Genomic DNA, 457,203 nt, shown 5'->3' with positions numbered 1-457,203 from the left:
GCGTACGGCTGCCACCCCTATTCGTGTGCAAGCGAACGGTGTCGGCTCCTATTCTTAGCTAGGAGTTTGACCATGAAAAAGATCGTTCCCGATCCACCGACTTCCTATCGCGATCCCCAGCTCAAGGCCGCTAATGCTTCGTTGCGTGAAGCGCTGCCCCGGCATCCGTTGGACCCTGCGATGTTCCAGTTCAAGACCACGGCCCAGGCCGTTGCTCCCGACTCGCTGTTCAGCGTGCGCCCGGGGGTGGGCGTCGAGGAGGCGCTGGTGCATGTGGCGTTGCTGCTTAAATGCGCGGAGGAGGTCAGTGATGAAATCACCCGGCAGGGTAGTGGCCTGGAGACCGGGTTGATCTGGTCCATGGTGCATTCGGTGGAGATGGCGCGGGCAGTGGTGGAGGCGTTGCTCGATGGCGCTCCGAAAGACGCTGTTGGCCTGGGTTCTCCGGCGTTGTTGGAGTAGGCGGAGGTTGTTGATGGGCGGCTAGCTCGGCATCCATGCCGAGCTGCCCCCTGCGCAATGCCTGCACTCGGCCTCCTGAAGGGGCAGGAAGATCAAAAGCCACAGTCACAGTCACAGCCGCAAGCCGCAAGCCGCAAGCTTGGAGCTTGGAGCTTGGAGCTTGCTAGAGCTTGAGCACTCTGCCGCTGGCGGCCACCGCTAGCAGCAGGACCGCGATCAGGCCGAAGGCCGCGCTCAGGCTGCTGCCATGGGCGATGAAGCCGATCACCGCCGGGCCGGCCAGGATGCCGGCATAACCCAGGGTGGTGATGGCTGGCACGGCGATGCTTTCGGGCATGACCTTCTGCTTGCCCACGGCGGTGTAGAGCACCGGCACGATGTTCGAGCAACCCGCGCCCACCAGGGCATAGCCCAGCAGCGCTGCTTCCCAGGCCGGGGCCAGGGTCGCCAGCAGCAGGCCGGCGGCCGCGGTACTGCCGCCGATGATGATCACCCGCCGGGCGCCCAGGCGATGGACGATGGCATCCCCGGTCAGCCGGCCCAGGGTCATGGTCAGGGCGAAGGCGGCGTAACCGAGGCCGGCGTAGGCCGCATCCAGGTTGCGCTCGGCGCTGAGAAACACTGCGCTCCAGTCCAGCACCGCGCCTTCGGCGAGGAACACCACAAAGCACAGGCAGCCAATGAACAGCACCACACCGTGGGGCACGGCAAAGGCCGGGCCCGAACTCTGGCTGCCGTAGGGCAGCATGTGCGGCGCGGCCTTGAGCAGGGCCACCAGCATCAGGGCAATCACCACCAGGGTTGCCCCCAGAGGCGACAGGCCCAGGCCCAGCAGGGCGCTGACGCCGGCGGCGCCGACAATCCCGCCGAGGCTGAACAGCCCGTGGAAGCCCGACATCATGGTCTTGCCGCTGGCGCGCTCGACGATCACCGCTTGCAGGTTGACCGTGGAATCCACACCACCCAGGCCGGCACCGAACAGGAACAGCGCGGCCATCAACAGCGGAATCGAGGTGAGGGTCGCCAGCAGCGGCAAGGCTAGGCAGATCAGCAGGGTGCCGCCGGCCATGACACGGCGACAGCCAAAGCGCCCGGCCAGGGCCCCGGCGATCGGCATCGCCAGGATCGAACCCACGCCCAGGCACAACAGCAGCAGGCCCAGGGTGCCTTCGTCGAGCCCGGCCCGGGCCTTGGCGTAGGGCACCAGCGGGGCCCAGGCGGCGATGCCGAAACCGGCGATGAAAAAGGCGATGCGCGTGGACATCTGTTCGAGGCGGCCGGGGGTGGCCTGCAGGTGAGTGTTGCTGGCAGTCATAAAAATCCTTGGCGGTCAGGTGCCAGCGAGGGGGGCAACGCTGGCTGACCGGTTGTGCTGTCGCACCGATCCCTTGTTCGTGCAGCCTGGTATCGGTGGCGCCTTCAGAAGGCTTCGAGGGTGGCCGGGGGGATTGTGACAAAACTATCGGTTGAAGGTTGCAGAAAAACCCATCCGGGCCCATGAACGGAACATTCGTCGCCGCCTCGGCAATGCTTGAGGCATTCCACGGGCGCTGCTGTTGGCGGAAATATTAGTGCGCAGGGGGCGCATCTATTGCGCATAATCGGCGGCTTTTGCACAAAAACATTCCACTGTGCGCCGTTGTTTTCCGGAGTTGCGCCGTTCATGAACACCAGTCTCGATGCCTATGACCTGAAGCTGCTCGCCGAGCTGCAACGCGATGCCAGTACCGCACAGAGCGAACTGGGCCTGCGGGTCAACCTGTCCACGGCGGCGGTCAATCGGCGGCTCAAGCGCCTGATGGACGAGGGTGTGATCGAGCGCTACACCGCGCAAGTCGCCCCGGATGCCCTCGGCCATGAGCTGAGCATCATCGTCGAGGTGGAAGTGGAAAGTGAGCGCATCGACCAGATCGATGCGCTCAAGCGCAGCTTCCAGGCCTGCCCCCAGGTCCAGCAGTGCTACTACGTGGCCGGTGAATGCGATTTCGTGCTGATTTTCTGCGTGCGCAACATGGCCCAGTACACCCAGCTGACCCGTGAGCTGTTCTTTGGCAATGACAACGTCAAGCGCTTCAAGACCCTGGTGGCGATGAACCGGGTCAAGGTCGGGCTTCAGGTGCCCACCGACGGTTGAGGCTCAAGGGGTCTGCAGCGCCTCCACCAGAAAATCGATGAACACCCGGACTTTCTGTGACAGGTGGCGCTGGCTGGGATACAGCGCGTAGATCTGGCGGCTGGGCAGGCGTTGTTCCGGTAACACGCGCAGCAGTTGGCCGCTGTCCAGGAGCGGTTGGGCGACAAAGCCGGGCAGGGCGCCGATGCCCAGGCCGGCCACCAGCATGTCGCCGAGCAGCAGGCTGTTGTCCACGGCAAAGTGCACCGGCAGCTCCAGTCGGGTCTGGCCTTCCGGGCCCTCCAGTTGCCAGCGCCCGGGATGCTCCGCCAGCCGGTAGGCCAGGCAGCGGTGTTGATGCAGGTCGGCAATGGCGCTGGGCGTGCCCTGGGCCTGGAGATAGGCCGGCGCGGCGCAGATCACCTGCTCAACCTGACCCAGGTGACGCGCGATCAAGGTCGAATCCTCCAGTTGTCGGCGAATCCGCAGGGACACGTCGAAGCCTTCGCCCACCACATCCAGCACCTGATCGTTGAGGGTCAGGTCCACCTGCAATTGCGGGTAGCGCTGCATGAAGGCCACCAGGATCGGCGACAGCACCTTGAGCCCGAAGGACAGCGGCGCATTGATCCGCAGGCGGCCACCGGGTTCGTGGCTGCCGGCCTGGGTGGCGCGCTCCAGAGCGTCCAGCTCATCCAGCAGATGACAGCATTCATTGAAGTAACTCTGCCCGGCTTCCGAGAGGCTCATGCGTCGGGTGGTGCGCAGGATCAGCAGGCTGCCCAGGCGCTCTTCCAGTTGCCGCACCTGCTTGCTGACGGCGGCGGTGGATTGCCCGAGGTCACCGGCGGCCTGGCTGAAGCTGGCCCGTTCCACCACCCGGCGAAAGGTGCGCATGGCCATCAGTACGTCCATATTGTTTCCCCTGGGTTGAATATCTATCCACGAATCGGCTGATTATCTCTGATTGATCCCTCAATACCATGGGCACTTCATTTCACAGGAGTGTTGTCATGGCTCATCACGCAATGTCGAAGATCCTTCCCGGGGTGCTCGCCCTGGCCCTTTTCAGCGGTGGTTGCAGTGCCGCCACTGTGGCCCGTGCCGAGGTGGGGATCAGCCCTTGGGGGCCCAAGGATGAGATCGGTCGCTTGAACCTGATCACCCCCGAGTCCCGGGCGGCGATCATGGCCCGGGTCAGCGGCGAGCAGGCCTACGACCTGGCCGTGGATTATTTTGTCGGCATGCCCAGCTGGCAGGCCGCTGGAGATCCGCCCTATCAGATGTGGATGACCCACACGCCCCACGGCAATGTGGTCGCCGATCCGATGCAGGTCGGCGAGCCGATGAACCAGCACGTCAGCTACAGCGGTTCGGCGGTGTCGATGTACGCCCATATGGGCACCCATATCGACGCCCTCAACCACTTTGGCCTCAACGGCAAGATCTGGAACGGCTACCGCGCCGATCAGCATCTGGGGGATCGGGGCTGGAACGTCACCGGGGCGGAAAAACTGCCGCCGATCATTGCCCGCGGAGTGCTGATCGATGTGGCTGCGGCCAAGGGGCTGGAACAGCTGGCGGACAGCTACCGGGTGACCCGCGCCGACCTGCAACAGGCCCTGGCCAAACAGAAGGTGGCGCTGGAGAAGGGCGACGTGGTGCTGATCCGCACCGGGCGCATGCGTGACTACGACAATGCCCAGCGCTATATGGCCAACCCGCCGGGGCTGAGCCTGGATGCGGCGAAGTTCCTGGTGGAAGAGGGCGGTGCCATGGTGGTGGGGGCGGACAACCTCAGCTTCGAAACCTTCCCTTCCGAGGTCGAGGGCAATTACCTGCCGTTGCACACTTACCTGCTGGCGATGCAGGGCGCGCCGATCCTGGAGCTGGTGAACCTGGAAGGCTTGTCCCGGGACAAGGTCTATCAGTTCGCCTTTATCGGTGCCTCACTCAAACTGCGGGGTGCCGACGCGGCGCCGATCCGGCCCATGGCCTTGCCCATTCGCTAGCCTGGCGGATGGTTGTTCTTCAGCTGCGCGCGATGTCCACCCAGGTTGCTTAGTCCCCTCTGGTCGAGCCGCTGGATTGCCCGTAATGTCAGCGGCTCGGTTTTTTTCTGGAGGCGGTGTGATGGCGGCGTTCTACGATGCCCGGGGCAATATCTATGGCGTGGTGTCGCCCGAGGCGCTGCGCAGCCTGGGCATTGCCTTGCCCGATACGGCGGCGCAGGCGGCCCTGGACCGGCGACGGTGGGCTGTGCAGGCCATCGCCGCGCTGTGTGACTGGGCGCCGGGAGCTCGGCCGCAAGGGGCCAAGGCTCATCGCTGTGACGGCTTGTTGGTGGGGCCGTTCCAGGCCGGTGCGCCTTTCGATCTGCTGATCGTCAATACCGACGGCACCCTGGCCGAGCGCAGCGGCAATGGCCTGACGATTTTTTCCCAAGCCCTCACCGAACAAGGGCTGATGGCGGTCGAAGGCGAGACGCTATTGCGGGTGCATCATGACCAGCCCGGTGGCGACTCGCCGGTGATCACGGCGGTGGAGCCGGCGCGGGTGGCGGGGGTGCCGGGGTTCTGGCTGGACCTCGGGCAGCCGAGCTTCGGACCTGAGGCGGTGGCAGCTGATGGGGTGCAAAGCCTGACCTTCAATGGCTGCCAACTGAGCCGGGTCGCGCCCTTGCAAGCGTTGAATGCTCAGTGGCAGCACAGCCAGTTCGTGCGCATCGGCAATCCCCATTGCGTGACCCTGGTGGAGGCGGCCGATGCGTTGCCGAGCAACCCGCAGATGTTCGAACCACCGCTGTTCGAGGGCCTGACCCGTATCGCGTTCGCCCGGCCCATCGGCAACGGCGAGCCCTGCCCGGCCGGGGTCAACTTGCAATGGGCCATGCGCGCAGGTGAAGGGCGCATCGCGGCCCGGGTTTTCGAGCGTGGCGAAGGTCCCACCGCGTCGTCCGGCACCAGCGCCAGCGCTGTGGCTTGTGCGGCCTGGCGGGTGGGCTGGGTCCAGGCCGGACGGGTCGAAGTGCTGATGCCGGGCGGCACCGCGCCGTTGCTGTTGCAAGAGACCGATGGGGTGTTAACCCGGGTGAGCCTGTTTGGCACGGCGCGGGCCCTGGCTGACTGAGCAGGGCGCCGTCGTGGCGCTGGCCGGGTGCAAAACGGCTGGGGTTTATGTAGCGTGACGGCAGTCGTGGCCTATCTCCCGATACCGCCCGCATTCATGGAAGGGATTCGACATGCAAAAAGGAATGCCCCGCCGCGCCTTGCTCAAAGGCTCGGTTATGGCACTGGGGGCTTTAGTCGCTGGCAGCCTTGGCGGTTGCCTGACCAGCCAGCTGTACGAAAGCCGCGCCAGCAATGAGGTCTATACGGAAACCGTCAGCCAGTTCTACATCACGGCGGACGCGCAGAGCTTTGTCATCCTGGGCAAGAAGTACCACTACTTCGTGATAGTCGATCCTGAGTTGCTCAAGGCCATCAAGTCGGACCTGCACGGAAAAATGCAGGCCGAGTTTTCGCAGATCCTCGTCAATGCGGGGCAGAACCTGGACGGTAAACTGCTCCTGAGAATTCCCGGGTTGGACCAGCTCGACGCCCAGCAGATCGAGGCAGCCAAGGCCTTGGGTTTCGTGGTGGCGAGGTCGCAGAACGCCCTGTTGCACCGCTATGCCATTCGCGGCAGCCGCTTTAAGTCCAAGCGGGATATCAGCGCCTATCAAGCTAACCCGTTGAACAGCACCTACACCTTGCAGTTCTCGGCGTACCGGGAGAAGAGCAAGGTCGGCCAGGTGCTGCTGACGCCGGTGACCCTCACCGCAGACGGGGTGTTGACGATCCTCGCCCTGCCGCTGTTGCCGGTGGCGTTCATGGCGGCCCAGCCGTTTCGGGTCAAGTAAGCATCGCCACGGGTCAGTCGTCGGCCAGGTGCACCTGGGCCATCTGCCGTTGCATCAGCACCTTGCCGTGGCGGATCGAGTACAGCGGCAAGCCCTGGCTGCGGAGCATTTCGTAGTCGCTGTCGGCAGACAGGATCAGCAAGTTCGCCGGGCGACCTTCTTCAAGGCCGTAACCCTCGCCCAGGGCCAGGGCCTTGGCGCTGTTGTCGGTGACCAGGTCCAGGGCGCTTTGCAGGTTGCTGTAGCCGAGCATGTGGCAGATGTGCAGGCCGGCTTCCAACACCCGCAGGATGTTGCCGTTACCCAGGGGGTACCAGGGGTCGACGATCGAGTCCTGGCCGAAGCAGACGTTCATCCCGGCATCCAGCAGCTCCTTGACTCGGGTCACGCCGCGGCGTTTCGGGAAGCTGTCGAAGCGCCCCTGCAGGTGAATGCTCTCGGTGGGGCAGGAGACAAAGCTGATGCCGGAATGCCCCAGCAGGCGGAACAGCTTGGCGCAGTAGGCGTTGTCGTAGGAGCCCATGGCGGTGGTGTGGCTGGCGCTGACCCGCGAGCCCATGCCGCGGCTGCGGGCTTCTTCGGCCAGCACTTCGAGAAAGCGCGAGTGCGGGTCGTCGGTTTCGTCGCAGTGCACGTCCACCAGGCAACCGGTGCGTTCGGCCAGGTCCATGAGGAACTTCACCGAGCTCACGCCCTGATCCCGGGTGTATTCGAAATGCGGAATGCCGCCCACCACATCGGCGCCCAGGCGGATGGCTTCTTCCATCAGCTCGCGACCGTTGCGGAACGATTCGATGCCCTCCTGGGGGAAGGCGACGATCTGCAGGTCGATCAGGTGCGCGCTTTGCTCGCGCACTTCCAGCATGGCCTTGAGGGCAGTGAGGTCCGGGTCGGTAACGTCGACGTGGGTGCGCACGTGCTGGATGCCGTGGGCCGCCAGGGCGCGGATGGTCTTGTGGGCGCGGGTGCGGGTGTCTTCGGCGGTGATGCTGGCCTTGCGTTCGCCCCAACACTCGATGCCTTCGAACAGGGTGCCGCTCATGTTCCAGCGCGGCTCGCCGGCGGTGAGGGTGGCGTCCAGGTGAATGTGTGGTTCGACGAAGGGCGGCACCACCAGGTTGCCGCCGGCATCCAGGTGTTCGGGGCCGAAGGCCGGGACGGCGCCGGAGGTGTCGGCGCCTTGCAGGACAATGCGGGCGATGCGGCCGTTTTCCAGGTGCAGTTGGTACAGACCTTCACGGTGGCGCAGGCGGGCGTTGGTGATCAGCATCGGAGCAGTTCCTCGGGTCGGGCAATCAGTGGTTCAGCCGTCGGATCAGGGCAGGTCCTTGTCCCACGGTCGTTGGACGGCCCCCGGTCAGGCGTTAATGCGCGGTGCGGCAGGGGGCAGGGTGTTGCGTGACCGGGCCATGATAGACCCGGAAGGTGCCAGGTGAGCAAATCAGGCCTGGATGTCGGCGGCCTGGGGCGCGCGCGCGCCCAGCATCGCGCTCAACAGGATGTAGCTCAGGCCGGCAGCCGCGATGCCCACCAGGGGCGCGACCCAGGGCGAGCAGAAAGCCGCCAGGGTGCCCAGGCCATAGGCGCACAGCCCTGGCCAGTTCCAGGCCGGCAACTGGCTGTCGGCCAGGCGCGGGTAGCGGCCGCGCCAGCGATAGAAAAAGTCGGCCATGATCACCCCGCCAATCGGCGGAATCACCGTGCCCAGCAGCACCAGGTAGGGCACCAGCAAGTCGTACATGCCGAGCATCGCCAGCAAGGTGCCGATCAGTGCGCCCACCAGGGTCACGGTCTTGCGCCGCTGGGTGCGCAGCAGGTTGCAGCCGGCCACGGCGAAGTTGTAGATGGTGTTGTCCTGGGTGCTCCAGATGTTCAACAGCAGCATGGCCATGGCCGCCATGGCGAAGCCTTGCAGCAGCAAGACTTCCACCACGTCCGGCTGCTGGTAGACGATGGCGCCGTAGGCACCGATCAGCACCATCAGGCCGTTGCCGATGAAGAAACCGATCAGGCTGGCGCTCACCGCCACCCGCGCCGAGCGGGAGAAACGGGTCCAGTTGGTGGCCTGGGTCGCACCGCTGACAAAGGTGCCGAACACCAGGGTCAGGGCGGTGGACAGGTCCATGGTGGCGCTGGGGCTGAGGGCCAGCAGGCCGTCGAGACCGCCGACCTGAATGCTTGCCACCCCCATCGACAGCACCAGCAACAGGCCCATGGCCGGCACCGCGATCCACGACAGGATCTCCAGGCCGCGATAACCGACGTAGGCCGTGGCGCAAAAGGCCATGCCGAACAGCAGCATCAGCCCCAGCACCGCGCCTTGATCCAGCTGGAAATACTTGCCCAGCACCACCGCCGCGGTGGCGGTGCCCCAGGCGTACCAGCCCACCTGGGTCAGGCCGAGGATCAGGTCGCTGAGCTTGCTGCCCCGTTCACCAAAGCAGAAGCGCCCCATCAGCACCGTATTCAGCCCGCTCTTGAAGGCGATGTAGCCCAGGCTCGCGGCATAGACCCCGAGCAACAGGTTACCCAGGACGATGACCGCCAGCAGGGTCGGGAAGTCGAACGCCACCCCCAGCTTGCCGCCGGCGAACATGGTGGCGGTGAAGAAGGTGAAGCCCAGCAGCACCATGGCCATGGAGGCCAGGCCCTTGCGGGCGTGCGCTGGAACTTCGCTCAAGGGGTAGTCGTTGCCGGGTTCGTGCTGGGTCATGGGCCTGTCCCTGGTCGGAGTGATAGCCGGTTGTTGCAGCCAACGTGCCAAGCGGCCTGACAACCGGGGGCTGCCCGGCAGGTATAGACGATGACAGGTATTCAGCCACAGGTAAGCGCCGGCACCGGCACGAAAGCGGTGCAGACGGCGTCATCTTGAGTCATGCCACGCGGGGTGCGGATCAGTCGAACATGACCTGGGTGGTCCGGCCCTGATGAAAGTCGAAGGCTTCGCGGATATCCCGTTCCACGGTGCGGCCCTGGGACAGGGGCGGCAACTGGTCGAGGGCGAAGAAGCCGGCCTCGGTGGCTTCACTGCCGGCCAAAGGGGCCTGGGTTCCCTGGCGTTCACAGATAAAGTACAGCTTGTAGAAGTCGCGGTGATCAGCCTTGTAGGGGCCCTTGGCCTTGTGCCGGACGCCGTACAAGGCGCGTACCGATACCTCAAGCCCGGCTTCTTCGTGGATTTCCTTGATCACGTTTTCGCTGGCCGACAGGCCGACATCGGCATAGCCACCGGGCATGGCCCAGAGGCCGTCGTGCTGTTCGCGCACTAGCAGAATCTTGCCGTCCTCGATCAGCGCGCCGCGCACTTCCACCATCGGCGTCGAATAGCGCTGGGCAAAGTCCGAGACCAGATCGGTGATGCGCTCCAGAGGCACGTTGCCCAGCTGCGCCAGCATGCCGTGGGCGATGTCGGCGATTTCCTGGTAGCGCTCGCGGTCGTGCACGTCCTTACAGAAGTGCAGGCCGGTGGAGGCGATGGCTTGCAAGCGTTTGGCGTGGGTCAGCCAATGGCTTTCCATGGGTGGGGTTCCTGCAACGTCAGAGAGAAGGCGCTTGTTTTAAGCCCTTGGCGAGCAGGGAGCAAGCACCACGCCGCGGCCGGCGGCGTGGTGCGCTTGGATTACCCAGTGAGGTGTTGCAGATGGCAACGCACTTGCTGCGTCGCATCGCCCAGCAGCTGTTGCGGCTGTTCGCAGCCCGGGCCGCGCCGGCTGCAGCGGTCGAAGAAGAAGCAGCCGGCGGGCAGCTTGCGGTTGCCCGGCAGTTCGGTGGGGGCCGAGACCTGGCTGTCCGCCAGGGGCGCACCCAGGCGTGGCACCGCATCCAGCAGCAGTTGGGTGTAGGGATGGCGCGGTCGCTCCAGCACTTGCTCGGCGCTGCCCAGTTCGACGATCTGCCCCAGGTACATCACCGCCACCCGGTCGGCCATGTGTCGCACCACCGAAACGTTGTGGGAGATCAGCACAAAGGTCAGGCCGCGGCTGCGTTGCAGGTCTGCCAGCAGGTTGAGGATCTGCGCCTGCACCGAGATGTCCAGGGCCGAGGTCGGTTCGTCGAGGACGATGATGTCCGGGTTCGACGCCAGGGCCCGGGCAATGGCGATGCGCTGGCGCTGGCCACCGGAAAACTGGTGCGGGTAGCGCTCCAGGTATTCGCCGCGAATGCCCACCTGCTGCGCCACCTTGGCGGCGATCTCGCGCATCTGTGCGGCCGGGGTGGTGCCCAGGGCGAACAGCGGCTCGGTGATGATCTTCCAGATCGGCAGGCGCGGGTCGAGGGACGATTGCGGGTCCTGGAACACGATCTGCACGTGGCTGTGGCGCTCGCGGTCGCTGGCGTAGGCCCAGCGCAGATCGCCGCTGCTGGGTTGGACCAGGCCCATGAGCAGTTGCGCCAGGGTGCTCTTGCCGCAGCCGGACTCGCCGACGATGCCCAGGGTTTCCCCGGGGCGCAGTTCCAGGTCGATGCCGTTCAGCGCGTGGGCGAAGGCCCGGGGCCGGCCCAGCCAGTCATTGCTCAGGGGGAAACGCACTTGCACGTCGTTGAGCCGCAGCAGCGGCGCGTTACCGGTTTGGGAGTGGGTGGCGGTCATTGGGCGGACTCCGGGGCGGCCAGCCAGCAGGCGCTCTTGCGCTGCTCGCCGGCGTTGATCGAATGCAGCGGTGGCCGTTGGGCACACACCGCCATGGCCTGCGGGCAGCGTTCGCGAAAGGTGCAGCCAGCGGGCAGGTGGGCGAGGTTCGGCACCTGCCCGGGAATGGTCAGCAGTGGCGCGCCGGGGGGCACCTGTTCCGGCAGGCCGCTGAGCAGGCCGCGGGTGTAGGGATGCTGCGGGTCGAGCATGACCTGGGCGGTGCTGCCTTGCTCCACCACGGCGCCGGTGTACATCACATAGACCCTGTCGCAGAACTGCGAGACCACCGCCATGTCGTGGGTGATCAAGAGGATCGCGGTGCCCCGTTGCCGGGCCTTCTCGCGCAGCAACAGCAGCACCTGGCGCTGCACCGTGACGTCCAGGGCGGTGGTCGGCTCGTCGGCAATCAGCAGTTGCGGATCGCAGGAAAATGCCAGGGCGATCATCACCCGCTGGCGCATGCCGCCGGACAGCTCGAAGGGGTAGGCCTGGAGCACCTGCTCGGGGTCGGCGATGTGCATGTCCCGCAGCAGGGCAATGGCCTTGGCCCGGGCCTCGTCCTGGCTCAGGCGCTGGTGATGGATGATCACGTCGAGCATCTGCCGGCCGATGCGCCGGGTCGGGTTGAGGGCGGTCATCGGCTCCTGGAAGATCATCGCCGCGTCGCGGCCACGGATCTGCAGCAGCTGCTTTTCCGGGGTGGTGAGCATGTCCCGGCCCAGTAGCGACAGGCTGCCGGAGGTGATGCGGTAGCTGCGCTCGGGCAGCAGGCGCAGGCTGAGCATGGCGGTCACCGACTTGCCCGAACCGGACTCGCCGACCACGCCGACGATTTCCCCCGGGTTGACGTGCAGCGACACGCCGTTGAGGGCCTGCACGTTGCTGCGGTAGGCGGGGAATTCCAGGCTCAGGTTGTCGATGTTGAGAACGGCGGATGAGCTCATGGTCATTTCCCCTGTTGCCGTGGGTCGAGCAGGTCACGGATGCCGTCACCCAGCAGGTTGAAACCGGTGGCGGTGAACAGGATCGCCAGCCCGGGAAAGGTCGAGTACCACCAGTTGTCGAGGATGAAGTTGCGTCCGGTGGCCACCATCGCCCCCCATTCGGCGGTGGGCTGTTGCGCCCCCAGGCCGATGAAGCCCAGGGCCGAGGCCATGAGGATGGCGCTGCCGATGTCCAGGCTCAGTTGCACCAGCAACGGCGGCATGGCGTTGCGCCCCACGTGCCAGCTGACGATGTGCCAGCGCCCGGCGCCGTAGGTCTGGGCCGCCTTGACGTAGCCCATCTGGCGGATGCTCAGGGCCTGGCCCCGGGCCAGGCGCACGTAGAACGGAATGCGCACCAGGGTGATCGCCAGCATGGCGTTGAACAGGCTCGGGCCCAGGGCGGCGGCCAGGGCCATGATCAGCACCAGGGACGGCACCGAGAGCATGATGTCCATCAGGCGCATGATCAGGCTGTCGAAGCGCCCGCCGATGATCCCCGACAGGCAGCCCAGCAGGCCCCCGGCCAGGCACGAAGCGAAGGCCACAAACAGGCCCACGCCCACCGACTGGCGGCTGCCGTGGAGCACCCGGCTGAACAGGTCGCGGCCGACTTCGTCGGTGCCGAACCAATGGGCGGCGCTGGGGGCGGCCAGGCGTTGGGCCAGGTTCAGGGCATTGGGATCATGGCTCGACAGCCAGGGGGCGAAGGCCATGCACAGCAGCACCAGCAGGGTCATGCACAGCCCGGCGATGGTCAGCGGGCTCTGCCGCACGCGGTAGCCCAGGTAGGCCAGGCGCGCGCGCCAGCCGCTGGCTTGGGCCGCCGGGACTGGCAGGGGAACGATCAAGGGAGCGGACATCTCAATTTACCTCGCCAATGCGCGGGTCGATTACCCGGTACAACAGGTCGATCGCCATGTTCAGCAGTACATAAATGAACGACACCAGGATGGCGAAGCCCATCACCGCCGGGAAATCCAGGGCCTGGATCGACTTCACCACGTAGGCGCCCATGCCCGGCCAGGCGAACACCGTTTCGGTCAGCACCGCGCCGTACAGCAGATCGCCCAGGGTCAGGCCGAGCACCGTCACCGAGGGGATCAGCGCGTTGGGCAGGGCGTGGCGCAGGATCACCGCCCAGCGCGACAGGCCGTAGGCCCGGGCGGTGCGGATGTAGTCCTCGCCGAGCTGGTCGAGCATCGCCGAGCGGATCTGCCGTGCCACCACCCCGAGGTTGACGAAGCCCAGGGTCACCGCCGGCAGGATCAGGTGCTGCAGGGCATTGAGGAACAGCGGAATATCCCCGGCCAGCAGCGAGTCGATCAGGTAGAAGCCGCTGATGGTTGGCGGCGGCTCCAGGCCTTCGTCCAGGCGCCCGCTGCCGGGCAGCCAGCCCAGGTTGCCGTAGAACAGCAGGATCAGCCCCAAGCCCAGCCAGAACGCCGGGGTGGATATCCCGGTGACCGCCAGGGTGCGGGCGATCTGGTCGATAAATCGGTTGTGATAGACCGCCGACAACACTCCCAGCGGCACGCCCACCAGCACCGACAGCAGCAGCGCCGCCAGGGCCAGTTCCAGGGTGGCCGGGAAGAAGGTCTGCAGGTCCTCCAGCACCGGGCGGCTGGTGCGGATCGAAGTGCCCAGGTCGCCGTGCAGCAGGTCGAGCATGTAGCGCCCATATTGCTGGTACAGCGGCAGGTCCAGGCCCAGTTGGTGGCGGATGTTCTGCACGATGGCATCGCTGGCCCGGTCGCCGGCGATCAGCCGCGCCGGGTCACCGGGAATCAGGTGCGAGATGGTGAAGGTAATCAGCGAAACCCCGATCACGACCAGCAACAGGCCGAGCAGGCGTTTGCGCAACATATTCAGGAAGGCCATGAGGCAACCTCGTTAACGCTTGACGAACGGCAGGGGCAATAACGGCCCCGCAGCGGGGACACGGCAACCCGGCGCCGGCCCGGTTCAGGGGCTGGCGACGGGGATCGCAGGGCCGGTCCTACTTGCTGATTTCGGCGATGTTGAACACCTGTTCCAGCATCGGATGGAACACGTAGCCCTTCACCGAATCGCGCATCGGCAGGCTGTAGTTCTTCTGGTACAGGTAGGCGTAGACGTTGTCCTTGAGGACGATTTTCTGCGCCTTCTGGTACAGCTCGATGCGCTGGGCGGTGTCGTTGGTGGCCGCCGCTTCACGGATCAGGCTGTCCACTTCCGGGTTGCTGTAGAACGAGCGGTTGCCCGGCAGGCCCTGCAGGCTGGAGTCGAACCAGAAGTTCATGAACATGTAGGGGTCGGCGAAGTCCGGGCTCCAGGAGCCGATGGCCACGTCGTAGTCACCCTTGCCGACCCGTTCACGCATGGTGGCGTTGGCCAGTTTTTCCATCTTCAGGTTGATGCCCAGCGGCGCCAGGCCCGCTTGCAGGGTCAGGCCGATGGACTCCCAGTTGGCGTCCTTGTCCGAGTACAGGTAGGTCAGGTTGCTGATCTTCTGCGGCACCTTGGCCAGGCTGGCCTTGGCGCCGTCCAGGTTCTGCTGCATCAGCGGCAGGCTCGGGTCGTGGGCCCACATGCCGTCGGGGATCGGCCCGTTCATCAGCTTGGCCTGGCCCTTGAGGATGCCGTCGACGATGCCTTTGTAGTCGATGGCCTGGACCAGTGCCTGGCGCGCTTCGACGTTGTCCAGGGGCGCACGCTGGTTGTTCAGGTAGAGGTAGTTGACCCGCAGCGAGGGGAAGGTCTGGATCACCACCCCGGACTTGCCGGCCAGGGTGCCGAGCTGGTCTTCGGGCATGTCCTCGATGATGTCCAGGTCGCCGCGCTCCAGTTGCAGGCGGCGCACCGAGGCTTCGCTGATGATCTTGATCACCACCTTGTTCAGGCTTGGCTTGGGGCCGGCGTAGTAGCTGTTGGGCTCCAGCGTCAGCGACTGGCCCTTCTGCCAGTTGCTCAGGCGGAAGGCCCCGGAGCCGGCGGTGTGGGTCGAGAGGTAGGCGTTGACGTCCTCGCCCTTGTTGGCCACGTCCGGGTTGATGATGCCGCCGCCGTTGTGGGCCAGGGTGTAGAGGAAGGGCGCGTAGGGCTTCTTCAGGGTGAAGCGCACGGTCAGCGGGTCGACCACGGCCACGCTCATGTCATCCGGGAAGGCTCCGGACGGGCCCTGCTTGAGCTGCATCAGCCGGTCAAAGGAGAACTTCACTGCCGCAGCGTCAACCGGCTTGCCGTCATCGAACTTGTTGCCGGGCTTGAGCTTGAAGTCCCAGGTCAGGTTGTCGGCGGAGGTGCTCCAGCTCTCGGCCAGGTCGCCCTGGACTTCGGTGCTGCCCTTGCCGTTCTCGACCTTGTAGGTCACCAGCTTCTGGTAGGCCGGGTAGGTCACGGCCCAGTCGTTATTGTCGATGGTCACGGCCGGGTCGAGGGTCTGCGGGTCGGCGGCCTTGCCGATCATCAGGGTGTCCTTGGGCGCGGCGGCGCTGGCCGCCTGCCAGGTGCCCAGGCTCAGGGCGGCGCACAGCAGCGACAGGGCGACACGGGTGGACAGACGCACATCAGGGTTATTGCGCAGATTGGGGGTCATGCCGGTTTCCTTGATCATTCGATGTTGGGAAGTTCGTCAGGTTTTTTATAAAAGCTATAACCGGGCAGTTGGAGCTGAAGCGGTGTTGCAGTACGACCGGCTTGGGGCAGTGAGCTGCCTGTTGTTGTGGCCGGCTGGGGAACGGGAGATCAATGTTCGAAGGGCTGGTCGTGCTCCTGGATCAGGGGGAAGTCTTCGGCGTTGGGCAACTCGTAGTGCCACCACTCGGTGGGGATCGCCTCGAAGCCGGCGCTGAGCATGATCCCCAGCAGCATCAGGCGATTGCGCTGCACCTGGGGCGGCAGGTCGCTGTAGAACTGGTGCGACTTGGGCTCCATGGCATCGAAGGCGGTGCCCATGTCCAGCGGTTGGCCGCTTTCATCCACCAGGGTCAGGTCCACGGCCACGCCGCGGGTGTGGTGCGAGCCCAGGCGCGGGTCGCGCACGTAGTCCGGGTTGGGCAGGGCCTGCCACAGCAGTTGCTGGGCGTAGGCCGGGCGATAGGCGTCGTAGATGCGCAGGCCCAGGCCGGCCATGCGCGCCAGCTGGCTGGCCTTGTACAGGCAGGCCGCGGCGTCCTTGTGCAGCAGGCAGCGGGCGTTGCGGTAGATCACCTGGCCGGCCAGGTTGTCGGCGCTGGCGTAGACCAGGTCGATTTCTAGCTGATGGCGCTGGGCGTCGATTTCGACAAGGGGGCTGTTGTTCACTCACTCACTCCATCTTGGGGCACGCTTGAAGGTCAGGATTCGAACTGGCCGAAGGCTTCCTGCAACGCTCGGTTCTTCGCCAGGCGCTCATCCAGGCGCTCGCCATAGCCCTCGGCCACCGCGGACACCATCAGGTTGAACAGGCAGGTCAACGGCGCCAGGGAATCCCAGAACTGGCCGACATCGGTTTTCAGTTGCAGCAGGTCCAGCGGGTAGTCCCGGGCCCAGGGGCATTGCAGGTCGGTGACCAGGGCCAGGGGCAGGGTGTTGGCGTTGGCTACTTCACAGAAGGTCTGGGTGACGGCGGAGTAGGCGCGAAAATCGGAAATGATCGCGTAGGGCTTGGCGAAGCCCGAGTTCAGGGTTTCCGCATAGATGCCCGACAGGCCATCGACGTAGTAGACCTTGGGCCGGATGTATTCCAGGTGGCTGTGGAAGGCGTTGAGGATGCCCCGGGTCGACTGGATGCCGATGATGAACACCGCGTCGGCCTCGACGATCTGCCGCACGATGTCGGCGAACACCTGGCTGCGGGCCAAGGCGTAGGCGTGCTGGATGGCCTCGATCTCGCGATGCATCGAGCGCTCCAGGGCGTCGTCCTGATGGGCTTCGCTGCGAAACGCGCCGAGCCGGTCGGTGATCAGCCAGGAGGCCGGGGCATCGCCGCGCAGGCCTTGCTTGACGTCATCCAGGTTGCGGTAGCCCAGGGAGCGCAGGAAGCGCCCCACGGAAATGCCGGTGGTGCCGGCTTGCTGGGCGATGCTGTCGGCGGTTTCGAAAGGCAACTGCTGGAGGTTGGCCAACAGGTAGGTGGCGATGCGCTTGCCGGTGGGCGTCAGGCTTGCAAACTGCTGTTCCAGGGTGATTTGGAAACTGTTCTTGTCCATGACCATCTCGCCAGGCGTTCGCGGAAAATGTTATTGAAGTTTCATTTTTGTAATTAGTGTTAGAAACATAACATCGGCTTTCGCGACAAAACAAGGCTTTTGTCCGACGGGGTCGTTTTCGGCAGAAAGTGACGCTGCTGGTTATCTTCAGTGGGCCGCAGGGGCTGCGTTCAACCAGTGCCCGAGGTCACGGATGGCTGTTTCCACACAGGTGCTGCGACCGCTCCAGGTGCAGGCCAGCATCAGGTTGCGCGGCAGGTTGAAATCTTCCACCGCAAAGCCCTGGGCATCGCGGCCCTGGGCGTCGTGGGGTACTTGCTGGCGCAGGGTCGCGGGGCCGCTGAAGTAGGCCCACACCGGCTTGCCCAGGGCGATGGCCGCGCCCACTTCGAAAGCGGTGCCGGAATCCGGCTCCAGGCCGCGAAAGTCGTTGAGGTTGGCCAGCAGGGCGTCGCAGTCGCGGATCATGGCCAGGTTCTGCTGGCAGATCCACTGCGCGGTGGCTTCTGGCGAGAGGTCCGGCGGGGCCTGGTTATCCAGGGGGAACAGACCGTGCAGGCCCTGGGCGCTGCACAGTTGCTTGAGGTAGTCGCCATGGGCCTGGGCGTCGGCGCGAAACACATCGAAACCGGCGAGGTAGATACGTGGGCTCATGGGGCAGCTTCCTTGCGACCTGTAGATGGCTCGGCTTACTCGCCGCGATAGATGCAGCCGCTGGTGCAGGTTTCGTGGATGCGAATCGCCGAAAGCTCCGGCAGCAGCGGCTTGAGTTCGTTCCAGATCCACTTGGCCAGGACTTCGCTGGTGGGGTTTTCCAGGCCGGGGATGTCGTTCAGGTAGTTGTGGTCCAGGCGCTCGTAGAGCGGCTTGAAGATGGCCTTGATTTCCGAGAAGTCGCGAATCCAGCCGGTGTGCGCGTCGACCTCGCCGCTGAGGTGGATCGCCACCTTGAACGAGTGGCCATGCAGGCGGCCGCACTTGTGGCCCTCGGGCACGAAAGGCAGGCGATGGGCGGATTCGAAGGTAAATTCTTTGAAGATTTCCACAGTGTCGGTCAGCTCTGTCAGGTGGCGTCGCCCGGGGGGGCGAGTTGAGGCAGGCGGCGAGTTTATCAGCTTGGCTCCCGGGCTGCGGAAAAACCCTGACTAAAGGGTCAGTGCGCGGCCAGGGACAGCCTCACAGGCTTTGCAGGCGCTCGCCCAGGCGGTTCTGCGCCGCCAGTTCGAGGAATTCATCGCCCAGGCGCCGGCTTTCGTCCATGGCGCTGCGCCAGTATTTTTGCCGGCCGGCGTCATCGCCCATGAAGCGCTTGAAGTCGTTGCGGTCCGGCAGCTTGCCGTAGGGCAGGCGCGCCAGGTATTCCTTCGACGGCGCCAGCAGCAGGACGTCGCGCAGGCGCTCCGGGCTGGCCCGGCGCCAGGGCAGGGTCTTGTCGAACCAGCCGGGGATCACCCGGTCGGTGAAGTGCGGGTAGAGCACGATGTCGCTGCCGCTGTAGGGCAGGTCCAGGTGGTAGTCCAGCAGGCCGCCGTCGCGGAAGGTGCCGGCCCCGGCGCCGGGCAGTTCGCGCACGCCCTGCATGACCATGGGGATCGAGCCCGAGGCCAGCAGCGCCTGGCGCAGGTTGCTGCGGTCCAGGGGCACGAAGCGCGAAGGGAAGTCTTCCAGGGCGTGCAGCGGCGGAGCCAGGCGCGGGTCATGCAGCACCAGGCGTTCGAAGTGCCGCGACAGGCGCGCACGGCCGCGCAGGTTGTCGGCGATCACCGAAGACAGGCCCAGGCCGAGGCGCCCGCGGTGATCGTCTGCCAGCAGGCCGTGGCTTTTGACCACCATGATGTTCAGTCGGTAGTGAGGGTTGTCGAGGATCGCCGCGTCGCGGCCATCGAGCAGCTCATCGAGCATGCGCTGGGAGCTGTGGCTGATCTGCGCCATGGTCACGCCCTTGGCGAAACTCTGGGCGTTGTACAGCTGACCGAGGCGGCGGATGCCTTCGGCGGCGTCCGGCAGGCAGGCACTGGCAAAGCGCCAGGAACCCACCGAGGCGCCAATCAGCGAACGCTCACGGGGCACCGCCGGCAGCCATTCACCGAACAGCGCCAGGTCCAGGCCCTGAATGCCCAGGGCCTTGGGGCCGCCGGCAGCGCCCGGCAAGGTGCCGACTTCGCCGGCGTGCAGGCCTTGGCGGCGGATGCGGGCCAGGGCGCGGGGGCCGGCCTTGAGGGTCAGGGCGGGAAACTTGATATGGATGGCGGTCATACCGGGCTCACTCTTGAATCAGCCGCCGAGTATAGAGAACCCGGGCGCTTCGGGCCGAGTGAAACTTGTGTCAGGGCCATGATGGCGATTCAGTTTCAATTAAGTTGCCTTGGGTATCGTCGGCGCCATCGGCCTTTGGCCACTGACCTTGGAGACCTGTCATGAAAACCCTGACCGCGCTGTTCAGCGCCAGCCTCATCGCTCTGACCACCAGCCTGGCCGCCAGCCTGGCCCATGCCCGCGACCTGGGCCCCGACGAAGCCCTGCGGCTGCGCGACGCTGGTACCATTGTGTCCTTTGAAAAACTCAATGCCACGGCCCTGTCCCGGCATCCTGGGGCGAGCATCAGTGAAACCGAGCTGGAAGAGGAGTACGGCAAGTACATCTACCAGGTTGAACTGCGTGACCCGCAAGGGCTGGAGTGGGACCTGGAGCTGGACGCCGTGACCGGCCAGGTACTCAAGGATCATCAGGACACTTAATGAACTCGACGATGCGCGCCGGCAGCCGGGTGGCCCTGGCGCTGTTGCTATTCTGCTCCCTGGCAGTGGCCCGTGACCTGGACCAGGACGAGGCCCTGCGCCTGCGCCAGCGGGGGGTGATCCTGCCCCTGGAGCAACTCCTGCAGCAAGCCATGGACCGCTATCCCGGCGCCAAGTTGCTGGAAGCCGAACTGGAAGAAAAACATGATGTGTACATTTATGAGGTTGAGCTGTTGACCCTGGACGGCGTGGTCCGCGAGCTGGACCTGGATGCCGCCACTGGGCGCCTGTTGAAAGATGAGGAAGACGACTGATGCGCCTGCTTGTTGTGGAAGATCACGTATCCCTGGCCGATGAACTGCTGGAGGGCCTGAAACTCCAGGGCTACGCGGTGGACTGGCTGGCCGACGGCCGCGATGCCCTGTACCAGGGTGCCAGTGAACCCTATGACCTGATCATTCTCGACCTTGGCCTGCCCGGGGTCCCGGGGCTTGAGGTGCTGCGTCAATGGCGCGCCGGTGGCCTGGCGACCCCGGTGCTGATCCTCACCGCCCGCGGCTCCTGGGCCGAGCGCATCGAGGGCCTGAAGGCTGGCGCCGACGATTACCTGAGCAAGCCTTTTCACCCCGAGGAGTTGCACCTGCGGGTGCAGGCGCTGTTGCGTCGCTCCCACGGCCAGGCCAATCAGCAGACCTTGCAGGCCGCCGGGCTGCACCTGGATGAAGGTCGCCAATGCGTGGTCCGTGATGGCCAGGACGTGTTGCTGACCGCCGCGGAATTTCGCCTGTTGCGCTATTTCATGCTGCACCCGCAGCAGATCCTGTCCAAAAGCCATCTGGCCGAGCACCTGTACGACGGTGAAACCGAACGCGACTCCAATGTCCTTGAAGTCCACGTCAATCACCTGCGGCGCAAGTTGGGGCGCAGCGTGATCGAAACCCGCCGCGGCCAGGGCTACCTGTTCGGCGGGAGTGATTCGTGAGGTCGATCCAGCGGCGCCTGAGTCTGGGCCTGATCACGGTGATGCTGGTGGTCGGCCTGGTATTGGCGCAGACCAGCCTCTGGCTGTTTGAGGTGGGCCTGCAGCGTTACCTGGAGGCGGGACTTCAGGAAGACAGTGAAAGCCTGCTGCTGGCGCTGGTCCGTGGTCCTCAAGGTTTGCAACTGGACGAGCGTCGTCTGTCGCCTGCCTATCAACGGCCCTTTTCCGGGCATTACTTCCGTATCGATTTCGCTGATGTGCATTGGCGTTCCCGTTCCCTGTGGGATCAGGAGCTGCCGCAGCTGCAGCGCGCCGGCCTGCAAAGCGACCTGCAACTGGGGCCGGAAGGCCAGCAACTGCTGGTGCTGCGCAGCGACTACAAGCGCCTCGGGCAATCGATCTCCATCAGCGTGGCCCAGGATTACACCCCGGTGCGCGAGAGCTTCCAGCGCATGCGTCAGGTCGGTCTTGGCCTGGGGCTGGCCGGGTTGCTGCTGATTCTGCTGCTGCAGCGGATTACCGTGCGCCGCGCCTTGCGTCCCCTGGAGACCGCACGGGAGCAGATCGCCCAGTTGCAGCAGGGCCAGCGCTCGCAGTTGGACGCCCAGGTGCCGGTTGAACTGGAGCCGCTGGTGGCGCAGATCAACCATTTGCTGGCCCACACCGAAGACAGCCTGAACCGCTCGCGCAACGCCCTGGGCAACCTTGGCCACGCCTTGAAAACCCCTCTGGCGGTACTCCTGAGTCTGGCTTCGGGGCCCAAGCTCGAGGGCCACCCCGAGGTACGCAGGGTGCTGCTGGAGCAATTGCAGCAAGTGCAGCAACGCCTCAATCGCGAACTCAACCGCGCGCGGCTGGCGGGGGATGCACTGCCCGGGGTGCTGTTCGAATGCGATGCCGAACTGCCGGGTTTGCTGGCGACCTTGAACATGATCCATGGCGAGCACCTGGACTTGAGTTACCAGGCGCCACCGGGGCTGCGCCTGCCTTGGGACCGGGAAGACCTGCTGGAGCTGCTGGGCAATCTGCTGGACAACGCCTGTAAATGGGCCGATGCCCAGGTGCGCCTGAGCGTCGAGGAGCGGCCGCAGGGCTTTTGCCTGCGGGTGGAGGACGACGGCCCGGGCATTCCCGAAGCGCGGCGTAACGAGGTGTTCAGTCGTGGCGCACGGCTGGATGAACAAACCGATGGCCACGGGCTGGGCCTGGGCATCGTGCGCGACATAGTCGACGCCTGCGGCGGCACGCTGAGCCTGGGGGACAGCGAGTGGGGCGGCTTGCGGGTGGAGGTCGAACTGCCCAAGCGCTGAACGCGCCGGGCGCTAGGTTCGGCGCCCGTGACGGCTGTCGATCAACCGTCGAACCTTGGCGCCCTCTGTAGCCGCTGCCGAGCAACAGCGAGGCTGCGACAAGGCCCGAAGGGCCTTCGGCGTCCTCAAGGGCGGTGCCCTCTTGGGGGCCATCGCAGCCTGCGGCAGCGGCTACACCAACCCGGTTCGACCCCGATCTATAACGGCGAGGCTGCGACAAGGCCCGAAGGGCCTTCGGCGTCCTCAAGGGCGGCGCCCTCTTGGGGGCTATCGCAGCCTGCGGCAGCGGCTACAGGTCAGACGCGGAACTGGTCCATCAGGCTCTGTTGCTGGTTGGCCAGGCTGTTGAGGGACTGGCTGACCCGCGCCGATTCATTGGCCTGTTCCGACAGCGATTCGGTGACGTCACGAATGGTCGCCACGTTGCTGTTGATCTCCTCGGCCACTGCGCTCTGCTGCTCGGCGGCGCTGGCGATCTGCAGGTTCATGTCGCTGATCACCGTCACCGCGTCGCCGATCTGTCGCAGGGCGGTCACGGCTTGACCCACTTGTTCAACGCTGCCCTGGGCCTGGCGGTGGCTGCTGTTCATGGAGCCCACCACGTCCCGGGTGCCGGTTTGCAGTTGCTCGATCACTTGGCGGGTTTCCTCCACCGATTCCTGGGTGCGTTGGGCCAGGTTGCGCACCTCGTCGGCGACCACGGCAAAACCGCGCCCGGCCTCTCCGGCGCGGGCCGCTTCGATGGCAGCGTTGAGGGCCAGCAGGTTGGTCTGCTCGGCAATCGAACGAATCACTTCCAGTACCGTGCCGATCTGTTCGCTGTTGGCGGCCAGACCTTCGACCTGGGTCATGGCGGCGCTCATGTCGGCGGCCAGTTGATCGATGCTGCGGGTGGTGCGGTCGATCACGGTCAGGCCCTGTTGCGTGGCCTGGTCGGCATCCCGCGCCGCCTGGGCCGCCTGGGCCGCACTGCGGGCCACGTCCTGGGCGGTGGCGCTCATCTCGTGGGAAGCAGTGGCCACTTGGTCCACCTGACGATACTGCTGTTCCATGCCGGCGCTGGTCTGGGTGGCGATGGCCGATGACTGGTCGGCGGTGCCGCGGGCGTCCTGCACCGAGCGTTTCACTTCGGCAATGATCGGTTGCAGCTTGTCGAGGAAACGGTTGAACCAACCGGCCAGTTGCCCCAGCTCGTCCTTGTTGTTGTACGCCAGGCGCCGGGTCAGGTCGCCTTCACCGCTGGCAATGTCTTCGAGCATGTGGGCCACGCCGAGAATCGGCCGGGTCACGCTGCGCGCCATCAGCCACACCAGCAGCAGGCCCACCACGGCAGCCAGCAGGCCCAGGCCCAGCTCCATCAGGGTGCCGCTGTTGTTGCTGGCGTCCAGTTCGCTTTTCAAGGCTTCGGCCGGACCCACCAGGACCTTTTCCGGCACATCCAGCAGCACGCCCCAGGGCTTGCCGCCAGGGATCGGGGTGAAGGGGGCGAGGACCTTGAGTTTCTCCTGGCTGTGCAGGCTGTGGGTCTGGGTGCTATCGGCCAGTTGGCGGATCAGTTCGGCGCCGTTGACGCTGTCGACACTGTCCAGGCGCTGGCTGAGCTTGCTGGCATCCGGGCTATAGCCGGCCAGCAGGCCTGCGGGGCTGAGGATACTGACGCTGGTCTGGCCGGCGTAGAGCTTCTGGCTGGCATCTCGGCTGATGGCCTGCAGGCTGTTGAGGTTGATGTCCACCGACAGCGAGGCGATGACTTTGCCGTTGACCAGCAGCGGGAAGACGATGCTGGTCATCAGCACCTTCTGGCCGTCGATGTCATAGAAGTAGGGCTCGATCACGCAGGGCTTGAGGGTGCTGCGCGGGCAGGTGAACCAGGCATTGGCCGGTTGGCCGCTGGGTCCGCTGCGGGTGTCGCTCATGTCGCTTTCCGGCAACGCCATGGAGGTCAGCTGGCCCGGGGTGGGCTGGGACCAGTACAGGGCGAAGCGGCCTTTTTCGTTGCTGCCCAATTCGCTCTGGCCGCTGAACAACTCGTCCTTGCCATCCAGGGCGTTGGCTTCGAACACCAGGGACAGGCCCAGCAGGTCGGGGTTGGCCTGCAGCGCCGACTTGACCTGGCGGGTCAGGTCTTCACGCAGGTCGAAGGCGTCGAGGAAGCGTTTCTCGGCCTGTTCCCGCAGGAACAGCACCTGGCGGGAAAAGCCGTGGCCGTATTGATAGGCGTCCATGAACTGTTGGCGAATGCCCAGTGCCTGGACTTCACCCTGGGCTTCGATCCGCGCCTGGGCTGCTTCGTTGAGCATCTCCATGCTCGACGCTTTCACCAGCTCGGAGCTGTGCTCCATGCGATACAGCGAAAGCCCCACCAACAGCGACACGATGCCCAACAGGCAGAGTCCGGCCAGCAGGGTGATCTTCCATTGGATGGAAAGTTGTCTGAGCGACATGGAGGCGTCCTTTATTCGATAAATATCTGAGACTTTGCACTGTAACGGCCGACGAACGGCGTTCTTTAAACGCTTGTTCGAAATAAGCCGTGAGGCTCTGGGGCTGCTGTGCAGCCCGACGGGAACGAGCGTCCTCGCCACGGGCACGGGGTGGGTCTTGGGGGCTTTGCGGGCAAGCTTGCTCCTACGGGCGGCGGGGTGCGGGTTTTGACAAGCTGGTTGCGCTGCTGCAAAGTGCGCGCCCTCTAATAAGAACCTCTTTCATCTCGATGTCGGCAGCCCGCTGCCTTCCGGTCGGTCACAGGCTTTTGCGCCTTTTTTAGCGGCGCAGTAATGAGGTAACGATGATTAACGCAGTAATTGCCGCGGTTGGCGTGATGCTGGTGCTCAGCCTGTCCCGCGTGCATGTAGTGATCGCCCTGATCATTGGTGCCCTGGTGGGCGGTTTGACGGGTGGCCTGGGGATCGAGGCTACCCTCAAGGCGTTCAACAGTGGTCTGGGTGGCGGTGCCACCGTGGCCCTGTCCTACGCCTTGCTCGGCGCCTTCGCCGTGGCCATCGCCAAGTCCGGCCTGGCCCATGCCCTGGCGGACAAGATCCTGATATTGGTGGATCGCCAGGACGCCCACGGCGGCGGCCAGGTCAAATGGCTGCTGATCGGCCTGTTGTGGGTGGTGGCGATTGCTTCGCAGAACATTCTGCCGATCCACATTGCCTTCATCCCACTGCTGGTGCCGCCGCTGCTCTATGTACTGACCAAGTTGCAACTGGACCGGCGGTTGATCGCCTGCGTCATCACCTTCGGCCTGATCACCCCCTACATGTTCCTGCCGGTGGGCTTCGGCAACATCTTCCTCAATGAGATCCTCCTGGCCAACGTGGCCCGCAGCGGGGTGGATATCAGCCAGGTCAACGTCACCCACGCCATGGGCATTCCCGCCCTGGGCATGCTCTGCGGCTTGCTGCTGGCCTTTGTCAGCTACCGCAAGAAGCGCGTGTATAACCTGGATCGGATCGAGAAAGTCGAGCAGGTGGCGGTGCAGTACAACCCGCGGACCCTGCTGGTGGCGGGGGCGGCTATCGTCGCTGCGTTCGTGATCCAGTTGCTGCTGGACTCGATGATTATCGGGGCTTTGTGCGGCTTCCTGATTTTCTCGGTGTCGGGCATCGTGCGCTGGCGCGAGACTGACGACCTGTTCACCGAAGGCATGAAGATGATGGCCATGATCGGTTTCATCATGATCGCCGCCTCCGGGTTCGCCGAAGTGATGAAGGCCACCGGCGAGGTCAATTCCCTGGTGCAAGCCTCGGCGGCGTGGATCGGCCACAGCAAGGGCGTGGGTGCCTTGCTGATGTTGCTGGTGGGGCTGTTGGTGACCATGGGCATCGGTTCGTCGTTTTCCACGGTGCCGATCCTGGCGGCGATCTTCGTGCCCTTGTGCGTGCAGCTGGGTTTCAGCCCGTTGGCGATTGTCTGCATCGTGGGCACCGCCGGGGCGCTGGGTGACGCAGGCTCGCCGGCCTCGGATTCGACCCTGGGCCCGACCTCGGGGCTGAACATCGACGGCCAGCACCATCACATCTGGGACACCGTGGTCCCGACCTTCCTGCATTACAACCTGCCGCTGCTGGCCTTTGGCTGGGTCGCGGCCATGGTCCTCTGATTATCTCGCTCTCCTAGAAGCCGGGGGTTGTTGTAGGAGATGGCTTGCCAGCGAAGGCGTCGACAAGGTCGGTGCAAGGCTCAAGGGCCTCTTCGCCGGCAAGCCGGCTCCTACGGGTTCGGGCTCAACTTTTGTTTTGGTGTGCCGTTAACGCGGTTATCACGCCAATAAAAAACCAAGAGTGAGCCCACTATGCGCTTGAGCCTGAAGGCCAAAGTCCTGTCCCTGGCGGTACTCCCGGTACTGCTGTTCGCGCTGGTGATCAGCCTGAGCACGGTGTTCATGTTGCGCCAGCAGGCCCAGAAAGAGGTTGAGGAAACCCGTAGTCGTCTGCTGGGCGAGGCCAAGACCACGCTGCAGAGCTATGTCGAAGTCGCCCTGAATACGGTCAAACCCCTGTATGACGCGGCGGCGCCCGGGGATCAGGCGGCGCGGGCCGAGGTGGTCAAGCTGCTGTCCAACATCACTTACGGCAAGGACGGCTACTTCTTCGGCTACGACTCCGAAACCGTGCGCCTGTTCAAGGGCAACAGCCCGGACGGCGTGGGCAAGAGCTTCAAGGACAATCGCGACCCCAACGGCGTTTACGTCAACCGCGAACTGGTGCGTGTGGGCAAGGACGGCAGCCATTACGTGCAATACAGCTCGACCCAGCCGGGCAGCGATGTGCTGGTGCCCAAGCTGGGTTACACCGAGTACCTGCCCAAGTGGGACATGGTGCTGGGCACCTCGGTCAATCTCGACGGCATCGACGCCCAGGTGGCGGCGGTCCAGGACAGCGTCAACCAACGCATGGAAGGCATGGTCCTGAGCATCCTCGGGATCGCTGCGGTGGTGCTGCTGGTGATTGCGGCCCTGGGCATGCTGGTGGCCAACACCATGCTGCGGCCGCTGAACCTGATGAAGGCCAACCTGGATGACATCGCCGCCGGCGAAGGCGACCTGACCCGGCGTCTGGCGATCACCAGCCAGGACGAACTGGGGGAACTGGCCGGTTCGTTCAACCGTTTTGTCGACAAGATCCACGGTCTGGTGCGCCAGATCACCGAGATGACCGGGCAGCTCACCGAGCTGGTGACCCAGGTTTCGGATCAGGCCCAGCGTTCGGAACAGGCCATGGAGCGTCAGCGTCACGAGACCGATCAGGTGGCCACGGCGATCAATGAAATGTCTTCGGCTGCCCAGGAAGTGGCGCGCAGTGCCCAGGGGGCGGCGGTGGCGGCGCAACAGACCGATGAGGAAGGCCAGGCGGCCAAGCGCGTGGTGGATGGCAGCATCCAGCAGATCCATGCCCTGGTCAGCGATATTCGCAACAGCGGCACCTCTCTGGACAGCTTGCAGCAGGACGTGGCGTCGATCGTCAGCGTGTTGGATGTGATCCGCTCCATCGCCGAGCAGACCAACCTGCTGGCCTTGAACGCCGCGATCGAAGCGGCCCGGGCCGGGGAGGCCGGGCGCGGTTTTGCCGTGGTCGCCGACGAAGTGCGGGCCCTGGCCAGCCGTACCCAGCAAAGCACCCAGGAAATCCAGGGCATGATCGATCGCCTGCAGCAGGGCACCCGGGTGGCGGTGGACGCCATGCGCCGCTCCAGCGACGCCGGCGATGGCACCTCGGTGAAAGCCAACGAAGCCGGGGCTTCGCTGGACACCATGGCCCAGCTGATTGGCACCATCAATTCGATGAACGCGCAGATTGCCAGTGCCGCCGAAGAGCAGACCGCAGTGGCCGAGGAGATCAACCGCAGCGTGCATCAGATCGCTGTGGCGGTGGATAGCGTGGCCGATGAAACCCAGCGTGGCGCCCAGACGTCCCGCAGTCTGGCGGACCTGGGGCAGCGCCTGGGTCGGTTGGTGGGGCAGTTCCGGATCTGATGTTGTGCTCAGCCAGCCGCCTGGGGCGGCTGGCAAGAGCGCTGCCCCTCAGGCGCTGATGTCGCGCATCAACAGACCAAAGCGCAGGTCCACCTGATCGGGGATCGGCAGGTACACGGTGTGGCCATCCCCCGGGGCGACTTCGATGGTTTCGCCCTTGGCGTTCTGCAGTTCGTGCAGATCGAAATGGAAGTTGCCCTTGGGGGTCATCAGTTCCATGTGATCGCCCAGGGCGAAACGGTTCTTCACCTTCACTTCTGCCAGACGGTCACGGCGTTCGCCGGTGAGTTCGCCGACGAACTGCTGGCGTTCCGACACCGAGCTGCCGTTCTGGTAGTTCTGGTACTCGTCATGTACATGGCGCCGCAGGAAGCCTTCGGTGTAGCCGCGCTGGGCCAGGGACTCCAGATCGTTCATCAGGCTGCGGTCGAACTCGCGCCCGGCCGCCGCGTCGTCGATGGCCCGGCGGTACACCTGGGTGGTGCGCGCGCAGTAGAAGTGGGATTTGGTCCGGCCCTCGATCTTCAGCGAGTGCACGCCCATGCGGGTCAGGCGCTCCACGTGCTGCACCGCCCGCAGGTCCTTGGCATTCATGATGTAGGTGCCGTGCTCGTCCTCGAAGGCCGGCATCAGCTCGTCCGGGCGATTGGCTTCCTGGAGCAGGAACACCTGGTCGGTGGGCGCCCCCAGGCCCAGGGTCGGCTCTGGCTGGAAGGTCTGGACGATGTCCCCGAGGTTGTTCTCGGTGGCTGCTTCGGCCTTGTATTTCCAGCGGCAGGCGTTGGTGCAGGTGCCCTGGTTGGCGTCGCGCTTGTTCATGTAGCCCGAGAGCAGGCAGCGTCCGGAATAGGCCATGCACAGGGCGCCGTGGACGAAGACTTCCAGCTCCATGGCCGGCACTTTCTGGCGGATTTCTTCGATTTCTTCCAGGGACAGTTCCCGGGACAGGATGATCCGGGTCAGCCCTTGCAGTTGCCAGAATTCGACGCTGGCCCAGTTCACCGTGTTGGCCTGCACCGAGAGGTGGATCGGCATGGCCGGGAAGTGCCGGCGCACCAGCATGATCAGCCCCGGGTCGGACATGATCAGCGCATCCGGGGCCATCTCGATGACAGGCTCCAGGTCCTTGAGAAAGGTCTTGAGCTTGGCGTTGTGCGGGGCGATGTTGACCACCACGTAGAAACGCTTGCCCTGGGCCTGGGCCTCGCGGATACCGAGGGCCAGGTTGGCGTGGTCGAATTCGTTGTTGCGCACCCGCAGGCTGTAGCGCGGTTGGCCGGCGTACACCGCATCGGCGCCGTAGGCGAAGGCGTAGCGCATGTTTTTCAGGGTGCCGGCGGGGGCCAGGAGTTCGGGCTTGGCGAGGAGCGTCATGGGGCTGTCGGTCGCAAAAGGTCGCGAGGGTAAGCCAGTGCTGGCGGGCATTCATTGATCTGGATCTATGTCTGATGCAGAAAAAAACGCACTCGGCATCACGGCTGCGGACTAACCTCAGGACGCCGTGATGGGGCGTTGACTGATCTGGATCGGACATGAATCAAAACAACCTGCAAAACAAAAGCCTGCTGCTGTTACTGGTCCTGGTGACGGTGGCGTTCATCTGGATTTTGCTGCCGTTCTACGGAGCACTGTTCTGGGCGGTGATCCTGGGCATCGTCTTTGCTCCCTTGCAGCGCCGCCTGCAATTGAAGTTCGGCTGGCCGCGCAATCTCACGGCCTTATGCACCCTGCTGATCTGCCTGGTGATCGCCATCTTGCCGGTGATCATCACCAGTGTGTTGCTGGTCCAGGAAGGGGCCGAGCTGTACAAGAAGATCGAAAGCGGTCAGTTGGACATCGCCGGCTACCTGGCCCAGTTCAAGCACAGCCTGCCACCCTACTTCCAGCACTTGCTGGATCGCTTGGGCCTTGGCGAGCTCAAGGGCTTGCAGGAGAAAACGGTCAAGAGCGCGATGCAGGGCAGTCAGTATCTGGCGACCCAGGCGTTCAGCTTCGGTCAGGGCACCTTCGAGTTCGTGGTGAGCTTCTTCATCATGCTCTACCTGCTGTTCTTCTTTTTGCGTGATGGCGCCGAACTGGCGCGCAAGATCCGCACCGCCGTGCCCCTGGCCGAGTACCAGAAACGCCGGCTGCAACTGAAGTTCAATCGGGTGGTAAGGGCTACGGTCAAGGGCAATGTGCTGGTGGCGGTGACCCAGGGCGCCCTGGGGGGAATGATCTTCTGGTTCCTGGATATTCCCAGTGCCCTGTTGTGGGCGGTGCTGATGGCGTTTCTGTCGTTGCTGCCGGCGGTGGGGGCGGGGATTGTCTGGGGGCCGGTGGCGGCGTACTTCCTGATCAGCGGAGCGATCTGGCAAGGGGTAGTGCTGGGGGTGTTCGGGGTGTTTGTGATCGGCCTGGTGGACAACCTGCTGCGACCCATCCTGGTGGGCAAGGACACCAAGATGCCGGACTACCTGATCCTGATCTCGACCCTGGGCGGGCTGGCGATCTTCGGCCTCAACGGCTTTGTCATCGGGCCCTTGATCGCCGCGCTGTTCATGTCCAGTTGGGCGCTGTTCGTTGAAACCCGGCCTCGGGTGCAGTTGCCCTAGCAGTGGACCCTGTGCAGATCGAGTTGCCTGGACAGGGCCTGGGCGGCGGGCAGGGAGGTCAGCGGGCCGCTGACGGCTTCGCCGTCGCGTACCAGGTACCAGCAGGCCAGCAAGCCCAGTTCCCTGAGCGACGCGGGGACGGCACTGCCGATGACGGACATGATCTGGACCTTGGGCATGACAACCTCCTCGATGGGCGAGGAGTTACCTTACAAAGCCTCAAGTGCTACGAAAAATCACCCAGTCTGATAGTGGACATTGATGCCGGTGCTAGCGGTTGCGGTGGTTCAGTCCACCACCTGATCGAGCATGTGCAGCACCTCCTGCTCATTGAGCAGGCCCTTGCGCACCAGATTCTGGGCCAGCAGCGAGAGAAACTTGGCGCAGCGATGGCCTTCCAGATGCTTGAGTTCGGTCAGGGCGTCGTACACCCGGCTGGAGGTGCAGAGGCCTTCGACGCGGTGGGGGTTTTGCGTGGGCATGGGGTCGTCCTTGTTGTTATGGGCCTGTGGCGAGCGGACTGGGTCGATCTTGCAGTCCTTGAATGACACAAACATGACAGTCCCGCGTTGCTCAGGGCCGTCGTGGGATCAGCACACTATTCCCGGATTTGCAGGCAAATACTGTTCCAGTCGCGACATTGTTCGGGATTATTCAGACATCCGGGTGATGGCAAAATGCAATAGGCCCCGCTTCGAGGGCGGGGCCTGTGGCTGTTTCAGTGGACGGTTACCAGCGGCCGGGACGTGGGCCGTAGTAGTAATGAGGGTGGCCGTAGTAGCCCCGTGGCGGGCCGTAGTACACCGGCGCCGGGCGGTAGTAGACCGGTTGTTGGACATAGACCGGTGCCGGCTGGTAGTAGACCGGCGGTGGTGGCGCGGCATACACCGGCTGGGGTTGCACATACACCGGCGCCTGCTGCACGTAGACCGGACGATCCTGGTTGGCGATCACCGAGCCCACAACGGCTGCACCGACAACTGCGCCCAGTGCCGCGGGGCCGGCCCAGCCACCACCGTGGGCCGATGCCTGGCCGGCGACAGCCAGTGCACCTATGAGCAGGGCAATCTTGGGGATTTTGGAAATCATGATTGGTCCTCGGTTCAACCCCTGCGTTTATGGTCTGCACCAGACTCAAGAACTGACGCGGGGATACTGCTAAGACAGCGGTTTCTGGAAAATCTGCACAGCCGCTGAGTAAATATTGTGTAAGGTCTGTACCGGCCTCTTTACCGTCATCCCTGGGCGCTGCAGGGGCCTGCAAACCAGCGCCGATATGATCAGGCACAAGGGGCTTGGCTGACCAAGCCCGTCTATCCGAAAGTGCCCAGCGAGGAGATGAATATGCAAATGAACCCCAACAAAGACACCCAGTTGTGCATGTCGCTGTCCGGGCGTCCGGGGAACTTCGGCCTGCGTTTTCACAATCATCTGTATGAGCAGTTGGGGCTCAATTTCTACTACAAGGCCTTCAGCAGTCAGGATCTGCCTGGTGCGGTGCGGGGGATCCGCGCGTTGGGGATTCGCGGCTGCGGCGTGTCCATGCCGTTCAAGGAGGACTGCATCGCCCTGGTGGATGAGCTGGATGCCTCGGCCAGGGCCATCGCTTCGATCAACACCATCGTCAATACCGACGGTCACCTGAAGGCCTACAACACCGATTACATTGCCGTGGCTCAGTTGTTGGCCGAGCACGACGTGCCACGGGAATCAACTTTCGCCCTGCGCGGCAGCGGCGGCATGGCCAAGGCGGTGGCCAGTGCCTTGCGTGATGGCGGTTATGCCCAGGGCGTGATCGTCGCGCGCAATGAAGTCACCGGGCGCGCCCTGGCCAGTGCCTTGGGATATGAGTGGCGGGCGGAGTTGGGCAGCCTGCGGCCGCAGATGCTGATCAACGTGACCCCGATCGGCATGAGCGGTGGCCCGCAAGCGCAGCAGCTGGCGTTCGAGGCCGAGGCGATTGCTGCGGCGGACCGGGTGTTCGATGTGGTGGCCGTGCCGTCGGAGACACCGTTGATCCTGCGGGCCAGGGCCGAGGGCAAGCAGGTCATCACCGGGCTGGAGGTGATTGCGATTCAGGCCCTGGAGCAGTTTGTGCTGTATACCGGCGTGCGCCCGAGCGAGGAGCAGTTCCACAAGGCGGTGGCCTTCGCTCGGGCTTGAGCCGGCATTGTCGTCAGCGGCCCATGGGGACGCGTCAGCTCAGCCTTCGAGTTGGGCCAAGCGTTCTTCCAGGGCGGCAATCCGCGCTTCCAGTTCTTCGATGCGTTCCACTGAAACCGCGCCGCCGGCACTGCGCTCCACCGGGTTGCCGCGGGCGGCGAGGATCGCTTCGATATCCGCCGGGTCGCCCAGGGCGTGGGTGTAGCGGTCCTCGCGCTGGCCGGCCTGACGCGGGATGTGCAGGGCCAGGCCCCTGGCAATCAGGCGTTCGAGCTGGTGCAGGACCTGTTCGCTGTCTTCGAAATCATGCATGCGCCCGCTGCGAGTCAGCAGTTCGTTGACCGTCTGCGGACCGCGCAGAAACATCAGGCCGCACAGGATCAACTGCGCCGGCACCAGTTCCAGGGCCTTGTCCAGGCGCTGTTCCCAGCGGTCGGCGCGGCTGCCCATGACCAACCGAGTGAAGCCCCGGGCCTCAAGGGCGCGCAGGCTCTGGCCGACCTGGCCCTGGGTCAGGTTCATCACCGGTTCGCGGCTGGTTTTCTGATTGCAGGCGATCACCAGGGCGTTGAGGGTCAGGGGATAGGTTTCCGGGCTGGTGGCCTGCTTTTCGATCAACGAACCCAGAACGCGGATGTCGGTACTGCTCAGGCGCAGTGCTTCGCTGGGGGTGTCGTGCTCGTTGCTCATAAGTGCTGGTCCCTTGGTCACTGATGGATGAGGTCGTGGAAAACCCGGTGCATGGCGCGCTAGGGCGGTCTTGAGTTTTCCGTGGCCGAGTCGGCCTTCTTCGAGGGGCTCTGTTTTACCTTCACAAGCCGGTTCTGACCATCAGAACTTGGTGGGGCGGAGATCGGGTTGTGGCTTTCAAGCAAGGCAAGGCCGCCGCGCAGTCGGCGCGGCGGCAGGTTTCAGCTGGATTGCGCAGCTTGTGCCGGTTCGGCTGCGGCCCGCGGCGTGGACGGCGTTGGGGGACTGGCGACGGGTTCCAGGCACCGCTGGGCAAACCGGGCGATGCTGCGCAGGGCGTTCCTGGCAGAGCGCAGATAGAAGGCCTGCAACTGGAAGACATGCCAGCGCCCGTCGTGAATTTCCAGCTGGCAGGGTACGCCGGACGCCCGTGCCCGTTCGGCCAGGCGGAGGGAGTCGGACAACAGCAGTTCCTGGTCGCCGACCTGGATCAGCATCGGCGGCAGGCCGCGCAGGTCCGCTTCCAGGGGGCGATGTGAAAGCGTCTGCGCAGGGACGGCGTAGGCCTTGAGGGCCTGCTCCAGCCAGTCGCGGCGGATCATCGGGTCGACCGCGGTTCGGGATTGAAGGCGGTCTGCGCCCAAGTCGGGATCGGTAACCGGCGAGAGCAATATCAGCCCGGCCGCGAACGGCTCGCCGCGTTGCTTCAAGGTCAGCGCCAGTGCCAGCGCCAGGGCGCCCCCGGCAGAGTCACCGGCAATCAGCAGCTGTTGCGCCGGGCAGCCCTGGGCACGGATGGCGTCATAACAGGCCAGGCAGTCGTCCAGCGCGGCCGGGTAGGGATGCTCCGGTGCCAGTCGGTAGTCGGGCGCCCAGACGCGGCAGCCAGTCTCCCTGGCCAGGCGGCTGGTGACGCTGTAGTGGGTGTCCGGGTTGCCCAGGCAGAAGGCGCCGCCGTGCAGGTAGAGGATGACCGCGTTCGAGGTCCGGGCCTTGGGCTCGACGCGCTGCACCGCCAACTGACCCAGGCTCGTGCGCTTGCGGGTTACGCCCAGGCCACCGGGCATCAGCCAGGAGAGGGCGTTGACGAGCTTGCGCTGGCTCACCAGTTGCCGCGGCGGGCCGATCAGGGTCCTGAAACTGGCTCTCAGGAAAAGCCGCAAGAAAGCCGCGTTGCACCGTTCCAGCCAATCCCCGGGTGGGGCCACTCGCTGTCCATCGCTGGGCGAAAACGGCGCGTCCAGGGGGCTGGCAAATCGGTAGGCGGACAGTCCGCCATAGCGGGTCAGCCATCTGTAGCTCCAGGTGAAACCGGGCCAGTTGGTGCTGTTGTGCCCCTGTGCGTCGACATACCAGCTCTGGCAGCCGCTCCACACCGAAGTGGCCAGGCGGCGCTGGATGCGCCACTGAAAACGCTGGTAGGGCGACTCGTCCACCTCCAGCGTTTTCGCCGCGCTTTTGAGCAACGCCCGGCGGGCCTTGATCACGTGGGATATCTGGCTTTCCAGCATGTGGATGATGGAGTTGTGGCCCAGGTTGGTGTTGGGCCCGTAGAGCATGAAGAAGTTGGGGAAGCCGGGCACGCTGAGCCCCAGGTAGGCTGCCGCGCCATGTTGCCAGGCCTGGTTCAGGTCGACCCCGCCGCGGCCGCTGATGTGCATCGGCGAAAGGAATTCGGTGGCGGCGAAGCCGGTGCCATAGATGATGGCATCCACCGGATGCTGCTGGCCGTCGAGGGTTGTGATGCCGTGCTCGGTAATACGCTCGATGCCCTGGGTCAACAGCTCGACATGGGGGCTGGCGAAGGTTTTCAGGTAGTCGTTGGACAGCAGGATGCGTTTGCAGCCGATGGGATAGTTCGGGGTCATGCGCTGGCGCAGTTCGGGGTTGGGCACCGAGGCATTCAGCAGCTTGTGAAAAGGAATACCGACCACCCATTGGGTCAGGCTCTTGAGGCGGGTAAAGCCCAGGGCCCGGGATTCGAAATGCAGGTAGTGGGCGGCGCGCACCAGTTTGGCCCATAGCGGATGGCGGGCGAATCGCTGTTTTTCCTCCGGGCGGTAGGCGCGGTCGGCCTTGGGCATGATGTAGGCCGGGGAGCGCTGGAAGACCTTGAGCGCGGCCACCTGATCGGCGATCTGCGGAACGAACTGGATGGCCGAGGCGCCGGTGCCGATCACCGCTACCCGCTTGTTGGCCAGAGGGTAGTGATGGTCCCAGGCTGCGGAATGGAATACATGCCCCTGGAAACTGTCCAGGCCCGGCAGATTGGGCAGGGCGGGGCGGCTCAGTTGGCCAGTGGCGCTGATCAGCAGGCGGCTGAAGTGCGCCTGGCCATCGCGGCAGATGACCTGCCAGCAACTGCTGGCTTCATCGAACCGGGCGTGGCGCACTTCGCTGCCAAAGTGGATGTGGCGCAGCAGGTCGTAGCGCTGGGCGCAATGCTGCAGGTAACCGTGGATCTCTGCCTGGGGGGCGAACACCCGGGACCAGTTCGGGTTGGGCTCGAAGGAAAACGAGTACAGGTGCGAAGGCACGTCGCAGGCGGCGCCGGGGTAGGTGTTGTCGCGCCAGACGCCACCGACGTCCTGGCCTTTCTCAAGAAGGATGAACTGATCGACCCCGGCCTTGCGCAGGGCGATGGCCATGCCCAGGCCGCCGAAGCCGCTGCCGATGATCAGGGCCTCAAGGGGCGCGGTTGAGCTGGAGGGTGGGGTACAGGCAGGTGCTGATTGGGGCATGACGACCTCGTTGTTATTGTTGTGCGGCACTGGGTTGATCCTCCCGAGGCCACGTCCTTGTTTCTGTGGTGCAGCCCCGATCAGTGAAGCATGCAGGGAATAAAGTGCAGGCCCCATGCTGTAATGGGACAAGTGCTTTAGTATTTGGGCCAAATCAGCGGTTCATGAGTGCGGCCCATGAGTATCCAGACCTACACCCGAGGACCTTCCAGCGCCTTGCTGCTGGTGAGCTTCGGCCGCGAAAAGGGCTTGCCAGTGGCGAGTTTGCTGGCCGGTTCTGGGTTGTCCCTGGAGCAGTTGCAGGACCCCAACAGCCTGTTGACGGCGGCTCAGGAACTGCAACTGGTGAGCAATCTGCTGGGTTTGCTGGGCAATCCCCGGGGCTTGGGTTACGTCGTGGGCGCGCGCTATCACTTCTCCAGCTACGGCCTGTTTGGCTATGGCCTGATCAGCAGTACGACCGCGGCGGATGCCTTGAACCTGGCCTTGCGCTTCTTACCCCTGACTTATGCCTTTGCCACGATCGGCTATCGAGTGGAGCAGGAGCTGGGCGTGCTGACGTTTGCTGAGCCTGCGGTGGCGGACCCGGCGGTACGGGAGTTTCTGCTGCAGCGGGACATGGCCGCTGCGGCGGTATTGATGAAGGAGATTGTGGGCCCGGACTTTCGCCTGACGCGGTTTACCCGGTGCAATGGCCGTCCTGTGGCGCGCAGCACGGGGGAGGTGGAGCAGATCCTGGGCCTGAGTCCCGCCTATCGGGCCGAGCAGCATGGCCTGGCCTTCGACCGGCGCTTCCTGACCCGGGCCTTGCCCCAGGCCAATCCACTGACGGTGTCGATGTGCGAGCAGATGTGTGCACAGTTGCTGGAGCGTCGTTCAGCGCCTCAGGGGGCTACGGCCCTGGTGCGCCAGTATCTAGAGGCCGCCCCCTCCGGCAGCGTACCGGACCTGCCGAGCATGGCGCGGTTGAGCCGGACCAGCGTGCGCACCCTCAAGCGTCGTTTGCAGGAGGAGGGCACGTCGTACCGGCAATTACAGAGCCAGCACCGCAGCGCCCGGGCCTTGGAGCTATTGGGCAACCCGGCCTTGAGCCTGACGCAGATCGCCGAGCGGCTGGGCTTCAGCGACCTGTCGAGTTTTTCCCAGAGCTTCAAGCGCTGGTTTGGCGTCGCACCCAGCGCCTATCGCCAAGGGCCGCCGGGATAAAGGCCCCGGGGTCGGCCGCTGTGGCTATAATCGCTGCTCGTTGTATTTCCGCCATCCATGTCGAGACTGTCATGACTATTTCCCTGTACGCCGCTTCCGTTCCTGTCTTCAAGCAAATGCTCAACGCCTTGAGCGATGTACTGCACAAGGCCGAAGCTCACGCCACGGCGAAGAATATCGAACCCAATGCCCTGCTCCAGGCGCGCCTGTATCCGGACATGTTCCCGCTGGTGCGTCAGGTGCAGATCGCCGTGGACTTCGCCAAGGGCGTATCGGCTCGCCTGGCCGAGGTCGAGCTGCCCAAGTACGACGACACTGAAGTCACCTTCGCTGACCTGCAGGCGCTGATCGCCAAGGTCCTGGCCTTTATCGAAGGCATCCAGCCTTCGCAGATCGATGGCAAGGAAGGCATCGAGATCGTCACCCGTCCGGGCACTCCGAAAGAGAAGCGCTTCAGTGGCCAGTCCTACCTGCTGACCTACGGCCTGCCGCAGTTCTTCTTCCACGTCACCACCACCTACGCGATCCTGCGTCACAACGGTGTGGAAGTGGGCAAGCGCGACTACATGGGCGCGTTCTAAGGCGTCCTGCTGAAGAGCGGCACGAGCCTTTCAGCACGCATAAAAAAGCCCGGCCAGGTTGACCCTGGCCGGGCTTTTTAGTGGCCGTGAATCAGGCTGAGGCTTGCGCCTTGTCTTCCTGGGCCATGCACGCGGCGGCGGTGAAGAGCACGTCGGTGGAGGAGTTCAGCGCAGTTTCCGCCGAGTCCTGCAGCACGCCGATGATGAAGCCCACGGCCACCACCTGCATGGCGATTTCGCTAGGGATGCCGAACAGGCTGCAGGCCAGTGGAATCAGCAGCAGCGAGCCACCGGCGACACCGGAAGCGCCGCAAGCGCAGATCGCCGCCACCACACTGAGGAGCACGGCGGTCGGCAGGTCGACGGCGATGCCCAGGGTGTGCACGGCGGCCAGGGTCAGCACGGTGATGGTGATCGCCGCGCCGGCCATGTTGATGGTGGCGCCCAGGGGGATGGACACCGAATAGGTGTCTTCATGCAGGCCCAGGCGCTTGCTCAGCTCCAGGTTGACTGGAATGTTGGCCGCCGAACTGCGGGTGAAGAACGCGGTGATGCCGCTCTCGCGCAGGCAGGTCAGTACCAGTGGGAAGGGGTTGCGGCGGATCTTCCAGAACACGATCAGCGGGTTCATCACCAGGGCCACGAACAGCATGCAGCCGATCAGTACCGCCAGCAGGTGCAGGTAGCCCAGCAGCGCATCGAAGCCGGAAGTGGCCAGGGTCGAGGCAACCAGGCCGAAAATCCCCAGGGGCGCGAAGCGGATCACCACACGCACGATGACGGTGACCCCATTGGACAGGTCGTCGAGCACCGTGCGGGTGGTCTGGCCGGCGTGGCGGATGGCCACGCCCATGCCGATGGCCCAGGCCAGGATACCGATGAAGTTGGCGTTCATCAGGGCGCTGACCGGGTTGTCCACCACACTCAGCAGCAGGCTTTGCAGCACTTCGCTGATGCCGCCGGGAGCGGTGATGGCGACGTCCTGGGTCGACAGCACCAGGGCGGAAGGGAATAGGCTGCTGGCGATCACGGCTACCACGGCGGCGGCGAAGGTGCCCAGCAGGTAGAGCACCAGGATCGGCCGGATATGGGTTTCCTGGCCGTGCTTGTGGTTGGCGATGGAGGCCATCACCAGCACGAACACCAGGATCGGCGCCACGGCCTTGAGCGCCGAGACGAAGACCTTGCCAATGAAGGTGGTGGACTTCGCGGCCTCTGGAGCCAGCAGGGCCAGGGCGATACCGGCAATCAGGCCGATAACGATCTGCGTGACCAGGCTGAGGCGTTTGAGGGATTGCAGAAAGGAAGGGGGGGAAGCGCTCATAGCGGTATCTCTGTTTATTTTAATGTGCAGTGCATGCCGGGTACCCAGGGCCTAAAGTGGCCCGGGCTGCAGCGGCACCCATGGCTGCGGTGGTCAATGGCAACCGGCGATCGGGCGACTTGAGTGGCAGTGCGCGATCAGGCCTGTTTTTGGCAGGGGGCGGACTTTATCACAGCAGCTAGGGCTTCCCGCGTCGATGTGACGATCTGCCACTTGGCGCAGCAAGAAAAGCGGCGACGTGGCGGTTGCCCTGACCCGTACTCACTCTGTTAACATTCGCCACCCCCTTTTCCTATCCAGTCAGCGGGCCCTTCGGGCTATCGCTGCTGTCGCCGTTTCTGGAGTTCTTGATGTTGTTGCCCATCCTGCTGTTGTCGGCCGCGGGTTTTACCGTGCTGACCACGGAATTCATCATCGTCGGCCTGTTGCCGTCGATTGCCCGGGACTTGCAGGTCAGCGTGTCCCAGGCCGGCTTGCTGGTGACCCTGTTCGCATTCACCGTCGCCGCTTTCGGGCCCTTCCTGACCGCCTACTTCGCGCGTTTTCCGCGCAAGCAGCTGTTTATCAGCGTGCTGTTGATGTTTGGCCTGGCCAATACCCTGGCGGCGCTCGCGCCGAATATCTGGGTGATGTCCCTGGCACGACTGGTGCCGGCCCTGGGGTTGCCGGTGTTCTGGGCCCTGGCCAGCGAAACGGCAGTGGATATCGTCGGCCCGGACTATGCCGGGCGCGCCATTGCCAAGATCGGCTTCGGCATTGTCTGTGCCACGGTGTTCGGGATTCCCGTGGGCACCCTGATCGCCGATGCCTTTGGCTGGCGCAGCGCCTTTGGCCTCCTCGCTGTGGTGGCCTTCGGCAAGGCCTTGCTGCTGTGGGTCTACCTGCCGACAACCACGCCGCATAACCAACAGGCGAGCCTGCGTTCGCAGTTTCGCATCCTGCGCAGCCCGCTGATGCAGGGGCATGTACTGCTGTCGATTCTGGTGTTCAGCGGCATGTTCACTGCCTATACCTACCTGGCGGATATTCTCGAGCGCCTGGCGGGCTTCAACGGCACCGTGGTGGGCTGGTGCCTGATGGGCTTTGGCGCGGTGGGGTTGATCGGAAATTCCCTGGGCGGCCGGGCTGTGGACCGGCATCCGCTGATCGCTTCCATGGTGTTCTGTGGGTTGATGATCGGCGGCATGCTGGCCTTGGTGCCGAGCATTCATTCGACCCTGGGGTTGGCGGCAGCCATGGGTGTCTGGGGCGTGACCCAGGCAGCCCTGTTCCTGGTCAGCCATGTGCGGCTGATCAAGGCGGCGCCGCAAGCGCCGGCGTTCGCTGCGTCGCTGAACATCGCCGGGGCCAACCTGGGGATCGGCCTGGGGGCTATGGTCGGCGGTCGGGTGATCGACACCTTGGGGCTGGGTAGCCTGGGGTTCGCAGCGTCCTGCTTCATTGTGCTGTCCATTGCCCTGGCGTTGCTGCTGATGAAGCTCAAGGCGCCGCACGCCTGTCTTTCCTGATCAGTGGTTGATGGAGGTGAACAGTTCCCGTCGGGCCCCTTCGGTAATGGCGACAATGCCGGGGTGCTTGACCTTGCGCTCCACGGAAATGGCGTAGAACGATTCGGTCACGGCATCGGTCTGGCCAATCAGATGCACGCCGTACTGTTGCCGGACCTCATCGGCAATCACGCTGGGGGCGATAAAGATCCCACTGCCGGACTGGCCGAAGGCCTGCATCAGAGCGCTGTCATCGAATTCGCCGATGATGCGCGGTTGCAATTGCTGTTCGGCGAACCAGCGCAGTAGGCGGCTGCGGACCACGGTTTCCTGGCCCGGGATCAGCAGCGGGGCGCCGTGCAGGCCCCGGGGAAAGTCCGCGCCGTGCAATCGCGCCAGTTCCTCGGTGGCGAAGAAACTGACGCCACATTCTCCGAGTTTCTGGCTGTAGCCCTTGATGTCCAGATGCGAGGGCATGGGGCTGTCGGAGATCACCAGGTCCAGGCGCTGGATGGCCAGGTCTGCCAGCAGGCGCTCTAGTTTGTCTTCGCGGCAGGTCAGGCGAATCGGGTCGCTGAGTTCCATGGTGGGCGCGATCAGGCGATAGACGATGGACTTGGGCACCACGTCTGCCACGCCGACGCGGAATTGGATCTGTTGCTCGTCGGGTCTGGCCCGAAGCATGGCTTCCAGTTCACCACCGAGCTGGAACATCTGTTCGGCGTAGGGCAGGGCCTGGCGCCCGGCTTCGCTCAGTTCCAGTTGGCGTCCGACCCGGTGAAACAGTTCGATGCCATAGGTCTGCTCCAGCAGGCTGATCTGGCCGCTGATGGTTTGTGGAGTCAGGTTGAGCTGCTCGCAGGCGCGGACGATGCTGCCGGTCTTGGCTACAACCCAGAAATAATGCAGTTGTCGGTAGTTGAGCATGGCGACTATCAGTTCGTGAAAATCGAAGTATAACTGCTAAAAATACGAATTTTCCTGAAGTATTACTCTCCTTAGAATGCCCCGCTATCGACGGGGCCCCACTTGGCCACGCCCGTTCTATCGAGGAATACGGTATGTCATTCAAAAAACTGGGTGTAGCGTCGCTGCTGGCACTGACTATGCTGACCCTGGCAGCTTGCGATCAGGCGGAAAAAAGCGCGCAACAGGTGCTGGACAAGGCGGCCGAGACTGCCAAGCAAGCCATCGACGATACTCACAAGGCCGCAGAGCAAGCGTTGAGTGACGCCACGCAAAGTGTGACCGGCAAGGAAAAACCACAGGAAGACGCGGCGAAGAAGCCGGAGTCGTCCCAGGAAATCTGATCTTTCATACAACCGATTCAGGATTGACCCATGGATTACCTCTTACAACTCGCTGCTAGCCCCACTGCTTGGGTCGCCCTGGCCACCCTGGTGGTGATGGAAATCGTGCTCGGCATCGATAACCTGATCTTTATTTCCATCCTCACCAACAAGTTGCCGGAAAAGCATCGGGCCAAGGCGCGGCGCATTGGTATTGGCATGGCGTTGTTCCTGCGTCTGGCGCTGCTCAGCACCATCGCCTTCATCGTCCAGCTCACCGAGCCGGTGATCGACGTCATGGGGCAGAGCTTCTCCTGGAAGGACATGATCCTGATTGCCGGTGGCCTGTTCCTGGTGTGGAAAGCCACCACGGAGATTCACCACAGCATGACTCCGGAGCCTGAGGCGGACAAAACCCAGACATCGGGCGTGGCGATCGGCTTTGCTGCTGCGATTGGCCAGATCCTGTTGCTGGACATGGTGTTTTCCATCGACAGCATCATTACTGCCGTGGGCATGACCGAGCACTTGCCGATCATGATCATTGCCGTGGTGGCGTCGGTACTGGTGATGCTGCTGGCTGCCGAGCCGTTGGCCAAGTTCATTAATGACAACCCGACCGTGGTGATGCTGGCCCTGGGCTTCCTGATCATGATCGGCATGACCCTGATCGCCGAAGGTTTCGGCGCCCATGTACCCAAAGGGTATGTGTATGCGGCGATGGCGTTCTCGGCAGCCATTGAAAGCCTGAACATACTGGCCCGTCGGGTCCGCCAGAAGCGTCAGGCGGCGCAGGCCGAGGGCTGATTCGCAACCATGACGAACGGCCGTCTGTACTCCTTGGAGTCAGGCGGCCGTGTTGTTTTTGGCAGGGCGGGAATGTTGATCAGTGAGCAGTGGCTGGGCGCCGGGCGGCTTTTCCAGTCTTGATGTCAGGGGTGGACTGCTGGGGCCGATGATGGTGACGGCGGGTGATGCGTAGCACGCCCCAGAGCATTGCGGCGGCTACGGCCAGCCAGCTCAGGATCAGCATCACTATCGTCGTTGTCAGGCTCATAAGTGCCTCCTTGATGCCCTGTCCAGGGCACACACTCTTACCAATGGTTAGTCTAGTAGTCTCTGTGTTTCAGGCTATTGACCAATAGTCGAGAGTCTTCGAACACTTCGCTCTATGGTTTTCAATTAACTGCCGCCTAACGCTATACCCTCGCCCGTGAGCGCCCTATGATCAAGGCCCCAGCCGGGACCGGGTCGTCCGGCGTTTGAATATAGAGAGCGATGATGGTGCGGGTATTTCCTCGATTTCGAGCGGCGTTGCTGGTCAGCGCCTGTGTCTTGAGCCTGGTCGGTTGTGCCGGCAGCGTGCAACCCGAGATCCAGCGCCTGCCGGAGCGGGTAGAGCTCAACAGCGTGCCGTTTTTCCGTGGAGAGATGTACCAAAGTGGCCCCGCAGCCTTGGCCGGTATGTTGTCGCAACAGGGCATCGTGATTACTCCGGGGTTGCTGGACAAACCCTTGCACCTGCCTGGCGCCGAGGCGCAATTGCAGCAGAACATGCTAAGCCTGGCGCGTGAGTACGGCATGGTGGTCTATCCCCTGGACGATCATCTAGCGTCCCTGCTGACCCAGGTGGCGGCAGGTTATCCGGTACTGGTGCGCTTTACCGAAGGTTCGACGTTCTGGGCTGAGCCGCGTTATGCGGTGTTGGCTGGCTACAACCGGGACAAGCAAACCGTGTTGCTGCGTGGAGCGAAAAGCCGTCGGCAACTGATGAGCTTTCGTGAGTTCGAGTCGTCCTGGAAGAGCGCCGGGAGCTTTGCGGTATTGATTCAGGCGCCCAACCAGTTGCCAGCCAAGGTCGATCGCCAGCGCTGGTTGAAAGCCGCCAATGACCTGGGGCAGGCCGGTCAGGAACAAGCAGCAGCCAGGGCCAGCAAAGCGCTCGATAGCCACTGAAGCCTGCAGACAACAACGGCGCCATTGGGCGCCGTTGTTGTGCTTGAGTATCAGTGCGAGGCTTGAGGGGCTGCAGTCTGGCGGTTCTTGAGGTTCTTATCGGCCTTGTAGCGCAAGGCAACGTCCGGTACCGAGCCGCTCTTGCCGGTTTCTACCCAGTTGCGGATGCGGCTGGCGTCGGCAAAGTGGGTGTGCTTGCCGAAGGCATCGAGAATCACCAGGGCTACCGGGCGATTGCCCATGCTGGTGACCAGCACCAGGCAGTGACCGGCCTGATTGGTGAAGCCGGTCTTGGTGATCTTGATGTCCCATTTATCCTTGTTGACCAAGTGGTTGGTGTTGCGAAAGCCCAGGGTGTAGTTGGGCTTGCGGAATGCCACGGTCTTTTCCTTGGTGGTACTCAGCTCGCTCAGTAGAGGGTACTTGCGGGCAGCCACCAGCAATTTGCTCAGGTCGCGAGCCGTGGAAACGTTATGGATCGACAGGCCGGTGGGTTCCACATAGCGGGTGTGGGTCATTCCCAGTGACTTGGCCTTGGCGTTCATGGCGGCGATGAAGGCCGGATAGCCTCCCGGGTAATGATGGGCCAGGCTGGCCGCGGCGCGGTTTTCCGAGGACATCAGGGCAATCAGCAGGGTGTCTCGACGGCTTAGTTCGCTTTTGAGCTTGACCCGGGAGAACACGCCCTTCATTTCCGGGGTGTCGCTGATGTTCATGGAGATGTGTTCGTCCAGCGGAAGCTTGGCGTCCAGAACCACCATGGCGGTCATCAGTTTGGTCACCGAAGCGATGGGCACCACAACGTCCGGATTGCTGGAATAGATGACTTTGTTGGTTTGCAGGTCCAGCAGCAGGGCGCTGCCGGATGCGATATGCAATTGTGAAGTGTCTCTTGGCGCCGCGGTGGTTTCGCTGGCGTCGACGCTGTGCGCGATCAAGGTGCCGGACACAGCAAACAATAAGCTGAGGATGGAGAGACGAATTTTCACGCGGGCGGACTCGATAATAATGGATATGCCGTTTGGCAACGGGCTTTTTCGGAAAAGCGTTACATTTTATGAGTATGGCTGAAGAACTGTCGATTGTTCTTCAGCGGTCAGTCGAAAACCCTTAAAAACCAAGAAAAAACACCGTTTTTTCCTGAGCGGTACTGCGGTTTCAGAATAGGCTGAGCGGGGTCCTGAACGCTAAGATTCAGGGGCGATAAAGAGCGCCGGGACGTTGTAGCGTTGGCGCATAAAAAAACCCGCCATTGGCGGGTTTTTGTGCGCTGTCGAAAACTCAGCTGTGCAGCGATTCTGCGGCGTACAGGGTGTTTTCCAGCAGGCAGGCGCGGGTCATGGGGCCTACGCCACCAGGCACTGGAGTGATCCAGCCTGCGCGGGGCAGGGCGGTTTCATAAACCACGTCGCCCACCAGCTTGCCGTCTTCCTGGCGATTGATGCCGACGTCGATGACGATAGCGCCTTCCTTGATCCACTCGCCCTTGACCAGGCCTGGCTTGCCAGCAGCAACGACGACCAGATCGGCACGGCCGACATGGCCAGCCAGATCCTTGGTGAAGCGGTGAGTGACGGTCACGGTGCAGCCAGCCAGCAGCAACTCCATGGCCATCGGGCGCCCAACGATGTTGGATGCGCCGACTACTACTGCATCCATGCCATACAGGTCGGCACCGGTGCTTTCCAGCAGGGTCATGATGCCTTTGGGAGTGCAGGGGCGCAGCAGGGGGATGCGTTGGGCCAAACGACCGACGTTATAAGGATGGAAGCCATCCACGTCTTTGTCCGGACGAATGCGTTCTAGTAGTAGAGAGGCATCCAGGTGCTCAGGGAGTGGCAGCTGTAGCAGGACACCGTCGATGTTCGGGTCATCATTGAGGCGATCAATCAAGCCCGCCAGTGCTTCTTGAGTGGTGTCGGCGGGCAAGTCATAGGCTTGTGAAAGGAAGCCGACCTCTTCGCAGTCTTTACGCTTGTGCGAGACATAAACCTGAGAGGCCGGGTCGCTGCCGACCAGAATCACCGCGAGGCCCGGAGTACGCAGGCCTTGCTGGCGACGCTCGGCGACACGTTTGGCGATCTGCTGGCGCAGGCTAGCGGCGATCGCTTTGCCGTCGATTAGTTGTGCAGTCATGACGCGTGATTAACCATCGAGAGGGAGAGAAAAAGAGAACGTATTCTCGCATGTCGGAACGTGAGGGCAAAGGCGCTTGGTCTGCAAATTCCCCTAACTCCTTTAATTAAATGAATTTTTTTCAAAAAAGAGTTGACGACCTAAAGGCTCGCCTATAACATTCGTCGCACTTGTCGGGCACAGCCTAGCACTGGTTAAGAAAGTCGGGCAGAGTTGATGTTTAGCTCGTAACGACTGAAAGCAATTAGTTTGTAATCGTTAAAGAATACAGATTAATAAGGCGCCCGTAGCTCAGCTGGATAGAGCATCCGCCTTCTAAGCGGATGGTCGCAGGTTCGAGTCCTGCCGGGTGCGCCATTAGGCAGCTTTGGCACAAGTAACGCAATATGGTGGGCGTAGCTCAGTTGGTAGAGCACAGGATTGTGACTCCTGTTGTCGTGGGTTCGATCCCCATCGTCCACCCCATATTCGAAGAAGGCGCCAGATTAATAGTCTGGCGCCTTTGCTTTAAAAGATTGTTAAGCGGACGTGGTGGAATTGGTAGACACACTGGATTTAGGTTCCAGCGCCGCAAGGTGTAAGAGTTCGAGTCTCTTCGTCCGCACCAATAAAGTAGCTAGTTAATAGCAGATTACGGCGCAGCACCTGAAAAGGGCTGCGCCGTTTTCGTTTCTGGGTCCGATATGTCTGGTGTTTCCACGAGCGGTGGGGCAGCTGGGTTGGGCAATGGTTGGCCTTTGGTCGCTGGATGCTGGGATCTTGGCTATTGGTTGGTGTTTGTCAGGGAAACTCTGGCCGGCTCCTTCTATATATAGACGGGTTGGTGTAGAGGCTCTGGTTGGATTCGTAGTATTTGCTCTCATGGCGAGGCTCAACCCTTTGTCCTCGCCTTCACATTGTCGGCCTTTTTTTACCCGTTTTCAGTAGGGTGACTTCTTGAGTTTGACCCACTAGAATGCATGCCCTTGATTCTGGGGTCGGAAAACGGCCGGCTAACGTCTGTGCAACGAGGAATATCCATGCAAGTTTCTGTTGAAAATACTTCTGCTCTTGAGCGCCGCATGAGCATCACCGTGCCGGCTGAGCGCATCGAGAGCCAGGTCAACAAGCGTCTGCAGCAGACTGCCCAAAAGGCCAAAATTGCGGGCTTCCGTCCTGGCAAGGTTCCAATGAGCGTGATTCGTCAGCGTTATGAGGCTGATGCGCGTCAAGAAGCAGTGGGTGATGTGATCCAGGCTTCCTTCTATGAGGCAGTTGTTGAGCAGAAGCTGAACCCAGCTGGCGCTCCTTCGGTCGAGCCTAAAGTGCTGGAGAAGGGCAAGGATCTGGAATACGTTGCCACTTTCGAAGTCTTCCCAGAGTTCACGGTTGCCGGTTTCGAAAACATCGCTGTTGAGCGTCTGAGCGCTGACGTAGCTGATGCTGATCTGGACAACATGCTGGAGATCCTGCGTAAGCAGAATGTTCGCTTTGAAGTTGTTGATCGCGCAGCGCAGAACGATGATCAACTGAACATCGACTTCGTGGGTAAGGTTGATGGTGAAGCTTTTGCAGGCGGTTCGGCTAAAGGCACTCAGTTGGTACTGGGCTCCGGCCGCATGATCCCTGGCTTCGAAGACGGTCTGGTTGGCGCCAAGGCTGGTGAAGAGCGTGTCCTGAACCTGACCTTCCCTGAGAACTATCAGAACCTGGATCTGGCCAACAAGGCTGCCGAGTTCACCGTGACTGTTAACAGCGTTTCCGAGCCTAAGCTGCCTGAGCTGACTGAAGAGTTCTTTGCTCAATTCGGTATCAAGGAAGCCGGTCTGGAAGGTTTCCGTGCCGAAGTTCGCAAGAACATGGAGCGTGAGCTGCGTCAGGCCATCAAGTCCAAGGTGAAGAATCAGGTAATGGACGGTCTGCTGGCCTCCAACCCGATCGAAGTGCCAAAGGCGCTGCTGGACAACGAAGTTAATCGTCTGCGCGTTCAGGCTGTCCAGCAATTCGGTGGCAACATCAAGCCGGATCAGCTGCCTGCCGAGCTGTTCGAAGAGCAAGCCAAGCGCCGCGTAGTGCTGGGCCTGATCGTTGCTGAAGTTGTTAAGCAATTCGATCTGAAGCCTGATGAAGACCGCGTTCGCGAGCTGATCCAGGAAATGGCTTCGGCTTACCAGGAGCCTGAGCAGGTCGTGTCCTGGTACTACAAGAACGAGCAGCAATTGAACGAAGTCCGTTCGGTTGTGCTGGAAGAACAAGTTGTGGATACTGTTCTGCAGAAAGCTAGCGTGACCGACAAATCGGTCTCTTACGAAGAAGCGGTCAAGCCGGTAGAAGCACCTCAAGCCGACTGATTTTCTTCTCGTTCGAAGCACACACCATAAGCCAGCCTTCGCGCTGGCTTATGCGTATTCAAGACGTGACTATTTGGGAGTGACTGCAGAGCATGTTCCGTAATTCTTATATTCAGCAGAACTCTGATATCCAGGCCGCAGGCGGCCTGGTCCCGATGGTTGTCGAGCAGTCCGCTCGTGGCGAGCGCGCCTACGACATCTACTCGCGCCTCCTCAAGGAGCGAGTGATCTTTCTCGTAGGTCCTGTAGAAGACTACATGGCCAACCTGATTTGTGCGCAACTGCTATTCCTTGAAGCGGAAAACCCGGACAAGGACATCCATCTCTATATCAACTCCCCGGGCGGCTCGGTAACGGCAGGCATGTCGATCTACGACACCATGCAGTTCATCAAGCCTAACGTTTCAACCACCTGTATTGGTCAGGCATGCAGCATGGGCGCCTTCTTGCTGACGGCCGGTGCCCCTGGCAAGCGTTTCTGCCTGCCAAACTCCCGAGTGATGATTCACCAGCCCCTGGGCGGTTTCCAAGGCCAGGCGTCGGATATCGAAATCCATGCCAAGGAAATCCTCTTCATCCGTGAGCGTCTCAACACGCTGATGGCCAAGCATAGCGGGCGCACTCTGGAAGAAATCGAGCGCGATACCAATCGTGATAACTTCATGAGCGCCGAAGCAGCGCGTGAGTACGGGTTGATCGATGAAGTAATCAACCAACGCCCCGCTTAAAATAAGCAGCTCAAAATAGGCTTGGTCAGTTGTTCTGATCAGTGGCGGGCTTGAAAAAGCCCGCAATAGCCTTCATCTTGTGTTGCAAGCCTATCGGATTTGGATCGAACGAATGACTGACACCCGCAACGGCGAGGACAACGGCAAACTGCTTTATTGCTCCTTCTGTGGCAAAAGCCAGCATGAAGTACGCAAATTGATTGCCGGCCCCTCGGTCTTTATCTGCGACGAGTGCGTCGACTTGTGCAATGACATCATCCGTGAGGAGGTGCAGGAAGCACAGGCCGAGAGCAGCGCGCATAAACTGCCTTCGCCTAAAGAAATCAGCGGCATCCTTGATCAATATGTGATTGGTCAGGAACGTGCAAAAAAGGTTCTAGCTGTAGCGGTGTACAACCACTACAAGCGTCTGAATCAGCGTGACAAGAAAAGTGACGACGTCGAGCTTGGCAAGAGCAACATCTTGCTGATCGGCCCTACAGGTTCGGGTAAGACGCTGCTGGCGGAAACCCTGGCCCGTCTGTTGAATGTACCGTTCACGATCGCCGACGCAACCACCCTGACCGAAGCTGGTTATGTGGGTGAGGACGTCGAGAACATCATTCAGAAGTTGCTGCAGAAGTGCGATTACGACGTAGAAAAAGCTCAAATGGGCATCGTCTACATCGATGAAATCGATAAGATTTCCCGCAAGTCTGACAACCCTTCGATTACTCGGGATGTTTCCGGTGAAGGTGTTCAGCAAGCCCTGTTGAAGTTGATTGAAGGCACGGTTGCTTCCGTTCCGCCACAAGGTGGTCGCAAGCACCCGCAGCAGGAATTCCTGCAAGTCGATACTCGTAACATCCTGTTCATCTGTGGTGGCGCGTTCTCCGGGCTGGAAAAGGTTATTCAAAACCGCTCTACCCGTGGCGGCATTGGTTTCAATGCTGAAGTGCGTAGCAAGGAAGAGGGCAAGAAGGTTGGTGAGTCCCTGCGTGAAGTCGAGCCTGACGATTTGGTCAAGTTCGGTCTGATCCCGGAGTTCGTTGGCCGTCTGCCAGTCCTGGCGACCCTGGATGAGTTGGATGAAGCTGCATTGATTCAGATCCTCACTGAACCGAAGAATGCCTTGACCAAGCAGTACGCCAAGTTGTTCGAGATGGAAGGTGTTGATCTGGAGTTCCGCACTGACGCCTTGAAGTCAGTCGCCAAGCGCGCACTTGAACGCAAGACAGGTGCTCGTGGCCTGCGTTCGATTCTCGAAGGTGTTCTGCTCGACACTATGTACGAGATCCCCTCGCAATCCGAGGTGAGTAAAGTAGTGATCGATGAAAGCGTCATTGAAGGCAAGTCCCAGCCACTGTACATCTATGAAAACAGTGAGCCGACGGCCAAGGCGGCGCCAGACGCGTAAGCGTCGCGCTGTTGGATTGAAAGAAGGGGCCTTCGGGCCCCTTTGCTTTTAGCGTCTTAAAGTGCTGTCTTTAAGCTTGTTTTTTTTACAGGCAGCCCCCATCTTGGTTTCAAGCTTACTTCCATCTGTTTACGGCCGTACGGCCGCCGTAGAGGCGAAATCATGAAGACAACCATCGAATTGCCTCTCCTGCCATTGCGTGATGTTGTGGTTTATCCGCACATGGTTATCCCGCTGTTCGTGGGGCGCGAGAAGTCGATCGAAGCCCTCGAGGCAGCGATGACGGGCGACAAGCAGATTCTCTTGCTGGCACAGAGAAACCCTGCTGATGACGATCCCGGTGAAGATGCACTCTATCGCGTAGGTACCATTGCAACTGTCTTGCAGTTGCTCAAGTTGCCTGATGGCACCGTCAAGGTGTTGGTTGAAGGCGAGCAACGCGGCGCTGTCGAACGCTTCAGTGAAGTTGATGGTCATTGCCGTGCCGAAGTCTCCCTGATTGACGAAGTAGATGCTCCTGATCGTGAGTCAGAGGTGTTTGTTCGCAGTCTGCTGTCCCAGTTCGAGCAATATGTGCAACTGGGCAAGAAAGTTCCTGCCGAGGTGTTGTCCTCCCTCAACAGTATCGACGAGCCAAGCCGCCTGGTGGATACCATGGCCGCGCATATGGCGTTGAAGATCGAGCAGAAACAGGAAATCCTCGAGATCATTGATCTGTCTGCTCGGGTCGAGCACGTCCTGGCATTGCTGGACGCCGAGATCGACCTGCTGCAAGTTGAAAAGCGCATTCGTGGCCGCGTCAAAAAGCAAATGGAACGCAGCCAGCGCGAGTACTACCTGAATGAGCAGATGAAGGCCATTCAGAAGGAGCTGGGCGATGGTGACGAGGGGCACAATGAAATCGAAGAGCTGAAAAAGCGCATCGATGCCGCCGGTCTGCCAAAAGATGCGATGACCAAAGCTCAGGCCGAGCTCAACAAGCTCAAGCAGATGTCGCCGATGTCTGCCGAGGCTACGGTGGTTCGCTCCTATATTGATTGGCTGGTTCAAGTGCCTTGGAAGGCCCAGAGCAAGGTGCGTCTCGACCTGGCGCGTGCCGAGGATATTCTCGACGCCGATCACTATGGTTTGGAAGAGGTCAAAGAGCGGATTCTCGAATATCTCGCCGTACAAAAGCGCGTGAAGAAGATTCGTGGTCCGGTGTTGTGCCTCGTCGGTCCTCCTGGGGTAGGTAAGACCTCTCTTGCGGAGTCGATCGCCAATGCGACCAACCGTAAGTTTGTGCGTATGGCGCTGGGTGGCGTACGTGATGAAGCGGAAATCCGTGGACATCGTCGAACTTACATCGGTTCGATGCCAGGAAGATTGATTCAAAAGATGACAAAGGTTGGCGTTCGCAATCCGCTGTTCCTGCTCGACGAAATCGACAAGATGGGCAGTGATATGCGTGGTGATCCGGCGTCGGCGTTGCTGGAGGTTCTGGACCCTGAGCAGAACCACAACTTCAACGATCATTATCTGGAAGTTGATTACGACTTGTCCGATGTGATGTTCCTTTGCACCTCCAACTCGATGAATATTCCCCCAGCATTGCTGGATCGGATGGAGGTGATTCGTCTGCCTGGCTACACCGAGGACGAGAAGATCAACATCGCGGTCAAGTACCTGTCGCCCAAGCAGATTCAGGCCAATGGACTGAAGAAAGGCGAGCTGGAATTCGACCCCGATGCAATTCGCGACATCATCCGCTACTACACCCGCGAAGCCGGTGTGCGGGGCCTGGAGCGTCAGATCGCCAAGGTCTGCCGCAAGGCGGTGAAAGAGCATGCGATGGAAAAACGCTTCTCTGTTAAGGTCACTTCCGATCTGCTGGAACACTTCCTGGGCGTGCGTAAATTCCGCTACGGCCTGGCCGAGCAGCAGGATCAGATCGGCCAAGTGACCGGCCTGGCCTGGACTCAGGTAGGCGGTGAGTTGCTGACGATCGAAGCCGCTGTGGTTCCAGGCAAGGGTCAGTTGATCAAGACCGGCTCCCTGGGCGATGTCATGGTCGAGTCGATCACTGCCGCGCTGACCGTGGTACGCAGTCGTGCCAAGAGCCTGGGTATTCCCTTGGACTTCCACGAGAAGCGCGACACCCACATCCACATGCCGGAAGGGGCTACCCCTAAAGACGGCCCTAGCGCGGGCATAGGCATGTGCACGGCGTTGGTTTCGGCGCTGACCGGCATTCCGGTGCGGGCTGATGTAGCGATGACAGGGGAGATCACCCTGCGCGGTCAGGTATTGGCCATCGGCGGGCTGAAAGAGAAATTACTTGCAGCTCATCGGGGTGGAATCAAGACGGTGATCATTCCTGAAGAGAATGTTCGCGATTTGAAAGAAATTCCTGACAATATCAAGCAGGATCTGCAGATTAAACCAGTTAAATGGATTGACGAAGTCCTGCAAATTGCGCTGCAATACGCGCCGGAGCCCTTGCCGGATGTGGCTCCCGAGATAGTTGCAAAGGACGAAAAACGCGAGTCTGACTCTAAGGAAAGAATTAGCACGCATTAGTACGCATTAGCCTGGGGGGCTTCCTTGACAGCTTTTTAGAGCCCTTGTTATAAAGCGGCTCTTAAGTGTCTGTAGGCCATTCAGCACTCGTTTTTGCTTTCACCAAAAAACTTAGAATCATACTCATAGATATGTAAGGGGACTTAGAGTGAACAAGTCGGAACTGATTGATGCTATCGCTGCATCTGCTGATCTCCCGAAAGCTGCTGCTGGCCGTGCGCTGGACGCAGTAATCGAATCCGTTACTGGCGCTCTGAAGGCCGGTGACTCTGTTGTTCTGGTTGGTTTCGGTACTTTCTCCGTAACTGATCGTCCAGCTCGTATCGGTCGCAACCCACAGACCGGTAAGACTCTGGAAATCGCTGCTGCTAAAAAGCCAGGTTTCAAAGCCGGTAAAGCACTGAAAGAAGCCGTAAACTAAGTTTCTTCAGGGTCTTTGCCCATCCGGGTCGGGGTCATGCCTGATCTGGCAGCGGGGCGCCAGTAGGCCGGTGCATCACCGGCCAATGCCGAGGGTCGCAGGTTCAGCTCTCGTCCGCTCCGCCAGTTACGAGAAGGCGCATCCTCGGATGCGCCTTTCTTCTATCCGGACTCTACCCACACTCCACGGTTGCTTAAATTGAAGTACAGCCGTTTCTGGGGGACGCATGCTGCAGAATATCAGGGACAACTCACAAGGCTGGATTGCCAAAACCATCATCGGGGTCATCGTCGCATTGCTGGCGTTGACCGGTTTCGATGCCATTTTCCAGGCCACTACCCATAACCAGGACGCGGCCAAGGTCAACGGCGAGGAAATCACTCAGAACGAGTTGAGCCAGGCCGTCGACATGCAACGTCGTCAACTGATGCAACAGTTGGGCAAAGATTTCGATGCCTCCCTGCTGGATGAGAAGATGCTGCGCGAAGCCGCTTTGAAAGGGCTGATCGACCGCAAACTGTTGCTGCAAGGTGCACAGGATTCCAAGTTTGCCTTCTCCGAGGGCGCGCTGGATCAGGTGATCCTGCAAACGCCAGAATTCCAGGTTGAAGGCAAATTCAGCCCTGAGCGTTTCGATCAGGTGATTCGTCAGTTGGGCTACACCCGTCTGCAATTCCGCCAGATGCTGGCTCAGGAAATGCTGATCGGTCAGGTGCGTGCCGGTCTGGCGGGCAGTGGTTTCGTGACCGATGCTCAGGTACTGGCGTTCGCTCGTCTGGAAAAACAGACCCGAGATTTCGCTTCACTGAGCATCAAGGCTGATCCGGCAGCGATCAAGCTGACCGATGACGAGGTCAAGGCCTATTACGATCAGCACGCCAAGGAGTTCATGACTCCCGACCAAGTGGTGATTGATTACATCGAGCTGAAGAAGGCTGCCTTCTTTGATCAGGTCAGTGTCAAGGACGAGGACCTGCAGGCGCTGTATCAGAAGGAAATCGCCAACCTGTCCGAGCAACGTCGTGCCGCGCACATCCTGATCGAAGTCAACGACAAGGTGAACGAGGCTCAGGCCAAGGCCAAGGTCGAAGAGATCCAGGCGCGTCTGGCCAAAGGCGAAAGCTTCGAGGCACTGGCCAAGGAATTCTCCCAGGATCCAGGCTCGGCTAATAACGGTGGCGACTTGGGCTACGCCGGTCCAGGTGTTTATGACCCAACCTTCGAGAAGGCGCTGTATGCGCTGAATAAGGATCAGGTCTCGGCTCCGGTGCGTACGGACTTCGGTTTCCACCTGATCAAGCTGTTGGGCATCGAAGCACCGGAAGTGCCGAGCTTCGCCAGTCTCAAGGACAAGCTGACCCGCGACTTGAAAACTCAGCAGGTCGAGCAGCGTTTCGTCGAGGCGACCAAGCAGCTGGAGGACTCTTCGTTCGAGGCCTCCGATCTGGCACAACCGGCTCAGGAGCTGAAGCTGACTGTTCACACCTCCGCGCCATTCGGCCGTGACGGTGGCGACGGTATCGCTGCCAACCGTGCAGTGGTGCAAGCAGCGTTCAGTACCGAAGTCCTCGACGAGGGTTCCAACAGCACCGCCATCGAACTGGACCCGGAAACTGTCGTGGTGCTGCGAGCCAAAGAGCATCGCAAACCTGAGCAACTGCCTCTGGAAAGTGTCGCCAGTGCCATTCGCACGCAATTGGCCAAGGAGCACGCCAGTGCTGCGGCCAAGACCAAGGCTGAAGAGCTGATTGCCAGCTTGCGTGACGGCAAGACCGCGCTGAACAAGCCGGTTGATGGCCAGAACTGGAAAGTCGCACAAGCGGTGACCCGTGGTCAGGATGGTATCGATCCAACTGTTCTGCAGGCGTTGTTCCGCATGAGCAAGCCTGAGTCCAAGGACAAACCGACCTTCACTAGCGTGACCCTGCCTAACGGCAATTTGCTGGTGCTGCAGCTCAATGCCGTCAATGAAGCCGCTGCGCCGACCGAGGAAGAGAAGGCTCAATACCGTCGATTCCTGGCCTCGCGGGTAGGGCAGCAAGATTTTGCCGCCTACCGCAAGCAGCTGGAAAACCAGGCGGACATCAAGCGTTACTAATGCCTGAACCGCAGTGTTGAAAAGACCCCGGCCGCAATGCCGGGGTTTTTTTTGAGCTCGGATAAACCTCAGGTGCCGGTGGTGTGCCAGCGCTTGCGCGCATGCAGATAGGCCGCCTGATCGTTGTAGCCCAGCTGTAGCGCAATCTGCGTCCGGGATTCGCCTTGCAATTCCAGATGCATTTCCAGCTCGGCGCGGGTCTGGTCCAGCAACTGGCGAAAACTCAGCCCCTGTTCCGCGAGACGTCGCCGCAGCGTGCGTGGGGTTTGATGCAGATGGGCACAAAGGCTTTCCAGGGTTACGGGATGGCCCGCCGCCAGGGCCTGACGACAGGCCCTGGCCACCTTGGCTGCCCAACCGCTCAGCCGTTGGTGCAGGGCCACCCGTCGATCCAGCTCTTCGCTCAACAGGTCGAGCATGCCGGCGTGGCGGGTCTGCAGTGGCAGTTGCAGGCTGTGCGGGTCGAAGTAGAAACGGTTGGCCCGGCAATCGAATTCGATACGGTCGCCAAACCAATGCTGGTATTGCGCGTGATAGTCGGGACGCGAATGGCTGAAGCAGGCCAGCACGGGCCGAACCGCAAGACCAGTACCACGCCGCAGTTGAGTGATGGACATGACTCCATAGTGTTCGATCAGGTAGCGGCTCAACTCCGCCGAGGTGTCGATATGGATTTCAACACCAGAACCTCGGGCATCCGTCACCCGTTGCACGCGATCGGTGTCCGAGCCCAACGGCGCATAGCGAACCCAGAATGCCATGGACGCGGCAACATCCGGGCAGTAGAGGCTGGCGTGGGCAATAACGTGCCAGTCCTGGGGCGTGAAGCGTTCGAACAGTTTGAGGCCTATGGCCGGCTCCAACGCCGCCGCCGCGCGCCATAGCTGTTCCAGGTGCAGCAGGTTGTAGTCCTGGTGCGTGGCGGCGCTCTGGTCATTGAGGAAGCGTTGCAAGACTTCACCGAGGCGTCCTCGATGAAAGCGCGGGGCCGCTCGGTTGGCCGGATCTCGCTGGATTCTGTCCATTTCGCGCATAGAGAGGGCTGCCTTGCTGATCTCTAATGGTCGGGCGTTGCCCATAAGGATAAGAGCGAGAATGCCATGAACCACGATCTGATGACCAACAACCCCCTGTTGATCGTTTCGGCGATCTTTGTGTTTTTCATCCTCCTGGAAATAGCTTGTTCAGCCTTTCGCCAACCCCGTGGCCAGCGCCGCGACGTGCTGATCGAGGCGGTGGGCTCAAGCCTGTTGCTCGGCGTGACCTTTCCCCTGGTGATGTGGGCCAGCGGTGCGCTCATGGGCCTGGCACTGCCACAAGCCAAGGGCATGCTGGCGGATACGCCCTGGGTGCTTGGTCTGCTGTTGTTCCTGATCTTCGATGACATGACCCAATACTGGTGGCACCGCCTGACCCATCGTCTCCCCGCGCTGTATGCCCTGCACCGGGCTCACCATTCAGCGCCCTACATGAGCATTCGCATCGTTTATCGCAACAACAGCTTCTATTACCTGCTGATGCCCGGAATCTGGTTCTCCGGGGTGCTGATCTACCTGGGGCTGGCGCCGGTCTATTACGGTTACCTGATTCTCAAGATGACGGTGATCTTCGCCGCACACAGCAGCGTGGCCTGGGACGACAAGCTGTACCGCATCGGTTTTCTCCGGCCACTGATGTGGCTGGTGGAGCGAGTCTTTTCAACGCCTTCGACCCATTCGGCTCACCATGGCCTGAGCGCCGAGGATGGAGTGACCCACTACAAGGGCAACTTCGGTAACTTGCTGTTCCTCTGGGATGTGCTGTTTGGCACCGCGAAGATCACCCGCCGCCGGCCCGTTACCTTCGGTATCGAGCACTTGGCGCCGGTGAGCTGGAAGGAGGAGCTGTTCTGGCCGTTGGTACGCAGTCGCAAAGCCCGATCCGCTGCGCACGCAAAAGTGGATACTGCTTTGCAGACTGGCGCTTCGGCTGAAGGCTAGCGACCTGGCAGGCTCCGTTGCCGCGGGAACGCCCGGTTGCCAAGGCTTGGGTCGAGGATCAGCGTCTGACTGGAAAGCCCTGGTGCCGGGCGTTCACCGCCACCACCAGGCTGATCAGCAACAGCGCGGCGATCACCCAGGGGAAGATCGCCACTCCCGGCCCTTGCAGCAGCAAGGCGCCACCCAGGCCGCCACCGGCGATCGCCAGGTTCCATAGGGTGACCAGCATCGACTGCGCGGTATCAGCGTGCTCGCCTGCGGCCTTGGCCAGTGCGGTTTGCAGCAGGGTGGCCATGCCGCCGAAGGACAGCCCCCAGATAGCGGTCGCCCCATAGATCGCCACTGGCCAGTCACCCAGCAGCCCCAGCATCAGGGTCGAGCCGATGAACAGCAGGCAACTGACCAGCACCAGTTGACGCAGCCAGCGATCGATCAGCAGGCCCACCAGCCAGATGCTCAACAATGCAGCCAGGCCAAACACCAGCAACACCCGCTCGATCTGCTCACCAAGCCCGACCGGCTGAAGAAAGGGCGCGATGTAGGTGTAGAGAATGTTGTGTCCCAGCACATAGGCAAAAGTCACCAACAGCACTGGTCGGATCCCCGGCAAGGCCAGGACTCGAGCCAGCGACAAGCGCTTCTGTGCGCGCAGCCCCGGGAAGTCCGGCACCTGAACCAGTACCCAGCCAATTAGCCCCAGGGTCAGCAAGGTCATGACAGCAAAGCTCATGCGCCAGCCCACCAGGTTGCCCAGCCAGGTTCCAGCGGGCATTCCCACCGACAGAGCCACCGGCGCGCCGAGCATGGCCAGCGTGATTGCCCGTCCTTGCAAGTGGGGCGCCACCATACGGCTGGCATACCCGGCCAGCAAGGCCCAGAGCAGGCCGGCGAAGACTCCGGCGAAAAAGCGTGCCACCAGAATCAGGCTGTAGTCACTGGAGAGGGCGGTAACACTGTTGACCAGGGCAAAGCCGGCGATGGCCAGCAACAGTAAGGGGCGCCGCCGCCAGCCCTGGGTGAGGATGATCAGCGGGATGGCGGCCAGTAGCGAACCCAGGGCATAGAAGGTCACCAGTTGGCCAATCAGTGCAGGTGAGACGCCAAGGTTGGCACTCATTTGTGGCAGCAGCCCGGCCGGCAGGGTCTCGGTCATCAGGGTAATGAAACCGGCGCTGGCGAGAGCCAGCAGGCCGCCGACAGGCAGGCGTTCGCGGGTCTCGGCGGGTGCTTGTAGCAGTTCACAGGCATTGGCGGAGTTGCTCATGGTCGGGCACCGTTGTGCAGGGGCAGAAATGAAGCTCACAGGGTAGGGTTCTGTGCATGGCGGAAAAATAGGCTAAGGTTCCGAACTTATCGGACACAGAAGTCCTTAATCGGAGGAGGCAGAATGGACTGGCTGGGCAGTATTCCGGTGTTCATGCAGGTGGCCGAGACACGTAGCTTTACCGAAGCGGGGCGGCTATTGGGAGTGTCCTCTTCAGCCGTGGGCAAGAGCATCGCGCGGCTTGAGGAGCGTCTGGAGACGCGCCTGTTCCATCGCACCACCCGCAGTATCAGCCTGACCGCCGAGGGGGCCGGGTTCCTCGAGCGCTGCCGCCGGATAGCTACCGAAGCGGAGGCTGCGGAGTTCCAGCTGTGCGATTCCGCCAGTGCGCCTGTAGGTAAGTTGCGGATCAGTGCGCCCCAAGTTCATGGGCTGTTGATGCCGGTACTGGCGGAGTTCATGCAGCTCTATCCACAGATCGAACTGGACGTGGACCTTTCCGATCGCATGGTGGACGTGGTGGAGGAGGGGTTTGACCTGGTAGTGCGCACGGGCAATCCCAAGGACTCCCGGCTCCTGGCCCGACAATTGGGGCGCTTTCATATGGTGCTGGTGGGCAGTCCCGGCTATTTCAAGCAGCGCGGCCTGCCGCAATGCCCCCAGCAACTGCGCGAGCACGCCTGCCTGCGGCACACCTTTCACCACACCGGCAAACTTGAGCCGTGGCCGTTCAAGCCCCAGGCCCACTTACCGGAACCGCTGCTGCCGACCCGCTTGACCAGCAGCTCCATCGAGGCTGTGGAACACGCTGCCCGCAGCGGTTTGGGTATCGCCTGTTTGCCGGATTTCATGGTGCAGGCGGCGGTTCGCCGGGGAGCGTTGCAGACAGTGCTCGACGAGTACCTGGAACACAGCGGCACGTTCTGGGTGCTGTGGCCATCGAGCCGGCATGCAGCGGCCAAGCTGAGGGTGTTGATCGAGCACTTGAGCGAGCGACTTTTTCCGGCAAACAACGGTCAGTAAACTTGTGTGAAATTTAAGACACCAATTACCTGCGCGGTGTGGCATTGATCTGTTGCACAATACGCGCCGGAGCGTTTTCCTCAGGATTTTCGATGTTTAGATCATTTCATCTGCGCGCCGCAGCCGCGGCATTGCTGCTGTCCGCTGTCGCCGGTTGTTCGACGCACAAGACCGCCATCTACGAGCATGAAAGCTTCGATGATTCCGGCACTTTTTCGCGCAATTACCCGGTCAGCGATACCGCTTCCTGTGAAGCCGCACGCCGGGCTCTGCTGAGCCAGGGCTACATCATCACCAGCAACGACCCGAAGCTGGTCAGTGGCCACAAGAGCTTCCAGCAGACCGGTGAGACCCATCTGGAGATCAGCTTCAATGTGGTCTGTGCCCAGGATGGCAGCGGCGACCAACGTTCGACGGTGTTTGCCAACGCCTTGCAGGACCGTTATGCACTCAAGAAGGTGAACAACTCGGCGAGCCTGGGCGTCGGAGTGCTGGGTTCGGTGTCGATGCCGATCGGTTCCACCGACGATTCCATGGTCAAGGTGGCCAGTGAGACGGTCTCGTCCGCCAAGTTCTATGAGCGCTACTTCGCTCTGGTCGAGCTGTTTTTGCCCCAGGAAGTGAAGAAGGCTGCACATATCGAAGAGAAGCCCAAGGCTGATCTGGGGGTTCCTGAAAACAAGCCCGAGGCGGAACCCAAGCCTGAGTCCAAGCCACAGAACCCAGTGATCGAGCCGAGTGCTGTGGTCGCGCCGCTGGTGCCCGCCAATGAGCCTGAGCCAACGCTCTCCCAGCCCGTGGCTCCACCAGCGGAAGTCGCGCCGATTGTGCCGGCTGCCAGCAGCGAGCTGGCGCCTGCCAATCAAGCCGTCACTGCGCCCCCCGCCAGCAGTCTGCCGCCGCCGACCGAGCCGATTCCCGCTCTGCCGGGCAGCGGGCACTGATCGGTTCTAGGGTGCTCGGGCCGACTCTTTAAAGTCGGCCCGATGTTTACATCGCGCTCGCCTTCGACTGCAATCATTGCCGTTGCATAGGTATCCACCGCTTAAATTTCTCACGGGCTGTTACGTTTTAACGACATAAATCTTGACCGGGGGGGTAGTATTTTTTCTGTCATCCCGGCACTTTATGCTGGTCCCGACAGTCATTAGGCACAGGGTTATTCAATCAACGGAAAAGGAGTCCGCCATGGACGAATACCAAGAGGAACTGCTGGAGTATCAAGCTTTCGAGCTCGATCCCCTGGAACCAGCAGAAGACGCCACCGAGCTGTAACGCCGGTGGCGTTTTTTTTTAGCCGAATTGTCGGTGGCTGCGCCGGAATTCCCCCGGGGTCTGCCCGTTCCAACGCTTGAAAGCCCGTTGAAATGCCTCGGCTGAGGCAAAGCCCAACAGATAGGCGATCTCGCCGAATGCCAGTTCGGTATCGCGGATATAGGTCATGGCCAGGTCGCGGCGAGTGTCGTTGAGAATCGCTCGAAACTGCGTCCCTTCTTCCGCCAGCTTGCGCCGCAGGGTCCAGGTCGGCAGCTTCAGGCGCATCGCCACTTCTTCCAGGTCCGGCTCACGGCCACCGTTGAGCAGAGGGCCCAACAGCTGAATGATGCGTTCGCGCAGGCTGCGGGTCCGGGTCAACTGTTCCAGTTCTCTTTCACATAGCTGCACCAGATGCCGCCAGGTGCTGGGGCAATGCTCCGGATTGCGCAGGGCCAGGTTGGCCTGGCTCAAGCGCAGCTGGTTCTGTTCAGCACCGAACTGGATGGGCGTTGGGCCGAGCAGGGCATAGGCGTCGTGATAGTCCGGGCGCTCGAACTCGATGTCGATCTGCTCGGCATGAATGGCCTGGCCGCAAAGGCTCGACAGCTGCTGAAGCCAGCCGGACATGATCGAGTCCACGACGAAACGGTTGTAGGCGTTGTAGGGGCTGATGGAGTAAAAGCGCAGCCAGGCACCCTTGGCGTCTTCGTGAAAGCTCGACTGGCCGCGATAGTTGGAGCCGTACAAGGCCTCGAAACGGGTCAGGCAGCGAGCTGCTTCGCGCACGGTAGGGGCTTGCGCGGCAGTCACCCCAGCAAGGCCCATCTGGCTCAGGCGACTCAGGCGCCCCATGCGCAGACCCAGTGCCGGGTCACCGGTCAGCTGGATCGCCCCGTGGCCCAGGCGCATGTAGCGGGGGATCGACAAGCGTGCCCCGGCTTCCCCCAGCCTGGCGGCGTCCAGTGCGTATTGTTCCAGCAACGGTGTCGGGTCCAGCCCATGACTGCGTACCGCGTCCACCAGGCTGTGGACGAACCCCACCGAGAGGTCTCCCAGGCGCATCGGCGGCGTCTTCATCGACTACAACCAGATGTTCAGCAAGCGAGCACCCCGGGTGCCCTCGTCGGCAAAGGTCTGGCCATTGCTGTTGATAAAGCTCTGGCCGCTGCTGCGCTGGTCCCAGAACTGGCCACGCAGGAACACGCTGACCCCGGCACTGGCCAGGCTGCTGGGCGGGCGGGCAGTGAGGGTCAGGCGATGCCAGGCCTCGCCTTCGCTGGCTTCCTCGGGCTTGAGGCTGACTTCACTGGGGGTGGCGATGCTCTTGTAACCGCGCCAGGGTTTGTCCCAGCCGTCGCGGCCCATGACAAAGGCCGGAACTGCCACCAATTGAGTGCTCTGCTCATTGAGCTTGCGATAGTTTTCCGGGTACCAGCTGTCGCTGCCGATCAGTACGCCGAGCCGTCCGGCGGGGGTATCGATCACCCGTAGCGCTGTATCGGTATCGCCCTTTAGGTAGCCGCTTTCGGCATAGGTCGGATAGATCTGCCGCTGGGGCTGGCCCATGGGCAGGCCATCGCTGCCGAACACCAGGCTGCTGTTGTACAGGGCGCCGCTGCCAATCTGCAGGGTGCCCTGACTGACACTGGGCTCCGGCAGAATGATGGTGCCGGCCACCAGGGTCACCTGGAACTCCTTGGCCAGGCCGCCGAACAGCCACTGATAGTCCTTGGCCATTTTCTTCGCCTTCATGCGCAGATACGCATCGTCCAGGCGACTGTCGCCCCTGGCGCTGATCAGCGCCTTGAGAAACGGCAAGGGGTTGCTCACGGCCAGCCAGTTCATCGCTTCTTTCAAGGAGGCGGCCTGGTACAGCTCGTTCTTTTCACCACTGACCATCAGCCAGGTGCCGATATGCTCCGGTAGCACGACGATGGTCTTGGCGTTGACCAGGCCTTTGTCAGTGGCTTGCTGCAAGTAGGCCGCCAGCTTGCGATGCAGGCGTTCGATGTTCTGGTAGTCGGTGGGGAACAGTTCAGGCTGAATCGCCAGCAGGTTGCCATGATCGGCTGGCACGCCTTGATCCACCGCGAGCTGGATGCGCAGGTCCGACAGGTAGTGCGCCTCTGGACGGTCGCGAGTCCAGATTGCGTAGCGGGTGGCGGCTGCAAGCAGGGCCAGAGTGAGGATGATGTAGAGAAGTTTGCGCATGGGGAAACAGTCAGCGGCCGTGTGCAGGAGTCGTCGACTAGGGTAGGGCCCGGGCCGACGCTTGCCAAGGGGCGCTGTGCGTTTGGATCAATAAGTTGTCAGTTACGGTCATTGAGCACCGGGTACTGTGCTCTTAGTCTGTGGAGCACTACCGATGGAAGACGCAGAGCTTCCACATTTTCCGTGATTGCCCGATCTGGAGTGACACCATGGCTGCCGCACCTTACCCGCACTTGCTGGCCCCCCTCGACCTGGGGTTCACCACCCTGCGCAACCGTACCCTGATGGGGTCCATGCACACCGGTCTGGAAGAGAAGCCCGGCGGTTTCGAGCGCATGGCGGCGTATTTTGCCGAGCGTGCCCGCGGCGGCGTAGGCCTGATGGTCACCGGCGGTATCGGTCCCAACGACGAGGGCGGGGTGTATTCCGGCGCCGCCAAGCTGACCACCGAGGAAGAGGCCCTCAAGCACCAGATCGTCACTCGTGCGGTGCACGAGGCGGGTGGCAAGATCTGCATGCAGATTCTCCACGCCGGGCGTTATGCCTACAGCCCCAAGCAGGTCGCCCCCAGCGCGATCCAGGCGCCGATCAACCCGTTCAAGCCCAAGGAGCTGGACGAGGAAGGCATCGAGAAGCAGATCCGCGACTTCGTCACCTGCTCGACCCTGGCCCAGAAAGCCGAGTACGACGGCGTCGAAATCATGGGCTCGGAAGGTTATTTCATTAACCAGTTCCTGGCAGCCCACACCAACCACCGTACCGACCGCTGGGGTGGCAGCTATGAAAACCGCATGCGCCTGCCGGTGGAAATCGTTCGCCGGGTGCGTGAGGCGGTCGGTCCGAACTTCATCATCATCTTCCGCCTGTCGATGCTCGACCTGGTGGAAGGCGGCAGCACCTGGGAAGAAATCGTGCAGCTGGCCCAGGCCATCGAACAGGCCGGCGCCACCCTCATCAATACCGGGATCGGCTGGCACGAAGCACGAATTCCCACCATCGCCACCAAGGTGCCTCGCGCCGCATTCAGCAAAGTCACGGCCAAGCTGCGCGGTTCGGTGAGCATTCCGCTGATCACCACCAACCGCATCAACACCCCGGAAATCGCTGAGCAGATCCTCGCCGAGGGCGATGCGGACATGGTTTCCATGGCTCGGCCGTTCCTCGCCGATCCAGACTTCGTCAATAAAGCCGCCGCCGGTCGCGCCGACGAGATCAACACCTGCATCGGCTGTAACCAGGCGTGCCTGGACCATACCTTCGGCGGCAAGCTCACCAGTTGCCTGGTCAACCCCCGTGCCTGCCACGAGACCGAGCTGAACTACCTGCCGGTCACGCAGGTCAAGAAGATTGCCGTAGTGGGGGCCGGCCCCGCGGGCCTGTCCGCCGCGACCGTGGCCGCTGAACGTGGCCATCAGGTGACCCTGTTCGACTCCGCCAGCGAGATCGGTGGCCAGTTCAACATCGCCAAGCGGGTGCCGGGCAAGGAGGAGTTCTATGAAACCCTGCGTTATTTCAAGCGCAAGCTGCAGACCAGCCATGTCGAGCTGTGCCTGAACACCCGGGTGGATGTGGAGCAACTGGTGGCCGGCGGTTTTGACGAAATCATCCTGGCCACCGGTATCGCCCCGCGTGTGCCGGCGATTCCCGGGGTGGAGCATTCCAAGGTCCTGAGCTACCTGGACGTGCTGCTCGAGCGCAAGCCGGTCGGCAAGAGCGTGGCAGTGATCGGTGCCGGTGGCATTGGCTTCGACGTCTCCGAGTTCCTGGTGCACCAGGGCGTGGCCACCAGCCAGGACCGTGAAGCGTTCTGGAAGGAATGGGGCATCGACACCCAGCTCGAAGCCCGTGGCGGCGTAGCGGGAATCAAGGCTGAGCCCCATGCACCGGCCCGCCAAGTGTTCCTGCTGCAGCGCAAGAAAACCAAGGTCGGCGACGGCCTGGGCAAGACCACCGGCTGGATTCACCGCACCGGGTTGAAGAACAAGCAGGTACAGATGCTCAACAGTGTCGAATACCTGAAGATCGACGACGCCGGCCTGCATATCCGTATTGGCGAGGCAGGAGAACCCCAGGTGCTGCCGGTCGACAACATTGTCATCTGCGCCGGTCAGGACCCGCTGCGTGAGCTGCAGGACGGCCTGCTGGCCGCAGGGCAGAATGTGCACTTGATCGGCGGCGCCGATGTGGCCGCGGAGCTCGACGCCAAGCGTGCCATCAATCAGGGCTCGCGCCTGGCGGCACAGCTGTAACGGCGTCAGCGACACGCAGCGGGCAAAGAGGCGCACTGGTAGACTGCGCCTCTTTGCATGTTGAACCTGACGCCGATGTCCTTTCCCGATTCCTTCGATTGGCTGCCCCAGGCACCGCTGCAACGGCTGGACCTGGACTGGCTGTCTCAAGCCGGGGTCGAGGTGGCGGTGCTGCGCCTGGACCTGATCGATCCGCTGATCAGCGGCAACAAGTGGTTCAAGCTGACCGAACACCTGGCAACCGCACGTCAGTGTGGTGCCGCCGGCATCATCAGCCTGGGCGGTGCCCATTCCAATCATCTGCACGCCCTGGCCGCTGCCGGTCGGCGTTTTGCCTTCCCCACGGTCGGGCTGTTGCGCGGCCATCCACAAGACACCCCGACCGTGCGCGACCTGCAGCGTTTCGGCATGCAGGTGCACTGGCTGGGTTACGCCGGTTACCGGGAGCGCCATGCCCCCGGTTTCTGGGCGCCTTGGCAGGCGCAGTACCCCGAGCTGTATCCGGTGCCCGAAGGGGGTGGTGGCCTGGCGGGGGCTTCAGGCTGCCGGCCGTTGCTACAACAGGTGCAGCAACAGTTACCGGCCTTGGGCTGGAGCGACTATCACGGTTGGTGGCTGGCCGTCGGTACTGGCACCACCCTGGCTGGGCTGGTGCTGGCGGAGGCTGGCGCGCATCCGGTGTATGGCGCACTGGCGGTGCCTGCGGATCACGGGGTGGCGCAGCAGGTTGCGGATATTTTGCAGGAGGCCGGGCTGAACAATGGCCGTTATGAGCTGCTGGACAGCAGTCGTGGCGGTTTTGCCAAGGTCGACGCAGAGCTGCGGGAGTTCATCCAACTGAGTGAGCGATACAGCGGCTTGCCATTGGAACCGCTGTACACCGGCAAGGCCCTGCTGGCCTTGCAGGCGCAGGTCCTGGCCGGGCGCTTTGCCGCGGGTAGCCGGTTGATCTTCGTGCATACCGGCGGCTTGCAAGGCCGCCGTGGATTCGCCGATCAGGCCTGATCCGCTTTGCGCCACATGCGTTGCAGGGTGTTATCGCGCATCACGTAGTGGTGATAGAGCCCGGCCAGGGCATGCAGTCCGATCAGCCAGTAACCCAGGCTACCCAGCAGTTCGTGCCAGCCCTGAAGTTGTTTGGCCAGGTTTTTGTCCTCTGCCACCAGCAGCGGCAGATCGAAACCGTAGAACATCACTTGATGCCCCTTGGCGCTGGTGGTCAGCCAACCGAGCAGCGGCATGGCGATCATGAACAGGTAGAGCGCCCAGTGCATGAGCGTCGCCAGCAGCCGTTGCCACTGGGGCGGGTTGGGCACGATCTTCGGTGCTACGCCCTGGGTGCGCGCGAACAGCCGCAGCCAGACCAGCACCAACACCGTCAGACCGAGCATGAAGTGGGCTTCGACAATCAGCGTGCGAGCGCCGCTGCCCTTGGGAAAGATGCCGCGAAATTCGATACAGGCGTAAACCACCGCCAATAGCACCAGCATCAACCAGTGCAGGGTGATCGTCATGCTGCTGTAGCGAGACTCAGTGTTTTTCCAGGGCATACGGGACATCCTCGGTCATCAGGTCTGAAGCCTCCGTTCTTGCATGACGGAGTGCTGTAACTGAAATCCGCTATCCGAGGGTTTGCCTGAGTCGACAGGGGCTTTTATCGCCCTTGCCAGGGCCCTGGCGGGGCAATGCCCGATAAAAAACGGCGGTGCCAGGAGCGCCGCCGTTTAGTTGTGGAGCTGGGGCCTGATCAGTGGCTCTGGGGCATCTCTCCTCGGGCCAGGCGCTGGTTGATGTCGGCGATGACCTGAGGCAGATCGGCAATGGTGTCGATCATGTAGTGCGGGCGCGAAGCCTCGAACAGTTTATGGATGCGCTTGCGCTCGCTGGCCAGGGTGTCGCTGGCCAGGGCTCGGAAGCCGTCATAGCTCAGGCCCAGGGCGTTGCCCGAGCAGATCAGGGCCACGGTCCACATGCCGGCGCGACGGCCTTCGAGAATCCCTGGCACGGTGTCGTCGATCTTCACGCAGGCGGCAACATCATCGATGCCCAGGGCGATCACATTGGCCAGGGCCTGGGCCGGCCAGGGGCGACCGTTGGGCACTTCGTCGGTGGCCACTACATGGTCGGCGACGTAGCCGTTGCTGGCGGCCAGGGCCACCACCTTGTCCATTACCTGCTTGGGGTAACCGGAGCAGGAACCGATCTTGATGCCTTGCTCGCGCAGCTTGGCAATCACTTCCAGGGCGCCGGGAATCAGTGCCGAATGCTCGGCGATTTTCTCGATCTGCAATGGCATGAAGCGCTCGTAGATGGCTGTGACGTCGGCATCGGTGGGCGTACGGCCGAAGACTTTGCGGTAGCGCTCGGCCACCTCCGGCAGGTCGCACAGGGTGCGGATATGGTCCCACTTACCCATGCCCATGGGGCCGCGGGCTTCTTCGATAGATACCTGCACATCGAATTCGGCAAAGGCTTCGACAAAGATCTGCGTCGGAGCGAAGGAGCCGAAGTCCACCACGGTGCCGGCCCAGTCGAGGATCGCCGCTTGCAGCTGAGAAGGGTTGCTGTAGTTCATGGTTTCAATGCCTGTGTAGGAGCGAGCTTGCTCGCGAAAAAAGGTTCGGGATCGCATCGCCTGTTTCGCGAGCAAGCTCGCTCCTGCAGGCACGGCGGGGAGTCAGATGTTCTGGACTTCCATTTCCTGCAGTACCTCGGCGATGGCGGCGACGGCGGCCTGCATGCCACGGCGGTCGACGTGACCGATGCAGCCCACGCGGAAGGTTTCGACTTGGGTCAGCTTGCCCGGGTAGAGGATGTAGCCCTTGGCCTTGACCCGTTCATAGAAATCCTTGAACTGGTAACGCGGGTCTTGCGGGGCATGGAAGGTGACGATGATCGGCGCCTGGATCGCTTCCGGCAGAAAGCTGCGCAAGCCCAAGTTCCCCATGCCTTCCAGCAGTGTCCGACAGTTGTCGGCGTAGCGCGCATGGCGTGCCGGCAGGCCGCCTTCCTCGTTGTACTGCAGCAGGGCTTCATGTAACGCAGCAACCACGTGGGTCGGCGGGGTGAAGCGCCACTGGCCGGTCTTGGCCATGTAGCTGTGCTGGTCGTGCAAGTCCATGGCCAGGGAATGGGCGTTGCCCGCAGCCTGGGCCAGGGACTCCTTGCGGGCGAAGACAAAACCCATGCCGGGCACGCCTTCCAGGCATTTGCCGGAGGCGGCGATCAATGCGTCGAAGGGGATTTCCCGGGCATCGATGGGCAGGGCGCCAAAGGAGCTCATGGCGTCGATGATCAGGCGTTTGCCGTGGCGGGCCACCACCTGGGCGATCTCCGGCAGCGGGTTGAGGATACCGGTGCTGGTTTCGCAGTGGATCAGGGCCACGTGGCTGATGCGGTGGTCGGCCTGGAGCAGGCGCTCGACGTCGGCGGCGGTGGTGGGTTCGTCCTCGGCGGTTTCAAAGGTGCTGAAGTCGCGGCCGAGCACTTCGCAGATTTTCGCCAGGCGCTTGCCGTAGGCACCGTTGATCAGCACCAGGACCTTGCCGTTGCGGGGCACCAGGGTGCCGATGGCGGCTTCCACGGCGAAGGTTCCGCTGCCTTGCAGAGGGACGCAGTGGTGGCTGTCGGCGCCGTGGACGATGGCCAGCAGTTGCTGGCACAGGCTGGCTGTCAGTTGGTTGAAGCGGTCATCCCATGAACCCCAGTCCACCAGCATCGCCTGGCGGGTGCGGGCGGATGTGGTCAGGGGCCCGGGGGTAAGCAGGATTGGCTCGGCGATGCTCATGCTGTGTCCTCGAAAGTGATGGGATGAAGCTACGGGGACTAAATTGCAGTTTGCCTTGTCATCAATCAAATTGTTTGTTGTTATGCCAGCCATCAGTGAGGCCGATAGCTATGAACCTGTTTCAACTCCGCGCATTCGACGCCGTGGCCCGTGAAGGCAGCTTCACCCGGGCCGCCGGGCGGCTGTTTATCAGCCAGCCGGCGGTGACCGGGCATATCAAGGCCCTGGAAGAGCATTACCAGATCACCCTGCTGCGGCGCACTGCGCGCCGGGTGGAGCTGACCGAGGAAGGCATCAAGCTGGCGGCCATCACCCGGGCCATGTTCGGCCTGGCCGAAGAGGCCCAGGCCATGCTCGAGGCCAACCGGCAATTGCTGACCGGGCGCCTGGAAGTGGCGGCGGACGGCCCGCACATGGTGATGCCGATGCTGGCCAGCCTGCGGGCGAAGTATCCGGGGGTGACGGTCAACCTGCGCCTGGGCAATGCCCAGGAAACCCTGGCGGCGCTGCTGTCGGAACACGCCGACGTGGCGGTGCTGACCGAAGTCGAGCCGCGCAAGGGCCTGCACCTGCAAAGCCTGGGTGAGTCGCGGATGTGTGCCCTGGTGCCCCAGGGGCATCCCTGGCTGGAGCTGTCTGAAGGCATTGCCATCGAACAACTGGATCAGGTGATCATGGTGCTGCGCGAACCCAGTTCCATCACCCGGCGCACCTTCGATGAGGCTTGCGTGTTGGCCAGGGTCCAGCCCCGCGTGCTGCTGGAACTGGACAGCCGCGAGGCGGTGACCGAAGCGGTGGCGGCGCAGTTGGGGGTCGGGATCGTCAGTTCAGTGGAAGTGGGGCACGACCCGCGGGTGTGCACGGTGCCGATTCGTGGTGCTGGCCTGATCAACCGGCACATGCTCGGTTGCATGGAACGGCGCCGTGACCTGCGCCTGATCCAGGCGTTTTTCGCCCTGGCTCCTTGACCGCCCTGTAGGAGCTGGCTTGCCAGCGAAGAGGCCCGAGGGATCGCTTTCGCCGGCAAGCCGGCGCCTACGGAGCGGTGGGGGAGGCCAGGCTTTCGCGTACCAGGTCGAGAAAGGTCGCGACGATCCGCCGTGAACTCTGCTCGCGCAGGCACACCAGGGTTTCGGTCATGCGCCGCTGACAGTCGATGATCGGCAGGGCGCAGACCCGGGAGTCGGCGCCGAACTCCGCGGCCGAGACCACCCCCACGCCAATCCCCACCACTACCGCCTCCCGCGCCGCTTCCCGGCCCTCCACCTGGATGGTCGGGCGTATCCGCAGGCCGGCCCGATTCATTTCCTCTTCCAGGGTCTGCCGGGTTACCGAGCCGACTTCCCGCAGCACCAGGGGCGTGTCATCCAGGTCGGCCAGGCAGATGGACTGGCGATCGGCCCAGGGATGATTGCGCGAGACAAAGGCCACCATCGGGTCGTTGCGCAGGGTCAAGGACAGCAGGCGCTCGTCGTCCACCTCGCGTCCCAGCAGAGCCAGGTCGGCCTGGTAGTTGAACAGGCGCAGCAGGGATTCGTCGGTGTTGCCGGTCTCGATCTTCACATTGATCCCGGGGTACAGCTCGCAGAACCGGGCGATCTGCGGCAGCACATGCACCGGGGCATCCACCGCCAGTACCAGGCTGCCGGTCTGCAAGGCCTGGGAATCCTGCAACAGTTCCTTGGCTTCGGCCTCCACCACGAACAGGCGCTGAGTGATGGCCAACAGGCGTTCTCCCAGATCCGTGAGGCGTACCGAGCGCTTGTTGCGATGGAACAGGATGACGCCGAAGCGCTCTTCGAGCTTGCGCACCTGATCGGAAATCGCCGGCTGGGTGAGGAACAGGCGTTCGGCGGCCTTGGTGAAGTTGCCGTGCACGGCCACCGCATGAAAGGCCTTCAACTGTGCGTGGGAAACCGACATGGGCAGATCCTCTTAAAAGCTGGGCTTATATTTGAAATACGATAAATCGATTTCACTTATTAGTTGGTAATTGCTTCCATCTTTCAAGGCCGGGTGACCCGTCAGTCGACCCGTACCCGGCCCTGATGCCTGTGCGTGCACCCCCAAGTCCCGAAACAGGGAAAGCAACAGGACTCATCTGACCAGCAGTGCCTGCCTCAAGGGCTCTGCTGCAGTGCTCAACAATAAAAAACACAGGCGTTTGCTCCTCATTCTGCCGGCACACTCACCCTGAGGTCAGAACCACAATGAATAAGCACAACGGCACCATCAAACGTTGGCGCGTGCAGATTTTCGCCATCACCTGGATCGCCTACGCGGCGTTCTACTTCACCCGCAAAGCCTTTTCCGTCGCCAAACTGGGGATCGCCGACGATCCCGACTTCACCCTCGACAAGATGGCCATGGCCAACCTCGACGCCATCTACCTGGCGGCCTACGCCGTGGGCCAGTTCACCTGGGGAATCTTCGCCGACCGTTTCGGCCCGCGGGTGGTAGTGCTGGGCGGCCTGCTGATCTCCGCGGCCGCGGCCCTGGTCATGGGCAGCTTCGCCACCTTGCCGGTGTTCGCCACGTGCATGCTGATCCAGGGCCTGGCGCAGTCCACCGGCTGGTCCGGGCTGTGCAAGAACATGGGCAGTTTCTTTCCTGCCCGGGAGCGTGGCCGGGTCCTGGGGCTATGGAGTTCCTGCTACGCCTTTGGCGGGCTGGTGGCGTCGCCCTTTGCCGGCTGGTGGGCCTATACCCTGATCGGCACCTGGCATGCGGCGTTCATCTCCAGTGCCGTGGTGGTGGGGCTGACGGCGGTGCTGTTTTTTATCTTCCAGCGCAACACCCCGCAGGATGTGGGTTTGCCGGCGGTGGAGCCATTGGCGCCACAGAGTGCCGAGGAGGAGGCCGCCGAGCGCCGCCTGAGTGTCTGGGAGCCGTTGCGGGAGATCCTGCGCAATCGCACGGTGCTGGTTCTCGGCCTGTCGTACTTCCTGCTCAAACCGGCGCGCTACGCGATTCTGCTGTGGGGACCGGTGATCGTTTATGAGCAGATGCCGTCGGTGGGCAAGGTGGGGGCGGCGATCGTGCCCACCACCTTCGAGCTGGCCGGGCTGCTGGGGCCGATCATGATCGGCCTGGCCTCGGACAAGCTGTTCGGTGCCCGGCGCATGCCGGCCTGTGTCCTCAGCCTCTTGGCGCTGACGGTGTCCCTGGCGCTGTTCATGGGGGCGCTGCACACCGGCAGCGTGCTGCTGGTGATGCTGCTGCTGTTTTTCATGGGGCTGACCCTGTACGGGCCGGACTCGATGATCAGCGGCGCGGCGGCCATTGATTTCGGTTCGGCCAAGGCCGGGGCCACGGCGGCAGGCTTCGTCAATGGCTGTGGCTCGGTGGGGGCGGTACTGGGGGGCTTGTTGCCGGGCTATTTCGACACGGTGACGGTGTTCATCGTGTTTGCCGGGTGTGCCCTGGTCTCGGCGCTGTTGCTCATGCCGTTCTGGAACAGCCGACCCCATGGGGGCGAGCCGGTGCGCGGGCTCGTTCCCAATGGACCGTTGTTGATCAAGCCGTTGCGTTCCTGACTTTTCTGCCCCTTCGCCGGCAAGCCGGCTCCTACGAAGTGTTGTAGGCGCTGGCTTGCCAGCGCACCCACTTGCCGTTTTTTTCCTGGAGACTTACCCATGCGACCTTTCTGGCTGGAACAGGCCCTGCAACAGGAAACCCTGGCCCCCTGTCCGCCTCTGCAAGGCGATACCACCTGCGAGGTGGCCATTGTCGGCGGCGGCTACACCGGTTTGTGGACAGCCATCATGCTCAAGGAGCAGAACCCCGGGCTGGATGTGCTGCTGATCGAGGCGGATATCTGCGGCGCCGGTGCCAGCGGGCGCAATGGCGGCTGTGCGCTGTCCTGGTCGGCCAAGTACTTCACCCTGGAGCGTCTGTTCGGTATCGAGGAGGCGGTGCGCCTGGTCAAGGAGTCGGAGCGCAGCATCCATGCCATCGGCGCATTCTGCGAGCGCTATGGAGTGGAGGCTCACTATCGCCTCGACGGTACCTTGTACACCGCCACCAACCAGGCCCAGGTCGGCTCCACCGACGGGGTGATCGCGGCCCTGGAACGCCGGGGCATCAATTCCTTCGAGAAGCGTCCCTTGGCCGATGTGCAGCGCATGGCCGGTTCCAGCCAGCACCTGGAAGGCTGGTACTCGCCGGCCGCCGCCAGTGTGCAGCCGGGGTTGCTGGTGCGTGGCTTGCGCCGGGTGGCCTTGCAATTGGGGGTCAGAATCCATGAGCACAGCGCCATGACCGGATTGGAAGAAGGGCGCCCGGCGCTGTTGCGCACCCCTTTGGGACAGATCCGTGCCCAGCGCGTGGTGTTGGCGATGAACGCCTGGATGGCCCGGGCCTTCCCGCAGTTCGAACGCAGTGTGGCGATTGTTTCCAGTGACATGCTGATCACCGAGCCGCGTCCGCAGTTGCTGCAGCAGATCGGCTTGACCAGCGGGGTGACGGTGCTGGATTCGCGGATCTTCGTGCACTACTACCACAACACCCCGGACGGCCGGATCATGCTCGGCAAGGGCGGCAACACCTTTGCCTACGGTGGACGCATGCTGCCGGTATTCGACCAGCCATCGCCCTATGCCGGTTTGTTGCACAAGAGCCTGGGGCAGTTCTTCCCGGCCTTTGCCGAGGTGCCGGTGGCTGCGACCTGGAACGGTCCGTCGGATCGCTCGGTCACCGGGTTGCCGTTCTTCGGCCAGATGAGCCGCGCTGGCAATCTCTTCTATGGGTTCGGCTATTCCGGCAGCGGCGTGGGCCCCTGTCATATGGGAGGGCAGATCCTCGCTTCCCTGGTCCAGGGCCTGGACAATCCCTGGACCCGTTCGCCCCTGGTCAACGGTCCCTTGGGTTACTTCCCCCCGGAGCCGATCCGCTACCTGGGCTCGCTCATGGTGCGCAACGCCATTCGCCGCAAGGAGCGGGCCGAGGATCATGGGCGTCGGCCGCGGCATCTGGATGTGCGTCTGGCGCGTTTCGCTGCGGCCGCCGGCAAGGCCGACAAGGGCTGAAGCCTGGCGGGGTAGGGCCGGTCGCTGACTTTTTGGTCGATCAGGGCCCTGAGGACGTATAAACTTGCCCATCGCGTCGGCCAAATCCAACTCGACGCCATAGATCAAGAGAGTGAGTAATGGGCGCACAGTGGAAGGTTAAACACAAAGAAGCGGCAGCCAACGCCAAGGGCAAGATTTTCGGCAAGCTGGTGAAAGAGATCACCATTGCCGCACGTAACGGCGCTGACGTCGCCACCAACGCCCACCTGCGGCTGGTGGTGGAGCAGGCGAAAAAGGCTTCGATGCCCCGCGAGACCCTTGAGCGCGCCATCAAGAAAGGTTCGGGCCAACTGGGCGAGACCGTGCAGTACCACCGCGTGACCTACGAAGGTTTTGCCCCGCACCAGGTGCCGCTGATCGTTGAATGCGTGACCGATAACATCAATCGCACCGTGGCGGAAATCCGTGTGGCGTTCCGCAAGGGCCAACTGGGCGCTTCGGGCTCGGTGTCCTGGGACTTCAACCACGTGGGCATGATCGAAGCCTCGCCGGACAGCCCGGACGCCGATCCGGAACTGGCGGCCATCGAAGCCGGAGCCCAGGATTTCGAGCCGGGCGAAGAGGGCGCGACCCTGTTCCTGACCGAGCCTGCGGACCTGGACGCGGTACAGAAAGCCCTGCCCGAGCAAGGTTTCACCGTGTTGTCGGCCAAGCTGGGCTATCAGCCGAAGAACCCGGTGAGCGGCCTGAGCGATGAGCAGATGGCTGAAGTCGAGGCCTTCCTCGAAGGCCTGGACAACCATGACGACGTGCAGGACATGTTCGTCGGCCTGGCGGGTTAAGACCGTGATTCGCCGGCCAGCCGGCTCCTGCATACCTCTGTAGGAGCCGGCTGGCCGGCGAAGCTGTTTTAAAGCCCCGCCAATTCCTCACAGACCTGGGCAAAGTCCGGTCGTGCCAGCACCTCTGGCCGACAGCAGCGCTGCACCAGCGCCGCCAGTTTCTGCCGCTGTTCCAGGCTCAGCGAGCCATCCCCACGCTCCAGTAATTCCTCCAGCAAGACACCGAAGGCCCGCACTTCCAGGCGTTGCAGCGCCCGGCTCTCTGGGGTGTCGTCCTTGGCATGGAAGGACGCCGCGCCAAAATCCCCCAGCAGGCAGTCGCCTTGTTCATTCCGCAGGGTGTTGTGGCCGTAGAGGTCGCCGTGGGTAATGCCCTGGGCATGCAGGTGGGCGCCCACCGAAGCGATGCCGCGGGCGATTTGCAGAATCACGCCGGCACGGTAGTGCGCGTTATCCGGGTAGATATCCCGGGAGCAGGAATCCAGGCTCGGCAGCGCCGCAAGGTTGCGGTAGCTGGGGTCGATCAGTTGCATCACCAGTCCGTTCTGGCCCTGGGGATGCTCGACAATGCGGCCCTCGACCCGGATCAGGTTCGGATGCAATCCGGCACTGATACAGGCGTTCATTTCGTGCAGCGGCGAGCCGTCGCTGGTCATCTCGCCCTTGTACAGCTTGACCGCCACCGCGCGCGGCGGTTGCCCGGCGGGTTGCCACTGGGCCTGGTGAATCACTCCCGAGGCGCCTTCGCCCAGGCGCTGCTCCAGGGTCAGTTCGCTCCAGGGAATGCTTGGCGTGGATGCCAGCGCCGTGGCGTCGGCTTCCGACTCCAGCGGATTGCCGGCGTAGGCCAGCCAGGTCAGGCGTGGCAGGGCCAGGAGGAACGGCGGCAGCTCGGTCAGGCGGTTGGCGGCGATCCGCAGCAGCTCCAGGTTGTGGCACTGGCCCAGGCTCTGGGGCAGGGCGGTCAGGCGGTTGCCGGCCAGCATGAGCTTTTGCAACAGCGGGCGCTGGCCCAGCTCTTCGGGCAGTTCGGTGATGCAGTTGTCGGTGAGGATCAGCCAGCGCAGCTGCGGCGGTAGGGCGGCGGCCGGCACCCGTTCGATGCGGTTGGCCTTGAAGCCAATCATGCTCAGTTGCCCACATTGGCCGAGGCAGGCCGGTACTTCACTGAACTGGTTGTCCGAGCAGAACAGGATGCGCAGGCGAGTGAGCCGGTGCAGGTCGTCGGGCAGGCTGCTCAGGGCGTTGCCGCTGAGGTTGAGGATCTCCAGGGAGTCGGCGAGATCGAAGATCTCCCGGGGGAACTCGGTCAGTCCACAGGACAGGTCCAGGCGCTTGATTCCGGCCAGCTGGCCGGCCCGCAGTTGAGCAAGGGTATCCATGAACAGCGTCAGTACTCGAAAGAAGGAAAAGGGCGGGGAGGATAAAGCAGATCGGCCGGTTTTGCTGCCTGGGCGGCGGTTTGCGTTTGCGCAACTGCAGAAAATCGGTGTCGAGCACCGACAGCATCAAGAGCTGGGGTAGCCCGCTTCAGCTTGCAATGGTGACGCTTCATACCTTCGAACAAGTCCTGCGCAGCTTTTTTGTACTTCGCTCAATTGCCCGCCAGCCCAGCTCGCCGTCACTGTGAATGCTCGATAAACATCGGCAGGATCAACGATGCAACGATCTCTCTGGCTACAAGAATTAGCGGATGAGCTCAGTCCAGCGCCTGCGCTGGAAGGCCACTGCAATGTGGATATCGCCATCATCGGCGGAGGCTTTGTCGGGTTATGGACAGCCTTGCACATTCGCCAACTGGCTCCCGAAAAAACCGTAGCCATCCTTGAGCAGGACATCTGCGGCGCAGGTGCCTCAGGGCGCAATGGTGGCTTCGTCATGTCATGGTGGCCCAAGATCAGTTCCCTGACTGCGCTGTGCGGCGCAGCAGAGGCACTGAAACTGGCTCGAGCCTCCGCACAGGCCATCGAAGAAATTGAAATATTCTGCGAGCAACATGCGATTGATGCGCACTTCGTGCGGTCAGGCTGGCTATGGACGGCCACAACCGAGGCCCAACGTGGCGCCTGGCAAAGCGTGCAGCACACCTGTGCAACATTGGGCGAGGACGTGTTCCGCAGCCTGAGCAACGCCGAAATTGCTCGCCGCTGCGGTTCCCCCATGCACTTGGAAGGTGTATTCGAGGCGGGCAATGCCACAGTGCATCCGGCTCGCCTGGTACGCGGCCTGCGCCGGGTGGCCCTGGAACAGGGGGTGCGCATTTTCGAAAACAGTCGGGTTCGGCAAATGGAACGCGGCCAACCCACGCGCCTGCACACTGACCACGGTCAGCTCCGTGCTCAACGCGTAGTCCTGGCCACCAATGCCTGGTCTGCCGAGTTACCGCAATTGCGCCGCAGTGTGTTGCCGGTCAGCAGCACCATCATCGCCACTGCACCGATCCCCGAGCGCTTGCAGGCCATCGGCTGGACCGGAGGCGAAGCCATTACCGACTCCCAGCAGATGGTCGACTATTACCGCACCACCCAGGACGGGCGAATCATCTTCGGCAAGGGCACCGGCCTGATGTCGTTTGCCAGCCGGGTCGGCACTCGCTATGACCAGTTGCCACAGTTGCATGCCGAGGTCGAAGAGGACTTTCGGCGCCTTTACCCGCAGCTTGCCGACGTGGCTATCGAACATCGCTGGTCGGGTCCCATCGACAGGACCTATGACAGTTTGCCCATGTTCGGCCGTCTGCAGGATGCGCCGCAGATCATCTACGGCGTGGGCTGGAGCGGCAATGGGGTCGGACCCAGCCATCTGGGGGGACAGATTCTCGCCAGTCTGGCTCTGGACCTGAACAACCAATGGAGCCGCTGCGGCCTGGTCAATCGCTCCGTGCGCCGGTTCCCACCAGAACCCTTGCGCTACTGCGGCGGCCTGCTAGTGCGCAATGCCGTCAAGCGCAAGGAGCGCGCGCAGGCATTGGGTCGTGCGCCATCCTGGCTGGCCCATTCGCTGAGCAAGCTGGCCCCCGCCGGTCTTGAAGACAAAAAACCTTGAATCAAAGGAGCCGTCATGAGCGCCCCGATTATCTTCAGCAACACTTCAGGCCTGGCGTTGGGAATGCCGGTTGACGTCAAACAACCCATCGGCGAGTTGGTGGCCAGGACTCGCATAAGCATGGAGGATGCTGGCGCGTCGTTACTGACCGGGGTCTGGGAATGCTCGCCTGGACGCTGGCGCCGCCAGGTACTGGAGCGCGAGTTCAGTCACTTCATAGTCGGATACGGCTTCTTTGTACCCGACCACGGCCCGACGATAGAGATTCACGCCGGCGATGCGGTATTTTTTCCCGCAAACTGCCAAGGCGAGTGGGACATCCGCGAAACCGTCAGAAAGAGCTTCGTGATCATTCCTTGAAGGCAGCGATACGTTCGTGCACCCCGGCGACCTCGGCGCTGCGCAGGGCAAACCAGAGAATCGCCACGTCCTCGGTGTGATCCAGAGAGCGTCCGGTAATTTCCTCGATGCGCCGAATGCGATAGACCAACGTCTGCTTGTGCACATGCAACACCTTCGCGGCGATCAGCCACGAGCGATTCTGCTGCAGGAATACCTGCAAGGTACGCAGCAATTGCGTGCCTTGCAGTTGGTCATACTCCAGCAGACTGCCCAGTACCCGTTGAAACGTCTGTTGCGCACCCTCCAGGCTCTGCGCCAGCCATGGAGCCATCGTCTCGGTCTGCTCGTAGCAAGCCAGGGGCTGCTCGGCGCTGGCATGCGCCAAGGCCAAACGTGCCTCTCGCAAAGCCTCAAGGCCGCGTTCGGCATGCCCCAGTGGATTACTCAGGCCCAGGCACCTGTGCAAACGCACCTGAACGGTCCGGGGGCTGTGCTCCCCCCACAGCAGCAGTATCAGCTCGTCACCCTGCACGCGCATCAGCACCTTGGCCTCGGTCCGTGACAACAGGTCGTCCAGCTCGGCCAGTTCCCGACCGTCGTTGTGCATCACCGCAACGCGCAGATGCTCCGGCGACGCGCCGAACGTTCGCAGACGCTCGGTCAGTTGACGAGCCGACAAGCGTTGCTGGAACAAATCATCGAGCAGTTCCGAGGTCAGGCGCAGATGCCGTTCCCGCTCGACCTGCAGTCGCTCCAGCTCGATACCCAAAACCGCCGCCATGTGATGCAACAAACCATAGTCCGGCAGGTTCTCGCCCTGCGCCACCAGGACACAAGGACGGCGACTGGGCATCAACATCAGCAGTACATCGTCGTCACCTGAGCGCCAGCGTTGCACCACAGGCACATTGCCCGAAGGCTTCAAGCGCTGCTGCAGCGCTGAGCGTTGTACGGCAACGACTTCTGGAAGTCCTGCCAGATAGGGCTCCAGGGTGTGCGGATCGAGCAGCCTGAGGCTGGCTTTGACGTCTTTTTCCAGGCGGTTCAAGAGCGCTTCGAGCCCCAAGCCCTGAATGCCCATGCGCGCACTCTCGTAGAGCCGAGTGATGGCCTGCCGACGCTCAACTTCTTCCTGTTGAGTGGCCTCGACAATGGCCCGGGTCACCGAGGAAAACGGCACGCCGTACTCGGTCATCAGCAATGCGAAGCCCAAGGCATCGGCAGCGTCCTGCAGGCCTTGCAGATCCTCCGGTGCCTGCATGCTTTCGCCAATCATCAGCCCCGAGAGTCCGGCCGCCTGCAAGCGATGTACATAACGCCACTGTTCCTGCGGCCCTGCGGGGATGCCCATTCCGGTGCTCATCAACAGCTCCCCGGGCCCCAGCCATTGAGCCGGGTCATCCAGCTCGCAGACGTGTGCCCAGCGAACCGGTCGGTCAACCCCCCGAGCTCCTCCGATGAGGCGCGTGCGCAATGCTGGAATCTGAATGATGTCGCTGACGGTCAATGACATGGCGTGTTCGATCAGGCCCGGGACTTGAAGGGCCACAGCATGCCACCCCGACACCCACCAGCAAAGCCCGCTCATACGAACGTACCAAGGCCAGTCGCGGAATTCTAACTTGGTACGATTGCCGACGCGGCAGGCGACACTAAAACTCGTCCAGGTAGCAGCAGATCCTTTTTTGGACCTAGGCCTCAATCATCTGGAGACGCAAATAATGACTAAGAAACCGACTCTGCCATTGATGCTGCTGGCGTTGTCCCTCGTGACCACTTCGGCCCTTGCCGACCTCACCGTGGTATCCCACGGAGGCGCGAACAAGGACGCCCAGGTTGCAGCGTTCTACAAGCCCTATCAGGCTGAACACGGCACACGGATTATCGCTGGCGAGTTCAACGGCGAACTGGCCAAGATCAAAGTCATGGTGGACACCGGCAGTGTCTCCTGGGACGTCGTTGAAATGGAGCTGCCCGAGCTGGCTCGCGCCTGTGACGATGGCTTGCTGGAAGAATTCAGCGTCGACCCGAACCTGGCGAAAGACCTGCTTCCCGGTGCGCTGCAAAACTGCGGTGCGGGCTTCTTCGTCTGGTCTACGGTGCTGGCCTACAACGCCGACAAGCTCACCAGCGCCCCGACCAGTTGGAAAGATTTCTGGGATGTGCAGAAGTTTCCCGGCAAACGCGGCCTGCGCAAGGGCCCGATGTACACCCTGGAATTCGCGCTCCTGGCAGATGGCGTAGCTCCGGAGGAGGTCTACAAGGTGCTGGCCACCGAGGCGGGACAGGATCGTGCATTCCGTAAACTCGATGAAATCAAGTCCAGTATTCAATGGTGGGAAGCCGGAGCCCAACCTCCTCAGTACCTGGCCTCTGGCGACGTGGTCATGAGCTCCGCCTATAGCGGCCGAATCAGCGCCGTACAGGGGCAGAGCAACCTGCGCATCGTCTGGAATGGCGGCCTGTATGACATGGACGCCTGGGCCATACCCCGTGGTGCGAAGAATCGTGAGCAAAGTCTCAAGTTCATCAACTACACCCTTGAAGCCGAGCAACAAAAAAATTATGCGCAGCACATTGCCTATGCACCGGTAAACCAGCGCGCCAACACCTTGCTCAGCGAGCAACGGCTCAGCGTACTGCCCGATCTGAAACAGCAGGTGGCAATGGATCCGACCTTTTGGGCCGACCATGGCGAGCAGTTGCACCAGCGCTTCAATGCCTGGGCTGCCAAATAGCGCTTGTTACATCGTTCAGGCAGGAACGGCGCGCCGTTCCTGCCAGACGCCAACTCGATCGACATCCATCTACTCTTCCCCGAATGCTTCCAGCTACTCGATGAATTGCCCATGAAGGGTCGGGCTGATGCCAAGCGCCGATCACCGGGTCGGCCCGTCACCCTGGAAGGCTTGCAAAAGGCTGACGGCCGTTCGATAGAGCACACGGCATTTACAGGCCAGCGTGCATGGCTCTGGCCAACCTGCGGAATGCGGTGGGATGCCTGAGGTTTCGGGTCTCGCTTGGCATCCACTCCAGGCTGTAGTGTTCAAAGGTCTTTTTGACTGACTCGGTGGCCATCCTGCCCGAGGGGTTGCTTGAGTCAAAGTCGCTTTCCAGGGTGGCAATCAGATAGGCGCCTCTGGCGCTCCATTGGTTGAAACGCATCACATGCCGGTCATCCAGAATCACTGCGCCTTCTTTCTTGTCGTGCGAGAAGTAAAAGGCCAGGCTGTGGCCCGGCTCGGTCCCACCTTTGAGGTACTTGAGCAAGGTTGTAAGGCGGACGCCGCACACCAGGTTGAAGCCACTGTCAATCCGTTGCTGGCCGAAGAAGTAGCACTTGAAAATCACCTCCAGCGTTCGCTGGTGGTAATCCGTCAAGTGGCTCTTTTCGTAGAAGTGAAAGTCCGTGGGCTCGCCGATCAGTTCGTAGCCCTTTGCCGCGAATTCGGCGGGGGAGAACGCCAGCAGGCCAAACCGGCACGGATGTTCGAGCGTCAAGTTGCTCAGGTGCAGGTCAAGCAGCTGGAAAAAAGTCAGCGGCAGCCTATGCATGCAGGTGTGCGCTGGCTCAGTCATGGGCCGGCTCGGGACCGATTTCCTGCAACTGCCCGAGGCGGCTGCGGGTGCGCGCCAGGTCGATGGCGTGGCCGCCCAGGCACTCGTGCAGCGGGCGCTGGCCGATCAGCAGCAGGCGTTTGTCCTGGTCGTAGAGCACGTCGATCAGGTTGATGAAGCGTTGCTGGGCGGCGATCGAGCATTCTCCCAGCTCCGGCAGTTCGTCGATGATCCAGGTGTCGAAGTGGCGACTCAGTTCCAGGTAGTCCATGACGGCCGTGGGCTGTTCGCACACATCGTTGAATTCAAAACGGATGCTGCGCTGCTGGATCTGGCGCACGGTCAATTGCCGGGCGCCTACTGTCAGTTGCGCCGCCGCGGCATGGCGCTCGGGCAGTTCCAGGGCCTGGCGCTGGGCCGGGGTGCCGGGCCACACATAGTGACCCTGGGTGAAGAGTTGCTGATCGTGGGTGCGGGCCTGGCTCCGGTAGTCGTGGGGGCCTCCCACCTCCATCACCTGCATGCGCCCGTTGATCAGTTCGATCACCGGCTTGAAGCGGGCGTGGTACAGCGGGTTGGGCAGCAGGCCCTCGGGGGCGTAGTTGGAGGTCAGTAACAGCGTGATGCCGCGGTTGAACAGGGCCTTGAACAGCCGGGTGATCAGCATCGCATCGCCAATGTCATGGACATGGAACTCATCGAAGCACAGCACTCGGCACTGGTTGAGCAGTTCATCCAGGGTGGCTTCCAGAGCGTCGGCCTGCTGCTGATGGCGGAACATGCCCTGGTGCAACTGGGCGAAGAAGTCGTGGAAGTGCAGGCGCTGTTTTTCGGCGATGGGCAAGGCGCGGAAGAAGCCGTCCAGCAACCAGCTCTTGCCCCGGCCGACGGCGCCGTACAGGTACAGGCTCTGGGCCTTGCCGGGGGATTGCGTCAGGTCGTCGGCCTGCCGGGCCATGCAGTCGATCACCCGCAATTGGCTGTGGCTGAGGGTGTATCCCAGGTCCAGGGCCTTGTGGCGAAAGTAGTCATGGATCACGCCACCGGCACCGTTCGGGCGGCGCAAGGCTCGGGCGAACAGGCGTCGCCAGGGTGATTGAGTCTGTGCAGGTGTTGGCGGTAAAGCGGCCAATGGTGGTTACCCCGATGATTCCAGGCCGCCTACCTTAAAAGCGGCGCGACAATTTAACCAATAGAAACCCCAACAGCCAGTGATCTCGAAAAGGCATGGCGGCGATAGACGGTCATTCACACCGGGCAGGCCGATTAATACGCTAACTGGCAGTTTCGCCCGCGGTTGCTAACCTGATTTCAGCGAATGCTCCTCATAAGGATTGAGGCCTTGAATGGATATAAGGGTTTGGCAGTCATGAGCGCGTTGCTCAGCGCGACGGCAGGGGCCGCGGATTTGCAGGTGCAGGTCCGGGTCGATGTGCAGCGTGGCTGCCAGTTGGTGGGTCAGCAGCGGGAGGCGGGTGTCGAGCAACTCGGTACCTTGGACTTTGGCAGTGCTGCGCGCCTGAACGATCCGGCGGGGCCTTTGGCTGCGGCATTGGTCAGTGGTCGTCTGCCACGCCTGGAGTGCAATCCCGATACCCCTTATCAGATGCGCATCGACGGTGGCCTGCATGGCGGTGTCGGCGAGGTGCGTTACCTGGCCAGTAACAGTGCGTTGGGCAAACCCATTCCTTATCGCCTCTACCAGGACTCGGCCCGGCGCATTGCGTTGCCGGTGAATGTCCCGGTCAGTGGACGGGTGCCTGACTCCGGCACTGTGGATCTGCCCCTGTACGGGCGCATTGAACCTCTGGCCGAGATTCCCCGGGCCGGGGGCTATTCCGATGTATTGAAGGTGACCCTGACCTGGTGAGGTCGGGGGTATGACAGCTGCCACGGGGGACCCGGGCAGAGCAGGGACAGCCGTTCAGGTTGAACGGCTTACGTGGGAGTCCTGATGGAACCGGGATGGGTGCAATGAAAGGCAGGACCTGGACGATCGTCGCCCTGGGCTCGCTGTGTCTGCTGGTTGATGATACCCAGGCGGCGATCAGCGGGCAGATCCAGGCGCGCCTGGTGATCACTGCCAGTTGTCAGGTGAGCAGTGGCGGCAGCGCGCCCTCCACGAACCCCATCAGCAACCTGGGCATGCTCGACTTCGGGCAGCAGGGGCCGACCTGGGTCAACCCCATCAAGGCCAGCCTCACCGACAGTGCCGAAGGCCAGTTGCAGGTGGCCTGCAATCCCTCGGTCACCGGTTTCACCGTGACCATCAATGGCGGCCTCAACGGCGACGGTACAACCCGGCGTTTGAGCAACGGACGCCAGACCATTCCCTATCGATTGTTTGTCGATGCATCCGGTAGCGACAGCTACAGCATCGGCCAGCAGCGCAATTTCGCAGTGAGCAGCGGCAGGCGGATTCCCATTCCGGTGTTCGGCTCTGTGGTCGCGAATACCCGCGCGGTTCCGGCAGGGGTCTACACCGACACCCTGACCATCACGCTGGATTGGTAACTCACGAGAGGACGCACATCATGCACGCGCTTGTATCCAGGATTGGCTGGCCCTTGTTGGGACTGGTCATGGTTTCCACGGCCAACGCCGCCACTACGGTCACCGGTCAGATCAGCTCGACCCTGATCCTTACCAGCAGTTGCCAGGTCAACGGGGTGGGCGGCAGCACCGGTCTGAACTTCGGCGCCTTGAACTTCGGCACCACCAACAGCCTGTTTACGACGGCCACTGGCCAGGTGCTGGGGGGCGGTGGCGGGGCTCTGTCGATTCTCTGCTCCAGCGGCACCACACCCAGCCTGACCATCCAGGGCGGCAACAATGACGGTATGTCCTCGGGTGGCACCCGGGCGTTGTACGACGGGGTGGCCAACTATGTGCCCTACGACCTGTACACCGACTCCGGCCACTCGCAGATCGTGGCGATCAATGGGGTGATCAACCTGGCGCCGAGCACCGGGGTCGCGCAGACCGTGAACCTCTATGGTCAGGCCGTGGGCAAGGCCGGGCTGCCGGCCGGCACCTACACCGATACGGTGTCCGTGCAGCTGACCTTCTGATGCCATGGCCAGCCAAGGTCTTGCGCTGTTTGCCCTGATCTGCGCCAGTGCCTGGCCGGCGTGGATCTGGGCGGCCACCAGCCAGAACTTCCAGGTCAGTGCCACCATCACCGCCGGTTGTCTGGTGGTAGGCGGTGTCAGCAACTACGGCAGCCTGTCCTTCGGCAGCCAGTCGGCGCTGTCCACCAGCACCGTGCGAGTGGCGTTGATCGGGGGCGTGCAATTGCAGTGCACACCGGGAGTGGCCCTGAACATGACCGTGGACGGCGGTCAGTACAACAGCAGCGGGCGACATATGCAGCTCAATAGCGGCAGTGCCCGGGTGGCCTATCAGTTGTTTCGCGATGCGGCGTACAGCCAGAGCCTGGGCATAGGCCAGAGCGTGGCCGTGGCTTACAGCGATGCCAATAACATCAGCCTGCCGATTTACGGGCAGGTGCAGTTGCCGGGCAATCAGCCTGGGGGGACTTACAGCGATGTGCTGCAGGTGCAGCTGTCGTGGTGATGGGGCGAGTCGACAACCAGTCGGCAGGCGGACAAGGAGTAGCAGTATGCATTTACCTTTGCGGGGCCTTTGGGCCACCGGTTACCTGATACTGGCCGGCGTGTTGTCCGGCGTGCCCAGGGTCCAGGCCGCCAGCTCGGTGCTGATCTGGCCGATCGATCCGGTTCTGGAGGCGGATCAGCAAGCCAGTGCACTGTGGCTGGAAAACCGCGGTACTGAAACCGCCAACCTGCAGATCCGGGTGTTTGCCTGGAGCCAGAGCGGTTTTGCCGACCAGTATCAGAACCAGCGCGACGTCATCGGCAGCCCGCCGGTGGCGAAGATCGAACCCGGGCAGAAGCAACTGGTGCGCCTGACCCGAACCCGTGAGGTGCCGCCGGGGCAGGAGCTGGCGTACCGGATCATCATCGACGAGATTCCTTCGGCCAAGCCCATCACCCCGGAAGAGGGGGCCAAGAGTGCGGCGGCGATCCGCTTCCAGATGCGTTACTCGGTGCCGTTGTTCGCCTATGGCGCCGGGCTCTGGAGCAAGGAAGACACTTCCCGCCCTCGCGATCCCAAGGGCGCCGGGGTGCCGGACCTGAGCTGGCGCAAAGTGGCGGTGGACGGCAAGACGTTTTTCGAGCTGCGTAACCAGGGGGCAGTGCACGCACGCCTGACCGATGTGGCGTTCAAGCAGGGCGGGCAGACCCGGCCGCTGGCGCCGGGCTTGCTCGGTTACGTGCTGCCCGGGGCGGTCATGCGTTGGCCGGTGACGGACCCCCTGACAATGGATTCGACCCTGCAACTGCGGGTCAATGGCGCGCCGCAGGTGCAGAGTCTGGCGCCTGCGCACTGATCCACTGCAGTCATGCAAGCGCCTGCCAGGTGGCGGTCGGAAGAGGTACGGACGGATGTGAGCGCGGTGACGCATCCGCCTTGGGATGGAGATGTCCATAGATGGACTTGAACCCGCCATGAGCCAGGACGCTGCTCGTTGTTTGCGCTGCTGGAAAGGACTGATGGCTGGCCTGTGCGGTCTGATGCTGGCGCCTTTTTGCCAAGCTGGCGAGCTGCCGCCACCGCCCAGCAGCCTGGAGTCGCTGGCCGATGCACAGTTGTTTCTGGAACTGGTGATCAATCAGATGAACACAGGGAAGGTGGTGGCGGTGGAGCAGCGTGCCGGACGATTGTTCATGCCGGTGCAGACGCTGCGGGAAACCGGCATCAAGCTGCCGGAGGGGCTGGGCAGCGAAGTCGATCTGGACAGCCTGCCGGGCCTGCACAGCGATTACGACAGTCAGGGCCAGCGCCTGCTGATTGATGTGCCGCCGGATTGGCTGCCGGAGCAGTTCATCGGCAGTCGCCAGGCCTATCCGCGGACACCGGCCCTGAGCAGCTTCGGCGCGCTGCTCAACTACGATCTGTACCTCAATGACACCGATGAAGGCGGCACCTACTTGGCGGCCTGGAATGAAGTGCGGCTGTTCGATACCTGGGGCACCTTGTCCAATACCGGGCAGTACCGGCGGACCTTGTCCGGCGTTGCCAGCACCTCTTTGAACAATGGGTATCGGCGTTATGACACCACCTGGCGTTTTTCCGATGAAGAACGCCTGCTGACCTATGAGGCGGGTGACGTGGTGAGCAGCGCCTTGCCCTGGAGCAGTTCGGTGCGTCTGGGTGGGGTCCAGCTGTCTCGGGATTTCGCCGTGCGCCCGGACCTGGTGACCTATCCCTTGCCGCAGTTTGCCGGTGAAGCGGCGGTGCCATCCTCCCTGGACCTGTTCATCAATGGCTACAAGTCCAGCAGCAGCGAGGTGCAGCCGGGGCCCTACACCCTGACCAACATTCCCTTTATCAACGGGGCGGGGGAGGCGGTGGTGGTGACCACGGACGCCCTGGGGCGGCAAGTGTCGACCACGGTGCCGTTCTACGTCACCAGCAGCCTGCTGCAGAAGGGCCTGACGGATTTCTCGGTGGCCGCAGGGAACCTGCGCCGGGACTACACCCTGCGTGATTTTGGCTATGGCCCGGGTGTCACCTCCGGCAGCCTGCGCCATGGCCTGAGCGACAGCCTGACCCTGGAAGCGCATGCCGAGGCCTCGGACTCCCTGACGCTGGGCGGGGTGGGCGGCAATCTGCGCCTGGGCAACTTCGGCGTGCTCAACACGGCGCTCAGCCAGAGCCGTTTTGACGGCAGCGGCGGTCAGCAGTTCAGCTTCGGCTACCAGTACAACAACCAGCGTTTCAGCCTGGCGTACCAGCGCATGCAACGTCGTGACCAGTATGCCGACCTGACGGTGGTCGACAGCCCCTACATCAGCCTCAGCCAGCGCAGCGAGCAACTGACCCTGAGCCTCAACCTGGATCGCTACGGCAGCCTGGGGGCCGGCTACTTCGATGTGCGGGCCGCCGATTCGAGCCGCACCCGATTGTTGAACCTGACCTGGAGCAAGCCGCTGTGGCACAACAGCAGCTTCTACCTGTCGGCCAACCGGGAGATCGGCGACAGCCAGTGGGCGATGCAGGCGCAGCTGGTGATTCCCTTCGACTTGCACGGCAGCCTGAGCCTGAGCAACGAACGCAGCAAGACGGGGGAAAACCGCCAGCGGGTCAATTTCAGTCGTTCGGTGCCCCTGGAGGGCGGGGTTGGCTACAACCTGGGTTATGCCACGGGCAGCAGCGCCGACTATCGCCAGGCGGATGTCACCTGGCGCCTGCAGTCGGTGCGCCTGCAGGCGGGGGTCTATGGCACCCGCGATGCCGAGACCCGCTGGGCCGATGCCAGTGGCTCGCTGGTGTGGATGGACCGCCAGGTGTTCGCCGCCAACCAGATCGACGATGCCTTCGTGGTGGTCAGCACCGATGGTTACCAGGACATCCCGGTGCGCTATGAAAACCAGTTGGTGGGGCAGACCGACAAGAACGGACACTTGCTGGTGCCCTGGAGCAGTGCCTATTACCGGGGCAAGTACGAGATCGATCCGTTGAACCTGCCGGCCAACGTCCAGACGCCGAATGTGGAGCAGCGAGTGGCGGTGCGTCGTGGCAGCGGCTATTTGCTGGAGTTTCCACTGACCCGGATCATCGCCGCCAGCGTGGTGCTGGTGGACGCCCAGCAACGGGAACTGCCCCTGGGCAGCACCGTGACCCATGAGCAGAGTGGGGCTCGGGCGGTGGTCGGCTGGGATGGGCTGGTGTATCTGGAGAATCTTTCGCAACACAACAGCCTGCAAGTCAGCCTGGCTGATGGCCAGAGCTGCCGTGCGCAGTTCGACATGGATCTGCAACAGCAGCAGGTGCCGTTGATCGGCCCGCTGGTCTGCCAGTAGTTGTGGCGTCACGAGGCAAGGGAGTGCTGAGGGTGGACAGGTTCAAGGGATGGCAACAGACAATAGTGGGGCTGCTGGCGAGTCTGCTGACGCTGCAGGCCCAGGCGCTGTGCAACACCGTCAGCACCGCACCGGCGGGGTTCGGCAGCGTCAGCTCGATCCTGGTGCGTACCACTTCGCAGCCGGCTTCCACCACCAATGCGGGCTTGAGCTGCACCGGCTCGTTGTTGAGCCTGCTGGCCAGCAACGACCACTTCTACGCCACCATCACTTCCAGCACCAGCGGCATGGTCGGACCCACAGGCGATGTCATCGGCTACACCCTGTACGCCAACAACAGCACCAGCTATCCGATCACTCGGGGCGTGCAGTTCGACTTCGCGCGCAACTCGATCATCGACCTTCTGGGCTTGCTGGGCAGCTCCACTGTGGCCAAGACCGTGCCTATCTATATGGGGACCATCACCGGCAGCAACGTAGCGGCAGGGGTCTACACCGAGAACCTGAGCATTTTCTGGAGCTGGAACTATTGCGCCGGGATCGGCGCCCTGGGGATCTGTCTGGGACGGGACATCGGCAGCGGCACCCAGGCCCTCACGGTGAACATGACGGTGTCCAACGATTGCGTGATCACCGCGCCGAACATCAGTTTCGGCAGCGCGCCGGTGGTCAGTGCGTTCGCCACGGTCACCGGGCAGACCATCAACCTGTCCTGCACCAAGGGCAGTGCCTATACCGTGGGCTTGAGCGACGGCCAGCAACCCGTGAGCGCAGGAGGGCGACGGCGGATGATTTCCGGCAGCAACTACCTGGCCTACGACATTTTCAAAAGTGCCGGCAACACCCGTTGGGGCAGCGTTGGCAGTGCCCGACGTTCCAGCACCGATGCCGAAGTGAACCCGGGCAATGGCTTGGGTACCGGCAGCCAGATCTTCAACTACAACGCCAGGATCTACACCGACCAGAATACGCCCCCAGCCGGCACCTACATCGACAACGTGGTGCTGGACGTGGGGTTCTGAAGGCCTACAGGGGAATTTCCACCGGGCCGACCATGGCGTAGTTGTAGCCCCCGCCGGACCAGTACTGTGCCTGCAACGGGCCGTCACGGCGGCTACCACGAGGTAGCAGGGTGTTCTGCGGTCCTGGCGGGCGGATGTAGAAGCTGACTTTGCGTCCCTCGCGATCCTGATACAGGACCATTGCCGCCGGCCCTTGCTCGGTACTGAGCAGGCGCCCGCTGACCGCTTTGAAGCCAGCGTCGTGCAGGTCCGGCAGCGGGCTGGCCCGGGTGAAGTAGCGATCCAGCCAGGCTTGCATGGCGCCGTTGTCCTGGACCTTGAAGTCCGCCGGCAGGATGCCTTGCTCGGCAAACAGGCGATACGCCTGGAGGGCATCGGTCATCGGCAGCACGCTGTTGCCGGTCAGGGTCAGCTCCCGGGCCTGCCAGCCGCTCAGACCGCCAACCCCGACCGCCACGAGCAGTGCCGCGGCACTGGCCAGGCGCCGCAAGCCCCGCTGCTGGTGGCGCGCACGGATCAGCGTCGGCTCCAGCGCCGGGTTGGGCGCTTGCAGCAGGGCGCCACCGAGGGCGGCCCGCAGGTGCTGGGCATCCTGCTGCCAGGCCTGGACCTGGGCTGCCGTCTGCGGATGGTTGGCCAGGTAACTGTCCAGCACCCGGCGGTCCGCTTCGCTGAGTTGGTGATCGACGTAGGCGTGCAGGTCGCTGTCGCTGGGGGGCAGGCTGATCATTTGAGTATCCGTAGAGAGGGGCTGCTGATTTCGCCGTCGCTGAGTTGGCGCAGCGCCTGGCGGGCCCTGGACAGGCGCGACATCACGGTGCCGACGGGGACCTGGAGGATCTCTGCCACTTCCTTGTAGCTCAAGCCCTCCACCGAGACCCAGAGCAGCAGGGCGCGTTGCTCGGCGTTCAGGCGGTCGAAGGCTGCCAGGGTCGACTGGGCGACTACGGTGCGCTCCACCGAAGGCTGGGCGTCGTCACGGCCGGTAAAGAATTCGAGCATGCGTGCGTAACGCCGGGAGCGTCGGTGGGCATCAAGAAACTGCCGGTAGAGGATGGAAAACAGCCAGGCTCGCAGATCGCCTTCGGGGCGTTTATGGGCCCGACTCGACAAGGCGCGCTCCAGGCAGGACTGCACCAGATCGTCGGCGCTGCTGGGCTGGCGCGTCAGGGACAGGGCAAAGCGCCTGAGGCGGGGGAGCAGCAGGCGTAGCTGTTCGTCGAAATCGTTCATGAAGTCCTGCAGGTGCTGGGCCAGTCACTAGGCTTGGGACTAGGAAGACGCGCCGTGCTGCAGGTTATTCCAGTCGCGGAAAAATAAATATCGGCGTCTGGAATAACCGGTACCGGGTTGCGTCTGACAGGTCCTTGCCCCTGTGGCCCCGCATACTGGAGATATCCATGGTTGCCCCATCCTCGCCACCCGATCGTCCGCCCTTGAGTGCTGTCAGCCTGAGCTTGCGCCTGGGCGCCATTGCCTGGGTGGTGGCCGCCGCTGCCGCGGCGCTGGCCTACGTGCACGGCAATTTCGACCCGCAACGCCTGACTCCCAACGCCCTGGTGGATGTGCTGGAGACCAATAACGGCGTGCATCCGGGGTTTCGCCGCAACCACGCCAAGGGCGTGTGTGTCATCGGTTACTTCCAGAGCAGTGGCGAGGCCCGGGCCTACTCCACGGCACAGGTGTTCAGCGAGGCGCAAACGCCGGTGGTGGGGCGTTTTGCCCTGCCCAGCGGCAACCCCTATGCGCCGGACAGCAGCGTGCCGATCCGCAGCCTGGCGTTGCGTTTCCTCCAGGCCAACGGCCAGCAGTGGCGCACGGGAATGAACAGCATGCCGGTGTTTCCGGTGGGCACTCCCGAGGCGTTCTATCAACTGCAGCAGGCCAGCTCCCCTGATCCGGCCACGGGCAAGCCGGACCCGACCAGGGTGCCGGCGTTCTTTGCCGCCCACCCCGAGGCTGGGCCCTTCCTGCAATGGGTCAAGAGCGCCAAGCCTTCAGCCAGCTACGCCAGTGAAAGCTACAACGGGATCAATGCCTTCTACCTGGTCAACGCCAGTGGCCAGCGCCAGGCGGTGCGTTGGGGTGTGGTCCCCGAGACCGGTGAGGCGCCAGCTCCGGGCAGTGCTCCGCAAGGCGCGGACTACCTGGAACAGGACCTGACGCAGCGCCTGGCTCAAGGGCCGTTGCGCTGGCGTTTGCAGATCACCCTGGCGGCGCCCGATGACCCCACCAATGACGCCAGCAAGGCCTGGCCCGCAGAGCGTCCGGTGATCAATGCCGGGACCCTGGTGCTGCAAGGCACCCAGCCGCAGAACAGTGGCCAGTGCCGGGACATCAATTACGACCCGCTGATTCTGCCCAATGGCATCCAGGCCTCCGATGATCCACTGCTGGCGGCACGTTCTGCCGCCTACGCCAGTTCCTACCTGCGTCGCACCAGTGAAGTCAGTCAATTGCCCTCCGCCCAGGAACCGCGTCCATGAATAGCCAACCTCAACACTTCGCCCCGCTGGCGCGTCTGCTGCACTGGCTGATGGCGCTGATGATCATTGCCATGCTGTTTATCGGTGCCGGCATGGTGACCTCGGTGTCCGCCCGTCATGAGTGGCTGATCCACCTGCACAAGCCGTTGGGCATCGCCATTCTGCTGTTGGCGGCGGTGCGCCTGTTTGTGCGTTTTTCCACTCGACAACCGCCGCTGCCGGCAGACTTGCCGGGCTGGCAGGTGTTGGCGGCCAAAGCCTCCCATGTGCTGCTGTACGCCCTGATGCTGGGCTTGCCGGTACTGGGCTGGGCCATGATTTCGGCGGCCGGGGACCCGGTGATGCTGAGCGGTTCGTTGCAGTTGCCGGCGATCCTGCCGGCCAATGCCCAGGTGTTCGCTCTCTTGCGCAAGGCCCATGGCTACCTGGCTTATCTGCTGTTCCTGACGGTGTTGCTGCATCTGGCGGCGGCACTGTTCCATGGCTGGGTCCGCCGAGACGGGGTATTGCAGAGCATGCTGCGGGGGCGTGGTTGAGTCTCCCTTGAGCAAGCCTGCTGTGTCGTTCAAATGGCACAGCGAGCCTCGGCCCGGGCTTTCCCGGGGTTCAGGCTCCACAGCCAATAGACCAGTGCCAGGCTGTTGATAGCGGCTCCCAGCAGGCAGACCCCGATCCAGCCAGCCCAGGCGTAGGTGGCGGTGGCGGCAATCGAGCCACCGGCGCTGCCCAGGGAGTAGAACAGCATGTAACCGGCGGCCAAGCGGCTCTGGGCTTGCGGGCGCACGCTGTAGATCAGGCTCTGGCTGGTGACGTGGACGGCCTGCAAGCCCAGGTCGAAGGTGATGACTCCCAGTAGCAGTGCCCACAGGGACGATTGGGTAAAGGCGATGGGCAGCCAGGACAGCAACATCAACGCCAGGGCCAGGCCGCTGGTCCACTGTGCCAGGCCGCGATCCGCCCAGTGCCCGGCCCGTGCTGCGCCCAGGGCGCCGGCGGCCCCGGCCAGGCCGAACAGGCCGATTTCGGTGTGAGACAGCGACAGCGGCGGGGCGCTCAGAGGCAGCACCAGCGGGGTCCACAAGACGGTGCCTGCGGCGAAGATCAACATCGCCAGCACCGCACGGTCGCGCAGTACTTTTTCTTCCCTGAACAGCTGCAACAGTGAGCCGAGCAATTGCCCGTAGCGTTGCACCGCGGGAGGCTGTTCAACTCTGGGCAGCACTCTCCACAGGGTCAGGGCCACCAGCAGGGTCAAGCCGGCCGACAGCAGATAGACCGAACGCCAGCCGGCCAGATCGGCCATGGTTCCGGCCACGGTGCGGGCCAGCAGAATGCCCACCACGATGCCGCTGGTCACCATGCCGACCACCTGTCCACGCTGGGCTGTGGGTGCCAGGTTCGCGGCATAGGCCACCAGAGTTTGGGTCACCACCGCCAGCAGGCCGGTGCTGGCCATGCCCAACAGCAGCCAGGCGCTGCTGGGGGCCAGGGCCACCATTAGCAAGGCCAGCACTGACAGCAGAGTCTGGGTGACGATCAATCGCCGGCGGTTGAGCAGGTCGCCCAAAGGCACCAGCAACAGCAGCCCCAGGCCGTAGCCCACCTGGGTCAGGGTGATGATGATGCCCACCGTGGCCGGCGGCAGGTCGAAGGTTCGGGCCATGGCGTCCAGAAGCGGTTGGGCGTAGTAGACGTTGCCCACCGCCAGGCCACAGGCGATGGCGAACAGCAGCACCACCCTTGGTGAAAGAGTCGAGGGGGCAGGAGGGGAAGGATCGCGTGACATGTCGGGCTCCGTATCTGGTTTCGTTATAAAACCAGTTGTACGGTAGAGGCCGTGGTTTTATATTGCAACCACTTTTCTGTGGCCCGAACGGAGACTGCCCAGCATGGTTAAACGCACCAGCCTGCAAGATGCCGAGTGCCCGGTGGCCCGCTCACTGGACGCCATCGGTGATTGGTGGTCGTTGCTGATTGTGCGGGATGCCTTTGACGGCATCCGTCGCTTTGGCGAGTTCCAGCGCAACCTCGGCATGGCCAAGAACATTCTTGCCGCACGTTTGCGCACCCTGGTGGAACACGGGGTTTTTGAAGTGGTGCCGGCCTCGGATGGCAGTGCCTACCAGGAGTACGTGCTGACGCCAAAGGGCAAGGGGCTGTTTCCCCTGATCATCGGCTTGCGCCAATGGGGCGAGGCGTTTTTCTACGAGGAGGGCGAGGCGCATTCGCGAATGGTCGACCGGGAAACCGGGCAACCGTTACGTGCGCTGGAACTGCGTGCGGCGGATGGGCGCTTGCTGGGGCCGGAGGATTGCCGACGGGTGCCGGCTGGCGCCGATGAGTGACGACTGCGCACAGGCTCGCGCAGCCGTCAGTCGGGTTCAGCGCAGGTGGTCCACTAGGTCGGCGAGGGTGCTCATGACATCCTTGCCCAGCTGCATGGAGCGCTTGCCGGACCAGCCGGTGACGGGGTTGGGGTTATCGTCGTGGTCCTTGAAAGGCATCTCCAGGGTCAGCGCCAGGCAGTCGTATTTCTCCCCGACGGCATTGCAGGCCAGGGTCATGTTGGCCTCTCCGGGATTGTCCCGGGCGTAGCCGTGGGTAGTCTGGAAGTCTCGGGTCTGGCGCTTCAAGTGGCTGCGAAAATGCTCTTCGAGTCCCGCCAGGCGTGGCGTGTAGCCCGGGTTGCCCTCGCAGCCGGCGGTGAAGACGTGAGGAATTTCTTCATCGCCGTGCACATCAAGAAACAGGTCGACACCGTACTTTTCCATCTGCTGCTGGACGAACAGCACTTCCGGGCTCAGTTCCTGGCTGGCGTTCTGCCAGGCGCGATTCAGGTCCTGGCCCTTGGCGTTGGTGCGCAGGTGGCCGTGGAACGCGCCGTCCGGGTTCATGTTGGGCACCAGGTACAGATCGGCCTTGGCCAGCAGCGAGTTGAGCTCCGGGTCATCCCGGTGTTGCAGGCGCTCGATCACACCTTCCATGAACCATTCGGCCATGTGCTCGCCGGGATGCTGTTGGGCAATGATCCAGATCTTGCGCTGCCCTTCCTTGCCGCTGCCCTTGCGCAGAAGCTGGATATCCCGGCCTTCGACGCTTTTGCCCACTGCCAACAGTTCGGTGTCGGCCTTGCTCAGGGCTTGATCGATCAGCCAGTCGTGGCGCCCGCGACTGTAGGGCTCGAAGTAGGCGAACCAGGCGTGAGTCTGGGTGGCCTCCAGATTGAAACGCAGGGCGTCACCTTCGAAGATCGTCGGTACGCGAAACCAGTTCACATGGTCATAGGAAGCGACGGCCTGGTAGCCGGTCCAGGCTTTGTTGTAGGAGGACTGGCTGGCGTTGGTCAGGCGGAACCAATGTTCCTGGCCGACATGCAGGCCGCTGACCTTGAAGTGAAACCACTGGAAGTGCGGACTCTGGGTATCCGGGCGGATGGCCAGCAGTGCCTGCAGCGGATTGCTGATGTCCAGCACGTTGATATTGCCGCTGTCGAAGTCGGCAGTAATTTGAAACGAAGTGTGATTACCCACGGTCATGGTCGGTCCCTGTATAGGATTGTTATGACCGCTACTCTACACACTGAGGGGGGTAATAGAAGGGGGGGGCGTCGTCCTTGACGCAGAAGCAGCTTAGTGGCTATGCGATTGATTCTCAAGCGCTACTTTTGTCTTTCCTGGCCATTTAGCACGGCTGCTATCTTGCAAAAGGACATTCTTTTGCTATCATCGCCGCCATTATTTTAGCTGCATCCACGTCTTCATTAGCCTGAAGCCAAGCCAGAAAACTGGCAAAAAAAAGACCCGGCAAAAAGCCGGGTCAAAAACCGTGATTAGCCTGATGAGGAGATAATCCAAAGGTCCGACCTAAGGTCCTTTGGGCTATCGACTGATCTCGCGATCAGTTGCTTGCAATAATAATCATTATCATTTGCAAGTCAAATGTTTTTCCCTGCCCTTTGGAAAATATTTTTCCATTTCTCCTGTTTCCGCTGTTTATTCCTTGCCGGCGCCTCAGCTGGACTCAAAGCGCTGACTTTCCAGGGACTTGTCCACCAGGGCTTTGGCCAGGTCGATCATGTGCACCACGGAAAAAGCCAGGTCACGCTTGGCCCCCCGCAGATTGTCGGCCGCGTCATAGGCGGTGGCTGCTGCACAGCGCAGCAGATCGGATGCATGGATCATGGCTTCCTCGCTGCTGAGGTTGCGCCTGACCTCGAAAAACTTCTCTTCCTTGTCCGATCCGGTTAGCGCGGGCTTCAAGTAGTAGTCCATCGCCCGTCGTGCTGCGTGGCTGCCCTTGAGTGAATTCAATGTGGTCTCTGTATCGAGCTCCGGCACGTCCTTGCTGCTTGCGTTCATAAAGTGTTCCGTCCTGTTTGAGAAAAGGAAAGAGGGGTATGAACTAGATTAATACGTATTGTAATTGTGACGAGATTTCAAATACTACAAGTTGTGTGTTGAGGCCGGAAATACACAACGTATTGTTCAGTCCATGGACAAATGGATCGAGTTGGTCAAAGCCAACATGAAAGGCCGCAAGGTCACACAGGAAAAACTCGCCGAGCGTCTGGGCATGTCTCAAGGTGGTATCGGTCATTGGTTGAGCAAACGCCGTCAGCCAAAGATCGAAGACATGAATCGGGTGCTTGAAGAGATCGGCATGGGCTTTCTGGAAGTTGCCCTGGTGGTCCGCGAGAAACCCATGCTCGGTGACGATGGCGAACCCCTGGTGAACGAGCCTTCACTGTTGCACAAGTACAATCCGTATTTCCGTTATCCGGTGAGCGATTGGCGGGCTGCTGGGGAAGTTCGTGAAGATGGCAAGTCAGCCTATGTACCGGAGCGCTATGAGCTTTCCGATTATCAGGCTCAAGGCGCGGCGTTCTGGCTGGTGGTAGTCGGTGACGCAATGATTGCGCCCAGCGGCTTGAGCATCAGTCAGGACATGCTGATTCTGGTGGACCCGGCTATTACCGCCGAACCTGGGAAGTTGGTGGTCGTACAGTGTCCCGGTAATGCCGAGGCGATCTTTCGTAAGTGGGTGAAAGAGGGCAGTCAGCATTATCTGGTTCCCCTCAATCCCACCTATCCGAAGATGCTCTACAGCGACGAGTGCCGGGTTATTGGTGTAGTCGTACAAGCTACTGCGAAGTTTTAACTTGCTTGAAAGGCCCCTTCCTACAGCTAGGAAGGGGCTTTCTTATTAGTGGGTTTACTCCAACTCTACCAACGCACTGCCTTCACTAACCATTTCGCCTTCCTGGCAATACAGTGCCTTGATGACGCCTGCCTGGGGCGCGCGGATGCTGTGCTCCATCTTCATCGCCTCCAGCACCACCAGTTGCGCACCGGCTTCGACGCTTTGCCCGGCGCTGACCAGCACCCGCACGATGCTGCCGTTCATGGGCGCAGTAAGTCCGCCCTGGTGGCTGTGACTGGCATCGGCTGCAGCAATCGGATCGTAAGCCGTGACGCTGTGCATCTCGCCCTGCCAGTGCAGGTACAGAGTGTCACCACGGCGAATGGCGCGATGTTCACGACGCAGCCCTTGTTGCTCTACCCACAGGTGTTCACCTTGCAACTGGAAGGCTGGCGAGCGAGCGCCCAGGCTGATGGCGTGATCCTGTCCGGCACAGCTCAGGTGCAGGCTGGTCTGGGCCGGTAACGCGCTGCGCCAGCCATTGACTGCCGACCAAGGGGACTGCAGGTCGTCGCTACGCACCCGTTCCGGCTGGCTTTGTGTAAACGCCTGTGCGGCCGCTTGCCAGAAGTCCGCGCCGAGTTCGCTGGGCGCTGGCAGTAATTGTTCCTGATAGCGTGGGATAAATCCGGTATCCAGTTGCGCCTCGGCGAACGCTGGATGGGCAATGATGCGCTGCAGGAACGCCAGGTTGGTTTTCAGGCCACCGATGGCGAACTCGTCCAGCATGCTTAGCAGGCGCAGACGAGCCTGCTCGCGGTTTTCGCCCCAGGCGATCAGCTTGCCCAGCATCGGATCGTAGAAGGGCGACACGCTATCGCCTTCCTCGACCCCGCTGTCGACCCGACGGCCCGGGCCAGCGGCGGATTCGCGATACAACTCCAGGCGCCCGGTCGCGGGAAGGAAGTCGTTGCCCGGATCTTCGGCATACAAGCGCACTTCAATGGCGTGCCCCAGCAGCGGGACCTGTTCCTGGCTGATGGGCAGGGCTTCACCCTGGGCCACGCGTATTTGCCAGGCCACCAGATCGAGGCCGGTAATGGCTTCGGTAACCGGGTGTTCCACCTGCAGCCTTGTATTCATCTCCATGAAGAAGAATTCGCCGCGAGCATCCAGGAGAAACTCCACGGTGCCGGCGCCGACGTAGCCGATGGCCTGGGCCGCGCGCACGGCGGCTTCGCCCATGGCCTTGCGCAACTCGGGGCTGAGGCCGGGAGCGGGGGCTTCTTCGACCACTTTCTGGTGACGCCGCTGGATCGAGCAGTCGCGCTCGTTGAGGTACAGGCAGTTGCCGTGTTGGTCGGCGAACACCTGGATCTCCACGTGGCGGGGCTTGAGCAGGTACTTTTCCACCAGCATCCGCGAATCGCCAAAGGATGATTGGGCTTCACGTTGGGCCGAGGCCAGGGCTTCGGCCAACTGGCTGACGTCTTCGACCACTTTCATGCCCTTGCCGCCGCCGCCAGCGGTGGCCTTGAGCAGTACCGGGTAACCGATGCGCTCGGCGGCACTGCGGAAGGTTTCCAGGTCCTGGGCTTCGCCGTGATAACCCGGCACCAGAGGTACGCCGGCGGTTTCCATCAGAGCCTTGGCCGCCGACTTGCTGCCCATGGCGTCAATGGCCGAGGCGGGCGGGCCGAGAAAGATCAGGCCCGCCGCTTCGATGGCTCGGGCAAAACCGGCGTTTTCCGAGAGAAAACCGTAACCGGGGTGGATGGCCTGGGCGCCGCTGGCCTTGGCTGCAGCGATCAGCTTGTCGATTTGCAAGTAACTGTCGGCGGCCTTGCTGCCCCCCAGGTCGACGCGGATATCTGCCTCGCGGCTGTGCCGGGCATCGCGGTCGGTGGCGCTGTGCACGGCCACGGTGGTCAGGCCCAAGGCCTTGGCGGTGCGCATCACGCGGCAGGCGATCTCGCCACGGTTGGCCACCAGTAAAGTGTCTAGAACAGGGGCGCTCATCAGCGGGACTCCTTGGTCGTGGTCTCGGACTGCCAACTGGGCGGGCGTTTTTCCAGGAAGGCCCGCAGGCCTTCCTGGCCTTCGGCGCTGACCCGAATCCGCGCGATGGCATTTTCGCAGTAGCGACGCAGGGCTGTGGTGAGGGCGCCATTGCCCACTTCTCGCAGCAGGTCCTTGCTGGCACGCATGGCTTGGGGGCTGTTGAGCAGCAGATTGTCGATCCATTGGGTGACTTGCTGTTCCAGCTCGGCAGCCGGGTAACTCTCCGCCAGCAAGCCGATTTCCCGTGCCCGTTGGCCGCCAAAGCGCTCGGCGGTGAGGGCATAACGTCGGGCGGCGCGCTCGCCAATGGCCTGGACCACAAAGGGGCTGATGACCGCTGGCGCCAGGCCAATGCGGACTTCCGACAAGCAGAACTGCGCATCGTCGGTACCGATTGCCATGTCGCAGCAACTGATCAGGCCCAGGGCGCCACCAAATGCTGCGCCTTGCACCACGGCCAGGGTCGGGATCTTCAGCTTGGCCAGGTTGTACATCAACTCCGCCAGTTCCCGGGCATCGTCGAGGTTGGTCTGGTAGTCGAGTTCGGCGGACTGCTGCATCCAGGCCAGGTCGGCGCCGGCACTGAAGTGCTTGCCGCGTCCGCGCAGCAGCAAGAAGTGCAGGCTCGGGTCGCCCTGCACCTGATCCAGGGCCAGGATCAGCTCGCGGATCATCTCGGCGTTGAAGGCGTTGTTCTTGGTTTCGCGGCTGAGCCACAGGGTGGCGAAGCCACGAGGGTCACGCAGCAGTTCCAGGGTATTGAAGTCGCTCATGTTCTTCTCGCGCAGGATTACATGCGGAACACGCCGAAGCGGCTCTGTTCGATGGGGGCATTAAGGGCCGCAGACAGGGCCAGGGCCAGGACGTCACGGGTCTGTGCCGGGTCGATGACGCCGTCGTCCCACAGCCGGGCGCTGGAGTAGTAAGGGTGCCCCTGGTGCTCGTATTGATCGAGGATCGGCTGTTTGATCTCGGCTTCCTGGGCGGCGTCGAAAGGGTGTCCGCCGCGTTCCGCCTGCTCGCGCTTGACCTGTACCAGCACCCCGGCCGCCTGTTCGGCACCCATCACGCCAATCCGCGCGTTGGGCCACATCCACAGAAAGCGTGGATCGTAGGCGCGACCGCACATGCCGTAGTTACCGGCCCCGAAGCTGCCGCCGATGATCACGGTAAATTTCGGCACCTTGGCGCAGGCCACCGCAGTGACCAGCTTGGCGCCGTGCTTGGCGATGCCGCCAGCCTCGTATTTCTGGCCCACCATGAAGCCGGTGATGTTCTGCAGGAACAGCAGGGGAATCCCGCGCTGGCAGGCCAGTTCGATGAAGTGCGCGCCTTTTTGCGCGGCTTCGGCGAAGAGGATGCCGTTGTTGGCGAGGATGGCGACAGGGTAGCCATGCAGGTGAGCGAAACCGCAGACCAAGGTGGTGCCGAACAGGGCCTTGAACTCATCGAACAACGAGCCGTCCACCAGCCTGCTGATGACTTCGCGTACATCGAAGGGCTGCTTGGGATCGGCCGGCACCACGCCGTAAAGCTCTTCACGGGCATACAGCGGAGCAATCGGGGTGCGTTGCTGCAACTGGCCCTGCTTGTGCCAGTTGAGGTTGGCCACGCTGCGCCGGGCCAGGGCCAGGGCGTGTTCATCGCTGTCGGCGTAGTGGTCGGCAACCCCGGAAATCTTGCAGTGCACGTCGGCGCCGCCCAACTCTTCGGCACTCACCACCTCGCCGGTGGCGGCTTTTACCAGGGGCGGGCCGGCGAGGAAGATGGTGGCCTGTTCACGAACCATGATGGCTTCGTCGGCCATGGCCGGCACGTAGGCGCCGCCGGCGGTGCAGGAACCCATGACCACGGCGATCTGCGGGATGCCCTGGGCGCTCATGTTGGCCTGGTTGAAGAAGATCCGGCCGAAGTGCTCGCGGTCCGGGAATACTTCGTCCTGGCGCGGCAGGTTGGCGCCGCCGGAGTCCACCAGGTAGATGCAGGGCAGGCGGTTCTGTTGGGCGATGGTCTGGGCCCGCAGGTGTTTCTTTACCGTCAGCGGGTAGTAGGAGCCACCTTTCACCGTGGCGTCGTTGGCCACGATCATGCATTCGATGCCTTCTACCCGGCCGATGCCGGCAATCACGCCGGCGGCGGGCACGTCTTCGCCATAGACCTCGTAGGCGGCCAGGGGGCTGACTTCAAGAAACGGCGAGCCAGGGTCGAGCAGGCGGTTGATACGCTCGCGCGGCAGCAGTTTGCCCCGGGAAGTGTGGCGCTCCTGGGCCTTGGTGCCGCCGCCTTGCTGGACCTGGGCGAGCAGGGTGTGCAAGGCGTCGACTTGGGCCAGCATGCTGGTCGCGTTCTGCGCGAACTCGGGGGATTTCGGGTTGAGCTGAGACTTCAGAATCATGGGAGGGCCTACGGCAGCTTCAAGCGACACGCTTCAAGCTGCAAAAGTAAGTCGGTATTACGGCAGCTTTGGCTTGCCGCTCGTAGCTCGCAACTTGCGGCTGCTCTTACTTGGTTTCGTTGAACAGTTCGCGACCGATCAGCATGCGGCGGATTTCGCTGGTGCCGGCGCCGATTTCGTAGAGCTTGGCGTCACGCAGCAGGCGGCCCGCGGGAAATTCGTTGATGTAGCCGTTGCCGCCAAGGATCTGGATCGCATCCAGGGCCATCTGGGTGGCACGTTCGGCGCTGTAGAGAATCACCCCGGCGGCGTCCTTGCGGGTGGTTTCGCCACGCTCACAGGCCTGGGCCACGGCGTACAGGTAGGCGCGGCTGGCGTTGAGCTGGGTGTACATGTCGGCGATCTTGCCCTGGATCAACTGGAACTCGCCGATGCTCTGACCGAACTGTTTGCGGTCGTGGATGTAGGGCACCACCAGGTCCATGCAGGCTTGCATGATCCCGGTCGGGCCGCCGGAGAGCACTACGCGCTCGTAGTCCAGGCCGCTCATCAGCACTTTGACCCCGCCGTTGAGCACGCCGAGGATGTTTTCCTCCGGCACTTCCACGTCATCGAAGAACAGCTCGCAAGTGTTGGAGCCGCGCATGCCCAGCTTGTCGAACTTGTTGCTGCGGCTGAAGCCTTTCCAGTCACGCTCGACGATGAAGGCGGTGATGCCGTGGGGGCCCTTTTCCAGGTCGGTCTTGGCGTAGATCACGTAGGTGTTGGCGTCGGGGCCGTTGGTGATCCAGGTCTTGCTGCCGTTGAGGACGAAGTGGTCACCGCGCTTGTCGGCGCGCAGCTTCATCGACACCACGTCGGAGCCGGCGTTGGGTTCGCTCATGGCCAGGGCGCCAATGTGTTCGCCGCTGATCAGCTTGGGCAGGTATTTGCTCTTTTGCTCATGGTTGCCGTTGCGGTTGATCTGGTTCACGCAGAGGTTGGAGTGGGCACCATAGGACAGTGCCACCGAGGCGGAGCCGCGGCTGATCTCTTCCATGGCCACCACGTGGGCCAGGTAACCCAGCCCGGCGCCGCCGTATTCTTCCGCTACGGTAATGCCCAAGAGACCCATGTCGCCGAACTTGCGCCACATGTCGGCGGGGAACAGGTTGTCGACATCGATCTGTGCCGCCCGAGGAGCCAGTTCCGCCTTGACGAAGGCCTGGACCTGTTGGCGCAGCATGTCAATGGTTTCACCGAGGGCGAAGTTCAGGGTCGGGTAACTCATGGCGGGGCACCTTCAAACTTGTTTTTATTGAGGGAATGGGCTGCAGAGAGCGGCGCTGTCTAGCTCTCACCTTTACGTTAACGTAAACCTGCGACCGAAGGCTGTCAATCGCCCTTTACGTAAACGTCAACTTGCGCCAGAGTAGCAGGGCTTTCGATTGGAGCCAGGCTTTTTCGCACCATCGGCCAGGCTCCTGAACACCCACTAATAAAGACAATAGGGGTCGTCATGGAACACTCGGGTTTCCAGCCGGATCGCAGTTACACCCGTGGTACGCAAGACAAGCCATTGCTGGCGCTGACCATCGGTCAGGCCTTCGACAACACCGTCGCTGCCTATCCCCAGGGGGAAGCCCTGGTGGTGCGTCATCAGCAGTTGCGCTACAGCTGGCAGCAACTGCGCGAGGCAGTCGACCTGCATGCCAGGGCGCTGCTGGCCTTGGGGCTGAAGACGGGGGATCGACTGGGGATCTGGGCCCCCAACTGCGCCCAGTGGTGCATCGCCCAATTTGCCAGTGCCAAGATCGGCGCGATCCTGGTGAACATCAACCCGGCCTATCGCAGTTCCGAGCTGGAATATGTGCTCAAGCAGTCCGGCTGCCAGTGGCTGATCTGCGCCGGAGCCTTCAAGACCTCTGACTACCACGGCATGCTGCAGGGGCTGATCCCCGAGTTGGCGGAGCAATCCATCGGTCAATTGCACTGTGAGTGCCTGCCGGAGTTGCGTGGAGTGATCAGCCTGGATGTCCAGCCGCCCTCCGGCTTTCTGCCCTGGTCGCAACTGACGGCCCTGGCCGCTGGAGCCACCGCCGAGCAATTGCAGGCGCGCCAGGACAGCCTGGATTTCGATCAGCCGGTGAATATCCAGTACACCTCCGGCACCACCGGTTTCCCCAAGGGTGCGACCCTGAGTCATTACAACATCCTCAATAACGGTTACATGGTGGGAGAGAGCCTGGGCCTGACCGCGGCAGATCGGCTGGTGATCCCGGTGCCGCTGTATCACTGCTTCGGCATGGTCATGGGCAACCTGGGCTGTATCACCCACGGCACCACCATGATCTACCCCAACGATGCCTTCGACCCGTTGCTGACCCTCAGTACCGTGGCCGAGGAGCGGGCTACCGGCTTGTATGGGGTGCCCACGATGTTCATCGCCATGCTCGACCAGCCCAGGCGTGGTGAGTTCGACCTGTCGAGCCTGCGTACCGGGATCATGGCCGGTGCCACTTGTCCGATCGAGGTGATGCGCCGGGTCATCAGCGAGATGCACATGAGCGAGGTGCAGATCGCCTACGGCATGACGGAGACCAGTCCGGTGTCGTTGCAGACCGGTCCTGCCGACGATCTGGAGTTGCGGGTCACCACCGTGGGCCGTACCCAGCCGCACCTGGAGAGCAAGATCATCGACGAGGCCGGCAATCTGGTGCCCCGAGGCACCATCGGTGAACTCTGCACCCGGGGTTACAGCGTCATGCTCGGTTACTGGAACAATCCCCAGGGCACCAGTGAATCCATTGATCAGGCGGGCTGGATGCACACCGGCGACCTGGCCACCATGAACGAGCAGGGTTATGTGTGCATTGCCGGGCGCAACAAGGACATGATCATCCGCGGTGGCGAGAATATTTACCCGAGGGAGCTGGAAGAGTTTTTCTTCACCCATCCCGCCGTGGCCGATGTACAGGTGATCGGCATTCCCTGCGCCAGGTACGGTGAGGAAATCGTCGCCTGGATCAAGTTTCATCCCGGGCATTGCGCCAATGAAGTCGAGCTGCAGGCCTGGTGCAAGGAGCGCATCGCCCACTTCAAGACGCCGCGTTACTTCAAGTTTGTCGAGGAGTTTCCGATGACGGTAACCGGCAAGATCCAGAAATTCCGCATGCGCGAAATCAGCATCGAGGAGTTGCGCGAGCAGGTGAGCAGGGTGTGAGCATTGCTGGAGCGTGCATCTGGACGGGTGCACGCTTTATGGGCGAGAAGGGCAGGCAAAAGCTAAATCGCAGAAAGCACAAAGGGGAGCCGAAGCTCCCCTTTAATTTGTCGTTGCGTGCTCTTTTTTTATTATTGAGGGGCGGTCTATTGTTGTTTTTGGCAACCGTGGCCCTTTACCGCTGTTTTTGGCGATCCCCATCCGGGATCAAGAGCAAACGTATTTTTTTGAGCGCTGATCTAACGTGTCGCCAGGGCGATCCAACCAGTTCGGGAGCTACCTCAGGGTAGTTTTATTGTTCTCTGACCGGTTGCGGGTGGCTCTTGCAAGCCCTCCTGCACATCACATCCTCTCCAAAAAAATCTGTTAGCTGCGTCTCTGCCGTGTTGTTTTTGTTATGTCAGAGTCGTTACGTCTTATTTTTATTAGGTTTGCTGCTTTTTATTCTTGTTATGCCATAGAGATAGCAGAAGCCGTGCCAACTTTTTAAAGTCCTTTAAAATCAACAGCTTGATGTTTTTGTAGGACAATCTGCATCGCAATAAAATCGACAAACTGTTTCCGTGTTACTCGTTCCCGCCACCGTTTAGAGCGGCCGGTAACACCCGGCCGCACATTGGCTCACCCGGCGCTACGTGCCTTGGCCACACGAGAACCGCTGGGGCGGCCCAGCACCGTGCAGATCTGCCGGCCAGCATCGATCAGGCGATCCATGTCGATACCGCTGTGTATGCCCAGGCCGTTGAGCAGGTACAGCACATCCTCGGTAGCAACGTTACCGCTAGCGCCCTTGGCATAGGGGCAGCCGCCGAGGCCGGCGATCGAACTGTCGAACACCGCGATGCCCTCCAGCAGACTGGCGTAGACGTTGGCCAGGGCTTGGCCATAAGTGTCGTGGAAGTGGCCGGCGAGCTTCTCCCGTGGCACCTGGGCGCCCACCACTTCGAACATTCTGCGGGTGGCGCCGGCGGTGCCGGTGCCGATGGTGTCGCCCAAGGACACTTCGTAGCAGCCCATGGCGTACAGCTCACGGGCCACCAGGGCCACTTGCTCCGGGGCTACCTCACCTTCGTAAGGGCAGCCCAGCACACAGGACACATACCCGCGCACGCTGACGTCATGCTGCTTGGCGGTCTCCATGATCGGCACGAAGCGCTGCAGGCTTTCGCTGATGGAGCAGTTGATGTTGCGCTGGGAGAAGGACTCCGATGCGGCGGCGAACACCGCGACTTCCTTGACCCCCGCCGCCAGGGCGTCTTCGAAGCCCCGCAGGTTCGGCGCCAGCGCGCCGTAGACCACCCCCGGCTTGCGCTGGATGCGGGCGAAGACCTCGGCCGAACCGGCCATCTGCGGTACCCACTTGGGCGAGACGAAACTGCCGACTTCTATATAGCCCAGGCCTGCCGCCGTCAGGGCATCGACCAATTGCACCTTGTCCTCGACGCTGATGGGCTGGGCTTCGTTCTGCAGACCGTCGCGGGGGCCCACTTCGATCAGGCGTACATGGCTGGGGAGTGACATTCAGGTTCACCTTCTATGAGTGAGGGCGGATGCCGGCGCGAGCGGCGCAGGTGTCCCAAGGATTATTGTGCGGTGCTTTTCTGGTTCTGGATGGTTTGTTCCAGCGCCTGGGTGCAGCGCTCTTCGGCGGTGTCCAGTTCCAGCTTCATCTGTTCGATGTCGAGCAACTGCTGTTCGAGCTGCTCACGGCGCTCGCCGATTTTCGCCAGCATGCTGTGCAACTGCTTCAGGTTGCCGCTGCTGGGGTCGTAGAGCTCGATGAGTTCACGGCATTCGGCCAGGGAAAAGCCGATGCGCTTGCCTCGCAGGATCAGCTTCAGACTGACTTTGTCCCGAGGGGAGTAGATGCGTTCCTGGCCGCGACGCTCAGGGGCCAGCAGGCCCTGCTCTTCATAGAAGCGTATGGCCCGGGTGGTGATGTCGAGCTCGCGGGCGAGGTCGGAGATGCTGTAGGTCTGGCTGCTCATGGAGGCGCTCAAGGTGGGACTTGGCGCTAAGCTAAAGGCAGGTTTACGTATACGTCAAGCAATCCGCGTCGATCCCGTTCGCCGGCAAGCCGGCTCCTACAGTGAGGGCTTGCCGGCGAAGGGGTCAGGCTGTCTGCTGGTCGAGTTTCTTTTCGTGGGCGGTCACCTGTTGGCACAACTCGATCATCTGTTCGCGCATCCAACGGTTAGCCGGGTCCTGGTCGGTGCTTTCGTGCCAATAGAGGTGGGTTTCCACCGGTGGTACATCATTGACCGGCAGATTGAAGGCCTGCAGGTCATGGCGTCGGGCAAAACGTTCCGGGACGGTCATGACCATGTCGGTTTGTTGCAACACTTGTGAAGCCATCAGGTAGTGCTGGGAGCGCAGGGTGATCTTGCGCTGGATGCCCATCTTGCCCAGCGCCAGGTCGACATGGCCCAGGCCGCTGCGACGGCTGGAAATATGGATGTGGGTCAGGGACAGGTAGTCGTCCAGGGTGAACTTTTCCTTGCCGGCCAGGGGGTGGCCCTTGCGCATGGCGCACACGTAACGGTCTTCCATGAGCTTGACGTGGCGCACCTGGGGGTCGGTGTTGAGGGGGGCGTCCACGGCAAAGTCCAGGCGCCCGGCTGCCAGTTCCTTGGTGGTCTCCCGGCGCTTGGAGAGGAAACTCTCGATGATCACCGCCGGTGCCAGGCGACGCAGGCGTTGGAACAGGGGGGGCAGGATCACAGCCTCGGTCAGGTCGGTCATGCTGATGCGGTAGGTCTTGACCGCTTGCAGAGGGTTGAAAATCCGACTTTCCTGGACTGAAACCCGCAGCAGTGACAATGCATTGCGCACCGGGCCGATGATGTTCTGTGCCATGGGGGTGGGCACCATGCCCTGGGCGGTCCTGACGAACAGCGGATCATTGAAGGTCTCGCGCAGACGCGCCAGTGCGTTGGACACCGCCGGTTGGGTGATGCCGACGATCTGCCCGGCGCGGGTCAGGTTGGCTTCGGTGTAGATCGCGTCGAAAACGATGAAGAGGTTGAGGTCGACCTTGCTCAGATTCATGGCGCTGCACTCTTATTGTTAGGGCCTGTGAGGGAGGCTCGGAGGCCTTTCGGATCAGCCGATCATATATCGGTGATGAATGTTAATACACGCCGAGAATAGGCTAGGTAAATTTTCGTAGCTGATCTAGCATCGATTTCAGTCCCCCAACACCCGTTCTTCACAAAGGTAGAACTGCCCATGGAATTCGCCTATTCCCCCAAGGTTCAAGAGCTGCGTGAGCGCGTCACCGCGTTCATGGATGCCTATGTTTATCCGGCTGAAGCGGTCTTCGAGCGTCAGGTTGCCGAAGGTGATCGTTGGCAGCCGACCGCCATCATGGAAGAGCTCAAACTCAAGGCCAAGGCTGAAGGTCTGTGGAATTTGTTTCTGCCTGAGTCGGAACTGGGGGCCGGCCTGACCAACCTTGAATATGCGCCACTGGCGGAGATCATGGGCCGATCGCTGCTGGGTCCCGAGCCGTTCAACTGCTCGGCGCCGGATACCGGCAACATGGAAGTGCTGGTGCGTTATGCCAGCGAAGAACAGAAGCAGCGCTGGCTGGAGCCGCTGCTGCGTGGCGAGATCCGCTCCGCGTTCGCCATGACCGAGCCGGATGTGGCTTCCTCCGACGCCACCAACATGGCGGCCCGCGCGGTGCGCGACGGCGATCAGTGGGTCATCAACGGCAAGAAGTGGTGGACCTCGGGCGCCTGTGATCCGCGTTGCAAGATTCTGATCTTCATGGGCCTGAGCAATCCGGATGCGCCGCGTCATCAGCAGCACTCGATGATCCTGGTGCCGGTGGATACCCCCGGGGTGAAGATCGTCCGTCCACTGCCGGTGTTTGGCTACGACGATGCGCCGCATGGTCACGCCGAAGTGTTGTTCGACAACGTCCGCGTACCTTATGAGAACGTGCTGCTGGGAGAGGGGCGTGGTTTCGAGATTGCCCAGGGCCGCCTCGGCCCGGGCCGCATTCACCACTGCATGCGTTCCATTGGCATGGCCGAGCGGGCGCTGGAATTGATGTGCAAGCGTGCGGTGAATCGCACTGCGTTCGGCAAACCGCTGGCTCGCCTGGGGGGCAATATCGACAAGATCGCCGACTCGCGGATGGAGATCGACATGGCTCGGCTGCTGACCCTCAAGGCGGCCTACATGATGGACACCGTGGGTAACAAAGTGGCCAAGAGCGAGATTGCCCAGATCAAGGTGGTGGCGCCGAATGTGGCCCTGCGGGTGATCGACCGGGCGATCCAGATTCACGGTGGGGCCGGGGTATCCAATGACTTCCCATTGGCCTACATGTACGCCATGCAGCGCACCTTGCGCCTGGCCGATGGCCCGGATGAAGTACACCGCGCGGCCATTGGCAAGTACGAAATCGGCAAGTATGTGCCGAAGGAAATGCTGCGCAGCAGCCATTGATGATCATGCAGCCGGCCTGCCGGGCGACGCCTGTGGCAGGCCGATTGCTGTGTATTCAGTACACCCAGACTTCTACGCGCCGGTTCTTGATCCGGCCCTCGTCGGCGTTGTTGGCCGCCACTGGCAGCTCAGCGCCGAAACCGCGGATCTCGCGAAACACCACGCCGCTTTTCACCAGTTCCCTGCGCACTGTCATGGCCCGCAGCTTGGACAGCAGTGCAGCGCGTGCCGGGTCGCTCTTGGCATCCCCGAATCCGGCCAGAGTGACGTGCCGGTTCATCTTGCCGTGCTGGCGCAGGTAATCCAGGACGCGATTCAGGTCCTGGCGTGCCTTGTTGTCCAGATTGGCGCTGCCCTCCTCGAAGCGAAAGTTCACGCTCAGGCGTTGCGCGTCCCGGCTCAGTTGCTGGTAGGCCTTTGGCATCTGTGGGCTGGGCGTTACCCGCATGGCTTGCACGGTCTGGGCGACAAAGCCGTTGGAAGCGACGATGGCCTGGCCTTTGGCGCTCTGGGCAAAACTCACCAGGGCGTCCGCCCAGGGGTTCTGCCCATTGGGCGGCAAGTACAGGTACAGACGCCGCGACAGTGGGTAGTCCTCAGTGGCGATCAGACTGTTGAGGGGCGGCATGGGTTGGGAGTCACCGTCGATAATCGCCACGGCCTTGGCCTGGCGTACGTAGGGCAAGCCGATGAAGCCGATGCCTTGAGGGTCCCGGCTCACCGCGTCAGACAGCTGTTCGCTGGATTCGAAACGCTTGGCCGCCGGGTTCAACGCCTTGCCGCGACGGCTGAGGACCAGCTCCTTGAAGGTGTCGTAGGTGCCGGACTGATCATCCCGGGCATACAGGTGGACCGGCCCGCCCGTGCTCCCCAGTTCTTCCCAGGTCTTGATCTCGCCACTGAACAGGCGGGCCAGTTGCTCGGTGCTTAGCTGGCTCAGCGGATTGCGCGGATGAAGGATGATTGCCAGACCGTCGATGGCGATGACCTGTTCGGCGCCAGGGCTTTTCAGGTCTCCCAGGCTTTCCAGCTCCACCAGTTCGCTGTCCTTGATCGGTCGGGAGGCGGCCGCAATATCGGCCTGGGCGTTTTTCAGTGCGCTAAAGCCGGTACTCGAACCGTGGGCGGCAACGTCCACTCTGACTGTCCGACCTTGGGCGCTCTGTCCTAGAACGCGTTTCTCATTGTCCTTGCCACCGCCCTCGATCCTGACGTTGTGCAGACCCTGTTGTTCAAGCAAGCCCTTGACCAGCGCCGGGCCAAGCTGGGCGCCGATGGTGTTGGAGCCCTGGATACGCAGCACGGCGGCATTGTCGGGCGCCAGGGGCAAGGCGGCAAACACCGACCAAGGCAGGGCATAGCAAACAAAGCCGATCAGAAACAGGCTGATGGTCCGGCACCAGATATCTCGTTCACTGACGGTGGAAGCGCGGGGCATGGCGGCACTGGCCTTCTATTGAGAAAGAGGAGAGTGCTGGCGAGATTAAGTCAGGGAGGTGACAGGTATGTGACGGGCGGCACTTTCTGGCGATAAATGGCGAAAGTCCTACATCGTAAATAGCTGTTTTCTCTAGATTTTTTGAGAATTTTCCTAAAGACCAGTCTTCGGAGGCTGCGTAGAGTTGGCAACTTTGTCTGGCGGGGATTGGGGCGACTGCCAACGCGTCATCCCCCCGCAGATGCCCCGGCAGTGTTGTGCTGCTATTTCGTAGTAAGCAAAGGAGTTACAAATGAGTGCTTGGTTCGAGCTGAAGCAGTATGGCAGTGGTGCATGCAGATTCTTGCTGAAGACAAAGGAGGCGCAGACCATGCTTCAAAGCGACCGATTCCCTTGCCGGGACAGTGCCGAGGCGGCTCTCGGCCTGTTCCGCGCACACTGCTCTTCTCCCGAGCGTTACGTCAAGAAAATTTCATCGGGCGGTAAACCTTTTTTCAAGCTCAAGTCTGGCAAGGAAGTGATTCTGGTCAGCCACTTGTACGATTCGGAAGCCACACTTGAAAGCGCCATCAGCGCCATTGCAGCAGCCGGCACCACTGAGCGGGTTGAAGTGGTCCACATGTAAGCGGTAGTAAAAAGCCCATCTTGCGATGGGCTTTTTTGTGCCTGTGAATCAGCTCAACTCGAGCCAGATCGGCGCATGGTCAGAGGGCTTTTCCATGCCCCGCAGTTCATAGTCGACGCCGGCGTCCTTGACCCGGGGCAGCAGCCCCTGGGATGCCATGATCAGATCGATGCGCAGGCCACGCTTGGGTTCGTCCTCGAAGCCGCGACTGCGGTAGTCGAACCAGCTGAAGCGATCGTTCACCTCGGGGTTCAGGTGACGGAAGCTGTCTACTAGACCCCAGTTCTTCAGGCGTGCCATCCACTCGCGCTCTTCCGGCAGGAAGCTGCATTTGCCGGTCTTGAGCCAGCGCTTGGCATTTTCGGCGCCGATGCCGATGTCGCAGTCTTCCGGGGAAATATTCACGTCACCCATGACCACCAGGGGCTGGTCGTTGCTAAAGCGATTTTCCAGCAGGTGCTGCAGGTCGCTGTAGAAGCGTTCCTTGGCCGGGAACTTGGTGGGATGGTCGCGGCTTTCACCTTGGGGGAAGTAGCCGTTCATGATGGTCACCGGCGTGCCGTTGGCATCGGCGAAAGTACCCCAGATAAAACGCCGCTGGGCGTCTTCGTCATCGCCCTCGAAGCCTTTATGCACGGCCAGTGGTGCCTGGCGCGAGAGCAGGGCGACACCGTAATGGCCCTTCTGGCCGTGGTAGTGCACGTGGTAGCCCAGGGCCTGGACGTCGGCGAGGGGAAACTGCTCGTCGGCGACCTTGGTTTCCTGCAGGCCGATCACGTCCGGCTGGTGTTTGTCGATCAGCGCCGCCAGCTGATGGGGGCGGGCGCGCAGCCCGTTGATATTGAACGAGACGATCTTCATGGTCGGCGGTCCTGGCAAAACAGCGATGCTAGCTGACTACGCCCGGGTCGACCAGCATGGCAGCCCCGCGAATGCGCTGCTAATGTCCTTGAGCGTGGGAACGATCAGCGCCGCGCCAGGTTCGTAATAACAAGAGTGCGGCCATTCGAGCCGGGCCTAGGGGAGAGTGACCGACATGCCTGATACCGCCAACGCCATCGCCGATATCCATATGCTCGACAGCGGCTATTCCCGTGAAGCGCGGTCGCTGCTGTACCAGGCCTATCGCCATGAGCCGACCTTCGGTTTCATTTTCGAATCCGAGCGTGCCGGTTATGAACAGCGGGTGCGGGCCACGGTGCGTGAGCTGGTGAAACAGCATTTTCTGCAAGACCTACCGGCCATCGGCCTACTGGTCAACGACCGCTTGATCGGCATTGCCCTGATCGCTCCACCGCAACGCCGCCTGGGCATTACCGAAAGCTGGGCCTGGCGGCTGCGCATGGTGCTCAGTACCGGGTTTCGTTGCACGCGGCGCTATCTGGAGTACCACGAGTCGGTGCAGGCCTGCCTGCCCGGCGATGCGGTCCATGTGTTGCCGTTGCTAGGCGTGCACCCGCAATTCCAGGGACAGCATTTCGGCGAACAGTTGCTGGAGGCGGTGCACAATTGGTGTGCTGTGGATGAGCATTCCCAGGGCGTGGTGCTGGATACGGGTAATCCGCGCTATCTGGAGTTCTATAAACGCCAGGGTTATGAAGAGATTGGAGAGATCGCGGTAGGGCCGGTCCGCGAGCACGTATTCTTTCATCCGAACCCGCAACTCTTACAAAGAGCAACAGCCTGATATAGAACTTTCCCAGCACTTGAGCGCTCTATCGCCCCCCCAAGCTCGTGATAGCATCCGCGCCTATGAAGTTTCCAGGAAGATTTACCAGCGGCTTTTTGCTGTTGTTCACAAGCTTTGCGGCGCTGGCGCAGAGCGAATTGGATGTCAGGGTAAAGCCCGCCAATGACGAGCTGAAAGCCAATGTGGAAGGTTACATTGGCGGTGTCGGTGATCGCGATGAAGAAGCCCTGCTGCGATTCAGCCGGGGCGCCGAGGAGCAGGCGAAGAAAGCCGCCCAGGCATTGGGCTACTACCAGCCCCGTATCGAAAGCGAAGTGCGCGGCGGCGAGAAACCCCGCCTGTTGTTGCGTATCGACCCCGGTGAACCGGTGCATCTGCGCAACGTGACGATCCGGGTCGAAGGCCCGGCAGCGTCCCTCAAGTCCTTCCGCACCCCTGACAGTGACCAGCTCAAGCCTGGCGCTGTGCTCAATCATGGCCGTTACGAAGATGCCAAGCGCCTGATCCAGAACCAGGCCTCGCGCTACGGTTTTTTCAGCGGGCGTTTTACCCGCCAGCAATTGTCGGTAGACCCTCTGGCCGGGGTGGCGGACATCGAACTGGTGTATGACAGCGGTCCGCGTTACGCCCTGGGCAAGGTCAGCTTCACCGGGGATTCTTTGTTCGACGAAGACCTGTTGCGGCGCATGGTGCCCTTCAAGAGCGGCGCCCCCTACGACTCCGAGCTGATTGCCGAACTCAACCAGGCGCTACAGTCCAGCGGCTATTTCGAGGGCGTGCGGGTCGATGCCGCGCCCACGGCTGCCGAGCACGAGGTGATTCCAGTGGCGGTCCGGCTGGAAACCCGCAAGCCCCGGACCATGGGGCTTGGCCTGGGTTACTCCACCGACGTCGGCCCCCGGGTCAAGGCCAACTGGACCCGGCACTGGGTCAATCCCCAGGGTCACAGTTATGGCTGGGAGGCCGAAGTCTCGGCGCCCCGGCAGAACGTCGGCCTGTGGTACGACATTCCCCTGGACCCGCCGCTGACCGACAAGCTGCGCTTCGCCGGTGGTTATCAGAATGAAGAAATCTCCGGCACCGATACCCTGAGTAAGCTGCTCACAGTGGGCCCCGAGTGGCACAGCAAGTTGCCCAGCGGCTGGCAGCGCGTGGTCTCGCTGAAGTATCAACGTGAGGAGTATCGCCTTGGGGACGACTCGGGCCTGAGTAATCTGCTGATGCCTGGCCTGACCTATTCCTACCTGCGCAGCGACAATCGTATCGATCCGCACAATGGTTATCGCATTCAATTCGATACCAAGCTGGCCAAGGAAGGCGTGGGCTCCGACACCAACCTGTTGTACGGAACGGTCCTGCTCAAAGGCCTGACCACGGCCTGGGACAATCACCGCTTTCTGGGGCGTGTGCAGTTTGGAGGCAGCGCCACCAACGGTTACAAGTCCATTCCGCCGTCCTTGCGCTTCTTCGCCGGTGGCGACCAGAGCGTGCGTGGTTACGACTACCAGACCCTGTCCCCGAAGAACTCCGAAGGGGATCGCATCGGCGGGCGTTACATGGTGGCTGGCAGTGTTGAGTATCAGTACTCCATTGCCGAGAAATGGCGGATCGCGACCTTTGTCGATCAGGGCAACTCGTTCAACAAACTGGAGCTACCGAACCTCAAGACCGGGGTTGGTGTGGGGCTGCGCTGGGTGTCGCCGGTAGGGCCGATCCGGGTCGACCTGGCCCACGCGATGAATGACGACGGTGGGATTCGCTTGCACTTTTCCATGGGGCCAGAGCTTTGAAGCGCACCTTGAAGATAACGCTGCTGGCGATTCTTGCGCTGGTGATCCTGACCCTTCTGGCCTTGACCACGGTGCTGGGGACCCAGGCCGGCAGCCGCTGGGCACTGGGCCTGGTGCCGGGGCTGACCCTGGACAATTTCCAGGGCCATCTGGGTGGCCAATGGAGCACAGACCATCTGCTCTGGCAGCAGGACGGCAGCCAGGTCGAGCTCGATTCGGTGAAATTTGCCTGGTCTCCTGCCTGCCTGTTGCGCATGACCCTGTGCATTGAGCAGTTGGAGGCCGATCAGGTCAGCCTTCAGTTCGCTCCCAGCAACGATACCGAAGAAAGCACAGGGCCCATCAGCCTGCCGGAACTGCGTCTGCCCGTGGCCATCGAGCTGGGACAGGTACGGGTCGGCCGCTTGTTGTTCAACGGCAGTGAAGAACTCAAGGGGCTGCAACTGGCGGCGCACTGGACCGCTCAGGGCTTGCAGATCGACTCGGTGCACCTGCAGCGCGATGACCTGAGCCTCGACCTGTCCGGCCTGTTGCAACCCAGTGGCGACTGGCCCCTGACGGCTCAGGGCACCCTCGGCTTGCCCGCTCCTGGCGGTGCTCCTTGGGCCCTGGCTATGCAGGTCGAAGGCGATCTGCTCAAGACCCTGAAACTCAAGGCCGACAGCAGTGGCTATCTGCAAGGGCAGTTGAGCGGTGAGCTGCAACCTCTGGTGGAGAACCTGCCGGCGCAAGTGCGGATCATTGCCAGTGGCTTCAAGGCCAGCGCCGACTTGCCGGACACCCTGCAACTGGATCAGTTGGAACTGACCGGCAAGGGGGACTTGAAAAACGGCTATCAGCTCGACGGCAAGGCCAGTCTGCCGGCGGAGCAAGGGCCGGTGGCTCTGCTGTTGCAAGGCAAGGTCGACGCCAAGGGCGCGCAGATCGCCACGCTGGACCTGCGAGCCAACGACAAGCAGAGCCTCAATCTCAGCGGTCAGCTTGATTGGAGCCAAGGCTTTTCGGCCGAGGCCAAGCTTGCCTGGCTGGATTTCCCCTGGCATCGCCTTTATCCATTGATCGAAGAACCGGCCGTGGCGCTGCGCAGCTTCAATGCAGAAGTGGCCTACCGGGATGGCAACTACCTGGGCAATTTCAAGGGTGACCTGGATGGCCCGGCAGGCGCCTTCAGCTTGAGCAGTCCCTTCAGCGGCGACCTGAGCAAGATCTTCCTGCCGCAATTCCAGCTCACGGCTGGACAAGGCAAGGCCCAGGGGCACCTGAACCTGCAATTTGCCGACGGTGTGGCCTGGGATACGGCGCTGGAACTGTCGGCCATCAACCCGGCCTATTGGCTGGCCGAGTTGCCCGGTACCCTGGCCGGCCCCTTGCGCAGCCAGGGGGAAATGAAGAACGAACAGCTCAAGGTCACAGCCGACCTCGACCTCAAGGGGCGCCTGCGGGGGCAGCCGGCCGTGCTGCTGGCCAAGGCCGACGGAGCAGGGGAGCAGTGGAACCTGAGTGCCCTGGATATCCGCCTGGGGGACAACCGCATCAATGGCTCCGGTAGCCTGCAGCAGAAAATCGCCGGCCAGCTGGACATCAAGCTGCCGCGTCTGGGCCAGCTATGGCCGCAGTTGCGCGGGCAACTCAATGGCCGGGTAGATCTGGCAGGCACGCTCAAGGCGCCACAGGGCAAGGTGGACCTCTCGGGGCAGCAACTGGCCTTTGTCGACAACCGCCTGCAAAGCCTCAAGCTGGGGGCGACTCTCGACGGCGCACAACAGGCCCAGGTGGATCTCAAGGGCAGTGGGATTCAGGCGGGAGACACCCAGCTTGGCACCCTGACCCTGGCCGGCCAGGGCGATATCAAGAAACAGAAACTGCAACTGGACCTGCAAGGCCCACTGTTGAAACTGGCCCTGGGGCTGGATGGCGTGCTGGATCAGGGCAACTGGCGGGGGCGCCTGGCCAGTGGCGATGTACAGACCGGCGGCCAGGACTGGAAACTGCAGAACCCGGCGAAGCTGGAGCGTTTGGCCAATGGCACCCTCAACTTTGGCGCCCATTGCTGGACCAGCGGCGATGCCAGTCTGTGTGGCGAAGACCAGCGATTGATGCCCGATCCGAAGCTGCGTTATCACCTCAAGCGTTTCCCCATCGACAGCCTGGCTCAATGGCTGCCCAAGGATTTCGCCTGGAAGGGCATGCTCAATGCCGAGGTACAGTTGGACCTGCCGGCCAGCGGTCCCAAAGGCCAGATCCTGCTGGATGCCAGTGGTGGCACCCTGCGGGTCAAGGACAAGGGCCAATGGCTGGACTTCCCCTATCAGGCGTTGAAGCTCGATACCCGCCTCAACCCGCGGCGCATCGATACCCAGCTGCAGTTCGACGGCGGCAAGTTGGGCGAACTGATGGTCCAGGCACAGATCAATCCGTTGCCCAAAAGCAAACCGTTGTCCGGGGAGTTCCGCCTCAGTGGTCTGGATCTGTCCGTGGCACGGCCGTTTGTGCCCATGGTGGAGAGACTCAGTGGCAACCTGAACGGCAGTGGACGCTTGTCTGGCGGGCTGTTGGCGCCTCAGGTCAACGGCAATCTGCAACTCAGTGGCGGAGAGGTCTCTGGTTCCGAGCTGCCCATCAGCCTTGAAGACTTGCAATTGAGCGCGCAGATCATGGGCGAGAGCGTGCAACTCAACGGCGGCTGGAAAAGCGGCAAGGCCGGGCAGGGCAACCTCAATGGCAATATCGCCTGGGGGCGAGCCTTGGCGGTGGACCTGAGCCTCAAGGGCACGCAGTTGCCCGTCACTGTCGAGCCCTATGCCGCGCTGGAAATGGCTCCGGACCTGAAGATCTCACTGCAAGACGACAAGCTGGCAATCGACGGCAAGGTGCTGATCCCCAAGGGGCAGATCACCGTACGCGAATTGCCGCCCTCGACGGTCAAGGTTTCCGATGACACGGTCATCGTCGGCCAGCAGACCGACGAGGGTAAGAAGCCCATGGCCATGGCGATGAACATCGATGTGGAGGTGGGCCAGGACAAGCTCAGCTTTGCCGGGTTCGGCCTTACCGCCAACCTGCGGGGGCATGTGCACATTGGCGACAACATGGATACCCGCGGCGAGCTGTGGCTCAACGACGGTCGTTACCGGGCCTATGGCCAGCGCCTGACGGTGCGTCGTGCACGGTTGCTGTTTGCCGGCCCCATCGACCAGCCGTACCTGGATATCGAGGCGGTGCGCCAGACCGACGACGTGATTGCCGGCATCCGCCTGAGTGGTAGCGCCGAGCAACCGGCGACACAGATCTTCTCCGAACCGGCCATGAGTCAGGAACAGGCCTTGTCCTACCTGGTACTGGGGCGGCCGCTGAGCTCCACCGGTGAAGACAACAACATGCTGGCCCAGGCCGCCCTGGGCCTGGGGTTGATGGGCAGTGCCGAGCTTACCGGCGGCATTGCCAAGAACCTGGGCATCCAGGACTTCCAGCTCGATACCCAGGGCAGTGGCAACAGCACCAGCGTGGTGGCCAGCGGCAATATTTCCGAGAAACTCAGCCTGCGTTATGGCGTCGGGGTGTTCGAACCTGCCAGCACCATTGCCTTGCGCTACAAACTGAGCAAGAAGGTCTACCTGGAAGCGGCCAGCGGCTTTGCCAGCTCCCTGGACATCTTCTACAAGCGCGACTTCTAAGGCTCGCTGCCAAAGGGGGCATGGCCCCCTTCTTGTCCACGCCACCTCTCCCTGATCGAACAAGGCACCCGCCGGTTTTCAAACCGGCGGCGCTGCGCCGTTGATCAACCAAATAAACAGCAAGCTAATCACTGCGTTGACATTGGCTGCCTAGGCAGTAATATCTCGACACACACTCTCTGCCTAGGCAGCTAACTGGTGGTCAGATGAAGCATTTCAAACCCGACGACTTTCACAATTGCCATCTCGGCTTGCTGCTGGGGCGTGCCGCCCTGCTCAAGGACCGGATCATTGACACCCACATGGAGCCCCACGGCATCACTGCCGCGCAGTTCAAGGTGCTGATCATCATGGCCCAGTTCGGCGTCGATACCCCGGCCGAATTGTGCCGCCACCTGTCCCTGGACAGCGGTTCGATGACCCGCATGCTCGACCGCCTGCAGCAGAAGGACTTCCTGGCGCGTCAACGCTCGGAGGACGACCGGCGCCAGGTGCGCCTGGTGCTGACCGAGGAAGGTCGCAAGCTTGCTGATCGGCTGCCTTACATCGGTGCCAATGCAATGAACCAGTTGGCGGGTGCCATCTCTCCCGAGGAGTTGCGCACCCTTGAGCAGATTCTCAAGAAAATTTTGCTGGCTGCCGGTGACCCGATCACCATCCTGCGTTTAGGTGAAAAATGAGCAGTAAAACCTCGCGTACCCGCCTCAGCCTGGTGCTGTTGGCCATGAGTCTGGCCGGTTGTGCCAATTACAGCGGCCTGGATACCTCCGGCGTAAGCCTTGAGGCGAAAAGCCTCGCAGCGGGACAGTCTCTCAACGGTGTGACTTTGTCGCCGGCAGCCTGGCCACAAAGTGACTGGTGGAAAAGCCTGGGCGATACCCAGCTTGACGGGCTGATCCAGGAAGCCCTGCGGGACAGCCCGGACATGCAGATCGCCAGTGCCCGTGCCCATCAGGCCAATGCTGCGGCCTATGCCGCGGATGCCGAGCGGATGCCGACCCTGGATGCCAGTGCCGGTATCAGCCGCTCGCGCCTGGCCCGTGACCAGGACCCGCTGGGGCAGGGCGGGGCCTATTCCACGGTGCGCAACATTGGCGCCAGCTTCAATTACAACTTCGATCTCTGGGGGGGGCAGCGCGCGGCCTGGGAAGCAGCGCTGGGGCAGGCCCGAGCCGCTGAAGTCGACCGCCAGGCAGCGAGTCTGACCCTGGCCGCCGATGTAGCGCGTGCCTACAGCGACCTGGGGCGTGCGCATATCGTGTACGACCTGGCGAACGAGGACCTCAAGCGTACCCGGCAGATGCTCGACCTGAGTCGCCGTCGCCTGGACTCCGGGATCGACAGTCAGTACCAGTACCAGCAGACCGAAAGTCTGGAGGCCAGCTCCCAGGCCAGCCTGATCGACGCCGAGAAGCAATTGCAGAGCGCGAAGATCGCCTTGGCCGTGTTGCTCGGCAAGGGTCCGGATCGGGCCGATGACATCTCCCGGCCCAAGGTCCTGCAAGCCAGCGCCGTAGCCCTGCCTTCGACGCTGCCCGCTGAACTGCTGGGGCGCCGGCCTGATCTGGTGGCGGCTCGCTGGCGGGTGGAAGCGGCGAGCAAGAACATCGATGCCAGCAAGACCCGTTTCTACCCCAACCTCAACCTCAGTGCGCGAGCGGGCACCGAGGCGTTGCTGGGGGATGCGCTGTTCGGTTCCGCCAGTCGCTTCTTCAGTATCGCGCCGACCGTCTCGCTGCCGATTTTCGACGGCGGGCGGCTGCGGGCTGACCTGGACGCCCGGGATGCCGACTACGACCTGGCAGTCGCGCAATACAACAAGACCCTGGTGGCTGCCCTGGGGGATGTCAGCGACAGCATCTCCCAACTGCGGGAAATCGGACGGCAGATCGTCGCCCAGCAGCACGCCACCGACATCGCTCAGGACTCTTACAACACCGTGGTCCAGCGTTTCGGCTCCGGGATCGGCAACTACCTGGACGTGCTGAGCATTGAGCAGCAACTGCTGCAGGCCCAGCGCCAGCTGGCCACGCTGAATGCTCAGCAGATCGATCTGTCGATTCAATTGATGCAGGCGTTGGGGGGCGGCTTCGGTGCCCAGAACCTGGCTTCGGCCGACCCAGCCCCAGCTCCTCAGACTAAATAATTCGAGGTATTTGTCATGGCCACTGCCGACACTCAAGCAACCGAAAACACCCCGGACGCCGGTAACTCCCGCAAGCGCAAAGTCATGCTGCTGGGGCTGACGGCCATCGTCATTCTCGGCGGTCTGGGCGTGTTCGCCTGGCACGAACTTTATGGGCGCTGGAATGAAAGCACCGACGATGCCTATGTCAACGGCAACGTCGTGGAGATCACCCCGCTGGTCACCGGCACGGTGGTCAGCATCGGCGCCGACGATGGCGATCTGGTGCATGAGGGCCAGGTGCTGATCAACTTCGACCCCAACGATGCCCAGGTCGGCCTGCAAAGTGCCGAGGCCAATCTGGCCCGCACCGTACGCCAGGTGCGCGGCTTGTACAGCAACGTTGATGGCATGCGGGCCCAAGTGGCGGCGCAGAAGGCCGAAGTGCAGAAAGCCCAGGACAACTTCAATCGCCGCAAGAACCTCGCGGCCAGCGGAGCGATTTCCCAGGAGGAACTGTCCCACGCTCGTGATGACCTGACCTCGGCGCAAAATGCCCTGGCCAACGCCCAGCAGCAGCTCAACACCACCAATGCCCTGGTGGACGACACCGTAGTCTCCAATCACCCGGATGTGCAGGCCGCGGCCGCACAGTTGCGCCAGGCCTACCTGAACAACGCCCGCAGCACGCTGATTGCGCCAGTGACCGGCTATGTGGCCAAGCGCACCGTGCAACTGGGCCAGCGGGTCCAGCCGGGCACTGCACTGATGGCGGTGATTCCCCTGGACCAGCTGTGGATCGACGCCAACTTCAAGGAAACCCAGCTGCGTGACATGCGCATTGGCCAGCCGGTAGACATCGAGGCCGACATCTATGGCAGCGATGTGAAGTACAGCGGCACCATCGATAGTCTCGGCGCCGGCACCGGTAGCGCCTTTGCCCTGTTGCCGGCGCAGAACGCCACCGGTAACTGGATCAAGATCGTGCAGCGTGTGCCGGTGCGTATCCACATCAATGCCGATGAGCTGGCCAAGCACCCGCTGCGGGTCGGCCTGTCGACCCTGGTGAACGTCAACCTGCGGGATCAGAGCGGCCCGGTACTGGCCCAGCAACCACCGCAAAAGGCTTCCTTCAGCACCAACGTCTATGACCGTCAGTTGGGCGAGGCCGATGCCCTGATCGCCCGTCTGATCCACGACAACAGCGCGACCATCGGCAAGACGGCCCAGCGCTGATTCGCCAATCCGTCAACCCTGGTGTCGTCTAGAGACCAGGGTGCCAGCCCAGTTCCTAAGGATTCGCGATGAGCAATAACGCGTCTTTCACGCCTCCCAGCCTGCTGCTGAGCACCATCGGCCTGTCACTGGCGACCTTCATGCAGGTGCTCGATACCACCATCGCCAACGTGGCGTTGCCGACCATCTCTGGCAACCTCGGGGTGAGTTCGGAGCAGGGCACCTGGGTCATTACCTCGTTCGCCGTGAGCAACGCCATTGCCTTGCCACTGACCGGCTGGCTGAGCCGGCGTTTCGGTGAAGTGAAGCTGTTTATCTGGGCCACCCTGCTGTTTGTGCTGGCCTCGTTTCTCTGCGGTATTTCCACCTCGATGCCCGAGCTTGTTGGCTTTCGGGTGCTGCAAGGGGTGGTAGCAGGTCCCCTGTATCCCATGACCCAGACCCTGCTGATTGCCGTCTACCCGCCCGCGAAGAGGGGGATGGCCCTGGCGCTGCTGGCCATGGTCACGGTGGTGGCGCCGATTGCCGGGCCGATACTCGGTGGCTGGATTACCGACAGCTACAGCTGGCCGTGGATCTTCTTTATCAATGTGCCGATCGGCCTGTTTGCTGCCTGGGTGGTTCAGCAGCAATTGAAGGCGCGACCGGTGGTGACCAGTCGCCAGCCGATGGACTATATCGGCCTGCTGAGCCTGATCGTCGGGGTCGGTGCCTTGCAGATCGTCCTCGACAAGGGCAACGACCTGGACTGGTTCGAGTCCAACTTCATCATCGCCGGCACGCTGATCTCGGTGATTGCCCTGGCGGTGTTCGTGATCTGGGAAATGACGGATCGGCATCCGGTGGTCAACTTGCGGCTGTTCGCCCATCGCAACTTCCGCATCGGCACCATCGTGCTGGTGGGCGGTTACGCCGGGTTCTTCGGGATCAACCTGATCCTGCCGCAATGGTTGCAGACCCAGATGGGCTACACCGCCACTTGGGCCGGTCTGGCCGTGGCACCGATTGGCATTTTGCCGGTGCTGATGTCGCCCTTTGTCGGCAAGTACGCCCACAAGTTCGACCTGCGCCTGCTGGCTGGCCTGGCGTTCCTGGCCATTGGCCTGAGCTGCTTCATGCGTGCCGGATTCACCAATGAGGTGGACTTCCAGCACATCGCCCTGGTGCAGCTGTTCATGGGGATTGGCGTGGCGCTGTTCTTCATGCCGACCCTGAGCATCCTGATGTCCGACCTGCCGCCGCACCAGATCGCCGACGGCGCTGGCCTGGCGACCTTCCTGCGGACGCTGGGGGGTAGCTTTGCGGCGTCGCTGACGACCTGGATCTGGATTCGTCGGGCGGATCAGCACCATGCCTACATGAGCGAAAGCATGAGCATCTTCGATCCGGTCACCCGGGATGCGTTGAACAACCTCGGCGGTGCCAGCACCCAAGCCTACGCGCAGTTGGACCAAGTGCTCACCAGCCAGGCGTACATGCTCTCGACCGTGGACTATTTCACCTTGCTGGGCTGGGGCTTCATGGGCCTGATTCTGTTGGTGTGGCTGGCCAAGCCACCGTTTGCCGCCAAGGCCGGCCCGGCGTCGGCGGGGCATTGATGCCCTTCGCCGGTAAACCAGCTCCCTTGTAGGCGATGGCTTGCCAGCGAAGGCGTCCCCAAGGCTGATGCAAGGCCCGAGGCCCTCTTCGTCGGCAAGCCGACTCCTACGGTCGTGGAAACGTTGTAGGAGCTGGCTTGCCAGCGAAAGACGCGAAATTCAAGGCGAACCGGGCAGTGCCAACTGAGTCGGTGCGAAATCGAACGCCGCCAACTGAAAGCCTTGCTCGTCCACCTGCAATGCCCAGCCCTGTCGATCCCAATCCCCCAGCACGATGCGTTTGGCGGCCTGTTGGCCAATCTGCAACTTGTGAATCGCCGGGCGGTGGGTATGGCCATGAACCAGGGTGCCCACTCCATGTTCGCGCATGACCCGCGGTATTTCGTCCGGGGTCACATCGACAATGTCGTTGGCTTTCATGCGCGTCTGGGCGCGGCTTTCGTTGCGCAGCTTGCGCGCCAGCTTGCGCCGGGTGCGCAAGGGCAGATGCCGCAGAATCCACAGGCTCAACGGGTTGCGCAGGTAACGACGCATGCGCATGTAGGCTTCGTCGCGGGTGCACAGGCTGTCGCCGTGCATCAGCAGTACCGGCTCACCGTAGAAGTCGACGACGCTGGGGTCCTTGAGCAGGGTGGCGCCGGCTGCCTTGCAAAAGGCCTGGCCGAGCATGAAGTCGCGATTGCCGTGCATCAGGAAGACCTGCGTGCCGCTGTCGCTGAGTTCGCGCAGTGCCTGGCAAATGGAAAGCTGGTAGGGGGTCATGGCATCGTCGCCGATCCATACCTCGAAGAAGTCCCCGAGGATGTACAGCGCCTCGGCGGCGCGGGCGCGCCCACCGAGTAAATCCAGAAACGCCCGGGTAATGTCCGGGCGTTCCTCTTCCAGATGCAAATCTGAAATCAGCAGTATCACTCAATGATCTCGGCTTTCTCGATGATCACGTCTTCTGCGGGTACGTCCTGGTGGCCGGATTTCATGGTGGTGGCCACGCCTTTGATCTTGTCGACCACTTCAGTGCCGGCGATCACTTTACCGAATACTGCGTAGCCCCAGCCTTGAACGGTCTTGCCGCTGTGGTTGAGGAAGCTGTTGTCGGCGACGTTGATGAAGAACTGCGCGGAGGCCGAATGCGGCTCCATGGTACGGGCCATGGCGACGGTGTACTTGTCGTTGGAAAGGCCGTTGTCCGCTTCGTTCTGGATGCTTGGACGCTTGTCTTTCTTTTCTTTCATGCCAGGTTCGAAGCCGCCGCCCTGGATCATGAAGTTACCGATGACGCGGTGAAACACGGTGTTCTCGTAGTGCCCGGCTTTCACGTATTCGACGAAGTTGGCCACGGTCAACGGGGCTTTCTCGGCGTTCAATTCCAGCACGATCTCGCCGTGGTTGGTGGTCAGTTTGACTTGGGTCATGGTCGGTACTCTTTATAAGGAGAAGCGTTTTCAAGAAAATCCTGGGTAGCGGGGCACGCATGCGGTCCGCACCGATTTGGCCATCCTGCAGCCAAGGAGCGCAGTTTAGCGTGACCGCCATGAATTTCGAGGCTGTTTTTTCACTTGCACGCTATTAATAGCCGCAGTTTTAAAGCTGCGCTCTGTCAGGCACTTGACAGCATCGGCTATGATACTCGTTTTGATTTATCAGGCCGCACCCGGCCGCGCACTTGTACGTTCAAGGATCCTATGAGCAAGCCCACTGTCGACCCTACCTCGAATTCCAAGACTGGACCGGCCGTACCGGTCAACTTCCTGCGCCCGATCATCCAGGCGGACCTGGACTCGGGTAAGCACACACAGATCGTGACCCGCTTCCCTCCGGAGCCCAACGGTTACCTGCACATCGGTCACGCCAAGTCGATCTGCGTGAATTTCGGCCTGGCTCAGGAGTTCGGTGGTGTCACCCACCTGCGCTTTGACGACACCAACCCGGCCAAGGAAGACCAGGAGTACATCGACGCCATCGAAAGCGACGTCAAGTGGCTGGGCTTTGAGTGGTCCGGTGAAGTGCGCTATGCCTCGCAATATTTCGACCAATTGCACGACTGGGCCGTGGAACTGATCAAGGCAGGCAAGGCCTACGTCTGCGACCTGACTCCCGAGCAAGCCAGGGAGTACCGCGGTAGCCTCACCGAAGCGGGCAAGAACAGCCCGTTCCGCGAGCGTTCGGTTGAAGAGAACCTGGACTGGTTCGCCCGCATGCGTGCCGGCGAATTCCCAGACGGTGCACGGGTGCTGCGGGCCAAGATCGACATGGCCTCGCCGAACATGAACCTGCGCGACCCGATCATGTATCGCATCCGCCATGCCCATCACCACCAGACCGGTGACAAGTGGTGCATCTACCCCAACTACGACTTCACCCACGGTCAGTCGGACGCCATCGAAGGCATCACCCATTCGATCTGCACCCTGGAATTCGAAAGCCACCGTCCGCTGTACGAATGGTTCCTCGAGCACTTGCCGGTGCCGGCGCACCCGCGTCAGTACGAATTCAGCCGCCTGAACCTGAACTACACCATCACCAGCAAGCGCAAGCTCAAGCAACTGGTGGACGAGCAGCACGTGAATGGTTGGGACGACCCGCGCATGTCGACCCTGTCGGGCTTCCGCCGCCGCGGCTACACCCCGGCATCGATCCGCAATTTCTGCGAGATGGTTGGCACCAACCGCTCCGACGGCGTGGTCGATTACGGCATGCTGGAATTCAGCATCCGCCAGGACCTCGACGCGAATGCCCCGCGCGCCATGTGCGTGCTGCGTCCGTTGAAAGTCGTGATCACCAACTACCCGGAAGACCAGATCGAGAACCTCGAACTGCCGCGTCATCCGCAGAAAGAAGAACTGGGCGTGCGCAAGCTGCCGTTCGCCCGTGAAATCTACATCGACCGTGATGACTTCATGGAAGAGCCGCCAAAGGGCTACAAGCGCCTGGAACCCAACGGTGAAGTACGGCTGCGCGGCAGCTACGTGATCCGTGCTGACGAAGCGATCAAGGATGCCGAGGGCAATATCGTCGAGCTGCGTTGCTCCTACGATCCGGACACCCTGGGCAAGAACCCTGAAGGCCGCAAGGTCAAGGGCGTGATCCACTGGGTGCCGGCTGCCGCCAGCGTCGAGTGCGAAGTGCGCCTGTACGATCGTCTGTTCCGTTCTCCGAACCCGGAGAAGGCCGAGGACAGCGCGAGTTTCCTGGACAACATCAACCCTGACTCCCTGCAAGTGCTCACTGGTTGTCGTGCCGAACCCTCGCTGGGCAACGCACAGCCGGAAGACCGTTTCCAGTTCGAGCGCGAAGGCTACTTCTGCGCGGATATCAAGGACTCGAAACCCGGTGCTCCGGTATTCAACCGTACCGTGACCCTGCGCGACTCCTGGGGTCAGTGATTCAGTCAAGGAACTAACGTGCTAACGATCTACAACACGCTCACCAAGAGCAAAGAAGTCTTCAAGCCTTTGGATGGCAACAAGGTGCGCATGTATGTGTGCGGCATGACCGTGTACGACTACTGCCACTTGGGGCACGGCCGCAGCATGGTGGCCTTCGACCTGATTACCCGCTGGCTGCGTTTCAGCGGTTATGACCTGACGTACGTGCGCAACATCACCGATATCGATGACAAGATCATCAATCGTGCCAATGAGAACGGTGAGTCCTTCGAGGCCTTGACCGAGCGTATGATCGCGGCGATGCACGAGGACGAGGCGCGGCTGAATATCCGCAAGCCGGACATGGAGCCGCGGGCCACCGACCATATCCCAGGCATGCACGCGATGATCCAGACCCTGATCGACAAGGGTTATGCCTACGCTCCGGGCAATGGCGACGTGTACTACCGCGTCGGTAAGTTCATGGGTTATGGCAAGCTGTCGCGCAAGAAGATCGAAGACCTGCGCATCGGTGCGCGGATCGAAGTGGATGAGTCGAAGCAGGACCCGCTGGACTTCGTGCTGTGGAAAGCCGCCAAGCCGGGCGAGCCGAGCTGGGAGTCGCCGTGGGGTGCTGGTCGTCCGGGCTGGCATATCGAGTGCTCGGTGATGTCCACCTGCTGCCTGGGTGAGACCTTCGACATTCATGGCGGTGGCAGCGATCTGGAGTTCCCGCACCACGAGAACGAGATTGCCCAGAGCGAGGCGGCGACCGGCAAGACCTACGCCAATGCCTGGATGCACTGCGGCATGATCCGCATCAATGGCGAGAAGATGTCCAAGTCCTTGAACAACTTCTTCACCATTCGCGACGTGCTCGACAAGTACCATCCGGAAGTGGTGCGTTACCTGCTGGTGGCCAGCCACTACCGCAGCGCCATCAACTACTCGGAAGACAACCTCAAGGACGCCAAGGGCGCGCTGGAGCGTTTCTATCACGCGCTCAAGGGGCTGCCAAAGGTCGCTCCGGCCGGTGGCGAAGCCTTCGTCGAACGTTTCACCCAGGTGATGAACGACGACTTCGGTACTCCGGAAGCCTGTGCCGTACTGTTCGAGATGGTGCGTGAGATCAACCGCCTGCGTGAGAGCGATATCGATGCGGCGGCGGGTCTGGCAGCGCGTCTGAAAGAGCTGGCCAGCGTGCTGGGCGTGCTGCAACTGGAAGCCGATGACTTCCTGCAGGCCGGTGCCGAAGGTCGGGTCGATGGGGCACAGGTCGAGGCGCTGATCCAGGCACGTCTGGCAGCCCGTGCCAACAAGGATTGGGCTGAGTCCGACCGTATTCGCGATCAGATCACCGCCATGGGCGTGATTCTGGAAGACGGCAAGGGCGGTACGACCTGGCGCCTGGCTGACTAAGCTGGCGTTTGCTGCAACAAGAAACCCGCCTGGTGCGGGTTTTTTGTTGCCCTTCGAACAGTGCCGGATCAGGCCAGCGAGGCGAGGCGCTCCACTGTGTCCGGGTAGCGCTCCACCAGGCGCATCAAGGTCGTGGCCTGGGCGTTGGGTGTGGCGCGGCCTTGTTCCCAGTTTTCCAGGGTACGGGTGTTGGTGCGCAGGTACATGGCGAATACTGAACGCGAGAGGTTGAGTTGCTGGCGGATGTTCATCACCTCGGTAGCAGTGATGGGGGGCAGTTTGTCCAGCTTCACTTTATGGCTGCGCAGGGTGATCTTGCCCTGGCGCTCCTGGGTGAGGGCGTCGATGCCTTCTACCAGTTCGGAAAAGATGTCACGTTTGGTCATGTCTTCTGGCCTCGATTTCACGTTCCAGCAGTTGTTTGAGCTGTTGTCGCTGCTGCGGTAGCAGGTCGTCCATCTGCTCCTTGTCGAACAGGGTGAAGAGCCAGAACTGCGCCCCTCCGGACCACCAGTAATAAATCACTCTCAGCCCGCCACGCCTGCCCTTGTTGCGTCGCTCATCGACGAAACGCATCTTGCGCAAGCCGCCAGTGCACTGAATCAGAACCCCCGCGTGCGGGTGGCGCAGCAACTCGATCTGCAGTTCGCAGAACAACTCGTCGTCAAGGAAGTCCTTTCGGTATCGTGCAAATGCCGGTAGTTCAATAAACAGAGCATTCATTTCATACGCTTCCTGCGTATAGAATGGATGGCGCTGCAGCTTTGGTCAAGGCCCGCTGAGCGCCGCGTTTGATCTGGCAACAGTCTATGCCTGCGGCATTGGGCTGAATGTCGGAGCGAGCCGACGTGACAGGAAGGGCGATTCCGAGTTTCGCTGGGAATAGGGGAGGGCAGGGCCCTGAAATGCAAAACGGCACCCGAAGGTGCCGTTCTGTTTGTTGCGTTGAAACCTAAGCGATCAACCCGCCAGGCCGGAGTGCTGGACCAGGGTCAGCAGCGGCTGTGGGTATACGCCGAGGAAGAACGCCAGGACTGCGATGGCCAGCAGCATGACGCCACCGGCTTTCTGTTCCCAGTGCAGTTGGGCATCGACGCGACGCAGGTTCGGCTCGATCAGGTACAGGGTGACCATCACTCGCAGGTAGTAGAAGACGCCGATGGCGCTGCCCATGACCAGGGAACCGACCAGCCACCATTGGTGCGCTTCGACACCGGTAGCGATGATGTAGAACTTGCCGATGAAGCCCGCGGTCAGCGGGATACCGGCCAGGGACAGCATCATCACGGTGAGGACGGCGGTCAGGTACGGACGGCGCCAGAACAGGCCACGGTACTCGTACAGGGCGTCGGCATCACGGCCTTTGTACGGCGAGGACATCAGGGTGATCACACCGAAGGCACCGAGGCTGGTGATCACGTAGGTGACCAGGTACACGCCGATGGCTTCCATGGCCAGGCCCTTGCTCGCCACCAGGGCGATCAGCAGGTAACCGAAGTGGGCGATGGACGAGTAACCCAGCAGACGCTTGAGGTTGCTCTGGGTCAGCGCCAACAGGTTGCCCACCAGGATCGAGGCGATGGCGATCACGGTCAGCACGTTGCTCAGGACACCGCTGCTGGCCACTGGCGAGAGCTGGAACAGACGCACCAGTACCGCGAACACCGCCACCTTGCTGGCGGTGGCCAGGAAGGCGGCGACCGGGGCCGGGGCGCCTTCGTAGACGTCCGGAGTCCACAGGTGGAAAGGCACCAGCGACAGTTTGAAGGCCAGGCCGATCAGCATCATGCCCAGGCCCAGTTGCGCCAGCGGGCTTGGCAGCCCAGTGGCGGCCAGGGCTTGACCGATGCCGCTGAAGCTCAGGCTGCCGGCTTCTGCGTAGAGCAAGGCCATGCCGAACAACAGGAAGCCCGAACCGGCGGCCGACAGCACCATGTACTTGATGCCGGCTTCCAGGGAGCGCTTGTTGAAGAAGGCATAGGCCACCAGGCCGTAGACCGGTACCGAGAGCAGCTCCAGGCCGATGAACAGGCCGGCCAGGTTCTGCGCGCTGACCAGCACCAGGCCACCGGCGGCGGCCAGCAGGATCAGCAGGTACAGCTCTTCACGGTTGCCCGGGTAGCCGCTGCTGCCGTCGCCCAGGTAGGCGTGGGCCAGGGTGACGCAGGCCAAGGTGGCCACCAGGATCAGGGCCATGTAGAGGCAGGCGAACTGGTCGATCTGCAACAGCGGGGTGACCGCCAGGGGTGCCACTTTCAGCACCGGGAAGATCGACAGCAATGCCAGGTTCAGACCGGCCACCGACAGCAGGAAGGTCTGGGCGTGGTTGCGCCGCCAGGCGATCGCCAGCATCACCACCACAAGGGTGGCGCTGGTGATCAGCAGCGGCGCCAGGGCTATAAAGTGTTGAATCGTAAAGTCCATAGCGCTCTTACCGGGCCGAAGCGAGTTGAGTGAAGGCGGTGCTGAGCCATTGCTGCACGCCATGCATGGTGGCGGCAGAGGTATCGAGGAACGGTTGCGGGTACACGCCGATGTAGATCAGCAGGACCGCCAGTCCCAGCACCATGATCAGTTCGCGAGCATCCATGCCGTGCAGCACCGCGTCCGACTTGGACGGGCCGAAGTAGGCACGGTGGATCATGATCAGCGAGTAGACCGAGCCGAACACCAGGCCGGACGTCGCGATCGCGGTGATCCATGGCGCACTGACGAAGGTGCCGATCAGGATCAGGAACTCGCCGACAAAGTTACCGGTGCCCGGCAGGCCCAGAGAAGCGGCTGCAAAGAACAGGCTGATGGCCGGCAGGTAGGCGATACGCGACCACAGGCCGCCCATTTCACGCATGTCGCGGGTATGGGTGCGCTCGTACAGCTGGCCGCTGAGGATAAACAGCGCGGCTGCCGAAACACCGTGGGCTAGCATCTGGATCACCGCGCCCTGCAGGGCCTGCTGGCTGCCGGAGTAGATCCCGATCAGCACGAAGCCCATGTGGGAAACGCTGGAGAAAGCGATCAGACGCTTGATGTCGGTCTGGGCGAAGGCCAGGAAGGCACCGTAGAAGATGCCGATCAGACCCAGGGTCATGGCGATCGGCGCGAACTCTGCCGAAGCGTTGGGGAACAGCGGCAGGGCGAAACGCAGCAGGCCGTAGGCCGCAGTCTTCAGCAGGATACCGGCCAGGTCCACGGAGCCGGCGGTCGGTGCCTGGGCGTGAGCGTCAGGCAGCCAGGAGTGGAACGGCACCACCGGCAGCTTTACCGCGAAGGCGATGAAGAAGCCGAGCATCAGGATGTACTCGGTGGCGGTGGACATCTTGGTCTTCAGCAACTGGGCGTAATCGAAGGTGATCACCCCGGTGTTGTTGAAGTTGACCAGCACCAGCCCCAGGATCGCCACCAGCATGATCAGGCCGGAAGCCTGAGTGAAGATGAAGAACTTGGTTGCTGCGTAAATCCGGGTTTTCTTGCCGTCTGCCGAGCTGTGACCCCAGAGCGCGATGAGGAAGTACATCGGCACCAGCATCATTTCCCAGAAGAAGAAGAACATGAACAGGTCCAGCGCCAGGAACACGCCGACCACACCGCCCAGGATCCACATCAGGTTCAGGTGGAAGAAGCCCACGTGACGCTGAATCTCTTTCCAGGAGCAGAGTACCGAGAGGATACCCAGCAGGCCGGTCAGCAGGATCATCAACAGCGACAGGCCGTCCAGCGCCAGGTGCACGTTGATGCCGAAGCGCTCGATCCACACATGCTTGAACTCGATGGCCCAAGTTGGATCGGCGCCAGGCGCCGGAGCAAATGAATAGTTACCGTGGGCCCACAGCCAGAGGCCGAGAGCGAGTTCCAGGGTCATGGTCAACAGCGCAATCCAGCGCGGGAGGGTGGCGCCGAAGCGCTCACCCAGCCAGCACAGCAGGCCGCCGATGAAGGGGATCAGGATTAGCCAAGGCAGAATCATGACGGGCTCAATTCCTTTCGCAAGTTCGCAAGGTTCATATCAGACCGCTACCAGCACAATGGCGCCGATGACCAGCACGGCACCGGCTGCCATCGAGGCGGCGTACCAACGCAGTTGACCGGTCTCGGTACGGCTCAGGGAGTTGTGACCCCCTTTGGCCATACGCGGGATCAAACCGATGGTCTGATCGAGCGGGTCCTTGCGCAGTACATGGCTGATGGCCAGGTATGGCTTGACGAACAGTTTGTCGTAGATCCAGTCGAAGCCCCAGGCGGCGAACCACCAGGCCGAGAGCAGACGCCCGATGCCGCTGTTGGCGATGGCGGTCACAACGCGACGCTTGCCAAGGAACAACAGGGCGGCCAGCAGGATACCGGCCAGGGCGATGGCGCCCGAGGCGATTTCCAGGCTGTGCTTGGCTTCGCCACCGGCATGACCGACGCTCAGCGGCAGTACACCATGCAGGGGCGGAGTGATCATCGCGCCGATCCCGGTGGACAGCACGATCAGCACCACCAGCGGCAGCCAGTGGGAAATCCCGTGGCCGGCGTGGGCTTCGGTCTTGGCTTCACCGTGGAAGGTGATGAAGATCAGGCGGAAGGTGTACAGCGAGGTCATGAACGCACCCACCAGACCGGCATACAGCAGGCCATGGTTGCCACTGGCGAAGGCTTCCCAGAGGATCTCGTCCTTGGAGTAGAAGCCCGCGGTCACCAGAGGCAGGGCCGCCAGGGCGGCGCCACCGACGATGAAGCTGGCGTAGGCCAGAGGCAGTTTCTTCCACAGGCCGCCCATCTTGAAGATGTTCTGCTCGTGGTGGCAGGCAACGATCACCGCACCGGAAGCCAGGAACAGCAGGGCCTTGAAGAAGGCGTGGGTCATCAGGTGGAAAATCGCGCCGTCCCAGGCGCCAACGCCCAGGGCCAGGAACATGTAGCCGATCTGGCTCATGGTGGAGTAGGCGAGGATCCGCTTGATGTCGGTCTGCACCAGCGCGGCGAAGCCGGCCAGTACCAGGGTCACGCCGCCCACCAGGCCTACCAGGTGCAGGACTTCCGGTGCCAGGGTGAACAGACCGTGGGTACGGGCGATCAGGTAGACGCCGGCGGTGACCATGGTCGCGGCGTGGATCAGTGCCGAAACCGGGGTCGGGCCGGCCATCGCGTCCGCCAGCCAGGTCTGCAGCGGCAGTTGCGCGGATTTACCCACGGCGCCGCCCAGCAGCATCAGGGTCGCCAGGGTGATCCAGAAGTCGCCGGCCTGGAATTTCTGCGGTGCCAGCACCAGCAGTTCCTGGACGTTCAGCGTGCCCACCTGTTGGAACAGAATGAACAGGCCGATGGCCATGAACACGTCGCCGATACGGGTGACGATAAAGGCCTTGAGTGCGGCGTTACCGTTGTTGCGGTTGCTGTAGTAGAAACCGATCAACAGGTAGGAGCACAGGCCCACGCCTTCCCAGCCGAAGTACAGGAACAACAGGTTATCGCCCAGCACCAGGAACAGCATGCTGGCGATAAACAGGTTGGTGTAGGCGAAGAAGCGCGAGTAGCCGGCTTCACCGCGCATGTACCAGGACGCGAACAGGTGGATCAAAAAGCCCACGCCCACCACCACACCCAGCATGGTCACGGACAGACCATCCAGGTACAGGGCGAAGTTCGGCGCGAAACCGTCCACCGACATCCACTGCCACAGCACCTGGGTGTAGTGACCACCCTCAGGCGGCGTAACGTTGAATTGCCAGATCACGTAGGCGGCCACGATGGCCGACAGGCCAATGGAGCCGACGCCGATCAGGGCCGAGAGGTTTTCCGAGAGGCGTCCCCGGGAGAACGACAGCAGCAGGAAACCGATCAGGGGGAATACGAAAGTCAGAAAGAGAAGGTTCATCCGCGCATCTCGCTGGCTGCATCGATATCGAGAGTGTGGAAGCGGCGGTACAGCTGCAGCAGGATCGCCAGGCCAATACTGGCCTCGGCGGCTGCCAGGCTGATCACCAGGATGAACATCACTTGTCCATCCGGTTGCGCCCAGCGGGCGCCCGCAACGATGAAGGCCAATGCCGAGGCGTTCATCATCACTTCCAGGCTCATCAACACGAAGAGGATGTTACGGCGGACCATCAGGCCGACCAGACCGAGGCAGAACAGGATGCCGGCAACTGCCAGGCCATGTTCCATCGGGATAGTACCGAGAGGGATAGTAGGCATCGTGTTACTCCTTCGCCTCGTTGCGGCCCAAGTGGAACGCCGTGACGGCTGCGGCGAGCAGCAGCATCGAGGCGAGTTCGACCACCAGCAGGTAAGGGCCGAACAGGCTGATGCCCACGGCCTTGGCGTCGACGGTGGTTTGACCGATACCGGCACCGCTCTGGTGGCTGAACAATACGTACAGCAGTTCAGCCAGCAGCAAGGCGGCGAGAATCACCGGGCCGATCCAGATGCCGGGCGTGAGCCAGATGCGCTCCTGCTGAGCCGCGGCCGGGCCGAGGTTGAGCATCATCACCACGAACACGAACAGCACCATGATGGCGCCGGCGTAGGCGATCACTTCCAGGGCACCGGCGAACGGTGCGCCGAGGCTGAAGAAGGTCATGGCCACGGCGATCAACGAAATGATCAGGTAGAGCAGGGCGTGCACAGGGTTGGTGTTGGTGACCACGCGCAGCGTGGAAACAACGGCAACACCTGATGCGAAATAGAAAGCGAATTCCATCGTTCTTCCTTAAGGCAGCAAGCTCTTCACGTTGATCGGCTCGGCTTCATTCTGCGCGGAGCCTTTTGGCTTACCGGCAATGGCCATACCTGCAACACGATAGAAGTTGTAGTCAGGGTTCTTTCCGGGACCGGAGATCAAGAGATCCTCTTTCTCGTAAACCAGGTCCTGACGTTTGAACTCGGCCATCTCGAAATCCGGTGTCAGCTGGATTGCGGTGGTCGGACAGGCTTCCTCGCAGAGGCCGCAGAAAATGCAGCGCGAGAAGTTGATGCGGAAGAAGTCCGGGTACCAGCGACCGTCTTCGGTTTCAGCTTTCTGCAGCGAGATGCAACCCACAGGGCAGGCCACGGCGCACAGGTTGCAGGCTACGCAACGCTCTTCGCCATCGGGGTCGCGAGTCAGGACGATACGGCCACGGTAGCGTGGCGGCAGGTACACCGGCTCTTCGGGGTATTGCAGGGTGTCGCGTTTGCGAAAGCCGTGACCGAACACCATCACCAGGCTGCGCAACTGGGTACCAGTACCCTTAACGATGTCGCCAATATATTTGAACATGGGTCAAATCCTCACTGAACCGCGCCCGCAGGCGTGTTCAACAACACAAGCGCAGCGGTCACCAGCAAATTGATCAGGGTCAGCGGCAGGCAGAATTTCCAGCTGAAGTCCATCACCTGGTCATAACGCGGGCGCGGGATAGAGGCGCGCAGCAGGATGAACAGCATGATGAAGAACGCGGTCTTCAACGCGAACCAGACGAAGGACAGTTGCGGCAGGATGCCGAACGGACCGTGCCAGCCACCGAAGAACAGGGTGACCAACAGTGCCGAGATCAAGATGATGCCGATGTACTCACCAACGAAGAACATGCCCCATTTCATGCCGGCGTATTCAATGTGGTAACCGTCGGCCAGTTCCTGCTCCGCTTCCGGCTGGTCGAAGGGGTGACGGTGAGTCACGGCCACGCCAGCGATGAAGAAGGTACAGAAGCCGAAGAACTGCGGAATGATGAACCACAGGTTCTGCGCCTGGTACTCGACGATGTCGCGCATGTTGAAGGAACCGACCTGAGCCACGATGCCCATCAGCGCCAGGCCCATGAACACTTCGTAGGACACGGTCTGGGCCGAAGCCCGCAAGCTGCCCAGCAGGGCGAACTTGTTGTTACTCGACCAGCCGGCGAACAGCACCGCGTAGACCGACAGACCGGCCATGGCAAAGAAGAACAGCAGGCCGATGTTCAGGTCCGCGACGCCCCAGGTCGGGGTGATCGGGATGATCGCGAAGGCGATCAGCAGGGCGGACATGGCGACCACTGGTGCCAGGGTGAAGATCACCTTGTCGGCAAACGGCGGGGTCCAGTCTTCCTTGAAGAACATCTTCAGCATGTCGGCGGCGATCTGGAACATGCCGAACGGGCCAACGCGGTTCGGACCGTAACGGTCCTGCCACCAGCCCAGCAGGCGACGTTCGACGAAGCTCAGCAGCGCACCGGCGATTACTACCGCCAGCAGGATCACGACGGCCTTGACGACCGTCAGGATCACGTCGATCACTTCAGGGGTAAACCAACTCATTGCGCCGCCTCCTGCAGACCGTCAACGGATTTGCCAAAGAACGCCGGAGGAATCCCCGCCAGACCGGCAGGCAGGCCCACCAGGCCAGCACCCAGCTCTTCGTTGATGCGCAGTGGCAGACGCAGGGTCTGGCCGGCTACGTTCACCGCGAGCAGGGCACCGTCGTTGACACCCAGGCGATCGGCTTCGGACTTGGCCAGGGCCACGTAGGCCGCCGGAATGCGTTCCTGTACCGGAGCGGCTTTCGAAGAGTTCTCTTCGCTGCCGAACAGGTGATAGAACGGCACCGCTTGCCAGGTGCCCTGAGCCGGAGAGAAGGCCCGCGGTACGCTGGAGAACCAGTTGAGACGGTCGCCCTGGCTTTCGATCAGGCGAGTACCCGGATCACCGGCACGCAGATGGCCGCCGACTTCGTCCTGGAACTTGTTCCAGGCTTGCGGCGAGTTCCAGCCCGGCGACCAGGCGAACGGCACTTGCGAGCGCGGTTCGGCGGAGCCCGAGTAACCTTCCATGGAGTAGGCGAAGGCGGTATCCGGGTCTTGCGGGGTGCGCGGTTCATGCACGCTCTGGTTGGCGCGCATGGCGGTACGGCCGCTGTAGCGCAGCGGTTCGCGGGCCAGTTTCAGGCCTTTGATACGGAACGCTGCGGAAGGTGCCGCGTCGATGATGGAAGCCAGTTGCGGGGTGCTCGCGGCGCAGGCAGCGGTCACGTGGTCCAGCTGGGTCCAGTCCACTGGCTTGTTCAGCAGAGTGCTGCGCAGGGCGTGCAGCCAGCGCCAGCCTTCGTGGACCATGATGCTGGCGTCCAGGTAGGTCGGATCGAAGACCTGGAAGAAGCGCTGGGCACGACCTTCCTGGCTGACCAGGGTGCCGTCGCCTTCGGCGAAGCTGGCCGCCGACAGCACCAGGTGCGCGCGCTCAAGGGTGGCGGTCTGTTGATGATCGGCAACGATCACCACCTTGGCCGCGTTCAGTGCGGCATCCACCTTGGCTGCGTCGGTGCGGGTGTACAGGTCGTTTTCCAGCACCACGATGGCGTCGGCCTTACCGTCGATCACCGTCTGCAGGGCCGCGTCCACGGATTCGCCACCGAGCATGGCCAGGCCGAGGCTGTTGGCCTCTGGCACGACCAGGCTGATGGAGCCGGCTTTCTCGCGCAGCTTCAAGGCCTTGGCAATGTTCGCTGCGGCTTCGATCAGCGCCTTGGAGCCCAGGGAGGTACCGGAAATGATCAGTGGGCGCTTGGCCGCCAGCAGAGCGTCGGCAATGCGCTTGGCCAGTTCCAGGGCTTCACTGTCCAGGCCTTCCACGGCAGGGGCGCTGGCGTCGATGGCGTGGGCCACGGCGAAACCGATGCGCGCCAGGTCGTCTGGAGCGGCGTGTACACACTCCTCGGCCACGTCGTCGAGCTTGGTTTCAGCCAGGCTGGCAATGAACAGCGGGTTCAGCGCGTGCTGACCGATGTTCTTCACGGCGGCGTCGAGCCAAGGCTGGACGCGCATGGCGTCGGCCATTTCCTCGGCCTTGCCCTTGACCGACTGGCGCAGGGCCAGGGCCATGCGTGCGGCGGTTTGGGTCAGGTCTTCGCCAAGGACGAAGATGGCATCGTGGTCTTCGATCTCGCGCATGTTCGGAACCGGCAGCGGACTGTCGTTCAGAACCTGCAGAACCAGGCGGATGCGCTCCAGTTCAGAAGCTTCGATACCACTGTAGAAGTGCTCGGCACCGACCAGCTCACGCAGGGCGTAGTTGCTTTCCAGGCTGGCGCGAGGCGAGCCGATACCGACGATGTTGCGACCGCGCAGCAGGTCGGCCGCCTGGTCCAGCGCCTGGTCCAGAGTCAGCTGGGTGCCATCGGCCAGGCGTGGCTGGCGCGGACGGTCCTTGCGGTTGACGTAGCCGTAGCCAAAACGGCCACGGTCGCAGAGGAAATACTGGTTCACCGAACCGTTGTAGCGGTTCTCGATGCGCCGCAGCTCGCCGTAGCGCTCGCCCGGGGAGATGTTGCAACCGCTGGAGCAGCCATGGCAGATGCTCGGCGAGAACTGCATGTCCCACTTGCGGTTGTAGCGCTCGGAGTGAGTCTTGTCGGTGAACACACCGGTCGGGCAGACCTCGGTGAGGTTGCCGGAGAACTCGCTTTCCAGGGTGCCGTCTTCAACGCGACCGAAGTACACGTTGTCGTGGGCGCCGTAGACGCCCAGGTCGGTGCCGCCGGCGTAGTCCTTGTAGAAGCGCACGCAGCGGTAGCAGGCGATGCAGCGGTTCATTTCGTGGGAAATGAACGGGCCGAGGTCCTGGTTCTGGTGGGTGCGCTTGGTGAAGCGATAACGGCGCTCGTTGTGGCCGGTCATCACCGTCATGTCTTGCAGGTGGCAGTGACCGCCTTCCTCACAGACCGGGCAGTCGTGGGGGTGGTTGGTCATCAGCCACTCGACAACACTGGCGCGGAAGGCCTTGGATTCTTCATCGTCGATGGAGATCCAGGTGTTGTCGGTGGCTGGGGTCATGCAGGACATGACGATACGACCACGGGTGTCGTTCTCGTCGGTGTACTGCTTGACCGCGCACTGGCGACAGGCACCGACGCTACCGAGTGCGGGGTGCCAGCAGAAATAAGGGATGTCGAGGCCTAGTGACAGACAAGCCTGTAACAGGTTGTCCGCCCCATCGACTTCGAGCGCTTTGCCGTCTACGTGGATAGTGGCCATGGTTCAAAGTTCTTCGTTGGCCCGGTGTCAGCGGGCGTGGCTAATGGAATCTTGTTATGCGTGCGAATCAACACAGCCGTTCACGGCGTCATCGCACGTCGAGCGCAGGGCACGGACCCTGCGCCCTCATCTAAGCGTTACGCGCCGACTACGATCGGTCGGGCCAGAGGCGGGACGGCGGCGCTGGTGGGCGCGATGCCGGCTTCGAACTCTGGACGGAAATACTTGATGGCACTGCCCAACGGCTCCACGGCACCCGGTGCGTGAGCACAGAAGGTCTTGCCTGGGCCGAGGAACCCCACCAGACCCAGCAGGGTCTCGATGTCGCCTTGCTGGCCCTGGCCGTTCTCCAGAGCCATCAGCAGTTTGACGCTCCATGGCAGGCCATCACGGCAAGGGGTGCAGAAGCCGCAGGATTCACGGGCGAAGAATTGCTCCATGTTGCGCAACAGCGACACCATGTTGATGCTGTCGTCCACCGCCATGGCCAGGCCGGTACCCATGCGGGTGCCCACTTTGGCGATGCCGCCGGCATACATTTGCGCATCCAGGTGTTCTGGCAGCAGGAAGCCGGTACCGGCGCCGCCTGGCTGCCAGCACTTGAGCTTGAAGCCGTCGCGCATGCCGCCGGCGTAGTCTTCGAACAGCTCGCGTGCGGTCACGCCGAAGGGCAGCTCCCACAGGCCAGGGTTCTTCACTTTGCCGGAGAAGCCCATCAGCTTGGTGCCGTGGTCTTCGCTGCCTTCGCGGGCCAGGGATTTGTACCACTCCACACCGTCGCCGATGATCGCCGGCACGTTGCACAGGGTCTCGACGTTGTTCACGCACGTCGGCTTGCCCCACACGCCTACGGCAGCAGGGAAGGGCGGCTTGGAGCGTGGGTTGGCGCGACGGCCTTCCAGGGAGTTGATCAGTGCGGTTTCTTCACCGCAGATGTAACGCCCGGCGCCGGTGTGGACGAACAGCTCGAAATCGAAACCGCTGCCCAGGATGTTCTTGCCCAACAGGCCTGCGGCCTTGGCTTCTTCCACGGCACGCCGCAGGTGCTTGGCGGCGGTGGTGTATTCGCCCCGCAGGAAGATGTAGCCGCGGTAGGTTTTCAGTGCACGGGCACTGATCAGCATGCCTTCGATCAGCAGATGGGGCAGTTGCTCCATCAGCATGCGGTCCTTCCAGGTGTTAGGTTCCATTTCGTCCGCGTTGCACAGCAGGTAGCGGATGTTCATGGACTCGTCTTTGGGCATCAGGCCCCACTTCACGCCGGTGGGGAAGCCCGCACCGCCGCGGCCCTTGAGGCCGGCATCCTTGACGGTCTGGACGATGTCGTCCTGTGACAGGTCAGCGAAAGCCTTGCGGGCCGCCGCGTAGCCGTTCTTGGCCTGGTACTCGTCGAGCCATACCGGCTCGCCGTCGTCACGCAGACGCCAGGTCAGTGGGTGGGTTTCTGCGGTACGCGCAATGCGGTTCGCAGGGCCGAAAGAGGTCAGGGTCATACGTAGCCCTCCAACAGTTTGGCCACGCCAGCAGGCTGTACGTCGCCGAAAGTGTCGTCGTCGATCATCAGCGCCGGGGCTTTGTCGCAGTTGCCCAGGCAGCACACCGGCAGCAGGGTGAAGCGGCCGTCGGCGGTGGTCTGGCCGAGGCCGATGCCCAGCTCGCTCTGAATCTGGCTGACCACGGACTCGTGGCCGCCGATGTAGCAGACCATGCTGTCGCAGACGCGAATGATGTGGCGACCCACTGGCTGACGGAAGATCTGGCTGTAGAACGTCGCCACGCCTTCAACGTCGCTGGCGGGGATGCCAAGGATCTCGCCGATGGCGTAGACCGCGCCGTCCGGCACCCAGCCACGTTCCTTCTGGACGATCTTCAGTGCTTCGATCGACGCCGCGCGCGGGTCTTCGTAGTGATGCATCTCGTGCTCGATGGCCGAGCGCTCGGTTTCGCTCAGGGCGAAACGGTCTGTCTGGATAAGCGTGCTGTTCATGCTTAGCGGTCCACGTCGGCCATAACGAAGTCGATACTACCCAGGTACGCGATCAAGTCCGCGACCATGCTGCCGCGGATCACCGAAGGGATCTGCTGCAGGTGGGCGAAGCTTGGGGTGCGAATCCGGGTGCGGTAGCTCATGGTGCCGCCATCGCTCGTCAGGTAATAACTGTTGATGCCCTTGGTCGCTTCGATCATCTGGAAGGATTCGTTGGCCGGCATCACCGGACCCCACGAAACCTGCAGGAAGTGCGTGATCAAGGTTTCGATGTGCTGCAGGGTGCGCTCTTTCGGCGGCGGCGTGGTCAGCGGGTGATCCGCCTTGTACGGGCCTTCCGGCATATTGCGCAGGCACTGATCGATGATCTTGATGCTCTGGCGCATCTCCTCGACGCGAACCATGCAGCGGTCGTAGGCGTCACCGTTGGCCGCCAGTGGAACTTCGAACTCGAAGTTCTCGTAGCCGGAGTACGGACGAGCCTTGCGCAGGTCGAAATCGCAGCCGGTGGAACGCAGGCCGGCACCGGTGACGCCCCACTCCAGGGCTTCCTTGGTGTTGTAGGCGGCAACGCCGATGGTCCGGCCTTTGAGGATGCTGTTCTGCAGGGCGGCCTTGGTGTATTCGTCGAGGCGCTTGGGCAGCCATTCAACGAAGTCCTTGACCAGCTTTTCCCAGCCGCGGGGCAGGTCGTGGGCGACGCCGCCGATGCGGTACCAGGCCGGGTGCAGGCGGAAGCCGGTGATGGCTTCGATCACGGTGTAGGCACGCTGGCGGTCGGTGAAGGTGAAGAACACCGGGGTCATGGCACCGACGTCCTGGATGTAGGTACCCAGGAACAGCAGGTGGCTGGTGATGCGGAAGAACTCGGCCATCATGATGCGGATGACGTCGACCTTCTCCGGTACCTTGATGCCGGCCAGCTTCTCGACCGAGAGCACGTACGGCAGGTTGTTCATCACCCCGCCGAGGTAGTCGATACGGTCGGTGTAAGGGATGAAGCTGTGCCAGGACTGACGCTCGGCCATTTTCTCGGCACCACGGTGGTGGTAGCCGATGTCCGGAACGCAGTCGACGATCTCTTCACCGTCCAACTGCAGGATGATGCGGAAGGCACCGTGGGCCGAGGGGTGGTTCGGGCCCAGGTTGAGGAACATGTAGTCCTCGTTGGCACCGGAACGCTTCATGCCCCAGTCTTCCGGACGGAAGCGTGCGGCTTCTTCTTCCAGCTGCTGCTTGGCCAGGGTCAGGCTGAACGGGTCGAACTCGGTGGCGCGGGCCGGGAAGTCCTTGCGCAGCGGGTGACCTTCCCAGGTCGGCGGCATCATGATCCGCGAAAGGTGAGGGTGACCGGCAAAGTCGATGCCGAACATGTCCCAGACTTCACGCTCGTACCAGTTGGCATTGGGCCAGATACCGGTGACGGTCGGCAGGCTGAGATCGCCTTCGGACAGGGCCACCTTGATCATCACGTCGCTGTTACGTTCGATCGACAGCAAGTGGTAGAACACGCTGAAATCGGCACTCGGCAGGCCTTGACGCTTGGTGCGCAGGCGCTCGTCCACGCCATGCAGGTCATAGAGCATGACGTACGGCTTGGGCAGGTTGCGCAGGAAGGTCAGGATTTCAACGAGTTTGGAGCGGGTAACCCACAGCACCGGCATGCCGGTGCGGGTGGCCTGGGCGGTGAACGCCTCAGGGCCAAAACGGTTATTGAGTTCGACGACCACATCCTGGTCGTCAGCCTTATAAGGCGGGATGTACAGAGCACTGCCTGTAGTCATGGTTTTTTATCGCTTTCGGTCAACGTAAAGAGTGAAGCCAGTGTCGTTTCTTTGTCAGAACAGATCTGGATCAGACTTCGTCAGGGCTGCGCAGGTTGGTGACCTGAATACGCTGTTCGCGGCGCTGCTCCTTTTGCGACGGCATTTCGGCGCGGTACACGCCTTGATCACCGACGACCCAGGAAAGTGGGCGACGCTCCTGGCCAATGGATTCTTGCAAGAGCATCAAGCCTTGCAGGAACGCTTCAGGGCGGGGCGGGCAGCCAGGTACGTAGACGTCCACGGGCAGGAACTTGTCCACCCCCTGAACTACGGAGTAGATGTCGTACATGCCACCGGAGTTGGCGCACGAACCCATGGAGATAACCCATTTAGGCTCGAGCATTTGCTCATAGAGACGCTGGATGATCGGCGCCATCTTGATGAAGCAGGTGCCGGCAATAACCATGAAATCCGCCTGACGCGGCGATGCCCGGATAACCTCGGCGCCAAAGCGCGCGATGTCGTGGGGCGCCGTGAAGGCAGTGGTCATTTCCACGTAGCAGCAGGACAGACCGAAGTTGTACGGCCACAGGGAGTTCTTACGCCCCCAGTTGACCGCGCCGCTCAGCACGTCTTCCAGCTTGCCCATGAAGATGTTTTTGTGGACCTGATCCTCTAACGGATCGGAAACGGTTTCCCGTTCGCCGATCGGGTACTGATCGTTAGGAGCATCGGGGTCGATCCTGGTGAGATTGTATTGCATCGCCAAAGCCTCATTGTTTTAGCTTCGCCTGCCGCTTACGACGACCTTCCGGAGCCCAGTCAAGAGCCCCCACTCGCCAAAGGTAGACAAGACCTGCCAACAGAATTGCTATGAAAACGAGAGCTTCGACGAATCCGGTCCAGCCGCTTTCGCGGACGGACACAGACCAGGCAAAGAGAAAGAGGGCTTCGATATCGAAGATCACGAAGAGCATCGCGACCAGATAGAATTTGGCTGAGAGCCGCAAGCGGGCGCCACCGGTAGGTAGCATGCCGGACTCGAACGGTTCGTTTTTGCTGCGGCCCCAGGCTTTTGACCCGAGGAGGCTGGAGACGCCGAGCATGAAGGCGCAAAGGCCGACAACACCCAGAAGGAAAATGGCAAAGCCCCAGTTGTGGGCCATGAGTCCTGTCGCTTCGGGCATGCTGGTAATCCTTAACAGAGAGCAAGAGTCTCTGAGCTTGATAAAGAAATAAAGCAGTGACGATATGTCGCAGCGCAATCAATCGCGCTGATTTTATGGCTAAACACCGGGCAAGTAAAATTTCTAAAGCGAAATTGTTTATCGTAATAAGGACATAGCTCACCCCTGTAGCCCCGTAAGCCGCGGCCTGTGGGCATTAGGGGAGGTTTTGTTAATTATGTTTTGTTGCTGCTGCAACGAAAGTTACAGTGGCTAAATGATAATCAATATTGTTTAGGTGTTGTTTTAATCTGCTTCCCTTCGGGGAGTGGGAAAGTTGCTTGTTATATCCCTGTTACTGCAAGTAGCAGGGGCGCACCTTTTAACCTGTTTCGCTCTGGGTAGCACCGCTCTGGATCAATGTTTGGCGAGCTTTTTTGCAGGGGGCGGGTGTCTCGAGGTTTTCGAGGGGGGCGCAGGGGAGCGGTTCGCCGGCAAGCTGGTTGCTGCAGGTTCGGCGGGCAAAAAAACGCCCCGAACCAGTCGGGGCGTCAGTTGTACAGCAATGCAGTTGTTTTTACCGGGCCTGCATTGGCCGCTCGATCAAGGCGCGAGGCCTGGAATCAGTGGAACTGCTCTTCTTCGGTGGAACCGGTCAGAGCGGTTACCGAGGACGAACCACCCTGGATCACGGTAGTCATGTCGTCGAAGTAGCCGGTGCCCACTTCCTGCTGGTGAGCCACGAAGGTGTAGCCTTTGGCGGCGTCAGCGAATTCCTGCTCTTGCAGCTTCACGTAGGCGGTCATGTCGTTGCGGGCGTAGTCGTGCGCCAGGTTGAACATGCTGTGCCACATGTTGTGGATGCCGGCCAGGGTGATGAACTGGTGCTTGTAACCCATGGCGGACAGTTCGCGCTGGAACTTGGCGATAGTCGCGTCGTCCAGGTTTTTCTTCCAGTTGAAGGAAGGCGAGCAGTTGTACGACAGGATTTGGTCCGGGTATTCCTTCTTGATTGCTTCGGCGAAGCGACGAGCTTCGTCCAGGTCCGGCTTGGCGGTTTCGCACCAGATCAGGTCGGCGTACGGAGCGTAAGCCAGGCCGCGGGCGATCGCTTGATCCAGGCCAGCTTTCACTTTGTAGAAGCCTTCCTGGGTGCGGGTGCCGGTCACGAACGGCTGGTCGTACGGGTCGCAGTCCGAAGTCAGCAGGTCAGCAGCGTTGGCGTCGGTACGGGCCAGGATGATGGTCGGTACACCGGCAACGTCGGCCGCCAGGCGGGCAGCGGTCAGCTTCTGTACGGCTTCCTGGGTTGGAACCAGCACCTTGCCGCCCATGTGGCCGCACTTCTTCACGGAAGCCAGCTGGTCTTCGAAGTGAACGCCGGCGGCGCCCGCTTCGATCATGCTCTTCATCAGCTCGTAGGCGTTCAGTACGCCGCCGAAACCGGCTTCAGCGTCGGCCACAATAGGTGCGAAGTAGTCGATGTAGCCGTCGTCGCCCGGATTCTTGCCGGCTTTCCACTGGATCTGGTCGGCACGACGGAACGAGTTGTTGATGCGCTTGACCACGGTCGGAACCGAATCCACCGGGTACAGCGACTGGTCGGGGTACATGGATTCGGCGGAGTTGTTGTCCGCAGCCACTTGCCAGCCCGACAGGTAGATAGCCTGGATACCGGCTTTAACCTGTTGTACAGCCTGGCCGCCGGTCAGGGCGCCCATGCAGTTGACGAAATCTTTATCAGGACGGAAGGACGGCTTGGCACCTTGGGTGACCAGGTTCCAGAGCTTCTCGGCGCCCATGCGTGCCAGGGTGTGCTCGGGTTGAACCGAGCCACGCAGACGGACCACGTCGGCAGCGGAGTAGGTGCGAGTCACGCCTTTCCAGCGCGGGTTTTCAGCCCAGTCTTTTTCAAGGGCTGCAATTTGCTGTTCGCGTGTCAGTGCCATGGAGATAAACCTCGTCGCGTCTTGTGTAAAAAGTCGTTCTTGGTTGGAGAATTCCGGCTCCGCCGATCACGCGTCGTAACGTTGCGTGGAAGGCTGCTCGCTGACCAGGAAGCTTAGGCGGTCCAGTCGGGTCTGGCGGGGATGGCGACGGGTGAACGATGGGCTCGAGGGGAGAGTGAGCAGGTGAAGGCGAGCTGCGGTGCGCATGCGGGCGTCGTGGGCCTTGGTGCGTTCCATCAGTGTGTTGCCGATCGACCTAAATACGCTTCCGTCCCTCGGGACAACTTCGTTCCAGTCGCAATCTCGTCAAACACACCTTGTGGGCAGTACAGACACGAATCGGCTCAGGTGGGTAGGTTAGAGCTGCGATCCGAAGGCCCTTGCCAGGGCCCCTGATTAGCGGGAGCGAGGCCATCATGCCCGCGGTTTTTTGGCTCGTCAAATGTTTTGTAGTGCTTTTTTTGTGGCACTACATCTTTGGTCTAATACGACTAATCAGTCAGTTTTTGGTGCTTTAGTCCAAGGCGTCGACCTTGACGCGCAAGGTCATGTCATCCCGTCCTTGAGTCGAGTAGCTGCGGCCCAGGGCCTGCTTGTCGGCCTGGGTCTGGCGATTGACCCCGGCCAGGGTGATCCACTCGCCGAGGCGCCCACTGACAGTTGTGTCGGTACTTTGCACGTTCACTACATCAGGTCGTTCCTGGCTCATGCGGTCGCGGTTGGTGCTGATACTCAGGTGCACGGTCTCGCCGGTGACGCTGGCTGTCACGTAGAAGCCCTGGGTGACGTTGCGGTATTGAGTCTGGTTTTGCAGGCGACCGTAAGGATCGGTCTGGGTGGTGGTCAGCGGCACGCTCTGGCCAACCTGGATCAGCGCCGGCACGCCTTCGCTGGCCTGGACCTGTTGGATGCCGCCATCGCGGCTCTCGGTGCTGCGATTGATGATGCGCGTTTGCGGTGCACCATTGACCGAATAACCCTGGTTGTCCTGGAAGTTGTTCTCGTTGGTGTCGACGGTGATCAGCAGACGCTTGGCCGCGGTATCCAGTTGCGCAATGAAGGCCCGCAGCTCGGCGATCTTGCCCGGCTCGGCGTTGACGATCAGTTGGTTGCCATAGGCGCTGACCTTGCCGTCCTTGCCCAGAAAATTCTGCGCCACCGGCAGCAGGTCAGCGCTGGTGCGGTTGTTGAGGGGCACGATCTCGGTGGCGGCCATGACCGAGCAGCTGAAGGTCAGCAGCAGCGTCGTGAGCAAGGTGCGTAGGGACATATCCGTTATCTCCGCGAGTAGCTGGCGTAAAGCCTTGAGTTTGACACTTTGTCGGCTTTGGGTGGGGCAAGTTGAATCCTAGACGGCAAAACGCCCCGGCATCCTGGTCTTGCGCCTGGTGGGCGCAAGGGGATGGCGGGGCGTTCGCTCTGGCCATTGCCGCTGGGGCTTGTCGGTCAGGCGCCGCGAACCATGTCGACGTGGGGGATTCCCGCTTCGAGGAATTCCTCGCTGACAATCGAGAAGCCCAAGCGCTCGTAGAACGGCGTGGCCTGGACCTGGGCGCTGAGCATCTGTTGCTTCAGCCCGCGCTTCTCGGCTTCGTCGATCACTGCACGCATCAGCGCATCGCCGACCTTGAGGCCGCGCCAGTCCTTGAGTACCGAGACCCGGCCGACATGGCCGTCCGGCAGCAGGCGCGCGGTACCGATAGGGAAATCACCCTCGCAGGCCAGAAAGTGCACCGCGCTGTCGTCGTCGGCATCCCACTCCAGCTCGGGCGGAACCGATTGCTCGGCAATGAACACTGCTTCACGAATGCGCCGGATCTCGGCGTTATCCTTTTGCCAGTCTGCGACACGTACGTGAATCTTATTCATCGGCAAACCCCAGGCTCCCTTGCTTGACCAGTTCACACAGCAGGCCGCGCCCATCTTCATCCGCCAGCCAAGGGCCGAGGTTGTCGATATGCAGGGCGTCGGCGGCGCAAATCATTTTCAGCAGCTCGCGCAGTTTACCGGGAAGCAGGCGACTTTGGCCGCTGGCGAACAGCAACAGGTCTTCATCGACCTCCGACCAGGCCAGGCGCGCGCTTGGATTGCGGATCAGGATAGCGCCCTGTTCCAGGCTGCCCAGCAGGTCGTCCTCTTCCAGTTCCGGGCCGACCACCAGTTCCGGGTAGCGTGGCTCGGTCATGAACTGGCCGAACCAGGTCAGCAGCAGGCGTTCGTCGCTCATGTGCTCGGCCAGCAGGCCTTTGAGGCGATCGAGGGCATCCTGCTGGATCTGGTGCGGGTCGCTGGCCGGCTGCACGTCGGCGTCGGTGTAGCGCTCTTCGTCCGGCAGGAACTGGCCGAGGAAGTCGGTGAAGTGAGTCAGCACTTCAGCGGCGCTCGGGGCGCGGAAGCCCACCGAGTAGGTCATGCAGTCGTTCAGCGCGACACCGTAGTGGGCCAGGCGTGGGGGCAGGTAGAGCATATCGCCCGGCTCCAGGACCCAGCTTTCGGTCTCTTCGAATTCGGCGAGGATGCGCAGGTCCGCGTGCTGCAGCAGCGGGCTCTCGGAGTCGCACATCTGGCCGATCTTCCAGTTGCGCTTGCCGTGGCCTTGCAGCAGGAACACGTCGTAGTTGTCAAAGTGCGGGCCGACGTTACCGCCCGGTGCGGCGAAGCTGATCATCACGTCATCGATGCGCCAGCTCGGCAGGAAGCGGAAGTGCTCCAGCAGCTCGGCGACTTCCGGGACGAACTGGTCCACGGCCTGGACCAGCAGGGTCCAGTCGCGCTCCGGCAGCTTGCTGAACTCGTCTTCGGCGAACGGGCCGCGACGCAGCTCCCAGGGGCGTTCGCCTTTCTCGATCACCAGGCGCGATTCGACTTCTTCTTCCAGGGCCAGGCCGGCCAGTTCGTCAGGTTCGATCGGGCTTTCGAAGTCAGGCAGGGCCTGACGGATCAGCAGGGGCTTCTTCTGCCAGTAGTCACGCAGAAATTCCCGTGCAGTGATGCCGCCCAGAAGTTGAAGAGGAATATCAGGATTCATGTGTAACCTATTGAAAAAATGTACTTTTCTAGCAGGAATAAAAACGCCCGGCGCGGCCGGGCGTCAAAAGGTCGAGCAGTCGGTCAGATGCGCTTGGCCTGGGCCGCGGCATTACCGATGTAGCTGGCTGGGGTGAGCTGCTTGAGCTCGGCCTTGGCCGCGGCGGGCATGTCCAGCCCGTCGATGAAAGTCTGCAGCGCTTCTGGGCTGATGCCCTTGCCGCGGGTCAGTTCCTTGAGCTTTTCGTACGGATTTTCGATGTTGTAGCGACGCATCACGGTCTGAATCGGCTCAGCCAGGACTTCCCAGCAAGCGTCCAGGTCTTCGGCGATCTTCTGGGCGTTGAGCTCCAGTTTGCTGATGCCTTTGAGGCTGGCTTCGTAGGCGATCACGCTGTGAGCGAAGCCCACGCCCAGGTTGCGCAAGACGGTGGAGTCGGTCAGGTCGCGCTGCCAGCGGGAGATCGGCAGCTTGCTCGCCAGGTGCTGGAACAGGGCGTTGGCGATGCCCAGGTTGCCTTCGGAGTTTTCGAAGTCGATCGGGTTGACCTTGTGCGGCATGGTCGAGGAACCGATTTCGCCGGCAATGGTGCGCTGCTTGAAGTAGCCCAGGGAGATGTAGCCCCAGATATCGCGATCGAAGTCGATCAGGATGGTGTTGAAGCGGGCGATGGCGTCGAACAGCTCGGCGATGTAGTCGTGCGGCTCGATCTGCGTGGTGTAGGGGTTGAAGGCCAGGCCCAGTTCGTCTTCGATGAAGGCGCGGGCGTTGGCTTCCCAGTCGATGTCCGGGTAGGCCGACAGGTGGGCGTTGTAGTTGCCCACGGCGCCGTTGATCTTGCCCAGCAGCGGCACTGCGGCGACCTGAGCGATCTGACGCTCCAGGCGGTACACCACGTTGGCCAGCTCTTTGCCCAGGGTGGTCGGCGAGGCCGGCTGACCGTGGGTGCGCGACAGCATCGGCACTTCGGCGAAACGGATCGCCAGTTCGCGGATGGCGTTGGCGGTCTGGCGCATCAGCGGCAGCATCACTTCATCACGGCCTTCGCGCAGCATCAGGGCGTGGGACAGGTTGTTGATGTCCTCGCTGGTGCAGGCGAAGTGGATGAATTCACTGACGTTGGCCAGCTCAGGCAGCTTGGCGGCTTGTTCCTTGAGCAGGTACTCGATGGCCTTGACGTCGTGGTTGGTGGTGCGTTCGATCTCTTTGACACGCTCGGCGTGCTCCAGGGAGAAGTTCTCCGCCAGGGCATTGAGGACGGCGTTGGCTTCGGCGGAGAACGCCGGCACTTCGCTGATGGCGCTGTGGGCGGCCAGGCGCTGGAGCCAGCGCACTTCAACGAGGACGCGAGCACGGATCAGGCCGTATTCGCTGAAAATGGGGCGCAGGGCCTGGGTTTTGCCGGCGTAGCGGCCGTCAACAGGGGAAACCGCAGTGAGCGAAGAGAGCTGCATGGGGTGTTCTCGGACAGTCGGGCAACGAAATGGGGCGCGTATCATACATGAAAATATCCGCAGGTCCGTTGCCAACTGACCAGCGTCTTACGCGCAGCTCTTGAAAAATCAGGCGCAGCTCAGCTGCTGCGCATCAATGGATAAAGCTCTTTGAGCAATTTGCGCCGGCTGATCACCAGTTGCCAGCGATGGCCGCCCAACTGGCGCCACAGGCGTGCGGAACGAATGCCGGCCAGCAGCAGGGCGCGAATTTTCGAGGCATTGCTCGGTTGCTGCAGGTTGCGCATGTCGCCATGTACCTGAATGCGCTGGCGCAGGGTGCTCAGGGTGTCCTGGTACAGCCCGCCGCACGCGGCAATGACGTTTTCGTGGGCCGGGCCGAAGTGTTCGACCTGGGACTGGATCTGCGGCAGGCGCTTGCCGATGGTTTCCAGCAGGTCTTCGCGCTTGGCCAGCTGACGTTCCAGGCCAAGCATCGACAAGGCGTAGCGCAGCGGCTCGCGTTGCAGCGTGCTGGGGTCGCGCTCCAGGGCGCCGATCAGGGCGCGGTAGCCCTCGCGCAGGTTGATGTCGTCGCCGCCATAGACTTCCAGGGCGTCCTTCGGATCACGGATCAGCAGGCTGCCGAGCATGCAGCTCAAGGCCGCTTCGCTGACTTGACCTGTCTTGGCAATACGATCCACCAGCACTGCTGCGAGGAATACGCCGCCCAGTGCCGTCAGTTGCTCCTGAATCGGGCTCATGGACGGACGTCCTTGCTGCTCCAGGGTTCGGCCACTTCGATGACGCCGCCACCGAGGCAGATTTCACCGTCGTAGAACACCACCGACTGGCCGGGAGTTACGGCGCGTTGCGGGTCGTCGAAGGTGGCGCGGTAGCCGTTGGCGGTCTTTTCCAGGGTGCAGGGCTGGTCGCTCTGGCGGTAGCGCACCTTGGCGGTCAGGCGCCGTGGCTGGCTCAGGTCGATAGGGTTGACCCAATAGATGTCGGAGGCCAGCAGGGCGCGGGAGAACAGCCAGGGGTGATCGTTGCCCTGGCCAACGATCAACTCGTTGTGCTCCAGGTCCTTGATCAGCACGTACCACGGCTCTTCGCCGGCGTCTTTCAGGCCGCCGATGCCCAGGCCCTGGCGTTGGCCGATGGTGTGGTACATCAGGCCGTGGTGGCGGCCGATGACTTCACCTTCGGTGGTCTTGATCTCGCCGGGCTGGGCCGGCAGGTATTGCTTGAGGAAGTCGCTGAAGCGCCGCTCACCGATAAAGCAGATGCCGGTGGAGTCTTTCTTCTTTGCAGTAGCCAGGTCGTGTTTCTCGGCGATGGCGCGTACTTCGGGTTTTTCCAGCTCGCCCACCGGGAACAGGGTCTTGGCGATCTGCTCGCCGCCAACGGCATGCAGGAAATAGCTCTGGTCCTTGTTCGGGTCCAGGCCCTTGAGCAGTTCGGTGCGGCCGTCGATGTCGCGGCGGCGCACATAGTGGCCGGTGGCGATCAGGTCGGCGCCGAGCATCATGGCGTAGTCGAGGAACGCCTTGAACTTGATTTCGCGGTTGCAGAGGATGTCCGGGTTCGGCGTGCGACCGGCCTTGTACTCGGCCAGAAAGTGCTCGAACACGTTGTCCCAGTACTCGGCGGCGAAGTTGGCGGTGTGCAGCTTGATGCCAAGCTTGTCGCACACGGCCTGGGCATCCGCCAGGTCGTCCATGGCGGTGCAGTACTCGGTTCCGTCGTCTTCCTCCCAGTTCTTCATGAACAGGCCTTCCACCTGGTATCCCTGCTCCATCAGCAGGAGGGCGGAAACGGAAGAATCCACGCCGCCGGACATGCCGACAATGACGCGCTTCTTTTGGGTGTCAGAAGGGGCTGGATCACGCATAGGAATTCAATGGGTGTCTTGAAAAAGGACGCGATTCTAACAGGCTGAGGCCTGCAAGGCTAAAACTGCGGTTAAAGCATTGGTCGGATCAGCGCCAGGCTGTGCAGTTGGCCGTCCAGGTAGTCGTCCAGGCACTGCAGGATCAGCTCACTGCGCCAGTTGGCCCGTTGCTCCAGCAGTTGCTCGCGGCTCAGCCAGCGTGGGCCGATGATGCCGTCGTCCAGTTGATAGTCCGGATGATGGCGCAGCGGCTTGGCGGCAAAGCACACGCGCTGGTAGGTCACGCCGTTGCTGGGGGCGGTGTACAGGTAGATGCCGACCACGCCGGTCAACTCCACGTCCCAGCCGGTTTCCTCCAGGGTTTCGCGGATGGCCGCCTGGAGCAGGCTTTCATTGGCATCCAGGTGCCCGGCAGGCTGATTGAGCACGGCCTGTTCGCCCGAGTACTCCTCGACGAATAGGAAGCGGCCCTGGTCCTCGACGATGGTGGCGACAGTGATATGCGGTTGCCATTCCATAAAGGCACTCCTTTATAAAGGGTGAGCATTGTAGGAGCCGGCTTGCCGGCGAAGCGAGCGCTGTCTGTTTCGTCGGCAGGCCGGCTCCTGCGGACTCCAGAAGCACAAACCCCGGCGCGGGGCCGGGGTTCGTGTGTTCGCTCGTGCTTACACCAGCGCAGCGATGGCCGCGTTGAGGGTGGCGCTCGGGCGCATGGCCTGGCTCACCAGCTCAGGGTTGGCGCTGTAGTAGCCACCGATGTCCACAGGCTTGCCCTGTACGGCGTTGAGCTCGGCGACGATGGTCGCTTCGTTCTCGGTCAGGGTTTTGGCCAGGGTGCTGAACTGTGCTTGCAGGGCAGCGTCCTCGGTCTGGGCGGCCAGGGCTTGTGCCCAGTACAGCGCCAGGTAGAAGTGGCTGCCGCGGTTGTCGATGTTGCCGACTTTGCGCGATGGCGACTTGTTGTTGTCGAGGAACTGACCGGTAGCCTGGTCCAGGGTCTTGGCCAGTACCAGGGCTTTCGGGTTGTTGTAGGTGTTGCCCAGGTGCTCCAGGGAAGCGGCCAGGGCCAGGAACTCACCCAGGGAATCCCAGCGCAGGAAGTTCTCTTCCAGCAGCTGTTGCACGTGCTTCGGGGCCGAACCGCCGGCGCCGGTTTCGAACAGGCCGCCACCGTTCATCAGTGGCACGATCGACAGCATCTTGGCGCTGGTGCCCAGTTCCATGATCGGGAACAGGTCGGTCAGGTAGTCGCGCAGTACGTTGCCGGTCACCGAGATGGTGTCCTTGCCGTCGCGGGTGCGGGCCAGGGTGAACTTCATGGCTTCAACCGGGGACATGATGCGGATGTCCAGGTCGCTGGTGTCGTGATCTTTCAGGTAGGCCTGAACTTTTTCGATCATCACGCCGTCGTGGGCGCGCATCGGGTCCAGCCAGAAGATCGCTGGGGTGCTGCTGGCGCGAGCACGGTTGACGGCCAGCTTGACCCAGTCCTGGATCGGCGCGTCTTTGGTCTGGCACATGCGGAAGATGTCGCCGGCTTCGACTTTCTGCTCCAGCAGCAGCTTGCCTTGGCTGTCGGTCACGCGAACCACGCCATCAGCCTTGATTTCGAAGGTCTTGTCGTGGGAACCGTACTCTTCGGCTTTTTTCGCCATCAGGCCAACGTTCGGCACGCTGCCCATGGTGGTCGGATCGAACGCGCCGTTGGCTTTGCAGTCTTCGATCACGGCCTGGTAGATGGTGGCGTAGCAACGGTCTGGGATCACCGCCTTGGTGTCGTGCAGCTGGCCGTCGGTGCCCCACATCTTGCCGGAGTCACGGATCATGGCCGGCATCGAGGCGTCGACGATCACGTCGCTCGGCACGTGCAGGTTGGTGATGCCTTTGTCAGAGTTGACCATCGCCAGGGCAGGGCGGGCTGCGTAGACCGCCTGGATGTCGGCTTCGATCGCAGCTTGCTGCTCGGCCGGCAGGGCCTTGATGCGGGCGTACAGGTCGCCGATGCCGTTGTTCAGGTTGAAGCCGATTTCCTGCAGCACAGCGGCGTGCTTGCTCAGGGCGTCCTGATAGAACTCGGCAACGATCTGGCCGAACATGATCGGGTCGGAGACTTTCATCATGGTGGCTTTGAGGTGCACCGACAGCAGTACGCCTTGCTTCTTGGCGTCTTCGATTTCAGCGGCGATGAAGGCGCGCAGGGCCTTTTTGCTCATCACGGCGCAGTCGAGGATTTCACCGGCTTGCACGGTGGTTTTTTCTTTCAGGACGGTGGCTGTGCCGTCTTGGGCGATCAGTTCGATCTTGACGCTGTCTGCGGCTTCGATCAGGGCGGCTTTTTCGCTGCCGTAGAAGTCGCCGTTGCTCATGTGGGCAACGTGGGACTTGGAGTCCTTGGCCCAGGCGCCCATCTTGTGCGGGTGCTTGCGCGCGTAGTTCTTCACCGACAGCGGAGCGCGGCGGTCGGAGTTGCCTTCACGCAGAACCGGGTTCACGGCGCTGCCCTTGACCTTGTCGTAACGCGCCTTGGCGTCTTTGTCGGCGTCGCAGGTCACGGTTTCCGGGTAGTCCGGCAGGGCGTAGCCCTGGGCCTGCAGTTCCTTGATCGCGGCCTGCAGCTGCGGTACCGAGGCGCTGATGTTCGGCAGCTTGATGATGTTGGCTTCCGGGGTGACCGCCAGTTCGCCCAGTTCGGCGAGGTGGTCCGGTACCGCTTTGGCACCCAACTGCTCAGGGAAGCTGGCGAGGATGCGGCCGGCCAGGGAGATGTCGCGGGTTTCCACGGCGATATCAGCCGAAGCGGTGAAGGCTTCTACGATAGGCAGCAGGGAATAGGTGGCGAGGGCCGGGGCTTCGTCGGTGAAGGTGTAGATGATCTTCGAGCGGGTGGGCATATTCGGATTAACTCTCTTCTTTGCTAAAGCGTGCGCAGAAACTCGAGGTGCGCCGGGTAAGCGCTTTCGTTCAAAGGTCATCCATGAGCCGAATGTCGAGGTTTCTTCGCGGTGATGTTGGGTGCATCAGTCGAGCGTCAAGCGGGTGGGCTGCGGTAACAACCCGGCTTTGGGCGGCCATTCTCGGCTTGTTTTTTTCGGTAGCAGAGCGTTCGGCCGTCGTGACTCTGTGGTCAGCGGCGGCATTATACATAGGTAGCTAGCAAAACGCCGATGCTTCATAGGAGCCCGTTCTCGTCCATTGGTCTAAAGGTCGCAGGCGGGGGGTAGGCGTAGAGTCGCTCGAGGTGCTCGATTTTGGCACTTTTCCCTTTGCTTTCAGGCTTGTAGGCCGCGAACTGTGCAGCTTTCACGGCATATGGGTGGAACATGAGGTTCCCGTCCAGATTCAACTGGGTTACGCTCGAACGCAGCCAGATGTTCAATCCACACAACGGAGTTCAGCATGGGATACAAGAAGATTCAGGTTCCAGCAGTCGGCGACAAAATCACCGTCAACGCAGACCATTCTCTCAATGTTCCTAACAACCCGATTATTCCTTTCATCGAAGGCGACGGTATTGGTGTTGATATCAGCCCGGTCATGATCAAGGTTGTCGATGCTGCGGTTAAGAAGGCTTACGGCGGCGAACGCAAGATTTCCTGGATGGAAGTGTATGCCGGGGAAAAAGCGACTCAAGTGTACGACCAGGATACCTGGCTGCCTCAGGAAACCCTGGACGCGGTAAAGGACTACGTGGTTTCCATCAAGGGCCCGCTGACCACTCCGGTCGGTGGTGGCATCCGTTCCCTGAACGTGGCCCTGCGTCAACAGTTGGACCTGTATGTGTGCCTGCGCCCGGTGCGCTGGTTCGAAGGCGTGCCTAGCCCGGTGAAAAAGCCTGGCGATGTGGACATGACCATCTTCCGTGAAAACTCCGAAGACATTTACGCCGGTATCGAGTGGAAGGCCGGTACGGCAGAAGCCACCAAGGTCATCAAGTTCCTTAAAGAAGAAATGGGCGTCACCAAGATCCGTTTCGACGAAAACTGCGGCATCGGCGTCAAGCCGGTTTCCCTGCAGGGCACCAAGCGTCTGGCGCGCAAGGCGCTGCAGTATGTAGTGGATAACGACCGCGACTCGCTGACCATCGTCCACAAAGGCAACATCATGAAGTTCACCGAAGGTGCCTTCAAAGAGTGGGCCTATGAAGTGGCGGCTGAAGAGTTCGGCGCAACCCTGCTGGACGGCGGTCCTTGGATGCAGTTCAAGAACCCGAAAACCGGCAAGAACGTCATCGTCAAGGATGCTATCGCTGACGCCATGCTCCAGCAGATCCTGCTGCGCCCGGCCGAATACGATGTGATCGCCACCCTCAACCTCAACGGTGACTACCTGTCCGACGCCCTGGCGGCGGAAGTGGGTGGTATCGGTATCGCGCCGGGTGCCAACCTTTCTGACACCGTGGCCATGTTCGAAGCGACCCACGGTACCGCGCCCAAGTATGCCGGCAAGGACCAGGTCAATCCGGGTTCGCTGATTCTCTCCGCGGAGATGATGCTGCGCCACATGGGCTGGACCGAAGCGGCCGACCTGATCATCAAGGGCACCAACGGCGCCATCTCGGCCAAGACGGTGACTTATGACTTCGAGCGTCTGATGGAGGGCGCGACCCTGCTGTCTTCGTCGGCATTCGGTGATGCACTGATCTCGCACATGTAAGCGAATTTGGGCTGAAAGCAAACCGGCCGACTCAATCCCTTGAGTCGGCCGGTTTTTTTATGACTGGATGTTGGATGAATCAGCTCAGGGCGCTTTCGGTCTGGACCTCGGCGATGACGATTTCGCCGGGTACCTTCAAGGCGCTGATTTTGATTGCATGCAGCCCCTTGGGGCCTTGGATGATCTCGAAGCTCACTGCCTGCCCGGCTTTCAAGGTCTTGTAGCCATCCATATCGATGGCCGAGTAATGGGCAAACAGATCGTCAGTCTTGCCCTCCTCATTAATAAAGCCATAGCCCTTGGCATTGTTGAACCACTTGACCTTACCGCTAGCCATACTCATATCCCTCTGCAACAGACTCCATCACTGGAGTATCATCCAGTTCATCCGCCGCCAAACTTGGTAAAAAGGTTGACGCCGCGGACGTTTATTACCCAATGTGGGCCCTATTGGTTGTAACACCGTTTTGCCGATAGTCAAGGTGACCCGGCGGTCGGAGTTGAATTCCGTCCAGGGCGCCCCCACCACTGTATTTGCACAACTGACGAACCTTTCTTTCCATGCATGCAATCAGCCAGATTCGACTAACATTCAATCAGGATCGCCCGGACTTGCACGACGACGATTCCGCTGGCTTGGCTGTACAGGAAGCTAAGCCTGCGTTACAGGCGCCGCCGATGTACAAGGTGGTTTTGTTCAACGATGACTACACCCCGATGGATTTCGTCGTCGAAGTGCTCGAGATGTTTTTTAACCTGAATCGCGAGCTGGCGACCAAGGTCATGCTGGCCGTCCATACCGAAGGGCGGGCAGTGTGTGGATTGTTTACCCGCGACATCGCCGAGACCAAGGCCATGCAGGTCAACCAGTACGCCCGGGAAAGCCAGCATCCGCTACTCTGTGAAATCGAGAAGGACGGTTAACGCCGACCACTTGGGTATGAGGTGAAGCTATGTTAAACCGCGAGCTCGAAGTCACCCTCAATCTCGCCTTCAAGGAGGCCCGTTCGAAGCGTCATGAATTCATGACCGTCGAGCACCTTCTGTTGGCTCTTTTGGATAATGAGGCCGCCGCCACCGTTTTACGTGCCTGCGGAGCAAACCTCGACAAACTCAAGCACGACCTGCAGGAGTTCATCGACTCCACCACGCCGCTGATTCCTGTGCACGACGAGGATCGCGAGACTCAGCCAACCCTGGGTTTCCAGCGTGTGCTGCAACGTGCTGTCTTTCATGTACAGAGCTCGGGCAAGCGTGAAGTCACCGGCGCCAATGTGCTGGTGGCAATCTTCAGTGAGCAAGAGAGTCAGGCCGTGTTCCTGCTGAAACAGCAGAGCGTTGCCCGTATCGATGTGGTCAATTACATCGCCCATGGCATTTCCAAGGTGCCTGGGCATGGTGATCATTCTGAAGGTGAACAGGATATGCAGGACGAAGAGGGTGGTGAGTCGTCTTCTTCGGGCAATCCTCTGGATGCCTATGCCAGCAACCTCAACGAATTGGCCCGTCAAGGGCGGATTGATCCGTTGGTGGGTCGCGAGCAGGAGGTCGAGCGCGTTGCGCAGATCCTCGCTCGTCGACGCAAGAACAATCCGTTGTTGGTGGGTGAGGCGGGTGTGGGCAAGACCGCCATTGCCGAAGGCTTGGCCAAGCGCATTGTCGACAATCAGGTTCCAGACCTGTTGGCCAACAGCGTTGTCTACTCCCTGGATCTCGGGGCGTTGCTGGCGGGTACCAAATACCGTGGCGACTTCGAGAAGCGCTTCAAGGCGTTGCTGGGCGAATTGAAGAAGCGTCCCCAGGCGATTCTGTTCATTGACGAGATTCATACCATCATCGGTGCCGGTGCGGCCTCCGGTGGGGTAATGGATGCCTCGAACCTGCTCAAGCCGCTGCTGTCCTCAGGTGATATCCGTTGCATCGGTTCGACCACCTTCCAGGAATTCCGTGGGATCTTCGAGAAGGACCGGGCCCTGGCTCGGCGCTTCCAGAAGGTCGATGTGTCCGAGCCTTCGGTCGAGGACACCATTGGCATCCTGCGCGGTCTCAAAGGTCGCTTCGAGCAGCATCACAGCATCGAATACAGTGATGAAGCCCTGCGTGCCGCGGCTGAACTGGCTTCGCGCTACATCAATGACCGGCATATGCCGGACAAGGCCATCGACGTCATCGACGAGGCGGGCGCCTACCAGCGTCTGCAGCCGGCCGAGAAGCGCGTGAAGCGCATCGAGGTGGCTCAGGTCGAGGATATCGTGGCGAAAATTGCCCGTATTCCGCCAAAACATGTCACCAGTTCCGACAAAGAGCTGCTGCGCAACCTTGAGCGCGATCTCAAGTTGACGGTGTTTGGCCAGGATGCGGCGATTGATTCGCTGTCTACCGCCATCAAGTTGTCCCGTGCGGGTCTGAAGTCTCCGGACAAGCCGGTGGGTTCGTTCCTGTTCGCCGGTCCTACCGGTGTCGGCAAGACCGAAGCGGCTCGGCAGTTGGCCAAGGCCATGGGTATCGAACTGGTGCGCTTCGACATGTCCGAGTACATGGAGCGGCACACCGTATCGCGCTTGATTGGTGCGCCTCCCGGCTATGTCGGTTTCGACCAGGGTGGCTTGCTGACCGAAGCGATCACCAAGCAGCCGCATTGCGTATTGCTGCTTGATGAAATCGAGAAGGCGCATCCGGAAGTCTTCAACCTGCTGCTGCAGGTGATGGATCACGGCACCCTGACCGACAACAACGGGCGCAAGGCGGATTTCCGCAATGTGATCGTCATCATGACCACCAACGCCGGTGCTGAAACCGCGGCGCGAGCTTCTATCGGCTTCACTCATCAGGATCACTCTTCCGATGCCATGGAAGTGATCAAGAAGAGCTTCACGCCGGAGTTCCGCAACCGTCTGGACACCATTATCCAGTTCGGTCGCCTGAGTCACGAAGTGATCAAGAGCGTGGTGGACAAGTTCCTTACCGAGCTTCAAGCGCAGTTGGAAGACAAGCGCGTACAGTTGGAAGTGACCGATGCCGCTCGCAGCTGGCTGGCCGCCGGTGGTTACGACGTGGCCATGGGTGCACGTCCGATGGCGCGTTTGATCCAGGACAAGATCAAGCGTCCCCTGGCCGAGGAGATCCTGTTTGGCGAATTGTCCGATCATGGCGGTGTGGTACACATCGACATCAAGGATGGCGAGTTGACCTTCGATTTCGAGACCACGGCGGAAATGGCTTGATGGCCGCGTAACGCAGCAGTACCGCCAAAGGCACCGGAGGGTGCCTTTGTGCTATCTGGGATTTGAACAGTTTTTTGCAGACGAACAAAAACGCCCGGCATAACCGGGCGTCTTGTATTGACTTGCTTAGCGAGCGCGGTAAGTGATGCGCCCTTTGCTCAAGTCATAGGGCGTCAGCTCGACGCGCACTTTGTCACCGGTAAGAATACGAATGTAGTTCTTGCGCATCTTGCCGGAAATATGCGCGGTTACGACGTGCCCATTTTCCAACTCCACACGAAACATGGTGTTGGGCAGGGTGTCGACGACAGTGCCTTCCATTTCGAAGCTGTCTTCTTTCGACATGCAGTAAAGCCCTCGGTGTCCAATGAATGGCCCGGTGCAACTGCGCCAGGCAAAAGCGGCGTGCATTGTGCCCGAAAAGTGGGGTTTAAGCCAAGACCTTCTAGTTGAGGATCACCCATCTCTGGTTAACCAGCAGCTCTATGGGGCGATATTGGGTCTTGTAGTTCATCTTTTTGCAGTTTTTGATCCAGTAGCCGAGGTACACCGCGTCCAGCCCCAGGCGCAGGGTTTCGCCGATTTGCCAGAGGATCGCGTAGCGCCCGAGGCTGCGGCGCTCTTCATCGGGTTCATAGAAGGTGTAGACCGCCGAAAGCCCGTTGGGCAATAGGTCGGTAACGGCCACCGCCAGCAGGCGCCCCTCCAGGCGGAACTCGTAGAAGCGGGAAAACGGCAGGTCACGCACCAGGAAGGTCGAGAACTGGTCGCGGCTGGGGGGGAACATGTCGCCGTCGGCGTGGCGTTGCTCGATGTAGCGTTGGTAAAGGTCGAAGTACTCTTCGCTGAAGCCAGGTTTGGCCGCTTGTACGCTCAGGTCGCTGTTGCGTTTGAGAATGCGTTTTTGCTGACGATTGGGTAGGAACTGCGCCACTGGAATGCGCGCCGGGACGCAAGCGTTGCAGTTTTGGCAGTGGGGGCGGTACAGGTGATCGCCGCTGCGACGAAACCCCATTTCCGACAGATCTGCGTAGACATGCACGTCCATGGGCTGGCTGGGATCGAGGAACAAGGTGGTGGCCTGTTCGTCGGGCAGGTAGCTGCAAGAATGGGGTTGAGTGGCATAAAACTTCAGGCGCGCCAACTCGGTCATGAGTCAACCCTCGGAATAAGCTTTGAAATTAAGTGTAAGCCACAGCCGTCAAACCCGCCTAGGAAACCCATATGGCGCGGCTCGGCTGATCCAGGTGACGCGCGAGGTAGTCGGCGAACTCGGGTCGGGAAATGGAGCGTGCACCCAGGCTGTGCAGATGCTCGGTAGGCATCTGGCAGTCGATCAATACAAATCCCCACTCCTTCAGATGCTGTACCAGAGTGGCGAATCCGAATTTCGAGGCGTTGTCGGCACGGCTGAACATCGATTCGCCAAAAAACAGTTGGCCCATGGCCAGGCCGTACAGCCCTCCCACCAACATGCCTTGATCCCAGACTTCCACCGAATGGGCATAGCCGCGCTGATGCAATTGCAAATAGGCCTGTTGCATCGCCTCGCTGATCCAGGTGCCGTCGGCATAAGCCCGAGGTGCTGCGCAGGCACTGATGACTGCGGCGAAGTCCTGGTCGAAAGTCACTTGATAGCGCTGTTTGCGCAACAGCTTGCCCAGGCTGCGGGAGACATGCAGCTCGTCCGGCAGTAGCACGGTGCGTGGGTCAGGGGACCACCAGAGGATCGGTTGACCCTCGGAAAACCAAGGGAAGCAGCCGTGACGATAGGCCTGAATCAGGCGATCGGCGGACAGATCACCGCCCGCAGCCAGCAGCCCGTTGGGCTCGCGCATGGCCTTTTCCAATGGGGGGAAATCAAGCTTGTTGCGTTGTAACCAGGTCAGCATGGCATCCAGACTTACGGCAGGGGAGGGCGGTGGCGGGCCGATGATGGCCCGCCACAAGCGTAGGGCGAGGGCTTAGTTGTCGTCGAGGAATTTTTCTGCATCCAGAGCTGCCATGCAGCCGGCACCGGCGGACGTAATGGCCTGGCGGTAGACGTGGTCGGCCACATCGCCGGCGGCGAATACTCCCGGGATGCCGGTGGCGGTGGCATTGCCTTCGCTGCCACCCTTGATCAGCAGGTAGCCGTCGCGCATCTCCAGTTGTCCCTGGAACAGCTCTGTATTGGGCTTGTGGCCGATGGCGATAAACACCCCAGCCAGTGCCAGATCCTTGGTTTCTCCGCTGTGGCTGTCCTTGAGGCGGGCGCCGGTCACGCCGCTGGCATCACCCAGCACCTCGTCCAGATGCTGGTTCCAATGCAGGCGGATATTGCCGTTGGTGGCCTTGTCGAACAGTTTGTCCTGGAGGATTTTCTCTGCGCGGAGCTTGTCGCGGCGGTGCACCAGGTGCACTTCCTTGGCGATGTTGGACAGGTACAGGGCCTCTTCCACGGCGGTATTGCCACCACCCACCACGGCCACCACCTGATTGCGATAGAAAAAGCCGTCGCAGGTGGCGCAGGCGGAAACCCCTTTGCCGGCAAACGCTTCTTCCGATGGCAGGCCCAAGTACTGCGCCGACGCGCCGGTGGCGATGATCAGCGCGTCGCAACTGTAGGTGCCGCTGTCGCCGATGAGGATAAACGGCCGTTGCTGCAACTGAGCGGTGTGGATGTGGTCATAGACGATCTGGGTGTCGAAGCGCTCCGCATGTTTCTGCATGCGCTCCATCAGCACCGGGCCGGTCAGGCCTTCGACGTCACCAGGCCAGTTGTCGACGTCGGTGGTGGTGGTCAGTTGGCCACCGGCTTGCAAGCCGGTGATCACTGTCGGTTTGAGGTTGGCACGCGCGGCATAAACGGCGGCGCTGTAACCGGCAGGGCCAGAGCCCAGAATGATCAGGCGTGAATGCTTCGCTTGGTTCATAAAAACACCTCATAAGCCTTTGTCACAAAAGAGAATGCATGCTCCAATTGAACAGTGCGTATTACGCAATTGGCTATGCTTAACAGACTGTTCTGACGTGGCATGGTGTGAACAAACCCGTACAATACGACGATGTACCAGGCTTATTCAGAATTGCACCGTTTCAGAAGCAAGGGGCAGAGTGTTAAAAGTAGCCCCAGTTACGCCGGTCAACTTTATTTACCTGCTCTGATTGAGCAGTATCTTGTAGTCAATCACCCGTTGGACGCGCTTATGGCGCAGGAAAAGACGCGTTTTGAAGAAATCCACCGCAGCACCTAAACCTGTTGTTCCGCTCTGGCGTCAGCAATTGCACTACCGGCTCAAGGAAGGTGCATTGATCGCCATTGGAGCCCTGTGCCTGTTCTTGATGATGGCACTTCTGACCTACGGTAAAGATGATCCGGGTTGGAGTCATAACAGCAAGATCGAAGATGTGCAGAACTTCGGCGGTCCCGCAGGCTCTTACAGCGCCGATATCCTGTTTATGGTGTTGGGTTACTTCGCCTATATCTTCCCGTTGCTGTTGGCGATCAAGACTTACCAGATCTTCCGCCAGCGCCATGAACCCTGGCAGTGGAGCGGCTGGCTGTTTTCCTGGCGGCTGATTGGCCTGGTGTTCCTGGTGCTGTCCGGCGCTGCCTTGGCACATATTCACTTCCATGCTGCCACGGGCCTGCCGGCCGGTGCCGGTGGTGCTCTGGGCGAGAGCCTGGGCGACCTGGCCAAGAATGCACTGAACGTGCAGGGCAGTACCCTGATGTTCATTGCCCTGTTCCTGTTCGGCCTGACGGTGTTCACCGACCTGTCGTGGTTCAAGGTGATGGACGTCACAGGCAAGATCACACTTGACCTGTTCGAACTGTTCCAGAGCGCCGCCAATCGTTGGTGGGATGCTCGCGTCGAGCGCAAGCAACTGGTGGCGCAATTGCGCGAAGTGGATGCCCGGGTCGATGAGGTGGTGTCCCCGAGCATTGCCGACAAGCGCGAGCAGGCCAAGGTCAAGGAGCGTCTTATCGAGCGCGAACAGGCCTTGAGCAAGCACATGTCCGACCGCGAGAAGCAGGTGCCACCGGTGATCACTCCAGTGGTCACCAAGGCGCCGGAGCCGAGCAAGCGCGTGCAGAAAGAGAAGCAGGCACCGCTGTTCGTCGACAGCGCGGTGGAAGGCACCTTGCCGCCGATCTCGATCCTCGATCCGGCGGAAAAGAAACAGCTCAATTACTCCCCCGAATCCCTGGCGGCCGTCGGCCATCTGCTGGAAATCAAGCTCAAGGAGTTCGGCGTCGAAGTTGCGGTGGATTCCATCCATCCCGGCCCAGTGATTACCCGTTACGAAATCCAGCCGGCGGCTGGGGTCAAGGTCAGCCGTATCGCCAACCTGGCCAAGGACCTGGCGCGTTCCCTGGCGGTGACCAGTGTGCGCGTGGTGGAAGTGATTCCCGGCAAGACCACCGTGGGCATCGAGATCCCCAACGAAGACCGGCAGATCGTGCGCTTCTCCGAAGTGCTCTCGACCCCGGAATACGACAACTTCAAATCCCCGGTCACCCTGGCCCTGGGTCACGACATCGGCGGCAAGCCGATCATCACCGACCTGGCGAAAATGCCTCACCTGCTGGTGGCCGGTACCACCGGTTCCGGTAAGTCGGTGGGGGTCAACGCGATGATCCTGTCGATCCTGTTCAAGTCCGGCCCGGAAGACGCCAAGCTGATCATGATCGACCCGAAGATGCTCGAGCTGTCGATCTACGAAGGCATTCCGCACCTGCTGTGCCCGGTGGTCACCGACATGAAGGACGCGGCCAACGCCCTGCGTTGGAGCGTGGCGGAGATGGAGCGCCGCTACAAGCTCATGGCCAAGATGGGCGTGCGCAACCTCTCGGGCTTCAACGCCAAGGTCAAGGAAGCCATTGAAGCCGGTACGCCGCTGGCTGACCCGCTGTACAACCGCGAAAGCATCCACGACGAAGCGCCGCTGCTGACCAAGTTGCCGACCATCGTGGTGGTGGTGGACGAATTTGCCGACATGATGATGATCGTCGGCAAGAAGGTCGAAGAACTGATCGCTCGTATCGCTCAGAAGGCCCGTGCTGCCGGTATCCACCTGATTCTCGCGACCCAGCGGCCGTCGGTGGACGTGATCACTGGCCTGATCAAGGCCAACATCCCGACCCGCATGGCGTTCCAGGTGTCGAGCAAGATCGACTCGCGGACCATCATCGACCAGGGCGGCGCCGAACAACTGCTGGGCCACGGTGACATGCTCTACATGCCGCCGGGCACCAGCCTGCCGATTCGCGTCCACGGCGCCTTCGTCTCCGACGATGAAGTGCACCGCGTGGTGGAGGCCTGGAAACTGCGCGGCGCGCCGGAATACAACGACGACATCCTCAACGGTGTCGAAGAGGCGGGCAGCGGTTTCGAAGGCAGTAGCGGCGGTGGCGACGGCGATGATCCGGAAGCCGACGCGCTCTACGACGAAGCCGTGCAGTTCGTCCTGGAAAGCCGCCGGGCCTCGATCTCGGCGGTACAGCGCAAGCTGAAGATTGGCTACAACCGCGCTGCCCGAATGATCGAGGCCATGGAAATGGCCGGGGTGGTGACGGCGATGAACACCAACGGCTCCCGCGAAGTGCTGGCGCCGGGCCCGATGCGCGACTGATCCCTGTTTCGTTTTCAGCGGCGTGAGGCCACGCCGCTCGCATACCCATCCAATTTATGAGGAATTCCATGCGCCTGATTCGCATGTTGCTGCTGCCGGTACTGGCTGTGACCTCCCTGTCGGCCCACGCCGACCCCAAAGATGTGGCCCGCCTGACCCAGTTGCTGGAAAAGTCCCAGACCCTGACCGCGCGTTTTTCCCAGCTGACCCTGGACGGCAGCGGCACCCAGTTGCAGGAAACCGCCGGCGAGATGTCCCTGCAGCGCCCAGGCCTGTTCTACTGGCACACCGATGCGCCACAAGAACAGTTGATGGTTTCCGATGGCCAGAAAGTTTCCCTGTGGGACCCGGACCTGGAGCAGGTGACCATCAAGAAGCTCGACCAGCGCCTGACCCAGACCCCAGCCTTGCTGCTGTCCGGTGACGTGTCGAAGATCAGCGAAAGCTTTGACATCACCTCCAAGGAGGCCGGTGGCGTGATGGACTTCACCCTCAAGCCGAAAACCCGCGACACCCTGTTCGACAGCCTGCGCCTGTCGTTTCGCAACGGCATGATCAACGACATGCAGTTGATCGACAGCGTCGGCCAGCGCACCAATATCCTGTTCACCGGGGTCAAGGCCAACGAAGCGATCCCGGCGTCCAAGTTCAAGTTCGACATCCCCAAGGGTGCCGATGTGATCCAAGAGTAAGCAGCCGCAACCGCAAGGTTTCGAAGGTAGTCCATGGACCTGTTTCGTAGTGCCCCGATCGCCCAGCCACTGGCCGCACGCTTGCGTGCGACCAACCTGGACGAGTACGTCGGTCAGCAGCACCTGCTGGCTCGGGGCAAGCCGCTGCGTGAGGCCTTGGAGCAGGGTGCCCTGCATTCGATGATCTTCTGGGGCCCTCCGGGAGTGGGTAAGACCACCCTGGCGCGGCTGCTGGCGGAAGTCTCGGATGCCCACTTCGAAACCGTCTCGGCGGTGCTGGCCGGGGTCAAGGAGATCCGCCAGGCGGTGGAAATCGCCAAGCAGCAGGCCGGGCAATACGGGCGGCGGACCATCCTTTTCGTCGATGAAGTGCATCGTTTCAACAAGTCCCAGCAGGATGCCTTCCTGCCCTACGTGGAAGACGGCACGCTGATCTTTATCGGTGCCACCACGGAAAACCCGTCCTTCGAACTCAACAACGCCTTGCTCTCCCGGGCCCGGGTCTATGTGCTCAAGAGCCTGGATGAAGCGGCCCTGGGCACCCTGGTACAGCGCGCCCTGACCGAAGAACGCGGTCTGGGCAAGCGCCAGTTGCGCCTGAGCGACGAAGGTTTCCAGATGCTGCTGTCGGCGGCCGATGGCGATGGCCGGCGCATGCTCAATCTGCTGGAGAACGCCTCGGACCTGGCCGAAGACGGCGGCGAGATCAGTGTCGATCTGTTGCAAAGCCTGTTAGGGGATACCCGCCGCCGTTTCGACAAGGGCGGCGAGGCGTTCTATGACCAGATTTCCGCGTTGCACAAATCCGTGCGCGGCTCCAACCCCGACGGCGCCCTGTATTGGTTTGCACGCATGCTTGATGGCGGTTGCGACCCGCTGTACCTGGCCCGGCGCGTGGTGCGCATGGCCAGCGAAGACATCGGCAACGCCGACCCGCGGGCGCTGAGCCTGTGCCTGGCGGCCTGGGATGTGCAGGAGCGCCTGGGCAGCCCCGAAGGCGAGCTGGCGGTGGCCCAGGCCATTACCTACCTGGCCTGCGCGCCGAAAAGCAACGCCGTGTACATGGGCTTCAAGGCCGCCATGCGCGCCGCTGCCGAGCACGGTTCCCTGGAAGTGCCGATCCATCTGCGCAACGCCCCGACCAAGCTGATGAAGCAGTTGGGTTACGGCGACGAGTACCGCTACGCCCACGACGAGCCGGATGCCTACGCCGCCGGTGAAGATTACTTTCCCGAAGAACTCGAACCCTTGCCGCTCTACCAGCCGGTGCCCCGTGGCCTGGAACTGAAGATCGGCGAGAAGCTCAAGCACCTGGCCGCCCTGGACCGGGCCAGCCCCCTGCAGCGGAGAAAACCTTGATCCCCCTGATCCTCGCAGTTTCCGCCGGCGGCGTGGCCGGTACCCTGTTGCGCTTCACCACGGGCAACTGGATCAACGCCAATTGGCCGCGGCACTTCTATACCGCGACGCTGGCCGTTAATATCGTGGGCTGCCTGCTGATCGGCGTGTTGTACGGACTGTTCCTGGTCCGTCCGGAAGTGCCGATCGAAGTGCGTGCCGGTTTGATAGTGGGCTTCCTCGGTGGCCTGACGACTTTTTCATCCTTTTCACTGGATACCGTGCGTCTGCTGGAAAGCGGACAAGTGGCGCTGGCCCTGGGCTATGCGGCACTGAGCGTATTCGGCGGGCTGCTTGCTACCTGGGCCGGCCTGTCCTTGACCAAACTTTGATAAACGAGAGAACGACATGCTCGATTCCAAACTGTTACGTAGCAACCTCCAGGACGTAGCGGATCGTCTGGCATCCCGGGGCTTTGCCCTGGATGTGGCACGCATCGAAGCGCTGGAAGAACAGCGCAAGACCGTGCAGACCCGCACCGAGCAACTGCAGGCTGAACGTAACGCGCGCTCCAAGTCCATCGGCCAGGCCAAGCAACGCGGCGAAGACATCGCCCCGCTGATGGCCGACGTTGAGCGCATGGGGAACGAGCTGAGCACCGGCAAGGTGGAGCTGGAAAACATCCAGAGCGAACTGGATTCGATCCTGTTCGGCATTCCCAACCTGCCTCACGAATCGGTGCCGGTCGGCGAAGACGAAGACGGCAACGTTGAAGTGCGCCGCTGGGGCACCCCGACCACCTTCGACTTCCCGATCAAGGACCACGTGGCCCTGGGCGAAACCCACGGCTGGCTGGATTTTGAAACCGCGGCCAAGCTGTCCGGCGCGCGCTTCGCCCTGTTGCGCGGCCCTATCGCCCGTCTGCACCGCGCCCTGGCGCAGTTCATGATCAACCTGCACACCGGCGAGCACGGCTACGAAGAGGCCTACACCCCGTATCTGGTGCAGGCTCCGGCCCTGGTGGGCACCAGCCAGTTGCCGAAGTTCGAGGAAGACCTGTTCAAGATCACTCGCGAAGGCGAAGCCGATCTGTACCTGATCCCGACCGCCGAAGTGTCGCTGACCAACATCGTGGCCGGTGAGATCCTCGATCCGAAGCAACTGCCGCTGAAGTTCGTCGCCCACACCCCGTGCTTCCGCAGTGAAGCCGGTGCTTCGGGCCGCGACACCCGCGGCATGATCCGCCAGCACCAGTTCGACAAGGTCGAGATGGTCCAGGTGGTCGAGCCGTCGACTTCGATGGAAGCCCTGGAAGGCCTGACCGCCAACGCCGAAAAGGTCCTGCAACTGCTGCAACTGCCGTACCGCGTACTGGCCCTGTGCACTGGCGATATGGGCTTCAGCGCGGTCAAGACCTACGACCTGGAAGTCTGGGTGCCGAGCCAGGACAAGTACCGCGAGATCTCCTCGTGCTCCAACTGCGGCGACTTCCAGGCCCGGCGCATGCAGGCACGCTTCCGCAACCCGGAAACCGGCAAGCCGGAGCTGGTGCACACCCTCAACGGTTCCGGCCTGGCCGTGGGCCGCACCCTGGTGGCGGTGCTGGAGAACTACCAGCAGGCCGACGGCTCGATCCGTGTGCCGGACGTGCTGAAGCCTTACATGGGCGGCCTTGAGGTCATCGGCTAAATGGAATATCTGCCGCTGTTTCACAACCTTCGCGGCAGTCGTGTGTTGGTGGTCGGTGGAGGGGAGATTGCCTTGCGCAAATCCCGTCTGCTGGCCGATGCCGGTGCGCAGCTGCGAGTGGTCGCACCTGAAATAGAAGCGCAATTGCAGGAACTGATCGTCGCCAGCGGCGGTGAGTCCCTGCTGCGCGGGTATGTCGAGGCCGACCTCGACGGCTGCACCCTGATCATCGCCGCCACCGACGACGAATCCCTCAATGCCCAGGTTTCCGCCGATGCCCATCGGCGTTGCGTCCCGGTCAATGTGGTGGACGCGCCGGCCCTGTGCAGCGTGATCTTTCCCGCTATCGTCGACCGTTCGCCGCTGGTCATCGCGGTCTCCAGCGGCGGCGATGCACCGGTGCTGGCGCGGTTGATCCGGGCCAAGCTGGAAACCTGGATTCCTTCCACCTACGGCCAATTGGCCGGGTTGGCGGCGCGTTTTCGGGCCCAGGTCAAAGGCCTGTTTCCGGATGTGCAGCAGCGCCGTGCGTTCTGGGAGGACGTATTCCAGGGTCCTATCGCCGATCGCCAACTGGCGGGGCAGGGTGCGGAAGCCGAACGTCTGTTGCAGGCCAAGATTGCCGGCAAGGCGCCCCATGCGCCGGGCGAGGTGTATCTGGTGGGTGCGGGCCCGGGTGATCCGGACCTGCTGACCTTTCGCGCCCTGCGCCTGATGCAACAGGCCGACGTGGTGCTCTACGACCGTCTGGTGGCACCGGCGATTCTCGACCTGTGCCGCCGCGATGCCGAGCGCATCTACGTTGGCAAGCGCCGCGCCAATCATGCCGTGCCTCAGGAGCAGATCAACCAGCAACTGGTGAACCTGGCCCGGCAAGGCAAGCGCGTGGTGCGGCTCAAGGGTGGCGATCCATTCATCTTTGGTCGTGGCGGCGAAGAGATCGAAGAACTGGCGGCCCACGGCATTCCATTCCAGGTGGTGCCGGGGATTACCGCGGCCAGTGGTTGCTCGGCCTATGCCGGGATTCCCCTGACTCACCGCGACTACGCGCAGTCGGTGCGCTTCGTCACCGGTCACCTCAAGGACGGCACCAGCAACCTGCCTTGGAGCGACCTGGTGGCACCGGCCCAGACCCTGGTGTTCTACATGGGCCTGGTGGGTTTGCCGACCATCTGCGAGCAACTGATCAAGCACGGGCGCAGCGCCGACACGCCGGCGGCCCTGGTTCAGCAGGGCACCACCAGCAACCAGCGAGTCTTCACCGGCACCCTGGCCAACCTGCCGACGCTGGTGGCGGAGCACGAAGTGCACGCGCCGACCCTTGTGATCGTTGGCGAAGTGGTCCAGCTACGCGAGAAGCTGGCCTGGTTCGAAGGCGCTCAGTCCGAGGTCTGAAAAGCTTCGCCGGCAAGCCGGCTCCTACACATCCCACCGTTGTAGGAGCTGGCTTGCCAGCGAAAGCGTTCTCAACCCCTGCACCAAACCCCTTGTCCGCTCAACCGTTGCCGATCATGTGCGCTGCTGAAGTCCTGTAACGGCCCCTTTGGCACGATCCCGGTCGGATTGATGGTGCTATGGCTGGCGTAGTAGTGCCCCTTGATATGGGCAAAATTCACCGTCTCGGCAATCCCCGGCCACTGGTAAAACTCCCGCAGCCAGTTCGACAGGTTCGGGTAATCGGCAATCCGCCGCAGGTTGCACTTGAAGTGGCCGTGGTACACCGCATCGAAACGGATCAGCGTGGTGAACAGCCGCACATCGGCTTCGGTCAGGTACTCGCCGGCCAAGTAGCGCTGCTTGTCCAGCAACGCCTCCAAGGCGTCCAGCTCGGCAAAGACATCATCGAATGCCGTCTCATAGGCTTGTTGTGAAGTGGCAAACCCGGCGCGGTACACGCCGTTGTTCAGCGCGGGGTAGATGCGTGCGTTGAGTTCATCGATGCGTGCGCGCAATGGCTGCGGATAAAAATCCAGGTCATTGCCGGTCAGGCCGTCAAAGGCGCTGTTGAACATGCGGATGATCTCCGCCGATTCGTTGCTGACGATGCGCTGTTGCTGCTTGTCCCACAGCACCGGCACGGTGACGCGACCGGTGTAGTCGGCGCTGTCGGCGGTATAACGCTGGTGCATGAAGTCGAAGTGATCCAGAGCATCACCGCTGGAGCCGAAGGCGCTGTCGAAGGTCCAGCCGTTCTCGCGCATCAGCCAACTGACCACCGAGACGTCGATCAGCGGTTCCAGGCCCTTGAGTTTGCGCAGGATCAGCGTGCGGTGGGCCCAGGGGCAGGCCAACGATACATAAAGGTGGTAGCGCCCGGCCTCGGCGGCAAAGCCGCCTTCGCCACTGGGGCCGGGACTGCCATCGGCGGTCACCCAGTGGCGGCGTTGCGCCTGTTCCCGTTGGAAGGCGCCGTCCTTGCCGCTTTCGTACCACTGGTCATGCCAGCGTCCATCGATCAGCAGTCCCATTGAATGCTCCTCAGCTATTTCGCGTTGGAGTGCAGTCTATGCCGCTGGGTTCGAACAAAAAGCGCAAAGCGTGGGCGGTTTTGATCGATTAAATCGATCTGTCCCGGGCATCCCAATACTGCTGGGCCAGCGCGAAGGCCTGCTCCCGCGGCGTGCCCAAACCGCGCAAGGCCAGGGCCATGGTCGCCAGTAGGGCCAGTTGCGGGTAACTGTCTTCAACATCACCGCGCCACAGCGCCAGGAGGTGCTCGGGTTCCAGGCTGGCCGGCTTCACATGGCGTTGTGCCGACAATGCCGGCCACTCTTCGTCCCAGCTGACGCCACCGGTGCTGCCGTACAGATGGCTGGTGGTATCCGGGTTGATCTCGATCTCGCCGCCGTCGCCCTTGATCACGATGACGTTGTCCCCCAGCAGGCCGCTGGCATCGCGGTGCACTGCCTGGTAGCCGGGGTGGAAGATGCTCTGCAGGCCGCAACGGGCGCCCAGGGGATTGAGAATGCGCGCCAGGGAATGGATCGGTGAGCGCAGGCCGAGGATGTTGCGCAAATCGATCATCCGTTGCAGCTGGGGCGCCCAGTCGCCTAGCGGCATGAAGGCCAGGTTGCCCTGGTCCAGTGCCTGGCTGACCGATGACCAGTCACGGCACAGGGGGATCCCCAGGGGCTCCAGCAACTGTTCGGTGTACAGGCGCCCGGCGGTGTGGGCGCCGCCGCCGTGCAGCAGGATGCGCACGCCGTTCTGCGCCAGGCACTTGGCCGCCAGCAGGTACCAGGGCAGGTGGCGCTTTTTGCCGGCGTAGGTCGGCCAGTCGAGGTCCAGGGCAATGGCCGGGGTGTTGAGGCGTTCGCGCAAGGCCTCGGTGAAGCCCGCCAGCTCTTCCGGGCTTTCTTCCTTGTGCCGCAGCAGCATGAGGAAGGCGCCGAGCTGAGTGTCCTCGACCTTGCCGTCCAGCAGCATGCCCATGGCTTCCCGGGCTTCTTCGCGGGTCAGGTTGCGCGCGCCGCGCTTGCCCTTGCCCAGAATGCGCACGAACTGGGCGAACGGGTGCTCTTGCGGGGTCTGGGTGATCAGGGGGGCGAAATCGTTCATAGGCAATTGGTCGGCTTCGGCAGGCCCGCCAGCTTGGCGGCAAGTTTGGCGGGAGTGCCTTTGAACAGACGGTTCAGGTGCAGGCTGTTGCCCTTGTCCGGGCCCAGCTTGAGGGCGGTGTACTTGATCAGCGGGCGGGTGGCCGGCGACAACTGGAACTCCTTGTAGAAGCCCTGCAGCAGTTCGAGGATTTCCCAATGCTCCGCGCTCAGCTCCAGCTCTTCGTTGGCGGCCAGGGCTTGGGCCACGTCGGCGGACCAGTCGTCGAGGTTGACCAGGTAACCGTCCTTGTCCAGTTCGATGGCGCGAGCGCCCACAGTCAGGGTACTCATAGCCAGGTGTTGACCTTGTCATGCTCAATCGACAGCTCGACGAAGCCCGGGTAATCCACCGCACGGGCCCAGGTCGGCAGCTCCAGGCCCCGGGCTTGCAAGTCCTCTTCCAGCACATACAGCTTCAAGCCGCTGCGGGCGCCCAGTTCGCCGTAAAGAGTGGTGCCCGGCTGCAGGGCATAGGCGGCATCACCGCACAGCAGCAGGCCATCGGCGCTGCCCAGCAGACGCAGGCAACTGCTCAGGCGGGTGTCGGTGAAGGGCGAGTGGGACAACACGTGCAAGGTCGACATCAGAGGGTAATCACCTGGTCAAAACGGTCGATGATCCCGGCCAGTTCCGGGGCGTTGAGCAGCTGTACCGCGTCAAGGCTCAAGGTTGCCGGGTCCAGGCCACGAGCAGCTAGGCTGGCGCTGCAGGCAAACAGTTCGTCGACGCCGAACAGCGCCAGTGCCTGCAGGTTGGCGCTCAAGTCCTTTTGCCGTAGCAAGGAAGCCTTTTGCCCCGGCGCCAGTTGCAGCACGCCATCGTCGAGAAACAGCAGGCCGATCGGCAGGTCGAAGGCGCCGCCGGCCAGGACGATATCCAGGGCCTCCCGGGCACCAGGGCCGGACCAGGGCGCCTGACGGCTGATCAACAACAGGGATTTGGCCATCTCACGCCCCTCCAAAACAGATCAGGCGGTCGGCGGCCTGTACCGCGTCATGCAATTGCCCGAGCCCCGACAGCTCCCACGGCGCCTCGACGCTCACCGCCGTGCGCTGATAGCGCTGGGCTTCGTCGGCATTCAACACACCCCGACGCAGGGCCGCGGCGATGCACACCACGCCATCGAGCTGATGCTGCTCGACAAATTCGCGCCATTCCCGGGGCAGGTCCTGTTCGTCCTGGGGCGTGACGATGCTGTTGGCGGCGTTGTAGACGCCGTCCTGGTAGAAAAACAGCCGGACAATCTCATGCCCGCCTGCCAGCGCCGCCTGGGCGAACAGCAGGGCGCGGCGCGAGGACGGCGCGTGAGCGGCGGAGAACAGGGCGATGGCGAACTTCATGACGGACTCGATGGATAAAACTGCGGCCATGATAAAGCTTTCTCCGTGGATCGGCTAAACCCCTTTCGCCCCGAAGGCTCTGGCTCCGGGAGCCCAGGACATATCGGGTAAAGCTTTGCCCGGGCCCTGAAGCGGCAACCAGGGATAGACTCGCGCCTTCATTCAACCTAGGACAAGGAGCAAGGGATGATGGATTTGAATTCGGCGGTGGTGGTGATCACCGGTGCCGGTCGTGGTTTGGGCGCGGCACTGGCCATCAGTCTGGCGGACCTGGGCTGCAAGCTGATTCTCTGTGGGCGCAATGCCGAGGCCCTGGCGCAGGTGAGTGCGGCCATTGAGACGCGCACCGGCCAGGCTGCCGATTGTGTGGTGGTGGATCTGGCCAGCAGCGATAGCGTCAAGGCGGCCCTGGCGGAGATTCATGTGCGCCAGCCCCAGGTGGACATTCTGATCAATAACGGCGCCATGTGGTTGGAGGCCAGCGAGCAGCCCCACAGCGCGGCCGAAGTCACCGGAGTGATCGATGCGGCCCTGACGGGCACCTTCCTCCTGACCCAGGGCCTGATGCCGGCGCTCAAGGCCTCCACGCGTCCGGACATCGTCACCATCGGCTCCATCAGCGGCTTGCCCAATGCACCCCTGCACAGCGTGTCGCTGCCGTTCTACGCGGCCAAGCACGGGCAACTGGCCCTGGCCGACGGTCTGCGCCAGGTGCTCAAGGGCACGCCGGTGCGCTCGCTGTGTGTGCATCCGCCGTATCTGGAGGACATTTCGCCGCTGGACCCGGCCTGGCAGCAGGTTCCGGCACGACAGAAGGGCGAGCAGGGCACCAACCGCGACGTGGTGGAAGCGGTGGTCTTCGCCCTGACCCGGCCGCGGCACATCAGCCTGTCATCTATCGTCATCGATACCGACAGCGGCGGTCTGTTCGACTGATGGAAGTACAGGTCAGCGGGTCTTGTAGCCCAGTTGCCAGCGGCGCGGAATCTTCAATGACGCCACCCCTAGCAACGCTGCAAACAACCCGCTGACATACAGCGCCTTGAGCCCCAGGTGTTGTTCCAGCAGGGCACCCAGCACCGCTCCGGCGAACATCCCGCTCCAAGGCACCAGTTGCACTCGCCAGCCGTTGCGCCGATCACCGAGCATCCAACGCCCCAGCCCACGGCCAAAGCGCGACAGGGCCCCGGTGACATAGGTCAGGCCAATGGGCAGGCCGTTCACTTCCTCCACTGCCGCATTGAGCATGCCCATGGCGATAATGGCCGCCAGCAGGGCCGGCAGATGCTGCTCGAAGGGCCAGGCGGCGGACGCGCAGAGCAATGCGCCGATGCTTAGCAGCAAGGGCAGGGCGCGGTGCCCGGCCAGGCGGCTGACCACCACGCCCAGGGCGTTGCCGACGATAAAGGTCGCCACCAACAGCAGCAGGCGCAGCACCAGGCCCAGCTCGCCATCGCTGATGGCCACCGCCATGCGCGTGGTGTTGCCGCTCATGAAAGACACGAAATCGCCAGTGGCCATGAAGCCGATGGCGTCGGTCATGCCAGCCAGCACCGAAAGGCAAGCCACCAGCCCGAGGCCGACCCGCCCGCGCCATTTCTGCGTGTGCTGCAGGGCGGCGCTGGCCGATTGGGTGGAAGTCGAAGGCAACATCGTCGGTTCTCCTGAACAGGGACTACGGGGGACGCGTGCGGGTCAAGGTTGTGGATCGAGAGGATGCAGGGCGCAGTATTCATCCCACGGCATGCCGGCCATTTCCGCCACTTCCCTGTGCACTTCAAGGCGCTGGGCGTGGAATTCCTCGGGGCTGGCGGCGGTCAGTTGCAGGCTCAACTCCCAGGCGAACAGCCCCAGGCGCTCGGCTTCGGCTTCAAAGGCTTCATGCAGGCGTTCGTTGCGGTACTGCTCGGGCGTCTCGCCCTTGACCTGGGCCTCCAGCGGATTGAGCTTGTCCAGGGCTTCGCGCAGTTCGGGGCGGGCGGCGAGAAATCTTTCCAAGGCTATTTCGTGGTGCAGGGCATCGGCGGGCATCGGGGCTCCTTGAGGGGAACGGGCAGTCTTCAGGCATCAAGCCCGGGACAGGGGATGTTCTGGCATTTCACTGCGTATCTGCTGCAGATCCTTGTGCGGGATCACGTAGGTGCGGGCGAGCATATCGCCTATTCGCTGGCAGCGGCTTGATTCCGCACAGGCCATCAGCGGGACAAAGGCAAACGCGGCCTCCAGATGGCGGGTGGCGCTTCTGATCAGTACCTGGATCAGCGTCGGCGGCGTCCCGGCGGCGTTGATCACCACCAGGCCCAGGGCGCACTTGCCGGGCGTGCGGCCCTTGAAGAAATACTCCCAGGCCACGAAGTACAAGGGCCAGACCAGCATGAACAGCATTGAATGGAGGTAGGGCTCCAGCCCCGTCTGTTGCTCGAGGTCGAGCAAGCGTCTGACCGGCTGCAACGCCAGCACCCCGTGCAGGCTCAGCGACAGGAGCACATACACCGCCAGCGCCAGCACCTGGTCGAGCATGAAGGCGGCGGCGCGGCGCAGGATCAGTTGGGTTCTTGAGACTTCCATGGTCGATTCCAGACTTTTTTCCATCATATCGGGCGCAGTGTAATCCCCGCAGGGCGGGGTGTAGCAGTGGTTTTGACGGGGGCCTACTGCACCCGCACCGAGTCAGCTGACCACGGGCTGTTCGCGACCCATCTCGCTGCGCAACTGGGCAATCAGGTGCAGGCAGTGGGTGAGCCCCGGCGACGGCTCGCCGACCCGGCGGCTGAGGATGATCGGCGAAGTGGCCTCGGGTTCCTGCAGCGGGCAAAAACCGATGTCGTCGCGATGCAGCACCTGCACCGAGGCCGGCACCAGGGTGATGCCGATGCCGGCGCCCACCAGGCCGATGGCGGTCTGCAATTCGTTGGTCCACTGGGCGATCTTCAGGTTCAGGCCGCGGGCACTGAACAGCGCGATCACATGGTCGGCGTAGCTCGGCCGCGGATTGGCCGGATACAGCACGAAGGGCTCGTTGGCCAGTTGCTCAAGGCTCACCTCTTGTCCCAGCAAGGGATGGCCGGCGGGCAGGGCGACCACCAGCCGATCCTCGGTCAGCACCCTCTGCACGATGGCCGGGTCGTCGATATGGATCCGCCCGAAGCCGATATCGATGCGCCCCGCCTTCAAGGCTTCCACCTGTTGCAGGGTGGTCATTTCCGACAATCCCAGTTCCAGCTCCAGGGTTTCGTTGCTGCGCAGGCGGCGGATCAGTTGCGGCAGCACGCCGTACAGGGTCGAGGGGGCAAAACCGATGCCCAGCCAGGTCTTGTGGCCCAGGCCAATGCGCCGGGTGTTGTCGCAGACCTTGCCCAACTGCTCCAGCACCCGGTTGGAATGTTCATAGAAAAACCGCCCGGCGGCGGTCAGGCGCAGCGGTCGGCTGCGTTCCAGTAACAGCACCCCCAACTCGTCCTCCAACTGCTGGATCTGCCGGCTCAAGGGCGGCTGGGCGATGTGCAGGCGTTCGGCGGCGCGGGTGAAATTGAGGGTTTCCCCCAGCACCTGGAAGTAGCGCAGATGACGCAATTCCATGACAGCTCCCCTGTAGAGAAATACATACCTTTAAGGTATCAAGCCAGACCAATTCTATATTGGAACCCCGTAAAAAGCCGGGACAGAATCGAGCGCAGAACTTCAAGAACCTGACGGGTATGGACATGCACGCTTCTGCCATTGAATCGATCGAAACGATCATCGTCGATCTGCCGACCATTCGCCCCCACAAGCTGGCCATGCACACCATGCAGAACCAGACCCTGGTGCTGATCCGCCTGCGCTGCGCCGACGGCATCGAAGGCCTGGGGGAATCCACCACCATCGGTGGCCTGGCCTATGGCAACGAAAGCCCGGACAGCATCAAGACCAATATCGACCGCTTCTTCACCCCGCTGCTGATCGGCCAGGACGCCAGCAACATCAACGCCGCCATGCTGCGCCTGGAGCAGAGCATCCGCGGCAACACCTTCGCCAAGTCCGGCATCGAAAGCGCCTTGCTCGACGCCCAGGGCAAGCGCCTCGGCCTGCCGGTCAGCGAACTGCTGGGCGGCCGGGTACGCGATGCGCTGCCCGTGGCCTGGACCCTGGCCAGCGGCGACACGGCCAAGGACATCGCCGAAGCCGAGAAGATGCTCGACCTGCGCCGCCACCGGATCTTCAAGCTGAAGATCGGCGCCGGTGAAGTGGACCGCGACCTGGCCCACGTGATCGCTATCAAGAAGGCCCTGGGCGATCGCGCCAGCGTACGGGTCGACGTCAACCAGGCCTGGGACGAAGCCGTGGCCCTGCGCGCCTGCCGCATCCTCGGCGGCAACGGCATCGACCTGATCGAACAACCGATTTCCCGCAACAACCGCGCCGGCATGGTGCGCCTGAATGCCAGCAGCCCGGCGCCGATCATGGCCGATGAATCCATCGAATGCGTGGAAGACGCCTTCAACCTGGCCCGGGAAGGCGCGGCGTCGGTGTTCGCCCTGAAGATCGCCAAGAACGGCGGCCCCCGCGCCACCCTGCGCACCGCGGCGATTGCCGAGGCAGCGGGCATCGGCCTGTACGGCGGCACCATGCTCGAAGGCGGCATCGGCACCCTGGCCTCGGCCCACGCCTTCCTGACCTTGAACAAACTGAGCTGGGACACCGAGCTGTTCGGCCCGCTGCTGCTGACCGAGGACATCCTCGCCGAGGCGCCGGTGTACCGGGATTTCCACCTGCATGTCTCAAGGGCACCGGGCCTTGGCCTGAGCCTGGACGAAGAGCGCCTGGCGTTCTTCCGTCGCGACAAAACCACCCCCGTGCTGCATCACACCTGAGGAGGGCTGCATGCTATTCCACGTGAAAATGACCGTGAACCTGCCGGTCGACATGAACCCCGAGCGCGCCGCGCAACTGAAAGCCGAGGAAAAGGCCCTGGCCCAGCGCCTGCAGGCCGAAGGCAAGTGGCGTCACCTGTGGCGCATCGCCGGGCTGTACGCCAACTACAGCGTGTTCGACGTCGACAGCGTGCAGGAACTGCACGACACCCTGATGCAATTGCCGCTGTACCCGTACATGGCCATCGAAGTTAACGCCCTGTGCAGGCATCCTTCGTCCATTCATGAGGATGACCGCTGAGTTCGCATCAGCCCGTTCACCACTCTAATAAATACAAGATGAGGATTAATCATGAACGTCAGAATTTCCCAGACTGCCAGCGCCCAACGCTTTCTTGAAGAAGCCAGCGGCCAGTTCACCGAAGGCGGCAACCCTCGGGCCAAGGCCATCGTCTACCGCATCCTGCGGGACACCGTGAACATCATCGAAGACCTGAACGTCACCCCGGAAGAATTCTGGAAAGCCGTCAACTACCTCAACGTCCTCGGCGCCCGCCAGGAAGCCGGCCTGCTGGCCGCGGGCCTGGGCCTGGAACACTACCTGGACCTGCTGATGGACGCCGCCGACGAACAGGCCGGCAAGACCGGCGGCACCCCGCGCACCATCGAAGGCCCGCTGTACGTGGCCGGCGCGCCCCTGAGCCAGGGTGAAGCGCGCCTGGACGACGGCCTCGACCCGGGTGTGGTGCTGTTCATGCAAGGGCAGGTGACCAACACCGCCGGCCAGCCCCTGGCCGGCGCCATCGTCGATGTCTGGCACGCCAACACAGGCGGCACCTATTCCTACTTCGACGGCAGCCAGTCGGAATTCAACCTGCGCCGGCGCATCGTCACCGACGCCGAGGGCCGCTACCGTTTTCGCAGCATCGTGCCGTCCGGCTACGGCTGCCCGCCAGAAGGCCCGACTCAGCAACTGCTGGATCAACTGGGGCGTCACGGCCAGCGCCCGGCGCACATCCACTTCTTCATCTCGGCCGATGACCATCGCCACCTGACCACCCAGATCAACCTGGACGGCGATCCGTACCTGCACGACGACTTCGCCTATGCCACCCGCGACGAACTGATCGCCAAGATCACCTTCAGCGAAGACCAGGCCCGGGCCAAGGAACTGGGCGTGAGTGGCCGCTTCGCGGAAATTCACTTCGACTTCACCCTGCAGTCTTCGGCCCAGCCGCAAGAGCAGCAGCGCCACGAACGGGTGCGTGCCCTGGAGGCCTGACCCCAGCACGGCAAGACCGAGCCACGGACGCCTTGTGCGGCCCGTGGCTTTTGTCGTTGTCGGCCTGGGCTTTTTGACCTTGCGTGATTGCCTGTCTGCGCGGCCTGCCACCGCGCGGTGCAGCCCCAACAAGAACAATCAGAGTGACCCGATTATGCAAATGCATCTGTTGAGTGAACGCAGCCGCGTGTTTGTTCAAGCCGATCCCCATGCCGTGTCCGGTTACGTCAATCAGCACGTGGGCAGCCACTGCATCCGCCTGCCGCGTGCCGGCCAGCCCCAGGCCAGCCTGCAGCACCGGGCCCTGGCCAGCCTGGATTTGTGCAGCATCAGCTACGGCGGCAGCGTGCGCGTCACCTCGCCGGCCCTGGAAAGCATCTACCACCTGCAAGTGCTGCTGCGGGGTCACTGCCTGTGGCGCGGCCGTGGCCAGGAACACTACTTCACCCCGGGGGAACTGCTGCTGATCAACCCCGACGACCCGGTGGACCTGACCTATTCCGACGACTGCGAAAAATTCATCATCAAGATTCCCACCCGCCTGCTGGAAACTGCCTGCCAGGAACAGCGCTGGCAGTACCCGGGGCAGGGCGTGCGCTTTCTGCGCCAGCGCTATCAACTGCAGGAACTGGAAGGCTTCATCCCCTTGCTGAGCCTGCTATGCCAGGAAGCCGAAGCCCTGGAAAGCATGCCCAAGGTCCAGGAGCACTATGCGCACATCCTGGTGGGCAAACTGCTGGGGCTGATGCAGACCAACGTGCAGCGTGGTGCCTTGGGCGCCTCGGCGGCGACCTTCGAACGGATTGCCGACTACATCGAACGCAACCTCAAGCACGACATCGGCTGCGAAGAACTGGCGCAACAGGCGCGCATGAGCCTGCGCTCGCTGTACGCGCTGTTCGAACGCAACGCCCGCACCACGCCGAAGAACTACATCCGCCAGCAGAAACTGCAACGGGTGCACGCCTGCCTCAGCGACCCGCAAAGCCCGGTGCGTAACGTCACCGAACTGGCCCTGGATTTCGGCTTCCTGCACCTTGGGCGTTTTGCCCAAAGCTACCGCCAGCAATATGGCGAACTGCCCTCCGACACCCTCAAGCGCCGCCACTGACCGGCCCGCCCCGCTATGGGCATTCGTTCCGACCTGTGCCTGGCGATCACCCGGCAGACCTTCGGCGTCCTCGGGCCCCCTGCGTCTCCTGCGGAGCCGTTCGCAGCCTGCGGCAGCGGCTACATACCCCTGTAACCGCTGCCGAGCCTGCGAGGCTGCGAAAAGGTCCGCAGGACCTTGCCTGGCAATCGCCAGTCGACCCCCCAGGTTGCGTCTCCTGCGGAGCCGTTCGCAGCCTGCGGCAGCGGCTACACACCCTTGTAGCCGCTGCCGAGCCTGCGAGGCTGCGAAAAGGTCCGCAGGACCTTGCCTGGCAATCGCCAGCCGGACTTCCAGCGGCCTTGAGATCCTTGCGTCCCTTCGGGCCGTTCGCAGCCTGCGGCAGCGGCTACACACCCTTGTAGCCGCTGCCGAGCCTGCGAGGCTGCGAAAAGGTCCGCAGGACCTTGCCTGGCGATCGCCAGTCGGACTTCCAGCTGCCTTGAGATCCTTGCGTCCCTTCGGGCCGTTCGCAGCCTGCGGCAGCGGCTACATACCCCTGTAGCCGCTGCCGAGCCTGCGAGGCTGCGAAAAGGTCCGCAGGACCTTGCCTGGCGATCGCCAGTCGAACCTCCTGCGGCCTTGAGATCCTTGCGTCCCTTCGGGCCGTTCGCAGCCTGCGGCAGCGGCTACAGAGCAATCTGCAGAAAACGGATACAGGTCTGCACGCATTGGCTATTGCCCGTTCCAAGCCCGCCCTAGCATGGCCCTGCCTGAATAAAAACAATGGAGGCGGCGGCCATGTCCCTGCGACCCGAATACCTGCATTCCCTGCTTGAAGAAGACCCCGACCAGGGCGTCTACCGCTGCAAGCGGGAGATGTTCACCGCCCCCCGGCTGTTCGACCTGGAGATGCAGCACATCTTCGAAGGCAACTGGCTGTACCTGGCCCACGACAGCCAGATCCCCAACCCCAACGACTACTACAGCACCACCATGGGCCGGCAATCGATCTTCATTGCGCGCAACAAGAACGGTGAACTCAACGCCTTCATCAACGCCTGCAGCCATCGCGGCGCCATGCTCTGCCGGCACAAGACCGGCAACAAGGCGTCCTTCACCTGCCCGTTCCACGGCTGGACCTTCAACAACACCGGCAAGCTGCTCAAGGTCAAGGACCCGGCCGCCGCCGGTTACCCGGCCAGCTTCAACTGCGAAGGCTCCCACGACCTGACCCGCGTCGCGCGCTTTGAGTCCTACCGTGGCTTTCTGTTCGGCAGCCTCAACCCCGACGTGCTGCCCCTGGTGGAGCACCTGGGGGAGTCGGCGAAGATCATCGACATGATCGTCGACCAGTCCGCCGCCGGCCTGGAAGTGCTGCGCGGCTCCTCCAGCTACATCTACGAAGGCAACTGGAAGCTCACCGCCGAGAACGGCGCCGACGGCTACCACGTCAGCTCGGTGCACTGGAACTACGCGGCCACCCAGAACCAGCGCAAGCAGCGCGAGGCCGAGGAAGACATCCGCACCATGAGCGCCGGCACCTGGGCCAAGCAGGGCGGCGGTTTCTACTCCTTCGACAAGGGCCACATGCTGCTCTGGACCCGCTGGTCCAACCCCGAGGATCGCCCGCTGTACGAACGCCGCGACGAGCTGGCCCGGGACTTCGGCCAGGCCCGGGCCGACTGGATGATCGAGAACTCGCGCAACCTGTGCCTGTATCCGAACCTCTACCTGATGGACCAGTTCAGCTCGCAGATCCGCATCGCCCGGCCGATCTCGGTGGACCGCACCGAAATCACCATCTATTGCATCGCGCCCAAGGGCGAGAGCGACGAAGCGCGGGCCCGGCGCATCCGCCAGTACGAGGACTTCTTCAACGTCAGCGGCATGGCCACCCCGGACGACCTGGAGGAATTCCGCTCCTGCCAACTCGGCTACCAGGGCAGCAGCACGGCCTGGAACGACATGTCCCGTGGCGCCGAGCATTGGGTCCAGGGCGCGGACGACGCAGCGAAAGAAATTGACCTGCAGCCGATCCTCAGCGGCGTGCGCACCGAGGACGAGGGCCTGTTCGTGATGCAGCACAAGTACTGGCAGCAAACCCTGCTCGCGGCCCTGGAGCTTGAGGCCTCACGGCAGATCGATGTGGAGGCCGTGCAATGAATATTTCCTACGATGTCGTGCGCGATTTCCTGTACCGCGAAGCCCGCTACCTGGACGACAAGGACTGGGACAGCTGGCTGGAGCTCTACGCCCCGGACGCCACCTTCTGGATGCCCTCCTGGGATGACCGCGACCAGTTGACCGAAGACCCGCAGCGGGAAATCTCGCTGATCTGGTACGGCAACCGCAGCGGCCTCGAAGACCGGGTGTTCCGCATCAAGACCGAGCGCTCCAGCGCCAGCATTCCCGACACCCGCACCTCCCACAACCTGAGCAATATCGAGCTGCTGGAGCAGGGCGACGGCCTGTGCAAGCTGCGCTTCAACTGGCACACCCTGAGCTTTCGCTACAAGACCGTGGACAGCTACTTCGGCTGCAGCTTCTACATCCTGGATGTGCGCGGCGAAAACCCGCTGATCCTGGCCAAGAAAGTCATCCTGAAGAACGACTACGTTCGCCAGGTCGTCGATATCTACCACCTCTGAGGCGACCGCCATGAGTCATCAAATCGCACTCAATTTCGAAGACGGCGTCACCCGTTTCGTCAACGCCAACCCGGGCGAAACCGTGGCCGACGCCGCCTACCGCCAGGGCATCAACATCCCCCTGGACTGCCGCGACGGCGCCTGTGGCACCTGCAAGTGCTTTGCCGAAGCCGGGCGCTACGAGCTGGGCGAGGACTACATCGAAGACGCTCTGAGCGCCGATGAGGCCGAGCAGGGTTTTGTCCTCACCTGCCAGATGCGCGCCCTCGGTGATTGCGTGGTGCGGGTGCCGGCTTCGTCCCAGGTCTGCCGCGCCGGGCAGGCCATCTTTCAGGCCAACATCAGCGCGGTGCGCCAGCTGTCCGACAGCACCATCGCCCTGTCGATCAAGGGTGAAGCCCTGAGCCAGCTGGCGTTCCTGCCGGGGCAATACGTCAACCTCGGGGTGCCCGGCAGCGAACAAACCCGGGCCTATTCCTTCAGCTCCTTGCAACGCGACGGCGAGGTCAGCTTCCTGATCCGCAATGTGCCCGGCGGCCTGATGAGCAGCTTCCTCACCGGTCTCGCCAAAGCCGGTGACAGCATGACCCTGGCCGGGCCCCTGGGCAGCTTCTACCTGCGGGATATTCGCCGGCCCTTGCTGTTGCTGGCCGGCGGCACCGGGCTGGCGCCGTTCACCGCCATGCTGGAGAAGATTGCCGAGCAGGGCAGCGAGCATCCGCTGCACCTGATCTATGGCGTGACCAACGATTTCGACCTGGTGGAACTGGAGCGCCTGGAAGATTTTACCGCGCGCATCCCCCTCTTCAGCTTCAGCGCTTGCGTGGCCAACCCTGAAAGCCACTACCCGCGCAAGGGCTACGTGACCCAGCACATCGAACCGGCGCACCTCAACCAGGGTGATGTGGACGTGTACCTGTGCGGCCCGCCGCCGATGGTCGAGGCGGTGAGCCAGTTCATCCGCGAGCAGGGCATCGCCCCGGCGAATTTCTACTACGAGAAATTTGCCGCCAGCGCCGCCTGAAGGGCGCCTCGCCGCTGTAGGAGCTGGCTTGCCAGCGAAGGCGTCCACAAGGGCGCTGCTAGGCTCAAGGGCCCTTTCGCCGGCAAGCCGGCTCCTACGTCGGGTGGCGTTCTCTCCATCTTTTTGCACTCACGAGGTTTCCATGAACCGTTTCCACAACCAAGTCGCCCTGGTCACCGGCGCCGCCCAAGGCATCGGCCGTCGCGTTGCCGAACGCCTGGCCGAAGAGGGCGCTCGCGTGGTGCTGGTGGACCGCTCCGAACTGGTCTTCGAACTGGCCGCCGAACTGAGCCCCCGCTACCCGGTCCTGGCCCTGACCGCCGACCTGGAGCAGTACAGCGAATGCAGCCGGATCATGGCGGCGGCCATCGCCCACTTCGGCCGCCTCGACATCCTCATCAACAACGTCGGCGGCACCATCTGGGCCAAGCCCTTCGAACACTACGAACCGGCGCAAATCGAAGCCGAAGTCCGGCGCTCATTGTTCCCCACCCTGTGGTGCTGCCACGCCGCCTTGCCGCAGATGCTGGAGCAGGGCAGCGGGGCCATCGTCAACGTCTCGTCCATCGCCACCCGCAGCCTCAATCGCGTGCCTTACGGCGCGGCCAAGGGTGGGATCAACGCACTCACCGCCTGCCTGGCCTTCGAAACCGCCGGGCGTGGCGTGCGGGTCAATGCCACCGCCCCGGGCGGCACCGAAGCCCCGCCGCGGCGCATTCCGCGCAACAGCGCTGAACAAAGCCCCGAGGAGCAAGTCTGGTACCAGCAGATCGTCGATCAGACCCTCGACAGCAGCCTGATGAAACGCTACGGCAACGTCGACGAACAAGCCGCAGCCATCCTGTTTCTGGCCTCCGCCGAAGCCTCCTACATCACCGGCACAGTGCTGCCGGTGGGCGGCGGCGACCAGGGCTGAGGGGCAACCTCCTGCTGAATGACCGACCTGTAGGAGCCGGCTTGCCGGCGAATGCGTCCGCGAGATCGCTTTCGCCGGCAAGCCGGCTCTTACGGTAATCGCGTATTGGGTTGGCTTGCGCACGAGAGGTAGGTTGGGGATTGTGTGCGCCGAAAATTAATCTTATGGATTTATTATTAATCCAATGGTTTAATTTTATCGGCAGATGGTTCTCAATGCACCACACAGGCAGCGGCTATTCATGGGAATCCCCGGCCGGCCGTGAATGCTCAAGGACGCGAGGCATACATGAACCCAACCCTTCCTTTGTTTCATCAGCAACCCTACCTGCAAACCGTGCAATGCCAGATCCATCGGCTTGAACGGGACGATTCGGGTGCGCCCTTCGCTCTATTGAGTGAGACGGTGTTCTATCCCCAGGGCGGCGGCCAACTGGGGGATCGGGGGCTGCTGACCCTCAGCGAACCCGGGGCCGGTGATGTGCCGCAGGTGATCGAGATCACCACCACCAAAAGGAAGGACGACGAGATCAGGCATTACCTGAAGCTGGATGACGCCGGGTTCGGGCAGTTGCAATCACTCGTGCCGGGGCAGAGGGTGACGGCGACCCTGGATTGGTCCCTGCGCTATCAGCAGATGCGCATTCATTCGGCCATGCACCTGATGCACTGCCTGCTGGAGCAGACGCTGGGGCGCTCGATTCCACACCCGGTCCGCTCGCCGCTGAATGACCAGGGCGGGGAAAACCACTATGAGTTCATGGGCGAGTTCGATGAGCAGAGCCTTGAGCGTGCGACACAAGAGTTGAATCGCTTTTGCGCGGCCGGTCATGCCGTCAGAACCCAGGCCGATACCGGCAAAGGTCCAGGCTATCGCTGGTGGCAGTGTGGCGAATGGTCAATCCCCTGTGGCGGCGTGCATGTCGGCAATACGCGAGAGATAGGGGCCGTCACTGCCAGCATGAAAATCAGGAAAAACACCACCCGGGTCGCCGTCTCGTTCGCGGTAGAGGTTGAGTAAGTGTCGGAGAACCAACAGGCCTTTGGCGCGTTTCTCACCCAGTTGCGCCTCGAAAGCGGCCACCTGAAAATTTCAACTTTTCTGGAAACCGTGAACATTCCGTTTTCCGCCAACCACTACCGGGACGTCGAGGCAGGGCGCAAGCACCTCAGCCTTGAGTCAGCCGTCGAACTGCATGACCAGCTGGGTATCGTCCCCGCCAGCAAGTCGAGCTTCGATTACTACTGGCATTACTTTCGTGACTTGTTGCCGGCCCCCGTGCACGAAATGCTGTTTGGCAAAGGGGTGGAGGTCAAGGATCTTTCCGCCATGCTCGAGGTGCGCGAGCACGACTCCAAGCTACTGCGCCGCGCCTTGAGCTTGAGCCGCTACGAACGTGAGTTCATCGTCACCGAAGAGATCATTGCAGCCTTCAAGGAACACTTCGAACTGCTGCCGTTGATGACCTATCTGTACATGGTGGACAGCGCCTCGGTGGCCGAAATCCAGGCGGTGTGCCAGCAGCTCGGCCTGGCCTACGACGCGCGTACCGAAGCCTTCCTGAGCCTTGTGGCCAAGGAGCGCAGCACCCCGCAGTCACCCTTCGTGCGCCATGCCCCGACCTTGAGAATGCCCAGAACCGCAGAAGCCCTGGCGCTCAAGGACCGGTTCCTGCGTCACGAGATCGACCGATCGTTGACCAAGCCCGAGCAAAGCGAATATTTCAATGTGTCCGGATCATTCAAGTACAGCGCGATGGTCACGCTCAAAGCGGCGGAAATCGAAGAGATCCAGGACCGTCTTGTCGATCTGTTTTCAGTGATCGAAGTGCACAACAAATCTTCCGGACAACTGGAAGACCCAGGGGCTGATCCCTACTTCTTCGGGCTGGTGGTGTCGGGCCGCCCGGAATATGACGGGCGCGCGGGGCGATCGAAGAAAAAGAGCCGGGGATGAAGCGGACTAAGGCCGTTGCAGCCAATGGCCACAGCCGAACAGCGGGTGGAGACGGCCTCGGCGGCGCTATGACCTGTTCTGGGGAATGGCATAGGGCAGGGTGATGGGCGGCGCGTCCTGCAAAGGCCGCGAAGACTTCGCCATCAGATAACCGATGATCTGCGCCGAGCTGAGCTCGATATGCAACAGGTCTTCATCGTCAAACCACGCGTTGGGCCAGAAGATCAGGTCCGAGGCATTGGCCTCGGGGAAGTTGGTTTCCAGCAGGCCCAGAGCGTAGTCCGTATCAGACTCCGTGCCTTCGCACTGGCAGATGAAATCCGCCACGGCGCACGCTTCGTCGAAGCTCAGGTCATCAACGTAGCGCTTCTGATGAAAGGCGGTGCGCAGAAAGTTCTCCGCGCTGGTATGGCTGTGCATGTCGCGAAATTCGTGGAACTCGAAAGGCCGGCCGGCGTGGCTGTTCCACTGCTGGATCAGCGCACTGATCTCGGGGCTTTCCCGTTCCTGGTTGTCCCAGATCCGGTCGAGGATCTGCTTGAGCAAGTCTTTCATCAACGCCCGTATTTTCGGCGTCGCGGGTGTTGGTTTCAGCCGTTCCGGCATGGCCATGGGTATCTCCTTGATTGTCATTTCATACGGCTGGTGGAGGGGAGCGCGAGATCGCCTTCGCCGGCAAGCCGGCTCCTACGGGGGGATGGTGCGTGCTTGTGTAGGAGCTGGCTTGCCAGCGAAGACGCCCGCCAGACCACCCCCATTCCCGAGCGGCGCACAGGATAGGCCCTTCGCGCCGCCGACTAAAGCGCTGGCCCCAGCAGCAACAACGCACACAACCCGCCCTCAGGCCGATTGCGCAATTCCAGACGGCCACCGATCTTGCTGACGATCATCTGCACAATCGCCAGTCCCAGCCCGGCGCCATGGGCATTTCCCTGGCTGTAGAAGCGCTCCAGCAAACGCCCGCGCTCCTCTTCATTGATGCCGGGCCCAGCGTCCTCCACACACAGGTGCATCGCGCCATCCGCCTGGGGCCGCAGGCCGACCCGCACCTCGCTGCCCGCGGGGGCAAAGTTCAGGGCGTTGGTCACCAGGTTTTGCAGGGCAATGGCCAAAGCCACCGGGTCGGTGTCGATCAGGCAGCCTTCGTCGCCTTCCAGCACCAGTTCAACATCCTTCTCCAGGGCCAAAGGCGTCAGTTCCGCCAGCTCCTCGCGTACCAGGGCGCTGAGGTCAATGCGGCTCAGGCGCGGGTTGCTCAGCTGCGGCTCGATGCGCGCCATGGTCAGCAGCTGACTGCCGATGCGGGTGGCGCGGTCGACGCCGCTCACCAGAAAATCCAGGGCTTCCTGGCGTTGCTCCGGGCTGCCGGCGCTCTGGGCGTTCTGCGCGTGAATCCGCAGGATCGCCAGGGGCGTGCGCAGTTCATGGGCGGCGTCGGCGATAAAGCGCCGCTCGCGCTCCAGCAGGCTGTCGATCTGGGCCAGTAACTGGTTGAGGGCGGTCTGCATCGGTTCCAGATCCTGGGGCAGCGGCTTGAGACCGAGGGGTTGCAGGGTGTCGCTGCTGCGCCCGCGAATGGCCCGGGCCATGGCCCGCAGTGGCGCCAGGCCCCAGCCGATGGTCAGCCAGATCAGCAGCGCCAGCAGCGGCACGCCGATCAGGGTCGGCCACAGGGTATGGCGGACGATGCGCTGGATCAGGTCCTGGCGGATGTCATCGCGCTCGCCAACCCAGATCAGCAAGCCCTGTTGCGTGTCGGCCAGCAGAAAGGCGCACCAGTCCTTGCCGTTTTCCAGGATGTCGTGGGCGCCCAGGGTGGTGGGCGGCGCCTCCAGCAGCGGGGCCTCGGCGGAGCGCATCAGCAACTGGCCGTCGTCGCGCCAGACCTGGAAGGTCAGGCGGGTTTCATAGGGGTGGGCGGCGCCGTCCACGCCGACCCGGCTCATGGCCTGGTCGAAGGCCTGGTGCAGGCGCTCCCAGTCCGCCGCGTCCGGCTTTTGAGCCGGGTCGCGCTGGCGCAGCACCCCTTGCAGAAGGCGCGCGCTCTGGGCCAGCTGGGCGTCGTAGACCTCTTCGATTTCATGGTGGCTGTCGCGCAGCACCAGCCAGCTGATCAGCAAATCCCCCAGCAACACCAGGACCAGGACCGGCAGCAGAATCCGCGTGCGCACCGAGTTCATGGCTTGAGCGCCAGCACGTAACCGACGCCGCGCACGGTGCGGATCAGCTCGCTGCAGAGCTTCTTGCGCAGGTTGTGGATCAGAACTTCCAGGGTGTTGCTCTCGACCCGGTCCTGCCAGCCGTACAGCGCCCGGGACAGGCGCTCGCGGGTCACCACCTTGCCCGGGCGTACCATCAGCTGGTGCAGCAACTGGTATTCCATAGGCGTCAGCACCACTTCGTTGTCTTGGTAGTGCACCTGCTGGTTGGCCGGGTCGAGGCGGATACCGGCGTGTTCCAGCAGCGGCTGGGCACGGCCCTGGCTGCGGCGCAGCAGGGCGCGGACCCGGGCCTTGAATTCCTCGACATCGAAGGGCTTGACCAGGTAGTCGTCGGCCCCGGCATCCAGCCCGGCGATGCGCTCGGCGGTGCCGTCGCGGGCAGTGAGAATCAGCACCGGCAGGTCCTGCTGGGCGGCGCGCAATTGCTGCAGCAGTTCCAGGCCGTCGAGCCGCGGCAGGCCCAGGTCCAGCAGCAACAGGTCGAAGCTTTCCGTGCGCAGGGCGTGCAGGGCGCTGGCGCCGTCCTGCAGCCAGTCCAGGGTGTAGCCTTCGGCGCTCAGCGCCACGCGGATGCCCTGGCCGAGGGCACGATCATCTTCGACAAGCAGCAGGCGCATGGGCGTTTCTCGGTCGGGCGAGGGGGCAGGGAAGGGGCGCATGATGACGCCGGCCAGGGTCCGTCGGCAGGGGTTTTTAGCGGGGAAAATGTTACCGCGCGTTGCCAACTAAGCTTTCACTAAGCTTGGTTTTGCACAGTGCAATCTCCCCCATTACCGGAGCGTTTCTCTATGCGCAAAGTCCTGCTGCTGTCCCTGGTTCTCGCCAGCCCCCTGGCCATTGCCGGCCCGCAATGCACCACCGCCGAACGTTCGCAATGGCAAGACCCGCAAGCCTTCCAGGACCAGCTCAAGGCCCAGGGCTACCAGATCAACAAGTTCAAGGTCACTGACGGCAACTGCTACGAGATCTACGGCTTCGACAAGGACCAGCGCAAGGTTGAGATCTACCACGACCCGGTCACCGGCAAGGCGGTGAAGACCGAGATCAAAGGCTGATGCCGCACGCTTCCCTGCGGCTGTGGGACCCGCTGGTGCGACTGTTTCACCTGTCCATCGCCGGGGTCTTTATCGGCAACTACTTCTTCAACGAAGCCGGTGACGACTGGCACGTCTGGCTCGGCTACTACGCCATGGCCTGGCTGCTGTTGCGCACGCTGTGGGGATTTATCGGGCCGCGCAGTGCGCGCTGGTCCGACTTCTGGCCGACCCGGGCCCGGCTGGCGGGGCATCTGCGCTCGCTGCGGGCCGGGCGCCCCGAGCATCGCCTGGGGCATTCACCCCTCGGGGCCTTAGTGATGTTGCTGATGTTGTTGGCGCTGTTGCTGATCGGCATCAGCGGTTTCTTGATGGAAGAGGTCGATGCCCTGTGGGGCGCCGACTGGCCGCTGCAAGTGCACGAAACCAGCGCCGATGTGCTGCTGGGCCTGGTGCTGCTGCATGTGTGCGCGGCGATTTTTGAAAGCTTCCAAGTGCGCGACAACCTGCCGTTGTCGATGCTCACCGGCCGTCGCCGACCCTTGCCGGACAGTGATCGGCACTAATGGTTTTTCCCTTGTTCCCACCATGTATTTGCCACGGGCTCCTGTATGCGTGCGCTGTCCTTTCGCCTGAGCTTCATCTGCAGCAGCCTGCTCTTGGCCGCCGTCTTTATCGCCGCCTGGCGCAGCCATCCTCCCCATCAGCTGGCGCCGTTTGCCCAGGCTGCGGTCAGCAGCGATACGGCTACGACCAACAGTACGCCGCAATACAACAGCCGCTTCGTCTCCTCGGACCTGGATGACTTCGTGCATTCCTCCTCGGTGACCGCCTTGCCCGGCGGCGACCTGATGGCCGTGTGGTTCGCCGGCTCCCGGGAAGGCGCCGCCGACGTCCAGGTGCGCAGCGCACGCTTTGACGCCAAGACTGGCGAGTGGGGCGTCGAGCAGGTGCTGGCCACCCGCGAATCGACCCGTGACGGCACCGGGCGCTACATCCGCAAGCTCGGCAACCCGGTGATCGCCCTGGGCCCGGACCAGCGCCTGTGGCTGTTCTACGTCTCGGTATCGGTGGGCGGCTGGGCCACCAGCGCCATCAACCTGATGGTTTCCGATGACCTGGGGCGCAGCTGGTCGGCGCCGCGGCAACTGATTACCTCGCCGTTCTTCAACATCAGCACCCTGGTGCGCGCCGCGCCGGTGTTCCATGCCGACGGCTCGATCGGCCTGCCGGTGTACCACGAGTTTATGGGCAAGTTCGCCGAGTACCTGTACCTGAGCGCCGACGGCGCGGTGATCGACAAATTCCGCATCAGCCGTGGCAAGCACTCCCTGCAACCGACCATCGTGCCCCTGGACGAACGCCGCGCCATAGCCATGCTGCGCTACGCCGGCGACACCCACCACAAGGTCCTGGCCAGTCGCACCGAAGACGCCGGGAAGACCTGGAGCGAGCCCTATCCGCTGCAACCGTCCAACCCCAACTCTTCCCTGGCGGCGGTGGGCACCGACGACCAGGGCCTGCTGGTGGCCCTCAACGACTTGCAGGACGGGCGCTTCAAACTCAGCCTGTACGGCACTGACGCCGGCCTTAGCCAATGGCGCCCGCTGGTGGAACTGGACCAGTCCCCCGACCCCCTGGGCCAGCCGTTTTCCCACGAGGCCTACAAGGACATCATCGGCGAAGGCTTCCGCGCCTCCAGCGGCGCCCGCCGCCTGCCCCTGGAACAGCGCTTTCTGAGCAACCTCGACTACCGGGTGTGCAAGCCCCAGGGCTGCGACTTCGAGTACGAATACCCCTACTTCAGCCGCGGGGCGGACGGCCTGTACCACCTGGTCTATTCCTGGAACAACACCTTTATCAAGCACGTCAGCTTCAACGCGGCGTGGCTGGCGGAGCGCTTGTGATGATGTCGCTATGGCAAGCCCATCTGAGTTTTATCCTCCTGGGCTTTGTGCTGCTTGGCAGCCTGCGCCTGACCGCGCCCTGGCGGCCCTGGCTGCTGCCCGTGCTGGCGCTGGTCAGCTTTATTCCACTGAACCAGCTGCCGCTTGCGGCCTATGTGCGCAGCTTCACCGATGATTTGGCCATCAGCACCCTGGTGCTGCTGGGCTGGGTCAGCCTGCGGCACTTGGGGGTGATTGCGCCCTTGCCAGCCAAACACCGGGTGCAGGTTTTGCTGCTGTTTATCGGCCTGACCCTGAGCCTGTACCCCGCGACCCTGGGCCTGACCTACCTCGACCCCTACCGCTGGGGCTACAACCCACGGCCGATGATCGTGCTGATGGGCCTGGCGGCGCTGGTGCTGCTGTGGCAGCGCAACCTGCTGGGGGTACTGATGCTGGCAGCCGGGACCCTGGCCTTTGCCCTGCGCCTCAAGCCTTCGGAAAACTACTGGGACTACCTGCTGGACCCGCTGCTGGCGGGCTACTGCCTGATCGCCGGCAGCGGCGGTCTGCTGCTGTGGCTGTGGCGCCGCGTCACCCAGCGCCGCCGCGGGCAGCCCCTTGCCGGCTAAACCAACCGGCCGCGCCGCGGCCTTCGATAACACCACACAGAGGTCAATGATGGGCGGGTTGCAATCACGCCGCCTGCGCTACGGCGTGGGCGCAATCGGGCTGGTATTCGGCTTGCTGGCACTGCTGCGGCTGCTGTTCGCCGTGGGTTTTTCCGGGGTGGACCTGAGCGCCGCCGACCAGCGCGAAGCCATCCTCCAGACCCTCGGCATCGGCCTGCGCTTCGACCTGCGCCTGACCCTGCTGCTACTGCTGCCCCTGGCGCTGTTGGCCTGGCTGCCGCGCTGGAACCTGCTGCGCCTGCCGGCCTTGCGCTGGCTGGCCCGGGCCTACCTGCTGCTGGTGCTGGGCGGGGTAGGGCTGCTGTACATCATCGACTTCGGCCACTACGCCTACCTCGGCGTGCGCATCAACGCCACGGTGCTGCGCTACCTGGACGACGCACAGATCTCCCGGCAAATGCTCTGGGAAAGCTACCCGGTGCTGTGGATCGTCCTCGCCTGGGGCAGCGCCCTGAGCCTGTGGTGCTACGCCTTGCTGCGCCTGGAACGCCTGACCCTCGACCGCCCGCCGCAACCCCTGGGCCGCTGGTCCCTGGCCAGCGTCAGCGCCCTGGGCATCGCCGCCGTGTTCCTCGCCCTGCTGGGCCGGGTGGAAAACCTCAACCTGGAAAACCCCGTGCCCCTGCGCTGGAGCGACGCCTACTTCTCCGGCAACAGCCAGATCGCCGCCCTGGGCCTGAACCCCGTGCTGTTCTTCTACGACACCCTCAAGGCCGGCCAGGCCCAGTACGACGAAGCCCAAGTGCGCCAACACTACCCGGCCCTGGCCCGCTACCTCGGTGTCGACCACCCGGACCCACAGCGCCTGAACTTCACCCGCCAACAAGGCGTGCAGCCTTACCGCATCGACCGCCCCCGGCCGCCCAACGTCATCTTCGTCATGCTCGAATCCCTCGGCACCAGCGCCGTGGGTGCCTACGGCAACCCGCTCAACCCCACTCCCAACCTCGACCGCCTGGCCAGCCAGAGCTGGTTCTTCAAACACTTCTACGTCCCGGTCACCGGCACCGCCAAGACCGTATGGGCCAGCATCACCGGCGTACCCGACGTCACCCGCCAAGAGACCGCCACCCGCCAGCCCCTGATCACCCGCCAACACAGCCTGATCAACGCCTTCAGCGACTACCACAAGCTCTACCTGATCGGCGGCAACGCCGGCTGGGCCAACATCAACGGCCTGATCCACCAGAGCATCGACAACGTGCGCCTATACGATGAAAGCCACTGGCAATCGCCCCAGGTGGACGTCTGGGGCATCTCCGACCTCGACCTGTTCAAGGAAAGCGACCACCTACTGCGCGCCATCCCCCAGGACCAACCGTTCTTCGCCTACCTGCAAACCTCCGGCAACCACCGCCCCTTCACCATCCCCAAGGACAACGACGGCTTCCAAGCTCAAGACCTGCCCCTGGAACAAGTCCAGGCCGCCGGTTCCCGCAGCCTGGAGCAATACAACGCCGTGCGCCTCTTGGACTTCAACATCGGCCGCCTAATGGAGATCGCCAAAACGGGGGGCTACTACGACAACACGATTTTCGTGTTTTTCGGCGACCACAACACCCGCATCAGCCAGATCCCCCACATGGCCCCCGCGTTTGAACAGCTTGGGCTGGAAAGCAACAACGTACCGCTGCTGATCCATGCCCCGGGGATGTTGCAGCCCAGAGTGATCGAAGAAGCCGTCGGCCTCGCCGACCTGCTGCCCACCGTGGCCGGCATGGCCGGGATGCCCTTCACCAATGGCGCCATGGGGCGGGACATTCAACAGCCTGCGCCGGAGGGGGAGCGGGTGGTGCCGCTGGTATTGAGGGAAGGGACCTTTCCGGTGATTGGCGGCGTGACCAAGGACTTTTTGTTGCAGATGCAGCACGACGGTAGTGGTGCGACCTTGCATGATTTAGCGTCGAGCACCCCGCGAGAGGATGTGGCGCAGGAGCATCCGCGGGAGTTTGAACGGTTGTTGGAGTTGACGCGGGGGATGCATGAGGGGGCGCGGTTGATGTTGTATCGCAATGTTCGGTGACCCCGCACAGCCATCGGCTGACGCCAGCCCGTGTAGGAGCTGGCTTGCCAGCGAAGGCGGCCGCAAGACCGCCTGAGCTCTATTTAATAGGTAACCAGTTCAAGGCTGAAGCTGCTGGTGGTTAGGCGATTGAGCGCTATATCAAGCGTCTGATCATCGAACAGCCTGTTCTTGCGAGCAGCAGAAGTTAGAGGGAGACGGGGTAAATCAGGTTTATTTTAAAGTACATATCTGTCTCCCCTCGTGTCCTCCCAGGCCAGTGCTGCGTGACATTATCCGCGCCTTCGGCGCATGGACAGCTGCGTTGGGTGCCTGATACCTTATCGAAAGGTAATACCTTTAGATAACAAGGGTTCGGCTATGGCCACTTCTATCAAGATTGATGACGAGCTGAAAAAGCGCATTCAGCATCTGGCGGGACTGCGTCAACGTTCGTCCCACTGGATTATGCGCGAAGCAATAGCGCAGTACGTCGAGCGCGAGGAAGCCCGTGAGGGCTTCAAACAAGAAGCCTTGGCGTCTTGGGCGGCGTATCAGGAAACGGGTCGGCATCTGACCGGCGAAGAAACTCGGGCCTGGCTCAATACCTGGGGTACCGAGGCTGAGGCGGAGCTGCCTAAGTGCCACGATTGATTCTCACCGAAGGTGCTGCGCAAGGATTGGAGCGTTGTCGCCAGTTTCTAGTCGAGAAAGGCCCGCTGATCGCTCAACGAGCTGCCCAAGTGATTGAGCGTCAAATCGCTCGACTGGAGGAAGACCCAGAAATCGGTCGTCCCTTTCCAGAACTGCCGGAGCTGCGCGAGCTGATTATCGAGTTCGGTGATTCGGGTTATGTCGCACTTTATCGGCATGAGCGTGCGGATGATGCTGTTTACATACTTGCCTTTCGGCACCAGAAAGAAGCCGGTTACTGAGTTTTAGTCGCAAGCTGTTTAGTGCTTCAGTCAGATGGCAACGGGGTAAGTCACGGCTTACCCCGTTTTCTCCTTCCTCAGCTTTGCTGAATGTTTTCTGCCGGTCTATTGGCATCCAGCAACGAATCCACCACCGCTCTAGCCATTTCCACCGAATGGATCATCGACCAAATCAACCCACGCTCCACACCGCTGGCGCGTTCGGTGATTTCATCGCTGACCTGTACCGCACAGTCCAGCAGCAACGACACATGCACCAAGGCCTCTTCGGCATTGATACCGGGGCGGACACTGAACATGGAGTGATGACCTACGGATGTAGGCACGGTGTCTTTCAGGCTATTGAGGATCGAGGTTTCGGCGCTATGCGCGGCCAAGGCCAAGCGAATTCGCTGGGTATCGATATCGTGTTCGGGGGTTCTGAATTGTCCAGGTAAGGACAGGGGCGGATCGGGAACGAGCTTTTTCATGGTGCATCTCCAATGTGAATGGAGCTGCCAGCTATCGCTGCTAAACGAAGGAGTGGCAGCTGTACGCAGGTTAGCAGACCGGTCACATTGGAAACCGGCGCACCCGAAGGTGCCCTGCGCACAGCCACCATAAAAAGCAGAAGAAAAACTCTGCCAACAGGTGACGTCGATGCGCCCAATGTGATGATTCGAGCTGCTAAACCCGATCACTGATATGCAGTGATGAACCGAGCCTAGCCAGCCGAAGTATCAGGCGCAAGCGGGTTGGATTCTCTAGGAAAAGTCGCTCAATAGAAAGGGACTAACCTTACAAAGAGTTGTGAATTGGACGGTGAAAATGGGCTAGACGTCGGTGGATATAGACTTGTGGTGTTGGCTTGTGAACGAAGGCGGCCGGGAAATCCTTATTCGTTACGGTTCGACTTATCCTTGCCATGCTGTGATAGAAACTTGGTCAGTAGTGTGCTGACCAATTTCATATACATGTCGAGCTTCCCTTTATTCATCATCAAAGTAGTCACGATCAATTGCAGGTAGCTTCAGTAGTCGTGAAGTGACTCCTACCTCATGATCCATCATCAAATGCACCAGACGATTACCGTCCACTAGCACGATGCCTTCGACAGATTTAGCAAAGTCGATCGCGTGGGCAGTGAAGCCTGAAGTAGTGATAAATACACCGCGTTTCGCCTTCTGACCTGCCAGAGCACCATAGAATGCTTGCAATTCAGGTCGCCCCACTGTGCTCTGCCAGCGTTTGGCTTGAACGTAGACTTTCTCTAACCCCAGTTTGTCCAACGAAATAATGCCGTCAATACCTGCGTCGCCTGAGCCACCGACTCTTTGGAGATCACTGCGACTTGCGCCATACCCTAGGCGATGAAGTACATCCAGCACGATGATTTCGAAGCGACTGGGACTGGTTTGCAGCAGGTTATCCAGGAGGTCTGCTGCCGTGGCTGCACGCAATTCCTGCAACGCTTGTTCAAGACGGTCATCTGGGCTTGCAGTAGCGGAGGTAGCGTTGGGCTCAACCACAGGGACCTCATCGAGTGGCGCAGCGTCGGCAGCCACTTTCAGCTTCACATTCATGTAGCCGATGGCTAAATGTTCCACTTCACTGGGCGACAAGGGAGCTGGATGCTCTTTAGAGTAGGCCACGCCCGCATCAGTCAATTTCCAATACCCGCGTTTGGCACTGCTAGAAAGGCCTGCACGCTTGAGTCGGTCATGGGCCCATCCCAGTCTGTTTTTATAGGTGGCCTGCCCGCTAGCTATTAGTTCTTCACGTTGCTCTGTGGTCAAGCGCAACATTTTGGCTGCCGCTTCATGGGCATCCCGGGCGGGTGCACCATCGGGCCTGGTAGCGAGAAAGCGCAGAATAGGCTCGATGAACTGATCGAAAGTTGGAACGGACATAGACACTTCCCTGTAATGACAACGTTTTGTGCTGATCGGCGGGTGAGTATAAATTAAATGTTCCTTATGTACGCCTATCGGATGGCGAGTCAGCGAAGGCGGACGTGAGAGCGTCCCGGCTCATAAAACTAGTCAATCTGGCTCGCTAATGCAGGGTTTAGTAACATTAGATATGGCTCTGCTTTAGATTGGATTGAGACCGAACCTTCACTCCAGTCACTTACGTTGCGAATGTGCGACCGGATGGCAATTGGTACACAAACACATTGCAGAGTTTTTGTTTGAATTGCGCGCAGGCCCTGTTTTTGTTGGGTAGCAGGTACTGTGGGGGTTGGGTAGCGGCGAGTTGTTCATTACGTGTTCTATTACTTTCAGCGACGCTATTATTTGGCGGTTGAGCTAAAGGTCGGAAAGTTAAAAATCAGAGCATCTGAAGTGGTTTGGGTTCTATATGGTCGTTGTGAATTGGCAGGTCAAAAATCGAACACAACAAATCCGCCATCGGACTATTGCTGTGTAAGCTCAAAAAAAGGTAGTGGTTGAGTATGCCCTAGGTGATAAGAGCCAGCCGATGGGCATTGCCGAATTTAAATTACTAGAATCATTGTCTGCCGAGCGGAAACCAGACTGTCCAGTATCGAACAGTTCGAGCGTGATCTAGTGAGTAGCTCTCTATCTGTGGAGGACGACACGCAATGATCATTCCAGCACCATCGCCACCCATGGCTACGAACCTTCCATGTATGCGTGTGAGCGGTACCTGTTGATCAAATCGTCCCTGTGTTCTGCGCACTGATATTGGTCGCTCTGTCGTAAGTTGCAAGCTAGGGCTGGCAGCAGGCTACTGTCGTGGTGTCGGAGTGCTGTCTTATGGGATTAAGGGACTGCATAATCTGAGTGCTCTCAGTAAAGTGTTGATTTTTAATGTTAATATCGTTTTTTTGCTCCGTGAGCAACGGCACTCCACTTGGCTGCTCATTTGTATTTGATCTGCCCAGCACGCGTGGTAATCATGATTGGTTGTGAACTACCCATAGCTGCCGATGGTAATCTGCAGAGCGCGGTCAGAAATGGATGGTCGCTGCCCGTGAAGAGTCCCTGTGTAAGCTACCTAGCCCGTGATATATCCGTGATAGGGGGAGGTGGTTTTGACAAAGACGGTATAGCCCAGACCGAGCTCCAGGAGATTCCGTTCACCGTGTAGCGCGAGTCTTGACGGAGCGGGGCTTGTGCTAAGCGTACGCCGTAGCAGCTCTATCCCACGGTAGCGATCGCGGCAACCGCAAAAAAAGTATGAGCATCGTGCAGCTCAACTACTCCTACGTACAACGAACGTAGGCCTTTTCCAGCTAACACGTGGTGATTCGCAATAGTCATGTTTTACTACGGGCCATATGAAAAGCACAGAGCACCCTCAATGAGTGAGCAAAAAATCGAGCAGGGCTTCATCGACAAGCTAATTGAGCTCAAGTACACCTACCGCCCCGACATCACCGACCGTACCTCGCTAGAGCGCAACTTTCGCGAGAAATTCGAGGCCCTCAACCGCGTTCGCCTCACTGATGGCGAATTTGCTCGCCTGCTCGACGAGATCGTTACCCCTGATGTGTTTGCTGCGGCGCGTACTCTGCGCGAGCGTAATGCCTTTACCCGAGAAGACGGCACCCCGCTGAACTACACACTGGTCAATATCAAAGACTGGTGCAAAAACTCCTTCGAGGTGATCAGTCAGCTGCGCATCAACACCGATAACAGCCACCACCGTTTCGATGTGGTCATCCTCATCAACGGTGTGCCGTGCGTTCAAGTTGAGCTGAAAACTCTGGGTATTAATCCGCGCCGCGCCATGGAGCAAATCGTCGAATACAAAAACGATCCCGGCAACGGCTACACCAAAACCTTGCTTTGCTTCCTGCAGATGTTCATCGTCAGCAACCGCGACAATACCTACTACTTTGCCAACAATAACGCCCGTCACTTCTCGTTCAACGCTAATGAGCGCTTCCTGCCCATCTATCAGTTTGCTGACGAGGCGAACAAAAAGATTACCTACCTCGACCGCTTCGCCGAGACCTTCCTAGTCAAATGCACGCTTGGCCAAACAATCAGCCGCTACATGGTGCTGATAGCGAGCGAGCAGAAGCTCATGATGATGCGTCCGTATCAGGTCTATGCCGTCAAAGCCATTGTCGACTGCATTGAGCAAAACTGTGGTAACGGCTATATCTGGCACACCACCGGCAGCGGCAAAACACTCACGTCCTTCAAAGCGTCCACCTTGCTCAAGGACAACCCGGAGGTCGAGAAATGCCTCTTTGTAGTGGACCGCAAAGACCTTGACCGCCAAACCCGTGAGGAATTCAATAAGTTCCAGGAAGGTTGCGTCGAAGAAAACACCAACACCGCTGCGTTGGTGCGTCGGCTGCTGTCCGAGGACTACGCAGACAAAGTCATCGTCACCACCATCCAGAAGCTCGGCCTCGCCCTGGATGAAAACAGTAAACGCAACAAGCAGCGCCAGCGCAACAACCGGCCCACCTACAAAGAACTGTTGGCCCCACTGCGCAACAAACGCATTGTCTTTATTTTCGATGAATGCCACCGTTCCCAGTTTGGCGATAACCACAAAGCCATCAAAGAATTCTTCCCCAAGGCCCAGCTGTTTGGCTTTACCGGCACGCCCATTTTTGAAGAGAACTCCTCACGGGTAAAAGTGGAAGACCAGCAGGCGTCTTACCAAACTACGGATGAACTGTTTCAGAAGCAGCTACACGCTTACACCATTACCCACGCGATTGAAGACGCCAACGTGCTGCGCTTCCATATCGATTACTTCAAACCAGAAGGCAAGAGAACACCCAAGCCTGGGGAAGGCTTAGCAAAGCGAGCAGTGGTTGAAGCCATTCTCGCCAAACACGACATGGCTACCACCCAGCGCCGTTTCAATGCCATTTTGGCGACGGCCAGTATCAACGACGCCATCGAATACCATAGCCTGTTTGCCGAACTGCAACACGCCAAACAACTGGCCGACTCTGACTATCAGTCGCTGAATATCGCATGCGTATTCTCGCCGCCTGCCGAAGGCAATGCGGACGTCAAACAAATTCAGGAAGACCTACCGCAAGAGAAGCACGACAACGAAGAAGATCCGGAAGGTAAAAAAAAGGCGCTCAAAGCCATCTTGGCCGACTATAACAGCCGCTACGGCACCAACCACAGCATCAGCGAGTTCGACCTTTATTACCAAGATGTGCAAAAACGCATTAAAGACCAACAATGGCCAAATGCCGACCACCCGCATGCGCAGAAAATCGACATCACCATCGTGGTCGATATGCTGCTAACCGGCTTCGATTCCAAATACCTGAACACCCTGTACGTGGATAAAAGCCTCAAGTACCACGGTTTGATCCAGGCCTTCTCGCGTACCAACCGTGTGCTCAGTTGCACTCAGGCACCCGACAAGGGCCCTACTGGGATAAAACCGTTCGGCAACATCCTCGACTTTCGCCATCAGCAAGAGGCAGTGGATGCAGCCATCAGCCTATTTTCTGGTGAAAATTCCAGCCCGCAGGCCCGCGAAATTTGGCTGGTGGACAAAGCCCCCGTGGTGATTGAAAAACTACAGGCTGCCGTACAAAAGCTAGATGATTTTATGCAATCGCAAGGCGTGGCCTGCTCACCTGAGGCCGTATATAACTTGAAAGGCGACGATGCCCGTGTCGCTTTTATCAGCCACTTCAAGGAAGTACAGCGACTCAAAACCCAGCTCGACCAATACACCGACCTCACCGCGGACAACGCTGCTGCCATCGAACAGATTCTGCCTAAGGAAAGCTTGCTTGGCTTTCGCGGTGCTTATCTGGAGACGGCCCAACGCCTTAAGGCCCAGCAAGATAAGAGCGGTAATAACGAAGATGGCAAAACCGATGCAGTGGACCAACTCGATTTCGAGTTCGTGCTCTTCGCCTCTGCAGTTATTGACTACGACTATATTGTGGGGTTGATGTCGCGCTTCTCGCAGCAAGAGCCAAGCAAGCAGAAGATGAGCCGCGATCAGCTTATTACCCTGATCCAGGCAGATGCCAAATTTATGAATGAGCGCGAAGACATTGCCGCCTACATCGCCACCCTCAAGGCCGGTGAAGGCCTGAGCGAAACCGCGATTCGTGACGGTTATAGCCGCTTCAAGCAACAGAAAGACGCCACAGAGCTCGCCGAGATCGCTAGCAAGCATCACCTGGACCCATCAGCGTTACAAGGTTTTGTGGATGGCATTCTGCAACGCATGATCTTCGACGGCGAACAGCTCAGTGACCTTATGGCTCCGCTCGACCTAGGCTGGAAAGCCCGCACCCAAGCTGAACTTTCCCTCATGGAAGACTTACAGCCCCTCCTTACCAAACGCGCCCAAGGCCGCGACATCTCAGGACTCAGCGCGTATGAGTAGTAAAATAAAAACGACAGACACAAAGGTAGCTGGCAACCCCGCGTTGTTGCCGAAGCTGCGCTTTCCGGGCTTCGACAAACCATGGTCATATGACCCGCTCTCGAAGACCCTTAAAGAACACAAAATCAAGAACACCGCTGGCCGTGATGTTTTTTCAGTTTCAATGGAATACGGCATCGTCAACCAGATCGAACTCTTGGGCCGCAGTTTTGCAGCGGCTGACACCTCTCGCTACACCATCGGGCGGCGGTTTGATGTCGTCTACACGAAAAGTCCGTTGAAGGCGTTCCCTTACGGCATAGTGAAGCAGTGCAAATTCGATGAAGAGGTCGCACTCTCCCCACTTTACGGCGTCTTCACTCCGGCCAATCCGTATCTGGGTTTAATAATAGAAGCTTATTTTGAATCGCCAAACCGGTCGAAGGCCTTTCTTTCGCCGCTTTGCCAAAAGGGTGCGAAGAACACGCTTCAGATTACAAATACGACTTTTTTGTCTGGATGTTTGCCGCTTCCGTCGCAACCAACTGAACAACAAAAAATCGCCGATTGCCTTAGCTCGGTCGACAATCTGATCGCCGCGCAAGCCCGTAAAGTGGAAGCGCTTAAGCTCCATAAGAATGGGTTGATGCAACAGCTTTTCCCCCGAGAAGGCGAAACTCAACCCCGCCTCCGCTTTCCCGAATTCAAAAATGCTGGCGAATGGGACGAAGACACTCTCGAAAATTTGTGCACAGCCAAAATCTCTTATGGCATCGTTCAAGCAGGAGCACATATTCCAGACGGAATGCCATATATAAAAAGTTCAGACTTAAACTCTGAGCTTTGCCTCGCCAATCTGGCCCGCACGTCTGATGTTATCGCCGAAAAATACCGAAGATCAGAAGTAATGCCGGGCGATATTGTGTTTTCTCTCAGAGGAAATATTGGCGTAGCTCAGATCGTCCCTAAAGACATACCAGTTGCTAACTTAACGCAGGGAACCGCGAGGATTAGGCCCCAAGGTCCCTCTGAGTTTCTTCTTCAAGCGCTTCGATGCCAATCTGTTCACGGCCGAATTCTTGCCGTTAGGAAAGGCAGCACATTTCAAGAAATCTCATTGGAAGCCTTGCGAAACATCCGGCTGCTTCATCCAGCAATTGCCGAACAACAACGCATCGCCGACTGCCTCTCCACCCTTGATGCCCTGATCACCGCACAAACCCAAAAGTGCGAAGCCCTAAAGACTCACAAGAGGGGACTAATACAGCAGCTTTTTCCGTCCATGGAGGAGGTTGAGGTATGAGAAACAAGCCAAAGATCAATAAGTATGCCAACCTAAATACACTCGCAAGGAAGCTGCGCGACGACCTAGGTGGGGCAGATCTCATCCTCGTCTATGCTTACAATCGCACCGGCAAGACGCGGCTCTCGATGGAATTCAAGGATATTGGAAAGCGTAAGACAAAAAAAAATCCGGATGGTCTCGCAGATACCCTTTACTTCAACGCCTACACCGAAGATCTGTTTACTTGGGACAATGACATTGAAAACGGCACCATTCGCGGCCTAGAAATAAACCAGGCATCGCGGTTCTTTGATGGTTTCAAGAACGAGCCTTTAGAACCGGCTATTGATGAGTACTTAAAGCGCTACGCAGACTTTGACTTTGATTTCACATTCCAAGAAGTGCAGCAGGGCAACGAATTCTTTTCCAGACCTGTGTTCGTTAGCTTCCGCAAAGGCGAGCAGTCGAATATCAAAATCTCCCGTGGTGAGCAGAATATTTTCATTTGGTGCGTCTTCATGGCCATCTGTGAACAGCTTTTGAAATATCCCGAAGGTTATCCGGCGGTGAAGCACGTCTATATCGACGACCCGATTTCATCATTGGACGATAATAACGCCATCTCCGTCGCCTGCGACCTCGCCAAACTTCTTCGTCGTGCAGCGAGTAGAGAAGGCCAGAATGGCGCAGTGGCTCCCATAAAGATTGTTTTTTCCTCCCACCACGCCCTCTTTTTCAATGTCATGTGCAATGAGATTGGGCGGGCTAAGGAAGGGGAGCCGAAGGTGTCTCATAAACGTTACTACCTGCACCGTGCGAATGGTGAAGGTAGCTTTACCTTACAGGCCACTGAGGATACGCCATTTTTCCATCATGTTGCGGCCCTCTCCGAACTACAGGTGGCCGCCGATTACAACTCAGGCAAGCTCTACACCTATCACTTCAATGCGTTGCGCAGCATCATGGAAAAAACGGCCTCGTTCTTTGGCCATGCCGATATTTCTTTCTGCCTTAAAGCACTCGCGAGTGAGGAAGACACAGCGCTCTACAACCGTGCTCTCCAACTGCTGAGTCATGGTAAATACGCCATCCATGAACCGACCGAGATGGGTGAGGACAACAAAGAGCTGTTTCGCCGCATTCTCAGGGACTTCATCAGTACATTTAAATTTGCCCTACCTGACTTATTGGGTGCGGAGCTAGCCTCGACGGCTGCTGCACCAAACCCAGACCTATAAGCGAAACCAGCACATGAATGACACCAACAGAAAACAACTCGGCCAAACTCTTTGGGCCATTGCCGATCAATTGCGCGGAGCTATGGATGCGGATGATTTCCGCGACTACATGCTGTCCTTCCTCTTCTTGCGCTATCTCTCGGACAACTACGAGATAGCGGCCAAGAAGGAACTCGGAAAAGACTATCCAGGGTTGCCCGTTGACGTTTTGCTAAGAACGGGAGCGTCGACTCCTCTGCAAGTCTGGTATGAGAAGAACAAATCGGATATCCCTGCTTTCGAGAAGCAGATGCGCCGTAAGGTGCATTACGTCATTGAGCCGGTACACCTGTGGAATAGCATCGCCAATATGGCCCGCACCCAGGACGACGAACTACTAACTACGCTGCAAGCGGGCTTTAAATACATAGAAACCGAGTCCTTTGAGAGCACCTTCCAAGGCCTTTTCTCGGAAATCGATTTAGGCTCCCCCAAGCTGGGGAGGAGCTATACGGAGCGCAACGCCAAGCTCTGCACCATCATCCAGAAGATCGCTGAGGGTCTGGCAGATTTTTCCACGGATATTGATGCGCTTGGCGATGCCTATGAATACCTGATAGGCCAATTTGCCGCTGGATCAGGCAAGAAGGCGGGCGAGTTCTATACGCCCCAACAAATTTCCGACATCCTTTCCACCATCGTTACCCTAGACAGTCAGGACCCTAAGACTGGAGCCAAAAAACGCTTGGAGAGCGTGCTGGACTTCGCCTGTGGCTCTGGCTCACTGCTGCTTAACGTGCGCAAGCGCATGGGGCCGCAAGGCATTGGCAAGATTTACGGCCAGGAAAAGAACATCACCACCTATAACTTGGCCCGCATGAACATGCTGCTGCACGGGGTGAAGGACACCGAGTTCGAGATTTACCACGGCGACACCTTGAGCAACGACTGGGACATTCTGCGCGAGCTGAACCCCGCTAAAAAACCCACGTTCGATGCCATCGTCGCCAACCCGCCCTTCAGTTACCGCTGGGACCCAACAGAAGCCATAGCAGATGACATGCGCTTCAAAAACCACGGGTTGGCCCCCAAATCGGCTGCCGACTTTGCCTTTCTATTGCACGGCTTTCACTTTTTGAAAGACGAGGGTGTGATGGCCATCATCCTGCCCCACGGGGTGCTGTTCCGAGGCGGTGCTGAGGAGCGCATCCGCACTAAGCTGCTAAAAGACGGCCACATCGACACGGTGATCGGCTTGCCCTCCAACCTGTTTTATTCAACAGGTATTCCGGTGTGCATTCTCGTGCTCAAAAAGTGCAAGCAACCGGACGATGTGTTGTTCATCAACGCGGCTGAACACTTCATCAAAGGTAAACGCCAGAACCAACTGACCGATGAGAACATCGCCAAGATTATCGAAACTTACCAGTTCCGCAAGGAGGAGCCTCGCTATGCCCGTAGGGTAGAGATGGAGGAGATCGAGAGGAACGGCTACAACCTGAATATTTCTCGCTACATCAGCACGGCGAGCGTAGAGGCTGAGATCGATTTACAAACCGTGAATACCGAACTGGTCACATTGGAAAAAAACATTCAGGTGGCACGGGACAAACACAATGCCTTTCTGAAAGAGCTGGGACTGCCACCCTTAGTGTGAACCGCAAAGCGATTTAATGAGGCCGTGTAACAAGGCACTGCACGAACAGCAATGCCTTGTTATGCGTTTATAAATCACTGAAAGATAAAAAGGGGACGATTTGGTCGCTTTCGACCTGTCACTATTAACTGGGTTGGGTTGCTTTTGCCATTGCGGTACTGTTGCTCTAACAGGTTGAACAGCAAGAGAGCGTCAATGCCGAGCGTCGCTTAGGGGCCACTTTCTTTACCCGTAAAACCAGAACTATTTTGCTATCCTGCGCCCCTTTTCCCCATCGCAAGGAGCGCAGGCATGACCCGGCCCATCGGCAGCAGTACGCAAACAAGGGCTGACAAACCGAGTTATCTGCATCGCCTGCAGCACCTCCTATCCCGCCTGACCACAGCGCTTTTGCTGGGTATCACGCTGCTAGTTCCAACCGCCCAAGCCAACCCCACCACCACCTACCGCGGCACCCTCGGCGACACGCCGGTTGAACTGGCGCTCACCTACGACTCCCAATACGGCGGCGGCATGTCCGGCTATTGGTTCTCCGAGTCCGAGCGCTTGCCCATGGCGTTGGAATCCACGCCTTTCCATTCCGGCTCCGCGCTCTTGATCAACATCATGGACAACCCGACCCTGCCGGCGACGGCGGTGTCGTTGCAGCCGTTCGCCGAGGGGGCAGAGGCGCTGCAGGGCAGTCTGGTGGATTTGCGCACGGGCACGCAGCAGCCGTTGCAGTTGCAGCGGGTGACGCGCTTTGGCGACAGTCAGCGGGAGGCTTTTGAGGGGGAGTTGTTGCAGCCGGTGTTTGATCGGGATTTCTATTTCAGTGTGCATGCCGCGCGCAAGGCCGGGGAGGAAGTGGCGCAGGTGGACAGTATCCGGGTGATCAGCCGGGCCACCGGTAAGCGGGTGCAGGAGATTAGCGGGCAGTGGTGTCTGTCGTCCGTGGGCACCAGGACGCTGACCTTCGGGCATTTTCATGCCGAGGCGCGGATGGACTTTCAGGTCCAGGGCTATCGCGTGGGGGAGGCGGATGGCCGGGTGTGGTGCTCGCCCACGCAGTACTACCTGTACAGCCGGGATCTGCGGACCTATCGGCGTCATCCGCAGTTGGAGCAGTTCGCGGTGGACGGTGATCTGCGCTTTTCCCCCAGTGGCCAGATGGAGTTCAGCAAGCAGGACTTCATCAACTACGACAAGCGCACTCGGCGTTGGGATTATTACCGGGTGATCACCCCTGAGCGTTTGGAATATCTGTCGTCGGGCGAGGAGCGTTTCTGATGCGTGGGTTTGATTTTGCTCGGGGGCTGGCGGTGCTGGTGTTGGCGCTGTGGCTGTTGCCGGCGCAGGCGTCCCATGGGGTGTATGAGGGGACCTTGGGCAAGCAGGCGATTGTCTTGACCCTGGGTAGCCAGAATGCGGTCTACCAGGGCACCTATGCCTATCAGCGCTATCGCACGCCGATCCGCCTCAAGCCGACCTTCAGCTACAGCAACAAGACGCTGGCCATGGATGAGCTGGACGAGCAGGGCCTACCGGTGGCTCGTCTGCAGTTCAATGACTTGCTGAACTCCCGCCAGCAGGAGCAGGTGCGCGGCACCTGGACCAGTTATCGCACGGGCAAGTCCTTGCCCATTGCGCTGAAGCTGGTGGGCCTGGTGGATTCGGATCGCTCGTGGCCGCAGCCGGTCACCACGCTGTTGCAGAGTGCTTCCACCAAACGCTGGTATTTCCAGGTGCCGATGCCGGGCAATGATCAGCGGATCACGACGGTGGAGGTGATGGACAAGGCCAGTGGCAAGTTGCTGGTGAGCCTGGCGATCGCGGCACCGGGCTGTCCGAATCAGGGGGTGGATACCTTGCAGTTGCAGGGTGAGGGGGAGCAACTGCGGATTGTTTTCAAGGACTGCACGTTTCCGGGGTTTCGGTGGAATGAGGGCGGTGGGAGCTTTGCGCCGTTGCCTTGAGGCAGGGGGATGGAAGCGCTGGGTAACGGAACAAGGATCAGGTGTTGAACCTGGAAACTGTGGAGCCTCGTATGGATGACAAGCAATCCCCTGTGTTGATCCAGGTGTACATGGCCGATGACGATGGCGCCGTTCGCGAGGAGTTGCTGGCGCGGCGCATCGATGAGGATACCTACGAGTTGCTGTCTTCACCGGGGCTGGCACAGAACCTGGCGCGGGGCGATATCGTTTCAATCCGCAATCCCGATGCGCCGGCGCAAGTGCTGAAGCGGGGCGGGAATTTCTGCATTCAGATTTATGCCGACTACATTGATCCGGCGGTGGTCAGTGCGCTTGAAAACGAGGTCGCTGGTGAGCTGGGCGGAACCCTGGATGGGCTGTTCGAAGGGAACCTGTCATTCGCTGTTCCCGCGAGGAATGGCATGGACCCTATCAACGCGGTGTTCGATCGCTTCCGCGAGCAAACCGGGATCGAGTGGTACTACGCCAATGTCTATAAAAACCTCGACGACGATGAGGACGAGACGTTGTTGAACTGGTGGTTGGACGTGTGATCCTCCTTGGGGCTGCCGCCAGAGCGACCAAGTAAACGACCAAGTAGCCGATCAAGTAGCCGATCAAGCAGGTTGGCAGCTTCGAGTCATTGCAGAGTGATGCACCGTGGCTTACCACGGCTCTCTTGAGGACACCTTCGCCTGTAAATCGGTTCCGAGCCTGTAAGGCAAATCTGTATTTTCGGTAAGCAGTGGCTGCCCTCGATGATTGCCGCCACCCTCGGTGATGAGTAGATCAAACGTCCACCCCTTGCGATGCCTGGTTGCGGCAGGAGTATTGGTTTTTCCAGCGCCAGCAGGTTGTGTCGGACGGATGCCTGTCTGTTCGTCTGTACGGCCTTGCCGTAGATGGTGGAGCCATGTATACCGTTATCGAAACCGAGGTCTTCAAGCGCTACGCCGAGCCGATCTGGAATGACACCGAGCGCTTGGAATTCATCACCTGGTTGGTCGCAGACCCATGGGTTGGAGACGTCATCCCCGGTACTGGAGGGCTGCGCAAGGTGCGCTGGTCTTGCAGTGGCATCGGCAAGCGCGGCGGCACACGAGTCATCTACTACAACCTGCTTTCGGAAGGTCTTATTTGGTTGCTGATTGTCTACACCAAGGCGAAGTTAGACAATCTGCCCATCGGCTTTCTGAATCAATTGAAAGAGGGAATCAGTCATGGACCATGAACTGCAGCAGTTTCAGAAGGATTTGCTGACTTCGGTGGGCCAGATGAAAGCCGGCAAGGCGGCGCGTGCAACGGTGGTAAAACTGTCCGGGGCGGCAGAGGCCCGGGCTAAGGTGGGGCTCTCTCAGAGTGCGTTCGCCACGCTGTTGGGGGTCAGCCTGCGTACACTGCAGGATTGGGAGCAAGGCCGGCGCCAGCCGACAGGCGCGGCTCAAACGCTGCTGCGTGTGGCCAGCCAGTACCCTGAAGCCTTGCGGGCTTTGCAGCCGGTTTGATGGCGAGCAGACCAGGCGCTGACAAGCCGGTCTTGATGACCGGCTTTTTTGTGCATGCCTGACAGATTCGCATAGTCACTGGTTTGCCAGCGAGGGTGTCCTTGAGACCGCCTTCGCCGGCAAGCCGGCTCATACAATACAGGGGCTAACTTGAGAGGCGTATTCTCGCTAGGCGGTTGGCGCTGCATCAGAAATTCACCGAAGCACTCAACCGCGCCGTCAACGGCGCGCCCTGGAACAGGTAGTCGTCGCCCATGTATTCCCCTGCATCGCGCCAGTAGCGTTTGTCGAACAGGTTGTCCACGGTCAGGCGGAACACGGTTTCGTAGCCATCAATGCGCGTGCTGTAGCGGCTGCCGATGTTGAAGATGGCGTAGGCGCCGGTGGCGACGTTGCCCTGGCGGTCGGCGTATTTGCTGCCGCTGTATTGCATGCCGCCCAGCAGGGCCAGGCCGTCGAGCCAGGGCAGGGCGTAGTCGCCTTGGAGGCTGGCCCGCAGGCGGGGGACGTTGAGGGTCTGGTGGCCTTCGTAGGCCGGGGTGCCGGTGCCCTCGACCCGGGAGCGGATCGCCGCGACGCTGGCGGCAATCTGCAGGCGCTGGGTGGCCCAGCCGTTGGCGGAGAGCTCCAGGCCGGTGTTCTTTTGCTGGCCCTGCTGGACGTAGGTGAAACCGCCTGCAGCGTCCGGGCGCGAGTACTGGTAGGCCTGGCGCATCTGGAACAGGGCGGCGGTAAAACTCATGCGCTGCCAGTCGTATTTGATCCCGGTTTCGATTTGGCGGGAGACGGTGGGGGCCAGGGTGTCGCCACTGTTGCTGGCGAACCAGGGGGCCTGGCCACCCAGGCTCAGGCCCTTGCTGTATTGGGTGTACAGCGACAGTTCGCTGATCGGTTTGTAGATCAACGCGGCCTGGGGCAGGAATACATAGCGCTGGGTGTGGCGATCGCGCACGCCGTCCTTGTCGAAGCTCTCTTCGTCGAGGCGTACTTCGCGTCCGCCGAGAACGGTCTGCCACTGTTCGTTGAAGCTGATGCGGTCGCTGAGGAACAGGCCGTATTGGCGGCTGTCGAGGCGTTTGTGGGTGTCGTTGAGGGCGCCGTTGTAGCGGTCGAAGTTTTCCGGCTCGCTCTGGATATTGCCCGTGCCAACCCATTGATTGATGGACTCGCGCCGGTCCACCACGCGGCGAAATGCACTGGTCCCCACGCTCAACTCATGGCCCAGGCCTGCGGTGTCGAAACGACCGTTGAGCACCGCCTGGACTTCATCGTTGCGCCGGGTGTCGTCGGGGCTGCGGAAGTCGTAGATGTCGTAGTTGCCTTCCGGGCTGAAGTAGTTGCCGTTGGCATTGGTGCAGCCGGTGGTGCAGCCGCCCCAGGCAAACGAACTGTAGTCATCGATCACCACCCGGCTGCGGGACGCACTGAGGTTGCCCTTCCAGTTGTCGTTGAAGCGGTACTCGAAACTGCCACCGATGTTCAGCGATTCATTGGTCACCGGCTTTGAGCCGCTCTGGTGCCCCAGGAGCTTTTTCGGCGAGGCGTGGTGGGGCAGGCTGGAGCCGCCCAGCAGTTGATAGCCCGGGGCCGAGCGCTGTTGCTTGTTCTGGTATTCGATATCCAGTTGCAGCAGGGCATCGGGGCTGATGTTCCAGTCCAGGGCCAGGGAGGCGAAGTCGCGCTGGCCGTTGGTGTGCTCGACGTAGGAGTGCAGGTCTTCATGGGCCAGGTTGGCGCGCAGGCCGAACTGCTGTTCGCTGCCGAACCAGCCGCCGACGTCGGTGGCCAGGTAACCGCTGCCGCGATCGTCGGTGGAGACGGTCACCGAGCGGATATCCGTGGGCCGCTTGGTCACGTAGTTGATCAAGCCACCCGGTTCGCTGACCCCGCTTTGCAGGCCGGAAAGGCCCTTGAGCAATTCCACCCGCTGTTTGTTTTCCAGGGCGACGTTCTGCTCGCCGGTGATGGTGCGGTTGTTGATCTTGTAGCTGCTGGCCGCGTTCAGGGAGAAGCCGCGCACCTCGAAGTTTTCGTAGTAGCCCACCGGCGCGTAGCTCTGGCCCACCGAGGCGTCGTTCTTCAGTACTTCGCTGAGCAGCCGGGCCTGCTGGTCCTTGATCAGCTCTTCGTTGATCACGCTGATGGAGGCCGGGGTGTCCAGCAGCGGTGTTTCGCTGAAGCCGCCCACCGAGGCGCTGTCGGCGCGATAGCCGTATTGCTCTTCGCCACTGACGGTCTGGGTCGGTAACTGGGTGCCGCTGGCGTTGGCCACCGCGTGGCTACCGGCCAGCAACAGGCCCAGGGTCAGGCGATTGAAAGGCAATCCTGTGGAGCTGGCGCGTGTGGGGGGCGTCGGGTGAGTCCGGCTCATGAACAATCCTAGAAGGCGACGCGGTCCCCATGGCAGAAGCCGGGGGAGGTTCCTGAGAAGGCTACGATCGTCGACCTGAGTGTGTAGTGAGGAACAGCGCGGGAGCCCTGCGGGCATCAGGCAAGGGCCTGGCGGTTGCCGCTGGGTGCTGTCGGGCAGGCGCCATCATACAAGCTGCGGCGCGGGGGTAAAGGCACACATACACAGGGCCGGTAGGCGCACGCCGGCCCTGCTGGAGGGAGATGTTACGGGTTACGGGTTTGACTCAGGAGGATTCACTTGCAGGGATTCGATCTGCTGTTCCAGGGATTCGATCTTGCTCAGCAGGATAGTGATGAGTTTTTCGTCGTGGCCTCGGGCGTCGGTGGCGACCAGTGACTTTTCCAGTCGGTCGACGATTTCATTGTTCATGCTGCGGTTTTCCTGCTTGGCGATGCGCTTGACTTGGGTGTGAAGCTCACCAGGCAGGCGAACGATGAATTTTTGAGCGGGGGCGCACATGCCGGACCTCGGGTGATATCAAAAAGAAACATCATAGAAAGGTCGGGGCAGGCAGGGCTTCAAGAAAATTCTGAAAAAACAGCAAGATCGGGCTTAGTTTCGCTGAGCAGGGTGGGCGACTCGCTGAGCGAATCAGGGCATTGCGCTGCCTAAAGCCATGCCGCTCAATCAAGAACTGGCGCAGAGGGTGTCAGCCCCCTCGCCAGTGCTGAATGTCCGTTGGCATCAGGGCCTGGCCGGCGGCTCAAGCCCCGTGCCCGGCCTTAACGCCGATCCAGCCACACCGTCTGCGCATTGCAGAACTCGCGCACGCCGAAGTGCGACAGCTCGCGACCGAAGCCGCTTTTTTTCACCCCGCCGAAGGTCACCCGAGGGTCGCTGGCGCTGTAGCCGTTGATGAACACGCCGCCGGTTTCCAGCTCGTCGGTCATCTGCCGGGCCCGTTCCAGGTCCTGGGTGAAGATCGTCGCGGTGAGGCCGAACTCGCTGTCGTTGGCCAGCTCCAGGGCGTGCTCGGCATCGCGGGCGCTGATGATGGCGGCCACTGGGCCGAACAGCTCCTGCTTGAAGGCGGTCATCTGCTCGGTGACGTCGGCCAGCACCGTGGGCTGATAGTAGTTGCCGGCGCCTTCGACCTTGTCGCCCCCCAGCAGCAGGGTGGCGCCTTCGTCCAGGGTGGCCTGGACTTGCTGGTGCAGCTCGTCGCGCAGGTCGAAGCGGGCCATGGGGCCGAGGTAGGTGTCGCTGGCCAGCGGGTCGCCCATTACCAGGGCGCGGGTGGCTTCGACGAATTTGCGGGTGAACTCCGCGACCACCCCTTGTTCGATGATCAGGCGCTTGGCGGCGGCGCAGACCTGGCCGGTGTTCTGATAGCGGCCGATCACTGCGGCCTTGACCGCTTCGTCCAGATCGGCGTCGTTGAGCACGATAAAGGGATCGGAACCGCCCAGTTCCAGCACGCATTTCTTCAGCGCAGCGCCGGCCTGGGCGCCGATGGCGATGCCGGCACGCACGCTGCCGGTGAGGGTCACGGCGGCGACGCGGCGGTCGGCGATGGCGCGGGACACGCCGTCCGGGGTGACGTTGAGCAGCTCGAAGACGCCTTCAGGGAAACCGGCGCGCTGCATGACGTCCAGCAGCAGGTAAGCGCTGCCCATGACGTTCGGCGCGTGCTTGAGCACGTAGGTGTTGCCCGCCAGCAGCGCCGGCACCGCGCCGCGCAGCACTTGCCAGATCGGGAAGTTCCACGGCATCACCGCCAGCAGCGGGCCCAGGGGGCGGTACTCGATGCGCGCCTTGTTGTTTTCCACCAGGGTCGCTTCCGGGGCCAGCATGGCCGGGCCGTGCTCGGCGTACCACAGGCACAGCTGGGCGCATTTTTCGATTTCGCCGCGGGCCTGGGGCAGGGGCTTACCCATTTCCAGGCTGATCATCCGTGCCATGGCCTCGCTGTTGTCCCGCAGGGCCTGGGCCAGTGCCGTCAGGTGCGCGGCGCGGGCGGCGACGCTCTGGCGTTTCCACTGGGCGAAACCGCGGGCGGCGCGCTCCAGGGTGGCGTCCTGTTCCGCTTCGGACTGGTAGGGGTAGGCGCCGATCTGCTCGCCGCTGGCGGGGTTGATCGACAAGGCGTGGGTGTGACTGGAAACAAGGCTCATGGCACCGTCCTGCAGGGTGGGAATGACGGCAGGTTACGGTGCTGGCTCTTTGCTGAAAACTGAATAATATTAAGCGAGTCGTTCACGTTTGGAGAATGAAGTGGATCTGGTCCAGCTGGAAATTTTCAAGGCCGTTGCTGAGCAGGGCAGCATCAGCGCCGCCGCGCAATTGATCCACCGGGTGCCGTCGAACCTGACCACGCGGATCAAGCAACTGGAGCAGGACCTGGGGGTGGAACTGTTTATCCGCGAGAAGAGCCGCCTGCGCCTGTCGCCCGCCGGGTGGAACTTCCTCGACTACGCCCGGCGCATTCTCGACCTGGTGGCCGAAGCGCGCTTGACCGTGGCCGGCGAGGAACCCCAGGGCCCGTTTGCCCTGGGCTCGCTGGAAAGCACGGCGGCGGTGCGCATTCCGGCGCTGCTGGCGGCCTACAACCAGCAATACGCCAAGGTCGAACTGGACCTGTCCACCGGCCCCTCGGGGACCATGATCGAAGGCGTGCTCTCCGGCCGTCTGGTGGCGGCCTTCGTCGACGGCCCGGTGCGTCATCCGGCCCTGGAAGGGCTGCCGGTGTTCGAGGAAGAAATGGTGCTGATTGCGCCCCTGGGGCACGCGCCGATTACCCGAGCGCGGGAAGTCAACGGCGAAAGCATCTACGCCTTTCGCGCCAACTGTTCCTACCGTCATCACTTCGAAAGCTGGTTTACCCAGGACGCCGCGGTGCCGGGCAAGATCCACGAAATGGAGTCCTACCACGGCATGCTGGCCTGCGTCAGCGCCGGTGCCGGGCTGGCGCTGATGCCCCGCAGCATGCTGGAAAGCATGCCCGGCTGCGCCACGGTCAGCGTCTGGCCGCTGTCGCCGCGCTTTCGCTTCCTGCGCACTTGGCTGGTCTGGCGGCGCGGCACCGTGTCCCAGAGTTTGAGCAGTTTTGTGAAGTTGCTGGAAGAGCGTGGAGCGGTGCTGGCTGAGGTTTGAGGGGAGCGATGTTCAACGCCTGCTCAAGGCCAGGCGAGCCGCGAACAGCACGAAGATCATCCCTGTGGTGCGGTCCATCCACTGGATCACCTTTTCCCGCTGCAGCACCCCGCTCAGGGAGCGGGTGGCGCCAATCAGCAGCAGGGACCAGATCAGCCCCAGCACCACGTGGATGCTCACCAGACCGAAGGTCCAGAGCACCAGCGGCTGTCCCTGGGGAATGAACTGCGGCAGAAAGGACACGTAGAAAACCCCCACCTTGGGGTTGAGCACATTGCCCAGCATGCCCTTGAGAAACCAGTTGGCCCCGGGATTGCCGTCTGCGTCTGCCGGAGCAAACGAGCGGCGTGGGCGCAACAGCATGTTCAGCCCCAGCCAGGCCAGGTAGGCCGCGCCGCAGTATTTCAGCAGGTTGAAGGCCAGTTCCGACACCGCAATCAAGGCCCCCAGGCCGAAAGCCACGGCCGCGCCCCAAAGCAGGCAACCGGCGTTGATCCCCAGCGCCGCGCGTAGCGCCTGTTGCTTGCCTTCCACAGTGGCGGTGCGCAGCACCAGGGCGGTGTCCAGTCCCGGGGTCAGGGTCAGCAGGGTAGCGGCCAGGGTGAAGGCCAGGAGGTTGTCGGTGATGGACATGGGCAGGGTTTCAAGCCGGGACGTTGGCGAACGTTAGCACAGCCGCGAAGCACTGATGCGCTCCACGGCGGTGTGGGTAAACCGCAGCGGTTTGGGCTCTGCAGGCAAGCCTCAGGCCTTGCACCGGACCAGTGCCAGATACACCCCCGAGCCTTTCCCAGGTTCGATGTAATTCGCGCTGTCCAGATTGGTTATCTGGGTCGGTTTCATCTCCAGTTCCAGCTCCGGTGCGTCGGCGTACCACTCGTTGTTGTCGTTCAGGCCATTCTCGAAAGCGTCGAGAAACGCCTGGCAACTGTCGAACTTGCCATAGCTGTAGTTGCCTTGCTGGTCACTGTAGAAGCGTGAGTAGCTCAGCAGCACGATGCCCCAGCGCTCGATGCGCTCATCGGGACTGGTGCGGGGTATCTGCTTGACCAGGTCCTTGCGGATTTCCCAGATCTTGTAATAGGCGTTCTTGTTGTTGTGCACCACCTTGAACTCGATGGCGGTCGAGGCCTTTTCGCCGTAGCTGTCCTCGACCCAGATATCCACCTTGCGCCGCTCGGCGGCGATCAGCCAGCGCGGGACGTTGCAGCGAGGAACGCTGATGTGGCTGGGGCGGTAGTCGTCGCGTTCATCCAACTGGCCGCCGAGGCCGAAATGCTCGCGATTGATGTCCAGCAATGCCGCCGATTCCAGGCTCAGCCACAGTTCCGGAGCGACGCTGACAACAATCGATTTGAGAATGCGCTGGCGTTCTTCCTGTTGCAGGTGCGTCAGCAGCAGTTCGGTAAAGCGGGGAACAAAGGACATGGGATCTCCTTATCAGGTCAGAATAGTTGGAACGGTCAGATTAATGCCCATCTGTAGGAGCGAGCTTGCTCGCGATGCTTTCCAAAGCGCCGCCTATCCCCTGCCAGTGCGCGTTATCGTTGAGGTTCTTGGCGAGCAAGCTCGCTCCTACGAGAGGGCGGCGTTCAGTACGGGCCGCGGGGTTCAGGGATGCCCAGTTGCTGTTGTCGGGCTTCGAGCTGTTTATCCACGGCGCGTTTGCCACTGAGCAGCTTGAGGTGCTGGACGCTGGTCGGTAGCTGGCTGTCGATCAGTGTCAGCAGATCCATCTGTGGGGCCTTGATGATGCGCAGGTCAGCGATGTTCGAGGTGTTCAGGCCGCTGAGTTCCCCCAGGCTCTTGAGGTTGATCAGGCTCAGCTTGTGCAGCCGCGCCAGTCCGGCGAGATCCAGCTGGCGCAGTTGCGCCTGGTCCTCGATCTTCAGCACCTCAAGCTGTGGAAAGCCATCCAGTTGCAGTTGGTGGAGGCCGCGCACCCGCAGGATCTCCAGATCCGTGACCTGGGGGTTGTGCAACTCCGGCATGCTCTCGCGGCTGCCGAAACTCAGCGCCAGGCGGCGCAGCCCGGCCATGCCGGCCACCATGCCCAGGGTGGTCTTGGCCGGCAGGCGATGCAGGCTCAGGTGCCTGATGCTCGGGCACTGGCTCAGCACATCCAGCTGATGGCTCTGCACGCTGATGCTCAGGCTGTGCAACTCGGGCATCCAGCCAAGCGGCGCCAGTTCAATCGCCGGGCCCTTGTCCAGGGACAGCCAAAGGCTGTGCAGTTGCTCCAGGTTGGGCAGGCTGAGCAGTTCAGGCAGGTCGGCGCTGATCACCTGCAGGGCAAACTCCCGAAGCAGGGGCAGGCGGCCGATGGCCTCGTAGTGATCCAGGGTGTCGAGGCAGTCCAGGCTCAGGGACTGCACATGGGGCAGGGCCAGCAACACCCGGGCATCAAACGCACTGCCCGGGTAATGGCTATAGAAACGCACGGTGAGGCGTTCACCGAAACGGGCGCAGAGCGTGTCGAGCTGACTCAGCAGTTCGCCGTCGTACTGTTCGGCCTTGGCGAACTGGACGATGACCTGGGCCTGGTCATCGGCCTCCAGGCGGACGCTAACCTGCAGTTCCAGGTCGGCCTGGCTGGGGGCTTGAATTCGATGGGGAAACATCAGCGGTCCTTGATGATTTTCGCCGCGGCATCATGCCATTGCGCACGCTTCATCGCCATCTGCGCGCAGGCCCGGCAAGCTGCCGGGCCGCCTTGCAGGAAAGGTTACGGGTCGACCTGGCCCATCAGCTCGGCCACCGATTCCGGACGCTTGGCGTAGCGCTGGGCCAGCACCGCGCAGACCATCAGCTGGATCTGGTGGAACAGCATCAAGGGCAGAATCAGTACGCCCATGGTGCTGCCGGCGAACAGCACCTGGGCCATGGGCACGCCGGTGGCCAGGCTCTTTTTCGAACCGCAGAAGAGGATGGTGATGCGGTCTTCCTGGTCGAAGCCGAACAGCTTGCCGAGAAAGCTCGAGGCCAGCAGCACCAGGGCCAGGAGGATGCAGCAGGCCACCAGCAGCCCGCCCAGTTCCCACAGCGGGATCTGCTGCCAGATGCCTTCGTTCACCGCCTCGCTGAAGGCGCCGTAGACCACCAGCAGGATCGAGCCCTGGTCGACGAAGCGCAGCCAGTTCTTGTTGCGCCCGACCCAGGCACCGATCCAGCGCCGGGCAATCTGCCCGGCGATAAAGGGCAGCAGCAACTGCACGCTGATCTTGACGATGGCATCCAGGGTCGAGCCGCTGTCGCCGTGCACGTTCAGCAGCAGGGTCACCAAGAGCGGGGTGAGGAAGATCCCGAACAAGCTCGACGCGGCGGCGCTGCAGATGGCCGCCGGGATATTGCCCCGGGCCAGGGAGGTGAAGGCGATGGCCGATTGCACCGTGGCCGGCAGGGCGCACAGATACAGCATGCCCAGGTACAGGTCGTTGCCCACCAGCGGCGACAGCAGCGGCTTGAGCGCCAGCCCCAGCAGCGGGAAGAGCACGAAGGTCAGGCTGAACACCAGCAGGTGCAGGCGCCAGTGGCCGGCTCCGGCGATGATCGCCTCGCGCGACAGCTTGGCGCCGTGGAGGAAGAACAGCAGGCCGATGGCGAGGTTGGTCAGCCAGCCGAAGCCGACCGCCACCTGGCCGCTGGCGGGCAGGAAGCTGGCCAGCAGCACCACGCCGATCAGGGTCAGGGTGAAGTTGTCGGGCAAAAGACGCGAGCGAGTCATAGCGGGATCATCCGGGGGTTGCCAAGTGCGGTGGGGCGACTCTAACGTGGCTGGAATTTACCGACTAACGCCAAGGAGCCCATTAATGCCGCCTAAAGGACATGAGAAAATCGTCCGCCGCAGTATTCCCGGGCTGCCGAGTCTGCCGCGACCGGTGTACGGGCGCACCGAATCCTTGCCCAACCGCGCCTTGACCCGGCGCCACAGCCACCCCTGGGTGCAGTTGTCCTACGCGATTGCCGGGGTGCTGGAGATCCAGACCAGCGCCGGGCGCTTTGTCGCACCGCCGCAGCGCGCGGTATGGATTCCCGCCGGGGTGCCGCACCGGGTGTTCAGCTCGCCGCGCACCGAGATGCGCAGCCTGTACCTCGATTGCAGCGTTACCACCTGGGCGGCGCCAGACAGCTGCCAGGTGCTGGCGGTCAGCAGCCTGCTGCGGGAGCTGATCCGCGCCTTCAGCGAATTGCCGGTGGAGTATGTCGAGGACAGCGCCGACGGGCGCCTGGCCCAGGTGCTGCTGGACCAGCTGGCCGCCGCGCCGCAACTGGACCTGATGCTGCCGCTGCCCCTGGACCCGCGCTTGCGGGCGATCTACCGCAGCTTGCAGGCGCACCCGGAGCAGCCGACCACCCTGGGGCAATGGAGCCAGAAGCTCGGGGTCACGGAGAAGACCCTCAGCCGCCTGTTTCTCAAGGACACCGGGCTGACCTTCCGTGCCTGGCGCCAGCGTCTGCGCCTGCTCGGCGCGCTGACCCCGCTGGAGCAGGGCGAGCGGGTCACCGATGTGGCCCTGGCCTGTGGCTATGACTCGACCTCGGCGTTTATCGCCGCGTTTCGCCAGCAGTTCGACGCCACCCCCGGCGAGTTCTTCCGCGACCTCTGAAACCCCGCGATTCCTGTAGCCGCTGCCGCAGGCTGCGAACGGTCGCGAAGCGGCCGCTGCGTTATATCAGCAAGCCGGTTTGGGTCTGCTGCGCAGCCCATCGCAGCCTGCGGCAGCGGCTACAGGGTGCCACGATGCGGCAGGTGCGGCAGCTCAGGCCCTGGATGGGCGCAGCAGTTCGATGCGCTCCGGCGGCACCAGGGTGCGCAAGGTCTTGTACAGGGCCCGGGTTTCCAGCAGGTTCCAGATCCGCAGCAGGGTCTCCAAGGCATCCAGCGGCTTGCTGATGAAGTCCCGGGCGCCCAGGGCCAGGGCCCGCAGGCGGGTGTCGCGGGTGGCATCGGCGGTGAGCACCAGAATGGGCAGGTAGTCGTTGGCCGGAATCCGTCGGTTCAGTTGCTCCAACACCGCAAAGCCGTCGAACTCGGGCATGTGCAGATCGAGAATCACCAGGTCCGGTTCGAAGCTGTTGAACAGTTCCAGGGTGCGCAGCGGCTGGGTGCTGCTCAGGACGTTGTGCAACCCTTCACGGGCCAGCAGTTGTTCCATCAGGTCGAGGTTGGGACGTTGGTCGTCGACGATCAGGATGCGCATATCGGCAGTCATACGGGCTCCGCTAGGCAGGCTTGGAGGTGGGCAAGGAACGCCGGTACATGGATCGGCTTGGTGAGGATCGCCGTCGCCCCGGCTTCTCGCAGGGTGCGCTGGGTCAGCTCGCTGGCGTCGGCGGTAATCATCAGGATCGGTGTGCTGGCGGTGATGGCGGAGGCTCGCAGGCGTTGCAGCACTTCCAGGCCCTGCAGGTCCGGCAGGTTGACGTCCAGCAGGATCATCTGCGGTGCGTGCTGGCGGGCCAGATCCAGGCCCATCTGCCCCTGCATGCTCGACAGCAACTGAATCCCCGGCCGGCGCTGCAGCAGGGTTTCGATCAGCGCCAGGCTTTGCAGGTTGTCTTCGATGCAGAGGATCTTGCCCTGGTGCCGGGCCGGCGCCTGGGGCGTCGGCAGGCTCAGTGCCGGAGCGGCAAAAGGCGTTGCGGCGGGGGCATCGGGCAGGCGCACGAAGGGCAGCTCCAGGCTGAAGCGACAACCGCTGCCCAGGGTGCTCTGCACGCTGAGGTCGCCGTCCATCATTTCCAGCAGGCTCTTGCTCAGGGCCAGGCCCAGGCCGGTGCCTTCGACCTTGGGGTCGGCATCCAGGCGTTCGAACGGCTTGAACAGGCGCTCCAGGTGATCGGGGGCAATGCCACCGCCGGTGTCGATGACGCTGATACGCAGGCGCGGTCCGTTGATCGCCACCTCGATGCTCACCTGGCCGGCGCTGCGGTTGTACTTGATGGCATTGGACAGCAGGTTGAGCAGCACCTGGATCAGCCGCTGGCGGTCGGCGATCACTCCGCTGTCCACCGGCAGTTCCGGCAGTGGTGCCAGGTGAATGCCGGCGTCGGCGGCCATCGGCGACACCAGGGTCAGGGCTTCATGCAGCACCGCCGCCAGGGGCATGGGCTCGACGTTCAGCGGCAGGCGCCCGGCTTCAATGCGAGCGATGTCCAGCACCTCGTTGATCAGCGCCAGCAGGTGCTGGCCGGCCCGCAGGATATGCCCGACCTGGGGCCGCTGGCCGGCGCTGGAATCCATGTCCAGCAGTTGCGCGAAACCGAGGATGGCATTGAGCGGGGTGCGCAGTTCGTGGCTCATGCGCGAGAGGAACTCGCTCTTGGCGCGGCTGGCGCTTTCGGCTTCTTCGCGGGCGGTGCCCAGGGCGATTTCCGCGGCGCGGCGGTCGGTGATGTCCCGGGTGATCTTGGAAAACCCCCGCAGGGCACCGCTGGCGTCGTATTGCGCGGTGATCACCACGCTGGCCCAGAAGCGGCTGCCGTCCTTGCGGCAGCGCCAGCCTTCTTCCATGTAGTGGCCGTGGGCGGTGGCTTCGCGCAGGGCCATGTCCGGGTGCTGCGGGCATTCTTCCGGCAGGTAGAACAGGGAGAAATGGCGGCCGATGATTTCCTGGTCGCGGTAGCCCTTGATCCGTTCGGCGCCGAAGTTCCAGGTGGTGACCATGCCGGCGGTGTCCAGGGCGAAGATCCCGTAGTCCTTGACCCCGTCGATGATCAGGCGCAGGCGTTCTTCGTTGTCGCGCAGGGCACGCTCGCGTTCGGCCAGCAACTGCCCGGCCTCCACCAGGCGCGTACCCAGCTGGCCGATTTCATCCAGTTCCGGGGCTTGCGGCAGCAGGGGCTGACCCAGGGCCAGGCGCTGGGCGTTGCCCTGGACCTGCTGCACCCGAGTGACGATGCCCCGGGACAGCAGCAGCACCGCAACGATGGCGCCAAACAGCCCGCAACCGGCGGCCAGCAGGGTGGCGAACAGCAGGCGCATGCGGGTTGCCGCCGCGGCCGCGGTGCGTTCGGCCAGCAGCGCGTCCTCGTGGATGCGCATGGCGCTGATCTGTTCACGCAGCACGTCCAGCACCTGTTTGTTGTCGATGAGGATCGCGGTCACGGTGGCGCTGTCGTCGCGGCTGCCGTTGCGCAGGGCCACCAGGCCTTCGAGCTTGGTCTGGATCAACGGGGTGATGGTGTGCAGGTACTCGCGCATGCGCGTGTCGCGCACGTTGCGGTCCAGGCGTTGCAAGGCGGCTTCGATCTGCGGGCGGGCCTGGAGGTAGGCGGGCAGGAAGTCCTCGCTGCGGGTCAGCAGGTAACCGCGCACGCTGGCCGCGGCCTCGGCCAGCAGGGTGTGCACGGTCTGGATGTCGCCCTGCACCAGCAGCACCCGGCGCACGTCTTCTTCGGCGCGGGCGGTCTGGCGTTCGGCGCTGTAGATCAGCACCAGCGACAGCAGCAGGATGACCAGGGGCAGGGAGATCACCACCAGCGCCTTGCCCCGCAGCGGCAGGTCGGCCCAGCGCCGGGCGCTGCGCAGGTTCATGGCCACTGCCCGCTGGGCTGGGTCACCAGCCCCAGGGCGATGCCGCGCACAGCCGCCTGGGTGCGGTCGGAGGCGCCGAGCTTGCCGATCACCCGCTCGACGTGGGCCTTGGCGGTGCCGGTGGTGATGCCGAGCTTTTCGCCAATCTCGCGGTTGCTGAAGCCGCCGGCCACCAGCCCCAGCACCTGGCGCTCGCGGGCGGTCAGGGCCTGGACCTGGGGCGCCTGGCCGTTGCCGCGTTCGGTCATGCGCCGCAGCAGGCGCGCGCTGACCGCGCTGTTGAGGGCTTCCTCGCCCTGGGCCACCCGTTGCAGGGCGCCGATCACTTCGTCGCGGCTGGCGTCCTTGAGCAGGTAGCCCACGGCGCCGGCGGTCATGGCCGCTTCCAGGTGATCGGGGCTGTCGTCCATGGTGAAGATCACCACCTTGACCTCGGGCTGGCGCTGCTGCAGAAGGCGCGCGGCCCCCAGGCCATTGAGCCGCGGCATGCGGATGTCGAGGATGGCGATGTCCGGGCGCAGTTGCTCGCACAGGGCCAGGGCTTCTTCACCGTCCCTGGCCTGGCCCACCACTTCGAACTCCGGATTGCCCGCCAGCAGGGCGACGAAACCGGTGCGGGTCACTTCATGATCATCCGCCAGGACCAGGCGTATCAGCGTACTCATAGCGCTGGCTCCAAGGGCTGGACGGGAACCCGGGCCAGTAGCCGGGTGCCATTGCCGGGCCGGCTGTCGCAGCTGAAGTAGCCGCCCAGCAGATGGGCGCGTTCGTGCATGGCGACCTGACCCAACTGTTCGGCCACCGGGGCCGGCGAGCTGATGAAGCCGCAACCGTCGTCGCTGACCCCGAGCAGCGCCTGGCCGTCCTCCAGGGCCAGGCTCAGGTGCACCTGTGAGGCCCGGGCGTGTTTGAGGACATTGTTGATGGCTTCCTGGGCGATGCGGAACAGGGCGATTTCCACCGCGTCGGGCAGGCGCTGCGGTGCGCGCTGGCCCCAGTACACCAGCAGACCGGCGTCGCGCAGGCGGTCGGCCTCGCGGTCGATGGCCCGCAGCAGGCCGAAGTCGTCGAGCACGTGAGGGCGCAAGCCGCCGATCAACTGCCGGCCTTCGCCAACACAGCCCTGGGCCAGTTGCAGGATGGTCTGCAGGTCCTGCTGCAGCTCTGCGGACAGCGGCGGACAGCGCCCGGCGAAGCCCTGCAGGCGCTGATGGAGTCCGGCCAGGGTTTGCGCCAGGCCGTCGTGCAGGTCATAGGCGACCCGCTTGCGTTCGTCTTCCTGGGCGCTGAACAGGCGCTGCACCAGTTCCGACATGCTGCGCTCCCGGGCTTGCAGGTCGCGCAGCAGGCGCTGGTTTTCCAGGTGCGCGGCCAGCAGGGTGGCCAGCAGTTGCAGGGATTCCAGGTCTTCGCTGTCCGGGGGGCTGATGGGCACGCTGTTGGCCAGCAGCAGGGCGCCGAAGGCCCGGCCGTCGGCGCGGTGCAAGAGCACGCGCAGCACGGCGCTGTCCGGGGTCGGCGGCGGCTCCGGCCACTGCGGGTGATCGGCCAGGGCGCGCAGGCCTTGCAGGCGCTCTTCATGACCCTGGGCGGCGCGGGTGTGGATCACACCGTCTTCGGCCCATTCCAGCAGCAGCCCGTGGTCCATGGCGGCAAAGGCACAGGCCCGTTGCACCACCCGCTGGCGCATCTGCTCGGGGGGCAGTTGCAGCAGCTCCTGGCCGGTGTCCACCAGCAGTCGCAGGCGCGCGGCGCGGCTCTGGGACTGTCGATACTGGCTGCGCAGGGCCAGGGCGCTGGCGGGGTCGAAGGATGGGGTGGACATGGCGGGGCTCCAGTGTGGCGGCGCTGCTGTTGAACAAAAGCGGGCATTAGACCCGCTGCTGCACGTCACGCCTATCTGCCAAATGGCATAGGCCAAAAGCTCCAGTTGGCCGATGGCGCGGGCGACGGCGATGGGCAAAGTGTGGCTCATTGAAACCCACTGGAGAAATCGTATGAAACTGAAAACCACTGCCCTGGCCCTGTTTTTTGCCTTCACCGCTCCATTGGCGGTGGCCGCCGAGGTCAAGCCCTATGTCTATAGCGCCGTTGCCGAGCAGCCGCAAGCGGCCCAGGACCGCGAGATCGCCGGCCTGTTCGATCGCTGGAACAGCGCCTTGCAGACCGGCAACCCGCAGTCGGTGGTGAGCCTGTATGCACCGAACGCGGTCTTGCAGCCGACCGTGTCGAACCAGGTGCGCAGCACTCACGCACAGATCCAGGACTACTTCGAGCACTTCCTGGCGTCCAAGCCGGTGGGGCAGATCAACTACCGTGAAATCCGTCACCTGGGCCCCGATGCCGCCCTGGACAGCGGCGTCTACACCTTCACCCTGACCGATGCGTCGGGCAAGGCCGAGAAGGTCCAGGCGCGCTACACCTTCCTGTACGAGCGCATCGATGGCCAGTGGAAGATCCTCAACCATCACTCCTCGGCGATGCCGCAAGTCCAGCCGCAGCTGGCCGCTCACTGATCCACCTTGCGTTCCCTTCACGCCGAGCTTTCGCTCGGCGTTGTCGTTTCCCGCGGCTCACTGCTCGCGGTAGCGCCCCGGGGTCATGCCGAACCAGCGCAGGCAGGCCTTGTGAAAACTGCTCTGGTCGCGAAAGCCCAATAGCGCGCCGATGTACTTGACGCTGCGCATGGAGTTGCGCAGGAAGCTGTGGGCCAGCATCAAGCGGGCTTCGTCCAGCAAGGCGGAGAAATGCACGTCTTCATGGCCCAGGCGGCGTTGCAGGCTGCGGGTGCTGACCCCGACGATCTGGGCAATGTTCGGCAGGTCGCTCGGCGCGCCCTGGGCCAGGCGTTCGGACAGCGCTCGGCGGACCCGGGCGGTCATCGAACCGTTGTGCAGCAGGTTGAGGCGATTGCGCGCGTACTCCAGGTGCAGCACATCCAGGGCCGGGTCGGCGGTGGGCAGGGCAATGGCGCAATCCTGGCTGCTGAAGGACAGGCTGTTGTAGGGCGCGCAAAACTGCAGGTTGTCTCCCAGCAGCTGGCGCAGTGACCCGGTGTCCAGCGGCTCCTCGTAGGTGAAGGTGGCCGCCAGGGGCCGCAGTTTGTGCTGCGGCAACAGCCAGTGCAGCAGGCCCAGGGTCTGGGCCGCGCCGGCGTCGATAAAGGCCCGGGGCATCATCGAGGGTTCGCTGGCCACGTCGAAGCCGATCAGGGTCAGCATCTGCGGTTTGCGTTCCAGGCACATGCAGAAGCCGTTGCTGATCAGCGCGTGGTAATCCACCAGGCGTTGCAGCGCGATGCCCAGGGTGGCGCAGGACATCACCGCATAGCCCAATGCCTCCAGGTTGGCCGGATGGGCCTTGCTGTAGGCCAGCAGGCCCAGGTCCGGCTTGCCGGTGCGGCGCACGGCTTCCTGTATCACCTGATAGACCAGTTCCAGCCTCACGCCCTTGGGGTTTTCATACACATCCCGCAGGCTGCTGCCCAATTGCTTGAGCAAGGTTTCGACGTGGGCGCCGCCCTCATTCATGACATCGGCAAGCACCCGAAAGCTGGCGCTGGTCATTCTATGCATAGGTCTTCCTGGACTGATGGCTAAGTGATATCGGAGAGGCCATTGGCATGATTGCAATAAACACGGGGCCACAGACGATTCGGCAGTGCCGCGCGTTTCCGAGGACAAGCGAAAGGTATCCAGGAACACTTCCTCAAGGCCTGTGCCAGGGTCGATCATGCTCGGCCAGGGCCCTTGGGAAGGGTGACGGCCAGCGCGTCGCATCCGGTTCGCCGCGAGGGTGCCGTTGTCTTGCCCGGGGAGTTGTCATGCAAAGCGTCAGAGACTTTTATCGTGAACTGGCCCAGGGCCGCCTGATGCTGGCGTTCCAGCCGGTGGTGTGGCTGCCCGACAGCAGCCGGGTGCTGTACCACGAAGGCTTGCTGCGCCACATCGATGCCCAGGGCGGCGAAGTCTATCCTCTGGCGCTGCTGGAAAAACACCAACTGATGCGCGAGCTCGATCACAGCGTGGTGCGCTGCGTGATCGAGGCGCTGCACCGTGATGAACGCCTGCGCCTGGGCTGCAACATTTCCGCCCAGAGCGCGATCATCGACGGCTTCTGGTTGCCGATTCTGCAGGTGCTGCGCGACTCACCTTCAGTGGCCGCGCGACTGGTGATCGAGATCACCGAAAGCGCCACGCCGCCGAGCATCGAGGCGGCCAGCGAATTCGTCCTGTGCCTGCGCGAAATGGGCTGCCGGGTGGCCATCGACGATTTCGGCGCGGGCCTGGGCACCCTGGAGTTCATTCGCCAGACCCGGCCGGACATCGTCAAGATCGACAAGGGCTACATCCAGCGTGCCCGTGGCGAACTCAACAGCGCCCAGACCCTCAGCCACCTGGTGCAGCTGTGCAAGACCCTGGCGCCGTGCGTGATCATCGAAGGGGTGGAGACGGGCAGCGACCAGAACCTGGCCACCGCCTGTGGTGGCGAGTGGGGGCAGGGCTATCTGTTCGGTCGCCCGCAGGTGGATCGGCTGGGGCGGCGCTGCTGCCTGGAGCAGCGCAGGGCAGCGCTGTGCGCGTCGGATCAGGCGTAGCCCGGTTGCGCCAAGACACGGCGCATGCCCGCCTGAAGGGGGTCAGTCAGCCTGCGGGGTGATGGGCGGGGTGTGGGCCGTTGGGTCTTGCACCTCGGCACTGATGGGCAATGCCGGCAGGTCTTCCTCGGGAATCTCCTTCTTCTTCACGTGCCTGTTGCGCTTGGGCCGTTCCGGCTGGAACGCGTCGTAGGGCAGCAGCACGGTGTCGAGCGCCGCATCCAGGGGCAGGCTGGCGATCATCAGGATCGGGCACACCACCGTCACCCAGCAGCCGCCGGTGATCATGCGTGCGTAGCCCATGTCATAGCCGGTGAGCACTTGGGCGTTGGTCTTGACGCTACGGTAGTAGCGGTCGTCGCGAAAATCCAGGGCATTGCCGCGAGTCATGTAGGTGCCGCAGCCGGACAGCAGCAGGGTGTTGAGCAACAACAGGTAATGGAGGATTCGGATGGTCGGGCTTCCACGCAGGGGCGAAACAGGGTCGGGCGCGAATCAGTGATTCATCGCGTCATAGGGCAGCAGCGCGGTGTCGGCCACGGCATCCACCGGCAGGCTGACGATGGCCACCACCGGGCAGACGATGCTGACCCAGCAGAAGACCGTGGCGTAGCCGTCATAGCCACTGGAGCCACGCATGGTCAGCAGCTCGATATTGGCCTGGGTGCCTTTGTAGTAGTCGTAGCCGCTATGGGCGTTGGGCGTGCGGGCGATCAGGGTGCCGCAGCCCGTCAGGGATATTGCGGATAACAGAAGTACAGCGTTGAGGGCTTTGATGATGCCATTCCTTAGCGAGCAGATTTTTGCCGCGCGCATCGTCGCAGAAGCCTGGGGCACACGCTAGATAGGCTCGAATAAATAATCGGCGCCCGATCAGAGCGCTGATGGAATCAACAGCAGCAGATCGGTATCGCCGATGTCCACGCCGGCTTGGGTCAGCAGTGTGCTGGCCTGGCCCCGGTGATGGGTCTGGTGATTGAAAAAATGCACCAGCAGGGCATACACATTGCGCTCGGCGACCACGCCCCGGGTGTTGGTGTAATGCAGGCTGCTGTCCAGGTCGGCGTCGCTCAGGGACTGGCTGAAATCCAGGATCAACTGGTCCAGCCATTGGCGCTGCTGCCAGAGCCCGTCGAGGTTTGGGAACAGCAGGGTCTTGAGGTCCTGGGGCAGGGCCACCTGCTGCAGTGGGGCCAGCGCCGGATGCTGCGTCGGGTGTTGGGCAAAGCGCTTGAGCCAGATGGTGTCACCGGCCAGCAGGTGATTGAGGGTGCCGAGGATCGAGCCGAAAAACGCCTGGCGGTCGAGGACGATCTGTCCCTCGGGCAGGCTCATGGCGGCGTTGTACAGCTTGGCGTTCATCCATTGGTTGTAGCGGGCCATCAGGCCCAGGTGCTCGGTGCGGTTCATGGCCGTTCCTGGTGGTGGTGTGGGGCGCTCGATCAGGCGGTCGTCAGCTTCGCAAGGTGCATGGCCGGCGCGCAAGGGCGGCTTGAAAATCTCCGTGCGATGGGCGTTTTCCCGGCCGACGAGGCATTAAAAAAACCGCCCCTTTGGCCCCGATAACATCGTTTCTCGGGGCTTGGGCTTTTCTCTATATTGGCCACCAGATCCAGCGCGGCAACAGGCCGCGCGCCCTCTATGGTGAGCCGTTGCAATGAATAAAAAACCTGAACGCACAGGGCTGGAAAATCCCGGGACCGCCACTCGAGTGGTCTGGGGCGGGGAGCAGATCCGTCATCCCTACAACGCCACGCAAACGCCGATTGTCGCCAGTGCCGCCTATGGCTACGACGACATCGACCAGTGGTATGACGTGGCCCTGGGCAAGGCCCCGGGCTTTATCTACAGCCGCATGAGCAACCCCACGGTAGAGACCCTGGAAGCCAAGCTGCGGGACCTGGAAAACGCCGAGTCGGCGGTGGCCTTCAGCAGCGGCATGGCAGCCATCAGCGGCGTGCTCTACAGCTTCCTGCGCCACGGCCAGCGGGTGGTGTCGACCAAGGACAGCTACGGCGGCACCAACAAGATCTTCGAGGAATTTCTGCCGCGCATGGGCGTGGCCGTGACCCTCTGCGAAACCTTCGACCAGCAGCAGATCGAAGCCGAGATCGCCCAGGGTTGCGACCTGCTGTACCTGGAGACCCCGACCAACCCGACCCTGAAGATCGTCGACATCCAGCGTCTGGTGAGTGCGGCGAAGAAGGTCGGCGCCCTGGTGGTAGCGGACAACACCTTTGCCACGCCGCTGAACCAGAACCCCCTGGCCCTGGGCGTGGATGTGGTGATCCACAGCGCCACCAAGTTCCTCAGCGGTCACGGCGACGTGCTCGGTGGCGTGGCCTGCGGCAGCGAAGCGCTGATGAGCCAGGTGCGCCATTACCGGGAAATCAACGGCGCCAGCCTCGATCCGTTCTCGGCCTACCTGATCATCCGCGGGATCAAGACCCTGGCCCTGCGCATGCGTCAGCAACAGCACAGCGCGGCGCAACTGGCGCAGTTCCTGCTCAACGAGCCGCTGGTGGAAGCGGTGAACTACCCAGGGTTGCCCAGCCACCCGAACCACGCCGTGGCCTGTGCGCAGATGCGCGGTTTCGGCGCCATCGTCAGTTTTGTCCTGGTGGGCGGCATGGACAGCGTCAAGCTGCTGTTGCCGCGCCTGCGCTACGCCCACTGCGCCGGCAACCTGGGGGCGGTGGAAACCATCTACGGCCCGGCGCGCACCACCAGCCATGTGGAGAACACCCTGGAAGAGCGCCAGGCCCTGGGCATTTCCGAAGGCCTGGTGCGGATCTCGGTGGGCATCGAAGACACCGACGACCTGCTGGCCGACCTGCAACAGGCCTTCGCCTGGCTGCGCCAATCCCTCAAGCACAACCCGGCGCCCGGCGCCGTCCCTTCCCTGAATACCCGGGCCGAGGTCGCCCACTGAAAGAGCGCGCAACACCCCCACAGCAAGGCAGCCCGTGGGGGCTTCATGAAGAGGAATAACAATAAAAACCTGGTGGCATCCGATTTGTTTTCTGCCCATTTCCACAGTCGCAGAAATTGAGACTTGCCCTGACAACTTTCATGAGAACCATCATGTCCCTACAAGAACAACAGACCGACTTGCGCGGCGGCTTCAAGCAAGAAATGCAGACCCGACACATCGTCATGCTCGCCCTCGGCGGGGTGATCGGCACCGGGCTGTTCCTCACTTCCGGCTACACGGTGAACCAGGCCGGCCCGCTGGGTGCGGTGATCGCCTACATCATCGGCGCGCTGATGGTGTACATGGTGATGATGTGCCTCGGCGAGCTGGCGGTGCAGATGCCCGAGACCGGCTCCTTCAGCACTTACGCCACGCGCTTTCTCGGCCCTGGCACCGGCTACACCGTAGCCTGGCTGTACTGGCTGACCTGGACCGTGGCCATCGGCTCGGAATTCACCGCCGCCGGTATCCTCATGACCCGCTGGTTTCCCGACACCCCGGTGTGGATCTGGAGCGCGCTGTTCGCCCTGGTGGTGTTTTTGTCCAACGTGGTCTCGGTGCGGCTGTTCGCCGAGACCGAGTTCTGGCTGTCGCTGGTCAAGGTGATCACCGTGCTGGTGTTCCTGGTGGTGGGTGGCGGGGCAATCCTGGGCCTGTTGAACATCGATCAGGCCCACAGCATCGGCTTGAGCAACTTCACCCGCGAGGGGCTGTTCCCCACCGGCTTCATGCCGATTGCCATGACTCTGCTGGCGGTGTCCTTCGCCTTCTCCGGCACTGAGCTGATCGGCATTGCCGCCGGTGAAACCCGCGACCCGCAACGCAATGTGCCACGGGCGATCCGCACCACGGTGCTGCGCCTGGCGATCTTCTTCGTCGGCACCATCTTCGTCCTCGCCACCCTGTTGCCCCGGGAGCAGGCCGGTTTGGTGGAAAGTCCGTTCGTCACGGTGTTCACCTACATCGGCATTCCGTACTCGGCGGACATCATGAACTTCGTGATCATCAGCGCGCTGCTGTCCGCCGCCAACTCCGGGCTGTACGCCGCCTCGCGGATGCTCTGGACCCTGAGCGACCAGGGCCACCTGCCCAAGCAGTTCTCGGCCCTGACCCGCATGGGCACGCCGCTCAACGCGATCATCGTGAGCATGGCCGGCGGTGCGGCCTCGTTGCTCAGCAGTGTGTTCGCCCCGGACACCATCTACCTGGCCCTGGTGTCGATTTCCGGGCTGGCGGTGGTGGTGGTGTGGATGAGCATCGCCGCCAGCCAGATCGCTTTTCGCCGTCACTACGTGGCCAATGGCGGTGATGTGCGCGAGCTTAAGTTCCGTGTCCGCGGCTACCCCTGGGTGCCGCTGGGGGCCTTGTTCTGCTGCGCCCTGGCCTGTGTCGGCATCGGCTTCGACCCCGAGCAGCGGGTGGCCCTGTACTTCGGTGTGCCCTTCATCGCCTGGTGCTACTTCGTGTATTACATTACCCGCAGTAGCCGCCAGCGGCGCCTGGCCCTGGCACCTCTGGCACGCTCGTCCGATGCCCTTCAGGGCTGAAGAACGGGAGCGGTCTCCAGGGTGTCCATGAGAGTCAGGCCATGAAGCAGAAAAGCTTGCCCCCGCTGAACTGGCTGCGCGCCTTCGAAGTGTCCGCCCGCTGCCTGAACTTCACCCACGCCGCCGAGGAACTGTTCCTCACCCAGGGTGCGGTGAGCCAGCAGATCCGCCAACTGGAAAGCCACCTCGGGGTAGCGCTGTTCAAGCGCCTGCCCCGGGGCCTGGACCTGACCGAGGAAGGGCGCTCCTACCTGCCGGTGGTGCAGGACGCCATCACCCGGCTGGCGGTGGGCACCAACGAGATCTTCGGCCAGCACCAGCACCGGCCGATCAAGGTGCGCGGCAGCCTGGCGTTCTTCGTCCACTGGCTGGCGCCCAAGCTGGTGACCTTCCAGCAGGCCCAGCCCCAGGTGGACCTGCGCTACATCAGCAATATCTGGGTCAAGGAACTGGACGGCGAGGACGACATGGAGATCCGCTGGGGCCGCGGCCACTGGCCGGGGCTGGTGGCCCAGCGCCTGACCTGGGACAGCCTGTTCCCGGTCTGCGCCCCGGCCTTGCTGGCGCGCTTGCCGCTGCAGGTGCCGGACGATCTGGCCCGGCATCAACTGCTGCATGTACTGGGCTATGAGGAGGGCTGGGGCTACTGGCTCAAGCGCGCTGGCGCCAGTGGCGTGGACTCGTCCCGGGGCATGCAGTTCGACACCCTGATCTCGACCCTGCGTATGGCCGAACTGGGCCAGGGCGTGGCCCTGGCCCGTTCCTCGATGGTTGCTGAAATGCTGGCCGACGGGCGTCTGGTGGAGCCTTTCGAGCAGCGTATCGAGGCCAGCGAATCCTTTTATCTGGTGCGCGGCGCTGACGCCGAGCAACACCCCGATGCGCTGAAGTTTTCCACCTGGCTGGTGGAGCAGGCCCATCGCTACAAATGACTGGCCGGAGCCAAGCATGCGTTATGTGAGTACCCGCAGTGCCACCGAGCAGGTGGATTTTGCAACCGTGGTCCTGTCTGGCGTGGCTGCCGATGGCGGGCTTTATGTGCCGCAGCAACTGCCGAGTTTCAGCCCCCAGGAAATCGCCAACTGGTCGACCCTGGATTACCCCGAACTGGCCTTTCGCGTGCTCAGTCCCTTTGTCGGCGACAGCCTGCCCGAGGCCGACTTCAAGCATCTGCTTGGCCAGGCCTACAGCGGTTTTGGCCATCGCGCGGTGGCGCCGCTGCGCCAGATCGATCGCAACGAATGGCTGCTGGAGCTGTTTCATGGCCCCAGCGGTTCGGCCAAGGACTTTGCCGCACGCCTGCAGGCCCAACTGGTGGGCTACTTTCTCCAGCGCCGGCAGCGCGCCGGGGTGCTGGTGGGAGCCACCAATGGCGACACCGGGCTGGCGGCCATCGAGGCCTTCAAGGACTGCCCGCAGACGCGAGTGCTGGTGTTCTATCCGCAGCACGGCGTGCCGGAACAGCAAGGGCGGCAGTTGCAGGCGGCGCACCACCCGGGCCTGTGGCGCTTCGCCGTGGAGGGCAGCTTCGATGATTGCCAGACCCTGGTCAGCCGCTTGCTGCGCCAGTGGCCGTTGGCCGAGCACGAGGTGATCGGCTTCAACTCCAGCAACTGGGTCGGGGTCATGGCCCAGCTGGTGCTGTACTTCCATGCCGTGCTGCAACTGGGCGGGGGCCAGCGGCCCATCGGCTTCAGCGTACCGGCGGCCAGTTTCGCCGAGGTCTATGCCGGCTACATCGTGCAGAAAATGGGCCTGCCCATCACCCAGATGATCGTGGCCACCAACCGCAATGACGCCCTGCACCAACTGTTCCTGAAGAACCAGTATTTCCGGGGGCAGGCCAGCCAGAGTCTGTCGCCGGCCATGGACCTGTCGCTGTTCGCCAACCTGGAGCGCCTGGTCTGGGAACTGTATGGCCAGGACCCGCAGGCGGTGGCGGCGCTGATGCAGGGCTTCGAGGACAGCGGCGAGATGACCCTGGACAACGAGGCCTGGCTGCAGGCGCGGATGATCATCGACTCCTATTCGGTCAGTGATGAAGAGACCGGCAAGGAGATCGTCAGCCTGTACCGGGACACCGGCTACGTCATTGATCCCCATGCCGCCACCGGCGTCCTGGCGGCGCGCCTGTACCGCCGCAGCCTGGTGGCACCGATGGTCACCCTGGGGGAGATTGCACCGGCCAAGTCGGCGCGCCTGCTGAGTTCGCTGGGCCTCCCCGGGTTGCCGCAGGAGCCGGTGGCACCGCCTTCGACGCTGCAGTGGCAGACGCTGGCCGCGGATGACTTTGGCGCGCTGCTGCACTGCCTGGAGTCCTGGTGATGGGCCGGTGCAAGGTGAGCCCATGAAGCGGATTCTTGATCCTCTGGACGAGCGCATCCTGGCCGAACTGACCCTCAATGCCCGGGCCGCCCACGCCGAGCTGGCGGCCAAGGTCAACCTGTCGCGCAATGCCGTGCGCCAGCGCATCGAACGCCTGGAGCGCGACGGCGCGATCCAGGGCTACACCATTCGCCTGGGCGAGGGGCGCGGGGCGGAGACCCGGATCAATGCGCTGATCTTTGTCTACCGCTACGACCGCATGCGCGGCGCCGAGGTATTGCAGGCCTTGCGGGCGATGCCGGAGATCGTCCAGTGCGAAGTGCTCAGCGGCGAGTTCGATGTACTGGTGCGGGTCAGCGCCGCCAGTGCGGAGCGGGTGCACCGGGTGTGGAATGACATCGCCGCCTTGCCTGGGGTGGAAAATACCGTGACGTCCTTTGTTTTGTCCTCTGTGGCCTGAGCGCAGAGCCGGATCTTCTGGCCTCCTGTAGCCGCTGGCGCAGCCTGCGAAAAGGCCCGAAGGGGCTTCAGCGTTGGTGGGCTCGCTGCGGGCCCAAGGCCTGTTCGCAGCCTTCGGCAGAGGCTACACGATCTATAGCCCCAGCAATCCCTGTAGCCGCTGCCGAGCCTTAGGCGAGGCTGCGAAAAGGGTCGAAGGACCTTCCTGCGCCGTCAATCAGCATGTTGCGATGAATGGAACCCTGTGTGTTGTCCTGATGGGCCGCACCGCCAGGTTTGGCGTCTCCTGCGGAGCCGATCGCAGCCTTCGGCAGCGGCTACAGGGGCAGCCTTGGTTGCGGGTTTTGCGTAGCCAGCGCCCGTGAGCGCAGCCTTCGGCAGCTGTCACGGGCGCTGGGCAAAATGCTCAGTAAATACAGCAAAACGGCATATTTCACTGCCCGGGCCAGCCCCCTAACCTTGTGTCCATCAGCTTCTCAACCCGGATGGAACACAACAAAAATGACTGAATACAACATCGCCCTGGTGGGCTTCGGCGGGGTCAATCGGGCCCTGGCGCAATTGATTGCCGAGCGCAATCAGGCATGGAAAAAACAGCTGGGTTTCAGTTTGAAAATCGTTGGTGTCAGCGATCTGTTCCTCGGCTCTATCGTTGCTCCCCAGGGACTGGACGCCGGCTTGCTGAGCCAGCTGCCAGCGACCAAAGGCGCTTTGGCGCAACTGCCCGGCGGCCAGGTGGAGGCGCTCAACGAGCAGGTGATCAAGGACTCTGGCGCCGACATCATTGCCGAGGCCACTTTCACCAATCCGGTGGACGGCGAGCCGGCCACGACTTTCTGCCGCTGGGCCCTGGAGCAGGGCAAGCATGTGGTGACCACCAACAAGGGGCCGATTGCCCTGCACGGCGCCGAGCTCAAGGCTTTGGCCCAGCGTAATCAGGCGGCCTTCGAATACGAGGGCGCGGTGATGAGCGGCACTCCGGTGATCCGTCTGGCCCAGCAGTCCCTGGCCGGCAGTGAGCTGCTGGGTTTCGAGGGCATTCTCAACGGCACCTCGAATTTCGTTCTGACCCGCATGGAAGGCGGACTGGGCTTTGCCGAGGCGGTGGCCGAGGCTCAGGCCCTGGGGTATGCCGAGGCTGATCCGACGGCGGATGTCGAAGGCTTTGATGTGCGCTTGAAGGTGGTGATCCTGGCCAACGAGCTGCTCGGTGCACAGTTGACCGTCAGCGATGTCAGCTGCCGGGGCATCTCCGGCCTGACGGCGGCGGACCTGGAGCAGGCTCGGGCCGAGGGTGCGCGCTGGAAGCTGATCGGTTCGGCCCAACGCCTGGCCGATGGTTCGCTGCAGGCCAGCGTCGAGCCGCGGTTGTTGCCGCTGGCCCATCCACTGGCGGGTATTTCCGGGGCGATCAACGCGGTGTCGTTCAACACCGAACTGCTGGGTGCGGTGACGGTGTCCGGGCCGGGCGCCGGGCGTATCGAGACCGCCTTTGCCTTGCTCTCGGACATCATCCACATCCACCAGTCGCGCTCGAGCCGCTAGGAGCCTGCCCATGAATCTGTCACGCCTGGCGCCGGTCGCCGATTCGATTGACGTCTGCAGCCCTTTCGATGGCCGCGTCATTGGTGCGGTGCCACGCTTTGAGGCCGGTGCCGTGCCGTACCTGTTGCAGCAGGCCCGCGAGGGCGTAAAGGACTGCGCTGCGCTGCCGCGTTATCAGCGGGCGAGGATTCTGGAGCGGGCGGCCTTGAACATCGAGCGCGACGCCGAGCATTTTGCCCGGCTGATCGTCGACGAAGCGGGCAAGACCCTGAAGCAGGCGCAGAAGGAGGTCAAACGTTGCGTCAATACCCTCAAGCTGTCGGCGGAAGAGGCCAAGCGCAATGCCGGCGAGGTGCTGCCGTTCGATGCCTATGAAGGCTCGGAAAACCGCCAGGGCTGGTTCTCTCGCGAACCTCTGGGGCTGATTCTGGCGATCACCCCTTACAACGATCCGCTGAACCTGGTGGCGCACAAGCTGGGCCCGGCCATCGCCGGGGGCAACGGGGTGATTCTCAAACCGTCGGAGTTGGCGCCGCTGTCGGCGATCAAGCTGGTGGACTACTTGCGCGATGCCGGGCTGCCGGCTTCGGTGGTGACCCTGGCCACCGGCGGCGCGGAGCTGGGCAAGGCCCTGGTGGCGGCGCGCGAGGTGCGGATGATTTCCTTCACCGGCGGCTTTGTCACCGGTGAGCAGATCGCCCGCAGCGCCGGCCTGAAGAAGCTGGCCATGGACCTGGGGGGCAACGCGCCGGTGATCGTCATGGCCGATTGTGATCTGCAGGCCACGGTACAGAGCTGTGTGTCGGGGGCGTTCTGGGCGGCGGGGCAGAACTGCATCGGCACCCAGCGCCTGCTGGTCCAGGCCTCGATCTATGAGGCGTTTCGCGAGGCCTTTGTGCGCCTGGCCCGGGAGCAGGTCAGTGGCGACCCATTGGCCGACAGCACGGATATCGGGCCGATGATCAGCCTGCAGGCGGCACAGAACGCGCAGAAGGTCGTGGATGAAGCGCTACAGCAGGGCGCTCGGCTGCTCTGCGGGCATCAGCGCCGGGGTTCCTGCTACGCCGCCACGGTGCTGGAGAATGTCGACCATGGCAGTCGCCTGTGGCAGGACGAAGTCTTTGCGCCAGTGGTGGTCTTGCAGCCGTTCGACGATCTGGATCAGGCCATTGCCCTGGCCAACCAGCCCGAATACAGCCTGCATGCGGGGATTTTCACCAACGATCTGCGCACCGCCATGGACGCTGCGCGGCGGATCGAGGCGGGCGGGGTGATGATCAACGATTCGTCCGATTACCGTTTCGATGCCATGCCGTTTGGCGGCTTCAAGTACGGCAGCCTGGGCCGCGAGGGGGTGCGTTTTGCCTATGAGGAAATGACCCAGCCCAAGGTGGTGTGCCTCAACAGTCTGGGCTGAGGCCGATTGCAGCAACACGACAGGTCGTCGGGCACCGGGCAGGTTTGGTCACCTGCCCGGTGTTTTTTGCCTGTGGCCAAGGCACGGCCGTGGCCATCCGGGGGGCGCGGATCAGACGACTTCGTCGATCAATGAGGTTTTTGGCGCCGTGACCGTGACCGGTGGCTGAGGCTGTTCCTTGGCCTTGTCTCTGAGTTTTTCCAGCGCCTCTTTCTGTTCCGCCGTCAGGGGCGGAGGGGTCAGCACCTTGCCCGAGTCAGGCAGCTTGATGCCGGGCTGGGAGCCGCCGGCGGTCAGTGGCGGGAGGGGACGGTTGTTTATTTCCATGTCACTGCATCCTTGAGTGGGGTGAATAAAAGATAACGACCGCTTTGCGCTGATCTTTAGAGCCAATGCTCTAGGCCGCCAGCTGAACCTTCTTTCGAGGGGGGCTTGATTTGATGTTGATAATTATTCTTGTTTGCAAATAAGATATGTTATTACGTTTTGAAATCACCCCAAGGAGCCTCTCCCATGAAAGTCCTGTCCTCCCTCAAAGAAGCCAAGAACCGTCACCGCGACTGCCAGATCGTCAAGCGTCGCGGGCGGATCTACGTGATCTGCAAATCCAACCCTCGCTTCAAGGCGCGCCAGGGCGGGGCGAAAAACCGCAACAAGGGCTGATCCGCCGCTTGCTCCTGTCCAGGACAGGGCGCCCGATACGTGGCAAGCACCGTCGGGCGCCTTGGCGGCTTATCTGCCGAGGCGGGCGATCAGGGGCTCAAGCGTCGGGCGCTTGCTCTGCCACTCAGCTTTGGTGATGCCCAGCAGGACCACGTCCATGCGTTGGCCATCCTTGAGAATGTTCTGGCGTCGCAACCCCTCCTGTTGGAAACCGAATTTCAGGTGCATGTTGATCACCGCAGGGTTGCTGGCCAGTACCTCGCAGTTGAGTTTTTCAAGACCGGCTTCGGTGAAGGCGTAGTCCAGCATCCAGAACTCGATCAGGCTGCCCAGGCCTTTGCCTTGCTGCGTGGCGTCCAGGTAGAACGCCCAGTCGGCGGTTTTCTGTCGGGCATTGATGGCATTCAGCGAAACGATGCCCAGGGCCTGGCCTTTGCCCATGACGACAAACACCGCCTGGGCCGGATTGCCCGGCAAGGAACTCAGCCAGTGCTGGTGTTCCTGTTCACTGATTTCATGGGAGGTGTACATGTACTTGCGCACCTCTTCCTGGTTGCGCAGCGTGCGCACATGGGCCTGAGTGGCGGGATCGGCATCGACTAGCGGGATGAACTGCATCCTGATGTCCTTCTCGGATGGGTGAGCGGTGGTGGCGCATGATGGCATATCCACTGCCATCGCATGGATTTGTCTCCCGGGGCAAGAACCGGTAGAAAGAACCCTCGCATTCAGAAAACAGATACCTGCATGAGCGATATTGAGAAACCCAATAGCCGCCTGTTCGACCTCGACTTGCTGCGCGCCATGGTCACGGTGGCCGATTGCGGCAGCTTCACCACGGCCGCCAGTCGCCTGCACTCGACCCAGTCCACCGTCAGCCAGAAGATTCGCCGCCTGGAAGACATGGCCGGGCATCGACTGCTGGAGCGCGGCAACCGCGACGTGCTGCCCACCGATGCCGGCGAGACCTTGCTGGGCTATGCCCGGCGGCTGTTGGCGCTGAACGACGAGATGCTCGAGGCACTGTCCGGGGCCACGGTGGCGCTGACGGTGCGTATCGGCGTACCGGACGACTTCGCCGCGGGGCGCACCACAGAGCAACTGGCGGCGTTCAACCGGCGCTACCCCCAGGTCAAGCTGGAAGTCACCAGCGGCATGAGCCGCGACCTGAGTGGCAGTTATGACCGTGGCGAACTGGACCTGGTGGTGCTCAAGCAATTGCGCAACAGCCGTGAGGCCGTGGCGTGCTGGCCCGAGAAGACCCGCTGGGTGGACAGTGCGAAAAACCCCTGCATCGACCTCGACCCGTTGCCCATCGTCACCTTCCCGCCTCGCGGGGTGTATCGCGATGAAATGATCAATGCCCTGGAAACCATCGGCCGGCGCTGGCACATCAGTTTCACCAGCTCCAGTCTCAGCGGCCTGCAGTCGGCCATTGCCGATGGCATGGGCATCGGCCTGCTGCCGCTGCGGGCGGTGACGGCGGGGCATGAGGTGCTGCCCAAAAGCATCGGCCTGCCATCGGTGGATGTGTTCGAGGTGGCGCTGCTGCACCGCCCGGCGGCCGATCCCATGGTCAAGGAGCTGGCGCGGGTATTGTCACGGGTGCTGGCCCAGGACACCCGTGGCTGAATCCGCTTGGCATTCGATAAATGAATATGCCGTAGTTCGGTATTTAATTTGTGCATGAAAGCGGCGCTGGATATCGTGGTGGCCAGCAGCGATCCGCGGCATTGCCTGGCGCGTCGCTTCGCAGATTTGTTCACCCCGGCGGCGTTGCGGCACGGGGCAGCAAAACAACAATGAGGAGAGTCTCCATGTCCAAAACCACTTATTACGCGCCCCACGGCGGGCACCCGGCGCAGACCGAAATGCTCACCGACCGCGCCATGTTCACCGAAGCCTATGCGGTGATCCCCAAGGGCGTGATGCGTGACATCGTCACCAGCCACCTGCCGCACTGGGACAACATGCGCATGTGGGTCATCGCCCGTCCGCTGTCGGGTTTCGCCGAAACCTTTTCCCAGTACATCGTGGAAGTGGGCGCCAACGGCGGCAGCGACAAGCCCGAGCAGGACCCCAACGCCGAAGCCGTGCTGTTTGTCGTCGAAGGCGAAGTCAACCTGACCCTGCAAGGCCAGGTGCACGTCCTCAAGCCCGGCGGCTATGCCTTTATCCCACCGGGCGCCGACTGGAAGCTGCGTAATACCAGCGGCACCGAAGCGCGTTTCCACTGGATCCGCAAGCACTACCAGAAAGTCGACGGCGTGCCTTACCCGGACGCGTTCGTCACCAACGAGCAGGACATCGAGCCGCGGGTGATGCCTGACACCGAAGGTCGCTGGAGCACCACCCGTTTCGTCGACATGAGCGACATGCGTCACGACATGCACGTCAACATCGTCAACTTCGAGCCGGGCGGTGTTATTCCCTTTGCCGAAACCCACGTCATGGAGCACGGCCTGTATGTTCTGGAAGGCAAGGCGGTGTATCGCCTGAACCAGGATTGGGTCGAGGTCGAGGCCGGCGACTTCATGTGGCTGCGCGCGTTCTGCCCGCAGGCCTGCTACTCCGGTGGCCCGGGTCGCTTCCGCTACTTGCTGTACAAGGATGTGAACCGCCAGATGCGCCTGACCCTCAACGCACCGCACTGATCCGGTCGCCGGGCAGGGGCGCTCAAGGCCTCTGCAGCGGCGAGGGATGAAAACCGGCGATTATTCGCCGGTTTTTTTTGCTTCGCAGCAAGGCAGGCACCGGATGGTCGCGCCAGGTTGTTTCGCGTCGAGGTTCACTTAGCAATTGATGATTAGCACGGCCTGTCGAACTGAGGGCCGAAAGTGGGCTCGGACAAGTAAAGGGTTATTCAGGGGAGTTGCAACTTATCAACGTTGAGCCAAGGCCGCCGACGGCAGCCTTGGCTGCTGTTAGTGCCTTAGGCAACCGGGTGAATAGTCTCACCGTGGTCTTTCACGGTGCTGCTATCAACTTCGATCTTGCTCGTGGCCTGGACATAGTAAGGCGCCTGGGTGCCGTTTCTTTTCAGGGACAACACAAAGCCACGGTCGTCCGATCGGTCCCAGCTTTCCTGCTTGCCGCTGTCGACTCCAAAGAAGGTGGTGTCGCCGTCGCTGCCCCATTTGTTGATCGAGACTTCAATCTTTTTCGATGATTTGTTGGTAACGGTAATACCCATCTCTATATTCCTTTTAGATTGAGGTTTAGTTGATCTGGCTATTGACTGCTATCCAATACTTACAGTCGTTATGTTGTTCCATACAACCTAACTAGAACTGCCAGTCAATGCAGGTGAAGCGCCCTGAAGTCTAGATACTATTTTGCTATCAGCAAGGCAGTGGTCAGCCCGTTTGTTTATTCGCTGTACTCGGCCGGTTCGATCAGTTCGGGCCCCTGATTCCTGACATTGCCAACCCGCGGGTTGGCCTTGAACCATGCGAAAGACTCCGCTGGCTCGCCTTGAGTGAGAGCCATCTGCTCGGCACGTTCCTTCGGCGTGGCCGGATCGAGCCATTCCCTTGCCAACTGCGGCGTCAGGACCACCGGCCGCCGGTCATGAAGGTCGACCATGCCGCCCTGGGCGTCGGCGGTGATGATCACAAAACCGTCATGCTCGCCCTGGCCTTCATCCGGAGCTGGCAGCTGTCCGATCGCGGCACAGAGGATGGGTGAGCCGTCGTGGTGGCGGATCAGGTAGGGCTGCCTTTTCGGGCCGCCTTCGTCCACCCACTCGAACCAGTTGTCGATCGGGCATATCGCCCGGTGTGGCCAGATCTGGCGGAAGAAATGCCCGTGGGCGACCTTTTCGATCCGGGCATTGACGGGTGCGACGCGCTCAGTTGCCCAGTGCGGCCGCCATCCCCAGCGCACGGCGTCGACGTATAGCCTGTCTGCGACAACGTGGAAGAGGGCAAGCGGCAGGGTCGGCGCCGCATTGAAGTGTCCCAGGGGCTGGTCGCCCACGCTGTTGACCAGCGCCCCTGGCATGCTCAGGACAGCAACGAAGTCGTGGATACCGCGATACTGAGAGAGTCTTCCGCACATTGCTGTGCCCTCACGCTAAGAGCCTAAGCATAGCGCTGCCTGTGGGCTTCTATTTATCAGCGCGCTCAGTGGTGAAGAGCTGTGGCATGGCGCCGCTTGGCTTGAACATCAATGGCACTGAGGAGGTCGACGGGGCCCTATATGCGCAGTCGGGGTGGTGTCGCGTCGAGTGGCAATGTGGTGTGTGTTTTTGTTCGGCAGGACGCCGGAGGAGGGTTAGTTATGGAACACGCCCACAATAGTTATGGAACGCTTTAAGTGGAATGGCGACAAGCCTGAACCCCAGACACAAAAAAGCCCTGAAAAATCAGGGCTTTCTCGTTGAGATTTGGCGGAGGCGTAGAGATTCGAACTCTAGGACCTGTTACAGTCGGCGGTTTTCAAGACCGCTGCCTTAAACCACTCGGCCACACCTCCAGATCGCATTGCGGGCGCCATAATACCCGAATGAAACACACTGTCAAACTCTCTGCATCGCGAGTTACAGAGCCTCTGTTATCATCCTTGCCACTAAATGTTTCCCCCAACAGGAGTGTCGCCATGCGCGAACAGGATTACGCAGTTAACAACGGCGTGCAGGCCGAGCAGCTAGAGGTTAGCCGCGTCCTGCGCAACACTTATGGCTTGCTGGCTCTGACCCTCGCGTTCAGTGGTGTCATGGCTTATGTGGCGCAGCAGATGCGCGTCGGCTACCCGAACATCTTCGTGGTGCTGATCGGCTTCTACGGTCTGTTCTTCCTCACCAACAAACTCCGTGACTCGGCCTGGGGCCTGGTCTCGGCTTTCGCCCTGACCGGCTTCATGGGCTTTTTGCTCGGCCCGATCCTCAACCGTTACCTGGGTATGCAGGGCGGCGCTGAAGTGGTCAGTTCGGCCTTCGCCATGACGGCGCTGGTGTTTGGCGGTCTGTCGGCCTACGTGCTGATCACCCGCAAGGACATGAGCTTCCTCGGTGGTTTCATCACCGCTGGTTTCTTCGTGTTGATGGGCGCCGTGCTGGCCAGCCTGTTCTTCCAGATCAGTGGTCTGCAGTTGGCGATCAGCGCCGGTTTCGTGCTGTTCTCCTCGGTGTGCATCCTGTTCCAGACCAGCGCCATCATCCATGGCGGCGAACGCAACTACATCATGGCCACCATCAGCCTGTATGTATCGATCTACAACCTGTTCGTCAGCCTGCTGCAGCTGTTCGGCATCATGGGCCGCGATGACTGAGTCCGGTTGTTGAGCCAATAAAAAAAGCCCGCTTCGGCGGGCTTTTTGTTGTCCAGGTTTCAAGGGTGACAAGGTTTCAAGGGCTGTGCAGCTGCAAGCGTGCGCTGGCCATGGCGTCCTTGTTGACCTCGATGGAGAACGACAGCACGGCGACTTGCTGCTGCTCCAGCTGGTCGATCCAGGTGATCAGGCCGTTGAGAGGCCCCTCCAGACTGAGGTTGACCCGTCCTTCATCCTCCTGGTCCATGCGTTCCAGGTTGAGCCCGGCCTGGCTGCTGGAGCGTGCCAGCATGCCCGGCAGGGCATCACCGGAAATGACTGGGCCACGAAGTGCGGAGGTGCTGACGGGCAGCCGTTGTAGATCTAAAAGCAATTGCGTTTCCTCGGTATAGCGTTGCTCGGCCAGGGCCAGAGCCTGTTGTTGCGGTTGCCAGAGTAGATAGAGGCTGGTCAGTCCAGCGAAGACCACCAGGGCTTGTACTGCCCGTTGTTCGCGCTTTGCCAGACGCTGCCAGCGTTGTCGGAGTGGGTTCGCCAGGGCGGTGCTGGTCGGAGTCGTGGCGCTGGATGGATTCACGTCTTACTCCTTGATTTGAAAGCGCGCGGAGACGCCTTGAGCGTCCCGCACGGATGAGTCGGTGCTGACGCTCAGGCCCTGGTTGATCAGGCCCTCGCGCAGCATTTGCAGATCGGCAAAGGCCGGGGCGCTCACTTGCAGGCTCCAGCCTTCCTCGGCCTGGTAATCCAGACGCTGGATCATCGACAGCGCGCCGCCACTGGCGACCCATTGCTCCGCCAGTTGCGACAGACGCAGGGCCACGCCCGGTGTTTCCTGCACCTGTTGGCGTTGTTTGAGCCGCACCTGACGCGCCAGGTCGGCGGTAACCGGTTCATCGGCAAAGCGCTCTTGCCACAGACTCTGGCTGGCGGCGTGCAACTGGTCGCTGCGTTGCTCCAGGTACAGCCGGTGCCCGATGTTCTGCAGCAGATGGGCGCCGCCGGCAATCGCCAGCACCAGTAGCGCCAGGCGCCAGGGCCTCGCTTTGCGGGTGCGACGCTGGAATTGCCCCTGGCACAGGTCGATTGCCTGCAGGCTGCCCTGGCTGAGCACTTGCCAAGGCTGCTCCTCGACCTGCCAGTGCTGCGGTTCCAGGCCGTCGATGCCCGGGGCCTGGGCGCCTTGCCAGAGCAGCCCATCCGGCACCAACCGATTCAGGTCACCGAGCTCCTGGTCGCTGAGGGTCAGGCGCAGTGGGGCACTGCCGCCCAACAGCCAGCGGCCGTCCCAGGCCAGGGCTCGTGGCCGGTCCTGGGGCAGGCAGTCGGCATCGATGTGCATGCGCGACGGTTGCAGTCCGTGTTCGGCCAGGCGCTTGAGGCAACGCTGCAGGCGCTCGCGATTGATGATCAGCACCGAGCAATGACGTCGCTCGCGCAACGGGCCATGGGCCATGTGCAAGTGCTCGACGTCGTCGATCAAGTGTTCTTCCAGGGCACTGTGCAGCGCCTGGCGCAACCAGCGACCGCTGCGCGCCGGGACGCTGACCTGATGAAAACTGGCCATTTCCATCGGCAGCAGCAGGACAAATCCATGCTCGCGAAGCTGTTCGGCGGCCTGTTCCAGGCTGCCTTGCTGGGGCGTGCTGCCGGCTGACCACCAGTGGCAACGCCACGGTGTGTCGCCGGTGGTATGGGGCGAAAGGTAAAGCCAATGGCTCATCAATGGTTACTCGGTAAGCAGATGGGCGTTGGACGGTCCGGGGAGCAGCGTGCGCTGTTGCACCCGGACCTGTTCAGCGTTCATGACGCGCAGGTCGCTGACCAGGCGCAGGCGTCGGCCATGCAGTTCAACGTCGATGGTGGCGCGGAACTGGCGACTGTTGACGCTCAGCCCGCGAGGGGTAATGTCCCGGCCCTGGAGCATGGGGTTGGCGAGGAACGCGGCGACCGTGGGATAGCCCTTGCTCGGGCGCGATTGGGCCAGGGTCTGGGCGGTCGGCAGGTCAATGCCTTCGATGCTGGCCAGCACCAGGGCGCTGGCGGTATTGAGGTTGATGTGGGCTTGTTCATAGGCCGCGACCAGTGGCGACAGGCGTTGCAGGGTGTCACGGTCGACTTCCGGCAATTGTCGCAGCTCGCTGATGTCGCTCAGGGGCAAAGGGCGGCCCAGGCGATCAAGAGGGCGCGACAGCGCCACCGGGTCGTGGGGCTTGATCTGGGCCAGGGCCAGCAGCCGCTGGTAGCGGGCACGGGGGATGACATCGTCCTGCACCAGCGCGCTGTTGAGGTTGAAGCGCGCGCCCAGATCGACGATCTGGATCGCAATCCTGCCACCCTCGATCGGGAACGCCGGGGCCGGTCGGGCCCAATGCTGGCCCAGATGGGTCACCAGCAGGCCGCCTTCGCTGAGGGCATCTTCCTGCAACTGGCTACGGGCCCAGCTTTCGCCACTCAGGGCCAGTTGCCAGAGCTGCTGGTGTTGCACCAGGTGGCTGCTGCTGGCGAGGCTGAGCCGCTGACGGGCGAGCATATTGCTCACCACCAGGGTCACCAGCGCGGTGATCAGCAACACGCTGAGCAAGGCAACGCCGCGCTGTGCACGAGGCTTATTCACGGGGTGCGTCCTCGTCCACTTCGGCGCCGCCGGGCAGCAGAATGACCCGGCGGATATGCGGGAAGCCGGGCGCGCTCAGCTCAATGTCCACGGCGGCCGGCAGGCTCAGGGCCTCGCTGCCGATGGGCCAGCTGTCATGGGGCTGGCCCAGGGCGTCGATGAAGCGCAAGTGGACCAGCTCGACCCCACTGAGCAAGGGTTGCACCTGGCTGAGGCTGTCTCGTTCCAGGCCCTGGGTTTCGCGAATCCACGCACCGTCGCTCAAGCGATGGTTGACCTGCAACAGATCGCTGCGCGGAGCATCCAGGGGGTTGCGCCAGCCGCCGCGCAGCAGGCGCAGCCCCTGATGCTGGCTTATCAGCGCCTGGCTATGGCTGTGGTCGTCCTTGAGGGCGTGACGCTGCACTTGCACCAGATCACGCTCCAGCAGACTCAGGGCCCGTTGCAGGTGGCGCAACTGCTGTTCCTGGTTCTGGATGCGCTGGTCGCTGCGCATCACCCGATCCAGCAACTGATAGGTCGCCAACCCCAGGAGGCTGAAGATGGCGATGGCCACCACCACTTCCAGCAAGGTGAAGCCGCGCTGGTTCATGGGTTGGCCTCGATGTAACCCAGCAGCTGCGCGCGGCTGTATTGCCGGGCCCGTTGCGGGTCCTGCTCGGCCGAGACCCGCAGGTTGACCTTGAGCAACCGCGAGTCCGGGGCCGCTTCGATCTCGCTGAACAGCCACCAGTTGCGCCCGCCAAACTCGACCTGCCGTTGCTGGCGCCCAAGGGTGCGCGGCTGCATGCCGCAGCGCAGTTCATTCAGGTAGTTGTCGGCAATCCAAGTGGCTTGGGTGCGTTCGGCCAGATTGCCGCTGTTGATGGCCACATGCTGAATAGCACTGAACAGCGCAATCGACACCGTGGCGAAAATCGCCAGCGCCACCATGACTTCCAGCAAGGTAAAACCCTGCTCAGTTCGAGGTTTCAAGTCGAGGCTCCTGTATGCCATCGCTGGACAGGGTCAGCAACGGAGTGTTGCGGTGCTCGATCCACAGGGTGAAGGCGCTGGTTTCATCGCTGGACAGCACCAGCAGTTGGGGCAGGGCGCTGCGACTCACCGCCTGGCCCAGGGCCGGGCCGGCTTCGGCAACCTCAAGGCGCAGGCGCAGGTTGTCGGGCAGGCTCTGGGCCCGCCAGTCGCGGTCGGCCAGCCACTGCCCCTGTTCATCCAGGCGCAGCACGGAGTAGGCGTCGGGTTCGATGCGCAGGCCGTAGTCGCTGTTGCTCAACACCGCCTGCTGGCGCAGCAGTTGCAGCAGCGCCAGCAGGCGATCGCCTTCACGGCGCGCCTGACGGCTGGCGGAGTCGGGGTTGATCAGGCCGATCATGCCCGCGGACAGGGCGATGATCAGCACCACCACCAGTACTTCGACCAGAGTGAAGCCCTTGGCGTGGGAGCGTTGCACCGCTCAGCGGTCCCAGTTGCCGATCTCGGCGTTCAGGCCGTCACCGCCGAGCTTGCCGTCGGCGCCAAAGGAGAACAGGTCATAGCCCGTGCCGCGGGCGCCTGGCACGCGGTATTGATAGGCATTGCCCCAGGGATCGATGGGCAGGCGCTTGAGGTAACCGTCGGGGTTCCAGTTGCGTGCCGGCGGGTTGCCGCTGGGCTTGCTGACCAGGGCTTCGAGCCCTTGCTGGCTGCTGGGGTACTGGTGGTTGTCGAGCTTGTAGATGTCCAGGGCCATGGCAATGGCCTTGATATCGCTCTGGGCGGCGGCGCCCTTGGCCTGGTCGGGACGGCTCATGATCTGGGGCACCACCAGGGCCGCGAGGACCCCGAGAATGACCACCACCACCATGATTTCAATCAGGGTAAAACCGCGTTGTTTGTTCTGAGTCTGCACGTAGGGGGTTCCGCATTCAGGTAATCAATTGGTTCAGGCTGAGGATCGGCATCAGGATCGCCAGCACGATGATCAGCACCGAGGCGCCCATGAACACCAGCATGGCCGGTTCGAACAGGCCCACCAGCAAGGCAATGCGGTTGGCCAGTTGTTCTTCCTGCTGCTTGGCGGCGCGTTCGAGCATGCTGTCCAGCTCGCCGGAGCGTTCACCGCTGGCGATCATGTAGAGCATCATCGGTGGGAAACTGCCGTTGAGTTCCAGGGCCCGGGTCAGGCTGATACCTTCGCGTACCCCCCGGACAATGTCTTTCAGACCGGTACGAATTTTCTGATTGGCCACCACTTCGCTGGCGATGGACAGGGCGTCCAGCAGTGGCACGCCACTGCGTCCGAGAATCGCCAGGGTGCTGACAAAACGCGTGCAGTTGCTGGCCCGGATCAGCCGGCCCAGCAGTGGCAGTTGCAGCACCAGGGCATGCCAGCGCTCGCGGGTGGCCGGGTTGCGGACGGCGCCGCGGGCGGCCAGGACCAGGGCCGCCATCACCAGCAGCATGAGCAGGCCATAGTCCTGCAGGAAGGCGCTGCTGGCGATCAGGCCCCGGGTCAGCAGCGGCAGTTCCTGACCACTGTCGATAAACACCTTGACCACATCGGGCACCACGAAGCCCAGCAGGAAGCCGACGATGCTCACGGCCGCCAGCATCAGGATGCTCGGGTAGAGCATGGCCAGCTGGATCTGCTGACGGGCCGCTTGCTGGGCCTCGGTGTAGTCGGCCAGGTTCATCAGCACCTGACCCAGGTGTCCGGAGCGTTCGCCGGCGGCCACCGTGGCCCGGTACAGATCCGGGAAGGCTCGCGGGTAGGCCGCCAGGGCCACCGCCAGGCTATAGCCCTCCAGGACCCGGGAGCGGATGGCCAGGAGCATGCTCTTGATCCGCTGTTTCTCGCATTGCGCGGCGACCGCCGCCAGCACCTCCTCCAGGGGCAGGGCGGCTTGGACCAGGGTCGACAACTGGCGGGTGAGCAAGGCCAGTTCGGCGCTGCTCAAGCCGCCGCCGGACACCTGCAGCAAGCCTTTGCCACGCACGCGCTTGCTCTGCGCGACGCTGACCTTGAGGATCACCAGCTGGCGCTCGCGCAACAGTTGCCGGGCATGGCGCGGGCTGTCGGCTTCCACCACGCCGGTGGATTTTTTGCCGGCGGCGCACATGGCCAGGTATTCGTAAGCGGCCATGATCAGTCCCTCTGGGTCACGCGTAGCAGTTCTTCCAGGCTGGTCTGCCCTTGCAACACCATGGCCTGGCCGTCGTCGAACAGGCTGGCGCTGTGCTTGCGCGCGTGTTCCAGCAGTTCGTACTCGCCGGCGCCGGTGTGGATCAACTGGCGCAAGGTGTCGTCGAACAGCACCAGTTCATAGATGCCCCGGCGCCCGCGATACCCCGAGTGCTGGCAGGCGCTGCAGCCTTTGGGTCGGTACAACTGCGGCGCTGCGTCGGCGCTCAGCCCCAGGCGTTCGCAGGCGGCGGCATCGGCGCTGTGGGGCTCCTTGCACTCCGGGCACAGCAGGCGCACCAGGCGCTGGGACAATACCCCCAGCAGCGAGGTGCAGAGCAGGAAGGGTTCGATGCCCATGTCCACCAACCGGGTCACCGCGCCGATGGCGCTGTTGGTGTGCAGGGTCGAGAGCACCAGGTGTCCGGTGAGGGAAGCCTGCACGGCAATTTCCGCGGTTTCGCGGTCGCGGATCTCGCCCACCATCACCACGTCCGGGTCCTGACGCAGGATGGCCCGCAAGCCCCGGGCGAAAGTCATGTCGACCTTGGCGTTGACCTGAGTCTGGCCGATCCCGGTGAGGTGATACTCCACCGGGTCCTCGATGGTCAGGATGTTGCGCTCCAGGCTGTTGAGGCTGGCCAGCCCGGCATACAGCGTGGTGGTCTTGCCGGAGCCGGTGGGGCCGGTGACCAGGAGAATGCCGTGGGGTTTGTGCAGGGCGATTTCCAGGCGCTGGCGCACCGTCTCGTTCATCCCCAGGTGGCTCAGATTGAGGCGCCCGGCCTGTTTGTCCAGGAGGCGCATCACCACCCGTTCGCCATGACTGGAGGGCAGGGTCGAAACCCGCACATCCACCTCGTGGCCGGCAATGCGCAAGGCGATCCGACCGTCCTGTGGAATACGCTTCTCGGCGATGTCCAGCTTGGCCATGACCTTGATCCGCGACACCAGCAGGGTCGCCAGCTCGCGGCGCGGGCGCAGCACTTCACGCAGCAGGCCGTCGACCCGCAGGCGCACCGACAGGTGTTCTTCGAAGGCTTCCAGGTGCACGTCGGAGGCCTTGCTCTTGACCGCCTCGCTGAGGATCGCGTTGATCAGGCGGATGATCGGCGCGTCATCTTCCTGTTCCAGCAGGTCGGTGGTCTTGGGCAGTTGCTCGGCCAGGCTGTTGAGATCGAACTCTTCGTCGAACTGTTCGCCCAGGCCGTCGGCCACCTGCTTGGCGCCGTTCTGCCCGTCGCGGTAGTGAGCGGCCAGGCGCTGGGCGAAGGCCTCGTCGTCCAGCACCTCGCTGCGCAGCAGCGCACCGTTGAAGCGGCGCACTTCGGCCACCACCGACAACGGCGTACTGGCGCGGCAATAGAGCACCGCGCCGTCCGGCTGATGGTCCAGCACCACACCGTGGCGGCGCGCGTAGGCAAAGGCCAGACGCGCGTCTTCGGCGGTGGCGATCATGGTTGCCGCTGGGCGCCGGGGGCGCGCATGTCGATCAGGCCCGCATCGCTCTGGCGGTTGGCGTCGAACAGGCGGTTGGCGTCAGCAGGCAACTGGCCGCCGGTCTTGCCGTCCGGGCTGCGCAGCGAGCGCATGTTGTTGTACTTGTGCTGGCTCATCTGCTCGGTGCTGGCGGCGTTGCGCAGCAGGGTTGGACGCAGGAACACCATCAGGTTGGTCTTCTCGTTGACTTCCTTGCTGCTGCTGAACAGACGGCCGACCCAGGGAATGTCCCCCAGTAGCGGCACCTTGCTGACCTGGACCTTGACGTTGTCCTTGATCAGCCCGCCGAGGACGATGATCTGCCCGTCGTTGGCCAGGATGGTGCTCTTGACCGAGCGCTTGTTGGTGATCACGTCGCTGGTGTTGATGCCCGGCGGCGCGGCGGCCAGTTCGGAGCTTTCCTGCTCGACGTTCAGGCGCAGGAAGTTGCCCTCATTGATATGCGGCGTGACCTTGAGGGTGATCCCCACATCCTTGCGCTCCACCGTGGTGAAGGGGTTGCTGGCACCGGCGGTGTCGGTGGTGTAGGAGCCGGTCTGGAACGGCACGTTCTGGCCGACGAGGATTTCCGCCGCTTCGTTGTCCAGGGTCAGCAGGCTCGGGGTGGACAGCAGGTTGTTGTTGGAGTCGCTGGACAGCGCGGTGATCAGCGCGCCGAAGTTGCTGCCGCCGATGCCGATGATCGCGCCATCGGGCAGGTTCGGGCGCTTTTCGTCCTGCAGGCTGTTGAGCAGGGTGCCGATGGACAGGCCAGCACTATTGAAGTTGGCAGCGGCGGACAGCTTGCCGCGGTTGCCGGCCCATTGCACGCCCAGGGCCTGGTTGATGTCGCCGCTGACTTCGACGATCGCCGCTTCTACCAGCACCTGGGCCCGGGGCCGGTCCAGCTCGTTGATGATGCTTTCGAAGGTCGCCAGCTGGGCCGGCGAGGCCATCAGCACCAGGGCGTTCTGGCTGGTGTCGGCGCTGACCAGCACCGGGCTGTCCGGCTTCTGGCTGTCGCTGCCACGGTTGCCGGATTCCATGCGCTTGCCAATGCCGCTGAGCAGTTCTTCGAGCTTCTTCGCATCGCTGTGGTTGAGGCGGCGTACCCGCGCGGTGTCGCCGACATTGGTCGGCACATCCAGGCTTTGCGCCAGACGCTGCATCTGCTGGCGGATCGGCGCCGGGCCCACCAGGATCAGGCGGTTGCTGCGCGAGTCGCCAATGGCCTTGGCGCTGGTCATCGCACTGTTGCTGTCGGCCAGGCTGTCGGTCAGGGTCTTGGCCACTTCGGTGGCCCAGGCGTGCTTGAGCTGCACGATGCTGAACTGCCGTCCACCGGCGTTATCCAGCTCGTTGATCACCAGGCGCACCCGCTCGACGTTGTTGGCGCTGTCGGAAATCACCAGGGCGTTGGAGGTGGTGGAGGGCGCCATGTAGGCGTCCGCGGCCACCAGTGGGCGCACCGCGCTGGCCACTTCGCTGGCGTTGGCGTTGTTCAGTTCGATGACCTGGGTCACGAACTCTTCGCTGGCGCCGCTGGGCTCGGCGTGGGCCTTGGTCTTGGCTTCGGCCACCGGCAGGATCAGCACTCGGTCGCCCTGGTCCATGGCGACAAAACCCTGGCTGCGCAGGGCGGTGAGAAACAGTGAGTAGATGCCCTGCTGATCCATGGCGGTGCTCGATTGCACCGTGACCTTGCCGTTCAGGCGCGGGTCCAGAATCATCGTCTTGCCGGTGATCTGGCCCACTTCGTTGACCAGGTCGCGCAGCTCGGCGTCCTTCATGTTCAGGGTCCATTGCTGGGCCGCGGCGGTTTTTTCCGTGGCGTACACGGGATTGATCAGGGTGCCCAGGGTCAGCAGGGACCCGGCGATAAATGCTCGATTCATGATGCTCCAGGGGGTTGCAGAGACGGTTGCAGCAGGCTCCCGCTGCCTGGCTGTGGATGGGGTTGGGCCGCGGCGGTGTCCTGGTCCTGCGGGGTCAGCAATGGCGTTTCGTGCTGGGGCAGGCTCAGGATCAGTTCCTCGCCAAAGCGTTGCACCCGCACTTGGTCGGTGCCGATCTGGCGCAGGCTGCCACCGCCGGGCAGGGGCTCGCCGATGCCATAGAAGCGGCGACCTTCGGGCGATTCGATCAGGGCCCGGGACTGTTCCGGTTGCCCGGCCACCAGGCTGGCTACCAGGCTCAGCGGCACCCGGGGCAGGTCGCTGGAGTGCTCCGGCAACTGCACGCCGAACAGCCGGGCGATGGCTTGCGGGTCGGGCTGGGCCCGGGGCGTTGGCGGCGCGACGGAGGGCGCCTGCAGGCTCGCCGGGTTCAGGCTTTGCCGGAACTGCCAGCTGCTGTAGGCCAGCCAAGTCAGCCAGGCCGCCAGAAACGACAAGGCGCCGACCAGCAGGCCAGCGCGAAGCGAGGGGCGAAGGGCGCTCATAAGCACAGGCGCCTCGGCAGGTTTTCACCCTGCCGGAGCAGGGTTCTTGAATAGGGGGTTGAGCTCATGGGGGGGCTTGACCGCTAACGAGGAGCGTGGCGCCGTGGCGCCACGCTCGGGTGGTTGACGCGATTGAGTTACTTGACGTTCCAGGCCGACTGCCAGGCGAAACCTACGCCCGGCTCGTAGGCGTTGGCGCCGCTGGTCCACTGGGTGCACCAGCCAGCGACTGGGCCTGGCTTGCACTCATAGGTCTTGCCGTCCTTGGGTTGCAGGACCACGGTGCCGGCCTTGTAGGATTTCAGGCCATTGGGGAACACGTAGTCGTACTGGGCGCCTTCGTTACCGCCGTTGCCGCCTTCGTTGCCACCTTCACCACCGCCGGCTTCGGCCTTGAGGGTGAAGCGGGCGGATTGTTGCAGCACTTCGCCTTTCTTCGAGGTGGCCACGACCACCAGGTCGTAGTCGCCAGCGCTGACATTGTTCAGCGGCAGGGAGAAGTGCGGGGTGTTGCCGGCCGGCGCTTGCTGGAAGGCCACGCTTTCGCCCTTGGCGTTGAACACGGTGGCTTTCACGGTGTATTCGCCGTTCTTGGCAATGGCGTTGAAATGCAGCTCGACCTTGCCGTCCTTCAGGGTGTACTCGGACTGCATGCCGGTGATGGACAGCTCGCCCGGCTTGGCTGCCTGTTCCTTGGCGATCATCACGTTGACGATCTCGCTGCCCTTGTTGACCAGGATGTTGTTCTGGCCGTAGCTGGGCACCACTTCATCTTTGTCGTTGAGCATGCCGATCTGGTAGCCCAGCTTGGCGGCGTTGACCTTTTTCGCCAGTTCGTGCGGCCAGACGTCGGCCTTGGCCAGCTCGGCGGAGTTGATGTCCAGCACCACTTGCTTGGCATTCAGCTCGCCCTTGGCGTTGAACACGCGGGTCTTGACCTTGTCGCCGATGGTCAGCGCTTCAGGCTGCACCGAGCCGACGGTGACCCAGTTCGACGGGATGCCGGTGTCGTTGTCGATGTCCATGTCGACCACCTGATAGAAGGTGGCGTCGGTGTCGTGGACCTTCCAGGTCGCCAGCAGGACGTGGTAGCCGCTACGGTCGGACGGAATGGTCACGGTGTGATGGGTCTTGCCCATGGCCGGCGCCGGGGTGGTGAGTGAAGGCCATGGCTGATCGAGCAGCGGGGTTTTTTCGAAGGAGTCGCGGGTCAGTGGCTGGTTCGGGTTCCAGTCTTTCTTGGTGATGTAGAACTGCCAGTAGCGGGTGGCATGGCCGGCGGTGTAGTGCCAGGTGAAGTTCTGCGGGCCCGGCTTGACCTTGACCTTGGTCCAGCGGCTGGCGGTCTGCTCGTTGAGGCCGGAGAAACGCAACAGGCCACCGGCCGGGATGGTGCCGTTGGCCGGGCCGCATTGCAGGAAGTCACCGGTACAGGCTTGAGCATTGCTCGGGAAGTGGGAGAAGCCCGACTCGTTGGGGCGGCCGATGTATTCGGTGCTTTGCGGTTCGTAGGTCGCGTCGCCGCAGTTCTTGTTCAATGCGCCGCCATCGGAATGGCACATGAAGGCGCGGGACTTGGGGCTCTCGATATAACCGTGGGCGGAAGCTTGCTGTGCGGCCAGTCCCGCCGTCGCCATGGCGATGACGATTGGCAGCTTGAGGAAGGAGCGAGTCCGGTTGGAGTTGATCATGGTGTATGCCTTGAGCAATTAAAAAATGAGTGTTGAAGCGCTGCGAGGGGCCGGTGATGGGGCACAGGGACACCCGTGATGTCCGCTGCTCCGGCAGCCTTGCCAGCGAGCACAGGCTACGTGCTGCTCCGGGGTGTTCACATGGGACGAGTACGAGAGTCAAAAGGCTCTGGAACAAGTGTTTGCCGGATTTTCCGCGGGTCTTTACGGCCCTTCGGGCGAGACACTTCAGGCTTGCGCAAGCGGGCCGGTCGGGAAAAAAAATGAGCGTGACGCTTGCGCGTCACGCCCCAAGGAGCAACTGGGGAGTTGCTGAATTACTGGCGGGTCCAGGCCATTTCCCAGTGAGAACCGATGCCCGGCTCGTAGTGAGTCGCGCCGGCCTTCCACTGCACGCAGTAGCCGCTATAAGGGAACGGCTTGCACTGATAGGTCTTGCCGTCCTTGGGTTGCAGCACCAGCGTGCCGGCCTTGTAGGCCTTCAAGCCCTCAGGGAACACGTGGTCGTACTTGCCCGGGGTCTCGGGGGTGGTGCCGCCATCATTGCCGCCACCGCCCGGGGTTTCCTCGACCACCGGCTCGGCCTTGAGGTTGAAGCTGATGGTCTGTTGCAGCAGCTCGCCTTTCTTCGACTTGGCCACCACCACCAGATCGTACTGGCCCGCTGTCAGGCCTTTGAGCGCGAGGCTGAAGTGCGGCGTATTGTTGCCACTGTCGGCTTGCTGGTGAGCGACGGTTTCACCCTTGGCATTGACCACGCTGGCGGTGATGGTGAAGTCGCCGTTCAGGGCGATGGCGTTGAAGTGCAGGTCGACCTTGCCGTCCTTGAGGCTGTACTCGGACTGCATGCCGGTGACCTTGAGTTCGCCCGGCTTGGCGGCTTGTTCCTTGGCGATCAGCACGCTGTTGATGTCACTGTTCTTGTCGACAAAGATGCTGTTCTTGCCGAACTGCGGCACCACTTGGTCCTTGTCGTTGAGTTCACCGATCTGATAGCCGAGCTTGGCCCGGTTGACCTTCTCGGCCAGGGCCTTGGGCCAGATGCTGTCCTTGGCCAGTTCGGCGCTGTCGATGTTCAGGGTGACCTGCTTGGCCGACAGTTCGCCCTGGTCGTTGAACACCCGGGTCATGACCTTGTCGCCGATGCTCAGGGCCTGGGGTTGAACGGCACCGATGTTCTTCCAGTTCGAAGGCGCGACTTCGCTGTTCTCGATGTTCACGTCCACCACCTGATAGAAGGTGTTGGTGTTGTCGCCCACCATCCAGGTGCCGAGGACGATGTGGTAGCCGCTGCGGTCGGCCGGAATGTTGACCTTGTGGCTGGTGGTGCCGCCGGTCTTGGTCGGCAGGGTGTTGTTCCAGTTGTCGGTCAGCAGTGGCACCGGTTCGAACGAGTCGCGGGTCAGCGGCTGGTTGGGATTCCAGTCTTTCTTGGTGATGTAGAACTGCCAGTTACGGGTGGCGTGCACCGCGGTGTAGCGCCAGTCGAAGGTGTTCAGTCCAGGCTTGATGTTGACCTTGGTCCAGCGGTTGGCGGTCTGTTCGTTGAGGCCGGCGAAGTTGCGCAGGCCACCGGCGGCAATGGTGCCGTCTGCGGGGCCGCACTTGGTGAACTCGCCGTGGCAGGCCTGGGCGGTGCTCGGGTAGCCGTCGCGGCTGCCGTTGGCCAGGTATTCAACGCTCTGCGGCTCGTAGGTCACGCCGCCGCAGTTGCTGTTCAGGTTGCCACCCAGGTTGCTGCACATGAAGGCGCGGGATTTCGGTTTTTCGATGTAACCGTGCGCCGCCGCCTGTTGCGCGCTGAGTGCCGCCAGGCCGATGGCCATCGCCAGCGGAAGCTTGAGGAATGAATGGAGGGTATGCCGCGTGATCATCGATTGTTCCCTGATTGGACGTTATTGGATTCAACAAGCAATCGAGAGCTGGCGTAGCGACTCACCGGGAGTCTGGCGCCATTGACTGTCAGTACTCGAAAGCCGGCGCAAGGTTAGGCAGGCGGGGGCGGCGGTTGAATGAGACAAGTACGAGAATGGCGGCAGTGCCGGGCCGGGGCGCGCAGCCCGGCGCCCCGGCGTCCGCCTCAGGGAGGCTAGCCCTGGACCTGGGGTGTCTGGGGCAGAGGCGGGCTGTCGGCGTCGGGCGCTTCGCGCAAGCTGGCCAGCTGCTTGCGGGCCTCTTCGTAAACCTGCTCCATGGCGTTGAGCAGCGCTTGCTGGCAGTTGCGCACGGACGGCAGATGGGTCACGTCGACCTTTCTCAGGGCGTCGCAGGTTCTGGCCATGTCCTGCGCGTTGATCAGGCAGGCCACGCCGCTCAGGCGATGGGTCAGGTCGTTGATCAGGTGCGGGGTATTGGCCAGGACGCAGGTGCGCAGTTCGGCGATTTCCTGCTGCAGGTTCTTGGTCAGCTCGTTGAGGATGCGCCGGTGCAGGGTCGGACTGTTTTCCCCCAGGTCCCTGAGGTGGTCGATGTCGAAGGCGCGCACCCGCTCTTCGCCGGCGCCGGTGTGACTGCCCAGCACTTCCTGCAGCCGGGCCAGGGTCACGGGCTTGATCATCAGATCGTTCATCCCGGCGTTGGAGCACTGGGTCGCTTCGTTGCTCAGGGCGCTGGCGGTGTAGCCGACGATCAGGCGCGGCGGGGCACCGCTCTGTTGTTCGGCTTCACGCACCGCACGGGCCAGGCTGTAGCCGTCCATGCCCGGCATGTTGCAGTCACTGATCAACACGTCGTAGTGGCGGTGGCGCAGTAACTGCAGGGCTTCTTCGCCACTGCTGACGTGTTCTGCAACGTGGCCGATGCGCTCCAGCTGCAGGGTCAGCACCAGGCCATTGGTGGAGACGTCGTCCACCACCAGCACCCGCAAGGCTTTGCCGGTGATCGGTTTCACCTCCGGTTGTTCCGCCACTTCCGCGTTCGCCGTCTGCCAGCTCACCGGCAGTTCGACGTGAATGCAGCAGCCTTGTCCGGGTTCGCTTTCCAGCCAGATGCGGCCCCCCATCAATTGCACCAACTGATGGCAGATGCTCAGGCCCAGTCCAGAGCCGCCGTACAGGTGTGCCGTGCGCGCGGTGGCCTGGCGGTAGGGTTCGAAAATCCCCGCCTGATTGGCCAGGGGAATGCCGATGCCGGTATCGCGCACACTCAGGGTCAGCAGGCTGTTGCTGTTCTGTACATGGGTTTCGCGCAGGGTGACCTGGATGTGGCCGCGGTCGGTGAACTTCAAGGCATTGCTCAAGAGGTTGTGCAGAATCTGCTGCAGGCGTAGCGAGTCGACCCAGTACAGCCGGTTGGGGCTGGCCTGATAGTCGAAGTTCAGTTGCAGGCGTTTCTCCCGGGCCTGCACGGCAAACAGCCCGAGACCGTTGGCCAATAGGGGTTCCAGGGCGGTGGGGTGGGGCGCTAGTTGCATCAGGCCACTCTCTATTTTGTCCAGATCCAGGATGTTGCCGATCAGGTCGATCATCGAGGTCGCCGATTGCTGGGCAACCCGCAGATTGTGCGAGGGCGCCTGGCTGGCGCTGGTCTCCAGTTCCAGCAGACCGACCAGGGCATTGAGCGGGGTGCGCAGTTCGTGGCTCATGGAGGCGAGGAACTCGCTTTTGGCGGCACTGGCTTTTTGCGCAACCTGCTTGGCTTCGCGCAATTTGAGTTCCAGGTTCTTGCGCTCGGAGATGTCCAGCCAGCCCCCCAGCAACCCTTGCAGGACTCCGCGCGCGTTGTAGAACGGCACCAGCCATTGGTACAGGCAGAATTGCTGCTCGTTGATCCACAGGCTGGTGTCGAGAAAGCGGGGCCGGTGATTGGCCAGCAGCAGTTGATGCTCCTCTTGCAGCACCTCGGCGAACTCGCGCGGCATGTTCGGCTGCTCGGTGGGCAGGCAGCCCTCGACCTGTTCCTGGGAGGTGGCGAAGAACTCTTCATAGGCGCGGTTGCAGGTGCTCAACCGGCCGTCCAGGTCGCAGACATACAGCGGTGTCGGCAGGCCATTGAGCAGGGAGAACTGGAAGGCCAGCTTGTCCTGCAGGCGGGTCTGCGCGCAGATGGTTTCCCGCACCTGGATCTTTAGGCGCCAGTTCCAGATCAGCGACAGTACGAAAATGATCAGGATCACCACGCCCACATGCCAGGCCTGCTCGGCAACCCAGCTCCAGAGCGCGGTGCTGGAGTGTTGTTCGGCGATCAGCTGGATGTCGCTTTGCGGATTCCTGGCCATGGAATCGAGCAGCTTGTCGAGCACGCTCAGCAACTCTCTGGAACCTGGGGCCACGGCAAAGCGATGGGGTGTGGGCAGGGCGTCGAAGGCCAGGCCGAACTGCAGCCCGGAACCGGACAGCGCCTCGGTGCCCACCGGAGTATCCAGGGTGGCGTCGACCTGACGTTGCAGCACTAGATTCAGGGCCTGGCGATGATCGTCGGTGAGCACCAGGTGGATGTCCGGGTAGCGCTGTTTCAGGTGTTCGAGCAGCGGGTGGTTGCGCGGCAGCGCCAGGTGCCGCCCCAGCATGGCGTCCAGGGAACTGGGGGAGCTGTCGCCATGGCGCACCACAAAGGCCCAGTTGCGAGTGCCGTAGCTCTGGCTCAGGCCGATGCCCCGGGCATTGTCGGGCAGACCCAGGTCGCGGGTGGTCAGGTCGGCGTTGCCGGCGGCCAGTTGTTCCAGGTCATCGGTCCTGGAGCGACTGGGCAGGATGTTGAGTTGCAGGCGAAACGAGTCGGCCAGGGTGCGCAGGATATCGATGCTCAGTCCGGCCCATTGGCCCTCGGCATTGCGGTAGATGTAGGGCGGCGCTTCTTCCACCAACAGATTGATCTGCCGGTGCGCGGTGAGCCAGCTCAGTTCGCTGGGGGTCAGGGAAAACGACTCGGTCGGCGCGAAGGGAAAGGGCTCCTGGCTCGACTGGTTCTGGATCTGGCGCTTGTGCTCCTCGGGAATGGCGTTGAGCACGTAGTCGATCAGTGCCCGCAGGGTGGCATCCTCGCGTCGCACGGCGAAGGCGAAGCCGGCGTCGGGCAATTGCGCAGAAAACTTGCTGTGCAGCCGCAGATCCGGGCGGGCCTGCATGTACAGGGTGGTGCGGAAGCGGTCGCTGATAAAGGCGTCGGCCTGTTTGCCCGCCAGTTGCTCAAGGGCCAGGGCGGTGGTGTGCACGCCGCTGACGTCGGCCCGTGGATAGGTCTTTCTGACGGTCTTGAGGTCCAGGTAGTTGTCCAGTACCAGCACCCGCTTGTCTTCCAGGTCCGGTGGCAGGCTCTTGTCGTTGATGCGCCCGACAATGATCGGCTGGTTGTTCAGGTACGCACGGCTGAGGGACAGGCCGGGGTTCCGTGCTTCAAGCGCGGTGGCCCGTGGCAGCAGGTCGATACGGTGTTCGAGCAGGGCTCGGATCGCGTCCTGGGGCGAGGCCAGTTCGACGTACTCAAAGCGCAGGTCAAGCTGCTTACCGATGAGCTTGAGGTACTCGTCGGAGATCACTTTGAGCACCTGGTTGCCGGCACTTTCCAGAGGCCGCTCAGGGGGCACGATGGTTGCTACCCGCAGCACCTTGTGGGGCAGGGCGCTGCGCATGTCCAGCAGTCGGGTCAACGACGGGTTGCCAGGCTCTTGCGACGTGGCGCAGTGCGCGGGCAGGCTGAAAAACAGGCTGACCAGCACCATGAAGCTGAACAGCAGGCAGACACGTATCAGCCTCCAGAACTGGGGGGGGCGGGAAATCAGGGGCATAGGGGGGAAGCTCCAGAATTTTTCAGGACAGCTCAGCTCAGGCCGTGTTCCTGGATGTACAGAAACAGGCTGGCCGAGGTGTCCAGGCCTAGCTTGCGCATGGCGCTGCTCTTTTGCGTGCTGATGGTCTGTTTACTGCGGCACAAGTGTTGGGCGATGGCGCCGATGCTCATGCCGGTGCCGTACAGACGCAGCACCTCGATCTCTCTGGCCGACAACTGCTCGGGCTGCAGTAGCGGCTTGCCATGCAAGGCGGTGCTGGTGTCCAGCAGATGCTGGATCGACGGCGACACGAAAGGTGCCCGCGGGTGGGCGGCAATCGCCTTGGGCAGGTCGTTGAGCAAACCGCGCTTGCTCACCAAGCCTTGGATTCCGAGCTTGAGCAGGCTGCTGATCAGCGCCGGGTTGTCGAGCATGGTGATCACCACGATGGCCAACTCCGGGTAGCGTGAACGCAGTCGCCTGATCAGACGAATCCCATCCACCTGATCGCCGCCGGGCATCATCAGGTCGGTCAGCAGCAGGTCGCAGGGCTGGCGCTGCAGGTTTTCCAACAAGGCTTCCACGCTGTGGGCCTGGGCAACGATTTCCAGTTCGGCGCGGTTTTCCAGCAGGGTATGAATCCCAATCAGGGTCAAGGGATGGTCATCGGCTATCTGGACGCGGATCGGCATGGGTTCTTGTACTCGGCTTTTCGACAGGCATGAGCCCACAACAATGCGCAGCTTCCGCAAAGGAGCAGGCATTTTGCTAGTGGGGTCGTCAGAGGATTCGCAGGGTATCACTGAAATTGACGCCAAAAAGACGTCTGGGGGATTTTAAGAATCGTCTTATGTCTGATGGGAAGCTTTCTGAAAAGCGGCCTAGAAGTCGGGTAAGTTTTTGTAAGAAACGCCTCTAGAACGGCCTCTCCAGAGGGAAATTTCTTGCTTGTTCCAGGGGCTTTTTCTGGGGTGAAGACGCCCAATTTACGGTCTTAATCCAGGGGTGGCAAACGCCGCTTGATCGGCGATTTCTTGATGATCGCGGTGTTGGTTTCGGCGAAATGGTTGAGGCGGTCCAGCAGGCTGTCCAGCTGTTCCATGGAGCGCACTTGAAGGCGGGCGATAAAGCAGTCGTCACCGGTGACCTTGTCGCATTCGGTGAACTCGGCAATCGCCAGGATCTGCCGTTCCACTTCCTGCAGTTTGCCCGGCAAGGGGCGAATGCGGACGATAGCCTGCAACTGGTAGCCCAGAAGTTTTGGATCGATCTCCAGGGTATAAGCGCTGATCACGCCGCGTTCTTCCAATCTTTTCAAGCGCTCGGCAACGCTGGGGGCGGATAGCCCACTGATCTGCGCCAGGGCCTTGAGGGAGCGGCGGGAGTCCTGCATCAGGGCACTGATCAGTGCCTGGTCGATGGCATCAAGCATGGCGATCTCGTTAGGTGGGATGGCTGTTCTGCCTTGATAAAAAAGGCCTTGATTGAGTCTAGCCTAGGTTTTGAACTGGCGACGGGCAGGTTGCGCTGGGCATAATTTGGCCACTGTTAGAGGAGATTGATGATGGATGCACTGACGCGCCGCGGCTCGCTGGAAATGACCGCCGCCATGCTGATTTCCGGAACCATCGGCTGGTTCGTCCTGGTGTCCGGGCAACCGGTGCTGGACGTGGTGTTCTGGCGTTGCCTGTTCGGCGCCGGGACTTTGCTACTTATTTGTGGCGCTTTCGGTTTTCTTCGTAAGAACATTCTGACCAAGCGTGCGCTGATCCTGGCGGTGCTCAGCGGCGTGGCCATTGTCGGTAACTGGGTGCTGTTGTTCGGCTCCTATTCCCGAGCCTCGATCGCCATCGGCACCGCGGTGTACAACGTCCAGCCTTTTATCCTGGTGGCCCTGGGGGCGCTGTTCCTGGGGGAGAAGATCACCCCGCAGAAGCTGTTCTGGCTGTGCCTGTCCTTTGCCGGAATGCTGGCCATCGTCAGCGCCCACGGCACCCAGGGCGAAACCGGCAACGACTACCTGCTGGGCATCGCCCTGGCCCTGGGCGCGGCCTTGCTGTACGCCTTTGCCGCGCTGCTGATCAAGCGCCTGAGCGGCACGCCGCCACACCTGATCGCGCTGATCCAGGTGTGCACCGGGGTGCTGTTGCTGGCGCCCTGGGCCAACCTCGGCGCACCGCCCCAGCAGGCCACGGCCTGGGCCAGTCTGCTGACCCTGGGCATCGTGCATACCGGGGTAATGTACGTGCTGTTGTATGGAGCGATCCAGAAGTTGCCGACGGCGTTGACCGGGGCCTTGTCCTTCATCTATCCGATTGCGGCGATCTTCGTCGACTGGCTGGCCTTCGGTCATCGCCTGGGCCTGCTGCAATGGGTGGGCGTCGGCGCGATTCTGCTGGCCGCCGCCGGCATGCAGCAGGGCTGGACCCTCAAGCGTCGGCGCAGCGTTTTGCAGTAACTGCGGCAGGTTTCCGCACCACCAACCGCTCGGTCAGCCGGCTGACACCGGGCTGTAGATCCGTGGCGCATTGCGATGGGGCACATGGATCAGGTTCAGGTGGTGCTTGTTGGCCCATTGCACGGTCAGTGCGGTGGGCGCCGACAGGCTGACCAGGGTGCCGAGGCGGGCGCGCACGGCCTTGTGGATCAACTCCAGGCTGCAGCGGCTGGTGACCACGGTGAAGCCCTGGCGGCCATCGATCCCGGCGTTCAGCAGGGCGCCGATCAGCTTGTCCAGGGCGTTGTGGCGGCCGATGTCTTCCTGGCACAGGCGCACTTCACCCTGTTCGTCGAAATACAGCGCCGCATGCAGGGCGCCGCTGCTGCGGGCCATGTGCTGGGCCTGTTCGATGCGCTCGCGCAGGCCCTGCAGATGCTCGGCGGGGGGCAGCGATGAAGGTTCGAGGCTCTGCAGTTGCGGCAGCGCCTGTTCCAGGGCTTCCACGCCGCATAACCCGCAGCCGCTGGTCCCGGCCATTTGCCGGCGATGGTCCTTGAGGGCCCAGAAGGCCCGGCTGGAAATCTGCACATCGGCCTGGCAGGCCTGGGGAAAGTGGCTCAGGCGGATGTCGTAGATTTCGCTGAGGTCGCTGACGATGTCGTTGGTGATGCTGAAGCCGCGAATGAAATCCTCCAGGTTGCCGGGAGACACCATCATCACCGCCTGGCTCAGGCCGTTGTAGGTGATGGCCAGGGCAATCTCCGCGGCCAGCGGCGCCTCGGCCACTCCGCCCTCGGGGCTGTATTCGCGATAGGTCACGCGCTGCGGCGCGGGGGCCGGTGCATTGGCCTCGGGCTGTTGCTCCGATTGTTCGATACGGCAAACCATGACGACACCTCAATACAGTCGATTCACTCCGGGGCACGCTGGCTCCGGGGGCGTTCATTCGCCCTTGGTGGCAAAGAGTTTCCTGGCTTCGGCAAAGCACTTTTCGGCAATCGCCGAGCGCGGCTCGGTCTTGCGCATCACCAGCCCCAGGGGCGCCAGCACGCTGGCATCCGGCAGCTGGATGAAGGCCAGGTTGTCGATGGGCGAATCCAGGCCGCTGTCCAACGGCATGATCGAGCAGCAGAAGCCTTCGTGAATCGCCTGGAACAGCTGGTAGGTGGAATCGCTCTCCAGGATCGGCGTCGGGTTCAGGCCACGGCTGCGAAAGCTCAGGTCGATGGACTTGCGATAGTGCATGCCGGTGCTGAGCATACCCAGGGGCAGCTCGGCGGCGTCCTCCCAACTCATCTCGCTGCCTTGGAAATGAAAGTGCCGGGTGTCGTAGAGCAGGCCGACCCGGGTCTCGCCGATCTCGAAGAAGTCCAGGTAGTTGGGGTTGACGTGGTCCAGGTAGCAGACCCCCAGGTCCAGCTGGTTGTTGCCGATGTCCTCGATGATCCGGTCGGAGCTGGCGGACGACAGGCTGAACTTGAGTTCGGGAAAGCTCGCCGAGAGCTTCTGTACATAGCTGATGGGGTTGAAGCCGCTCAGCGGTACCAGGCCCAGGCGCAGGTTACCCACCAGTTGCCCACGGCAGGCGGCGGCTTCGGCGAACAGCCCGTCATGGGCCGCCAGCAGGGTCTTGGCCCAGGCCAGGACCCGCTCACCGGCCTCGGTGAACCCTTCGAAGCGCTGGCCCCGGGTCACCAGGATCAGGTCCAGTTCGTCCTCAAGGTTGCGCAGGCGCATGGACAGGGTCGGCTGGGTAATGTGGCAGCGCGCGGCGGCCTGGCCGAAGTGCCGGGTCTGTTCCAGGGCGATGAGAAACTTGAGTTGCTTGATGTCCACAATGGCACCTGTGGTGAGAAAAACGGAGTCAGTAGTAACGCAGGTGTCCGGTCTGTGGAAAGACGTTCAGTCTTCCCGAGCCAGACCCTCGGGGCACACCTTCGGCGTTCAGGCCAAGGGCCCGGAGTCTGTTTCAGACAGTAGTTCAGGGGTGTTGAAATTGCTCAGTCGCGGGTCGTCCACGGCGCAGGGCAGGGCGCTCAGTCCGTGGGGCGCCAGGGCCCGCAGCAGGCTGCGTTCACCCAGGTTCCAGGCTTGGCGCAAGCTCGCTGCCAGCGCCGTGGGAATCAGGCTGAACATGGGTTGCCAGTAGCCGGCCTGCTGCACCATCAGCGGATGAGGGGCGTGCGCTGCGCGGGCATCCAGCAGGGCCTGGATCAGCGCGCTGTCGATCCGCGGCGCGTCGCAGGCCAGCACCAGCAGCCAGGGATGCCGGGCCACTGCCAGGCCTGCCAGCACGCCCGCCAGAGGGCCGGGAAAGTCCTCCTGCTCATCCGCCACCAAGCGATCGGCATAGGGCCGGTACTGCTCGGCGTTGCGGTTGCAGGAAATGATCAGGTCATCGCTGAAGGGCCGCACCACCTTCTGCACATGGGCAATCAGCGGCTGGCCGTGCCAGGTCACCAGGCCCTTGTCCTGGCCGCCCATGCGCGAGCCGCGGCCACCGGCCAGCAGCAGGATCGAGCAGGGCGTGGAGGCAGTCGGGGCAGAGCGGGTCGGGGTCATGGTCGTGCGCATGTCAGGTGGGTGGCGCAAACGATGGCATTGTCCTTCGGGCACGTCCAATCGGAAGTGTTGAATGGCCGATTGATGGGCTTTATCAACCGCCACGCCAAACCGCGGTTGACGATAGAGCGCCTCGATAATCCGGTCAGCCAGAACGATTAGACAGCCGCGGTTTCGGGCCTTTAGCCTGCATCCATGGTTTTTATCTTGCCGGTCGGAGAATGACATGAGCGTGAAGTCGGATGCGTTGTTTGTACCCTTGAACATGGCCGTGCTGACGGTCAGCGATACCCGGGAATACGCCACGGATACCTCCGGGCAACTGCTGGTCAGTCGCCTGCTGGAAGCCGGCCACACCCTGAGCGAACGCAACCTGCTCAAGGACGATCTGTACAAGATCCGCGCCCAGGTGGCGACCTGGATCGCCGACGAGCGCATCCAGGTGGTGCTGATCACCGGCGGCACCGGCTTCACCGGCCGCGACAGCACTCCCGAAGCCGTGAGTTGCCTGCTGGACAAGCATATCGACGGTTTCGGTGAGCTGTTCCGCGCCATCTCGATCCTCGATATCGGCACCTCCACGGTACAGAGCCGGGCCCTGGCCGGGCTGGCCAATGGCACCCTGGTGTGTTGCCTGCCGGGCTCCACCGGGGCCTGCCGCACCGCCTGGGAAGGCATCCTCGCCGAGCAGCTGGATGCCCGCCTCGGCCGTGCAATTTCGTGCCGCACCTCAAGCCGGTGCAGGCCTGCGAGTCCCGGGGATGAGCCAGAGCCACTTGATGCCGCTGGAAGAAGCACTGGCCAGCCTGCTGGCCATGGCCGATACCACTGCAGGTGGGCGACGCGGCGCGTTTCATTCTCTTTAGCGAGTTGTTTTAAATCTTCCAGTGCCGGGCGCTTTTGGCCAGTCGCTGGCGCATTTCGCCCAGGGTCGCGGCCAACTGCCGGGTGAGCAGCCGGTAACCGTCAAGGGGCGAATACACCGGCGCCTCCAGGGCCTTGTCGGCATGGCCTTCCATGGGTTTGTCCAGGCGCTGGGTGCCCCCCGTTTGCAGGGCCCGGGCCATGCCGATCAACTGCACGCGGATCTGCCGGTGTTCGGCCTTGAGTGCCAGTTGCATCTGCGCCATGGCTTGCCGGTCGCTGGCATCGGGGCGGGTGTTGCCGAGGATCTCCAGGGTGCTGATGCACATCCGCAGATTGCGCTGGATGGCGTCCAGCTCGGTCATGGAAATCCGCACTTCCTTGGACACCGAAGGCATCAGCGAACGCAGTTGCAGCATGGCGGCGTTGACCCGGCCCAGGAGCTTGAGGTGTTCGTCGTCGGTCACCGACTGGCCCTGGATGATCCGTCCGTACAACTGGGCGCAGTCGCGCAGGGCGCTGGCCAGGGTGTAGCGCCAGGAATACACCGCGTACAGCGGAATGGCGAAGGAAAACGCCAGGGCCAGGGCAATGCCGATGAGAATGTCCACCGCGCGCCACAGGCCGTCGCTGATCTGGTTGTCGCCATGGCCGGCGACGATGAACACGGTGATCGCTGCCAGCAGCGCGGTATACCCGCCCTTGCCGATGGCGTGGTAGGAAAAGTAGCCGCACACCGCCGACATGCCCAGGTAGGTCAGCCAGGGATGGCCGAAGTACGCCTGCTGCACCACCAGCACCAGGCCGACCCCGGCGCCCACCAGGGTGCCGATGGCCCGCTCGGCGGCCTTCTTGCCGATGTTGCCGTGGTGCTGCAGGCCGCCGATCACCACCAGCATGGTCACCGACGCCCACTCGCCGTGGGGCAGGTTGAGGCCGGTGGTCAGGAGAATGGTGGCGATCAGGCCGAGGGCGACCCGCACCGCATGGATCAGGCGGGCGTGACGGTAGCGCCGGTACGGGTCCAGCAGGGGACGCAGCAGGCGCTGCAGCAAGGGCGGCAGGTGGATGCCCCGCAGGTGTTTGAACGGGCCCAGACCGGTTTCTCCAATAGCTGATGAGTGGCTGAATCAGTAGCCGCGACTCGCCGCGTGGCGAGCCCCGGCCAGGCGCTTCAGAAAATGTAGTCGGTGGTCAGGAAGCTGGAGTCGCGATTGCGGATGATGTCGCTGATCAGCTGTTTGTTGCGCTCCTGGAACTTGGTCGCCACCAGGGTGCGGATCGAGAAGGTGCGCAACGCATCATGCACCGACAGCGTGCCCTCGGCGGAGTTCTTGCGACCGTTGAAGGGGAAGGTGTCCGGGCCGCGCTGGCACTGGGCGTTGATGTTGATCCGCCCGACCTGGTTGGCGAAGGTGTCCACCAGCCGGCCGATCACTGCCGGGTCGCTGCCGAACAGGCTCAGTTGCTGGCCGAAGTCCGATTCCAGGACGTAGTCGATCACCGTGTCCAGGTCGCGGTAGGGCACGATGGGCACCACCGGGCCGAACTGTTCCTCGTGGTAGACGCGCATCTGCGGGTTCACCGGGTACAGCACCGCCGGGTAGAAGAACGACGCCCGGGACTCGCCGCCATGGGGGTTCACCACCTGGGCGCCGTGGGCCTGGGCATCGGCCACCAGGGCGTGCAGGTAATCGACCTTGGTGTTTTCCGGCAGTGGCGTCAGGGCCACGCCCGGCTCCCAGGGCATGCCCGGCTTGAGGCCTTGCAGCTTGGCGTTGAACTGCTGGATAAAGCGCTCCACCACGCTTTCATGGACGAACAGGATCTTCAGCGCGGTGCAGCGCTGGCCGTTGAACGACAGCGCGCCGGTAACGGCCTCGCTGACCGCGTTGTCCAGGTCGGCATCGGGCAGCACGATTCCCGGGTTCTTCGCGTCCAGGCCCAGGGCCGCGCGCAGGCGGTGCGGCTTGGGGTGGAGTTTCTTCAGGTCGCTGGCGGCCTTGTTGGTGCCGATGAAGGCGAAGATGTCGATCTTGCCGCTGGCCATCAGCGCGCTGACGGTCTCGCGGCCGCTGCCGTAGATGACGTTGATCACCCCGGCCGGGAAGCTGTCGCGGAAGGCTTCGAGCAACGGCCGGATCAGCAGCACGCCGAGCTTGGCCGGCTTGAACACCACGGTGTTGCCCATGATCAGCGCCGGGATCAGGGTGGTGAAGGTTTCGTTCAGCGGGTAGTTGTAGGGGCCCATGCACAGGGCCACGCCCAGGGGCACGCGGCGGATCTGGCCGAGGGTGTCCTGTTCCAGTTCGAAGCGGCTGGAGCGCCGGTCCAGTTCCTTGAGCGCGCCGATGGTGTCGACGATGTAGTCGCAGGTGCGGTCGAACTCCTTTTCCGAGTCCTTGAGGTTCTTGCCGATTTCCCACATCAGCAACTTGACCACTGCTGTGCGCTGTTCGCGCATGCGCGCCAGGAAGGCTTCCACGTGCTGGATGCGCTCAGCCACGCGCATCGTTGGCCAGGCGCCCTGGCCGCGGTCGTAGGCGCGCACGGCGGCGTCCAGGGCGGTGAGGGCGGTATCAGCGTCCAGCAGCGGCGTGCTGCCGAGAATCACTTGCTGGTCGCCGTCGGCGCCGCTCAAGTAGATCGGGCTGCGGACCTGGGCCAGGGGGCCGTTCCAGGTGCGCAGTTCACCGTCTACCAGGTAGTCGCGCTGCTCCACCGGATCGGGCAGGCGATAGGCTTCGGGGATGTCGGCGGCAGCAGGAAACAGGTTGTTGAGGACATTGGCTGTGGTCATGACTCTACCCCGTGTTGGAAATGGCTGCGGCGCGGATGACAGTGGCGCCATCGCTCCAAGGTTTATACGCCTGAATGGCCTGCGGCTTTAGCGCTTTGTGCAGTTGGCACACCCGCGGTCATGGTTCGAGGTTAAACGTTTCAGCTGTCGCCCAGCAACTGCCGGATCAGGGTCGGGGTGCTGCCGGTCCAGCGCTTGAAGGAGCGGCGGAAGTTGGCCGGGTCATTGAAGTTCAGGTACTCGGCCACTGCCTCGTTGCTCCAGCCCTTGATCTGGTACAGGTACAGGGCCACGTGTTTGCGCACCCGATCCACTTGCTGCTGGTAGCCGCTGTGGTGCTTGCTCAGCTTGCGCTTGAGGGTCGCCGGGCTCATTACAAAGGCCTGGGCCGCCTGTTCCAGGCTTGGCGCACTGCGCACATTGGCTTGCAGGTAGCGGTACAGGGCGTCGAGGAAGCTCGTGGAAAACCCCAACTGCCGCAGGTGCTCGGCGGCTTCCTGGCGCGCCACTTGGCCGGCGGTGGCCGAGGTGCCGGGCCAGGGCCGGGTCAGGTATTCCCGAGGAATGCGCATCAGGTCCAGGGGGCGCTGGAACTGGGTCTGTTCCCCCAGGTGCACCCAGTACTGCTCGACGTAGCGCGGCTCGGCATGGCTGAAGCTGCATTCCCAGGGCAGGCGCTGGCCGGCCAGCCACTGACTCATGGCCACCAGCGAAGTCATGCTGGCTTCCAGCAGGAAGCGCCCGTGCTCGCCGGCGCCGCAGCTGTCCAGCCAGTAGCAATAGGCATGCTGCTCATCCAGCACCAGGCGTGGGCTCAGCAGGGGGCTGAGCAGGGCCTGCTGCTGCACCAGGGTGTCCAGGGCCTGATGCAGGTTCTGGGCATGGCGCAAGGCATGGCTGGCGGCGCCGTAGTGCCCGGGCAGCAGGCGCTGGCCAAACAGGAAACTGCTGTCGTCGGCGTCCAGCAGGCGCCGGCTGTTGCCGATCAGCGCCAGGAACTGCTGCGGGCTGAGACGGGTCTGGCCGGCGAGGATGTCCTCGTGGAACAGCCCGGTGCCGCGCAGCAGGCGATGGCTGTCGATGTCCCGCGACAGCGCCAGGTCGATCAGCGCCGCCGGTTGATAGTGCCCGGGGATGAAGCGGGTATCGGCTTCGTACCAGTGGGTCTTCACGGTCATGATGGCGCCTCAGGCGGTTTTCGCCAGGGGCTGCTTGGCTCGGGCCAGGGCCAGATTGAGGCGTTTGAGCAGGACCTCCGGGGTCTCCTCCAGGGCCATCACCACCGCGGTGCTGGCCGCCAGGTGCAGGCGCTCGCCGTGTTGCCGGGTCTTGTGCGCCAGTCCCTGAACCGCCTGTTGCAGTTCCAGGGCCAGCAGTCGCGCCTGGCTCTCGCCGGTGTTGGGCAGCAGCACCACGAAGCGGTCGCCGGCCAGCCGGCACAGCAGGTCCTGGCGTCGCAGGTTGAGCAGCAGCACATGGCTCAGGGCTTGCAGCACCGCATCCCCTTCGGCGTGGCCGTAGTCCTGGTTGATCGCGGCGAAGTGGTCCAGGTCCAGGGCCAGCAGCGACAAGGGCTGCTGTTGGCGGCGACTGTCTTGCAGGCTGGCGGCCAGCTCGCGCTTGAGGTAGTCGGCGCCGGCTAGCGGGGTGAGCTTGTCGAACTGGCGGTGCTCGCGAAACAGCCGTTCCTTCTTTTCCATCTGCGCGCTGATGGCCAGCTGTTCGCGGTGCCAATGGTAGATGCCGATGGTCAGCAGGATCATGCCGATGGGCATCGGCGCCGATTCCAGCCAGTGGTCCCAGGTGATGCTGGGAGGCAGGCGGATGAACTCGTCGAGGCTGTCGATCCACCAGGAAAAGAAAATGCAGCTCAGGCCCAGGGCCAGGTAGTGGGTGACCCGCCCGGCAGGGCGGCTCTTGAGCACCAGCGCGAGCCAGACCAGGGCCAGCAGCGCCGAACCGCCTTCGCCGATGATGTCCAGCCATTGCCACTCGCTGACCGGTTTCAGCGTGCCGCAAGCCAGATGCAACAGCAGCCCGGCGTTGGCCGCCAGCAACAGCGCGGCCAGTTTCCAACGGTGGGGGTTGAGCACGCAGAACATGGCCGCGATCCTTTTGCCGGGAGTGAGAGGGCGCCAGCACAGCAGATGTTTGTGACAGTGCGGTGACGTCGGGAGAAACCGCTGAGAGGTCGAATCAGCTCACGCCGGTGGCGTTTTTTTTGCCGACACAAGCCTCGCTGAATTCGCCTTAGGTGGCGAGGATGCCTGCTCATACTGGCGTGCGCAGCGCACCTAAAGCCTGCCCGCGACTGCTCCAGCCAGCCCCCGCAATTGCCCGGCGGCCGCCGCGGCGCAAACGGTCGCGAGCCCAGTCCCAGTCTGCTATCAGACGCTGAATCACAGGTCATTTCAGCTCATTGTGCCGACCGATCTGCGGGCAAAAGGGTGTTTACGTTACCCGTCGCTCGACCCTGTCACAGAACCGTCATTCGCCATCCCTAGCGTGCCCTCCCAGTTGCCGGGCCCCTTGCCCGGCGTTAGCGGACTCTTGGGGGAGGACCATCATGTACAAGCGCAGCAGTCCCGGGCTTGTCAGCTTTACCTTGACCGCGCTGGCCATGGCCATCGCCAGTGAACGCTTGAGCGCCGCCGAAACGGCCGCCACCGAGCACGTGCAAGTGGTAGGCCAGGCGGCCAGCATCGATCAGGCGCTCAAGGAGCAACGACGTTCGGACAGCATCGAAAGCGTGGTGCACGCCGACGGCGTGGCCCAGTTGCCGGACCAGAACGCCGCCGAGGCGGCGCAGCGCCTGCCGGGCATCAGCATCGAGCGCGACCAGGGCGAAGGGCGCTTTGTCAGCGTCCGCGGCCTGGGCCCGGACCTCAACAGCGTGACCATCAACGGCACCCTGGTGCCCTCGCCGGAAAGCGCGCGCCGCGCCGTGGCCCTGGATGTACTGCCCTCGGAGCTGGTGCAGTCGCTGTCGGTGATCAAGACCCTGACCCCGGACATGGACGCCAACTCCCTGGGCGGCACCGTGGACGTGAAAAGCCTCTCGGCCTTCGACCACAAGGGCCTGTTCTACAGCGGCAGCAGCGAGGCCAGCTACGACCAGAACACCCGCCAGACCAGCCCGAAATTCTCCGGCGCGGCGAGCAACCGCTTCAGCCTCGGCGACGGCATCGACAACTTCGGCGTGGCCGCGGCCTTGAGCTGGCAGAAGCGCGATTTCGGCTCCGACAACGTCGAGACCGGCGGCGCCTGGGACTTCGAACAAGGCGCCAAGCTGCAGGAATTCGAGCAGCGCGACTACGCCATCAGCCGCGAGCGTGCCGGTGGCGGCCTGAACTTCGACTACAAGCCCGACGACAGCAGCAGCTACTACTTGCGTACCCTGTACAGCCGCTACAAGGACAGCGAAACCCGCAACTCCACCAGCATCGAATTCGCCGACCCCCTGGCCGCCGGGGAGCGCGGCGACGCCGAGGCCAAGCGCAAGCTCAAGCAGCGCGAGGAAACCCAGGAGATCCAGTCCTACGTGTTCGGCGGCGAGCGCCAGCTGGGCCTGTGGACCCTCAGCGGCCAGACCGGCTACAGCCGCTCCAGCGAAGACAGCCCGGCGCATATCGCCGGGGCCACCTTCAAGGGCAACAGCGATTTTTCCGACAGCGGCTTCTACGACAACGGCAAGCCGCGCCCGGTGATCGGCGCTGGCTTCTACGACCCGGCCAACTTCACCCTGGACAAGGTCGACTGGGAACAGCAGAAGACCACCGACACCGAGAAGAACCTGCGCCTGGACCTGGCTCGGGACTATGACCTGAGTGGCTACGCCGCGCAGTTCAAGTTCGGCGGCAAAGTCAGCCGGCGCAACAAGGACAACGACCTGGAAGCCTGGGTCTACAAGGACTTCGACACCCTGGGCTTTACCGACCAGCAGCTCAACCTCGGGCAGTTCCAGAAGGGCAACGTGGACTACTCCCTCGGCCGCTTCGGCCCGGGCATCAGTGGCGGCGCCATCAAGCAGTTGATCGGCGGCCTGAATCCGGCGGCCTTCTACGACGAGGAAGAATCCCGGGTCAACGACTTCAAGATCCGCGAAGACATCAACGCCGGCTACTTCATGAACACCCTGGACATCGACGACTGGCGCTTCATCGCCGGCCTGCGCTACGAGGGCACCGAGTTCCAGGCCAAGGGCACCGGGGTCACCGACGGCGCCTTCACCGCCACCGACACCCAACGCCGCTACCAGCACTGGCTGCCGGGGCTGCATGCGCGCTACCAGCTGGACAAGAACACCCAGCTGCGCGCGGCCTGGACCAAGAGCGTGGTGCGCCCGACCTTCGGCCAGCTGGCCCCGGGCTTTGTCATCGACGGCGACGAGGCGACCTTCGGCAACCCCGACCTCAAGCCCCTGGAGTCGAGCAACCTGGACCTGGGCATCGAGCACTACATGGGCCGCGCCGGCAGCGTCTCGGCCTTCGTGTTCTACAAGGACATCCAGAACTTCGTCTACAACACCGACCTGGCCGGCACCGGTGCCTGGAGCGGGTTCTCCGAGGCGCACACCTTCGCCAACGGCGACAGCGCCAAGCTGTACGGCCTGGAACTGGCCTATTCGCAGAAATTCGACTGGCTGCCGGCGCCGTGGAACGGCCTGCTGCTGGGCGCCAACAGCACCTTCAGCCGCTCCAGCGCGAGCATCGAGGGCTTCGACCAGAAGGCCGGGGTCAACCGCAAGCGCGACATCGACCTGCCCAACCAGTCGGACACCGTGGGCAACCTGATGCTCGGCTGGGAAGACGACAAGCTCAGCCTGCGCCTGTCGGCCAACTACAAGTCGGCTTACCTCTATGAGCTGGCCTCCATCAGCGACAAGGCCCACGACCTGCACGTGGATGCCCAGACCTTCGTCGATTTCAGCGCCAAGTATTCCCTGAGCAAAAACCTGCAACTGAGCTTCGAGGCGCAGAACCTCACCGACCAGCCGTACTTCGTCTACACCGGCAACCGCTCCTACAACGCCCAGTACGAGGAATACGGCCCGACCTACAAGCTCGGCCTGACCTTCACCCATTTCTAAGTAGCGGGCCCTTGCCCGACAGCACACTCAAGGATTGTGATGAGCACTGTATTGACCGCAAGAAACCGCCTGCTGGGCCTGTGCATTGGCTTGACCGGTGGCGTCGCCTTGGCCAGCAGCATGGCCCTGGCCGCCCCCAGCGTGCCGGGCCTGAACCTCAAACCCTGGGCCGAGCAGACCTCGGGCGTCACCGGCCTGGGCTTTGTGCCCGCCGGCACGGGCACCGACCGGTTGCTGGCCAGTGAACGCGAAGGCCTGTTGCTGCTGGATGAACAGGGCCGCCAGCTGGCCCGCTTCAAGGGCTCGTTCAACGGCCTGGACAGCCGCGCCGCCGGCCAGCAAATACTGGTGGCCAGCCTCGACAACCAGCGTCAGCAAGCGCTGCTGGTGAGCCTTGATCCGGCCACCCGCACCTGGGGCCAGCCGCTGTACCTGCCCACCCGGGACTACCCGGTCAACGGCCTGTGTCTGTACCGCGACGAGGCCAGCAACCTGTTCCTGTTTCTGGTGGGCGAGGAGGGCAAGGGCGAGCAATGGCTGGTGGGCCATGGCGCGCAACTGAGCACCGAGCCGCAGCGGGTGCGTGGCTTGCCACTGCCGCCAGAGGCCAAGTTCTGCCAGGTGGACGACGCCGCCCAGCAACTGCTGGTCAATGAACAGAATGTCGGCTGGTGGGCCTACCCGGCCCATGCCGAAGCCGACACCCTGCGTCAGCCGGTGGCCCTACGCGCGCCTTTCGGCGAGATCAAGAAAAGCGCCGGGGCCATGGCCCTGGTGCCGGGCGGGGTGCTGGGCCTGGACCCGAAAGCCGCGCAACTGCACCTTTATCAGCAACAGGAAAAGGGTTGGGCCGCCCAGGCCACGCTGCCCCTGAGCGGCCTCAAGGAGCCGGAAAACATTGCCCTGCGTACCAGCGCCAAGGGCCTGCAGGTGCTGCTGCGTGACGATGAAGACGGGCGCCTGTACCAGGGCCAGTTGAACTGGCAGGCCACCCCGATGGCCTTGCCGCCGGTACTGCCCATCGTGCAGGCGGCGGTGCAGAGCGAGCCGGTGGGGCGCCAGGGCGATGCCGCTGATGATCCGGCGATCTGGGTCCACCCGCAGCAGCCGTCCCTGAGCCGAGTGCTGGGCACCAACAAGAAGCAGGGCCTGCTGGCCTACGACCTGCAGGGCAAGCTGCTGCAGGAACTGGCAGTGGGGCGTTTGAACAACGTCGACGTGCGCCCCAACTTCAAGCTCGGCGAGCAGGCCGTGGACCTGGCCGTGGCCAGCAATCGCGATCACAACAGCCTCAGCCTGTTCGCCATTGACCGCGCCAGCGGCGAGTTGCGCGAAGCCGGGGAGATCGCCACGCCGCTCAAGGACATCTACGGCATTTGCCTGTTCCAGCCCGCCAGCGGCGAGCTCTATGCCATTGCCAACGACAAGGACGGCACCTTCCTCCAGTACCGCCTGAGTGCACCGTCCGGCATTGCCCAGGGCGAGCTGGTGCGCCAGTTCAAGGTGGCCAGCCAGCCCGAGGGCTGTGTCGCCGATGACCAGCGCCAGCGGCTGTTCCTCGGTGAGGAGGATGTTGGCGTCTGGGCCCTGGACGCCCGGCCCGAGCAGCCGGCGACCCTGCACAGCGTGATCAAGGTCGGCGGCCTGTTGCAGGCCGATGTCGAGGGCCTGGCGCTGTATCAGAGCAGCGCTCGGGATTATCTGGTGATTTCCAGCCAGGGCAACGACAGCTACCTGGTGCTGGACGCCGAGCCACCGTACGCCTCCCACGGCGCGTTCCGGGTCAGCCTCAACGCCCGTGCGGGGATCGACGGCGCCTCGGAAACCGATGGCCTGGAAGTCACCTCGGCCAACCTCGGCGGGCCTTGGAACCAGGGTTTGCTGGTGGTCCAGGACGGGCGAAAGCGCATGCCCGAGCAGACCCAGAACTTCAAGTTCGTGCCCTGGGCCGAGGTTACCCAGGCCCTGAAACTGCCCTGAGCCGGTTGTCATCACCCGGTCATTTGAATGTCATCGAATAGCCCCGCCAGCCCTGGCGGGCAGCCGAGAAGGAGTTTCACCATGCAGGCCACACTCGAACACATGAGCATCTGGGGGCTGATCAGCGATGCCAGTTTGTTGGTCAAGGCGGTCATGCTGACCTTGCTCCTGGCGTCCCTGCTCAGCTGGTACCTGATCATCCAGCGCGGCGCCGTGCTGCGCGCCTGTGAGCGCCGCTGCAACACCTTTGTCCAGCGCTTTCGCGCCGCGCCCGAGCTGCTGCCGCTGTACCGCGAAGTGGCCCCGCAGGCTGATGGCGAAGGCGGCGTGGAGCCGATCTTCGTCGCCGGCTACCAGGAATTTGGCCACCTGTGCGGCCAGTCCGGCGGTAACGGCGAAGGCGTGCTGGAAGGCGTGGAGCGGGCCCTGTACGTGGCCATCAGCGAACAGGAAACCCGCTTGGAACAAGGCCTGCAGTTTCTCGCCACGGTGGGTTCGGTGAGCCCCTATATCGGCCTGTTCGGCACCGTGTGGGGGATCATGAATTCCTTCCTCGGGCTGTCCCAGGTGCAGCAGGCGACCCTTTCCACCGTGGCCCCGGGCATTGCCGAGGCGCTGATCGCCACCGCCATCGGCCTGTTCGCGGCGATTCCCGCGGTGATCGCCTACAACCGCTTCTCGGCCCGCAGCCAGACCCTGCTGACTCGCTACTACGCCTTTGGCAACGAACTGCAGGTGCGCCTGCACCGCACCTTGCAGGGCACCCCGAGCCACTTGGCCGTGGCGGCCTGAGAGAAGGAGCAAGCCGATGTTAGTCAGGCCGCAACGCAAGCACGGACCCAAGGCGGAAATGAACGTGGTGCCCTATATCGATGTGATGCTGGTGCTGCTGGTGATCTTCATGGTCACCGCGCCGATGCTCACCCAGGGGGTGAAGATCGAATTGCCCAAGGTCGCCAGCGAGGCCCTGGCCACCGACAGCCGCCAGCAGATCCTCACTCTGTCGGTGAAAGCCGAGGGTGGTTACTACTGGAACCTGGGCAGCGAACTGGACACTCGGCACCAGACCGACAGCGCCGTGGACCTTGAGCAGATGCGCGCCAAGGTGGCCCAGGTGATTGCCCAGCGCGGCGATACCCAGGTGTACATCCGCGCCGATCAGGACGCCGCCTATTCCAGCGTGGTGGCGGCCATGGCGGCGTTGCAGCAGGGCGGGGTGCACAACCTGGGGCTGGTGACCGAGGCCCCGCAATGACGGCGATGATCATGCACAACCCCACCGCGATGCCCCTGCGGCCCGAGGCATCCGGCTTCTGGCGCAACAGCCTGGCGGCCAGCCTGGCCCTGGCCCTGCACGCCGGAGTGCTGGTGGCGCTGGTGCTGGGCTGGTCGGTGGACAAACTGCAGGTCGAGGCGCCGGCGGTACTGACCACCCAACTGGTGATGCTGGCGCCGCCTGCCGCCCCCGCGGAACCGCTGCCGGCGCTGGCCGAGGTGGCGCCACCGCCACCGCCACTGCCCGCGGCTGCGCCGGAGCCGGTCAGGCCCCGGGTAGACCCCCAGGTGCAGGCGCAGAAACTGGAGCAGGCAGCCCTGGCGCGCAAGCGCGTGGAAGACAAGAAGCGTGAGCAGGTGCAGGAGCAGCAACGCCAGCAGCGCGAGCGCCTGGAGGCCGAGCAGCGCCAGCGCGATACCGAGCAACGTGTGGCCCAGGAACAAGCACAGGCCCAGCGCGCCGAACAGTCGCGGCTGGCCGCCGAGCGCGCGCGCCAGCAGGCGGCCCAGGCCGCCGCCGACAGCCGCCAGTACCAGCCTCTGAGCAAGGAGGCACCGGACTACCCGCAGCGGGCCCTGGACAAGAACCTGGAAGGCGACTGCACCGTGGAATACAGCGTCAATCCCCAGGGGCGGGTGGAGAACCCCAGGGTCATCGACGGTTGCCATCCGCTGTTCATGCGCCCGTCCCTGGCGGCGGTGGCGACTTTCCGTTACCAGCCACGGCTGATCGATGGCCAGGCGGTGACGGTGCCGGCGGTGCGCAACACCTTCCACTATCGGATCCAGTAAGGCGCGGGGCGGCGTGCGTCCGTTACCGTCCAGGCAGCCTCCTGGCGGACCGACTCAGCTCCCTTGGCTGGCCGACCCTGCACCCTTGGCTGGCCGCCAATGCCCTCAACCCCAGGGGGCGGGTGTCTTAGTGTTGCTCAATAGGGGCCGCCTCTGTTGTCGGGGCGGGCCCTTTGCCCTGGCCGCACTGAGGACCACCGATGCCCACTGTCACCCCCGCCTGTTCGCGCCCGTTGCGGCGTCCCTCTTGCCTGCTGATTCGCCGCGCCCTGGGCCTGCTTCTGGGCTTGCTGCTGAGCGCTTGCGGCGAGGCTGAACCGCCTGCCGCCGTGCGCCTCGACGCTGCGCCACTCGACGCTGCGCGTCTGAGCCCGGCCGACCCGGCCCTGGCCCAGGTCTACGCCAGCAGCTGCCAGCTGTGCCACGCCAACCCGGCCTCCGGTGCGCCCCTGGCCGGCGACGCCAAGGCCTGGGCCCCGCGCCTGGCCCAGGGTGCCGATACCCTGCTCGATCACAGTATCAACGGCTACCAGGGCATGCCGCCCATGGGCCTGTGCATGCAGTGCAGCGAAGCGCAGTTCCTGGCCCTGATCAGCTTCATGTCCGGCCATTCATTCCAATAAAAAGACAAGGTCTTCGTTTATGCACATGCACCTCTCTCGACGCCGGCTGCTGCAAGGCGCTGGCGCCCTCGGCGCCTTCGGCGCGCTGTGCAGCAACCCACTGCTGGCCGAGCTGGCCCGGCCCTCGCGGCTGATCCCTTGGCGCAATTGGTCCGGCGCGCAAAGCTGCCTGCCCGAAGCGCGGCTGGCGCCCAAGGACCTGGATGAGTTGCGGCAGGTGATCCGCCAGGCCCCGGGCAAGGTCCGTCCGGTGGGCTCCGGCCACTCCTTCAGCGCCCTGGTGCCCACCGACGGCACCTTGCTGTCCCTGGCCTATTTCAACGGCCTGCTGGCCCATGATCCGCAGACCCTGCAAGCCGAGTTCGCCGCCGGCACGCCGATGTCGCTGATGGGCCCAGCGCTCAAGGAGGTGGGGCAGGCGTTGTGGAACATGGCGGATATCGACTACCAGACCCTGGCCGGTGCCATTGCCACCTCGACCCACGGCACCGGGATCGGCTTTGGCTCCTATTCGTCCCAGGTCTGCGGGCTGCAACTGGTGACCGCCAGTGGCGAGGTGCTGGACTGCGATCCCCAGCGCAACGCCGAGGTGTTCCACGTCGCCCGGGTGTCCCTCGGGGCACTGGGGGTGGCGACCCGGGTGCGCCTGCAGAACCGCGCCGCCTATCGCCTGCGGGAAAAACAGTGGATTGCCAGGACCGATGAACTGCTGGAAGACATGGCCAACAACCTTCGCGACAACCAGCACTGGGAAATGCTCGTGGTTACCCATTCCGACTACGCCCTGGCGGTGGCCCTGAATGAGACCGGCGACCCGGCGACCCCGCCCAGGGACCCGGCCGAGGAGGGCGGCAACGAGTTCGTCAGCCTGATCGAGAACCTCGATAAGTACGTCAGCGACTTCCCCGAGACTCGCCGCCACCTGCTCAACAGCCTGCGCTGGCTGGCCCGGTTCGATGAGCGGGTGGGGGATTCCTATCAGGTCTACGCCAATGTGCGCAGCGTGCGCTTCAACGAGATGGAGTACTCGGTGCCGGCGCACTTGGGGCCGGCGTGCCTGCGCGAGATCCTCGCGCTGATCCGCGACAAGGACCTGCGCACCTGGTTTCCCATCGAGTACCGCTACGTCAAGGCCGACGACATTCCCCTGAGCATGTTCGAAGGTCGCGACAGCTGTTCGATCTCGGTGCACCAGCACTACAGCATGGACCACCACAACTTCTTCGCCGCCGTGGAGCCGATCTTCTGGAAGTACCAGGGGCGTCCGCACTGGGGCAAGCACCACAGCCTCAATGCCCGCACCCTGCAGGGGCTGTACCCGCAATGGTCGGCCTTCGCCAAGGTGCGCCAGGCGCTGGACCCGCAAGGCAAATTCATCAACGCCCACCTGGCCTCGGTGCTGGGTGTGGCTTGAACAGGAGATCAGACCCATGAACCGTCGTCATTTCATGGCCGGCACCCTGGGGGCCGGTGTGTTGCTGGCCGGTGTCGGTGCCTGGCTGCGGCCCGGCGACCGGGGAGCGCCCTACAGCCCCTATTTCGCCGAACTCAATCGCGAGCTCAAGGCCAACGGGCCGATGCAGCCGGTGATGCTGATCGACCTGGATCGCCTGGACCACAACATCGATGTGGTCATGCAATCGGTGCAGCGCGGCGGCAAGCACCTGCGCCTGGTGGAAAAATCCCTGCCGTCGCCGGGGCTCCTGGCCTATATCGCCCAGCGTGCCGGCACCCGGCGCCTGATGTCCTTCCACCAGCCGTTTCTCAACCACGACGCCGAGGTGTTTGCCGACGCCGATATCCTCCTGGGCAAACCCTTGCCGATCCGCGCCGCCGAGCGCTTCTACCAGCAGCTCAAGGGCCCGTTCGACCCGCGCCGGCAACTGCAATGGCTGCTCGATACTCCCGAACGCCTGCAGCAATACCTGGGGCTGGCCCAAGGCCTGGGCACGCGGATGCGCATCAACATCGAGCTGGATGTGGGGCTGCACCGTGGCGGCGTGGCGGACCACGCCGTGCTCGGGCGGATGCTGGCGCTGATCAGCGCCAACCCCCGGCACCTGGAGTTTGCCGGGTTCATGGGCTACGACCCCTTTGTCGACATGGGCGTACCGGGGATTCTCGGGTCGCCGCAAAGCCTGTTCGATAAGGTCATGCAGCGCTACAACGGCTTTGCCGATTTCACCCGTCAGCAGTACCCGGCGCTGTGGCAGGCCGAGCTGACCCTGAACACCGCCGGCAGCCCCAGCTATCGCCGGCACGAGCAGGAACGCCTGAGCAGCGAGGTCTCGGTGGGCACTGCGCTGCTCAAGCCCAGTCACTACGACCTGCCCTCCCTGGAGCAGCATGTGCCGGCGGCCTTTATCGCCACCCCGGTGCTCAAGAGCACCGGGCCGGTGCGGATTCCGGCCCTGGACGACCAGTCGCGGCTGTTGTCCTGGTGGGACCGCAACCAGCGCCAGACTTTCTTTATCTATGGCGGCCACTGGCTGGCGGATTTCGAATCGCCGGCGGGCTTGCAGAGCAACCAGCTGTTCGGTCGCAGTTCCAACCAGGAGATGGTCAACGGCTCCCGCGCCGTGGGCCTGCAGGTGGACGACCAGGTCTTCCTGCGTCCGCAGCAGAGCGAAGCGGTGCTCCTGCAATTTGGCGACCTGCTGGCGCTGCGCGGCGGGCGCATCGTCGACCGCTGGCCGGTGTACTGATCCCACGCCCTGTAGCCGCTGCCGAGCTTTGGCGAGGCTGCGCAAAGGCCCGTAGGGCCTTGCCTGGCGATCTGCCGCCGAACCTCGAGCGGCCTCAAGATCCCCGCGTCTCCTTCGGAGCCGTTCGCAGCCTGCGGCAGCGGCTACACGAAGCGCGGCCCGGCAACCGCCTGTAGCCGCTGCCGAGCTTTGGCGAGGCTGCGCAAAGGCCCGCAGGGCCTTGCCTGGCGGCCTCTCGCCGAACCTCGAGCGGCCTCAAGATTCCCGCGTCTCCTTCGGAGCCGTTCGCAGCCTGCGGCAGCGGCTACACGAAGCGCGGCCCGGCAACCGTCTGTAGCCGCTGCCGAGCTTTGGCGAGGCTGCGCAAAGGCCCGCAGGGCCTTGCTTGGCGATCTGCCGCCGAACCCGTAGCGGCTTCAAGTCTGCCGCGGGTTTCACAGGGCAAAAGGAATGCTCAGCTTGGCCCAGAGCATGTCGCCCTCGGGGCGGTTTTCCACGTCGAATTCCTTGGCCCAGCGGATTTCGGCGCTGGCGTATTCAAGAAAGCGCAGGTGTAGCGCCGGGCCGATGGCGAACACTTGCCCGCGCACCCCGTCACTCACGTCCTCGCCCATGAAGGTCACGGTCTTGCCGTATTGCTTGTCGTCGCTGGTCTGCTTCAGGTAGTAGCCGTTGAGCCCCAGGCTCAGGTTGTCGGTCAGGCGGTAGCTGGCCGAGTAGTCGAAGTGGAAGATCTGCCCGGAACGGTAGTCGGTGGCGTGGTTTTCCCGGTTGAAGCTGTAGGTGGTCTTGAACGACAGCTCGGTGCGTTCGCTGGGCAGCCAGGTCATGGAGAACAGCGGCTTGTAGGTGGTGAAGTTGTTGCTGGTGTTGGCCAGCCGCTCGGCATCGTATTGGCCCGTGGGCAGGGTCACTTCCACGGCCGCGCCCAGGGTCAGGCTGGGCCCCAGGTCCCAGAGAATGATCGGCGCGAAGGTGGTGTCGCCCATGCTTTCGCGGCGGTCGCTCTGGCCGTACAGCGACACCTGTTGGCGCAGGTAGGGCTGCGCCACGTAGCCCCCCAGGCGGCCGCCGAAGACCCGCAGCGGGCTCAGGTAATCCAGGCGCGGGATGATCGCGTCGGAGGTGATCTTGACTTCCTGCACCTTGCCGCCAAAGGCGCTGATGTCGAGCTTCTTGGCCTGGTAGTGGTTGTAGTAGAGGTTGAAGGCGAACATGTGTTCCGGGAGCTGGTCGGGGCTCAGGGGCAGCACGTAGAAGCCGTCGGTGCCGGGGCCGATGTTGTCGACCCCGGATTCGCTGGCCAGGGCATTCAGGCTGGCGCAGGTGGCCAGGGCTACGCCCAGGTGCAGGGGCAGAGAGCGAGTGAGGCGGGTCGGGTGCATGGTTGGGCTCATTCTTATTGTTAGTGAGGAGCGCGGCGGCAGGCGCGCCGCAGGCCCCATAGAAATAAGCCTTGGGCCGGGCGTGGGGCAGGGTATTGGCGGACAGGGAGGGGAACTTTGTCGGACAGGCCGCAATGCTTTGTTACATTCCTCCGTAAAACCCCGTGGGACGGGATATGCTGCAGCGGTCGGTGATGCCTTGGCACCGGCCGTAGCAGACAATAAAAACAGCCGCTCAAGCGGCCCGGAAGCCGATACCCATGCACATCAAAGCCGTCGATCCCCACGACCAGTTGGCCCTGGTTTCACCCTTCCTGTTGCAGACCCTGGCGGACGTCGCCACTGACAAAGGGATCAGCGCCGAACGCCTGTGTCGCGGCCTGGGCTTCACCCTGGAAGACCTGCAGGACCCGACCCTGCGCATCTCCTACCGCCAGGCGGTGGCGATGATCGAGCGCGCCCTGGCGACGCTGCCCCAGCAAGGCCTGGGGCTCTGGGTCGGCAGCCGCAATGTGCTGGGCACCCTGGGCTTGCTGGGGCATGCCCTGTCCCTGTGCCGGACCCTGGGGGACGCCTTCGAGCTGGGCATCCGTCATCAGCACACCTCTGGGACCATCGTCAGCGCCGATCTCGGGCGTCAGGGCCAGGAGTTCTTTGTCGAACTGCAATGCCGCCTGCCCTACGGCGAGGTGCAGATCTTTGCTGCGGAAGAGTTCTTCGCCAGCCTGCTGATCTATGGCCGGGCCCTGCTGAGCAGGGATTTCCAGGCCCTGCGGGTGGAATTCATGCATGCCGCGCCGGCCTACGCCGAGCTCTACGGGCAGTTGCTGGGCCCCCATGTCCGCTTCGGCTGCCTGCACGCGCGCATGGTGATCGAGGCTCGCTGGCTGCAGATGCCCTTGCCCAATCATCACCCAGTGGCCTTGCGCCAGGCCCTCAAGCTGCTGGAGCTGGAAAGCGCCCAGGTGCACCAGAAGATGGACCTGATCCAGGCGGTGGAGCGCGCCCTGAGCCGTGACCTGCGGGCCGGCAGCCATATCGAGCAGGTGGCGGGGGACCTGAACATGAGCGGGCGCACCCTGCGCCGGCGCCTGACCGAACACGGCCTGACCTTCGAAGCCCTGCTGGAGCGGGTGCGCCAGGCGCGGACCCTGAACCTCTTGGGCAACCCGGAGCTGTCCATCGAACGCATCACCGAAGAGGTGGGTTACAGCGACGTGCGCAGTTTCCGCCGGGCCTTCAAGCGCTGGACCGGGCTGAGCCCCAGCGCCTTTCGCGAAGAAGCGGCGCTGCATTGAAGACCGCCCCTGTAACCGCTGCCGAGCCTCGGCGAGGCTGCGCAAAGGCCCGCAAGGCCTTGCTTGGCGATCGCCCGTCGAGCCTCTAGCGATCTCAGGACTTTTGCGTCTCCTGCGGAGCCGTTCGCAGCCTGCGGCAGCGGCTACACAGATCCCGGCCCGGCATTTTCACCACGACCTTGCATCGCCGCTGCGCGCCTGTCTGTATCGACGCTGACGCCGACAGCTCAGGGCGGTAAACTCGCGGCCTTTATTCAGGAGTTCCCATGAGTTACTACCAGCCCGGCATCCTCGCTGCACCCGTTCCGTCCCAGGCCCGTCACCTGTTCTTTGCCCTTGAGTCCATCGAGGCGTTGCCCCAGGCCCTTGACCAGTTGCTGGCACGGGTGGACGGCGCAACGGCGGTCGCAGGCTTTGGCGCCTCGCTGGTCAAGGCCCTGGGCGCTCGGGTGCAAGGGCTCAAGGCATTCCCGGCACTGACCGGCGTCGGCGTCGACAACCCTTCGACCCAGCACGCGCTGTGGGTCTGGCTGCACGGTGACGAGCGCGGCGAGCTGCTGCACCGCAGCAACGAGCTGGAGGCCGCGCTGGCCCCGGCCTTTCGTCTGGTCGGCATGCAGGAAGCTTTCCGCCACAAGAGCGGTCACGACCTGACCGGTTATGAAGATGGCACCGAGAACCCTCATGAAGAGGCCGCCGTGGCCGCGGCGCTGGCCGAGGGTGAAGACGGCCTGCGCGGTGGCAGTTTTGCCGCGATCCAGCAGTGGCAGCACGACTTCAAGGGCTTTGCCGCGATGCCCCAGCAAGAGCGCGACCACATCATCGGCCGGCGCCTGAGCGATAACGAAGAACTGGACGATGCCCCGGAATCGGCCCACGTCAAGCGCACCGCCCAGGAAAGCTTCACCCCGGAGGCCTTCATGGTGCGTCGTTCGATGCCCTGGATCGAAGGTGACAAGGGCGGCCTGATGTTCCTCGCCTTCGGTCACAGCCTGAACGCCTTCGAAGTCCAGCTGCGGCGCATGAGCGGCCTGGAAGACGGCATCGTCGACGGCCTGTACCGCATGAGCCGGCCGATCACCGGTGGCTACTACTGGTGCCCGCCGCTGCACAACGGTCAGCTCGATCTGCGCGCGTTGCAAGCGCCGAAATGAACACCGAGGTCGGGTCGCTGCCCACCGTACGCTGGGGCATGATCGGTTGCGGCAGTGTCACCGAGCGCAAGAGCGGCCCGGCCTTCTACAAGGTTCCGGGTTCGGCGCTGGTGGCGGTGATGGGCCGCCGCCCCGAGGCGGTGCGCGACTATGCGCAGCGCCACGGCATTGCCCGCTGGTACACCGATGCCCAGGCCCTGATCGACGACCCCGAGGTGGACGCGGTGTACATCGCCACGCCCCCCGACAGCCATTACGCCTACAGCCTGCAAGTGGCCGCCGCCGGCAAGCATTGCTGCGTGGAAAAGCCCATGGCCTTGCATGCCGGGCAGAGCCTGGCCATGCAGCAGGCCTTCGAGCAGGCCGGGCTGCACTTGTTCGTGGCCTATTACCGGCGTTCCTTGCCGCGTTTCCGGCAGGTGCGGCAATGGCTGGCGGACGGGCGCATCGGTGAGGTCCGGCACCTGCACTGGAGCCTGAGCAAGGCCGCCTCCGAGGCCGACCGCAGCGGCGCGGCCAACTGGCGGACCGACCCACAGATTGCCGGTGGCGGTTATTTCGCCGACCTGGCCAGCCATGGCTTGGACCTGTTCCAGTACCTGCTGGGCGACATCGTCGAGGTGGCCGGCATCAGCTCTCGCCAGGCCGGGCTGTATGCCGCCGAGGATGCAGTCAGCGCCAGCTGGCGCTTCGCTTGCGGGGCCCTGGGCAGCGGCGCCTGGAACTTCGTCGCCGACCGCCGGGTGGACCGGGTGGAGATCATCGGCAGCCAGGGGCGCATCAGCTTTTCCGTGTTCGACGAGCATCCGCTGCAACTTGAAGCCGAAGAGACCCTGAGCCTGGTCATCGACAACCCCGTGCACATCCAGTGGCATCACGTGCAGGGCATGAACGCCCATATTCGCGGCCAGACCCGGCACCCGGCCCTGGCCAGCGAAGCCCTGAAGACCGATTGGGTGATGGACCAGATCCTGCGGCGCGGCTGATCCCGGGGCGCCTGCCTTTCTGGCGGCTTCGCCGGCAAGCCGGCTCCTGCGGGGGGGGCGATCATTGGGCAGGCAGGTGCAACTGAACGTCCATGGCGTCATGCAGCAACCTGACCACTTCGATCAGGCTCTCATCGATCACTCGATAAAACAGGACATGTCGTGGTTTCTTGACCTGGGCTTGAGGGTGCCGGGAGTGTTGGCGGGAATGGAACAGGTGGTAGCTGCGAAGGCCCGGTGCGATGTCGTCACGCTCGTGGCTGCCAACGTGCTGTGGGTTGCTGGCGAGATCGTGCAGGGCTCGCAGGATCAAGGCCTGATAGCGGACCCGGGCCGCTTCGCCAAAGTGCCTTTGGGAAAACCGCAGTGCGTCGACGATGTCGGTTCGGGCGGCATTGGAAATCCGCTACTGGACCCTCTCAGTGTTGCTCTTGATCCGTGGCGACCGCTTCCAGTCCCAGCTCATCCAGGTATTGCTGCAGGTTTTCTTCCCGCACCTGGCTGAAGCGTCCTTGTTGCAGGTCCGCGATACCGATCGCAGTGGCTTGGCGCAATGCCTCGATTTTCGCCGCGTCCTCGGCAACCCGTTGTTCCAGCAGACGCAAACCTTCGCGCATGACCTCGCTAGCGTTCTGATAGCGACCGGATTTGACCAGGTTGTTGATGAGCTGCTCTTGGTGGGCGGTGAGGACAACGTTTCGCGTTGGCATGCCGTGCTCCTGGGCTGGGGGTTTGAGGAAAGGCGTTGGCATATTATGCCAGCTGGCGGCCGGATTCAGCCTTGAAGGGCGCTTGACGACCGGTGGCTGAGGGCGTTCATCGACTTCTACGCTGGTTTCCTGGCAGGACTGATTGGCGGTTCTTGTCAGATAAATCCGAGAGGAGTACAAATGTACTCCATGACGACTTTATCCCCCCGCCGCAGTGCCATCCTGACCTTTATTCGCGAACGCATCGCCGATCATGGCCAGCCCCCAAGCCTCGCTGAAATCAGCGAGGCGTTCGGTTTTGCCTCGCGCAGCGTGGCGCGCAAGCATGTGCTGGCGCTGACCGAGGCCGGGTTTATCGAGGTCAACCCCCATCAGGCCCGGGGCATTCGCCTGCTCAATCAGCCGCGGCGCCCGGAGCTGCTGGAGATCCCGGTGCTGGGGCGGGTGGCCGCCGGTGCGCCGATTGGCGTCGATGCCGAAATACACGGTCAGTTGTGGCTGGACCCGGGGATGTTCTCCCGCACTCCGGATTACCTGCTGCGGGTCCAGGGCGATTCGATGATCGATGACGGCATCCTCGACGGCGATCTGGTGGCGGTGCGCCGCAGCAGTGAGGTGCGCAACGGCCAGACGGTGATCGCCCGACTGGACGGCGAGGTCACCATCAAGCGTTTCGAGCGCAAGGGGCAGGGCATTCGCCTGTTGCCGCGCAACCCGGCCTATCAGCCGATCGAGGTTACCGACGACCACGAACTGTTTATCGAAGGTGTGTTCTGCGGTCTGGTGAGGCCAGGCTGATGGGCGCCGTGGTCGCACTGGATACCCTGTTCAATGGCGGACGGGTGTGGAAAGGCCGCCCTGCGGCTGCGCCGGTCAGCCTGCACCCGACGGGGCATGCTGCTTTGGATGCGGTGCTGCCCACGGGCGGCTGGCCGGAGGCGGCGCTGACGGAAATCCTTATCGCCGCCCAGGGCCTGGGCGAGCTGCAGTTGCTGTGGCCGAGCCTGGCGCGGCTGACCATGGCGAGGGAGCGGGTGGTGCTGGTGGCGCCACCGTTCGTGCCCTATCCCCAGGCCTGGCAGAACGCCGGGGTGGATGTGCGCCAGCTGTCGATCATCCAGGCCGGGGAGCGCGATGCCCTGTGGGCCGCCGAGCAATGCCTGCGTTCTGGCAGTTGCGGCGCGGTGCTGTGCTGGCCGCAACAAGTCGACGACCGCGCCCTGCGGCGCTTGCAGGTGGCGGCGGAAAGCGGCCAGACCCTGGCCTTCGCCTACCGGCCCCTGGACGCCGCGCACAACCCGTCACCGGCGGCCTTGAGGATCAGCGTGCAGGGCCGCCCTGTGCAGTTGCAGGTGCTCAAGTGCCGGGGCGGACTGGCCCATCCGGCGCCTATTGCCTGGCCCGCCGGGCACTGAGGTTGGCATGCGTTGGGTGTGCATTCTGTTCCCGCAATTGGCGCTGGACGCCGTGCTGCGTCAGCGCGCCGAACCCGATGCGCCCCTGGCGCTACTTAGTGGCACCCCACAACGCCGGGTGATCCAGGCGGTGAATGGCGCCGCCCGCGAGCTGGGCCTGCGCCCCGGGCAATCCCTGACCGCTGCCCAGGCCCTGACCAAGGCTTTTGCCAGCGCCGAATACGACCCGCAGCAGATCGAGCACTGGCAGCAGTTTCTGGCCGCCTGGGCCTACGGTTTCAGCTCCCAGGTCAGCGTTGCCTACCCCCGTACCCTGGTGCTGGAGATCGAGTCCAGCCTGGGCCTGTTCGGCCCCTGGCCGCAGTTGGAGGCGCGCCTGCGCCGGGAGTTGCAGGCCCTGGGTTTTCGTCATCGCATCGTCGCCGCGCCCAACCCGGCGGCAGCCCGGGTCCTGGCCAATGCCTATGACGGCTTGGCGGTGGCCGACTGCGCGGCCCTGGTCCAGGCCCTGGGGGCCATGCCCATCGAGCGCCTGGGCCTGGCCCCGGAGCAGGCCACGGCCCTGTCGCGCATGGGGGTGCGCAGCTTCGAGCAACTGCGCGAGCTGCCCCGGTCCAGTCTGGCCCGGCGTTTTGACGGCCGCTTGCTCAAGCACCTGGACACCTTGCTCGGCGAGCGTCCGCTGGGGCTGGCGTTCTATCAGCCGCCGGATCGTTTCGACCTGCGCATCGAGCTGAATTTCGATGTGCTGTCTCATCAGGCGCTGCTGTTCCCCTTGCGTCGGCTGACCGCCGATCTGGCGGCCTTTCTCTGTGGCCGCGACAGCGGGGTGCAGCGTTTCGCACTGCACCTGGAACATGCCGAAGGCGCCGACACCCTGATCCCGGTGGGGCTGCTCAGTGCCGAGCGCGACCCGGCGATGCTGTTTGAACTGGCCCGCGGGCGCCTGGAGCAGATCCAGGTGCCGGCGCCGGTGCGCAACCTGCGGCTGGTGGCCGAGGACTTGCCGCTGTTCGTGCCCCAGCACACTGAACTGTTCGATCCGCGTCCGCAGCAGAACCTGCCCTGGGAGCAGTTGCGCGAACGCCTGCGGGCCCGCCTGGGGGATGACGCGGTGCAGGGCCTGGGGCATCGCGCCGATCACCGGCCGGAGCGCAGTTGGCAGACCCAGACTGATCCGCGCCCCTGTCCGGCCAGCCCCGGATTGCGCCGTCCTGGCTGGCTGTTCACTGAACCCCAGGCCCTGAACGAAGGCAGCGTGCGGATTCTCATGGGCCCGGAGCGCATCGAGTCCGGCTGGTGGGACGGCGCCGACGTGCGCCGCGACTACTACCTGATCGAAACCTGCGCCGGCCAGCAGGGCTGGGCCTATCGTCAGGTCGGCGAGTCCGGGCCCTTGCTCCTGCAAGGCTGGTTCGCATGAGCGCTTACGCCGAGCTGCACTGCCTGTCCAACTTCAGTTTCCAGCGCGGCGCCTCCAGTGCCGCCGAATTGTTCCAGCGCGCCGCGGCCCTGGATTACCAGGCCCTGGCGATCACTGATGAATGCACCCTGGCGGGGATTGTCCGGGCCTGGCAGGCCTCACGCGACAGCGGCCTGAAGCTGATCGTTGGCAGTGAAATGCAGGTCGAGGACGGCCCGCGCCTGGTGCTGCTGGTGGAGGACCTGGCGGGTTACCAGGGCCTGTGCCGGTTGATCACTCGGGCCCGGCGCCGGGCCGAGAAGGGCAGCTATCGCCTGCTGCGCGAAGACTTTGCCGAACCGCTGCCGGGGCTGCTGGCCCTGTGGCTGGCGGACGATGGCCCGGCGCCGGACCATGGCCACTGGTTGCGCCAGATATTCCCCGAGCGCCTATGGCTGGCGCTGGAACTGCATTGCGGCCAGGACGATGCCCAGCGCCTGCAACAGCGGCTGGCCCTGGCCTCGCAGTGGGGGCTGCCGGCCGTGGCCTGTGGCGATGTGCACATGCATGTGCGCGGGCGCCGGGCGCTGCAGGACACCATGACCGCGATCCGCCATCACCTGCCGGTGGCCGAGGCCGGGCAGCGCCTGTTCGCCAATGGCGAGCGTCACCTGCGGCCCATCGAAGTGCTGCAAGGGCTGTATCCCCAAATCCTGCTCGACGAGTCGCTGACCATCGCCGGGCGTTGCGCTTTCGATCTCGGCCAACTGCGCTACCAATACCCCCGGGAGCTGGTGCCCGAGGGGCATGACGCCGGGTCCTGGCTGCGGGTGCTGACCCAGCGCGGTATTCTGCGCCGCTGGCCGGCCGGGGCTCGGGCCGAGGTGCTGAAGCAGATCGACAAGGAGCTCACGCTGATTTGCGACCTGGGCTACGAGAGTTATTTCCTCACCGTGCACGACATCGTCGATTTTGCCCGGCGCCAGCACATTCTCTGCCAGGGCCGGGGTTCGGCGGCCAACTCGGTGGTGTGTTTCGCCCTCGGTATCACCGAGATCGATCCGGACCGCTCGACCCTGTTGTTCGAGCGCTTCCTGTCCAGGGAACGCAACGAGCCGCCGGACATCGACGTCGATTTCGAGCACGAGCGCCGCGAAGAGGTGCTGCAGTACGTGTTCCAGCGTTACGGCCGGCATCGCGCGGCGCTGACCGCGGTGGTCAGCACCTACCACGGCGCCGGGGCGGTGCGGGATGTGGCCAAGGCCCTGGGCTTGCCGCCGGATCAGGTCAATGCCCTGGCCGACTGCTGCGGCCATTGGAGCGATACGCCGCCCAGTGTCGAGCGCCTGCAGGAGGCCGGGTTCGATCCCGAGAGCCCGGTGCTGCGCCGGGTCCTGAGCCTGACCGGGCAGTTGATCGGCTTTCCCCGGCACCTGTCCCAGCACCCCGGCGGCTTCGTGATTTCCGAGCAGCCCCTGGACCATCTGGTGCCAGTGGAAAACGCGACGATGGCCGAGCGCACGGTGATCCAGTGGGACAAGGACGACCTGGACATGGTCGGCCTGCTCAAGGTGGACATCCTGGCCCTGGGCATGCTCAGCGCCATCCGCCGTTGCTTCGACCTGATCCATGGCTACCGCGGCCAGCGCTACAGCCTCACCAGCATTCCGGCCGAAGACCCGGCCACTTACCAGATGATCGGCCGCGCCGACACCATTGGCGTGTTCCAGATCGAGTCCCGGGCGCAGATGTCGATGCTGCCCCGGCTCAAGCCGCAGAACTTCTATGACCTGGTGATCGAGGTGGCCATCGTCCGCCCCGGGCCGATCCAGGGCGGCATGGTGCATCCCTACCTGCGTCGGCGTAACCGTGAAGAGCCGGAGACGTATCCGTCGCCGAAGTTGGAAGCGGTGCTCAAGCGAACTCTGGGCGTGCCGCTGTTTCAGGAGCAGGTGATGCAGATCGCCATTGTTGCTGCCGACTACACCCCGGGGGAGGCCGACCAGTTGCGCCGTTCCATGGCCGCCTGGAAGCGCCATGGCGGCCTGGAGCCGCACCGCGAACGGCTGCGCAAAGGCATGCGCAAGAACGGCTACAGCGACGAGTTCGCGGCGCAGATCTTCGAGCAGATCAAGGGCTTTGGCAGCTACGGCTTTCCCGAATCCCATGCCGCCAGTTTTGCCTTGCTGACCTACGCCAGTTGCTGGCTCAAGTGCCACGAACCGGCGGCCTTCGCCTGCGCCCTGATCAACAGCTGGCCGATGGGCTTCTACAGTCCGGATCAAATCCTCCAGGACGCCCGGCGCCACGGTCTGCAGATCCTGCCGGTGGATGTGAGCGCCAGTGACTGGGACTGCAGCCTGGAGCCGCTCCCTGCCCAACCCGGACGCGCTGAAAAGGGCCTGTCCGGGCAGCCGGCCGTGCGCCTGGGGCTGCGCATGATCAAGGGCTTTCGCCAGGAGGACGGCCAACGCATCGAGAGCGCCCGCCGGCAGCGGGCCTTTGTCGATATTGCCGACCTGGCCGAGCGCGCCCGGCTGGATGTCCGCGCCCAGGAGCTGCTGGCGGATGCCGGCGCCTTGCGGGCGCTGGCCGGGGATCGCTACCGGGCACGCTGGGAAGTGGCCGGGGTGGAGAAGCAACTGGGGCTGTTTGCCGAGCTGCCACGCCAGGAGGAAGCCCCGGTGAACCTGCCCCGGCCCAGCGTCGGCGAAGACTTGCAGGCCGATTACCACAGCCTCGGCACCACCCTGGGGCCCCATCCTTTGGCGCTGCTGCGCGCGCAGCTCAAGGCCCGGCGCTGCCGCAGTTCCCGGGAACTGCTGGAGGTGGAGCACGGGCGTTCGGTGAGCGTGGCCGGGCTGGTCACCGGACGCCAGCGCCCGGGCACTGCCAGCGGGGTGACCTTCGTCACCCTGGAAGACGAGTTCGGCAACGTCAATGTGGTGGTCTGGCGCGACCTGGCCGAACGCCAGCGTCGGGTACTGGTGGGTTCGCAGTTGCTTAAGGTCGACGGCACCCTGGAAACCGTGGGTGAAGTGCGCCACCTGATTGCCGGGCGCCTGACGGATCTGAGCCCGTTGCTGGATGGCATCAGCGTGCGCAGTCGGGACTTTCGCTGACTGCCGCCGAGTCTCTAGCGGTCTCAGGAATTTTGCGTCTCCTTCGGAGCCGTTCGCAGCCTACGGCAGCGGCTACAAAAGCCTGGCTCGGCACTGGCCTGTAGCCGCTGCCGAGCTTTGGCGAGGCTGCGCAAAGGCCCGCAGGGCCTTGCTTGGCGATCTGCAGCCGAGCCTCTAGCGGTCTCAGGACTTTGCGTCTCCTACGGAGCCGTTCGCAGCCTGCGGCAGCGGCTACAAAAGCCTGGCTCGGCACTGGCCTGTAGCCGCTGCCGAGCTTTGGCGAGGCTGCGCAAAGGCCCGTAGGGCCTTGCTTGGCGATCTGCCGCCGAGCCTCTAGCGATCTCAGGACTTTGCGTCTCCTGCGGAGCCGTTCGCAGCCTGCGGCAGCGGCTACAAAAGCCTGGCTCGGCACTGGCCTGTAGCCGCTGCCGAGCTTTGGCGAGGCTGCGCAAAGGCCCGCAGGGCCTTGCTTGGCGATCTGCCGCCGGGCCTCTAGCGGTCTCAGGACTTTTGCGTCTCCTGCGGAGCCGTTCGCAGCCTGCGGCAGCGGCGACACAGATCCCGGCCCGAGGTTTTGCGAGCGATCATAGGTGGACGCTAATGATTTTTTATTCCTTTTCGGCATGATGGCGCTTTGGCATAATCGCCGCCGATGATGCCCCCTGCATCAAGTTTCAGAACGTCCCGCCGATGCTTTTCGAGCCCGCACAGACTTGGGCCAGAGACTTACGGCAGGGCGAAAGTGCATCTACACGGTGCACCCAAATGGATACTCAAAAAGGAACCTAGAGTGAGAGTGATCTCGAAGTTGATGTTGTCCGCTGCAGCACTGGCGGTGCTGACGGGCATGAGCGGTTGCGCCACCGAAAGCTCCCGCGCTTTGCCGGTGGAAAAGGTCCAGAGCGCCAGCCAGGTGTGGACCGGGGCCCGGGTGCCGATGGCGGTGGGCAAGTTCGATAACCGTTCCAGCTACATGCGCGGGATTTTCTCCGACGGCGTCGACCGCCTCGGCGGTCAGGCCAAGACCATCCTCATCACCCACCTGCAGCAGACCAACCGTTTCAACGTGCTGGACCGCGACAACATGGGCGAGATCCAGCAGGAAGCGGCGATCAAGGGCCAGGCGCAGAAACTCAAGGGCGCGGATTTCGTGGTCACCGGCGACGTCACCGAGTTCGGCCGCAAGGAAACCGGCGACCACCAGCTGTTCGGTATTCTCGGCCGCGGCAAGACCCAGGTGGCCTACGCCAAGGTGGCGTTGAATATCGTCAATATCAGCACTTCCGAAGTGGTGTATTCCACCCAGGGTGCCGGCGAGTACGCCCTGTCCAACCGTGAAGTGATTGGCTTTGGCGGCACCGCTTCCTACGACTCGACCCTTAACGGCAAGGTGCTGGACCTGGCCATGCGCGAGGCGGTCAACCGCATGGTCGAAGCCATCGATACCGGGGCCTGGAAACCCGGCCGCTGATCAACACTGCTAACAGGGAGATGTAAGCATGTTCAAGACCATCACCGCGCGGCCACTGCTGGCCAGCGTCTTGTTGGGTTGTGTATTGCTGGCCGGTTGCAGCGGGCCGAAGACGCTGTACCAGTGGGAAACCTATCAGGCCCAGACCTACGAATACTTCAAGGGCGAGGAAGCCCGCGAGGCCCAGGTCGAGGCGCTGGAGCGCGACCTGCAGAAGATCAAGTCCACCGGCAAGGCGGTGCCGCCGGGTTACCACGCCCACCTGGGCATGCTCTATGCGGGCCTGGGCAAGGATGACCAGATGGTGCAGCAGTTCAATACCGAGAAGGCGCTGTTCCCCGAGTCTGCCTCGTACATGGACTTTCTGTTGAAGAACGCCAAGCAGGGAGCCGCCCAATGAACTTCACCACCTTGCGCAACCTCCTGGGCCTGTTGAGTGTCAGCTTGCTGGTGGGCTGCGCCGCGCCCAAGACCGTGGACTATTCGGCCTACAAGCAGGCCCGGCCGAAGTCGATCCTGGTGCTGCCGCCGCTCAATGAGTCGCCGGACGTCAAGGCCACCTACAGCATGCTGTCCCAGGTGACCTTTCCCCTGGCCGAAGCCGGTTACTACGTGATGCCGATTGCCGTGGTGGATGAAACCTTTCGCCACAACGGCCTGACCAACCCGGCGGACATCCACGGCCTGTCGCCGGCCAAGCTCAACCAGATCTTCGGTGCCGACGCCGGGCTGTACATCACGGTCAAGGAATATGGCACCAGCTACATGCTGATCAGCAGCGAGACCGTGGTCACCGCCAGCGCCACCCTGGTCGATCTCAAGACCGGCACCACCCTGTGGACCGGCAGCGCTCGCGCCTCCAGCGAGGAAGGCAACAGCGGCAACAGCGGCGGCCTGGTGGGCATGCTGATCACTGCCGCGGTGAAGCAGATCATCAACACCTCCACCGACGCCGGGCACCCGATCGCCGGCATCACCAGCCAGCGCCTGCTGTCGGCCGGGCAACGCACCGGTCTGCTGTACGGTCCGCGCTCGCCGAAATACGGCACCGACTGAGGTCCTTGCGGGCGGGCAATCCGCCCGTTGTCCGGGAGGCGCTTGCTGGCGTCCTCCTGGACTGGCCGGGATCGCCTATCCTGTCTCTTCAGTGCTGTTGAACCGGGCGTGTCCAGGTTTTCCGGTCCAGGGCTGAAAACCGTGAAACCATCCGCCCGGGCCGTGCTCAAAGGCTCTGGAGGCTGTGCGCAACCTCTTGAAAATCCATGCTGTATCACGTTTTTCGTAGAGTCCGTTCATGCCGTTCTTATCAGATCATCACGGGTGCCAGGGGTGGAAAGGCGAGATGGCCGAACGCATCCGTGCCTTCGACTGGTCCGTCACCAGCCTGGGTTCATTGCAGCACTGGAGCCATAGCCTGCGCAGCACGGTGCAACTGATGCTCGGCTCGCCGGTGCCGATGGTGATGCTCTGGGGGCCGCTGGGCTACATGATCTACAACGATGCCTACGCGGTGTTCGCTGGCGGGCGCCACCCTTATCTGCTGGGCTGCGCGGTGGAGCTGGGCTGGCCGGAAGTGGCCGAGTTCAATCGCGGCGTGATGAACACCTGCCTCAGTGGCGGCACCTTGTCCTACCGCAACAAGGAACTGGTGCTGCTGCGCAACGGCGAACCGGAAAACGTCTGGCTGGACCTCTACTACAGCCCGGTGGCCGGTGACGACCAGGCACCCGCCGGGGTCATTGCCATCGTCGTGGAAACCACCGCCCATGTGATTTCCGAGCAGCGCCGGCAGGCCGCCGAAGATGATCTGCGGCAAATGACCCGCAACCTCGAGCAGAGGGTGCTGGAAGAGGTCAATGCACGGCTGAGCGCCGAGGAGCAGTTGCGTCAAGCACAGAAGCTTGAAGCCATTGGCGGCCTCACCGGTGGCGTGGCCCATGACTTCAATAACCTGCTGCAAGTGATTTCCGGCAACCTGCACCTGCTGGCCCGCCATGAGCCGGACAACGCCAATGTGCAGCGCCGTACCGGGGCCGCACTGGCGGCGGTGGAGCGCGGTGCCAAGCTGTCGGCCCAACTGTTGGCCTTTGCCCGGCGCCAGCCGTTGTCGCCGGCGATCTACAACCCGCGCCATCTGTACGAGGGGCTGGGTGAACTGCTGCAGCGCGCCCTGGGTGAAACCATTGCTATCAAGGTGCAACTGCCCGACCAACCCTGGTGCATCCATGTGGACCGCAATCAGTTGGAAAACGCCGTGCTCAACCTGGCAATCAATGCCCGGGACGCCATGGGCGGCGAGGGCACCATCAGCATCAGCGCGGAGAATCTGCTGCTGGACCGCAGCTTCTGTACCGGCAAGGACATCAACCCCGGCGAGTACCTGCGCCTGACCGTGGCCGACAGCGGCAGCGGCATGTCCCCTGAAGTGCTCAAGCAGGCTTTCGAGCCGTTTTTCACCACCAAGTCCGACGGCCATGGCACGGGCCTGGGCCTGAGCATGGTGTTCGGGTTCGTCAAGCAGAGCGGCGGCCATATCGACATCCTCAGCCTTCCCGGGCAAGGCACCCGGGTGCAGATGTATTTCGCCCGCAGTGTCGCTCAGGAGGCCCAGCGTGCATCGGCCTGCCCGGCGCGTGGGCCAACAGGGCAGGAACGCATCCTGGTGGTGGAGGACAACGCCGATGTGCGCAGTGCGGCGGTGGAAATGCTCAAGCACGAGGGCTACTGGGTGCGTACCGCGGCCAATGGCGATGCCGCCATGCAATTGCTGATGGCAGGGCTCAAGGTCGACCTGATCTTCACCGACGTGGTGATGCCCGGTCTGATCAAGAGCACCGATCTGGCCACCTGGGCCAGGACCCAGGCACCGCCGATTGCGGTGCTGTTCACTTCGGGGCACACCCGGGACATGATTTCGCGCAATCATCAGCTCAGCCCGGACACTCATCTGTTGAGCAAGCCTTACGGCCCCGAGGACCTGAGCGCCATGGTGCGCTCCTTGCTGGGGGCCTGAGTCCTTTCCGCGCCGCCGCTTCAGGGCTTGCCCCGGCACCTGCAGGTTGTGTGATGATCGCCGCTCGCGCCGTTTGCGACACTTCCCGAATTTCGACTCCAGGCAGGTCCATGACTTCTTCGCGCAACGCCCCCCGTGATCCCCTGACGAGCACGCTGCCCACCCACAGTTCCGGCTTTGTCCGGGTGCGCGGCGCCCGCGAACACAACCTGAAGAATGTCGACGTGGACATTCCCCGGGATGCCCTGGTGGTGTTCAGTGGGGTGTCCGGCTCGGGCAAGTCGTCCCTGGCCTTCTCGACCTTGTATGCCGAGGCCCAGCGCCGCTACTTCGAATCGGTGGCGCCCTATGCCCGACGGCTGATCGATCAGGTGGGGGTGCCGGATGTGGACCGGATCGACGGCCTGCCGCCGGCGGTGGCCCTGCAACAGCAGCGCGGTACGCCGAGCACGCGTTCTTCGGTGGGCAGCGTGACCACTTTGTCCAGCCTGGTGCGCATGCTCTATTCCCGGGCCGGCAGTTACCCGCCGGGGCAGGCGATGCTGTACGCCGAGGACTTCTCGCCGAACACACCCCAGGGTGCCTGCCCCGAGTGTCACGGCCTGGGCCGGGTGTATGAGGTCAACGAAGCGACCATGGTCCCGGACCCTTCGCTGACCATCCTCCAGCGCGCCGTGGCCGCCTGGCCTCTGGCCTGGCAGGGGCAGAACCTGCGGGACATCCTGGTGACCCTGGGCTACGACGTGGACATTCCCTGGCGCGAACTGCCGAAAAAGCAGCGCGACTGGATTCTCTTCACCGAGGAAACCCCCACGGTGCCGGTGTACGCCGGGCTGACGCCGGAGCAGACCCGCGAAGCCCTCAAGCGTCAACAGGAGCCCAGCTACATGGGCACCTTCAGTGGTGCCCGGCGCTACGTGTTGCACACCTTCACCCACACCCAGAGTGCGCTGATGAAAAAGCGCGTGTCGCAATTCATGCGCGGCAGCTCGTGCCCGCTGTGCGCGGGCAAGCGCCTCAAGCGCGAGGCGCTGGCGGTGACCTTTGCCGGGCTGGATATTGGCGAACTGTCGCGCCTGCCGTTGCTGCAACTGGCCGAGGTGCTCCGGCCTGTGGCGGCGGCCGACTACCTGGAGCAGGCGGCGGCCGGTGATGAGGTGCTGAGCCAGGCGCAGACCCGGGCTGCGCGCCAGCAGCGCCATGCCCAGGGTGCCCCGGAGCACCGTGGCGCGCCGGATGTGCGGCATACCCCCAACCTGTCCCTGGAGAAGCGCCTGGCCGCGCAACGCATCGCCCAGGATCTGCTGGAACGGGTCAGCACCCTGACTGACCTGGGGCTGGGTTACCTGGCCCTGGAGCGCAGCACCCCGACCCTGTCGTCCGGCGAGTTGCAGCGCCTGCGCCTGGCCACGCAATTGGGGTCGCAGTTGTTCGGGGTGATCTATGTGCTGGATGAGCCTTCGGCGGGCCTGCACCCGGCGGACGCGCAGGCCCTGTTCGAGGCCTTGCAGCGACTCAAGGCCGCGGGCAACTCAGTGTTTGTGGTGGAGCACGATGTGCAGACCATGCGCCGCGCCGACTGGCTGGTGGACGTTGGCCCGGCGGCGGGGGAGCGCGGCGGCCAGGTGCTGTATAGCGGGCCGCCAGCCGGGTTGGCAGCCGTCGAAGCCTCCCAGACCCGGGCCTATCTGTTTGCCGAACAGGCCCCGGCCCGGCGTACTCCGCGCCAGCCCCGGGGCTGGCTGCGCCTGGAGGGCATCACCCGCAATAACCTCAAGAACCTGGACGCGGCGTTTCCCCTGGGCTGTTTCACCGCCGTGACCGGGGTTTCCGGTTCCGGTAAATCCAGCCTGGTGAGTCAGGCCCTGCTGGAACTGGTGGGGGCCCACCTGGGTAAGGTGGCCGGCGGCGAGGAGGCGCCGCAGCTGGACCTGGAAGACGATGAACCGCAGAGCAGCGGCGGCCGGGTCAGTGCCGGCCTGGAGCAGATAAAGCGCCTGGTGCAGGTGGACCAGAAACCCATCGGCCGTACCCCGCGCTCCAATCTGGCGACCTACACCGGGTTGTTCGATCAGGTGCGCAAGTTGTTTGCCGCCACCCCCGCCGCCCGGGAGCGCGGCTTTGACGCCGGGCAGTTTTCCTTCAACGTGGCCAAGGGCCGTTGCTCGGCCTGCGAGGGCGAAGGCTTTGTCAGCGTCGAGTTGCTGTTCATGCCCAGCGTCTTCGCCCCGTGCCCCACTTGCCATGGGGCCCGTTACCACCCCGAGACTCTGGCCGTGACCTGGCAGGGCCTGAACATCGCCCAGGTACTGCAACTGAGTGTCGAGCAGGCCTTGCCGGTGTTCGCGCAACAGCCCGGCATCCGTCGCGCTTTGCAAGTGCTGCGCGACATCGGCCTGGACTACCTGCGCCTGGGCCAGCCGGCCACCGAGCTCTCCGGCGGCGAGGCCCAGCGCATCAAACTGGCCACCGAGCTGCAGCGCAATGCCCGGGGCGCCACCCTGTACGTGCTGGACGAACCCACCACCGGCCTGCACCCACGGGATGTGGACCGTCTTCTGGAACAGTTGGACAAACTGGTGGAGGCGGGCCACAGCGTGGTGGTGGTCGAGCATGACATGCGCCTGGTGGCCCAGGCCGACTGGGTCATGGACATCGGCCCGGGCGCGGGCGACCAGGGCGGCACCCTGGTGGCCTGCGGCACGCCGGCGCATGTGGCCACGCAGCGCAACAGCCGTACCGCGGCGTTTTTGGCCCAGGCCCTGGCCGGAAATTGATCCAGAACAGGGGCCCGTGACGAACGGTTACCGCTGGTCTGATTGGCGGTCGACAGACCCGGGGCGCCAAGCCCATTCTGATCACTGGCAGGGGCGTAATGAAGCCCTTGTTGCCATCAACCACGGAGGTGTTCCATGCCGGTGATCCACGACCTTTACCAGGACCTGAGCTGCAGCAAAGAGGACATTCAACAGCGTCGGGCCAGTGACCCCCACCTGAATGCGCTGTTCGACAAGTACACCAGCATCGACAACCAGGTGCTCAAGGCCGAAGCAGCCGCCGCCGCAGACGACGAACTGAAGAAACTCAAGGAAAAGCGCCTGCTGATCAAGGATGAGATCTCCGAGAAACTCACTGCCCGTTCCTGAGCCCCCCTGTGACAAGGGCCTGACAACGTCAGCAATCCTTCGCGCAATGACAGCGGCCCTAATCGATAGTGAGCCGCTGGCAGGGGCAAGGTAGCGAGTGGACTTGTTCCTCTCAGGTCGCAGAGCTGATAGCCGGATCGCAACAAAATATGCTGCAGCGCATCACCTACGGTGGCATCCAGTCTGGGAGGGATAGTGACTTCCACCACTTGCTGCAGTAGGTCGCGCTGGTGATGCTCTGGAACCAGCTCGACGAGGGTGTAACGTCCGTAACGGACCACGGGCACGGTACTCTGGATCGCTTCCTTGACTGTTTCGAATGGAACAATGTCGGCTGAAGATGATGGGAACTGAGGTGCCACGCATCCGGACAGCAAGCACAAGCGGAGTAATGGGATGAGTGAGCGAAAGGCGAAGGTGCACATGCGGCAAATACCCGGGATCGGTGATGTGCCACCATCGCTCTCTATGTGTTAGTCATCAGTAAACAATGGGTATTTCTGATGATCCGGATTATTGCCACGGGGCTGGAGGGGTCGTACGAGCACTAGCTGATTACGGAACCCTTGGGGCCACTCGCAATCAAGCTGGCGCCACAAGCGGTTTTCATGCCGTCCAGAGCTACAGGTGTACCGTCCACGCTGTAGGTACTACTGCCTTCTGCTATGGGGAATACGCCCTTGCATAATGGGCAGCTAACCATGTGACCAACGCCCGCTATGGGCTTCCCATTGAGGTTGGTTTGGGAGAAGGCTCCAAGTACCGTTCCACCGTGGGTGGTGGAATCGCCTAAACGAATGATGTCTTTCATACACACTCCGTCAGAAGGTTATTCAGATTCTCCACTGTGAAAGTCTATAGCGGTCTGAATATTATTTTGTTTGCCTGTTTAAATTGTTCAGATCAGTGTTTGCTTGGTGTTTGGAATGATGAATCATTCACTCGGTAAACTAGCTGCAAGTACTAATTATCAAAGTTTGATTGATTTAAAGTTTCGTGCGTGTCAACTATTCTTACGAAAGCATAGCATTATCTGACGGTGGTTACTGTTTGGCGACGTGCCTGTAATTGGGTGATTAATTTTTTTCGCCCGCTGTCCGAAAGTTGATCTACACTACCAACGCAATCGAGAGCATCAACGCTCAGTTGCGCGGGATCATCAAGCTCCGAGGGAGCTCCCCAACCGGTTATGCTGCGACGAAGTTAATCTCGTTTGGGTTGCACAACATTACCGCTAATTGGGATAGCGCTGCTCACGACAAGAAAAGCGCAATGAATCAATTTACGGTCTCTATGTAAAGCGGTCGTTTTATCAGACCGACCATGGTGAAATGAAGACCTGCCCTCCAGACTTAACATATGGTCCACATAATTCCTCACTTACTATTTGTCGAAGCCCCAATGGCTTCCATCAATAATTTAGGACATTTCTCAAGTACTTCCACCAATTCGAACTCTTGTATGATTTTATCCTTTTCAAAAAAAATAGAGCCTAGCGAATCAGAAATATCAACTTTGTAATGTACTCCGTCACTTGATGAGATTTCGAGAACAATTTCATCGCAGTCCTTTCTTTTGATGATCTCTTCGTTTAACAGGATGCTTAAGTAAAATCTAGAAAAAAAACCGAGAATTTTTACCTCTATGGAGGTTGATTTAACTTTGCTTGATTGGATATGTGAGCGGATTGTATAAAGGTTTTTAAAGGCTAATTCGTCTTTATTCATTTTATAGGCACTTGCATGAGTTTTTAACAATCTTTGTGTATGGAGACAAGGTCTCGGTTCCCCTAGTGTCCGCCGACTCTTTTAACTTTCGGGTTCCGGGAACAACGGAATAAATTGCTTATGCACTCATAAAATACCATTTGGACAGTGAGCTTCTGATTGGGGATGTAAAAATACTCAAACGAGAGAATGAGTCCGCCCATAAAATTACTGTAGGTGTCAAGAATTTCTTTCGTTCACTCTATCGAAGCGCTCATTTTATTCCCCTGTTGGGGGGCATGCCTGCTGGAGTTTTGCTCCATTCAGGAGAAATCCTGTTAGGCTCTAAATGAGGCTGCCAAGAACATGAATCACGTAATGCTTATAATAGGGTCATATGGTATTTACAGAACTCAGAAAGAGTTTGCTGGTTTTTAGTGTTTTATGTCTGTTTCTTTGTTTTTAGTAGCTCTTGTAGTTTTGCTATTTCTTCAAGTAGCATTGGGATGTCCTGTCTTGCTCCTGCAATAAAGTCCTGGTCTGCCATTGTTCCGCCTGATATTTCTATATCTTCGTTTTCTGTTCCTAAAGCTCCTGTTTTTATGAAGTTCGAGCCGCTTTCGTGATTTCGCCCTTCGATAAAAGAGATCCAGGGTCCGATTGTTGCTGCATCGCATCTTGCTTTGATATTTTTTAAAGTTTCATTATCCATTTGTTCTACCTGTTAGGGTTATTAACTGTAGGTGTCATTAGAACTTCTGCTTGTTCCGCTGTGATTCCGGACAGCGTTGCATGGTCTTTGTTGTTTCGTGTGGGGGATGAAATCACATCTCTACCTTTGGCTCGAATTTGTCCTGCCGTAGTGATCCCTACTTTGCTATGGGGAATACCTTCAGTTAGTTCGGATAGGGTTTTATTTGGCGCACTATTTACAGAGGCTCCTTCTGGTTTTTTATCGTTGTCTTCGGTTACACCAGAACCCTGAGAGAATTTCTCAGCGGTGCAACTCCCACCTCTGCATACAATGGCTTTGTCAGGTAAAAGTGTACCGCAGCGGCACTTTTCTAGTGATTTGGTAAGGCCAAGTGGATCACTCCATTTGATCGGGCTCGGAGTATATTGATAGAGGTTTAATCCAACTTTGTATTTTACCGGGTCCTTACTAACAAACCGCCGCACCTCCGGATCATAGTACCTATACCGGTGGTAATGCAGTCCCGTCTCATGATCGTGATACTGCCCCTGAAACTTGATCGGGTTACTAATTCCTTGCTGCAAAGCGCTGCTTGATCGCTCTTCTTTTATCCCGCCCCAAACTTTGCGATGCCAGGGTACTCCTGCAGTAGATTGTTATCGCAGTGTTTGTTGTTTTGGATTAAATTCATATGCAGTCATGTGTAAAATATCAAGGGAACATTAAGGTGTCGCATAATAAACGCTCTGCTGGTTTGTTGAGTGTGATTTTGTTGATCATGTTGTTAGTTTAAGTTTTCCTGTGTCTTGCGTTTCTTTTATGTGTTGGATGGCAAGCGTGAGTTGTTTTGGGGATGCAAGGTTGTAGTTGTGATTTTTTAATATTAAATTAAGTGGTTCTATTGATGAAAAGTATGTTTCGAGTCTCCAGCTATCTAAGAGGTCTGGTGAGTTTTCTATGTCAGTATGGGCGTCTATTTCGGCATTTGTTTGTTGGTTTTTAAAGTATACTCCCGCGCTATGTTTTCTAAATAACCATGTTTCACCGTTGTAAAAAATTTTTCCGGTTTTAGCCCAGGTTTTCCCATTGGGGTTGATGGATAAGTATCTTTCTAGCAGTTTTTTTTGAGTTGTTGATAATCTTTTTAGAATGTCAATAAGCTCTAGCGGGGTTATGTCTTTCATTTGCACCTCGAATCAAACATGTCATCCTCAAGTCTGGTGGCGGTTGTTGGGTCAACGTCGTGAATTACAACTGGAACCTTCTCTACTCGTGATCTTACGGTAGCCTGGCTGCGGTGATGCCCATCAATAATAATCAATTTTCCATCTACTTCGGCTACATCAATTGGGTGGTTTTCGTCAAACCCTTCGCTCCTCATTTTTTCGTTGATTAATGAAAAGTTGCATAGGGTTAGGTGGTACGCCCCGTCGACTATTCAATCCATGAAGGCTCATCCTCATAGCAATAAAGGATTGCGTATGCACTTAAGCTTTCACCTCCAAAAAGTATTTTTTTACGCAAGGCAGTGATTGGTGTAAAGGTAAATCCTGCCTCACGCATATATTTCAGCAATGGAAGTCTAAAGTCTGTTGAGGTTAGATCGTATTCAGGTTCAGACTGACTGCCATCTGAAAGAATGGATGCCAGATAAAAATATGGGCCGACAAGTGAAACCTGCAGCACGGCCTCATCTTTGCCTTTTTTCAGGATGAAGCCGTAGCTAATATCAGTGTTGGGCTCTGTATCCTCTGAAAATAGGTAATTCTCTTTTATGAACTCCAGCATGTCTGGATATTTTTGCTCCTTAAACCATTGATGAGTAAAGAAGTACTTAGGGTTCTCGAAACTACCGTATGACTCAATTACACAACTAGAAAACCTATTCCAATCAAAGTGAGGTTCACTTGGTTTCGGGGCCTTTGGGGTGTCCATGTATTTTTCCTGCGTTGTCTTGGTGAACACGCACTGAGGTCTGAGTGCCACCGTTGGGGCCAAAACCTATAGGTGTCTTAAAGTCGTGATCTCTCACATTAGGGCGCTTAGGAACTGGAACTCCCTTATCCCAAGCTTCATCTGTGTACTGTATTGCATCATCCCAATCACAAAAGCATGAGGTCGCCTTACCTTGCTTTACACGATTGTCGTACTGTGGCTCACCCAAAACATGCCCAGCCTGTTTCTGTTGTGACATGTGTGGTGGGACACGATGCTTCTTCTGCAAGCCAAGCGGATCAATCCATTCAACCGGGTTCGGTGCATACTGGAAGACGTTTAATCCACCTGTGTATCCAATTGGATCTCGACTAATAAACCGCCCCACCTCCGGATCATAGTACCTATACCGGTTGTAATGCAGCCCAGTCTCTGGATCGTGATACTGCCCCTGGAACCTGAGCGGGTTGGTAATCCCTTGCTGCAATGCGCTGCTTGATCGCTCTTCCTTGATCCCACCCCAAGCCTTGTACTGCGCACTCCAGACTACTTCACCCGTCTGATCAGTCAGCTCTTGCGGTGTTCCCAGGTGGTCGCACTGATACCAGGCCAGTGCATCGATCTCCATGGGTTTTTGCGCATCGGCCCAAAGCGGGTCGTTTTCCTGTTGGTAAAACGCTCCGTATTCGGGCTCCGGGATCAGCGGAATAAATCGCTTGTGCACTGCCTGGGCCACTGGCACGAAACTGCCCGGTTCATAGAGGTAATGCGTGGTGCGTGCACCTTCTCCGGCCTTGTCCGCTGCCCGACTTTCCCAGGCGAGGGTATCGCCATCCCAACCGTACAGCGTCACGCCGCAATCGAACTGACGATTGCGTTTCAGGCGCTCCATCCGATTGAACTCGTAGCCGGCTTCAGACCGATCCCTGTAGTTGATAAACAGAGTTCAATAACGACTCTAGCAAACTATCTCTAGACACTTTTCCACGCAAGGTTTTTTATCAAAGATGTATGGAAAGCTTTCGAGGTTTATTCTCTCATGCTCTTTTGGGAATATAGTCGTTTGTCCTGTGTCAATGTACCCGACGACGCATGAAATGATGCTGTTGTTTTTGGTTCTTTCGACAATGAAATTAATTAACTCACTCCGGGCGCTTGTTCCTCTTTTAAGGAAATAGTCATTGGCACTCTGCTTGCTGAGGTCGGTGATTATTGAAGCTTTATGTACTTTGCCGTTGCGGTTGATAAGAATGGTGCCCCCATAAATTTTCTTTGGCATGATAAAATTTCCGACATCAGTAAACCCGTTGTAGTCTTGGGATTGTTTGTTATTTATTTCGAAGTAAGCCATGAAATAAGACATATTCAGTTCTTCTTTGGGTAAAAAATATGCGCTGAGCCCACTATTCCATCGTGATTGTTTGGATGCACATGCGGCAGGCGGCCTTCTGTGCTCCCAGTACTTCTGTCCGGGTGCGCCTCATGCTTCATCAGGGGGCCACAAGCGCAACGTTTCCCGAGGCTAATGGCATCGCTTCTGCTTGCGGCATGAACATCCTCCCCCCGTTGAAGACGAGAAATTGCTTGCTTATCTGTCAGGTTCCTTCCGAGCTCCACTCCCCGGTCAGTCCTTGTCGCTGTTCGATGGCCAGCTAATCCAAATGGATCAATCCATTCAATCGGGTTCGGTGCATATTGGAATAGGTTTAACCCACCCGCATACCCAATCGGATCCTTACTAACAAACCGCCCCACCTCCGGATCATAGTACCTATACCGGTTGTAATGCAGCCCAGTCTCTGGATCGTGATACTGCCCCTGGAACCTGAGAGGGTTGGTAATCCCTTGCTGCAATGCGCTGCTTGATCGCTCTTCCTTGATCCCACCCCAAGCCTTGTACTGCGCACTCCAGACCACTTCACCCGTCTGATCAGTCAGCTCTTGCGGTGTTCCCAGGTGGTCGCACTGATACCAGGCCAGTGCATCGATCTCCTTGGGTTTTGGCGCATCGGCCCAAAGCGGGTCGTTTTCCTGTTGGTAAAACGCTCCGTATTCGGGCTCCGGGATCAGCGGAATAAATCGCTTGTGCACTGCCTGGGCCACTGGCACAAAACTGCCCGGTTCATAGAGGTAATGGGTGGTACGTGCGCCTTCTCCGGCCTTGTCCGGTGCCCGGCTTTCCCAGGCGAGGGTATCGCCATCCCAACCGTACAGCGTCACGCCGCAATCGAACTGGCGATTGCGTTTCAGGCGCTCAAGCCGGTTCAGTTCGGAACCATCCTCCGGCCGGTCCTGGTAGTGAGCCTCGGTCTGTTTGTACAAACGTCGGCCCAGAGCGTCGTAGGCATAGTTCGCTTGTAGACGGTCGTCGCGGTAGCTCACCAGGCGGTCGAACAGGTCCCAGGTGAAGTGGCTGCGCTGGCCGTCACGCAGGCGTTGGATTAGGTTGCCGCGATCATCGTATTGGTAGTGGGTGCCGGCGTACTCGCGCAACAGGTTGTCCAGCAGGCGGCTGCGGGGCAGGCCGCGTTGTGGAAGATCCGCTGTTTTGGGGTCGAGGAGGTTGCTGGCGGGGTCGAAGGCAAAGGTCTCTTGCCCAAGGCGCGATGTTGCGCTGAGCAGGCGACCCACTGGGTCGTATTGGTAGCTCAGCGAGCCGCGGCGATTGTCGTCGATTTGCAGCAGTTGGCCGATAGCGTCGTATTGATAACCACGCTTGATCAATGTGCTTTTGCCGTCGCCGCTGCCCAGCCATTGTTCCTGGAGACGTCCGAGCGGGTCCCACTTTTGCGTCTGGAGCAGCTGGTTGCCTTGGTGTCGGGCCACTTCGCGGTGCAGATTGTCGCGTTCGTAGGCCAGTAGTTCATGCGCGTCCAGACGCATGCCGAGCAGGTGCCCGCTGCCATAGGTCAACCAACTGACCTTGTGGCCATCAGGGCGAACGGTGGCGATACGTTGGTTGAGGGCGTCGTACTGGTGCTGCCAGACCGCGACCTGGGGTTGTTTCAGGCAGCTGTAGTGTTGATGCTCGCGTGTCAGGTTGCCGGCGGCATCGTGGAAAAACTGCAACTTACTGTCGTTGTTGCTGGCCAGCAGCAAGTTGCCATTGCCATCGTAGGCATAGCGTTCAAGCTGCTCCTTGGCTTTCGAAGAGTCGGTGCCGTCAATGCTTAGGCTTGCCCGGCGTTCGGTCAGTCGGCCCATGGGGTCAAACTCGAGGCTGATGACACGCTGGCCATCAATTGTCCGGGCGAGTCGGCCTGTTTCAGGGGCGTATTCATAGCGGGTGTTGTGCCCGTCGAAACCTGCTTCTTTAAGCAGGCGACCGACCGGGTCATAAACGAAAGTGGCGTATTGCTCGTTTTCGTTTTGCAGGCGCTGCAGTCGCCCGAGCCGGTCCCATTGATAACGCAGGGTTTGTCCGGCGGCATCGATGCGTTCGGTCAGCAGTCCCGCTTCGCTGTAGGACCAGGAAGTGGCTTGACCCAGGGCGTCGATATGACCGAGTAGCCGGCCCTCGGCATCGCGCTCAAAGCGTTCCTCGGTCTTGTCGGGATGAACAATGACGGCCAACTGGCCGGCTTCATGGTGGTAGCTGGTTTTTTGACCCAGGGCGTCGGTGAAACAGATCAGTTGACCTCGGGCATCGTATTCCCAGGCGCTGGCTTTGCCGGAGCAGTCGACATAGTCGGTAAGCTGCCCGCTGTCGTTGTACTTCAGCTTTTTTTCATTGCCATTGGCATCGGTAATGGCAGTGGGCAGGCCCATCTGGTTGTATTTGTATTCGGTTTTGTTGCCGAGAGGATCGACGGCCTCGGTGAGGTTGCCGCGCAGGTCGTAGTCACGGCTCCATTGACCCCCTTCGGCGTCGCTGATCTTGATCAGTTGGTCCTGGGCATCCCAGGCGTAGTGCACGGTGTTGCCATCTGCTTGCGTATGCTCAAGCAGGTTGACCCCTCGCTCGTCATAGGCATAGCGATCCTCGCTACCGTCGGTGTGAACGTGACGAACGATGTTCTTGGCATCGTCGCGGAAGAACCATTCCGAGATGCCATCGGGGTGTCGGACACGATAGGGGTAGCCGAGGCTGTCGTAGTAGTGCCAGGTTTCGTGGCCATTGGCGTCTGTGACGTAGGTCAGACGGATATTGCGGTCCCACTCCAGGCGCGTTTCGAAACTGCCATCGTCGGCCCATTCATGGACGGCGCGAGCATCGGGGCCTTCGCCTTGCCAGCGCAAGTTCATCCCGCGGCCGCTACGGTCCGTGTAGCGGGTCACCAGGTGGTGCTGGTACTGATAGGTCCAGGTCGCGGCGTTCTCGTCCTGGGCGAGAATCAGGTCCCCGGCGTCATCGTATTGATAAAGACTCAGGCGACGCTGGGGTTCTTTTTCACCCATCAGCCACAAGCCAGTAATGCGCCCGTCTTCATCCACCAGTGTGCCGAGGTGGGTATGCACCTGACCGGGCTCGTCCTGATAGGTCATCAAGTCGGACAGCACAGCCTTTTTGCCCATGCGGTGTTCATAGCCCAGCAGCATGCCGGCACCGCCACGCAGTTCGATTTGCACGAGCAAAAAACGCTCGCCATCGCGGCGATAGGTTTCCCGCCGATCGAAGCCGCGACAAAGGGCAATTTGCACATCGCTGACGCGAATCAGCGTGAGGTTTTCCACTCGATCATCGTGGGCCTCACCCACCTTGGGCAGTGGGTAGTCGAAACTGCGCCCATCGGCCGCGTGGTAGCGCAAACCATCACCAATCAGGTCCAGACGTGTGGTGAAGGGGGTGATCCAGCGTGCGCCCAGTTCATCGTCGTCGTAGGCACTTAGGCTGGAGCGGTACGTCCGGGTCCAGTCGATGGGGAAGGGGCCGGGCAAGGTGAAATCGGTATGGGAAATGATCTCGCTGCCCATGGCAAAACTGATGCTGCCGCAGGTGCCGGTGCAGGTGCCGGCCTTTTGAGGGGATGGGTCCTGGGTGGCCGGCCCTTGCCGGGATTGGCTTTCCAGCTGGTTGCCACTGCGCTGATCCCGAGCCTCGCTGGTTCCCTTGGGCTTGATGTTGGTGCTGTGCCCATGGGCGCCGCGGCTACGCCAGGCAGTCACGGATGCGGAGAGAATCTTCAGCAGGTTGCCGATGCTATTGACGGTCTCGGGGTCACCCAGGCTGGCCACCTGCTCGCGCAATTCAGGAGCGAACTCTCGCAGTGCCCTGGTTTTGCTCAGTGCCAGTTGTCGTTGTTTTTCGTCGAGCAGGTTTTTCGCAGCGGTGTTTGCTGCAGCTTTGCCGACGGCCTTGTAAGCGCTCCAGACTGCGCCGAAGAAGTTGCTGATACTGGTCTTGGGATCATGTAACAACTGGTCGCCAGCCTCGCGCATTTGCTGCGCGGCAGCCTCGGCATCTCCTTTGGCATCAAGTTTTCCCTGAACCAGAGCTTCGAGTCCGCTGGCAATTTCGACAACGGTATTTTGCCCCAGCTCGCCGGCATCACTGAGGATGCCGCTGATCTTGCCCTCGGCTTGCTGCACGAAGTCGTCGATTTCACCGACGATGGTCGCGTTGAGGTGAGCCAGGATCACGCCAATCAATGCATCGCCCACCAGGCTCTTGCCGGTGGCCTTGAGTTCCTGACGCACCAGAAACAGGCTGGGACGCAGGCTCATGCGAGCCGCCGCCATGGTCGGTGGCGCGGGGAGCACGCCGATCAGGTTGATCCCCAGGCTGACCCAATCGAGCATCTCGCGCTTGCTGGCCCGGCTGAGGGTGACGATGTCACCCAATGCATCGACCAGCGCAATGATGTTGCCCACCACAGGCAGCGCACCGGCAACGCTGCGTATGCGCTCCAGGGTGACAGTGTCATTGCTCATGGCGCGTAGCCAGGCGTCGAATTGGGCGGCGCCTTGGCCCACATCGGCGGCGTCAATGGTGTTCAATGGCGCGACGGCAATCTGGGGTTCGCGAGGGGCTTGTTCTTGATCGGTGCTGTCCATGCTGCTTACTCAAGGGATGAGAAGGGCTTGGCCGCATCCATCTGGCGATGGCGGCCTTGCTGAGTTTCAAAAAGGAGAGGGGGCAGGATTATGGCGGTGCTGTCTGACGCTGTTGCACACCTTTGCTCCAGAGCAAAGTGCCGACCTTGAGCGCTTCGCAGAGGATCAGAAGGCTGATGCCGAGCACCGGATTGCTCGTAGCCGCTAGCGGCACAATCCAGGGGATGAAGGGCAATGACGGCATGACGAAAATCAGTCGAAATGGCACTTGGACATAGGCCAGTGCAGGAGCAAAACGACTGCCACTGAGAAACAGCCAGGCCGAGACGATTATCGAAACCAGCGTCAGAAGTCCAAGGCTGAACAGTGGCAGGGCCAGCGGGCCGGGATCGCTCAACTGAACTTGTTGAAATGCCAGAAGATCGTCGTAGATCGGGATTCGGCCCTTGGCTAGGTTGACCCAGACTTGGTGAGCTACGTAAAGCAGGTCCATGCATCCCCAGAAGACGAAAGTTGCTGTTCGCTTGCTCACGGTTTCTCCTTGGGCTCGAACACTTGGTCGGCGGTCACCGGTTGCCAGTGCCACGAGCGGCCTTCGACGCGTAATGGATCGTCACCTTCAAGGTAACGTTGCTTGATCTTCCGGGTTTCGCCATAGGTATGAGTGGCCGAGTTGTCGGTGGCCCACTTGTTTGCATCCCCAGGAAGTGGTTGCCACTCCTGGATTTTGTCCCGTGTGGTGTTCATGTAGTCCTTGCCATCGGAGCCGAATAAACGACCTTCATCACCCATTGAGGTGAGTCGGTTGATCAGCATGACGCCGAGGTTCTGGGTGCCATGATAGTCATTGTCGATGGTGACCCATTGTCCCGGCCCTTCTTTGGGGGCTGCTTGCAGGGCCTGTGCTATCAGTGTCTTGGTCTGTTCCGAAGCCGCGTTCGGCGGTGTGTGTGGCCAGTCCTGGGTGCCGATGAAGCTCCCTTCGGACCATGTGTCTGCGGGGTCCATGCCGAATGTGACGCGTGCAGGCCCTGGCGCGGCGCCCGCTACCAGCGCGTGCCCACTGGCGTCCAGGTGGCCTTTGAAAATTTTTCCCAATGCATCTTCGACCTGAAAGCTACCGCCCTGAACCGCTCTTCTGTTGGCCGTGTAGTTGTTGAACAGCTCAAGCTCGCCCTTGCCGGGTTTGGGTGGTGCAGGGAAACGCGCAGCCCGACTTTTAGGGCCGCTATAGCTGAAGTCGGCGGCATGGGCTTTGTACTGGCCAGTGGTCTGGTGGGTGATGCCTCCTGCGTTGTAAACGGTGGCGCTGCCGCCGCCGTTGATGACCAGCTCGGTCTTGGCGGTGATGGTGATGCGGTCGGCGGTTTGAGTGATATCGAGCTTGGCCAGCAGGTTGATGCTGTCCTTGAGTGCACGAATGTCGATGTTTCCTGCCGCGGCTACCAGTCGCCAGCCCATGTTCTGCACAAACAGCCGCATGCCCCGACTGGCGCTGGCCAGCAGCCGGTTGCCGATGGACAGGCTGGTGTGTTCGGTGCTGCTCAGTGCCAGGTGCTTGCCACTGGCAATGTGCGTGGAGCCTGGGGTGGATGAAGCGATTCCCGCCGGGCTGGCGAGCACCAGGTGAGGGTCCTCGAACTCAGGGTAGTCGTTGGCTTCAGCTCGTCCTGGAGCATCCCTGAGGATGCCTTTGTTTTGCGCTTTGAGGGCTTTGGCGACGGTGTCCTGATCCCCTGATTCCTGGGCTTGTACCTCGCGGGCCATGATGCCGAAACCATCCTGCTGGTTCTCTGCCACGTCCAGACGCAGGGCGGTTTCCTTGAGATCCTTGTGGTGCTGCGAAGCATGATGCCGAGGCTCGGTGGTCAGCAGCAGGCCGGCTGCGGCACGTACCGCGCCGTGTCTGTCGGTGCGCAGCTCAAAGCCTTCGCCCCGGGGTTTGCCGCCACTGGGGCGCGGATGGGTCAGGTAGCCCAGGTTCAAGGCGCTGGCCGCGTGATCGCTCATCAGCGCCGCGCTGATCTCGCCGGTGGTGTCGTCGATCCGCAGTTCGTTGGCCCGAGCCCCTTTGTGCTCATGGCTCTTGATGGTGGTCAGGGTTTTGAAGTGGGGCAGTTTGTAGGGCGTGGGGTGAGTCGCCGGGTAGGCGCGTCCGGTAATGATGGGTTGGTCCGGGTCGCCATTGAGGTGGCTGACGATGACCTCATGGCCAATCCGGGGGATCGCCATATGCCCCCAGTTTTGCCCCGCCCAGTTCTGGGATACGCGAACCCAGCAGGAACTGTGGTCGTCGTGCTTGCCTTCGCGGTCCCACGGATATTGAATTTTGACCCTGCTGAATTCATCACAGAAAATTTCCTCTCCGGCCGGGCCTACCACGGTGGCAATCAGCGGGCCATCGATTCTGGGCTTGGGAGGGGAGGCGGGCCGCCACTCGATATGGTCAGGAATGAGTTCCGCTACATAGCTGTAGTGAGTGCTCTGCTGGGCATCGGCGCTTTCTTCCTGCTGGCTGGTGTACTGCTTGCCGCTATGGACCATGCTCACGGTGCGCCAGCCACGGTTCATGTCTGCGCGTGGGTGTCCGCTCAGGTCAAAGGCCAGGCCCGGCAGCAAACGGGGGTCGTCGCCTTCGACCCTTGCGGTTCTGGCATCACGACGCAGGGCCAAAAGCCGGGTGTTGGTAAACGGCTTGCCGCTTTGGTCGGTTTTGTAACGCCCGGGATAGTCGTAGCGTTCATACTCGTCCTGGTGCTCCAGCTCGCTGGCCTCACGCTCTTGGTGCTGCTCGTAGCGGGGCTGCTTGAAGGTGTAATCACGCTGCACCTGGCGCGAGGTGCGGACTTTTTCCTGGTATTCGAAGCGCCGTAGCGCGGGCTCCTGCTGGGCGCCTCCGGGCTGGTGGTTGTACAACACAGCACCGCCGGTGATGGCTCCATGTACGTAAAGGCGATCGCCATGGATCAGCCGGTGGCCTTGGGGCGAGTGACTGAAGGCATAGAAAAAACCCTCTTCTGCGGCCAACCGATCAAGAAACGTCAGGTCGGTTTCATCAGCCTGGACACAGTACTCGCGGGGCACGTGGTGCGATTGGGTGATGACTTTGTCGTAGTCGGTAATGCCGTGGGTCTTGAGTATGAACTGTATGATTTCCGGCACTGACTTCTGCTGGAAAACCCGCCAATCCGAGCACAGGGCCGTTCGTGCCAACTGGGGTTCGACGGCTGCACGGTAGCGGGTGCGTCGAAAGCCCGTGGTGCCCTGGCTGAATTCGCTCACCAGTCCGTGAACGTAGCGCACCGGTTGTGTCCCCTGCCAGATGGTCAGCAGCGCTGTCTGATCCAGAACCTTGGCAAAGTCGATGGCCGGATTGCTGCTGGCCAGCTCAAGGTCCAGGCGATACAGGTCGCAAAGCCCTTCTTCCAACCTGAACTCGACGACATCAAGCTCCATGCCGTTGATGTCGAAGGTAAAGCGCAGATCGATTTGATGTGACACGAGATTCCTCCCTGGCTAAAGCGTCGGCTGTTTGCCGGTGCGCATTGGCCATTCGTAAGCTTCCTTGCTACGGCTATTGATGACTTTCAATAGGTGAAAGGAGTGTTTGCTGGCGTACATGGCGAAGAAGTGGCTGAGCACCGTGGCGAACAGAAAAAGGTCGCCGTCCCCGGCAAAGCCTGTCGGGTCGATGTGCAACACAGTCTTGTAGCCCCGCACAGGGTTTCCGCGAATCAACCGGTCGATGGTCTGGGTGTTGACGGGGCCAATGCTGTGCAGCCGCCCTTTGAGCTGACGGGCGTGTTCAATGTTGTGCCCAGAGCAAAGGTCGTAGGCTTCGAGGACTTCGCGCATCGGAGCACTGTCGGCCAGTGACTGCTGATTGAGGGCGAAATTGGAGATCAGTTGCCACTGCTGCTGACCATCGAGCACTGGCCTGTAGGTGGGGGTGGGCGCAGTGATGTTGCTGAAGTTTGCGATCACCGGCGTTTCGCTGGTGGGCAAACAGATGTCGCCAATACCCAGTGCCGCTGGCAGGTTGTTGTTGGTGCAAGTCAGTGTCAGCGAGGCAATTTCAGTCTCGGCGTGGTAAGGACGACCGTCGCCATGAACGAAAGCCACGTAGTGCAGTGCCTGCTGGGAGACCAGATCGGATTCGATACGTTCCTGGTAGTAAAGATCGACCTTGTCACGCTTTTCATCGCGGGATATATCGTGAAAAGCGTGGAACAGGTAGACCGGCATATCGTCCTCGGCGTCGTGTTCGCGCTGCATCCCCTGGGCTTGATCAATACTGAAAATTTCGCATGCAGCCTCCGGCAGATCCGCTGGTTGGACGAGTTGCTCCCGATCCAATTCGCCTAATGCCAAGGGGATAGCATCGTGCTGGAATAAATTGATGGCGGGTACGCAGTACAGGGCCAAGTCATCAATGTTCAGATGCAGATCAGTCGGCATCGGTCGATTGAAACGAAACTCAAAGCGAACTTGCTCGGTCTGTTCGGCAGGCCATAGGTTTTTCAGGTTGATCAACCGAAAACAGAGGAAGCGTTCGGGAAAGGTGAAGTAGTCCTGGAGGATGCGATAGCCGTCGAGGCTTGCGTCTGGTGCGGGCAACAGGGCGTCGTCAGGAGCAAAGCCGGGAAACTCGACATGCTGTGCTGTGACGCTGGTGGCCCTGCCGTTGAATTCCACGCGAATCTCGCTCAGATACCTGGCCAGCCACAAATACACCTGCAGTGCCGTGGCCTTGTCCCCCGTGAACTGGAACTCCAGTTGATCGCAGTTGAAATCGCCCAGGCTCAGCTTGCCGTTTGGTCCCAGGCCAATATGCAGGAGTGAGTGATCGTGTGAATGAGTCTCCCTGACCTGATCAATGCGCAGTGGATACAGAATCAAGTCCTTGCAGGTACGAAATTCGCACTGAACGTCACGGATCGGTCGGGACATCAGGCGTGTCCCTTTGGGAATGATGTGTCGTTGGTCGAGCGCCCCCTCGACCGGGTTAAAGCGCACCAGGGTTGTGCTGGGGAAAGGGCGCAGATAGTGAGGCCATATCCGCTGTAGCAGCGGGTGGGTCAGCTCCGGGAGAGGGGCATCAAGGGTCAGGTGCAGGCGTGCAGCGAGAAAGGAGAAACCTTCAATCAGGCGCTCGACATCTTTGTCGACGCCCCTGGTGCTGAGGAAGGGAGCAAGCGCCGGATTCCTGGCGACCAACGTCCGGCCGAATCGACGCAGGCTGTCCATTTCCTTGAGGAATGAATCCTTTAGCGGCACTGACTGCCCCTCCCTGGGACCTATACCTGGATACGTCTATCGATCTGAATGAGTTGTGGACCCAGAATCAAAAAGCTGCGTAATTAAAGACAGGCTGTACTTAACCCACGGTTGGTCGATATAGGAGAAATCCGAAACTTACTTAGGTGGGTTCTGGTTTGATTTCTATGCGGGAGGGTGAAACTGCACTCGTCTAAAAGTCACCATGTAAGGCCTCTGGCCCTGTGATAGGGAACAGGTTTCACCTCCAACAAAAGAGCGCGCTTATTCAGGTCTCTACTGGCAACGCGTTTCGTGCAATTTCATGGATTTGGATAGTGAGCAGCGGCTGTTCGCTGTAGCAAGGAGGCTTGTTGAGGCAAGGGAGCTTGCTCCCGCTGGAGGGCATAGCCGCCCTGACGTCCGCCGTGCTGTCCCCATTGCACGCTACAGCGCACCGCTCTCATCCCCTCAAGGCGCCAGCGCCGCCTTCAATGGCAGCCGCGCCATATGGCTGGCACTCACGGAGCCCAGGTACAAGTCATCTCCATATTCGCGCACCGTGGTGATCGGCGAGTAGTTGTCGCTGCTGCCATCCTGTAGGTTGGCAATCACCCGGCCCTGGGTATCCAGGCCCAGGACAAAGCCGCGCTTTTCCACCGGTTTGGGCAACACGGTCATGGCCCGCACCAGCATCTTGCGCACGAAGGGATAGGCCGCGGTGCCATCGAGCAGGGCATTGCGCGGCGCATACAGGGCCACCCAGAAGCGCTCCCGGCCATTGAAACTGAGGTTGTCCGGCAGCCCCGGCAGGTTGTCGATGAACAGGTCATGGCTGCCCGCCTTGTCGCCCTTGAGCCAGTAACGACTGATGCGGTAGGCCCCGGTTTCATTGACCAGGACAAACGCCTCGTCCGGCCCCAGCGCAATGCCGTTGGCAAATTCCAGGCCTTCCAGCAGCACCTCGGTGGTGCCGCTTTGGAAGTCGTAGCGCAACAGGCGGCCGTCGCCGCCATGCTCGATCACCGCCTCGCCGTCGTGGCCATAACCCCAGCGGCTGCTGGCGTCGCTGAAATAGGCATAGCGCCCGGCGGCGTCCACCGCCACGTCGTCGGTGAAACCGAATTTCAGGCCATTGGCTTCGGTGCTCAAGGTCTGCAACTGGCCTTGCGGGTCCAGGGCCAGCAGGCCCTTGATGGCATCAGCGATGATCAGGCGTCCATCCGGATGCCGGGCCAGGCCCAGGGGCCGGCCGCCGGTGTTGACCAGCACCTTGAGGGCGCTGCCGTCGAGGCTGGTTTGGATCACCCGACCGTCATGCAGGCCGGTGATCAGTTGGTCCTTCTCCAGAAGCAGGGCCTCGGGCCCGTCGATGTCCCGGGCGCCCACGGGCTGCACCGCCTTGAGCTTGTGGTTCTCGGCATAGGTGCCCTGGCTCAGTGAGGGGGCGGGGGCGGGGGTCCAGGCCACCGGCTGGACCCGGGTCGGTGCCAGTAGCAGGAACGCCAGGATCGCGACCACCAGCAGCAGGAGGAGGCGGCCGGGGGAAAAACGTCGGGGGGCAATCTGATTCATGCAAGGACTCCTGTCAGGGTCGGCTTCAGGATGGGCTGCTGGCCGGGGCGGTGGTTGTCAGTGGGATGGCCTGTTGGGCCGACTCGCAAAATACCAGCAATGACGCGGCGGATTCTCGCTCTATCCGCCGTTTGAATAACAGCTGATTGCCCAGGCGCATCAGCAGGTTGTCGAAGCGGTATTCCAGGGTCCGCACAAAGCGCGTGCGTTCGCCCGTCAGCGCTTGGCACTCATAGGTCACTTGCAGCTCCAGGCCATGATCGCCCCGGGCGGTGGCACGCCAGCGGTGCCCCGGCAGGTACTCCCGGACCTGCCAGCTCAGGTGGCCGCTGCGTCCGCCGGCATGGATGTCTTCCTCGAAACCCTGCCCGGCGAACAGGGGGCCATCGTCACCCAACACCTTGAGAGAGGATGGATGCCATTGTGGCCAGCAGCGTGGGCTGGCGGCGTAGGCCAGGGTGGCGGCGGCGCTGCGGGGGATCTCGATCTGATGCTGCATGCGGGTCATGGGCGTGGACTCGTCAGGAAAGGGAGCGGGTGCCGGTACTTCTTCCGGTTGCCAGTGCAAGGTGCCGAACAGCCAGTCCATCAGCGGCAGGACGATGTTGAAGTTGCGCTCCTGCATCAGTTCTCGGCGGTGATGCAGTTCGTGCAGGCGGCGCATCTGCCGCACCCAGGGCAGGCGCGCCAGGGGATGGCTGGCGGGCAAGTGCTCGCAGGCATGGAAAATTTCATAGGCCAGGTAGCCGACCAAGGTGCAACTGGCGAACAGCGCCGCGACGTTGCCGTTCCACAGGCGCAGCAGCGCCCACAGCGGCAGGGCGAACAGCAGGCTGTGGACCACGATCAGCCAGGCCGGAAACAGAATCACCCGCCAGTCTTTGCGGCCTTCATAGGTCATCAGTCCCGGGGTGAAGAAACTGTGGTGGTCGCCGGTATGCCGGGCATAGAACAGCCGGGCGAAAGGCTGCTTGTGATGCCCCAGCCAGCGATGCACCACGTAGATGCACAGGTTGAAGAACAGCAGCGACACCGGCACCGCCAGCCATTCCAGGGGCTGCACCCGCTCCAAGGTGCTGCACAGCACCGCAATGCACAGCGCGCCGTAGGCGAGGACGAAGCCGCCATGCAGCCAGGGGTTGTAGCGCGGACTGACCGCGGCTCGATACTGCTCGCGAAAGTGTTGGGTGGTGGTTCGCACAGTGCTGTTTCCCGTTGTTGTTCTTGTGGGCAGCAGCGTAGCCGTCGACCCTTTATCCAGCCAATGGACAGTGGGATTGAGCAGTATTCATCAAGCTGAACCGGCGGTGAAAAGCGGTGCGGGAAAGGGGGGCGAGGCGGTAGCGGGGTGAATGAAAGATTGACGCCAGAATAGTGGCTATTTAGTATTTTGCTATCAAATTGATATCACTTTTGCTGATGTTCTGTTTCTTTTGACCCGCTTTTCTCTGCTGCGGATCGATGGATTACCAGTTCGATCTTGCCTCGCGAAATCAATTATCGCTCGCCGTGGGCCTTCGGGATGAAGGCCTTTGGGGTTTTTTGCTCCTGCATTGTTGAGAGACTGACATGGACGTTCGCCAACTCGCCTTTATGGCCCGCCAGCCTTCGGCTGCCCTGCAATCGCGTGACTCTTTCTGCGGCTTTTCCAAGCGCAGCCTGGCGTTCATTCTCGCCAACATGATGTTCTGGCAGCCGCTGGTGGTGATGGCCGACGGCATCGTGGTCAACGGCAGCGGCACCACACTGGGTCAGGCCGGCAATGGCGTGCCCATCGTCAACATTGCCGCGCCCAATGGCAGCGGTCTGTCCCATAACACGTTCAGCGATTACAACGTCGGCCAGCAGGGCGTGATCCTCAACAACGCCACCAACCGTACCCAGTCCACCCAATTGGGGGGGATCATCCTCGGCAACGCCAATTTGGGTGGCCGCGCGGCCAATGTGATCCTCAACGAGGTCAACGGCGGCAGCCCCAGCCAGCTCAAGGGCTACACCGAAGTGGCCGGACAATCGGCCCATGTCATCGTTGCCAACCCTTACGGGGTGAGCTGCAACGGCTGCGGCTTCATCAACACCCCGAAAGCCACCCTGACCACCGGCAAACCGGTGATCGAGAACGGCCAGATCCAGCGTTACCAGGTGGACCAGGGCAGCGTCGCCATTGAAGGCGCGGGGCTCAACGCGAGCAATATCGACCAGTTCGAAATCATCACCCGCAGCGCGAAAATCAACGCCGAGATCCAGGCCCAGCACCTGGCGGTGATCGCCGGGGCCAACGACGTTGACGCCAATACCTTGAACGCCACGGCGCGGACCGCCAACCCGGCGGGTGCACCGCAACTGGCCATCGACTCATCCGCCCTGGGCGGCATGTACGCCGGGGCCATCAAGTTGGTGGGTACTGAGGCCGGGGTCGGGGTCAAGCTCGACGGAAAGCTGATCGCCAGCGGCGGCGATATTCAGCTGGATGCCGACGGCCAGTTGCGCATGGCTGACGCCACCGCCGAAAAGGGCGCAGTGGCGATCAAGGCCGGCAGCCTCGATGCCCAGGGTGCGGTCTACGCCGGCAGCGAGCTCAAGGTGCAGACCCGGGGCGACCTGAGCAGCCAGAAAACCCTCGCCGCCCGTGACCGCATCAGCCTCGACAGCGGTGGCCAGTTGACCAACCAGGGCATCATCGAGGCCGGGGTCAATGCCGACAACAGCCGCAACCCCGACGCGGACATCACCCTTACTGCCCAGAATCTGGACAACCGCGGCAAGAGCATCGTCGCCAGCCGCGATCTGACGATCACTACCGCCCAGACCCTGGACAATCGGGGCGGGACCTTGAGCGGGCAACGTCAGGTGACGCTCGGTGCCGGCACCCTGGACAACCAGAATCAAGGCCGGGTGCTCAGTAGCGATGCGTTGGTGCTGCAAGCCGGGCAACTGCTGAACCACAACGCCTTGATCACCAGTGATGGCGAGCTCAAGGCCCATGTCGGCCGCCTGGGCAATGACCAGGGTGAGCTGAGCAGCCTGACCCAACTCACCCTGCAAGTGACCTCGCTGGACAACGTCGCCGGGCTGGTGATGGCGGGCGACACCCTGGACATCAGCGCCAGCGGGAAGATCAGCAACCAGGGCGGGGCCCTGGGGGCGGAGCACCAGCTAAAGGTGCGTGCGGGGGCCCTGGACAACAGCAAGGCCGGCAATCTGCGCAGCGAGGGGCGCCTCAGTGCCGAGGTCGCCGGGCGTCTCGACAATCAGGACAAGGGACTGATCCAGGCCACCGGAGTCGTTGAGGTACAGGCCGGGCATCTGGATAACCGCAAGGGCAGGATTTCCACCGGCGACACCTTGCAGGTCAGTGGCGAGACGGCGGACAACCGCGGCGGGGTGATGCGGGCGGACCAGGCCCTGAACCTGTTGAGCCGGGAGCTGGACAACCGGGACAAGGGCCGCCTGGAAAGCCAGTCCGCAGCGACGGTAGAAGGTCGCCGGCTGGACAACAGCGGCGGCCTGCTCAGTGCCACCTCCGGCCTGGAGCTCAAGACCCGGGAAGTGCTCAACAACGGCGGCCGGATCGCCAGCAAGAGCGACCTGCAGGCCCAGGTCGACAGCCTGCGCCAGCAGGGCGGCGAACTGGTGGCCGAAGGTGACCTGCACCTTACAGGCCAGCACCTGGACAACCGCGACAAAGGCCTGGTGGCGTCCCTCAAGGCCCTGACCCTGGACGTCGCTGAGGTGGACAACCGTGGCGGTGCGCTGTCGGGCCGGGGCGAGCTGCAGATCAACGGCCAGGGGCTGAACAACAGCGACGGCGGCAAGGTCCTGGCCGATGATCGCCTGCTGCTCAAGGTGGCCCGGGTGATCAACCAGAACCAGGGGCTGCTGTTCAGCAAGCAGGGGCTGAATCTCAGCGGCAGTAGCCTGGACAACAGCGGCGGCCAGCTGGTGAGTCAGCAGCCCTTGCTGCTGACCCTGAGCGCAGCCCTGGACAACCAGCGAGGCCTGATCAGCGGCGAAGACCTGCTGACCCTCAAGGTGGGCAGCCTGGACAACCGGGGCGGCCGCCTGACCGGCGCCCAGGCCCTGAGCATCGACAGCAGCGGGGCGCTGCTCAACCAGGCTGGCGCCATCGTCGCCGAGCAAGGCCTGGCCCTGGACAGCGCCAGCCTGAACAACAGCGCCAAGGGTGTGATCAGCGCCAAGGCCGACGCGCGCCTGAGCACCGGGGACTTCGACAACAGCCAGGGCGGTAGCTTCACCAGCGCCGGGCAGTTGCGCCTGACCACCGCACAACTGACGAACCACCAGGGTCGGATCGGCAGCGATCAGGCACTGAGCGCCAGTGTCAGCGGTCTGGATCAGCAGGGCGGCGAGCTGTTCAGCAACGCCGACCTGACCCTGGACCTCAATCACGGACAGTTGAACAACCAGGGCGGCAATCTTCACACCCCCGGGCAACTGCTGTTGCGCAACCTCGATCAGGTGGACAACCGCGGTGGCGAGATCTCCGGGGCCAAGGCCTTTAACCTGAACGCGCGGCAACTGGACAACAGTGGCGGCAAGGTCCTGAGCAACCAGGCGCTGACCCTGCGCATTGAACAGGCCCTGGTCAACGTCAAGGGCCTGATGGCGGCAGCGGCGCTGGACAGCCGCAGCACCCGCCTGGACAACCGCGAGGGCGAGCTGCACAGCCGTGGCGACCTGCAGTTGCAGGTCACCGAGGCGGCCGACAACCAGGGCGGAGTGATCCTGGCCGACACCCAACTGACTCTCAAGGCCGGCACCCTGGATAACCGCCAGGACGGCCTGCTGGGGGCGACCCGGCAGCTTGACCTGAACATCGGGCAACTGGACAACCGTGGCGGTGAGCTGTCCAGCCAGCAGATCGGCCTGGTCGGCGAGCGCCTGGACAACAGTGCTGCCGGGCGGGTACTGGCCAGCGGCGACCTGACGCTGACCGTGGCCCAGGTCATCAACCAGAGCCTGGGGCTGATTAGCGCGGACCAGGGCCTGAGCCTCAACGGCACGAGCCTGGACAACCAGGGCGGGGATCTGGTGGGGCTGCAGCGCCTGGACCTGGCGCTTGCCGGCGACCTCGACAACCATCAAGGCCGCATCAGCAGCGAAGGCGGCCTGGACATCCAGGTGCGCAACCTCGGCAATCGCCAGGGCAGTCTGTCCAGCGCGGGCGCCCTGCAGATCAGCGCCCGGGAGGCCCTGGACAACCGCGGCGGCAAGCTGCTGAGCGACGCTGCGCTGACCCTGTCCAGCGCGCGCCTGGACAACCAGCAACAGGGCGTTATCAGCAGCAAGGCCAAGCTGGCACTGGACACTGGCGAACTGGACAACAGCCAGGGCGGCAACCTCAACAGCGGTGATGCACTGAACCTGACCGCGACCCAGGTCAACAACGACCAGGGCAGCATCGGCAGCGCCAAGGCCTTGCAGGCCTCGGTCAGTGGCCTGCAGCAGCAAGGCGGCAAGCTGTTCAGCAAGACCGCCCTGAGCCTGGACCTCAATCACGGCACGCTGAACAACCAGGGCGGCTTCATCAACGCCCCCGGTCCACTGGTGCTGAGCAACCTGGGCACGGTGAACAACCGCCAGGGTGAAATCTCCAGCGAGCAGGCCTTCGAACTGGCGGCGCAAAGCCTGGACAACAGCGCCGGGCAACTGCTCAGCCATCAGGCGCTGACCCTGCGTATCGACGGCGCGCTGACCGCGCTCAAGGGCAAGATTGCCGCTGCCGCCCTGCAGATCGATGCTGGCAGCCTGGACAACAGCGGCTCGCTACTCAGCGACCACGACCTGGGCCTGAGGGTCGCCGGTCCGCTGCACAACCAAGGGCTGATCCAGTCCGCCGGGCATTTGCAACTCAGCGCCAAGGGCCTGGGCAATCAGGGCGGCAAGCTGTTGGGTGGCACGGGATTGAGCATCGACCTCGGACCGCAGACCTCGGACCTGGACAACCGCGAGGGCCTGATCAACACCCAGGGCGTGCTGAGCATCGCCCACCTGCGGGACCTGCAGAACCGCGAAGGTGAAATCTCCAGCGCCCAGGGCTTCAACCTGGCCGGGCGCAATCTGGACAACAGCGCCGGCACGCTGATCAGCCAGCAGCAGCTAGGGGTCGAGGCTGCGCAGCTGACCAACCAGCAGGGGCTGGTCTCTGGCTGGCAGGGGCTCAACCTCAGCGGTGGCAGCCTGGACAACCGCCAGCAAGGCACCTTGTCGAGCCTGCTGGGGGAGCTGAATATCGACCTCAGTGGCGCCTTGCTCAACAGTGCGCAAGGCGGGCTGGCCAGCCAGGGTCGGCTGACCCTCAAGGCCGCCAGCCTGGACAACAGCGACAAGGGCATCGTCACCAGCAAGGGCGAGCAGCAACTGATCCTCGGCAGTGGCGGTTTGAACAACGCTCGGGGCGGGCTGATTGAAAGCAGCGCCAGCCTCGACATCGGCGCCGGCGACCTGGACAACCAGGGCGGCCGCCTCAGCGCCATGGGCGCCCTGAACTTCACCGGTAATAGCCTGAACAACCAGGGTGGCAACCTGCGCAGCGAAGGCGCGGTGACCCTCGACCTGCTGGGCGCCCTGGTCAATGCCCAGGGCCAGTTGGCCGCCAGTGGTCCGCTGCTGCTCAAGCGTTCGAGCCGGATCGACAATCAGGGCGGGCAACTGATCAGCCAGAACCTGATGACCCTGTTCAGCGCCAGCCTGGACAACAGCAATCGCGGCACCCTGGCCGCCAACGGTGCGCTGCAAGTCACCACCACTGGCCAATTGAGCAACCAGGGTGATGGCCTGATCTATAGCCGCGATGCCGGTTTGAGTCTCAATGCCGGCAGCCTGAACAATGCCCAGGGAGCGATCCAGAGCGCCAAGGCCCAGAGCTTGACCATGACCGGGGACATCGACAACCAGGGTGGCAAGCTGATCGCCGAAGACGGCGACCTGCGTATCCAGGGCGCCAACCTGGACAGCCGCGGCGGGGTGCTGTCGAGCCTCAAGGGGCTGTTTGAGGCACGTGTCAGGGGGCAACTGAACAACCATGGCGGCCAGGTCGAGGCCCGGAGCCTGGACCTGCAGGCCCTGGCCGGGATCGATAACGGTGGCGGGCGCATGGCGGCCAAGGGCGGCGACCTGCTGCTCGATACCGGTGGCGCGGGGGTGGATAACAGCAACGGCGGGCTGTACGCCAGCGGGCGAGTCAAGGCCAGCGGCCACTTGTTGAACAACGGTGTGGGGCAGATCAACGGCCAGCACATCGACCTGGACTTCAAGGGGCCAGTGAACAACCGTGGCGGCCTGATTGAAAGCCGCGAGAGCCTGGCCCTGCGAGGTGCCAGCCTCGACAACCAGGGCGGCAAGCTGCGGGCCCTGGCGACCGGGGGCAAGACCGAACTGCAGATCGGTGGCCAGTTCGACAACCGCAACGGCCTGCTGGAAACCGCCAACACCGACCTGACCCTGGCGGCGTCGGACTTCCTCAATCAGGGCGGCAGCCTGCTGCACCTGGGAGAAGGCAACTTCGATATCGCCACCGGCAATGTGATCAATGCCGGCGGCAGCCTGATCACCCGTGGCGGCCTGACCCTCACTGCCGACAGCTGGACCAACAGCAGCGTGATCCAGGCCGGACGCCTGAACCTCAACGTCAACCAATTCGCCCAGACCGCCAGCGGCCAACTGCTGGCCAGCCAGCACTTGCAGGCCCGGGGCGGCAACTGGAGCAACGACGGGTTGCTGGCCAGCGATGGCAGCCTGGACCTGCAGATCGGCGGCACCTATTCCGGCAATGGCCGGGTGTCCAGCCTGGGCGACATGACCTTCGCTGCTGCCCAGGTGAACCTGGGCAGTGCCGGCAGCATCGCCGGCGGCGCTGATACCCGGGTCAACATCGGCGGGCAACTGGTTAATGCCGGGCGCCTGACTTCCAACGCCACACTCACGGTAAATGCCGGCGGCGTGCTCAACACCGGCACCCTGGGCGGCGCCCAGGGCCTGAGCCTGACCACCCCGACCCTGGTCAACGACCATGGATTTGTCTTCAGCGGCCAGAACGCCAGCCTCAACGTCAACACCCTGACCAACAGCTATGGCGAGTTCTATAGCCTGGGCGGCCTGACCGTGGCCGGCATGGCAGCCGGCACCTCGGCCCAAAGCCTGAAGAACATCTCCGGCAACATCCAGAGCGGTGGCGATATCAATATTGCTGCCCTGGATCTGGTCAACGATCGTGAAAAATACGAGGCCAGCCAGCAGATCACCGATGGCCGCATGACCATCCGCTGTGCCCAGCACTGTGGCGGCGGCGCCAGTTGGGTCCGGGGGCCGGTGTTTATCTACCGGACGGTGGAAGGCGTGGTGACAAGCGACTCGCCGCAGTCGACCCTGAATGCGGGGGGCAACCTGACGGTCAACAGCAGCAGTTTCCTCAACCGCTACAGCACCGTCTCGGCAGGCAATGACCTGACCATCACCAGCGGCTCTATCACCAACCAGGCCTCCTTGGTGGCGTCCGGTTCTTCCGGCTATGAAGTCGGTGCTGGGGTCAAGATCAAGCGCGGGCTGTTCTTCCAGCTGGCCCGTGACGTGCAGGCCTATGATCGGGCGCACCCCCAGGGCAGTGCCTTCAACCAGCAGGATTTCGCGGCCCTGGTGGCCAAGTTCAACCCGGGGATCTTCTATGGCATCGACCGGCCGGTAGAGACCTCGACCCTGAGTTCATCCTCCGCGCCGGCCATCATCCAGGCCGGCGGCAAGGCCCGGCTCACGGCGGCCAACGACATCAGCAACATCAGCGTGATCAAGAGCGCCATTGCCGTGGGCGATCGCGCCCGGGACACCGGCGTGGGGGCGGCGAGCAAGCCGCTGATGGTGGTGCTCAACTCCCAGCTGCCGCCGGACCTGGCGCAGCAGCAGGTCAATCCCCTGAGCCTGCCGAACTTCAGCCTGCCTTCGGGGCAGAACGGGCTGTTTCGCTTGAGTGGCCAGGGGGGCACCGCGCAGCCTGCGGGCCCGGCGCAAAGCTGGAACATGGGCGGTGCCAGCCTGGAACTGACCTCGCGTCAGGCCGGGCCGGAGCCGATCCGCCCTCGGGACCTGAGCAGTCAACCGCTGCCGCAGGTGGCCCTGGGCGCCCGTGAGCTGAATCTGCAGGATCACCAGGCCACCGGCGTCGATGGCCGCACCGCCGCGGTCCAGGTCAGCGCGACGGCGGCGGACTCGCCGCTGGGCGTGCTGCCCGTGGGCGGCACCGGCAACCAGAGCGTCAGCCGGGTCCAGGGCCTGCCGGACAGCAGCGTGCGCAGCAATCCCCACAAATACTTGATCGAAACCAACCCGCTGCTCACCGACCTCAAGCAGTTCATGAGCTCCGACTATCTGCTGTCCAACCTCGGGTATGACCCGGACCAGAGTGCCAAGCGCCTGGGTGACGGCTTCTATGAGCAGCGGCTGATCCAGCAGGCGGTGACGGCGCGCACCGGCCAGCGGTTCCTCGATGGCCAGAACAGCGACGAAGGCATGTTCAAGTACCTGATGAACAACGCCATCGCCAGCAAGGACTCGCTCAACCTCGCGGTGGGCGTGACCCTGACCTCCCAGCAGGTGGCGGCCCTGACCCACGACATCGTCTGGCTCGAAGAGCAGGAGGTGAACGGCGAGAAGGTGCTGGTGCCGGTGCTGTACCTGGCCAACGCCAACAACCGCCTGGCGGCCAACGGCGCCCTGGTCCAGGGCCGGGACGTGACCCTGATCGCCGGCAAGGACCTGGTCAATTCCGGGACCTTGCGTGCCAGTGAGAACCTGAGTGCCACGGCGGGCAGCGACCTGCTCAACAGTGGCCTGATCGAGGCCGGCAATCGCTTGAACCTGCTGGCCGGAGACAACCTGGTCAACCAGGCCGGCGGTATCATCGCCGGACGTGACGTGACCGTCCGCGCCCTGGCGGGGGATGTGATCAACGAGCGCAGCATCACCACCTTCCAGAGTAACCCTGGGAGCACCACCCAGCGCCTGGACTACGCCAACAACGCGGCGCGGATCGAGGCGCGCAACGACCTGAACGTGGGCGCTGGGCGCGACATCAACAATGTCGGCGGCGTGTTGAGCAGCGGTGGCGACACCACCCTGATCGCCGCTCGTGACGTCAATCTGGTATCGGCCCAGGAGCATGACAAGCTCACCCGCGACCGCTATCTGAACGAAAGCATCACCCAGCACGGCTCCAGCGTCAGCGTTGGGCGGGATCTGGCGGTCAGCGCCGGACGCGACCTGACGGCGGTCGCCAGCCAGATCGAGGCCAAGCGCAACATCGCCATGGATGCGGCGGGGGACATGACCCTGGCCTCGGCGGCGGATGAGCAGCACAGCTACTCCAAGACCAAGAAGGTCACCCGCCAGGAAGACCATGTCAGCCAGGTAGGCACCTCGCTGACCGCCGGCGCCGATGTGGTCCTCAGTGCGGGCAAGGACCTGAGCCTGATCTCCAGCCGTATCAGCGCCGGCAACGAAGCCTACCTGGTGGCCGGTGACAACCTGGAGTTGCTGGCGGCCCAGGACAGCGACTACTCGCTGTACGACATGAAGAAGAAGGGCAGTTGGGGCCGCAAGAAGACTCGCCGTGACGAGGTGACCCAGGTCACCAACATCGGCAGCGAGATCACGACTGGCGGCGACCTGACCCTCAAGAGTGGCGGCGACCAGAAGTACCAGGTGGCCAAGCTGGAAAGCGCCAAGGACCTGACCCTGGACAGTGGCGGCGCGATCACCTTCGAGGGGGTCAAGGACCTGCACGACGAAAGCCACACCAAGAGCAACAACAATGCCTTCTGGAATTCCTCCAAAGGCCGCGGCAACACCGATGAAACCCTGCGCCAGAGCAGCCTGGTGGCCGGCGGCAGCCTGACCATCAAGGCCGTGGAAGGCTTGAAGATCGACATCAAGCACATCGACCAGAAAAGCGTCAGCCAGGCCATCGACGCCATGGTCCAGGCCGACCCGCAACTGGCCTGGCTGAAACAGGCCGAGGCCCGGGGCGACGTCGACTGGCGCCAGGTCAAGGAGATCCACGAGTCCTTCAAGTACAACAACTCGGGTTTAGGCCCGGCAGCGCAGTTGATCATCGCCATCGCCCTGGCGGCGGTGATGGGGCCGATGATGGCCGGGATGAACACCATGCTCCAGGCAGTGGCGGTGAACGCCGCCACCAATGCCACGGTCAGCACCATCGACAACCGCGGCAACCTGGGCAAGGTCCTCAAGGACGTGACCTCCAAGGAGAGCATCAAGGGCTACACAGTGGCCGCGGCCACCGCCGGAGTGGCCCAGGGGTTGAACTACAACCCGAGCGCCATGGGCCTGGATGCCAAGAGCCTGCAGACCGTGGCGGTCAAGGTCACGGCCGATGCCTTGATCAAGACCGCAGTCTATGGCGGCAGCTTCAAGGACAACCTGGCGGCTTCGGCAGCCGGAACTGCGGCCAGCATCGGCGGGGCGTATGGCGCCGGCAAGATCGGCGACCTGGGCCTGACCGAGGGCGGCCTAGCGAAAATCGCCCTGCATGCCGGGCTCGGCGGCCTGCTGTCTGAAGCCATGGGCGGTGATTTCCGCACCGGCGCCATCGCCGGTGGTGCCAACGAGTTGCTGGTGGGGGTGCTGGGGGACAAGCTGCTGCCGGACAACCTGATCCCCGGTTCGCCGGAGTACATCCAGGCCCAGGCCAACCTGATGGCCCTGTCGCAGATTGTCGGGGTCCTCGGGGCGGCCGCCGCCGGCGGTGACATGAGCATCGCCTCGACGGTGGCGGCCAATGGCACCCAGAACAACTACCTGACGCACCAGGCCTTCGACGAGTTGGGCAACTGCCTGTCGGGACGTACCTGCTCCACCGATGAGCAGAAAACGGCCGCTGTGACCAAGGCCGAGAAACTCAGCGAGTGGCTGGACTCGGAGATGCGCAGCATCTGCGACAAGGCGCCAACCGGCGACGGTTGCCGGGCGGCGGTCAACGCTTCGATCAAGTACGTGGCCATGAAGGATGCCTGGAAAATCATGAACAAGGACGTGGTCCGTTCCTCGAAGAACACCTTCGACTACCTCTACAACACCGAAGGGGCGGCGACGCGCCTGGTGGCCTACCTGAACACCATCGACAACCGGGCCAACTTCTTCGGCGCCAGCAATGTCTATGAGCAGAATCTGGGCATTGGTGCCAAGTGGTTTGGCGGTGCGGAAGAGGTGTCCAGGGCCTTTTTGACCGGGTTGGGTGCCGATGGCGATGGCAGCTATCTGCCTTCCTACATCACCTTCGCTGCTGGACGAGTAGTGGCGCCGGTCTATAACTGGCGCAAGGCGGCCGGGGATGCGTTGATCACCGGTGGCTTCGATAATTTCAAGAATCTCTACAACAAGGCCACCACCGATCCGGTCGCCTGGGATATCAAGCAGTTGAAAGGCGAACAGACTATATTGCAGCCGGTTCATGAGAAGTACCTGGGGGGCCGTGATCTGTTTCAGTCGATGTCGGGCAAGGCCACCAATACTTCAGGAATAGCAGGGCACTTTATTGAGGAGAGGCAGGGTGTTCCAGGTGGAATCAATATTCTGGATTACGCCTCCAGGGTCGAGTTTGGTTGCAAGCTGCTGGGTTACTCAAAAAGTCAGGGATGCACTCCATGACTGAGGTGAAATACCCACGTCTGAAGGTGTTTGCAGTGTTTGTGCTGTGTCCCCTGGTACCGGGTTTTGTTGCCGGCCTGGTGAACTTCGTGTTGCTGCTCGCTCATCTGACCAGCAATCCGCGCTTGCTCGGCGAAGTCAGGGGAGGGGAGCTGTTGCTGATGCCCGTGTTGGCGCCGCTAGTGACGCTGTTGCTGTTCTTCCTGCCCTTCTTCGGGCTGGCCCTGGGGGTGGCGCTGATGAAAGTCAGGCGCAGCGCGTTCAGTTGCATTGCTCTGTCATTGATTGGCGGCAGTCTTGCCATGGCATGGGCTCTGCTGTTTATACGCGAAGTGGTCAATGACATTGCAACGGCCCGCTACTCCGATTACCTGCTGGGGCTGTTGCTGATCTTCCTGGCCGCCGCCATGACCTGCTGGCTGACCGCGCGTTTGTTCCTGCCGCAGCAGGATCCTGGTCCCGCTGTGGCCAAGTGATTCACGTGCCCCCGGTTGCCGTTACGGACAGCCAGGGGGGGGGCGAGGCCGAACGTCTTGATGGGCCTCCGGTTTGCAATCAAGAACCTTCTCGGTCGCGCCCGAGAGTCGTCCTATCTCATTCACAAGTTAACGTTTGTAGGCTTTCCAGGCCTTGAGGAACAAGGCAAACGTCAAACACGAGATAGGTATAAAACCCACGAAACTCATCAAGTCCGCACTGTCTGTCGCTGTCTGCTGTGTCGCTGCCCAGGCTATGGCGGCAGACGGCGAAATCAACTTCACCGGCTCGATCACCGCCAGCACCTGTTTGGTGAGTGTCGGCGATCTCAATGGCGCTGCTGGCACGAATGTGTCCTTGGGCAATGCGCCGTCCCTGTCGCTGAAAATTGGCGCAGCAGCGCCCAATGCTCCCTCTCTCCTTATTGGGCAAGGCAAGTGTCCGTGCTGATTTAATATTCAATTACCGCTAACCCCTGCGATTGCCCGCTTTTAGCAAGTAACTGGTCACCATCGGAAATATCCAATCTAAATTTAAGAAGTGTCCTGAGTTCAGTTGAAGCTGTTTTGGATAGGATGCTTTTTTCTCCGGAGCCGCTTTGATGTCGACGCTGAGCGTACTGCTGCTGTGTTCGAACGCTTTTCGCGTTCGACGGTTTTCCAGAATATTGGCAGCTTCGGGCTTTGCCCGGGTGCAGGTAGTCAGCCAGGAAAATGACTGGACCCAATTCCCACCGGAACTGGGTGAACTGGACCTGGTGATCTGCGATTCGCTGCACTCCCTGACGGCCATTTATTACCTGCGCCGGCTCTGCGAACACTACGGTTTCTTCTCGATGATCGAGTGCGAAGCCCTGGAAGCGCCCATTCGCTGGGGGCTGGCGAACTTTCGCGTGCGTTCCGGCAAGTATTGCGTCGGCAGCTACAGCGATCTGGACACGGTGCAGATCAGTGGCTTGTTGCTCAAGGCGCTGACCGTCAAGCGCACGGTAAAAAATCACTCGCGCAGCAGGCTGGCGGCCGATCGGCGCGCCCCTGCCAGCAATGACTGGAGGGCGCAGCTGGATGTTGCCCAGGCGCTGGAACAGCAACAGATCGTTGCCTATTTCCAGCCCCAGGTGTGCCTGAAGACCCGGCGTATCACCGGCGCCGAGGTCCTGGCCCGTTGGCAGCATCCGCACAGGGGCGTGCTGGGACCGCAGTCGTTCCTCGATCTGGTCGACAGCCCGGAGCGCCATCGACAGCTGTTCGACTGCCTGTTGCAACAGGGCCTGATGCTGCAGCGGCAACTGCAGGCCCACACCCAGGGTGATGCCCTGGTGTTCTCCTACAACATCGAGGCCAGCCAGCTGACTGATCCCGAGTTTGCCGCCCAGATGCTGCTGCAGGCCGAGGAGGCGGGTGTGCCCAAGAAGCAGGTCACCCTGGAAATCACCGAGCGCCAGGCTCTGGTTCTGGACATGCAGAGCATCGAAAACATCAGCGTTCTGGTCAAAGGCGGTGTGCGCCTGTCCCTTGACGATTTCGGTACCGGTCACTCGTCGATCATGCGCCTGGCGGGTATTCCCTTCGGCCAGATCAAGCTCGACTCGGGTTTTGTCGCCAACGCCCTGGGGCTCAAGGAAACCCGGATCATCGAGGCGGTGGTGGGGCTGGCGCGTTCGCTCAATCTGGAACTGGTGGCTGAGGGCGTCGAGACGGAGAAACAACGCGCGCATTTACAGCGCCTGGGGGTCGATGCGGCCCAGGGCTATCTGTTCCACAAGCCGATGCGGGGTCAGGCGCTGCTCCAGGTACTGAACGCGAGCCACGCGCCGCTGCGGCTGATTCGTCAGGGCTAGCTGCGCAGCGGGCCGGCGCTCCTCATATCAGGTTCAATTGCCTGGCGATGGTGGCCAGTTCGATGGTGGTCCGCACCCCAAGCTTTTTCAGCACGTTGATCTTGTGACCGCTGATGGTCTTGTTGCTCAGGTTGAGCTTGGTGGCGATCTCCAGGTTGGTGTGGCCGTTGGCAAGCAACTGCAGGACCACCAACTCCTTGTTGGTCAGGTTGCTCAGCGCATCGCTCGGGTCGTGGCCGGTTCCCCGGTACATCTCCAGCACTTCCTTGGGAAAGTACAAGTAGCCGTCGGCCAGGGCATCGAGGCCCTTGACCAGTTCCTTCAGTCCGGCGCTCTTGTTGATGAAGCCCATGGCCCCGGCTTGCATGCAGCGCACGCCATAGGTACTGGCGCGGCTGGCGGTGAATACCAGGGTCTTGACCTCCAGTTGGTCCACTGCAATGCGTTGCAGGACCGACAGCCCATCCAGGTTGTCCAGGGAAATGTCCAGCAGCATGTAGTCCGGGCGCAGCTTGTGAATCTTGTCCAGTGCGTCGAAGCCGTCGGAGGATTCACCGATGGGCTTGTAGCCGTTCTCTTCAAGCAGCTCGCTGACCGCGGCGCAGATGATGGGATGGTCGTCGACGATAAGCACGCGTCTTTTTTTCATGGGGTCCTCGGAAGAAACCCTGGTCAGAGCTGTTAGGGCTCGTTGCGTAAAATGGGTCACTCGGCAGTCACTGCTTTTATTGTGGAAGTCATAGGCCCAATGACTCTTTTGCATGGGGTCAACGATGTTTTGCAGGGTCGCGAAGAGCGCGGCATAACCCCAAGAGAGTGAAGGCTTGGTAAACAGCGCAAGCATGTTAGTTCAGAAAAACGGGCAAAAGATTGGCGCAAGAAGCGACTGGTAAATATCCAAGACGCTTCTTGCCAGGGCGCGCGCGCAGTCTATGAGGGCTGTACTCAAGTGGGAAGTTTGCGCAGTGTCCTCAGCCGCTCGGGGCTGAGGATGGCGGGGCGACAGGTCCTGGGCGCCGTTCAGGCTTTTACGGCGCCTTGAGCATCACATAGGCTTCACCACCACGGCGATCGTGCATGATGATGAACGTCTGGCCCTCGAGGGTGATCCGCGCCGGCACGCTCTGCGCCACCGGTGTGCTGGAAAACTTGCCGACGCTGCTCAAGAACTGCTGGGTCAGCGAGCTGTCGTTCTGGCTCGGGGTGGTGATCGCACATTCCTTGTTGGCCTGGACCTGGACCCCCAGGGTTTGATCCTGGTCCATGCCCATCTTGGCGAAACCGGCGTCGGTAAGCTCAACGATGCCATAGGACCGCGCGGCGGTTTCAGCACCGGCGAAAGACGGAGCGGACTTCAGGCAGATATCGCGAAAGGCCAGGATGCCGGCGGAGGTGATGGTGGGTTCAGGGTCGATCTTGCGGGTGACACTGGAGCAGGCGCTCAGCAGCGTCAGGGCTGCGAGCAGCAGGGCTAGCGGTGCAGTGTGGGGCAGCGTAGTCATGGAAAATCCTTGGCAACAGGTCGGCAGGGGCGCCGGAAGTGGTTCGTGTGCCATTGCGCAATCGGCTGTTTAGCAGGGTAGGCATGGCGGGCGCGCAGATCAATATTTTGTAGGCGGGCGCCGGGGCATTCCAAGTGCTCTGGCGCAGTAATTGCGTGTTTCACGGATCTGTTCAGCGATGGGGCGAGCGACCATGCAGTTACGAGCGTTGCGTTATTTTCACGAGGTGGCCCGTTGTGCCTCCCTGCGCCAGGCGGCGGAGCGGCTGTACGTGACCCCCACCGCCGTGAGCCGGCAGATCGAGCAGTTGGAGCACTTCTTCGGTACCGCGCTGATCGAGCGCGGCCCGCGGGGCATCCGCCTGACGGTGGAAGGCGAGTGCCTGGCCGAGCAGGTCAGTTCCACCTTGCGCGGCTTCGATCAGGTGCGCGACGTGATCGCCAGCCGGCAGAGCCAGGTAGCGGGTAACGTCAGCATCCATGTGTCGGAAAGTATCGTTTCCAGCGTGTTGGCGCCGGTACTGGCGGCGTTCAACCGGGCCCACCCCAAAGTCACCTTCAACATTGTCATCGCCAGTGCCGGCGCCACCCTGGATGCCCTGTGCAGCGGCGAGGCCGATCTGGGCCTGGCCTTCTACCTGCAAGAGCGCGCCGAGGTCGAAGTGACCGCCCATTGCCAACTGTGGCACCGGGTGCTGGTGAGTGCCGAGCACCCGTTTGCCCAGTGCCCGAGCATTCGCCTGGAGGACCTGCAGGGCCAGCCCCTGGCCATTCCCGATTCGGCCTACGGCGTGCGCCAGGCCCTGGAGGGTGCGGCGAAGAAGCGTGGGGTGAATATCCTGCCGGTGTTTACCACCAGTTCCCTGGAGGTACAGAAAAGCCTGGCTCGCCAGCGCGCGGCGGTGCTGATCCTGCCCCAGGTGGATGCCGAGGCGCGGGACCTGGGGGATGGCTTGGTGGCCGTGCCGATCGATGACGAACACCTGGAGCGGATCCGCGTGGATCTGTGCGTGGTGCGCAACCGCCCCTTGTCGGTGGCCACCCTGAAATGCCAGGAAATGCTTGCCCGGGCGATGCAGCACTACGCCCTGGTCGATTGACGGCCTGGAGGAGGGGCCGCGTTGCCTGGGGGCCGCCTGCCGGCTGCCGCTGGCGGCCTTGAGATCGCCGCGTCTGCTGCGCAGCCGTACGCAGCCTGCGGCAGCGGCTACAGGATTGCCAGGGGTTGCTGTAGCCGCTGCCGAGCCTGCGGCGAGGCTGCGCAAAGGCCCGCAGGGCCTTGCTTGGCGATCTCCCGTCAACGACCTGAGGCGGCCTTGAGATCGCCGCGTCTGCTGCGCAGCCGTACGCAGCCTGCGGCAGCGGCTACAGGGTTGCCAGGGGTTGTTGTAGCCGCTGCCGAGCCTGTGGCGAGGCTGCGCAAAGGCCCGCAGGGCCTTGCTTGGCGATCTCCCGTCAATGACCTCTGACGGCCTTGAGAACGCCGCGTCCGCGGCAGCGGCCATGGGGGCTCGCGCTGCAGCGTGTTTCAGAACAGGTTGAACGGGAAATTCCCCACCAGGCGGAATTCGTCGTAGCTGCCGTCGATCTGCCCGCCGCTAGCGCGATGGTTGTAGACGATGGTGCGCAGCACTGCGTCCTTGAGTCGCCCGGATTGCACCACATACGCCAGCATCAGGCCGTTTTCGTTGTGCTTGGCACCGTCCAGGCCGCGCACGTTGTAGCCGCGGTTGCGGCCATCGCGATCACCATCATAGTGCGTGCCGTCGATGCCCCAGCCCTTGGCGTGCCACAGGCTGGCGCTCAGCCCCGGCACGCCATAGGCGGCAAAATCCAGGTCATAGCGCAGCTGCCAGGACTTTTCATTGGGGCCGTTGTAGTCCGAGTACAGGGAGTTGGCCATGTAGTTGCCGGTGGACTCCCAGACATAGTCGAAGTACTCGTTGCCGAACACTTGCTGCCAGGCCAGGGTCAGGCTGTGGGCCTGATGGCTGCCGGTCAGCGCCAGGCTCAAGGCGTCGTTGTCGATGTAGCCCAGGCGCTGCTGGCCCTGGTCCCGGGTGTGGTAGTAGTTGAACGCGGTCTTCAGCGCCAGCTGGCTTTTGTCTCCGGCGCGGTGGGTCAGGCCCAGGTAGTACTGGTCCCACATGTTCTCGAAGCGCGAGGCGTAGAGGCTGCCTTCCAGGCCCAGGCCGGGTTTGACGGTCGCCCCCAGGTAGCTGATGCGCTCGCCGCTGTAGGCGCGGTTGCCGAAGGTGGTGGTCAGGCGCTCGCTGCCGGTGCCGGTGCGCGGGATGGCCCGGTCGAAACTGCCGGCCTGCACCGACAACCAGTCGGTTTCATTGCTGTACAGGCCCACGCCCTGAAAGCTTGAGGGCAGGGCGCGGTTGTCCTTGTAGCGCAGCACCGGGTTGTCGGTCATCAGGCGCCCGCCCTTGAGCTCGGTGTTGGACAGGCGCAGGCGCACATCGCCGATGCCCAGGCGGCTCCAGGTGGGCAGGGCGTCGCCGTCGCTGTCCACCAGCACCCGGTCGCCACCGTTGGCCACACGGCCGTGACCGCGTTCCAGGTTGACCGCGCTGAACAGCGCCGCATCCACGCCAAAGCCGATCAGGCCCTGGGTGTAGCCCGAGCTGTACTTGAGCATGCCGGTCTGTACCCAGGTTTCCCTGACCCGGGTGCGCTCGATGCCGTCGGGCTTCTTGATGCTCAGGTAGGTGTCGCGCTGGGTGTGCTGGTTGGAGTAGTAGTGGCGCAGGTTGAGGTCCAGGTGGCTGCCCTCGATGAATCCCGGCGCCAGTTCCTGCTGGCTCGGGCGCGGGTTGTCCTGGGCCAGGAGGGTGCTGCTGGCGCTCATGGCCAGGAGGCAAAGTGCGAGCTGTTTCATATTGCTTCCCCACAAATCAAAGGCGTCAAGCCACCGCCCGACCGCGGCTGTGCGCGGCCGGCAGGGTAGAGAAAAACGCGGTGGCGCAAAAGAGTGCTGGGCAGTGCCAAGCGGGATCAGCGGGCGCGGGCTTCTGCGAGCCGTTGGCCGGGGTGGCTGCGCCCGGGTGTTTGCGGGCGGGTTTCCTTGGCGAACCAGGCCGCGGTCAGGCACACCAGGTTGGCCACCAGCAGGTAGCCCACTGGCGACATCGGGTTGCCGGTGGTGCCGATCAGCCAGGTGATGATGATCTGCGCGGTGCCGCCGAAGGCCGCCACGCCAAAGGCGTAGACGATGGAGAAACCGGTGGAGCGCACCGCCTTGGGAAAACTCTCCACCAGCAGCACGATCAGCGCCGCGCCGCTCATGCCGTGCAAGCCGGAGAGCACCGCCAGGGTCAGCAGGAACGTCGCCGGGCTGGGATGCTCGGTCATCAATTGCAAGGCCGGGAACAGCACCAGCAACAGCACCACTCTTGGCGCCATGAGGATGGTGCGGCGGCCGAAGCGGTCGCAGAGCATGCCGCCGGCAATCGCGCACACCGCCATCGCCGCGCCGGCCACCAGGGTCGAGAGCATGGAGATGCTGGTGGGCAGTTTCAGTTCGGTGAGGGCGAAGGTGGTCATGTAGTTGATGAAGTACTGGGTGATGGTGCTGCCCGACAGAATCAGCAGCCCCAGCACCAGGGCCCGGCGATGTTCGCCGAACACCTGGCGCACCAGGCTGCCGGTGCTGGCCTCTTCGCCCTGGCCGTGGAAGGTTTCCGCCAGGTTGCGGCGAATGTAGATGCCGATTGGCAGCACCAGCAGGCCGAACACGAAGGGCACGCGCCAGCCCCAGGTGTTGAGGTCTTCGGGCGACAGCACCTGGGTCAGGGTGTAGCCCACGGTGCCGGCGGCCATGGCGGCCACGCCCTGGGCCACCACCTGCCAGCAGGCATAGGTGCCGCGCTTGTGCGGCGGTGCGGCTTCAAGGATGTAGGTGGTGGCGGGGCCGGCCTCGCCGCCCCAGGCCAGGCCCTGGATCAGCCGGGTGATTACCAGCAGGATCGGCGCGGCGATGCCGATGCTCTCGTAGCTGGGCAGGATGGCGATGCTGCCGGTGCCCACGGCCATCATCACCAGGGTCAGGAGCATCGCCGGCTTGCGCCCGACGCGGTCGGCGTAGGCGCCGATCAGCACGGCCCCCAGGGGCCGCACGATAAAGCCGACGCCGAAGGCGGTGACCGACAGCATCAGGCTGACAAAGGCGCTGTCGGAGGGAAAGAATGTGTGGCCGATCATCACCGCAAAGGTGGCGTAGACCCCGAAATCGAAGAACTCCACGGCGTTGCCGAGGATCACCGCGAACACGCTGCGCTTGCCCCCCGCCGCGTTGGGCGTTTCGGGCTCGGGTGTGGCGGATGGATTGGACGCTTGGCTGTGCATACTGGCCCCTCGAATTTTTATTCATAGGTTGCCCAGGCCCCGGGCGGCGGGGCCCGGAGCTGGGGTGAAGGTGGCAGTTTCGGTGTGTCAGTGAGACGGCGGATTCGGCCAGCTGTGGATTGCTCCGCGCCAGCTCTCATAGGTCTTGGCCACTTGCAGCAGCCATTGATCGGCAAAGCGCGGGGCGATCATCTGCAGGCCGATGGGCAGGCCATCGGCGGCGAAACCGCAGTTGATCGACAGCGCCGGTTGTTCGCCCATGTTCCAGGGCAGGGTGAAGACGATGTGCTCGAATGGTTGCTGCGGGTCATTGCTCGGCGACGGCCACTGGGCGGGAAAGCGGTTGATCTGGTTGGTCGGCGAGAGCACCAGGTCGAACTCGCTGAACACCTGGGCGGCGCGGCGACGCATCTCGAAGGTCTGGTTGAAGCCCAGCACCGCCTCGACCCCGGACAGGTCGGCCCCCGGCGCTGCCCAGTCGCGGATATAGGGCAGCACCTTGGCGAACTGCTCGGCACCCAGGGCCGAGAGTTCCGCCCATTGCCGGGCACGCCAGAAACGGTCCAGGCCGTCCAGTTGCGCGCGATCCATGATCGGCGCCAGGCTGCGGAGCTGGGCGCCGTGGCTCTCGAACAACCGCGCGGCCTGTTCCACCGCCGCGCAGACAAAACCTTCCGGTTGCAGCCCCGCGCCGGGTTCCAGCATCAGGCCGATCTTCAAACCGTTGACCGACACCGGCGCATCGCTCCAGTCGCCGGTCAAGGGCGGCAGGCTGGTGGCGTCCCGGGCATCGGGCTTGGCCAGGTAGCGCATCATCAGCACCGCGTCGTCGACGCTGCGGGTCATGGGGCCTGCGCAACGCCCGGTGTAATACGGGTCGATGGGAATCCGCCCCAGGGTCGGCTTGAACCCCACCAGCCCGCACCAGGCGGCCGGCAGGCGCACCGAGCCGCCGATGTCGGTGCCGATGTGCAGCGGCCCGTAACCGGCCGCGGCGGCCGCAGCGGCGCCGGAACTGGAGCCGCCGGTATTGCAGGTGGTGTTCCAGGGGTTGCGGGTAATGCCGTGGAAGCTCGACAGCCCCGAGGACAACATGCCGAAATCCGGCACCGTGGTCTTGGCCAGGATGATCGCCCCGGCTTCACGCATCCGCGCGGCGGGTGGCGCGTCCTGCAACGCCGGCTTCAGCGTGGTGGCCGCGCTGCCCAGGGGAATCGGCGTGCCTTGGGTGGCGATCAGCTCCTTGATCGTCAGCGGAATCCCGTCCAGCGGACCGTTGGGGGTGCCCTTGTTCCAGCGCTCGGTGGCGGCCCGGGCCTGCTGGCGTACCTGCTCCGGATCGAAGGCGTAGAGCGCACGGATATGCGGCTCCCAGCGCCCGATATGGGCCAGCAGGTGCTCGTAATAGTCCAGGGGCGAGAGGGTGCGGCTGGCGAATTGCGCCAGCAGCTGGGTGGTGGATAGATCGTGCAAATCAGTCATCGAACGCATCCTTGTGTCGGGCGTCAGTCGGGTTGCTGATGACCCGACTGTAGCGCTTGCACCTTAGCCCAACCATCACAAAGGACGCAGTGTGGTGTTGCGTTTTTGTGAGCACTGCTGGGGCGTATCCCTCGGCCTGATTGAAGGCGGCCCCACCCAATCGCGACGTTCTGTAGGAGCGGGCTTGCCCGCGAAGGCGGCCTCAGGGTTTGTACAAGACTCGCGGGCCTCTTCGCCGGCAAGCCGGCTCTTACGGGATTTTGTGCGGGTCAGTGTCGCAGGACGGGGGCTTGGGGGTGGGGGCTGGGGAACGCTTGCTCATAGGCCCTGCACAAGCGCAGCACTTGCTCATCGGCAAAGCGTGCGCCGACTACGTGCAGGCCCACGGGCAGGCCGTCGTCGGCAAAGCCGCAGGGCAGTGAAGCCGCCGGTTGCTGGGTCAGGTTGAAGGGGTAGCTGAAGGGCGTCCATTCCATCCATTCCCCCAGGCCCGAGCCCGGTGGGACGTTGTGTCCGGCGGCGAACGCGGTCAGGGGCAGCATCGGTGAAACCAGCAGGTCGTAGCGCTCATGGAAGGCGGCCATGTGCGCCACCAGGGCGGCGCGAGCCTCCAGGGCGGCGCTGTAGTCGCTGAGGCTGATGCCTTCGCCCTGTTCGGCGATGCGCAGCAGGCCCGGGTCCAGCAAGGCGCGCTGGGCGGGGCTGAGGGCAGCGGTCAGGCGCGCCGCCCCGGAGAACCACAGGGTATTGAACAGCTCCAGGGGATCACTGAAACCGGGATCGACCTGCTCGATCTGTGCCCCCAGTTGCGCCAGGCGCTCCACGGCCCGGGCCACCACTCGCGCCACTTGCGGGTCGACCTTGACGTAGCCGAAGTCCGCGCTGTAGGCGATGCGCAGGCCCTTGAGGCTGGCATTTTCCGGTAACCAGGGCGTGCTGCGCGGTGCGCCGAGCAGGCCGTCACGGGCATCCGGACGGGCCACGGTCTGCAGCATCAGCACGGCGTCATCGACGCTGCGGGTCATCGGCCCCAGGTGCGAGAGGATGTTCATCGCGCTGGCCGGCCACTGCGGCACGTAGCCGAAGGTCGGCTTGATGCCGAAGGTGCCGGTGAAGGCGCAGGGAATGCGGATCGAGCCCCCGGCATCGCTGCCCTGGTGCAACACGCCGAGGTTCAGCGAGGCCGCTGCCGCTGCGCCACCGGAAGAACCGCCGGCCGTCAGGCGGGTGTCCCAGGGGTTGCGGGTGATGCCGTACAACGGGTTGTCGGTCACGCCTTTCCAGCCGAACTCCGGGGTGGTGGTCTTGCCCAGCAGCACCGCGCCAGCTTCGCGCATGAAACCGGAGAAGGGCGCGTCGACCTCCCAGGGCCCGGTGGCCGAGGTGGTTTTCGAGCCCTTGCGGGTGGGCATGCCGCGGGTCAGGGTCAGGTCCTTGATCGACGCCGGCAAGCCGTCCAGGGCGCCGCAGGGCTGGCCCTTGAGCCAGCGCTGTTCGGAGGCCCGTGCCGCGTCCATGGCCCCTTGGTGATCGATATGGCAGTAGGCGTTGACCAGCGGATTGAAGCGCTCGATACGCGCCAGGGCGTCTTCGGTGACCTCCACCGGTGACAGGCGCTTGTCACGGTAATGGCGCAGCAGTTCGACGCCGCTCAAGGCGGCGATGTCAGTGGCTTGCTTCATAGCGATTGAGCTCCTTGAGCGGCATTGACCATGGCCCGCAGCAGGACCGCGCAGCCGTCGGCCAGGTCCTGGGGCGCAGCGTTTTCAATTTCGTTGTGGCTGATGCCGCCCTCGCAGGGCACGAAGATCATCCCTGCCGGGCCCAGCTCGGCGATGAAGATCGCGTCGTGCCCGGCGCCGCTGACGATGTCCATGTGGCTCAGCCCCAGGTGCTCGGCACCCTGGCGCACGGCGGCCACGCAGGCGGGGTCGAAGTCCAGCGGCGGGAAGTCGGCGGTGGCGGTCAGCTCGAAGCTCAGGCCGTGCTGGCGGCAGCTGTCTTCGATCACCTGGCGCACTTCATCGACCATGGCTTGCAAGCGGTCGGCGTGCAGGTGGCGCAGGTCGAGGGTCATCTGCACCTGTCCGGGGATCACGTTGCGCGAGCCCGGGTGCAGGTTCAGGCAGCCCACGGTGCCGCAGGCATGGGGCTGATGGGCATGGGCGATGCGATTGACCGCGCTGACCACTTGCGCCGCGCCCACCAGGGCGTCCTTGCGCAGGTGCATCGGCGTCGGCCCGGCGTGGGCCTCGACCCCGCTCAGGGTCAGGTCGAACCACTTCTGGCCCAGGCAGCCCATGACCACGCCAATGGTGGTCTGGCGGTCTTCCAGCACCGGCCCTTGCTCGATATGCGCTTCGAAATAGGCGCCTACCGGATGGCCGAGTACTGCACGCGGACCGGCATAGCCGATGCGCTGCAGCTCGGCGCCCACCGACAGGCCCTGTTCATCCTGCTTGGCCAGGGTGTCGGCGAGGTCGAACTTGCCGGCGAACACCCCCGAACCCATCATGCACGGCGGGAAGCGCGAGCCTTCCTCGTTGGTCCAGACCACCACTTCGATCGGCGCCTGGGTTTCCAGGCCCAGGTCGTTCAGGGTGCGGATCACCTCCAGCCCGGCCATCACCCCGTAGCAGCCGTCGAACTTGCCGCCGGTGGGCTGGGTGTCGATATGGCTGCCGGTCATCACCGGGGCGCGGTTCGGGTCACGCCCGGCGCGGCGGGCGAAGATATTGCCGATGCCGTCCACGCTGACGCTGCAGCCGGCCTCTTCGCACCAGCGCACGAACAGGTCGCGGGCCTGGCGGTCGAGGTCGGTGAGGGCCAGGCGGCACACGCCGCCCTTGGCGGTGGCGCCCAGTCGGGCCAGGTCCATCAAGGACTGCCAGAGGCGCTCGCGGTTGATCAGCGGGGCATTGCTGTGCAAGGACTGCAGTGGGTCCAGTCGGCTGTTCATGGCATTTCTCCCGTCAGGCGCTCAGGGCCAGGTAGCGGTTCTTGATGGTCGGGTCGGCGCGAAACTCGGCGGCGCTGCCCTGGTAGACCACGCGGCCCTGTTCGAGCACGTAGTGACGGTCGGCGAGCTTGTCGCAGACCATCAGGTTCTGTTCCACCAGCAGCACCGGCAGGCCGTCTTCCTTGAGGGTGCGCAGGATCTTCACCAGCTCGTCGACGATCACTGGCGCCAGGCCCTCGGTGGGTTCGTCGAGGATCAGCAGCTTGGGGTCATTGAGCAGGGCGCGGGCGATGGCCAGCATCTGCTGTTCGCCGCCGGACAGGGCGTGGCCGGCGTTCTTGCGGCGCTCCTTGAGCCGCGGAAACATTCGGTAGACGTCGTCCAGCTGCCAGCGGCTGCTCTTGCGTTGGGCGATGCGCAGGTTTTCCTCGACGCTGAGCAGGCGAAAGATGCCCCGGTGTTCCGGCACCAGGGCCAGGCCCTGGCGGGCGATCTCGAAGATCTTCTGGCCCACCAGCTGCTGGCCGTTGAAGTGGATCTGGCCCTGGCGCGGGCAGATGATCCCCAGAATGCTGCGCAAGGTGGTGGTCTTGCCCGCGCCATTGCGGCCCAGCAGGGTCACCAGCTCACCGGCTTCCACCTTGAGCGAGACGCCTTCGAGCACGTGGCTCTTGTCGTAGTAGGAATGGATGTTCTCGACGGTCAGCATCAGGCGGCTTCTCCCAGGTAGGCGACACGCACACGCTCATCGGCGCGCACCACATCCGGCGTGCCCTCGACCAGGATCTGGCCGTGGCTCATCACGGTGATGCGCTGGCTGATGGACATGACGATGCTCATGTTGTGTTCGATCAGCAGCACCGTGTGGTCGCGGCCCAGGTCGCTGATCAGTTGGGTCATGATCGGAATGTCGTCGATGCCCATGCCCGAGGTGGGCTCGTCGAGCATCAGCAATTGCGGTTTCGAACAGATCGACATGCCCACCTCCAGCACCCGTTGCTGGCCGTGGGACAGCTCGCCGGCCAGGGTCTGGGCCCGGGCCGTGAGTTGCAGGCGTTCCAGCACTTGATCGGCCACCTCCAGGTGCTCGCGGCGGCTGTCCACGTGGCGCCAGAAGTTCAGCGCCCCCAGGCCGTCGCGGCCCTGGGCGGCCAGCCGCAGGTTCTCCCGCACGCTGAGGTTCTGGAACAGGCTGGTGAGCTGGAAGGAACGCGCCATGCCCAGGCCGACCCGGCCGTGGGCGGGTTTCTTGATGATATTCTTGCCGTTGAAACGGATGGCCCCGGCGGTGGCCTGGCGTTCGCCGGTCAGGCAGTGGAACAGGCTGGTCTTGCCGGCGCCGTTGGGGCCGATGATGGTGTGGATGGTGCCGGCCTCGACCTTGAGGTTGACCCCGTTGACCGCGTGGAAGGCACCGTAGGCCAGCTCCAGGTTCTGGGTTTCCAGCAGGTACTGCGCAGGCTTGCTCATGAGCGTTTCTCCTCGGCCAGCAAGGCCGTCTTGCGTGAGCCTTTGAGGCGTTCCGCCAGGCTCGACAAACCGCCCCACAAACCGCCACGCATGAACACCACCACCAGGATCAGGATCACTCCCAGCAGAATCAGCCAGCGTGGCCACAGCTCGGAGAGGAACTCGCCCAGCAGCACGATGGCGCCGGCGCCGAGCAGGGAACCGAACAGCGAGCCGGTGCCGCCGACGATGGTCATGATCAGGATGTTTTCCGACATCGCCAGGTCGATGTTCGACAGCGGCACGAAGTGCAGGAGCATGGCGTACAGCGCCCCGGCAATCCCGGTGACCGCGCCGGAGAGCATGAACACCAGGATCTTGAAATGCCGGGTGTCGTAGCCGATGGCGGCGGCGCGGGTTTCGTTCTCGCGGATGGCCATCAGGGTGCTGCCGAACGGCGAGGCGATCACCCGCCGGGCACCGATGAAGATCAGCAGGAACAGCACCGCGACGAAGCCGTAGAAATAGCGCGCGTCGGCCAGGGACAGCAGCACCGTGTCACCGATGCGGATCTCCGGGCGCGGCACGCTGAGCAGGCCGTTGTCGCCGCCGGTCCAGTCGCTGAGGGTGTAGGCGATGAAGTAGGCCATCTGGCTGAAGGCCAGGGTCAGCATGACGAAGTAGATGCCGGTGCGGCGGATCGCCAGGGCGCCCACCAGCAGTGCCAGCAGGGCACCCACCAGCGCCGCGCCGAGCAGGGCACTGAACAGCCCCAGCTGCAGATGGATCATCAACAGGGCGGCGCAGTAGGCACCGGCGCCGAAGAAGATGCCCTGGCCGAACGACAGCAGCCCGGTGTAGCCCAGCAGCAGGTTACAGGCCAGTGCGGCAAGGGCGAAGATCAGGATCTCGCTGGCCAGGGTCGCCGACGGCAGCACCAGGGGCAGGCCGATCAGCACCGCGATCACCAGCCACAGCAGGCCGCGCGATTGAGTCTTGGCAAAGGGCAGGGGGTTTTTCTCACTCATGATCATGCTCTCCCGAACAGGCCGTAAGGACGCACCAGAATGACTGCCGCCATGGCGCCGTAGATCATCAGGCTGGCGCCCTGGGGCCAGAGGCTGGTCATCAGGCTTTGCACCACCCCCACCAGCAGGCCGCCCACCAGGGCGCCGCCGAACGAGCCCATGCCGCCGATCACCACCACCACGAAGGCCACCCCGAGAATCTCCGGGCCGACAAAGGGCTGGGCGCCGCGCAAGGGCGCGAACAGCACCCCGGCGATCCCGGCCAGGGCCACGCCGAGGGCGAAGGTCATGGAAAACAGGCGGAAGATATTGGTGCCCAGCAGCGACACGGTCTCGGTGCTTTCACTGCCGGCCCGCACCAGGGCCCCGAAGCGCGTGCGCTCCAGCAGCAGCCACAGGCCCAGCCCCACCAGGGCCGAGAACAGGATCAGGAACAGGCGGTAGTAGGGGTAGACGAAGTCGCCGATCACCAGCACCCCGCGCAGCAGTTCCGGCACCGCCACGGCCTTGCCCACCGGGCCCCAGATCATCACGCTGGCTTCCTGGATGATCAGCGCGATGCCCAGGGTCACCAGGATCTGGAACATGTGCGGCAAGTGGTAGATGCGCTGGATCAACAGGCGCTCGATGATCCAGGCCAGGGCCGCCACCACCAGGGGCGCGAGCACCAGGGCCAGCCAGAAGTTGCCGGTCAGGCTGACGGCGGTGTAGCAGATGTAGGCGCCGAGCACGAAGAACGCGCCATGGGCGAAGTTGACGAAGTTCAGCAGGCCGAAAATGATCGTCAGGCCCACCGCGATCAGGAAGTAGATCATCCCCAGCCCGAGGCCGTTGAGGATCTGGAACAGGTACAAATTAAGCATGCAGGAACCCTCGGCAGGGAGCCCGTGGACGGAGCCCGCTGCCTGTAGCCAGCGATAGAAGTGTCGAGCGTCAGGCCAGGGCGCAGCCGGTGGCGCTGACATCCGGGAACGAGCGACCGGCGCTGAGCACTTCGGCCAGGTCGTCCTTGTCGCGCATCGTGGCGGCGGCCTTGCCCACCAGCAGGTAGTAATCCTTGATCACCTGATGGTCGCCGGCGCGGATGCTCTCCTCGCCGGTGGGGCCCTGGTAGGTCAGGCCCTGCATGGCCTTGGCCACGGTAGCGCCGTCAAAGCTGCCGGTGGCGGCAATGGTGTCGAGGATGATCTTGCTGCCGATGTAGTCGGCGGCCAGCGGGTAGGTGGGGTTGATGCCGTACTTGGCCTGGGTCAGCTTCACCAGCTCGCGATTGAGCGGAGTGTCCACCTGATGCCAGTACTGCGCGCCGAGGTAGACGCCTTCCAGCACGTCGCTGCCCAGTTCCTGGAACTGATCCAGCCCGGCGGACCACACCAGCAGCACCTTCATGCGTTCCTTGATGCCGAAGTTCACCGCTTGGCGCAGGGCGTTGGACGACTGGCTGCCGAAGTTCAACAGCACCAGCACATCGGGGCGGGCGGCGATGGCGTTGGTCAGGTAGCCGGAGAACTCCTGCTCCTGCAAGGAGTGGTAGCTGTTGCCGATGTGTTCGATGCCGTGTTCGGCACACACCTGTTTCGCCCCTTCGAGCAAGGCTTCGCCGAACACGTACTGCGGGGTGATGGTGTACCAGCGCTTGGCCTCGGGCAGCAACTTGATCAGCGGCACCATGGTTTCGCGGATGGCGCCGTAGGTCGGCACCGACCAGCGAAAGGTCGAGGCATTGCAGTCCTTGCCGGTGACCTCATCGGCGCCCACCGGGGTCATGAACACCCCGCCGACCTTGCCCACCTCCTTGGCCACTGCCAGCGCCGAAGACGACAGGGTGCAGCCCTGGAAGAACCGCGCGCCGTCCTGGGCAATCGCCTCCTGGACCCGGCGCACCGCCTTGCCGGCGTTGCCCTCGGTGTCGATCACCTTGTAGTGCAGCGGTCGGCCCAGCAGGGTCGGGTACTGCTCCACCGCCAGGCGCGAGCCCATGTCGGCGAACTTGCCGTAGCTGGCAAAGGCGCCGGACATCGACTTCAGTCCGTAAAAGGTCAAGGGTTCGGCGGCAAAGGCGTTGCGCACCCCCAGCCCGAGGCTGAGGGCACCGCTAACGGCCAGACCGGCTTTCAACAACGTACGACGCTGCATGGGGTAACTCCCTGGTTTAGTTATTGGCAGGAGTGGCAATGGCGAATCGACGTAGCAGCCTGTGTTCAGGCTTGTTATTGGCAAAGCGGTGGACTGTGCTCGCGATCAGTGGTGGTCGAACTCCAGCAGGAAGTGCTGGGTGACTTCGCCTTCCAGGGCGGTCATGTGGTGCTCGGCGTCGCACATGTGCTCGTGCATCAGCTGGCGTACTGCGCGTTCATCTTCGGCGCGCAAGGCCAGCAGCAAGCGTTTGTGGTAATCCAGGTTGGCGGCGTCGAACTGCTTGCGCTTGGGCTTGTAGGCCTTCTTCAGCACCACCAGGTCGCGCAGCAGATCGTTGAGAAACTGCGCCATGAAACTCAGCAGCGGGTTGGGGCAGGCCCGCCCCAGCAGGTTGTGGAATTCCAGCTCGGCGATGCGCTGTTCACGTTGGCCGGCCTCGCTGTCCTCGGGGTGGCTGCAGAAGTCGATGTTGTCCTGCAGCGCCTGAAAATCCGCCTCGCTCAAACGCCCGATCACCGACACCGCCAGCTCCACCTCGATCACCTTGCGCAGCTGATAGACCTGCTCGCCGTCCATGTGCTGGAAGTGCAAGTAGTTGCGCAGCGCGCGGCTGGCCGGCTCGGTGCCGGCCTGGTTCAGATAGGCGCCGCCGTTGGGCCCGGTGCGGGTATTGACCAGGCCTTCCACCTCCAGCGCCTTGAGCGCCTCCCGGGCCGAGCCTTTGGAGCATTGGAAGCTTTCCATCAACTCCTTCTCGGTGGGCAAGCGGTCCCCGGGGCGCAGGGCATCGGTGACGATGGAACGCTTCACCGACTCGACAATCACGTCGGAAAGCTTCTGGCGTTTGCGGCGAACGGGGCGTTTCAGCATGGGCGGCTATTTATCGTATTAATGCGGATAAATAGTAATAAATAGAGATGGGCGTGGCGCGTCAACTGCCTGGGGTCAGGGGGTGTCGTTTTTGGTGTTGAGGGGTCGTAGCTGGATAACCGAGCGGCCGCCACCTTAGTTCAATGCCCTACGAAACCCTTGGGGCTTGCCAGTGAAGGTGGCGGCTTGCGGGCCTCTTCGCCCGCAAGCCGGTTGCTACCGGTTCAAGGGCGCTGCGCGTGCAGCTGGCGGCCCAGTACATCCAGCACATCGCAGCCATCGCGCAGCGGAATGGCGCAGATCAGCGCCAGCTCTTGCAGCACCACGGCATCGCCGGGGATGTCGGGGCGGGCGGCGAAGTTTTCCAGCAGTTGAGTGACGGCGCGGATGCGATAGGCGGCTGCTTCGTACAGCACATCGGCAGGGGCCTGGGTATCGATCAGCAGGGAGGGAATGGTGCAGTCGTGGCCGGTGATCGGCATGTAGCGATTCATGAGTCCAACTCCATTCTGGGGTGAGCGCCGCTACTCATTTGTCGCCAAACAAAAGGGTGGCAGCTGTACGCGGGTTGGCGAGCCGGGAATGGAAGAACCGACAGACCCGAAGGTCTCCCGCGCACAGCCGCCATCAAGCGGTCATGCGATAACACGGGCCCTGACCAATCTGGCAGAGCTTCGCTTCATTCCATTCATCGGGTCGCCAAACCCGTTCGTCATCAGGACGAGCCGGGACTATAGGCATGTACCCCGAAACGGAACAAGGCACTGGCAGGGCAGGACTTTCTGAGTTTGCTGTAGGACTCAGGAGCGCGAGTGTGGATCAAGCGCGCCACAGGTTCAATGCCAGGCCTCAGTCGAAGCCGATGCTTGAACTGTGGCGGGTTTCGCGCTCGTGCAGCTGGTCGATATTGGTTTCGTAGGTGCATTGGCCGCTGCAGCGGTGCTCGTATTTCACCTCGGGCTTGAACTGCAACTTGAGTGCCGGCGTGGCGCTTTCAGGCGCTGGCGCTGCGGCATTGGCCGCTGCCAGCGGTGGCTCTGGGTAGCTCAGGTCCAGGCCTTCGGCCTGGGCCGAAAACGCCAGGGTCGCGAGCAACAAGCTTGGGAAAAACGCTTTGCAACTGAACATCATCGAATCCGCATGGCCATAAAAGGGTTGCCGATTATAACGAGCCCGGCGCCGAAAATTTAGCGACAACGGCTCTGGAACCAGCTTTTGCTGCGGTTTAACCGGTGTTAGTGCTGCGCACCATGAAACATATGTCATGAACCGGCGGGGCGGGTCGCTCCTACACTGCAACTCACTTCCATGACCAAGGACACCCTCCATGACGGCAAGTCCCCCAGCGAGCATTCTCGACACCTTGGAAGGCCAGCGCCTGCAGGGCAGCGATGCCGAGCACTGGCGCCAGTGGGGCCCGTACCTGAGTGAGCGGCAGTGGGGCACGGTGCGCGAGGACTACAGCGCCGATGGCGATGCCTGGAACTATTTTCCCCACGAACACGCCCGCAGCCGCGCCTACCGCTGGGGCGAGGACGGGCTGGCCGGGTTCTCCGACAAGGCCCAGCACTGGTGCCTGGGGCTGGCGCTGTGGAATGAACACGACAGCATTCTCAAGGAGCGTCTGTTCGGCCTGAACAATGCCGAGGGCAACCACGGCGAGGACGTCAAGGAGCTGTACTTCTACCTCGACGGCGTGCCCAGCCATGCCTACATGCGCATGCTCTACAAGTACCCCCAGGCGGCCTTTCCCTATGCCGATCTGGTGGCGGAAAACGCCCGGCGTGGTCTGTCTGATGCCGAGTACGAGATCCTCGATACCGGGGTGTTCGAGGACAATCGCTACTTCGATGTGACGGTGGAATATGCCAAGCACAGGGCCGATGACATTTTCATGCTCATCACCGTGCACAACCGTTTCCACCAGCCGGCGCGGCTGCGGGTGCTGCCCCAGGTCTGGGCGCGCAACACCTGGAGCTGGGGCGGCGACGCGCCGCGACCGAGCCTGCGCCTGGAGGGCGACCGGGTGCTGGCGCGGCACGGGCAACTGCCCGAGCGGCAGATCACCGCCTGGGGCGCAGAGCCTTGCCAGTGGCTGTTCTGCAACAACGACAGTAACTTCCCCAAGCTGGACGGGCTGGCGGCGCCGGGGCCGTTCAAGGACGGCATCAACGACTATCTGGTGGATGGGCAAGCCAGTGCGGTGGCCTTGGATGGCGGCACCCGGGTGGCGGCGCATTTCGTCCTGGAGCTGGCGGGCGGCGAGAGCAAGAGTCTGTTCCTGCGGTTCGCCCCGGCGGGCAGTGAGCAGGTCAGTGCTCGCCACGTGTTTGAACAGCGTCGGCGAGAGGCTGATGAGTTCTACGCGGCGTTGCAGCAGGGCATCGCCAGTAGCGACGCGCGCAATGTCCAGCGTCAGGCCCTGGCCGGGCTGCTGTGGTCCAAGCAGCTGTATTACTTCGACGTCAACCAGTGGCTTGATGGCGATCCCGGGCAGCCGGCACCGCCGATGGAACGCGAGCATCTGCGCAATACCCATTGGCGCCATCTGTCCAACTGCGACATCGTTTCCATGCCCGACACCTGGGAATACCCCTGGTATGCCTCCTGGGACCTGGGTTTCCAGGCGGTAGCCTTTGCCCTGATCGATCCCGGCTTTGCCAAGCAGCAGTTATTGCTGTTGGTGAAAGACCGCTTCATGCACCCCAACGGTCAGTTGCCGGCCTACGAGTGGCGCTTCGACGACGCCAATCCGCCGGTACACGCCTGGGCCTGCTGGCGGGTCTATCAGCAGGAAAAGTCCCTGACTGGCGTGGGTGACCTGGATTTTCTCGAACGCATTTTCCACAAGTTGCTGCTGAACTTTTCCTGGTGGGTCAACCGCAAGGACGCCGAGGGTCGCAACCTGTTCCAGGGAGGCTTTCTCGGCCTGGACAATATCGCCCTGTTCGATCGTTCCGCACCGTTGCCTGATGGCTTCACCCTGGATCAGGCCGACGGTACGGCCTGGGTCGCGGCCTATGCCCTGGACCTGATGCGCATCGCCCTGGAGCTGGCCAAGCGCAACGGCGTGTACGTGGACATTGCGGTGAAGTTCTTCGAACACTTCCTGTATATCGCCGGGGCCATCAACCGCGTGGATGAAAGCGCGGAGGGGCTGTGGGACGAACAGGACCAGTTCTTCTACGACGTGCTGCACCGGCCCGACGGCGACAACGAACCCCTGCGCCTGCGCTCCATTGTCGGCCTGATACCGCTGTTCGCGGTGCAGGTGCTGGAGCAGCACGAGCACGAGAACCTGCCGGGACTGGCTCAACGTCTGCTGGGTTTTTTGCATCATCGTCCGGACCTCGCGAGCCTGGTGTCGCGCTGGTACGAGCCGGGCAAGGGCAACCGCATGCTCTTGGCGCTGTTGCGGGGTGAACGCACCAAGGACCTGCTCAAGCGCATGCTCGATGACAGCGAGTTCCTCTCGGACTTCGGTATCCGCTCCCTGTCCAAGGCCTTCGAGCAGCCGTTCGCCATGCAGGTGGACGGCAAGCAGTTGTGCGCCCGCTATGAGCCGGCGGAGTCCGATTCACGGCTGTACGGCGGCAACTCCAACTGGCGGGGGCCGCTGTGGATGCCGATCAATTACCTGCTGATCGAATCCCTGCGCGAGTTTCATCGCTACTACGACGTCAACTTCTCGGTGGAGTACCCGCGGGGTTCCGGGTATCTGGCGTCCCTGGAGGAAGTGGCCGACGGTTTGAGCCAGCGTCTGACGCGGCTGTTCTTGCTGGATGAAGAAGGGCACAGGCCGTCCATGGGCGGCTACCCACAGTTGCAAGTGGAGGCGGAGGATCGCGAGCTGGTGCTGTTCCATGAGTACTTTCATGGTGAAACCGGGCGCGGTCTGGGGGCTAGCCACCAGACCGGTTGGACGGCGCTGGTGGCGATGCTGCTGCAACCTTAGTTGCAGCAGCAGGAGAGGGCGTGCAGCGGGGTTCAGTTGCCTTGCTGCGCCTTCAGTTTTTCCGCGACATCGGACACCACCCAATTCAGCGTGGCGATCGGAACCGTGATCGCCTTGCCATCGGCGTAGAGCGCACAGAAGGATGCCGAGCACTGCATGACCCGGTAAGTGCCCTTATGCCCATCCGGGTCGTTGACGGTCACTTGGGGTGAGTCTTTGAAGCCGTTTTTCAGATCCTCGGCCGCCGAGTCTTTGCCGATCAGTACAAAGGGGGTGATGGTGATCATCAAGATAAAGGAGATGAAAAACATCGCCACAAACAGGCCGTAGCTGGGGATGAAGATGTACAACGCACATTTGCCTATCTCCTTGAAGAAGGAGGGGGCGGCAACGGTGGCCTGCGGTGGCTTGGCGGACTGCTTCTTGTCAGTGATTTTTTTGTTGAACAAGGCGATCAGATAGTTGAGGCCGCCGAACACCAGAATGCTCAGTACGCAGACGATTGCGGCCCATAGCCAGTGTTGTCCGATGAACTCCAACCCGCCTTTCAAACCGTTGGTCATGGCGTGATACCAGGCCAGAACTGCGTTGACGAAGGTGGTGGAGGTGTCCATGGGAAACATCGAGGTTTCCAGCTGAAAGTAGCCGAGGTAACCATCGTGGTAGGCCTTGCCGTTCAAATAGAAGAACGGAGTGGTGATTGCCAGAATCACCGAGCCGATCATGCCCCAGGCAATCGGGCTTTTACCGGTCTTTTCCTGGGCTTCTTCTGTGTTCTTGACCTTGGCGTTCATCGTCTTTCCTTAGATTTTTCCAATGGTGTCTTCAACTCTGCGATCCGCGCGGGGCGAAATCGTGGCAGCGGCTTTCTTTCTTGCTATCAGGCAAACGGGGGGAAGCTGGGGCAGCAGGCTGGGATGCGTCGCCTATCAGCAATACCAATGAGGCACATCCCTGGAAAAACCGGCGAAATCTTCCCAGACCTTTTGTGTGCGTTGCAGGCTGGCGTGGATTTCCTGCTCGCCGAAGGCCATGGCCCAGAGCACGCTGAAGAAGCTGTCAAACGCGGCGTAGAAGGCCATGCGGGTGAGAAAAACCGGCTCGGGATGGCCTGCACAGTAGCCGTCGATCTGGCCGCGGGCGAAGTCGCTGCTGAGGTTGCAGGAAAACAGCGCCAGCCGATTGAAGTCCCGCGCCGGATCTCCGAAACGGCAGCGGTTGAAGTCGATGATCGACAACTGGTCATCGGCGCCCACGATCATGTTGTTCAGGTGATAGTCACCGTGGAGAAACACCAGCGGCGTGTCCGCCAGCAGATGAAAGTGCTGTTCGAGAAACTGCAGGAAGTCTTGCTCATGGGCCACCTTGTGGCCACAGCTCCGGTACTGTTCGAGCTTTTTACGGTAGATGGCACGCATCTGCTGTTCGGCGTTTTCAGTGCCTTCAGGCGCAGCAACGCTGTGGATCTGCTGGAGTATTTGACCGGCTTGCAGGCCAAGCTCATAACAGGCGGCGGCGGGCTGCTCGGCAACCCATTGCGCGCCATCCTTGCCTTCGATCCACGACAACAACGAGTAAACCTGGCGTCCTGAATCAAACAGACCGAAGTCCAAGGGTTGGGACATGGCGATGCCCTTTGCCGCCAGATGTTGGGTCCACTGGAACTCGTCGCGTTTGTTGACGTATTGGGATGAATCGTTGGTGCGCAACAGCAGGTGTTGGCCTTGTTCGTCGACGATATGAAAGACTCGATCGCTGGACCAGCCCTGGGTTTGTGCTTCGATGCTGCGCCACGTGGCGTGGCCTGGAATGTCTTGCATGCTCGCCTCCTTGCAAACGATTGCCGCCCCTGGGGGCGGCAACAAAAGGCGGCGAATGGTACGTGGCCTGGCGGTGCTTTGAAAGCCTGCCGCTCAGGCGGTGAATCAGCCCACCAAGGCGATGTCCTGGGGCTTGGCCCAGGCTTCGATCAGTCGCTCCGGGGTGCAGCAGGTCTTGCGCTTGTAGACGAAGTTGCTGCACTTCTCGGCGAAGCCCTTGCGGTTTTGCACCATGTCCATGTGCATCTCTTCCAGCTCGGCGTTGCGGCAGTGCTGCATCAGCTGTGGGTCGGCATCCAGCTTGCGCTGGCGCAGGTGCTGGTAGCGCGGGTCGGTGAGGACGCCATTGGCCCGTTGCAGCAGCCACAGGCCGAACTCGTCCGGGCAGCGCGGGCCAATCTCCTGGACCATGCCCATCTGCAGGGCCTGGAGGGCGCTGATGGGCAGGCAGGCTTCGGTCAGTTGCTTGGCCATGGCCTGGCCGACGGCGCGGGGCAGGCTGTAGGTCCAGTATTCGGAGCCGTACAGGCCCATGCTCTTGTAGTGCGGGTTGTACACGGTGTCGGCGCGGGCCAGGACCACGTCCGCCGCCAGGGCCAGCATCAGGCCGCCAGCGCCGGCATTGCCGGTCAGGCCGCTGACCACCAGTTGGCGGGCGGTGAGCAGTTCCAGGCAGACGTCGTCGATGGCCTGGATATTGGCCCAGGCTTCCAGGCCCGGCACTTCGGCGGCCTGGATCACGTTCAGGTGCACGCCGTTGCTGAAGGCGCCGCGGCCACCGCGTACCAGCAGCACCTGGGTGTCTCGGGCCTTGGCCCAGCGCAGGGCGCTGACCAGGCGCTGGCATTGCTCAGTGCTCATGGCGCCGTTGTAGAACTCGAAGGTCAGCTCACCGACTCGGCCGGACTCGCGGTAGCGGATCGGCTGGTAGGACTCGGTGCTGAACGGGCTGCTGGATACCGACCAGTCCAGCACCGGTACATCGGCCAGGCGCTCGCCGAGTACGTGGCGGGCGGGGCGCTTAAAGGTTTCTTCGCCGGGCTGAGGCTTGAGGCGCAGAGAGCCGATCCACAGGCTGTGATCGCCGCAGGCCACCAGCACCGCATCGTCGTGCACCGCCAGCAGTTGCCCGGGCATGCCGGTGCGTGAGTCCAGGTGGGCGTCGTAGACGTAGTACTGGCCGCCGGCGAGGCTGGCCAGGACGCCGGGCTGGCCGTCAGCGGCGTCGATGCTGCGCTTGATGAACTGCGCGCTGTCGTGCCAGCTGAAGGTGCGGTCGCACTGCTTCATGTTCGGTTGCAGGCGGCCAAGCACCGCGGGGTTGTCGTAGTCCAGGGGCACAGGACGGAAGCCGTTGCGGAATTTTTCCACCACGTCGCGGATGCAATGGATGGCGGCGTCGCTGACCAGGCCGTTGTACAGCTCGGATTTGCGCAGTCCGCTGGGCAGGTTGAATTCATGGGTCGACCAGATTGGCCCGGCGTCCATTTCTTCCACTGCCTGCAATGCGGTGACGCCCCAGCGCTTGAGCTCCTTGCTGATGGCCCAGTCCAGGGCGCTGGCACCACGGTCGCCGACGATGCCTGGGTGAATGATCACCACCGGACGCTTGGCGTTGCTCCACAGCTGCTGCGGTACCCGGTCCTTGAGGAACGGGCAGATCACCAGGTCGGCCTCGGCTTCTTCGATCTGCCGGCAGACCTCTTCTTCACCGGTGAACAGCACCACGCTGGGGCGGTGCCCGGCCTGGCGCAGGTCGAGCCAGGCCCGTTGGGTCAGACCGTTGAAGGCGGTGGACAGCAGGATGATCTTCAGTGATCGCATAAGCGGACTCTTCCGTGAGTGATAGCGGTGTGGCAAAGGGCTCCGGCTGTGCCGTCCCTGGCCGCGATGGAGGCGCAAGAGTAGAGGGGGGGTGCGAGGCACAAACTGACCGAGATCAATCAAGCGTGCGGCCGGAAGACTGAGCCGCCCAGTGGTATTGATCCAGGGCAAAGCGGCGGGCTAGAGGCGTTGCGTGATGCAGAAACGACAAATCCCGCCTCAGGGGCGGGATTTGTCTACAGCCGGACCTTGCGGGGTCTTAGGCTGGGAACAGCTCGCTCAGTTTCATGGCCAGCATCATGTCGCCTTCGGCGCGCAGTTTGCCGCCCATGAAGGCTTGCATGCCGTCGGTTTCGCCGCTGACGATACCGTCCAGGGTTTCGCCGTCCATCACCAGGGTGACTTGTGCGTCTGGGTTCTCGCCTTCCTTGAGTTCACAGGTGCTGTCCTTGACGACCAGCGAGAAATGCTTGGAATCATCGATGCGGAAACCGAAAACCAGGTCCAGGCCGGCAGCGGCAGCTGGGTTGAACTTGGCTTGCATGGCTTGTACGGCGTCAGCTACGGAGGTCATGGTTCGATCCTTTTATGGGTGGTTACAGCAAGGGTCACAGTAAGCCGGGCTCAACGGAAAGTGATGAGCTCCGGGGCCTTCAACAGTTGCAGATGGGCATGACCGTTGAAGGAAGCCAAAGACACCTCGCGCCCGCGGAACTTCAGCTGGTTGAGCGAGGTGTTGACGATTTGCCAATTCAGTTCGAACGCCTGCTGGGCAGGTATCCGGGTGATCAGGTGCAGCAGGGCGGTAATGGTGCCGCCGGAGGTGAACACGGCGATCTTGTGCTGGTTGTCCGCTGCTTCGAGAATCCGCTGCAGACCGCCCTGGACGCGCTCGACGAATCCCAGCCAGCTTTCCAGCCCGGGAGGATCGTAGGTGCCGGCCAGCCAGCGCTGGATGATCAGGGCGAAGATGCGTTGGAACTCGGCGCGGTTCTGCGCGGCGTTGCGCAGGATGTTCAGGGCTTCGGGTTCCTGGGGCAACAGGTCGGGGAGCAGGGCGCGGATGATGGCATCGGCGTCGAATTCGTTGAAGGCTGAATCGATTTCCAATGGCGGGTGGTCAAACCCGGCGGCACTCATCTGTTCCATCGCGGCCTGCGCGGTGTGCTGCTGGCGCCGCAGGTCGCCGGACAGGCAGCGATCAAAGCTGACGCCCAGCGCCGCCAGATGCTCACCGAGCACGGCAGCCTGGCGCACGCCGGTGGCGGACAGCACGTCGTAGTCGTCTGCACCGAAAGAGGCTTGGCCATGTCGAATCAAATAGATGCTGCCCACGTCCGTGTCGTCCCGGTACGTTGAAAGTTTTGCGAGGTTATGAGGATGCCAGTGAGCTGTCAATGAAAAAACATACGCTTGTTTGAAATGCTTGTTGGAGCCTCGTAACACGAGGTTTCGCGACTGGTGGCCGACCGGTCGCGCCGGTATGCTTGAGCCCATTGCGCTGCTGGTTGGCAGCGGTTCATGTTTGAGGAGTCCCTGTGGAGTTTTTCGCCGAATACGCCAGTTTCCTGGCCAAGACCGTGACCCTGGTGGTCGCTATCCTGGTGGTGCTGATCACTGCCGCTGCGCTGCGCAGCAAGGGCCGCCGCAAAGGCACCGGGCAGTTGCAGGTCAGCAAGCTGAATGATTTCTACAAGGACCTGCGCGAGCGCCTGGAGCAGAGCCTGCTGGACAAGGATCAGCTCAAGGCCTTGCGCAAGGCCCAGGGCAAGACCGAGAAGAAACAGAAGAAACAACCGGCCGAGGCCAAGCCCCGGGTGTTCGTGCTGGACTTCAATGGCGATATCAAGGCTTCGGCGACCGAAGGCCTGCGCCATGAGATCACCGCCTTGCTGAGCCTGGCCACGCCCAAGGATGAAGTGGTGCTGCGTCTGGAAAGCGGTGGCGGCATGGTGCACAGCTATGGCCTGGCTTCGTCGCAACTGGCGCGTATTCGCCAGGCCGGGGTGCCTTTGACCGTGTGCATCGACAAGGTCGCGGCCAGCGGCGGCTACATGATGGCCTGCATCGGCGAGAAGATTATCAGCGCGCCGTTCGCCATCCTCGGCTCCATCGGCGTGGTGGCCCAGTTGCCCAACGTCAACCGCCTGCTGAAAAAGCACGACATCGATTTTGAAGTGCTCACCGCCGGCGAGTACAAGCGCACCCTGACGGTGTTTGGCGAAAACACCGAGAAGGGCCGGGAGAAGTTCCAGGAAGACCTGGATGTGACCCATCAGTTGTTCAAGAACTTCGTGTCCCGCTATCGCCCGCAATTGGCCATTGATGAAGTGGCCACCGGTGAAGTCTGGCTGGGCGTGGCGGCGCAGGAGAAGCTGCTGGTGGACGAGCTGAAAACCAGCGATGAGTACCTGGCGGACAAAGCCAAGAATGCCGAGGTTTTCCACCTGCACTATGCCGAGCGCAAGAGCTTGCAGGAGCGTGTCGGGCTGGCGGCCAGCGGTTCCATCGACCGCGTGCTGCTGACCTGGTGGAGCCGCCTGACCCAGCAGCGGTTCTGGTAAGCCCCGAATCGCAAGCGCCGGTTCTGTAGGAGCTGGCTTGCCAGCGAAGGCGGCTGCCAGGTTTGTACAAGGCTCAAGGGCCCTTTCGCCGGCAAGCCGGCTCCTACGGTGGAAGTGGTAGGCGGCACAAAAAAGCCCTGAACCGGGAAACCGGTTCAGGGCTTTTTGTTGGCGCCAAGGCTTAGCGGCGACGGAACAGCGGCAGCGGTTCGTCAGTGGCGGCCTGGTAGGTCACCGAGAAGTCCTTGAGGCTTTCCAGGGCTTCGTAGGGGTCCTTGTCGGCCCGCAGCGCGTAGGCGTCGAAGCCGCAGCGGTGCAGGTAGAACAGCTGGTCGCGCAACACGTCGCCAATCGCTCGCAGTTCGCCTTTGTAGCCATAACGGTCACGCAGCAGGCGGGCGTTGGAGTAGTTGCGGCCATCGGTAAAGGCCGGGAAGTTCAGGGCAATCACCTGGAAATGCTCGACGTCGTCACCGATTTCCTCGGCTTCTTCGTCCGCATCCAGCCACACGCCCAGGCCGCCATCGCGAGCCTTGAGGGCATGGGCGTGATCGCGCCACAGAGCCAGCGGCACGATCAGGTCGTCGCAGTTGGAGATGCCGTCGAGGGTCGCGTCCTTGGGCAGCAAGTGCCAGGTTTCGTCGATGACCTCGTTGTTCTTAATGATTCGCTGCATAGACGCGCTCCTTGAAGAGGTCGATGCCAATACGTTGATAGGTGTCGATGAAGCGTTCGTCTTCGGTACGTTGTTCCACGTACACGTCGATCAGCTTCGAGATCACGTCGGGCATGTCGTCCTGGGCGAAGGACGGGCCGAGGATCTTGCCCAGGCTCGCGTCGCGGCTGGCGCTGCCACCCAGGGACACCTGGTAGAACTCCTCGCCTTTCTTGTCTACCCCGAGGATGCCGATGTGGCCCACGTGGTGGTGACCACAGGCGTTCATGCAGCCGGAGATGTTCAGGTCCAGCTCGCCGATGTCGAACAGGTAGTCCAGGTCGTCGAAGCGGCGCTGGATGGATTCGGCGATCGGGATCGACTTGGCGTTGGCCAGGGAGCAGAAGTCACCGCCCGGGCAGCAGATGATGTCGGTCAAAAGGCCGATGTTCGGTGTGGCAAAGCCGTTTTCACGCAGCTCGCCCCACAGGGTGAACAGTTGGCTTTGCTCGACGTCCGCCAGAATCACGTTTTGCTCGTGGGACGTGCGCAACTGGCCGAAGCTGTAGCGGTCGGCCAGATCGGCGATGGCATCGAACTGCTTGTCGGTGACATCCCCAGGCGCTACGCCGGTGGGTTTGAGCGACAGGGTGACGGCGACATAACCCGGCTTCTTGTGGGCCAGGGTATTGCGTGCGCGCCAGCGGGCGAAACCGGGGTGCTGCTGATCCAGGGCTGCCAGTTCACTGTCCTGGTTGCTCAGGGTCTTGTAGTCAGGGTCGACGAAGTGCTTGGCCACACGGTGCACTTCGGCTTCGGTCAGGGTGGTCTGGCCGCCGCGCAGGTGAACCATTTCCGCCTCGACCTTCTCGGCGAACACTTCCGGCGTCAGGGCCTTGACCAGGATCTTGATCCGCGCCTTGTACTTGTTGTCACGACGGCCGTAGCGGTTGTAGACCCGCAGGATGGCGTCGAGGTAGCTCAACAGGTCCTGCCAGGGCAGGAACTCGTTGATGAAGGCGCCGACCACCGGGGTACGGCCCAGACCGCCACCGACCAGCACGCGGAAACCCAGCTCGCCGGCTGCGTTGTACACCGGCTCCAGGCCAATGTCGTGGACCTCGATGGCTGCGCGGTCGGAAGTCGAGCCGTTGATGGCGATCTTGAACTTGCGCGGCAGATAGGCGAATTCGGGGTGGAAGGTGGTCCATTGACGGACGATCTCGCACCAGGGGCGCGGGTCGATCAACTCGTCGGCGGCGACACCGGCAAACTGGTCGGTGGTGACGTTACGCAGGCAGTTGCCGCTGGTCTGGATGGCGTGCATCTGCACGGTGGCCAGCTCGGCCAGGATGTCCGGCACGTCTTCCAGGGCTGGCCAGTTGAACTGCACGTTTTGCCGGGTGCTGATGTGCGCATAGCCCTTGTCGTAGTCGCGGGCGATCTTGGCCATCATCCGCGCCTGGCGCGAGGTCAATTGGCCGTAAGGCACGGCTACCCGCAGCATTGGGGCAAAACGTTGGATATAAAGGCCATTCTGCAGGCGCAGGGGACGGAATTCCTCTTCGCTCAGCTCGCCTGCCAGATAGCGTCGGGTCTGATCACGGAACTGCTTGACGCGGTCCTCGATGATCCGCTGATCGTACTCGTCGTATACGTACATATAGGTCCAGTTCTCAGGCTACAGGTGGCGCCAAAGCGCACTTGGCAAATACTGCGGTGAACGGCTTCGGTACGTTGCTTCGACTGGCGTCGACCGGGGCTTGTCGCCGGTTTCACCTCGTCCTGCCTTCGTTCTCGCTCAACCCCACCCATGTAAGCAAATCTGCGCGCACGGCCGCGCACTCCGGTCGGAGCCGCCGAACGATACCAGTTTGTGGTTATGCGCAAAAGTGATGTTTGAGTATATGCAAAGAACCAAAACGACTAACGGTAGGGGTATATGAGTATCCACATTTGAGGTGGGGACAATCCTGGTCTTAACTGTGGTCGTGTCTTTGAGCAGTCACCGACAAAATCTACTAGAGGCGATGCTATGAGCCATCCAACCAAAGTAAGGAAAAGTGACAGTAGCGTTGATGCTTGGGCCATTCTCTTTCTGATCATACTGGTCGTGGGTACGGCCGTGTTTTGGGTCAGCCACCAGTAGTCGAGCGTAAAAGAAGAGCCCGAATTGTCGGACAATCAGGACAATTTGCCGCCGTTGGCCAGCAATTTGCCAGTTATACTGCCTGGGATAATCCAGGGGCTCTTTTCACAATGTTCAAGGTTCTGTGCAAGTGGGTGATATGTCTGAGTTTGCCGTTCTGGGCGGTGGCTCAAGCAACGTCGGTGGTGTTTCTCAACCCCGGTAATTCAACGGAAACCTTCTGGGTCAGTTATTCGCGGTTCATGCAGGCAGCCGCCCGGGATCTGGGCATGGACCTGCAAATTCTCTATGGCGAACGCAATCCCCAGAACTCTCTCGATCAGGCTCGGGAGCTGTTTCAGCGAGCGCAAAAGCCCGATTACCTGATATTGGTCAACGAACAGTATGTCGCTCCGCAGATCCTGCGCATGTCTCAGGGTTCCGGGGTCAAGCTGTTTATCGTCAACAGCCCACTGACCGAGGATCAGCGGGCGTTGATTCGCCAAAGCCGCAGCAGCTACTCCGACTGGATCGGCAGCATGATGAGCAACGATGAAGAGGCCGGTTATCGGATGCTCAAGGAGTTGTTGCGCCAGCATGGCCCTTTGCCTGCCGGGCAAACAATCGATTTGCTGGCCTTTTCCGGGGTGAAAGTCACACCGGCGGCGCAGTTGCGCGAGCAAGGGCTGCACCGGGCCCTGGCGGAAAATCCTCAGGTGCGTCTGCGCCAGCTCGTGTATGGCGAATGGAACCGGCAGCGGGCGCACGAACAAGCACAACAGCTGTTGCAGCGCTATCCACAGACGCAACTGATCTGGTCGGCTAACGACGAAATGGCTCTGGGGGCCATGCAGGCTGCCCGGGAGTTGGGCCGCAAGCCGGGGGGCGATCTGCTGTTCAGTGGACTCAACAGTTCGCCCGAAGCCTTGCAGGCCTTGATCGACGGGCAATTGTCTGTGCTGATGGCCGGCCATTTCACGATTGGTGGTTGGGCCCTGGTGGCCCTGCATGACGACGCACTGGGGCTCGATGCCAGGCGCCTGGGTGGGCCGGACTGGCAATTGTCGCTGTTCCAGTCATTGACCCGAGCTCAGGCCCAGCAACTGCTGCGGATGGGCAATCAGGTGGGTGCCCGGTTCGATTTCCACGGGCTGTCCGCCCAAGGCAAGCCGGACAGCTACCGCTATCCCTTCAGTTTGCAGCTGCTGCTGCACTGACGCCGTTTCAGACTCCCGCCAGGTGCATCGCCAGGTTGGCGATACCCAGCAGCACCAGCACGAACAGGGTGGTAAAGAGAATGCCCAGCACAATGAAGTGACTGGGTTTGCCGTGACTGAAGTCCCGGGCGCGATTTTTCCCGCTTTGTACGCCGAAGGCGGCCGCCAGCACGCTTTGCAGCATCTGCAGGAAGGTTGGGGGCTGATTGTCGCTGCTTGGATCGTCCATAAATCCCTCGACACGGTTGGGTGTCAACAGAGCATAGACAATGTCGCCTGTGATGGCGGGCTGGTGTAGGAGCCGGCGGGCCGGCTCCTACAGAGTCTGGGTCAGTTGTCGTAGCCCAGGTTCGGCGCCAGCCAGCGCTCGCTTACGGCCAGGTCCTGGCCCTTGCGCTCGGTGTAGCTCTGCACCTGGTCCTTGTCGACCTTGCCCACCGCAAAGTACTGCGCCTGCGGGTGGGCGAAGTACCAGCCGCTGACTGCAGCCGCCGGGAACATGGCGAAGTGTTCGGTGAGGAACACGCCACTGCGGCCGGCGCGGCCTTCGCTGGCCTCGGGGTCGAGCAGGGCGAACAGGGTGCTCTTCTCGGTGTGATCCGGGCAGGCCGGATAACCCGGGGCAGGGCGGATGCCGCTGTACTGCTCCTTGATCAGCGCCTCGTTGTCCAGCTGCTCGTCCTGGGCATAGCCCCAGTAGTCTTTACGCACCTGTTGGTGCAGCCATTCGGCGCAGGCTTCGGCCAGGCGATCGGCCAGGGCCTTGACCATGATCGAGTTGTAGTCGTCGCCGGCATCCTGGTAGGCCTTGGCCACTTCCTCGGCGCCGATCCCGGCGGTGGTGATGAAGCCGCCGACATAGTCAGTGATGCCGCTGTCCTTGGGCGCGACGAAGTCCGCCAGGGAAAAGTTCGGCTTGCCGTCGGTCTTGATGATCTGCTGGCGCAGGTGATGCAGGCGCGCCAGGGGCTGGCCGTCGTCGCCGTAGACTTCCAGGTCGTCGTCCTGCACCTGGTTGGCCGGCCAGAAGCCGAATACCGCCCGGGCGCTGATCAGTTTTTCATTGATCAGCTTGTCGAGCATCTCCCGGGCGTCCTTATACAGGGCGGTGGCGGCTTCACCGACCACTTCGTCTTCGAGGATGCGCGGGTACTTGCCGGCCAGGTCCCAGGAGATGAAGAACGGCGTCCAGTCGATGTACTCGGCCAGCACCTTGAGGTCGATGTTGTCCAGCACCCGGGCGCCGGTGAAGGTTGGCTTGACTGGCTGGTAGTTGGCCCAGTCGAACTGTGGCTTCTTGGCGATGGCTGCGGCGTAGCTCAGGCGCTCGGTACGGGCGCTGCGGTTGGCGGTACGCTCGCGCACCTCCACGTACTCCTCCCGGGTCTTCTCGACGAAGCCAGCCTTGAGCTCCTTGGACAGCAACTGGGTGGCCACGCCCACGGCGCGGGAGGCGTCGGTGACGTAGACCACCGCGTCATTGCTGTACTTGGGCTCGATCTTCACCGCGGTGTGGGCCTTGGAGGTGGTGGCGCCACCGATCATCAGCGGCAGGTGGAAATCCTGGCGCTGCATCTCGCGGGCGACGTGGACCATCTCGTCCAGGGACGGAGTGATCAGCCCGGACAGGCCGATGATGTCGCACTTCTGCTCCTTGGCCACCTGGAGGATCTTCTCCGCCGGCACCATCACCCCGAGGTCGACGATGTCGTAGCCGTTGCAGCCCAGGACTACGCCGACGATGTTCTTGCCGATGTCGTGCACGTCGCCTTTTACCGTGGCCATGAGGATCTTGCCCTTGGCCTCCGGCTTGTCGCCTTTCTCCAGTTCGATGAACGGAATCAGGTGGGCTACTGCCTGTTTCATCACCCGGGCGGACTTCACCACCTGGGGCAGGAACATCTTGCCGGCGCCAAACAGGTCGCCGACCACGTTCATGCCGGACATCAGCGGGCCTTCGATCACTTCGATCGGGCGGCTGAAACTCAGGCGCGACTCTTCGGTGTCTTCGACGATATGGCTGGTGATGCCCTTGACCAGGGCGTGCTCCAGGCGCTTGTTGACGTCCCAGCTGCGCCATTCCTCGGTTTCCGCTTCCTTGACGCTGCCATCGCCCTTGAACTGGTCGGCGATGGCCAGCAGCGCGTCGGTGCCGTTTGGCGTGCGGTTGAGCACCACGTCTTCCACCGCATCGCGCAGCTGCTGTGGGATCTGGTCGTAGATCTCCAACTGGCCGGCGTTGACGATGCCCATGGTCAGGCCGTTGCGGATCGCGTACAGCAGGAACACCGAGTGGATCGCCTCACGCACCGGGTTGTTGCCGCGGAACGAGAACGACACGTTGGACACGCCGCCGGAGCTCAGGGCATAGGGCAGTTCGTCGCGGATGTAGGCGCAGGCGTTGATGAAGTCCACCGCGTAGTTGTTGTGCTCCTCGATGCCGGTGGCCACGGCGAAGATGTTCGGGTCGAAGATGATGTCTTCCGGCGGGAAGCCCACTTCATTGACCAGAATGTCGTAGGAGCGCTTGCAGATTTCCTTCTTGCGCGCCTCGGTGTCGGCCTGGCCGACCTCGTCGAAGGCCATCACCACAACGGCGGCGCCGTAGCGCTTGCACAACTTGGCGTGGTGAATGAACTGCTCGACGCCTTCTTTCATGCTGATGGAGTTGACGATGCCCTTGCCCTGGATGCACTTGAGGCCGGCTTCGATCACTTCCCACTTGGAGGAGTCGATCATGATCGGTACGCGGGAAATGTCCGGCTCGCCGGCGATCAGATTGAGGAAGGTGACCATGGCCTTCTTCGAATCCAGCATCCCTTCGTCCATGTTGATGTCGATCACCTGGGCGCCGGCTTCCACCTGCTGCAGGGCGACTTCCAGGGCCTCGGTGTAGTTGTCCTCGCGGATCAGCCGGGCGAACTTGGCCGAACCGGTGATGTTGGTGCGCTCACCAACGTTCACGAACAGCGAGTTGCGATCGATGGTGAAGGGCTCCAGGCCCGACAGGCGGCAGGCCTTGGGAATGTCCGGGATCTGTCGCGGGGCATAACCGGCCACGGCTTTGGCGATGGCGGCAATGTGCCCCGGGGTGGTGCCGCAGCAGCCGCCGACGATATTCAGGAAGCCGCTCTGGGCGAACTCCTCGATGACCTTGGCGGTTTGCTCCGGCAGTTCGTCGTATTCGCCGAATTCGTTGGGCAGGCCGGCGTTGGGGTGCGCCGAGACGTGGGTGCTGGCCTTGTTCGACAGCTCTTCCAGGTACGGACGCAGCTCGCTGGCGCCCAGGGCGCAGTTCAGGCCCACCGAGATCGGCTTGGCGTGGGCCACGGAGTTCCAGAAGGCCTCGGTGGTCTGGCCCGACAGGGTACGGCCGGAGGCATCGGTGATGGTCCCGGAAATCATGATCGGCAGCTCGACGCCCAACTCCTCGAACACGCCCTGCACGGCGAAGATCGCCGCCTTGGCGTTCAAGGTGTCGAAGATGGTCTCGATCAGGATCAGGTCGGCGCCGCCTTCGATCAGGCCCTTGGTGGACTCGGTGTAGTTCTCCACCAGTTCATCGAAGGTGACGTTGCGGTAGCCGGGGTTGTTGACGTCGGGCGACAGCGAGCAGGTACGGCTGGTCGGGCCCAGGACGCCGGCGACGAAGCGCGGCTTGTCCGGGTTCTCCTGGGTCTTGGCGTCGGCCACCTTGCGGGCCAGGCGTGCGCCCTCTACGTTTAATTCGTAGGCCAGTTCTTCCATGCCGTAATCGGCCATGGAAATGCGCGTGGCGTTGAAGGTGTTGGTTTCCAGGATGTCGGCGCCGGCATCCAGATAGGCTTTTTCGATGCCACCGATCACGTCCGGACGGGTGATCACCAGCAGGTCGTTGTTGCCCTTGACGTCGCTGGGCCAGTCGGCGAAACGCTTGCCACGGTAGTCCTGTTCTTCGAGCTTGTAGCTCTGGATCATGGTGCCCATGCCGCCATCGAGAATCAGAATGCGCTCTTTGAGGGCTTGCTGGAGAGCGTGGAGGCGAGCACTGCGATCAGACATGAGAACTACCTGGTAGGGCCATAACGAAGGGCGTGGATCATAGCAAACCTGCATGGATTTGCGGCATGTACGGGTTTTACATGAATATCGCTCATGTTGGTCGTGGGGCGAGATCGGTAGAATTGCGGCGTTTTTTCTTTCGGGACCAGGGACATGCCGTTTCGTTTTATCGTCAGCAGCGCGCTGCTGCTTCTCAGTTCAGTGTGCATGGCCCAAGGTCCGGCTCCGGCGATTTCCTACACCCGCGACATCCAGCCGATCTTCACCGAGAAGTGCGTGGCCTGTCATGCCTGCTACGACTCCGCCTGTCAGCTCAACCTGGGCAGCGGCGAAGGGGCCGGTCGCGGTGCTTCGAAGATTCCGGTGTACGACGGCGAGCGGAGTCAGGCGCAGGCGCCTACCCGGCTGTTCTATGACGCCAGCGGCAAGGCGGCCTGGCAGCGCCATGGTTTTTTTTCGGTGCTCGACGCCCAGGGCAGCCAGGCCGCACTGATGGCGCGCATGCTCGAACTCGGTCATCGCACCCCGCTGCAGCCTAATGCCAAGTTGCCCAGCGAGATCGTCCTGGGCCTGAGCCGGGAGAACATGTGCCCGCAGCCGGCGGAGTTCGACGCCTATGCCGGTGCGCACCCGAAAGAGGGCATGCCCCTGGCGGTCACCGGTCTCACCGAGCAGCAATACCAGACCCTGCAACGCTGGTTGGCCTCCGGTGCGCCCATCGACGAGCAGGGCCTGGCCCCCAGTGCCCGGGAAAGCCTGCAAGTGGCCCAGTGGGAGAACCTGCTCAACGCCCCTGGCGCTCGGGAAAGCCTGGTGGCGCGCTGGCTCTACGAACACTGGTTCCTGGCCCATGTCTATTTCGAAGGCGGCGAGCCGGGGCACTTCTTCCAGTGGGTGCGCTCGCGGACCCCCAGCGGCCAGCCCATTGACCTGATCAACACCCGTCGCCCCAACGACGACCCGGGCACCCAGGTGTATTACCGCCTGTGGCCGGTGCAAGGGGTGATCGTGCACAAGACCCACATCACCTACCCGCTGAGCGCGGCGAAGATGGCCCGGGTCAAGACCCTGTTCTACAGCGGCGACTGGCAGGTCAGCGCCTTGCCGGGCTACGGACCAGGGCGCCGGGCCAACCCGTTTGAAACCTTCGAAGCGATTCCGGCCAAGGCCCGCTACCAGTTCATGCTCGATAACGCCGAATACTTCGTGCGCACCTTCATTCGTGGTCCGGTGTGCCGCGGGCAGATCGCCACCGATGTGATCCGCGACAACTTCTGGGCGCTGTTCCAGGCCCCGGAACACGATCTGTACATCACCGATCCGGCCTATCGCGGCCAAGCCACGCCGCTGTTGGCCATGCCCGGGCAAAACGACGATGTCGGCAGCGTGCTCAGCCTGTGGCTGTCCTATCGCGACAAGCGCAACGAGTACGAAGCCCTGCGCCGCGACTTCTATGCCGATTCTCCGGCCCCCAGCTGGTCGACCCTGTGGGCCGGCAACGACAACGCGCTGCTGAGCATCTTCCGCCACTTCGACAGTGCTTCGGTGAGCAAGGGCCTGATCGGCGAGGTGCCGCAGACGATGTGGCTGTTCGATTACCCGCTGCTGGAGCGCACCTATTATCAGCTGGCGGTGAATTTTGACGTGTTCGGCAACGTCTCCCACCAGGCCCAGACCCGGTTGTACTTCGACCTGATCCGCAACGGTGCCGAGCAGAACTTCCTGCGCCTGATGCCCGCTGGCAGCCGTGAGGATTTCCTCGACGATTGGTACCAGAACAGCGGCAAGTTCAAGATGTGGCTGGATTACGAGTCCATCGACGACGACAAGCGCAGCGCCCTGAAACTGGACCCCAAGGACCCTAAGAAAGACTTCGCCCATCAGTTGCTGGCCCGCTATGGCGAGCTCAACGCCAAGCCGGACCCAATCAATCGCTGTGACAGTGCCTATTGCTCGCGGCCCAATATCGACCCGGCGTTGCAGGATGCCGATCAGGCCCTGAGCCGCCTGGCGTCGCGTCCGGCAGCGGGACTCAAGGTCATCGAGCAGTTGCCGGAAGCCACCTTGCTGCGGGTCCAGGCCCCGAGCGGCAAGCGCGAGTTCTACAGCATGCTGCGCAATCGCGCCCACAGTAACGTGGCCTTCATGCTGGGCGAGTCGCTACGCTACCAGCCGGGCCTGGACACCCTGACCATTTTTCCGGGCATTCTCAGCAGTTATCCGAACTTCATGTTCAACGTTCCAAGCGAGCAGGTGCCGGCATTTGTCCAGGCCATGCAAGCGGCCAGGGACGCCGCCGGCTTCGAGAAGATCGTCGATCGCTGGGGGATTCGCCGCAGTCATCCGCAGTTCTGGCAGTACTTCCACGACCAGACCCGTTATCTGCAGGAAGTCGACCCGGTCGAGGCCGGAGTCATGGACATGAACCGTTACGAAAACCTCTGATACAGGGCCGCTATCTGTCCTCGGGACGCCCGCTGGCGGGCCCCGGGGAAGCCCTATACCAAGGTCTATCCCGACAAAAATACTAGGACTTTGTCAGCGGCGTCGATTGGCGTAAACTGCGCCCACGTCTGCGAGGAACCACCATGAGCGCCATAACCATTACCGACGCCGCCCACGATTATCTGGCTGATCTGCTATCCAAGCAGAACACCCCGGGGATTGGCATCCGCATCTTCATTACCCAGCCAGGGACTCAGTACGCCGAGACCTGCATCGCCTATTGCAAGCCGGGCGAAGAGAAACCCGAAGACAAGGCCCTTGGCCTGAAGAGCTTCACCGCCTACATCGACGCCTTCAGCGAAGGTTTCCTCGATGATGCGGTGGTCGACTACGCCACCGACCGCATGGGCGGCCAGCTGACCATCAAGGCGCCCAACGCCAAGGTGCCGATGGTCAATGCCGACAGTCCGGTCAACGAACGCATCAACTACTACCTGCAAACCGAGATCAACCCGGGGCTGGCCAGCCACGGCGGTCAGGTCAGCCTGATCGACGTCGTTGACGACGGCATCGCCGTGCTGCAATTCGGTGGCGGTTGCCAGGGTTGCGGCCAGGCCGACGTGACCTTGAAGGAAGGTATCGAGCGCACCCTGCTCGAGCGCATCCCCGAGCTTAAGGGCGTGCGCGACGTCACCGACCACACGCAGAAAGAAAACGCCTACTACTAAGGCGTTCGCTGCGAACAAAAAACGGCGCCCCGTGAGCGCCGTTTTTTTATGCCCACAAACCAGCGCCTCCCGAAATAAGCCTCCGTAGGAGCCGGCTTGCCGGCGAAAGGGCCCTTGAGCCTTGCGCCAATGCCGAGATTGCCTCCACTGGCAAGCCAGCTCCTACAAGGCGTCCAGCGCGCCAACATAGGGGGTTCAACCACGTAGGAGCTGGCTTGCCGGCGAATGGGCCCTCAAGCCTTGCACGATGCCAAGACCGCCTTCGCTGGCAAGCCAGCCCCTACATAGGGTGTGTGTCAGGGGCGATAGAGGTGCGCGTGCCCGGCGCGGTACAGCGATGATTCGCTGAACGCGTCCGTGGCCAGCACCCGGCCCACCAGGATCAGCGCCGTGCGCCGGAAACCCTTGGCCGCGACTTTATCGGCAATGTCCGCCAGGGTGCCCAGGACCCAGTCCTGGTCCGGCCAGGTGGCTCGGTGTACCACGGCAATCGGGCAGTCGGCGCCGTAGTGCGGCAGCAGCTCTGTGACTATCTTCTCCAGGTGGTTGACCCCCAGGTGAATCGCCATGGTGGCGCCGTGGGCCGCGAGGCTAGCGAATTCTTCACCGGCCGGCATGGCGGTCTTGTCCGCATAGCGGGTCAGGATCACGCTCTGGGACACATCCGGCAGGGTCAATTCGGCTCCCAGCAGGGCGGCACAGGCGGCGGTGGCGGTGACGCCAGGGATGATCTCGAAGGGAATACCCAGCTCCCGCAGGCAGCGAATCTGCTCGCCAATGGCGCCATACAGGCTCGGATCGCCGGAATGTACCCGGGCTACATCCTGACCCTGGTCGTGCGCGTGCTTGATCGCCTCGATGATCTGTTCCAGATGCAGCTCGGCGCTGTTGATCACTCGTATCGCGCTGTGGCCTTCGAGGACAGCCTCGGGCACCAGGGAACCGGCGTAGATGATCACCGGGCAGCGATGGATCAGGCGCTGGCCCTTGACCGTGATCAGTTCCGGATCGCCGGGACCGGCACCGATGAAATAGACAGTCATGGCTGTCTCCTGTGAAAAAGGGGCTGGAGCCAGCTTCAAATGAAGATTGCTCATGATCAAGGCGGCGGATTATCGAGGATTTTACCGGCAAGCGGCCATTGCCAGGGTGGCCTGGGCGAATTTCTGACGAGGGATCAGCAGTTTGGCCGGGCCGGGATGCAGCTGTTCAGCCATGGCCAGGGCGGCACTTTCGGCAACGCCGTAGCAGCCGGTGCGTTCAAAGGCGATCTGTGAACGGTGGCTCAGGCGCAAAGCATAAGGCGCCAACTGCGTGCTGCTGAAACAGGTCAGCGGCAATGCCAGTTGTTCGGCCAACTCCAGCAGTCCGGGCTCAGCCCGTTTCAGGTCGATGCTCGCCAGGGCGAAAACCTGCTGCGTATCGATGCGATGGGCTTCCAGCACCTGATCCAGCAGCGCGCGCAGCGTGGTCGCCGGGCAGCCTTTCTGGCAGCCCAGGCCGACCACCAGGGTCGACGCTGCGCGCACCTCGATCATGCCGAGTACGGATCCGTGTTCTTGCGCCGGAACAGCCAGGCGCTGATCAGCCCGAGGGCCAGCCAGAAGGCGGCGTTGGTCAACTGTGAAGCGATTTTGAACTGGGTCTCCAGTGCTTGCGGGGCCAGCATCGAATGCACTTCCGGTTGTGGTGCGCCGATCACGTGAGGCACGGCGATGATGGCGGCGCCCAGCAGTTTCAGCAGCCAGTTGCCAGCGAACACGATCAGGGCAAGGCCCACGGCGGTGGAAGCGGCAGCGCCGATCCACCAGACCTGGCGCTGCACCAGATCGGCGGCAGCGGTGCCCGGCAACTCCGGCGGCAGGCCCAGGGTCGGCGCCAGGCAGAAAGTCGCATAACCGGCCAAGCCCCAGAGCAGGCCCTGGGAAGTGCGGCTGGGCGCCCGCAGGGTATAGAGTCCGGCCAGCATCAGGGCGAAGCCGACGGCCACCACCAGGTTGCCACCGGTGGTGGACAGCACCCGCTGCCAGCCATCTTCCGGTTCCCAGGCTTCGGCGTCGTGGCTGTGGCCGGCCATGGCGCCTGCGGCGTGTTCATGAGCCTCCACGGCCGGGGCCTGTTCATAGGTTTCCGCCTGCAGAATCAGCGGGGCCACCCAGAAGCTCTGCAGCAGGGTCAGCAGCAAGGCCGCCAGCAACCCGCTGAAGCCTGCGGTTTGTGCAATACGCTTGATCATGTCGGCAGGTCTCAGTGGCAAGGGAAAGCAGCGCTGTGACGAGTATCGTGGGCAGCGTTGTGCACCGCTTCGATATGGGAGAAACCGGCGAAATACACCAGGCAGGCGCCCAGCAGCGAAGCGCCGATGGCGGCCACCAGGCGCTGGCTCAGGGTGGAGGTGCTGCTGGCGGAGTGGCTGGTGCTGCTGATGATCGACATGGCGCTTCCCTTTGGAGTGTCGGCGGGGGAGGAGCGCAGGAAAACCCCGCGTGAGGAGCACGCAGGGTTTGCAACAGCGCCCGCCCACCGCGGGTTTGTTATGTGTGTGTTGCGGGCCGGTCTCCGGGCTTGCGAGGGGCAGGGCATGTGTCATGCCGTGCCGACAAGTGTCGCCTTCCCATGCCTTGGCACAGTGGATCTGACACTTCGCTCGCTTACCGTTGCGGGGGCAGCACCGGACTGGTCACGACTTTTTAGTAAAGCACGTGATTCACCGGTTTCCCGTTTCACCCTGTGAAGGGCACCCGTAACAAGGCGCGTAGCAAATCATGGGCGGGGTAACGTCGTCAATTGCGGATGCCGGTGTATTGCCGATTGACCGTCCCCCGCGCTCTGCGTAGCCTTGCGCCTTCGAGGTTCTTCGGCCAGCGGTCGAAGCTAAGAAGGGAACGCGGTCGATGCCGCGGCTGCCCCCGCAACTGTGAAGGGTTTCATTTCTGCAAGGCCACTGCATTGGCGTTCGTAACGCCTGCGGGAAGGCGCAGAAACCGCCAGTCCAATGACTGGCAAGCCCCCAGCCAGGAGACCTGCCTCGATCCCAGATTCTCACTACAACCGGGCGGGGTGATCCGGTGGCGAAATCTCCGCGCGCCTCTGCGCTGCGGCTCTCGTCCCGTATGCCCGCCACCTTTGCCAAGGGGCATCCGATGAAAACACTGGCCAAACTTCCCGTCACCATCGTCACCGGCTTCCTTGGCTCGGGTAAGACCACCTTGCTCCGGCACATGCTGGACAACGCCCAGGGCCGGCGCATCGCGGTGATCGTCAACGAGTTCGGCGAGCTGGGCATCGACGGCGAGATCCTCAAGCAATGCTCCATCGGTTGCACCGAAGAAGAGGCCAGTGGCCGGGTCTATGAGCTGGCCAACGGCTGCCTGTGCTGCACCGTGCAGGAAGAGTTCTTCCCGGTGATGCGCGAACTGGTGGCGCGCCGTGGCGACCTGGACCACATCCTTATCGAAACCTCCGGCCTGGCCTTGCCCAAGCCCCTGGTCCAGGCCTTCCAGTGGCCGGAAATCCGCAGCGCCTGCACCGTCGACGCGGTGATCACCGTGGTCGACAGCCCGGCCGTGGCCGCTGGCACCTTTGCCGCGTTCCCCGATCAAGTGGACGCCCAGCGCAAGCTCGACCCCAACCTGGACCACGAATCGCCGCTGCACGAGCTGTTCGCCGACCAGCTGTCCAGCGCCGACCTGGTGATCCTCAACAAGACCGACCTGATCAACCCCGAAGACCTGGCCAAGGTGCGCCTGGAAGTGGCCGAAGAGCTGCCGCCGGCGGTCAAGGTCATCGAAGCCAGCAGCGGCCGCCTGCCCCTGGACGTATTGCTGGGCCTGGGTGCCGGCTCCGAGGAACACATCGACGGTCGCCACAGCCACCACGATCACCACCACGACGGTGACGACGACCACGACGATCACGATCACGACGCCTTCGACTCCATCTCCATCGAACTGCCCCAGGCCGACGAAAGCCTGCTGCTGGACGCCCTGACCCAGCTGGTGGTCAAGCACGGCATCCTGCGGGTCAAGGGCTTTGCCGCGATCCCCAACAAGCCGATGCGTTTGCTGATCCAGGGCGTGGGCACGCGCTTCGACAAGCACTTCGACCGCAAGTGGGGCGCTGACGAAGCCCGGACCACGCGCCTGGTGCTGATCGGCCAGGAACTGGACGCCGCCCAACTCGAAGCGCAACTGCGCGCCGCCCTCAGCGTGTAAGCCATGCACCTGCTCAGGACCCAGCCCGGCGGTTTCGTGTCGGATGACAACATTGCCGACCTTGGACAAACCCCCGCCGAGCTGGTGATCCTGTGCAGCGGCGACTCCAGCCTGGCGCTGCTGGCGGATGCCGCCGAGCAGTTGCCCGAGGATTACCCCAGCTTTCGCCTGGCCAACCCGATGCAGGTGCAGAACCACGCTTCGGTGGATCTGTATGTGGATCAGGTGCTGCGCCACGCCAAGGTGATCCTGATTTCTCTGCACGGCGGCATCGGCTACTGGCGCTACGGCGTCGAGCGGCTGGTGGAGCTGTCCCAGCGCGGGGTGCAGCTGATTCTGGTGCCGGGGGACGATCGCCCCGACCCGGAGCTCAGCGACCTGAGCACCGTGGGCCCCGTCGAGCGCGATCGCCTGTGGCAGTTCCTGCGCCAGGGCGGGCGCGACAACGCGCTGAATTTCTACCGCTGCCTGGCCAGCGGCCTGCTGGGGCGCGACTACCCCTGGAGCGAGCCGCAGACCCTGCCACGCACGGCGATTTACCACCCGCACAAGAGCCAGGCCACTCTCAGCGACTGGCAGGCCGATTGGCAGCAAGGGCAAGCAGTGGCGGCGCTGTTGTTCTACCGCTCCCACCTGCAGGCGGCCAACACCGGCTTTATCGACCTGTTCTGCCAGCGCTTGCAGGCGGCGGGGCTCAACCCCTTGCCGATCGCCGTGGCCAGCCTCAAGGAGCCCGGCTGCCTGAGCCAGGTGGAAGAGTGGCTGGAGGCAACCGCGGCCGGGGTGATCCTCAACACCACCGGCTTTGCCCAGTCCAGCCCCGAAGCCCCGCACCTGCGGCCGTTCCAGCGCAACATTCCGGTGATCCAGGCCATCTGCGCCCAGGACAACGAGCCCGGCTGGCGCGACAGCGAGCAAGGCCTGGGACCGCGGGACCTGGCCATGCACATCGCCTTGCCGGAACTGGACGGGCGCATCATCAGCCGGCCCATCAGCTTCAAGGACCTGGCCTGGCGCAGCGAGCGCAGCCAGTCGGACGTGGTCTGCTATCGCGGTCAGCCCGAGCGCATGGACTTTGTTGCCGAACTGGCCCGGCGCTGGGTCGAGCTGGGGCGCCTGGACAACGGCCACAAGCGCATCGCCCTGGTGCTGGCCAACTACCCGACCCGCGACGGGCGCATCGGCAACGGCGTCGGCCTGGACACTCCGGCTGCGGCGCTGAACATCCTCAAGGCCCTGCACGCCGAAGGCTACCCGCTGCCGGCCGAGTTGCCCGCCAGTGGCAGCGAGCTGATCCGGCAACTGCTGGGCGGGGTCAGCAATGACCTGGACAGCCTCGACCAACGCCCGTGTCAGCAAAGCCTGGCCCTGGACGACTACGCGCTGATGTTCCAGGCCCTGCCCGCCGCCAACCGCGAGGCGGTGCTGCAGCGCTGGGGCGCACCGCAGCAAGACCCGATGTTCCGCGACGGGCGGATGATGATCGCCGGCCTGCGCTTTGGCCTGACCTTTGTCGGCATCCAGCCGGCCCGGGGTTATCAGGTGGACCCCAGCGCGGTCTACCACGACCCGGACCTGGTGCCGCCCCACGGCTACCTGGCGTTCTACTTCTGGCTGCGCCAGACCTACGGCGCCCATGCGCTGATCCACGTCGGCAAGCACGGCAACCTGGAATGGCTGCCGGGCAAGGGTGTCGGCCTCTCGGAGAACTGCTGGCCGGATGCGTTGCTGGGGCCGCTGCCGAACATCTACCCGTTCATCGTCAACGACCCGGGGGAGGGCGCCCAGGCCAAGCGCCGCACCCAGGCGGTGATCATCGACCACCTGATGCCGCCCCTGACCCGTGCCGAAACCTACGGCCCGCTGCGTAACCTGGAGCTGCTGGCGGACGAGTACTACGAAGCCCAGCTGCTGGACCCACGTCGCGCTCGGGAGCTGCAACGGGACATCCTGCAACTGGTGCGCGAGACCCACATCGACCGTGAGTTGCAACTGGGCGAACAGCTGGACAGCGACGCCGACGCGGCGATCTGGCTGCCGCGCCTGGACACTTACCTGTGCGACCTCAAGGAATCGCAGATCCGCGATGGCCTGCACGTGTTCGGCGAATCCCCCGACGGCCGACTGCGCATCGACACCCTGCTGGCCCTGCTGCGCATTCCCCGGGGCGATGGCAAGGGCGCTCATGCCAGTCTGCTGCGGGCCTTGGCCAAGGCTTTCGACCTGGGCTTCGATCCGCTGGACTGCGCCCTGGCCGAACCCTGGACCGGGCGCCGCCCGCAGCCGTTGCGACAGCTCAGCGATGCCTTGTGGCGCACGGCGGGCGATGTGCGCGAACGCCTGGAGCTATACGCCGCAGCATTGATCGAAGCCGCGCTCCAGGGCCCGGTGGCGCAGTTGGATGAGCCGGGCTGGGAGCCGGTACGGGTCATCATCGACGCCTTGCGCGAAGTGGTCGCGCCGCGCCTGGACGCATGCGGCCCGGCGGAAATGCGTGGCCTGCTGGACGCCTTGAACGGGCGTTTCGTCCCCGCCGGACCCAGCGGCGCGCCCAGCCGCGGGCGTCTGGACGTGCTGCCCACCGGGCGCAACTTCTATTCGGTGGACGTGCGCAACCTGCCCACCACCACCGCCTGGCGCATCGGTTTCCAGTCGGCGAACCTGATTCTCGAACGCCACCTGCAGGACCACGGCGATCACCTGTTGCAACTGGGCCTGTCGGTCTGGGGCACGGCCACCATGCGCACCGGCGGCGACGACATTGCCCAGGCCATGGCCCTGATGGGCGTGCGCCCGGTGTGGGCCACCGGCAGCCAGCGGGTGGACGATTTCGAGATCCTGCCCCTGAGCCTGCTGGACCGGCCGCGGGTCGACGTGACCCTGCGGGTGTCCGGGTTCTTCCGCGACGCCTTCGCCAACCTGATCCGCCTGTTCGACGCAGCGGTGCAAGCGGTGGCGGCCCTCGATGAGCCTGAGGACATGAACCCCCTGGCGGCCAGGGTTCGCGCCGAGCGCGAGGCCTTGATCGCCTCCGGCCTGGAGCAGGACGCGGCCGCGCGTCAGGCCGGCTGGCGGATCTTCGGCGCCAAGCCCGGGGCCTATGGCGCCGGGGTCCAGGGTGCCATCGACGGTCGCCTGTGGCAGAGCCGCGAGGACCTGGCCGAGGTCTACCTGAACTGGGGCGGCTATGCCTATGGCGGCAACGACGAAGGCACCGCCGCCCGCGAGCAGTTCGCCACCCGCCTGAGCCAGGTGCAGGCGGTGTTGCAGAACCAGGACAACCGCGAGCACGACCTGCTGGATTCCAACGACTACTACCAGTTCCAGGGTGGCATGTTGGCCGCGGTGGAAAGCCTCAGCGGGGCCAAGGCTGCCAGCTACCACGGCGACCACAGCCAGCCGGACCTGCCGAAGATCCGCACCCTCAAGGAGGAACTGAACCGGGTGATCCGCTCCCGGGCGGCCAATCCGAAGTGGATCGAAGGGGTCAAGCGCCATGGCTACAAGGGCGCCTTTGAAATGGCCGCGACCCTGGACAACCTGTTCGCCTTCGACGCCACCACCGAGCTGATCGACGATCACCAGTACGCCTTGCTGGCAGACGCCTACCTGCTGGACGACTCGACCCGCGAGTTCGTCCGCCAGCATAATCCCCACGCCCTGCGCGACATGACCGAGCGCCTGCTGGAAGCCCAGCAGCGCGGCCTGTGGCAAGAGCCCGGCGATTATCGTGAAGCCCTGGAGCACCTGTTGCTGGATATTGAAGAAGACAGCTGAGCCTGTAGCCGCTGCCGCAGGCTGCGAACGCCGACGACGTCGACGTCACCTGCTACCGCCCCGAACCTCTTCGCGACGGCTCTGCGGTGCCGATCACAACTTGTAGCAGCGGCCACCCCCTGATGTTTGCACAACCCTTGAGCGAGACCCCGACATGAGCGACACCCCCCATTTTCCGCTGTCCGCCGTGGTCGGCGCCGAAAGCCTGAAACTGGCCCTGTGCCTGACCGCCATCGACCCGAAGATCGGCGGTGTGCTGATCGAAGGTCCGCGGGGCATGGCCAAGTCGACCCTGGCGCGGGGCCTGGCCGATCTCTTGGCCAGCGGCCAGTTCGTCACCTTGCCCCTGGGCGCCACCGAAGAGCGCCTGGTGGGCACCCTGGATTTGGACGCCGCCCTGGGCGAAGGCCGGGCGCAGTTCTCACCGGGGGTTCTGGCCAAGGCCGACGGTGGTGTGCTCTATGTCGATGAAGTCAACCTGCTGCCCGATCACCTGGTGGACCTGCTGCTGGACGTGGCCGCCAGCGGCACCAACCTGATCGAGCGCGACGGTATTTCCCATCGCCATTCGGCGAAGTTCGTGCTGATTGGCACCATGAACCCGGAAGAGGGCGAACTGCGTCCGCAACTGCTGGACCGCTTCGGCCTCAACGTCGCCTTGAGCGGCCAGCCCGCGCCGCAGGAGCGCGGGCAGATCATCCGCCGACGCCTGGATTTCGACAGCGATCCCCAGGGTTTCTGCGGCCTATGGGCCGAGGCGCAAACGGCGTTGCGCGAGCGTTGCCAGCAGGCCCGAGCGCTGCTGCCGGCCATCGCCCTCGATGACCTGTCCCTGGAGCTGATCACCGAGCGTTGCTTCGCCGCAGGCGTCGACGGCCTGCGCGCCGACCTGGTGTGGTTGCGAGCCGCCCGGGCCCACGCCGCCTGGCGCGGTGCCAGCGCCATCGCCGAGCAAGACATCGACGCGGTCGCCGAGTTTGCCTTGCGCCACCGCCGCCGAGAGACGGCGCCCAGTGCGCCGCAATCGGAGTCCAGCCCCCAGACGCCGGCGTCAGCCAACGCCAACCCCAGTGAAGGCCAGGGCCAATGGGGCGAAATGCCGGCCCAGGCGTTGCCCACCGGCGCCCGGCGTGAAGTGCCCAGCTGGCCAAAAAAGCCCTAGGCATTCGTCCCCGCACTGATCGGGGGGCGGATGCCAAGCCCCGGGCGGGGCACCTGGATCATGGCCGGCAAGGCAAAGGCCGCGAGGCCCGCGCCGGTTCCATCAACTGGCCCGGCACCTTGCTCAAGGGCCGGCCGCGCTTGCGCCAAGACCTGCTGTTTCGCCTGCGCAGCCGCGCGCCCCATGAACTGTGGCTGGTGATCGTCGACGCCTCGGCCTCGACCCGCCGCCACAGCGCCCTGAGCGACGCCAAGGGTTTGCTGGCACAACTGTTCGACGACGCCTACCGCCAGCGCGCGCGCCTGGCCCTGCTTACCGCCAGTGGCCGCGCACCGAGCTGGCAGGTCCAGGGCCTGAAAGCCTCCAAGGACCTGCGGCACTGGCTCGATGGCCTCGGTGCTGCTGGCGGCACGCCCTTGCCACAAGCCCTGAGCGAAGCGGCCCAGTGGCTGGAACAGCGCCAGCGACGCCTGCCGGCGGAACAGCAGCGCGTACTGCTGATCACCGACGGCCGCCTGAAAACCCTGCCGCTGTTGCAGCCCCTGAACTGCCCGACCTTATTGCTCGACATTGAACGCGGCCCGATCCGCCTGGGCCGCGCCCGCGAACTGGCGACACGCCTCAACGCCGCCTACCACCACCTCGATCTGTAGCCTTTAACCCCGTAACCCCGTAACCCCGTAGCCGCTGCTGAGCCTGCGAAGCTGCGACCGCCGACGCAGTCGGCGCAAAGGCCCCCAATCCTTCCCAGAAACAACGCGGAGCCTGCCCCTGCGAGCCCTTCGGGCCCGTTCGCAGCCTGCGGCAGCGGCTACACTGCCAGCGCCAACACAGGAGTGAAGCGATGCGGGTACTGGTGCGTAACGATAAGGACGATTTCCGGGTCAAGGCCTATGCCGGGACCAATGGGGTGTTGCTGGCCATGGATCTGGATGCGTCACGGCGCAAGGGGCTGCTGGGCTTCGCCATCGAGAAGCAGGTCGGCAGCAAGCCCTGGCTGTTTCTGTTCAATAGCCTGACCTTCCCCGGCAAGACCCATACCTTCCCCCAATACAACGCCACCCCCAGCGATCAGGCGCCGCTGCAGAAGTTTCGCTGGGCCGACTACGCGGTCCGCCCCGGCACCACCCTCAACTATCGGGTGCATCTGGCCTACGGCAGCCCCGATGCGCCGCAACTGGGGGAGGCCCTGGAACTGAGCATCACCGCCGACAACGGCCAGCCGCCGGGGCAGCAGGTGATCTTCAACCGTGCCGTGGCCGCCAGCCAGGCCTTCTCGCGCAAGTTTCCGGAACTGGATGCGTTGCTCAGCAACAACAAGAAACTGCCCATCGAGTCCTGGCCCGACGCCCCGCGGCAATGGCTGGAAAACGGTCTGCTGGAGGCGCTTCTGGGGTTTATCCAGCGCGCCACGGATGCCAGCTGGAGCCTGGACGTCGCCATCTACGAGTACCAGTTGCAGGCCGTCGTTGACGCGGTCAACGCCGCCTTCGACCGTGGCGTGCAAGTGCGGGTGCTTTACCACGCCGGCCCCGGGGACGACGACACCACGCAGAACCAGGCCAGCCTGCAGCACCTGCCCGAGCACAGCAAACGTGGGCGGGTGACCCACGGGATCTTCCATGACAAGTTCATCGTCCTCAGCCGCCTCGACGCCGCCGGCCAGCGTCAGCCCGAAGCGGTGCTCTGCGGCAGCACCAACTTCACCGCCAACGGGGTCTACCGCCAGGCCAATGTGCTGCACAGCCTCGATCACCCGGACATTGCCGGGCGCTATCTACAGGTGTTCGAGCAGATCTGGCAGGCGCCGACGGACGTGGGGGCCACGCGCAAATGGTTGACCCAGGACAATCCCATGCAGCCGGATGCACCGCTGTTCGCCGGTTTTTCCCCGCGCAGGGGGCAGGGCGATCTCAGTGAGTTCGTCGACATCATCAACGGCGCCCGCCGCGACCTGCTGTTCGTCACCGCCTTCGCCTTGCCCGACAGGATTCTCGACGCCTTGCTCGGCCAGCCCCACGACGATGTGCTGCGTTATGGCCTGCAAAACACGGCCAGTCGCATCACCGGCTTCCACGCCGATCGCACCGCCGAGTTTGCCGCCACCGCGTTGCTCAACAAGGGCCTGGAAGGCTGGCTCAAGGAGGGTCTGAAGGGCCAGAGGGGCAACCTGCTGGTGCACACCAAGGCACTGGTGACCGACTTCACCAGCGAGGCTCCGGTGATCATCAGCGGCAGCCACAACCTCAGCGTCGGCGCCAGCCAGAGCAATGACGAGAACTACCTGATCATCCGTGGCGACACCGATCTGGCGGATCGCTACGGCCTGGAACTGCTGCGCTTCTATGAGCATTACCGGTTTCGCTACTTCGCCAGGCAGTTGGCCCTCAAGCAGGTCCGGCCCCTGGCGGTGGACGACCACTGGAGCGATGACTATTACCTGGAAGGCGACCTGCGCCAGCTGTCGCGCCTGCGTTTTTCCGGGCGCTGAACCGAGCCGCCGAACGGCCTGCCATCGGTCCGCTTTTACCGAGGCCGGGCAGGCAGATTGATATCACCTGATCTAGCGTTGCCAGCGGAGCGAGCGCTCCCTCCGCAACGGAGCCTTTTCAGGGAGATAAATCATGGTTTATATACGGCGTGATGTAGGGAAATTGAGCGGCGATTGGGACCCGACCCTGTTGTGGTATGCCAGGGCGGTGGGCGTCCTGCTCCAGCGCCCGATCACCGATCGCACCAGTTGGCGATTCCTCGCGGCAATTCACGGGTTCTCCGAGTCGTGGTGGAGGATGGACGGCTACCTCAAGGCCGGTGAGGCACTGCCCAACGAAGCGGAACAGCTGCTGTACTGGGACCAGTGCCAGCATGGCAACTGGTTCTTCCTGCCCTGGCACCGCGGTTACCTGGCGTCCTTCGAACAGATCGTCCGCGATGTGGTCGTCCAGCTGGGTGGTCCCAAGGATTGGGCGCTGCCTTACTGGAATTACAACGAGGGGCAGCAGTCCCTGCACCTGCCCGCGTGCTTTGACGCCAAGACCCTGCCAAACAATGAGGGGCCCAACCCGCTGTATGTTGAAAAGCGCTTTGGCCTTTTGGGCGACGGCAACGTCGTGCTCGATGGCAGCCTGATCGGTCTCGGCTGTCTGGACGACCCGAGGTACGAGGGCGGCAGCGAAGGCAGCCCGCCCGGCTTTGGCGGTACCCCGAAAACCCTGCTTAGAAGCGGTGTCACAGGCGGCCTGGAGTCGTGCCCGCACAACGTCGTGCATACCGAAGTCGGTGGCCGCGATCAGGTGCGAACCGCTCCCGACGGTTCTCGGTATACGGTTCGTGGCCTGATGAGCTATCCCAATACCGCCGCGCTGGACCCGATCTTCTGGCTGCATCATGCCAATATCGACCGCTTGTGGCAGGTCTGGCTGGACAGCCCCGAGGAGCACAGCAACCCCGACAAGTCCAACTGGTACAACGGCCCCGACAAACTGAGCCGGCCCTTTATCGTGCCCCAGGTCGATGGCGAACCATGGAAGTTCAAGGTGGCGGAGGTGCTCGATACCCTGGCGCCCAGGCTCAACTATCGATACGACACCACGGCTCCCGCCAAGAGCCAGGGCAACCGTCTGCACCAGCGCTTGCAGCGCCTGGGGCTGGCAACCGATCAATTGCAGAACTTCAGCGCCAGCGGAGCATTGATGGCCAAGGAACCGGAAACAGAAGTGATAGGGGCCAATCGTGCGCCGCTGGAAATCGTCGGGCACTCGGTGCAGACCTCAGTGCAACTGGACAAGCAGGGCGCGCAACAGGTGTTCAGCAGCCTGAAGTCGAACCTGTTCGCTGCCAGCCTTACGCCGCCGGACCGGGTATTTCTCAACCTGGAAAATATTCGCGGCAACAGCGATGCGGTGTTGCTGGAGGTCTATGTCAACCTGCCGGCCGATGCCGATCCGGCTCAGCATCCGGAGCTGCGGGCCGGGGTCTTGTCGTTGTTCGGCGTGAGCGATGCCAGTCGTACCGACCACGAGCACGGCGGGCACGGCATCACCGAGGTGTTCGAGATCACCGATATCATCGATGCCCTGCACCTGGGGGGCATCACCTCGGCGGATCAGTTGAATATCCGCCTGGTGTCCAGGGCGGCGGTGCCTGCCGAGGACCAGATCACGGTAGCGCGGGTCAGCCTCACCCGGCTGGGCGGTTGAGGGGCGTGCTACGTGGCCTGCGACCCTTGGGCCAGAACCCGCGGCCGTGGTTGCTGCTGATCAGCCTGGTGGGGTGGGGGTGGTTGCTGGGGTCGACGGCGATGCTGTCGATTCCGGCGTTCTGCGGCAGCCTGCCGTTGTCCGGTTATGCCTTGGGCTGGCGGGGCATCGAGCAGGCGTTGCTGTTCAATCCACCGCAGCAATTGTTGCAGGGCTGGTGGCTGATGCTGCTTGCCATGCTGCCACTGCTGTTGGTGCAGCCCTTGCTCTACGTCTGGCACCGTAGCTTGCGGCGCAAGCGTTGGCAGGGCGTTGCCCTGTTCGTGCTGGGCTTCGGCGCGGTCTGGAGCCTGGCAGGCGTGGTGCTGATGGGGCTGGTGGTGGCGGTCCGGGTGTGGTTCGGCCTGAGTGCGTGGCAGGGTTTTTTCGCCGTGTTGCTGTTGTGCCTGGTCTGGCAGGCCTCGCCGTTCAAGCAACATTGCCTGAACCAGTGCCACCGGCAGCCGCGGATCTGTGCCTTTGGCCTGGGCTATCTGAGGGACTGCCTGGGTTTTGGCCTGTCCGCCGGGGCTTGGTGCGTAGGTTCCTGCTGGCCGCTGATGCTGTTGCCGGTGCTGCTGGAGCAGGGGCATGTGGCGCTGATGCTGCTGGGCATGCTGTGGATGCTCTACGAACGCCTGTTGCGGCCTCGGGGCTTGCGCTGGTACTGGCCCTGGCCTCGTCATCCGCGTGGTTTGTCCTAGTCGTTGCCTGAGGTTGCCCAGGGGCAGGATCGCCCGCGGTTGCGATCCCGCCCCTGGTAGCCTTTGCCTCAGGCCTACAACCGCGGCGCCGGGCTCACCGTGGCATTGCGCCAGGCGGTTTGCAGTTGTTCTTCGAGCAACGCCGGGACCTGTTTGCCGGGCTGGTTTTCCAGGCTCAGCTTCAGGCCGTTGAGGGAGCGGCCGCTGAGGCGGTTGCCCGCCAGATCCTCACGAAACACCTGTTCCGCCTCGGTATAGCGCTTCTGCGCCAGCAAGGCATAACCCAGGGACTCGCGCAGGGTGTAGTACCAGTCCGGCGGCTCGTTGTAGGCCAGGGCGTCTTGCACCTCCACCGCCTTGCGCCAGGCGGCAATCTGCTGCTGGCCGGCATCGCCGGTCAGGGCCTGCAGGTCAGCGTTGAGGCCCTCTTTGGCGTTGTTGAATACCTGGTTGCCCAGGTTTTTGAAGGCTGCGAGATCCAGTGGGCCGGCGGCACGGGTCAGGGCGCGGTCGAGCAGGGTCAGGTTGGCGATGCGCAGCAGCTGCAGCGCGGGATTGTTGCCATATTGCAGGGCGTCCTTGCCGGTCAGGGGCTGGGGCGAGGTGGCGACGGCCTGCCAGAAACCCTTGAGGGCATCACGGGCCTGGTCCTGGTTGAGGTTCTGGGCGCTCAGTTGCCGGTACGCCAGGGCATAGGCCTTCATCAGTTGGGTGTAGGGCTTGGTCAAGTCCTGCCAGGGCTTGTCCGTTCCCTGGTTGGCCTCGCGGCAGGTCTGGTTGAGGGTGGCCAGGCCGGCGTCGATCTTCGGTTCGATCCGTGCCAGGGCGTCCCAGTCCTCGAAGCGCACGGCGAAGTAGTAGGGCACCGCGTAGAAGTAGTCGCTCTTGGTCTTGAGCTCTTCGGGGTACTGCTGGCAAAGGAAGGGCACGGCCGCGTAGCGGGTGGTGTTTTCCACCAGTTCCTCGGCCATGTTCATGGATTCGTTCTGCCGGCCTTCGATGGACAGGGTCCAGGTCAGGAAGTGGATGTTGTGCCCCAGGTAGTGCAAGGCATAGGGGCTTTGCGGCTGGACCTGATGGGCGTAGGCGCGGTCCACCGAGACGGCGGTGTAGTTGGCCACGCTGGCCAGGTTGTTGTTGCCGGTGCGCTGGTAGATGTGCGAGGCCATGTGCACCAGATGGCCGATGGCCGGGTTCTGGTCGCGGAAGCGATTGGCCATGGGCAGGCCGCTGTCGGGGAAGGGTGATTCCTCGATGGCGTGGATGTAGAAGTGATTGGCTCCGGTGTGCTGCTGGTCCTGGACCAGCACCCGGTTGAGCACTTGCAGGGCCTCGTAGGCGGCGTCGGTCGGCTTGACCTGATTGGATACGGCCTCGGTGCCGTCCCACCATTTCCACGGGTCGCGGCTGAGCAGGGCGTCGGCGTACAGGGTCGCGGCATCCAGGTCGTCAAAGTAGTCTTCCGACAGTTTTTTCATGGCGTCGGCGTAGCGCTTGTTGCCCTCATCGCCAAGGCTGACCTGGCCGTCCTTTTCGCTATACAGGCTCAGCAGCGCCTTGGCGTAGTCCACCTCGCGCTGCAACTGACGCTGGCTGAAGGTGGCTTGTGCGGCGCTGTCCTTGAGCCGGGCGCTGGCGTGCTCCAGGGCGATCTGAACCGAGCGGTAGGCCAACTGGTTGCAACCGGTGGTGGCGACACTGTTGATGTTGGAGTTGGCCGACAGCGCGATGCCCCAATAGGGCATGGCCGAGCCCTCGTCGAAACGGCTGGCCTGGTAGAAGGCGCGGATCGCCGCGGAGAAATTGAAACCGTATTGCAGGGCCATGCCCTGGCTGTAGAAGGCCTGGACCTGCTCCGGCTGCTTGAGGCTGACCAGGGGGTAACGGGTGCCGCCCAGGCCCGAGAGCAGTTGGTCGCCCTCGGTGTCCTGGGGGCTGACGCATTTGTGCAGCACTTGCAGGTAGGGCGTGTCCGGCGGCACGGGGGTGAAGCCGCCACTGTGTTCATCGCTGCCGTGGTTCATGGTGTGGGCCAGGGCGCTGGCGCTGGCCAGCAGCAGGCCGGCGGCCAGGGTCGAGCGCAGGAAGGGGACGTCCATGCTGTGTTGCTCCTTGCAGGAAACGCTGGGTTGGAGCCGGCTTGCCGAGGTGTGGGCTGGCAAGCCGGCTCTTGCAGCGCGAGGGTTCAGTCGTTGTCGTTGTCGTGGCTGTGACGGGCGACGAACGACGGGCCGTCCGGCTTGGCCAGGCGCTTGATCTGCGGTGCCAGGTCCTGCCGGGGAATCACCACCTGGATCAGCGCCGGGCGGTCCTTGATCTGCAGCAGTTGCGGCAGCAACTGTTCCAGCCCGGCCCGGGTCGAGACCTTGAAACCCTCGGCGCCAAACCCCTTGGCCAGGGCCAGGTAGTCCCAGGTCGGCAGGGTGTCGAACGGGGCGAACTGGCCGCCGGGCTCGAAGGCATCGATATCGACGAACGCCTGTTCGATGGCGTAGACCTCGTTGCTCATGACGAACACCAGGGCGTTGATCCGGTTGCGTGCCAGGGTCGACAGCGACTGGCAGATCATCATGAAGCCGCCGTCGCCGGCCACCACGATCGGCCGCCGACCGCTGCCCATGGCCACCCCCAGGGCGCAGCCGGTTTCGTGGCCCAGGGAACCCCAGATGGCATCGGCGACAAAGCTGTCCCGAGGCAGGCCGTTGATGTTGCTGGCGGCATACAGGGCCGAGCTCTCACCGAGGATCAGGCTGCTGCCCGGCCACAGGTTCTGTTGCCGGGCAAAACCGTCGAGGATCTCCAGGAACAGGTCATAACCCAGTGCATCGTCGGGTGCGCCCTGTTGCAGCAGCGGCGGGCGCGCGGGTTCCGGAACGTGGTTGCGCAGGGGGTAGTCGCTGTCCAGGCCCAGGGCCCCCAGCAGCCGTTGCACGTACTCCGGCAGCGGTACGTGGGGGTAGTACTGCAGGCCGGTGCGGGCCAGTTGGCTGTTGACCAGGATGATCCGGCTGAAGTCCTGGTTCAGCAGTTGCAGGTAGTCGTCGGTGAAGATCACCCCCAGGGCGAGGATGCAGTCCACGTCCTGCATGAAGGCCTGGGTCCACAGGCGCGAAGCGGTGCCGGCGTAGGTGCCGATGAACTGCGGGTGACTTTCGTCGACCACGGTCTTGGCTTCCAGGCTGGTGGTGAAGGGCAGGCCGCTGGCCTCGATCAGGCGCATTACCTGCTCCTGCAGGCCGTAGCGGGCCACCTCGATGCCGAGCATGATCAGCGGCGAGCGGGCGCTGCCCAGGCGCAGCAGGCTGGCCTCGATGGCGGCGCGCATCGAGTCCTCGTCGCAGCGGGCGGGCAGCGGTTGCAGTTCGCCCTGAGGGCGCGGGCAAGGTTCGCCCCAGACGTTCTGCCAGGCTTCCAGGTAGATCGGCCGGCGCTCGCTGATGGCCTTGACCAGCGCCTCGTCGATCAGCGCCGGGGCGCGCAGGCTGTCGTCAAGGATCAGGCTGGCCACGGTCACCGGCTCGAAGACCTTGCGGCCCACATCCAGATCACCGGTGGAGTGGTGGAACAGCACATCCTGGGACCAGATCAGGTCACGGTTCTGCGCCGACGGGCTGGCGCTGATCAGCACCAGCGGATTGCGTTCGACATAGGCGCCGGCAATGGCATTCAGGGCACTGAAGGTGCCGACGCTGTATTGCAGCGATACCGCGCCGATCCCGGTGTAACGGGCATAGCCGTCGGCCGCGTAGGCGGCGGCCATCTCGTTGACTTCGCCCACCGCGTCGATGCCGTCGAAGTCGTCCAGGGCCGACATGAAGTGCGAGACGTAGTCCCCCGGCACCTGGAACACCTTGGTCAGGCCCAGTTGCTGCAGGCGGGTCAGCAGGTAGTCGGCGACGCTGAAGGGGTCATTGCTGGCCATGGGCGATCCCCTCGTAGGCGAACTGGGTGACGCCGTCCAGGGTCTTGGCGCAGTTCTGGCAGGGCAGCGGCTGGTCGCCGGGCAGGGTGCAGCCGTCCGGGGTCGGCACCGGCAGCAGGGCATAGTCCTTGGGCAGCCAGTTGGGGCGCTTGAGGCCAAAGAAATCCTGCAGGGTCGACTCGGCCACGGTCAGCGCGCCTTCCACCCAGCCCTGGCCCATGGAGTAGGCCTCGCCGACGATATGGATCTGCTGGTCGGCCACCGGTTTGCGCATGCGGCACAGGATCTGGTCGATCCGGTAGTTGGCCTTCCATTCGTGCCAGCCGCCGCCATAGGGATCGGCATCCCAGGCGTGGTAGACCGCCGAATAGGGACGTGGCAGCTCCACCTGGTCATGCAGTTGAGTGACTTGCATCTGCGCCACCCGGACCATTTCGTCGCTGACCTGGAACTCGCTTTTGGGCACCACTGCTGCGGCTTGCAACTGCCCGGCGAGGCTGGCCGGCACATGGCCGACAAAGGGCGCACCGCCTTCGAGGCCTTTCCAGAAGGGCACGGTGCCGATGTCGTTGTAGGAGGCCATCAACAGCGAGTTGAGATTCGGCTGGCCGCCGGGCTGTTCGCACTCGGTGCCCATGTAGTAGACCTGGCGCACCGGCAGGTCGGTGACCGAGCGCCCGGCCACCAGCCCGAGGCTACGCCACCAGGGCTGTTCGTAGGCCAGAAACAGCTTGAACGCCGACTGCATCAGCACCGAGCCGAGGTTCTCCTTGAGCCAGGGATCGTCGAACAGCGGCGCATCGATCAGCTCCAGGGCACGACGGGGCATGGCCAGGATGATCTGCTTCGCCTTGACCACCTGGCTGCCGTCGATGTCCCGGGTGCTGCCCTGTTCGGTGACGGTGCTCTGGAAATGCAGGCGATAGGGGAAGTCGCGGTCCTTGGCGTAGCTGATCTGCACCAGGCGCTGGTTCATCTGCACCCGTTGGGCGCCGGGCAAGATTCCCGGCAGCTTGCGGAACTTGGCCTCCAGGGTCAGGGGCAGGCTCTGGAAACCCTTGGTCAGGGTGAGGAACTCGGTGTCGTCGCTGTATTCGGTGGCGGGCAGCTGGGTGACCGCGCTGGCGTTGGCGACGTTGGCGTCGTAGCCGCCGGCGTCCTTCATGAACTGGTAGCCCTCATTGCTCATGACCCGGTACAGCAGGTCCCAGAAGCCGTAGCGCCAGATTTCCTTGCCGAACACCTTGACCTGCATCTGCTGGCACAGGCTGAGCTGGTCGAAGCCCGGGTAGACGTAGTTCATCACCTTGACTTGCAGGTCCTCGGGGCCGAAGCCGCGTTCGGACCAGGCCAGGTCGTAGGGGATCTTGTGTGGCGCTTCCTTGAAGTCGCGATAACGAAAGCGCTTGCCCCGCAGGTAGAACAGGTTGTTCAGCGAGCCCACCGGGGGCGGCGCGCCCATGGGGAATTTCTGGCTTGGCAGGCGCAACTGCTTGACCAGGCTGTCCACCAGCACATGGCCGGTGGGGCCGGGGATATAGCGCATGCCGCCGACTTCCGCGACCACGTTGGGCAGCCCCGGCAGGTTGATGCTGAACAGCCGGCCGCCGATGCGGTCGCCGTATTCGAACAGGCCGATACGCAGTTTTTCACCTTGTTCATGCTGCAGGCGCCAGGCGCTGTAGGTGCCGGACACACCCCCACCGACCACCGCGACATCGAGTTCGAGTTCTTGAGGTTTCATGCTGAAGTCCTTTTCGCTGGGAGGCGGACAGGGAGGTCCGTCGCGACCAGTATTGTCCAGTTTTGGCGAAATGCCAGTTTGCCATTAGTGCATGTTTCGGCCCGTGTATACGGGGCTTTTACAATTATTGTCGGACAATATACGGGCCTGCTGGCGGGGCGCTCTGCGAGGGGCTTGAAGCGTCGCAGCAGCGTTGGACAGGGCGGCGCCAACTGCGTAGTTTTCACGGACTGCGCACAAGGACTCCGCCATGTCTCCGGACCTGACTTCCATCGAGCTGTTTCTCAAGGCCCTGACCCTGGGCAACCTGTCCCGGGCCGCCGAGCAGTCGCACCTGTCGCTGTCGGCCGCCAGCCGGCGTCTGTCGCTGCTGGAGCAACACTTCAAGGTGGCGCTGCTGATCCGCACCTCCACCGGGGTGCAGCCGACGGCGGCGGGGCAGGCCCTGGCCGAACATGCCCGCAGCCTCCTGCGGGCGGTGGATGTGATGCACGCTGACCTGGCCGACTTTGCCAAGGGCGCCACCGGCCGGGTCAGCCTGTACGCCAACAGCTCGGCGATGAGCCAGGAACTGCCCCGGCAATTGACCCAGTGGAGCGACCTGCACCCGGGGATTCGCGTGGACATCCGCGAAGAGCGCAGCCGCGAGATTCTTCTGGCGGTGCGCGACGGCATCGCGGATGTGGGCATCGTCACCACCTTGCCCCAGGCCCGGGACCTGTACTTCAAGCCCTATTGCCGTGACCGTCTGTGCCTGATCGTGCCCCAGGCTCATCCGTTCAAGATGAGCCATGCGCGTTTCCAGGACTTGCTGGGCTACGACTTCGTCGGCCTGGAAGACAACGCCGCCATCACCCCGTTGATCACCGAGGCTGCGGCTGCGGTGAGCATGCCCCTGCGCCTGCGAGTGCAGGTGCGCAGCTTCGAGGCGGTGTGCCGGCTGATCGCCGCCGGGCAGGGCGTGGGGGTGTTGCCCCAGGGCGCGGTGCAGATCTTTCGCAAGGAGATGGCCTTGCGTTTTATCGAAATCGACGACCCCTGGGCCGATCGCCAGATGTTCCTGTGCCGACGCCGGGAGCAACCTTCCCTGGCCAGCCGCGAGCTGTTCGACTACCTGGCTGACTGCGATCGCAGCGCGGCGCCGCCGCCCTAGTCGCGGGCCCCTGGCAGCTTGGCGCCGCGAGCCTTCGAATTTTGCGAAGGCGGTTTCCACAATGAGCAATTCCCCTGGGCGCTTCCCCGTGCCCAGAATGGGCTCGCCCGTGCGCTTGACCTGCCTCGATAACAACAACACGTCAGACCAGGAGATACGGCTTGTCCAGGATCAATCCCGCTGTAAAACCTCCCCATCGCATCGCGGTGATCGCCGGTGACGGCATCGGCCGCGAAGTGGTTCCCGAAGGCCTGCGCGTGCTGGAAGCCGTCAGCCGGCGTTTCGGCATCGATCTTCAGTTCGATCATTTCAACTGGTGCAGCGAGCACTACCAGGCCCACGGCAGCATGATGCCCGAGGACTGGGCCGAGCAGATCGGCGACCACGAGGCGATCTTCTTCGGCGCCGTCGGCGCCCCGGACATCGTCCCCGACCATATTGCGGTCTGGGATTCGCTGCTGAAGATCCGCCGCCAGTTCGACCAATACGTGAATATCCGTCCGGTGCGCCTGATGCCCGGGGTGCCGTGCCCGCTGGCCGGGCGGGTGCCGGGGGACATCGATTTCATCGTGGTGCGGGAAAACACCGAAGGCGAATACTCCAGCGTCGGTGGCCGCATGTGGGAGGGCACCCCGCGGGAGATTGCCTTGCAGGAGTCGGTGTTCTCCCGTCACGGCGTGGACCGGGTGGTGAAGTACGCCTTCGAGCTGGCCAGCCGCCGGCCCCGGCGCAATCTGGTGGCGGCCACCAAGTCCAATGGCATCGCCATCACCATGCCGTTCTGGGACGAGCGGGTGGAGGCGCTGGCCAAGGCCTATCCCCAGGTCGAGACGCGCAAGTTCCACATCGACATTCTCTGCGCGCACTTCGTCCAGCATCCGGACTGGTTCGATGTGGTGGTGGCTTCCAATCTGTTCGGCGACATCCTCTCCGACCTGGGCCCAGCCTGCACCGGCACCATCGGCATCGCGCCCTCGGCCAACCTCAACCCCGAGCGTCTGTACCCTTCGCTGTTCGAGCCGGTGCATGGCTCGGCGCCGGATATCGCCGGGCTGGGGGTGGCCAACCCGATTGGTCAGATCTGGTCGGCGGCGCTGATGATCGAGCACCTGGGGCAGGGGGATGAGCTCTACCAGCGGGCCGCGGCAGCGATGGTCGAAAGCATCGAGACGGTGCTCGCCGAAGGCCCGCGCACCCGGGAAATGGGCGGCAATGCCAGTACCGTGGAAGTCGGGCGGGCCATAGCCGAATGTCTGGCTGGAAACAGGAACTGATGAACATGAGCCTCGAACACTACATCGACAACCAATGGCAAGCCTCGTCCTGGGCCGAGGACATTCCGGTACTCGACCCCAGCACCGGCATCGCCTATGCGCGTATCGCCCGGGGCACCGCCGAGGACATCGACCTGGCGGTGCAGGCCGCGCAACGGGCCCTGGGGGACAACTTCGACGGGCCCTGGGGCAGCCTTTGCGCCCTGGAACGCGGGCGCCTGCTGGCGCGCCTGGGCCAGGCGGTGCTGGAGCACCATGAAGAGCTGGCGCAGATCGAGGCCCGGGACACCGGCAAGGCACTGAAGGTGGCCCGCGCCGACGCCACCGCCCTGGCGCGCTACTTCGAGTACTACGCCGGGGCCGCCGACAAGCTGCACGGCGACACCTTGCCCTATCAGGCCGGTTACACCGTGCTCACGGTGCGCGAGCCCCACGGCGTCACCGGGCACATCATTCCCTGGAACTACCCGATGCAGATCTTCGGCCGCAGCATCGGCGCCGCCCTGGCGGCGGGCAACGCCTGTGTGGTCAAGCCCGCCGAGGACGCCAGCCTGTCGCTGCTGCGGCTGGCGGAACTGGCGGCCCAGGTGGGTTTTCCGGCGGGCACGATCAACGTGGTCAGCGGCTATGGCCACGAAGCCGGCGCGGCGTTGTGCGCTCATCCTGGCGTCGCGCATATCTCCTTTACCGGTTCCACCGGCACCGGCGCCCGGGTGGCCAAGGCCGCCGCCGAACGGCATTGCCCGGTGACCCTGGAGCTGGGGGGCAAGTCGCCGCAGATCGTGTTTGCCGACGCCGATGTGGAGCGGGCGCTGCCGGTGCTGATCAACGCCATCGTGCAGAACTGCGGCCAGACCTGTTCCGCCGGCAGCCGCCTGCTGGTGCAGCGCAGCCTCTATGAACCGCTGCTGGAACGCCTGGCCCAGTGCTTTGGCCAACTGCGCGCCGGGCCCTCGGAGCTGGACCTGGACATGGGCCCGCTGATCAACCAGAAGCAGCTGCGCCAGGTGCGCGAATTCGTCCGCGAAGCCGAGGCCGCCGGTATCCCGGTGGCGGCGCGCGGGCAGGTGGTGCCCGAGGCCGGCAACGGCGGCTATTTCCAGGAGGCGGTGCTGTTTCGCGATGTGCCGCCAGACAGCCGTCTGGCCCGGGAGGAAGTGTTCGGCCCGGTGCTGGCGGTGCTGCCCTTCGAGGACGAAGCCGAAGCCATTCGCCTGGCCAACGACAGCGCCTTCGGCCTGGTGGCCGGGGTCTGGACCCGCGACGGTGCGCGGCAGTTGCGCATGGCCCACAAGCTGCGCTGCGGCCAGGTGTTCATCAACAACTACGGCGCCGGTGGCGGTGTCGAACTGCCCTTCGGCGGGGTCAAGGCCAGCGGGTATGGCCGGGAGAAGGGCTTCGAGGCGCTGCTGGGTTTCACCACCTTGAAGACCATCGCCATTCGTCACGACTGATGGCCGCCACGACGGCGGCCCATAACAACAAAAACAGGAGTCACTCCCATGCGTCTAGCCAACAAGACTGCCATCGTCACCGGCGCCGGTTCCGGCTTTGGTGAGGGGATCGCCAAGACCTTCGCCCAGCAGGGCGCCCGGGTCATCGTCGCCGACATCAACGCCACGGGTGGCCAGCGGGTGGTGGACGAGATCCGCGCCGCCGGCGGCCAGGCCCACTTCATCGAGGTCAACGTGGCTCAGGACGCCAGCGTGGGCGCCTTGCTGCGCAATACCCTGGAGCACTACGGCGGCCTGGACATCGTGGTCAACAACGCCGGCACCACCCATCGCAACCGGCCGATGCTGGAAGTGGACGAGGCCGAGTTCGACCGGGTGTTTGCGGTCAACGTGAAAAGCATCTATCTGAGCGCCAAGCACTTCGTGCCGCATTTTCGCGGCCAGGGCGGCGGGGTGTTCATCAACATTGCCTCCACCGCGGCGATCCGGCCGCGCCCGGGGCTGGTCTGGTACAACGGCAGCAAGGGCGCGGTGGTAGTGATGAGCAAGACCATGGCCGCCGAGCTCGGGCCGGACAACATCCGTGTCAACTGCGTCAACCCGGTGGTCGGCGCCACGGCCCTGCTCAGTGAGTTCATGGGCGTGCCGGACACCCCGGAAAACCGCCAGAAATTCATGGCGAGCATTCCCCTGGGGCGCTTCTCCACCCCCCAGGACGTGGCCAACGCCTGCCTGTACCTGGCCTCCGACGAAGCCGCGTTCATCACTGGCACCTGCCTGGAAGTGGATGGTGGACGTTGCGTGTGATGATCTGTAAAACCCTCCAGGCCCGCGGCTAATCCGTGCTTTGTGTAGCCGCTGCCGCAGGCTGCGAACGGCCCGCAGGGCCGCAAAGTTCCAGCGGGCGCCTGGGGTTGACGGTTGATCGCCGGGCAAGGCCCTGCGGGCCTTTTCGCAGCCTCGCCGTGGCTCGACAGCGGCTACAGCCAGTGTCAATCCGGACTGGTGTAGCCGCTGCCGCAGGCTGCGAACGGCCCGCAGGGCCGCAAAGTTCCAGCGGGCGCCGGGGCTTGACGGTTGATCGACAGGCAAGGCCCTGCGGGCCTTTTCGCAGCCTCGCCGTGGCTCGGCAGCGGCTACAGCCAGTGTCATTCCGGGCTGGTGTAGCCGCTGCCGCAGGCTGCGAACGGCCCGCAGGGCCGCAAAGTTCCAGCGGGCGCCGGGGCTTGACGGTTGATCACCCAAGCAAGGCCCTGCGGGCATTTTCGCCCGTTTCAACCCAATCAATGGAGTGCATTCGACATGTGTGGGATCGATAACAACACCAGCCACCCCAATACCAAGCAGCTGCTTGAAGGCCTGCCAAAGAACTGGGGCAAGTGGGGCCCGGACGACGAGGTCGGCGCCCTCAACTACCTGCAACAGGCCGAGGTGCTGCGCGGTGTTGCTGCGGTGCGCCAGGGCAAGACCTTCACCCTGCAGGTGCAGATCGGCCACCCCGGCGGCGACCCGATGTGGCCGGCGCGCAACCCCTCGATGCGCTTCAACACCCTGGACCGCAGCCACTATCAGGCCGGCAAGCAGCCGTCCATGACCGGTGGTGCCGAGTACTGCGACGACGTGATCTTCATGCAACTGCAGGGCTCGACCCAGTACGACGCCCTGGGCCACGCCTGGTACGACAACCAGTTGTGGAACGGCTACGACGCCAGCAGCACCGTCGGCGGCATGGCCAAGGCCAGCGTGCTGCCGATTGCCGAGCGCGGCGTGGTAGGCCGCGCGGTGCTGATCGACATGGCCCGGCACCGCGGCAAGAAGTACCTGGGCCGCGGCGAGACCTTCAATCACCTGGACCTGCTGGCCGCCGCCAAGGCCCAGGGCGTGGCCATCGAGAAGCGCGACATCCTGATCATCCGCACCGGTTCCATGGGCGCCTTCTACGAGTACGGCAAGACCGAGTTCTTCAAGGATCTGGTGGAGCCCGGGCTGACCTACAGTCGCGAACTGGTGGACTGGTTCAACCAGATGGAAATCCCCAATCTGGTGACCGACACCATCGCCAACGAAGTGATCACCGACCCGGTGTCCGGGGTGCAGATTCCGCTGCACTGCGCGTTGATGCGCAACCTGGGGATCGCCTTCACCGAGATCGTGCTGCTCGAAGACCTGGCCGAGGATTGCGCCGCCGACGGTCAGTGGACCTTCCTCTACACCGCCGCGCCGTTGAAGATCGTCGGCGGCAGCGGGGCGCCGGTGAATCCCATTGTGATCAAGTAGCCGGTACCTGCTGGTTTTGCAGTGGGCGCAAGGTTTATCCTGCGCCCCCTCGCCAAGACCGATAGGGATCATCGACCGATCATGCATGACGATTCACATTCGCCAGACTGCAGTTGCTGCCTGGATCACGCCAGCGCCCATCAGGGCGTGCTCGACACCCTTGAACTGATGGCCGGCCAGCCTGAGGCGTCAGAAGACCAGATCGTCCAGTGGCTGCAGGAGCGCGGCTACTCGGCCATCACTGCGGAAAAGCTCAACGCCTTCGTGCCTTCGGCCCTGGCCTGGATCGTGCTCAAGCGCCTGGGAGTGGAACAGCTGCCCAACCATTTCATCGCCCTCGATGAGGCCGGTGAGGACGTACGGATTCCGGTGGCCGGCCAGCACTACTTCACCGCCGCGCTGACCCTGGCCTACGACACCTTTGAAAACGGCTGGAGCGAGGTGCTGCCGCGCAAGACCTACGAACTCGTCGCCAACAGAAGCGCCGAAATGGCCGCTGCCAATCAACTGCTGTTTGCGGGCGAATCCCTGCAGGGCACCACGCTGGGGGCTTCGCGTCTGCTGCGCCTGAGCGCCGGCGAGCTGCTGGCTTAGCGGCAGGCGCCCCTGGGTGGCGCTTCAACGGATGTAGATGATCTTCGACACCAGCTCGGCGCTGTTCTTGGCCTGCAGCTTCTTCATCAGCCGGGCGCGATGGACTTCCACGGTGCGGTGGGAAATCGCCAGTTTGCGCGCCACTTCCTTGCAGGTCAGGCCGTTGACGATGTGCAGGGAAATTTCCCGCTCGCGAGGGGTCAGGCGCACGGTCGGCGCCAACGGCCGGTCCAGGCGTTCGAAGTGCCAGATCATCAGCCCGAACGGGTCGTCCGGGGTCAGGGAAAAACCGTGGGCCCGGGCCCAGAACACCTCGCCATTGCGGTGCTGCATGAAGCGTTCGTCGGTATAGGACGCGCCCTGGCCGTTGCGCAGCCAGTGTTCGCTGCGTTCGCCAATGCTCTGGTAATCGGCCTGGGAGGGATACAGCAACAGGGTCAGGTGATCCAGCAGCTGTTCGCGCTCATAGCCGAACAGGCGCAGGAAGGCCTGGTTGCAATCGAGCATGCGCCGATGCCCGGTGATCAACTGCGGTGCGGGTGAAACCTGAAAGGCCAGGCGCTCGAGGTCCTGGAGCTGCTGGGCATATACGGTCATGGGGCATCCTGCCTCGTGGAAGTCGGTGCGCCGCTCTGGCGAGCGGGGTACTACTTACTGCTGTACGTAGTTGCCCCAACTAGCGTCTGATTTCGGCGCTCGCCATTGTATGGAATGCCCGCTTCAAGCACAGAAGAAAATCACCATGACCCATGCTTCCGTATCCATTGTTGCTGCTGCCCACACATCTTTCGGCCGTCTGCAGGGCTCGACCCTCGAGGACCTGATTGTCCAGGTCACTCGTGAAGCCCTGGCGGATGCTGCGATTGACGCCGCCGAGATCGACGCCCTGTTCCTCGGACACTTCAACTCAGGCCTGGTGCCGGACGGTTTCCCGGCCTCGCTGATGCTGCAGGCCGACCCGCAATTGCGCTTCAAACCGGCCACCCGCTGCGAGAACGCTTGCGCCTCGGGCTCGGCGGCGATTCAGGCCGGGGTCAATGCGATCCGCAGCGGCGCCGCTGAACTGGTGCTGGTGGTGGGCGCGGAAAAGATGACCGGCAACTCCACCGCCGAGGTCACCCAAGCCCTGGCCGGAGCCGGTTACCAGAACGATCCGCAGGAGGCCGGCCTGAGCTTTGCGCAGCTGTTTGCCCGGGTCGCGCAGCAGTACACCGAGCGCTACCACAGCCCGTTGGCCTCGATGGCGGCGATTGCGGTGAAGAACCACGCCAATGCCATGGCCAACCCGCTGGCGCAGATGCATCGGCCGATGGACTTCGAGCATTGCAACAATGTGTCCCAGAGCAATCCGCTGATCGCGCCGTCGCTGCGCCTCACCGACTGCTCGCTGATCAGTGACGGCGCGGCGGCCATTGTCCTGGCGTCACCGCAGCGCGCCCGCTCGTTCCGGCGCGAGGTGGCGATCCGCTCCCTGAGCCAGGTCAATGACCTGCTGCCGATGGCCAGTCGCGACATCCTCGCCTTCGACGGCCCGCAGCGGGCCATCCACGGCGCCTTGCGCGAGGCCGGGGTGAGCCTGGGGGACATGAACTTCGCCGAGGTCCATGACTGCTTCACCATCGCCGAGCTGTTGATCTACGAGGCCATGGGTCTGGCGCCCAAGGGCGAAGGCCATCGGGCGCTGGACGAGGGCATCGTGCGCCAGGGCGGTCGTTTGCCGGTCAACCTGTCCGGTGGGCTCAAGGCCAAGGGCCACCCGGTGGGCGCCACCGGGGTCTCGATGCATGCCCTGGGCTTTCGCCAATTGATCGGCGAGCCCATTGGCCTGGGCGTGCCCCGTGCCGAGTTCGGCTTGCTGTTCAACATGGGCGGGATGGCGGTGGCCAACTACGCCTCGGTCCTGCAAGCGGTCAGGACCTGAGCATGAACATCGCTCATTGGCTGCTGGATGCGGCTCAACGCTGGCCTCAGCGTCCAGCGCTGTTCGAGGGCTGCCGCCAGGTGGCCGACTATCAGGACTTCGCAACCCGGGTCCGGGCTCGGGCCCTGCAGTTGCGCCACGGCCATGGCATCGCTCCGGGGGAGCGGGTGGCGTTGCTGATGAAGAACAGTTGCGACTACCTGGAACTGCTCTACGCCATCTGGTGGAGCGGGGCGGTGGCGGTGCCGGTCAACAGCAAGCTGCATCCGCGGGAGGCGGCCTGGATTGTCGGCAACGCCGGGGCTCGGGCGATCTATACCGACAGCGGGCGGACTTTCGAGCTTAAGGACTTGCCGGACAACTGCCGCGAGTTGCCCGGTTACGCCAGCCCCGCGCCGACGGTAGCCCCGGACCACGAGCTGCTGGAACCCTGTCCGCGCAGGGACGATGATCTGGCCTGGCTGTTCTACACCTCAGGCACCACCGGCCGTTCCAAGGGGGTGATGCTGTCGCACGGCAACCTGATGGCCATGTCGCTGTGCTACCCGCTGGATGTGGACCCGGTGCAGGCCACTGATGCGGTGGTCTATGCCGCGCCGATGTCTCACGGGGCCGGGCTCTACAACTTCATTCACGTGCGCTGCGGGGCCCGGCATGTGGTGCCGGAGTCACGGGGGTTCGATGCGCAGGAGCTGTTCGGGTTGGCGCAGGAACTGGGGCAGGTCAGCCTGTTTGCCGCCCCGACCATGGTCAAGCGCATGGTGGAGCAGGCCCGGCAGCAAGGCTATGACGGCGCGGGGATCAAGACCCTTGTCTACGGAGGAGCCCCCATGTACCTGGCGGACCTGGGCCAGGCCCTGGATACCTTCGGCCCGCGGTTGGTGCAGATCTACGGCCAGGGCGAGTGCCCGATGACCATCAGCGCCCTGTCCCGGGAGCTGATCGCCGACCGCGAGCATCCCGACTGGCCCGCAATCGCGGCCTCGGTGGGGCGGCCGCAGTCCTGTGTGGAGGTGCGGATAGTCGATGCCGATGGACAGCGCCTGGGCCCCGGCGAACCCGGGGAAATCGCTGTGCGCGGGGCCCCGGTGATGCACGGCTACTGGGACAACCCATCAGCTACTCAGGCGACCCTGGTGGATGGCTGGTTGCTCACCGGCGATATCGGCTTTCTCGACAGTCGCGGGTTGCTGACCCTCACGGACCGCTCCAAGGACGTGATCATTTCCGGCGGCAGCAATATCTACCCACGGGAGGTGGAAGAGGTGCTGATGCAGCATCCCGGGGTGTTCGAGGTCTGCGTGGTGGGGCAGGCGGATGCCGAGTGGGGCGAGTCGGTGGTGGCTTTCGTGGTGCTGCGCTGCCCAGGCGGCCTCGATGCTCAGGCACTCAACCAATGGTTCGTGACCCGCATGGCCTCGTTCAAGAAGCCCAGGAAATACCTGTTTTGCCGCGAGCTGCCCAAGAACAGCTACGGCAAGATTCTCAAGACCCGCTTGCGCCAGTGGTTGCAGGACCCCACAGGGTCCATCGCCGACCTCTGAAAGATTTTTTCCATGGACAGCAATACGACAGGAGTCTCCCAACATGGACATGACCTCTTGCAATCCCCAGCGCCAGCGGCGCCGGGCCTTTATCGGCGCGACCTCGGGCCACTTGATCGAGTGGTACGACTACGGCGTCTATGGGTTCCTGGCGCTGTACATCGGCAAGGCGTTCTTCGTCTCCGATGACCCCACCAGCAGCCTCTTGGCGAGCTTTGCGGCCTTTGCCCTGAGCTTTTTCATCCGTCCCCTGGGCGGGCTGTTCTTCGGCCCCCTGGCGGACAAGATCGGGCGGCGCAAGACCCTGATCACCGTACTGATGCTGATGGCCGGTTCCACCTGCCTGCTGGGCCTGCTGCCGACCTACGCCAGCATCGGCATCGCCGCGCCGATCCTCCTGGTGCTGATCCGCTGCGTGCAGGGGTTTTCCGCCGGAGGCGAGATCGGCACCATCACCAGCTTCATTTCCGAGTACGCCGGGCCCGGGCGCCGGGGCTTTGCCACCTGCTGGCTGATGGTCACCGCGGTGCTCGGCCTGTTGCTGGGCGGCGCCGTGGCCAATGGCATGACCTGGGCCCTGGGGGCCGAGTTGATGCAGGACTGGGGCTGGCGAATTCCGTTCCTGATCGCCGGCCCCCTGGGGTTCATCTCGCTGTACATCCGCCTGAAGCTCGAAGACAGCCCGGAGTTCCTCGCCCTGGTGCACGCCGGAGAGACCTCCAAGGCACCGCTGCGGGAGGTCTGGCAGTGGAAACGCTCGATTGCCCTGGTGTTCTTCATCATCACCCTGCACAGCTCGATCTTTTACCTGGTGCTGACCTTCGCTTCGACCTACATGTCCAACACCCTCAAGTTCGACAGCGGCACTACCTTGCTCTATGTGTTCGTCGCCAGCCTCTCGGCGGCGCTGGTCATGCCCCTGGGCGGCGCCTTCACCGACCGCTACGGACGCAAGCCGTTCCTGATGGTGATCGGCACCCTGGCTACCCTGGCCATGTACTGGTTCTTCAAGTCGGCGCCCAACGCCACCCCGGCCACGCTGTTCTGGCCGCTGATGGCGGTGGCGATCCTGTTCGGGCTCTACGCCTCCTCGACCTACGCCCTGATGAGCGAACTGCTGCCGACCCGCATCCGCTCCACCGGGATTGCCGTGGCCTACAACATTCCCGTGGCGGTGTTCGGTGGCAGTGCACCGCTGATCTCCACCTGGCTGATCAAGCTCACCGGCGACATCACCTCGCCCTGGTACTTCTACGTGGCCACCGGGGTGGTGTCCCTGATTGCCCTGGTGGTGCTGCGCAAGGAGGACTTCGTCGCCTGCGCTCCCGGCTTGCAGAACCAAGACAGCCTGGCACCCTCGTTGATGGTCAATCCGGCGCCCTGATGCGGCCACCAACCGCCTGGCGATTCCTCCGGCACCGGTCCGTCGAGCCGAGCCCCGGTTTACTGGAACTCCCCGGACTCCAGGCAGAACGCGACCAGGGCCTGGTCGCTGTCCAGGTTGAGTTTGCGGATCGCCGAGATCTTCTGCGCGCTGACGGTCTTGACACTGCGCTTGAGGTTGGCGGCGATCTGCATCATCGACTCGCCACGCACGAAGTGCCGCAGCACCTCGTATTCCTTGGGCGTGAGGCTACTCAGGCCGTCGGCCATGGAGCGCACCGGGGTGCTGTGGAATTCACTCTGCGCCGTTAGGCTCGGCGGGTGATGGATGCGCCCCCGCTTCACGTTCTTCAGGGCGCTCAGTAGTTCGCTCATGTCATGGCGCTTGAGCAGTACTGCGCGCACGCCCAGGTCGTACAGCGCTGCGACGATCATCGGGTTGGACATCATGGTCAACACCAACACCTGGACCCGCGGAAAGTGACGGATCAGGTAGGTCAACAGCCGGATGCCGTCGCCGAACGTCTCGTCGCCCTCCATGAAGTAATCGGTAATCACCACGTCGATTCGCGGATCGTCCGTGAGTTGCTGGATCAGTGCGCTGGGGGTGGTAACGGCAGCCACCACTTCGTATTGGCCGGTCTTGTGCAACAAATCGCCGACTGCAGCCAGCACCAGAGGATGATCGTCAGCCAGGGCAACTCGGGTTTTTTTCATGGTGGATATGATCCATTTTCGTCGAAGGAGATGCACAGGAATGTGGGTGCGGAGAGAGGTCAGCCGGGCTGGCTGATGTCCTGCAAGGCATGCAACAGCGTCAGGCCATTCGTGCGCGTGGTGGCTGTCAAACCGACTTCTCGCAGGCTCTGTCCCAAGTCTTCCAGTTGAAGGATCAGGGCTTCGTAGCCGGCTACCGCCAGCGACCCGCGAATCCGGTGCAGAAGGTGGAAGATGCGTTCGTAGTCTTGTCGGTCAAGGGCTTGGTGCAGTTGTTCAATGTCCAGTTTCATGGTGCTGGTGAAAATCTGCAGCAGGTTGGGCGGCAGGTCGTCGAACGCCTGTGCTGGCGTTGCGTTGGGAGGCGCGGGTTGATCGTCCAGCGGGGCGAGCTGGGTGAGCCGCGCCAGGCTGGCACGCAGGGTCTGAAGTGGCACCGGCTTGACCAGCCAGGAGTCCATGCCGGCGGCCTGGCAACGGGCTTCCTCGTCGCACATGGCGTTGGCGGTGATGCCGATGATCGGTCGGTCGTCTCCCGAGGCACGCAGGATGCAGGTCAGCTCATAACCGTTCATGCGCGGCATGTTGACGTCGGTCAGCAGCAAGTCGTAGTCGCCTACCCGCCACAGGTCGAGGGCTTCCGCGCCATCGGCGGCCAGGGTGTTGCGGCAGCCTAGTTGCTGTAATTGATGGCTCAGGGTCGCCTGGTTGATCGGGTTGTCCTCGGCCACCAGCACGTTCAAGCCCAAGGCCGGCATGCCACTCAGGTCAGTTGGTGACGGCTCGCTAGGCTCCGGCGCGCGTCCCAGGCGGCGTTCGATCAGACGACTGATGGCCATGAAGTCACAGGTCTCGGCCAGGCTCATGCCGGGGGCCTGGTGCTGCTCGCCGAGGTCGATACGCAGCATGCCCGTGGCCAGCGGCGCTTCCTGGCCATCGTCCATCAGGCGCAGCAGGATACCCTCGCCTTTGGGCGTGGCGGCCGAAGCGTCCAAGGGGGTGGCCTGGGCGCCCCATTTTTGCAGCCACAGGCACAGGTTGTCGGTCAGCTCGTGGTGTGGGCTTTGGACATGAATTTGCGTGCCGCCGAGATCCGGCACAGGAGCGATTGGCACATCAAAGGCCTCCGGCAGTTCCAGGCTCATGGTGAAGCTGCTGCCCAGGCCCAGTTCGCTGGTGAGGTGGATCTGGCTGCCCATTAGTGCCGCCAGCCGGGCGCAGATCGACAGGCCCAGCCCGGCGCCGTGCACCGTGTGGGAGTGGGCATCGATCTGGTAGAAGGGGATGAATAACTGCTGCTGTTCCTCCTGGCCGATGCCGATTCCGGTGTCCACCACCTGTAGAGTCAAGCGCACCTGCCCTTGGCTGCCGGGCTCGCTGCGGGCCCGCACGATCACGTGCCCGGAATGGGTGAACTTGACCGCGTTGCTGATCAGGTTGGTGAGGATCTGGCTGATCCGCCCGGGGTCGCCGAGCAAAGGCGGCAGGGCTGGGTCGACCGAGGCAAACAGCAGCAGTCCCTTGTTTCGAGCCGCGTCGACAAACGCCGCGGTACAGCGTTGCACCAGCGCCCTAGGGTCGAACGACTGATCGGCCAGGGACAGTTGGCCGGATTCGATCCGGGTGATATCGAGGATGTCACTGATGATCTGCAGCAACAGGCCCGAGGATACCTGGATGCGTTCGAGCAACTGGCGTTGCTCGCGGTCCAGGTCGGTCAGGCCCATCAGCTCCAGCGAACCGAGCACGCCATATAGCGGCGTGCGGATCTCATGGCTCATGGTCGCCAGAAACACCGACTTGGCGCTGTTGGCCTTGTCGGCCGCCTGTTTTGCCTGGGTCAGTTGCTGTTCCATCTGGGCCCTGACACTCAGATCGGCGAAGGCGCAAACCAGCACCTCCTGGTTGCGATAAAGAGTCGGAGCGTAGGCGATGTAGAACGAGTGTCCGTCGTGGCTCTGATAGTTTTCGATTTCACCCGGTTCTCTGGCCTGGCTGATCCGCTCCAGCAGCTCCAGTTCCAGGCCGCTGTTCTCAAGGCTTTGGCCAATCTGGGTGTTGAACCACTTCAGGGCCAGGGTGTTGGCGAAGACAATCAGGCTGCGCTCACGGCTGAGCACGCACAGGGCCACCGGGGTGGTTTCCAGCAGGGTCCTGTTGAACTGGTCGCTTTGTACCAACTCGCTGTGTGCCCGCTGCGCCGGCGCGATGACCAGGCGCTGATACCAGCGAACATAGGCGCGGCCGACTATGGGGCTGAGCACCAGCAGCATGAGGACCACCACCAGAGGCCAGGAGTGGCCGAGGAACAGGGTCTGGTAGCTCAGCAGGTAATAGCCGGTCCAGGTGGCATGCTCGTCACTGATGCGAAATAGCAGGCCGTCGCTGCGCAGGCTGACCTCCTGATCCACGTCCGCAGGTTGCGGTCGTTCCCCCAACAGCAGCCCATCGTGCTGGTTTTCCAGCCAGAAGGCGTCATAGAAGGTCGATTGCATGGGCCGGGACAGGACATTGATGCGCTGACGGTCGGTCAGGGCTGCGGCGTATGTGCTGGCATCCGTTGCGCCGTTGGTGAAGTGTGGGTTGCTTAGCGGGGTAAAGGCCAATACATGATTGGCGAACCCCGGTAGGCGGATCCAGCGGACTTCATCACTGTTGCTGCCGTGGCCGCTGTTGCGTATGGCATGGATGCTGGCCATTACCTGGGCGGCGGAGAGTTGCGGCTGGCGAGTGTTGACGGTGGGCACTGTATAGCTGCTGCCTGTACTGGCATCGACCACCAGCAACGCCGAGGCCGGATAGCTGGAGCGGACCCAGAAGCTGGAGTAAAGGTCCGTCAGATAACGGCCGAAGCTGGCGGCCCGTGCACTGTCCAGGGGGCAATGGAGCATGTCCTCGCAGACCAGGGTGAAGGGCGTTTCCACGTGCGACGGACTGCCCTGGAACAGGGTCGCGCCGAGTGCCTGCTGCTGATCCATCAGGCGAAAGATGCGCGCCGGACTCTTCGAGTCTTCGTCACTGAACTGCTCGCTTTTCAAGCGTTCGAGCAGGGCTCTCTGTTCGCCCATGTAGCGGGTCAGTAACTGGAAGTCCACGGCAACCCGTTCCTGTTCCTGGCGAATGATCCGTTGGCCACCCCAGAACAGGGCGCCGCCCATGATCAGCAGCAAAGGCAGGATGACGAACAGGATCAGGTTCAGTCGTCGGAAGTTCTGTGCAATGCGTCGTAGCGGGATGTCTGGCATGGGATTGGAGAGACGGGCCGGGTCGGTGAAGAAACAAGGGGGGTGACACTGCATCCCAGCAATTGTGTAAAAGCGTCCAGCTCCAATGCCGCCGAAATAAGGTAGCCCTGGGCGCTGTCGCAGCCAATCAAGCGCAGAAACTCCAGGTCACGGGCCAATTCTACTCCTTCTGCCACCACTTCCAGGCCTAATTGCCGGCCTAATTGCACCGCCGCTACCAGGGCCGCGGCACGGGTTTCGTCGGCGGCGGCGCCATGGACGAAGTGGCGATCGATTTTCATCTCGGTAAATGGCGTGGAAATCAGTGAGTACATAGAACTGTAGCCCATCCCGAAGTCATCCTGGGCCAAGCCGAAACCCTTCAGGCGCAGGCGGCTGGCGCCCATGTGGTAGTGGCCGGGGGACAAGGGCCGTTCGGTTTCCAGCAGCTCGAAGCACAAGTCGCTGGTGGACAGCCCCGCAGCGACGGTCAGGCGCTGCAACTGGTCCGGCAGGCCGGGATCGTCCAGCAACCCGGTGGGCAGGTTGACCGAGACCTTGAGGCGATACCCCAGCCGCTGCCAGTGTTGCTGCGCCTGGATCGCGTCGTCGAGCATCAGCAGCAACAGTTGATGGTCCAGCTGGCAGCGGCTGATCGAGGCCAGGAATGAGTCGGGCATCAGCAGGCCGAAGGACGGTCTGTCCCAGCGCACCAGGGCCTCGGCACCGATAATTCGGCCAGTGCTCAGCGAGCGCCGAGGCTGAAACCGGGCCTTGAGTTCGCGCCGTTCGATGGCTTGCTCCAGTACCAGGCGCTCGAACACCGCGGCATGTTCGGGCTGGGGGCGCGCGCCGGGGCCCTGGCCCTGGCTGTTACCTATGATGGTGCTGATCTGCTCGACGTGTGCCGCTTCCAGCGGTTTGGTGAAGGTCCCGAGCACCGCCAGGCCTTTCTCCTTGGCCATCAGGCTGACGCTGTTCATCAGCCGTCGCGAGCAGGATGACACGATGGCAAGGATCGGCACCTGTTCGATACCGGTCAGGGCGTGTATGAACTGCACCCCATCCATTTCCGGCATATGCAGATCCACCAGCACCAGATCGTAGACCTGCCGGTGCAGCATGGCCAGGGCTTGACGCGCGTCCTGGGCGCAGTCCACCGGGCCGAACCCTGCCTGCTGCAGCAGTTGCCGGGCCTGCATACAGTGGATCGGGTGGTCGTCCAGCACCAGGACGCGCAGGGATTTGGGCACGCTCACATGACTTTCCTCTTGATGGATTGCAGTACTTCGCTCAAGGCGTCCAGAGGGACCGGCTTGATGAGCAGTTGGCGTATCCCAGCCTTTTCGCTGCGGCTGCGCATCACTGGCGAGAGTTCGCCAGTGATGCCGATGATGGGGCCGCAGAACCCGCGCTCGCGCAGGGTACGAGCAAACAACAGGCCGTCCATGTGCTCCATCTGCAGGTCGGTCAGCACCCCGTCGAAGGACAGCAGGTCGTTGAGTTTCAGGGCGTCGATGGCACTGGCGCACGCCACCATGTGGTTGCCCAGGTAGCGTCCCTGCTGAACAATCACCTGCAGCGACAATGGGCTGTCGTCCACCGCCAGCAGCTTGAGGTCCAGGCTCGGAACCAGGGCCTTGGGGGAGGCGAAGCAGCGCTCGGTGACAATGCCGGATTGGGCCTGTGCCACCGCATTGCGCAGGCTGTCGAGGCTGAAAGTGCGGGCGATCCAGCTGTCGCTGGCCTGGCGCTGTGGCGGGCCCATGCCGGGAGCGTGCATGATCACTCGCGGGCCACTCCAGGTCACCGGCCGCGATGGGCCGAGAAAGGCCTCTACTAATACCGCCTTGCGGGACGGCGGGGCGCGTTCGGCGACATAGGGGATCGCCAACGCGCCCCAGTGGCGCAACCAGTGGCACAGATTGAGATTTACTTCCCGGACGTCACCGCGCACATACACCGGGGTCACTCCCAGGCGCGGCAGATCGGGCGCCGGCGCCGAGTTGCTGGGTTCCAGGGTTAGGCTGAAACTGAAACTCGAACCCAGTCCGGGCTCACTGATGGCGCTCAACTGACCTCGCATCATGTATGCCAGCCGTTGGCAGATGGCCAGGCCAAGCCCGGTGCCCGAGGTTTTCTGGCCGAGCCAGCTGGGTACGCGGAAATAGGGCTCGAACAGTTTGGCCTGGAACTCCGGGGCTATCCCGGGGCCACTGTCCACCACCTGGAAACGTAGGCATGGAGTCTGGCCTTGCTGCTCCTGGGCTTGCAGGCGCAGTATCACGTGGCCAGATTCGGTGAACTTGATTGCGTTGCTCACCAGATTGTTGAGGATCTGGCGAATGCGCTCACCGTCTCCGAGTACCTGCTCGGCGACATTCGGGTCCAGGATCACGTACAGGCGCAAGCCCTTGCTACGGGCCCGTGCCGAGTAACTGAGGGCCACTTCCTCCATCAGTCTCACCGGGGAGAACGGTGCGAGGTTCAGGCTCAGGCGTCCGGACTCGATCAGCGACAGGTCGAGGGTGTCGTTGATGGTTCGCATCAGCGCCGAGGAGGCTTGCTGGCTGGCTTCCAGATAGTCGTTCTGCTGGGTGCTGAGGGCGGTGGTGCGGAGCATTTCCAGGGAACCGAGGATGCCGTACATTGGCGTGCGGATCTCGTGGCTTAGGGTGCCGAGAAACAGGGTTTTCTCACGGTTGGCCTGGTCCGATAGCTGTTTGGCCTGTAGCAGCGACTGCTCGGCCATCTTGAAGTCGGTGACGTCGCTGATGCAGCACAGCACCGCTGCCACGCCGTTGTAGCCAGTGGGCGCGCAGGTCAGATGGATGAACGTGCCATCCTCCAGTGCATGGTCGATGACGTGCACGCGGCTATGCGGTTCGCCGAGAATCTGTTCGCGTAAGCTGGGGACTGATCTCAGCCAGCGCCGTCCGGATTCGTTGCAAAGGATCAGTCGGCCGTTGTCGCGGCGCATCAAGCACAGGCCCACTGGTGCTACCTCAATGAAGCGCCGGTTGAGCGAAACGCTGTCCGCTAGGGCGCTGTAGTGCTGCATCGCCGGGTCTACCAGACGCAGCCGGATGTAGCGCGCACCGAGGAAGATGGCCGCGAACAGCAGCAAGGTCACCACCAGGGTGCTGTACAGCAGAGCGGAGCTGTCTTGCAACAATTGGCTGATTGGCGCGTAGTACACAAGGCGCCAGCCGGCGTTGCCCACGGATTTGTTGAGCTCGATGTAGTCAGGTAACCCGCCTAGACGGTGAAGGCCGAAGGAGTCTTCGTCGGCCTGCAGGCGCGACAGGCTACCGGGCACTTGCCAGTTGGTGCTGTGCAGCACCAACGCGCCTTCGGCGTCATAGAGCAGGTACTTGCCCTGGTGCAGGCCCAGAGGGGCGAGGGCCTGATCGATTTTGGTGAGTTCCAGACCAAGCCAACCCTCGCTGGCCTGGTGTTCGTCCACCGGGCGAAGCAGGTACACCTGTTTGTTGGCGTTGGCGCCGGTCCAGTACCACAGGGTTCGCGCTCCTGGGGGCTGGGTCAGCAGGTTCTGTGCTGCGCGCTGGTCAAGCAGCTTGAGCCAGGGGGTGTTGCTCGCACTGCCGGAATGCGCATCGGGGCCGCTGTCCGTCGGCTCGTAGAGGCTGCTGACTATCCCTTGTTCCGGCGCCAGATAGAGCAGTTGACTATGGGTGTTGTCGATTTCGATCAGATCGCGGGCGGTGAGGACCAGGGCCCAGCGCGGCGCCGTGGCATTGCCCAATGGCAATACACGTAATTGCTCATTGCTTGTCAGAAAGTTGAGGTTGTAAGAGCTAAGTCGATTGTCACTAGTGTGTATCGCTGAGGAAGCAATCGCTTTTAAAAGGCTATCTCGTTTATTGAAAAATTGTTGGGCGTTAAAAGCCGCAGCGTTCATCTGTCGGCGATAGTTGGAAAGTGTTTCATTAAGTGACCATTGAATGATGAAGCCAGCGATGACCAGGATGCATAAAAGCAGGCTGTACATGAAGAGTCTTAGCATTAAAGCCGGAATATAGGAGCCGGAATATTGGCTTATAGGAGCTATAGAATGAGCTTGTGTATGCATGAGCCCATGGTAATAAGAACTTTCTACATCTATCTTAAGAATATTCTTAGTGGTCGAGGGTTTAAGAAGATTCTCATTTGTTAGTTTGCCTCGTGACTCGTCCATTCGTGCTTATTGTGCTTCAAAGCAAAAGCTTGGTGGTTATGGTTAAGGAAACGCTAAATGTCGCGGTCGGTTCCGTTTTTTCGTTTTTGACTCTTGTTACTCCCTGCACAGTCGCCGCCGATTATGAAAAAAACGACATCTCTTCCGCCCTAGGTGAATCGCTAACCATGGATAATGTGAGTGTTGATCATTCCGGCAGTGGCCTTGCTGTGCTCGTAAGCGGTTTGCAAAATCAGTTGCAGGTCAACGGATATGCTATCAACGCCACGGCGGGCGGCCCTGACAATTCGGTGGTGGGCGTGCAGGTGGATGCCGGCGGCAAGGTCTAGTTGTCTGATGTGATCCTCACTACCGGCGGCTCCGATTTCGCCACCGGCGCCACCTCCACCGGCAGTCAGCTGATCCTCAGTGACGTGATCCTCACCACCAGAGGCAGCCAAAGCAGCGGTGTGATGGTCTCTGCCGGTGGCCAGGCAGAGCTGTCGGGGGCTTCATCAGCGCCTCGGACTACCGTGCCTCGGCGCTGTCTGGCAAAGGCAACGGCTCTGCCATCAAGGCCTCGAATCAGCACCGTGAGCGGATCTTTCTCAATGGTGCGGGCCCAAGATGGCGCGTTCATTGAACTGGACCGGGTTGACATCCGCTCCCTGGGCTCTTCTCAGACAACGTCTGCCGAGGGCCTGGGGTCCACCATCAATGCCAATGGCGTCGACATCAGTGCTAGCACCGGGAGAGGCATGTTAGTCAGCAGTGGTTCCCTTACCTTCAGCAACGGCTCCATCAATGCCAGGGAGGATGGCATCACACTTGAACAGTGTGTACCAGCAGCCGGGCGGCGCGGCGGTAGTCAGCAACAGCCAGATCGCCTCGCAAGTTAGCAACGGCATCAACGTCAATGCCGGCCAGGCTGCGGCCGATCCGGATGCCGTGCAGATCACCACCAAGTGCGACTTCGGTGCGGCGATCTGTATGCCGGGGACCAACACCCGTGTGGACGCCAAGAACATCCTTCTGGAAACCAAGGGAGATGCGGCCACGGGCGTCTGCAACCGAGCAGGCGTATTCACCATGGACGGCGGCTCCAATGCCCTGTACGCATCTGCGTACACCATGAACAGCCCGGGGGCAGTCTTCAACGTCCGCTGAGCGCTGATCGAGACGTCAGGCGCTGGCGCGGATGGCGGGAGCCAAGATCACCCTCAACGACAGTCGCATCGTGACCCGCGACGACTTCGGCTATGGCCTGTTTGCGTCTGGCCTGGGTGCCAGTGTGCAGTCGATTGATAGCGATGTGCTGACCTTCGTGGGGAGAGGCCCATGGCCTGTCCATTAACAACAACGCCAACTCGCTGCTCCAGTGGGCGACCCTAAGCATCAGCGATCCCAAGGCCAACGGTATTATTAGTTATGCCAGCAGAGCCGGGGTGGTTAACGAGGTTCAGGTCACCGCCAGTCACATACAGACTCAGGACGGAGTGGGCATTCTGGTCAACGGTGGCGGCTTGAACACGCGCTTCACCGATAGCACCCTGACCGGCCGCAGCAGCGGCCAGCAGGGAACCGCGTTGTGGATCACCAACCGCACCTGTGGTGCGCTGGCAGAGGCTGTGAATCTGGAGGCTGTCAGCTCCAATCTTTTGGATGACGTGCAAGTGGATGGCGGTAGCCTGCAGTTGTTCCTGGCTGATCACTCCAGTCTGGATGGGGCTATTCTGGGGGGACCCAGCTGTCTTTGGACGACAGCAGCGCCTGGATCTTGCGTGGCGATTCGCAGCTCACGCGCCTGAGCAACAATGGTGTGGTGGAGTTTGCCGACCCCACGCTGGCGGGCGCTTTCAAGCAGCTGCAGATCAGTGGTGATCTTAGCGGCGATGGTCACTACATCATGAACACCGACCTGGGTCGGCAGCAGGGCGACCGCCTGATCGTTGGTGGCCAGGTGACCGGCGAAAACAGCATTCTGGTCCGCAACTCCGGGTCTGAACCCGGGGCCGAGGGGCAGAGCCTGACGCTGGTACAAAGTGCGGGTGGCTCGGGTTCGTTCAGCCTGGTCAATCGTGATGGCGTGGTGGACGCCGGAACCTATCGCTACGGCTTGCAGGCCGATACCCAGGGTAACTGGAGCCTGGTCAATGTCGGTCGCCTGCAACCGATGCCGGGGCCTGACAATCTCTCCACTGGCGCCAGCGCGGCCATCAACAGCAGCGCCATCGCCACCTTGCGCGCCACCTGGGACGCCGAGCGCGCGACCCTGGTACAGCGTCTGGGCGACCTGCGCCAAGGAGTGGATCGTCAGGGACTGTGGATTCGCGGGTTCGGCCAGCAGCAGTCGCTGGACAATGGTGTCGGCCGTGATTTTTCCCAGCAGGTGCAGGGCACTCAGTTGGGGATGGATACCCGAGTCGACACCGCCGGTGGTGCTTTGGTGCTGGGCGCGCTGGCCGGCTACAGCCAGAGCGACCGCGACTTCAAGCGCGAGGGCAGTGGCAAGCTCGACAGCTACCATCTGGGCGGCTACGCCACTTACATTGATGATTCGGGCTGGTACACCGATACCTTGCTGACCCTGAACCGCTGGTCCACCCGCCTGGACGTGTGGGGCACCGACGGTACCAAGGTCTCCGGGCACTCGCACAGCAAAGGCACAGGGCTGTCGGTGGAGGCTGGCAAACAGATCGATCTGGGCGAGCGCTGGTTCGTCGAGCCCCAGGTGCAGGTTTCCATGCTCTACGCCCGTTCGGACAACTATCGCCTGGACAACGGGCTGCAAGTGGAGCCCGGTGATGGCTTGTCGACACAGGTCCGCACCGGCGCTCGGGTCGGGCGCAACCTGCAACTGGACAGTGGCACGCGCCTGCAGCCCTACCTCAAGGCCGGTTGGATCGAGGATCTTTCGGCGCAAAACAAGGTGCGCACCAACGGCATCGGCAGCCGTCCCGATGGCAGTGGTGGCGGTTGGTACGCCGGTGCCGGAATCACCGGGGAACTGACCCGCAACCATCAGGTGTATGCCGAGGTCGAGACCAGTGAAGGTTCGAACATCGATCGGCCCTGGGCGGCCAATGTCGGTTACCGCCTGAGCTTCTGAGGTTACTTTATGGCTGTTTGCCGAAAGCCTGCTGATTGCCAGATGCTCCTGAAAGTGACTTATCACATGAGCCGCAGCCTTGCGGCTGAAGATGTGCCACAGCACCTGCGGAACAAGCTGCGCATCAGCGCCGCGCAGCCGGCGGAGTTGGTGGCGCAGTTGCGGGGCGAAGGCTGGAAGCGGGCCTATATCGATGGCGGTGCGGTGATCCGGGCCTTTTTGCAGGCGGGGCTGATCCAGGAACTGACCCTGACCCGGGTGCCGGTGCTGCTCGGCAGTGGACGGCCCTTGTTTGGCGGGCTTGAAAGCGACCTGCGACTGCACTGCGTCACCTCGCGGCAGTATCCCGATGGGCTGGTCAGCACCCGCTATCGCGTCGAGGGGAGCCGCCCTGATGAGTGAAAGTGTCAAGCGCAGCGGTCGTCCTGCTGCCGGTCCTTCGCTGAATCTCTATCTGGTCCTGCAGGCCGGACTGACGTTGCTGGAGGAACTGGGCCCCGAGGGATTCGGCGTCCGGGCCTTGGCGCGACAGCTGGGGATCACCCCGCTGTCGGTGGCCTATCACGTGGGCGACCAGCACAACCTGATGCGCCTGCTGGTGGAGCGGGTGCACGGCGTGCCACTGCCGGAGCCGCAAGAGGACCTGCCGGCTGCGCAACGGGTTCAGGAGCTGCTTGGTCATTACATGGCCCGGGTCCGTAGCCACCCGGCCCTGACCCTGTGCGTGCTCAGTGATCCGCAGCTGTTCGGTGGCTCCCTGGCTGCCTTCAGCGGGCGCTTGCGTGAGGTCGTACGGCAACTCGACGATGACCCGGTGCTGTTCGACCTGCTGGTGGACTACACCCACGGCCACGCCTTGGCACTGGCTCTGGCCGGGGAGGGCGCGCAGGGGCTTGAGGGCGCTTTTGAAGCGGGGCTGCGGTGCTTGCTGCGCTGCGCAGTGCTCAGTCGGCAGCGCCGAGCATGGCGGCAAAGCGCTGCGCCGACCACGCCTTGCGGTCCGATACCTGACCGTCTCCCAGTTCCACCAGACGCAGCACGCCGTCGGCCCGCAAGACCACATCCACCGAAAAAAACCGGCTGTCGATCAGCGCAGCGCACTCGTTCACCAGTGCCGGCACCTCGCCTTGTGCAGCATGGGCCTTGCCGTTGAGCACGAAGTAGCGCCGTTCGCTGTCCTCCAGGTAATCCTCCCGGCGCCGGACACAGATGCCTCCCTCGATCTGGCCGCGATACTGACGCATGCGCTCTACCAGTGGGGCTATGTCTGCTGGCGAATCCACCAGACTGCCGCTGCCGGTGTTCAGCGACTTGACGTAGTCCTTGATGAAATAACCCGGCCAGTTCAGGTCTGCCAGTGCCTGGATAAAGTCGGTGTCGGGCGCCAGTACCCGGGTCTCGCTGGTGTACCGGGCCAGCAGCGGATACCACTCTGGCAGGTGATGGCAGTGCCGGTAGTGGGCCTGGGAGGTGAACTCCTTGGCGTCCTTGGCGTGCAAGTGCTCGAGCAGTGCGCCGTAGCCCTCGGGCGTCAACATCCAGCCGCGGTAGAGCACTGGCTCGTCGTCTGGCAGGGCCGGGGAAGCCTTGAAACGGCCGCTTTCGAAATCCTCGAAAGAGAACAGCGAGGCGTTCAGGCCAGCGGCCAGCACCGCCTCGTACTCGTCCAGGTAGTGCTCGTCCGGGCGTTTGGGGTCGAACGGGTCGCTGGGATACAGCAGGTGCATGGCAGGTTCCATCGAGTGAAAGTGGGGCCGGGTCGAGGGGCGCGGTGAGGATGGCGTTCGAGCGGTGGATGATAACGGCATTTTTGCAGGCTTTGTTCCTGGGCCTGCAGCGCCTCATATCCCTGCACGTTTATTCACAGAAAATCACTGACTGCAGACAGATTCCAATGTTTGCCATGGTGATACTGGTGCGCCTTCCGAGGAGCCTCCCAAGGAGCCTGAAGGATCGACGTGACCAGAGGAAAACCCCATGCGTTCCATGCTTGCAACCTTGCTGATCAGCACCTTGGGCGCGATGCCCCTGGCCCATGCCACCGAGCCTCTGGCGTTTCACGAGGTGTTCGACGACATCAAGCCTGACCAGCCCGGTTGCGCCGCCGGGGTGATGCGCGGCGCCAAAACGATCTGGAGCGCAGGGTACGGCGCTGCCGACCTGGCCACGGGCCGGGCGATCCAGGCCGATACCCTGTTCAACCTGGCCTCGGTGTCCAAGCAGTTCACCGGTTTTGTCATCCTTGAGCTAGAAGCCCAAGGCCGCCTGGATCTGGATGACTCGATCCGGCGCTTTGTGCCGGAGCTGCCGGCCTATGCCGAGGGCATCCAGATCCGTCATCTGCTGCACCACACCTCGGGCCTGCAGGACTACATGCTGCTGGCGGAGTTGGCGGGGATTCCCCTGACCCAGCGCTTCACCCAGCAACAGGCCCTGGATCTGCTGTTCAAGCAGAACGCCCTGATGTTTCCCCCTGGCAGCGAATTCAGCTACAGCAACAGCGGTTATGTACTGTTGTCGAGCATCGCCGAGCGAGCCGCCGGCATGCCCCTCAAGGACTACAGTCGAGCCCATCTGTTCGAGCCCCTGGGCATGAGTCGCTCGAGCATTGTCGATCAGTACCCGGTGCAGTTGCCGAACCTGGCCCAGGGCTATGAACAGGGCGAGCCGTCCAAGGGCCCCGAAGCCGTGGACGCCCGCTGGGAGCAGACCGGCGACGGTCAGGTGCACAGCACTGTGGCGGACCTGATGCTGTGGTTGCGCAACCTGTCCACGGGGCGGGTCGGGGGCACGGCGCTGGTGGAGAAGATGCGCCAGACCGAGCCCTTCAACGACGGTGACCCGGGCTATTACGGCATGGGCCTGGCCAACCGCAGTTATCGGGGCCTGCAAGAGGTGTCCCACAGCGGCAGTTGGGCCGGTTTCAGCACCGATGTGGCCTGGTACCCGAAGCTGGATGTGGCCACTGTGGTCCTGTGCAACAGCACGGAAGGGGAGGCGTCGGAGCGCGGGCATCGCTTGCTGGATGTCCTGCTGGGCCCGTCCAGGTTGCCCCGGGACACGGGCATTCCGGCGCCGCCGCCGAGCATCAAGGCGGTGCCCAAGGCGTTCTTGAATACCTTGGTGGCCGGCACCTACCTGGATGATCTCGGTCATCAGTTCCAGCTGCAACGCACCGGAAAGGGGTTTGTCCTGGACACCTTTCATGAGGTCCTGCCGTTGCTCCGCCAGAGCGATCAACTGATGGTGGCGGACAACGACGGCATCCCGATCTATCTCGCGGCGGCACCGGGGGCACGGATCGTCAGCAACAACCCGGCCTCGACCTACGTCCTGGCCTCGGCTTGGAAACCCGAGGATATTCGTCGTTATGTCGGCCTCTACGCCCTGCAAACCAGCCCCGGACAGCTCAAGGTCTACCCCCGGCAAGGCAAGCTCTACGTACGTATCGGCCAGCACAGCTACCCTTTGCAGCCGCTGACGACGGAGCGCTTTCGCGCCGGTGAACTGGGGGTGATCAGCTTTGCCGAGGAGGGTGCCGTGTTGACCAGCAGCGTGGCGCGCAATCTGCGCTTCAGGAAGGTGACGGGGCAATAGCCTCGGGCCGCATGTTGGTAACGGACAGTCGGGGCCTTCTTGCAGCCTTTTGAGGCGAGCATTTTAGACCTGGAAGCCCCACCACCTGGCCAGCACCTCGGACCAGGACCTTTGGGGGACTACCAGTGGTCAACCAGTTGCTTGACCTGCGACGCATCGTGGCACCGCAGCAGCGCCTGACGAAAGCGTGGATTGGAGAACAGCCGGGCAGTGTCCGCCAGCAGTTCCAGGTGTTGCTGATCGGCGGGGGCGGGCACCAGCAGCACGAGGATATCGCTCACCGGCTGCTGGTCGGGTGCGGCAAAGGCCATGGCGGTCTGCGGCCGCAGGTACAGCGCATGGATGCTGTCGAGCTCGGCGAGCCGCGCATGGGGCACGGCCACACCATCGCCGATGGCGGTACTGGCGGCCAGTTCCCGGCGCCACAGACTGGCCGTGACCCAATCGCCGGGCAGTTGCCGGGTCTCTTGAAGATGCTGGCCAACCTGATCGAACAGGCGCTGTTTGTTCGAGATATTGACGTCGAGGAGGATGTCCTCGACCTGCAGATAGCGGGCAAGCTTGCTCATGGGCTTCTCCGGGCGTTTCAGGCTTGGCTCAAGGAGAATTGAAGCGCATTTGCCTGGCTGGGTCAGTGGCGGCCGGGCAGTCTTTACGAACTCTTTAGGTGGGGGCTGGCGGATGGCAAGGGAGTGGCCGAGGAGGGTGGAGTTCTTGTGGGGGATCTGTTCAAAGACGATGGCGCCGTTGGTGTAGATGGGCGCGGCTTTGCGCGGTTGTTCGCTGCGCCATAGGTACTCTTCGCCGATGATAGGTTTTTCGCTGTGGATTTGGCCTTCGCTGAGCAGGTTGAGGGCGTTGTCGTAGCACCACTGTTGTGGCTGGCCCTGGCCCAGATGGGCGGCGATCAGTTGCTGGTTGGCGTTCTAGCGGTACTAGCTCTGGCCCCAGCGGTTGTTGTCGATCTGGACCGGGTTGAGGGCTTTGTCGTAGCGGTAATGGCGTTCGACAAAGGAGGTTGCGGCTGCGCCGGCCTTTTGCTCGGTCAGCAGGCTGAGGCTTTTGTAGTGCTGGTGCAATTTGAAGCCAGCCGTGCTGCTGCACTGGATGTCTCATACTCTTAAATTGATAATTATAAATTTATTTAGGCTCACAAATAAAAATCCAACAAATCGGTTATTGATTTTTCAATAATCCTCCGTCTGCGATTGCACCTTATAGCTTTAAGGTGAGGTGATATTTCTTTGCTTAACTCCCAAACCAGTGATTCCATGTTCTGATTCAGTTCGTCAAGTCTATTGTCTGACATGATTGCTAAATATTTTTCCATCAGGCAGTACTCTGCATGATTCGGCTCTTTGATCAGGTCTAAGTTTTCGTCAACTGACTCGCAAAGGTAACGGATAGGGTTTTTTAACCGATATCCGCAATATTTATTTTCTGAAAAGATAAAGCTAAAGTCTTTTTTTATATGTATGTGAGTAACGCTTGAAGAGGGGGTGAAGTTTAGGCAGGTCAATTCTTTTCTTTCTGCGCTAAAATTTCTTAGTTTTGTAGGTTCTAATAAGAAATGTTTTGGGTTTCTAAGTTTTACTTCACCCCAGCAAGATGAGTGCTCACTTGAAATGTTTTTTGTATTTTCATTGGGGATGGAGAGTTCAGTTCTTACGAGGTCACCATCAATACTAAACAAAAAAAGCTCTGAGTTTTCAGAAAGCCAATGCTCAGAGCCAATACCTGACTTTCCATTTGAAAGGGAGATGACTGATGAGTTTCCCCCGAAGGCATACTTTATTCTAAAATTTTTATAAGTGGGTTGAGGTGAGGGGTAAGTTTTAATTTGCATGCATGAAATATTAAACATGTTATATCTTCGTTGCTGGGGGTAGAAAACCGCCATTAGGTTTGGGGATATTTCCTGATGTAATCATTTCAGACGTTATCGGTATTCCGGGGTCAGAAGGCGTGCCTCCATAAATGGCGGCTCCGCTTTCACCACGCGGACCTCCTTGACCGTAACTAGTAATTACGTTGCCTTGAGCCCCACCCTTACCATGAGTAACAACAATGTCCCCGTCTTTGTGGAAGACTAAATTTCCATTTTTGGCTTGATAGACATTTTCTGGACTACTAAGGATGTCCAACTCAGCATCATGCCCCAACCTCCCGTGATAGTCTTTTCCTCGTCGAATTTTCCCATTTGAGGCATTTTCTGTGATTTTCGCTGCGGCTTCTTTTGGGCATGTTGCCAAACCCAACGGATCAACCCAACTCAACGGATTATCCACATACCCCTGCGGCCGAGTCCCTCCCCCCAGCCCCAGCGGATCCGGACTCAAATACTGCGCCGTCTCCGGATCGTAGTACCGATGCCGATTGTAGTGCAGCCCACTCTCTTCGTCGTAGTACTGGCCCGGAAAGCGAATCGGGCAGGTGGTCTTGTTGATCGGCACCACGTTGCTGCTGGCGAACTCGTCATTCGCGGCTTGCCATAGCCGTGTCTGGCCCCAGACGTTGGGGCTATTGCTCCAGCCCAGTTGGCCGCTTTCGTCCAGTAGCTTTCGGGGCGTGCCGAGGTGGTCGGTGACGATGTACCAGAGTTTGTCGCCTTGCTGTTGCGCCAGCGGGGTGATGCCGCCCGGGGCGTAGCTCCAGCGGGTGGCGTGTTCGAAGGCGGCGGTGCCGTCGGCGTAGATGGGCGCGGTTTCGAGCAGTTGTTCGCCGCTCCACAGGTATTCCTCGCCGATGATGTGTTGTTCGCTGTGGGCGTAGATCGAGTTGCGTTTGTTGCTGCGGCTGAAGTTGAACTTGCGCGTGCGGCGGCCAAAGGCGTCGTACTCGTAGCGCCAGTGTTCGTTGTTGGGGGTGTAGAGGTCGGTGAGGCGGTTGTCGCTGTTCCAGCGGTATTGCCAGCGCTGGGGGCGGAAGCCGTGGCGGTCGACGATTTTCTCGGCCAGGCGGCCGCAGGGGTCATAGCGGTAGCGGTTGGCTCCGGATTTGACCACGCGCCCGCCTTTTTGCTCGGCCTTGACGCCCATGCCCTTTGCGCTGTGGATCTGGCCTTCGCTGAGCAGGTTGAGGGCGTTGTCGTAGCACCACTGTTGTGGCTGGCCCTGGCCCAATTGAAGTGTTCTCAGTACAACAACCCCGCTCACCACAAGTAACTAAACGAGGTAGTTACTATGGCTAAGCACGATTCTAAGTCAGACGCTGCTATAAATAAATCGGCTAAAGCAGAACGTTATTGCCGGGGGGGTATTGCCCCAATGGCGGCACTAAAAAGCCCGCACCACAACTGATTATTAAGGGGTATTGGTTTGGAGTAGCACGGTTTTTTAACTGGCCAGCCAGTAATGGTGAATATTGAACAGGGTAGATTAATTATTCAGGTGGGGATCATGTATGAACGGCGTTAATATGACAGGCACCACCACCGATGAGGCGGAGATTAAATGGTTATTATTGTAGGTGAGCGCTCAGCCGCATGTCGGCGTTGACTGGCTGACACAAAGCTGCCTGACCGGGCAACCGCTGGATATCAGCGTGATGCCCTGTCAGGTGGTGAATCGGGCAAAAGTAACTAAACATATGGATATTTTAAATTCTTCAAGGCTATAAATAGAAATGCCGGAAAGTGCAAAATAATCCACCGGCATTTTATTGGTTACAGTTTATATGAAAAAATAAAAAGACTCATCATTAATAGATACGACATAACTGGGGGACTCATCGAAAACTGGTGATATCAATAGATTCCTCAAGTCATTGCTTTCGATTGATTTTGCTAAAAAATCAATCAAATCGTTCCTGTATGAAACGACTAATTCACCATTAAATAAAACCTTTTTTCCTTTGCGAAAAACAAGATTGTGGGCGATGTAATATTGATTGTCAGACAGTTTATCTTCCAGCTCGACAAACGTATCCACTGGGTATACAGCACCACACTTGGTTAACTCCAACATAGAAAAGAACAAATCACTCTTGTTCGAACCAGAGTAGATTTCCTTTCTCGTAAGAAGCTCAAATGAATAATTATTTTTCATCATTAATTCGGTATATCATAGAAAATATGACCATCCGTTTCATTGTTGTACCACTTGATATGTGGTGAGTCGCCGAATCCGCCTTCCGGCCCCATATGTTGTTCATAACCTTTAGGGTACTTTGGAATACCATCAGCACGTGCACTTTGTGTATGGGCTTTATAACGGTTCATGTTGCCTTGAGACTCTTGTAAAAATGCTTTTGCGTCAGTACTTGACTGCACTTTAACCTGGAATTTATCACCATTAGCAAGAGCGCTTTTCGAATCTTTTATCGCTTGATTCCATTCTTTACTTCCTCTAACTAATGGCTTCATTTCGGAAGCTTTGCTACTGAGTTTTCCTTTATATGCACTACACCCAGCTAGCCCCAGTGGATCAACCCAACTCAACGGATTATCCACATACCCCTGCGGCCGAGTCCCACCACCCAACCCCAGCGGATCCGGACTCAAATACTGCGCCGTCTCCGGATCGTAGTACCGGTGCCGATTGTAGTGCAGCCCACTCTCTTCGTCGTAGTACTGACCCGGAAAGCGAATCGGGCAGGTGGTCTTGTTGATCGGCACCACGTTGCTGCTGGCGAACTCGTCATTCGCGGCTTGCCATAGCCTTGCCTGGCCCCAGACGCTGGGGCTGTTGCTCCAACCCAGTTGGCCGCTTTCGTCCAGTAGCTCTCGGGGCGTGCCAAGGTGGTCGGTGACGATGTACCAGAGTTTTTCGCCTTGTTGTTGCGCCAGTGGGGTGATGCCGCCGGGGGCGTAGCTCCAGCGGGTGGCGTGTTCGAAGGCGACGGTGCCGTCGGCGTAGATGGGCGCGGCTTCGAGCAGTTGTTCGCCGCTCCACAGGTATTCCTCGCCGATGATGTGTTGTTCGCTGTGGGCGTAGATCGAGTTGCGTTTGTTGCTGCGGCTGAAGTTGAACTTGCGCGTGCGGCGGCCAAAGGCGTCGTACTCGTAGCGCCAGTGTTCGTTGTTGGGGGTGTAGAGGTCGGTGAGGCGGTTGTCGTTGTTCCAGCGGTATTGCCAGCGCTGGGGGCGGAAGCCGTGGCGGTCGACGATTTTTTCGGCCAGGCGGCCGCAGGGGTCGTAGCGGTAGCGGTTGGCCCCGGATTTGACCACGCGCCCGCCTTTTTGCTCAGCCTTGACGCCCATGCCTTTTGCGCTGTGGATCTGCCCTTCGCTGAGCAGGTTGAGGGCGTTGTCGTAGAGCCATTGCTGTGGCTGGCCCTGGCCCAGGTGGGCGGCGATCAGTTGCTGGTTGGCGTTGTAGCGGTAGTGGCTCTGGCCCCAGCGGTTGTCGTCGATCTGGATCGGGTTGAAGGCTTTGTCGTAGCGGTAGTGGCGTTCGACAAAAGAGGTTGTTGCTGCGCCGGCCTTTTGCTCGGTCAGCAGGCTGAGGCTGTTGTAGTGCTGGTGCAGGTTGAAGCCGGCGGCGCTGCTGCGCTGGATGTCGCGGCCCAGGGCGTCGCGGCTGATCTGCAGCGGTGCATGGCCGGCGATCAGCAGTTGCGCCAGGCCGCCATTGCGGTCGTGCTGCCACTGCACCTGGGGCAGGGCGGCGAAGGCTTCCTGGGCGTTGGCCTGTTCGGCGATGGCACCGGCTTGCTGGCCGATGGGCAGGCCACTGGCGGGGTCGTACTGGTGTTCGATCAGGCGGCCATTGATGCGTTCGCTGAGCAAGCGGCCCACGGCGTCGCGTTGGTATTCGATACGGGCGCCCGGGCTGTTGACGCCGATCAGGTGTCCGACGTCGTTGTAGTTGAACTCGGTCTGTTCGCTCAGTTCGCCGTTGGCCCGGTAGTGAGCGATGTTCAGCAGGCGCGCACTGGCGATGTCGTAGTGATAGGCCACGCGGGCGCCGTCGGCGCAGTGTTTTTCGCTGAGCCAACCGACGGCGTTGTAGCAATAGCGGGTGAGGGTGCCGGCGAAGTCGCGTTCGGCGATCAAGCGCCCGGCCTTGTCGTAGGCGTATTGATACACGTCGCCGACGCCATTGGTCAGGCGGGTCAAGCGGGTGAGTCTGTCGTAGCCCAGGGTCAGGCTTTGCCCGCCGGGGTAGGTGAGCTTTTCCAGAAGGTCGAAGGCGCCGTAGGCGTAGCGGGTGCGATGACCTTCGCCATCGATGAAGCTGGCCAGTCGGTGTTCGCTGTCGTAAGCCCAGTGTTGTTCGGTGCCATCGGCCAGGGTCACGCCGCTGAGGGAACCTCGGGGATGGGCGTGCTGGCTGTGGTAGGCATAACGGGTGATCTGGCCCAATGCGTCTTGCTGTTGGAGAGGGCGGCCCAGGGTGTCCAGCTGTACGCTGCTGATCTGGCCGTCCGGTTGCTGGATTTCGCTCAGGCGCTGTTTGCGGTCGTAGCGGTAAAGGGTCTGGGTGCCCTCCGGCCAGGTCTGGCTCAGCAACTCGCCATGGGCCCCGTGTTGGTAAGTGGTGGTACGCCCATCGGGGTCTTTGACGCTGCTGAGGTTGCCCTGGGCGTCGTACGCCATTTGCCAGGTGACACCGTCGGCGGCGACGTAGCGTGTCAGCAGGCCTTGGGTGTTGTAGTCAAAGGTGTGCCGGGTGCCGTCCGGGTTGATCTGAGTCAGCAGCTCGCCGAAGTCGCTGTAGCGGTAGGTGGTGGTGCGACCCAGAGGGTCGGTGGTGGCGACCTTGTTGGTGTATTCGTCCCACTCGGTCAGCCATTCGTGGCCCAGCGCATCGATTTTGCGCACCACCAGGAAGTTGCTGTTGTAGTAGTGCCGGCTGCTACCGCCTTCAGCGTCGTGGTAGTCGGTGCAGCGGTTGGCCTCGTGGTACTCGAAGCGGTCGGTGTAATGCCCGCTGTCGGCATGGGTGCGAATGACTCGCCCTTTGGCGTCGTAGGCAATGTGGAAATGGGTCTTGTCGGTGTCGTGCCACTGGGTCATGTGGCCGGCATTGTTGTAGGCGTGATATAGGGTGCCGAATTGATGGCTGGCACAGTCAGTCAGCATGTCGTGTTGCGCATAGCGGCAACTGAGCAAGCGGCGCGGGTGTTGTTCGCCGTCGTGCAGGGTGACGCCTGTCAGATGGCCTGTGCTGCTGAGCTCGATGTGCAACTGATAGCCGTCGCTGTGTTCGACGCGCTGCAACCGCTGCTGTGGACCGTAGATAAAGCGGATGCGGTTGCCGTTGCTGTCTTCGATCGCGGTCAGGGGGCGAGTGTGGTTCGGGCTGTGGGCAAAGCTCAGGGTCTGCTGGGTCGCGCGGTCATACAGGCGCAAGGTGCCCGAACGTTGGCCTCTGAGCAGGTAGCGCCCGTTACGTCGGTTATGGGCCTGGACTTCGTCGTCCGGCGCCTCGTAGTCCAGGGTGCTGCCGTCGACGGTGTGATAGGTAATGCGCTGGTGATCGAGCACCAAGTGCTGGGACCAATCGTCCGCCCATTTCCACCCGAATAGCCCGCGAAAGTCTGCCCGCGAGCGATACAGGCGCGAGAGTTTCAGCGGGAGGCTGCCGGGGATCTCCAGCACTGGCCAGGTTTGCAGGTAGTCACCGGTAGCGACGTCCACCGGCTCGCCTTCAAGACTGCATTTGCTGGTTTCGCAGTTTTTGCCGCTGTCGGAGGTCCTCCCGGTTTTCACGTCTTCTGCGCTGCCGTGGGCGGCACCTTGGGGTCTGACGTGAACGCCGTCGCCGGCATGGGCGACGGTTTCAGTGCGGTTGGCGTTTTTCAAGGCATTGGCGGCTTTGGCCGCTTCCGCAGCCTTGCCTGCCTTGAACAGCGTCCAGGGCAAGGTCAGGATCTCCACGCCCGCCCGGGTCACGGCCTCGATGTGATTGCCCTTGGACCAGGCATCGGTGACTGGTTTGACCAAGGCAGAACCCACGGCCTTGGCTCCGTTGCTGATGCTTGTTCCGACAGTCCCCGGGGTGATGTTGCCCAGGCGCATGTTCTCCGCGAGGATCTGCGCATCCAAGGCACGGCCGCGCAGACCATCGGCGGTGTAGTTGCTCTGCAGGCTCTTGGCTTGATGCTTGGCCCCGGTGTAGGCCAGTTCGCCGATTCCCATGACCGTGTCTTTGGCAAACCCGGTCACGCCACGGGTGACTTGCGCATCGGCGTCCGCCACCGCCGGAAAGTAATGGGCAATCAGCGGACCCATGGGCGTCGAGCCCAGCACCGCCCCTTGCTTGATGCTGGCGATGCCTTCATCGGCGCTTTTGTTCCAGCCGTCAAAATCGATGTACTTATCCAGCCCATCGATGTCGAGTTGCTGCTGTTTCAGGGCTTCGCGCTCGGCCTCCAATGCTTGCAGGCGTTCGCTGGTGCGTTCTCCGGGAGGGGCCAGGTCACTCGTCTCGCTGGCAACCGCAGTGGCCGACTGGGCCGTCGTCACAATCTTGCCCAGGGTGCCGCCTACACCGGCGGCGTTGCAGTTGATCAGGCAGGCGCTGTCATGCCGGGCCAGCGGCAGGCCATTGACCTTGACGTTGCCATGTCCCTCCAGCAGCTTGACGTTGCCCGCGCCCAGCGAGGTGCCGGCCACCACATGTGCGCCGGCATCGGCCTGGACCTGATTGAAGAGGTCCCCCAGCCGATAGACCTTGGTGCCACGGGCCTTGACGTCGCTGGAAGCCAGCACCGGTTTGTCCAATGTCGCGAACGAGTCGAAAGCCACCACCACCGGTCCGACCCAGCAGAAGTCCGGCACACTGCACACGGCTTGCCATTCACTGCTGTCATGGGCGACGTGGCGCTTGCTGCCCCCTTTGGCGGTGGCGGCCGCGTCCCTATCCACCGGCGCCGACTCGGCGGCTACCGCTTGAGTGGCGGCGGCTTTTTGCGCGTCCAGCTCAGCTTTCAGCTGCTGCAACTCACTGAGCCTGCGCTCATCCATCAAGCGTTGTTCCGCTGCCGCATCATCGGCGCTGTCGGAGATCGTCAATCTGTCCGTCATGTTCAAGCCTTCCCTGGCAACGCGGCGGTGCCAACCAGCGCCATGGTTATCTGGCTGATACCCGCCGTCACGGGCAGGCGCCAGAGCAGCACGGCCTGGCGCTGGTCCAGGTCAAGGCGCAGGGTGTCGAGCACCGGTACGCTGACGTAGGGCTCAGCGTCCGCGCTTTCACACACCACCAGCGGTGCAACTCCGGGCAACTGCATGAGGTAGTCACCCTCGCTCAGGCAGCCCTTGAGCCGCACGCTCTCATCACCGGTCAGATAGGGCACGGCCACCTGATCGGCCGGGGCGCTCTGGTAAAAGCGTGGGTCGAAGTCGTCCGGCAGCAGTGGATAGCGTTCAGCGAGCCATTGCGCGTCCAGCGTGCCTTGCAAGCCCACGCGCGGCTGCCACCAGCGCGCCAGCGCGGTCAGGCCCACGGGCTGCAAACGCTGCGAGGGGGCTTTGTAGGGATGTGCTGGGTCTTCAATCTGAGGGGCGGGCAGGCTGTCCAACTGCGCGATCTGTGCTTCGATGCGTTGGCGCACCGAAGCCTCCAGGGTGTTCAATTCAGCCGCGCTCGGCAGCCAGCCACAACCGGCGGTGTTGCTGGGGTAGCTGACGCTGGGAATCGGCGTCTGCCCGGGTGACGGCTCGGGGTCGTAGAAGCAGCCGCCAAACGCCAGGCGGTAATCCAGCGCGACCTTTTCCACTTTATCGGGGGCACTCAGCGTCCAGCCCATCAGCCCCTTGTGCACGGTGCGCGGGCCATGGACCTGCAAGCTCTTGCGCACCGCTCCGACCTGCACCTCGACCGGCCAGTTCGTGCGCCACTGCCCCTCAGCACTGTGCACGCTGCCTTGCAGCAACACATCGGTGCCGGGCTTGCCCAACAGCAGATCGCCTTCTTCGGCGATCACCGCCTGCAAGGGAAAAGTGGCTATCGGTCCATCGAAGCGATCGCCGAGGACAATCGCGCTCTGATCTGCACTCAAGGGCATGGCCAAGCCCTGCGCAAAATCAAAGGTGCCGCGAATCACCAGGATGTCCATGGGCACGCCCGCCGGGGTGGTTTTTTCATACAGCAGGTGTGGCAGCCCGGTGTGGTTCTCGATGTGGATGACGCCCATCACCAGCTACCGTCGATCAAGAGCGGCATGGCATCGGTCACATCCAGGCCTTTGAGCTGGGTGGTTTCGGCGTCCACCGGCAGGTTCGGCGCCGGTTGTGCGGTGCCGCTGTTGAGGTGCACGTCTGCGGGGGCATCGGCGTTGACCGTGTTGCCTGCCACCAGATGAATGTCCGGTCCGTCGAGGTAGATCCCGGCATCGGTGATCACCACTTTCGAGCGTCCGACCTGCAAGGTGATGCTTTCACCGTCCAGCTTGATGCTCGATCCTGGTCCGCTGGCCTCCGGCGCAGGCTCCTCACCCGCAGGCGGTGCGGCACTTTGCACGCTGCCATCGCCGACCTTGAGGCTGTAGGACGTGCCCACCACCGTGCTCTGGCTACGGCCCACCTGGGTGCTCTGGTTGATTCCCACCAGGGTGTTCATGTGCAGGCCGACGTTCTGGCTGTAGACCGTGCCGATGTTCATCATCTTGGCCAGCCCGACGTTTTGCAGAGAGGCCAGGTTGATGGTCTCGGTCTTGAAGCAGTCGACATTGATCGACCAGTTGCGCTTGATGCGATCACGTTCGTGGCGGTCGATGGTCTTGGTGCGATCACGTCCCACCCAGTGGGTTTCGTCGTGTTCGACTTCGATGTTCTGATCCCTCTCCGCGTGGACGTAGATCTCTTCGGCGCCCTTTTTGTCCTCGATGCGCAACTCGTTGGAGCCATTGCCGCCCAGGCTGCTGCGGGTCTTGAACACGCTGCGGGTCTTGTTCGCCGGCAACGGATAAGGCACGGGCGTGTGCTGGTTCGGTACGCAGCCGGTCACCAAGGGCTGTTCGGGATCACCGCCGATAAAGCTGACCAGCACTTCCATGCCGATCCGCGGGATGATCACGTGGCCAAAGCCTTCACCGGCCCAACTGGTGGCCACCCGCACCCAGCAGCTGGAGAACTCGTTGCGCTCGCCTTCGCGGTCCCAATGAAATTGAATCTTTATCCGTGAGAATTCGTCACACCAGATTTCCTCACCGGCAGGACCGGTCACCAGCGCGGTCTGGCTGCTCAGGCGGGGCTTGGGGGCGGGCTCTTGCGGCCGAAAGAAGGTGTCCCAGGGGATGGCGCTGAAGCGGTTGCGGTAACCCTGGGTAAAGCCGCCGTGGCGATCGTCGCTGGTGACCGACTCTTCCAGCACCTGCGGTTGTCGACCCTCATGCTCAACGCTGACCAGCAGCCACATCTGGTTGTATTCGCCGCGCGGATGCTCGCTGAGGGTGACCAGATGGCCGCAGCGAAAGCTCGACAGATCGCTCTGCCCCTTGGCCAACTGGTAATCGGCGCGATGGCCTTCAAGGGCGATCTGGCTCAGTTGCTGGCCCACCGCGCCGGTGCTGTAGCGGCCCGGGTAGCGATAGTCCTCAAGGATGGGGAGCGCCTCGCTCTGTGCGCAGCTGTGCAGGGTGCTGGGCACCGGATCGAGCGGGGCGCCGCTGGAGGCGCTGCGCGGGTCGGGCTTTTTCAGGTTGTAGTCGCGGCGCACCACCTGGCTGGTGCGGGTGCTGAAACGCATCGCGAAATGGCTGACCACCGGGTCTTCGGCGGCCAGGCCACTGCCTTGCTGATAGCGCGCGGTGGGCAGGATCGGGTAGTCGGTCTGGTTGTCGGAAAATACCAGCAGGTGCTGGTCGAGGCTGTGTTCGTGGTGCCAGTGAATGCCATCTTCAAAGCACAGGCGTTGCACAAACTGGAAATCCGTCTCCCCGTATTGCACGCAATACACCCTGGGCACCGAAGGCTTGGGAGCGATGTTGAAGCGGTATTGGTCGGCGAGGATGCCGTGTTCCTTGAGCACCTTGGCAATGATCTGCGGCACCGTCAGGTTCTGATAGACCCGTTGGTTGTGGCGGTGCTGCAACTGATAAAGGTGAGGACGCAGGATCAGGTGATAGCGGGTCATGCGCTTGCCGCTGTCGCCGATTTCGATGTCGTCGATCAGGCCGTGGATGCCTTCACCCTTGAGGCCGAACTGCAGGAACGCCGGCTGGTTGAGCAGGCTTTCCAGATCGACATTGGGGTTGTCCGAAACCAGCTCGATGTGGATCGCATACAGCTCGCTGATGGCTTCGCGACCCTTGAAGGCCAGCACCTTGAAGTCGTGGCGAACGGCAGGGATGGACAGCACGAAATGCGCAGTGTCGGCCGGCGCGAACATAGGCTCATCCTTAAGCTTGAGAGAGGCCAGACCCGCGCCGTACCTGGCCCGGGTGCAAAGTGGCGCTCAACCTAGCAAAGGGTGCGCAAAAACTAATATGGGATGAGTCTGGAAAGTCGCTTGAAATTTCCGGACCTGACTTTGCTGTCCGCAACCAGGAGCCAGGGATGGCTGAGCCACTCAGGTCATGACCCGGCTCAAGCTCACGGGTGGCTTGATTCGAAGAACGGACGACCGATGACGAGCCCGCTGAACCCCGTCAGCCCAGGCGTGCCGGGCGGCACGAGGCAAGCTCGGCAGAGCATTGGCCCAGCAGCAACTCCTGGCTGACCAGGCGGCCGACGGTGGGCGCCAGGGTCACCCCGGCATGCATCACCGCCAGGTACAGGCCCAGGTACTGCTGGCTCGGGCCAATGATCGGCAACTGATCACAGGGCATTGGGCGTTGACCGACCTCAACGCTGCGCAGGGCTATCTTCTCGGCGCCGCGGAACAGGCGGCGGATCGTGGCCATGGCTTGCTGCGCTATGGCCTCGGGCCCTTGAGGACCGCTGTCGTCGATGTAGTCTTCCGCCGCCAGCAGGCTGCCGTCCGCCGCTTCGCGAATCTCCAGCAGGCTGTTGGAAACCAGGGTCTTGACCAGGCCGCGCGGGGCATCGAAGCGGATCAGGATCGACGGCGAGGCCTGCACCGGCAGTTGGATTCCCAGGGGCGCCAACAGGGCAGGGGTGGCGCAGCCCGCTGCCAGGACGATGTGCTCGGCTAGGTAAGGCCCGGCCGCAGTGGTGATGCCGAGCACGCGCCGGCCCTCCACCAGCAACCCCTGTACCGGCGTCTGGGTAAGCACCCGGGCGCCGTGGGCCCGGGCCCCTTCGAGCAGCGTCTGGGTGGTGGCTACCGGGTCGAGGCTGCCTTCGCCGGGGGCGTACCGGGCTCGTTGCGGTAGTTCCTGCAGATTGGGTTCAAGTTCACCGATCCGGTCACGGTCGATCCAATGGGCGGACGACATCGGCCCCTGGGTATCGGTGTCTGTCGAGTCCGGGCCGGTTTCGGCATAAGTCAGTGCTCCGGTCCATTGAATCTGCAACTGGGGCAACTCCTGCTGCAGGCGTCGATAGTCCGCCAGCGCCAGGGAGCGCAGCGGCCGAGCGGCTGCCGGGAATTCGCCGTGTGGGTTGATCCAGGCAAAGGAATGGCGAGTGACCCCGGAACCGGGACTGGCTTGCTCGACCACCGTGACCTGCGCGCCCTGTCTGGCCAGGTGGTAGGCGATGGATGCACCGACGATGCCGGCACCGACCACAATCACGTTTGTAGGCTTCACACTGACCTCGTCTGCTGAAGACCGTACCTTAGCCGGCCATTTGTTGTTCAAGCCATTTGTTTATTGTTCTGAAATTGCAAGCAGCGGGCCGCTGCCCATCTTGGCGGCGGCCCGAGAGCCAATCGGCATCCCCATGCTTCATTGGGTTTTCAGCACCAGGCCTTGGGCCTGGGGCAGGGGGTTGCGCATCAACCGGCCCACCACCAGGGCCCCCAGCAGGGCGAGAATGCCTGCCACCGTCAGTACCAACCCGAAGCCGCCGACAAAGGCTTGCTGGGCCAGGGGTTCAATCAGGGCGCGGGTGCTTTCCGGCAGGCTCGCCAAGGCGCCCTGCATATCCCCGGCCACCACCCGCGAGGCGATGTCCGGCGCCTGGGCCAGCCAAGGCCCGGGCACCTGGCTGAGGCTGCCTTGCAGCCGTTGCAGGGTATGGCTGGCCAATAGCGCACCGAACACGCCGATGGCCAGCATGATGGCGCTGAAGCGCATGGTGGTGCTCATGCCCGAGGCCATGCCGGTGCGTTCCCGGGGCACGCAGGCCATGATGTTTTTCTGCGTGTCGCCGTTGAGCAGGCCGGCCCCTGCACCGGTCACGGCAATCGCCGCCGCGAAGCTCAGGTAGCCCCCGGCATGCACCGCCCAGGCACTGAGCAGGTTGCCGCAGCCCACCAGGGTCAGGCCAGCGGCCATCAGGGCGGCGGGGCTGTAGCGCCCGGCGAGGCGGGCACCGATGCGTGGGCAGATCAGCATGGTCAGGGCAAAGGGCAGCATGCCCAGGCCTGAGGCAATGGCGGAGAAGCCCAGACCGTTCTGCAGGTAGAAGGGCAGCAGGGTCATCATCACCTGGGCACAGCCGGCGTAGGCGAACATGCCCAGCAGGGCGCCGATGAACCGCGGATGGCGAAACAGTTGCAGATCGACCATGGGCCGGCGTTGCAGGCGCTCGATCAGCACGAACAGCCCCAGCAGCGCCACTCCGGCCAACAGGCGGGTGGAGGTGGCTGGGTGGCTCCAGCCGATGCGGTTGGCTTCGATCAGGCCCCAGATCAGGCACAGCAGGCTGGCGCTGAAGGCCAGGCTGCCCCAGGGGTCCAGGCGCGCCGCCTGGGTATCCCGGGATTCCGGCACGTTGCGCAGCACGCTCCACAGCAGCAGGGCGCCTACTGGCAGGTTGAAGTAGAAGATCCAGCGCCAGCCGAAGTACTCGGTGATCAAGCCGCCGACCGTGGGCGCGGCGGTCATGGCCATGCCCATGCAGGCCCCCCAGAAGGCCCAGGCCTTGGCCCGTTCCGCTTCGTCATGGAAGGTATGGCCGATGGAGGCCAGGGCCGAGGTTAGAAGCAGCGCCGCGCCCACGCCTTTGAGGGCCCGAGCGAGGTCCAGCAGCAGGGCGTTTGGGGCGGCGCCGCAGCCCAGGGAGGCAAGGATGAACAGGCCCAGGCCGCAGAGCAGGGTCCTCTTGCGTCCGAAGCGGTCCGCCAGGCTGCCCGCCGGCAGCAGCAGGGCGGCGAAGGCCAGCATGTAGGCACTGACCACCCATTCGATATCGGCGAAGTTGGCCCCCAGGTCGCGGGCGATGCTCGGCAGGGCCACGGCGACGATGTTGGTGTCCAGGACGATCAGCGAGCAGACCCCGGAAGCAGTCAGCAGGGTCAGGCGGGGATTGATGAGGCGGCTCATGGCGCTGTCCGCCGACTGAGGATGGACAGTGCTGTCAGTTCGATGCTCGCCACCACCGGTACCCCGTCATCGAGGATGACCACTGCACAGGGGCAGCCTTTGGCCTGGGTGGTCTGCTGGCCGGCCTTGAGCGGGACTGGGGGGCTGTTCAAAGGCAGGATTGCTTTGTGGGCAACGTTGGCTTGGATCTCTGCGGCCACGGCGCTCTGCAGGCAGCAGCAGGCGATCATTGCCAGAATCAGGGGTTTGACGCGCATGGCAAAGGCTCTCTACTGTGAAGGTCCGCTCAGCTTATCCCGGCCTTTGTGGGTCTTTGTTAGCTGCTGGCGGTCAGTTCGTTACCTTTGAGCTAATGCCTTTTATGGAAATTCGTCACTTTCGCTACTTCCTGGCGGTGGCCCGGCAGCGCAATTTTACCCGCGCGGCCGAGCAACTAGGGATTGCCCCGCCGACCTTGAGCCGACAGATCCAGGACATGGAGAAGACCCTCGGTACGCGGCTGTTTTTGCGCCAGCAGCGCGAGGTCAGTCTCACCGAGGCCGGTGCCACTTTGCTCCTGGAAGCCGAAGCCACGGTTCGCCAGTTCGAGTTCGCCCAGCGCAACGCCCAGCGCGCCGGGCGCGGAGAGATCGGCCACATCGAGCTGGGCTATGTGGCCTCGGCGGTGTATTCCGGGTTGTTGCAGAAGCAGGTGCAGAGCTTCAGTCGTGACTGTCCGGACGTCAGCCTGAATGTGCGCGAGTGTCCGATGGCAACCCTGCCGGCGCGAATTGCCGACGGACGCCTGGACGTCGGCTACATTCGTTCGCCCATGACCCTGCCCGACGGCGTGGAGGCCATTCGCCTGGACGCCGAGGGGTTTGTCCTGGCGCTGTCCGCCGAGTCCTGGCTGTGCCGGCTGCCGCAGATCGCCTCCGAGCACCTGCTCAATGAAACCTTCATCCTTCCTGAGCAGATCAGCGGCACCTTGCAAGTGGCGGCCCAGGGGGCCTATGCCCCCAAGCTCGGTGCCCAGCCCGGCGGTCTGGTGGCGGTGCTGGCCCTGGTTTCCCTGGGGCAGGGCGTGGCGGTGGTGCCCGAGTCGGTGGTGGGGCATTTGAGCCTGCCCCATGTGATGTACCGGCCGATCGGCGGCAGTTCGGCGTGGTCCTGGCTGTCGCTGATTTACCGGCGTTTCGAGCAGGCGCCGGCGGTGGTGCGCTACATCGACCAGGTCAAGCGCGAGTACCGGCGTTCGGCCTGATACGGCATGTTCAGCACTGCGCCCGGCGAGCATAATCCGCCGGGCTATTTCTCTTCCTTCAGGAGCTGCGTCCTCGATGATCGACCAACTTGACCACCTGGTACTGACCACCATCGATCCTGTGGCCGCCGAGGACTTTTACGTTCGGGTGCTAGGTATGCAACTGCAAACCTTTGCCGGCGGGCGCAAGGCCTTCAAGTACGGCCAGCAGAAGATCAACCTGCATGTGCGTGGCCAGGAATTCGAACCCAAGGCCCACCTGCCGGTACCGGGGGCGCTGGACCTGTGCTTTATCGCCTGCGTGCCCCTGGAGCAGGTGATTGCCCATCTGCGCCGAGTCAACTGGCCGATCATCGAAGGCCCGGTGGCGCGCACCGGAGCCACGGGACCGATCCGCTCGGTGTACCTGCGGGACCCGGACTTGAACCTCATCGAGATTGCCGAGCGGGTGTAGGCGGTTTGAGGGGGTGTCCCGGATAAACTTTTGTAATGATTTCCCGCTGGGGAAAAGTGCCGCTGCCCCTGTAACCTCCAAGTCCGTTTTTTCACTCAGGACTTGCATGAACACGCTCTCGGAGCCCCCCAGTCGGCGCTCTTTCTTCGCTTTGCCCCATGACTTCTCGCGCCATCCGGCCCCATTGAGACGCAGACGCTCAGGCAGTCATTCTTCCGGCCGCACATCCCCGGCCTTTGCCACTTCCCGCACTGACCAGCCCGTCACCCAGGTTGCAATTGTCCTGCACCTTGGTGCTTCGTCGCGCCTGGCCGTTTGAATTTTCTGGAGAACTTGAGTCGTCATTATGGAATGGATCGCAGACCCCACGGCCTGGCTTGGCCTTTTGACCCTGATCGTCCTGGAACTGGTGCTGGGCATCGACAACCTGGTGTTTATCGCCATCCTCGCGGACAAGCTGCCGCCGGAGCAGCGTGACCGCGCCCGCTTGATCGGCCTGTCCCTGGCATTGCTGATGCGCCTGGGCCTGCTGGCCAGTATCTCCTGGATGGTGACCCTGACCCAGCCGCTGTTCGAGGTGTTCGACAAGAGCTTTTCCGGCCGCGACCTGATCATGCTGTTCGGTGGTGTGTTCCTGTTGTTCAAGGCCACCATGGAGTTGCACGAACGCCTGGAAGGGCATGTCAGCCAGCGGGCCGGCAGTGCCACCTACGCCTTGTTCTGGCCGATCGTGGCGCAGATTGTGGTGCTCGATGCGGTGTTCTCCCTGGACGCGGTGATTACCGCCGTGGGCATGGTGGAGCATCTGTCGGTGATGATGATCGCGGTGGTGGTTTCCATCGGTGTGATGATCGTCGCCAGCAAGCCGCTGACCCGTTTCGTCAACGAACACCCGACAGTGATCATGCTGTGCCTGGGCTTCTTGATGATGATCGGCTTCAGCCTGACCGCCGAAGGCCTGGGTTTCCATATTCCCAAGGGCTACCTGTACGCGGCCATCGGCTTCTCGATTCTGATCGAGGTGTTCAACCAGATCGCCCGGGCTCGACGCAAGAAGTCCATGCAGGGCCTGCGCCCGATGCGTGAGCGCACGGCCTATGCGGTGATGCGCCTGCTGGGTGGCCGCAAGCTGGCGGCAGAAGAAGTGGGTGAGGAAATCGCCGATTTGCTGGAAGACGGTGATGCACCGAGCAGCGAGCTGTTCGACCGCCGCGAACGGGTGATGATCAGCGGCGTACTGCAGTTGGCAGAGCGGCCGATCCGTACGCTGATGACGGTGCGCGCCGAGGTCGACTCCATCGACCTCACGGACAGCCCGGAAAGCATCCGGACCAAGTTGATGCACTCGTCCTATTCGCGCCTGCCACTGATTCGCGATGGTGCGGTGGATGAGCCGCTGGGCTTCGTGCACAAGAAGGAGTTGCTCAAGGAATACCTGGCCGGCAACGAGCCGAACCTTGAGCACCTGGCGCGCAAGACCATCAACCTGCTGGACAGTTTTTCGATCCTCAACGCCCTGGAACAGATGCGCAAGGCGTCGACCCACATCGCCTTCGTGATCAACGAGTTTGGCGACTTCATGGGCATCCTGACCATGACCGACATTCTCGAATCCATTGCCGGCGAGCTGCCGGATGCCAGCGAGGTCGAAGGGCCGGACGTGGTGGAAGACGAGGGTAGGTTCCTGGTCAATGGCGCCCTGAACCTGCCCCAGGTGCGCCAGCGTACCGGCTTTGGCGCCGAGCCTACCGAGGACTACCAGACCCTGGCCGGGCTGGTGATGAGCCTGCTGGACCGTCTGCCGGTCAAGGGCGACCGCCTGGAATGGGAGGGCTGGAACATTCAGGTGATGGCGGTGGAAGAGCGCCGCGTGACCCAGGTCCAGCTGTCTCGGCAGGTGCCTGCCTGACGGGAGAAGTCCTGGAGTTGGCGCTGCAAGGTGCTATGCCGTTGCGTGGCTTGAGCGCAGAGGTTCAGGCCCAGGTTCATGCCCTGCCACGCAGGGCTTTTGCCTCCAGCCAGGTGTACAGGCGGCGAGCGATGCGTTCACTGGCATGTCCCCCCTCCTTGGGTGCGATGCGATCGGAACGAAGGTTGAATCAAAGCAGCGGGAACTGCTCTTGTCCAGCCAGGGCGTTTGGGACAAATGCCTGGAGCTGGTTGGCGGTCAATGGCTCCAGGCGTTGAGTCGCATCAATGTGGCACAGGTTTTTGTACACATCTGTTGCTGTCTGTATGCTCTCGGTCCGGTGAATGAAGTGATCTGCTCCGGGGCATCGGAGCGGATGCAATCCACCATGTCTTGCCGCTCCCTATCATGCGGAGGCGGTCCGCTGGAGAAAATCAATCAATGTCCGGGCCAACTGTCAGGGTGCTGTTGCCGCGCAAGATCGATGGCGTGGTCGAAAGCTTGGTGCGCGCCTGCTTGGCCGAGGTTGCGGATCAGCCCTGGGCGGGTAGGGGGGCGTTCTTTATTGAAGGCAGCCCCATGCTTTGCGCGCTGGGGGCCGACTATCCGGAGGAACTGGCGGAATATGCCGGGCTGGCCGGGGAGCTTGGATGGCTCCCTGAAGGCATCCTGAGCCTGGCGGCCATGGATAAAGATCAGTTGGATCACCAACGACTAGGACAGGCGGCGCTGGCGTTGGTCCGTCGTCTGGATGGCGTGGTGGCCTTCTGCGCCAGTATCCATACCTACACTCGGGATGCCGAATTTCTGGCGGGGCTGGCGATCATCGAGCATGAGGGTGAGAGCATTTTCAGCGCCGCGGACTTTGCGGCTTGGTTGGGCCACCGGGATTTCCGACTGGTGAAATAGTCCACGGCTACATGCCCGCACTGCCGCCCCACCCACCACCTTCCGTAGGAGCTGGCTTGCCAGCGAAGGCGGCCGTGAGATCGCTTTCGCCGGCAAGCCGGCTCCTACAGGTGAGAGGTCAGATCTTCTGCTGGTGCTCGGCGGCATGCATGCCGAGGTAGGCGCGAAGGTTGTCGTCGCTGATGCCCAGGGTGCCGAGAATCTGCGCCATGAAACTCACCGGTGCGCTGCCTGGAGCGGTGATCACGCGCTGGTCCGCTACCGCGTGGGGCACATCCTGGTAGTGCGCGGCGCCGGCATAACCCACTGCCAGCAGGTTGGCCGCCGAATTGGAGGTGTGCTTCACCGCGTCCAGCACCCCGGCCCGAGCCAATTCGCGGGTGCCGTCGCAAATGCCGGCGATCACAAGGTGGCGTGCCTGGGCGGCGCGCAGCAGGTCGCCGATGTCCGGTGCGTTGGCGCTTTGCCAAATGGTGCCGCCGCACACCATCAGCAGGTCGACCTCATCCAGATGAATGTCTTCCAGCGCCAGGTCCGGGGTCACCCGCAGGCCGCCCATGGAGGTCACGATGGCGCCCTTGGGGGACGCGTAACGGCAGTCGAAACCGTAGAAGCCACGGCCGGTGGCGTTGATCAGGGCGGTTTCCCAGTCGGCGAAGTTGTCACTGATGAGGGTGATGGCGCGGGTCATGGAGCTTCCTTGCTTGGGGCGATGAGCGGGTGGGGAGCGCCAGGGTAACCCGTTTTTGCCGGGCACCTGGAGAAGCTTTTACAGCTTTGGCGACAATCGCCGGCTTGGAGGAGCGATGGTCATCGCCGGCAATTGTCGTTGGCTTTCAACCAGCGAGCGGCCTTAGGATCCAGGGCAGATACTGGGTTTTGCGCTCAAGCAGGGCAAGGTGCCGCCGATCCATGCCAGCGTGTTTTACACGCCGTGAAAAGGCGGGCCGAAGCCACACTGACGTCACGTCGCCAGGCAGGCGCCTCGTCAAATAATTGCTCCCCGGCTCTTTACATCCACGCCGTCATTCCCCATTATCCGCGCCGTCTAAGTTTCGCTGCTGACCAGACAATTCCAGCCACCAAAAGGGTGGTTGTTTTGTTGCGTCCAAGAAAAGCAGTTGAAAATGACCAAGACTCCTCTGAAAAGAATTCAGCACAAGCTCGCCCGTTCCGGGGTGGCCATCGAACGCCTGAATTCCAATTCCCTCTCTATCTCTTCGATCAATGACGCCGGGCTCAAGGTGGATCTGCTGCTGCCCGATAGCTTTGCCATCGAAGAGAAAGCCATCCTCCAACTGATGGATTTCGCCAAGGTCGCCCACCCCCATGGCGGTGAAGTGAAGTGCGCCTGCGCCACGCCGGACTTTCACACCGGTAGCCCGATCCCGGTGGGCAGTGTGATTGTCACCAGCCACGACATGGTGGTGCCGCAAGCCATCGGCACCGACATCAATTGCGGCATGCGCCTGCACAAGCTGGGGCTGAACTACGAACAGTTCATGGCGCAGAAAGCCAAGTGGACCGCCCTGGTACGTGGTGATCTGCTGGAAGGTACGCGCAACATTCCCACCAGCCCAACGGCCATGACCGCGCTGTTTCAAGCGGGACTGGGGGACTTCTGGGCCCAGGTGCAGCAGCAGGACCCCATCGGGCTTTTCGCCGGGGCGGATTTCGCCCAATTGCAGCGAGAGCTGTCGGGCCTGCATGAGTCGTCGTTCGCCCGCGGCAGCGCCGACTATGCGCCGGAAGCCTTGCAGGACCGCTCGCGGAAAATCCTTCGCGACCCGGGCCTGGGCTCCCTGGGCGGCGGCAACCACTTTGTCGAGATCCAGGTGGTCACCGAGTTGGTGGATCGTCAGGCCTGCTTTGCTCAGGGCCTGTCCGTGGGGCAGGTGGTGATGATGATTCACACCGGCTCCCGGGACGTGGGCTTCTATGTGGGGCGACGCTGGATGGACAAGGCCAAGGCCCTGTGGCCAGAAGGGATCAAGCATCCCGACTCGAAGATCTTCGCCCTGTTCGGCGAGATGGCCGACGAGTACCTGCTGGCCATGCACAGCGCCGCCCATTACGCCGACGCCAACCGCGCGCTGATCGCCGAGATGGTCCGCCAGCGTACCCGGCAAGTGTTTGGCGCGGGCATCGAAGCGCCGCTGATTGTCGATGTGCCGCACAACATCGTGCTGCGCGAAGAGGGCGGCAATGTGCATCGCAAAGGCGCGACACCGGCCTATGCCGGGCAGCCGCTGCTGATTCCGGGAAGCATGGGGCATGACTCCTACCTGCTCACCGGGCTGGGCAATGAGCGCTGGCTGCGTTCGGCCAGTCATGGCGCCGGGCGCTCGATGTCGCGCAGCGAGATCGTGTTCAAGGCCAAGAAGGACAAGGCTTTCCTCGGCTTGCAGGGCGTTGAGTGCATCACCACCAAGGAAGAGCGGATGATCGAAGAGGCGCCAGGGGCCTACAAGGAAATTGGCCAGGTGATTCGTTCCCAGGTGGAAGAAGGGACGGTATCGGTGATGGCGCGGTTTTCGCCGATCTTGACCTTCAAGGCATAAGCACGAAGGAGCTGTGGGGCGGGGATGGTTTTCGGGTTTGCCGTGCAACAGTGCGGCCGATACATTGTCGTCCCCCCGGCCTGGTCGTTCTGAGTGGTGCCGTTGAAGTTATCTGTGGAAGGGACGTCATCAGATCGTGAAGCGGGTTAAAAAAGCTGTTTGGTTTGTGTTGTGCATGGGGTCGATGCTCTCGATGGGCGCTGGCCTTTATCAATTCATGCTGCCTAAAGGTGATCCCAGCCTGGCGTTGATGCTGGTGCTGATTGCGCTTATTTCTGGTTTTTATCTGCGGCCGCAAAAGCCCAGGGCACGGTAGTTGCTCTGGTGGTTGCCTGTTTGTGGCCAAAGTCGGGTGCTCGATCATGAATCAAGATGAAAGTCTGAAGCGCGATGCTGTAGCGCCATTTACCGGTGCCAGCGAGTTTGTCGTCGACAAGCAACCCCTTGTCGAACTGCTTGCCGTGCTTGCTCAGTGTGGCGAGGTGGTGTCCAGCTTCTTCAAGCCAGATCCCTCAATCAAGGCGTTGGATGAGAGAACGCGACTGGCCGAGTTTCTGGAGCGTTTCAGCAACCTCGCCACGTCTACGGCTATTGGGCAGATCGAGCCTGAGTTCGGGCCCTTTTCCGTGTTGAATCGATATGAGTTCGAGGGCTCGTTGCTGGCGGTGGTGCTGCGGGGCGGGTGTCATCACTCGACCCGTGGATTGAGTCTGGCCGACGCTCGGAAGTTGGTGGGGGAGGCGCTGGAGGCGGTGTTTCCGGCTCCGTTTTCCGAGCTGGTGGTGTATCGGTTCGATAGTTCCGATTGGTCTGAGTTGACCAGGGATTCGACTATTTCTTCTGCCTATGTCGCCTGCCAGGGGGCGCGGAATCTTTGGTGGGTGTTGTGCGTTGCTGACTTTGATTGAGGCCTTGTGGGTGCCAGGCTTTCTATGGGGGAAGTCGTTCACCCACATGGGTAACAGTTTGGTTCAGGCACAGGGGTGACACGCACGATGGGGCTTCTTGTGTAGGAGCTGGCTTGCCAGCGAAGGCGGCATCGCGGACACCGGTGGATTGGGTGTTGTGTAGGTAGCGGTTGCTGCGCTGTCATCCAGTCGTCAGCCATGGCCACACAAGCGCTGTGGCGAGGGAGCTTGCTCTCGGTCGATCGGCTGGCGTTTTGGCGCGCGTAAACCTGAGTCTCCGATTTGGCAGGTGTACATATCCGTTGCTGCGGGTGGGGCTACTGGCGGTTTCGCCCTTACGGCGAGTCCCTTTTTACAAACGCCTAAAAAGGAACCAAAAACGCTTGCCCCTCCACTCGGTGCCTCGCCGAGGCTCGGCATTCCCTCTCTCCGGCATTGATCCGTGGGCCGCCGCCACCGGCCGTCCCTGGCCGGATGGCGGCTAACCCGGCGTCCTGCCGGGTTGCCCACGGCTCAATGCCTGCGTTCGGCCATCGTGGTTAACGGGGCGCTTAGGATCAAAAGCCAAAGCAGAGCAAATCTGAGCAGAGCAAAGCAGGAGCCGTTGCTGTGCCTTGGGTTACTGCTCCGGCAGTTGCAGCGCTTGTTGTTCCGCCACGTGCAACACATGGATATTCGGACGACCAAACCCGGTCGCGGGCTGTCGCGACGCAACGGGATGTAGAAGGTGGCGAGCGTCGTCACAGGTCACTTGAGCGTGTTCTCCGCAAATACAGAAATGCCTGACATAGGCTGACGACTGTTTCTAATACTCTCTCGTTCCTCGTTGCGGAAAGTTTTGCCATTCCCTCTGTTATCTCCTTTGTTCTCCATGGCACACTCGGGCACGAATTCCGTTATTTCATATTTTATTCCGCTGTAGCGGAATATTTTAGGCGGAGTTTCTTTGTTTAGAACCTTGGCGTTTTCCAGGCCATCGTTGTTTTCTGCGGTATTGACTGCGCAGCAACGCACGGTGAGTGGGACAGCGTTCTTGGGCATGGCCGTCAAGATGGCCAACCTTCAACCAGGAGAATCTCTCATGAGCATCACCCGTTACGGCACCGGCAGCACCGCAGGCGGTGGCCAGCCGCGTCCTTTCGCTCGCGCCGTCGAAGCCGATGGCTGGCTGCATGTATCCGGCCAGGTGCCGGCGCTGGATGGCGAGATCATTCACGGTGGGATCGTCGAGCAGACGCATCAGACGATGCGCAATCTGCTGGCCATTCTCGAAGAGGCCGGGTACGGCCTGGAGGATGTGGTGCGGGTTGGCGTGTGGCTGGAAGACCCGCGGGATTTCTGGAGTTTCAACAAGGTGTTCGGCGAGTACTTCAAGCCCGAACACGCGCCGGCCCGGGCCTGTGTGCAGGCCAGCATGATGGTGGACTGCAAGGTCGAGATCGATTGTGTGGCCTACAAGAAGAAGCCTTGAGTGCGCTTCTGTAGCCGCTGCCGAGCCTGGGCGAGGCTGCGATCGACCGCAACGCGGGCGCAGGGTGATGAGATCGCTGCGGCCCCTGCGACGGCGTGTCGCTCAGGGCGTTCGCAGCCTGCGGCAGCGGCTACAGGGATTGTGTTTTGCATAGGGGTGGGTAGATGACTGAAGACAGCATCAAGCGCCGGGCCAAGGGCCTGGATCGGGCGTTCGATATTCTCGATTTCCTCAAGGAGATCGGCCAGCCGCTGCGACCCAACGATATCGCCAAGGGCATTGGCAGTCCCAAGTCCACGGTCTATGAGTTGGTGGCGTCCTTGCTGGAGCGGCGGGTGCTGGAGCCGGTAGGCAAGGACGGTCATGTGTACCTGGGCCGCCAGCTGTATTTTCTCGGGCAGGCTCATTTGCGCCATTTCGATCTGAGCCGCGAGGCTGATCAGGCGTTGCAGGAAATTGTCAGTCAGACCCGGGAAACCGCGCAGATGTGCCTGCTCAACGGGCGCAAATACACAGTGGCGCTGATGAAGGAGGGCGAGCGGAATTTCCGCATTACCTCGGACATTGGCGAGAATGCGCCGATCCCCTGGACCGCTTCCGGGCGGTTGCTGTTGGGGCATATGAGCGATGAGCAGATCGTCGAGATGATCGATGACCAGGACTTCATGCTGCCTAATGGTGAGCGGCTGCCGCTGGAGACCTTCCTCAAGGAAATCCGTCAGGCCACCGAGGAGGGGTTCTTTTCCTTCGACAGCGTCGCCGACACCTTCACCCATTGTTTTGCCGCGCCGGTACGCGATGAGCACGGGGTGTGCATCTGCACCCTGTGCATCGTCGCGCCCAGGGCCGATGCGCAGAGCCATTACCAGGACTATCGCCGGGTGCTGATCGACAGCGCCAACCGCCTGGCCCGGCGTATCAACGATTGATGACTTTGTCGCGGCTGTGCGCAGCCGCCTTGATAAGGAGTGCCAACATGTCTTCTGCTTTGAATCTGCCCCTGGTGGAAAAGGGCGCCGCTGCTATCGGCGCGAGTCTGCTGAGCGACGTCAGCCTGCCGGCCCTGGTGCTGCACCGCGAGGCGCTGGAACACAACATTCGCTGGATGCAGAAGTTTGTCAGTGACAGTGGCGCCGAGCTGGCGCCCCACGGCAAGACCAGCATGATGCCCGCGCTGTTTCAGCGGCAGTTGGACGCCGGCGCCTGGGGCATCACCCTGGCCACGGCAGTACAGACTCGCGCCGCCTACGCCCATGGCGCGCGCCGGGTGTTGATGGCCAACCAACTGGTGGGGGCGCCGAACATGGCGCTGATCGCCGAGCTGTTGGCGGACGCGGATTTCGATTTCTATTGCATGGTGGATCACCCGGACAACGTGGCCGATCTGGGGGCGTTTTTCGCCCAGCGTGGCGTCACCCTCAAGGTGATGATCGAGTACGGCGTGGTGGGCGGTCGTTGCGGTTGCCGCAGCGAGCAGGAAGTACTGGCCCTGGCCAAGGCGATCCAGGCGCAGCCAGCTTTGGCGTTGTGCGGTATCGAAGGTTACGAAGGGGTGATCCACGGCGACCAGGCCATCAGTGGTATTCGCCAGTTTGCCGATTCCCTGGTGCGTCTGGCGGTGGATCTGCACAACGATGGTTTGTTCGCCATCGAGCGGCCGATCATCACGGCTTCGGGTTCGGCTTGGTACGACCTGATCGCCGAGTCTTTCGAGACCCATAACGCCAAGGGGCGTTTCCTCAGCGTGCTGCGTCCGGGCAGTTATGTCGCCCATGACCACGGTATCTACAAAGAGGCCCAGTGCTGCGTGTTGGATCGACGCAGTGATCTGCACGAAGGCCTGCGTCCGGCGATGGAGGTCTGGGCCCATGTGCAGTCGCTACCGGAGCCGGGCTTTGCGGTGGTGGCCCTGGGCAAGCGCGATGTCGCCTATGACGCTGGCTTGCCGGTGCCGCTGCGACGTTACCGCGCGGGAGCCGAGGCCGGTGCCGGTGATGATGTCGCGGCGTGCAAGGTGACGGCGGTGATGGATCAGCACGCGTTTCTCACCGTGGCGCCGGGAGTGGAGCTGCGTATTGGCGACATCATTTCCTTTGGTACATCGCACCCGTGCCTGACCTTCGACAAGTGGCGCACCGGTTTGCTGGTGGATGAGCGCCTGCAGGTGATCGAGAGTCTGGAAACCTGCTTCTGAACGTAGCAGCCGGCCCGCCGACGAACAGACCCTGGGTTAGGGCGCAACTCTGAGGGCGCTTTCGTTGGCAAGCCAGGTTCTACAAGGTGGTGTGTGCTTTGAGGGGAGGTCAAGAATATGAACGGGAAGCAGCGCATTGCCGCCATTGGCGAATGCATGATCGAGCTGCAACAGCGTCACGACGGCAGTCTGCAACAGAGCTTTGGTGGCGATACCTTGAACACTGCGGTGTATCTGTGCCGAGAGCTCGGGCAGCAGGCGCAGGTGGATTACGTGACTGCCCTGGGCTACGACAGCTTCAGCGATGCCATGTGCCAGAGCTGGGCGCAGGAGGGTATCGGCCTGGGAAAGGTTCAGCGCCTGCCAGGGCGTTTGCCGGGGTTGTATTGCATTCAGACCGATGCCCGGGGGGAGCGGCGTTTTCTGTATTGGCGCAATGAGGCGGCGGTACGGGACTGCTTCAACACCGCGGCGGCGGGGCCGATCCTGGCGGACTTGTGCGATTACGATGTGTTGTATTTCAGCGGCATCACCCTGGCGGTGCTCGGGGAGGTGGGACGCAAAAAGCTGATTGACCTGCTGGTGGAAGCGCGCATCCGTCGGGCGCAGATCGTGTTTGACAACAACTATCGGCCAAGGCTCTGGGCCTCGGTGGAGCAGGCGCGAGCGGCCTATCTGCAGGTACTGGAGCATGTGGATCTGGCGCTGTTGACCCTGGAGGACGAGCAGGCACTGTTTGGCCATGACTATGCCCATGGCGTGTTCGCGGCCTACCCGAACATTGCCGAGGTGGTGGTCAAGCGCGGGGCGGATTCGTGCCTGGTGCGTTGCGGCGGCGAGAGTCATGAGATACCGGCGCTGCCAGTGGCGCAGGTGGTGGACACCACGGCGGCGGGAGACTCCTTCAGCGCGGCTTATCTGGCCTGTCGTTTGCGCGGCGGCAGCCCGGTGCAGGCCGCAGAGGCCGGGCATCGATTGGCGAGTCGGGTGATTCAGCATCCTGGGGCGTTGCTTCCCCGGGAGGCGGTTTTGTAGGAGCCGGCTTGCCGGCGAAGAGGCCTTTGAACTGGGCGCTGTGCGTGAGGGCGCGTTCGCTGGCAAGCCAGCTCCTACGGCGGGGAGGTACGGGCTGGTGCTGGGGCGTCAGTCGCGGAAGAACACCTGCACCAGGTGATAGCCGAATTTGCTCTTGATCGGGCCGTGCACGGTGCGCAGGGGCTTCTTGAAAATCACCTGATCAATGGCGCCGACCATCTGCCCCGGACGCACTTCCCCCAGGTCGCCGCCGCGCTTGCCCGACGGGCAGGTGGAGTATTTCTTGGCCAGCACGTCGAAGGCTTCGCCCTTGGCGATGCGCTGCTTGAGCTGCTCGGCTTCTTCGGCGGTTTTCACCAGGATGTGGCGGGCTTGGGCTTTCATGATGGCGTGACCTTGTAGCGGGAAATCGGCGGCCGCGGATTATGCCTGAATTCAGGACTCGCGGCCGATCATCTGGCGAATCTTCTGCGCCAGTTCTTCGATGGAAAACGGCTTGGCCATCAGGTCCATGCCCGGCTCCAGAAAGCCCTGGCGCTCGGCGGCCTTTTCCGCGTAGCCGGTCATGAACAGTACCTTGAGCCCCGGGCGCTGTTGGCGGGCTATTTCCGCCAGTTGTCGGCCGTTCATGCCCGGCAGGCCGACGTCGGTCACCAGCAGGTCGACGCGCAGTGGCGACTCCAGCAACGGCAGGGCGCTGCGTGCATCCTCGGCCTCGATGGCGCGGTAGCCCAGTTCGCTGAGGACGTTGAGCACCAGCATGCGCACCGCCGGGTCGTCCTCCACCACCATCACGCTTTCCCCGGCCATGGCCTGGGGCGCCTCGCTGCTGCCCGTGGGTTGTAGCGGCTCCAGGGGCGCGCTGTGCAGGCGCGGCAGGTACAGGCGCACACAGGTGCCCTGGCCCGGCTCGCTGCTGATGGTCACGTGTCCGCCGGACTGCTGGGCAAAACCATAGATCATCGACAGCCCGAGGCCCGTGCCCTGGCCGATGGGCTTAGTGGTGAAGAAGGGGTCGAAGGCCTTGGCCAGAATCCGTGGGCTCATGCCAGCGCCGTTGTCGCTGACCCCCAGCATCACGTAGTCGCCGGCCTTGACCGGCTCCAGGGTGCTGATGTCGCTGCCGTCGAGGTAACTGTTGGCGGTCTCGATCAGCAGTCGGCCGCCGTCGGGCATGGCGTCGCGGGCGTTGATCACCAGATTGAGCAAGGCGTTTTCCAGCTGGCTGGCATCGGTGTTTACCGGCCACACCTCGTCCGCCAGTTGCATCTGCAGCTGGATGTGTTCGCCCTTGGTGTGGTTGAACAGCTCCTGCAGTGAGCGCACCAGCTGGTTCGGGTCCAGGGGCTGGCGGTCCAGGGACTGGCGTCGGGAGAAGGCCAGCAGGCGGTGGGTCAGGGACGCGGCACGTTTGGCCGAGGACATGGCGGCTTCGGTGAAACGACCGATCTCATCACTGCGGCCGTTGTCGATGTAGCGCTGCATCAGGTCCAGGCTGCCGATGATGCCGGTGAGCATGTTGTTGAAGTCGTGAGCGATGCCGCCAGTGAGCTGGCCCACAGCCTCCATCTTCTGCGCGTGGCGCAGGGCGTCCTCGGCGCGCTCGCGCTCGAACATTTCGTTCTGCAGGCGCTGGTTGACGGCGGCCAGCGCCTCGGTGCGGCGGTTGACCCGTTCTTCCAGGGTTTCGTTGAGGTTGCGCAGAGCCTCCTCGGTCTGTCTGCGCTCGGTTTCATCGATGACGAAAATGTAGAAACCGTTGATGGCACCGTCGGCGCCATGGCGGGGCAGGTACTTCATCAGGGCGTGGCGCGGGCGGCCGTCGCGGTGGGGCGAGTTGGCTTCGAAGCTGCAAGGCTTGCCCGCCAATGCGGCGGCAATGTTCTCGGCGCGGGTGGCGTAGATCTCGTCGCCCACCACTTCGCGGATGGTCTTGCCGTACAGCTCCTGCGGGGTCAGGCCGTACCAGTCCAGATAAGCGCTGTTGTTCAGGCGAAAGCGCTCTTCGCGGTCGACATAACCGATCAGCACTGGCATGGCGTTGATGATCAGTTGCAGTTCGGTCTGGCTCTGACGCAGTGCTTGCTCCATCTGCTTGCGCTCGGTCAGGTCCAGGGCGGCGCCGAGAAAGCGCGTCGGCCGGCCGTGGTGATCCTTGTAGCAGCGACCCCGGGCGAACACCCAGCGTACCTGGCCGTCGGCCAGTTGCAGGCGGTATTCCTCGGCGTATTCGCTGCCCTGGGTGATGCAGTGCTTGATGCTCCGGGCCACCATGGCCCGGTCTTCCGGGTGCACGCCTTTGAGGTACTCACTGATGGGCAGTTGTCGGGATAGCTGCGGGTCGACGCTGTGCAGCTGGGCAAAATGGGTATCGGCGATAAAGCGATCTTCGCCAATGTCCCAATCCCAGGTGCCCACCGCATCGGTGGCCGCCAGGGCCAGTTGCAGGCGCTCCTCGGTCTCGTGCTGGGCCCGCAGGCTGTCGTCGGAGCGCTGCTGCAGTTCGAGGGCGATGCGCCGGCGCTCGTTGGTCTCGATGGCGGTCACCAGGATTCCGGCAACGTCGCCGCGTTCATCGCGGATCGGGCTGTAGGTCAGGTCCAGCCACAGGTCGTGTGCAGTGCCGTCGCTGCGTTGCAGGCTGAAGCGCTGCTCGCTGAAGCTGCGCACCTGGCCGTTGAGCACCGCGCGGTAGACCGGGTCGGTGAAGTCCATCAGCTCTGGCCAGATCAGGTGCGCCGGCTGGCCGAAGGCCTGGGGGTGCTTGTTGCCTGCCAGCAGGGCGAAGCCGTCGTTGTAGATCTGGGTCAGCTCGGAGCCCCACAGCAGCAACATCGGCATCGGCGAATGGATCACGATGTCCACAGCGGTACGCAGGCTCTGGGGCCAGTGGCCGGATTCACCGAGGGCCGTGGCGGACCAGTCCAGACGGGCTATCAGGTGGGCGGCTTCGCTGCCGGAGTGGGGGGCATTCATGTCGGGTGTGTCCTGGGCGCAGCGGTGTTACGCGGCAAGGTCATGGCTCGCGTACTGGAAAAGTCGCATGGACATGCCGTGCATATTCAAACGGATGGATTGTAGGTGTTTCTGGCGGGGTTATTTTCACCTGCTTTTGCGGCAGATGACCAGTCTAGAGGGGCTGAACGGTCTCTGTAGCCGCTGCCGCAGGCTGCGAACGCTCTGGGCGGCACTGCGTCGCAGGAAGCGCTGCTCTTGAGATCGCTGAAGGTCCTGCGGCCCTTTGCGCAGCCTCGCGGGCTCGGCAGCGGCTACAGGTCCTGCGTCGCGAAGGGCTGCGCCGGCGGTGGTTGGCCGTCGTCAGTGGCGCAATTCCTCGCGGTCGCGGAACTGCTCCAGGGCTTCGGGGTTGGCCAGGGCGTCGGTATTCTTCACCGGCAGGCCATGCACCACATTGCGCACCGCCAACTCCACAATCTTGCCGCTGATGGTCCGGGGAATGTCGGTCACTGCGAGGATCTTCGCCGGCACATGGCGCGGTGTGGTGTTGCTGCGGATCACCTGGCGAATCCGCTCCTGCAACGGCTCATCGAGCACCACGCCATCCTGCAGGCGTACGAACAGCACCACCCGCACGTCATGTTCCCAGCTCTGGCCGATGGCCAGGCTTTCCAGCACCTGTTCCAGTTTCTCCACCTGGCGGTAGATTTCCGCGGTGCCAATCCGCACTCCACCCGGGTTGAGCACCGCATCCGAGCGTCCGTGAATCAGCCAGCCGCCATGGGGCAGCTGTTCGGCGTAGTCGCCCTGGGCCCAGACCCCGGGAAACAGGCTGAAGTACGAGGCCTTGAGCTTGCTCTGGTCCGGGTCGTGCCACAGGCTCACCGGAATGCTCGGAAAGTGCCGGGTGCACACCAGTTCGCCTTTTTCGCCGGTCACCGGCTGGCCCTGGTCGTTCCACACTTCGATGGCCATGCCCAGGCTCTTGCCCTGCATCTCGCCACGGCGCACCGGCTGGATCGGGTTGCCGGCGACGAAGCAGGCGACGATGTCGGTGCCGCCGGACATCGAGGCCAGGCACAGGTCGTTTTTGATCTCGCGGTACACGTAGTCGTAGCTCTGTGGCGACAGCGGCGAGCCGGTGCAGAGCAGGGTCTTGAGGCTGTCCAGGCGGTGGCTGAGGCGCGGTCGGCTGCCGGCCTTTTCCAGGGCGGCCAGGTACTTGGGGCTGGTGCCGAAGACGCTGATGCCTTCGCTATCGATCAGGTCGATCAGGCGCTCGTTGGTGGGATGGAAGGGCGATCCGTCGTAGAGCACCAGGCTGGCACCGGTGGCCAGGGCCGAGACCAGCCAGTTCCACATCATCCAGCCGCAAGTGGTGTAGTAGAACAGCCGCTCGCCGGGCCCCAGGTCGGTGTGCAGGCCATGTTCCTTGAGGTGCTGCAGCAGCACCCCGCCAGTGCCGTGGACGATGCACTTGGGCACCCCGGTGGTGCCGCTGGAATAGAGGATGTACAGCGGATGGGCGAAGGGCACCGGGACGAATTCGGGTTCGCCGCCGGGCTGATAGAAGTCGTCCCAGAGGCTGATCCGGGCCTGGGTACGGTAGTCCTCGACCCGGGCTTGCGGACGGGCGTAGGGCACGATGAGCAACTGCTCCAGGGACGGCAGGCGCTCAAGGATCTCGTTGACCTTGGCGGTCTGGTCGATGTCCTTGCCGGCGTAGCGATAGCCGGCGCAGGTGATCAGCACCTTGGGTTCGATCTGGCCAAAACGGTCGATCACCCCCTGGGTGCCGAAATCCGGCGAACAGCTGGACCACACCGCGCCGAGGCTGGTGCTGGCCAGCATGCCCACCAGGGTCTGCCAGGTGTTGGGCATGCAGGCGGCAACTCGGTCGCCGAGGCCGACCCCGGCAGCCCGCAGGCTGCGCTGCAGGCCGGCGACCTGGGCCGCCAGTTCGGCGTAGGTCAGTGGTTCGCGCTGGCCGTTCTCGTTAATTGCCACCACCGCCACGGCGTCGTCCCGGCGCTTGAGCAGGTGCTCGGCGAAGTTCAGCGTGGCCCCTGGAAACCATTGGGCGCTGGGCATTTGCGGGCCTTCGCGCAGCACAGATTCAGCGGGCTGGTGAAAGCTAACCTCGAAGAAGTCGACGATGGCCTGCCAGAAGCTTTCTCGCTGGTCGATGCTCCACTGGTGCAGGGCGGGAAAGTCGGCCAGGTTGAGGTCGTGACGGTGGTTGACCAGGCGCCGGAAGGCTTCCATACGGGTCTTGCTGATGCGCTCGGCGCTGGGTTGCCAGAGTATTTCGGACATGGGATGCCTCTTGTTTTTCTTACTTTGCACGCAAACCGATTTTAATGCCGGATGCAGGGCGCGGGGTTATTGCGCCAACCACCCGCCATCGATATTCCACGCTGCGCCACGCACCTGGGCGCCGGCTTCGCTGCACAAAAATAGCACCAGCTCGCCCAGTTGCGACGGGGTGACGAATTCCAGGGACGGCTGCTTTTCCGCCAGCAGATCATGCTGGGCCTGTTGCGGGTCAGCCCCGGCCGCCACCCGGTCGTCGATCTGCTTCTGCACCAGTGGGGTCAGCACCCAACCGGGGCAGATGGCGTTGCAGGTGACGTTGCTGGTGGCGGTTTCCAGGCCCACTACCTTGGTCAGCCCGATCACCCCGTGCTTGGCCGCGACATAGGCGGCCTTGCCCACCGAACCCACCTGGCCGTGCACCGAGGCGATGTTGACGATCCGTCCCCAGCCCTTGGCGCGCATCCCCGGCAGCCCCAGGCGGGTGCTGTGGAACACTGAGGACAGGTTGATGGCGATGATCGAATCCCAGCGCTCCACGGGGAATTCCTCCACCGCCGCCACGTGCTGGATGCCGGCGTTGTTCACCAGGATATCGACGCCGCCAAACTCCCGTTCGGCGTAGGCGAACAGTTCGGCGATCTGTGCCGGGTCGCTGACGTCCGCCGGGTGATGGCCGACCTGGCCGCCGAATTGTGCGACCTCGGCGATGGCCTTCGAGGCATCGCCAAAGCCGTTGAGAATCAGCTTGGCCCCGGCCTTGGCCAGGACCAGGGCGATGCCCAGGCCAATGCCGCTGGTGGAGCCGGTGACCAGGGCGGTCTTGCCAGAAAGAGTGGTCATGAATACCTCACACAATGCCGGTGGCGTAGAAAGTGGCGATGACGACGAAGACCGCCAGGGTCTTGATCAGGGTGATGCAGAAAATGTCCTTGTAGGCTTCGCGGTGGGTCAGCCCGGTGACTGCCAGCAGGGTGATCACCGCGCCGTTGTGGGGCAGGGTGTCCATGCCGCCGCTGGCCATGGAGGCCACCCGATGCAGCACTTCCAGGGGGATGTTGGCGGCATGGGCGGCGCTGATGAAGCTTTCGGACATGGCCGCCAGGGCGATGCTCATGCCTCCCGAGGCCGAGCCGGTGATGCCCGCCAGCAGGGTCACGGTAATGGCTTCGTTGACCAGTGGGTTGGGAATGTTTTTCAGCCAGTCCGCCAGCACCAGAAACCCTGGCAGGGAGGCGATTACCGCACCGAAACCGTATTCAGAGGCGGTGTTCATGGCGGCCAGCAAGGCGCCGCTGACCGCGCTTTTGCTGCCTTCGGCGAGCTTGCTGCGAATCGCCGAGTAGCCGCACACCAGCACCATCACAATGCCCACCAGCAACGCAGCCTGCACCGCCCAGATGGCGGTGAGCTTGGCGATTTCACTGGTGACCGGCGCCGCCATGCCCGGCAGGCTGAGGCTGTGGGTCTTGCCGTACCACTGGGGAATCCAGTGGGTGAACAGCAGGTTCATGATGCCCACCAGCAGCAGCGGCGACAGCGCCAGCCAGGGGTTGGGCAGCTTCAGGTCCTCGGCGGTTTCCGGCTCGTTGCGCAGCTCGGTGCCGTAGCCTTCACCGGCCTTCTGCGCCTTGTTGCGCTGGCGCTGGAGGAACAGCATGCCGGCGCAGAACACGAAAATGGTACCGATCACTCCCAGCCAGGGCGCGGCCCAGGCGGTGGTGTTGAAGAAGGTGCTGGGGATGATGTTCTGGATCTGCGGGGTGCCGGGTAGCGCATCCATGGTGAAGGAGAATGCACCCAGAGCAATGGTGGCCGGGATCAGGCGCTTGGGGATATTGCTCTGGCGGAACATCTCGGCGGCGAACGGGTAGACCGCGAACACCACCACGAACAGCGAAACCCCGCCGTAGGTCAGCAGGGCGCAGACCAAAACGATCACCAGTATCGCCTGGCGGGTGCCCAGCAGGCGGATCGCGGCGGCGACGATGGAGCGGGAAAAGCCCGACAGCTCGATCAGCTTGCCGAACACCGCGCCCAGCAGGAATACCGGGAAATACAGTTTGATGAAGCCGACCATCTTCTCCATGAACACCCCGGTAAAGGCGGGCGCCACGGCAGAGGGATCGGTGAGCAGCACCGCGCCGAGGGCGGCGATGGGGGCAAAGAGGATAACGCTGTAGCCACGGTAGGCAGCCAGCATCAGCAGCGCCAGGGCTGCCAAGGCAATGATCACACTCATGGTGTGTCTCTCCAGGATTGTTATTTTTGTCGGGTGTTGCGTGTGGAGAGCGTTATAGCGAGAACTGTGCCAGATGGATAAGTCATTGAAATATATGAGTATTTTTTATTTTTTTGAGTGTTGTCCAGATTTTATTCTCCAAATGGAGACAGTGAGTCGAAGGTGCAGGCTCCCGCTGGAGTGCGCGGCACTCCCAGGCTGGTCGTCGGGTTGTATCAGAAAGTCCGCAATCAAGGGGTTTGGGGGCACTGTCCGGCCCAGTGAGAGTAAACCCCTCGCGACAAAAGCAGCTGTCTCTAAATCGGGATCTATGTCTCGTTATTGAGACTCGACGATTCCCAGCGCCGCCATCTTCTTGTACAGCGTCGAGCGCCCCAGCCCCAGGCGTCGGGCCGCTTCATCCACCTTGCCGGCGCATTGGGCCAAGGTGGTGCTGATCAATTGCCGATCGAATCGCTCCCGGGCCGCGGCAAAGGTGTCCTGGTTCGGCGACTCGGCCGGCACCGGGGCCGCATTGCGTTGCACCGGGCTGAAGCTGCCAATCGCCGCGCGAATGTCCGCAGCATTGAGTATCAGGTCGTCGCTGAGCAGCGCCGCGCGCTCCAGCACGTTGCGCAGTTCGCGGATATTCCCCGGCCAGGCATGTTGCGCCAGCAGGGCCAGGGCTTCGCGATCCAGTTCATGCTGGCTGCGCAGCTCTTCGAGAATCCCTTCGCTCAGGGCCGGCAGATCGTCCAGGCGTTCGCGCAGGGCCGGCACCTGGATGGGCAGCACGTTGAGCCGGTAGTACAGGTCAGCCCGGAACTCGCCGCGCTTGATCGCCGCTTCCAGGTCGGAGGAGGTGGCGGCGATCACCCGCACATCGCTATGAATCACTTCGTTGGAGCCCACCGGCTCGAACTCTTTTTCCTGCAGCACTCGCAGCAACTTGCTTTGCAGGGGCAGGGGCATGTCGCCGATTTCATCAAGGAACAGGGTGCCGCCCTGGGCGATCTGCAACTTGCCGGCGCGGCCCTTGCGGTCGGCGCCGGTGAAGGCCCCAGGGGCGGTGCCGAAGAACTCCGCCTCCAGCAGCGCCTCGGGAATCGCCGCGCTGTTGATGCTGACAAAGGGCTTGTGGGCACGGGGCGACGCGGCGTGGATGGCCTGGGCCAGCAGCTCCTTGCCGGTGCCGGTCTCGCCTTGCAGCAGTACCGGGGATTCGGCACTGGCGCTGCGTCGGGCCCGGCGTTTGACTTCCAGGCTGGCGGCGCTGGTGCCGATGAAATGGGCGAAGTTGTACTTGGTCTGCCGGGCCCGCAACAGAGAGCGGGTGGAGGCCAATTCTTCCTGCATGCTCAGGTAGCGCTTGAGCATCGGCGACAGGCTGCGCAATTCGTCGAACAGGGCAAAGCCGATGGCGCCGATCACTGTGCCGGCGGCGTCGTGGATCGGTAGGCGCATCACCACCAGCGGTTCCTTGGGGGTGTCCTGCATGTCCAGCAGGATCGGGCGGCCGGTGCGTACCACTTCCCGCAGCAGGCTGCCGGGGATCACGCTTTCGCAGGGCTTGCCGATGGCGAAGGCCGCCGATTCCAGGCCGAAGCGCCGGGCGTAGCGCTCGTTCATCCAGACGATATTGGCGTCGCGATCGACGATCACCGTGCCTTCGCTGGACTGCTCGATGATCTCGAACAGCGAACGGATCGCCAGTTGGCGCACACGCTGGTAATCCTTGAGGCTTTCGCTGTCGTTCATGGCGGCATCCTGAAAATGGGCGCGGCGATTATGCCGCAGTCTGCCCCGGTTGTTGCGCTGTAGCCGCTGCCGAGCGCCAGCGAGGCTGCGCAAAGGGCCGCAGGACCTTCGGCGGCCTTGAGGGCAGCGCCTGCTGCGCAGTCGTTCGCAGCCTGCGGCAGCGGCTACACGATGCAGCATCTGTAGCCGCTGTCGAGCCTTGGCGAGGCTGCGAAAAAGGGACGTCGGCGACGGGTCAGCCGGGGTGGGCGGCGGCCAGCAGTTCCTGGGTGTAGGGGTGTTGCGGGTTGGCGAATACTTCATGGCTGGCGCCGCGCTCCACCACCTGGCCGTCCTTGATCACGATCATGTCGTGGGCCAGGGCCCGCACCACCGCCAGGTCGTGGCTGATGAACAGGTAGGTCAGGCCGTACTTTTCCTGCAACTGGCGCAGCAGGGCCACCACCTGTTTCTGCACGGTGCGGTCCAGGGCCGAGGTCGGTTCGTCCAGCAGGATCAGCGCCGGTTTGAGCACCAGGGCCCGGGCAATGGCGATGCGCTGGCGCTGGCCGCCGGAGAACTCGTGGGGGTAGCGGTGGCGGCTGCCGGGGTCGAGGCCGACTTCCTCCAGGGCACGGATCACGTGTTCGTCGCATTGGCGAGCGTCGTACTGGCTGTGCACTTCCAGGCCTTCGCTGATGATCTGCGCCACCGACATGCGCGGGCTGAGGCTGCCGAAGGGGTCCTGGAACACCACCTGCATCTGCTTGCGCCAGGGCCGCAGTTGCTTCTGGTTGAGGCCGTCCAGGGCCTGGCCCTGGAAGCGGATGCTGCCTTGGGAATCCAGCAGCCGCAGGATCGCCTGGCCCAGGGTGGACTTGCCCGAGCCGGACTCGCCGACGATGCCCAGGGTCTTGCCTTGCTCCACGCTGAGGCTGATGTCGTCCACTGCCCGCAGGTATTCCTTGCGCCGGAACAGGCCGCCGCCTATCTGGAAGTCAACGCTGAGATTGTTCACTTCCAGCACGGTTTCGCGGCTGTCGCGGCACAACGGTCGGCCCTCGGGCTCGGCGTGCAGCAGTTCGCAGCTGTAGGGATGTTGCGGGGCGTTGAACAGGGTGTCGCAATCGGCCTGCTCGACGATTTCCCCAGCCTTCATCACGCACACCCTCTGGGCGATGCGCCGCACCAGGTTGAGGTCGTGGCTGATCAGCAGCAGGGACATGCCCAGGCGCTGTTGCAAGGATTTGAGCAGCAGCAGGATCTTGCGCTGCACGGTCACGTCCAGGGCGGTGGTGGGTTCGTCGGCAATCAGCAGCTCCGGCTCGCAGGCCAGGGCCATGGCGATCATCACCCGCTGGC

General features: G+C 62.5%; 391 protein-coding genes, 4 tRNA genes, 5 pseudogenes and 2 riboswitches (1 of these 402 cut by a window edge). Of the genes and pseudogenes, 181 read left to right on the top strand and 219 right to left on the bottom strand.

The window, feature by feature from the left end; genetic code table 11:
* Positions 1 to 72: 72 nt before the first annotated feature.
* The gene (locus tag WIN67_RS20620) at positions 73 to 462 is read left to right on the top strand and encodes a hypothetical protein (protein WP_272753746.1); all 390 of its coding nucleotides are present in this window, start codon (positions 73 to 75) and stop codon (positions 460 to 462) included.
* Positions 463 to 625: 163 nt separating this feature from the next.
* Here WIN67_RS20620 and WIN67_RS20615 read toward each other — a convergent pair whose 3' ends face one another.
* Positions 626 to 1,777 (bottom strand): MFS transporter, encoded by a 1,152-nt coding sequence (locus WIN67_RS20615; protein ID WP_102881866.1) that lies wholly within the window; start codon positions 1,775 to 1,777, stop codon positions 626 to 628.
* 348 nt (positions 1,778 to 2,125) lie between these two features.
* Here WIN67_RS20615 and WIN67_RS20610 point away from each other — a divergent pair, with 348 nt between their 5' ends.
* Positions 2,126 to 2,596, top strand: coding sequence for an Lrp/AsnC family transcriptional regulator (locus WIN67_RS20610; RefSeq protein ID WP_102864614.1), 471 nt, complete (start codon positions 2,126 to 2,128; stop codon positions 2,594 to 2,596).
* A 3-nt stretch (positions 2,597 to 2,599) separates the two neighbouring features.
* On the opposite strand, the gene WIN67_RS20605 is transcribed toward WIN67_RS20610, so the two are convergent.
* Positions 2,600 to 3,490, bottom strand: coding sequence for a LysR family transcriptional regulator (locus tag WIN67_RS20605; protein WP_339069967.1), 891 nt, complete (start codon positions 3,488 to 3,490; stop codon positions 2,600 to 2,602).
* Between the two features lie 98 nt (positions 3,491 to 3,588).
* Between WIN67_RS20605 and WIN67_RS20600 the strand changes: the two genes are divergently transcribed.
* The 3 genes from WIN67_RS20600 (at position 3,589) to WIN67_RS20590 (ending at position 6,476) form a co-directional block, all read left to right on the top strand.
* Complete coding sequence (locus WIN67_RS20600) at positions 3,589 to 4,587, top strand: cyclase family protein (RefSeq protein ID WP_221811477.1); 999 nt, start codon at positions 3,589 to 3,591, stop codon at positions 4,585 to 4,587.
* A gap of 121 nt (positions 4,588 to 4,708) precedes the next feature.
* Entirely contained in the window at positions 4,709 to 5,704 is a 996-nt protein-coding gene (locus WIN67_RS20595; protein WP_339069966.1) for a diaminopimelate epimerase, read from the top strand.
* 112 nt (positions 5,705 to 5,816) lie between these two features.
* Positions 5,817 to 6,476, top strand: a complete 660-nt coding sequence (locus WIN67_RS20590) for a hypothetical protein (protein WP_213665685.1) — start codon at positions 5,817 to 5,819, stop codon at positions 6,474 to 6,476.
* Positions 6,477 to 6,489: 13 nt separating this feature from the next.
* Here WIN67_RS20590 and codA read toward each other — a convergent pair whose 3' ends face one another.
* The 13 genes from codA to WIN67_RS20525 all read right to left on the bottom strand — a co-directional run bounded on the left by codA (position 6,490) and on the right by WIN67_RS20525 (position 19,519).
* A complete protein-coding gene (gene codA / locus WIN67_RS20585; protein WP_339069965.1) occupies positions 6,490 to 7,746 on the bottom strand; it encodes a cytosine deaminase in 1,257 nt (418 codons plus the stop codon).
* 171 nt (positions 7,747 to 7,917) lie between these two features.
* Entirely contained in the window at positions 7,918 to 9,189 is a 1,272-nt protein-coding gene (gene codB, locus WIN67_RS20580; RefSeq protein ID WP_102881860.1) for a cytosine permease, read from the bottom strand.
* Between the two features lie 181 nt (positions 9,190 to 9,370).
* On the bottom strand, positions 9,371 to 9,994 hold the full coding sequence (locus tag WIN67_RS20575; RefSeq protein ID WP_339069964.1) for an NUDIX hydrolase: 624 nt from the start codon (positions 9,992 to 9,994) through the stop codon (positions 9,371 to 9,373).
* Positions 9,995 to 10,095: 101 nt separating this feature from the next.
* Positions 10,096 to 11,067, bottom strand: a complete 972-nt coding sequence (locus tag WIN67_RS20570) for an oligopeptide/dipeptide ABC transporter ATP-binding protein (RefSeq protein WP_170004517.1) — start codon at positions 11,065 to 11,067, stop codon at positions 10,096 to 10,098.
* A complete protein-coding gene (locus WIN67_RS20565; protein WP_110651309.1) occupies positions 11,064 to 12,059 on the bottom strand; it encodes an ABC transporter ATP-binding protein in 996 nt (331 codons plus the stop codon). Before WIN67_RS20565 ends, WIN67_RS20570 begins: the two co-directional genes overlap by 4 nt.
* Positions 12,056 to 12,955 (bottom strand): D,D-dipeptide ABC transporter permease, encoded by a 900-nt coding sequence (gene ddpC / locus WIN67_RS20560; RefSeq protein WP_102881856.1) that lies wholly within the window; start codon positions 12,953 to 12,955, stop codon positions 12,056 to 12,058. Before ddpC ends, WIN67_RS20565 begins: the two co-directional genes overlap by 4 nt.
* 1 nt (position 12,956) lies before the next feature.
* Positions 12,957 to 13,973, bottom strand: a complete 1,017-nt coding sequence (locus WIN67_RS20555) for an ABC transporter permease (RefSeq protein WP_102881855.1) — start codon at positions 13,971 to 13,973, stop codon at positions 12,957 to 12,959.
* Between the two features lie 118 nt (positions 13,974 to 14,091).
* Positions 14,092 to 15,669, bottom strand: coding sequence for an ABC transporter substrate-binding protein (locus WIN67_RS20550; RefSeq protein WP_102881854.1), 1,578 nt, complete (start codon positions 15,667 to 15,669; stop codon positions 14,092 to 14,094).
* Positions 15,670 to 15,818: 149 nt separating this feature from the next.
* A complete protein-coding gene (gene ddpX, locus WIN67_RS20545; RefSeq protein ID WP_102881853.1) occupies positions 15,819 to 16,376 on the bottom strand; it encodes a D-alanyl-D-alanine dipeptidase in 558 nt (185 codons plus the stop codon).
* Between the two features lie 32 nt (positions 16,377 to 16,408).
* Positions 16,409 to 17,269, bottom strand: coding sequence for a MurR/RpiR family transcriptional regulator (locus WIN67_RS20540; protein WP_339069963.1), 861 nt, complete (start codon positions 17,267 to 17,269; stop codon positions 16,409 to 16,411).
* A 141-nt stretch (positions 17,270 to 17,410) separates the two neighbouring features.
* Entirely contained in the window at positions 17,411 to 17,917 is a 507-nt protein-coding gene (locus WIN67_RS20535) for a nucleoside 2-deoxyribosyltransferase (protein ID WP_339069962.1), read from the bottom strand.
* Between the two features lie 35 nt (positions 17,918 to 17,952).
* A complete protein-coding gene (gene queD / locus WIN67_RS20530) occupies positions 17,953 to 18,309 on the bottom strand; it encodes a 6-carboxytetrahydropterin synthase QueD (protein ID WP_011062303.1) in 357 nt (118 codons plus the stop codon).
* Positions 18,310 to 18,439: 130 nt separating this feature from the next.
* Positions 18,440 to 19,519: a patatin-like phospholipase family protein gene (locus tag WIN67_RS20525; protein ID WP_339069961.1), complete on the bottom strand. Its 1,080-nt coding sequence runs from the start codon at positions 19,517 to 19,519 to the stop codon at positions 18,440 to 18,442.
* A 161-nt stretch (positions 19,520 to 19,680) separates the two neighbouring features.
* Between WIN67_RS20525 and WIN67_RS20520 the strand changes: the two genes are divergently transcribed.
* From WIN67_RS20520 to WIN67_RS20505, 4 genes are read left to right on the top strand one after another with little or no spacing between them, the layout of a single operon-like run.
* On the top strand, positions 19,681 to 20,001 hold the full coding sequence (locus WIN67_RS20520; RefSeq protein ID WP_102864628.1) for a PepSY domain-containing protein: 321 nt from the start codon (positions 19,681 to 19,683) through the stop codon (positions 19,999 to 20,001).
* On the top strand, positions 20,001 to 20,315 hold the full coding sequence (locus WIN67_RS20515) for a PepSY domain-containing protein (RefSeq protein WP_102864629.1): 315 nt from the start codon (positions 20,001 to 20,003) through the stop codon (positions 20,313 to 20,315). Before WIN67_RS20520 ends, WIN67_RS20515 begins: the two co-directional genes overlap by 1 nt.
* Positions 20,315 to 20,983, top strand: coding sequence for a response regulator transcription factor (locus WIN67_RS20510; protein ID WP_102864630.1), 669 nt, complete (start codon positions 20,315 to 20,317; stop codon positions 20,981 to 20,983). The genes WIN67_RS20515 and WIN67_RS20510 overlap by 1 nt, the downstream gene beginning before the upstream one ends.
* On the top strand, positions 20,980 to 22,293 hold the full coding sequence (locus WIN67_RS20505) for a sensor histidine kinase (RefSeq protein ID WP_110596166.1): 1,314 nt from the start codon (positions 20,980 to 20,982) through the stop codon (positions 22,291 to 22,293). The genes WIN67_RS20510 and WIN67_RS20505 overlap by 4 nt, the downstream gene beginning before the upstream one ends.
* 296 nt (positions 22,294 to 22,589) lie before the next feature.
* On the opposite strand, the gene WIN67_RS31170 is transcribed toward WIN67_RS20505, so the two are convergent.
* Both WIN67_RS31170 and WIN67_RS31165 read right to left on the bottom strand, forming a co-directional pair.
* Complete coding sequence (locus WIN67_RS31170; RefSeq protein WP_372342512.1) at positions 22,590 to 23,345, bottom strand: methyl-accepting chemotaxis protein; 756 nt, start codon at positions 23,343 to 23,345, stop codon at positions 22,590 to 22,592.
* A 102-nt stretch (positions 23,346 to 23,447) separates the two neighbouring features.
* Positions 23,448 to 23,594, bottom strand: a pseudogene (locus tag WIN67_RS31165) (HAMP domain-containing protein); the annotation flags it as partial.
* A gap of 1,490 nt (positions 23,595 to 25,084) precedes the next feature.
* Here WIN67_RS31165 and WIN67_RS20495 point away from each other — a divergent pair.
* From WIN67_RS20495 to WIN67_RS31155, 3 genes and pseudogenes are all read left to right on the top strand, one after another.
* A complete protein-coding gene (locus tag WIN67_RS20495) occupies positions 25,085 to 26,401 on the top strand; it encodes a Na+/H+ antiporter family protein (RefSeq protein ID WP_170003402.1) in 1,317 nt (438 codons plus the stop codon).
* Between the two features lie 192 nt (positions 26,402 to 26,593).
* Positions 26,594 to 27,367, top strand: a pseudogene (locus tag WIN67_RS31160) (cache domain-containing protein); the annotation flags it as partial.
* An 84-nt stretch (positions 27,368 to 27,451) separates the two neighbouring features.
* Positions 27,452 to 28,273 carry a methyl-accepting chemotaxis protein gene (locus WIN67_RS31155; RefSeq protein WP_372342511.1) on the top strand — a complete coding sequence of 274 codons (822 nt, stop codon included), beginning with the start codon at positions 27,452 to 27,454 and terminating at the stop codon, positions 28,271 to 28,273.
* 48 nt (positions 28,274 to 28,321) lie between these two features.
* Here the strand turns inward: WIN67_RS31155 and yegQ are convergent, their stop codons facing one another.
* The gene (gene yegQ, locus WIN67_RS20485; RefSeq protein ID WP_102881845.1) at positions 28,322 to 29,647 is read right to left on the bottom strand and encodes a tRNA 5-hydroxyuridine modification protein YegQ; all 1,326 of its coding nucleotides are present in this window, start codon (positions 29,645 to 29,647) and stop codon (positions 28,322 to 28,324) included.
* Positions 29,648 to 29,805: 158 nt separating this feature from the next.
* On the opposite strand from yegQ, the gene WIN67_RS20480 reads away from it, so the two are divergent.
* The gene (locus tag WIN67_RS20480) at positions 29,806 to 30,867 is read left to right on the top strand and encodes an AI-2E family transporter (RefSeq protein WP_102881844.1); all 1,062 of its coding nucleotides are present in this window, start codon (positions 29,806 to 29,808) and stop codon (positions 30,865 to 30,867) included.
* Here the strand turns inward: WIN67_RS20480 and WIN67_RS20475 are convergent.
* The 3 genes from WIN67_RS20475 to WIN67_RS20465 form a co-directional block, all read right to left on the bottom strand.
* Positions 30,864 to 31,046, bottom strand: coding sequence for a hypothetical protein (locus WIN67_RS20475; protein ID WP_110652864.1), 183 nt, complete (start codon positions 31,044 to 31,046; stop codon positions 30,864 to 30,866). The two genes, WIN67_RS20480 and WIN67_RS20475, sit on opposite strands and share 4 nt — an antisense overlap.
* A 108-nt stretch (positions 31,047 to 31,154) precedes the next feature.
* Positions 31,155 to 31,349, bottom strand: coding sequence for a hypothetical protein (locus WIN67_RS20470; protein WP_102864963.1), 195 nt, complete (start codon positions 31,347 to 31,349; stop codon positions 31,155 to 31,157).
* Between the two features lie 247 nt (positions 31,350 to 31,596).
* Positions 31,597 to 31,956, bottom strand: coding sequence for a hypothetical protein (locus WIN67_RS20465; protein WP_102864638.1), 360 nt, complete (start codon positions 31,954 to 31,956; stop codon positions 31,597 to 31,599).
* A gap of 255 nt (positions 31,957 to 32,211) precedes the next feature.
* Here WIN67_RS20465 and WIN67_RS20460 point away from each other — a divergent pair, with 255 nt between their 5' ends.
* Positions 32,212 to 33,030: a shikimate 5-dehydrogenase gene (locus WIN67_RS20460; RefSeq protein WP_110652863.1), complete on the top strand. Its 819-nt coding sequence runs from the start codon at positions 32,212 to 32,214 to the stop codon at positions 33,028 to 33,030.
* Positions 33,031 to 33,069: 39 nt separating this feature from the next.
* Here WIN67_RS20460 and WIN67_RS20455 read toward each other — a convergent pair whose 3' ends face one another.
* Together WIN67_RS20455 and WIN67_RS20450 are read right to left on the bottom strand one after the other, a co-directional pair.
* Positions 33,070 to 33,720, bottom strand: coding sequence for a YceH family protein (locus WIN67_RS20455; RefSeq protein ID WP_102864640.1), 651 nt, complete (start codon positions 33,718 to 33,720; stop codon positions 33,070 to 33,072).
* A 221-nt stretch (positions 33,721 to 33,941) separates the two neighbouring features.
* Positions 33,942 to 36,461, bottom strand: coding sequence for a flavin-containing monooxygenase (locus WIN67_RS20450; protein WP_339069959.1), 2,520 nt, complete (start codon positions 36,459 to 36,461; stop codon positions 33,942 to 33,944).
* Between the two features lie 177 nt (positions 36,462 to 36,638).
* On the opposite strand from WIN67_RS20450, the gene WIN67_RS20445 reads away from it, so the two are divergent.
* The gene (locus tag WIN67_RS20445; protein ID WP_102881840.1) at positions 36,639 to 37,667 is read left to right on the top strand and encodes an AraC family transcriptional regulator; all 1,029 of its coding nucleotides are present in this window, start codon (positions 36,639 to 36,641) and stop codon (positions 37,665 to 37,667) included.
* Between the two features lie 71 nt (positions 37,668 to 37,738).
* A complete protein-coding gene (locus tag WIN67_RS20440; protein WP_102864642.1) occupies positions 37,739 to 38,248 on the top strand; it encodes a DUF1993 domain-containing protein in 510 nt (169 codons plus the stop codon).
* 91 nt (positions 38,249 to 38,339) lie between these two features.
* On the opposite strand, the gene sstT is transcribed toward WIN67_RS20440, so the two are convergent.
* Positions 38,340 to 39,572, bottom strand: a complete 1,233-nt coding sequence (sstT, locus tag WIN67_RS20435; RefSeq protein ID WP_102881839.1) for a serine/threonine transporter SstT — start codon at positions 39,570 to 39,572, stop codon at positions 38,340 to 38,342.
* Between the two features lie 350 nt (positions 39,573 to 39,922).
* Here sstT and WIN67_RS20430 point away from each other — a divergent pair, with 350 nt between their 5' ends.
* Complete coding sequence (locus WIN67_RS20430) at positions 39,923 to 41,080, top strand: MFS transporter (protein WP_339069958.1); 1,158 nt, start codon at positions 39,923 to 39,925, stop codon at positions 41,078 to 41,080.
* Here the strand turns inward: WIN67_RS20430 and nhaR are convergent, their stop codons facing one another.
* A complete protein-coding gene (gene nhaR / locus WIN67_RS20425; protein WP_102881837.1) occupies positions 41,081 to 41,986 on the bottom strand; it encodes a transcriptional activator NhaR in 906 nt (301 codons plus the stop codon). It lies immediately after the preceding gene.
* Between the two features lie 134 nt (positions 41,987 to 42,120).
* Here nhaR and WIN67_RS20420 point away from each other — a divergent pair, with 134 nt between their 5' ends.
* On the top strand, positions 42,121 to 42,369 hold the full coding sequence (locus WIN67_RS20420) for a hypothetical protein (protein WP_339069957.1): 249 nt from the start codon (positions 42,121 to 42,123) through the stop codon (positions 42,367 to 42,369).
* 30 nt (positions 42,370 to 42,399) lie between these two features.
* Positions 42,400 to 43,155, top strand: a complete 756-nt coding sequence (locus tag WIN67_RS20415; protein ID WP_102881835.1) for a TerC family protein — start codon at positions 42,400 to 42,402, stop codon at positions 43,153 to 43,155.
* A 79-nt stretch (positions 43,156 to 43,234) separates the two neighbouring features.
* On the opposite strand, the gene WIN67_RS20410 is transcribed toward WIN67_RS20415, so the two are convergent.
* Complete coding sequence (locus tag WIN67_RS20410) at positions 43,235 to 43,405, bottom strand: hypothetical protein (RefSeq protein ID WP_162884075.1); 171 nt, start codon at positions 43,403 to 43,405, stop codon at positions 43,235 to 43,237.
* Between the two features lie 224 nt (positions 43,406 to 43,629).
* Here WIN67_RS20410 and WIN67_RS20405 point away from each other — a divergent pair, with 224 nt between their 5' ends.
* On the top strand, positions 43,630 to 44,304 hold the full coding sequence (locus tag WIN67_RS20405) for a PA2778 family cysteine peptidase (RefSeq protein ID WP_339071731.1): 675 nt from the start codon (positions 43,630 to 43,632) through the stop codon (positions 44,302 to 44,304).
* A gap of 50 nt (positions 44,305 to 44,354) precedes the next feature.
* On the opposite strand, the gene pbpG is transcribed toward WIN67_RS20405, so the two are convergent.
* Together pbpG and folD are read right to left on the bottom strand one after the other, a co-directional pair.
* Positions 44,355 to 45,293, bottom strand: a complete 939-nt coding sequence (pbpG, locus tag WIN67_RS20400) for a D-alanyl-D-alanine endopeptidase (RefSeq protein WP_339069956.1) — start codon at positions 45,291 to 45,293, stop codon at positions 44,355 to 44,357.
* A gap of 292 nt (positions 45,294 to 45,585) precedes the next feature.
* Positions 45,586 to 46,440, bottom strand: coding sequence for a bifunctional methylenetetrahydrofolate dehydrogenase/methenyltetrahydrofolate cyclohydrolase FolD (gene folD, locus WIN67_RS20395; protein ID WP_102864649.1), 855 nt, complete (start codon positions 46,438 to 46,440; stop codon positions 45,586 to 45,588).
* A gap of 280 nt (positions 46,441 to 46,720) precedes the next feature.
* On the opposite strand from folD, the gene WIN67_RS20390 reads away from it, so the two are divergent.
* The 9 genes from WIN67_RS20390 to WIN67_RS20350 all read left to right on the top strand — a co-directional run bounded on the left by WIN67_RS20390 (position 46,721) and on the right by WIN67_RS20350 (position 55,972).
* Positions 46,721 to 46,797, top strand: a tRNA-Arg gene (locus WIN67_RS20390).
* Between the two features lie 32 nt (positions 46,798 to 46,829).
* A tRNA-His gene (locus WIN67_RS20385) sits at positions 46,830 to 46,905 on the top strand.
* A gap of 57 nt (positions 46,906 to 46,962) precedes the next feature.
* A tRNA-Leu gene (locus WIN67_RS20380) sits at positions 46,963 to 47,047 on the top strand.
* A gap of 412 nt (positions 47,048 to 47,459) precedes the next feature.
* Entirely contained in the window at positions 47,460 to 48,770 is a 1,311-nt protein-coding gene (gene tig / locus WIN67_RS20375; RefSeq protein ID WP_102864650.1) for a trigger factor, read from the top strand.
* A 92-nt stretch (positions 48,771 to 48,862) separates the two neighbouring features.
* Positions 48,863 to 49,498 carry an ATP-dependent Clp endopeptidase proteolytic subunit ClpP gene (gene clpP / locus WIN67_RS20370; protein ID WP_011062274.1) on the top strand — a complete coding sequence of 212 codons (636 nt, stop codon included), beginning with the start codon at positions 48,863 to 48,865 and terminating at the stop codon, positions 49,496 to 49,498.
* 112 nt (positions 49,499 to 49,610) lie between these two features.
* Positions 49,611 to 50,894 carry an ATP-dependent Clp protease ATP-binding subunit ClpX gene (gene clpX, locus WIN67_RS20365; RefSeq protein ID WP_102864651.1) on the top strand — a complete coding sequence of 428 codons (1,284 nt, stop codon included), beginning with the start codon at positions 49,611 to 49,613 and terminating at the stop codon, positions 50,892 to 50,894.
* A gap of 162 nt (positions 50,895 to 51,056) precedes the next feature.
* Entirely contained in the window at positions 51,057 to 53,453 is a 2,397-nt protein-coding gene (gene lon, locus WIN67_RS20360; protein WP_102864652.1) for an endopeptidase La, read from the top strand.
* A gap of 148 nt (positions 53,454 to 53,601) precedes the next feature.
* Positions 53,602 to 53,874, top strand: a complete 273-nt coding sequence (locus WIN67_RS20355; RefSeq protein ID WP_011062271.1) for an HU family DNA-binding protein — start codon at positions 53,602 to 53,604, stop codon at positions 53,872 to 53,874.
* 226 nt (positions 53,875 to 54,100) lie between these two features.
* Positions 54,101 to 55,972, top strand: a complete 1,872-nt coding sequence (locus tag WIN67_RS20350; RefSeq protein ID WP_102864653.1) for a SurA N-terminal domain-containing protein — start codon at positions 54,101 to 54,103, stop codon at positions 55,970 to 55,972.
* A 68-nt stretch (positions 55,973 to 56,040) separates the two neighbouring features.
* Here WIN67_RS20350 and WIN67_RS20345 read toward each other — a convergent pair whose 3' ends face one another.
* Positions 56,041 to 57,006, bottom strand: a complete 966-nt coding sequence (locus tag WIN67_RS20345) for an AraC family transcriptional regulator ligand-binding domain-containing protein (protein ID WP_265073471.1) — start codon at positions 57,004 to 57,006, stop codon at positions 56,041 to 56,043.
* Positions 57,007 to 57,072: 66 nt separating this feature from the next.
* On the opposite strand from WIN67_RS20345, the gene WIN67_RS20340 reads away from it, so the two are divergent.
* Positions 57,073 to 57,951 (top strand): sterol desaturase family protein, encoded by an 879-nt coding sequence (locus tag WIN67_RS20340; RefSeq protein ID WP_102864655.1) that lies wholly within the window; start codon positions 57,073 to 57,075, stop codon positions 57,949 to 57,951.
* Between the two features lie 58 nt (positions 57,952 to 58,009).
* On the opposite strand, the gene WIN67_RS20335 is transcribed toward WIN67_RS20340, so the two are convergent.
* A complete protein-coding gene (locus tag WIN67_RS20335) occupies positions 58,010 to 59,215 on the bottom strand; it encodes an MFS transporter (RefSeq protein ID WP_110652859.1) in 1,206 nt (401 codons plus the stop codon).
* A 123-nt stretch (positions 59,216 to 59,338) separates the two neighbouring features.
* Between WIN67_RS20335 and WIN67_RS20330 the strand changes: the two genes are divergently transcribed.
* Together WIN67_RS20330 and WIN67_RS20325 are read left to right on the top strand one after the other, a co-directional pair.
* Positions 59,339 to 60,238: a LysR family transcriptional regulator gene (locus WIN67_RS20330; RefSeq protein WP_306396349.1), complete on the top strand. Its 900-nt coding sequence runs from the start codon at positions 59,339 to 59,341 to the stop codon at positions 60,236 to 60,238.
* Between the two features lie 92 nt (positions 60,239 to 60,330).
* A complete protein-coding gene (locus WIN67_RS20325; protein ID WP_339069955.1) occupies positions 60,331 to 61,182 on the top strand; it encodes a DUF2242 domain-containing protein in 852 nt (283 codons plus the stop codon).
* A gap of 349 nt (positions 61,183 to 61,531) precedes the next feature.
* On the opposite strand, the gene WIN67_RS20320 is transcribed toward WIN67_RS20325, so the two are convergent.
* Together WIN67_RS20320 and WIN67_RS20315 are read right to left on the bottom strand one after the other, a co-directional pair.
* Positions 61,532 to 62,572: an AraC family transcriptional regulator gene (locus tag WIN67_RS20320; RefSeq protein ID WP_339069954.1), complete on the bottom strand. Its 1,041-nt coding sequence runs from the start codon at positions 62,570 to 62,572 to the stop codon at positions 61,532 to 61,534.
* Between the two features lie 3 nt (positions 62,573 to 62,575).
* Positions 62,576 to 63,706, bottom strand: a complete 1,131-nt coding sequence (locus WIN67_RS20315) for a carbon-nitrogen hydrolase family protein (RefSeq protein WP_170003378.1) — start codon at positions 63,704 to 63,706, stop codon at positions 62,576 to 62,578.
* Between the two features lie 209 nt (positions 63,707 to 63,915).
* Here WIN67_RS20315 and WIN67_RS20310 point away from each other — a divergent pair, with 209 nt between their 5' ends.
* Positions 63,916 to 65,955, top strand: a complete 2,040-nt coding sequence (locus tag WIN67_RS20310; RefSeq protein ID WP_339069953.1) for an NADPH-dependent 2,4-dienoyl-CoA reductase — start codon at positions 63,916 to 63,918, stop codon at positions 65,953 to 65,955.
* A gap of 75 nt (positions 65,956 to 66,030) precedes the next feature.
* Positions 66,031 to 66,960: a 1-aminocyclopropane-1-carboxylate deaminase/D-cysteine desulfhydrase gene (locus WIN67_RS20305; protein WP_339071730.1), complete on the top strand. Its 930-nt coding sequence runs from the start codon at positions 66,031 to 66,033 to the stop codon at positions 66,958 to 66,960.
* Here WIN67_RS20305 and WIN67_RS20300 read toward each other — a convergent pair.
* The 3 genes from WIN67_RS20300 to WIN67_RS20290 all read right to left on the bottom strand — a co-directional run bounded on the left by WIN67_RS20300 (position 66,951) and on the right by WIN67_RS20290 (position 69,742).
* Positions 66,951 to 67,505 (bottom strand): cytochrome b, encoded by a 555-nt coding sequence (locus tag WIN67_RS20300; RefSeq protein ID WP_170003382.1) that lies wholly within the window; start codon positions 67,503 to 67,505, stop codon positions 66,951 to 66,953. The genes WIN67_RS20305 and WIN67_RS20300 overlap by 10 nt on opposite strands.
* 197 nt (positions 67,506 to 67,702) lie before the next feature.
* The gene (gene phnX / locus WIN67_RS20295) at positions 67,703 to 68,530 is read right to left on the bottom strand and encodes a phosphonoacetaldehyde hydrolase (RefSeq protein WP_110652855.1); all 828 of its coding nucleotides are present in this window, start codon (positions 68,528 to 68,530) and stop codon (positions 67,703 to 67,705) included.
* Positions 68,531 to 68,632: 102 nt separating this feature from the next.
* Positions 68,633 to 69,742, bottom strand: a complete 1,110-nt coding sequence (locus WIN67_RS20290) for a 2-aminoethylphosphonate--pyruvate transaminase (protein ID WP_339069952.1) — start codon at positions 69,740 to 69,742, stop codon at positions 68,633 to 68,635.
* 110 nt (positions 69,743 to 69,852) lie between these two features.
* Between WIN67_RS20290 and WIN67_RS20285 the strand changes: the two genes are divergently transcribed.
* Positions 69,853 to 70,710: a LysR substrate-binding domain-containing protein gene (locus WIN67_RS20285; protein WP_102881824.1), complete on the top strand. Its 858-nt coding sequence runs from the start codon at positions 69,853 to 69,855 to the stop codon at positions 70,708 to 70,710.
* A 67-nt stretch (positions 70,711 to 70,777) separates the two neighbouring features.
* Here the strand turns inward: WIN67_RS20285 and WIN67_RS20280 are convergent, their stop codons facing one another.
* On the bottom strand, positions 70,778 to 71,665 hold the full coding sequence (locus tag WIN67_RS20280) for a LysR substrate-binding domain-containing protein (RefSeq protein ID WP_102864667.1): 888 nt from the start codon (positions 71,663 to 71,665) through the stop codon (positions 70,778 to 70,780).
* Between the two features lie 188 nt (positions 71,666 to 71,853).
* On the opposite strand from WIN67_RS20280, the gene WIN67_RS20275 reads away from it, so the two are divergent.
* The 3 genes from WIN67_RS20275 to WIN67_RS20265 all read left to right on the top strand — a co-directional run bounded on the left by WIN67_RS20275 (position 71,854) and on the right by WIN67_RS20265 (position 75,593).
* The gene (locus WIN67_RS20275; protein ID WP_265073462.1) at positions 71,854 to 73,278 is read left to right on the top strand and encodes an MFS transporter; all 1,425 of its coding nucleotides are present in this window, start codon (positions 71,854 to 71,856) and stop codon (positions 73,276 to 73,278) included.
* Positions 73,279 to 73,377: 99 nt separating this feature from the next.
* Positions 73,378 to 74,769: an FAD-dependent oxidoreductase gene (locus WIN67_RS20270; protein ID WP_306382999.1), complete on the top strand. Its 1,392-nt coding sequence runs from the start codon at positions 73,378 to 73,380 to the stop codon at positions 74,767 to 74,769.
* Between the two features lie 119 nt (positions 74,770 to 74,888).
* On the top strand, positions 74,889 to 75,593 hold the full coding sequence (locus WIN67_RS20265) for a YebC/PmpR family DNA-binding transcriptional regulator (protein ID WP_060840179.1): 705 nt from the start codon (positions 74,889 to 74,891) through the stop codon (positions 75,591 to 75,593).
* A 68-nt stretch (positions 75,594 to 75,661) separates the two neighbouring features.
* Here WIN67_RS20265 and WIN67_RS20260 read toward each other — a convergent pair whose 3' ends face one another.
* Positions 75,662 to 76,975, bottom strand: coding sequence for a leucine-rich repeat-containing protein kinase family protein (locus WIN67_RS20260; RefSeq protein ID WP_339069951.1), 1,314 nt, complete (start codon positions 76,973 to 76,975; stop codon positions 75,662 to 75,664).
* A 277-nt stretch (positions 76,976 to 77,252) separates the two neighbouring features.
* Between WIN67_RS20260 and WIN67_RS20255 the strand changes: the two genes are divergently transcribed.
* Positions 77,253 to 78,638 (top strand): NAD(P)/FAD-dependent oxidoreductase, encoded by a 1,386-nt coding sequence (locus WIN67_RS20255; protein ID WP_339069950.1) that lies wholly within the window; start codon positions 77,253 to 77,255, stop codon positions 78,636 to 78,638.
* Between the two features lie 15 nt (positions 78,639 to 78,653).
* Entirely contained in the window at positions 78,654 to 78,998 is a 345-nt protein-coding gene (locus WIN67_RS20250; protein WP_253126651.1) for a cupin domain-containing protein, read from the top strand.
* On the opposite strand, the gene WIN67_RS20245 is transcribed toward WIN67_RS20250, so the two are convergent.
* Positions 78,988 to 80,529, bottom strand: a complete 1,542-nt coding sequence (locus WIN67_RS20245; protein ID WP_339069949.1) for a PucR family transcriptional regulator — start codon at positions 80,527 to 80,529, stop codon at positions 78,988 to 78,990. The genes WIN67_RS20250 and WIN67_RS20245 overlap by 11 nt on opposite strands.
* Before the next feature lie 172 nt (positions 80,530 to 80,701).
* On the opposite strand from WIN67_RS20245, the gene WIN67_RS20240 reads away from it, so the two are divergent.
* Positions 80,702 to 81,718 carry an ABC transporter substrate-binding protein gene (locus tag WIN67_RS20240; protein ID WP_375107148.1) on the top strand — a complete coding sequence of 339 codons (1,017 nt, stop codon included), beginning with the start codon at positions 80,702 to 80,704 and terminating at the stop codon, positions 81,716 to 81,718.
* A gap of 211 nt (positions 81,719 to 81,929) precedes the next feature.
* On the opposite strand, the gene WIN67_RS20235 is transcribed toward WIN67_RS20240, so the two are convergent.
* Both WIN67_RS20235 and zapE read right to left on the bottom strand, forming a co-directional pair.
* Complete coding sequence (locus WIN67_RS20235) at positions 81,930 to 82,559, bottom strand: hypothetical protein (protein WP_339069948.1); 630 nt, start codon at positions 82,557 to 82,559, stop codon at positions 81,930 to 81,932.
* Entirely contained in the window at positions 82,552 to 83,670 is a 1,119-nt protein-coding gene (gene zapE, locus WIN67_RS20230) for a cell division protein ZapE (protein WP_339069947.1), read from the bottom strand. Before zapE ends, WIN67_RS20235 begins: the two co-directional genes overlap by 8 nt.
* A 237-nt stretch (positions 83,671 to 83,907) precedes the next feature.
* Here zapE and WIN67_RS20225 point away from each other — a divergent pair, with 237 nt between their 5' ends.
* The 7 genes from WIN67_RS20225 (at position 83,908) to WIN67_RS20195 (ending at position 90,450) form a co-directional block, all read left to right on the top strand.
* Positions 83,908 to 84,408 (top strand): spore coat U domain-containing protein, encoded by a 501-nt coding sequence (locus WIN67_RS20225; RefSeq protein ID WP_339069946.1) that lies wholly within the window; start codon positions 83,908 to 83,910, stop codon positions 84,406 to 84,408.
* A 104-nt stretch (positions 84,409 to 84,512) separates the two neighbouring features.
* A complete protein-coding gene (locus WIN67_RS20220; protein WP_339069945.1) occupies positions 84,513 to 85,052 on the top strand; it encodes a spore coat U domain-containing protein in 540 nt (179 codons plus the stop codon).
* A gap of 20 nt (positions 85,053 to 85,072) precedes the next feature.
* The gene (locus WIN67_RS20215; protein ID WP_102864676.1) at positions 85,073 to 85,609 is read left to right on the top strand and encodes a Csu type fimbrial protein; all 537 of its coding nucleotides are present in this window, start codon (positions 85,073 to 85,075) and stop codon (positions 85,607 to 85,609) included.
* Between the two features lie 4 nt (positions 85,610 to 85,613).
* A complete protein-coding gene (locus WIN67_RS20210) occupies positions 85,614 to 86,114 on the top strand; it encodes a Csu type fimbrial protein (RefSeq protein WP_102864677.1) in 501 nt (166 codons plus the stop codon).
* A 46-nt stretch (positions 86,115 to 86,160) separates the two neighbouring features.
* Positions 86,161 to 86,952 carry a fimbrial biogenesis chaperone gene (locus tag WIN67_RS20205; protein WP_102881817.1) on the top strand — a complete coding sequence of 264 codons (792 nt, stop codon included), beginning with the start codon at positions 86,161 to 86,163 and terminating at the stop codon, positions 86,950 to 86,952.
* A gap of 118 nt (positions 86,953 to 87,070) precedes the next feature.
* Entirely contained in the window at positions 87,071 to 89,428 is a 2,358-nt protein-coding gene (locus WIN67_RS20200; RefSeq protein ID WP_339069944.1) for a fimbria/pilus outer membrane usher protein, read from the top strand.
* Between the two features lie 32 nt (positions 89,429 to 89,460).
* Positions 89,461 to 90,450 (top strand): spore coat U domain-containing protein, encoded by a 990-nt coding sequence (locus WIN67_RS20195; RefSeq protein WP_339069943.1) that lies wholly within the window; start codon positions 89,461 to 89,463, stop codon positions 90,448 to 90,450.
* Positions 90,451 to 90,454: 4 nt separating this feature from the next.
* Here the strand turns inward: WIN67_RS20195 and WIN67_RS20190 are convergent, their stop codons facing one another.
* Together WIN67_RS20190 and WIN67_RS20185 are read right to left on the bottom strand one after the other, a co-directional pair.
* Entirely contained in the window at positions 90,455 to 91,180 is a 726-nt protein-coding gene (locus tag WIN67_RS20190; RefSeq protein ID WP_253085168.1) for an anti-sigma factor family protein, read from the bottom strand.
* Positions 91,177 to 91,683, bottom strand: coding sequence for an RNA polymerase sigma factor (locus tag WIN67_RS20185; protein WP_102864682.1), 507 nt, complete (start codon positions 91,681 to 91,683; stop codon positions 91,177 to 91,179). Before WIN67_RS20185 ends, WIN67_RS20190 begins: the two co-directional genes overlap by 4 nt.
* 167 nt (positions 91,684 to 91,850) lie before the next feature.
* On the opposite strand from WIN67_RS20185, the gene WIN67_RS20180 reads away from it, so the two are divergent.
* Together WIN67_RS20180 and WIN67_RS20175 are read left to right on the top strand one after the other, a co-directional pair.
* Entirely contained in the window at positions 91,851 to 92,936 is a 1,086-nt protein-coding gene (locus tag WIN67_RS20180) for a catalase family peroxidase (protein ID WP_306396325.1), read from the top strand.
* Complete coding sequence (locus WIN67_RS20175) at positions 92,933 to 93,472, top strand: cytochrome b (RefSeq protein ID WP_102881811.1); 540 nt, start codon at positions 92,933 to 92,935, stop codon at positions 93,470 to 93,472. The genes WIN67_RS20180 and WIN67_RS20175 overlap by 4 nt, the downstream gene beginning before the upstream one ends.
* Before the next feature lie 29 nt (positions 93,473 to 93,501).
* Here the strand turns inward: WIN67_RS20175 and WIN67_RS20170 are convergent, their stop codons facing one another.
* Positions 93,502 to 94,722, bottom strand: coding sequence for an MFS transporter (locus WIN67_RS20170; protein ID WP_110596138.1), 1,221 nt, complete (start codon positions 94,720 to 94,722; stop codon positions 93,502 to 93,504).
* 103 nt (positions 94,723 to 94,825) lie between these two features.
* Here WIN67_RS20170 and WIN67_RS20165 point away from each other — a divergent pair, with 103 nt between their 5' ends.
* The gene (locus WIN67_RS20165) at positions 94,826 to 95,281 is read left to right on the top strand and encodes a winged helix-turn-helix transcriptional regulator (RefSeq protein WP_102864686.1); all 456 of its coding nucleotides are present in this window, start codon (positions 94,826 to 94,828) and stop codon (positions 95,279 to 95,281) included.
* 36 nt (positions 95,282 to 95,317) lie between these two features.
* Here WIN67_RS20165 and WIN67_RS20160 read toward each other — a convergent pair whose 3' ends face one another.
* A complete protein-coding gene (locus WIN67_RS20160; protein ID WP_110596137.1) occupies positions 95,318 to 96,472 on the bottom strand; it encodes a M14 family metallopeptidase in 1,155 nt (384 codons plus the stop codon).
* 474 nt (positions 96,473 to 96,946) lie between these two features.
* Complete coding sequence (locus WIN67_RS20155) at positions 96,947 to 97,294, bottom strand: DUF6124 family protein (RefSeq protein ID WP_102864688.1); 348 nt, start codon at positions 97,292 to 97,294, stop codon at positions 96,947 to 96,949.
* Positions 97,295 to 97,427: 133 nt separating this feature from the next.
* On the opposite strand from WIN67_RS20155, the gene WIN67_RS20150 reads away from it, so the two are divergent.
* Entirely contained in the window at positions 97,428 to 98,093 is a 666-nt protein-coding gene (locus WIN67_RS20150) for a LexA family protein (RefSeq protein ID WP_102881807.1), read from the top strand.
* 54 nt (positions 98,094 to 98,147) lie between these two features.
* Here the strand turns inward: WIN67_RS20150 and WIN67_RS20145 are convergent, their stop codons facing one another.
* The 4 genes from WIN67_RS20145 to WIN67_RS20130 all read right to left on the bottom strand — a co-directional run bounded on the left by WIN67_RS20145 (position 98,148) and on the right by WIN67_RS20130 (position 103,801).
* Positions 98,148 to 100,094 carry an acetyl/propionyl/methylcrotonyl-CoA carboxylase subunit alpha gene (locus tag WIN67_RS20145; protein ID WP_339069942.1) on the bottom strand — a complete coding sequence of 649 codons (1,947 nt, stop codon included), beginning with the start codon at positions 100,092 to 100,094 and terminating at the stop codon, positions 98,148 to 98,150.
* Entirely contained in the window at positions 100,094 to 100,909 is an 816-nt protein-coding gene (locus tag WIN67_RS20140; RefSeq protein ID WP_339069941.1) for a gamma-carboxygeranoyl-CoA hydratase, read from the bottom strand. The genes WIN67_RS20145 and WIN67_RS20140 overlap by 1 nt, the downstream gene beginning before the upstream one ends.
* Positions 100,910 to 100,926: 17 nt before the next feature.
* Positions 100,927 to 102,531 carry a carboxyl transferase domain-containing protein gene (locus WIN67_RS20135; RefSeq protein WP_306396319.1) on the bottom strand — a complete coding sequence of 535 codons (1,605 nt, stop codon included), beginning with the start codon at positions 102,529 to 102,531 and terminating at the stop codon, positions 100,927 to 100,929.
* A gap of 106 nt (positions 102,532 to 102,637) precedes the next feature.
* Positions 102,638 to 103,801 carry an isovaleryl-CoA dehydrogenase gene (locus WIN67_RS20130; protein WP_102864693.1) on the bottom strand — a complete coding sequence of 388 codons (1,164 nt, stop codon included), beginning with the start codon at positions 103,799 to 103,801 and terminating at the stop codon, positions 102,638 to 102,640.
* A 228-nt stretch (positions 103,802 to 104,029) separates the two neighbouring features.
* Here WIN67_RS20130 and WIN67_RS20125 point away from each other — a divergent pair, with 228 nt between their 5' ends.
* Positions 104,030 to 105,733, top strand: a complete 1,704-nt coding sequence (locus WIN67_RS20125; protein ID WP_170003891.1) for an AMP-binding protein — start codon at positions 104,030 to 104,032, stop codon at positions 105,731 to 105,733.
* Between the two features lie 621 nt (positions 105,734 to 106,354).
* Here WIN67_RS20125 and WIN67_RS20120 read toward each other — a convergent pair.
* From WIN67_RS20120 to WIN67_RS20110, 3 genes are all read right to left on the bottom strand, one after another.
* The gene (locus WIN67_RS20120; protein WP_339069940.1) at positions 106,355 to 107,254 is read right to left on the bottom strand and encodes a hydroxymethylglutaryl-CoA lyase; all 900 of its coding nucleotides are present in this window, start codon (positions 107,252 to 107,254) and stop codon (positions 106,355 to 106,357) included.
* 62 nt (positions 107,255 to 107,316) lie between these two features.
* Positions 107,317 to 107,721, bottom strand: coding sequence for a MerR family transcriptional regulator (locus WIN67_RS20115; RefSeq protein ID WP_102864696.1), 405 nt, complete (start codon positions 107,719 to 107,721; stop codon positions 107,317 to 107,319).
* Between the two features lie 124 nt (positions 107,722 to 107,845).
* Positions 107,846 to 108,781, bottom strand: coding sequence for a LysR family transcriptional regulator (locus WIN67_RS20110; RefSeq protein WP_102864697.1), 936 nt, complete (start codon positions 108,779 to 108,781; stop codon positions 107,846 to 107,848).
* A gap of 180 nt (positions 108,782 to 108,961) precedes the next feature.
* Here WIN67_RS20110 and WIN67_RS20105 point away from each other — a divergent pair, with 180 nt between their 5' ends.
* Positions 108,962 to 110,191: an acyl-CoA dehydrogenase gene (locus WIN67_RS20105; protein ID WP_102881801.1), complete on the top strand. Its 1,230-nt coding sequence runs from the start codon at positions 108,962 to 108,964 to the stop codon at positions 110,189 to 110,191.
* 55 nt (positions 110,192 to 110,246) lie between these two features.
* Here the strand turns inward: WIN67_RS20105 and WIN67_RS20100 are convergent, their stop codons facing one another.
* Positions 110,247 to 111,629 carry a phosphate ABC transporter substrate-binding/OmpA family protein gene (locus WIN67_RS20100; protein ID WP_339069939.1) on the bottom strand — a complete coding sequence of 461 codons (1,383 nt, stop codon included), beginning with the start codon at positions 111,627 to 111,629 and terminating at the stop codon, positions 110,247 to 110,249.
* 292 nt (positions 111,630 to 111,921) lie between these two features.
* Here WIN67_RS20100 and WIN67_RS20095 point away from each other — a divergent pair, with 292 nt between their 5' ends.
* Positions 111,922 to 112,254 (top strand): DUF1508 domain-containing protein, encoded by a 333-nt coding sequence (locus WIN67_RS20095; protein ID WP_339069938.1) that lies wholly within the window; start codon positions 111,922 to 111,924, stop codon positions 112,252 to 112,254.
* 48 nt (positions 112,255 to 112,302) lie between these two features.
* Here WIN67_RS20095 and xthA read toward each other — a convergent pair whose 3' ends face one another.
* On the bottom strand, positions 112,303 to 113,115 hold the full coding sequence (gene xthA, locus WIN67_RS20090; RefSeq protein WP_102881798.1) for an exodeoxyribonuclease III: 813 nt from the start codon (positions 113,113 to 113,115) through the stop codon (positions 112,303 to 112,305).
* A gap of 175 nt (positions 113,116 to 113,290) precedes the next feature.
* On the opposite strand from xthA, the gene WIN67_RS20085 reads away from it, so the two are divergent.
* From WIN67_RS20085 to WIN67_RS20055, 7 genes are all read left to right on the top strand, one after another.
* Positions 113,291 to 113,941 carry a GNAT family N-acetyltransferase gene (locus WIN67_RS20085; RefSeq protein WP_213665656.1) on the top strand — a complete coding sequence of 217 codons (651 nt, stop codon included), beginning with the start codon at positions 113,291 to 113,293 and terminating at the stop codon, positions 113,939 to 113,941.
* 65 nt (positions 113,942 to 114,006) lie between these two features.
* The gene (locus tag WIN67_RS20080; RefSeq protein WP_339069937.1) at positions 114,007 to 115,734 is read left to right on the top strand and encodes an autotransporter assembly complex family protein; all 1,728 of its coding nucleotides are present in this window, start codon (positions 114,007 to 114,009) and stop codon (positions 115,732 to 115,734) included.
* Positions 115,731 to 119,408, top strand: a complete 3,678-nt coding sequence (locus WIN67_RS20075) for a translocation/assembly module TamB domain-containing protein (protein WP_339069936.1) — start codon at positions 115,731 to 115,733, stop codon at positions 119,406 to 119,408. The genes WIN67_RS20080 and WIN67_RS20075 overlap by 4 nt, the downstream gene beginning before the upstream one ends.
* 206 nt (positions 119,409 to 119,614) lie before the next feature.
* Positions 119,615 to 120,088 carry a MarR family winged helix-turn-helix transcriptional regulator gene (locus WIN67_RS20070; protein ID WP_102864704.1) on the top strand — a complete coding sequence of 158 codons (474 nt, stop codon included), beginning with the start codon at positions 119,615 to 119,617 and terminating at the stop codon, positions 120,086 to 120,088.
* On the top strand, positions 120,085 to 121,554 hold the full coding sequence (locus WIN67_RS20065) for an efflux transporter outer membrane subunit (RefSeq protein WP_170003881.1): 1,470 nt from the start codon (positions 120,085 to 120,087) through the stop codon (positions 121,552 to 121,554). Before WIN67_RS20070 ends, WIN67_RS20065 begins: the two co-directional genes overlap by 4 nt.
* 15 nt (positions 121,555 to 121,569) lie before the next feature.
* A complete protein-coding gene (locus WIN67_RS20060) occupies positions 121,570 to 122,769 on the top strand; it encodes an HlyD family efflux transporter periplasmic adaptor subunit (protein WP_102881794.1) in 1,200 nt (399 codons plus the stop codon).
* Between the two features lie 68 nt (positions 122,770 to 122,837).
* Entirely contained in the window at positions 122,838 to 124,367 is a 1,530-nt protein-coding gene (locus tag WIN67_RS20055; protein WP_102864707.1) for a DHA2 family efflux MFS transporter permease subunit, read from the top strand.
* Positions 124,368 to 124,526: 159 nt separating this feature from the next.
* Here the strand turns inward: WIN67_RS20055 and lpxH are convergent, their stop codons facing one another.
* A complete protein-coding gene (gene lpxH / locus WIN67_RS20050; RefSeq protein WP_339069935.1) occupies positions 124,527 to 125,279 on the bottom strand; it encodes a UDP-2,3-diacylglucosamine diphosphatase in 753 nt (250 codons plus the stop codon).
* A complete protein-coding gene (locus WIN67_RS20045) occupies positions 125,276 to 125,779 on the bottom strand; it encodes a peptidylprolyl isomerase (protein ID WP_016965727.1) in 504 nt (167 codons plus the stop codon). Before WIN67_RS20045 ends, lpxH begins: the two co-directional genes overlap by 4 nt.
* Before the next feature lie 270 nt (positions 125,780 to 126,049).
* Here WIN67_RS20045 and WIN67_RS20040 point away from each other — a divergent pair, with 270 nt between their 5' ends.
* Positions 126,050 to 127,750 (top strand): glutamine--tRNA ligase/YqeY domain fusion protein, encoded by a 1,701-nt coding sequence (locus tag WIN67_RS20040; RefSeq protein ID WP_102881793.1) that lies wholly within the window; start codon positions 126,050 to 126,052, stop codon positions 127,748 to 127,750.
* An 18-nt stretch (positions 127,751 to 127,768) separates the two neighbouring features.
* Positions 127,769 to 129,151, top strand: coding sequence for a cysteine--tRNA ligase (gene cysS, locus WIN67_RS20035; protein ID WP_102881792.1), 1,383 nt, complete (start codon positions 127,769 to 127,771; stop codon positions 129,149 to 129,151).
* A gap of 68 nt (positions 129,152 to 129,219) precedes the next feature.
* Here cysS and WIN67_RS20030 read toward each other — a convergent pair whose 3' ends face one another.
* The 24 genes from WIN67_RS20030 to WIN67_RS19915 form a co-directional block, all read right to left on the bottom strand.
* Positions 129,220 to 129,537, bottom strand: coding sequence for a helix-turn-helix domain-containing protein (locus tag WIN67_RS20030; RefSeq protein WP_102864712.1), 318 nt, complete (start codon positions 129,535 to 129,537; stop codon positions 129,220 to 129,222).
* Positions 129,524 to 129,874: a toxin gene (locus tag WIN67_RS20025; protein ID WP_110596127.1), complete on the bottom strand. Its 351-nt coding sequence runs from the start codon at positions 129,872 to 129,874 to the stop codon at positions 129,524 to 129,526. Before WIN67_RS20025 ends, WIN67_RS20030 begins: the two co-directional genes overlap by 14 nt.
* A gap of 237 nt (positions 129,875 to 130,111) precedes the next feature.
* On the bottom strand, positions 130,112 to 131,575 hold the full coding sequence (gene nuoN, locus WIN67_RS20020; protein ID WP_015636299.1) for an NADH-quinone oxidoreductase subunit NuoN: 1,464 nt from the start codon (positions 131,573 to 131,575) through the stop codon (positions 130,112 to 130,114).
* 7 nt (positions 131,576 to 131,582) lie between these two features.
* Positions 131,583 to 133,115: an NADH-quinone oxidoreductase subunit M gene (gene nuoM / locus WIN67_RS20015; protein ID WP_011062195.1), complete on the bottom strand. Its 1,533-nt coding sequence runs from the start codon at positions 133,113 to 133,115 to the stop codon at positions 131,583 to 131,585.
* 39 nt (positions 133,116 to 133,154) lie between these two features.
* Positions 133,155 to 135,008, bottom strand: a complete 1,854-nt coding sequence (gene nuoL, locus WIN67_RS20010) for an NADH-quinone oxidoreductase subunit L (protein ID WP_339069934.1) — start codon at positions 135,006 to 135,008, stop codon at positions 133,155 to 133,157.
* Complete coding sequence (gene nuoK / locus WIN67_RS20005) at positions 135,005 to 135,328, bottom strand: NADH-quinone oxidoreductase subunit NuoK (RefSeq protein ID WP_016964784.1); 324 nt, start codon at positions 135,326 to 135,328, stop codon at positions 135,005 to 135,007. Before nuoK ends, nuoL begins: the two co-directional genes overlap by 4 nt.
* Positions 135,329 to 135,332: 4 nt before the next feature.
* Entirely contained in the window at positions 135,333 to 135,833 is a 501-nt protein-coding gene (gene nuoJ, locus WIN67_RS20000; protein ID WP_102864715.1) for an NADH-quinone oxidoreductase subunit J, read from the bottom strand.
* Positions 135,834 to 135,842: 9 nt separating this feature from the next.
* Positions 135,843 to 136,391 carry an NADH-quinone oxidoreductase subunit NuoI gene (gene nuoI / locus WIN67_RS19995; RefSeq protein WP_003223795.1) on the bottom strand — a complete coding sequence of 183 codons (549 nt, stop codon included), beginning with the start codon at positions 136,389 to 136,391 and terminating at the stop codon, positions 135,843 to 135,845.
* A gap of 11 nt (positions 136,392 to 136,402) precedes the next feature.
* Positions 136,403 to 137,410, bottom strand: coding sequence for an NADH-quinone oxidoreductase subunit NuoH (nuoH, locus tag WIN67_RS19990; protein ID WP_102864716.1), 1,008 nt, complete (start codon positions 137,408 to 137,410; stop codon positions 136,403 to 136,405).
* Positions 137,407 to 140,121, bottom strand: coding sequence for an NADH-quinone oxidoreductase subunit NuoG (gene nuoG / locus WIN67_RS19985; RefSeq protein ID WP_339069933.1), 2,715 nt, complete (start codon positions 140,119 to 140,121; stop codon positions 137,407 to 137,409). Before nuoG ends, nuoH begins: the two co-directional genes overlap by 4 nt.
* 137 nt (positions 140,122 to 140,258) lie before the next feature.
* Complete coding sequence (gene nuoF / locus WIN67_RS19980; protein WP_253164795.1) at positions 140,259 to 141,614, bottom strand: NADH-quinone oxidoreductase subunit NuoF; 1,356 nt, start codon at positions 141,612 to 141,614, stop codon at positions 140,259 to 140,261.
* Positions 141,611 to 142,108 carry an NADH-quinone oxidoreductase subunit NuoE gene (gene nuoE / locus WIN67_RS19975; RefSeq protein WP_011062188.1) on the bottom strand — a complete coding sequence of 166 codons (498 nt, stop codon included), beginning with the start codon at positions 142,106 to 142,108 and terminating at the stop codon, positions 141,611 to 141,613. The genes nuoF and nuoE overlap by 4 nt, the downstream gene beginning before the upstream one ends.
* Before the next feature lie 2 nt (positions 142,109 to 142,110).
* Positions 142,111 to 143,892, bottom strand: a complete 1,782-nt coding sequence (gene nuoC, locus WIN67_RS19970; RefSeq protein WP_102864719.1) for an NADH-quinone oxidoreductase subunit C/D — start codon at positions 143,890 to 143,892, stop codon at positions 142,111 to 142,113.
* A 70-nt stretch (positions 143,893 to 143,962) separates the two neighbouring features.
* Positions 143,963 to 144,637: a NuoB/complex I 20 kDa subunit family protein gene (locus tag WIN67_RS19965; RefSeq protein ID WP_011062186.1), complete on the bottom strand. Its 675-nt coding sequence runs from the start codon at positions 144,635 to 144,637 to the stop codon at positions 143,963 to 143,965.
* 10 nt (positions 144,638 to 144,647) lie between these two features.
* A complete protein-coding gene (locus WIN67_RS19960; protein ID WP_011062185.1) occupies positions 144,648 to 145,061 on the bottom strand; it encodes an NADH-quinone oxidoreductase subunit A in 414 nt (137 codons plus the stop codon).
* A 602-nt stretch (positions 145,062 to 145,663) separates the two neighbouring features.
* A complete protein-coding gene (aceA, locus tag WIN67_RS19955) occupies positions 145,664 to 146,989 on the bottom strand; it encodes an isocitrate lyase (protein WP_011062184.1) in 1,326 nt (441 codons plus the stop codon).
* 514 nt (positions 146,990 to 147,503) lie between these two features.
* A complete protein-coding gene (locus WIN67_RS19950; protein ID WP_102864720.1) occupies positions 147,504 to 148,259 on the bottom strand; it encodes a secretin N-terminal domain-containing protein in 756 nt (251 codons plus the stop codon).
* Positions 148,260 to 148,435: 176 nt separating this feature from the next.
* A complete protein-coding gene (locus WIN67_RS19945; RefSeq protein ID WP_102864721.1) occupies positions 148,436 to 148,858 on the bottom strand; it encodes a GNAT family N-acetyltransferase in 423 nt (140 codons plus the stop codon).
* Positions 148,851 to 150,017, bottom strand: a complete 1,167-nt coding sequence (locus WIN67_RS19940) for a cupin domain-containing protein (protein WP_102864722.1) — start codon at positions 150,015 to 150,017, stop codon at positions 148,851 to 148,853. Before WIN67_RS19940 ends, WIN67_RS19945 begins: the two co-directional genes overlap by 8 nt.
* Positions 150,018 to 150,100: 83 nt before the next feature.
* On the bottom strand, positions 150,101 to 151,471 hold the full coding sequence (purB, locus tag WIN67_RS19935) for an adenylosuccinate lyase (protein WP_019092906.1): 1,371 nt from the start codon (positions 151,469 to 151,471) through the stop codon (positions 150,101 to 150,103).
* Positions 151,472 to 151,590: 119 nt separating this feature from the next.
* Entirely contained in the window at positions 151,591 to 152,214 is a 624-nt protein-coding gene (gene hflD / locus WIN67_RS19930; RefSeq protein WP_339069931.1) for a high frequency lysogenization protein HflD, read from the bottom strand.
* A complete protein-coding gene (mnmA, locus tag WIN67_RS19925) occupies positions 152,211 to 153,344 on the bottom strand; it encodes a tRNA 2-thiouridine(34) synthase MnmA (RefSeq protein ID WP_102864724.1) in 1,134 nt (377 codons plus the stop codon). The genes hflD and mnmA overlap by 4 nt, the downstream gene beginning before the upstream one ends.
* Before the next feature lie 71 nt (positions 153,345 to 153,415).
* Entirely contained in the window at positions 153,416 to 153,862 is a 447-nt protein-coding gene (locus WIN67_RS19920) for an NUDIX hydrolase (protein WP_102881785.1), read from the bottom strand.
* Between the two features lie 147 nt (positions 153,863 to 154,009).
* Positions 154,010 to 156,235 (bottom strand): NADP-dependent isocitrate dehydrogenase, encoded by a 2,226-nt coding sequence (locus tag WIN67_RS19915; protein WP_339069930.1) that lies wholly within the window; start codon positions 156,233 to 156,235, stop codon positions 154,010 to 154,012.
* Between the two features lie 505 nt (positions 156,236 to 156,740).
* On the opposite strand from WIN67_RS19915, the gene icd reads away from it, so the two are divergent.
* Positions 156,741 to 157,997 (top strand): NADP-dependent isocitrate dehydrogenase, encoded by a 1,257-nt coding sequence (gene icd, locus WIN67_RS19910; protein WP_102864727.1) that lies wholly within the window; start codon positions 156,741 to 156,743, stop codon positions 157,995 to 157,997.
* A gap of 79 nt (positions 157,998 to 158,076) precedes the next feature.
* Here the strand turns inward: icd and cspD are convergent, their stop codons facing one another.
* The gene (cspD, locus tag WIN67_RS19905; protein ID WP_339069929.1) at positions 158,077 to 158,334 is read right to left on the bottom strand and encodes a cold shock domain-containing protein CspD; all 258 of its coding nucleotides are present in this window, start codon (positions 158,332 to 158,334) and stop codon (positions 158,077 to 158,079) included.
* A gap of 224 nt (positions 158,335 to 158,558) precedes the next feature.
* Here cspD and clpS point away from each other — a divergent pair, with 224 nt between their 5' ends.
* Both clpS and clpA read left to right on the top strand, forming a co-directional pair.
* On the top strand, positions 158,559 to 158,921 hold the full coding sequence (gene clpS, locus WIN67_RS19900; protein WP_011062173.1) for an ATP-dependent Clp protease adapter ClpS: 363 nt from the start codon (positions 158,559 to 158,561) through the stop codon (positions 158,919 to 158,921).
* Between the two features lie 29 nt (positions 158,922 to 158,950).
* The gene (clpA, locus tag WIN67_RS19895; protein ID WP_102864729.1) at positions 158,951 to 161,221 is read left to right on the top strand and encodes an ATP-dependent Clp protease ATP-binding subunit ClpA; all 2,271 of its coding nucleotides are present in this window, start codon (positions 158,951 to 158,953) and stop codon (positions 161,219 to 161,221) included.
* 126 nt (positions 161,222 to 161,347) lie between these two features.
* Here the strand turns inward: clpA and infA are convergent, their stop codons facing one another.
* The 4 genes from infA to trxB form a co-directional block, all read right to left on the bottom strand.
* On the bottom strand, positions 161,348 to 161,566 hold the full coding sequence (infA, locus tag WIN67_RS19890; RefSeq protein WP_002553999.1) for a translation initiation factor IF-1: 219 nt from the start codon (positions 161,564 to 161,566) through the stop codon (positions 161,348 to 161,350).
* A 100-nt stretch (positions 161,567 to 161,666) separates the two neighbouring features.
* Entirely contained in the window at positions 161,667 to 162,374 is a 708-nt protein-coding gene (locus tag WIN67_RS19885) for an arginyltransferase (protein WP_102864730.1), read from the bottom strand.
* Between the two features lie 58 nt (positions 162,375 to 162,432).
* On the bottom strand, positions 162,433 to 163,113 hold the full coding sequence (gene aat, locus WIN67_RS19880) for a leucyl/phenylalanyl-tRNA--protein transferase (RefSeq protein ID WP_102881783.1): 681 nt from the start codon (positions 163,111 to 163,113) through the stop codon (positions 162,433 to 162,435).
* A gap of 72 nt (positions 163,114 to 163,185) precedes the next feature.
* A complete protein-coding gene (gene trxB / locus WIN67_RS19875; protein ID WP_102881782.1) occupies positions 163,186 to 164,136 on the bottom strand; it encodes a thioredoxin-disulfide reductase in 951 nt (316 codons plus the stop codon).
* 295 nt (positions 164,137 to 164,431) lie between these two features.
* Here trxB and WIN67_RS19870 point away from each other — a divergent pair, with 295 nt between their 5' ends.
* The 6 genes from WIN67_RS19870 to cysG all read left to right on the top strand — a co-directional run bounded on the left by WIN67_RS19870 (position 164,432) and on the right by cysG (position 171,954).
* A complete protein-coding gene (locus tag WIN67_RS19870; protein ID WP_339069928.1) occupies positions 164,432 to 166,840 on the top strand; it encodes a DNA translocase FtsK in 2,409 nt (802 codons plus the stop codon).
* Between the two features lie 68 nt (positions 166,841 to 166,908).
* Positions 166,909 to 167,532, top strand: coding sequence for an outer membrane lipoprotein chaperone LolA (gene lolA / locus WIN67_RS19865; RefSeq protein WP_102881780.1), 624 nt, complete (start codon positions 166,909 to 166,911; stop codon positions 167,530 to 167,532).
* Between the two features lie 33 nt (positions 167,533 to 167,565).
* Positions 167,566 to 168,891: a replication-associated recombination protein A gene (locus tag WIN67_RS19860; RefSeq protein ID WP_110596121.1), complete on the top strand. Its 1,326-nt coding sequence runs from the start codon at positions 167,566 to 167,568 to the stop codon at positions 168,889 to 168,891.
* Positions 168,888 to 169,262, top strand: coding sequence for a fluoride efflux transporter CrcB (crcB, locus tag WIN67_RS19855; protein WP_041119048.1), 375 nt, complete (start codon positions 168,888 to 168,890; stop codon positions 169,260 to 169,262). The genes WIN67_RS19860 and crcB overlap by 4 nt, the downstream gene beginning before the upstream one ends.
* A gap of 16 nt (positions 169,263 to 169,278) precedes the next feature.
* Entirely contained in the window at positions 169,279 to 170,559 is a 1,281-nt protein-coding gene (gene serS, locus WIN67_RS19850) for a serine--tRNA ligase (protein ID WP_102881778.1), read from the top strand.
* Positions 170,560 to 171,954 (top strand): siroheme synthase CysG, encoded by a 1,395-nt coding sequence (gene cysG / locus WIN67_RS19845; RefSeq protein ID WP_102881777.1) that lies wholly within the window; start codon positions 170,560 to 170,562, stop codon positions 171,952 to 171,954.
* A gap of 71 nt (positions 171,955 to 172,025) precedes the next feature.
* Here the strand turns inward: cysG and WIN67_RS19840 are convergent, their stop codons facing one another.
* The 6 genes from WIN67_RS19840 to tusD form a co-directional block, all read right to left on the bottom strand.
* Positions 172,026 to 173,027: a glutathione S-transferase family protein gene (locus WIN67_RS19840; protein WP_339069927.1), complete on the bottom strand. Its 1,002-nt coding sequence runs from the start codon at positions 173,025 to 173,027 to the stop codon at positions 172,026 to 172,028.
* A gap of 88 nt (positions 173,028 to 173,115) precedes the next feature.
* On the bottom strand, positions 173,116 to 174,117 hold the full coding sequence (locus WIN67_RS19835) for a glycosyl transferase family protein (RefSeq protein WP_339069926.1): 1,002 nt from the start codon (positions 174,115 to 174,117) through the stop codon (positions 173,116 to 173,118).
* Positions 174,114 to 174,449: a TusE/DsrC/DsvC family sulfur relay protein gene (locus tag WIN67_RS19830; RefSeq protein WP_016966956.1), complete on the bottom strand. Its 336-nt coding sequence runs from the start codon at positions 174,447 to 174,449 to the stop codon at positions 174,114 to 174,116. Before WIN67_RS19830 ends, WIN67_RS19835 begins: the two co-directional genes overlap by 4 nt.
* Positions 174,446 to 174,742, bottom strand: coding sequence for a sulfurtransferase complex subunit TusB (gene tusB, locus WIN67_RS19825; protein ID WP_115580489.1), 297 nt, complete (start codon positions 174,740 to 174,742; stop codon positions 174,446 to 174,448). Before tusB ends, WIN67_RS19830 begins: the two co-directional genes overlap by 4 nt.
* Positions 174,742 to 175,104 (bottom strand): sulfurtransferase complex subunit TusC, encoded by a 363-nt coding sequence (gene tusC / locus WIN67_RS19820; protein ID WP_123394599.1) that lies wholly within the window; start codon positions 175,102 to 175,104, stop codon positions 174,742 to 174,744. Before tusC ends, tusB begins: the two co-directional genes overlap by 1 nt.
* Position 175,105: 1 nt before the next feature.
* Positions 175,106 to 175,498 (bottom strand): sulfurtransferase complex subunit TusD, encoded by a 393-nt coding sequence (gene tusD / locus WIN67_RS19815; protein ID WP_339071729.1) that lies wholly within the window; start codon positions 175,496 to 175,498, stop codon positions 175,106 to 175,108.
* Positions 175,499 to 175,684: 186 nt separating this feature from the next.
* Between tusD and WIN67_RS19810 the strand changes: the two genes are divergently transcribed.
* A complete protein-coding gene (locus WIN67_RS19810; RefSeq protein WP_339069925.1) occupies positions 175,685 to 176,434 on the top strand; it encodes an SDR family oxidoreductase in 750 nt (249 codons plus the stop codon).
* A 12-nt stretch (positions 176,435 to 176,446) separates the two neighbouring features.
* Here the strand turns inward: WIN67_RS19810 and WIN67_RS19805 are convergent, their stop codons facing one another.
* The 4 genes from WIN67_RS19805 to WIN67_RS19790 form a co-directional block, all read right to left on the bottom strand.
* Complete coding sequence (locus WIN67_RS19805) at positions 176,447 to 177,151, bottom strand: YoaK family protein (protein WP_110596117.1); 705 nt, start codon at positions 177,149 to 177,151, stop codon at positions 176,447 to 176,449.
* Between the two features lie 42 nt (positions 177,152 to 177,193).
* Complete coding sequence (locus tag WIN67_RS19800; RefSeq protein ID WP_110596116.1) at positions 177,194 to 177,529, bottom strand: DUF6388 family protein; 336 nt, start codon at positions 177,527 to 177,529, stop codon at positions 177,194 to 177,196.
* Positions 177,530 to 177,565: 36 nt separating this feature from the next.
* Positions 177,566 to 178,066 carry an RDD family protein gene (locus tag WIN67_RS19795; protein WP_123394596.1) on the bottom strand — a complete coding sequence of 167 codons (501 nt, stop codon included), beginning with the start codon at positions 178,064 to 178,066 and terminating at the stop codon, positions 177,566 to 177,568.
* 102 nt (positions 178,067 to 178,168) lie between these two features.
* Positions 178,169 to 179,077 carry a LysR family transcriptional regulator gene (locus tag WIN67_RS19790; protein WP_253085147.1) on the bottom strand — a complete coding sequence of 303 codons (909 nt, stop codon included), beginning with the start codon at positions 179,075 to 179,077 and terminating at the stop codon, positions 178,169 to 178,171.
* A gap of 125 nt (positions 179,078 to 179,202) precedes the next feature.
* Between WIN67_RS19790 and WIN67_RS19785 the strand changes: the two genes are divergently transcribed.
* The 10 genes from WIN67_RS19785 (at position 179,203) to WIN67_RS19740 (ending at position 189,270) form a co-directional block, all read left to right on the top strand.
* Entirely contained in the window at positions 179,203 to 180,351 is a 1,149-nt protein-coding gene (locus tag WIN67_RS19785) for a muconate cycloisomerase family protein (RefSeq protein ID WP_180988469.1), read from the top strand.
* A 10-nt stretch (positions 180,352 to 180,361) separates the two neighbouring features.
* Positions 180,362 to 180,652, top strand: a complete 291-nt coding sequence (catC, locus tag WIN67_RS19780) for a muconolactone Delta-isomerase (protein WP_016966965.1) — start codon at positions 180,362 to 180,364, stop codon at positions 180,650 to 180,652.
* A 51-nt stretch (positions 180,653 to 180,703) separates the two neighbouring features.
* Positions 180,704 to 181,633 (top strand): catechol 1,2-dioxygenase, encoded by a 930-nt coding sequence (gene catA / locus WIN67_RS19775; RefSeq protein WP_306382975.1) that lies wholly within the window; start codon positions 180,704 to 180,706, stop codon positions 181,631 to 181,633.
* Positions 181,634 to 181,787: 154 nt separating this feature from the next.
* Complete coding sequence (locus tag WIN67_RS19770; protein WP_110652866.1) at positions 181,788 to 182,744, top strand: AraC family transcriptional regulator; 957 nt, start codon at positions 181,788 to 181,790, stop codon at positions 182,742 to 182,744.
* Between the two features lie 780 nt (positions 182,745 to 183,524).
* Complete coding sequence (benA, locus tag WIN67_RS19765) at positions 183,525 to 184,889, top strand: benzoate 1,2-dioxygenase large subunit (protein WP_339069924.1); 1,365 nt, start codon at positions 183,525 to 183,527, stop codon at positions 184,887 to 184,889.
* Entirely contained in the window at positions 184,886 to 185,374 is a 489-nt protein-coding gene (gene benB / locus WIN67_RS19760; RefSeq protein ID WP_339069923.1) for a benzoate 1,2-dioxygenase small subunit, read from the top strand. Before benA ends, benB begins: the two co-directional genes overlap by 4 nt.
* A 10-nt stretch (positions 185,375 to 185,384) precedes the next feature.
* A complete protein-coding gene (gene benC, locus WIN67_RS19755) occupies positions 185,385 to 186,398 on the top strand; it encodes a benzoate 1,2-dioxygenase electron transfer component BenC (protein ID WP_339069922.1) in 1,014 nt (337 codons plus the stop codon).
* A gap of 142 nt (positions 186,399 to 186,540) precedes the next feature.
* Complete coding sequence (locus WIN67_RS19750) at positions 186,541 to 187,314, top strand: 1,6-dihydroxycyclohexa-2,4-diene-1-carboxylate dehydrogenase (protein ID WP_102881761.1); 774 nt, start codon at positions 186,541 to 186,543, stop codon at positions 187,312 to 187,314.
* Positions 187,315 to 187,602: 288 nt separating this feature from the next.
* Entirely contained in the window at positions 187,603 to 188,334 is a 732-nt protein-coding gene (locus WIN67_RS19745) for an alanyl-tRNA editing protein (protein ID WP_146036692.1), read from the top strand.
* Positions 188,335 to 189,270, top strand: a complete 936-nt coding sequence (locus WIN67_RS19740; RefSeq protein WP_110652816.1) for a hypothetical protein — start codon at positions 188,335 to 188,337, stop codon at positions 189,268 to 189,270. It begins immediately after the preceding gene.
* A gap of 66 nt (positions 189,271 to 189,336) precedes the next feature.
* Here the strand turns inward: WIN67_RS19740 and WIN67_RS19735 are convergent, their stop codons facing one another.
* From WIN67_RS19735 to WIN67_RS19725, 3 genes are all read right to left on the bottom strand, one after another.
* Complete coding sequence (locus tag WIN67_RS19735; protein ID WP_339069921.1) at positions 189,337 to 189,882, bottom strand: hypothetical protein; 546 nt, start codon at positions 189,880 to 189,882, stop codon at positions 189,337 to 189,339.
* 185 nt (positions 189,883 to 190,067) lie between these two features.
* Complete coding sequence (locus tag WIN67_RS19730) at positions 190,068 to 191,450, bottom strand: ATP-binding protein (RefSeq protein WP_339069920.1); 1,383 nt, start codon at positions 191,448 to 191,450, stop codon at positions 190,068 to 190,070.
* Positions 191,447 to 192,109 carry a response regulator gene (locus tag WIN67_RS19725; RefSeq protein ID WP_019092959.1) on the bottom strand — a complete coding sequence of 221 codons (663 nt, stop codon included), beginning with the start codon at positions 192,107 to 192,109 and terminating at the stop codon, positions 191,447 to 191,449. The genes WIN67_RS19730 and WIN67_RS19725 overlap by 4 nt, the downstream gene beginning before the upstream one ends.
* Positions 192,110 to 192,280: 171 nt before the next feature.
* Here WIN67_RS19725 and WIN67_RS19720 point away from each other — a divergent pair, with 171 nt between their 5' ends.
* From WIN67_RS19720 to WIN67_RS19690, 7 genes are all read left to right on the top strand, one after another.
* On the top strand, positions 192,281 to 192,547 hold the full coding sequence (locus WIN67_RS19720; RefSeq protein WP_110596106.1) for a PepSY domain-containing protein: 267 nt from the start codon (positions 192,281 to 192,283) through the stop codon (positions 192,545 to 192,547).
* On the top strand, positions 192,547 to 193,092 hold the full coding sequence (locus WIN67_RS19715; protein ID WP_339069919.1) for a cytochrome b/b6 domain-containing protein: 546 nt from the start codon (positions 192,547 to 192,549) through the stop codon (positions 193,090 to 193,092). Before WIN67_RS19720 ends, WIN67_RS19715 begins: the two co-directional genes overlap by 1 nt.
* 45 nt (positions 193,093 to 193,137) lie before the next feature.
* On the top strand, positions 193,138 to 194,433 hold the full coding sequence (locus tag WIN67_RS19710; RefSeq protein WP_339069918.1) for a sialidase family protein: 1,296 nt from the start codon (positions 193,138 to 193,140) through the stop codon (positions 194,431 to 194,433).
* Positions 194,433 to 195,044 carry a hypothetical protein gene (locus WIN67_RS19705; protein WP_170004841.1) on the top strand — a complete coding sequence of 204 codons (612 nt, stop codon included), beginning with the start codon at positions 194,433 to 194,435 and terminating at the stop codon, positions 195,042 to 195,044. Before WIN67_RS19710 ends, WIN67_RS19705 begins: the two co-directional genes overlap by 1 nt.
* Before the next feature lie 49 nt (positions 195,045 to 195,093).
* Positions 195,094 to 197,127, top strand: a complete 2,034-nt coding sequence (locus WIN67_RS19700) for an LTA synthase family protein (RefSeq protein ID WP_339069917.1) — start codon at positions 195,094 to 195,096, stop codon at positions 197,125 to 197,127.
* Between the two features lie 360 nt (positions 197,128 to 197,487).
* Positions 197,488 to 197,760: a CopG family ribbon-helix-helix protein gene (locus WIN67_RS19695; RefSeq protein ID WP_102864761.1), complete on the top strand. Its 273-nt coding sequence runs from the start codon at positions 197,488 to 197,490 to the stop codon at positions 197,758 to 197,760.
* Positions 197,748 to 198,041 carry a type II toxin-antitoxin system RelE/ParE family toxin gene (locus tag WIN67_RS19690; protein WP_213665628.1) on the top strand — a complete coding sequence of 98 codons (294 nt, stop codon included), beginning with the start codon at positions 197,748 to 197,750 and terminating at the stop codon, positions 198,039 to 198,041. The genes WIN67_RS19695 and WIN67_RS19690 overlap by 13 nt, the downstream gene beginning before the upstream one ends.
* A gap of 77 nt (positions 198,042 to 198,118) precedes the next feature.
* On the opposite strand, the gene WIN67_RS19685 is transcribed toward WIN67_RS19690, so the two are convergent.
* Positions 198,119 to 198,511: a DUF6124 family protein gene (locus WIN67_RS19685; protein ID WP_339069916.1), complete on the bottom strand. Its 393-nt coding sequence runs from the start codon at positions 198,509 to 198,511 to the stop codon at positions 198,119 to 198,121.
* A gap of 498 nt (positions 198,512 to 199,009) precedes the next feature.
* Positions 199,010 to 199,930, bottom strand: a complete 921-nt coding sequence (locus tag WIN67_RS19680) for a restriction endonuclease (RefSeq protein WP_339069915.1) — start codon at positions 199,928 to 199,930, stop codon at positions 199,010 to 199,012.
* Between the two features lie 1,417 nt (positions 199,931 to 201,347).
* Between WIN67_RS19680 and WIN67_RS19675 the strand changes: the two genes are divergently transcribed.
* The 9 genes from WIN67_RS19675 (at position 201,348) to WIN67_RS19635 (ending at position 211,981) form a co-directional block, all read left to right on the top strand.
* On the top strand, positions 201,348 to 204,383 hold the full coding sequence (locus tag WIN67_RS19675; RefSeq protein ID WP_339069914.1) for a type I restriction endonuclease subunit R: 3,036 nt from the start codon (positions 201,348 to 201,350) through the stop codon (positions 204,381 to 204,383).
* Positions 204,376 to 205,665, top strand: coding sequence for a restriction endonuclease subunit S (locus tag WIN67_RS19670; protein WP_339069913.1), 1,290 nt, complete (start codon positions 204,376 to 204,378; stop codon positions 205,663 to 205,665). Before WIN67_RS19675 ends, WIN67_RS19670 begins: the two co-directional genes overlap by 8 nt.
* The gene (locus tag WIN67_RS19665) at positions 205,662 to 206,885 is read left to right on the top strand and encodes an AAA family ATPase (protein ID WP_339069912.1); all 1,224 of its coding nucleotides are present in this window, start codon (positions 205,662 to 205,664) and stop codon (positions 206,883 to 206,885) included. The genes WIN67_RS19670 and WIN67_RS19665 overlap by 4 nt, the downstream gene beginning before the upstream one ends.
* Positions 206,886 to 206,898: 13 nt before the next feature.
* Entirely contained in the window at positions 206,899 to 208,521 is a 1,623-nt protein-coding gene (locus WIN67_RS19660; protein WP_339069911.1) for a type I restriction-modification system subunit M, read from the top strand.
* Between the two features lie 291 nt (positions 208,522 to 208,812).
* Complete coding sequence (locus WIN67_RS19655) at positions 208,813 to 209,790, top strand: hypothetical protein (protein ID WP_339069910.1); 978 nt, start codon at positions 208,813 to 208,815, stop codon at positions 209,788 to 209,790.
* Positions 209,790 to 210,476 (top strand): hypothetical protein, encoded by a 687-nt coding sequence (locus WIN67_RS19650; protein ID WP_339069909.1) that lies wholly within the window; start codon positions 209,790 to 209,792, stop codon positions 210,474 to 210,476. Before WIN67_RS19655 ends, WIN67_RS19650 begins: the two co-directional genes overlap by 1 nt.
* A 71-nt stretch (positions 210,477 to 210,547) precedes the next feature.
* Complete coding sequence (locus WIN67_RS19645) at positions 210,548 to 211,030, top strand: DUF4265 domain-containing protein (protein ID WP_339069908.1); 483 nt, start codon at positions 210,548 to 210,550, stop codon at positions 211,028 to 211,030.
* Between the two features lie 359 nt (positions 211,031 to 211,389).
* Positions 211,390 to 211,707: a hypothetical protein gene (locus WIN67_RS19640; protein WP_047288019.1), complete on the top strand. Its 318-nt coding sequence runs from the start codon at positions 211,390 to 211,392 to the stop codon at positions 211,705 to 211,707.
* The gene (locus tag WIN67_RS19635) at positions 211,697 to 211,981 is read left to right on the top strand and encodes a helix-turn-helix domain-containing protein (protein WP_015636246.1); all 285 of its coding nucleotides are present in this window, start codon (positions 211,697 to 211,699) and stop codon (positions 211,979 to 211,981) included. Before WIN67_RS19640 ends, WIN67_RS19635 begins: the two co-directional genes overlap by 11 nt.
* A gap of 187 nt (positions 211,982 to 212,168) precedes the next feature.
* Here WIN67_RS19635 and WIN67_RS19630 read toward each other — a convergent pair whose 3' ends face one another.
* The 3 genes from WIN67_RS19630 to WIN67_RS19620 all read right to left on the bottom strand — a co-directional run bounded on the left by WIN67_RS19630 (position 212,169) and on the right by WIN67_RS19620 (position 216,508).
* The gene (locus WIN67_RS19630) at positions 212,169 to 214,352 is read right to left on the bottom strand and encodes a TonB-dependent siderophore receptor (RefSeq protein WP_339069907.1); all 2,184 of its coding nucleotides are present in this window, start codon (positions 214,350 to 214,352) and stop codon (positions 212,169 to 212,171) included.
* Between the two features lie 252 nt (positions 214,353 to 214,604).
* Positions 214,605 to 214,853, bottom strand: a complete 249-nt coding sequence (locus tag WIN67_RS19625) for an Arc family DNA-binding protein (RefSeq protein ID WP_339069906.1) — start codon at positions 214,851 to 214,853, stop codon at positions 214,605 to 214,607.
* Between the two features lie 263 nt (positions 214,854 to 215,116).
* Positions 215,117 to 216,508, bottom strand: a complete 1,392-nt coding sequence (locus tag WIN67_RS19620) for an aldehyde dehydrogenase family protein (RefSeq protein ID WP_339069905.1) — start codon at positions 216,506 to 216,508, stop codon at positions 215,117 to 215,119.
* 100 nt (positions 216,509 to 216,608) lie between these two features.
* Between WIN67_RS19620 and ptrR the strand changes: the two genes are divergently transcribed.
* On the top strand, positions 216,609 to 217,487 hold the full coding sequence (gene ptrR / locus WIN67_RS19615) for a putrescine utilization regulator PtrR (RefSeq protein ID WP_102881744.1): 879 nt from the start codon (positions 216,609 to 216,611) through the stop codon (positions 217,485 to 217,487).
* 12 nt (positions 217,488 to 217,499) lie between these two features.
* Here the strand turns inward: ptrR and WIN67_RS19610 are convergent, their stop codons facing one another.
* The 4 genes from WIN67_RS19610 to WIN67_RS19595 form a co-directional block, all read right to left on the bottom strand.
* Positions 217,500 to 218,120, bottom strand: coding sequence for a LysE family translocator (locus WIN67_RS19610; protein WP_339069904.1), 621 nt, complete (start codon positions 218,118 to 218,120; stop codon positions 217,500 to 217,502).
* A 111-nt stretch (positions 218,121 to 218,231) separates the two neighbouring features.
* Entirely contained in the window at positions 218,232 to 218,915 is a 684-nt protein-coding gene (locus WIN67_RS19605; RefSeq protein WP_339069903.1) for a hypothetical protein, read from the bottom strand.
* A 164-nt stretch (positions 218,916 to 219,079) separates the two neighbouring features.
* Positions 219,080 to 220,108 (bottom strand): hypothetical protein, encoded by a 1,029-nt coding sequence (locus WIN67_RS19600; RefSeq protein WP_339069902.1) that lies wholly within the window; start codon positions 220,106 to 220,108, stop codon positions 219,080 to 219,082.
* Positions 220,109 to 220,212: 104 nt separating this feature from the next.
* A complete protein-coding gene (locus WIN67_RS19595) occupies positions 220,213 to 221,211 on the bottom strand; it encodes a bile acid:sodium symporter family protein (RefSeq protein ID WP_339069901.1) in 999 nt (332 codons plus the stop codon).
* Positions 221,212 to 221,296: 85 nt separating this feature from the next.
* Here WIN67_RS19595 and WIN67_RS19590 point away from each other — a divergent pair, with 85 nt between their 5' ends.
* Positions 221,297 to 222,094 (top strand): AraC family transcriptional regulator, encoded by a 798-nt coding sequence (locus WIN67_RS19590; RefSeq protein ID WP_110596085.1) that lies wholly within the window; start codon positions 221,297 to 221,299, stop codon positions 222,092 to 222,094.
* A gap of 153 nt (positions 222,095 to 222,247) precedes the next feature.
* On the opposite strand, the gene WIN67_RS19585 is transcribed toward WIN67_RS19590, so the two are convergent.
* Genes WIN67_RS19585 through WIN67_RS19570 form a run of 4 tightly spaced genes read right to left on the bottom strand, consistent with a single transcriptional unit; the run spans position 222,248 to position 226,849 of the window.
* Entirely contained in the window at positions 222,248 to 222,700 is a 453-nt protein-coding gene (locus WIN67_RS19585; RefSeq protein ID WP_102881737.1) for a response regulator, read from the bottom strand.
* Entirely contained in the window at positions 222,697 to 225,024 is a 2,328-nt protein-coding gene (locus WIN67_RS19580; protein ID WP_339069900.1) for an ATP-binding protein, read from the bottom strand. Before WIN67_RS19580 ends, WIN67_RS19585 begins: the two co-directional genes overlap by 4 nt.
* Positions 225,021 to 225,689: a response regulator gene (locus tag WIN67_RS19575; protein ID WP_102881735.1), complete on the bottom strand. Its 669-nt coding sequence runs from the start codon at positions 225,687 to 225,689 to the stop codon at positions 225,021 to 225,023. Before WIN67_RS19575 ends, WIN67_RS19580 begins: the two co-directional genes overlap by 4 nt.
* A complete protein-coding gene (locus WIN67_RS19570) occupies positions 225,686 to 226,849 on the bottom strand; it encodes a sensor histidine kinase (protein ID WP_102881734.1) in 1,164 nt (387 codons plus the stop codon). The genes WIN67_RS19575 and WIN67_RS19570 overlap by 4 nt, the downstream gene beginning before the upstream one ends.
* A gap of 172 nt (positions 226,850 to 227,021) precedes the next feature.
* Between WIN67_RS19570 and WIN67_RS19565 the strand changes: the two genes are divergently transcribed.
* Positions 227,022 to 227,540 carry an SgcJ/EcaC family oxidoreductase gene (locus tag WIN67_RS19565; RefSeq protein ID WP_102881733.1) on the top strand — a complete coding sequence of 173 codons (519 nt, stop codon included), beginning with the start codon at positions 227,022 to 227,024 and terminating at the stop codon, positions 227,538 to 227,540.
* A gap of 57 nt (positions 227,541 to 227,597) precedes the next feature.
* Here WIN67_RS19565 and WIN67_RS19560 read toward each other — a convergent pair whose 3' ends face one another.
* Complete coding sequence (locus WIN67_RS19560; RefSeq protein WP_102881732.1) at positions 227,598 to 228,599, bottom strand: AraC family transcriptional regulator; 1,002 nt, start codon at positions 228,597 to 228,599, stop codon at positions 227,598 to 227,600.
* 248 nt (positions 228,600 to 228,847) lie between these two features.
* Here WIN67_RS19560 and WIN67_RS19555 point away from each other — a divergent pair, with 248 nt between their 5' ends.
* Complete coding sequence (locus tag WIN67_RS19555) at positions 228,848 to 229,621, top strand: EAL domain-containing protein (RefSeq protein ID WP_102881731.1); 774 nt, start codon at positions 228,848 to 228,850, stop codon at positions 229,619 to 229,621.
* Positions 229,622 to 229,663: 42 nt separating this feature from the next.
* Here WIN67_RS19555 and WIN67_RS19550 read toward each other — a convergent pair whose 3' ends face one another.
* The 3 genes from WIN67_RS19550 to WIN67_RS19540 all read right to left on the bottom strand — a co-directional run bounded on the left by WIN67_RS19550 (position 229,664) and on the right by WIN67_RS19540 (position 231,031).
* Positions 229,664 to 230,053, bottom strand: a complete 390-nt coding sequence (locus tag WIN67_RS19550; RefSeq protein ID WP_339069899.1) for a YceK/YidQ family lipoprotein — start codon at positions 230,051 to 230,053, stop codon at positions 229,664 to 229,666.
* Between the two features lie 63 nt (positions 230,054 to 230,116).
* A complete protein-coding gene (locus WIN67_RS19545) occupies positions 230,117 to 230,437 on the bottom strand; it encodes a YceK/YidQ family lipoprotein (RefSeq protein ID WP_110596082.1) in 321 nt (106 codons plus the stop codon).
* Between the two features lie 57 nt (positions 230,438 to 230,494).
* Positions 230,495 to 231,031, bottom strand: coding sequence for a DinB family protein (locus WIN67_RS19540; protein WP_110596081.1), 537 nt, complete (start codon positions 231,029 to 231,031; stop codon positions 230,495 to 230,497).
* Between the two features lie 247 nt (positions 231,032 to 231,278).
* Between WIN67_RS19540 and WIN67_RS19535 the strand changes: the two genes are divergently transcribed.
* From WIN67_RS19535 to WIN67_RS19505, 7 genes are all read left to right on the top strand, one after another.
* Positions 231,279 to 232,553: a cystathionine gamma-synthase family protein gene (locus WIN67_RS19535; RefSeq protein ID WP_272753803.1), complete on the top strand. Its 1,275-nt coding sequence runs from the start codon at positions 231,279 to 231,281 to the stop codon at positions 232,551 to 232,553.
* A 152-nt stretch (positions 232,554 to 232,705) separates the two neighbouring features.
* A complete protein-coding gene (locus WIN67_RS19530) occupies positions 232,706 to 234,142 on the top strand; it encodes an amino acid permease (protein ID WP_102864785.1) in 1,437 nt (478 codons plus the stop codon).
* Positions 234,143 to 234,183: 41 nt separating this feature from the next.
* Positions 234,184 to 235,074, top strand: coding sequence for a LysR substrate-binding domain-containing protein (locus WIN67_RS19525; RefSeq protein ID WP_110652790.1), 891 nt, complete (start codon positions 234,184 to 234,186; stop codon positions 235,072 to 235,074).
* A 16-nt stretch (positions 235,075 to 235,090) separates the two neighbouring features.
* On the top strand, positions 235,091 to 236,467 hold the full coding sequence (thrC, locus tag WIN67_RS19520) for a threonine synthase (RefSeq protein WP_339069898.1): 1,377 nt from the start codon (positions 235,091 to 235,093) through the stop codon (positions 236,465 to 236,467).
* 22 nt (positions 236,468 to 236,489) lie between these two features.
* Entirely contained in the window at positions 236,490 to 236,927 is a 438-nt protein-coding gene (locus WIN67_RS19515; protein WP_102881724.1) for an Lrp/AsnC family transcriptional regulator, read from the top strand.
* Positions 236,928 to 237,427: 500 nt separating this feature from the next.
* Entirely contained in the window at positions 237,428 to 238,471 is a 1,044-nt protein-coding gene (locus WIN67_RS19510; RefSeq protein WP_102881723.1) for a homoserine dehydrogenase, read from the top strand.
* A gap of 10 nt (positions 238,472 to 238,481) precedes the next feature.
* On the top strand, positions 238,482 to 239,888 hold the full coding sequence (locus tag WIN67_RS19505; protein WP_339069897.1) for an aldehyde dehydrogenase family protein: 1,407 nt from the start codon (positions 238,482 to 238,484) through the stop codon (positions 239,886 to 239,888).
* Positions 239,889 to 239,999: 111 nt separating this feature from the next.
* Here the strand turns inward: WIN67_RS19505 and WIN67_RS19500 are convergent, their stop codons facing one another.
* A complete protein-coding gene (locus WIN67_RS19500; protein WP_060844058.1) occupies positions 240,000 to 240,215 on the bottom strand; it encodes a hypothetical protein in 216 nt (71 codons plus the stop codon).
* Positions 240,216 to 240,401: 186 nt separating this feature from the next.
* Here WIN67_RS19500 and ykgO point away from each other — a divergent pair, with 186 nt between their 5' ends.
* Positions 240,402 to 240,551, top strand: coding sequence for a type B 50S ribosomal protein L36 (gene ykgO, locus WIN67_RS19495; RefSeq protein WP_011062095.1), 150 nt, complete (start codon positions 240,402 to 240,404; stop codon positions 240,549 to 240,551).
* Between the two features lie 69 nt (positions 240,552 to 240,620).
* On the opposite strand, the gene pseH is transcribed toward ykgO, so the two are convergent.
* Positions 240,621 to 241,169, bottom strand: coding sequence for a UDP-4-amino-4,6-dideoxy-N-acetyl-beta-L-altrosamine N-acetyltransferase (gene pseH / locus WIN67_RS19490; RefSeq protein ID WP_339069896.1), 549 nt, complete (start codon positions 241,167 to 241,169; stop codon positions 240,621 to 240,623).
* A gap of 129 nt (positions 241,170 to 241,298) precedes the next feature.
* Between pseH and WIN67_RS19485 the strand changes: the two genes are divergently transcribed.
* Positions 241,299 to 242,183: a LysR family transcriptional regulator gene (locus tag WIN67_RS19485; RefSeq protein WP_102881718.1), complete on the top strand. Its 885-nt coding sequence runs from the start codon at positions 241,299 to 241,301 to the stop codon at positions 242,181 to 242,183.
* Between the two features lie 185 nt (positions 242,184 to 242,368).
* The gene (locus tag WIN67_RS19480) at positions 242,369 to 243,205 is read left to right on the top strand and encodes a bifunctional allantoicase/(S)-ureidoglycine aminohydrolase (protein ID WP_102881717.1); all 837 of its coding nucleotides are present in this window, start codon (positions 242,369 to 242,371) and stop codon (positions 243,203 to 243,205) included.
* Between the two features lie 278 nt (positions 243,206 to 243,483).
* Here the strand turns inward: WIN67_RS19480 and WIN67_RS19475 are convergent, their stop codons facing one another.
* The 3 genes from WIN67_RS19475 to WIN67_RS19465 all read right to left on the bottom strand — a co-directional run bounded on the left by WIN67_RS19475 (position 243,484) and on the right by WIN67_RS19465 (position 245,027).
* The gene (locus WIN67_RS19475) at positions 243,484 to 243,744 is read right to left on the bottom strand and encodes a hypothetical protein (RefSeq protein WP_102881716.1); all 261 of its coding nucleotides are present in this window, start codon (positions 243,742 to 243,744) and stop codon (positions 243,484 to 243,486) included.
* A gap of 176 nt (positions 243,745 to 243,920) precedes the next feature.
* Positions 243,921 to 244,610: an SOS response-associated peptidase family protein gene (locus WIN67_RS19470; protein ID WP_339069895.1), complete on the bottom strand. Its 690-nt coding sequence runs from the start codon at positions 244,608 to 244,610 to the stop codon at positions 243,921 to 243,923.
* Positions 244,611 to 244,939: 329 nt separating this feature from the next.
* Positions 244,940 to 245,027 (bottom strand) — tRNA-Ser (locus WIN67_RS19465).
* 123 nt (positions 245,028 to 245,150) lie between these two features.
* Between WIN67_RS19465 and WIN67_RS19460 the strand changes: the two genes are divergently transcribed.
* The gene (locus tag WIN67_RS19460) at positions 245,151 to 245,822 is read left to right on the top strand and encodes a Bax inhibitor-1/YccA family protein (RefSeq protein WP_011062013.1); all 672 of its coding nucleotides are present in this window, start codon (positions 245,151 to 245,153) and stop codon (positions 245,820 to 245,822) included.
* Between the two features lie 76 nt (positions 245,823 to 245,898).
* On the opposite strand, the gene gspM is transcribed toward WIN67_RS19460, so the two are convergent.
* The 16 genes from gspM to WIN67_RS19380 form a co-directional block, all read right to left on the bottom strand.
* Positions 245,899 to 246,399: a type II secretion system protein GspM gene (gene gspM, locus WIN67_RS19455; RefSeq protein ID WP_306399161.1), complete on the bottom strand. Its 501-nt coding sequence runs from the start codon at positions 246,397 to 246,399 to the stop codon at positions 245,899 to 245,901.
* A gap of 3 nt (positions 246,400 to 246,402) precedes the next feature.
* The gene (gspL, locus tag WIN67_RS19450; protein WP_339069894.1) at positions 246,403 to 247,542 is read right to left on the bottom strand and encodes a type II secretion system protein GspL; all 1,140 of its coding nucleotides are present in this window, start codon (positions 247,540 to 247,542) and stop codon (positions 246,403 to 246,405) included.
* A gap of 6 nt (positions 247,543 to 247,548) precedes the next feature.
* Entirely contained in the window at positions 247,549 to 248,436 is an 888-nt protein-coding gene (gene gspK, locus WIN67_RS19445; protein ID WP_339069893.1) for a type II secretion system minor pseudopilin GspK, read from the bottom strand.
* On the bottom strand, positions 248,429 to 249,028 hold the full coding sequence (gene gspJ / locus WIN67_RS19440; protein ID WP_110596063.1) for a type II secretion system minor pseudopilin GspJ: 600 nt from the start codon (positions 249,026 to 249,028) through the stop codon (positions 248,429 to 248,431). The genes gspK and gspJ overlap by 8 nt, the downstream gene beginning before the upstream one ends.
* Positions 249,025 to 249,411, bottom strand: a complete 387-nt coding sequence (gene gspI / locus WIN67_RS19435; protein ID WP_258381458.1) for a type II secretion system minor pseudopilin GspI — start codon at positions 249,409 to 249,411, stop codon at positions 249,025 to 249,027. The genes gspJ and gspI overlap by 4 nt, the downstream gene beginning before the upstream one ends.
* Positions 249,395 to 249,889, bottom strand: a complete 495-nt coding sequence (gspH, locus tag WIN67_RS19430; RefSeq protein ID WP_180988460.1) for a type II secretion system minor pseudopilin GspH — start codon at positions 249,887 to 249,889, stop codon at positions 249,395 to 249,397. Before gspH ends, gspI begins: the two co-directional genes overlap by 17 nt.
* A 3-nt stretch (positions 249,890 to 249,892) precedes the next feature.
* Entirely contained in the window at positions 249,893 to 250,327 is a 435-nt protein-coding gene (gene gspG / locus WIN67_RS19425; protein WP_102864804.1) for a type II secretion system major pseudopilin GspG, read from the bottom strand.
* Positions 250,328 to 250,343: 16 nt separating this feature from the next.
* Positions 250,344 to 251,561 (bottom strand): type II secretion system inner membrane protein GspF, encoded by a 1,218-nt coding sequence (gene gspF / locus WIN67_RS19420; RefSeq protein WP_268561589.1) that lies wholly within the window; start codon positions 251,559 to 251,561, stop codon positions 250,344 to 250,346.
* A 2-nt stretch (positions 251,562 to 251,563) separates the two neighbouring features.
* Positions 251,564 to 253,057 (bottom strand): type II secretion system ATPase GspE, encoded by a 1,494-nt coding sequence (gspE, locus tag WIN67_RS19415; protein WP_102881625.1) that lies wholly within the window; start codon positions 253,055 to 253,057, stop codon positions 251,564 to 251,566.
* Positions 253,054 to 254,973: a type II secretion system secretin GspD gene (gspD, locus tag WIN67_RS19410; protein ID WP_339069892.1), complete on the bottom strand. Its 1,920-nt coding sequence runs from the start codon at positions 254,971 to 254,973 to the stop codon at positions 253,054 to 253,056. The genes gspE and gspD overlap by 4 nt, the downstream gene beginning before the upstream one ends.
* Complete coding sequence (locus WIN67_RS19405) at positions 254,970 to 255,518, bottom strand: type II secretion system protein N (RefSeq protein ID WP_339069891.1); 549 nt, start codon at positions 255,516 to 255,518, stop codon at positions 254,970 to 254,972. The genes gspD and WIN67_RS19405 overlap by 4 nt, the downstream gene beginning before the upstream one ends.
* A 137-nt stretch (positions 255,519 to 255,655) precedes the next feature.
* On the bottom strand, positions 255,656 to 257,209 hold the full coding sequence (gene gbpA / locus WIN67_RS19400) for an N-acetylglucosamine-binding protein GbpA (protein WP_339069890.1): 1,554 nt from the start codon (positions 257,207 to 257,209) through the stop codon (positions 255,656 to 255,658).
* Positions 257,210 to 257,526: 317 nt separating this feature from the next.
* Positions 257,527 to 259,083, bottom strand: coding sequence for an N-acetylglucosamine-binding protein GbpA (gene gbpA / locus WIN67_RS19395; RefSeq protein WP_339069889.1), 1,557 nt, complete (start codon positions 259,081 to 259,083; stop codon positions 257,527 to 257,529).
* A 215-nt stretch (positions 259,084 to 259,298) separates the two neighbouring features.
* Entirely contained in the window at positions 259,299 to 262,934 is a 3,636-nt protein-coding gene (locus WIN67_RS19390; protein ID WP_339069888.1) for an ATP-binding protein, read from the bottom strand.
* 32 nt (positions 262,935 to 262,966) lie between these two features.
* Positions 262,967 to 263,608: a response regulator transcription factor gene (locus WIN67_RS19385; protein ID WP_102881619.1), complete on the bottom strand. Its 642-nt coding sequence runs from the start codon at positions 263,606 to 263,608 to the stop codon at positions 262,967 to 262,969.
* 302 nt (positions 263,609 to 263,910) lie between these two features.
* Positions 263,911 to 264,348, bottom strand: a complete 438-nt coding sequence (locus WIN67_RS19380; RefSeq protein ID WP_102881618.1) for an Lrp/AsnC family transcriptional regulator — start codon at positions 264,346 to 264,348, stop codon at positions 263,911 to 263,913.
* A 132-nt stretch (positions 264,349 to 264,480) separates the two neighbouring features.
* Between WIN67_RS19380 and WIN67_RS19375 the strand changes: the two genes are divergently transcribed.
* Positions 264,481 to 265,374 carry a DMT family transporter gene (locus WIN67_RS19375; protein ID WP_102881617.1) on the top strand — a complete coding sequence of 298 codons (894 nt, stop codon included), beginning with the start codon at positions 264,481 to 264,483 and terminating at the stop codon, positions 265,372 to 265,374.
* Between the two features lie 33 nt (positions 265,375 to 265,407).
* Here the strand turns inward: WIN67_RS19375 and fdhD are convergent, their stop codons facing one another.
* The 3 genes from fdhD to mobA form a co-directional block, all read right to left on the bottom strand.
* Positions 265,408 to 266,244 carry a formate dehydrogenase accessory sulfurtransferase FdhD gene (fdhD, locus tag WIN67_RS19370; RefSeq protein ID WP_339069887.1) on the bottom strand — a complete coding sequence of 279 codons (837 nt, stop codon included), beginning with the start codon at positions 266,242 to 266,244 and terminating at the stop codon, positions 265,408 to 265,410.
* A 54-nt stretch (positions 266,245 to 266,298) separates the two neighbouring features.
* Positions 266,299 to 267,192: a LysR family transcriptional regulator gene (locus WIN67_RS19365; protein ID WP_267268494.1), complete on the bottom strand. Its 894-nt coding sequence runs from the start codon at positions 267,190 to 267,192 to the stop codon at positions 266,299 to 266,301.
* 108 nt (positions 267,193 to 267,300) lie between these two features.
* On the bottom strand, positions 267,301 to 267,918 hold the full coding sequence (gene mobA, locus WIN67_RS19360) for a molybdenum cofactor guanylyltransferase MobA (protein ID WP_339071728.1): 618 nt from the start codon (positions 267,916 to 267,918) through the stop codon (positions 267,301 to 267,303).
* Between the two features lie 226 nt (positions 267,919 to 268,144).
* Here mobA and moaB point away from each other — a divergent pair.
* Positions 268,145 to 268,683, top strand: a pseudogene (gene moaB / locus WIN67_RS19355) (molybdenum cofactor biosynthesis protein B).
* Positions 268,684 to 268,793: 110 nt separating this feature from the next.
* On the opposite strand, the gene WIN67_RS19350 reads toward moaB, so the two are convergent.
* The 4 genes from WIN67_RS19350 to WIN67_RS19335 form a co-directional block, all read right to left on the bottom strand.
* Complete coding sequence (locus WIN67_RS19350) at positions 268,794 to 269,834, bottom strand: FUSC family protein (protein WP_273924178.1); 1,041 nt, start codon at positions 269,832 to 269,834, stop codon at positions 268,794 to 268,796.
* 122 nt (positions 269,835 to 269,956) lie between these two features.
* Positions 269,957 to 271,582 (bottom strand): NADP-dependent glyceraldehyde-3-phosphate dehydrogenase, encoded by a 1,626-nt coding sequence (locus WIN67_RS19345; protein ID WP_123394537.1) that lies wholly within the window; start codon positions 271,580 to 271,582, stop codon positions 269,957 to 269,959.
* Positions 271,583 to 271,722: 140 nt separating this feature from the next.
* Complete coding sequence (locus WIN67_RS19340; protein WP_110596660.1) at positions 271,723 to 272,760, bottom strand: AraC family transcriptional regulator; 1,038 nt, start codon at positions 272,758 to 272,760, stop codon at positions 271,723 to 271,725.
* Positions 272,761 to 272,769: 9 nt separating this feature from the next.
* Positions 272,770 to 273,684 (bottom strand): GGDEF domain-containing protein, encoded by a 915-nt coding sequence (locus WIN67_RS19335; protein ID WP_110596661.1) that lies wholly within the window; start codon positions 273,682 to 273,684, stop codon positions 272,770 to 272,772.
* 464 nt (positions 273,685 to 274,148) lie between these two features.
* Between WIN67_RS19335 and WIN67_RS19330 the strand changes: the two genes are divergently transcribed.
* From WIN67_RS19330 to WIN67_RS19295, 8 genes are all read left to right on the top strand, one after another.
* Entirely contained in the window at positions 274,149 to 276,671 is a 2,523-nt protein-coding gene (locus WIN67_RS19330; RefSeq protein WP_339069886.1) for a TonB-dependent receptor, read from the top strand.
* Positions 276,672 to 276,710: 39 nt separating this feature from the next.
* Positions 276,711 to 278,651 (top strand): phytase, encoded by a 1,941-nt coding sequence (locus WIN67_RS19325; RefSeq protein ID WP_306399145.1) that lies wholly within the window; start codon positions 276,711 to 276,713, stop codon positions 278,649 to 278,651.
* An 81-nt stretch (positions 278,652 to 278,732) separates the two neighbouring features.
* Complete coding sequence (tolQ, locus tag WIN67_RS19320; protein WP_306399144.1) at positions 278,733 to 279,443, top strand: protein TolQ; 711 nt, start codon at positions 278,733 to 278,735, stop codon at positions 279,441 to 279,443.
* Between the two features lie 16 nt (positions 279,444 to 279,459).
* Positions 279,460 to 279,906, top strand: coding sequence for a protein TolR (gene tolR, locus WIN67_RS19315; RefSeq protein WP_102881597.1), 447 nt, complete (start codon positions 279,460 to 279,462; stop codon positions 279,904 to 279,906).
* Positions 279,903 to 280,718 (top strand): energy transducer TonB, encoded by an 816-nt coding sequence (locus WIN67_RS19310; RefSeq protein WP_339069885.1) that lies wholly within the window; start codon positions 279,903 to 279,905, stop codon positions 280,716 to 280,718. Before tolR ends, WIN67_RS19310 begins: the two co-directional genes overlap by 4 nt.
* A gap of 200 nt (positions 280,719 to 280,918) precedes the next feature.
* On the top strand, positions 280,919 to 281,341 hold the full coding sequence (locus tag WIN67_RS19305) for a c-type cytochrome (protein ID WP_296413319.1): 423 nt from the start codon (positions 280,919 to 280,921) through the stop codon (positions 281,339 to 281,341).
* Between the two features lie 85 nt (positions 281,342 to 281,426).
* Positions 281,427 to 282,755, top strand: coding sequence for a D-arabinono-1,4-lactone oxidase (locus tag WIN67_RS19300; RefSeq protein WP_339071727.1), 1,329 nt, complete (start codon positions 281,427 to 281,429; stop codon positions 282,753 to 282,755).
* An 85-nt stretch (positions 282,756 to 282,840) separates the two neighbouring features.
* Positions 282,841 to 284,046, top strand: coding sequence for a DSD1 family PLP-dependent enzyme (locus WIN67_RS19295; RefSeq protein WP_181430903.1), 1,206 nt, complete (start codon positions 282,841 to 282,843; stop codon positions 284,044 to 284,046).
* 434 nt (positions 284,047 to 284,480) lie between these two features.
* Here WIN67_RS19295 and WIN67_RS19290 read toward each other — a convergent pair whose 3' ends face one another.
* Complete coding sequence (locus WIN67_RS19290) at positions 284,481 to 285,431, bottom strand: SphA family protein (RefSeq protein WP_110596665.1); 951 nt, start codon at positions 285,429 to 285,431, stop codon at positions 284,481 to 284,483.
* A 260-nt stretch (positions 285,432 to 285,691) separates the two neighbouring features.
* On the opposite strand from WIN67_RS19290, the gene WIN67_RS19285 reads away from it, so the two are divergent.
* The 3 genes from WIN67_RS19285 to WIN67_RS19275 all read left to right on the top strand — a co-directional run bounded on the left by WIN67_RS19285 (position 285,692) and on the right by WIN67_RS19275 (position 288,869).
* On the top strand, positions 285,692 to 286,729 hold the full coding sequence (locus tag WIN67_RS19285) for an AraC family transcriptional regulator (protein ID WP_339069884.1): 1,038 nt from the start codon (positions 285,692 to 285,694) through the stop codon (positions 286,727 to 286,729).
* Between the two features lie 266 nt (positions 286,730 to 286,995).
* Entirely contained in the window at positions 286,996 to 287,883 is an 888-nt protein-coding gene (locus WIN67_RS19280; RefSeq protein ID WP_300244661.1) for a Dyp-type peroxidase, read from the top strand.
* On the top strand, positions 287,880 to 288,869 hold the full coding sequence (locus WIN67_RS19275) for a Gfo/Idh/MocA family protein (RefSeq protein ID WP_110653250.1): 990 nt from the start codon (positions 287,880 to 287,882) through the stop codon (positions 288,867 to 288,869). The genes WIN67_RS19280 and WIN67_RS19275 overlap by 4 nt, the downstream gene beginning before the upstream one ends.
* Before the next feature lie 61 nt (positions 288,870 to 288,930).
* Here the strand turns inward: WIN67_RS19275 and WIN67_RS19270 are convergent, their stop codons facing one another.
* Together WIN67_RS19270 and WIN67_RS19265 are read right to left on the bottom strand one after the other, a co-directional pair.
* Complete coding sequence (locus tag WIN67_RS19270) at positions 288,931 to 289,272, bottom strand: type II toxin-antitoxin system RelE/ParE family toxin (RefSeq protein WP_258381504.1); 342 nt, start codon at positions 289,270 to 289,272, stop codon at positions 288,931 to 288,933.
* Positions 289,273 to 289,288: 16 nt separating this feature from the next.
* Complete coding sequence (locus WIN67_RS19265) at positions 289,289 to 289,579, bottom strand: type II toxin-antitoxin system ParD family antitoxin (protein WP_339069883.1); 291 nt, start codon at positions 289,577 to 289,579, stop codon at positions 289,289 to 289,291.
* 180 nt (positions 289,580 to 289,759) lie between these two features.
* On the opposite strand from WIN67_RS19265, the gene lexA reads away from it, so the two are divergent.
* From lexA to WIN67_RS19215, 10 genes are all read left to right on the top strand, one after another.
* On the top strand, positions 289,760 to 290,377 hold the full coding sequence (lexA, locus tag WIN67_RS19260; protein ID WP_102881589.1) for a transcriptional repressor LexA: 618 nt from the start codon (positions 289,760 to 289,762) through the stop codon (positions 290,375 to 290,377).
* A complete protein-coding gene (gene imuA / locus WIN67_RS19255) occupies positions 290,377 to 290,994 on the top strand; it encodes a translesion DNA synthesis-associated protein ImuA (RefSeq protein ID WP_339069882.1) in 618 nt (205 codons plus the stop codon). The genes lexA and imuA overlap by 1 nt, the downstream gene beginning before the upstream one ends.
* A gap of 7 nt (positions 290,995 to 291,001) precedes the next feature.
* Positions 291,002 to 292,417 carry a DNA polymerase Y family protein gene (locus tag WIN67_RS19250; protein WP_339069881.1) on the top strand — a complete coding sequence of 472 codons (1,416 nt, stop codon included), beginning with the start codon at positions 291,002 to 291,004 and terminating at the stop codon, positions 292,415 to 292,417.
* On the top strand, positions 292,414 to 295,518 hold the full coding sequence (locus tag WIN67_RS19245; protein ID WP_339069880.1) for an error-prone DNA polymerase: 3,105 nt from the start codon (positions 292,414 to 292,416) through the stop codon (positions 295,516 to 295,518). Before WIN67_RS19250 ends, WIN67_RS19245 begins: the two co-directional genes overlap by 4 nt.
* A gap of 811 nt (positions 295,519 to 296,329) precedes the next feature.
* Positions 296,330 to 296,989: a CsgG/HfaB family protein gene (locus tag WIN67_RS19240; protein WP_110596672.1), complete on the top strand. Its 660-nt coding sequence runs from the start codon at positions 296,330 to 296,332 to the stop codon at positions 296,987 to 296,989.
* 28 nt (positions 296,990 to 297,017) lie between these two features.
* Positions 297,018 to 297,389 carry a DUF4810 domain-containing protein gene (locus WIN67_RS19235; protein WP_306396140.1) on the top strand — a complete coding sequence of 124 codons (372 nt, stop codon included), beginning with the start codon at positions 297,018 to 297,020 and terminating at the stop codon, positions 297,387 to 297,389.
* Positions 297,386 to 298,045 carry a DUF799 domain-containing protein gene (locus tag WIN67_RS19230; RefSeq protein ID WP_102864846.1) on the top strand — a complete coding sequence of 220 codons (660 nt, stop codon included), beginning with the start codon at positions 297,386 to 297,388 and terminating at the stop codon, positions 298,043 to 298,045. Before WIN67_RS19235 ends, WIN67_RS19230 begins: the two co-directional genes overlap by 4 nt.
* A gap of 238 nt (positions 298,046 to 298,283) precedes the next feature.
* Entirely contained in the window at positions 298,284 to 300,002 is a 1,719-nt protein-coding gene (locus tag WIN67_RS19225) for an ATP-binding protein (protein ID WP_296413331.1), read from the top strand.
* Between the two features lie 110 nt (positions 300,003 to 300,112).
* Positions 300,113 to 302,779 (top strand): excinuclease ABC subunit UvrA, encoded by a 2,667-nt coding sequence (locus WIN67_RS19220; RefSeq protein WP_339069879.1) that lies wholly within the window; start codon positions 300,113 to 300,115, stop codon positions 302,777 to 302,779.
* 135 nt (positions 302,780 to 302,914) lie between these two features.
* Positions 302,915 to 303,148, top strand: a complete 234-nt coding sequence (locus WIN67_RS19215) for a DUF465 domain-containing protein (RefSeq protein WP_102864849.1) — start codon at positions 302,915 to 302,917, stop codon at positions 303,146 to 303,148.
* 14 nt (positions 303,149 to 303,162) lie between these two features.
* Here WIN67_RS19215 and WIN67_RS19210 read toward each other — a convergent pair.
* Positions 303,163 to 303,573, bottom strand: a pseudogene (locus WIN67_RS19210) (pilus assembly protein PilL); the annotation flags it as partial.
* A 122-nt stretch (positions 303,574 to 303,695) separates the two neighbouring features.
* A complete protein-coding gene (locus tag WIN67_RS19205; RefSeq protein WP_102881580.1) occupies positions 303,696 to 303,959 on the bottom strand; it encodes a PAAR domain-containing protein in 264 nt (87 codons plus the stop codon).
* 219 nt (positions 303,960 to 304,178) lie between these two features.
* Between WIN67_RS19205 and WIN67_RS19200 the strand changes: the two are divergent.
* Positions 304,179 to 304,447: pseudogene (locus tag WIN67_RS19200) on the top strand (transposase); the annotation flags it as partial.
* A gap of 77 nt (positions 304,448 to 304,524) precedes the next feature.
* Here the strand turns inward: WIN67_RS19200 and WIN67_RS19195 are convergent.
* From WIN67_RS19195 to WIN67_RS19135, 14 genes are all read right to left on the bottom strand, one after another.
* Entirely contained in the window at positions 304,525 to 304,875 is a 351-nt protein-coding gene (locus WIN67_RS19195) for a hypothetical protein (RefSeq protein ID WP_339069878.1), read from the bottom strand.
* A 421-nt stretch (positions 304,876 to 305,296) separates the two neighbouring features.
* Complete coding sequence (locus WIN67_RS19190) at positions 305,297 to 305,566, bottom strand: hypothetical protein (protein ID WP_306408552.1); 270 nt, start codon at positions 305,564 to 305,566, stop codon at positions 305,297 to 305,299.
* A gap of 5 nt (positions 305,567 to 305,571) precedes the next feature.
* Complete coding sequence (locus WIN67_RS19185) at positions 305,572 to 306,159, bottom strand: RHS repeat-associated core domain-containing protein (protein WP_339071726.1); 588 nt, start codon at positions 306,157 to 306,159, stop codon at positions 305,572 to 305,574.
* Between the two features lie 165 nt (positions 306,160 to 306,324).
* Positions 306,325 to 306,732 carry a DUF6896 domain-containing protein gene (locus WIN67_RS19180; protein ID WP_339069877.1) on the bottom strand — a complete coding sequence of 136 codons (408 nt, stop codon included), beginning with the start codon at positions 306,730 to 306,732 and terminating at the stop codon, positions 306,325 to 306,327.
* Positions 306,729 to 306,929, bottom strand: a complete 201-nt coding sequence (locus WIN67_RS31150; RefSeq protein WP_372852876.1) for a ParB/RepB/Spo0J family partition protein — start codon at positions 306,927 to 306,929, stop codon at positions 306,729 to 306,731. The genes WIN67_RS19180 and WIN67_RS31150 overlap by 4 nt, the downstream gene beginning before the upstream one ends.
* Before the next feature lie 53 nt (positions 306,930 to 306,982).
* Complete coding sequence (locus WIN67_RS19175) at positions 306,983 to 307,483, bottom strand: hypothetical protein (RefSeq protein WP_306408553.1); 501 nt, start codon at positions 307,481 to 307,483, stop codon at positions 306,983 to 306,985.
* Complete coding sequence (locus tag WIN67_RS19170; protein ID WP_422394625.1) at positions 307,452 to 308,375, bottom strand: RHS repeat domain-containing protein; 924 nt, start codon at positions 308,373 to 308,375, stop codon at positions 307,452 to 307,454. Before WIN67_RS19170 ends, WIN67_RS19175 begins: the two co-directional genes overlap by 32 nt.
* Before the next feature lie 66 nt (positions 308,376 to 308,441).
* The gene (locus tag WIN67_RS19165; protein WP_123394519.1) at positions 308,442 to 308,846 is read right to left on the bottom strand and encodes a hypothetical protein; all 405 of its coding nucleotides are present in this window, start codon (positions 308,844 to 308,846) and stop codon (positions 308,442 to 308,444) included.
* Between the two features lie 2 nt (positions 308,847 to 308,848).
* Positions 308,849 to 313,477 (bottom strand): RHS repeat-associated core domain-containing protein, encoded by a 4,629-nt coding sequence (locus WIN67_RS19160; protein WP_422394624.1) that lies wholly within the window; start codon positions 313,475 to 313,477, stop codon positions 308,849 to 308,851.
* Positions 313,478 to 313,565: 88 nt separating this feature from the next.
* A complete protein-coding gene (locus tag WIN67_RS19155) occupies positions 313,566 to 314,009 on the bottom strand; it encodes a hypothetical protein (RefSeq protein WP_339069875.1) in 444 nt (147 codons plus the stop codon).
* Positions 314,006 to 316,978 (bottom strand): type VI secretion system Vgr family protein, encoded by a 2,973-nt coding sequence (locus WIN67_RS19150; protein WP_339069874.1) that lies wholly within the window; start codon positions 316,976 to 316,978, stop codon positions 314,006 to 314,008. The genes WIN67_RS19155 and WIN67_RS19150 overlap by 4 nt, the downstream gene beginning before the upstream one ends.
* A gap of 15 nt (positions 316,979 to 316,993) precedes the next feature.
* On the bottom strand, positions 316,994 to 318,754 hold the full coding sequence (gene tssF, locus WIN67_RS19145; RefSeq protein ID WP_339069873.1) for a type VI secretion system baseplate subunit TssF: 1,761 nt from the start codon (positions 318,752 to 318,754) through the stop codon (positions 316,994 to 316,996).
* A 450-nt stretch (positions 318,755 to 319,204) separates the two neighbouring features.
* Positions 319,205 to 320,308, bottom strand: coding sequence for an SMP-30/gluconolactonase/LRE family protein (locus WIN67_RS19140; protein ID WP_273906227.1), 1,104 nt, complete (start codon positions 320,306 to 320,308; stop codon positions 319,205 to 319,207).
* Between the two features lie 25 nt (positions 320,309 to 320,333).
* On the bottom strand, positions 320,334 to 321,509 hold the full coding sequence (locus WIN67_RS19135) for an SRPBCC family protein (RefSeq protein WP_339069872.1): 1,176 nt from the start codon (positions 321,507 to 321,509) through the stop codon (positions 320,334 to 320,336).
* 368 nt (positions 321,510 to 321,877) lie between these two features.
* Here WIN67_RS19135 and WIN67_RS19130 point away from each other — a divergent pair, with 368 nt between their 5' ends.
* Both WIN67_RS19130 and WIN67_RS19125 read left to right on the top strand, forming a co-directional pair.
* On the top strand, positions 321,878 to 332,986 hold the full coding sequence (locus WIN67_RS19130; protein ID WP_339069871.1) for a filamentous hemagglutinin N-terminal domain-containing protein: 11,109 nt from the start codon (positions 321,878 to 321,880) through the stop codon (positions 332,984 to 332,986).
* Complete coding sequence (locus tag WIN67_RS19125; protein WP_273924143.1) at positions 332,983 to 333,462, top strand: hypothetical protein; 480 nt, start codon at positions 332,983 to 332,985, stop codon at positions 333,460 to 333,462. The genes WIN67_RS19130 and WIN67_RS19125 overlap by 4 nt, the downstream gene beginning before the upstream one ends.
* A gap of 129 nt (positions 333,463 to 333,591) precedes the next feature.
* On the opposite strand, the gene WIN67_RS19120 is transcribed toward WIN67_RS19125, so the two are convergent.
* Positions 333,592 to 333,870 (bottom strand): hypothetical protein, encoded by a 279-nt coding sequence (locus WIN67_RS19120; protein WP_339069870.1) that lies wholly within the window; start codon positions 333,868 to 333,870, stop codon positions 333,592 to 333,594.
* A 194-nt stretch (positions 333,871 to 334,064) separates the two neighbouring features.
* On the opposite strand from WIN67_RS19120, the gene WIN67_RS19115 reads away from it, so the two are divergent.
* Positions 334,065 to 335,303: an EAL domain-containing protein gene (locus WIN67_RS19115; RefSeq protein WP_339069869.1), complete on the top strand. Its 1,239-nt coding sequence runs from the start codon at positions 334,065 to 334,067 to the stop codon at positions 335,301 to 335,303.
* A 22-nt stretch (positions 335,304 to 335,325) separates the two neighbouring features.
* Here the strand turns inward: WIN67_RS19115 and WIN67_RS19110 are convergent, their stop codons facing one another.
* Together WIN67_RS19110 and WIN67_RS19105 are read right to left on the bottom strand one after the other, a co-directional pair.
* On the bottom strand, positions 335,326 to 335,952 hold the full coding sequence (locus WIN67_RS19110; RefSeq protein WP_102881568.1) for a response regulator transcription factor: 627 nt from the start codon (positions 335,950 to 335,952) through the stop codon (positions 335,326 to 335,328).
* Positions 335,953 to 336,331: 379 nt separating this feature from the next.
* Positions 336,332 to 336,805, bottom strand: a complete 474-nt coding sequence (locus WIN67_RS19105) for a hypothetical protein (protein WP_102881567.1) — start codon at positions 336,803 to 336,805, stop codon at positions 336,332 to 336,334.
* A 193-nt stretch (positions 336,806 to 336,998) separates the two neighbouring features.
* Here WIN67_RS19105 and WIN67_RS19100 point away from each other — a divergent pair, with 193 nt between their 5' ends.
* Positions 336,999 to 337,904 carry a LysR family transcriptional regulator gene (locus WIN67_RS19100; RefSeq protein WP_102881566.1) on the top strand — a complete coding sequence of 302 codons (906 nt, stop codon included), beginning with the start codon at positions 336,999 to 337,001 and terminating at the stop codon, positions 337,902 to 337,904.
* 428 nt (positions 337,905 to 338,332) lie between these two features.
* On the opposite strand, the gene WIN67_RS19095 is transcribed toward WIN67_RS19100, so the two are convergent.
* From WIN67_RS19095 to WIN67_RS19035, 13 genes are all read right to left on the bottom strand, one after another.
* Entirely contained in the window at positions 338,333 to 339,691 is a 1,359-nt protein-coding gene (locus WIN67_RS19095; protein ID WP_339069868.1) for an OprD family outer membrane porin, read from the bottom strand.
* Between the two features lie 116 nt (positions 339,692 to 339,807).
* On the bottom strand, positions 339,808 to 341,157 hold the full coding sequence (locus WIN67_RS19090) for a citrate-proton symporter (RefSeq protein ID WP_102881564.1): 1,350 nt from the start codon (positions 341,155 to 341,157) through the stop codon (positions 339,808 to 339,810).
* 87 nt (positions 341,158 to 341,244) lie between these two features.
* Positions 341,245 to 342,639, bottom strand: coding sequence for an amidase (locus tag WIN67_RS19085; RefSeq protein ID WP_339069867.1), 1,395 nt, complete (start codon positions 342,637 to 342,639; stop codon positions 341,245 to 341,247).
* A 269-nt stretch (positions 342,640 to 342,908) separates the two neighbouring features.
* Positions 342,909 to 344,321, bottom strand: coding sequence for an amidase (locus tag WIN67_RS19080; RefSeq protein WP_339069866.1), 1,413 nt, complete (start codon positions 344,319 to 344,321; stop codon positions 342,909 to 342,911).
* Entirely contained in the window at positions 344,318 to 345,598 is a 1,281-nt protein-coding gene (locus WIN67_RS19075; RefSeq protein WP_339069865.1) for a Zn-dependent hydrolase, read from the bottom strand. The genes WIN67_RS19080 and WIN67_RS19075 overlap by 4 nt, the downstream gene beginning before the upstream one ends.
* A 13-nt stretch (positions 345,599 to 345,611) precedes the next feature.
* Positions 345,612 to 346,307, bottom strand: a complete 696-nt coding sequence (locus WIN67_RS19070) for an ABC transporter ATP-binding protein (protein ID WP_339069864.1) — start codon at positions 346,305 to 346,307, stop codon at positions 345,612 to 345,614.
* Positions 346,307 to 347,068, bottom strand: a complete 762-nt coding sequence (locus WIN67_RS19065) for an ABC transporter ATP-binding protein (protein ID WP_011061953.1) — start codon at positions 347,066 to 347,068, stop codon at positions 346,307 to 346,309. Before WIN67_RS19065 ends, WIN67_RS19070 begins: the two co-directional genes overlap by 1 nt.
* Entirely contained in the window at positions 347,065 to 348,075 is a 1,011-nt protein-coding gene (locus WIN67_RS19060; RefSeq protein ID WP_011061952.1) for a branched-chain amino acid ABC transporter permease, read from the bottom strand. The genes WIN67_RS19065 and WIN67_RS19060 overlap by 4 nt, the downstream gene beginning before the upstream one ends.
* 2 nt (positions 348,076 to 348,077) lie before the next feature.
* A complete protein-coding gene (locus WIN67_RS19055; RefSeq protein ID WP_011061951.1) occupies positions 348,078 to 348,938 on the bottom strand; it encodes a branched-chain amino acid ABC transporter permease in 861 nt (286 codons plus the stop codon).
* A gap of 70 nt (positions 348,939 to 349,008) precedes the next feature.
* Positions 349,009 to 350,211, bottom strand: a complete 1,203-nt coding sequence (locus WIN67_RS19050; RefSeq protein ID WP_339069863.1) for an ABC transporter substrate-binding protein — start codon at positions 350,209 to 350,211, stop codon at positions 349,009 to 349,011.
* A 105-nt stretch (positions 350,212 to 350,316) separates the two neighbouring features.
* On the bottom strand, positions 350,317 to 351,084 hold the full coding sequence (locus WIN67_RS19045) for a FadR/GntR family transcriptional regulator (protein ID WP_306399115.1): 768 nt from the start codon (positions 351,082 to 351,084) through the stop codon (positions 350,317 to 350,319).
* A 224-nt stretch (positions 351,085 to 351,308) separates the two neighbouring features.
* Positions 351,309 to 351,578, bottom strand: coding sequence for a hypothetical protein (locus WIN67_RS19040; RefSeq protein ID WP_221811762.1), 270 nt, complete (start codon positions 351,576 to 351,578; stop codon positions 351,309 to 351,311).
* Positions 351,579 to 351,933: 355 nt separating this feature from the next.
* Positions 351,934 to 352,212, bottom strand: coding sequence for a hypothetical protein (locus WIN67_RS19035; protein WP_339069862.1), 279 nt, complete (start codon positions 352,210 to 352,212; stop codon positions 351,934 to 351,936).
* Between the two features lie 199 nt (positions 352,213 to 352,411).
* On the opposite strand from WIN67_RS19035, the gene WIN67_RS19030 reads away from it, so the two are divergent.
* Positions 352,412 to 355,039, top strand: a complete 2,628-nt coding sequence (locus WIN67_RS19030) for an MGH1-like glycoside hydrolase domain-containing protein (protein ID WP_339069861.1) — start codon at positions 352,412 to 352,414, stop codon at positions 355,037 to 355,039.
* Positions 355,040 to 355,071: 32 nt separating this feature from the next.
* On the opposite strand, the gene WIN67_RS19025 is transcribed toward WIN67_RS19030, so the two are convergent.
* The 5 genes from WIN67_RS19025 to WIN67_RS19005 form a co-directional block, all read right to left on the bottom strand.
* Positions 355,072 to 355,833 carry a hypothetical protein gene (locus tag WIN67_RS19025; protein WP_339069860.1) on the bottom strand — a complete coding sequence of 254 codons (762 nt, stop codon included), beginning with the start codon at positions 355,831 to 355,833 and terminating at the stop codon, positions 355,072 to 355,074.
* A 135-nt stretch (positions 355,834 to 355,968) separates the two neighbouring features.
* The gene (locus tag WIN67_RS19020; RefSeq protein ID WP_273906219.1) at positions 355,969 to 356,859 is read right to left on the bottom strand and encodes an aminoglycoside phosphotransferase family protein; all 891 of its coding nucleotides are present in this window, start codon (positions 356,857 to 356,859) and stop codon (positions 355,969 to 355,971) included.
* A gap of 105 nt (positions 356,860 to 356,964) precedes the next feature.
* On the bottom strand, positions 356,965 to 358,683 hold the full coding sequence (locus WIN67_RS19015) for a hydrogenase maturation protein (RefSeq protein ID WP_267268478.1): 1,719 nt from the start codon (positions 358,681 to 358,683) through the stop codon (positions 356,965 to 356,967).
* Positions 358,684 to 358,942: 259 nt separating this feature from the next.
* The gene (locus WIN67_RS19010; RefSeq protein ID WP_011061945.1) at positions 358,943 to 359,257 is read right to left on the bottom strand and encodes an SCP2 sterol-binding domain-containing protein; all 315 of its coding nucleotides are present in this window, start codon (positions 359,255 to 359,257) and stop codon (positions 358,943 to 358,945) included.
* A 50-nt stretch (positions 359,258 to 359,307) separates the two neighbouring features.
* A complete protein-coding gene (locus WIN67_RS19005; RefSeq protein ID WP_110653261.1) occupies positions 359,308 to 360,018 on the bottom strand; it encodes a histidine phosphatase family protein in 711 nt (236 codons plus the stop codon).
* A 203-nt stretch (positions 360,019 to 360,221) separates the two neighbouring features.
* Between WIN67_RS19005 and sohB the strand changes: the two genes are divergently transcribed.
* Positions 360,222 to 361,247 (top strand): protease SohB, encoded by a 1,026-nt coding sequence (gene sohB / locus WIN67_RS19000; protein ID WP_102864875.1) that lies wholly within the window; start codon positions 360,222 to 360,224, stop codon positions 361,245 to 361,247.
* Between the two features lie 181 nt (positions 361,248 to 361,428).
* Here sohB and WIN67_RS18995 read toward each other — a convergent pair whose 3' ends face one another.
* Positions 361,429 to 361,923: a DUF934 domain-containing protein gene (locus WIN67_RS18995; protein WP_016966421.1), complete on the bottom strand. Its 495-nt coding sequence runs from the start codon at positions 361,921 to 361,923 to the stop codon at positions 361,429 to 361,431.
* Positions 361,907 to 363,565: a nitrite/sulfite reductase gene (locus tag WIN67_RS18990; RefSeq protein ID WP_102881556.1), complete on the bottom strand. Its 1,659-nt coding sequence runs from the start codon at positions 363,563 to 363,565 to the stop codon at positions 361,907 to 361,909. Before WIN67_RS18990 ends, WIN67_RS18995 begins: the two co-directional genes overlap by 17 nt.
* Positions 363,566 to 364,161: 596 nt before the next feature.
* Between WIN67_RS18990 and WIN67_RS18985 the strand changes: the two genes are divergently transcribed.
* Positions 364,162 to 365,247, top strand: a complete 1,086-nt coding sequence (locus tag WIN67_RS18985) for an ABC transporter substrate-binding protein (protein ID WP_306382915.1) — start codon at positions 364,162 to 364,164, stop codon at positions 365,245 to 365,247.
* A gap of 7 nt (positions 365,248 to 365,254) precedes the next feature.
* Here the strand turns inward: WIN67_RS18985 and WIN67_RS18980 are convergent, their stop codons facing one another.
* Together WIN67_RS18980 and metH are read right to left on the bottom strand one after the other, a co-directional pair.
* A complete protein-coding gene (locus WIN67_RS18980; protein ID WP_102864877.1) occupies positions 365,255 to 365,476 on the bottom strand; it encodes a DUF2970 domain-containing protein in 222 nt (73 codons plus the stop codon).
* A gap of 101 nt (positions 365,477 to 365,577) precedes the next feature.
* Entirely contained in the window at positions 365,578 to 369,288 is a 3,711-nt protein-coding gene (gene metH, locus WIN67_RS18975) for a methionine synthase (RefSeq protein WP_102864878.1), read from the bottom strand.
* A 153-nt stretch (positions 369,289 to 369,441) separates the two neighbouring features.
* Here metH and WIN67_RS18970 point away from each other — a divergent pair, with 153 nt between their 5' ends.
* Positions 369,442 to 371,733, top strand: a complete 2,292-nt coding sequence (locus WIN67_RS18970) for a fatty acid cis/trans isomerase (protein WP_339069859.1) — start codon at positions 369,442 to 369,444, stop codon at positions 371,731 to 371,733.
* Positions 371,734 to 371,876: 143 nt separating this feature from the next.
* Entirely contained in the window at positions 371,877 to 372,461 is a 585-nt protein-coding gene (nfuA, locus tag WIN67_RS18965) for a Fe-S biogenesis protein NfuA (protein WP_102864880.1), read from the top strand.
* Positions 372,462 to 372,757: 296 nt separating this feature from the next.
* On the opposite strand, the gene cobM is transcribed toward nfuA, so the two are convergent.
* From cobM to WIN67_RS18945, 4 genes are all read right to left on the bottom strand, one after another.
* Complete coding sequence (gene cobM, locus WIN67_RS18960; RefSeq protein WP_102864881.1) at positions 372,758 to 373,504, bottom strand: precorrin-4 C(11)-methyltransferase; 747 nt, start codon at positions 373,502 to 373,504, stop codon at positions 372,758 to 372,760.
* Between the two features lie 81 nt (positions 373,505 to 373,585).
* A complete protein-coding gene (locus WIN67_RS18955; protein WP_102881552.1) occupies positions 373,586 to 373,999 on the bottom strand; it encodes a cobalamin biosynthesis protein in 414 nt (137 codons plus the stop codon).
* Positions 373,996 to 374,697 carry a CbtA family protein gene (locus WIN67_RS18950; RefSeq protein WP_102881551.1) on the bottom strand — a complete coding sequence of 234 codons (702 nt, stop codon included), beginning with the start codon at positions 374,695 to 374,697 and terminating at the stop codon, positions 373,996 to 373,998. The genes WIN67_RS18955 and WIN67_RS18950 overlap by 4 nt, the downstream gene beginning before the upstream one ends.
* An 11-nt stretch (positions 374,698 to 374,708) precedes the next feature.
* Positions 374,709 to 374,897: a CbtB domain-containing protein gene (locus WIN67_RS18945; protein WP_060839964.1), complete on the bottom strand. Its 189-nt coding sequence runs from the start codon at positions 374,895 to 374,897 to the stop codon at positions 374,709 to 374,711.
* 97 nt (positions 374,898 to 374,994) lie between these two features.
* A riboswitch (cobalamin riboswitch) is annotated at positions 374,995 to 375,221 on the bottom strand.
* A gap of 73 nt (positions 375,222 to 375,294) precedes the next feature.
* Positions 375,295 to 375,506, top strand: a riboswitch (cobalamin riboswitch).
* 98 nt (positions 375,507 to 375,604) lie between these two features.
* Between WIN67_RS18945 and cobW the strand changes: the two genes are divergently transcribed.
* The 7 genes from cobW (at position 375,605) to WIN67_RS18910 (ending at position 386,556) form a co-directional block, all read left to right on the top strand.
* The gene (gene cobW / locus WIN67_RS18940) at positions 375,605 to 376,675 is read left to right on the top strand and encodes a cobalamin biosynthesis protein CobW (protein WP_102881550.1); all 1,071 of its coding nucleotides are present in this window, start codon (positions 375,605 to 375,607) and stop codon (positions 376,673 to 376,675) included.
* 3 nt (positions 376,676 to 376,678) lie between these two features.
* Positions 376,679 to 380,452: a cobaltochelatase subunit CobN gene (gene cobN / locus WIN67_RS18935; RefSeq protein WP_110596694.1), complete on the top strand. Its 3,774-nt coding sequence runs from the start codon at positions 376,679 to 376,681 to the stop codon at positions 380,450 to 380,452.
* Positions 380,453 to 380,606: 154 nt separating this feature from the next.
* The gene (locus WIN67_RS18930) at positions 380,607 to 381,614 is read left to right on the top strand and encodes an ATP-binding protein (RefSeq protein WP_339069858.1); all 1,008 of its coding nucleotides are present in this window, start codon (positions 380,607 to 380,609) and stop codon (positions 381,612 to 381,614) included.
* Positions 381,615 to 381,667: 53 nt separating this feature from the next.
* A complete protein-coding gene (locus WIN67_RS18925) occupies positions 381,668 to 382,267 on the top strand; it encodes a vWA domain-containing protein (protein WP_110596696.1) in 600 nt (199 codons plus the stop codon).
* A gap of 191 nt (positions 382,268 to 382,458) precedes the next feature.
* The gene (locus tag WIN67_RS18920; RefSeq protein WP_339069857.1) at positions 382,459 to 384,105 is read left to right on the top strand and encodes a phospholipase D-like domain-containing protein; all 1,647 of its coding nucleotides are present in this window, start codon (positions 382,459 to 382,461) and stop codon (positions 384,103 to 384,105) included.
* A 133-nt stretch (positions 384,106 to 384,238) separates the two neighbouring features.
* A complete protein-coding gene (locus tag WIN67_RS18915; protein WP_339069856.1) occupies positions 384,239 to 385,813 on the top strand; it encodes a tyrosinase family protein in 1,575 nt (524 codons plus the stop codon).
* A 5-nt stretch (positions 385,814 to 385,818) separates the two neighbouring features.
* Positions 385,819 to 386,556 (top strand): DUF2182 domain-containing protein, encoded by a 738-nt coding sequence (locus WIN67_RS18910; RefSeq protein ID WP_146232973.1) that lies wholly within the window; start codon positions 385,819 to 385,821, stop codon positions 386,554 to 386,556.
* Positions 386,557 to 386,630: 74 nt separating this feature from the next.
* Here the strand turns inward: WIN67_RS18910 and WIN67_RS18905 are convergent, their stop codons facing one another.
* From WIN67_RS18905 to WIN67_RS18895, 3 genes are all read right to left on the bottom strand, one after another.
* The gene (locus WIN67_RS18905) at positions 386,631 to 388,655 is read right to left on the bottom strand and encodes a hypothetical protein (RefSeq protein WP_102881543.1); all 2,025 of its coding nucleotides are present in this window, start codon (positions 388,653 to 388,655) and stop codon (positions 386,631 to 386,633) included.
* A gap of 86 nt (positions 388,656 to 388,741) precedes the next feature.
* On the bottom strand, positions 388,742 to 390,478 hold the full coding sequence (locus WIN67_RS18900; protein ID WP_339069855.1) for a thiamine pyrophosphate-binding protein: 1,737 nt from the start codon (positions 390,476 to 390,478) through the stop codon (positions 388,742 to 388,744).
* Positions 390,465 to 392,222, bottom strand: a complete 1,758-nt coding sequence (locus tag WIN67_RS18895; RefSeq protein WP_102864893.1) for a flavin monoamine oxidase family protein — start codon at positions 392,220 to 392,222, stop codon at positions 390,465 to 390,467. The genes WIN67_RS18900 and WIN67_RS18895 overlap by 14 nt, the downstream gene beginning before the upstream one ends.
* A gap of 250 nt (positions 392,223 to 392,472) precedes the next feature.
* Between WIN67_RS18895 and WIN67_RS18890 the strand changes: the two genes are divergently transcribed.
* The 6 genes from WIN67_RS18890 (at position 392,473) to WIN67_RS18865 (ending at position 398,974) form a co-directional block, all read left to right on the top strand.
* The gene (locus WIN67_RS18890) at positions 392,473 to 393,375 is read left to right on the top strand and encodes a LysR family transcriptional regulator (protein WP_110653273.1); all 903 of its coding nucleotides are present in this window, start codon (positions 392,473 to 392,475) and stop codon (positions 393,373 to 393,375) included.
* Between the two features lie 161 nt (positions 393,376 to 393,536).
* Positions 393,537 to 394,649, top strand: a complete 1,113-nt coding sequence (locus WIN67_RS18885; protein ID WP_110653274.1) for a tartrate dehydrogenase — start codon at positions 393,537 to 393,539, stop codon at positions 394,647 to 394,649.
* Between the two features lie 5 nt (positions 394,650 to 394,654).
* Complete coding sequence (locus WIN67_RS18880) at positions 394,655 to 396,103, top strand: aldehyde dehydrogenase family protein (RefSeq protein WP_339069854.1); 1,449 nt, start codon at positions 394,655 to 394,657, stop codon at positions 396,101 to 396,103.
* A gap of 48 nt (positions 396,104 to 396,151) precedes the next feature.
* Entirely contained in the window at positions 396,152 to 396,910 is a 759-nt protein-coding gene (locus WIN67_RS18875) for an SDR family oxidoreductase (protein WP_339069853.1), read from the top strand.
* A 495-nt stretch (positions 396,911 to 397,405) separates the two neighbouring features.
* Entirely contained in the window at positions 397,406 to 398,380 is a 975-nt protein-coding gene (locus WIN67_RS18870; protein ID WP_110653276.1) for a cyclase family protein, read from the top strand.
* Between the two features lie 81 nt (positions 398,381 to 398,461).
* Positions 398,462 to 398,974, top strand: coding sequence for a hypothetical protein (locus WIN67_RS18865; protein ID WP_339069852.1), 513 nt, complete (start codon positions 398,462 to 398,464; stop codon positions 398,972 to 398,974).
* A 24-nt stretch (positions 398,975 to 398,998) separates the two neighbouring features.
* Here WIN67_RS18865 and WIN67_RS18860 read toward each other — a convergent pair whose 3' ends face one another.
* The gene (locus WIN67_RS18860) at positions 398,999 to 399,571 is read right to left on the bottom strand and encodes a LuxR C-terminal-related transcriptional regulator (protein ID WP_102881534.1); all 573 of its coding nucleotides are present in this window, start codon (positions 399,569 to 399,571) and stop codon (positions 398,999 to 399,001) included.
* 145 nt (positions 399,572 to 399,716) lie between these two features.
* Here WIN67_RS18860 and WIN67_RS18855 point away from each other — a divergent pair, with 145 nt between their 5' ends.
* The 3 genes from WIN67_RS18855 to WIN67_RS18845 are packed head-to-tail and all read left to right on the top strand — an operon-like array spanning position 399,717 to position 403,823.
* Positions 399,717 to 400,895: an acetyl-CoA acetyltransferase gene (locus WIN67_RS18855; protein ID WP_102881533.1), complete on the top strand. Its 1,179-nt coding sequence runs from the start codon at positions 399,717 to 399,719 to the stop codon at positions 400,893 to 400,895.
* A gap of 2 nt (positions 400,896 to 400,897) precedes the next feature.
* Positions 400,898 to 402,439 carry a class I adenylate-forming enzyme family protein gene (locus WIN67_RS18850; RefSeq protein WP_339069851.1) on the top strand — a complete coding sequence of 514 codons (1,542 nt, stop codon included), beginning with the start codon at positions 400,898 to 400,900 and terminating at the stop codon, positions 402,437 to 402,439.
* Between the two features lie 43 nt (positions 402,440 to 402,482).
* Positions 402,483 to 403,823: an MFS transporter gene (locus tag WIN67_RS18845; RefSeq protein WP_102881531.1), complete on the top strand. Its 1,341-nt coding sequence runs from the start codon at positions 402,483 to 402,485 to the stop codon at positions 403,821 to 403,823.
* Between the two features lie 59 nt (positions 403,824 to 403,882).
* Here WIN67_RS18845 and WIN67_RS18840 read toward each other — a convergent pair whose 3' ends face one another.
* From WIN67_RS18840 to WIN67_RS18825, 4 genes are read right to left on the bottom strand one after another with little or no spacing between them, the layout of a single operon-like run.
* Positions 403,883 to 404,539: a response regulator gene (locus WIN67_RS18840; RefSeq protein WP_339069850.1), complete on the bottom strand. Its 657-nt coding sequence runs from the start codon at positions 404,537 to 404,539 to the stop codon at positions 403,883 to 403,885.
* Between the two features lie 59 nt (positions 404,540 to 404,598).
* The gene (locus WIN67_RS18835; RefSeq protein ID WP_339069849.1) at positions 404,599 to 407,784 is read right to left on the bottom strand and encodes a hybrid sensor histidine kinase/response regulator; all 3,186 of its coding nucleotides are present in this window, start codon (positions 407,782 to 407,784) and stop codon (positions 404,599 to 404,601) included.
* Positions 407,736 to 409,022 carry an EAL domain-containing response regulator gene (locus tag WIN67_RS18830; RefSeq protein ID WP_339069848.1) on the bottom strand — a complete coding sequence of 429 codons (1,287 nt, stop codon included), beginning with the start codon at positions 409,020 to 409,022 and terminating at the stop codon, positions 407,736 to 407,738. The genes WIN67_RS18835 and WIN67_RS18830 overlap by 49 nt, the downstream gene beginning before the upstream one ends.
* Entirely contained in the window at positions 409,019 to 411,535 is a 2,517-nt protein-coding gene (locus tag WIN67_RS18825) for an ATP-binding protein (protein ID WP_339069847.1), read from the bottom strand. Before WIN67_RS18825 ends, WIN67_RS18830 begins: the two co-directional genes overlap by 4 nt.
* 413 nt (positions 411,536 to 411,948) lie before the next feature.
* On the opposite strand from WIN67_RS18825, the gene WIN67_RS18820 reads away from it, so the two are divergent.
* The 5 genes from WIN67_RS18820 to WIN67_RS18800 all read left to right on the top strand — a co-directional run bounded on the left by WIN67_RS18820 (position 411,949) and on the right by WIN67_RS18800 (position 415,451).
* The gene (locus WIN67_RS18820; RefSeq protein ID WP_339069846.1) at positions 411,949 to 412,290 is read left to right on the top strand and encodes a hypothetical protein; all 342 of its coding nucleotides are present in this window, start codon (positions 411,949 to 411,951) and stop codon (positions 412,288 to 412,290) included.
* 478 nt (positions 412,291 to 412,768) lie between these two features.
* On the top strand, positions 412,769 to 413,107 hold the full coding sequence (locus WIN67_RS18815) for a hypothetical protein (protein WP_339069845.1): 339 nt from the start codon (positions 412,769 to 412,771) through the stop codon (positions 413,105 to 413,107).
* A gap of 329 nt (positions 413,108 to 413,436) precedes the next feature.
* The gene (locus WIN67_RS18810; RefSeq protein ID WP_339069844.1) at positions 413,437 to 413,748 is read left to right on the top strand and encodes a hypothetical protein; all 312 of its coding nucleotides are present in this window, start codon (positions 413,437 to 413,439) and stop codon (positions 413,746 to 413,748) included.
* Entirely contained in the window at positions 413,718 to 415,049 is a 1,332-nt protein-coding gene (locus tag WIN67_RS18805) for an autotransporter outer membrane beta-barrel domain-containing protein (RefSeq protein ID WP_339069843.1), read from the top strand. The genes WIN67_RS18810 and WIN67_RS18805 overlap by 31 nt, the downstream gene beginning before the upstream one ends.
* Before the next feature lie 66 nt (positions 415,050 to 415,115).
* Positions 415,116 to 415,451 (top strand): dihydrofolate reductase family protein, encoded by a 336-nt coding sequence (locus WIN67_RS18800; RefSeq protein WP_339069842.1) that lies wholly within the window; start codon positions 415,116 to 415,118, stop codon positions 415,449 to 415,451.
* A gap of 542 nt (positions 415,452 to 415,993) precedes the next feature.
* Here WIN67_RS18800 and WIN67_RS18795 read toward each other — a convergent pair.
* Positions 415,994 to 416,776 carry an ATP-grasp domain-containing protein gene (locus WIN67_RS18795; RefSeq protein ID WP_339069841.1) on the bottom strand — a complete coding sequence of 261 codons (783 nt, stop codon included), beginning with the start codon at positions 416,774 to 416,776 and terminating at the stop codon, positions 415,994 to 415,996.
* A gap of 250 nt (positions 416,777 to 417,026) precedes the next feature.
* On the opposite strand from WIN67_RS18795, the gene WIN67_RS18790 reads away from it, so the two are divergent.
* A complete protein-coding gene (locus WIN67_RS18790; RefSeq protein WP_339069840.1) occupies positions 417,027 to 418,646 on the top strand; it encodes a serine hydrolase domain-containing protein in 1,620 nt (539 codons plus the stop codon).
* A 119-nt stretch (positions 418,647 to 418,765) separates the two neighbouring features.
* On the opposite strand, the gene WIN67_RS18785 is transcribed toward WIN67_RS18790, so the two are convergent.
* The 10 genes from WIN67_RS18785 to WIN67_RS18740 form a co-directional block, all read right to left on the bottom strand.
* Complete coding sequence (locus WIN67_RS18785) at positions 418,766 to 419,215, bottom strand: PTS sugar transporter subunit IIA (protein ID WP_123394483.1); 450 nt, start codon at positions 419,213 to 419,215, stop codon at positions 418,766 to 418,768.
* Positions 419,216 to 419,581: 366 nt separating this feature from the next.
* The gene (locus WIN67_RS18780) at positions 419,582 to 419,725 is read right to left on the bottom strand and encodes a hypothetical protein (protein WP_339069839.1); all 144 of its coding nucleotides are present in this window, start codon (positions 419,723 to 419,725) and stop codon (positions 419,582 to 419,584) included.
* A 71-nt stretch (positions 419,726 to 419,796) separates the two neighbouring features.
* On the bottom strand, positions 419,797 to 420,510 hold the full coding sequence (locus WIN67_RS18775) for a hypothetical protein (RefSeq protein WP_339069838.1): 714 nt from the start codon (positions 420,508 to 420,510) through the stop codon (positions 419,797 to 419,799).
* 1 nt (position 420,511) lies between these two features.
* Entirely contained in the window at positions 420,512 to 421,768 is a 1,257-nt protein-coding gene (locus WIN67_RS18770) for an RHS repeat-associated core domain-containing protein (RefSeq protein WP_339069837.1), read from the bottom strand.
* Positions 421,769 to 422,694: 926 nt separating this feature from the next.
* Positions 422,695 to 427,617, bottom strand: a complete 4,923-nt coding sequence (locus WIN67_RS18765) for an RHS repeat-associated core domain-containing protein (RefSeq protein WP_339069836.1) — start codon at positions 427,615 to 427,617, stop codon at positions 422,695 to 422,697.
* Between the two features lie 2 nt (positions 427,618 to 427,619).
* The gene (locus tag WIN67_RS18760; RefSeq protein ID WP_253085418.1) at positions 427,620 to 428,729 is read right to left on the bottom strand and encodes a DUF2169 family type VI secretion system accessory protein; all 1,110 of its coding nucleotides are present in this window, start codon (positions 428,727 to 428,729) and stop codon (positions 427,620 to 427,622) included.
* Positions 428,729 to 430,924 carry a type VI secretion system tip protein VgrG gene (locus WIN67_RS18755; protein ID WP_339069835.1) on the bottom strand — a complete coding sequence of 732 codons (2,196 nt, stop codon included), beginning with the start codon at positions 430,922 to 430,924 and terminating at the stop codon, positions 428,729 to 428,731. Before WIN67_RS18755 ends, WIN67_RS18760 begins: the two co-directional genes overlap by 1 nt.
* A gap of 259 nt (positions 430,925 to 431,183) precedes the next feature.
* On the bottom strand, positions 431,184 to 432,248 hold the full coding sequence (locus tag WIN67_RS18750) for an NAD(P)/FAD-dependent oxidoreductase (RefSeq protein WP_273906186.1): 1,065 nt from the start codon (positions 432,246 to 432,248) through the stop codon (positions 431,184 to 431,186).
* 138 nt (positions 432,249 to 432,386) lie between these two features.
* Positions 432,387 to 433,928: an MFS transporter gene (locus WIN67_RS18745; protein ID WP_300245723.1), complete on the bottom strand. Its 1,542-nt coding sequence runs from the start codon at positions 433,926 to 433,928 to the stop codon at positions 432,387 to 432,389.
* Complete coding sequence (locus WIN67_RS18740; protein ID WP_339069834.1) at positions 433,925 to 434,185, bottom strand: hypothetical protein; 261 nt, start codon at positions 434,183 to 434,185, stop codon at positions 433,925 to 433,927. The genes WIN67_RS18745 and WIN67_RS18740 overlap by 4 nt, the downstream gene beginning before the upstream one ends.
* A gap of 104 nt (positions 434,186 to 434,289) precedes the next feature.
* Between WIN67_RS18740 and WIN67_RS18735 the strand changes: the two genes are divergently transcribed.
* The 4 genes from WIN67_RS18735 to WIN67_RS18720 all read left to right on the top strand — a co-directional run bounded on the left by WIN67_RS18735 (position 434,290) and on the right by WIN67_RS18720 (position 438,443).
* Entirely contained in the window at positions 434,290 to 435,171 is an 882-nt protein-coding gene (locus WIN67_RS18735; protein WP_339069833.1) for a LysR family transcriptional regulator, read from the top strand.
* Positions 435,172 to 435,247: 76 nt separating this feature from the next.
* Entirely contained in the window at positions 435,248 to 435,625 is a 378-nt protein-coding gene (locus WIN67_RS18730) for a VOC family protein (protein WP_306409133.1), read from the top strand.
* A gap of 346 nt (positions 435,626 to 435,971) precedes the next feature.
* Positions 435,972 to 437,534 carry a TerC family protein gene (locus tag WIN67_RS18725; RefSeq protein ID WP_102864919.1) on the top strand — a complete coding sequence of 521 codons (1,563 nt, stop codon included), beginning with the start codon at positions 435,972 to 435,974 and terminating at the stop codon, positions 437,532 to 437,534.
* 441 nt (positions 437,535 to 437,975) lie between these two features.
* The gene (locus WIN67_RS18720; protein ID WP_339069832.1) at positions 437,976 to 438,443 is read left to right on the top strand and encodes a DUF6368 family protein; all 468 of its coding nucleotides are present in this window, start codon (positions 437,976 to 437,978) and stop codon (positions 438,441 to 438,443) included.
* A 118-nt stretch (positions 438,444 to 438,561) separates the two neighbouring features.
* Here WIN67_RS18720 and WIN67_RS18715 read toward each other — a convergent pair whose 3' ends face one another.
* A complete protein-coding gene (locus tag WIN67_RS18715; protein ID WP_339069831.1) occupies positions 438,562 to 439,134 on the bottom strand; it encodes a type 1 glutamine amidotransferase family protein in 573 nt (190 codons plus the stop codon).
* Positions 439,135 to 439,570: 436 nt separating this feature from the next.
* On the opposite strand from WIN67_RS18715, the gene WIN67_RS18710 reads away from it, so the two are divergent.
* From WIN67_RS18710 to WIN67_RS18700, 3 genes are all read left to right on the top strand, one after another.
* On the top strand, positions 439,571 to 441,004 hold the full coding sequence (locus WIN67_RS18710) for an RtcB family protein (protein ID WP_102881514.1): 1,434 nt from the start codon (positions 439,571 to 439,573) through the stop codon (positions 441,002 to 441,004).
* A 136-nt stretch (positions 441,005 to 441,140) separates the two neighbouring features.
* Positions 441,141 to 441,320 carry a hypothetical protein gene (locus WIN67_RS18705; protein WP_134928841.1) on the top strand — a complete coding sequence of 60 codons (180 nt, stop codon included), beginning with the start codon at positions 441,141 to 441,143 and terminating at the stop codon, positions 441,318 to 441,320.
* A gap of 46 nt (positions 441,321 to 441,366) precedes the next feature.
* Positions 441,367 to 441,912, top strand: a complete 546-nt coding sequence (locus WIN67_RS18700; RefSeq protein ID WP_339069830.1) for a hypothetical protein — start codon at positions 441,367 to 441,369, stop codon at positions 441,910 to 441,912.
* Between the two features lie 747 nt (positions 441,913 to 442,659).
* On the opposite strand, the gene WIN67_RS18695 is transcribed toward WIN67_RS18700, so the two are convergent.
* Complete coding sequence (locus tag WIN67_RS18695; protein ID WP_339069829.1) at positions 442,660 to 442,962, bottom strand: hypothetical protein; 303 nt, start codon at positions 442,960 to 442,962, stop codon at positions 442,660 to 442,662.
* Positions 442,963 to 442,993: 31 nt separating this feature from the next.
* Here WIN67_RS18695 and WIN67_RS18690 point away from each other — a divergent pair, with 31 nt between their 5' ends.
* From WIN67_RS18690 to WIN67_RS18675, 4 genes are all read left to right on the top strand, one after another.
* A complete protein-coding gene (locus tag WIN67_RS18690) occupies positions 442,994 to 443,383 on the top strand; it encodes a RidA family protein (protein WP_102881511.1) in 390 nt (129 codons plus the stop codon).
* Positions 443,384 to 443,547: 164 nt separating this feature from the next.
* Positions 443,548 to 444,312: an IclR family transcriptional regulator gene (locus WIN67_RS18685; RefSeq protein WP_102881510.1), complete on the top strand. Its 765-nt coding sequence runs from the start codon at positions 443,548 to 443,550 to the stop codon at positions 444,310 to 444,312.
* A 47-nt stretch (positions 444,313 to 444,359) separates the two neighbouring features.
* Positions 444,360 to 445,577 carry an amino acid deaminase gene (locus tag WIN67_RS18680; protein WP_123394471.1) on the top strand — a complete coding sequence of 406 codons (1,218 nt, stop codon included), beginning with the start codon at positions 444,360 to 444,362 and terminating at the stop codon, positions 445,575 to 445,577.
* Between the two features lie 117 nt (positions 445,578 to 445,694).
* Positions 445,695 to 446,612 carry a sugar kinase gene (locus WIN67_RS18675; protein WP_267268441.1) on the top strand — a complete coding sequence of 306 codons (918 nt, stop codon included), beginning with the start codon at positions 445,695 to 445,697 and terminating at the stop codon, positions 446,610 to 446,612.
* Positions 446,613 to 446,720: 108 nt separating this feature from the next.
* Here WIN67_RS18675 and WIN67_RS18670 read toward each other — a convergent pair whose 3' ends face one another.
* The 7 genes from WIN67_RS18670 to WIN67_RS18640 all read right to left on the bottom strand — a co-directional run.
* Positions 446,721 to 446,996 carry a peptidylprolyl isomerase gene (locus tag WIN67_RS18670; protein ID WP_011061856.1) on the bottom strand — a complete coding sequence of 92 codons (276 nt, stop codon included), beginning with the start codon at positions 446,994 to 446,996 and terminating at the stop codon, positions 446,721 to 446,723.
* A gap of 51 nt (positions 446,997 to 447,047) precedes the next feature.
* Entirely contained in the window at positions 447,048 to 449,588 is a 2,541-nt protein-coding gene (locus WIN67_RS18665; protein WP_273906175.1) for a PAS domain-containing hybrid sensor histidine kinase/response regulator, read from the bottom strand.
* 342 nt (positions 449,589 to 449,930) lie between these two features.
* On the bottom strand, positions 449,931 to 451,886 hold the full coding sequence (locus WIN67_RS18660; protein ID WP_339069828.1) for an acetoacetate--CoA ligase: 1,956 nt from the start codon (positions 451,884 to 451,886) through the stop codon (positions 449,931 to 449,933).
* Between the two features lie 66 nt (positions 451,887 to 451,952).
* Entirely contained in the window at positions 451,953 to 452,726 is a 774-nt protein-coding gene (gene hbdH / locus WIN67_RS18655) for a 3-hydroxybutyrate dehydrogenase (protein WP_102881504.1), read from the bottom strand.
* 7 nt (positions 452,727 to 452,733) lie between these two features.
* Positions 452,734 to 454,125, bottom strand: a complete 1,392-nt coding sequence (locus tag WIN67_RS18650; protein WP_102881503.1) for a GntP family permease — start codon at positions 454,123 to 454,125, stop codon at positions 452,734 to 452,736.
* Positions 454,126 to 454,443: 318 nt separating this feature from the next.
* Positions 454,444 to 455,862, bottom strand: a complete 1,419-nt coding sequence (locus WIN67_RS18645) for a sigma-54 interaction domain-containing protein (protein WP_123394466.1) — start codon at positions 455,860 to 455,862, stop codon at positions 454,444 to 454,446.
* Positions 455,863 to 456,097: 235 nt separating this feature from the next.
* Positions 456,098 to 457,203: the 3' portion of an ABC transporter ATP-binding protein gene (locus WIN67_RS18640; protein WP_339069827.1), read on the bottom strand. It continues 469 nt past the right edge of the window; the window shows 1,106 of its 1,575 coding nt (coding positions 470-1,575); its start codon lies beyond the right edge, outside the window; its stop codon occupies positions 456,098 to 456,100.

The organism is Pseudomonas idahonensis, from assembly GCF_037903935.1.
Lineage (GTDB): Bacteria > Pseudomonadota > Gammaproteobacteria > Pseudomonadales > Pseudomonadaceae > Aquipseudomonas > Aquipseudomonas danubii.
The sequence above is the reverse complement of the archived record's forward strand: the minus strand, read 5'-3'. Positions and strand labels throughout refer to the sequence as shown.

Excerpts from the sequence above, each read along its gene's own strand:
- WIN67_RS20620 (WP_272753746.1), top strand. The coding sequence starts at position 73 with ATGAAAAAGATCGTTCCCGATCCACCGACTTCCTATCGCGATCCCCAG.
- WIN67_RS20615 (WP_102881866.1), bottom strand. The coding sequence starts at position 1,777 with ATGACTGCCAGCAACACTCACCTGCAGGCCACCCCCGGCCGCCTCGAA.
- WIN67_RS20610 (WP_102864614.1), top strand. The coding sequence starts at position 2,126 with ATGAACACCAGTCTCGATGCCTATGACCTGAAGCTGCTCGCCGAGCTG.
- WIN67_RS20605 (WP_339069967.1), bottom strand. The coding sequence starts at position 3,490 with ATGGACGTACTGATGGCCATGCGCACCTTTCGCCGGGTGGTGGAACGG.
- WIN67_RS20600 (WP_221811477.1), top strand. The coding sequence starts at position 3,589 with ATGGCTCATCACGCAATGTCGAAGATCCTTCCCGGGGTGCTCGCCCTG.
- WIN67_RS20595 (WP_339069966.1), top strand. The coding sequence starts at position 4,709 with ATGGCGGCGTTCTACGATGCCCGGGGCAATATCTATGGCGTGGTGTCG.
- WIN67_RS20590 (WP_213665685.1), top strand. The coding sequence starts at position 5,817 with ATGCAAAAAGGAATGCCCCGCCGCGCCTTGCTCAAAGGCTCGGTTATG.
- codA (WP_339069965.1), bottom strand. The coding sequence starts at position 7,746 with ATGCTGATCACCAACGCCCGCCTGCGCCACCGTGAAGGTCTGTACCAA.
- codB (WP_102881860.1), bottom strand. The coding sequence starts at position 9,189 with ATGACCCAGCACGAACCCGGCAACGACTACCCCTTGAGCGAAGTTCCA.
- WIN67_RS20575 (WP_339069964.1), bottom strand. The coding sequence starts at position 9,994 with ATGGAAAGCCATTGGCTGACCCACGCCAAACGCTTGCAAGCCATCGCC.
- WIN67_RS20570 (WP_170004517.1), bottom strand. The coding sequence starts at position 11,067 with ATGACCGCCACCCACTCCCAAACCGGTAACGCGCCGCTGCTGCGGCTC.
- WIN67_RS20565 (WP_110651309.1), bottom strand. The coding sequence starts at position 12,059 with ATGACCATGAGCTCATCCGCCGTTCTCAACATCGACAACCTGAGCCTG.
- ddpC (WP_102881856.1), bottom strand. The coding sequence starts at position 12,955 with ATGTCCGCTCCCTTGATCGTTCCCCTGCCAGTCCCGGCGGCCCAAGCC.
- WIN67_RS20555 (WP_102881855.1), bottom strand. The coding sequence starts at position 13,973 with ATGGCCTTCCTGAATATGTTGCGCAAACGCCTGCTCGGCCTGTTGCTG.
- WIN67_RS20550 (WP_102881854.1), bottom strand. The coding sequence starts at position 15,669 with ATGACCCCCAATCTGCGCAATAACCCTGATGTGCGTCTGTCCACCCGT.
- WIN67_RS20540 (WP_339069963.1), bottom strand. The coding sequence starts at position 17,269 with ATGGTCATGGACAAGAACAGTTTCCAAATCACCCTGGAACAGCAGTTT.
- WIN67_RS20535 (WP_339069962.1), bottom strand. The coding sequence starts at position 17,917 with ATGAGCCCACGTATCTACCTCGCCGGTTTCGATGTGTTTCGCGCCGAC.
- WIN67_RS20525 (WP_339069961.1), bottom strand. The coding sequence starts at position 19,519 with ATGACCGCCATCCATATCAAGTTTCCCGCCCTGACCCTCAAGGCCGGC.
- WIN67_RS20520 (WP_102864628.1), top strand. The coding sequence starts at position 19,681 with ATGAAAACCCTGACCGCGCTGTTCAGCGCCAGCCTCATCGCTCTGACC.
- WIN67_RS20515 (WP_102864629.1), top strand. The coding sequence starts at position 20,001 with ATGAACTCGACGATGCGCGCCGGCAGCCGGGTGGCCCTGGCGCTGTTG.
- WIN67_RS20510 (WP_102864630.1), top strand. The coding sequence starts at position 20,315 with ATGCGCCTGCTTGTTGTGGAAGATCACGTATCCCTGGCCGATGAACTG.
- WIN67_RS31170 (WP_372342512.1), bottom strand. The coding sequence starts at position 23,345 with ATGGAACAGCAGTATCGTCAGGTGGACCAAGTGGCCACTGCTTCCCAC.
- WIN67_RS31155 (WP_372342511.1), top strand. The coding sequence starts at position 27,452 with ATGACCGGGCAGCTCACCGAGCTGGTGACCCAGGTTTCGGATCAGGCC.
- yegQ (WP_102881845.1), bottom strand. The coding sequence starts at position 29,647 with ATGACGCTCCTCGCCAAGCCCGAACTCCTGGCCCCCGCCGGCACCCTG.
- WIN67_RS20480 (WP_102881844.1), top strand. The coding sequence starts at position 29,806 with ATGAATCAAAACAACCTGCAAAACAAAAGCCTGCTGCTGTTACTGGTC.
- WIN67_RS20475 (WP_110652864.1), bottom strand. The coding sequence starts at position 31,046 with ATGCCCAAGGTCCAGATCATGTCCGTCATCGGCAGTGCCGTCCCCGCG.
- WIN67_RS20470 (WP_102864963.1), bottom strand. The coding sequence starts at position 31,349 with ATGCCCACGCAAAACCCCCACCGCGTCGAAGGCCTCTGCACCTCCAGC.
- WIN67_RS20465 (WP_102864638.1), bottom strand. The coding sequence starts at position 31,956 with ATGATTTCCAAAATCCCCAAGATTGCCCTGCTCATAGGTGCACTGGCT.
- WIN67_RS20460 (WP_110652863.1), top strand. The coding sequence starts at position 32,212 with ATGCAAATGAACCCCAACAAAGACACCCAGTTGTGCATGTCGCTGTCC.
- WIN67_RS20455 (WP_102864640.1), bottom strand. The coding sequence starts at position 33,720 with ATGAGCAACGAGCACGACACCCCCAGCGAAGCACTGCGCCTGAGCAGT.
- WIN67_RS20450 (WP_339069959.1), bottom strand. The coding sequence starts at position 36,461 with ATGCCCCAATCAGCACCTGCCTGTACCCCACCCTCCAGCTCAACCGCG.
- WIN67_RS20445 (WP_102881840.1), top strand. The coding sequence starts at position 36,639 with ATGAGTATCCAGACCTACACCCGAGGACCTTCCAGCGCCTTGCTGCTG.
- WIN67_RS20440 (WP_102864642.1), top strand. The coding sequence starts at position 37,739 with ATGACTATTTCCCTGTACGCCGCTTCCGTTCCTGTCTTCAAGCAAATG.
- sstT (WP_102881839.1), bottom strand. The coding sequence starts at position 39,572 with ATGAGCGCTTCCCCCCCTTCCTTTCTGCAATCCCTCAAACGCCTCAGC.
- WIN67_RS20430 (WP_339069958.1), top strand. The coding sequence starts at position 39,923 with ATGTTGTTGCCCATCCTGCTGTTGTCGGCCGCGGGTTTTACCGTGCTG.
- nhaR (WP_102881837.1), bottom strand. The coding sequence starts at position 41,986 with ATGCTCAACTACCGACAACTGCATTATTTCTGGGTTGTAGCCAAGACC.
- WIN67_RS20420 (WP_339069957.1), top strand. The coding sequence starts at position 42,121 with ATGTCATTCAAAAAACTGGGTGTAGCGTCGCTGCTGGCACTGACTATG.
- WIN67_RS20415 (WP_102881835.1), top strand. The coding sequence starts at position 42,400 with ATGGATTACCTCTTACAACTCGCTGCTAGCCCCACTGCTTGGGTCGCC.
- WIN67_RS20410 (WP_162884075.1), bottom strand. The coding sequence starts at position 43,405 with ATGAGCCTGACAACGACGATAGTGATGCTGATCCTGAGCTGGCTGGCC.
- WIN67_RS20405 (WP_339071731.1), top strand. The coding sequence starts at position 43,630 with ATGGTGCGGGTATTTCCTCGATTTCGAGCGGCGTTGCTGGTCAGCGCC.
- folD (WP_102864649.1), bottom strand. The coding sequence starts at position 46,440 with ATGACTGCACAACTAATCGACGGCAAAGCGATCGCCGCTAGCCTGCGC.
- tig (WP_102864650.1), top strand. The coding sequence starts at position 47,460 with ATGCAAGTTTCTGTTGAAAATACTTCTGCTCTTGAGCGCCGCATGAGC.
- clpP (WP_011062274.1), top strand. The coding sequence starts at position 48,863 with ATGTTCCGTAATTCTTATATTCAGCAGAACTCTGATATCCAGGCCGCA.
- clpX (WP_102864651.1), top strand. The coding sequence starts at position 49,611 with ATGACTGACACCCGCAACGGCGAGGACAACGGCAAACTGCTTTATTGC.
- lon (WP_102864652.1), top strand. The coding sequence starts at position 51,057 with ATGAAGACAACCATCGAATTGCCTCTCCTGCCATTGCGTGATGTTGTG.
- WIN67_RS20350 (WP_102864653.1), top strand. The coding sequence starts at position 54,101 with ATGCTGCAGAATATCAGGGACAACTCACAAGGCTGGATTGCCAAAACC.
- WIN67_RS20345 (WP_265073471.1), bottom strand. The coding sequence starts at position 57,006 with ATGCGCGAAATGGACAGAATCCAGCGAGATCCGGCCAACCGAGCGGCC.
- WIN67_RS20340 (WP_102864655.1), top strand. The coding sequence starts at position 57,073 with ATGAACCACGATCTGATGACCAACAACCCCCTGTTGATCGTTTCGGCG.
- WIN67_RS20335 (WP_110652859.1), bottom strand. The coding sequence starts at position 59,215 with ATGAGCAACTCCGCCAATGCCTGTGAACTGCTACAAGCACCCGCCGAG.
- WIN67_RS20330 (WP_306396349.1), top strand. The coding sequence starts at position 59,339 with ATGGACTGGCTGGGCAGTATTCCGGTGTTCATGCAGGTGGCCGAGACA.
- WIN67_RS20325 (WP_339069955.1), top strand. The coding sequence starts at position 60,331 with ATGTTTAGATCATTTCATCTGCGCGCCGCAGCCGCGGCATTGCTGCTG.
- WIN67_RS20320 (WP_339069954.1), bottom strand. The coding sequence starts at position 62,572 with ATGAAGACGCCGCCGATGCGCCTGGGAGACCTCTCGGTGGGGTTCGTC.
- WIN67_RS20315 (WP_170003378.1), bottom strand. The coding sequence starts at position 63,706 with ATGCGCAAACTTCTCTACATCATCCTCACTCTGGCCCTGCTTGCAGCC.
- WIN67_RS20310 (WP_339069953.1), top strand. The coding sequence starts at position 63,916 with ATGGCTGCCGCACCTTACCCGCACTTGCTGGCCCCCCTCGACCTGGGG.
- WIN67_RS20305 (WP_339071730.1), top strand. The coding sequence starts at position 66,031 with ATGTCCTTTCCCGATTCCTTCGATTGGCTGCCCCAGGCACCGCTGCAA.
- WIN67_RS20300 (WP_170003382.1), bottom strand. The coding sequence starts at position 67,505 with ATGCCCTGGAAAAACACTGAGTCTCGCTACAGCAGCATGACGATCACC.
- phnX (WP_110652855.1), bottom strand. The coding sequence starts at position 68,530 with ATGAACTACAGCAACCCTTCTCAGCTGCAAGCGGCGATCCTCGACTGG.
- WIN67_RS20290 (WP_339069952.1), bottom strand. The coding sequence starts at position 69,742 with ATGAGCATCGCCGAGCCAATCCTGCTTACCCCCGGGCCCCTGACCACA.
- WIN67_RS20285 (WP_102881824.1), top strand. The coding sequence starts at position 69,853 with ATGAACCTGTTTCAACTCCGCGCATTCGACGCCGTGGCCCGTGAAGGC.
- WIN67_RS20280 (WP_102864667.1), bottom strand. The coding sequence starts at position 71,665 with ATGTCGGTTTCCCACGCACAGTTGAAGGCCTTTCATGCGGTGGCCGTG.
- WIN67_RS20270 (WP_306382999.1), top strand. The coding sequence starts at position 73,378 with ATGCGACCTTTCTGGCTGGAACAGGCCCTGCAACAGGAAACCCTGGCC.
- WIN67_RS20265 (WP_060840179.1), top strand. The coding sequence starts at position 74,889 with ATGGGCGCACAGTGGAAGGTTAAACACAAAGAAGCGGCAGCCAACGCC.
- WIN67_RS20260 (WP_339069951.1), bottom strand. The coding sequence starts at position 76,975 with ATGGATACCCTTGCTCAACTGCGGGCCGGCCAGCTGGCCGGAATCAAG.
- WIN67_RS20255 (WP_339069950.1), top strand. The coding sequence starts at position 77,253 with ATGCAACGATCTCTCTGGCTACAAGAATTAGCGGATGAGCTCAGTCCA.
- WIN67_RS20250 (WP_253126651.1), top strand. The coding sequence starts at position 78,654 with ATGAGCGCCCCGATTATCTTCAGCAACACTTCAGGCCTGGCGTTGGGA.
- WIN67_RS20240 (WP_375107148.1), top strand. The coding sequence starts at position 80,702 with ATGACTAAGAAACCGACTCTGCCATTGATGCTGCTGGCGTTGTCCCTC.
- WIN67_RS20235 (WP_339069948.1), bottom strand. The coding sequence starts at position 82,559 with ATGACTGAGCCAGCGCACACCTGCATGCATAGGCTGCCGCTGACTTTT.
- WIN67_RS20225 (WP_339069946.1), top strand. The coding sequence starts at position 83,908 with ATGAGCGCGTTGCTCAGCGCGACGGCAGGGGCCGCGGATTTGCAGGTG.
- WIN67_RS20220 (WP_339069945.1), top strand. The coding sequence starts at position 84,513 with ATGAAAGGCAGGACCTGGACGATCGTCGCCCTGGGCTCGCTGTGTCTG.
- WIN67_RS20215 (WP_102864676.1), top strand. The coding sequence starts at position 85,073 with ATGCACGCGCTTGTATCCAGGATTGGCTGGCCCTTGTTGGGACTGGTC.
- WIN67_RS20210 (WP_102864677.1), top strand. The coding sequence starts at position 85,614 with ATGGCCAGCCAAGGTCTTGCGCTGTTTGCCCTGATCTGCGCCAGTGCC.
- WIN67_RS20205 (WP_102881817.1), top strand. The coding sequence starts at position 86,161 with ATGCATTTACCTTTGCGGGGCCTTTGGGCCACCGGTTACCTGATACTG.
- WIN67_RS20200 (WP_339069944.1), top strand. The coding sequence starts at position 87,071 with ATGAGCCAGGACGCTGCTCGTTGTTTGCGCTGCTGGAAAGGACTGATG.
- WIN67_RS20190 (WP_253085168.1), bottom strand. The coding sequence starts at position 91,180 with ATGATCAGCCTGCCCCCCAGCGACAGCGACCTGCACGCCTACGTCGAT.
- WIN67_RS20185 (WP_102864682.1), bottom strand. The coding sequence starts at position 91,683 with ATGAACGATTTCGACGAACAGCTACGCCTGCTGCTCCCCCGCCTCAGG.
- WIN67_RS20180 (WP_306396325.1), top strand. The coding sequence starts at position 91,851 with ATGGTTGCCCCATCCTCGCCACCCGATCGTCCGCCCTTGAGTGCTGTC.
- WIN67_RS20175 (WP_102881811.1), top strand. The coding sequence starts at position 92,933 with ATGAATAGCCAACCTCAACACTTCGCCCCGCTGGCGCGTCTGCTGCAC.
- WIN67_RS20170 (WP_110596138.1), bottom strand. The coding sequence starts at position 94,722 with ATGTCACGCGATCCTTCCCCTCCTGCCCCCTCGACTCTTTCACCAAGG.
- WIN67_RS20165 (WP_102864686.1), top strand. The coding sequence starts at position 94,826 with ATGGTTAAACGCACCAGCCTGCAAGATGCCGAGTGCCCGGTGGCCCGC.
- WIN67_RS20160 (WP_110596137.1), bottom strand. The coding sequence starts at position 96,472 with ATGACCGTGGGTAATCACACTTCGTTTCAAATTACTGCCGACTTCGAC.
- WIN67_RS20155 (WP_102864688.1), bottom strand. The coding sequence starts at position 97,294 with ATGAACGCAAGCAGCAAGGACGTGCCGGAGCTCGATACAGAGACCACA.
- WIN67_RS20150 (WP_102881807.1), top strand. The coding sequence starts at position 97,428 with ATGGACAAATGGATCGAGTTGGTCAAAGCCAACATGAAAGGCCGCAAG.
- WIN67_RS20145 (WP_339069942.1), bottom strand. The coding sequence starts at position 100,094 with ATGAGCGCCCCTGTTCTAGACACTTTACTGGTGGCCAACCGTGGCGAG.
- WIN67_RS20140 (WP_339069941.1), bottom strand. The coding sequence starts at position 100,909 with ATGAGCGACTTCAATACCCTGGAACTGCTGCGTGACCCTCGTGGCTTC.
- WIN67_RS20135 (WP_306396319.1), bottom strand. The coding sequence starts at position 102,531 with ATGATTCTGAAGTCTCAGCTCAACCCGAAATCCCCCGAGTTCGCGCAG.
- WIN67_RS20130 (WP_102864693.1), bottom strand. The coding sequence starts at position 103,801 with ATGAGTTACCCGACCCTGAACTTCGCCCTCGGTGAAACCATTGACATG.
- WIN67_RS20125 (WP_170003891.1), top strand. The coding sequence starts at position 104,030 with ATGGAACACTCGGGTTTCCAGCCGGATCGCAGTTACACCCGTGGTACG.
- WIN67_RS20120 (WP_339069940.1), bottom strand. The coding sequence starts at position 107,254 with ATGTCACTCCCCAGCCATGTACGCCTGATCGAAGTGGGCCCCCGCGAC.
- WIN67_RS20115 (WP_102864696.1), bottom strand. The coding sequence starts at position 107,721 with ATGAGCAGCCAGACCTACAGCATCTCCGACCTCGCCCGCGAGCTCGAC.
- WIN67_RS20110 (WP_102864697.1), bottom strand. The coding sequence starts at position 108,781 with ATGAATCTGAGCAAGGTCGACCTCAACCTCTTCATCGTTTTCGACGCG.
- WIN67_RS20105 (WP_102881801.1), top strand. The coding sequence starts at position 108,962 with ATGGAATTCGCCTATTCCCCCAAGGTTCAAGAGCTGCGTGAGCGCGTC.
- WIN67_RS20100 (WP_339069939.1), bottom strand. The coding sequence starts at position 111,629 with ATGCCCCGCGCTTCCACCGTCAGTGAACGAGATATCTGGTGCCGGACC.
- WIN67_RS20095 (WP_339069938.1), top strand. The coding sequence starts at position 111,922 with ATGAGTGCTTGGTTCGAGCTGAAGCAGTATGGCAGTGGTGCATGCAGA.
- xthA (WP_102881798.1), bottom strand. The coding sequence starts at position 113,115 with ATGAAGATCGTCTCGTTCAATATCAACGGGCTGCGCGCCCGCCCCCAT.
- WIN67_RS20085 (WP_213665656.1), top strand. The coding sequence starts at position 113,291 with ATGCCTGATACCGCCAACGCCATCGCCGATATCCATATGCTCGACAGC.
- WIN67_RS20080 (WP_339069937.1), top strand. The coding sequence starts at position 114,007 with ATGAAGTTTCCAGGAAGATTTACCAGCGGCTTTTTGCTGTTGTTCACA.
- WIN67_RS20070 (WP_102864704.1), top strand. The coding sequence starts at position 119,615 with ATGAAGCATTTCAAACCCGACGACTTTCACAATTGCCATCTCGGCTTG.
- WIN67_RS20065 (WP_170003881.1), top strand. The coding sequence starts at position 120,085 with ATGAGCAGTAAAACCTCGCGTACCCGCCTCAGCCTGGTGCTGTTGGCC.
- WIN67_RS20060 (WP_102881794.1), top strand. The coding sequence starts at position 121,570 with ATGGCCACTGCCGACACTCAAGCAACCGAAAACACCCCGGACGCCGGT.
- WIN67_RS20055 (WP_102864707.1), top strand. The coding sequence starts at position 122,838 with ATGAGCAATAACGCGTCTTTCACGCCTCCCAGCCTGCTGCTGAGCACC.
- WIN67_RS20045 (WP_016965727.1), bottom strand. The coding sequence starts at position 125,779 with ATGACCCAAGTCAAACTGACCACCAACCACGGCGAGATCGTGCTGGAA.
- WIN67_RS20040 (WP_102881793.1), top strand. The coding sequence starts at position 126,050 with ATGAGCAAGCCCACTGTCGACCCTACCTCGAATTCCAAGACTGGACCG.
- WIN67_RS20030 (WP_102864712.1), bottom strand. The coding sequence starts at position 129,537 with ATGACCAAACGTGACATCTTTTCCGAACTGGTAGAAGGCATCGACGCC.
- WIN67_RS20025 (WP_110596127.1), bottom strand. The coding sequence starts at position 129,874 with ATGAATGCTCTGTTTATTGAACTACCGGCATTTGCACGATACCGAAAG.
- nuoN (WP_015636299.1), bottom strand. The coding sequence starts at position 131,575 with ATGGACTTTACGATTCAACACTTTATAGCCCTGGCGCCGCTGCTGATC.
- nuoM (WP_011062195.1), bottom strand. The coding sequence starts at position 133,115 with ATGATTCTGCCTTGGCTAATCCTGATCCCCTTCATCGGCGGCCTGCTG.
- nuoL (WP_339069934.1), bottom strand. The coding sequence starts at position 135,008 with ATGAACCTTCTCTTTCTGACTTTCGTATTCCCCCTGATCGGTTTCCTG.
- nuoK (WP_016964784.1), bottom strand. The coding sequence starts at position 135,328 with ATGCCTACTATCCCTCTCGGTACTATCCCGATGGAACATGGCCTGGCA.
- nuoJ (WP_102864715.1), bottom strand. The coding sequence starts at position 135,833 with ATGGAATTCGCTTTCTATTTCGCATCAGGTGTTGCCGTTGTTTCCACG.
- nuoI (WP_003223795.1), bottom strand. The coding sequence starts at position 136,391 with ATGTTCAAATATATTGGCGACATCGTTAAGGGTACTGGTACCCAGTTG.
- nuoH (WP_102864716.1), bottom strand. The coding sequence starts at position 137,410 with ATGAGTTGGTTTACCCCTGAAGTGATCGACGTGATCCTGACGGTCGTC.
- nuoG (WP_339069933.1), bottom strand. The coding sequence starts at position 140,121 with ATGGCCACTATCCACGTAGACGGCAAAGCGCTCGAAGTCGATGGGGCG.
- nuoF (WP_253164795.1), bottom strand. The coding sequence starts at position 141,614 with ATGACCCTGACCTCTTTCGGCCCTGCGAACCGCATTGCGCGTACCGCA.
- nuoE (WP_011062188.1), bottom strand. The coding sequence starts at position 142,108 with ATGAACAGCACGCTTATCCAGACAGACCGTTTCGCCCTGAGCGAAACC.
- nuoC (WP_102864719.1), bottom strand. The coding sequence starts at position 143,892 with ATGACTACAGGCAGTGCTCTGTACATCCCGCCTTATAAGGCTGACGAC.
- WIN67_RS19965 (WP_011062186.1), bottom strand. The coding sequence starts at position 144,637 with ATGCAATACAATCTCACCAGGATCGACCCCGATGCTCCTAACGATCAG.
- WIN67_RS19960 (WP_011062185.1), bottom strand. The coding sequence starts at position 145,061 with ATGCCCGAAGCGACAGGACTCATGGCCCACAACTGGGGCTTTGCCATT.
- aceA (WP_011062184.1), bottom strand. The coding sequence starts at position 146,989 with ATGGCACTGACACGCGAACAGCAAATTGCAGCCCTTGAAAAAGACTGG.
- WIN67_RS19950 (WP_102864720.1), bottom strand. The coding sequence starts at position 148,259 with ATGTCCCTACGCACCTTGCTCACGACGCTGCTGCTGACCTTCAGCTGC.
- WIN67_RS19945 (WP_102864721.1), bottom strand. The coding sequence starts at position 148,858 with ATGAATAAGATTCACGTACGTGTCGCAGACTGGCAAAAGGATAACGCC.
- WIN67_RS19940 (WP_102864722.1), bottom strand. The coding sequence starts at position 150,017 with ATGAATCCTGATATTCCTCTTCAACTTCTGGGCGGCATCACTGCACGG.
- purB (WP_019092906.1), bottom strand. The coding sequence starts at position 151,471 with ATGCAGCTCTCTTCGCTCACTGCGGTTTCCCCTGTTGACGGCCGCTAC.
- hflD (WP_339069931.1), bottom strand. The coding sequence starts at position 152,214 with ATGAGCCCGATTCAGGAGCAACTGACGGCACTGGGCGGCGTATTCCTC.
- mnmA (WP_102864724.1), bottom strand. The coding sequence starts at position 153,344 with ATGCGTGATCCAGCCCCTTCTGACACCCAAAAGAAGCGCGTCATTGTC.
- WIN67_RS19920 (WP_102881785.1), bottom strand. The coding sequence starts at position 153,862 with ATGGAATGGCAACCGCATATCACTGTCGCCACCATCGTCGAGGACCAG.
- WIN67_RS19915 (WP_339069930.1), bottom strand. The coding sequence starts at position 156,235 with ATGCCCACCCGCTCGAAGATCATCTACACCTTCACCGACGAAGCCCCG.
- icd (WP_102864727.1), top strand. The coding sequence starts at position 156,741 with ATGGGATACAAGAAGATTCAGGTTCCAGCAGTCGGCGACAAAATCACC.
- cspD (WP_339069929.1), bottom strand. The coding sequence starts at position 158,334 with ATGGCTAGCGGTAAGGTCAAGTGGTTCAACAATGCCAAGGGCTATGGC.
- clpS (WP_011062173.1), top strand. The coding sequence starts at position 158,559 with ATGCATGCAATCAGCCAGATTCGACTAACATTCAATCAGGATCGCCCG.
- clpA (WP_102864729.1), top strand. The coding sequence starts at position 158,951 with ATGTTAAACCGCGAGCTCGAAGTCACCCTCAATCTCGCCTTCAAGGAG.
- infA (WP_002553999.1), bottom strand. The coding sequence starts at position 161,566 with ATGTCGAAAGAAGACAGCTTCGAAATGGAAGGCACTGTCGTCGACACC.
- WIN67_RS19885 (WP_102864730.1), bottom strand. The coding sequence starts at position 162,374 with ATGACCGAGTTGGCGCGCCTGAAGTTTTATGCCACTCAACCCCATTCT.
- aat (WP_102881783.1), bottom strand. The coding sequence starts at position 163,113 with ATGCTGACCTGGTTACAACGCAACAAGCTTGATTTCCCCCCATTGGAA.
- trxB (WP_102881782.1), bottom strand. The coding sequence starts at position 164,136 with ATGAACCAAGCGAAGCATTCACGCCTGATCATTCTGGGCTCTGGCCCT.
- lolA (WP_102881780.1), top strand. The coding sequence starts at position 166,909 with ATGCGCCTGATTCGCATGTTGCTGCTGCCGGTACTGGCTGTGACCTCC.
- WIN67_RS19860 (WP_110596121.1), top strand. The coding sequence starts at position 167,566 with ATGGACCTGTTTCGTAGTGCCCCGATCGCCCAGCCACTGGCCGCACGC.
- serS (WP_102881778.1), top strand. The coding sequence starts at position 169,279 with ATGCTCGATTCCAAACTGTTACGTAGCAACCTCCAGGACGTAGCGGAT.
- cysG (WP_102881777.1), top strand. The coding sequence starts at position 170,560 with ATGGAATATCTGCCGCTGTTTCACAACCTTCGCGGCAGTCGTGTGTTG.
- WIN67_RS19840 (WP_339069927.1), bottom strand. The coding sequence starts at position 173,027 with ATGGGACTGCTGATCGATGGACGCTGGCATGACCAGTGGTACGAAAGC.
- WIN67_RS19835 (WP_339069926.1), bottom strand. The coding sequence starts at position 174,117 with ATGAACGATTTCGCCCCCCTGATCACCCAGACCCCGCAAGAGCACCCG.
- WIN67_RS19830 (WP_016966956.1), bottom strand. The coding sequence starts at position 174,449 with ATGAGTACCCTGACTGTGGGCGCTCGCGCCATCGAACTGGACAAGGAC.
- tusB (WP_115580489.1), bottom strand. The coding sequence starts at position 174,742 with ATGTCGACCTTGCACGTGTTGTCCCACTCGCCCTTCACCGACACCCGC.
- tusC (WP_123394599.1), bottom strand. The coding sequence starts at position 175,104 with ATGGCCAAATCCCTGTTGTTGATCAGCCGTCAGGCGCCCTGGTCCGGC.
- tusD (WP_339071729.1), bottom strand. The coding sequence starts at position 175,498 with ATGAAGTTCGCCATCGCCCTGTTCTCCGCCGCTCACGCGCCGTCCTCG.
- WIN67_RS19810 (WP_339069925.1), top strand. The coding sequence starts at position 175,685 with ATGATGGATTTGAATTCGGCGGTGGTGGTGATCACCGGTGCCGGTCGT.
- WIN67_RS19805 (WP_110596117.1), bottom strand. The coding sequence starts at position 177,151 with ATGTTGCCTTCGACTTCCACCCAATCGGCCAGCGCCGCCCTGCAGCAC.
- WIN67_RS19800 (WP_110596116.1), bottom strand. The coding sequence starts at position 177,529 with ATGCCCGCCGATGCCCTGCACCACGAAATAGCCTTGGAAAGATTTCTC.
- WIN67_RS19795 (WP_123394596.1), bottom strand. The coding sequence starts at position 178,066 with ATGGAAGTCTCAAGAACCCAACTGATCCTGCGCCGCGCCGCCGCCTTC.
- WIN67_RS19790 (WP_253085147.1), bottom strand. The coding sequence starts at position 179,077 with ATGGAATTGCGTCATCTGCGCTACTTCCAGGTGCTGGGGGAAACCCTC.
- WIN67_RS19785 (WP_180988469.1), top strand. The coding sequence starts at position 179,203 with ATGCACGCTTCTGCCATTGAATCGATCGAAACGATCATCGTCGATCTG.
- catC (WP_016966965.1), top strand. The coding sequence starts at position 180,362 with ATGCTATTCCACGTGAAAATGACCGTGAACCTGCCGGTCGACATGAAC.
- catA (WP_306382975.1), top strand. The coding sequence starts at position 180,704 with ATGAACGTCAGAATTTCCCAGACTGCCAGCGCCCAACGCTTTCTTGAA.
- WIN67_RS19770 (WP_110652866.1), top strand. The coding sequence starts at position 181,788 with ATGCAAATGCATCTGTTGAGTGAACGCAGCCGCGTGTTTGTTCAAGCC.
- benA (WP_339069924.1), top strand. The coding sequence starts at position 183,525 with ATGTCCCTGCGACCCGAATACCTGCATTCCCTGCTTGAAGAAGACCCC.
- benB (WP_339069923.1), top strand. The coding sequence starts at position 184,886 with ATGAATATTTCCTACGATGTCGTGCGCGATTTCCTGTACCGCGAAGCC.
- benC (WP_339069922.1), top strand. The coding sequence starts at position 185,385 with ATGAGTCATCAAATCGCACTCAATTTCGAAGACGGCGTCACCCGTTTC.
- WIN67_RS19750 (WP_102881761.1), top strand. The coding sequence starts at position 186,541 with ATGAACCGTTTCCACAACCAAGTCGCCCTGGTCACCGGCGCCGCCCAA.
- WIN67_RS19745 (WP_146036692.1), top strand. The coding sequence starts at position 187,603 with ATGAACCCAACCCTTCCTTTGTTTCATCAGCAACCCTACCTGCAAACC.
- WIN67_RS19735 (WP_339069921.1), bottom strand. The coding sequence starts at position 189,882 with ATGGCCATGCCGGAACGGCTGAAACCAACACCCGCGACGCCGAAAATA.
- WIN67_RS19730 (WP_339069920.1), bottom strand. The coding sequence starts at position 191,450 with ATGAACTCGGTGCGCACGCGGATTCTGCTGCCGGTCCTGGTCCTGGTG.
- WIN67_RS19725 (WP_019092959.1), bottom strand. The coding sequence starts at position 192,109 with ATGCGCCTGCTGCTTGTCGAAGATGATCGTGCCCTCGGCCAGGGCATC.
- WIN67_RS19720 (WP_110596106.1), top strand. The coding sequence starts at position 192,281 with ATGCGCAAAGTCCTGCTGCTGTCCCTGGTTCTCGCCAGCCCCCTGGCC.
- WIN67_RS19715 (WP_339069919.1), top strand. The coding sequence starts at position 192,547 with ATGCCGCACGCTTCCCTGCGGCTGTGGGACCCGCTGGTGCGACTGTTT.
- WIN67_RS19710 (WP_339069918.1), top strand. The coding sequence starts at position 193,138 with ATGCGTGCGCTGTCCTTTCGCCTGAGCTTCATCTGCAGCAGCCTGCTC.
- WIN67_RS19705 (WP_170004841.1), top strand. The coding sequence starts at position 194,433 with ATGATGTCGCTATGGCAAGCCCATCTGAGTTTTATCCTCCTGGGCTTT.
- WIN67_RS19700 (WP_339069917.1), top strand. The coding sequence starts at position 195,094 with ATGGGCGGGTTGCAATCACGCCGCCTGCGCTACGGCGTGGGCGCAATC.
- WIN67_RS19695 (WP_102864761.1), top strand. The coding sequence starts at position 197,488 with ATGGCCACTTCTATCAAGATTGATGACGAGCTGAAAAAGCGCATTCAG.
- WIN67_RS19685 (WP_339069916.1), bottom strand. The coding sequence starts at position 198,511 with ATGAAAAAGCTCGTTCCCGATCCGCCCCTGTCCTTACCTGGACAATTC.
- WIN67_RS19680 (WP_339069915.1), bottom strand. The coding sequence starts at position 199,930 with ATGTCCGTTCCAACTTTCGATCAGTTCATCGAGCCTATTCTGCGCTTT.
- WIN67_RS19675 (WP_339069914.1), top strand. The coding sequence starts at position 201,348 with ATGAGTGAGCAAAAAATCGAGCAGGGCTTCATCGACAAGCTAATTGAG.
- WIN67_RS19670 (WP_339069913.1), top strand. The coding sequence starts at position 204,376 with ATGAGTAGTAAAATAAAAACGACAGACACAAAGGTAGCTGGCAACCCC.
- WIN67_RS19665 (WP_339069912.1), top strand. The coding sequence starts at position 205,662 with ATGAGAAACAAGCCAAAGATCAATAAGTATGCCAACCTAAATACACTC.
- WIN67_RS19660 (WP_339069911.1), top strand. The coding sequence starts at position 206,899 with ATGAATGACACCAACAGAAAACAACTCGGCCAAACTCTTTGGGCCATT.
- WIN67_RS19655 (WP_339069910.1), top strand. The coding sequence starts at position 208,813 with ATGACCCGGCCCATCGGCAGCAGTACGCAAACAAGGGCTGACAAACCG.
- WIN67_RS19650 (WP_339069909.1), top strand. The coding sequence starts at position 209,790 with ATGCGTGGGTTTGATTTTGCTCGGGGGCTGGCGGTGCTGGTGTTGGCG.
- WIN67_RS19645 (WP_339069908.1), top strand. The coding sequence starts at position 210,548 with ATGGATGACAAGCAATCCCCTGTGTTGATCCAGGTGTACATGGCCGAT.
- WIN67_RS19640 (WP_047288019.1), top strand. The coding sequence starts at position 211,390 with ATGTATACCGTTATCGAAACCGAGGTCTTCAAGCGCTACGCCGAGCCG.
- WIN67_RS19635 (WP_015636246.1), top strand. The coding sequence starts at position 211,697 with ATGGACCATGAACTGCAGCAGTTTCAGAAGGATTTGCTGACTTCGGTG.
- WIN67_RS19630 (WP_339069907.1), bottom strand. The coding sequence starts at position 214,352 with ATGAGCCGGACTCACCCGACGCCCCCCACACGCGCCAGCTCCACAGGA.
- WIN67_RS19625 (WP_339069906.1), bottom strand. The coding sequence starts at position 214,853 with ATGTGCGCCCCCGCTCAAAAATTCATCGTTCGCCTGCCTGGTGAGCTT.
- WIN67_RS19620 (WP_339069905.1), bottom strand. The coding sequence starts at position 216,508 with ATGAGCCTTGTTTCCAGTCACACCCACGCCTTGTCGATCAACCCCGCC.
- WIN67_RS19610 (WP_339069904.1), bottom strand. The coding sequence starts at position 218,120 with ATGTCCATCACCGACAACCTCCTGGCCTTCACCCTGGCCGCTACCCTG.
- WIN67_RS19605 (WP_339069903.1), bottom strand. The coding sequence starts at position 218,915 with ATGTCCTTTGTTCCCCGCTTTACCGAACTGCTGCTGACGCACCTGCAA.
- WIN67_RS19600 (WP_339069902.1), bottom strand. The coding sequence starts at position 220,108 with ATGTTTCCCCATCGAATTCAAGCCCCCAGCCAGGCCGACCTGGAACTG.
- WIN67_RS19595 (WP_339069901.1), bottom strand. The coding sequence starts at position 221,211 with ATGACTCGCTCGCGTCTTTTGCCCGACAACTTCACCCTGACCCTGATC.
- WIN67_RS19590 (WP_110596085.1), top strand. The coding sequence starts at position 221,297 with ATGCCGCCTAAAGGACATGAGAAAATCGTCCGCCGCAGTATTCCCGGG.
- WIN67_RS19585 (WP_102881737.1), bottom strand. The coding sequence starts at position 222,700 with ATGACTGCCGATATGCGCATCCTGATCGTCGACGACCAACGTCCCAAC.
- WIN67_RS19580 (WP_339069900.1), bottom strand. The coding sequence starts at position 225,024 with ATGAACCTGCGCAGCGCCCGGCGCTGGGCCGACCTGCCGCTGCGGGGC.
- WIN67_RS19575 (WP_102881735.1), bottom strand. The coding sequence starts at position 225,689 with ATGAGTACGCTGATACGCCTGGTCCTGGCGGATGATCATGAAGTGACC.
- WIN67_RS19570 (WP_102881734.1), bottom strand. The coding sequence starts at position 226,849 with ATGTCCACCCCATCCTTCGACCCCGCCAGCGCCCTGGCCCTGCGCAGC.
- WIN67_RS19565 (WP_102881733.1), top strand. The coding sequence starts at position 227,022 with ATGAAACTGAAAACCACTGCCCTGGCCCTGTTTTTTGCCTTCACCGCT.
- WIN67_RS19560 (WP_102881732.1), bottom strand. The coding sequence starts at position 228,599 with ATGCATAGAATGACCAGCGCCAGCTTTCGGGTGCTTGCCGATGTCATG.
- WIN67_RS19555 (WP_102881731.1), top strand. The coding sequence starts at position 228,848 with ATGCAAAGCGTCAGAGACTTTTATCGTGAACTGGCCCAGGGCCGCCTG.
- WIN67_RS19545 (WP_110596082.1), bottom strand. The coding sequence starts at position 230,437 with ATGCGCGCGGCAAAAATCTGCTCGCTAAGGAATGGCATCATCAAAGCC.
- WIN67_RS19540 (WP_110596081.1), bottom strand. The coding sequence starts at position 231,031 with ATGAACCGCACCGAGCACCTGGGCCTGATGGCCCGCTACAACCAATGG.
- WIN67_RS19535 (WP_272753803.1), top strand. The coding sequence starts at position 231,279 with ATGAATAAAAAACCTGAACGCACAGGGCTGGAAAATCCCGGGACCGCC.
- WIN67_RS19530 (WP_102864785.1), top strand. The coding sequence starts at position 232,706 with ATGTCCCTACAAGAACAACAGACCGACTTGCGCGGCGGCTTCAAGCAA.
- WIN67_RS19525 (WP_110652790.1), top strand. The coding sequence starts at position 234,184 with ATGAAGCAGAAAAGCTTGCCCCCGCTGAACTGGCTGCGCGCCTTCGAA.
- thrC (WP_339069898.1), top strand. The coding sequence starts at position 235,091 with ATGCGTTATGTGAGTACCCGCAGTGCCACCGAGCAGGTGGATTTTGCA.
- WIN67_RS19515 (WP_102881724.1), top strand. The coding sequence starts at position 236,490 with ATGAAGCGGATTCTTGATCCTCTGGACGAGCGCATCCTGGCCGAACTG.
- WIN67_RS19510 (WP_102881723.1), top strand. The coding sequence starts at position 237,428 with ATGACTGAATACAACATCGCCCTGGTGGGCTTCGGCGGGGTCAATCGG.
- WIN67_RS19505 (WP_339069897.1), top strand. The coding sequence starts at position 238,482 with ATGAATCTGTCACGCCTGGCGCCGGTCGCCGATTCGATTGACGTCTGC.
- WIN67_RS19500 (WP_060844058.1), bottom strand. The coding sequence starts at position 240,215 with ATGGAAATAAACAACCGTCCCCTCCCGCCACTGACCGCCGGCGGCTCC.
- ykgO (WP_011062095.1), top strand. The coding sequence starts at position 240,402 with ATGAAAGTCCTGTCCTCCCTCAAAGAAGCCAAGAACCGTCACCGCGAC.
- pseH (WP_339069896.1), bottom strand. The coding sequence starts at position 241,169 with ATGCAGTTCATCCCGCTAGTCGATGCCGATCCCGCCACTCAGGCCCAT.
- WIN67_RS19485 (WP_102881718.1), top strand. The coding sequence starts at position 241,299 with ATGAGCGATATTGAGAAACCCAATAGCCGCCTGTTCGACCTCGACTTG.
- WIN67_RS19480 (WP_102881717.1), top strand. The coding sequence starts at position 242,369 with ATGTCCAAAACCACTTATTACGCGCCCCACGGCGGGCACCCGGCGCAG.
- WIN67_RS19475 (WP_102881716.1), bottom strand. The coding sequence starts at position 243,744 with ATGGGTATTACCGTTACCAACAAATCATCGAAAAAGATTGAAGTCTCG.
- WIN67_RS19470 (WP_339069895.1), bottom strand. The coding sequence starts at position 244,610 with ATGTGCGGAAGACTCTCTCAGTATCGCGGTATCCACGACTTCGTTGCT.
- WIN67_RS19460 (WP_011062013.1), top strand. The coding sequence starts at position 245,151 with ATGCGCGAACAGGATTACGCAGTTAACAACGGCGTGCAGGCCGAGCAG.
- gspL (WP_339069894.1), bottom strand. The coding sequence starts at position 247,542 with ATGAGCCATTGGCTTTACCTTTCGCCCCATACCACCGGCGACACACCG.
- gspJ (WP_110596063.1), bottom strand. The coding sequence starts at position 249,028 with ATGAACCAGCGCGGCTTCACCTTGCTGGAAGTGGTGGTGGCCATCGCC.
- gspF (WP_268561589.1), bottom strand. The coding sequence starts at position 251,561 with ATGGCCGCTTACGAATACCTGGCCATGTGCGCCGCCGGCAAAAAATCC.
- gspE (WP_102881625.1), bottom strand. The coding sequence starts at position 253,057 with ATGATCGCCACCGCCGAAGACGCGCGTCTGGCCTTTGCCTACGCGCGC.
- gspD (WP_339069892.1), bottom strand. The coding sequence starts at position 254,973 with ATGAATCGAGCATTTATCGCCGGGTCCCTGCTGACCCTGGGCACCCTG.
- WIN67_RS19405 (WP_339069891.1), bottom strand. The coding sequence starts at position 255,518 with ATGAGCGCCCTTCGCCCCTCGCTTCGCGCTGGCCTGCTGGTCGGCGCC.
- gbpA (WP_339069890.1), bottom strand. The coding sequence starts at position 257,209 with ATGATCAACTCCAACCGGACTCGCTCCTTCCTCAAGCTGCCAATCGTC.
- gbpA (WP_339069889.1), bottom strand. The coding sequence starts at position 259,083 with ATGATCACGCGGCATACCCTCCATTCATTCCTCAAGCTTCCGCTGGCG.
- WIN67_RS19390 (WP_339069888.1), bottom strand. The coding sequence starts at position 262,934 with ATGCCCCTGATTTCCCGCCCCCCCCAGTTCTGGAGGCTGATACGTGTC.
- WIN67_RS19385 (WP_102881619.1), bottom strand. The coding sequence starts at position 263,608 with ATGCCGATCCGCGTCCAGATAGCCGATGACCATCCCTTGACCCTGATT.
- WIN67_RS19380 (WP_102881618.1), bottom strand. The coding sequence starts at position 264,348 with ATGCTTGATGCCATCGACCAGGCACTGATCAGTGCCCTGATGCAGGAC.
- WIN67_RS19375 (WP_102881617.1), top strand. The coding sequence starts at position 264,481 with ATGGATGCACTGACGCGCCGCGGCTCGCTGGAAATGACCGCCGCCATG.
- fdhD (WP_339069887.1), bottom strand. The coding sequence starts at position 266,244 with ATGGTTTGCCGTATCGAACAATCGGAGCAACAGCCCGAGGCCAATGCA.
- mobA (WP_339071728.1), bottom strand. The coding sequence starts at position 267,918 with ATGACCCCGACCCGCTCTGCCCCGACTGCCTCCACGCCCTGCTCGATC.
- WIN67_RS19345 (WP_123394537.1), bottom strand. The coding sequence starts at position 271,582 with ATGACCACAGCCAATGTCCTCAACAACCTGTTTCCTGCTGCCGCCGAC.
- WIN67_RS19340 (WP_110596660.1), bottom strand. The coding sequence starts at position 272,760 with ATGACCGTGAAGACCCACTGGTACGAAGCCGATACCCGCTTCATCCCC.
- WIN67_RS19335 (WP_110596661.1), bottom strand. The coding sequence starts at position 273,684 with ATGTTCTGCGTGCTCAACCCCCACCGTTGGAAACTGGCCGCGCTGTTG.
- WIN67_RS19330 (WP_339069886.1), top strand. The coding sequence starts at position 274,149 with ATGTACAAGCGCAGCAGTCCCGGGCTTGTCAGCTTTACCTTGACCGCG.
- WIN67_RS19325 (WP_306399145.1), top strand. The coding sequence starts at position 276,711 with ATGAGCACTGTATTGACCGCAAGAAACCGCCTGCTGGGCCTGTGCATT.
- tolQ (WP_306399144.1), top strand. The coding sequence starts at position 278,733 with ATGCAGGCCACACTCGAACACATGAGCATCTGGGGGCTGATCAGCGAT.
- tolR (WP_102881597.1), top strand. The coding sequence starts at position 279,460 with ATGTTAGTCAGGCCGCAACGCAAGCACGGACCCAAGGCGGAAATGAAC.
- WIN67_RS19310 (WP_339069885.1), top strand. The coding sequence starts at position 279,903 with ATGACGGCGATGATCATGCACAACCCCACCGCGATGCCCCTGCGGCCC.
- WIN67_RS19305 (WP_296413319.1), top strand. The coding sequence starts at position 280,919 with ATGCCCACTGTCACCCCCGCCTGTTCGCGCCCGTTGCGGCGTCCCTCT.
- WIN67_RS19290 (WP_110596665.1), bottom strand. The coding sequence starts at position 285,431 with ATGCACCCGACCCGCCTCACTCGCTCTCTGCCCCTGCACCTGGGCGTA.
- WIN67_RS19285 (WP_339069884.1), top strand. The coding sequence starts at position 285,692 with ATGCACATCAAAGCCGTCGATCCCCACGACCAGTTGGCCCTGGTTTCA.
- WIN67_RS19280 (WP_300244661.1), top strand. The coding sequence starts at position 286,996 with ATGAGTTACTACCAGCCCGGCATCCTCGCTGCACCCGTTCCGTCCCAG.
- WIN67_RS19275 (WP_110653250.1), top strand. The coding sequence starts at position 287,880 with ATGAACACCGAGGTCGGGTCGCTGCCCACCGTACGCTGGGGCATGATC.
- WIN67_RS19265 (WP_339069883.1), bottom strand. The coding sequence starts at position 289,579 with ATGCCAACGCGAAACGTTGTCCTCACCGCCCACCAAGAGCAGCTCATC.
- lexA (WP_102881589.1), top strand. The coding sequence starts at position 289,760 with ATGTACTCCATGACGACTTTATCCCCCCGCCGCAGTGCCATCCTGACC.
- imuA (WP_339069882.1), top strand. The coding sequence starts at position 290,377 with ATGGGCGCCGTGGTCGCACTGGATACCCTGTTCAATGGCGGACGGGTG.
- WIN67_RS19250 (WP_339069881.1), top strand. The coding sequence starts at position 291,002 with ATGCGTTGGGTGTGCATTCTGTTCCCGCAATTGGCGCTGGACGCCGTG.
- WIN67_RS19245 (WP_339069880.1), top strand. The coding sequence starts at position 292,414 with ATGAGCGCTTACGCCGAGCTGCACTGCCTGTCCAACTTCAGTTTCCAG.
- WIN67_RS19240 (WP_110596672.1), top strand. The coding sequence starts at position 296,330 with ATGTTGTCCGCTGCAGCACTGGCGGTGCTGACGGGCATGAGCGGTTGC.
- WIN67_RS19235 (WP_306396140.1), top strand. The coding sequence starts at position 297,018 with ATGTTCAAGACCATCACCGCGCGGCCACTGCTGGCCAGCGTCTTGTTG.
- WIN67_RS19230 (WP_102864846.1), top strand. The coding sequence starts at position 297,386 with ATGAACTTCACCACCTTGCGCAACCTCCTGGGCCTGTTGAGTGTCAGC.
- WIN67_RS19225 (WP_296413331.1), top strand. The coding sequence starts at position 298,284 with ATGCCGTTCTTATCAGATCATCACGGGTGCCAGGGGTGGAAAGGCGAG.
- WIN67_RS19220 (WP_339069879.1), top strand. The coding sequence starts at position 300,113 with ATGACTTCTTCGCGCAACGCCCCCCGTGATCCCCTGACGAGCACGCTG.
- WIN67_RS19215 (WP_102864849.1), top strand. The coding sequence starts at position 302,915 with ATGCCGGTGATCCACGACCTTTACCAGGACCTGAGCTGCAGCAAAGAG.
- WIN67_RS19205 (WP_102881580.1), bottom strand. The coding sequence starts at position 303,959 with ATGAAAGACATCATTCGTTTAGGCGATTCCACCACCCACGGTGGAACG.
- WIN67_RS19195 (WP_339069878.1), bottom strand. The coding sequence starts at position 304,875 with ATGAATAAAGACGAATTAGCCTTTAAAAACCTTTATACAATCCGCTCA.
- WIN67_RS19190 (WP_306408552.1), bottom strand. The coding sequence starts at position 305,566 with ATGGATAATGAAACTTTAAAAAATATCAAAGCAAGATGCGATGCAGCA.
- WIN67_RS19180 (WP_339069877.1), bottom strand. The coding sequence starts at position 306,732 with ATGAAAGACATAACCCCGCTAGAGCTTATTGACATTCTAAAAAGATTA.
- WIN67_RS31150 (WP_372852876.1), bottom strand. The coding sequence starts at position 306,929 with ATGAGGAGCGAAGGGTTTGACGAAAACCACCCAATTGATGTAGCCGAA.
- WIN67_RS19175 (WP_306408553.1), bottom strand. The coding sequence starts at position 307,483 with ATGGACACCCCAAAGGCCCCGAAACCAAGTGAACCTCACTTTGATTGG.
- WIN67_RS19170 (WP_422394625.1), bottom strand. The coding sequence starts at position 308,375 with ATGGAGCGCCTGAAACGCAATCGTCAGTTCGATTGCGGCGTGACGCTG.
- WIN67_RS19165 (WP_123394519.1), bottom strand. The coding sequence starts at position 308,846 with ATGTCTTATTTCATGGCTTACTTCGAAATAAATAACAAACAATCCCAA.
- WIN67_RS19160 (WP_422394624.1), bottom strand. The coding sequence starts at position 313,477 with ATGGACAGCACCGATCAAGAACAAGCCCCTCGCGAACCCCAGATTGCC.
- WIN67_RS19140 (WP_273906227.1), bottom strand. The coding sequence starts at position 320,308 with ATGAATCAGATTGCCCCCCGACGTTTTTCCCCCGGCCGCCTCCTCCTG.
- WIN67_RS19130 (WP_339069871.1), top strand. The coding sequence starts at position 321,878 with ATGGACGTTCGCCAACTCGCCTTTATGGCCCGCCAGCCTTCGGCTGCC.
- WIN67_RS19125 (WP_273924143.1), top strand. The coding sequence starts at position 332,983 with ATGACTGAGGTGAAATACCCACGTCTGAAGGTGTTTGCAGTGTTTGTG.
- WIN67_RS19115 (WP_339069869.1), top strand. The coding sequence starts at position 334,065 with ATGTCGACGCTGAGCGTACTGCTGCTGTGTTCGAACGCTTTTCGCGTT.
- WIN67_RS19110 (WP_102881568.1), bottom strand. The coding sequence starts at position 335,952 with ATGAAAAAAAGACGCGTGCTTATCGTCGACGACCATCCCATCATCTGC.
- WIN67_RS19105 (WP_102881567.1), bottom strand. The coding sequence starts at position 336,805 with ATGACTACGCTGCCCCACACTGCACCGCTAGCCCTGCTGCTCGCAGCC.
- WIN67_RS19100 (WP_102881566.1), top strand. The coding sequence starts at position 336,999 with ATGCAGTTACGAGCGTTGCGTTATTTTCACGAGGTGGCCCGTTGTGCC.
- WIN67_RS19095 (WP_339069868.1), bottom strand. The coding sequence starts at position 339,691 with ATGAAACAGCTCGCACTTTGCCTCCTGGCCATGAGCGCCAGCAGCACC.
- WIN67_RS19090 (WP_102881564.1), bottom strand. The coding sequence starts at position 341,157 with ATGCACAGCCAAGCGTCCAATCCATCCGCCACACCCGAGCCCGAAACG.
- WIN67_RS19085 (WP_339069867.1), bottom strand. The coding sequence starts at position 342,639 with ATGACTGATTTGCACGATCTATCCACCACCCAGCTGCTGGCGCAATTC.
- WIN67_RS19080 (WP_339069866.1), bottom strand. The coding sequence starts at position 344,321 with ATGAAGCAAGCCACTGACATCGCCGCCTTGAGCGGCGTCGAACTGCTG.
- WIN67_RS19075 (WP_339069865.1), bottom strand. The coding sequence starts at position 345,598 with ATGAACAGCCGACTGGACCCACTGCAGTCCTTGCACAGCAATGCCCCG.
- WIN67_RS19070 (WP_339069864.1), bottom strand. The coding sequence starts at position 346,307 with ATGCTGACCGTCGAGAACATCCATTCCTACTACGACAAGAGCCACGTG.
- WIN67_RS19065 (WP_011061953.1), bottom strand. The coding sequence starts at position 347,068 with ATGAGCAAGCCTGCGCAGTACCTGCTGGAAACCCAGAACCTGGAGCTG.
- WIN67_RS19060 (WP_011061952.1), bottom strand. The coding sequence starts at position 348,075 with ATGAGTGAGAAAAACCCCCTGCCCTTTGCCAAGACTCAATCGCGCGGC.
- WIN67_RS19055 (WP_011061951.1), bottom strand. The coding sequence starts at position 348,938 with ATGCTTAATTTGTACCTGTTCCAGATCCTCAACGGCCTCGGGCTGGGG.
- WIN67_RS19050 (WP_339069863.1), bottom strand. The coding sequence starts at position 350,211 with ATGCAGCGTCGTACGTTGTTGAAAGCCGGTCTGGCCGTTAGCGGTGCC.
- WIN67_RS19045 (WP_306399115.1), bottom strand. The coding sequence starts at position 351,084 with ATGCTGAAACGCCCCGTTCGCCGCAAACGCCAGAAGCTTTCCGACGTG.
- WIN67_RS19040 (WP_221811762.1), bottom strand. The coding sequence starts at position 351,578 with ATGAATCGCTACATGCCGATCACCGGCCACGACTGCACCATTCCCTCC.
- WIN67_RS19035 (WP_339069862.1), bottom strand. The coding sequence starts at position 352,212 with ATGTTCAGTTGCAAAGCGTTTTTCCCAAGCTTGTTGCTCGCGACCCTG.
- WIN67_RS19030 (WP_339069861.1), top strand. The coding sequence starts at position 352,412 with ATGACGGCAAGTCCCCCAGCGAGCATTCTCGACACCTTGGAAGGCCAG.
- WIN67_RS19025 (WP_339069860.1), bottom strand. The coding sequence starts at position 355,833 with ATGAACGCCAAGGTCAAGAACACAGAAGAAGCCCAGGAAAAGACCGGT.
- WIN67_RS19020 (WP_273906219.1), bottom strand. The coding sequence starts at position 356,859 with ATGCAAGACATTCCAGGCCACGCCACGTGGCGCAGCATCGAAGCACAA.
- WIN67_RS19015 (WP_267268478.1), bottom strand. The coding sequence starts at position 358,683 with ATGCGATCACTGAAGATCATCCTGCTGTCCACCGCCTTCAACGGTCTG.
- WIN67_RS19010 (WP_011061945.1), bottom strand. The coding sequence starts at position 359,257 with ATGACCTCCGTAGCTGACGCCGTACAAGCCATGCAAGCCAAGTTCAAC.
- WIN67_RS18995 (WP_016966421.1), bottom strand. The coding sequence starts at position 361,923 with ATGCAGCGAATCATTAAGAACAACGAGGTCATCGACGAAACCTGGCAC.
- WIN67_RS18990 (WP_102881556.1), bottom strand. The coding sequence starts at position 363,565 with ATGTACGTATACGACGAGTACGATCAGCGGATCATCGAGGACCGCGTC.
- WIN67_RS18985 (WP_306382915.1), top strand. The coding sequence starts at position 364,162 with ATGTTCAAGGTTCTGTGCAAGTGGGTGATATGTCTGAGTTTGCCGTTC.
- WIN67_RS18980 (WP_102864877.1), bottom strand. The coding sequence starts at position 365,476 with ATGGACGATCCAAGCAGCGACAATCAGCCCCCAACCTTCCTGCAGATG.
- metH (WP_102864878.1), bottom strand. The coding sequence starts at position 369,288 with ATGTCTGATCGCAGTGCTCGCCTCCACGCTCTCCAGCAAGCCCTCAAA.
- WIN67_RS18970 (WP_339069859.1), top strand. The coding sequence starts at position 369,442 with ATGCCGTTTCGTTTTATCGTCAGCAGCGCGCTGCTGCTTCTCAGTTCA.
- nfuA (WP_102864880.1), top strand. The coding sequence starts at position 371,877 with ATGAGCGCCATAACCATTACCGACGCCGCCCACGATTATCTGGCTGAT.
- cobM (WP_102864881.1), bottom strand. The coding sequence starts at position 373,504 with ATGACTGTCTATTTCATCGGTGCCGGTCCCGGCGATCCGGAACTGATC.
- WIN67_RS18955 (WP_102881552.1), bottom strand. The coding sequence starts at position 373,999 with ATGATCGAGGTGCGCGCAGCGTCGACCCTGGTGGTCGGCCTGGGCTGC.
- WIN67_RS18950 (WP_102881551.1), bottom strand. The coding sequence starts at position 374,697 with ATGATCAAGCGTATTGCACAAACCGCAGGCTTCAGCGGGTTGCTGGCG.
- WIN67_RS18945 (WP_060839964.1), bottom strand. The coding sequence starts at position 374,897 with ATGTCGATCATCAGCAGCACCAGCCACTCCGCCAGCAGCACCTCCACC.
- cobW (WP_102881550.1), top strand. The coding sequence starts at position 375,605 with ATGAAAACACTGGCCAAACTTCCCGTCACCATCGTCACCGGCTTCCTT.
- cobN (WP_110596694.1), top strand. The coding sequence starts at position 376,679 with ATGCACCTGCTCAGGACCCAGCCCGGCGGTTTCGTGTCGGATGACAAC.
- WIN67_RS18930 (WP_339069858.1), top strand. The coding sequence starts at position 380,607 with ATGAGCGACACCCCCCATTTTCCGCTGTCCGCCGTGGTCGGCGCCGAA.
- WIN67_RS18920 (WP_339069857.1), top strand. The coding sequence starts at position 382,459 with ATGCGGGTACTGGTGCGTAACGATAAGGACGATTTCCGGGTCAAGGCC.
- WIN67_RS18915 (WP_339069856.1), top strand. The coding sequence starts at position 384,239 with ATGGTTTATATACGGCGTGATGTAGGGAAATTGAGCGGCGATTGGGAC.
- WIN67_RS18905 (WP_102881543.1), bottom strand. The coding sequence starts at position 388,655 with ATGGACGTCCCCTTCCTGCGCTCGACCCTGGCCGCCGGCCTGCTGCTG.
- WIN67_RS18900 (WP_339069855.1), bottom strand. The coding sequence starts at position 390,478 with ATGGCCAGCAATGACCCCTTCAGCGTCGCCGACTACCTGCTGACCCGC.
- WIN67_RS18895 (WP_102864893.1), bottom strand. The coding sequence starts at position 392,222 with ATGAAACCTCAAGAACTCGAACTCGATGTCGCGGTGGTCGGTGGGGGT.
- WIN67_RS18890 (WP_110653273.1), top strand. The coding sequence starts at position 392,473 with ATGTCTCCGGACCTGACTTCCATCGAGCTGTTTCTCAAGGCCCTGACC.
- WIN67_RS18880 (WP_339069854.1), top strand. The coding sequence starts at position 394,655 with ATGAGCCTCGAACACTACATCGACAACCAATGGCAAGCCTCGTCCTGG.
- WIN67_RS18875 (WP_339069853.1), top strand. The coding sequence starts at position 396,152 with ATGCGTCTAGCCAACAAGACTGCCATCGTCACCGGCGCCGGTTCCGGC.
- WIN67_RS18870 (WP_110653276.1), top strand. The coding sequence starts at position 397,406 with ATGTGTGGGATCGATAACAACACCAGCCACCCCAATACCAAGCAGCTG.
- WIN67_RS18865 (WP_339069852.1), top strand. The coding sequence starts at position 398,462 with ATGCATGACGATTCACATTCGCCAGACTGCAGTTGCTGCCTGGATCAC.
- WIN67_RS18860 (WP_102881534.1), bottom strand. The coding sequence starts at position 399,571 with ATGACCGTATATGCCCAGCAGCTCCAGGACCTCGAGCGCCTGGCCTTT.
- WIN67_RS18855 (WP_102881533.1), top strand. The coding sequence starts at position 399,717 with ATGACCCATGCTTCCGTATCCATTGTTGCTGCTGCCCACACATCTTTC.
- WIN67_RS18850 (WP_339069851.1), top strand. The coding sequence starts at position 400,898 with ATGAACATCGCTCATTGGCTGCTGGATGCGGCTCAACGCTGGCCTCAG.
- WIN67_RS18845 (WP_102881531.1), top strand. The coding sequence starts at position 402,483 with ATGGACATGACCTCTTGCAATCCCCAGCGCCAGCGGCGCCGGGCCTTT.
- WIN67_RS18840 (WP_339069850.1), bottom strand. The coding sequence starts at position 404,539 with ATGAAAAAAACCCGAGTTGCCCTGGCTGACGATCATCCTCTGGTGCTG.
- WIN67_RS18835 (WP_339069849.1), bottom strand. The coding sequence starts at position 407,784 with ATGCCAGACATCCCGCTACGACGCATTGCACAGAACTTCCGACGACTG.
- WIN67_RS18800 (WP_339069842.1), top strand. The coding sequence starts at position 415,116 with ATGAGCCGCAGCCTTGCGGCTGAAGATGTGCCACAGCACCTGCGGAAC.
- WIN67_RS18795 (WP_339069841.1), bottom strand. The coding sequence starts at position 416,776 with ATGCACCTGCTGTATCCCAGCGACCCGTTCGACCCCAAACGCCCGGAC.
- WIN67_RS18790 (WP_339069840.1), top strand. The coding sequence starts at position 417,027 with ATGCGTTCCATGCTTGCAACCTTGCTGATCAGCACCTTGGGCGCGATG.
- WIN67_RS18785 (WP_123394483.1), bottom strand. The coding sequence starts at position 419,215 with ATGAGCAAGCTTGCCCGCTATCTGCAGGTCGAGGACATCCTCCTCGAC.
- WIN67_RS18775 (WP_339069838.1), bottom strand. The coding sequence starts at position 420,510 with ATGTTTAATATTTCATGCATGCAAATTAAAACTTACCCCTCACCTCAA.
- WIN67_RS18765 (WP_339069836.1), bottom strand. The coding sequence starts at position 427,617 with ATGACGGACAGATTGACGATCTCCGACAGCGCCGATGATGCGGCAGCG.
- WIN67_RS18760 (WP_253085418.1), bottom strand. The coding sequence starts at position 428,729 with ATGGGCGTCATCCACATCGAGAACCACACCGGGCTGCCACACCTGCTG.
- WIN67_RS18755 (WP_339069835.1), bottom strand. The coding sequence starts at position 430,924 with ATGTTCGCGCCGGCCGACACTGCGCATTTCGTGCTGTCCATCCCTGCC.
- WIN67_RS18745 (WP_300245723.1), bottom strand. The coding sequence starts at position 433,928 with ATGAGCCGCCTCATCAATCCCCGCCTGACCCTGCTGACTGCTTCCGGG.
- WIN67_RS18740 (WP_339069834.1), bottom strand. The coding sequence starts at position 434,185 with ATGCGCGTCAAACCCCTGATTCTGGCAATGATCGCCTGCTGCTGCCTG.
- WIN67_RS18735 (WP_339069833.1), top strand. The coding sequence starts at position 434,290 with ATGGAAATTCGTCACTTTCGCTACTTCCTGGCGGTGGCCCGGCAGCGC.
- WIN67_RS18730 (WP_306409133.1), top strand. The coding sequence starts at position 435,248 with ATGATCGACCAACTTGACCACCTGGTACTGACCACCATCGATCCTGTG.
- WIN67_RS18725 (WP_102864919.1), top strand. The coding sequence starts at position 435,972 with ATGGAATGGATCGCAGACCCCACGGCCTGGCTTGGCCTTTTGACCCTG.
- WIN67_RS18720 (WP_339069832.1), top strand. The coding sequence starts at position 437,976 with ATGTCCGGGCCAACTGTCAGGGTGCTGTTGCCGCGCAAGATCGATGGC.
- WIN67_RS18715 (WP_339069831.1), bottom strand. The coding sequence starts at position 439,134 with ATGACCCGCGCCATCACCCTCATCAGTGACAACTTCGCCGACTGGGAA.
- WIN67_RS18710 (WP_102881514.1), top strand. The coding sequence starts at position 439,571 with ATGACCAAGACTCCTCTGAAAAGAATTCAGCACAAGCTCGCCCGTTCC.
- WIN67_RS18700 (WP_339069830.1), top strand. The coding sequence starts at position 441,367 with ATGAATCAAGATGAAAGTCTGAAGCGCGATGCTGTAGCGCCATTTACC.
- WIN67_RS18690 (WP_102881511.1), top strand. The coding sequence starts at position 442,994 with ATGAGCATCACCCGTTACGGCACCGGCAGCACCGCAGGCGGTGGCCAG.
- WIN67_RS18685 (WP_102881510.1), top strand. The coding sequence starts at position 443,548 with ATGACTGAAGACAGCATCAAGCGCCGGGCCAAGGGCCTGGATCGGGCG.
- WIN67_RS18680 (WP_123394471.1), top strand. The coding sequence starts at position 444,360 with ATGTCTTCTGCTTTGAATCTGCCCCTGGTGGAAAAGGGCGCCGCTGCT.
- WIN67_RS18675 (WP_267268441.1), top strand. The coding sequence starts at position 445,695 with ATGAACGGGAAGCAGCGCATTGCCGCCATTGGCGAATGCATGATCGAG.
- WIN67_RS18670 (WP_011061856.1), bottom strand. The coding sequence starts at position 446,996 with ATGAAAGCCCAAGCCCGCCACATCCTGGTGAAAACCGCCGAAGAAGCC.
- WIN67_RS18665 (WP_273906175.1), bottom strand. The coding sequence starts at position 449,588 with ATGAATGCCCCCCACTCCGGCAGCGAAGCCGCCCACCTGATAGCCCGT.
- WIN67_RS18660 (WP_339069828.1), bottom strand. The coding sequence starts at position 451,886 with ATGTCCGAAATACTCTGGCAACCCAGCGCCGAGCGCATCAGCAAGACC.
- hbdH (WP_102881504.1), bottom strand. The coding sequence starts at position 452,726 with ATGACCACTCTTTCTGGCAAGACCGCCCTGGTCACCGGCTCCACCAGC.
- WIN67_RS18650 (WP_102881503.1), bottom strand. The coding sequence starts at position 454,125 with ATGAGTGTGATCATTGCCTTGGCAGCCCTGGCGCTGCTGATGCTGGCT.
- WIN67_RS18645 (WP_123394466.1), bottom strand. The coding sequence starts at position 455,862 with ATGAACGACAGCGAAAGCCTCAAGGATTACCAGCGTGTGCGCCAACTG.